Below are 461,373 nucleotides of genomic sequence, written 5' to 3' on the forward strand. Positions count from 1 at the left end.
ATCAAAAACAACGCTCATCAAAAATTAAGAAGCGGAATTCTAATCTTAAATTCAGCGTTCGTCAAATCAGAATAGTCAAAATCGCAGAATAAAGCTTATTTTTCCAATCAAAAAGCACAAGAGCGGCTCGGATTATACGTTTTTTTACAAAAATCTCAAGTAACCTTTTTCAGTTTTTTTGTTCTTTTAATAAAGATCTTTGAGCCAGTTTATTGTAGAATTACCATCAATTTACACCGCACTTTTAGATAAAACTTCCAACTATTTAATTTGCAAAGATGGATAAAATGAGTTCAACAGTTTCTACGCTATGGCGAGATTGCTTATCACAATTACAAGATCAAGTATCTTCAAATGACTTTACGACTTGGCTACGACCATTACAGGACGATGTCAGTGAGAGTAACATGATACTTTATGCACCAAATTGTTTCATTAAAGGATGGGTTGAAAATCATTATCTCACTCAAATCACAAAGCTTGCTCAGCAATTGTTGAATAATGATCAATTCATGGTAAAGATACAAGACGGCATAAAACCTACTGAGAAAACAACAACGAATGTTGAGCAAAAGACACAAAATGAAAACTGTCATAATGAAATAACTTCGCAACAAAATTACCGCTCTTATCTCAATAAAAATCATGTCTTTGATAACTTTGTTGAAGGTAAATCCAACCAATTGGCACGAGCAGTTGCCCAGAAAGTGGCTAAAAATCCGGGTGAGCAAAGTGCTAATCCATTGTTTTTGTATGGTGGTACAGGTCTAGGCAAAACGCACCTGTTGCATGCTGTAGGAAACGGCATTTTAGCAAATAATCCTCATGCTCAAGTTGTTTATATGCATGCAGAACGTTTTATGCAATCTTATGTAAAAGCCTTAAAATCCGATAGAATGGACAGTTTTAAGCGATTTTATCGTACTGTTGATGCCTTACTGATTGATGATATTCAATTTTTTGCCGGTAAAGATGGTACGCAAGAAGAATTTTTCCATATATTCAACTCGTTATTTGAGCGTGGTCGCCAAATTATTTTGACTTCTGATCGTTATCCGAAGGAAATTGAGAAAATTGAAGATCGTTTAAAATCTCGTTTCGGTTGGGGAATTAGTGTTGCTATTGAACCTCCCGAATTGGAAACCAGAGTCGCGATTTTGTTGAAGAAAGCGGAAGAAAAAAATATGGTTTTACCCGAAGAGGTTGCCATGTTTATTGGGGGAAAATTACGTACTAATGTGCGAGAATTAGAAGGTGCATTAAACCGTGTTCATGCACATGCGGAATTTACCGGAAAAGCGATTACCATTGATTTTGTACGTGAAACTCTAAAAGACATGTTGGCATTGCAAGATAAATTGGTAACAATTGAAAATATTCAAAAAATTGTGGCGGATTATTATCGGATCAAAATTTCGGATTTAAAATCAAAAAGACGCTCACGTAATATAACCCGACCACGTCAATTAGCTATGGCATTAGCTAAAGAACTAACGAATCGCAGTCTTCCTGAAATTGGTAGGAATTTCGGTGATCGGGATCATACGACCGTTCTGCATGCTTGTAAGGCCATAGCAAAACTCCGAGAAGAAGATAATGGTATCCAAGAAGATTGGTCAAATTTAATCCGCACACTGTCAGTATAAGGGAGCAGACTATGCAATTTATTGTTTCAAGAGAACATCTATTAAAACCATTACAACAAGTTTGTGGTGTATTAAGTAGTCGTCCAAATTTTCCTATATTAAACAATGTATTATTGCAAATTGAGGGGAATGTTTTACGTATTACCGGTACAGATCTCGAAGTAGAACTTTCAACACAAGCACAACTTATTCAAGCATCGCAAGACGGTAGTTATACGATTCCGGCAAAAAAATTCTTAGATATTTGCCGCAGTTTTCCCGATGAAGCGGAAATTACTGTAATTTTTGAAGAAGAGCGTGCATTGGTGAGATCCGGTCGAAGTAAATTTAATTTAACCGCTTTACCTGCAGACGAATATCCTAATTTAGCTGATTGGCAATCAGAGGTGGATTTTTACCTGCCTCAAAGTACATTACGTCGCCTAATTGAAGCAACACAATTCTCTATGGCAAACCAAGATGCTCGTTATTTCCTAAACGGTATGAAGTTTGAAACTGAAGGCAATTTACTACGAACAGTTGCTACTGATGGACATCGACTCGCCGTTTGCACAATTCCGTTAGAGCAGGATTTGCATACACATGCAGTCATTTTGCCTCGCAAAGGAATATTAGAGTTAATGAGATTACTGGAAAACAGCGAACACGCTGCTCACGTTCAAATTGGCACAAATAATTTACGCATTGATTTAGGAAGTATTATTTTTACATCAAAATTAATTGATGGTCGTTTCCCAGACTATCGTAGAGTTCTCCCAAGAAATGCAACTCATATTATGGAAGGTAATTGGGAACTGCTGAAACAAGCTTTTGCTCGTATGGCAATTCTGTCTAGCGATAAAGTTAAAACTGTCCGTTTGCAATTGACCTCAAATCAATTAAAGATTACAGCAACAAATCCGGAACAAGAAGTGGCTGAGGAAATTTTAGATGTCATATATAATGGGGCAGATATGGAAGTTGGCTTTAATGTAAGTTATATTTTAGATGTACTTAATGCCCTAAAATGCCAACAGGTGCGATTATGTTTTACTGATGCCTCATCAAGTTGTTTATTAGAGGATGCTGATGATGAAAGTGCAGAGTATGTCGTTATGCCAATGCGTCTATAAACAATGGCAATATCACGCTTAATCATCAATCATTTCCGCAACTTAACAGCCATAGATCTGGAATTTGAACGTGGCTTTAACTTTATTATCGGCAACAATGGAAGCGGGAAAACAAGTTTACTGGAAGCTATTTTTTATTTAGGGCACGGACGCTCATTTAAAAGTGCGGTTGCAAATAGAATAATTTCTTATCAGCAACCGCACTTTATTTTACATGGTAAAATTCAAGAGCAACAACATCAATGGTCTGTTGGTTTGCAAAAACAACGTCAAGGTAACACTTTAATGAAAATAAACGGCGAGGACGCAAAAAAAATTTCCGATCTTGCCCATTTATTGCCCATGCAACTCATTACACCTGAAGGATTAACCTTATTAAATGGCGGTCCCAGCTATCGAAGGGCTTATTTAGATTGGGGGTTATTTCATCATAACGCATCATTTTATAATGCTTGGAGTAGCTTAAATCGTTTACTTAAACAACGAAATTCTGCCTTACAACAAGTTTGTTCTTATGAAAAACTCAAAATTTGGGATAGAGAATTAACCAAACTTGCTTATCAAGTGAGCTACTGGCGAGAAGCGTATGCGGAAGCCTTACGCTCGGAAATAGAAAAAACCTGTCAGCTTTTTCTACCTGAACTAGAAATTTCTGTTAGCTTTCATCAAGGCTGGGATAAAAATATGGACTATGCGGATCTGTTACAACAAAACTTTGAGCGAGATCGTGCTTTGGGTTATACCTTTTCCGGACCTCAAAAAGCAGATTTTCGTTTTAAAGCAAACGGATTGCCGGTTGAAGATATTTTATCTCGTGGACAATTAAAATTGTTAATGTGTGCATTACGTTTGGCTCAAGGTGAGCATTTAATGCAACAAAAAAAACGCCACTGTATTTTTCTACTTGACGATTTCGCTTCAGAATTGGATCAATATAAACGCACATTGCTTGCTGAACGCTTACAAAAAAATGGTTCGCAAGTTTTTGTTACTGCAATAACTCGAGAACAATTACAACAGATACAACCAGAAAAGCACCGCACTTTTTACCTTGAAAACGGAAGAATAAAAGATCTTTAAAATAAGCAAAAAATAAACCTGACCAATTGTCAGGCTTCACATAGCGTTATAAAGATTTATCTTGTACCATACACAACAATAGTTTTGCCATGTGCTGAAATTAAATGCTGATCTTCTAACATTTTCAAAATACGCCCAACAGTTTCTCGTGAGCAACCTACCATTTGTCCTATTTCCTGACGAGTAATTTTAATTTGCATACCGTCCGGATGAGTCATTGCATCAGGCATCTTAGCTAAATTTAACAAGGTTTGAGCGATACGACCTGTCACATCTAAAAATGCCAAATTGCTTACCTGCTTTGAAGTATTTTGTAAACGATGAGCTAATTGACCGGCTAAATACATTAAAATTTCTGGATTAACTTGAATTAATTGGCGAAATTTTTTATAAGAAATTTCTGCAATTTCACATGAGCTTTTAGCTTTAACCCAAGCCGAACGAGGCTGTGTTTCATCAAATAAACCAGCTTCGCCAAAAAAATCACCTTGACTTAAATAAGTCAAAATCATTTCTTTACCTTCCTCATCTTTTACCATCACGGCAACAGACCCTCTAATTAAATAATAAAGGGTTTCCGCCTTTTCTCCAGCATGAATGAGGGAGCTTTTTGCTGAGTATTTATGAATGTGACAATGAGATAGGAACCACTCTAACGTCGGATCCATCGATGGTGCTGATTGTCCTTGTTGTTCTAACATAAAATCTCCTAGTCATTTTCCATTTAAAAAATCCATTTTATTTTTAATATCAATGGATTGATGTAACTCAGACCAAACTAGTATCGCTTTCCCCTGACGAATGTTTTTAAATAAATTTTCTCTTTTTTCGGCTAATGAAAGCTCGGTACTACCATAATCCGTACCTTCACGTAAAATAAAGCTATCCACAATATTTAATAAGGTTTGCTCTTCTAATTTTTCCCATGGAATAAGCATTGCAAATTGCTCCAATCTTACCTAAAAATTTCTATTATGCAAATAAACTTTCCAGCAGTTTCCATTGTTGCTCAAAACCTTGATTAGGCAAGTGCCTAAAGTTATTTCTTACGTAACGCATAAACTGTCCTTCGCATAAAGTAACAAGATGGGAAGCAATAATTTTTTCATCAAGATGAAAAGATTTTCCTTCTCTCAATTTACGCATTTGTAGAATATTCACAAACTGTAATTCTAAACGATCAAAAAATCGTGCAACTCGTGCTTGTAACTGACTATCTTCAAACATTAAAGCATGCCCTGTTAAAATTCGGGTTAATCCCGGATTTTTTCGTGCAAAATCAAGAATAGTTTGCAAAATATCTCTCACACGATTCATGGTATTGGTTTCGTTCTTGATAGAGTGATTAATTCGACTAAATAAAGTATTTTCTATATTATCCAATAATGCTTCAAACATTTTGGTTTTACTGGGAAAATAACGGTAAAGTGCGGCTTCAGAAACACCGACTTCCTGTGCCAAGCGAGCTGTCGTCATACGCTCCATTCCTCGTTCTGAATGTAACATATGGGTTAGTACGGTTAATACCTGTTGACGACGTTCTTTTACTGTTCGTTTCTCAATTTTTTGCGTTTTTTGTTTTGAGGCAACAACGATTTCAGCATCGCCAATATCCAATTGCTGTTGTTCCATTATTTTTTGCCTGAATGACCAAAACCACCATTACCACGATCTGTTTGCTGAAATTCTTCTACAATATTGAACTCAGCTTGTACTACAGGTACAAACACTAATTGTGCGATACGATCACCAATTTCGATTTTGAAAGGTTTATCACTTCGATTCCAAAGAGAAACCATGAGTGGACCTTGATAATCTGAATCGATTAAACCAACTAAATTGCCTAATACAATCCCATTTTTATGTCCCAATCCTGAACGAGGCAAAATCACTGCTGCTAAATTAGGATCTGCAATATAAATAGATAAACCTGTTGAAATAAGTTTTGTTTCTCCTGGCTGGACTTCAAATCCCTCGTCAACCAACGCTCGTAAATCCAATCCTGCCGATCCTATGGTTGCATAAGTTGGTAATGGAAACTCAGTTCCAATACGTGGATCTAAAATTTTTACATCAATCTTTTTCATTTACTTTCTTCCAATTTCCATTTATAACGCACAATAATTTTATCAACCAATTGTTTAGCTAAGTCACTTTTATGTTTCAATGTCAACCTCTCTTGCCCATTTTGCCAAAACAGCTGCAATGCGTTTTGCTCTGAATTAAATACTTGCCCACCGGAAACATCATTTGCACAAATCATATCCAAATTTTTACGTTGTAATTTGTCTTTCGCATACTGCTCCACATTTTGTGTTTCAGCCGCAAATCCTACAACAAAAGGACGATTTTCCATTAAATTGGCTACAGTTGCAAGAATGTCTGGATTTTTGACCAACTTTAAGACCATTTCATCATTACCGGGGATTTTCTTAATTTTTTGTTCTGCAATTTGTTCTACACGATAATCAGCTACCGCTGCACAACCAATAAAAATCTGATTTTGTTCCGCACTTTGTATTGCATGTTGATACATTTCTTGTGCCGAAACTACATTAATGCGTTGTACATTATGAGGTGTCGCTAAATTGACAGGTCCACTGATTAAAGTGACTTTTGCACCTCGTTGAGCAAAAGCTTCAGCAATAGCAAACCCCATTTTGCCTGAGCTATGATTACTAATATAGCGTACCGGATCAATGGCTTCTCTTGTTGGACCTGCGGTAATCACAACACTTACATCAAGTAAATCTTGAGTATGTAAAAAGGATTGGCAAAGTGCGGTAAAAATTTCAAAAGGTTCTGACATTTTTCCGATACCTACATCACCACAAGCCTGTTCACCACTATTCGGTCCGATAAACTGCACACCACGAGCCATGAGTTGTGCTAAATTTTGTTGAGTAACAGTTTGTGCATACATTTGTTGGTTCATTGCCGGAGCCAGAAAAATTGGAGAATTCGTTGCTAGACAAATAGTGGATAATAAATCGTTTGCCATACCGACCGCCATGCGTGCAATAAAGTCTGCACTGGCAGGTGCAATTACGATAAGATCCGCCCACTTAGCCAATTCAATATGTCCCATTGCCAATTCAGCTTCATGATCAAGTAAAGATTGTGATACAGCGTTGCCGGAAATTGCTTGTAAAGTTAAAGGTGTTACAAATTCTGTCGCTGCATTTGTTAGCACTACTCGAACTTCTGCTTGTGCTTTACGCAATAAACGAATTAATTCTATGGTTTTATATGCAGCAATACCGCCGGTAATTCCAATGACAATTCGTTTTCCCCGAATAAGATTTTGCATTGTTAGTCCTTAATCACAATCCAAAGTGCGGTCATTTTACTGCAATTTTTCATAAGAAAACATTTAATTTTGCGATTTTGCACGCAAAATAAAAAATACAGTATTTAAAACAGCAACAAATCTCTTCATCTTTATCGTTAAATATTTTTTCCTTTGCTAACAAGAATTTTCTATGACACAACAAAATACAACTTTAATGCCGAGAGAAAAACTACTGAAATATGGAGCTTCATCACTTGATGATAAGGAATTATTAGCGATTTTCTTACGTACAGGTATAAAAAATTGTCCTGTTATGCAACTCTCCGAGTTGGTACTTGCTCATTTTTCTTCTTTAAGAGGATTAATTAATGCAGACCAAAAGCATTTTTGCCAAATGAAAGGATTGGGTATTACTCAATTTGTACAATTACAAGCCTGTACTGAAATGACCAAACGTTATCTCTTACAAGAATTACAGTTTGCACAAGAATTTACCAGCCCTGATACGGTTCGTATGTATTTACAGACTGAATTGGAAAATAAAGATAGAGAAATTTTTATGGTACTGTTTTTGGATAATCAACATCGTTTAATAAAAAAAGAGGAAATGTTTTTAGGTACCATTAACCAGGCAAATGTTTATCCTCGTGAGATTATTAAAACCGCACTATTTTGTAATGCAGCCGCACTTATTCTTGCACATAATCATCCTTCCGGTGTTTCAACGCCAAGCATGGCAGACAGAAAAATGACCGAGAATATAAAACAACTATCAGAATTAATGGAAATCCGTGTTTTAGATCATTTTATCATTGGTAAAGGTAACTATTTCTCCTTCGCAGAACAAGGCTGGATCTAGGATCATTCGATGAATTATTCAATCTATTTGCGTAAATTTTTATCATTTTTTTCAGTGAATTTATCTATTTAGGCTTGAGAATAATAAACAAAGGTCGTATAATTCACGACCTTTAATATAGTGGGTCGGCTATGCGACCTGACGAGGTAGCCTTCAAAATCTTGAATTTTGAAGTGGTCCGAACCCTAAGCTCGAGCTTATATTTTTATTGGAGATTAATATGTCTAGAGTCTGTCAAGTAACAGGCAAGCGTCCAGCAGTTGGTAACAACCGTTCGCACGCAATGAATGCGACTCGTCGTCGTTTTCTTCCTAACTTACACACTCACCGTTTTTGGGTTGAGAGTGAAAAACGTTTCGTAACTTTACGCTTAACAGCGAAAGGTATGCGTATTATTGATAAAAAAGGCATTGATGCAGTGTTGGCTGAAATCCGTGCTCGTGGCGAGAAAATCTAAGGAGCTAAAAAATGGCAGCTAAAGGTGCTCGTGAAAAAATTCGCTTAGTTTCAACAGCTGAAACAGGTCATTTTTATACAACGACTAAAAATAAACGCAATATGCCGGAAAAAATGGAGATCAAAAAATTTGATCCGGTTGTGCGTAAGCATGTTATTTACAAAGAAGCTAAAATCAAATAATTTAGTTTTCACGATAAAAAAGCCCGACATGTTCGGGTTTTTTATTTTTTCAAATTTTACTTTTTGCCATAAGATAGCTGAAAGACTTACTCTTGGAAAAAAAACATGCCTGAATTACCTGAAGTTGAAACAACCTTAAAGGGCGTAAGCCCTTATTTAAAAGGGTTTATAATTGAAAAAATAGTAGTACGTAATCCCAAATTACGCTGGGAAGTAAGTAAAGAACTCAGCACATTTAAACACGTTAAAATTCTTAACTTAACTCGTCGAGCCAAGTATCTCATTATCCACACGGAACAAGGTTACATTATCGGACATTTAGGTATGTCCGGTTCAGTCCGCATTGTGCCGCATGACAATCCTGTCAATAAGCATGATCATTTCGATATTGTTATGAACAACGGCAAATTACTACGCTATAACGATGCTCGTCGCTTTGGTGCTTGGCTATGGACGAATAACCTTAGTGAATTTCATCTTTTTTTCAAGTTGGGGCCGGAACCTTTATCTGAAACGTTTAATTCTACTTATTTGTTCAAAAAATCTCGTCAAAAAAGCACCGCACTTAAAACTTTCTTGATGGATAATTCCGTTGTTGTAGGGGTTGGAAATATTTATGCGAATGAAATTTTATTTCTATGTGGACTTCATCCACAAAAGATCGCCAAAACATTGACAAAAAAACAGACTGAACAACTTGTTTTCACTATTAAACAAGTGCTTAACGAAGCTATTGAACAAGGAGGAACAACCCTAAAAGATTTTTTACAACCTGACGGTCGCCCCGGATATTTTGCTCAAAAACTTTTGGTTTATGGAAATAAGGACAAGCCTTGTCCAAGGTGCGGTACAAAGATAAAAAGTATTATTATTGGGCAAAGAAATAGCTTTTTTTGTCCGCAATGTCAAAAAAAGTGACATTACTTTCTTTGTTTTTTAAAAAAAATATGTTAAACATCAATAATGTCTTTTTATTTTCACAATCAGTAAACGCAAAAAGGAATATGTAATGAATGGAGCAAATTTGGTCGTAGAATGTTTAAAAGCTCACGGCGTAACTTCCTTATTTGGCTATCCCGGTGGGGCGATAATGCCAGTTTATGATGCAATTTATGATTCTGGTTTAGATCATCTACTTTGTCGTAATGAGCAAGGTGCAGCAATGGCGGCTATTGGATATGCAAGATCAACAAATAAAGTCGGTGTTTGTGTTGCGACGTCGGGACCGGGGGCAACAAATTTAATTACCGGTTTAGGTGATGCCTTGATGGATTCAATTCCCATTATTGCAATTACCGGACAAGTTGCCTCAAATTTTATCGGTACAGATGCTTTCCAGGAAGCTGATATTCTTGGGTTGTCACTTGCCTGTACTAAGCACAGTTTTATCGTTCAACATATTGATGAATTACCTGAAATCATTGCGAAAGCTTTCCAAATTGCACAAAGTGGTCGTCCTGGTCCTGTGCTTATTGATCTTCCAAAAGATGTGCAATTTGCACCTACATCCTTAAAACCCATTGTTTATCCCAAAATTGCGGATTCTTTACAAAATTTAGTCGCACTTGAGCAAGCGAAAAATTTACTTTCTCAAGCAAAACGCCCTGTGCTTTATGTAGGTGGCGGTGTTGGAATGGCAAAAAGCTCGGATGGTATGAGTGGCGTAAAAGCTATACGCACTTTTCTTGATATAACAAATATTCCATCAGTATCAACCTTAAAAGGTTTAGGAACAATACCTCCCAAACATCCACTCTATATGGGAATGATTGGAATGCACGGTACAAAAGCGGCAAATTATGCTGTGCAAGAATGTGATTTACTTATTGCTTGTGGGGCAAGGTTTGATGATCGTGTAACGGGAAAATTAGATACGTTTGCACCACATGCTAAAGTTATTCATATTGATATTGATGTTGCTGAAATTAACAAACTCCGTAAAGCAGATGTTGGACTACAAGGGGATTTGGTGGAGGCGGTTACTAACCTTGCCCAACTATTGGATATTGAACCGTGGCGTAAAGATATTGAGCAGTTAAAAGCAAGTTTTGATTTTAATTATATTGAAAATACAGAAGATAAAGAGATAGAGCCCTGTGCATTACTTCACACATTATCCGAACGCAAAGCAAAAAATGCGGTGATTACAACTGATGTAGGGCAACATCAAATGTGGTCGGCACAACATATGAAACATTATGAACCTGAAAATTATATTACATCTGCAGGGTTCGGTTCGATGGGCTTCGGTTTGCCGGCAGCTATCGGTGCGGCAAAAGCTCGTCCCCAAGATCCAGTTATTTTAATTACTGGTGATGGCTCATTGATGATGAATATTCAAGAATTGGGTTCGATCAAGCGTGGAAATTTACCAATCAAAATTTTATTGCTTGATAACCAACGTTTGGGTATGGTGCGACAGTGGCAATCGCTCTTTTTTCATGGTCGCCATAGCCACACTGTTTTAGATGATAATCCTGATTTTGTTACTCTTGCTTCTGCCTTTGGTATTGCAGGTGAACGAATTGAAAAGGCAAGTGAAGTTTCCGATGCTTTGGATCGATTATTAAATGCCAAAGAAGCTTATTTACTACATGTCTGTATCCCAGATGAAGAAAATGTATGGCCACTTGTACCGCCAAATACATGCAACAGTAATATGATTGAAGAAGATATTGGGGTGTAAACAATGAAAACTTACGATTTAACTATTCAAGCAAACAAACGCCCTGAAACTTTAGAGCGTTTGTTAAGAGTTGTCCGCCATCGTGGTTTTGAAGTCATTATTCTACATAGTGAAAGTAAAGGTAATGTTATTGATTTGAGACTTACTGTGCAAAGTGAGCGAGCTATTGAATTATTGATTCACCAATTAGTGAAATTACCGGATGTTATTACATTAAGCTAAAGAGCGGTCTAAATTTGTATAAATTATTATACAAAATAGATGGTTAGTTTAAAGGGAGATAAGTTGTGGAAGGTGCTGTTTTAGCGATTAAATTGGGATTGGTTGAAGAGATTGTTTTTGAAAATGGTTCAAAGATGTCAACGGCAATTCGGAAAAAACCGATGGAACAAGCTATCGTTCATGAATTAGGTGCGGAAGGAAATGATGTTGGACTGAAAGCACATCATGGAGGCATTGATAAAGCACTGTTTTTTATGGCTGAAAGATCTTTTGCTAAATTAACCGCTCTTTTGGGTAAGCATGATAGCTATCAAGGAGAAGCTATCTATGGTGAAAATTTTATTGTTTCTTTTTTTGATGAAGAAAATGTATGTGTCGGCGATCAGTACCAGATCGGAGATGTACAAATTGAAATTTCACAACCTCGCATACCTTGTGAAACGTTGTCAAAAAATGCCAATAATAAAAATACTCGAGCGATTGTTGTAGAAACAGGGCTGACCGGTTGGTATGTGAGAGTCATTAAAAATGGCGTGATCAAAAAAGGGGATAAAATCCGGCGTTTAGCTAACCCTTACCCAAAATTAACCATTAAATATTTAAATTATTTGCTGGCAACGGAAGCGACTGTGGAGCTTAAAACTCAATTAGAACAAGCAATTGAATGTCCTGTTTTGGCGGAGGCTTTTAAGCGTTACTTAAAAATGAAATGGCGAAAAATCAGTTAAATATTTGGTTAAGTGAGATATTATTAATCGGCTTATGTGAAGAATAAAGAACGTGATTAAATATTTACTGATATAATGGCGAAAATTTTTCAGATAATTTTAACAAGCGGTCTCTAATTTTGAATATTTCTTTATTTCGACAAATTCTCTCCTCTACAAAATGGCAGAATGATATTTTTACTTTATCTCCGCAAAAACAAGATTGGTTATTACATCAAGGTTCATTAACCCGAAAATTACAGCAATATTGTCAGCAACTGAAAGTTGAAATTGTGGCGGAAAAATGGGTTTCTGACATGTCTTTTGGATTTACCGGACATCATGAGCCAATTTGGTTGCGTGAAGTGATATTAAAAGGTGATGAGCAAGCTTGGATTTTTGCACAAACTCGTTTGCCACAATCTACGATTGAGAATGTTGCACCTGACATTATCAATGTAGGTTCAACGCCTATTGGCTTATGGCTTTTCCCTCAACAACCAAAAAGAAAAACACTTGAATGGATATACGATACCGCAACAGGATTATATGCTCGTCGTTCAGTATTGCTTTTAAATCAATATCCAATCGAAATTAAAGAATTGTTTTTGCAAGATTTTAAATTTTTTCAATCAAAGGTCTAAAGCATGAGAACCCCGAAAAAGACAAACAAAAAAGCGAAAAAAATCACCGCACTTACAGAAGATCCGTATTTTTTCCAAGAGCAACAGAAATATGCTAATCCAATCCCGAGTCGAGAGTTTATTTTACAAATTATTCGTGATTTTAATGCACCTATGTCGAAAGAAGATCTGTTCAAGACATTGGCTATCGTTGATCCTGAACAAAAAGAGGGAATGCGTCGCCGTTTGCGTGCAATGGAAAATGAAGGGCAATTGGTCTTTACTAAAAGAAAGTGTTACGCCTTGCCTGAAAAATTGGATTTATTAAAGGGGTCAGTGATTGGTCATCGTGAAGGCTATGGTTTTTTACAAATCGAAGGAAGCAAGTCAGATTGGTTTATTCCAAATATTCAAATGCAAAAAGTTATCCATGGTGATTTTGTATTGGCACAACCTAATGGCTATGACCGTAAAGGACGTTCAGAGGTGCGTATTGTTCGAGTGTTAGAAAGTCGCAATAAACATATTGTTGGGCGTTTTTTCATGGAGGAGGGGATTGGTTATGTCGTGCCGGATGATAGCCGTATTAATCGTGACATTCTGATTCCGAATGAGTTTCGCAACGGAGCGAGAATGGGACAGGTAGTTGTGGTTGAACTTAAACCTCGTACAGCAACATTTACGCAGTTGGTTGGAAAAATTGTAGAAATTCTTGGGGAGAATATGGCAAAGGGAATGGAAACTGAAATTGCTATTCGCAATCATGATATTCCTCATATTTTTCCAAGTGCGGTAGAAAAACAAGTAAGAAAATATACGGATAGTGTGCCGGAGGAAGCAAAACAAGGACGAAGAGATTTAAGAACCTTACCATTGGTAACCATTGATGGTGAAGATGCACGAGATTTTGATGATGCGGTTTTTTGTCAAAGAAGTGGTGATGGCGGGTGGACATTATGGGTTGCCATTGCCGACGTGAGCTATTACGTACGTTTGCGTACTGCATTAGATAACGAAGCATATCAGCGTGGCAATTCGGTTTACTTTCCTAACCGAGTTGTACCAATGTTGCCGGAGATTTTATCGAATGGATTATGTTCGCTTAATCCACAGGTTGATCGTTTGTGTATGGTATGTGAGATACGAATTTCGCCACAGGGAAAAATGACTGATTACAGTTTTTATGAAGCGGTCATGAACTCATATGCAAGATTAACTTACACTAAAGTTGCACAAATTTTGGCAGGTGATGAATTATTACAACAACGCTATCATGTTTTAGTACCGCACTTACAAGAATTGCACCAAATGTATCAGGCTCTGCTGCAAGCTCGTTATCAGCGTGGAGCCATTGATTTTGAAACTATTGAAACTAAGTTTGTCTTCAATGAAATGGGACGTATTGAATGTATTGAACCTATGGTGCGTAACGATGCCCATAAAATCATTGAAGAATGTATGATTTTAGCAAATATTGCAGCAGCTAATTTTATGGAACGTCATCAAGAACCCGCTTTATTTCGTATTCATGCCGGACCAAGTCAAGAAAAACTCAGTGCATTTCGTGCTTTTCTACGTGAATGTGGCTTAACGTTAAAAGGTGGTATAAACCCCACAACCGCAGATTACGCACAGTTGTTAGCCCAAGTTCGTGAACGTCCGGATCATGAATTAATTCAAACTATGCTACTTCGTTCACTTAGCCAAGCTGTTTATCACCCTGATAATATTGGACATTTTGGTTTAGCACTAACGGAATATGCACATTTTACTTCGCCTATTCGCCGTTATCCTGATTTAACGTTACATCGTAGTATCAAATATTTATTAGCAAAACAGCAAGGTTCTAAAAGAAAAACAACCGATACCGGCGGTTATCATTATTCCCTAGAAGAAATGGATCTTCTCGGTGATCATTGTTCTTTAACCGAACGCCGAGCTGATGATGCAACAAGAGAAGTGGCAGATTGGCTAAAATGCGAATATATGCAAGATCATGTTGGAGATGAATTTGACGGTATTATTTCTTCCGTAACCGGTTTTGGGTTGTTTGTGCGTTTAGATGATTTATTTATTGATGGGCTAGTTCATATTTCAACCTTAGATAATGATTATTATCAATTTGACTCAATAAAACAACGTTTAATTGGGGAAAATTCCGGTACGACTTATCGTCTCGGTGATAAAGTTAAAATCCGTGTTGAGGCAGTCAGTTTAGCTCAACGCCAAGTGGATTTTGTTTTATTATCGAGTCAGCGTAAACCTAGACGTTCCGGCAAAACGGCGAATAAGCGAGCGAAACAAAAAAGCTTCCAAGAAAAGAACCGCACTTCTAAGATCGAGCGACATAAAAGTGCGGTAAAAATAACAAAAAAATTATCAAAAAAACAACAAAGTCCGGCAAGTAAAACAAGAAAACAGAAAAAACAGAAAGGATAAAAAATCATGGCAGAAAATATTTATGGAATTCATGCGGTGCAGGCTTTTCTTATTAATGCACCAGAACGTTTGATCGAAGTTTATGTGCTAAAAGGGCGGGAAGATAAGCGGTTACAATCCGTACTGAATGAGCTTTATAAATTAGGTATAAGCGTACAATTTTTGAATCGTGATACATTGGATAAAAAAGCGAACGGAGAAGTACATCAAGGTATCATTGCTCGTGTTCAACCAGCTAAAGAGTTGAATGAAAATGACTTGGTTGAGATCTTACAAAAAAAAGCAAATCCATTATTGCTGGTATTGGATGGTATCACAGATCCGCATAATTTAGGTGCTTGTTTACGATCAGCAGATGCTGCCGGTGTTTGTGCTGTGATTGTGCCAAAAGATAAATCGGCACAATTGACTGCGATTGCTCGTAAAGTCGCTTGTGGAGCGGCGGAAGTTGTTCCTCTTGTTCGTGTAACAAATTTAGCCCGCACTTTACGAGATCTACAGCAACAACATAATATTTGGGTTGTAGGTACGGCTGGCGAGGCGATTGAAACTTTATACGAAGCGAAATTAACCGGCGGTTTAGCACTTGTTATGGGGGCTGAGGGAGATGGAATGCGTCGTTTAACCCGTGAAACTTGCGATCAATTGATTAGCATTCCTATGGCGGGTTCCGTATCTTCATTAAATGTTTCTGTTGCCACAGGCATTTGTCTATTTGAAATTGTGCGACAAAGATTAGGATAATACTTTCTTCATCTAAAAAGGTTGGATGTGATGTGAAATATATTTATTATGTAAATTAAAAGGACTGAACCCTGCAGAATACAGAGTGCAGTCCTTGAATTAAATCAGTCCAATCAGATCATATTGTCAGGAAATTTTTGCTATTTTATACCCTTCTTGTCTAGTTTTGCATACGTTTGACAGCCAATGTTTAAGCCATTATCGCACGCTAATCTATAATATTGTTTAGCTTTAGAAACATTTCTTTGTACACTCTGTCCGTTTTCATACATCACGCCGAGATTGTGTTGTGCATTTGCATCTCCCTGTTCAGCCAGTTGTTTGAATAAGGGAAATGCGTCAGAATAATTTTGTTGTTTAATAAATTGTAAAGCACGATTAAATCTTTCGGTATCTGTTTCGGCAAGTGTAGATTGGACAATACCGAAAGAGAGTAGGGCGGTAAGGAGGGATTTTTTTAGATTCATCAGAGCTCCTTTGTTGACTGCTTCTCATGGTTCGTTTAAAAAATTAGATATTTAAGTTAATTGCATCATCAATAAAGTATTGGTCCATATCAAATGCAGGTTTCGCCCCTTTATTTTTGCCTACTATTTGAGAAGGCACACCAGCGACAGTAGTGTATTCTGAAACGAATTGTAACACTACGGAGTTTGCACCAATTTTAGCGTAACGCCCAATTTCGATATTTCCTAACACTTTAGCTCCGGACCCAATCATCACACCTTCTCGAATTTTAGGATGACGATCGCCGCTTTCTTTACCCGTTCCCCCTAAAGTTACACCTTGCAAAATAGATACATCATTTTCAATGACAGATGTTTCTCCTATCACAATACCTGTGGCATGATCGAACATAATGCCACAACCGATTCTTGCCGCGGGATGGATATCTACATCAAAGGCAACGGATATTTGGTTTTGTAAATAGATCGCCAATGCTTTTCGTCCTTGTTGCCATAAATAATGGGTAATACGATAACTTTGCAATGCGTGGAAGCCTTTCAAATAAAGTAACGGTGTAGAGTATTGTTCTACGGCAGGATCTCGATGACGCACGGCTCGGATATCGCAAGCCGCACTTTCGATAATTTGCGGTTGATTTTGATGTGCTTCTTCAATAATTTCTCGCAATGCAATAGCGGGCATAATTGGATTAGCTAATTTGTTCGCAAGAATATAGCTTAATGCACTGCCTAGATTGTTATGTTTTAAGATAGTTGCATGAAAGAAACTGGCTAGCATTGGTTCATTTTCAGCGAGTTTTGCTGCTTCAGCACGAATAAGACTCCATACTTCTATTGACATGTTACTCCCTTTTGCGTTTTCTTCCCAATAAAGTAATAGCCGCATCTTCAGGTTTTTTACCACAAAATAGTATTTGATATACCTGCTCGGTAATCGGCATTTCTACACCCTGTTGCTGGGCTAATAAAAAGGTTTCTTTTGTATTGTAAAAACCCTCTATAACCGGACCAAGTTCATTGATAGCCGTTGTACAATCAAAACCTTGTCCTAACATTAATCCAAAACGACGGTTACGAGACTGGTTATCGGTACAAGTAAGGACTAAATCCCCTAAGCCGGATGTTCCCATAAACGTATTCGGATTCGCACCTAGAGATATGCCCAAACGACTGATTTCAGCGATTCCTCGAGTAATTAATGCTGTACGTGCATTAGCACCAAACCCCATACCATCAGAAATCCCTGCAGCAATAGCAATTACATTTTTAACCGCCCCTCCAAGTTGTACACCAATCATATCTTGATTAACATAGACTCGGAATTTGCTACAATGAATTCTTTCTTGGAACTCTAAGGCAAATTGTTCGTTATTTGAGGCTAATGTAATAGCTGTCGGCATGCCGGCAGCCAATTCTTTAGCAAAGGTAGGTCCTGATAAGACTGCTAAAGGATAACCATATCCTACATGCTCTTCAACAACTTCTTGTAATAAGCGTCCTGTATTTCGCTCCAGTCCTTTCGTTGCCCAAGCGATACGTTGATCCGATCTTAAGTGCGGTTTAATTTGCATGATAACGTCGCCAAAAACATGACTTGGTACAACAATTAATAACTCTCTGGAGTGTTGAATGGCTTGTGCTAAATTGTCTTCTACATATAAAGAATCAGGAAAGTGAATATTAGGTAAAAATGCTTGATTTTTTCGCTCATTACGTAAGCGTTGACAATGTTGAGGACGATGTCCCCATAAGTAGGTTGGATAGCCATTGCGAGAAAAGGCAATAGCTAAGGCAGTTCCATAAGCACCGGCACCAATTACGGTGATTGGAGTTGGAGAAGGACTGTTATCATTCATATTTTTTCTTAGAATTTTCGGAATTAATAGAAATATTAGGGTGTTATTACAACACCCTGAAAGATTAATGAACTTCTTTCTTTTCTTTTTCTTCAGTTTTTGACTCCTCTTGTGCTTGTTGACGTTGCATATACTCAACAAATAAGGCATCAAAATTGACCGGTGCTAGATTTAAAGCCGGGAAAGTGCCACGATTCACTAAACTGGAAATTAATTCTCGTGCATAAGGGAATAACATATTTGGGCATTGAGATGTTAGGCAATGTGCTAATTGTACATCTTCTAAACCGCTTATAGCAAAGATGCCTGCCTGTTTTACTTCACAGATAAAAGCAACATCTTCACTGCCTTCCATTGTAGTTTCAACAGAGATATTCAGGCAAACTTCATAAAGATCTTCTGCTAAATGCGTTGTTTCTGTGCTTAAATTAAAATCCAGTTTCGGTTTCCATTCTTGTTGGAAAATGTGCGGTAGATTAGGTGCTTCAAAAGAAACATCTTTAACGTAAATACGTTGAATTTGTAAAACAACTTCTGTTCCTTGTTCTTCTGTTACTGCATCTTGATTTTTTTCTGTCATTTTTCGATCCTTATTTATGTTTTTTGACTAAAGGTAAATTTGCCGCAATCCAGCCACTGATACCATCTTTCAGTGAGTAAACTCGACTAAATCCTTGTTTAACTAATAATTCTGCTGATGCACCTGCATTCATACCTGTTGCACAAACTAGAATTACAGGGGTATCTTTATGTTGTTCAATTTTTCCTAAATTTTGATTTTTAATCTCTGTTGGCAATACGTTGATACTGTTGATAATATGACCACGTTGAAATTCATCTATTGTGCGTAAATCAATAACAATAGCCTCTTCATTATTAATTAAACGAGTCGCTTCGGCGTTTTCTACTGCCGTAACTTTACTGGTAAATGATTTTACCGATGTATAAATTAACATGACAAATACGGCAATCCATGCTATTACCATTAGGCTATGATTTTTTGCAAACTCTGTTGCTAAAGGGAGATATTCTTGCATTTTTTCTATTTTTCAAGGTTAAAGTTAAGGTTAAAAATAAAGGGCTAAGTATAACCGCACTTTCTTCATCTTTCAAAATTTTTCAAAGAAAGTCCTGCAAATAAATTGATCTATATTATAGATAGCTTCCCTGTTTATTGGTATATTAGCCCCAAATTTCAAGGAAGTCTTGATAACTTTGTTGAAATAGGGTTTCCGATTTTATCGGAAACGATTTTTAAGTAGAAAAAATAGGAAAAAAAATGTTTTATATTCAATTCGCTATCGTTTTAGTGTGTATTCTGATTGGGGCACGCATTGGTGGTATTGGTTTGGGCGTTATGGGTGGTTTAGGGCTTTGTATTCTCGCCTTCGGCTTCGGGTTACAACCTGCTGGATTACCGATTGATGTGATGTTTATGATTATGGCTGTAGTTTCTGTCGCTGCTGCAATGCAGGCAGCTGGTGGTTTGGATTATATGATCAAAATCGCAACCAATATTTTACGCAGAAATCCTAAATATATCACTTTTGTTGCACCTGCCGTAACTTGGTTATTTACTTTCTTAGCCGGTACTGGCCATGTAGCTTATTCTGTATTACCAGTTATCGCAGAAGTAAGTCGTCACAGCGGTATTCGTCCTGAGCGTCCACTTTCAATGGCAGTAATTGCATCGCAATTTGCTATTGTAGCAAGTCCTATCGCTGCCGCTGTAGTGGCTGTTGTGAACTATTTAGAACCACAAGGAATCAACTTGGGTAGCGTCTTAATGGTTACTATTCCGTCAACTATTTTAGGCATAGCACTTGCTTGTGTTTTTGTCAATAAAATGGGGAAAGAATTAAAAGACGATCCGAATTATCAACGTTTATTACAAAATCCTGAGTATGTCAAAGAAAACAGCGTAAGTAATATTGCTGAAATTGAAATAAAACCGACTGCGAAATTATCAGTGGGCTTATTCTTATTCGGTGCATTACTTGTTGTTGTGATGGGAGCGTATCCGGAGTTACGTCCATCATTCAACGATAAACCTATGGGTATGGCTCACACTATTGAGATCGTTATGTTAACCGTTGGTGCATTGATTATCTTAACCTGTAAACCGAATGGTAACGCAATTACACAAGGTTCCGTATTCCATGCTGGTATGCGTGCGGTGATTGCAATTTTTGGTATTGCTTGGTTGGGAGATACATTGATGCAAGGTCATATTGCAGGCATTAAAGAAAGTGTGAAGTTATTAGTTGAAACCGCACCTTGGGCATTTGCATTTGCACTGTTCTTACTTTCTGTTTTGGTAAACAGTCAAGGGGCGACTGTAGCAACTTTATTTCCGCTAGGTATTGCATTAGGTATTGAACCTGCGATTTTAATCGGGGTATTTGTAGCAGTAAACGGTTATTTCTTTATTCCAAACTATGGTCCAATTATTGCTTCAATTGACTTTGATACAACAGGCACAACAAGAATTGGTAAGTTTATCTTTAATCACAGCTTTATGCTTCCAGGTTTATTAAGTATGGCATTTAGCTTAGGTTTCGGGTTATTGTTTGCAAGTATTTTACTTTAGCTTTCACTAAATAATTTATAAAAACACCGCACTTGCTTTAAGAAGTGCGGTGTTTTTTGAGATTTTGATTTTTTAAATACCGAATAAAACAGCAATGAAAACGGTCAAGCCGAAATAATTGTTATTTAAAAAAGCGTTAAAGCAACTCTCTCTATCTCTATTTTTAGTCAAACGGCATTGGTAAACGAAAAATAAGCCGGCAATAGCCAATACAATAAAATATCTGTTATTTAATTGTGATAAATAACCCACGGAAAAGAGAAAAATCAGCGTTATTATTTGTAATAATGCAATGATTTTATTGTCATATTGAGCAAATAAAATCGCCGTTGATTTCACGCCAATACGCAAATCATCATCACGATCTACCATGGCATATTGAGTATCATATGCGACTGTCCAAGATAAATTTGCAATAAATAATAACCAGCATTCTAGAGGCAATGCTTCAATAGTCGCACCATAAGCCATTGGAATAGACCAGCCAAAAGCCGCCCCTAAGAAAAATTGTGGCAAATGTGTATAACGTTTCATAAAGGGATAAATAAATGCCAAAATGACTGCAATCACAGATAAACCAATAGTATAAAGGTTTAAACAAAGGACTAATAAAAAAGAACAAAAAACGAGGACGATAAATAACCATTTTGCTTCACGAGGTGTTGCTCGACCTGTTGAAAGTGGGCGTAGTGAAGTTCGTTTAACTTTTCCGTCAATATGGCGATCTGCATAATCATTGATGACACAACCTGCTGAACGCATTAAAAATACGCCGAATATAAAAATTGCTAGAACTGATAGGGTAGGCATCGCTTTTTCGGCAAGATATAATGCCCAAAGCGTTGGCCAAAGTAAAAGCAATGTGCCGATAGGTTTGTCTAAACGCATTAATTGTCCATAAGCAATCAGCTTATCTTTTGCAAATATTGTCATTTGATTGGCTAAACCTTGTAATTCTTAATAAAAGTGCGGTGTATTTTACTGTAAAATCCTTTTTGGAAAAAGTGAGTTTACCCTATAAAGAAACAGTGTTATATTGCGAAATACTTTTATTGTTAAACTATCATAAAATGACTACATTCAAAGAAATCAACTCTGAACAAGCATGGGAAATATTAAATAATAAGAATGCTGTATTAGTAGACATTCGTGATTTATCCCATTTTATTTACAGTCGTCCGAAAAGTGCTTTTCATTTAACTCATCAGCGTTTTAGTGAATTCCAACAGAAATATGAATACGACCAACCGATTATTGTGAGTTGTTATCATGGTGTGAGCAGCCGCAATGTGGCACAATTTTTAGTTGAGCAAGGCTATGATGAAGTTTATAGCTTAATTGGAGGTTTCGCCGGTTGGGTACAAGCGAATTTACCGGTGGAAAGTGGATATTAAATAAAAGGCAGACGATTCCTGCCTTAGTTCAGTCCAGCTGCACAAACATAAATTAAAACACTATAAAAAATCACCGCACTTAGTAGCAAAACATATTTTGCCAGCTGACTGTTACGTTGATTTAATTTAAATGAATAACGAGCAATAATGCCTAAAATAAAAGGATAAGCCCAAAAGAAAATTGACATCCATCTCATTTGAAAATCATCCAAATTTGGATTTTTAATGAAATTAGGTGAGATTAAGAGAGCTAATGGCCAAAGCAAAACAGGTAGGCAAAACCCAACGAGTGCCCAAGAAAATCTACTAAATCCGGTTGGCATGTTTTGTTTTTTCATTTTTATCCTCGATAATATATACAAGAGAACAGGAATATAGCAAATGAAACTATTATTTGGTAGTGAAAGAGAGAATTTTATTATTTGGTTTCGTGATTATATCCGAGCTAAGTATTTGCTTGAATTGACCATTCAAAACTATATTGATGAAAAATATAATCGGTCGGTGCGTGGTGTTTTTATCGAAGAAAATCATCCATTATTGACACAGCTTGAACAAGAGAAAATACTTTTTCTGCAGGATCCTTTTAACCCTTGTTATCAGCAGGCAGCTTGGGAAGCCGGCGATACACATTCCATTCAGTACAAAAAAACATCATGGGTGGCTATTTGGAAAATCTCATCGAAATGGTTCCAACAAGGTAAAATAACTTTATTTATTACCGCACTTTGCACTCTAATTTACGTTTTACAGAACTTGGGATTTGAGCAAGGTATTTTCTATTTTGCTCATTATCCAGCAAATCCGGCACAACAAACAGAAATTTGGCGTTATATTTCGCATAGTTTAGTGCATCTCTCGCCACTACATTTTTTATTTAATCTAAGTTGGTTTTGGTTATTTGGCGGGGCAATTGAACGACAGCTGAATGCAAAAAAATTACTGTTGCTCTTTTTTGTTTCATCTATTTTGACCGGAGTCGTGCAAAATTATTTCTCTGATTATCGTTTCTTCGGGTTATCTGGTGTAGTTTATGCGGTATTGGGTTATGTATTTATTTTAGATAAATTTCATTATGCTAAATTTGCTTTACCATCAGGTTTTTTCTTGATGTTAATTATGGGGATCGCCTTAGGTTTTATTAGTCCGCTTGTAGGTATTTATATGGGCAACAGTGCTCATATTAGTGGTTTATTATGTGGGATTTTATTAGGCTTATGGCAAGTTAAAAAAAGGGAGTTTTGAGAACTAAACGTAACATATTGAAATCAATGAAATGTGTATTGTCTTATTTCTATGCTCTTTCAAACTCAAGATAAAATAGATCGAAATTTGGAGGATAGAGATAAACGCTGTCTTGAAGAGAAATTTATTTTGCCATTATGGTTATTCTTAATTTTCGCATAAAATTTGATAATTTCCTTTGACTAATTGACAATCAAAAGGTAATATTCACGCCCTATGCAAAAGGTAAAACTACCCCTAACTGTTGACCCGATTAAAGATGCACAGCGTAGATTGGATTATCAAGGTTGTTATGTGTCCAATCAAGTTACTCGTTTAGCGGAGTCAGTAGTCAAAGTGCTCAGCGATGTGCAGGTAACATTATCGTTTTTCGTTGATCCGCAAAAATTGACTGTAATGAAAGGAAGAGCGAGTGTTGATGTGGAATTAGAATGTCAACGTTGTGGTTGTCCTTTCAGTCAATCATTGGAATGTGAGTTTTCTTATAGTCCAGTGTCTGATTTGGGTAAGATCAATGAATTGCCAGAGATTTATGAACCGATAGAATTAAATGAATTCGGGGAAATAGATTTAATTGGAACGGTTGAAGATGAACTGATTGTTGCTCTTCCAATTGTTCCGATGCATTCATCTGAACACTGTGAAGTGTCCGTGGCTGAACAGGTTTTTGGCGAATTGCCGGAAGAGCTGGCAAAAAAACCGAACCCGTTCGCTGTATTAGCTAGTTTAAAGAAAAAGTAAATTTAGGAGTATAGCCAATGGCTGTTCAACAAAATAAAAAATCTCGTTCACGTCGTGATATGCGTCGTTCACATGATGCGTTAACCACTGCAGCTGTATCGGTTGACAAAACAAGCGGAGAAACTCATTTACGCCACCATGTAACCGCAGATGGTTATTATCGTGGTCGTAAAGTGATCAATAAATAATCGTTGATTGTTTAAGGTAATCACTTGAGTCATCTAACTGTTGTGTTAGATATGATGGGCGGGGACATGAGTCCCCGTATTACTATCTGCGAATTGGTAAAAGCGTTGGGTAAGCATCCAATGCTGTCTTTGTTGTTTGCTAATAACCAACAAAATTTTCCTCTACGTCAACGTTTTCCAATCGATAGTCAAAATTATTTAGCCGTCTGTCATTGCTCTCATGTGATTGAAAATAATCAGGGTTTAGTTCATACCTTAGTTCACATTTTTGTAGAATACCAGCTAGGTTTATTTTATCTATATGCAGCTTTGTTAAATATAGGTATTGAGGAAACCAAAGAATATAAAGAATATAAAGCTATTCGAGATATGGCATTACAATCTTCAAAGAAAGGTTAAAGAAAATCTTGCCGGTTTGAATAAAATTAAGACGTAACTTGATGAGATAATTATGTACAGTAGAATTTTAGCAACCGGTAGTTATATACCGGCTAATATCAGGACTAATGCTGATTTAGAAAAAATGGTAGAGACATCTGATGAATGGATTACTACTCGTTCCGGTATAAAAGAGCGTCGTATCGCCGGTGAAAATGAAACAGTTGCCACAATGGGATTTGAGGCCGCTAAAAATGCACTTCAGTTAGCCAATATTTGCCCTAACGATATCGATTTGGTTTTGGTTGCGACTACCAGCCACTCCTATGCTTATCCAAGTGCTGCATGCCAAATTCAAGGTATGTTGGACATTGATGATGCAATTTCTTTCGATTTGGCGGCAGCTTGCACGGGGTTTATCTATGCTTTAAGTGTTGCAGATCAATTCATTAAAACAGGTAAAGTAAAAAAAGCTTTAGTGATTGGTGCAGATATTAATTCTCGTAAGTTAGATGAAACGGATCGTAGCACTGTTATTTTATTTGGTGACGGTGCTGGTGCCGTGATCTTGGAAAGCAGCGATATTGAAGGGATTATTTCTACTCATTTACATGCTTCTTTAGATAAAAGTAACGCCTTAATTCTTCCTCAAACTCAACAGGGTGAAGTACAATCCGGTTATATTCAAATGCAAGGGAATGCAACTTTTAAACTTGCAGTACGAGAATTATCTAATGTAGTAGAAGAAACTTTACGTGATAATCACTTAGACAAAGCTGATTTAGATTGGTTGGTACCTCATCAAGCAAACTTACGTATTATCACGGCAACTGCTGAAAAATTGAATATGTCTTTAGATCAAGTGGTAATTACTTTAGACAAGTACGGTAATACAAGTGCGGCGACAGTACCTGTGGCATTGGATGAAGCTGTACGTGACGGGCGTATTAAGCGTGGTCAATTATTATTATTAGAAGCATTTGGTGGCGGTTGGACTTGGGGTTCTGCGTTGGTTCGTTTCTAAATTTTAACAAAAATTGAATATACTTATTTAGTAGGAAATAAAAATGAAAAAATTTGCAATGGTTTTCCCTGGACAAGGCTCACAAGCAGTGGGAATGCTGGCTGAATTGGCTACAGAATATCCGATTGTTGAAGAAACTTTTCAGCAAGCTTCCTCCGTTTTGGGTTATGATTTATGGCAGTTAGTGCAACAAGGTCCTGCAGAAGAATTGAATAAAACGTGGCAAACACAACCCGCACTTTTAGCTGCTTCCGTGGCAATTTATCGTGTATGGCAACAAAAATATCCTTACCTAAAACCTGAAGTGATGGCAGGACATAGTTTAGGTGAATATTCCGCTTTAGTATGTGCCGGTGTAATTGATTTCCAAGATGGAATTAAGTTGGTACAACTTCGTGGTAAGTTAATGCAACAAGCAGTTCCGGAAGGAACAGGTGCCATGTACGCAATTATAGGTTTAGATAATGAAAGCATTGTTCAAGCTTGCAAAGCGTCTGAACAAGGTGAGATTGTGTCAGCGGTAAACTTTAATTCACCGGGACAAGTGGTGATTGCAGGAGCAAAAGTCGCAGTAGAACGTGCTGCTGTTGCTTGTAAAGAGGCGGGAGCAAAACGTGCGTTGCCGTTAGCAGTCAGCGTGCCTTCTCACTGTGCATTAATGAAACCAGCAGCAGAAGAATTGGCAGTAGCGTTAGAAAAAATGACGTTTAGCATCCCACAAATTCCGGTTATTAATAATGTTGATGTGAAAGCAGAAAATGAAACCACTAAGATTCGTACCGCACTTGTGCGTCAGCTTTATAGTCCTGTACGTTGGACTGAAATAGTTGAGAATATGGCAAGAGAGGGAATTGAACTTTTATTTGAGATGGGACCTAATAAGGTGCTCACTGGATTAACTAGTCGTATTGCTAAAGAGTTGAATGCTAAAGCAGTCAATGATTTATCTTCATTGAATACAGTGGAAGAAAGCTTAGATTAATTTATGACAACAGAGGCTGATACTAAACAGCCTATTTTATTGAGGAGTAGATGATGCAAGGAAAAATAGCATTAGTAACAGGTGCTACACGTGGGATTGGGCGTGCAATAGCAGAAGAATTAGCGAGCAAGGGGGCTTTTGTTATTGGTACTGCAACAAGCGAAAAAGGAGCGGAAAGTATTTCTGCTTATTTAGGCAAACAGGGTAAAGGTTTGGTATTAAATGTCGCAGATCAAGATTCAATAGATGCTGTATTGAGTGCCATTAAAGCTGAAGTGGGTGATGTTGAGATTCTAGTGAATAATGCAGGAATTACCCGTGATGGTTTATTAATGCGTATGAAAGATGATGACTGGTTTGATATTATGCAAACTAATTTAACGTCTATCTATCGTTTATCTAAAGCTGTATTACGTCCGATGATGAAAAAAGGTGGACGCATTATTAATATTGGTTCAGTAGTTGGCTCAATGGGAAATCCCGGTCAAACTAACTATTGTGCGGCAAAAGCGGGTGTTATTGGCTTTACAAAATCGTTAGCAAAAGAAGTTGCAGCAAGAGGAGTAACTGTGAATGTTGTAGCTCCAGGTTTCATTGCAACAGATATGACGGATGTGTTAACTGACGAGCAAAAAGCAAATATTCTGACAAATGTGCCGGCAAGTCGTTTGGGACAGCCCAAAGATATTGCGAAAGCTGTTGCATTTTTGGCATCGGAGGATGCGTCATATATTACAGGTACTACATTACATGTTAACGGTGGAATGTATTTACCTTAGTAGAAATAGGGATTTCAGGCTAGCCAAAGATAAGGCGTAATGTTAAAATCCTGACATGTGGTAATGTAGCTATTGAAACAATCGAGTTACGTTGGCTGTTGCATTCTACAGGTTAACATAACGTATTTATGTTTGTGTACTGAGACAGATATCATTGTGGTTTGACCTTGTAAAAGTAAAAACAGCTTGAAACTTCATAAAAAATACATACACTATTATATCTTATCGCTAACCATTAATAGGAAAAAAGCAAAATGAGCATTGAAGAACGTGTAAAAAAAATCATTGTTGAACAATTAGGCGTTAAAGAAGATGATGTTAAGCCTGAAGCTTCATTTATTGAAGATTTAGGTGCAGATTCTTTGGATACAGTTGAATTAGTAATGGCTTTAGAGGAAGAATTTGATATTGAAATTCCGGATGAAGAAGCTGAGAAAATTACAACAGTTCAATCAGCAATTGATTATGTTCAAAATAATCAATAGTAATGATACTTGAAAATTACACATGAAATCAGTATAATCCGTATTCACTTATGACCCTTTGAGAGGGTCATATTTTTGTGTGGCACATTGTGCTTGTATGAAATGGGGAGCTGAAACGGCGTTATTACCCGCAAAGAGGAAATTAAAAATGGCAAAAAAAGTCCAAGCATACGTTAAGTTGCAAGTCGCAGCAGGTATGGCTAACCCATCACCACCTGTTGGTCCTGCATTAGGTCAACAAGGTGTGAACATCATGGAATTCTGTAAAGCATTTAATGCTCGTACTGAGAGTCTAGAGAAAGGTTTACCGATTCCTGTCGTTATTACTGTTTATGCAGACCGCTCTTTTACATTTGTGACTAAAACTCCGCCGGCAGCGGTATTATTGAAAAAAGCTGCTGGAATTAAATCTGGTTCTAGTAAACCTAACAAAGATAAAGTAGGTAAAGTCACTTTAGATCAAATCCGTCAAATTGCTGAAACTAAAGCAGCCGATATGACCGGTGCAACAATTGAAACTAAAATGAAATCTATTGAAGGTACAGCACGTTCAATGGGTTTAGTAGTGGAGGGTTAATCTAATGGCTAAACTTACTAAGCGTATGAAAGCAATCAAAGCCGGTGTTGATTCAACAAAACAATATGAAATCAATGAAGCTATTACGGTGTTGAAACAATTCACTTCAACAAAATTCGTTGAAAGCGTTGACGTTGCAGTCAATTTAGGTATTGATGCACGTAAATCAGATCAAAATGTACGTGGTGCAACCGTGTTACCACATGGTACAGGTCGTTCAGTACGTGTTGCTGTGTTTACTCAAGGTGCTAATGTTGATTCGGCTAAAGCAGCTGGTGCTGATTTAGTAGGGATGGAAGATTTAGCAGAGCAAATCAAAAAGGGTGAAATGAACTTTGATGTTGTTATTGCTTCCCCTGATGCAATGCGTGTTGTTGGTCAACTAGGTCAAATTTTAGGGCCTAGAGGCTTAATGCCAAATCCTAAAGTTGGTACCGTTACACCAAACGTTGCTGAAGCGGTTAAAAATGCTAAGTCCGGTCAAATCCGTTACCGCAATGATAAAAACGGTATTATTCATACTACAATCGGTAAAGCAAATTTCTCTGCTGAACAATTAAAAGAAAACTTACAAGCATTATTAGCTGCCTTGACTAAGGCGAAGCCTGCGACAGCAAAAGGTATCTTTATTAGAAAAGTAAGTGTTTCTACTACTCAAGGTGCAGGCGTTGCTGTTGATCAAAGTAGCTTATAATTAATATAGCCAAACCTTTACAGAGGCGTATTTTGTATATATAATGCACGCCTCTATTTTGCCTTATGGCATAATTTCTGGTTGGTGCTTGACCTCTCAAGCCCCGTCCAAGACCGTAGGGGAAAGAGTATTTCTTAATAATCCTACGTAGATGGTGATACAGAATAAGAATTTTTCTTGCTTCTGTGCACCTTAGCCTCAGAGAAGACTGCAAAAGTGCGGTGTTTTTTTGAGAAGTTTTATAATTCCGATCAATCGGAGTGTATTCAGGAGCTAAAAGCCAATGGCATTAAATCTTCAAGACAAACAAGCAATTGTTGCTGAAGTAAATGAAGCAGCCAAAGGTGCCCTATCGGCAGTTATTGCGGATTCTCGTGGTGTTACTGTTGATAAAATGACTGAGTTACGTAAAGCAGCTCGTGAAGCTGGCGTTTCTATGCGTGTTGTACGTAATACTTTATTACGTCGTGCAGTAGAAGGCACAGATTTTGAGTGCTTAACAGATACGTTTGTAGGTCCAACACTTATCGCATTTTCTAATGAGCATCCAGGTGCGGCTGCACGTTTGTTCAAGGATTTTGCTAAAGCTAACGATAAGTTTGAAATTAAAGGTGCAGCCTTTGAAGGTAAGATCCAAAATGTTGAGTTCTTAGCAACATTACCGACTTACGAAGAAGCAATTGCACGTTTAATGGGTACTATGAAAGAAGCAGCGGCAGGCAAACTTGCTCGCACTCTTGCGGCATACCGCGACAAATTACAAGAAGCGGCTTAATTAAAGCCTTTCTTAACTCGTTTAATTTATTTACTTTAGGAATTGATTGTTATGTCATTAACTAACGAACAAATCATTGAAGCGATTGCTTCAAAAACTGTCACTGAAATCGTAGAATTAATTTCTGCAATGGAAGAAAAATTTGGTGTTTCTGCTGCGGCAGCAGCGGTAGCAGTAGCTGCTGGTCCAGCTGAAGTAGCTGAAGAAAAAACCGAATTCGATGTGGTTTTAGCTGAAGCTGGTGCTAATAAAGTAGCTGTAATTAAAGCAGTACGTGGTGCGACTGGTTTAGGCTTAAAAGAAGCTAAAGACCTAGTAGAATCTGCTCCGGCTAACTTAAAAGAAGGTATTTCTAAAGCAGAAGCTGAAGCACTTAAGAAAGAATTAGAAGAAGCTGGTGCGAAAGTAGAAATCAAATAATTTTGATTTTTTCAATCTTCTAGTTCAGAAAAGACTTGGTGGACACCCCAAGGTCAGAATAATAATCCTACCTTTTCGTGCTTTTTCGAAGGTGGGATTATTCTTTTTTATGCTGTCGAAGAGTTTATTTGTAGATGATCGTAATTTGGGAGAAAAACTTTACTTTTGTCTGCAGTGGGTTGAGTGCGGTTTGTTTTAAGCCGCACTTTTTCGTTTCATTCGCAACGAGATTTTTTATTTTAAGAACGTTTCATAACTTCAAAAAATTCTTCATTGGTTTTTGCCATCATTAGCTTATCAATTAAGAATTCCATTGCCTCAATTTCACCCATTGGATTAAGAATTTTACGTAGAATCCACATTTTTTGTAATTCATCTGGTGTAGTCAGAAGATCTTCTTTCCTTGTACCAGAACGATTGAAGTCAATAGCAGGAAATACACGTTTTTCTGCGATTTTACGGGAAAGATGCAACTCCATATTCCCAGTTCCTTTAAATTCTTCAAAAATCACTTCGTCCATTTTTGAGCCGGTATCCACAAGTGCGGTGGCAATAATGGTTAAACTACCGCCTTCTTCAACATTACGGGCTGCACCAAAGAAGCGTTTTGGGCGATGCAATGCATTGGCATCTACACCCCCTGATAAGATTTTTCCGGAAGGCGGTGTTACCGTATTATAAGCACGAGCTAAGCGAGTTATGCTATCTAATAAAATAACCACATCTTTTTTATGTTCAACGGAACGTTTTGCTTTTTCAATCACCATTTCTGCAACTTGAACATGGCGTGCTGCCGGTTCATCAAAGGTTGAAGCAATGACTTCGCCTTTTACTGAGCGTTGCATTTCTGTTACTTCTTCCGGACGTTCATCAATCAACAATACAATTAATTCACATTCCGGATAGTTATGAATAATACTTTGTGCAATATTTTGTAATAACATGGTTTTACCTGCTTTTGGCGGAGCGACAATTAAACCACGTTGTCCTTTACCGATAGGGGAGGCTAAATCTAAAATACGAGCAGTCAAATCTTCCGTTGCACCATTTCCACGCTCCATTCTGAGGCGTGAATTTGCGTGTAGTGGAGTTAAGTTTTCAAAGAGAATTTTACTACGTGATACTTCTGGTTTATCGTCATTGACTCGATCAACTTTTAGTAAGGCAAAGTAACGCTCTCCTTCTTTTGGTGGACGAATTTTTCCTTCAATTTTGTCGCCCGTTTGCAGGTTGAAACGACGAATCTGACTTGGAGAAACATATATGTCATCAGGACCGGCTAAGTAAGAACTATCGGCAGAACGTAAGAAACCGAAACCATCAGGTAAAATTTCTAATATACCTCCTCCAAAAATGTCCTCTCCACTTTTCGCATGTTGTTTTAAAATTGCAAAAATAATGTCTTGTTTGCGTAAACGAGCTAAATTTTCTAAGCCCATTTGTTTTTCACCTAATTCTACAAGTTCAGAAACAGGTTTATTTTTAAGTTCTGTTAAATGCATAATAAATAATTGAGAATGTTATAAAAATGAATTGATAAATGAATTGAATGTAAATATGAAATTGCGTGCAAATTTATCATTAAATCTTTAAGTTGTCTAGCTATCTAACTTAAAAATCAATAAATGTGCGGACATTTTTTGAGGATTTTTTCCGTTCATGTTATTATCACCCAAATTCTTTACTGATAATTTTTATGCAAAATAGTCATCTTTCACAACAACGTTTTTCTGATCTTGCTTTACATCGTATCGTGCAACAAGCGATAAAAGAAAAAGGCTTTGAGTTTTGTACACCTATTCAGGCATTGTCTTTACCTATCACCTTAAAAGGGCAAGACATAGCTGGGCAGGCTCAAACCGGCACAGGAAAAACGATCGCATTTTTAACCGCTACATTTCATCATTTACTACAAAAAAACAATATAAATTCCTCAGAACAACCGAGAGCGTTAATTTTGGCACCGACTAGAGAATTGGTTGTACAAATTGCAAATGATGCGAATTTTCTAGTTCAAGCAACAGGGTTGAAAACAGGCTTAGCTTATGGTGGTGAGGGCTATGATAAACAATTAAAGGTAATTGATCGGGGTATTGATATTTTAATTGGTACTACAGGGCGTGTAATTGATTATGTTAAGCAAGGAATTATTCGTTTAGATTATATTCAAGTGGTAGTGTTAGATGAAGCAGATCGAATGTTTGATTTAGGTTTTATTAGAGATATTCGTTATTTATTACGTAAATGTCCGGTGCCTCAACAACGTTTAACCATGCTTTTTTCTGCAACTTTGTCTTATAAGGTTCGTGAACTTGCTTTTGAGCATATGAATGATCCACAGTATGTAGAAATTGAACCCTTACAAAAAACGGGGCATAGAATTAGAGAGGAGTTATTTTACCCTTCTAATCAAGATAAAATGGCATTGTTGATGACTTTATTAGAAGAAGAATGGCCAGAGCGTTGCATTATTTTTTCTAATACTAAACATCGTTGTGAGGAAATATGGGGATATTTAAGTGCGGATGGTCATCGAGTAGGATTATTGACTGGTGATGTAATGCAGAAAAAACGCTTATCTTTACTCAAACAATTTACGGATGGAACCTTAGATGTTTTGGTGGCGACAGATGTGGCAGCACGAGGGTTACATATTCCGGATGTGACTCATGTGTTTAATTATGATTTACCTGATGATTGTGAGGATTATGTACATCGTATTGGAAGAACAGGGCGAGCGGGTGAAAGCGGTATTTCAATCAGTTTTGCTTGTGAAGAATATGCGATTAATCTGCCTGCAATTGAAGAATATATTGGTCACAGTATTCCTGTCAGTCAATATGATGCGAAAGCATTGATCGAAGATTTGCCAACACCTCATCGGATTAAACGAGGTGCATTTGATAGCCGTTCAAATTTACAACGTACTGTAAAGAGATTGAAAAAAACTTATTAATTTAACCGCTCTTTTATGGGATCTTTGCCAAGATAAGCAAATATCCCTTTAATTACCGGACGATAACGTTGTACACTAATACGGAATTTTCGACTAGGAAAAGAGAGATAAAAATGACACCTTATTTAATTGCTCCATCTATACTTTCTGCTAATTTAGCACGTCTTGGTGAAGATGTAGAAAATGTGCTAAAGAGCGGTGCTGATGTAATTCATTTTGATGTGATGGATAATCATTATGTACCAAATTTAACCTTTGGGCCTGCGATTTGTAAGGCATTGCGTGATTATGGAATTAAAGCACCTATTGATGTACATTTAATGGTTAAACCGGTAGATCGTATTATTCCTGATTTTGCTAAAGCCGGTGCTGATTATATTACATTTCACCCGGAAGCCAGTGAACATATCGATCGTTCTTTGCAACTGATTCGGGATTGTGGTTGTAAGGCTGGTCTTGTTTTTAATCCAGCAACACCATTGAGTTATTTAGATTATGTATTGGATAAGATTGATGTGATTTTGCTTATGTCTGTGAATCCCGGATTTGGGGGACAAGCTTTTATTCCAAGCACATTAGAAAAGTTAAAACAGGCTCGTAAAATTATTGATGAAAGTGGCTTGGATATTCGCTTAGAGGTAGACGGTGGAGTAAAAGTGAATAATATTGCTGAAATTGCTCAAGCTGGAGCCGATATGTTTGTGGCAGGATCTGCAATTTTTGATCAGCCTGATTATAAAAAAGTTATTGATGAAATGCGTCAGCAACTTTCTACAATAAGAGAGAAGGAAACAAAATGACACAATTTAAATTAATTGGTTTTGATTTAGATGGTACCTTAGTAAACAGTTTGCCTGATTTAGCTTTATCAATTAACTCTGCTTTGAAAGACGTTAATTTGCCACAAGCATCGGAAAACTTGGTGATGACTTGGATTGGCAATGGTGCTGATGTTTTGAGTCAACGTGCAGTGGATTGGGCTTGTACACAAGCTGAAAAAGAGTTAACGGAAGATGAGTTTAAATATTTTAAACGTCAATTTGGCTTTTATTATGGCGAAAATCTTTGTAATATCAGTCGATTATATCCAAATGTGAAAGAAACCTTAGAAGCATTAAAAGCACAAGGCTACATTTTAGCAGTCGTGACGAATAAACCAACTAAACATGTTCAGCCTATTTTAACTGCTTTTGGGATCGATCATTTGTTTAGTGAAATGCTGGGGGGACAATCTTTACCGGAAATTAAGCCTCATCCGGCACCTTTCTATTATTTATGTGGCAAGTTTGGTCTGTATCCGAAACAAATTCTTTTTGTTGGCGATTCGCAAAATGATATTTTTGCTGCTCATTCTGCGGGTTGTGCTGTGGTTGGGTTAACTTATGGTTATAACTATAATATTCCAATTGCACAATCAAAACCTGATTGGATCTTTGATGATTTTGCTGATATTTTAAAAATTACACAATAAGGATAAAAAATGACAAAACCGGTTGTATTAAGTGGTGTTCAGCCCTCAGGTGAATTAACTATTGGTAACTATTTGGGTGCGTTGCGTCAATGGGTAAACATGCAAGATGAGTATGAGTGTTTATATTGTATTGTAGATTTACATGCAATTACAGTTCGCCAAGATCCGGACACTTTACGTAAAGCAACGTTAGATGTATTGGCTCTTTATTTAGCCTGTGGTATTGATCCGGAGAAAAGTACGATTTTTATTCAATCTCATATACCTGAACATACCCAATTGGCATGGATTTTAAATTGCTACACTTACTTTGGTGAAATGAGCCGAATGACTCAATTTAAGGATAAATCAGCACGTCATGCTGACAATATCAATGTAGGTTTATTTACCTATCCTGTTTTAATGGCGGCAGATATTTTACTTTATCAAGCAAATCAAGTACCTGTTGGTGAAGATCAACGTCAACATTTAGAAATTACACGTGATATTGCACAACGTTTTAATGCTCTTTATGGGGAACATTTTATTGTGCCAGAAGCATTTATTCCAAAAGCAGGTGCACGAGTAATGTCCTTGTTGGAACCTGAGAAGAAAATGTCTAAATCGGATGAAAATCGTAATAATGTCATTGGTTTGTTAGAAGATCCCAAAGCAGTTGTGAAGAAAATTAAGCGAGCTGTAACAGACTCAGATGAACCGCCTGTTGTGCGTTATGATGTAAAAAATAAAGCAGGTGTATCTAATTTATTAGATATTTTATCCGGTGTAACAGGAAAATCTATTGTCCAATTGGAAGCTGAATTTGAAGGGAAAATGTACGGACACTTGAAAAGTGCGGTGGCAGATGAGGTTGCTACTATGCTGACTACATTACAAGAACGTTTCTATCATTTCCGTAACAATGAAGAATTATTAAATAAAATTGCGGCTGAAGGTGCAGAAAAAGCCCGTAAGCGTGCAAAGGAAACCTTAGATAAAGTTTATCGTGCAATGGGTTTTGTTACTCCATAAAAACGATTTTTCCCCTAAGTATTTAGGGGATCTTTATTCTTATTGTAATACATTTTCGAAAAAAACAGTATTTGCAGTAGGGTCACTTAATGAAAATAGTAAGAACTTTCCGAAAAACCGCTGTTATTACAAACCTCAGAAATCTGATACTTCGTATAGAATAAGAGAAAAATCTTCTATGGCAAAAAATAGAAAAGCAAGCATTTCCCATGTGACATTATTAGGGTGTTAAAATCCAAGGTTGTGCTAATGAAAGAGAATAAATATTAGCGATGAAATGAGATTGTTCTTCTTTGGGAACGGGGAAGGGAATAAAGGTTAATAGTTCTTGGTGTAATTTCAAAATTTTTGTAAAACAGACCGCTCTTTCGATCTCTGAAAAAAAATCTGGGTTTAATGCTTTAGCCACATATCCTCTTTTTATTCTGCCTAGTGCCATAGCTAAATGAATGAGTAACATGTCTACTTGTTTCGTTTTTAAATTTACTCGCCATTTTTTACCAAGACGATTTCGGATATTAAGAGTAATTGTCATAATATCTTCATCAATTAAATGGCGTTGAACTAAAAAAATCAGCCTTTGCTGTATTAACATGAATTTCATTCCATTACGAAAAGGATAGTTTACTTTACCTGAAATAAACACAATTAAGTAGTGCATAGATCACAACTTTGTAGGAAAATAAACAAAATTTTACACGATAGGAATTAAGATGTTAAACAAGGAAATTATCGCACGATATGAAGGATTAATTTTTGATATGGATGGCACAGTAATTGATACTATGCCTTGTCATAAACAAGCTTGGGAGCTTGTTGGTGCTGAAATGGGCTATGCTTTGGATGGAGATGTTATGTATCAATTGGGGGGAGCTCCGGTAAGAACTATTGCCAAAGCCATAATGGAAAAAGCACAAATGCCGTTATATTTAATGGAAGATGTGATTAGTTTAAAGCGTAAATATGGAATTGAATTAATCATGAAAAATGCTACTTTATTGCCTGCTGCGGATATTGTGAAACAATATGTTGGACAAAAGCCTTTAGCTCTCGGTACAGGTTCACATCGTTACGTCACGGAAATGCTTTTAGAGAAATTTCAATTGCAGTCTTATTTTGGTGCTATTGTGACAGCGGAAGACGTGATTAATCACAAACCTGAGCCGGATACATTTTTGCGTTGTGCAGAATTATTAAATCTTGATCCGTTAAAATGCCTTGTATTTGAAGATGCGGATTTGGGCGTACAAGCCGGATTAGCGGCGGAAATGGATGTTTTTGACGTTCGTGTAAATCAAATAATTACAAGCAAGTGATTAGATTTTATCTGTATTTTGTGTAATCTAAACATTTAGGCAGAGTAGAGAAATAGTTGCCAACCTTATTTTTGATTATGTTTGTAGCTTTTATTTAAAAAATACTTTATAAACATAAAGTTGTGCTTTTTTAATCCGTTATGATTATTTCACGTTTGCTTTAACTCTTTAAAAAGACCCTTGGTTCTATTTATTGTCCTTTCAATATCTAACTCAGAATATTTCTCGAAAGTAAATAGATAATTGTGATATTGCTTTAAACTAGTATAAGCTACTTTTATTGGCAAAACAGTTGTTTATTCATTTTTCAAAAATAAAGCTTAAAGCCTTGTGCTATAAGGCTTTAAGCTGGTTTTTAGACAACTATTTTGTCTGCTTTAGAATTTATAATTTACATTTAAAACAAATGTGCGTCCTTTTGAATAGTTGTTTAAGGCTTTCTGGTATCCATCGCCCACGCCCATAGCATAAGTCATTTGGTTTGCCGAGTCGTTATTCGCATCTAGCGGATTAATGTATTTTTTATCAAAGGCGTTTTGAATTTCGCCTTTAATAGTTAAGTTTTCCGTTGGTTGGTAGATAGCGTAAAAATCGAAAATTATTGGCTGTGCTTTGATTTCTTCCGTGCCGCTAATTCTTACATAAGTAAGAAATGTCTCGCCAGTCTTTCTAGAAGTAAAAGTTCCCGGCAAGATAACATCGCCATCTGCTTTATCAAGTCTGGCTCGTTTGCTTTTACCATAGTATTTAGCAGTACCGCCTAATGTTAATTTTCCGTCAAATAAACGTGTTCCTAGGTCAAGGGAACCGTAATCTTTCGGTAGAGACGATATTTTACTTAAGCCGAACCCTTGTAAATATTGTCCGGTTTCACTATCATCACTCACATTATAACTTGAATCAGAAAATGAACTTGGTTGATTGGTTTTTTGTCTGGCATAAGATAAGTTGGCATAGAACCAACCGATATCATAATTTAATTCAAGTTCCAACCCCTGAATTTTAACAATAGGTGATGAATCAGCAGGAATGAGTTGGTTTGAAGGAACTTTTGTTTTTCCATCTCCTGTATCCACCAAGTCTGTTTTCAAGATTGTTTTACCGCCTTCATAGTTAATATGCGTAAGATGTTCAACGCAGTCATAAATAGTCGGTGCTTTGTTTGATCCTCTCCACGCGTTTGAACTACATTCTTGTTTGATATTGATAATATAATCTCTGATTTTCGTTTGATACGCTAAAATCTTAAAGCCTAGTGCATCAAAATCCGAGAATATCCCATTTTTATAACCGTTAATGCCGAATTGAATGGTTTTGGCTTTTTCTGATTTTAAATCGGGTCTTATGGCTAATGTACCAAATTCGGAGAAATACATCTCTTTGATATTCGGGACCCGATGGGTTTTGGCATAACTCACAAATGGCGAAAAGAGCGGGTGAAAATCCGCCGAGAAAGACATAGAATAATTATCATGAGATCTTGAATCTCCCTTGTGGACAGAGTAAAAACTTGGGCAGTTATAAACATCCCAAGTGGTATCATCATCATTAGGACCAGTATAACACCCCAATTTTTCTGCTTCCTCAACACCATACTTCGCAACTATCTCTGATGAGTTGGAATTGACCCAAATTGGCTTTCCATTCTTCATTTTTTTATGAGAGTCATGCCATGTTCTAGATGAAAATCTATCTTTAGGATCAAGAGGGAAAATCCTACCTTCGTATTTATAGATTTGGCGATTGGCATTGACTTTTAAGGTATAAATATCGTATTTAAAGGTTTGGTCAAAATAGAGGGTTTTAAAACGTTGTTCGCCGTCGGGTTGGAATGTATTCGATCTTATGCCGTGATATTTACATGCGTTTTTATACTTACCAACCTCATCACAAGCATCAAGTGAATTAGGTTCCCCACCATCAAAATAATAACCTAATTCACGAGGATGTCGATTTTTACTGTATTTATTTTTGAGGATATTGGCACCTAATGTTGCTTCATAAGAGAATTTTTCTGTGAATGGAATAGAAAAATGCATATTTATATCCGTGGTTTTCGCACTATTTTTGCTTTCCAACACATCTTTCAGCATTTTACCATTAAACACGCTTCCCTTGTGATAGGTTTGCGTAGAGGTATTATCCGCCAAGATTAATTCAAATTGTAAATTCTCTTTCGGTTTTAGTTGGTAGTTTAACTGGTAGTTTTTATTCTCTAAATTTCTGCCGGAAAGTGCGGTCGATAAAGAGCGGTATGATAGGATAGCTTTATTATATTTATCGTTATATTCGATTTTGGCTAAATGGCTTTGGGGATAGTGGAGTAATTTGCTTGGGTCATAGGGTTGTAATCCATAGAGTTTTCGTTTTTCATTTCTGTCACAAAATGCTTCGCCTTTACAGGCTTCTTCAACTATTCTTCCCACTTCTTCAGCGTCAACATCTTTTATACTTCTACCCCCCCCCACTTTAAAATCTTGCGAGCTTTTACGCCAACTATAGGCATACATAAAACCTAATGTTCTTGTATCGGAAAAAGGATAGCGAAAGGCAACTGCACCCATATAATTCGGTCCGGTTGCATTGGTTCCTCCGCCAACATTTAATAAAGCACCTACATTTCTGCCTTCACTTATTACGTCATCAACACCGATTGTTCTAAAATTTGCCGAACCTACTAGAGCATTAGCCCCCGCTTTACCGTCAAAACTTCCTCGTTGAATATCTACACTGGTAATAAACGCAGGGTCAATGGTTGCACCGAATTGAGAGGTTCCACCGGCTTTTTCGCTGTTATCTCCTGATGTGGCAAAAAAGGTTTGGGAAATACCGTCCACCATCGTATTCACCCGTCCAAATCCCGTTTGACCACGAACGTTCACCGACACTGTCCCCGAACTTTTATCAAGGTTGGTAAACGCACCCGGTACCGTTCTGATGATGTCATCAATAGACTGCGTTGACGTGGAAATATTTTCTCTCACACTGGTCGCCCCCGCTTTTTTAAAGACTTCCTGTTTAGGTGGTAGCTTATATTCTACGTTAATTTGATCGAGCATTTCTTCTGCATAAACACAAGTGCTTAATACGGAAAAAGCTACCGCAGTGAGTTTAAATTTATTAGTCATCATTTTTATCCTAGTTATTTATGATTAAATTCATGGTGTAAACATGTACGACCAGTTATATAAAAATATCCTGTGCATGTCAATTAATGATAATAATTTTTATTATTATTTTTAGTTTATGCGGAAATTCAGCATGTTATCAAAATTGATATTCGCCAGCCTGAAAGCTAGAGTTTGGCTCTGGCGGAAAACATGCTTTAGTTAAAAATGATTCGGAGGAAATGCGGTCTATTTTTTACAAAGATTTATCTTTAATAAAAGGAAACTGAATGCGATATTTTATCGCCAGCATTCTGATGAGTGTACAGGTTATAATTGCCAGCCATGGACTTAGTAGGGGAGAAATTAAGCCTGTCGAACCTAATAGTTCTATGGTTGCACCGACAATGGCTGCACCTGCATATATTTCAGATTGAAAAATTAACGGCGATTTGTTTGTCAATACATCTCGGATACAGCCACCACCCACCGCACTAATACAACCCAAAATAATAGATAATTGGATATTTTCCGTCATATACCACGTTTTATTCGCCCCGAACGCTGCAAAAAAACCTAATCCAACGGCATCAAGTAAGTTGCTCACCTTTGAGAACGACGTTATTTTTTCTTGAAAAAAAGATACGCAACACACGGCTAAAAGGATAATTAATAGATAGGCGATATTTTCCAAGCCTGCCGGCGGTGTTGCTGATAGGCATAAATCTCGAATAATTCCACCGCCTATCGCTGTTACTGCTGAGACAACAAAAACACCAAATAAATCAAATTGTTTCTTCACGCCAGCAACCGCACCACTTAAGGCAAAGATAAATGTACCGAGAAGATCAATGAAATTAAATACGGATAACATAAAATACCTTAATCTTAATTTTAAAGCATCATTCTAGCATAACGAAATTAAAAAAAAACTTCGCAGATGTAATGGACACAAAAGGATTCTATACATTAATGAAGCAAAGTGTACATTTGTACATTACATCAGCATAGTTGTTATGGTAATCTAGAAGAACAAAGTGTGTTGAAAAAAGAGATTCTTGGCGTAATGCCGATTTTAATATTTAAACGAAATATCCTAAGTTATGGTGAAGAATATGATAAGTAATTTAACCGAACAGCCTTCTGGTGCTGAGTACCTTAAAGCAATTTTAAGTTCAAAAATTTACGAACTTGCACAGGTTACACCCTTACAACCTATGCTCAAACTTTCTGAGCGTTTAAGTAATACCGTTTTAGTTAAACGTGAAGATCGCCAATTAGTTCATAGCTTTAAATTGCGTGGTGCTTATGCCATGATTGCCGGTCTTAGCCAACCGCAAAAAAATGCCGGTGTGATTACCGCTTCCGCAGGAAATCATGCTCAAGGTGTCGCACTGTCAGCGAAAAATCTGGGATTAAACGCATTGATTGTTATGCCGCAAAATACCCCCCGCATTAAAGTAGATGCAGTGCGTGGTTATGGTGGCGAAGTGCTTTTATATGGTGCAAACTTTGATGAGGCAAAAGCAAAAGCGATAGAGCTTTCTGAAAGTAAAAGTATGACATTTATTCCGCCTTTTGATCACCCGGCAGTTATTGCAGGTCAAGGTTCTTTAGCCATGGAATTATTGCAGCAAAACAGTCATATTGATCGTATTTTTGTTCCTGTTGGCGGCGGCGGATTAGCAGCTGGCGTGGCTGTTTTAATTAAACAATTAATGCCTGACATTAAAGTGATTGCGGTAGAAAGTAAAGATTCAGCTTGTTTACACGCCGCTTTGAAAGTTGGTCAACCGGTAGATTTAGAGCGTGTCGGGTTGTTTGCTGACGGTGTGGCGGTAAAACGTATCGGTAATGAAACTTTCCGTGTATGTCAACAATATATTGATGATGTTGTACTTGTTGACAGCGATGAAGTGTGTGCGGCAATGAAAGATATGTTTGAAAATGTGCGTGCTATTGCAGAGCCATCCGGTGCCGTATCATTAGCCGGCTTAAAAAAATATGTGAAAGAACATAATATTCAAGGTGAAACGTTGGTTAATATTTTGTCCGGTGCAAATTTAAATTTTCATACATTGCGTTATGTGTCAGAACGCTGTGAAATCGGTGAAAAACACGAAGCAATTTTTGCTGTAACTATCCCTGAAGAAAAAGGTAGTTTCCTACGTTTTTGCCATCTGTTAGGTGATCGTCCTGTTACCGAATTTAACTATCGTTATGCTGATAAAGAACAAGCCTGTATTTTTGTTGGGGTTCGTATTAGTAGTGAAAAAGAAAAATTAGAAATTATTCAACAACTTGAACAAAATGATTATAAAGTTATGGATCTCTCTGATGATGAAATAGCGAAAACCCATATTCGCTATATGATTGGAGGACGAACAACCAGCAATAGCAAAGAGCGGTTATATAGCTTCGAGTTTCCCGAGCAAAAAGGCGCATTATTAAAATTCTTGATGATGTTAGGTACGCATTGGAATATTTCTCTTTTCCATTATCGTGCTTATGGTGCAGACTATGGTAACGTTTTGGCAGGCTTTCAGTTAGATGAACATGATGAAATTCGGTTCAATGGTCATTTAGAAGAACTTGCTTATACTTATCAAGATGTAACGGACAGCCCCGCTTACAAATATTTCTTAGCTTGATGCACGATAAAATCAAAAAATGCCATACTGAATGGCATTTTTTCTACTCAACTTCTTTAATTCGCAACTCTTTCGGCACTTCAAAAACGGTATTTTCTTCGCAACCTTCAAGTTCTTCCACTTTATCAACACCTAATTCTTTTAAACGGGAAATCACCGATTGAACCAATATTTCCGGAGCTGAAGCACCAGCTGTTAAACCAATAACTGTAACATTATCCAACCAACTTACCTCAATATCATTTGCATCATCAATTAATTTCGCCGTAACACCCATTCTTGAGGCAAGTTCAGCCAGTCGATTGGAATTAGATGAGTTTTTAGAACCTACCACAATAACTAAATCGGACAGTTTGGCTAATTCACGAACTGCTTGTTGTCGATTGGTTGTTGCATAGCAAATATCATTTTTGCGAGGACCTTGAATGGCGGGATATTTTTGTTTTAGCACCTCAATTACACCGGCAGTATCATCAATTGATAATGTGGTTTGTGTCATAAACGTGATGTCTTCATCATTCCGTAAAGTCAGTTTGGCAATATCTTCCACATCTTCTACTAAATAAATACCGCCCTTATCGTTATCATATTGTCCCATTGTGCCAATCACTTCGGGGTGTCCTTCATGCCCAATGAGAATGGCTTTTGTTCCTTTACGACTGGCACGAGCAACCTGCATATGCACTTTTGTAACCAAAGGACAAGTGGCATCAAATACTTTTAAATTCCGCTCTTTAGCCTCTTGACGAACAGCTTGCGAAACACCGTGTGCAGAAAAAATTACAATAGCACCATTAGGTACTTCATCTAATTCTTCCACAAAAATTGCCCCACGCTCACGCAATCCATTCACAACAAAACGATTATGTACAACCTCATGACGCACATAAATAGGTGCACCGTGAATTTCTAATGCAAGCTCCACGATACTAATAGCTCGATCAACACCGGCACAAAAGCCTCTGGGATTAGCCAAAATAATTTTCATTAGTTTTGCTTACTCTCTTTTTTATCGTTTTGCTTAAAAGCATCAATAGCCAATAATCCGGCACCGATACAAATTGCAATGTCGGCTACATTAAACACAGGGTAATGCCATTGTTGCCAATAAAAATCAAAAAAATCCACTACAAAGCCATGATAAGCTCTATCCGCCGCGTTTGCCAAAGCTCCACCAATCATTAACGCATAGCCTGTATTTTGTAGTTTCTGTGTTGCTTGATTTTTATATAAGAAAAATAAAATCATGAAGGAAACCGCTAAAGCCAATAAAATAAAAAAGTATTTTTGCCAACCTGCATGGTCAGCCAAAAAGCTAAATGCCGCCCCGTGATTACGCACGTAAGTTAAATTAAAGAAAGGTAAAATGTTAACACTTTCGTATAAAGAAAAATTTTTTACTACAGCGAGTTTTGTTATTAAATCAGTAAAAAAAGCAACCGCACTTATCCAAAGAAATGGAAGTCCTGTTTTTGATAAATTCATATGGTTTCCAATAGACGAAAAACGGGCGTAATATAACACCCAATTTAAATTATCTTGCGATTAAACGCTCGTGCGTTCTGTTTCGCAGGATCTACTTTGATAGCCGTTATTGTAAAATCTTAAACATCTCTCTAACGGCAGAAGGATTATATCTTACTTTATACCTTATATCCACGCTCTGAAAGACGGAGATTTACGGCACGTTGCGATAAAATTAAATTCTATGTGAGTTTAGTTCGATTATTCTGTTGTATTTTAACCGCTCTTTTCCAGCAAAATTGAATAAATTAGAGGATAAAATTTATTTACTTATATTGCCATTGTTTGGAATTTTCTCTAGAATTTGAGAAATTTTAACCCCAAAACAGATAGGTAATACAAAAATGAAGAAAAAAATCACTTTTACTAAATCTCTCATCGCTTCAGCGTTGGCATTATCAGCGAGTTATGTCAATGCGTCTGCTTTCCAACTCGCCGAGGTATCCAGTTCCGGTTTGGGGCGTGCTTATGCAGGTGAAGCGGCAATTGCTGATAATGCCGCCGTTGTAGCAACCAACCCTGCATTAATGAGTTTGTTTAAAGCGAAACAATTCTCATGGGGGGGGGGTATACGTTGATTCCAACATTAATGTAAACGGAAAAATAGACGTTAGCACATCACCAATTCCTTCTTCTCCTGATATTCTAAATGTTAAAGCCAATCAAAAAAATATCGTCCCGAATACCCTTATTCCCAATCTGTATTTTGTAACCCCTATTAATGATAAATTTGCCATCGGTGCAGGCATGAATATGAACTTTAGTTTGAGAAGTAAATATAAAGATGATTATGTTGGCGGTGTTTTGGGTGGAACAAGCGAGATGGATTCTATTAATTTGAATTTAAGCGGTTCATATCGTGTCAGCAAAGGATTAAGCGTTGGTGCAGGATTAAATGCCATTTATGCCAAAGCGAAATTTGAACGCCGTGCAGGGATTTTAAAGAAAACTATTGATAGTTTACGTAGTGATGACAATGAGCTGCTTATTTTACTCTCTCCATCAATAGTATCATCGGCATATAGCCTAACATTTCATGAAAACAGTACTGTAGCACGCTTACAAGATAACAATGCATGGGGATTGGGTTGGAATATCGGTGCGGTTTATGAATTTAATCAAGATAATCGTATCGGTATTGCCTACCATTCTAAAGTAGATATTGATTTTAAAGATAATGATACATTGGGTTATATACTTGGCAAAGAAGAGATTAAGCTTCATCGTGCAAAAGGTAAGTTAACTTTACATTTACCGAGCTATTTCGAAATTTCCGGTTTCCACCAATTAACAGCAAAATTTGCTATGCACTACAGCTATAAATATACGCAATGGAGCCGTTTACAAAGTTTGCATGCCGCTTATTCCAATGGTGAAGTCGCTTTTCATAAAGATGAAAACTTTCATGACAGTTCTCGTGTAGCTTTAGGGGCAACTTATGATGTGAATGATAAATTAACTTTACGTGCAGGTATTGCTTATGATGAATCCGCCGACCACCCAACTGCTTCCATTCCGGATACCGACCGCACTTGGTACAGCTTAGGGGCAACCTATCATTTCACACCAAATCTTTCTGTCGACATGGGCTTTGCTCATTTACGCGGTAAAAAACAGAAATTTAAAGAGAACCACTCATTTACAAGCAAAGATAATTATGAAGTAGGTAGAATAGATGCAGATTATCAATCAACAGCACGAGCCAATCTGTATGGCTTAAATCTTAACTACCGTTTCTAACGATTATCCAATTGTTTATTAGTTATAGAAGGCGTATTTTGATACGCCTTTTTATTTTTTACTCAAAACATCATAAAATCTTAAATGAGTAATCTAATAAATATGTCAAGTTGCGATTTTAGGAAAATGTCAGTATTCAATATCAATCAGGCAAATTGACGTTGCTCTCCGTTACCTTCTACGTTTTCGATACAACGCCCGCAAATGTGAGAATGTTCCTTATTTGATCCGATGTCTGTAGAAAAGTGCCAGCAACGAGGGCATTTTTCCCCATCGGCACGTTCCACTTTTATCGCTAAGCCTGTCAATTCGCTTTCAGCTACATCGGCTTTCGACAACGGTTTCACTACGACTTGTGAGGTAATCAACACAAAGCGTAACTCATTACCGAGTTGTTCCAGTAATGGACGAATTTCCTCGCTTGCATAGACGGTGACTTTAGCTTCAAGTCCTGCTCCAATTAATTTGTCGTTACGTGCTTGTTCTAATACACGGTTCACTTCGGCACGTACTTTTAATAACTGTTGCCAGTAAGTATCGTCCAATTTATCGCTTTCATCTAACCCAAACAAACCATCATAAAATTCCTCGGTAAAGACAAATTCAGCACGATTATCCAGTTTTGGCAAGTAGCCCCAAATTTCATCAGCAGTAAAAGATAAAATCGGTGCAATCCAACGCACAAGAGCTTCTGAAATATGCCATAATGCCGTTTGGCAACTGCGACGAGCAAGGCTATCCGCCTTAGTTGTATACTGGCGATCTTTGATAATATCCAAATAAAATGATCCCATCTCAATTGAACAAAAACGCATTAAGCGTTGTACAACTGTGTGGAATTGATAGTTATCATAAGCTTCTTTGATTTCGTTTTGTGCTTCTAAAGCACAACTTACTGCCCAGCGATCAAGAGAAATCATTTCTTCAGGGTTAACTAGGTCGTTTTTTGGATCAAATCCGTTTAGATTTGCTAGTAAAAAACGAGCAGTGTTACGGATACGGCGGTAAGTGTCGCCTGCACTGTTTAAGATTTTGTGTGAAACGGCAATTTCTCCTGTGTAATCGGTGGACGCTACCCATAAACGTAAAATATCCGCCCCGTTTTTGTTCCAAACTTCACTTGGCACAATAACATTACCGAGAGATTTGGACATTTTCCGACCTTTTTCATCCACCGTAAAACCATGGGTAAGTACTTGCTTATAAGGTGCCTTATTGTTAGTTGCAGTAGATAACATCAACGAAGACATAAACCAGCCACGATGTTGGTCTGACCCTTCTAAATACATATCCGTAGATTTACCGTTAAATTCAGGGCGTTGCTCTACCACGGAAGCATAAGTTGATCCCGAGTCAAACCACACGTCAAGCGTATCCGGCACTTTATGATAAGTTTTTGCATCTTCACCCAGTAATTCCGCAGGATCAAGATCCCACCAAGCCTGAATACCCGCTTTCTCAACACGTTTTGCTATGTCTTCAAGTAATTCTAAAGTGCGAGGGTGTAACTCTTCCGTTTCATTATGCACGAACATAGTCATCGGTACCCCCCAAGTACGTTGGCGAGAAATACACCAGTCCGGACGGTTTGCTACCATTTTATCAATGCGAGCTTCCCCCCAACTAGGAATCCAACGCACAGATTTAATTTCGCTTAATGCTTTTATACGCAAATCTTGCGTTTCCATACCGATAAACCATTGTGGTGTAGCTCGGAAAATAATGGGTGTTTTGTGTCGCCAGCAGTGTGGATAGCTATGTTTAATACGTTCCAATTTAAGCAATGCACCCGTTTCTTTCAATTTTTCCAATACCAAATCATTGGCTTCAAATACGCCTTTACCGGCAAAGAATGGCGTTGAAGAAATGAATTTACCGTCATTTGCCACCAACCCAGCCATTTCCAAACCATATTTTTTTGATACCACAAAGTCATCTTGACCGTGATCCGGAGCGGTATGAACTAAACCTGTACCCCCATCAACGGTAACGTGATCGCCTAGAATAATAGGAACAGAAAAATCGTAAAACGGGTGATGAAAACGAACAAGTTCTAAATCTTGACCTGTTGTCGAACCTAAAATTTCCAGCTGTTCAATTTTTAACGCATTTTGTACCGCTTGTACTAATTCCGCCGCCAAAATTACACGCTCATCACCAAGTTGAACAAGCTGATATTCCAATTCTGCATTCACTGCAATCGCACGGTTAGACGGTAATGTCCAAGGTGTTGTCGTCCAAATGACCGCAGACAATGCACCTTGACCTTTACCAAGTGCATTGAATTTTTCTTCAACCTCCGCCGCACTTACCGCCGCAAAACGCACATAGATTGATGGCGAAACTTTGTCTTCATATTCCACTTCCGCTTCAGCCAGTGATGAAGCACAATCTAAGCACCAATGAACAGGTTTTGAACCTTTGTAAAGGTGACCATTTTGAATCACTTTACCTAAAGTGCGGATAATTTCTGCTTCAGTTTCAAAATTCATTGTAAGATAAGGATTATCCCAATCTCCCAGTACGCCCATACGGATAAAGTCCGCTTTTTGACCTTCAACTTGTTCTTTTGCATAATCACGACAAGCCTGACGAAACTCTGCTGCTGAAATTTTCTCGTTCGGCTTACCTACCAAACCTTCTACTTTTAACTCAATCGGTAAACCATGACAATCCCAACCCGGCACATAAGGTGTATCAAAGCCAAGTGCGGTCTTAGATTTCATAATAATGTCTTTCAAAATTTTATTGACGGCATGACCAAGGTGAAGTGTACCGTTTGCATAAGGAGGTCCGTCGTGCAAAATAAAGGTTTTCTTACCTTTCGAGGCTTCTCGCACTTTTTGGTATAAATTTTTATCATACCAGTTCTTCAACATATCTGGCTCACGTTTAGCCAGATCACCTCGCATTGGAAAACCCGTTTCAGGGAGATTTAGAGTGTTTTTGTAGTCTGTCATATTAATTATTTCTCAACTTTATAATGAATCCAAGATTGTTTTCGCACTGGAATACACAAGGATAACCCATTGATTTACCGAATTTACTAAACGAATTTGTCCATTCAGAAATTCAACCATCCAATAATCCTCAAAATTAATATCTGTAGTATTAATATTGCATTCTTCATTTGACCGAGCATAATCTGCACCGCATACTACTTTTGTCGGCGGACCATACTTTTGGGGCAATCCATTTAAAATATCTTTCACTTCTTGTACTTCACGTGGGAAGGGCGGTCTGTTTTGGTTATAATTCAAAATATCAATTGCAATACTGTTCAATACTTGTCCATTAAAATAAGCGGTTGCTTCTCGATTATTGCCGTTAAATAAAAAATGCTGACATTTATAAGAATTTAATGGCTGGTAATATTCCCAACCGGTGCATAATTTAGAGTCGGCAATTTGTTGATAGGTCATGCCGAATTTAAGATCTTTATAACCGTCTAAAATGATATTTTGGGCAAAACTCAAGCAGGGAATAAATGTACCCAAAATCAGCAACAAATTTTTTAACTTTTTCATGAAATGTCCTAACAGAATTTCTTGCATTAACATAATTTATTTGCAACAAGAAAATAAGCAAAAGCGATTTAGCATTATACGCATAAATCCTTAACGGTCAAAGGTTCAAGACTTGCTGAAAATACTTTTTTGCCACAACAACATCATTTTCAATCTGATTTTTAAGGGCATTTAGAGAAGGAAATTTTTTTTCATGGCGAATTTTATGGCAAAATTCAATTTGCAAGGATTGACCATACAAATCACGATCAAAGTTAAACAAATGCACTTCCAATAATTGTTTTACGCCATTGATAGTAGGTCGCTTGCCAATGTTGGCAACTCCTTGAAAAATATCGCCATTTTTTAACCGCACTTTTACAACGTATACACCTTTAATTGGATTAACTTGCCGATGTAAATAAATGTTTGCAGTGGGAAAACCAATAGTTCGTCCTAATTTATTGCCATGAGCAACTCGTCCATAAATACGATATGGCTTACCCAGTAACTTTTCTGCCAACGCTAAATTATCTTCTGATAAGGCTTGGCGAATGGCGGTGCTACTAATACGCTGGTCATTTAATTGTAAACTTCGATTATCTTCCACTATAAAGCTTTGTTGTTGCCCTTTTTTTTGCAGAAGTCGAAAGTCGCCTTCTCGATTTAAACCAAACCGAAAGTCATCACCAATGCTTAAAAACTTCATCTTCAGATGTTTCACTAAACAATCTGAAATAAATTGCTCCGCACTTAATTGGGCAAAAGTGCGGTTGAATTTAACGCAGAAAACATAATCTACACCTAACTGTGCTAGATAGGCGAGTTTATCTCGTAAACGCATAAGCCTTGCCGGTGCTTGATCACCTTGAAAATACTCATAAGGTTGAGGTTCAAATAACATCACTACAACGGGCAAATTCAGTTGTTTTGCTTTCGCTTTTAAATGTTGCAAAATGGATTGATGCCCTAAATGAACACCATCAAAATTACCAATAGTTACAGCACAACCCTGCTGTTTTAAAGGCTCGGGTAAATTATGAAAACCACGAATAAGTTGCATAACATCGCCTAAAAATAAAAATTTCTTGAAAATTGTCGCACATTATACGTATAAATATACAATGGTAAAAGAATGCAGCATAAGCTTACTTTCTGTTTAAAATTAGAAAACGACAAGCATAAGGATTTTTCTCATCTGCCGGACGTTGTTGCTCAAATTCAATCTGCCATTCTTGCCAATTAAATTCAGGAAAGAAAGTATCTCCCTCAAGTTCTGTTTGAATTTCCGTTAAATATAATTTATTTGCTTGAGGAAGGTATTGCTTAAATAATTCGCCCCCGCCAATCAACATAATTTCATGATGATTTTCTCGCACAAAATCTACCGCACTTTGTAGATTGTCTTTCCAAATAATGCCATCGTGTTCATAAGGCGAACGAGAAAGTACAATATTGGTTCTATTCGGTAAGGGACGACCGATACTTTCAAAGGTTTTTCGCCCCATAATAATGGGTTTTCCGCCAGTATTTTGACGAAACCAAGCAAGATCAGCCGGCAAATGCCAAGGCATTTGATTATTTTTGCCAATCACATGATTTTTTGTCATAGCAACAATTATACTTAGTTTCATTTGCTTTCCTTCTTCATTATCAAAAATCAAAAAAGTTTATCAGCGAGAGTGACTATACTACAGGTTTGTGTCGATAAAACAATAAGCCGGGTAATGCTAGGCCAAAAACAAGTGCTCCAATGAGGAAACCTGTTTTGAGAAAATATTCCGTCATTTGTGCTACACGTTGTTCATTGAAACCATAATGATGCAAATGAACAATTGCGATCATGGCTTTATAAGCGAAAACGCCTGGGATCATTGGAATAACCGCTGCGACAGTAAAAACTTTCGGGTGAGCCAAATAACGATGCGATAAATATACGCCAATAAACCCAACCACACTGGCAGCTATAAAAGTCGCAAAAACTAAAGGAATATCGAAATGTACTAAGAAAGTTCTTGTCCCATGCCCCAATGCCCCCAAAAATGCACAATATTTTAAAACATTCTTAGGTACATTAAACACTAAAGCAAATCCGACAGCAGGAATAGCTGCAAAAAACATATCATCTAATAACTTTAAGATAAGGTCCATGATTAACGCCCCCAATTGGCAATATGTAAAAAACTTAGTGCAAATACAATTCCTAAACAAGTACCAAAAGTTAATACTGTTGCCAAAGTCCAACGTGCAATTCCCATATTAATATGTCCTTTTAGAATATCGGCAAGCGAATTAATCAATGGAAACCCCGGTACCAATAACAATACACTTGATGCTAAGGCTATTTGCGGATCATTACCTAATTCATATTTAACAGCCAAACCCGCCACCATAGAGGCAACAAAAGCGGTTATAGCAAAAACAATCAAAGGATTATAATGACGCAAAGCTAAAGTTTGACGAATAAACATAGCGATAGATGAGGCGATAAATGTGATTAAAAAAACGATTATATCTCCACCAGATAAATGGGCAAAGCAAGCACAGGACAATCCGATCATAGTAACAACTACAAAACGATTGTATTTTAAAGGCTTAATACCATCTAATTTTTTGCGAATCTGTTGCAGATCATATAGTCCTTTTTCTGCCATAATTACCAAGCGTTGTACCTCTGTTACCACTTGCATATTAATGCCTTTATCAAGGTTTTTGCGTACCGTAGTAATGCAATTGTGATCATATAATGTAGTAATAATGACGGCATTAGGTGTCAGTGCACATTCCACACTATCTATTCCCAATGCAAAACCTAAACGTTGTGCCATTTGTACAATCAATGTACTTTCTGCACCATGCTGCAATAACATCTGTGCAACTTGTGCACAAGTTCTTGTTATTTCTCGTTGTCGAAATGAGCTATTATCCTCTGTAGTATTCATAAAAACACCTCATTCTATTAAAAAAGATGACCGCACTTATTATATGCCTTTCTTCTGTATCAATTTTGTTTTAAATCATAAAACAGCAATGAAAATCGCATGATTTTTCCTAACTTTAATGGTAACTTATGGGGAAATTTTTCAAGTAAAGACAACTATGGAAACACAAAAAACAAATAAAACCATTGTGGTAAAATTTGGTACCAGCACCTTAACGCAAGGTTCATCAAAATTAAATCGCCCTCACATGATGGAAATTGTGCGTCAAATCACACAGTTGCATCGAGCAGGCTTTCGTATAATTATTGTTACCTCCGGAGCGATGGCAGCGGGGCGACATTATCTCAATCATCCGCAACTTCCTCCAACAATTGCCTCAAAGCAATTACTAGCAGCAGTAGGACAAAGTCAACTCATTCAAACGTGGGAACAACTTTTCGCTATTTATGATATTCATATTGGGCAAATTCTGTTAACTCGAGCGGACATTGAAGATCGTGAACGTTTTATGAACGCAAGAGATACGTTACATGCTTTATTAGATAACCGAATTATTCCGGTAATTAATGAAAATGATGCGGTTGCAACCGCTGAAATTAAAGTGGGGGATAATGACAACCTTTCTGCATTAGTGGCTATTTTGGCACAAGCAGAACAACTCTACTTGCTAACAGATCAACGTGGATTATTTGATAGTGATCCAAGAAAAAATCCTCAAGCAAAACTGATTTCCATAGTCGATAAAATTACTGATCATATCCGCTCTATTGCCGGAGGAAGTGGGACAACGTTAGGGACGGGAGGAATGACAACAAAAATTAGTGCTGCTGACATAGCGACTCGTTCCGGTGTTGAAACCATTATTGCACCGGGTAATCTTGAAAATGTCATTGTCAATTTGGCTTATGGAAAAGACATCGGCACAAAATTTGTTGTGCAGACAGATCGCTTGGAAAGCCGTAAACAGTGGATCTTTGCTGCACCGGTTGCAGGTATAGTAACTATTGATGAGGGAGCGGAAAGTGCGGTATTGATTCAGCATAAATCTCTATTACCTGCAGGTATTATCAGTGTTGAAGGATGTTTTTCTCGTGGTGAAGTTGTTAAAATTTGTGGTTCGAACGGTAAAAAAATTGCTTTGGGCGTACCTCGCTATAACAGCGATTCTCTCATACAAATAAAAGGAAAAAAATCGCAAGATATTGAACAGATCCTCGGTTATGAATATGGTTCTGTTGCTATTCATCGTGATGATATGGTCGTTTATTAATCAGAAAGTTTTTATCCTGATAAAATAACAACCAGCTTGTCAAAAGAATGTGTTTAGACTACTAAATGAAGAGCAAAGACTTCATATACTTTTGAAGTCATATATGAATAAAAACCCAGCAAATGCCGGGTTTGGAAAAGAGATATAAAATTAAAAGAATTTAACCGTTTGCTTTCTCAACTTGACTGAATTCGAGTTCAACCGGAGTTGCTCGACCAAAGATTAAAACAGAAACTTTAAGACGCCCTTTGTCGTAGTCCACTTCTTCAACCGTACCATTGAAATCGGCAAACGGCCCTTCAGTAACACGAATTTCTTCACCGGGTTGAAACTCTTTGCGATGACGAGGTTTATCTGCGGTTTCTTGTACACGATTAAGAATACGTTCGGCTTCTTTTTGTGAAATAGGTGCCGGTTTATCTGGTGTTCCACCGATAAATCCCATCACTCGTGGAACACTACGAACTAACTGCCAAGTATAGTCATTCATTTCCATTTGAACTAAAACATAACCAGGGAAATATTTACGCTCACTTTTACGACGTTTACCACCAACATTTTCAACTACTTCTTCTGTTGGAACTAATACTTCACCAAACTGTTCTTCCATTTGATGTAATTTAATATATTCTCGTAATGTCGCAGCAACACGACCTTCAAAACCGGAAAATGCTTGAAGGACATACCAGCGTTTTTTGGCTGTATTTTCTGTCATATTAGAACCTTAAATCCGTTAAAAATGTAATTAATGAAACGATAACCGAATCCAATCCCCATAAAATTAATGATGCTATTACAGTCACAGCAAATACAATTAATGTTGTTTGCATTGCCTCAGGGCGAGTAGGCCATGTGATTCGTCTCAGCTCAATACGAGAATCGGAAAAAAATCTTCTGGCTTTCATACCTTGATTAGTAATAGCGGCGATACCTAAAGCAATAAGTAAAGCAACAACAATACCCACAACACGAAGAGCTGTTGAAAATTTTTCTACTAAGTAAATATTACTTACAGCCGCCACAATAACAATAGCAACCACTAACAACCATAAAAAGCCATTTAGACCTTTCGATTTCTGCTCAATTTCCGGAGCTGCTTTATTTTTTGTAATTTCTAATGCCATAAATTAGTCCATCATTTAATTTTATACTGGAATCCTATTTGAACGAGCAATTCTAGCACTTTCTTATTTTATTGCCTATCAAAAAATATAAATTACGTGCTATTTTTAATCTTAATGAAAAAGGGATCTATAAGATCCCTTTTCTGTCGAAACCTATACAAATAGGAATTCGGTATTACTTAATGATCTTAGCAACAACACCCGCACCTACAGTACGTCCACCTTCACGAATCGCAAAACGTAACCCTTGGTCCATCGCAATCGGGTGAATTAAGCTTACTGTCATTTTGATGTTATCGCCAGGCATGACCATTTCAACACCTTCCGGTAATTCAATTGTACCGGTTACGTCAGTAGTACGGAAATAGAATTGTGGACGGTAACCTTTGAAGAATGGAGTATGACGTCCTCCTTCCTCTTTTGACAACACATAAACTTCTGATTCAAAGTCTGTGTGCGGTGTAATTGAACCCGGTTTCGCTAATACTTGACCACGTTCAATTTCTTCACGTTTTGTTCCACGTAATAATGCTCCAATGTTTTCTCCCGCACGACCTTCGTCTAATAATTTACGGAACATTTCTACACCCGTTACCGTGGTTTTTGTTGTCTCTTTAATACCGACAATTTCAACTTCTTCACCAGTACGGATAATACCACGCTCTACACGTCCGGTTACTACTGTACCACGTCCTGAAATTGAGAAAACATCTTCAATCGGTAATAAGAACGGTTGGTCAATCGCACGCTCAGGCTCCGGAATATAGTTGTCTAAGTGAGACGCTAATTCAAGAATTTTTTCTTCCCACTCAGCAACTCCATTTAATGCTTGTAATGCTGAACCACGTACAATTGGTGTGTCATCGCCCGGGAAGTCGTATTGAGAAAGTAATTCACGTACTTCCATCTCAACCAATTCCAATAATTCTTCGTCATCTACCATGTCGCATTTGTTTAAGAATACGATGATGTACGGTACACCTACCTGACGACCTAATAAGATGTGCTCACGAGTTTGTGGCATTGGACCGTCTGTTGCCGCTACCACTAAAATAGCTCCGTCCATTTGTGCCGCACCTGTAATCATATTTTTTACATAGTCAGCGTGTCCCGGACAGTCAACGTGTGCGTAGTGACGTGTCGCTGTATCATATTCAACGTGTGAAGTGTTGATAGTGATACCACGTGCTTTCTCTTCCGGTGCGTTATCAATTTGGTCAAATGCACGTGCCGCACCACCAAAGTGTTTGGATAATACAGTCGTGATCGCTGCTGTTAAAGTTGTTTTACCGTGGTCAACGTGGCCGATTGTACCCACGTTTACGTGCGGTTTTGTACGTTCAAATTTTTCTTTAGACATTGAAAGTCCCTCTAAAAAACACGGTTATCGATGGTACAATAACACCACATTAACCTAATGTATGATTTACGGTTTAATTAAAAGGATAGTTGAAACAAGAAGTGGTGCTGATAGGCGGATTTGAACCGCCGACCTCACCCTTACCAAGGGTGCGCTCTACCAACTGAGCTATATCAGCGCCTGGAGCGGGCAGCGGGAATCGAACCCGCATCATCAGCTTGGAAGGCTGAGGTAATAGCCATTATACGATGCCCGCAGTCCATAATTCAACTGTCCCATCAGAATTCATTATTAAGAATGGTGGAGGGAGAAGGATTCGAACCTTCGAAGGCTGAGCCGGCAGATTTACAGTCTGCTCCCTTTGGCCGCTCGGGAATCCCTCCACGCAAAAATGAATACTTGTTTACTTTAGAATGGTGCCGACTACCGGAATCGAACTGGTGACCTACTGATTACAAGTCAGTTGCTCTACCTACTGAGCTAAGTCGGCATCGTAAGCAAGTGAGGCGTATTATATGGAAAAAATTACCCCTGACAAGTCTTTTTTCGAAAAAAAAACACTTTTTTTATTATTCGATTAATAATCAGGCAAAATATATAAAAATTGTGAAAAAAACAGTTGATTTAGTCTCTTTCCAGATACTTGTTTTAGCATTTATAATGTATATTTTTATCTCTTTCTGTCATTTTAAGTAGAATTTATCGTGGAAGAACTCAACACTATTAAACTTTCTGACCACTTAACGCCTTTTTTAACTTTTAATCGGCAACAGTGGGCTGAATTGCGAAAATCAGTACCTTTGAAACTAACAGAGCAGGATTTGAAGCCACTATTGGGTTTTAATGAGGAGCTTTCTTTAGAGGAGGTGAGTACAATTTACTTACCTCTTGCTCGTCTGATTAATTACTATATAGAGGAAAATTTACGACGGCAGACTGTCCTCAAACGTTTTCTCAGCGGGCATAATCCTAAAGTACCTTATATCATTAGTATTGCAGGTAGTGTGTCGGTGGGTAAAAGTACATCAGCCCGAATTCTACAATCGCTATTGGCCAATTGGCCCGTTGCAAGAAAGGTAGACTTAATTACCACTGATGGATTTTTATATCCACTGGAAATATTACAGAAGAAAAATTTGTTGCAAAAAAAAGGGTTCCCTATTTCGTATGATACTCAGCGATTAATTCGTTTTTTAGCTGATATTAAATCGGGTAAAAAAAATGTTAAAGCACCAATTTATTCTCATTTAACCTACGACATTATACCCAACCAATTTGATATTGTTGATCGTCCGGATATTTTAATTTTAGAAGGTCTTAATGTTTTGCAAATTGGGTCTAATAAATCAAATCAAATGTTCGTATCTGATTTTGTTGATTTTTCAATTTTTGTTGATGCAGAGGAGGATCAATTAAAAGAATGGTATATAAAACGCTTTCTAAAATTTTGTCGCAGTGCTTTTACAGATCCGAATTCTTACTTTAAACATTATGCCAACTTATCTGAACAGGAAGCCATCGAAACCGCAAGTCAAATTTGGGATAATATTAATGGCTTAAATTTGAAACAAAATATTTTACCGACAAGAGAACGAGCGAATTTAATCCTAAAAAAAGGAGAAAACCACAAAGTTGAATTGGTCAAACTTAGGAAATAAATAAAAAATACCGCACTTTTTTAAAAAGTGCGGTATTTTTATCCATATTTTAATTAATGTAAAACATCAACAATATTTAAAAAGATGTTTAATGCTACGCTATTTAACAGATCGATAAAGAATGCACCAACCATAGGCACAATTAAAAACGCTTTGTGGGACGGTCCGAAATGAGAAGTAACTGCTTGCATATTCGCAACGGCTGTTGGTGTCGCCCCCAAGCCGAAACCACAATGCCCTGCACTTAATACAACGGCATCATAATCACGTCCCATCATGCGATAAGTCACAAAAATAGAATAGGCAGCCATTACCACAACCTGTGCTACCAGTACGACTAAAATTGGTAATGCTAATCCAGCCAATTCCCAAAGTTTTAAAGACATCAATGCGATAGCTAAAAATAGTGATAAACCCACTGTACCTAACACATCAATTGCCTCATCCGCTACTTTGAACTTCACAACATGAGCGAGTGCATTACGAATTACCGTACCGGTAAATAAACACCAAACAAACGTCGGTAATTGAAGTGCGGTTCCTTTTGTAAGCACATCTAAATATTGCCCGACAATCAGACACACGGACATCATCGTAATGGTTTCAATAATTGAACGAGTATTGATTTTGCGACGATATACGGGCTTTTCAAATACCTCTTCTATATCGTCCACATTTTCATCTTCCAGTACTTCCGCTTTATGCAAGCGTTTCAATAAGAATCTGGCTACCGGTCCACCGATAATCCCCCCGAAAACCAAACCGAATGTCGCACAAGCCATTGCCAGTTCCAATGCCCCTTGAATGCCAAAACGATTACTTAAAGTTTCTGCCCAAGCAGCTCCTGTACCATGACCACCCGTTAATGTAACGGAGCCTGCGATTAACCCGTAAGCAGGATCTAAACCAACAAGCATAGAGGTTCCGATACCGACTGTATTTTGTAGAATAATTAAACCAAGTGCGGCGAATAAAAAGATAACGAGAGGTTTACCGCCTTTCGCTAGACGAGCAAAGTTGGCACTTAGACCAATTGAGCTAAAGAACACTAACATCATTGTAGTCTGTAATTTAGTATCAAAACTAAAACTCATATCCCAAAAGTGATGCACAATGCTTAAGATAATAGCCACAATAAAGCCACCAACCACCGGCTCCGGAATATTGTATTCGCTCAAGAAATGTACACGTTTCACTAAAAAATAGCCCAGTAATAAAACCAAGCAGGCTAATGCCACTGTTTCATAAGTACCAAAAGTCATATTAACCCCTTTTTTTGATTGTTGTTCCTGTATATATTATTAAATCAGATACTAGGATAGGAAAAATTAGCAAAATATTTTTGCAAATTCAGCAAGCCTGTGGAACGTAACAAAAAAAAGCATTTTTGTCTAGCAAATTACTTCTTTATGTATCAGTAAAAGTAAAATTTGGTAGATCTATTTAGTCAAATTCAAGCTCAACCGCATTTTCTCCTAACATTGTTACCAGTGCACTCAATAACTCATCTGTTGGATAAACAGACCATTGCACACCGAAGCGTATCAAAGCTCGTCCGTCTTTACTTTGATAGTAAAGATGTATTGGCAAAGAACCGCCGCTACAAGGTTCAATAATTCCTTTGAGTTGGCGAATAAAGTGCGGTGTTATTTGCTCTTGGGATAAGCTGATGGCTAAATTTTTTGCATAACGACTACGAGCTTCATCTAAAGTCATTAACTCTCGTACAGACATTTTTAGCCCTTGAGAAAAATCATCAAAACTGACTGTACCGGAAACAATAACAACGGTGTCCTTCTGTAATTTATCACCAAAACGTTCTAAAGCATCAGCAAACAACGTTATATCTAAAAGCCCGGAACGGTCATCTAAAGTTGCAATACCTAATCGGTTTCCTTTTTTCGTCACTGCAAATCTTAATGCTACAATTAAACCGCAAACAGTACTTATTTTGCCTCGAGTGTTTGGAGATAACTCATTTAAACGTGTCGAACTGTAATGAGACAACTCTTTTAAATAACGAGTAATCGGATGACTGCTTAAATACAAACCTAATGTTTCACGCTCACCGTCTAAAATTTGTTTCTCGCTCCAACGTGGCGTGTGTGCATAAGCGGTTTCAACATCTTCATGGCTTGAAGTTAGTACACCAAACATATCAACCTGTCCTATCGCCTCATCTTTTGCATGCTGATCCGATGCTTTCAACGCATCTTCCAAATTTTGGGCAAGTGCGGCTCGATGTGGACCCAATTTATCAAACGCACCGGATTTAATTAGATTTTCAAAGGTGCGACGATTAATCTGTTTTAAATCTACTCTCGCACAAAGATCGAATAAATCTTTAAAAATTCCGCCTTGTTCACGGGCTGAAACTATTGCATTTATTGGGACTTCTCCAACGCCTTTTATTGCACCAATACCATAAACAATTTCACCATTATCATTCACACTAAAATGATGTTTGCCTGTATTAATATCAGGGGGAACAATAGTGAGACCCATACGTAAACACTCATCATAAAAGCTCACGATCTTGTCTGTGTTATCCATCTCTGAGGTCATCACCGCTGCCATAAATTCAGCGGGATAATGTGTTTTTAACCAAAGGGTTTGATAAGAAACCAAAGCATAAGCGGCAGAATGAGATTTATTAAAGCCATAACCGGCGAATTTTTCCACTAAGTCAAAGATTTTCATGGCTAAATCGCCATCAATCCCTTTTGCTATCGCACCTTTTTCAAAAATATCTCGTTGTGCTGCCATTTCTTCAGGTTTTTTCTTACCCATCGCTCTACGCAATAAATCCGCACCGCCAAGGCTGTATCCCGCCAGTACTTGTGCAATTTGCATGACTTGTTCTTGATAAACGATAACCCCATAGGTAGGTTCTAAAATCGGCTTAAGGGATTCATGTTGATACTTAACATCAGGATAAGAAACAGGTTCCACTCCGTGTTTACGATCGATAAAGTTTTGCACCATTCCAGACTCTAAAGGACCGGGGCGGAATAATGCTACAAGTGCAATAATATCCTCAAAACAGTCGGGCTGAAGTTTCTTGATAAGATCTTTCATTCCCCTCGACTCCAGCTGGAAGACTGCTGTGGTTTCAGCTTTTTTTAACAAGTTAAATGAATCGGGATCATTTAAAGGAATTGTCGAAATATCTACCGCACTTTTACCCTCTTTAACCAAACGAGCGTTAATCATATCCAATGCCCATTTAATAATGGTCAGCGTGCGTAAGCCTAAAAAGTCAAATTTCACTAATCCTGCATATTCAACATCATTTTTATCAAAATGTGTAACAGGATGTTTCCCTTCCGAGTCGCAATATAGAGGTGAGAAATCTGTAATTAAACTAGGAGAAATAACTACACCGCCCGCATGTTTACCCGCATTACGTGTTACTCCCTCCAATTTTCTTGCCATATCAATTAAGGCTTTCACTTCTTCATCATTGTTATAAATTTCGGATAATCTCGGTTCTGCCTCAAAAGCCTTTGTCAAGGTCATACCCGGATCGGCGGGAATTAATTTAGCAATACGATCCACAAAACCATAAGGGTGTCCCAATACACGCCCCACATCACGAATAACCGCTTTTGCCGCCATTGTTCCAAATGTGATGATTTGCGAAACCGCTCCACGCCCATAAGTTTCTGCAACATGCTCAATCACACGATCTCGCTTGTCCATACAGAAATCCACATCAAAATCCGGCATAGAAACACGTTCAGGATTGAGAAAACGCTCAAAAAGCAAATCAAATTCAAGAGGATCCAAATCGGTAATTTTTAACGCATAGGCGACTAAAGAACCTGCTCCGGAACCACGTCCTGGTCCTACAGGAATATCATTATCTTTTGACCACTGAATAAACTCCATCACGATCAAAAAATAACCGGGAAAGCCCATTTTATTAATGACATCCAGTTCGGTTTGTAAGCGATCATCGTATTCTTTACGTTTTTCTGACCGCACTTGCGGATCAGGAAACAGGGTCTGCAAACGCTCCTCTAATCCCTCTTTCGATTTTTGGATTAAAAAATCTTCCGGACTTAAGTCACCCGTTGGAAATTTCGGTAAAAAATAAGTCCCTAAGCGAATAGTGACATTACAACGTTGTGCTATTAATACAGTATTTTCAAGTGCGGTAGGAATATCAGCAAACAGCTCACACATTTCTTGCTCCGAGCGGAAATATTGTTGTGAACTGTATAATTTCGGGCGTTTCGGATCATCCAGTGTATAACCATCATGAATGGCAACTCGAATTTCATGTGCCTCAAAATCCTCCGGACTTAAAAAACACACATCATTTGTTGCTACTAAAGGTAATTGTTTTTGCTGTGCAAGTATTAAAGCAGATTGAATATAGCGATCTTCATCGGATCGACCGGTGCGACTTAAACTTAAATAAAAGTGGTCGGGAAAATATTCTTGATAAAAAGCTACCGCAGTTTCCACATCAGCAGAATTATTTTTCAGTAATTTTTTCCCTACATCGCCATTGCGACCACCGGATAAAATGATAATTCCCTCATGATGTTCTGCCAACCAAGACTGATCAATGTAAGGTAAATTATAATAACCACGTTCATAAGCCTTCGAAAGTAATAAGGTAATATTATGATAACCCTCGTTATTTTTGGCTAATAACGTCAGTTCAAAAAGTTCATCTCCCAACAAATCACTTTTCACGAGAACATCAGCACCGATAATAGGCTTAACGCCTGAAGATTGTGCTTCACCATAAAAACGAACTAAGCCACAAAAGTTAGTAAAATCAGTCAATGCCATTGCCACCATTTCATGTTGCACACAGGCTTTTATCAAAGGTTTTACCTTAGTAATGCCGTTAATCATGGAAAAATCACTGTGTACACGCAAATGTACAAAACGAGGCTGTGACATAAAAAATCCTATAAAAATAATTTGAGGGAAAAAGTGCGGTGTATTTTAGCGATATTTCTCAACAAGCTCAATCAAAGGCAAAGGACAAAAATTCCGGCAAATTATTACCGCACTTTGAAAAAAAGAAACCCGACTAAAAGCCGGGTTTAATTTAGCTAAAATGAACTACTGTTTTGCAACAACCTTCCCATCAACATAATCCACAATGACTTTTTTACCCGGTAATAATTGTCCGGATAAGATTTGTTGTGCTAATGGATTTTCAATTTCTTGTTGAATGGCACGTTTTAATGGTCTTGCACCGTAAATCACATCGTAGCCAACTTCACCGATAAAATCTAAAGTCGCATCGGTAAATTCAAGCTGATAACCATGAGTTTCCATACGTTTCACTAAGCGTTGTAATTGAATAGTGGCAATGGCACGAATATTTTCTTTAGCTAATGGATGGAATACCACAGTTTCATCAATACGGTTGATGAATTCAGGTCGGAAATGTTGCCCTACAACTGACATAACAACCTCTTTCATAGCATTATAATCCAACTCTTTATTGCCTTGAATTAAATCAGAGCCTAAATTTGAAGTCATAATCACTACAGTATTACGAAAATCAACCGTTCTGCCCTGTCCATCGGTTAAACGTCCATCATCTAGCACTTGCAATAAAATATTAAAGACATCGCTATGGGCTTTTTCCACTTCATCAAGCAAAATCACAGAATATGGACGACGACGTACCGCTTCGGTTAAATAACCGCCTTCTTCATAACCGACATAGCCCGGAGGTGCACCGACTAAACGTGAAACGCTATGTTTTTCCATAAATTCGGACATATCAATACGCACCATTGCATTTTCGTCATCAAACATAAAATTCGCCAAGGTTTTACACAGTTCCGTTTTCCCTACGCCCGTTGGTCCTAAGAACAAGAATGAGCCAATAGGACGATTTGGATCAGATAATCCGGCACGACTACGACGAATAGCATTTGCGACAGCAACAACCGCCTCTGATTGTCCTACAACACGCTTATGCAATTCTTGTTCCATACGCAATAATTTATCTTTTTCGCCCTCCATCATTTTTGCAACAGGAATGCCTGTCGCACGTGAAAGCACTTCAGCGATTTCCTCATCGGTAACACGATTTCGCAATAAAGTCATCTCTTTTCCTTCCGCACTTTCAGCTTGTGCAAGCTGTTTTTCCAGCTCAGGAATACGACCATACTGCAACTCAGACATTTTCGCAAAATCACTGATTCGGCGAGCTTGCTCCATTTGAATTTTGGCATTGTCCAGCTCTGCCTTGATGTGTTGAGCACCCGAAAGTGCGGCTTTTTCCGCCTTCCAAACGTCTTCCAACTCCGCATATTCACGTTCTTTTTCACCAAGCTCTTCCTCAAGAAGATCCAAACGCTTGCGACTTGCTTCATCATCTTCTTTTTGTAACGCTTGTTGTTCCAATTTTAATTGAATAATACGGCGTTCTAATCTATCTAAAGGTTGTGGCTTACTATCAATTTCCATACGAATACTTGAGGCTGCCTCATCAATTAAATCAATAGCTTTATCTGGTAATTGACGATCGGAAATATAACGATGAGAAAGGGTCGCTGCCGCAACAATTGCCGGATCGGTAATTTGCACATGGTGATGAATTTCATACCGCTCTTTTAACCCACGTAAAATGGCAATCGTATCTTCAACTGTCGGCTCACCAACAAATACCTTTTGGAAACGGCGTTCAAGTGCGGCATCTTTTTCAATATATTGACGATATTCATCTAAAGTTGTTGCACCTACACAATGCAGTTCACCACGAGCTAAACTTGGCTTTAACAAATTTCCCGCATCCATTGCCCCGTCAGTTTTTCCCGCACCTACCATAGTGTGAATTTCATCAATAAATAAAATCACACGCCCTTCTTCTTGAGCTAATTCTTTGAGAACCGCTTTTAAACGCTCTTCAAATTCACCACGATATTTGGCTCCCGCAATTAACGCTCCCATATCCAGAGAAAGAACACGTTTTCCTTTTAAGCCTTCAGGTACTTCACCGTTTACGATACGTTGTGCCAACCCTTCCACAATCGCTGTTTTACCTACACCCGGTTCCCCAATTAATACTGGATTATTTTTTGTACGACGTTGTAAAACCTGAATGGCACGGCGAATTTCTTCATCACGCCCGATAACAGGATCCAATTTTCCACTTTCTGCCCGTGCAGTTAAATCAATAGTATATTTTTCTAATGCCTGACGATTTTCTTCCGCACCTTGTTCATTCACTTTTTCGCCTCCTCGCAATTTATCAATGGCTTGTAGTAAATTTTCTTGTTTTATACCGCACTTTTTCAAACTTTCACTTAAAGCACCTTTATCTTCAAGAATTGCTAATAAAAATAATTCAGAGGAAATAAATTTATCTTGCCGTTGTTGTGCCAGTTTGTCGCATAAATTTAATAATTTGACCAAACTTCTGGAAACCTGAATATCCCCATTATTCCCCGAAACTTGTGGTAAACGGCTCAATTCTGCAGCTAAGTCATTATGCAATAATGCTAAATTTCCCCCACTTGCTGTTAATAATGGCGGGATTGAACCATCTTGCTGATTTAAAAGTGCGGTCATTAAATGAACTGGTTCAATAAATTGATGGTCTTTTCCTATGGCTAAAGATTGAGCTTCAGCAATAGCTTGTTGAAATTTAGTCGTAAGTTTATCTATGTTCATAATCTCTCCTAAAATTAATTTCTGCGTTTCATCGTAAAAATTAACCACATAATGAAACGCCTTCTATTCGCTCACTAGTTAAGTAAGATTAAACAACGATATTTCAAGTAGAAAAGTAAAATAAATTTAGTAAAACCTATTAATTAAATGAATTTTAATAGGTTTTACAATAAATAGAGGGCATTAATGAAAAAGTTTTTTCCCAAAGAAAAATAACAATAAACCGAAACCGATGACAACAAAACCGATAAGTTGCCAAACATTTACCGCTCTTTGCGTCATTCCGATTAAACCGAAATGATCAATGATCAAAGCAGTCAGTAATTGACCGACAATAATAAAGAACAGCATATTGGTGACGCCGATTTTGGGTGCAAGAAAGATAGTGGTAAATACCGCTAATGCACCTAATAAACCGCCGATGAGTTTCCATAAGGGCTGTTTAGGGACTTGTTGTAGTGCTGAAAATAAATCCATTTTCCACCAGCAAATGAAAAATAACGCTATCGTTCCCATCGCAAAGGAAACAAAGGCTGCAAAGACAGGTTGTCCCGAGAGAGATTGTGCTAACTGAGTATTAATTGCCGCTTGTGCGGCTAATGCGATCCCTGCACATAATGCAATTAATATAAATGGAAGTAACATTTTTATTATCCTTTAAAAAATTCAGTGAAATGAATTGCATTCTATACTTTTCAAGCAAAGATACAAAAGCTAAAATGTCGCAATAATATAAATCCTATAACATGTGCTCCAAGTTCAAACTTTTTCCATAAAAAATGTATGATAGACATGTTATTAAACTAAATAGCTTTTAAGGGAATAATTATGACAAACACAAACGTACAACTCATACAAGAAGGCGTAAATCTAATGCTTTCCGGTATGGGCTTTGTTTTAGTCTTTTTATTAATTTTAATTTTTGCTATAAAACTGATGTCTAAACTTATCGGTTACTTTTCATCTGAACCAACCCTTCCTCAGCAAGCGTTTATTCCTACAACAGAATTAAATGATTTAGAGCGTTTACGTCCGGTTATTGTAGCAGCAATAGCACATCACCGTCGTCAACAAAATTTACAATAACGGAGAATATAAATGGCTACTCACGAGAAAAAAATTTCTATAACTGACGTGGTTTTACGTGATGCACACCAATCCCTTTTTGCTACACGTTTACGCCTTGATGATATGCTACCTATTGCCGCTGAACTGGATAAAATCGGCTACTGGTCGCTTGAAGCTTGGGGAGGTGCAACTTTTGATGCTTGTATTCGCTTTTTAGGGGAAGATCCTTGGGTTCGTTTACGTGAGTTGAAAAAAGCTATTCCGAACACGCCTTTGCAAATGTTATTACGTGGGCAAAATTTATTGGGCTATCGTCATTATGCTGATGATGTTGTAAATAAATTTGTTGAACGTGCGGTTGCAAACGGTATGAGCGTTTTCCGTGTATTTGACGCAATGAATGATCCGAGAAATATGCAACAAGCGTTAAGAGCGGTGCGTAAAAATGGCGGACATGCACAAGGTACATTGAGTTATACAACAAGTCCGGTGCATACTTTAGAAACGTGGTTAGATACCACAGAGCAATTGTTAGAAATCGGGATCGACTCGCTGGTCATTAAGGATATGTCCGGAATTTTATCTCCTGTCGAGGCATACAAATTAGTCAGCGAAATCAAAAAACGCTACGATGTGCGTTTACATATGCACTGTCATTCAACGACAGGTATGGCGGAAATGGCATTACTCAAAGCCATAGAAGCAGGTGCGGATGGTATTGACACGGCAATTTCCTCTATGAGCGGTACTTACGGACATCCAGCAACAGAGGCATTAGTAGCTACATTAGATAACACACAGTACGATACCGGATTAAGTATTCCACAACTTGAGCGTATTGCTGATTATTTCCGTAATGTACGCAAAAAATACGCTAAATTTGAAGGGCAATTGAGAGGCGTGGATAGCCGTATTTTAGTTGCTCAAGTACCGGGAGGAATGCTGACTAATTTAGAAAATCAACTCAAACAACAAAATGCTTCAGATAAACTGGATAAAGTTTTGCAGGAAATTCCAAAAGTGCGGGCTGATTTAGGCTATATTCCGCTAGTTACACCAACCTCACAAATTGTCGGGACTCAAGCAGTGATTAATGTATTAATGGGTGAGCGTTATAAAACCATCGCAAAAGAAACCGCAGGTATTTTGAAAGGGGAATATGGTCGCACCCCGGCACCGGTGAATGCAGAATTACAAGCACAAGTCTTAGCGGGTGAGCAACCTATTACTGATCGTCCGGCAGATCATCTTGCACCGGAAATGGATAAACTATCCACAGAAATAAAACGAATGGTAAAAGAAAAAGGTATTCAACTTGCAGAGAATGAAATTGATGATGTATTAATTGTTGCACTTTTCCCACAAGTTGGGCTGAAATTCTTAGAAAATCGAGGTAATCCGAATGCTTTTGAGCCGGTACCAACCAACGAAGTAAAAACAAGTGAAAAACCGACCGCACTTTCAAGTAGAAATGATAGTGCCGTTTACACGGTTGAGGTAGAGGGAAAATCTTTTGTAGTGAAAGTTACTGAAGGCGGTGATATTAGTCATATTACACCTGTCTCGACCGCACCTAGTACACAATCAACAGAACCGGCAACAAGTGCAACTACAAAAAATATACCGGTAAATGCACCTATGGCTGGAAATATCTGGAAAGTACTGGTAAAAGAAGGACAACAAGTTGCGGAAGGAGAAGTCTTGCTCATTTTAGAAGCAATGAAAATGGAAACAGAAATTCGAGCCGCTACCTCAGGAACTGTACAGGGTATAAAAGTGAAAGCGGGTGATACTGTGGCTGTGGGTGATATCTTATTAACTTTAGCGTAATCGGAGATTAATATGGAAAGTATTCTCGCCCTATTACAAGGAACAGGCATTATGCATTTAAGTTGGGGGCAGGCAATTATGCTTGTCATCAGCTTGCTCTTACTCTACCTTGCAGTTGTGAAAAAATTTGAACCGCTCTTATTGCTACCGATTGGATTTGGGGGACTCTTATCCAATATTCCTGAAGCGAATATGGCGTTTTCGGCACTAGAAAATTTACTTCATAGCAATAACAACCAACATTTATCTACGCTTGCAAATTTACTGCATAGCGATACCGACGTACAGGCAATAAAACAGGTACTGGAAAAAGCACCGGCGTTGTTACATGTGCAAGCAGAATTATTAGCGAAAGATTTAGGCTATACCGATGGTGTGTTGTCCACTTTTTATGATGTCGCCATTAATTCAGGTGCCGCACCATTGATTATCTTTATGGGGGTTGGTGCAATGACGGATTTTGGTCCATTGCTTGCTAATCCAAAAACCTTATTACTGGGTGCGGCTGCACAATTCGGAATTTTTGCCACTGTGCTAGGGGCGTTAGCATTAAACGGGTTAGGGATCATTGAATTTACCTTGCCTCAAGCTGCGGCAATAGGGATTATTGGTGGTGCTGATGGTCCAACCGCTATTTATCTGGCAAGTAAACTTGCCCCTGAATTATTGGGGGCTATCGCCGTTGCTGCTTATTCCTATATGGCATTAGTCCCACTTATCCAACCGCCAATAATGCGTCTTTTAACCACTAAACAAGAGCGTAAAATTAAAATGGTGCAACTGCGTAATGTCAGTAATCGGGAAAAAATCTTGTTCCCGATCGTGTTATTGGTGCTTGTTGCTTTATTATTGCCGGATGCCGCACCGTTATTAGGAATGTTTTGCTTTGGTAATTTAATGAGAGTAAGTGGGGTAGTTGAGCGTTTAAGTGATACTGCACAAAATGCCTTAATCAATATTGTAACAATTTTCCTCGGATTATCCGTTGGTGCAAAATTAGTTGCAGATAAATTCCTACAACCGCAAACGTTAGGTATCTTATTGCTCGGCATAATAGCTTTCGCCATAGGGACAGCGAGTGGCGTCCTAATGGCAAAATTGATGAACTGCTTTAGTAAAGATAAAATCAATCCGCTTATCGGTTCGGCAGGTGTTTCCGCCGTGCCAATGGCGGCTCGAGTATCGAATAAATTAGGCCTAGAGGCTGATCATCAGAACTTTTTATTAATGCACGCAATGGGACCAAACGTTGCCGGCGTGATCGGATCCGCCATTGCAGCAGGCGTGATGTTAAAATATATTGCAGCAATGATGTAAAAATCATTCCCTTAAGATTGAAAATAAAAATAAGGACGAAAATTTTCGTCCTTATTCATTTTTAATACAATGTTAGAATTTCTCTAGTAACATTTTTTCCAATTTTTCTTGGTCAATAGCAAATTTACGGATACCGTCAGCTAATTTCTCAACTGCCATTGGATCGCTATTGTGTTGCCAATAAAATTGGCTTTCGGTTAACGGTTGAGGTTTTGCTTTAACTTCACCTTTAAACGCTAATTTACGCACAAGTGCGGTGCTATTTTCTTGTAATTCTTTTAATAATGCCGGTGCAATAGTCAAACGATCGCAACCTGCCAATTCAGTAATTTCACCTACATTACGGAAACTTGCTCCCATAACAACAGTGTTATAACCGTATTGTTTATAGTAATTGTAAATTTTTGTAACAGAAATGACGCCTGGATCTTCCGCCGGTGCATATTCTTTCTTATCACTGTTTGCTTTATACCAGTCAAGAATACGTCCTACAAAAGGTGAAATTAAATAAACACCTGCTTCAGCACAAGCTCGAGCCTGTGCTTTAGAGAACAATAGCGTTAAGTTACAATTAATCCCTTCTTTTTCAAGAATTTCTGCAGCACGAATACCTTGCCATGTAGAAGCAATTTTGATCAAAATACGATCGTTGCTAATACCTGCTTCGTTATAAAGTGCGATAAGTTTACGTGCTTTTTCTACCGTTGCTTGTGTATCATAAGAAAGACGGGCATCTACTTCAGTAGAAATACGTCCCGGAACAATTTTTAAAATTTCTAAACCGATATTTACTGCCAGTTTGTCTTCTGCATCAATTAGTTGCTGTGTTTTATCCGCACTTTTTGCTTTCGCATAAGCAATCGCTTCATCAATTAATGGAGCATATTGTGGTAATGATGATGCACTTAAAATTAAAGAGGGATTTGTGGTTGCATCTTGCGGCTGATATTTTTTAATCGCATCAATATCTCCCGTATCGGCAACTACCACGGTCATATTACGCAAAGCGTCTAATTGTGTTGTCATAGTCTTTCCTTTTATTTAGCTATAAAGAATTGAACTCGCATACAATACCATATCTTTGAAATTATGAAATCATTATTTTGCTTTTAAGCGTACAGAATAAGTATATTCTTCACCTTATTTATAATGCTTTTTAGCACAATTTTATTTATAATCGAGGGCAATTTTTGGCAAACAAAATAGCTCAACAATGAAAAAAAATTATTACACTGTACTTTCTCTGTCAATTTTGACCGCACTTTATAGCACGTCCAGTCAAGCGAACTTACAACAGCAATGTTTGATCGGTGTTCCTCATTTTCAGGGTGAAATCGTTCAAGGCGATCCCAATGAATTGCCGGTTTATATTGAAGCGGATCACGCCAAAATGAATCAATCGACACATGCTCAATACGAAGGAAATGTTAATGTTAAACAGGGCAACCGTCATTTAACAGCGGGAATGATTGAAATTGAGCAACACGGAAAAGATAATGCGAAACGTTATGCGTATGCTAAAAATGGGTTTGACTACAAGGATAATTTAATTCAGCTCAATGGTGATAATGCCAAAATTCACCTTGATAGCAAAGATGCCAATATCCAAGATGCAGATTATCAATTGGTTGGACGACAAGGGCGGGGAACTGCTGATGAAGTTGAACTTCGTGAACATTATCGAGTGATGAAAAATGCAACCTTCACATCTTGTTTGCCTAATAGCGACGCTTGGTCAATTGAGGCTAAGGAAATGCGTCAACATATTCAAGAAGAATATGCGGAAATGTGGCATGCTCGTTTTAAAGTATCCGGTATCCCTATTTTCTACACGCCTTACTTACAATTACCTATCGGTGATCGCCGTCGATCTGGATTACTTATTCCCAAAGCAGGTATCTCAACTCGGCATGGTTATTGGTATGCACAACCGTTTTATTGGAATATAGCACCAAACTTTGATGCGACATTTACCCCTAAATATATGTCTCATCGAGGTTGGCAATTAAATGCAGAAACTCGCTATCTGACTCGTATCGGTGAGGGAAAATTTGTCGTTGAATACTTAAAAACAGATCGTCATTCTGACTATTTAAATACGGCTCGTTCACGTCATCTCTTTTATTGGGGACATAATTCTCATTTTCTAAAAGATTGGCGTTTAAATGTAAATTATACAAAAGTAAGCGATAAACATTATTTCAATGATTTTGAGTCTGAATATGGAAACAGTACAGACGGATATGTAGATCAACAAGCGAGCATTTCTTACTATCAACCGAATTACAACCTTTCTATTTCAGCGAAACAATTCCAAATTTTCGATAAAGTAGATATTGGACCTTATCGTGCGTTGCCACAAATTGATTTTAATTATTATCGCAACGAAATTGCTAATGGCTTAGTTGACTTTAGTTTATTTTCACAAGTAGTTCGTTTTGATAATGACAGTGCGTTAATGCCAACTGCTTGGCGTTTCCATATAGAACCGAGTTTGACTTTTCCACTTTCCAATCGTTACGGCAGTTTAAATATTGAAACTAAACTTTACGCAACACGCTATCTACAAAAACGAGGTAAAGGAGAAAATGCAGAAGAGATTAAAAAAACGGTTAATCGTGTTTTACCACAAATCAAGCTGGATTTTCAAACGGTCTTAGCAAATAGACAAAGTTTCATTGAGGGTTATACCCAAACTCTTGAGCCAAGATTTCAATATTTGTACCGCCCTTATAAAGATCAGTCGGATATTGGTCTAAAACAACAAAATAATGATTACTTAGGTTTTGGTTACGACTCAACTTTATTACAACAGGATTATTTTTCTTTGTTTCGAGATCGCCGTTATAGCGGTTTAGATCGCATAGTTTCAGCAAATCAAATTACTCTTGGTGGAACGACCAGATTTTATGATAAAAATGCAAATGAACGCTTTAACTTATCTATTGGACAAATTTATTACCTTAAAGACTCTCGCACAGATAATAATCCACAAAATATGGCTCAAGGCAGATCTTCTTCCTGGTCTTTAGAAAGTAACTGGCGTATCAATAGCAAATGGAATTGGCGTGGAAGTTATCAATATGACACACACTTAAACCAAACATCTTTGGCAAATACCGTCTTAGAGTACAATTCGGAGAAAAATAACTTAATCCAACTCAGTTATCGATATGTTAACCAGTCTTATATCGATCAAAATTTAATTGGTAAAAATACTTATGGACAAAGTATAAAACAACTTGGTATGACAACAGCTTGGGAGCTAACTGATCATTGGACACTGGTTGGTCGCTATTATCAAGATCTCGCATTGAAAAAGCCGGTTGAACAATATTTGGGAATACAATATAACTCTTGTTGCTGGTCTATAGGTGTTGGAGCAAGACGTTATGTAACCAATAGAGCAAATCAACGCAATGATGAAGTGCTTTATGATAATAGCTTAAGCCTCACTTTTGAGTTACGTGGATTATCTCCTTCAGATCATAAAAATAATATAGATGAAATGCTGAAAAAAGGAAAACTGCCTTATATTAAAGCCTTTAGTCTATACTAACGTTCAAATTTAACGAAACACATCAAAAAACAAACCGCACATTAAGTGCGGTTTTCTTTTAGATTATGTTGAAAAATTACAGTACATCAACACAGTTCAAATCTTCGAAAGATTTTTCTAACCGTTTAGACATAGATTCTTCTGCTTTGCGTAACCAAACTCGAGGATCATAGTATTTTTTATTCGGTGCATCAGGTCCTTCTGGATTACCTAATTGACCTTGTAAATAAGCTTCATTTGCTTTATAGAAGTTTAAAACTCCTTCCCAAGTTGCCCATTGGGTATCCGTGTCAATATTCATTTTAATTGCACCGTAGCTGATCGCTTCACGAATTTCTTCCGTTGAAGAACCTGAACCGCCATGGAATACGAAGTCTAATGATTTCGCCGGAAGATTACGTTCTTTAGAAACAAATTCTTGTGATGCACCCAAAATAGACGGTTTTAATTTTACGTTGCCCGGTTTATATACCCCGTGAACATTACCAAATGCTGCTGCGATAGTAAAACGTGGACTGATTGGACTTAATTGATCGTAAACAAAAAGGACATCTTCCGGCTGAGTATAAAGTTTAGATTCATCAACATCTGAGTTATCTACACCATCTTCTTCACCGCCGGTAATACCGATTTCGATTTCCAATGTCATCCCCATTTTATCCATGCGGGCAAGGTATTCACGACAAATTGCCATATTCTCTGCCATTGGCTCTTCGGATAAATCAATCATGTGAGATGAGAACAATGGTTTGCCTGTTTCACAAAAGTGTTTCTCGCCTGCTTCCAATAAACCGTCAATCCAAGGAAGTAATTTTTTTGCCGCATGGTCGGTATGAAGAATAACTGGAACACCATATTCTGCCGCTAATGTATGGACATGTTTAGCAGCCGCAATTGCACCTAATACATCCGGACGAATACCGCTAGCCGGTTTAATTCCTTTTCCTGCATAAAATGCCGCACCACCGTTTGAGAATTGAATAATAACAGGTGCTTTTACTCGTGCAGCGGTTTCTAATACTGCATTCACAGAATCTGTCCCAACACAGTTTACTGCCGGAATTGCAAAGTTATTCGCCTTTGCGTAAGCAAATACTTTTTGAACGTCATCACCAGTCAGCACCCCCGGTTTTACAATGTCTAATAATTTTGCCATTTTTATATTTCCTATATAACGTGCAATTCTTGCACTACTAAAAAATAAATCAATCTACAACGTAAAGTATAATGCTTTTCACTTTACAAAATTAACCATTTGCTCGTTTTTCTAAAATTTCAACCGCTGGTAATACTTTGCCCTCTACAAACTCTAAGAATGCACCACCACCGGTCGAAATATAAGAAATTTTATCTTTGATACCGAATAAATCAATCGCTGCCAAAGTATCACCACCACCAGCAATAGAGAAAGCACCATTTGCGGTTGCTTCAGCAATCGCATTAGAAACGATTTCAGTACCTTTACGAAAGTTAGGGAATTCAAAAACCCCCACAGGACCATTCCAAAGAATAGTTTTTGCATTGCGGATAATATCAGCCAATTGCTCTGCTGATTTATCACCAATATCAAAAATGGATTCTTCTCCGGAAACGTCGGCTACACTTTTTTCTGTTGATAGTGCGGTTTCTGAAAATTCAGTGCCCACACGCACATCAACTGGAACAGGAATATTCGTTACTTTTGATAAACGTTGTGCTTCAGGAATTAAATCCGCTTCATATAAGGATTTACCCACATTATGCCCCTCTGCAGCAATGAAAGTATTCGCAATACCGCCACCAACAATCAGTTGGTCAGCAATTTTTGATAAGCTGTCCAAGACAGTTAATTTAGTGGATACTTTTGAACCTCCCACAATCGCTAACATTGGACGCTGAGGCTCTTTTAATGCTTTACCTAACGCCTCTAATTCCGCCGCTAATAATGGACCGGCACAAGCAACAGGGGCAAACTCCGCTACACCGTAAGTTGAGGCTTGTGCACGGTGAGCCGTACCGAAAGCATCCATAACAAATACATCACAAAGTGCGGCATATTTTTTACTTAATTCCGGATCATTTTTCTTCTCACCTTTATTCACACGTACGTTTTCAAGAACAACAATTTCACCTTCATTGACTTCTACACCGTTTAGATAATCTTGTGCTAAACGAACGTTAAAACCGGCACCTTTCAAATAATCAACAACAGGCTGTAATGAATCTTCAGGTTTAAATTCCCCCTCTGTCGGACGACCTAAATGAGAAGTTACCATCACTTTAGCACCTTTCTCAAGTGCAAGTTTTAACGTAGGAATAGTTGCTTTGATACGTGCATCGGAAGTGACTTTCCCCTCTTTTACCGGCACATTTAAATCTGCACGAATAAATACTCTCTTACCTGCTAAATCTAGGTCGGTCATTTTAATTACTGACATAATTCACCCCTTATATTGGTTAAAATTGATAAAAACTACCGCACATTATACCTAGTTATGAACAGGTTGTAACGAACTAGATCAAATTGGCTTTAATATCTTGTTGCATAAATTAAATCATTAACAAAAAACTCACGTTTCTATTAATAATAATTCAATCCAGAATAACTGAAATCCCTATTCAGTTTTCAACGGATATTCTTTATAATCAGCCCTTTTTACAACAGAGTTAAAGGACATGGCGTTACTCATCACTGATAAATGTACAAATTGCGATATGTGTTTACCGGAATGCCCTAATGATGCCATTTCAATTGGTGATGAAATTTACATTATCGATCCTCATCTTTGTACGGAATGTGTGGGACATTATGATACGCCTACCTGTCAAAACGTCTGCCCCATTACCAACTGCATTAAAATCGATCCGGAACATATTGAAACGGAAGAACAACTTTGGGAACGTTTTGTTTTAATTCATCATGCAGACAAAATATAAAAAAAAGGGCGTATAACCGCCCTTTTTTGATGGATGAAAAGTCCAGAATTACCAGCTATAACCAACTCCCGCACCCACAGAAGTTTTCTTATCGCCATGTCCTAAGCTGAACTTAACGCTAAGTTTGCCGTTATCGGACACTCTGGAATAACCTACCGCAAAGGCTTGACTCCCCATATAGTTACCGGTCGCCAAACTTAACGTACTCTTACCTGGTAATATATTGATCGGTAAGTTCGCTTGTGCAACAGCTTGTGCCACACCCGCACGCATATTGCGATCATTATTGTTCATTTGTGTCCGCAGTTCATTGTTTTTGGTATCCACGTAGTTTTTGTTTACTACCACATGACCATCTGCATTAGGTTTAATATTCGGCACGGTGATAACCCCTTTTGTACCATCAATGTGAATCTGACCGCCTGCACCGTTCACTGTCAATCCGTTTTTGTTCAGCTCGGTACTTAGTGCGGTCGTTTGGGTTGAACTGTCCGCAAAACGGATACCACCTGCGGTTATCACAGCCTTATCGCTTTTGTTTTTATCTTCCAACACCACCGCTTCCGCTCCATAAGTTGCAGATTTGGCTTTATCATCAGTGCCATCTTTGCCTTTATTGACCACTCTCAAGCCGTTGCTGTCTAAAGTAGATTTTCTACCCTCAACTTCACGGGTTTCAAAAGAGGTCATATTTTTCAACTGATCGGACAATTTAACTTCTAAGCCTTTGCCGTCTTGTGCCATTTCCACTTTGATATTGCCGGTAGCAGTGCGGTTGCTGTTAAATGTTCCCTCGCCTGTGATAGACAGGGTTTCACCTACATTTTTATGCACGGTTACATCATCATTACCGACAAAATTCAGCCCCGCTCGTGCCACGGCTTGTAAATCGCCAACGGTAGCGACATTGCTTAAATTAGCTTGGCTATCCGGTTCAACCAGTTCTTCGACTTTTGCCATCGCCTCGGAAAAGGCGTTATAGTCCCCATTTGCTTCAATTAACTCGTTGCGTGCCGATTCTACGGCTTCTTCGGCATTCTTTTTAGCCTCTTGGGCATCTGATAATTGCGTTTCGTATTTTTTCAAATTCTCACGAATTTTCTCTTTCGCTTCTCCATCAGGCAGGGTATCAATGGTTTGTTTTAAACTGTCCACCATTAATTCTAAATCAGCGAGTTTTGTTGCTGTATCAGAAAGTGTTTTTGCTTTTTCGCCTAATGCTTCCACTTTCTCATTCACTTTCTCAGCAAGTTCACTAAGTTGTTTTTTCTCATCTTTTGTTGGTGTTGTAATACCCAAACCGCTTGCCACATTGCTAATCCCGATAGGTGCGGTGCTTGGTTCGGCTTTAATCACGACTTGTTTCTTCTCTTCCTCAGTAAGTAGTTGATCAGGTTTACCGTCTTTTAATTTTTTGAAATTACCATCTTTATCTTTCACGACTTTTTCGCCATTCAGATAGAAATCAAACGGGCGATTATTGTTCAAGTCGGACACTTTGCCATCGACATAGTTTTTGTTGGTTGCAAGGGTGCCGTCTTTTTCATCTGGTTTAATATCAGCAAGACCGGTGATTTTGCCGGTGCCTGTGCCTTTTGCATCAGCACCTGTTCCAGCTCCGCTTCCATTTCCGATTTTTGCAAACGCAAGGGTAGCGGATTGACCGTTACCACCATTATTGCCTTGACTGTTTTCACCGTCAGCTACTTTCAAGCTCACGACTTCTTTTGAACTGTCTTTGCCTTTTACAGTCAAGCCGTCTTTACCATAAACGGTATGGGTTTTGTCGCCGTTAGCTGCCTCTTTATCGCCCACGGTTAAGCCGTCTTTGTTTAAGGTTGCTTTGCCATCTTTGCTTTGTGGTGTAAGTGAAATACCATCTTTATTGATATTTACTTCAGTACCTTGATTGCCAACTTGGAATGTGGCACCTTTTTCTGCATCTAAAGTCAGTTTAGTGACTTCATCTTGATTTCCAACCGCACTTGAACCTGTACCGCTTCCGCCCGCACTTCCAGCTTTAGGTTTAGAGGAAATCGAAGTGATGTTTTTCAGTTCCTCAGTCGTGCCAATGGTTACCACTGCCGTTGTTGTTGGGGTAGTGGTGGTTGGCGTGGTAGTTGGTGCACTTGTTGGCGTTGTCGTAGCCATGCCTGCACCATTTGAACCACCTGACGAAGCCATACTATTTGAACCACCGCCGTTTGAACCTGCACCACCTGATGAACTGCTTGGAGCTGCTGATGATACTGATGCTGGAGCAGCTGGTGTTGGAGCCGGTGCGGAAGCACTCGGACTGGTAGATCCCGTACTTGATGGTGTTGTACCGTTTTTAGCTAAATCTACTTTAATATTCTGACCACTCGTAAACTTCAACGTATCGTTGCGACCGATTTCGATAGTCTTACCGCTACCATTTTCAACCTTGAACTTAAACTTATCTAATGCTTGTTCAAGGTAGCCTTTAGTGATGAGTTCTTTTTTCCAATCTGTACTTCCGCTATTTCCATTTACGCCATTATATGTTTGTTCTTCAGCAAGCATTACTTTGCTAAATGTCGGTGCATTTTTAAAGCCGATTTCGATTTTGGCGTTGCCGTTAGCTTCTCTCGTGTATTGAGTGATTAAATTATCACCTTTAAACTCAGCAATATTTGGTTGTGATGAAGTCCCCGCCGGAGCTGGTGTAGCAGACGAACCAGCCTGATTCATATCTAAACGCACAATGCTAAGGGTCGAACCAAGATAGTGCGGTGTGCTTTGAGTGCCATTTGCTACCGCACTTGGCATATCCGCACTGAACTTCAAGCCTTCGTTGAGTTTAGAAACAGCATTTTTCAAGCCCTCAACGATATTTTTTGGTGCAGTTCCATCTGTTCCATTAATGTCTTTTAATTTGAAATTATCAAATGTTGGTGCGGTAAATTTCGTTTTATCTGAAGTATCAACCGCAATACCTAACTGTTTCGCTAAATCCGCCAGTTGTTTACCTGTTACGGCTTCTTTTGAACTATCACCGATTTCACCGTCTGCAAGGTTTGTGAGTTTTGAATCATTAAAGCTGATTTCTTTTTTAGCTGTTTCTAACGTGATTTTCGCACCGCTTTCATCTTTACCACCTTTGATACTGGTGATTTCTTGAAGATTATTATTAAGCGTATGCGTAATTTTTCCATCAGCTTCTACAGAAACAGAAATATTTTCTGACTTCTTAAAGTCCAAAGCCCCTGTTTTGAGGTTGATAGATTGCTTCGTTTTGTCATCACTATTCGTTTTATACGATAACGTCAAGTCGTCCACATATTTCTTATTAACGGCATCGTATTTATCAGTTGGTGTGGCAACATAAACAATTCTTCTTTGTTCATCTTTGCCAGCACCACCTACAGATACCGCATTGGATACACCTGTTGATTTATTGCCTAAAATGACAGCATTTGTTATATCTTTAGTTGTCGTAATATTTGAACCCAAGGCATAAACATGGTCGCCCTCAATTTTGTTATAAGCACCCACAGCATAGGAATGCTTTCCGATAATCTCATTATCTTTACCGAATGCACCGGAATCGTTACCCGATACATTATTTTTGTAGCCGATAGCCGTAGCATGCTCACCCAATACCTGAGCTTCTCGACCTATGGCAACTGAACGTCTATTTTTAGCACTCGTGTCATAACCAATAGCAATTGCCCCTTCATTTTCTGCTACTGCTTTATCGCCAATCGCAATAGAACCCTCTCCATCAGCCTTAGTTTCCGGATTATCGGATACTTTAACGGATTTATCACCTGTACCTTTTAGATACTTAATAACCGCATCCGCCTGGACTAATTCAGTCGTACTTTTTTCAGTTTCGCCGAGTTTGATGGTGTCAATACCGACATTTTTTCCTAAAGCTAATTTTTTATCCCCAATATTCGACCCATCAACTTTTAAGAAGTCTGTTTGCAATTGTGCTGTTGTCGTGTATTCCTTCAATTTTGTTGCTACGGCTTTAGAAGTCACGACTTTTTCATCAGTTTCAGAAACCGTGGTTGCTTTATTTAATTTCAGCGTAAGTGTACCCGCACTTTGAGGATTGTTACCATTAGATGGTGCTAATGATACGGTGATGTCTTTTTGTGTGGCTTCTGCCATACCATCGGCTTTTACCTTACTTGTTGAACTATCAATGGTCAACGTACCGCCTAATTGTAATGTGGTTGAGCTTGGGGAGCTACCATTATCATTCCCCTTGAATGTCAATCCACCATTAACTGCGGTGATTAACTGATTAATAGCCTCTTTAAAAGTTGTAGGACCTGTATTGCTATTAGTTGTACCACCAGTTGAACTTGTACCGCCTTTTATTGCAGTAAATGATGGTTGTTTAAATCCAGTTTCACTCTCAACTTCAACCCCTAATTTACTTGCTAAATCATGAAGTTGTTTACCCGTAATGGCTTCGGTTGAACTAGTATCAATTTTTCCATCTTCCACATTGGAGATTTTCACGGTATTTCCGGTAGTGGCTTTAGTAAATGTCAATGCACTTCCACCCACTTTTAACTCCGCTGTTTTATCAGTGCCACTTGTACTGTTTTTAAACACTAAAGCGTTATCATCGTCTTTGCCAATGGTAGATAAGCCAGTGGCTTGCACTCCGCCATTTGTCATGTCTTTTTTCAACATAACGGTTGAGCCGTTTTCCGGACTTAACTCAATTTTGTTATCCGCTCCATTGGTAACTTTAATACTACCCTTATTTTTACCCGCACTTAACGTTGCACTAGTGCCATCTAAAGTAACGCTTGAACCATCTTTAGTACTTTCTAAGGTAACCGCTTTATCTTTCAATTCAAGTTTTGAATTATCTTTCGCACTTTCTAAAGTGGCAGTGTTTTCAGTGAGTTTTAACGCACCTTTGCCCTCTTCTTTATTAATTTCAGACACGCCGCTAAATTTACCCGCACTTAGGGTGACATCTTTTGATCTTGCTTGATCGCCTGCGGTGAATGTTATCGTCCCTTTATCTTTATCCAAAGCGATTTTTGCTTTATCGCCATTGGCAATAGAGGCAATACCTTTTAAGTTTTTAGACAATTTAATTTCTAAGGTGTCATCGCCATTGCCAGTTTTCTTCGCCACGGTGATATTGTCCGGTGCGGTTTCCATTGCTGGTTGCGTGCTATCTGTTGGAGTGGTTGCTGATGTTTCACCCACAATTTTCAATGTCTCACCGAGTTTGCGTGTGACATCTTTACCGTCATTTCCTTGGAATGACAGCCCTTTATTTTTCAATTCATTAGCGATATGAAGCAAATCGCCTGCATTGATGGCTTTGTTTAATTTGCCATCATTTGATGTTCCACCATTTTGCGGTTGTCCTGTGGCAACAAGTTTTAACAACTCGTCTAAATCTTGTCTGCCACTAGCACCATTCATTTTTTGATCTAAACCACTCGCAATGCCTGTGATTTGCTTATTATTTAAGTCTAATCCATCAGCTTTTAATGTCAGATCTGTTCCTTTAGAAGAGATTTTCAGACCATCGCCATTTGCAAAGTCAATCTTCGGAGCCGTGCCACTGTCACCTTTACCGGCAATCGAAGTGATATTTTTCAGATCGGCATTTAATTTATGCGTAATCGCACCGCCAGCATCTGCTGTGACAGTGATGTTATCATCATTTTTAAAATCAAGACCTTCGGAAAGTTTAACTTTATTATCACCTGCTCCATTAGCCTTGTATTTTATCTCTTGGTTGGCAATCGCTTGCTCGTTTTGAGTCGCTTTACTGTCCACATATTTTTTAGTGGTTAAGGCAGTCTTTGGACTTTTTTCATTTATTTCTTCAGTGACCGTTACTTGTTTAAAAGACGGTTTATCTTTTATGCCAATTAAAAGCTCTTTTGTATTTTGTTGATATGATGTTTTAATATTATCGCTACTAAATCCATCATCACTGGTTGATTTTTTATCGATATTCCCCGCTTTAATCTGCAAGGTATCCCCCAGTTGAAGCGTGCCTTTTACAGTACCATCGCCTACGACCAGTCCTTTATTCACAGCCACGATCAAATCATTGATTGCTTCTTTAAAGGTGGTTTTTCCGTTAGTTTCTGTTTGCCCTTGATAATTGACTTTGGTAAAGGACGGTTGTGTAAATCCAGCTTTCGCATTATCGACAGTCACACCCAATTTGCCTGCCAAATCATGCAATTGTTTTCCGGTAATCGCCTCATTTGAAGCACCGTCAATTTGCCCGTCTCCCAGTCCAGAAATCTTGACCTTATCCGTATCGGATTTTGTCAATGTTAATGCCGCACCTTCTTCAGGCATTAACTTTATTTTCGTATCTGCTAAGGAGATTTTTGTTTTGTCTTTAGCGATAGACTCAATTCCCGTCAATGTTGAACTTAATCCATAAGATATTTTCTTATTAGACTTATCTAATTCAACAGTTAAATTAGAATCTTTTGCTGCAAATTCTAAAGTATTTCCTATTAGGTTATCGCTAGTGGCACCTTCTGCCTTAACCATAAATGTTTTATTAAGTTTATCTTTAATACCTTGATCGAGTTTTGCCTCCGCTATTGTGTTATCTTTTAATTTTGTCCCTGCAATTGAAGCATCTTTTAAACTTAATGACGCATTACCAAATACTTTTCCGCCACCAGTAACTTGAATTTCATCGTTACCAGTTAAAGCATTCAATCCACTTTCAATAACTATTTTAGAAGCCCTGCCGTCACCGTGTTGAACTTTAACATCTCCAGTAACCCCATCAATAGTAATTTTTCCTGTTTTATTTGTAGCACTATGACCACCACTATCTTTTAGAGTGATAGAATTAATGTCTTCTAAGTCTTTATTTAGTGCTACCGTAAATTCTCCCGTCTTATCAGAATTTGTTTTAGATAATGAAACATTGATATTGCTTCCTGATTTAATGACAACTTTTTTGTCGTTCTCGCTATTTTTTCTGACAAAGTCATTATTCGTAGTCCCATCACTAAAGGTAATACCTGCCCCATTTACCGAAGTGAGCACCTCATCAAGAGCAGATAAAGCCTCTCCCACGGTTGTGTATGGTGCCTTATTTCCATTAGCTAGCGTATAAGACGGTGCTATTACATTTCCGTCTGCACCTATTTTCGCCTCTCCGCCTAAAGCACTCACAACAGAATTGAGTTGCGATTTGTTAATGGCATCATTATCAGATGTACCATTTGCTACGTTGGAAATTTTAACTTTGCCACTAGAACCAGTTAAATTTAAACTGGAACCACCAGCTTTAAGGATTGTCCCGCTATCCGAAAATGCGATTTGATTATTGGTATCTTTACCAATAGATGTAATGCCCGTTAAAGCCTCTTTTAATGTGATACTGACTTTTTTAGCGTTCTTATCCACTGCCGTGGTGATATTTTTAGTATCGCCATTAATATTTAAGACATTGTTCTGTTTATTTAATGTATATACTACGTTATTATCCCCCTTAACATCAAAATTAGCGGCGACATTAGCTAATTTCCCGTCCACATAGGTTTTCGTGGTTAATGTCTTCCCATCACTACTATCATCGACTGTTCCACTCACTTTGACTTCTTTAAAGGTCGGTTTGTCTTTGATACCGATTAACAGCTCTTTGCTTTTTGCTAGATACGCTGTTTTAATATTATCCGGTGAATAACCGTCGTCTGAAGTGCTCGTTGGTTTATCTACAGCTCCCGCTTTGATGATTAATTTATCGCCTAAGTAATGCGTTCCTTGTTCATTATTAGAATCTCCAACACCAAAAATAAATCCTTTATTAATAGCCGTTGTATTTTGACCAATGGCATCTTTAAAGGTCATTTCTTTTGATGTTTGAGTATTTGTATTCCCATTATATTTAACAACATCAAAACTTGATTTTTTAAATCCGCTCGTTAGGTCTGCTTTTGCTCCTAATACATTAATAGCTAATTTAGAAAACGCATCTACTACGCCATATAACTGGCTTCCGTTAATAGCATCGGTGGAGTTTACTTCCACTTTACCCGCAGCAACGTGAGTAATCAGGTGTTCTTTGCCGGTATCGCCAACACTGATCACCGATTTTTTACTCTGCTCTTTGTCATCAGCACTGACTCCGCCTGTCCAGTTGAATTTAAGACTGTCATTGCCGACAGTCACTTTTGCTTCTTTAGGTGCGGTCATTTTATCGACAGTTTTTGCATTTTTACCCAATGCGAGCTTATCGCCATCTACCGTAATCATGCCTAATTTGTTTTTGGTATTTTGGGCAAAACTGAGAGTAATACTTTGTTTATCCTGCTCCACTTTTGTCTCAATTTCATCACTCGTTCCTGCCACTTTAAGTTTTTCGTTTTTCAAATTCACTTTACCGGTCGGACCGCTATTTTTAGAATTATCCGCCTCTAACCCTAAGGTTGTACTAACCTCATCAATTTTCGAATCCAAATAAGTTTTAACCGCTCCGGCGGTGACAACTTTGTCTTTATTGCTATTTGTTGCCGTATTGTCATCAATGCTTGTTGCTTTGTGCAAAGTAAAGGTAATTTCCCCTTTGTTGCTATCAGTCTTAGAAGTCAGATCCGTACCATTGCCTTTAATGGTGAGTTTTTCGCCCAATTTACGGGTGATTTCAGAGCCGGAATCTCCGGCAAATTTTAGTCCTTTTTCCACAATCGCTTTCGCTACGTTGGATAAATCGCTGACATTGACAGCATTTCCTTTAATTGTTGTTATGTAACTGCCATCTAATATTTTTGAAACATTTTCCGGATTTCCGTTCGCTCCCTTAGGTCCATGATGCTGTGTATTTAACCCGCTTTGTAATCGGGTAATTCTTCTATCGGACATATCAAAGCCCGTTCTATCAAATGTATAGTTTGCCCCATTTGATGAAATTGTTACATTTGTCGTTGCATTTGACCCATTTGTGCTATTAAATGCTATCTTGCTATATACAGTATTTTTACCGCTTTTAATCCCTTCTCCAGTAATACTTGCAATGTCTTTTAAGTCTTTATTTAAAGATATTTCCAACTCTTTTTCATTAGTTTTAGCTTCAGTAGTAATATTTTTATGTTGGCTAGCGTCTGCTTTCCCCTTAATATTTAATGCACTTTGAACAATATAGTTTCCCATATTACCATTTACAGTAAAACTAGTTGCAACATTGGCAAGTTTTCCGTCGACATATTCTTTCGTTGTTAATGTCTTTTTATCGCTTCTATCATTCACAGTGCCACTTATTGTTACTTCTTTAAATATCGGTTTATCTTTGATACCGATTAACAGTTCCTTTCTAGTTGGTTGATAGCTTGTCTTAATATTATCACTGCTAAATCCATCTACATCAGATTTTGGTTTATCGATATTTCCCGCTTTAATAGTTAACGTCGAACCTAAATTAAGTGTACCTGTATGGCTGTCAGCGTCTTGGATTACAATTCCCTTATTTACCGCTGTAATCAGTTCTTCAATAGCGTCTTTAAAAATAGTTTTTTGTTTCTTTTGAGAACCTTTATAGTCAACCGCTGTAAACTTATAACGATCAAATTGCGTGTTATTGGGGGTATTTACTGACACACCTAAAATATCACCCACATTTTTAAGCTGATTCCCCGTAATCGCCTGATCGGAAGTTTGCGAAATCTCTCCATCGGCTAAATGCCCGAATCTTATCTTTTCTCCTATGTCCGCAATTTGTTTATCAGCATTTATGTATTGTATCTTCTCGTTATGCCCTTTAGCCCCAACTAATACTTTTTCTTTTGGAATTTCTTGTTTATCTAATGGTGTGCCATTTTTGGTATTGACCTTGTAGAATTTTCCATCTGTTCCTTTAACTAATTTATATATTTTTCCATTATCTTCCGTATAATAAACGACTAAGCCTTCTCTTTTTACATATTCTAAGGCTTTTAATTGTCCAATCGTCGCCACGTCAGAATCCAACGCACCCGGTGCCACCCCGACAATCCGTCTTAAGCCCAGTTCTTGACTTCCACTGTTACCCTTTGTCCAACCGACTGAAATGATACCCGCTGATTTATCAGTTCTTAAACTATAGCTTGACCCCTCTGGAACATATGGGGTTAAATCAATGGCTTCTTTTCCGGTTAAGGTTGCTGTATTTTTGTTAGCATCCTGATAAAAATATTTTGTATGTGATTTATAGCCCAAGGCGACGGAGTTTTCCATCGTCGCTTCGGTTTCATTACCTAAAGCGATTGCACTTTTTTTACTCGCTTTTGAATTAGTCCCGAAAGCAATTGCATTTTCAGAATTTGCTTCAATTTTTGCATTATCTCCTAAAGCTATCCCTTTTTCAGAATAAACATATGATTCTGTACCTATAGAAATTGCTGACATTTCTAATTCTACTTTTTCAGCCTCAAGTCCAAATTTTCCTTTCTTTAAATTTGCTATTTTTACATTTTTATTTTGACTTTGATTTTCAACTTTTGCACTATTACCTATTAGTATAGATTTTTTTGAATGATCTTTTAAACTTGCAGAATTTCCTAGAACTATACTTTCACTTGATAATCCATGAGAACCATACCCTATTGATATTGTATTGTCTTTTGTAACACCAACTCCGGAACCTATTGCAACTGCTCCTGCACCGATGACATTTATTCCTGTACCGATAGCAACAGAGTTTTCTTTATATACATTAGTACCAATCCCAAGTGCGATGGTATTTCGTGCATATTTACCGATGTTATTTAATGCCCCTAATACTACAGAGTTTGCTCCTCTTACTACTGATGCACTACCTATAGTAATAGTATTATCCCCATTATTTGAAAGATGATATCCTAAAGATATAGAGTGATCTCCTTCTTTAGTTGTTTTATATATTTTACTTGTTGTTTCAATGACTTCATCCCTTTCGTGACTAAAGGCTATTCGTTTTTTGTCGCTAATTACTTTTTCAATTATCTCTGATATTGGATTTTTACTATTACTAGGGTTAGAAGCATTAAAACCAAGTTTGACAATATGATTTTCATCTCCGTATTTTAAATTGTTCTCATCGATTTTAAAAAGGGTGTTATATTCATTATGTCGATCTACTTCTACAACAGGAGATGAATTTTGTGTGTGTTGCATAATGGAATTTTGAAATGTCTCATACCCATTACTTGCGATTAAAGCATTAGATGCTACATTTGACCCTATGGCTATTGATCCAATTCCTACTGCTTTTGATCCTGAACCGAATGTTAATGCACCTTGGTTAGTTGCTTCTGTTTCATTACCTATAGCAAATGAATTCGCAGCAAAAACCCTTGATTCGTCTCCTATAGCAACTCCTCCAGTTGCATCGTCATTAACAAACGCACGAACTCCAACTGCAGTAGAATCATTTGCTAAAGCAAATGATAATGTACCTATAGCTAGTGAAGCATTTCCATAGGCAACAGATCTTGAACCAATGGCTATTGATGCCACGCCTGCTGCGTAAGTAGGAGAATAAATCCGGTTATCTACACCGTTATTTATTCCGTATTTCATCTTAAAGTTCTGTTCATTTAATATATTTTTATAAGTAGTTCCACTATATCTTGTGTTTGTATCATAACCATAGATTTTCATAATGGTTTTTTCAGGTAATTTGTCTCGATATGTATTAGCTATATCATCATTCCCTATTGCAATAGAAGCATAACCAGCAGCCATTACGTCCGATCCTAAAGCAGTTGCTTGTTGCCCTCCAGAATATACATTGTTTCCTATTGCAGTTGTTTGAGAAGCAAAACCTACAGCACCATGGCCTAAAATAGTCATACCTACACCAGTAGATTGATCGCGATTCGTATTCACGCCTGCAGAGTGAGGGCCTATTATTACAGACTTATATACATTAGTATTAACATCTTTATCATATTTACGAGGACTATTTTGAACCTGTGTTAGAAGAGTGTTTTCTCTACCGTTTTTTTTCCAATAATCTGCTTCCCTCCAATTTTCTCGTACACCCGCTGCTCCGGTATTTCCGTCCATATCAATATATGTTATGTCAGCATATGAAACACTGCTCACACCAAGCATCCCCGACATCAACAACACCAACGGTGAAAATTTAAAAATGCCTAAAAAATTACCCAAAAACACACCGCACTTTGGTTTACTCTTCGAACTGCTCGCTATTTGGCGGTTGCTTGCCAACTCAGAAACGGCTTTACATTGACCTGTTGTTACATCGTATTTTGTTTTGAAGATTTTGTTCATAAATTCACTCTCTTTAATCTTTTAAAATTAGGTTTTTTATTGATTTATTTTGTTGATTTTTTTAACTTTTTTATAGTTATTAATGGATTAAAATTTTTGCTTTTTAGGCAGATTAATGAGGTATAAATCGGCGATGCCTTGCTTTTTAAGACAAAGCAGAAAAAGGCGAATAATACTTTCGCCGAAAGGTTGAGGTTGAAATAGGTGATTTTTAAGATATTGTTTGAACATGTCCAACCTCTCAAAATTAACTTGAAAGGTTGATTTTAGCCAATATACTAGGCTGTAGGCTGTAGGCTGTAGGCTGTAGGCTGTAGGCTGTAGGCTGTAGGCTGTAGGCTGTAGGCTGTAGGCTGTAGGCTGTAGGCTGTAGGCTGTAGGCTGTAGGCTGTAGGCTGTAGGCTGTAGGCTGTAGGCTGTAGGCTGTAGGCTGTAGGCTGTAGGCTGTAGGCTGTAGGCTGTAGGCTGTAGGCTGTAGGCTGTAGGCTCATTTTATTCCTGTGATATGTAATGTACAAATAATATATCGAGCCGATTATTCTAACCTAAATATTATGAGAAACAAAAGGATTTTTTAGTTAAATCTGATTTGATGTAAGAAGGCTTTAGTGCGTTCATGTTGTGGGTTTTCAAATAACGTTTTTGGCGATCCTTGTTCCACAATAATGCCTTTATCCATAACGACCACTACATCTGCCACATCTAAAGCAAATTTGATTTCATGCGTGACTACGACCATTGTCCAACCTTCGTTAGCAAGCCCTTTCATCGTGTTTAATACATCTTGAACTAATTCAGGATCCAGTGCTGAGGTAGGTTCATCAAACAGCATTAATTCAGGTCGAATAGCTAAAGCTCGTGCAATACCAACTCGCTGTTGTTGCCCGCCAGAAAGTTGGTGTGGATAGAGATTAGCTTTGTCTATTAGCCCTACTTTACATAATAATGTTTCCGCTTCTTGGCGTACTTCATCAGGCTTGCGTTGTTGTACTTGAACAGGTCCTTCCATGATATTTTCTAATGCGGTTTTATGTGGAAATAAATTATATTGTTGGAATACCATGCCTGATTTTTTGCGTAGCGGTAAAATGTTTTTGCGAATGTGTTTGTCCGTAAAATCAATATACAGCGGATTTTCTTTGTGAAATTCGATTGTGCCTTGTTCCGGTAATTCAAGGGCATTTAAACAACGTAAAAAAGTCGTTTTACCTGAACCTGATGGTCCTAAGATGACAACAACTTGACCTTTTTCTATATCTAAATCAATTCCACGTAATACAGGATTATTGTCAAATGTTTTATGAATATTACGAATTTTAATCATCATTTATCCTTGGTTAGCGAGTAACATAACGAGCAAGTTTTTTTTCTATGCGAGCTTGCCATAAGAACAAGATAAAACAGAAACACCAATAAATCAGGGCTGCCTCAATATAAACGGGTAAGAAATCGTAAGACATATTTGCTACTTGTTGTGCCACTCGGAACATTTCCGTTACTGTTACTACCGAAGCTAAAGAAGTGTCTTTGAATAAACTGATAAATGTATTACTCAGAGGTGGAACGGCAACACGAAATGCTTGCGGTACAATAATTCGGCGGAAAGTTTGCATATAAGTCATGCCGATTGTGTAACCGGCTTCCCATTGTCCTTTGGGGACGGATTGTATCGCCGCTCGTACCGTTTCAGAAGCATAAGCACCGACATTTAATGAGAAACCGATAATTGCGGCAGGAATAGGATCAATAAAAATCCCCAGTGCAGGTAATCCATAAAAAACGATGGATATTTGCACTAGCATTGGTGTCCCACGAATAATTGAAATATAAATTTTTGTTATAAATAAAAAGAGGCGATGGATAATGCTATGGCTTGGACTCACTCGAATTAACGCAACAGCAATCGCAATAACCATTCCCAATATAAATGATACGATAGCAAGCGGTATTGAAACTAATACCGCCGCTTTGACCATGGGAAAAAATCCATTGATGACTAATTCTGCTCTTGCCTCAGTCATAAAAGGCAATGAGGCAAGGAAATTATTTAACACTGATATCTCTACCAAAGAATTGTTCACCTAATTGTTTTAATGTGCCATCGTTGCGTAATTCTTCGATAGCTGCACTGATTTTTGCTAGTGCTTCATCATTATTTTTATTGACAATAAGACCCGCACCCACTTTATCTTTAGATTCCCATACCGGTTTTAAACCTGAATTTGGGTATTTTTTCAAATAATCCAATAAGGCTAGTGCATCGTTAAACGTCATATCTGCTCGTTTTTGTTGTATGAGTAATAAGCCTTGTGCCATGCCGTCAATAGGAACAATCTTAGCTTGGTATTTTTGTGCCAATTCACCATAGTTTGAGCTAAGTGTTTGTGCTGCTTTTAAGCCTTTTACATCTTCAACTTGTTTAATGCGAGTTTCATTATCTCGTGCTACTAACATTGCTCCGGACCAACTATAAGGTTCAGATTTGTCAAAAGTGGCTTGACGTTCAGGTGTTGTTAATGCGACTTGGTTTGCTACCAAATCAAAACGTCCAGCTTTTAAACCAGCAAGCATCGCATCCCATTGTGTTTCTTTAAATTCAACGGTTACACCTAATTTTTTAGCTACTGCACGAGTCACTTCAACATCATATCCTGTCAATTTTCCGGTTGAGTCGTGGTAAGTGAACGGTGCGTAAGTGCCTTCCGTACCGACCGTAATCGTTCCTTTGTTGTTAATGCGATCTAATAAACTCGCCTGTGCTAAGGCTTGTGTGTTGGCGACTATTGCAAAAACGGTAGTGAATAAAAATGTTATTTTTTTCAACATAAAAGCTCCTTTCAGTAAAAATTGCGTTGCGGTAAAAAAGAGTGCTTGGCATTGTAAAAGAAATGTTAAATATTACAAATAACTTTCGGGAATATGTTATGCAGAATGGGTGTTTTTATGAGGCGATGAAAAATGATCCGGATTCAACGCCTAAAGCTTAAGCTGAAAAATTAGTAAGCGAGTAAAGGAAAATCAAGCGATATTTCGTTATATAACTTGAAATAATACTGAATAATAGCTATATTACGACAAAGGGCGTAAGCTGCCACAAGTGCTACTTAATCGGGCGTAAGCTGCCATAAGTGCTACTTAATTAGGTGCAAGCTACCGTAAGTGCTGAAGAAAAGATGCCTAACGGCATCTTTTTTTTGCTCAAATTCTCATTTGGAATATGACGATGAATGACAAATTAAAACTATATCGTGTAACGGATCACTATCTTGATTTTTTAAGAGATGTTGAGCCTAAAATCCCAATGAATAAAGATAATGGAAAAAAACGCCCTTTTGTTGGCATTGTTCTTTCCATTAACGGCGTAAAATATATCGCCCCTTTATCTTCTAAAATTTGCAAAAGCCAAAGCGATTTTAAAGTGAAAAGTGGCGGTGAACAAAAGGCGACTATTCGATTTGCGTATATGTTCCCCATTGTTGATAGTGCTTTAATTGAGATTGATTATACCGAAGAATTTAAAATAGATTTTAAATATACGGCATTGCTCATCAAAGAGGACTTATACATCAATCAACATAAAGCACGTATTCACGAAATTGCAACCAAAACGTATACTAATGCAATCACAAAACGTTTTGGGTTTGAAAATTTCTGTTGCGACTTTGCAAAACTGGAAGAAAAACATCGAGCTTATGAAGCTCAGTAAAAATTGCTCCAGTGTATCTGCTAGGGATGTTTTTATAGAAAGTATATTTAGAACAATGGGTTAGATTGAAAGTGCGGTGTTGTTTTGGTGGTTTTGATAAAAAAATGAGCTTTGATAAGTGAATTAGGACTTAAAAAAGCTCATTTTGTTATATCGAAAAGGTCAATGTAGCCAGAATAAATAAGCAAATGTACCGATAAACAGTACACAAATAATATTCAAGACCACCCCTGCTCGAACCATTTCTTTTTGTTTAATTTCGCCTGTACCAAAGACAATTGCATTCGGCGGAGTTGCAACCGGTAACATGAAGGCACAAGAGGCACCTAAACCAATGATCAATGCTAAACCTAATTCAGGCATGCCAAGTGACCGTGCAATAGAAATGAAGATAGGAACTAATAACGCCGCACTTGCACTGTTTGAGGTAAATTCAGTTAAGAAAATGATAAAGGCGGCAACTAATAAACCGATAAGATAGAAGTTCCCACCTTCGATCATGAAGACTATGCCGTCAGCCAAAACTTTGCTCGCACCTGAGTCTTGTAATACCGCACTTAATGTTAAACCACCACCGAAAAGCATTAATACGCCCCAATCCGTATTATCTTGTAACTGTTTCCAAGAAATTACGCCACTGACGCAAACGGCAATAGCGGCAAGTAATGCGATGACACTGTCAAAACTGGCAATATTTTTTTCCAACCCTAATAAAGATGACAGCATTGGGTTGAGTTTGGCACTAAATATCCAGCAAAATGCAATAGTTACGAAAATGAGTAATGTAATGATCCGTTGATTATTCATCTCAACTTTCTCAAAGTTTTGTTTGAAACTCGCTTTGAGATTCGGTTTAAAGATAATGTAAAGAGTACCGATCATGATTGGCATAAGAATAAGCATGATAGGTAAACCGAAATAGAGCCAATCGGAGAAAGATAATTTCAATTGAGAAGCAACAATTGCGTTGGGCGGACTACCAATGACAGTTCCCATACCGCCGATACTCGCACTGTAGGCAATACCTAATAAGACGAATACATAAGTGTTATGTTCTTTCGTTCTATCTAATTGGCTAAGAATACCCATAGCTAACGGCAACATCATCGAAGCTGTTGCAGTATTACTCATCCACATAGAAAGAAATGCGGTAATTGAGAAAAGATAAATGACGCCAATAAAGAGATTTCCTTTTGCCAGCATCATTATTTTATTGGCGATCATTCTATCCAATTTTTGAATATGCAGTGCGGTAGCGAGGGCAAATCCTCCAAAGAAAAGGAAAATAGTTGGTGCTGAATAAGAAGCTAAAGCGGTTTTTGTTGTGACTAAGCCTAATGCAATTGCTATAAACGGCACCAATAAGGCTGTTACTGTTACATGCAGTGCTTCAGTTAGCCATAACACAGCAATAAAGACTAATAAAGCCAGTCCTTTATTTGCTTTTTCATCAAAGGGTAATACATAAAGTAGAACAAAAAAAACGATAACATCAAGAATGAATATTAACGCATTTTGGTTAAAAATTGATTTAGAAACTGTTTTGCTCATAAGGTTATCCTGCTTAGATAAAATAGTGAACTATCCCTATTTGGTGGTAGGAATTTGAGTGAAAGTTACCAAATGGTAAAAAAAATGCAACGACCTTTTGTTTTTTTTGTGAGGTATGTCTAAAAAATAAAAAGTGCGGTCTTTTGCACCGCACTTTTTGTAGGAATTAATGCTGAATGGTGATTATAAGCTATCAAACTCTTCTAAATCTAAAGGCTCTTGAGAAAGAATAATGCCGGTAAGATCTGCATAAATATAGTCATCAGGAAAGAAGGTTACGCCACCAAAATTTACCGGAACGTCCGTTTCTCCTATGCTTTGTTCATCTGAACCGACAGGGATAGGTGCAAGTGCTTGAATGCCGATATTTATGTTTTCTAATTGTTGTAATTGACGAATTGCTCCGTATACGATAATCCCTTCCCAGCCATTATCTGCCGCTAATTGTGCTAAGTTTGCATCAATTAATGCACGGCGAACCGCACCGCCACCATCAATTAATAGCACTCGACCTTCGCCATTTTCTTCGAGAATTTCACTGATTAATCCATTGTTTTCAAAGCATTTGATTGTGGTGATTTTCCCAAAGAACGTGCTTTTGCCGCCAAAACTGGAAAAAATAGGCTCAACAACATCAATTTGATCGAGGTAAATATCACAAAGTTCAGCAGTATCAATATACATAGGGTTTTCCTTCTATATTTCGGACAGTTGTTAAGTATAACCAATATTAGTTTACAAGCAAGCTCAAACTGAATAATAGATTCGTGAACAAGGCAAGTAAGGACATTTGTGCAAGCATTGGGCGTAAATGTAACGGATTTTTATTGCGATACACAAAATGTGCATGCTTGATCAGCAGTGGAAAAGAAAGAATAAAGATAAAATTTGACCAATGTGTAAATGTGTATAAGGCAAAAATAATATAACTTAATGCACTGAGCAATAGAATAATGCAATGATAAATACGTGCATTCTCAGCCCCTAGACGTACTACAAGGGTATTTTTACCTGCTTTTCTATCTTGTTCAATATCACGCAAATTATTGATATTTAATACCGCAGTAGCTAATAAGCCTGTTGCGGTAGCAGGGAGAAAAATAAGCCAATTTAGCTGATGGGTTTGCAGATAATAAGTACCGCCAACACCGAGCAGACCGAAAAATATAAGTACCGAAACATCGCCTAAACCTAAATAACCATAAGGTTTTGTACCTACGGTATAAGTAATTGCAGCAAGAATGGCGAGTAAACCCAAAAGTGCAAAGGCAACAAGATCAACAATTGTTTGATAAGCACTCACAATCAGTAAACTACCGGAAATTAAACTCAAGAATACAACAAGAATCAGTCCTTGTTTTAATTGTTTTGCGTTAATAGCACCTTGTTGAATAGCACGCAACGGTCCGATACGTTCTTGTGTATCGGAACCTTTTTGATGATCGCCATAATCATTGGCAAAGTTGGATAAAATTTGCAATAGCAAGGTCGTTAATAAACAAAGTAAAGTTGTTGTCCAACTGAACTGTTGTGACCAATAAGCCAATGCTGAGCCAGTCATAATTGAGGCGGCAGCCAAAGGTAAAGTTTTGGGTCTAGCTGTTTCAAACCACATTTTGACATTATTATTTGCCATAATATCCACATTATAATTGATACAGAAAATGAAATTTTCACCAAGCGTGTAAATTTGCGTTATTCTACTGTTTTATTAATGAGTTTTTAACTGTTTTAAGGAAAATATGTCTAAATTTTTACTTCATCTTACGCCGATTGCAATCATTCATACGCCGTATAAAGAAAAATTTTCCGTCCCTCGGCAAGCGAATTTAGTTCAAGACGGGACAGGTATTGTGGAGTTGCTTCCGCCGTTTAATTGTCCGGAGGCTGTACGTGGACTGGAGCAGTTTTCTCATTTGTGGTTAATTTTTCAATTTGACAACGTGCCGACAGGTAAATGGCAACCTACAGTACGACCTCCCCGTTTAGGAGGTAATAAGCGTATTGGTGTTTTTGCTTCCAGATCGACACATCGCCCTAATCCTTTGGGGTTATCTAAAGTGGAACTTCGTGAAGTTGAATATAAAAACGGAAAGATTTTGTTACATCTCGGTTCAGTCGATTTGATTGACGGTACACCAATTTTAGATATTAAACCTTATATTGCCTATGCGGATAATGAACCTAATGCAAGATCGGGATTTGCCCAAGAAAAGCCAAAGCAGGAATTGCGAGTGGAATTTAGTCCTGAGGTGCAGGCAACACTGGAAAAACTGGAAAAAAAACGACCGCACTTGAAGCGTTTTATTCGAGAAGTTATTCAGCAAGATCCCAGACCTGCCTATCAGAAAGGAAAGTGTTTTCATAAAATTTATGGCATTGCACTGTATGAATTTAATATTCGTTGGAGAATTAAAAATGATGATTTTACAGTGGCGGAAGTGATCGAAATTCAGAATATTTAAACTTCAAATAAATTTTTTGATCCGCTTATAAGTGAGATGTTTGTGGAGCATGCTGTGTTGGCGAAAGAAATTAGAGAAAAATCCGCAAATTCATACCGCACTTGCTCGCTTGTTATCACACTTTTTATGGCTACAACCAGAAAATTGCAAAAAATCAGGTGGATTTTACCGCTCACATAACTATTTTTCATTTGTAAAAATGTAAATTCAAAAAAAATTTCATTTGAAAAAGTGTAATCATAATCATAAAATCGACCGAAAATCAGAAATCGGACAACATAATGAAACGAACAATTCTTCACGCATTGCAAAAATGGAAAGAGAAACCGAACCGTAAGCCATTGATTATTCAGGGAGCAAGGCAGGTTGGAAAAACGTGGGTGATGAAACATTTTGGTGAGCAGGCTTTTGCTAAGGTAGCCTATATCAACTTTGATAACAACCCCCGAATGAAAAGCCTGTTTGCCGGCGATTATGACATTCAACGCCTGCTTTTAGGGCTGAAAATTGAAAGTGGAGTAGATATTCAGGCAGAAGATACACTGATTATTTTTGATGAAATTCAGGAAGCACCACAAGCACTTTCTTCGCTTAAATATTTTTACGAAAATGCACCGCAGTTTTACATTATGGCGGCGGGTTCGTTACTTGGCGTATCGCTACATCATCAAGTCTCCTTTCCCGTCGGCAAGGTTGATTTTCTGCCTCTTTATCCGATGGATTTTTACGAATTTTTAACCGCACTTGGCAAGCAAGATTTAGTGGAACTATTGGAATTGCAAGACTGGATACTGATTTCTGCGATGAAAAGCCGTTATATCGATCTGCTCAGGCAATATTATTTTGTTGGTGGAATGCCGGAAGCGGTCAAAACCTTTGTTCAAACTCAAAATTTAGATGAAGTTCGCCAAGTGCAACGCAATTTGTTGATGGCGTATGAACAGGATTTTTCCAAGCATATTCAAGACGGACATACAGTGCAACGGGTGCGGGCGTTATGGCACGCAATTCCCGAGCAACTTGCCAAGGAAAATAAAAAATTTGTGTATTCTCTGTTGCAAAAAGGGGCAAGAAGTAAGGATTATGAACTTGCTCTTCAATGGCTGAAAGATAGCGGTTTGGTGCATTTAGTCCCTCGTATTAAAAAGCCTCATTTGCCGCTTTCTGCTTATCAAGATGGTGCGTTTAAATTGTTCGGATTGGATGTCGGACTATTGACGGCACAAACTCATTTGGATAAAAGCGTTTTATTGGAAGGCAATCGCCTATTTACTGAATTTAAAGGTGCACTAACTGAACAATATGTACTTCAACAACTGATTGCAAGCCAAGAGAATCCGGTATTTTATTGGGCGACAGAGCGAGGTACCGCCGAGGTCGATTTTGTACTGCAATATAAACAAGCGGTTATTCCGATTGAAGTAAAAGCCGAAGAAAATCTGAAGGCTAAAAGTTTGAAAGTCTATGTTGAACAATTCCAAAGCGAAAAGGCAATCCGATTTTCAATGGCGGATTACCGAGAGCAGGATTGGATGGTGAATGTGCCGTTGTATGTGGTTAAAAATATGTTTTTTAAAATTTAAAGGCATTTTATTTATGCATAAAATTTATGGTATGGCACTGTATGAATTTAATATTCGTTGGAGAATTAAACATGATGATGATGTTACAGTGGCGGAAGTGATTCACATTCAGCATGTTTGATCTTCAAATAAATTTTTTGATCCACTTCACATTTTTACAGTTTTCTTTTTTCTTTTTATGAATTTTTCCATTAAACTACTTTTTGTTTAATCGAAACGTTTCGATGATAATTATCAATGTTTTCTCTGAATAATTTCAGAAAAACTGGAGAAAATTAATATGAAGAAAACAAAATTATTAAATGCGAGCTTATCACATTATATTGCAACGTTAGGCCATACAGACAGTTTGGTTATTTGTGATGCCGGATTGCCTATTTCAAATCAAGTTGAACGTGTTGATTTAGCGTTGGAGGCAGGCGTTCCCGGCTTTTTACAAACTGTTGATGTGGTTATAAGTGAGATGTTTGTGGAGCATGCCGTTGTGGCGAAAGAAATTAGAGAAAAAAATCCGCAAATTCATGACGCACTTTTAGATTCGTTAAGAAAATTATCAGAACAACAAGGCAACTGCATTGCCGTTGAATATGTGGAACATGAAGAATTTAAAGTATTAAGTTCTGAGAGTAAAGCTGCTGTACGTACAGGGGAATTCTCGCCGTATGCTAATATTATTTTGTATTCAGGTGTGCCATTTTAACCAGTTGAAGAGAGGTATTTATGCAAGTGGAAACCTTGCTCAAAATTACCGGTGTAGATAAATCTTTTCCGGGTGTTAAAGCACTTAGTAATGCTTGTTTATCTGTTTATGCGGGACGAGCAATGGCACTTATGGGAGAAAATGGTGCAGGTAAATCAACGTTAATGAAGGTTTTAACCGGAATTTATAGCAAAGATAGCGGTTCTATTGAATATTTAGGAGATGTTGTCAATTTTAAAGGACCTAAGGATTCTGAAACGGCAGGAATTAGTATTATTCACCAAGAACTGAATTTAGTTGCAAATTTAACCGTTGCTGAAAATATTTTTTTGGGGCGTGAATTTACAACCTCTTGGGGTGCAATTGATTGGAAGAAAATGTACAGAGAGGCTGATAAATTATTAGCACATTTGGGTGTGTCATTTCGCAGTGATCAGCTTTGTTCGGAATTGTCTATTGGTGAACAACAAATGGTTGAGATAGCAAAAGCGTTGAGCTTTAAATCAAAAGTGATCATTATGGATGAGCCGACAGATGCCTTGACAGATACGGAAACGGAAACGCTTTTTAACGTTATTCGTGAATTAAAAGAACAACATTGTGGCATTGTATATATTTCTCATCGGATCAAAGAAATTTTTGAAATTTGCGATGATGTAACAGTATTACGTGATGGACAGTTTATTGGTGAAAGTGCGGTGCAAGATCTCACGGAAGAGCGTTTAATCGAGATGATGGTTGGCCACCGTTTAGAGGAGCAATATCCGCATGTTGAACAAGATCGTGGTTCTGTTCGTTTGGAAGTAAATCAGCTTTTCGGTAGCGGAATATGTGATGTGAGCTTTAAACTATATAGTGGTGAGATTTTAGGTGTGTCAGGCTTAATGGGTGCCGGTAGAACTGAATTGATGAAAGTGCTATATGGTGCTTTGCCTAAAGAAGAAGGTGAAGTGCGGTTAAATAATAAAGTCATTTCTAATGATTCTCCTCAAGACGGTTTAAGAAACGGTATTGTATATATTTCTGAAGATCGTAAAGGCGACGGACTAATTTTGGGTATGTCTGTAAAAGAAAATATGTCTTTGACCGCCTTGGATCATTTGTCAAAAGCCGGAAAAATTAATCATCAAGCAGAAAAAATGGTGGTAGATGATTTTATTGAGTTGTTCAATATTAAAACCCCAAACCGTGAACAGCAAATAGGCTTGCTTTCTGGCGGCAACCAGCAAAAAGTGGCAGTTGCTAAAGGGCTAATGACTCGTCCTGATGTACTTATTTTAGATGAACCGACCAGAGGCGTTGATGTTGGTGCGAAAAAAGAAATCTATCAATTGATTAATAAATTTAAACAAGAGGGATTAAGTATTATTTTGGTTTCATCTGAAATGCCGGAAGTACTTGGGATGAGTGATCGGATTTTAGTTATGCACGAAGGTCGTATTAGTGCTGAATTTAGTCGTGAAGAGGCAACACAAGGAAAATTACTTGCCGCAGCACTCGGGAAACATAATTAAGGGAATTGTATGAAATCATCATTTAAATTGGGAAAAATGTTATTAGAGCAACGTTCAGTTATTGCTCTGTTGATACTTATTGCTATTGTATCAATGATTAATCCTGACTTTTTCAGTATTGATAATATTCTTAATATCTTACGTCAAACGTCGATAAATGCGATTATTGCAGTAGGTATGACTTTTGTAATTTTGATTGCAGGGATTGATTTATCCGTCGGTTCTATTCTTGCGTTGACCGGTGCGGTTGCCGCTTCATTAGTTAGCATGGAGTTATCCATTTTTATGGTTATTCCGTTAACGCTATTATTGGGGACTTTTTTGGGTAGCGTAAGCGGTTTTATCGTTGCAAAAGGCAAAGTACAGGCATTTATTGCCACATTAGTTACCATGACTTTATTACGTGGTGTGACAATGGTTTATACTGAAGGTCGTCCGATTAGTACGGGATTTTCTGAAACGGCAGACAGCTTTGCTTACTTAGGTACAGGTTATTTATTGGGTATTCCTTTGCCGATTTGGTTAATGGTAATTGTATTTGCGGTTGCTTGGTATGTTTTAAAACACTGTAAAATCGGACGCTATATTTATGCTTTAGGCGGTAATGAAAATGCAACGCAGCTATCAGGCATAAATGTTAATAGAATTAAAATATTTGTGTTTGCAGTGAGCGGTTTTTTATCCGCACTTGCCGGATTGATCGTCACTGCACGTTTATCTTCAGCACAACCGACAGCCGGTGTGTCTTATGAATTAGATGCGATTGCCGCCGTCGTTGTCGGCGGAACCAGTTTAATGGGCGGTAAAGGTCGTGTTATGGGTACATTAATCGGTGCATTGATTATCGGTTTTTTAAATAATGCACTGAATTTATTAGATGTTTCATCTTACTATCAAATGATAGCAAAAGCGTTGGTTATCTTAATTGCGGTGCTTGCGGATAACTATTTAGGTAATAAAAAAGCATAAACTCAATATCTTTATAGGAGATTTCAAAATGAAAAAATTAACAACTATTGCATCAGCTGTCATGTTAAGTCTTGCTTTTAGCGGTGTAGCAATGGCAAAAGAGACAATTGCATTAGCAGTGTCAACTTTAGATAACCCATTTTTTGTATCACTTAAAGACGGTGCACAGAAAAAAGCGGACGAATTAGGTTATAAATTAGTTGTGTTAGATTCGCAAAATGACCCTGCGAAAGAGCTGGCTAATGTTGAAGATTTAATGGTTCGTGGTGCAAAAGTATTATTGATCAATCCAACAGACAGCGAAGCAGTTTCAAATGCGGTTGCTATTGCCAATCGTCGCAATGTTCCTGTCATCACTTTAGATCGTGGAGCGGCAAAAGGTAAGGTAGTGAGCCATATCGCTTCAGATAATGTAGCTGGCGGTAAAATGGCAGGTGACTTTATTGCACAGAAATTGGGTGCAAATGCAAAAGTTATTCAACTTGAAGGTATTGCGGGTACATCTGCAGCACGTGAGCGTGGCGAGGGTTTCAAACAAGCTATTGCAGAACACAAATTTGACGTATTAGCCAGTCAGCCGGCTGATTTCGATCGTACTAAAGGCTTAAACGTTATGGAAAATTTATTAGCAAGTAAATCCGCAGTTCAAGCTGTATTTGCACAAAATGATGAAATGGCATTGGGAGCGTTACGTGCTATTAATGCGGCTAATAAAAAAGTACTGGTAGTCGGTTTTGATGGCACTGATGATGGTGTTAAAGCTGTTAAAAGCGGTAAATTAGGTGCAACTATTGCACAACAACCGGAACTTATCGGTAGTTTAGGCGTTGAAACTGCTGATAAGGTATTGAAAGGTGAAACCGTCGCAGAGAAAATTCCTGTTGACTTAAAAGTCATTGTTAAATAATAAAGTGAGGGCATATTTATTGCCCTCATTTCTTGATATAAACAATAAGGACGATTTTGTTTATTTTCTGATAAGGATAAATGATGAGCAAAACTCTTACTGTTCTCGGTAGTATTAATGCGGATCATGTTATTTCTGTACCGCACTTTGCCAAACCGGGCGAAACACTAAGTGGTAAACAATATCATATTGCTTATGGCGGAAAAGGTGCAAATCAAGCTGTGGCAGCAGCAAGATTAGCGGATTTTAGCCAAGGTGCAACAGTGAATTTTGTTGGTTGTATTGGTAGTGATGATATTGGGCGAGCGATGAAAAAAGCGTTTGCACAAGATGGTATTAATGTTGCGACAATTACTGAAATTCCTAATGAAATGACTGGAATTGCAATGATTCAAGTGGCTGATAGCGGAGAAAACAGTATTGTCATTTCTGCCGGTGCAAATGCATATTTAACGCCTGAGATTGTAGATAAATTTGCGACAGAAATTGAGCGGGCGGATTATTTACTCATGCAATTGGAAACACCGTTGAACGCAATTTTGGAAGCAGCTAAATTAGCTAAGAAACATGGTGCGACAGTCGTATTAAATCCTGCTCCTGCGAACCAATTACCTGATGAATTGCTCAGTTTATTAGATATGATTACGCCGAATGAAACAGAAACGGAAATTTTAACCGGTGTGAAGGTAACCGACGAGCAAAGTGCGGCGAAAGCAGCGAGTGTTTTGCATCAAAAAGGTGTTGCTACTGTGTTGATTACGTTAGGTTCAAAAGGTGTTTATGTGAGTCGGAAATCTTCGACACAAGAACTGGGGCAGAATAAGGTTATAGCCGGATTCAGAGTAAATGCTGTAGATACAACTGCAGCCGGTGATACGTTTAATGGGGCATTTTTGACCGCACTTTTAGAAAATAAATCTCTTGACGAAGCGATTCGTTTTGCACATGCGGCGGCAGCGATTAGTGTGACGCGTCAAGGGGCACAACCTTCCATTCCAACTCGTCGAGAAACATTAGACTTTTTGGCACAACATTAATTAATGTAAGGGCGTTGAAGATGGCTACAATGAAAGATATTGCTCGAATTGCACAGGTATCAACGTCCACTGTTTCTCATGTGATTAATAATTCACGTTTTGTCAGTGAAGAAATTCGGCAGAAAGTCATGGCGGTAGTGGAGCAACTGAATTATACGCCCTCAGCATTGGCTCGCAGTTTGAAAGTCAAAGAAACTAAAACAATCGGAATGCTGGTAACTACGAGTGATAATCCTTTTTTTGCTGAGGTTGTGGCGAGTGTTGAACGTTATTGTCGCCAACATCATTATCATTTGATCTTATGCAATACCAATGATGACAGTATTTGTCTGCAAGAAAATCTGCAAAATTTGATACGCAAGCAGGTCGATGGATTGCTCTTGATGTGTACGGATAGTGCCTTTGAAACCAGTCCTTTAAATTTAACTGTTCCTACTGTCATCATGGATTGGTGGCCGACAGAGCTGAGTGCGGATAAAATTTTTGAGGATTCCGAGCAGGGCGGATATTTGGCGACACGGACTCTTATTGAGCATCAACATCATGATATTGCGATTATTACGGGAAATCTGAAAAAGCCTCTTGCTCGTAATCGTTTGAAAGGCTATAAGCAAGCGTTGCAAGAATACAACATTCCTATTCGTGATAAATGGATTATTGAAAGTCATTTTAACTTTGAAGGCGGAATTAAGGGAATGGAACAGTTGTTACAATTGAAACAGCGTCCAAGTGCGGTGTTTGCTTGTAGTGATACCATTGCAGTGGGTGCTTATCAAGCTGTTTGGCGTCATGGGTTATCTGTGCCTGAAGATATTTCCATTATTGGTTACGATAATATTCATTTAGCACAATATCTTTCTCCTCCACTAAGCACCGTTCATCAACCTAAAGATGAATTCGCACACTTGGCAGTAGATACATTGTTGCAACGAATAAAAAATCCTACCGAAAGTTACCGCACGTTGACGTTAAAACCTGAGATAGTATTGCGTCAATCTATTTGTTCCTGTTTTTTGCCTAAGTCCGCATAGAAAAAAGACCGCAAGTGCGGTCTATTATTTATCTCCAAAATTTCCACCAGCTTGTGCGTTTTGCTTCCGGACCTTGAATGATTGTATTATTGATATATTCTTTTTCAACATCAGGTAGCGGTTTATCTAAATTAACGTCGGTGACAATACCGCGTCGATCAAAATTCACAATAAAAGTATGTTGCTCAGGTGCATTATAAGATTTTTGTTGTAAAAATACGTAGTACCAAGTTTGATTGCTAAATGGATCTATTAGCATTGGCGTACCAAGTAAGTACTGAACTTGTTGTGCATTCATGCCCACTTTCACTTGTTCTACAGCGGTAGATTCTAAATAGTTTCCTTGTGGAACATCAATACGATAAACGATTTTTTGAACACTGGAACAAGCGGTAACGCTTAATCCTAAAATCATAGCAGGAATAATAAATTTTAATCGCATATTTTGTTTACCTTAACTCGTGCAAATAACGTCGTGGATAATAACTAAAATTCGTAAAATTGCCAACTTATTCTTTTGTTTGGCGTTGTAGTTGATCGCGTAAATTCGGCGGTAGTCCTGTAATGGTTAAACTATCCGTTGCTTCATCCCAAAATATACGACTGTTTAATAACTCGGCATCAAAACTTAATGTGATACCTTTTCCTGAGCCGGAAAATTTAGTCAACGATTTTAATGCAGTACGTACGGGAGGAATATTTTCTTCTAAGCCATAATTTTGGCTGACAGCGAAATCAACAAAAGACTGTTCATTTAGAGTGGGTATATTGGCGGAAAGTTCCGTGACAACGATTTCTTCGCCTACATTTATTTGTCCTTTACAATAATCGAATACTTGTTTTTTGACCGCTTGAGTTTGTTCTTTTGTCAAATCCGCCTGTTGGCAGTAGTCACTAACTGCTTGTAATAAACATTGATTTTGCACTTGAGGATTTAATCCCTCTTCTGCACCTAAAAAATCCATAAAAAAGTCAGCAATTTTGCGTCCAACTCGACCTTTAATAAAAGTCAGATAACGAGTTGATTTTGCATCTAAATGCAATTCGGTTAAATTAATTCGGCAAGCAATATCAAATTGAGTAATATCAAGATAATGCGTTTGTTTTATTTCCAGATTTTCATCAACCAACATACTATAGCGACTATCTAATAATGCGATGAATAAATAATCTGTTGCGAGAAAATTGTATTGACACAAAATTAACGTGCCATCATTGGCAAAACTGTATTTTCCCAACTCTTGACGTAATAATTCGGCTGATTGATGACTAAATGCCAAGAAATCAATATCGTTTTCCAATGTGCGGTTGAGTATTTGAGCAAAATTTGAGGTTTCTTGGAATACTCCATAGGCTTTTGTTTTATTTTGATACTCTTGATGTAATTGCAACATCATTTGTTCTGTTTCCGCTGTAATTGGTAATAATTCATCACGTAAATGCGTTTTAAGTTGAACGGTATTTTCATCTTGTGATGTTTTAACCAATTGATGCAAAACAATTTGATTGACTATAATGCTCATTTTGTTCAAATCCTGTTTATGATAAAAATTCTTAATATTATAACCGCACTTTAAGGAAAATATGCTAGTATGTGTCCAAATTATTCGTTTCTATTTATCTTTAGCGTACAAAATTAAATGGCAAAAATTTCAAAATTTCAAGATAAACAAGTTGAGGCAATATTGAATGATATGATCGCTGTACTGGAAAAGCATCAAGCTCCGGTAGATCTTTCTTTAGTCGTATTGGGCAATATGGTAACCCATTTGTTAAACAGTAGTGTTGGGTCGCAACAACGTATTGTGTTGGCAAAAGTATTTTCCGATGCTTTAATGAATTCAGTAAAAAATAGTAAATAATATGTTTGGAATTAAAACAAGCAAGCAATATCGTGATGAATTATCTCGTAAGATTACGTGGGGACATTGGTTTGCTTTTTTTAATATTTTGTGGGCAATTGTTATTGGTAGTCGTTATGCCTTTATTATTGATTGGCCGCATACTTTATTCGGTAAAATATATTTTTTTATTAGTTTATTGGGGCATTTCAGCTTCATTGTTTTTGCTCTCTATTTGCTCGCTCTCTTTCCTCTCAGTTTTATTATAAAAAATGAACGCACTTTTCGTGGGATAAGCGTTATTTTAACAACGATAGGTGCAACCTTACTGTTGGTTGATACAGAGGTGTTTTCTCGTTTTAATTTACATCTTTCAACCCTCGTTTGGAATTTGTTGGTTAATCCTGATGATGGTAAGTTATCTTATAAGTGGCAAATATTTTTTGCACCTATGCCATTGATTTTATTTGTTCAAATGCTTTTCTCACGTTGGGCATGGTATAAATTACGCAGTTTAGAGAGACAAAAATGGATTAAAGGTGTTGCTCTTGTATTTGTTGTTAGCTTTATTGCTACACATATTCTTTATGCTTGGGCAGATGCGTATATTTATCGCCCGATTACCATGCAAAAATCGAATTTCCCTCTATCTTATCCAATGACAGCACGTTCATTTCTCGAAAAACATGGTTTCTTAAATAAGTCTGAATATGAAAAAACCTTAAATGAGCAAGGTCGTCTTGATGCGTTAAAAGTGAATTATCCAAAGCAGAAATTAACTTTTTCCGATGAGTTGCCAAAGACGAATATTGTCCTTATCACCATTAGTGGATTACGTCATGATGCAGTTCGACAGGATATAATGCCTAATTTATTTGCATTTTCTGAGAATTCAACTGACTTTACTCATCATTACAGTTCAGGAAACTCTCTTAATCAAGGTTTGACAGGATTGTTTTATGGATTGAATGCTAATTATGCGGACAGCTTACTTAGCAATAAAACAACACCTGTATTAATTGAGCGGCTAAAACAAGGAAAAGTGCGGTATGAAATCGGTCTATTTGGTCAGAATTTATCTCGAAGTATATTATTGAAGAAAAGTATTTTTGCAAATGAGAAAATAAGAAATGACAACAATACCTCTACGCGGCGTTTTATTGAGTTTGTTAATACTCGACAACAACAGCAAAAATTATTTTTTGCCTATCTAAATTATTCACTGAACAGCAATTTGACTATTGAACAATATTATCAAAAGTTATCTGAAATTGATGATGAGATTGGTTCGGCATTTAAGTCGATAGATTTTACTCATACCATTGTGATAGTGACTTCCGAATATGGTTATAGTTTTGATTTTTCTGATAAAAAAAGACCAACTAATTATTTTGCAAGAGAAGTAATTCAAGTTCCAATGATTATAAGATGGGAAAATTTACCTATCGGTAAAGTGAATAAATTGAGTAGTCATACCGATTTGGTACCAGCCTTAATGAAACATATTTTTAAAGTAAAAAATCCAATTAGCGATTTTTCTCAGGGGCAGGATTTATTTGATTTGGATGATAATCGTAGTTGGGTTCTTGCTGGTAATTACCGTTGGAATGTAATCATTACACCGGATGATTCGCAATATCATATTGATAGGAATGGGCATTATCAAAAATACAATCAACATTATCAAAAAATTTCGTCAACACAACCTCCGTTAGGATTATTCTTAGAAGTATTTTCACAGAATACGGCTTTCATCGAAAAATAGATTTATTAGAGGTAAGCCGTTTTTCGAGATGAGAATGCTAAGAGTGGAAGCGTATTCTGTTTTATAAAAAAAAGCGTTTCTTTTGTGGGGGAAGAAACGCTGAAATGTTGGAGTGATTATCTATTATTGTTTGAGTGATATAGATGATAATTGTTCTCAAATAGCTTGTCAACAAATAAATAAAAATTATTATCAATTTTTTTTCTTGTCTTTAATTATTCTAGGTAACTCACTAAATTTGTTAGATAAAGTGCGGTTGGTTTTTGATGAGAAAAATCAAATTTCACGGCATAGCTATAAACTTCAACACCTTCTTTAACTGCTTGCTGCAGTAATTCGGCATAATCAGGATCAATAGATTTTGCAACGGTGAAGCGATTAAAACCGTCGTGAAGACCTGCGAAAAAAACGACCGCTCTATGACCCCGTTTTTTCATTGCTATAAGCTCACGCAAGTGTTTTTGTCCTCTTGTTGTGACGGCATCAGGGAACAAACCGAGATGATTTTTGACAAACGTAACGGATTTTACTTCGACATAACAATCCGGTAAGTTTTTACCTTTGAGTAAAAAATCAATGCGACTATTTTCTACACCATATTTTACTTCAGGCAAAATCTCATCATATTCAGCTAATTCTGTGATGATTTTATTTTGCAAAGCCTCTAAAGTTAATTGATTGGAACGGTGAGTATTGATACATACCGTTTGACCATTTTTAAGTTGAGTTAATTCCCAAGAGTGCGGGTATTTTCTTGTTTTGCTGTCAGAAGTAGAAAACCAAACAGTATCGCCTTTTTCACCACATCCTGTCATCGCACCGGTATTGGCACAATGAAGCGTTAAAATTTCACCGTTGTTTAATTCTACATCTGCCAAAAAGCGTTTATAACGGCGAAGTAATGTTGCTGATTGTAAATTCGGTAATTGCATAAAAATCCTTGTTATCCAACAGTTTCAGTAATTTTACCAGCTTTATCTGAAAAAAATTTGGATTGAAGCAATAGTTGAAATTTTTAAGAAAATAGCTTTATTTTTAGCGAATTAATGGTACATTTACTCCGCTTGACTTTTTGTCATCTTAAAGGATGGGCGATATTATCTCCCAATTTTTTTAATCAATCAATTTGAAGGAAACATTATGTTAATTGGTGTACCTAGAGAACTGCTTGATAATGAAAGTCGTGTGGCGGCAACGCCAAAAACGGTTCAACAAATTTTGAAACTTGGTTTTGAAGTGATTGTTGAGAACAATGCCGGTTTTAATGCGAGTTTTGAAGATCAGGCGTTTGTAAATGCAGGCGCAAAAATTGGTTCGGCACAAGATATTTGGAATGCGGATATTATTTTTAAAGTAAATGCACCGACAGATGCTGAAATTGCACAAATTAAAGAAGGTGCAACGCTTATTAGCTTTATTTGGCCTGCTCAAAATTCAGAGCTAATGGCAAAACTTTCTTCTAAGAAAATTAATGTGTTAGCAATGGATGCTGTGCCTCGCATTTCTCGTGCTCAAGCCTTAGATGCGTTAAGTTCAATGGCAAATATTTCCGGGTATCGTGCTGTTATTGAAGCTGCACATGAATTTGGTAGCTTTTTTACAGGGCAAATTACAGCTGCAGGTAAAGTACCTCCTGCGAAAGTACTTGTTATTGGTGCAGGGGTTGCAGGGCTTGCAGCAATCGGTGCAGCTAATAGTTTAGGTGCGATTGTTCGTGCATTTGATTCCCGTCCGGAAGTAAAAGAACAAGTGAAATCAATGGGAGCGGACTTCCTTGAAATAGATTTCCAAGAAGAGGGCGGTAGCGGTGACGGTTACGCAAAAGTCATGTCAGAAGAATTTAATCGTCGAGCGATGGCACTTTATGCGGAACAAGCAAAAGAAGTGGATATTATTATTACCACAGCAGCGATTCCGGGTAAACCGGCACCACGCTTGATTACTAAAGAAATGGTGGATTCTATGAAACCGGGTAGTGTGATTGTGGATCTTGCTGCACTGACAGGCGGAAATTGTGATTATACGCAAGCCGGTGAAATTGTGGTAACTGAAAATCAGGTGAAAGTCATCGGATATACAGATTTTCCAAGTCGCTTACCGACGCAATCCTCTCAACTTTACGGCACAAACTTGGTTAATTTATTAAAACTTTTATGCAAAGAAAAAGATGGCAATATCCATATTGACTTCGAAGATGTGGTATTGCGTGGTGTAACCGTAATTCGTGATGGCGAGGTTACTTGGCCGGCTCCTCCGATTCAAGTGTCTGCACAAACTCAACAAAAAATAACCGCACCTGTTGTGGATAAAAAAGAAAAAACGCCAATAAATCCTAAAGTGAAATATGGGGTAATGGCACTGGCGGGAGCCGCTTTCCTATGGCTCGGTTCTGTTATGCCGGCTGCATTTTTATCACACTTTACTGTATTCGTATTGGCTTGTGTGGTCGGATATTACGTTGTATGGAATGTAAGTCATGCATTACATACACCATTAATGGCAGTTACTAATGCGATTTCAGGCATTATCATTGTAGGAGCATTATTGCAAATTGCACAAGGAAATTTCTTTATCAGTTTGTTGGCGTTCATTGCTATTTTGGTTGCGGCAATTAATATTTTTGGTGGCTTTAAAGTGACTCAACGTATGCTTGCCATGTTTAGAAAAGGTTAAGGAGAGGATGCAATGTCTGAAGGTTTAGTACAGGCTGCCTATATTGTTGCAGCATTACTGTTCATTATGAGTTTAGCAGGTCTTTCTAAACATGAAACTGCTAAAGCCGGTTGTTGGTATGGCATTGTTGGTATGGCAATTGCACTTGTTGCTACCATTTTTGGACCATATTCACAAGGATTATTCTGGATTATTATTGCAATGGCAGTCGGAGCCGTCATTGGTATTCAACGTGCAATGAAGGTTGAAATGACTGAAATGCCGGAATTGGTTGCAATTTTACATAGTTTTGTTGGTTTGGCGGCTGTATTGGTCGGTTTTAATAGTTTCGGTTTACATGAAACCGCACAATTTTTGGTACCGGAAGGTGTTGAATATGTCACGGACGCTGCTCAAGCATTATTAGCACAACAAAAAGCGGACTTTGTTGCGGAACAATCTGTATTGGCAACTATTCACAATGTTGAGGTCTTTTTAGGTATCTTCATTGGTGCGGTAACATTTACCGGTTCTATTGTCGCATTCGGTAAATTACGCGGTATTATTAATTCTAAAGCGTTAATGTTGCCTCATCGCCATAAATTGAATTTGGCGGCATTGATTATTTCTGCGTTGTTGATGGTCGCATTTTTGAATTCACCTGATAATATCTTCCCTGTATTACTAATGACAGCGATTGCACTTGCATTTGGTTGGCATCTTGTTGCTTCAATAGGCGGTGCAGATATGCCGGTTGTCGTATCCATGTTGAACTCTTATTCAGGTTGGGCGGCTGCAGCGGCAGGCTTCATGTTAAATAATGATTTGCTCATCGTTACCGGTGCATTAGTAGGTTCATCAGGGGCAATTTTGTCATACATTATGTGTAAAGCAATGAACCGCTCTTTTATCAGTGTCATTGCCGGTGGATTCGGTAATGATGTAGTTGCTTCATCAGAGGCAGAACAAGGTGAACATCGTGAAACAACAGCCGAAGAAGTGGCGGAAATGTTGAAAAATGCAAGCTCTGTTATTATTACACCGGGATATGGTATGGCAGTGGCTCAAGCACAATATCCGGTTGCGGAAATTACAGCAAAATTGCGTGAACGTGGTGTGAATGTTCGCTTTGGTATTCACCCTGTAGCCGGAAGATTGCCAGGGCATATGAACGTATTGCTTGCAGAAGCGAAAGTGCCTTATGATGTTGTACTTGAAATGGATGAAATCAATGAAGATTTTGCGGATACCGATGTCGTATTAGTCATTGGTGCAAATGATACAGTGAACCCTGCCGCCATGGATGATCCGAATAGTCCAATTGCAGGCATGCCAGTTCTAGAAGTTTGGAAAGCGGCTAATGTTGTCGTATTCAAACGCTCTATGGCGGTAGGATATGCTGGTGTACAAAATCCGTTGTTCTTTAAAGAAAATACCCAAATGCTTTTTGGTGATGCAAAAGAGCGAGTAGAAGATATTTTGAAAGCGTTATAACAAGAGAAAAACTGGTATAGAATATAACTGCACTTTGCTAAAATAAAGTGCAGTTATTTTTTTACATTTAGGAATATGTTATGGTGCAATATGCCTTGCTCATTTTGTTTAGCCTTGCTTCAATAATTTTTATTATTAACTCCCATTATCGTTGGACATATTTTTTTGCAATAAGTCAATTTTTGTTATTTATTGGCATTATGTTTACTATTACAGGGCAATGGCAAAGAGCGGTTAATTTTTCTTCTACATTATTCATTGTTTTTGTGTTGTTTCATCGAATTAAAATCCATTTTTATAAGCAACCGCTTTTGATTTCAGATTTCTTTTTAGTCATAGATTGGCGAAATTGGGAAACCTTGTTGCATTATCGTCAGGCTTTTTTTGCTATTATGGGGCTATTGGTTTTGTTGGCTTATGGTATATTCGGTTGGCAAAATACCCCCGCTCTTCCTTTTTATTGGCAGATAATATCAGGCTTAATTTCTATTATTTTAATTGTTTCAATTTGTCATTGTACAAAGAACAAGCAAGCTATCAAGCAATGGTTAGATTCTTTACCTGATGATGGAAGAGATGTATTTCTTAATTTACCTATGTCCTGTCGAGGAATCTTTTATAAATCGCCGGTATTTTCTGGAGGTAGTCAATATTTTCTTGAAAAAGCAGAATCAATTGAAAGCCATAAACAATCAAATTCGGAGCAAAAAGCAGATATTGTAGTTTGGTTACAAGAATCAACGTTAAATCCGCATAGTTTTCTTTTTAAACAGCACAATATTCCACCTATCACAATGTATGAAAATCAAGATGATACAAAATGTAATTCTCATCTGCGAGTACATACCTTAGGTGGTGCAACTTGGAAATCAGAATTTGCATTTTTATCAGGATTGCCCTCAACAGATTTTGGTGCAATGGCTAATGCAGTATTTTATTCTGTCGTTCCTCATCTAAAATACAGTTTTGTTAAAAATTTAAAAGCACAAGGATATTATTGTGTTGCTCTATCTCCTTTTACTAAAGGAAACTATAATGCGAAATCTGCCTATGATCATTTTGGTTTTGATTTAATGTTACAACCGCAAGATTTGGGTTATCCGGCTCCCTTAAGTAAGAATTTATGGACAATCGGTAGTGATGAAATGAGTCAGTATGTTCAGAAAATTCTTGATAAAAAAGATGTGCCTCAACTAAAAGATTTACAAAACCCCTTATTTGTTTATGTATTAACAATGCGTGAACATGGTCCTTATTACAACTGCGGTAATATTTTTCAAATTCAAATGGATTGTGCAACGGAGCGAGGGATCGGGGAATTAAATGATTATATTCAACGGATTGTAAATTTGAATCAAGTTATGGAAGATTTTAATCTTTATATGCAACGGAGAAATAAGCCTTATATTTTAGGTTATTTTGGCGATCATCAAATTTCAATAAAAGAAGCTGTACCAAGTTACAGTTTTAATTATCCTTATCCGGAATATATCACGCAATTTGCGGTTCGCAGTAATTTAGAAACGGATTTTGAAAAGCACGATTTTTTAGATTTAGCATTTATAGCAGGAGCTATTTTAGAAATAGCGGGATTGCCTGTCGATGAATTTATGCAAACAAATATTAAAATGAGAAAATTAAGTGGAGGTAAGTTACAGGACTGTACTGATCAACAATTATTAGAGTCTTATCGCCATTATATTTATTCAGAATTAAAAGTAGCGGAGTAGTTTATTATGAATATGTTGCCTAATTAAAGGCGTTGCTATTAAAAGGTGTAATGAAAAATGGTTGCTAATAATATCTTTCTGAAGTTATTAGCAACTCTTTTTATTTAAAAGTCCTTATTGACGTCCTCCCCTAGCTAAAGCAAGGAGATTCCTACCAGCTCCCATTGCAAGCAATGGGCTACTCTCGGTGGTTTCTGCTGCTGACCGCCAATGCGATTCACTTCACAGACGCTACAGGCATGTCCTGCCCTGATTATGCCGTCATTGAGAGTCTAAAGCGACCTCTGTTAGCAGTAAGAAGTATATCATATTTGTGCCTTATATCTACGCCCTAAAGGACGTGGTTTTACGGCACTGTCTGATAAAAACTATTTTTTCTTCGCATATTTCAAGGAATCAATTGCAACGGCAAAGATAATAATTGAACCTTTGATAATATATTGCCAATATGGATTTACACCAATATAGGTTAAACCATAGTTGATGACAGTAAAAATTAATACACCGGTTACTACGCCTAGTACAGTACCAACACCGCCTGCAAAAGATACACCGCCTACAACGCAAGCTGCAATGGCATCAAGTTCATACATAAAACCTAGATTGTTGGTGGCAGAACCGATACGTCCCGCTTCTAACATCCCCCCGAAAGCGTAGAATATACCTGCAATCATGTAAATGACGACAAGGTTACGAGTAACGTTAACACCCGATACTTTTGCTGCTTCCGGATTACCACCGATAGCGAAAATGTTTTTACCGAAACGTGTTTTATTCCATAGTACCCATACAAAGAAAGAAGCCAAAGCTGCATAGATTGTAATATAGGAAAGCTTGAAAGAACCTATACGGAAAAAGCCTTGAGCAAATGTAGAGAAACTTTCGTTGAACCCTGCAATAGGTGAAGAACCGACAGCATCATAATAGAGAGAGTTAATACCGTAAACGATAATCATCGTTCCCATCGTGGCAATGAAAGGTGTGACATTTAAGAACGCAATCACAACCCCATTTACCAATCCAATTATTGCCCCAATCACACAAACTACTATGATTACAACAGGAATAGGAATTTCACCAAGTTCAGGGAAAACTCTATTTATATTATCCATTGCCTGTAACAGAGTTGCCGAAATAACTGCAGCTAGACCGACTTGACGACCCGCTGACAAGTCTGTTCCTTGTGTAACTAATAAACCTGCAACGCCTAAGGCAATAATTAAGCGAACGGAGGATTGCGTTAAAATATTACTAAAGTTTCTTAAACTTAAGAAACTTGAGTCTTGCATAATAATAATTCCGAGTAAGATCAATAACACAAAATAAATTGCGTTTTGTTTAAGGAAATCTAGCGATTTGTTTTGTTTTAAAGCAGACATAATTCATTTCCTTCCTTTAAAGATATTTTGCCGCAAGTTGTAAAATTTCTTCTTGCGATGTTTTAGCTGTTTCAACAATTTCAGTAACTTTTCCGTTACTCATAACTAAAATACGGTCTGTCACTCCCAATAATTCCGGCATTTCTGAGGAAATTAGAATGATCCCTTTATCTTTTTTTGCCAATTCCATGATTAGCTGATAAATCTCGTATTTTGCACCAATATCAATGCCTCGAGTCGGTTCATCAAGCATCAAAATTTCAGGTTGTGTGAGCAACCAACGCCCAATAATTACTTTTTGCTGATTTCCTCCAGAAAGTGAGCCAATATGGGTTTGATGTGAAGGGGTTTTGACATTCATTGCATCAATAACCCATTGGGTATCACTTTTCATTTTAATGGACTTTAATAAACCAAAATGACCTAAATAGGATTTCATATTAGAAATGAGAGAGTTAAATTCTATGCTCAGATTTGCATAAATACCTGTTGAGCGACGTTCTTCGGTAACGAGAGCAAATCCATTATTAATCGCCTCAAGTGCGGTGCGATTTTTCATTTCTTTGTTATACAATTTAATTGTTCCACTTTTACGCTCACGAATACCGAAAATGGTTTCTACAATATCCGTACGTTTGGCACCAACAAGTCCAGCAATACCAAGAATTTCACCTTTATGCAATTCAAAAGAAACATCTTGAATGGAGGGTTGATTTAATGCTGTCAGATTTTTGACTTCGAGAATAACTTCTTTGGGTTGATTTGTTTTAGGGGGAAAGCGTTGAGTTAGTTCTCTTCCCACCATCATGGAAACTATTTCATCCATGGTAGTTTTTTGTACTTCAACAGTATTAATCCATTTACCGTCACGCAAAATTGTGATTTCATCACAAATTTTGAAAATTTCATCCATTTTGTGTGAAATATAAACGATTCCACAGCCACGTTTTTTTAGTTTTGCAATGATTTTGAATAAATGTTCAACTTCTTTTTCTGAAAGTGAGGAGGTTGGTTCATCCATAATCACAATTTTGGCATTGTAGGAAAAGGCTTTTGCAATTTCAACCATCTGCATTTGTGATACAGATAAATTCGCTACTTTCTCTTTGGGATCAATATCAATACCTAACTCATCAAAAATAGCTTTTGTATCTCGATACATTTTTCCGTGATCAACAAAAATGCCTTTCAATGGATAGCGTCCTAGCCATAGGTTATCCATCACATTACGTTGACGCACCAAATTTAATTCTTGGTGAACCATGGATATACCGTTTTCCAACGCCTCTTTTGAGGTTTTGAAATTAATTGGCTTGTTTAAAAAAAGAATATCGCCTTCATCTTTAGCATAAATACCGAATAAGCATTTCAACAGTGTTGATTTACCTGCTCCATTTTCTCCCATTAACGCATGGACTGAGTGAGATCGAATTGTTAAATTCGCTTTATCAAGTGCTTTTACGCCGGGAAAGGATTTACTGACATTTATCATTGTAAGCAATATTTCGCTACTTTGATGTAGAGTTTGTCCTGTCATATCCAACCTCATAGAAAAGGGGAGTACATATCTCCCCTAATGATTACAACAATTATTTTAAGAATTCATTTAAGTTGTCTTTATCAATGCCGACATAAGGAATACGAACAACACGTTTTTCTAATTTCCAGTTTGTTCCTTCTGTTGCAGGTTTACCTTGTGCTAAATTTTTTGCAAGTTGAACCACTGCTTTACCTTGGTTAACACCATCATTTAGTACGGTACCTGCCATTTCACCTTTCTTAATTAACTGTAATACTTCCGGCAAGGCATCGACACCGAAAATCGGGAGTTTTTTACCATGGGCTTTAGTTGCTTCCAATGCACCCATTGCCATACCGTCATTATTAGAAATAATAACCTCAATTTCGTTTGCTTTAGAGCTGGATAACCAAGCATCCACTTTATCTTTTGCCATTGCAGCATCCCACATACCAGTATCAATGAACAATTGTTCTGATTGAATACCCTGAGCATTGAGTGCTTCAATTACGTATTTGGTACGAGCTTCAGCATCCGGATGCCCCGGTTCACCTTTCAATAAGACATATTGAATTTTCCCATCTTTATTTAAGTCATAGGCTGGATTTGCTTTCCAATGTTTCGCAATTAAATTACCTTGAATGAGTCCGGATTCTTTAGGATCCGTACCGACATAGTAAGCGTGGTTATAGCTTCCAATTGCTTTTGCTCCGGGATCTTTATTGAAGAAGATAACTGGAATATCCTCCGATTTTGCTTTTTTAATGACAGTTGGTGCAGCGGCAGGGTCAACAAGGTTTATTGCTAATGTTTTAATGCCCTTGGAAATTAATACATCAACCTGATCATTTTGAACAGATTGTGCATTTTGTGAATCATTCATTAACAACTCTAATCCACCTACAGCTTTTGCTTCTTTATCGATTTCTTGACGCATTAACGCCATAAAATTATCGTCGTATTTGTAAATGGTTACACCGATACGATCAGCTGATTGTGCTGAGATTGCACTAAAACCTACAGCTAAAGTTACCGCACTTAATATTGTTTTTTTCATAAAATGCTCCTTGATTGGACTGGAAAATAGATATTCTTATCGATACTTAGCCTATGGTTTGGCAAGCCACGACAAGGATAGCCGAAAATGTGTGACAAGACTGTGATCTGTTTCACATTTATAGAAATTTATGAAAACGATTTCATAAAATAGGAAAATTAAGGACGTTCAACTGAAAAGCGTCGAACTAAAGTTGGATTAAATTGGATATGAACAGGTTCATCAATTTGATTGTCTACTAGACTTAGTGCGAGTTTTGCCGCATAAGTTGCCATTAAATCAATAGGATAGCGTACAGTAGTCAACTTAGGAATTAAATAGCGTGAAATGGGCATATCATCAAATCCAATAATAGAGAATTGTTTAGGAACTTGTATATTATTTTCGTTCAATACGGAAATAGCACCAGCAGCCATACTGTCGTTATACGCAATAACTGCGGTTAAATTTGAGTTATAACTCAATAAATTAATCATCGCATTTTCACCTCCTTCAAAATCAGGTGTGCTACGTGCAATTGCATGTTCAACAGCGTGAAGTTTATGATGTTCTAATGCTTTCAAATAGCCATTAAAACGATCATTTTCATCTGTAATTTGATGATTTGAGCCAATATAACCAATATGCTGATGCCCAAATTTGATCAGCATTTCTGTAGCCAGAAAGGTACCTTTATTATTGTCTAAACTTACACAACGAGTTTCATAACCTTGAATGACACGGTTGATGATTACCATACCGGAAATACGTTCTAAATATTGAGCAAGCTCTTGATCACTTAAAGCTTTTGAATGAACAACTGCATCGTTTGCACAATAAGGTGTCTATTGCATTTCTTTCTTTTTCCGCATTGTGATAGCCAATGCCGATTAAGATACTTTTTTCATGTTCTTCCGCAACGTTATCTACGGCTTTAACTAAAATTGCAAAGAAAGGATCGGTTACATCAGTAACAACAACGCCGATAGTATCTGTATGTTGTAAGGCAAGAGCTTGAGCATTGGCATTTGGATGATAATTTAATTTTTCGACCGCACTTTGAACCGCTAGGCGTGCTTTTTTACTGGCAGAAGGATGATTATTGAGTACCCGAGAAACTGTCGCAACAGAAACTCCCGCTTGTCTAGCTACGTCATGAATTGTAATCATCTTATTCACCCATACGGTTTAAAATTTGCATGAATTGCCACTTATCATAACCAAATAAATTATGTTTGGAAACGGTTGTTAAACTAAAATAAAAGCGACTTCACAAAATTATTATTTATCTCAATATTTATAATTTAATAATTGTGATATGGATCACAGTTAAACAAAATAGCGATGTGATAGCATAGCTGAAAATTATTTGTAATCGTTTACATTTTTGCGATAAATATCAAGTTTGAGGGTATAAAAGTGAGTGAAATGACCGAATTTGTTGCGACAGAACATCCGCATCGTCGTTATAATCCTTTGACGGAACAATGGGTTTTAGTCTCTCCGCATCGAGCTAAGCGACCTTGGCAGGGACAACAGGAAAAAATAGCTGATGAAAATAAACCTTGTTACGATTCCGCTTGTTATCTTTGTCCGGGGAATAAGCGTATTACCGGTGAGCAAAATCCGAATTATACGAAACCTTTTGTGTTTAAAAATGATTTTTCCGCTTTATTGGAAGATACGCCTGAACCACTAAAAACGGATGACCCTTTATTTCAATCCAGTCTAGCACGTGGCGAAAGCAGGGTAGTTTGTTTTTCTCCGGATCATAGTAAGACGTTGCCGTTATTAACGGTAGAGGAAATTTTTGCAGTGGTAAAAGTTTGGCAAGAACAGCTGGAGGAGCTTGGTAAAAAATATCAATGGGTACAAATTTTTGAGAATAAAGGTGCGGTTATGGGCTGCTCTAATCCGCATCCACATGGACAAATTTGGGCAAATAGTTTTTTGCCTAATGAAGTTGCTCGGACAGACAAGGCACAACGAAATTACTTCAATAAACAAGGTTCGGTTTTGTTAATGGATTACCAAAAACGTGAACGAGATTTGCAGGAAAGAGTAGTAATTGAAACGGAATATTGGGTTGCAGTTGTGCCTTATTGGGCGGTTTGGCCATTTGAAATATTGTTACTACCCAAAATTCACGTGAAGCGATTAATTGATCTGAATGAGACGCAGGCAAAGGATCTTGCCTTGGCATTAAAAATAATCACAACCAAATATGATAATTTGTTTGAAACTTCTTTTCCTTATTCTATGGGGTTCCATTTTGCACCTTTTAATGGTGAAAAGAATGAACATTGGCAACTTCATGCACATTTTTATCCACCGCTACTCCGTTCGGCAACGGTGCGTAAATTTATGGTCGGTTATGAAATGTTAGGGGAAAGTCAGCGAGATTTAACCGCTGAACAGGCTGCAGCAAGGTTGCGTGAATTAAGCGATGTTCATTATAAAAATAAATAAATTTAACGGAGTGATAATATGACTCAACAAAATCCAAAACAGCGAGCGAAACAATTATTTAGTGAAAAATTTAACCGCACTTCTGAACTGAATGTCTATGCCCCCGGACGAGTAAATATTATTGGTGAACACACGGATTATAATGATGGATTTGTGATGCCTTGTGCAATTAATTATGGAACGGCGATCAGCGGAGCAAAACGAGATGATCATTTATTTTGTGTATATGCGGCAGATTTACAAGAATATGATGAATTTGATTTAACTCGACCTATTGAACCCAAAATGGAAGCTAAATGGACAGGTTATGTTCGAGGTATGGTGAAATTTATTCAACAACATTGCCCTGATTTTCAACAAGGTGCGGATCTGGTTATTTGTGGAAATATCCCACTTTCAGCCGGATTAAGTTCTTCTGCATCTTTAGAAATTGCTGTAGGTAAATTTTGTCAGCAACTAGCGGACTTATCTTTAACAAATATAGAAATTGCATTAATAGGTCAGCAGGCAGAGAATAAATTTGTAGGTGCAAATTGTGGAAATATGGATCAATTAATTTCCGCATTGGGTCAAAAAGATCATTTTCTCATGATTGACTGTCGATCTTTAGATATTGTTACCATACCTGTTCCTGAAAATATTGTTGTGATGATTGTGAATTCTCATGTGAAACATGATTTAGTAAATGGCGAATATAATATACGCCGTCGACAATGTGAAATGGCAGCCCAATTTTTTGGCGTGAAAGCCTTACGTGATGTATCTGTGGAGTTGTTCAAACAAAAGGAAGCAGAATTAACCGCTCTTGATCCTGAAATAGCGAAACGTGCCAAACATGTTGTGACGGAAAATGAGCGGGTTTTACAATCAGTTCAGGCCTTACAACAGGGAGATTTGCAAAAATTAGGGGAATTAATGTATCAATCTCATGATTCCATGCGTGATGATTTTGAAATTACTGTGCCTGAAATTGATTATTTAGTGGAGTTGGCACAGGTCGTTATCGGCAAAAATGGTGGAGCACGCATGACCGGCGGAGGTTTTGGCGGTTGTATCGTCGCTATTGCACCGCAAGACAAAGTGGAGGCAGTACGTCAAATTATTGCAGACAACTATGAAAAACAAACAGGTTTGAAAGAAGATTTTTATGTTTGTACCGCTTCTAAAGGAGTGACGATATGCTAATTGATTGTTTTGAGAAGGAACACAAGCAAGGAATGGCACCGGATGGACAACCTTTTCGTATTTTTACGTTAACTAATACAAAAGGCATGAAAGTGCAAGTGATGGATTGGGGGGCAACTTGGATTTCTTGTCAAGTACCGGTAGGAAAAGAAGTACGAGAAGTTTTGCTTGGGTGTCAGATTAATGATTATCCGATACAACAGGTTTATTTAGGAGCGAGTATTGGGCGTTATGCAAATCGTATTGCAAATAGCCGATTTGAGTTGAATGGTAAACGCTATTTACTTAACGCTAATCAACATCAGCATCAACTTCATGGTGGAAAAGGGTTTCATAATGAGCGTTGGTATTTAGAAAAGTGCGGTGTAAATTCCATCACTTTTTCTCATTTTAGCCCTGATGGAGATCAGGGATTTCCCGGTAATTTACATGCTTTTGTTACTTATTCTTTAAGTGAAACCAACAACGTGAGAATTGAATATGAGGCAATTTGTGATCAAGATTGCCCAATTAATTTGACTAACCATGCTTATTTTAACTTGAATGATGCTACTTTCGGTTGTGATATTCGAGGGCATTCTTTACAACTTAATAGCGATTATTTTTTGCCGGTGGACAGTGCGGGTATTCCTAATGCTAAGTTAAAAGCGGTTGAGGGAACTAGTTTTGATTTTCGTGAGGAAAAACCAATCGGTTTAGATTTTTTACAAGAAGAACAAAAATTGGTAAAAGGTTACGACCATTCTTTCTTGCTTAATTTGGACACTGAAAAACCTTGTGCTATTTTGACCGCACTTGATCGTTCTTTGAGAATGCAAGTGTTGACTTCTCAGCCGGCTTTACAGATTTATACGGGCAATTTTCTATCAGCTACGCCAACTCGTCAAAACGGGCAGTATGCTGATTATGCTGGTATTGCTTTGGAAACTCAATGTTTGCCTGATACACCGAATCATCCGGAATGGTGGAAATATGGTGGAATAACAAAGGTGGGTGAAAAATATTCTCATAAAACGGAATATCAATTTATCCGTTAGATTTTTAAGCAAACTCTATTGAAATTAAGGGGGAGTATTCAAAAAACTCCCTTATTTTTTTCTATTTCTCGCTTATATTTTTGTTATGTCATACTTTTCCTGATTTTTCCTAGTTATTCGTTACAAAATATGATAATTTTCATGGGTCAATAAGACGGAAACAATATTACAGTTTATGAGTAACGACGAACAGATTAATACAATCACAGAAAATGAAAGTAAGAAAAATTTCTTTCACTCTTTATTTGGACGCTTTTTTCAGGGTGAATTGAAAAATCGTCAAGAATTAGTAGACGTTATCCGAGATTCTGAACAAAATGAGCTCATTGATCAAAATACACGTGAAATGATTGAAGGTGTTATCGAAATCTCAGAATTAAGAGTTCGAGATATTATGATCCCACGTTCACAGATTATTTTTATCGAAAATGATCAGGATCTTGAAGCGTGTCTTGATGTTATTATTGCAAGTGCACATTCTCGTTTCCCGGTTATCAGTGATGAGAGAGATAATATTGCCGGTATTTTACATGCAAAAGATTTACTTAAATTTTTTCGGTCTAATGCGGAGCAATTCGAATTACAAAGTTTATTACGACCTGCCGTTATTGTACCGGAAAGTAAGCGTGTGGATCGAATGTTAAAAGATTTTCGTGCTGAACGTTTTCATATGGCACTAGTTGTTGATGAATTCGGTGCGATTTCAGGTTTAGTTACCATAGAAGATATTTTGGAACAAATAGTGGGGGATATTGAAGATGAATTTGATGAGGAAGATGTGGCGGATATTCGTCAGTTGTCTCGTCATACTTATGTAGTACGAGCTTTGACGGATATTGATGATTTTAATGAGCAATTTAAGACCAATTTTGCCGATGAAGAAGTGGATACTATCGGAGGTTTGATTATGCAAGCATTCGGCTATTTACCGAAACGTGGTGAAGAAGTTGTACTGGATAATTTGAATTTTAAAGTTACTTCGGCAGATAGTCGTCGTATTATTCAAGTACGAGTTACTGTGCCGGATGAGCAACTTACAGACAGTAAAAAACAGAATACAGAAGAATGAGAAATTACCTTGTTTATTTCATTGCTATTTTAACTGGGGGAGTGGGCGTATTAGCCTTTTCCCCTTTTGATCTTTGGGCAATCGCCTATCTTTCATTAGCAGGGTTGATTTGGATTGCTAAAAAATCGCAAAAAAAGACCGCACTTCTAGCCAGTTTTTTATGGGGTTTAAGTTTCTTTGGGATTGGCGTTAATTGGCTCAATGTCAGTATTTATCAATTTGGCGGAACACCGTTAATTGTGAGCTATTTACTGGTCATTTTACTGGCAGGATATTTGGCACTTTATCCTGTGTTGTTTACTTATTTAGTACAACGTTTTAGGGTACAAAGTTTAGCGATATTTCCTGCAATTTGGACATTGACTGAATCCTTACGCAGTTGGGTATTTACTGGTTTTCCTTGGCTACAATTTGGCTATACTCAACTTGACAGCCCATTTGCGAACTTAGCCGCTTTGTTCGGTGTAGAAGGGCTGACTTTTTTCGTGATGTGGATAAGTGCGGTCATTTTTAGTCTTATTTCTCAGCTCATACAATCAAAGAAACAATGGGCAATTATTATTACACATAGTGTATTGCTTGTTGTGATGTTAGGGCTAAGTACATCCACTGCGTTACTTAAATTTACACAAGAAAATCCACAAAAATCCCTAAATGTTACTTTAGTGCAAGGAAATATTGAACAGCAACTAAAATGGGATCCTGATTATTTTTATCAAACACTCACTATTTACCAACGCTTAATTAACCGGAGTTTAGATGACTCAGATTTAATTATATTGCCGGAAGCTGCCTTGCCGGCCTTGGAAAATCACATTCAACCTTATTTGCAAACCTTACAGCAACTTGCTCAAGAAAAAGGCGTTGAGGTTGTAATTGGAACGATTTATCAAGAGGAAAGTGAGGATAAATTATTAAATTCTATCGTAAATCTCGGTAACGCTGATGAACCTTATCATCTAAACACAAAAAACCGTTATGCAAAACACCATTTAGTTCCTTTTGGAGAATATGTTCCTTTAGACAAAATATTACGCCCGTTAGGTTCAGTTTTTAACTTGCCTATGTCAAGTTTTGCGTCAGGAGACTTTGTTCAAAAACCATTTTTAGCGAAAAATCGCCATTTTACTCCGGCAATTTGCTATGAAATTATTTTTGGTTCTCAACTACAACAAAATTTAACTAAGCAAAGTGATTTTATTTTAACTATCTCAAATGATGCTTGGTTTGGCGATAGTATAGGCCCTTGGCAACACTTGCAAATGGCAAGAATGAGGGCGATTGAACTGGGAAGACCTGTTATTCGTGCAACTAATACTGGTATTACAGCCTTTATTGATGCACAAGGTAAAATAGTTGCACAAGCTCCGCAATTTACTGAAACGACACTGAGACATAAAATCGTTGCAACGGAAGGTATGACTCCCTATGCAATATTAGGAACTAAGCCGTTGTATTTGTTAATCAGTTTATTAGTATTATTTAGAAGTCTGGGGGCATTGATACGCAAAAAATTGACGCAAGGATAGAAAAATATTATTTTGCGAACAGGTTACAGCTATTTTTCCAGATTGTAGATGCGATAAGTTCTGCCGGTTCTTTTCTTAATTGACATAATTCATGGAAAACATGAATAATTCGCTCTGAACGATTGGGTTGACCTTGAAAACCACAAATGGGCATATCGGGACTATCCGTTTCCAGTAATAAACTGTCTAAAGGTAATTTTGCAATAGTATTTCTGGTTTTATTGGCACGTTCATAGGTGATTGTGCCGCCAACACCAATTTTATAGCCTAAATCCACAAAACGCTTTGCTTGATCATAACTTCCGGCAAAACCATGAATTACACCGCACTTATTTACTTTTATTCGTTTCAGAAAAGTGAATAAGTGGTCGTGAGATTGGCGACTGTGCAAGCTGACAGGCAAATTAAAGCGTTGTGCAAAACTGAGTTGAACTTCTAGAAATTCACATTGCTTTTTCCATAATCTCTCGCTAATCAGATCAGATTTTCCTCGTTCCAAACCTATTTCAGCAATTGCTGTACAAGCAGCAGAACCTTGTTCTAACGCTTGGGACAAAATATCTAAATCATTTTTACTATGCTGTTCAATATATAAAGGATGTAAGCCTAATCCATAATACAGCTGAGTCGGGTAAAGTGCGGTCATGTTTACAATATTTTCAAAATCTCGCTGCAATACTGCAACAATCAGCATTTTCTCTACCCCAATTCGGTGAGCATTATGTATGAGTTGAGCTAAGTTTTCCTGGGTAACTTGCTGTACATAATCTAGGTGTGTATGGGTATCGAAAAAATGCATAATGATTTGATGCTGGCAATTTGAGGAACAATATTGGCTACATTACGACGAAATCCTTGATCTACTTTTTGTTGAATGATCAAGGAAATCGTTATCTACAAGATGGGTAAAAATTGTAATATGCTTGAATGTAACACCGCACTTTTTGATGAAAATGTACCGACAATATTTGTCGGTCCACTATCAAAAATATTATTCAATGGTAACAGAAGTAATAATTACATCTTCAACAGGCACATCTTGGTGAAAACCTTTGTTTCCTGTTTTGACACCTTTAATTTTATCGACAATATCCATTCCTTCAACGACTTCACCAAATACAGCATAGCCCCATTCTTGCACAACGGTTTTACCAAACATTTCTTTTGCTCGATAATCAAGGAATGTGTTGTCTGCTACATTGATGAAAAATTGAGCTGTCGCCGAATGAGGATCCGATGTTCTTGCCATGGCAATTGTGCCACGTTTATTGCTAAGTCCATTACTTGCTTCGTTTTTAATTGGTGCTTTAGTATTTTTTTCACGTAAGCCACTTTCCATACCACCACCTTGGATCATAAATCCATCAATAACACGGTGGAAAATTGTGTTATTATAGAAACCCTCTTTGCAATATGTTAGAAAGTTTTCCGCTGTAATTGGTGCTTTTTCAAAATTTAATGCTAATTTAATATCACCAAAATTTGTGTGTAATGTAATCATTTTAGATCCTTTGATTTTGTGTTGTTATAATGATGCTTATTATTTCATAAAGTTGCAATAAGTGCTATAAAATCATCACTGAGCGGATTCAGCGTTCTGGTAGATTAACGATTTCATTTAATTATAGAGAACAAACAAATGTTAAAAATTTTTAATACCTTAACACGAGAAAAAGAAGTGTTTAAACCTATTTCAGAAAATAAAGTAGGAATGTATGTCTGTGGTGTAACCGTATATGATTTGTGTCATATTGGACATGGACGCACTTTTGTTTGTTTTGATGTTATCGCTCGTTATTTACGTTATTTAGGTTATGAATTGACTTATGTGCGTAATATTACCGATGTTGATGACAAAATTATTCGCCGTGCTTTAGAAAATAAAGAAACTTGCGAGCAATTGGTAGATCGTATGGTTGTTGAAATGTATAAGGATTTTGATGCGTTGAATGTATTACGTCCGGATTTTGAGCCTAGAGCAACACACCATATTGCAGAAATTATTGCACTGGTTGAAAAATTAATTGCACGTGGTCATGCTTATGTGGCGGATAATGGTGATGTTATGTTTGACGTGGAAAGTTTCAAAGAGTATGGCAAATTATCTCGTCAAGATTTAACACAATTGCAAGCGGGAGCAAGGGTTGAAATTTCTGAAATTAAGAAAAATCCAATGGATTTCGTGTTATGGAAGATGTCGAAAGAGAACGAACCCAGCTGGAATTCGCCATGGGGAGCCGGTCGCCCCGGTTGGCATATAGAATGTTCCGCAATGAATTGTAAACACTTAGGTGAGCATTTTGATATTCATGGCGGTGGGGCTGATTTAATGTTCCCTCATCATGAAAATGAAATCGCACAATCTTGTTGTGCACATGGAAACCGGTATGTTAATTACTGGATACATTCAGGTATGATCATGGTGGACAAAGAGAAAATGTCTAAATCGTTGGGCAACTTTTTTACTATTCGTGATGTGTTAAACCATTATGATGCGGAAAGTGTCCGTTATTTCTTGTTGACAGCCCATTATCGTAGCCAATTGAATTATAGTGAAGAAAATTTGGATTTGGCACATGGTGCATTGGAGCGGCTATACACTGCTTTGCGTGGCACAGATAAAAGTGCGGTTTCTTTCGGAGGGGAGAATTTCATTGCTCAGTTTACTGAAGCTATGAACGATGATTTTAATACGCCGAATGCTATTTCTGTTTTATTTGAAATGGCTCGTGAAATTAATCGATTAAAAAATGAAGATAAACTGCTTGCCGATGGCTTGGCGGCTCGTTTAAGAGAGTTAGCGAGTATTTTAGGTCTATTGGATCAGGATCCGGAAGATTTTCTACAAGCAGGCTCGGATGATGCTGAAATTGCTAAAATAGAAGAATTGATCAAGCAACGTAACGATGCTCGTCAGGCAAAAGATTGGGCGAGAGCTGATGCTGCGAGAAATGAATTGACGACAATGGGCGTTATTTTAGAAGACAGTTCAAACGGAACCATGTGGAGAAAAATGTAGTGATTGAAATGGGCGATATTCTCGCCCATTTTGATGCGTTACGGTTAGATTTTACTTATCAGCAGAATAATATAATTTACCAATCTCAATTTTCTGACGACCATTTGCTTCACGCCATTTGTTTGTATCTCGTAAAGAATAGACGCAACCGCAGTATTCTTGTTGGTAAAAACGTTCTCGTTTACTGATTTCAATCATTCGTTGCGACCCTCCGCCTTTACGCCAATTGTAATCCCAATAAACCACATCATCATATTTTTCCGCTGCACGATGTCCACAACCATTAATTTGGTTCATATCTTTCCAACGAGAAATTCCTAAGCAACTAGTAAAAACAGGGAAACCATTTTCATGGGCATACTGTGCGGCTTTTTCAAAACGCATATCAAAGCACATTGTACAACGAATGCCCCGTTCCGGTTCATCTTCCATTCCTTTTGCACGATCAAACCAATTTTGACGATCATAATCTGCATCAATGAAAGGAATTCCCCATTTCTCGGCGAAGCGAATATTTTCTTCTTTACGAATTAAATATTCTTTTAACGGATGAATATTGGGATTATAAAAGTAAATTGTAAAATCAATGCCTGAAGCATGAATAGCTTCCATGACTTCTCCGGAGCAAGGTGCACAACAAGAATGTAATAACAGTTTATTATGTCCATGTGGTAATTCTAATTTGGGACGTACGAAAGGTGTATTCGAATTTTTACATTCTTTCTTACGACGCTTTTGTGCATCAAAGTGCGGTTGCTTTTGTTCAAGTTTGGTTCTGTGCATATCTATTTTCATAAGGCTTGTTTGATAACGATTAAATTTAGGGGAATAAATGTTTAATTTCCCCACTCAAGTCTAAAAGGTTTTTCATTCAAATCTGATAAGTATTTTTACTACAATACTCAATGTCTAATCATTAATAGTGCCTCTCAACGGATAAATAAGCCAAAGAAATTAATGCTTGCTTATATTGGTTTTCTGGTAAACAGGAAATTGAATCAACAGCTTTTTGTGCCTCTTCTTTTGCTTTACTCATGGCATAATCCAAAGATTTTTGCTCTGTCATAATGGCAAGTACATCATCCAAAAAATCCCGTTTTCCGCCCTGTTCGATTGCTTCACGAATTAATGCAGATTGTTGTGGTGTACCATTACGCATTGCATGTAATAAAGGAAGAGTAGGTTTCCCCTCAGCTAAGTCATCACCGATATTTTTACCCAAAGTCGCCGCATTTGCACTGTAATCTAACACATCATCAACTAGTTGAAATGCTGTTCCTAAGTATCGTCCATAGTGTTGTAAAGCAATTTCTTGTTCTGCATTACTTTGAGCTGTTATGGCGGCACATTGTGTAGCGACCTCAAACAAGCGAGCGGTTTTACTATAAATCACTTTCATATAATTATCTTCACTTGTCTCCGGATCATTGACATTCATTAATTGTTGTACTTCACCTTCTGCAATGATATTTGTTGCATCGGACATAATTTGTAAAATACGTAATGAATTGAGTTTAGTCATCAATTGGAATGCACGTGTATAAATAAAATCACCTACCAATACACTTGCCGCATTGCCGAATTCCGCATTGGCTGTCGGATTACCACGACGCATATCGGACTCATCAACAACATCATCATGTAACAATGTCGCCGTATGAATAAATTCAACAAATGCAGCACAAGTAATAGGTTCATCACCTTGATAATTTAGTGCTCTGGCTGCTAACAAAGCAATCATAGGGCGGATGCGTTTTCCACCACTTTGAACAATGTAATAACCGAGCTGATTAATCAAAGCAACATCCGAATTAAGTTGTGCTAGAATTGTGGCATTCACTTTATCCATATCTGTTTTAATAAGAGATTGGATTGCATGGATATTCATTGGGTTCATTTTTTCTATCATGCTGAAACTATCATAAATTAAGCTAAAAGTGCGGTTGATTGTACCTGATTTTCTGAGCTTTCTGAAATTAAACTCTATAAAATAAGATTTTTTTATTTTCTTAAAAAGAAAGGCTTGCGAAGAAGCCGTTTTTTTCGTAGAATTCGCAACCTATTTATATGAATTTTGATGTGCTAAATGAAAATAACATTATAAGCACTATTATCTAGCGGAGTATTTATGTACGCAGTTTTTCAAAGTGGCGGTAAACAGCACCGTGTAAGCGAAGGTCATGTTGTTCGTTTAGAAAAACTTGAATTGGCAACGGGCTCTACTGTTGAGTTCGATTCAGTATTGATGATCGTTAACGGCGAAGATATTAAGATCGGTACACCAGTAGTGACAGGTGCTAAGGTAGTGGCTGAAGTTGTGTCGCAGGGACGTGGCGAAAAAGTTAAAATCGTTAAATTCCGTCGTCGTAAACACAGTCGTAAACAACAAGGTCATCGTCAGTGGTTCACAGAAGTGAAAATCACTGGGATTCAAGCATAATTTCACAGGAGTTATAGAATATGGCAACTAAAAAAGCTGGTGGTTCAACTCGTAACGGTCGTGATTCTGAAGCTAAACGTCTTGGTGTGAAACGTTTCGGTGGCGAATCAGTATTAGCAGGTAGTATTATTGTTCGTCAGCGTGGTACTAAATTCCATGCGGGTTCAAATGTAGGTATGGGTAAAGATCATACTTTGTTCGCTACTGCTGATGGTAAAGTAAAATTTGAAGTTAAAGGCGAGAAAAGTCGTAAATACGTTTCTGTTGTAGCCGAATAATTTTATTGATACAGAGTGATGCCCCACAATGTTTTTGTGGGGTTTTTTGTTTTTAGAAAATTAATACTTTATTAGCACAGTTACCAGTGCGGTGCTATTATTGCACGAGTTTTGTATTTATATAGGAGGGCGAATATGAAACAGAAACCATTACTCGGGTTTATATTTGCATTGACTACTGCGATAGCTTGGGGATCTTTACCTATTGCATTACAACAAGTTATGAATGCTATGAGTATGCAAACTATCGTTTGGTTCAGGTTTATGGTTGCTACTGTTGCATTAGCTATTTTACTTAAATTAGCGAACAGATTACCTAAATTATCAGATCTCAATCGTTACTTTTTTGGACTGGTTATATTAGGTGTTATAGGGCTATCTGGAAACTTTAGTCTGTTTAATTCCTCATTAAAATTTATTGAGCCTTCTGTTACTCAAATTTTTGTGCATTTTTCTTCCTTTGCAATGATGTTCTGTGGAGTTGTGATCTTTAAAGAAAGGTTAGGATTACATCAAAAAATTGGTTTAGTTATTCTAATTATTGGACTTATCTTATTTTTCAATGAGCGAGCGGACCAATTATTTGATATTAATATCTATTCTATAGGCGTATTTTTAAGTATGTCGGCATCCTTGATTTGGGTAACTTACGGACTTGCACAAAAATTACTTTTACGCCGTTTTAACTCTCAACAGATTTTATTGATGATTTATACAGGGTGTGCATTTGTTTTTACTCCTTTTGTTGAGATTGAGCAATTGCAAAATCTAAATACTTTTACGCTAATTTGTTTTATTTATTGTTGTCTGAATACACTAATAGGTTATGGTGCCTATGCTGAGGCATTAAACCATTGGGATGTTGCCAAAGTAAGTGTTGTCATTACCTTGGTACCTTTGTTCACTATTTTATTTGCTCACTTATTAAATTTAATATACCCACAGTATTTTTCAGCCCCTGAATTAAATACGCTCAGCTATATTGGTGCGTTCATTGTTGTCTTTGGTGCAATGACCTCAGCTATTGGTTATAAATTTATCAAGAATAAAATTTAGGAGAAAAAAATGAAATTTATTGATGAGGCACTGATTCGTATCGAAGCTGGTGATGGCGGTAACGGCTGTGTAAGTTTTCGGCGAGAGAAATTTATTCCGAAAGGTGGTCCTGATGGCGGTGATGGCGGTGATGGCGGTGATGTATATCTAATTGCCGACGAGAATTTAAATACATTGATTGATTACCGATTTGAAAAAAGCTTTGCAGCAGAGCGTGGAGAGAATGGGCGTAGTTCTGATTGTACAGGACGTAGAGGCAAAGACATTACATTAAGGGTACCAGTCGGAACAAGAGCAATTGATAACGATACCAAAGAAGTGTTGGGTGATTTAACTAAACATGGTACCAAAATGTTAGTTGCAAAAGGTGGTTATCATGGACTGGGGAATGCACGTTTCAAATCTTCAGTGAACAGAGCACCAAGACAGAAAACCAATGGAACACCGGGTGAAAAGCGAGATTTGCAATTGGAATTAATGCTTTTAGCCGATGTTGGTATGTTGGGATTACCCAATGCAGGAAAATCAACATTTATTCGAGCTGTTTCCGCAGCTAAACCGAAAGTTGCAGATTATCCTTTTACTACATTAGTTCCTAGTTTAGGCGTTACTCGTGTTGATACTAGCCGTAGCTTTGTGATTGCAGATATTCCCGGATTAATTGAGGGGGCTTCTGAAGGTGCTGGGTTGGGAGTACGATTTTTAAAACATTTGGAGCGTTGTCATGTCTTAATTCATTTGGTTGATATTGCACCAATTGATGAGAGTGATCCAGCGGATAATATTGCAATCATTGAAGGTGAATTATTTCAATATAGTGAAAAATTAGCGAATAAACCTCGTTGGTTAGTTTTCAATAAAATTGATATACTTTCAGATGAAGAAGCAACCGCACGTGCAAAGAATATTATGCAACGTTTGGGTGGGGAAGATGATTATTATTTGATTTCAGCCGCAACAGGTAAAAATGTAGACGTTTTATGCCGCGATATTATGGATTTTATTGAAGAAAATCCACGTCAAGAACAAGAAAAGATAGATGCTCAAGAAGTGAAATTTAAATGGGATGACTATCATCAAGAACAATTGTCCGAACAGGTCTTTACAGAAGATGACCAAGAAGAGGATGATTGGGACGATTGGTCGGAAGACGATGAGGAAGGTGTAGAAATTATTTATAAACCTTAGCTACAGAATAAAATATGAGAGTTTCCTTTTTTATTTAAATTGAATGTTGATATTCATATTCTAAGTAGGAAACTCTCAGTTTTTGTAGTAAGTTGTCTGAGCAATGCTGATCTTCTACAGATATATCACCATAAAATATCTACTTGTTTTTAGTGATGAGCGGTTATTTTTCCTACATTTTTTTCGTAAAAAAGTAAATAGAGAAAGATTGTTTTTTTAATCAGTGTTTCTGCATCAGTAACTAAGATGTCTCTTCCTCTAAGTTATTGAAATATCTTTGCCAATCAAAATATTGACCAGGGTCTATTTTTCTATTCGGAGATATGTGGCAATGTCCGACAATACGTTGTTTGGTTATTAAAGGATATGAATGCATAATGTCTAAAGTCAGACGTTCTAAAGATTGATATTGTTCTTCTGTAAACGGTTGAAGATCACTTCCTTCCAATTCAATGCCAATAGAAAAATCATTGCATTTTTCTCTCCCTTCAAATGAGGATAATCCGGCGTGCCAAGCCCTATCATTGAAATTGACATATTGTGTAATAGCACCATCACGAGTAATCAAACAGTGTGCTGACACTCGAATGTTTGCAATAGTTGCAAAATAAGGGTGTGCGAGAGGATCAAGGTTACCTAGAAAAAAATCATCAATATACGAACCACCGAATTGCTCTGGCGGTAAGCTGATGTAATGAATAACTAAAAGGGAAATATCACTATTTTCCGGACGTTGATCAAAATGTGGAGAGGGTAATTTTCTAGCCTCTGAAAACCAACCTGTGCAGATATTTTTTTGTTTATTGTTCATAAATTATTATTTTTGCGAGTCGGCTCGCAGAAAAAGTGCGATTTAGTTGTCGGTTTTTTTCAATTTCTACAAACTTTCACTTGCCATTCGGCATTGTCATTTTATTTAAAAAAGGAAACATTATGAAAATAACCTATATTTTTTCATCAGTTAAAAAAGGATTTACTCTCATAGAACTGATGATTGTTATTGCTATTGTGGCAATTCTTGCAACCATTGCAATTCCGTCATACCAAAATTATACAAAAAAAGCTGCAATTACAGAGCTATTGCAAGCTTCAGCTCCTTATCGTGCAGAAGTTGAGCTATGCGTGTATAACAATGATGCACCGACAAATTGTAATGCTGGAACAAATGGAATTCAAGCGGCAATCAATACACCAAAAGGTAAAGTAAAATCAGTTAGCGTGCAAGGTGGAGCCATTACTGTTACAGGGAATGGAAATCTTAAAGATATTACTTATACCTTAACACCAACAGGCGATGCTTCAACCGGCGTTACTTGGAGTGCAAATTGCAATAATAAGGCGGATCTATTTCCTGCCGGATTTTGCTCTTCTACGTCTACAAACTCTCCTTAAACCATTAATTACGGTGGGTTGTCTCACCGTTTCATATTAATTGCACTATAAAAAGAATTTTTTTGCAAAAATATTGCATATTTATTCAAACAGTGATAATGTTTGCGTAAATCAATTAATAACCAAAACGAGATCTTTTATTCAAATGACAATTAGTGTTAAAAATTTAAATTTTTTTTATGGTGCATCACAGGCACTGTTTGATATTAATCTCACAGCTGAAGATGGTGATACCGTTGTTTTATTGGGACCAAGTGGTGCAGGGAAAAGCACCTTGATTAGAACGTTAAACCTACTTGAAGTTCCAACATCTGGAGAATTGAGTATTGCCAATAATAAATTCGATCTCTCGCAAGATATTGCCAACCCAAAGCAAATGCGTCAATTGCGTCAAGATGTAGGTATGGTATTTCAACAATACAATTTATGGCCTCATTTGACTGTAATGGAAAATCTTATTGAGGCACCGATTAAAGTTTTAGGGATAGCGAAAGAAAAAGCCAAAGAACAAGCTATTGAATTATTAAAACGATTACGCTTGGAAGAATTCGCTGAAAGGTTTCCACTGCACTTATCAGGAGGACAGCAACAGCGTGTTGCTATTGCTCGTGCATTAATGATGAAGCCGCAAGTTTTATTATTTGATGAACCGACAGCGGCATTAGATCCTGAAATTACAGCTCAGATTGTATCAATCATTCAAGAGTTACAGGAAATGGGCATTACACAAGTTATTGTAACGCATGAAGTTGCGGTGGCAAAAAAGGTTGCAACCAAAGTTGTCTATATGGAACAAGGTCGCATCGTTGAAATGGGGGATTCCAGCTGTTTTGAACAACCCTCAACAGAGCAATTTAAACAATATTTATCTCACTCACACTAATATTTAAGGAGCTTATTATGAAAAAATTACTTTTAGCAACAATGTTGGCTGGTGCTACGATTGGTGCAAATGCACAAGATATTACTTTTGCTATGGAACCAAGTTATCCACCATTTGAATTAACTAATGAAAAAGGTGAAATTATTGGTTTTGACGTTGATATTGCTAATGCGATTTGTAAAGAAATTCAAGCTAATTGTAGCTTCAAAGCCCAAGCGTTTGATGCGTTAATTCCAAGTTTAATTAAAGGTCGCGGTGGGTTTGATGCGGCAATTTCAGCGATTGATATTACGGAAGCTCGTGCAAAACAAGTAGCATTTACCGATTCTTATTATGAAAGTTCTGCCAGTTTTATTGCATTAAAAGGGAAAGCGGATTTAACGACGGCAAAAGTGGTTGGTGTACAAAACGGTACAACGTATCAGCAATATGCGAATAAAGAAGCGAAGCAATATCAATCTAAATCTTATGCTAGCTTACAAGATGCAATTTTGGATTTAAAAAATGGTCGTATTGATCTCATTTTTGGTGATACGGATGTATTAAGAGATATGTTTGATAAAAATCCGGAATTGCAGTTTGTGGGCGAGCGTGTAACGGATAAACGTTATTTCAATAACGGCTTGGGAATTGCGGTAAATAAAAAGAATACCGCACTTGTTGAGCAATTAAATAAAGGTATTTCGGCAATCAAAGCAAACGGCGAATATCAAAAAATTTATGATAAATGGATGACTAAATAATTTTATGTTTATTGATTATTTACCTTTAATGTATACCGCAACCCTGATGACCTTAGGGTTGGCGGTTTGTTCTTTATTACTCGGATTGGCATTATCTATTTTCTTTGTAGTATTAGAAACACACAAATGGGCATGTATTCGTAAACCGACAGCCACTATTGTGACATTATTACGAGGGTTACCTGAAATTCTTGTGGTTTTTCTAATTTATTTTGGCGTACCTGAAATACTGGAATGGGTAATCGGAGAATATGTAGAGTTTGGTGCCTTTGGTTGTGGCGTGGTTGCACTGTCTATTATTTTTGCTTCTTATGCTTCTCAATCTTTGCGTGGAGCAATTCAGGCTATACCTTTAGGACAGTGGGAATCCGGTGCAGCATTAGGTTTGAGTCGTAGTTATACGTTTATTTTTCTTATTATGCCGCAAGTTTGGCGACACGCTTTACCGGGATTGAGTAATCAATGGTTAGTGTTATTAAAAGATACCGCACTTGTGTCGTTAATCGGTGTGCATGACTTAATGCGTCAAGCTGAATTAATCAACACCAATACTCACCAACCTTTTACTTGGTATGGATTTGCAGCATTGCTTTATTTGTTGATTACGCTATTTAGTCAATTTATTATTCGTAAACTTGAGCGGCGAGTCACACGCTTTGAACGTGCTACAAATTAAAGGATGAAAAATGATTAAAGATTATTTTTTAACAATTGCACAAGGAATTCCAACAAGCTTGATTCTTACTATAGTTGCCTTGTTGGTAGCATTTTTTCTTGCTTTGACATTAACTTTTGCTCTTTCTATGGAAAAAAAATGGTTAAGTCTTCCAATTAATCTTTTTCTCACAATTTTTACCGGTACACCATTACTGGTGCAATTTTTCTTAATCTATGCAGGACCGGGACAATTTTCTTGGATTGTAAATAGTTTTTTATGGCCTTTATTATCAAGTGCGTGGTTTTGTGCAATACTTACATTAGCTTTAAATAGTACAGCGTATTCAACTCAGCTTTTTTATGGTGCGGTAAAAGCGATTTCTAAAGGACAATGGGAAAGCTGTGTTGCACTAGGTTTGAGCCGTTGGCAAACTTTGAAAATTCTTGTTCCTTACGCATTAAAAAGAGCATTACCTTCATATAGCAATGAAATAATTCTTGTTTTTAAAGGTACATCACTTGCTTCAATTATCACTATTTTGGATATTATGGGGTATGCAAGACAACTTTATGGTACTGAATATGATGCACTGACAATTTATGGTATCGCAGGCGTAATCTATCTCATTATTACAGGTATTGCTACTTTATTATTACGCAGATTGGAGCGTAAGGTGCTTGTATTTGAGCGTTTAGAAACGGAGCGAGTGTAAATACACAATAACAAATACCGAAAAGTGATCTGTGCCTTAATTTATCGTTTATGAGTTATCTATTTAAGATTTAAGGAACAGATCAATATCGGTAATCACCAATTGCTATTTCGTATGAAGTTTTGCCAATCCGATATCACAACTTTTGATTTGTATATCATGCTCCATGGCGAGAATTTGTTGCTTACTTTGTTTTAATTTACTTTTTATTTTTGCCAGTTGAACATGTGTTCCCGGCTGTTTTTCTGCCTCAGCAATTAGATTTTCTGTTTCTTTAAATAATTTTTGGCACTGCTCAGGCAGAGTGTTTGCTTGGACATGAGTTGTTGTTATAGTTGCAAATACGCTAGCTAAAATAATCATTACTGATCTTGGTTTTAGCATTATATTCATTGATAACCTCTTGAAATTTTTTCAGAAAACCTTCGGAAACTATCAAAAAAAGACTGACATGTCTAGTTATTTATTGCTTCATATTTTTTTGTAAATTTTTACTATTTGGAATAAATGTTAAAAATTGTGAATATTCTATAATGTTTGATGTATATCAATATATAAGAAAGTGTTAAAGAAATGTTATTTGATTTAGATCTAAAAATGTGATCTTTATAACACTTTTATTGTTTTTTATTCTTACTTTTAGTAGTAAAATTAATACCGTTTTTGGGTTATCCACATGACATTTAATGGTGAACTGTGAAACTTATGTAAATTTTATGTTGTATGTTCATTTAAATGAATGTTTATGAGGATAGTTCAGTAAATCTACTTGAGGTTTCAACTTGAGTATTTGAGGGGTGGTTACATAGTAATCATTGTGAAAAACTTGTAGCATTGCACAAGGAGTTGGAGATGTTGGACGTTGTTGAACTCTCTAGATTGCAGTTTGCGTTAACTGCGTTGTATCACTTTTTGTTTGTACCGCTAACATTGGGTTTGTCATTTATCCTTGTGATTATGGAAACTTTATATGTTGCAACAGGCAAAGAAGTGTATAAAGATATGACCAAATTCTGGGGTAAATTGTTTGGTATTAATTTTGCCTTAGGCGTGACAACTGGGATTACAATGGAATTCCAATTTGGTACTAACTGGTCATACTATTCTCATTATGTTGGTGATATTTTTGGGGCACCGCTCGCTATTGAAGCATTACTTGCATTTTTCTTAGAATCAACATTTGTTGGTTTGTTTTTCTTTGGATGGGATCGTTTATCAAAAGCTAAACATTTATTAACTACATATTGTGTAGCATTTGGTTCTAACTTTTCGGCCATGTGGATTTTAGTTGCCAATGGCTGGATGCAAAATCCGGTAGCGTCTGAGTTTAATTTTGAAACAATGCGTATGGAAATGACCAGTTTTATGGATCTTTGGTTAAACCCTGTTGCACAAAGTAAATTCTTGCATACATTGTCTGCGGGTTATGTGACTAGTGCATGTTTTGTTTTAGCTATTAGTTCATATTACCTCCTAAAAAGACGTGATGTCGGATTCGCAAAACGCTCTTTCTCTATTGCATCAGTTTTCGGTATCATTGCAACTGTTTCAGTATTGATCATGGGTGATGAATCTGGTTACGAAATTGGTCAAACCCAACCTGTAAAATTAGCTGCTATGGAAGGTGAATGGCATACTCAACCGGCTCCTGCGTCTTGGAATATGATTGTTGTACCTAATCAGGCAGAGCAAAAAAATGATTTTGCTTTACAAATTCCTTATGCTGCGGGGATTATTGTTACTCGCTCATTAGACAAACAATTTACAGGACTAGTTGATCTACAAGCTCTTAATGAGCAACGAGTTCGTAACGGTATGGTTGCCTATGGTTTACTACAACAATTGAAGGCTGAGAAAAAGGCCAACGGTCAGGTTAATGAAGAAACTAAAGCACAATTTAACGCAGTTAAAGATGACTTAGGATTTGGTCTATTACTCAAGCGTTATACTGATGCGGTCGTAGATGCAACTGATGAGCAAGTTAAGCAAGCAGCTGCTGATACTATCCCAAATGTAGGACCAACGTTTTGGTCATTCCGTATAATGATGCTTGCCGGTGGTTTAATTCTAGTTCTGATGATTGCTGCATTCGTACAAAATATGCGTAAAACAGTAGGGCGTAGTCCACTTTTATTAAAAGCTTTATTATGGGGGCTTCCACTTCCATGGATTGCTATGGAAAGTGGTTGGTTCTTAGCTGAATATGGACGTCAACCTTGGGCTATTTATGATGTACTACCGGTTGGTGTGGCTGCGTCAAATTTAACAACAGCTGATCTTTGGTTATCTATTGGACTGATTTGTGCCCTCTATACAATCTTCCTAGTAGTAGAAATGTATTTGATGTTTAAATATGGTCGCTTGGGTCCGAGTTCGTTAAAAACCGGTCGTTATTATTTTGAACAATTATCTAAATAAGCAGGAGTCTAACCATGATTGATTATGAATTTCTACGTTTTATTTGGTGGATTTTAGTCGGGGTACTGCTTATTGGATTTGCAGTAACAGACGGATTTGATATGGGAGTTCTTAGCTTATTACCTTTCGCAGGCAAAAAAGAAGTTGAGAAACGTATAATGATCAATTCTATCGCACCACATTGGGATGGAAACCAAGTTTGGTTATTGACTGCAGGCGGTGCAATGTTTGCTGCTTGGCCGATAGTTTATGCAGCCTCTTTCTCCGGCTTTTATGTTGCGATGATTTTAGTTTTAGCCGCACTATTTTTCCGTCCTGTCGGGCTAGAGTATCGTGCTAAAATTGATAATCCAACTTGGCGTAAATTTTGGGATTGGGGATTATTTGCTGGTGGTTTTGTCCCATCATTGGTATTCGGTGTTGCATTCGGTAATTTATTGCAAGGTGTTCCATTTGAATTTAATGATTTGATGCAAGTAACTTATACAGGTTCTTTCTTTGAATTATTAAATCCTTTTGCGATTCTTTGTGGTTTAATCAGTTTTTCTATGTTAACCACACAAGGTGCTGCTTGGTTACAAATGAAAACAACATCAGAACTGCGTGAGCGTGCTCGTGTAATAACACAAGTAGGTGCTTTTGTTACATTGTTGACGTTTATTTTGGCTGGTGTTTGGTTATATTTCAAAGAAGGCTTTATTGTAACAAGTGTCCTTGATCATAATGCACCATCTGACCCAACTGTTAAAACAGTTGCAGTTGAAGTGGGAGCTTGGTTTAAGAATTATTTTGATGCACCTGTGTTGTTTATTCTTCCAGCATTAGCAGTGGGTGGTGCGTTGTTAAATATTTTGGCATCAAAAGCCAACCGTTCAGGATTTGCATTTTTCTTCTCGTCTATCACGATGGCAGGAATTATATTAACCTGCGGTGTTGCCATGTTCCCATTTGTGATGCCTTCTATTTCTCATCCGAATATGAGTTTATTAATGTGGGATTCAACATCAAGTGAATTAACATTAACACTAATGCTTGGTTTTGCACTGTTCTTTGTTGTTATTTTACTGAGCTACACCATTTGGGCTTATGCGAAGATGTTTGGTCGCTTAGATGCTGACTTCATTGAAGAAAACAAAAACTCATTATACTAGTAAGGAGATAAGATTATGTTTTATGTGTTATGGGTAGTGGGTGTTTTGTTCGCTGTTATGCTAAGTGCAATCATTACTATCAGTCTTGAGAAAACGGGTAAACTTGACGAATAAGGAGTTTTCTTTATCGACTGAAAAATAAGGGCTTCTAAAGAGCCCTTTTATTTTTTCTTTTGTGTAAATTTTTCATGATCAAAAGTAAAAGTATTTTTAACTAAGCACTGGGTTTATTTTAAGGTGCGATGTATAGTCTAAAAAAATATTTTTCTTTTCATTGTATTTATTCTTGCTAATATATTTGACTGAATCTAGAATACTTGGTTCATTTTTCATATAGAAATGAGAAAATAAAAGACTTTGTGAGGGAGAGTAATATGCCTGTTTTTAAATTGCCTGTTCGTGTGTATTACGAAGATACCGATGCCGGAGGTGTTGTTTATCATGCCCGTTATCTCCATTTTTTTGAACGGGCGAGAACAGAATACTTGCGAACGTTGAATTTTTCTCAGCAAAACTTATTGAATGAGCGAAAAGTTGCTTTTGTTGTGAAATCAATGCAGATTGACTACTGTGTTCCTGCAAAATTAGATGACCTATTAATTGTGGAAACTTATGTTGTAGCTATCAAGGGAGCAAGTATAGTTTTTTCACAAATATTGAAACGAGATGATGAGATCATTTCACAAGCTGTGGTGAAAGTTGCGTCAGTGGATCTTGTGAAAATGAGACCTGTGGCTATACCTCAAGAAATAAAAGCAGAAATTAAACTAAATGATAACATTTTCGGAGTTATGTCATGACCGCTGAATTAGATTTTTTAGAATTATTTTTAAAGGCTAGTATTGTTGTACAAATTGTCATTGTCATATTAATATCTTTTTCGATTATATCTTGGGCGATTATTATCCAACGTAGTCGCATTTTAACTCGAGCATTAAAGGACAGCACACTTTTTGAAGAACGGTTTTGGTCTGGAGAAGATTTGTATAAATTATATGATGGACTTTCTAATCGTCGTAATGGTCTAAATAGCAGTGAGCGAATTTTTTATGTTGGATTTAAGGAGTTTAATCGTCTGAAACAAGCTAATCCGGATGCCCCTGAAGCCATTATTCAAGGCAGTTCTAGAGCAATGAATTTAACAATGAATCGTGAAGTGGAAGATTTGGAAACACGAGTTCCGTTTTTGGCAACTGTTGCGTCTATTAGTCCATATATCGGCTTATTTGGTACAGTATGGGGAATTATGCATGCTTTTATGGCATTAAGTGGTGCCAAACAAGCAACATTACAGATGGTTGCCCCGGGGATTGCTGAGGCTTTAATTGCAACGGCTATTGGTTTATTTGCTGCTATTCCAGCTGTAATGGCTTACAATCGTTTAAGTCTACGTGTGAATAAATTAGAGCAAAATTATGCTAACTTCATTGATGAATTTACGACAATTTTACATCGTCAAGCATTTGGTAAAAATCATTAAATGTATCAAAATTCTCCGTACTGACGGATAAAGTGCGGTTCTTTTTTCATAAGTTTAGAGGCTATCTATGTCTTATCGTCGAAAACGTCGAGATATTAAGTCAGAAATTAATATTATTCCTTTTTTGGATGTCTTATTGGTTTTATTGCTCATTTTTATGGCAACAGCACCGATTATTAGTCAGAGTGTTCAAGTTGAACTTCCCGAAGCTGTAGAAAGCCAAAATGTATCTAAAGAAGATAAAACGCCTGTTATTTTGGAGGTTTCAGGTATTGGACAGTATGCACTTTCCATTGGTGGGGAGCGAACTGAGGGGATAACAGAAGAATTAGTAACTCAACTTTCTAAGCAAGAATTTGACAAAGATAATAACACGTTATTTTTGGTTGGAGGGGCTAAAGATGTTCCGTATGAGGAGGTAATCAAAGCTTTGAATTTACTTCATGTCGCGGGAATAAAATCTGTTGGATTGATGACTAATCCTCTTTAAATATAAGTAGGTAACACAGTGTGTAATCATCGACAAAAAAATGAGCTTGGTGCCATTCTGCTATCAATTTTTCTGCATATTTTGTTATTAAGTTTGCTGGTATTAGGATCTAACTATAATAATGTTGAAATCATGGGAGGTGGAGAAGGTGATGGTGAAGTAATGTCTGCTGTTATGGTTGATACGGGAACCATTGCAAAAGAGTGGGGACGTTTACAGGAAAAGAAAAAAAGCAATCCGGATAAACAAGAAACCTTTGTTGAAGCAACGCAAGAAGACGAGTTAATGGAGAATGTTGATGTATTTGAAGAAAAAATAAGAGAAGATGAAGATGTACAGAAAAGACTTGCAGAGCAAAAAATAAAAGAAGAAAAAATTCAGCAAGAGCGTTTAGCAAAGCAATTGGAAGAAGATAATGCCAAGAAAGAGACTGTTGCAAAGTTGAAAGCAGAGGCTGAAGAAATGCGTTTACAGGCATTGGCAAAAAAAATTGAAGAAGAGAAAAAGGTTAGAGACGCTGAGGAAAAACAAAAAGTAGAGAAGTTAGCGAAAGAGAGAGCAGAGAAGTTAGCAAAAGAGAAAGCGGATAGATTAGCCAAACAAAAGGCACTTAAGGAAGCAAAAATAAAAGCGGAAAAAGCGGCTAAAGCAAAAGCGGAATTAGCTCAACGCAAAGCGGAACAAGCGGCGTTAGATGATTTTTTCAATGGAGGTGATATTGCAGGAAGTAGCAAAAATGGTGGAAATATGACGATGAAAGGTTCTCAAGGAGTGGGGGCTGGTTTTGAAAACGGCAAAGGCGGAAGAACTGGAGAGCAATATGCTGCTCAAATTAAGAGAGAAATTCAGCGTCGCTTTCTAAAAGAACCTAGGTTTGCTAATAAAGTTTGTGTTATTGAGGTTGAATTAGCAAGAGATGGAACGATCACTAACTTTAGAAAATTATCTGGCTCAGATGATATTTGTACTGCGGGGTTATCAGCGGTATCTAGAACGAAAAAGGTACCGGAGGCACCAACTGATGAGATTTATAGAAAATATAAGAAATTTCCACTCGAATTTAGATTGAAATAATTAAAGAAACTAAAAGGTAAAATTTATATGAAATTTTCTGCATATTTAACTACATTATTCATAGTGCTTTTTAGTTTGTTCATACAAACCGTACAAGCTGAAAGTGAGGTAAGAATTGTCATTGATGAAGGGGTTGATAGTGCTCGGCCTATTGCGATAATTCCATTTAAATGGAATGGTAGTGACTCTATGCCGATAGATGTAGCTGATATCATTTCTGCAGATTTACGCAACAGTGGTAAATTTAATCCTATTGCAGTCAGTAAAATGCCTCAAAAACCGACATCAGCAAGTGAGGTGATTTCCGATGTTTGGTCTTCTTTAGGCATTGATGCAGTAGTTGTTGGACAAGTTACACCCAATGAAAAAGGATATAGTATCGCATATCAATTAGTAGACACTATCGGTGCTTCAGGAAACTCGGGAGAGGTACTAAGTCAAAATCAGTATGCTGTACCGAAAAATGCTATTCGTTTAGGTGCTCATACCATCAGTGATGAAGTTTTTGAAAAGCTGACTGCAATTCGTGGTGCATTTAGAACTAAAATTGCATACGTTGTACAAAAGAACGGTGGCTCAAAACCTTATCAAGTTCGTATTGCAGATTATGATGGACATAATCAATTTATTGTTTATAGTAGTTCGCAACCATTGATGTCTCCCGCTTGGTCGCCTGATGGTAGTAAATTGGCTTATGTATCTTTTGAAAATCGTAAATCTCAATTAATTGTACATGATTTACAGTCTGGAGCTCGTCGGGTTATTGCTGCATTCCCTGGGCATAATGGAGCTCCGGCATTTTCTCCTGATGGTTCAAAAATAGCATTTGCTTCATCAAAAGATGGTGTACTAAATATTTATGTCATGAATTTAGGAAACGGGACTATTTCTCAGTTGACTAGCGGTGCAGGCAACAATACGGAACCTTCTTGGTCACCGGATGGGCAATCTATAATTTTTACTTCGGACAGAGCCGGCGGACCTCAAATTTATCAGATGGATGTAGTTGGTAATGGTGTATCATTAGTTTCTGCTGGTCGAGGGTATAGTGGAAAAATCTCTGCAGATGGTAGTATATTAGTGATGATTTATGGCGATAATATTGTTAAAAAAGACCTGGCGACAGGTGTGACGGAAATGTTAAGCTCTACTTTCTTAGATGAAAGCCCAAGTATTTCACCCAATGGAATTATGATTATTTATAGTTCTACACAAGGTCTAGGAAAGGTGCTACAATTGGTTTCCGCTGACGGTCGTTTTAAAGCACGTCTACCAAGTAGTGACGGTCAGATTAAATTTCCAGCTTGGTCACCATATTTAAATAAAAACTAGGAGAGGTTAATGAAAAACTTTGCAAAATTATTAGTAGTAGCGGGTTCAGTGGCAGTATTGGCAGCCTGTAGCTCATCTGATAACGCATCTAAAACAAATGCTCAAATGTTTGGCGGTTATTCTGTAACTGACTTACAACAACGTTATAATACAGTATATTTTGAATTTGATAGTTATGATGTGCAGGGCGAATACGCTCAAATCTTAGATGCACACTCTGCATACTTAAAGTCAACACCAGCTTCTAAAGTTCTTGTTGAAGGTCATGCTGATGAACGTGGTACTCCGGAGTATAACATGGCATTAGGTTTACGTCGTGCTGATGCAGTAAAAAACTTTTTATTAAATAAGGGTGTTCAAGCTAGTCAACTTTCAACCCTTTCTTATGGTGAAGAGAAACCGGCAGAGTTAGGTCATAATGAAGCTGCATATTCTAAGAACCGTCGTGCTGTATTTGCATACTAATTTCTTAAGCCGGGTATGATGCCCGGTTTTTTATTGCATTTTTTCAGTAAATTTTGAATTTAAGTAGGTATATTTGTTTTAAATGCCTCTTTTCTGCCGACTATTCGTTCAAATAAACAAAAAATAAAAAAATTTTATTGATTATTAAAATAAAAACAGTAATATATCCGCTCGTTACAAACAATGAGGGTCGTTAGCTCAGTCGGTAGAGCAGCGGACTTTTAATCCGTTGGTCGAAGGTTCGAATCCTTCACGACCCACCATTTTATTTGTAATATCCCAATTTATGGGTCGTTAGCTCAGTCGGTAGAGCAGCGGACTTTTAATCCGTTGGTCGAAGGTTCGAATCCTTCACGACCCACCATTTTATTTATAATATCCCAATTTGTGGGTCGTTAGCTCAGTTGGTAGAGCAGCGGACTTTTAATCCGTTGGTCGAAGGTTCGAATCCTTCACGACCCACCAGTCATGTTTAAAGATTCATTCATAAAAATATTGGTTATTCTTATTTATCGTGTCTTTTCTGTTTGTTTCTCTTAAGAGGACATATACTCAAAATTAGTCACTTTTCTTTTTACTAAATTCTATTTTTGCGATCTGTATCGTAATTTTTTTTAATTATTTTTACCCATTTTTCTAGATGAGTTAAAGTGCGGTCAAAAATAGGAAAAAAAATGAAAGCATTAAAGGGGTTTACTCTATTAGAAATATTGATTGTTTTACTGATTATCAGTATGACAGTAACATTTTCTTTTCCCATGTGGCAAACAGCAAATACAAAAATGATTTTAGAAAAAGAGCAAAATAAACTCTATATTTTCATAAGGGAGCTACAAGCTCGAGTTGAAAATTCTAATGATATTTGGTTTTTAATTGCTAATCGTGATTTAGTGAGTAAGCGTTGGTGCCTGGTTGCACAACCAAAAAACACAGATATATGTGATTGTTTAAATCCTCGCAGCTGTAATAGAAATATTCCGATGAAATTTTATTATCCTTATTTTGCAGATAAAACCATGTTAATCAGCAAAGTTTATTATCCTAGAGAAATGACTAGATTAAATGGTACAAGGAATACAAGTACGACGACTTGTTTTGTGTTGCAATCTGATCAGCAAAGAACAGTATTTTCGTTTTTTAATGTAGGATCTTTAAAACTTAAAGGTTACCAATCGTTAAGTGCTTGCGTGAATGATCATTAGTAAGGGGGAACATTGATTATTTATCGTGGACAAACTTTATTAAGTGTAATGATAGCGTTGAGCTTATCAATGATGTTATTAATGAGTGTTAGTGCATTTTATAGTTATAGTCAGCAACAAAATAAACAGATACTTTTGCATCTCTATTTACAATCAGAATTGCAACGAACTATCCAACTTTTGGGTAAGGATATTCGCCGTAGTGGATTTAGGGCTATTAGTGATAAATTGGTTCGGAGTAATTTCGATTTATTTGCACAAGATAAAAGCGGAAAGAGTATTGTAGTCGCTCAAGCTGATAATGAACCCCCGAATAGTTGCGTTCTTTTTATTTATGATCTTGATGCTACCGGCTGTGTAGGTACGACATATCGTAATAATGTTTGTGTAAGGAATAAACAAAATACAGCTCGTGAAATTGAGCGAGAGTTATTTGGTTATCGCTTAAATAAACAAATGATAGAGACAAGATTAACTTATAAAAATTCAATTAGCGCGAATTGTAATCAAAAACAATGCCAAAGCTATTTACAACAACCTGCATGTAATAGCGGAGGATGGGTCGATTTATTAGATGAAAATGACATAGCCATAACTGCATTAAAATTTAATTGGATTGCTGATTACAATGGATTGGAAGTTTATCTAAAAGGGCATCTAAAGCGAAATAAACAAGTCGAATATGAGACTTCAGCCATTATTCCTTTGCTTAATCAAAAGAGATAAAAATGAATATACAAAAAGGAGTTGTAACGCTCACCCTATTAATGCTGTTAAGCTCAGTATTATTAATTTTACTTTTTTTTGATGGTGATTTGATTTCGTTGCATTCATCCATTGTTTCTCAACGGAAAATATATTTAGAACAAAGTCTTATATTACAGAGACAAAGTATTTCTCAAAAAGAAAAACTTTGTGAAAACCAGCCTCTGAATAATAATTTGAAAAGTTTGAAGATCGAATTTGAAAGTCGACGAAAAATTGACCGCACTTCTCAATTTATATGGTGTGAAAGAAAATATTTGTTTAAAAAAAGGCCGAAAAAAGCTACTTATGAGGCAGGGCTAAGTCAGTATATAAATCTTGAGTTACTGGATTTATTTCAACATAAATTACATTCACCGCCTGCTATTTTGCCGAGAGATAAAGCAAATTATCTCTATTGGGTTGAGGAAAAATCAGCTGAATTGGAGATACAAGGTAATATTAATGCAGTTGTTATTGCTGAAGGGGATTTGAAGTTAACAGGAAAAGGTAAAATTAGTGGAACGGTTATTACCGGCGGGAAATTAAGTATTGAACCAGCAGTTAAAATTGTGTATCGCTCAAAAACAATCATCGATCTTATCCGATCATATAGTTATTGGCAGTTTGCGGAGAATAGTTGGTATGATTTTCAACCATTATAAATTTCCTCAACGGGGTACCAGCTTGATCACGTTATTAGTCACAATGATGATATTTTCTACATTATTTTTATTTGTTAATCAATGGGTTAGTTATCAAAGAAAAAGTGCGGTAAATATTTATCTACGTTATCAAGCTTTGCAAATCGCTGAAAATCAACATCAACGCTTATTTCTAGAACCGCATTTTCATTGTCCGCATAATATCGAGCAAAATGGTTATAAGTTTAAGATCAATTGTGAAGGTAAGAATGTACGAGTTTCTTATGCAAATCAACAAGTAAATTTATTGCTTGATTAATTATTTTGAAAAGCTATGCTAAATGAAGTTATTAGAAGAATAAGGAACATTTGTGTTTACTTTGTATTATTCCAATCAATTGGAAACGCAAAAAGATATTTTGTTACATTTAATGGATCAACAGCCATTATCAGATCCTTTCCAAAAAGAAGTTATTTTAGTACAAAGTGGCGGTATGGCACAGTGGATACAGTGGCAGATTGCAGAGAAAAAAGGTATATCGGCAAATTTGTCTTTTCCTATGCCTGCAAGTTTTATTTGGCAATTATATGTTGATAATTTATCGCAAGTCACAGCTTCTTCTCAATTTAGTAAAGAAAATATGACTTGGCGATTAATGGAAATTATTCCGCATTATATAGATCAACCGGAATTTTACATATTGCGTCAATATTTACAGCAAAGTTACCAATCAAGTCAGCAGCGATACTACCAATTAGCCAGCAAAATAGCAGAGTTATTTGACCAATATTTAGTTTATCGACCGGAATGGATTATAAGTTGGGAGCAGAATAAAGGCGTAGAAATTATTCAGCAAATTCAGTATTACCAAAAAAATTTATCTGTCTCAGAATCATGTTTTTCTCAAGTTGAGCAACATATTGTTTGGCAAGGTATTTTATGGAGAGCTTTAGTATGCTCTGTGCAAAAAGAAACACAAAAGAATGTTTTACATCGTGCACATTTACATTTACTTTTCTTAAAACATATTGCCGGCGAAAAACCTAAAAATTTGCCTACGAGAATTTTTGTATTTGGTATTTCAGCTTTACCGAAGGTGCATTTAGATACTTTAAGTGCATTAAGCCAGCATTGCGATGTGCATTTATTTTTTAATAATGCTTGTCGTGAATATTGGGGAGATATAATTGATCAGAGCCATTGGCAACGCTTGAAAGTACGAGAGCGTATAAGTTGGCAAGATTTCCAACAACCACAAAATACACAGGCTTGGTTATCCGATGCGCAAATACATACTTTTGAACAAAATGGATTTGAACAAATTTATGATGAAAAGTTACAGGTTGGCAATCCTTTGCTTTCCTCATGGGGAAAATTAGGACGGGATTATTTGTATTTACTCACTGAACTGGAGGCTAATGAAATCAATGCTTATGTCGAACTTTCGGAAAAAACATTGTTGTCGCAAGTACAGGCACGCATTTTAGATTTGGTTCCTTCGAAGCACAAGTTTTTAAATTTGGCAGAAAATGACCGCTCTTTAACTTTTCATTCTTGTTATAGTCCAATACGAGAGGTTCAAGCTCTACAAGATTATTTGTTACATCTATTTAACCAAGCTCAGGATTTGACACCTAAAGATGTGGTAGTTATGGTTGCAGACATTGATAAATATGCACCGTATATTCAGGCGGTATTCAGTCAAGGCGAACACTATATTCCGTACTCTATCGCAGACAGCAAACTTTCCGAAAATGACCCTTTAGTATCTGCTTTTTTACAGCTGTTAAATTTAAAAGAAAGTTTATTCAGTGCGGAGGAAGTGCTGACTTTTTTGGATCATCCTGTTATTCGTCAGAGTTTTAATATTACTTTAGAGGATTTGGCACAAATTCGTCATTGGGTTGAGCATTCGGGTATTCGATTCGGATTAGAAAAATATCCGCAACAATCCTTGCAAAATTATAACGCTTGGCAGGCAGGTTTAGAGAGAATGTTACTGGGATTTGCTATGCGGGAAGAAAATGGTCTATGGTTAGATACGCTTGGCTTTGATGATACCTATGGATTAAAAGGGCAGCTTGTCGGTTATTTAAAGGATTTTATTACTCGTTTGTATCAATGGCATCAATTTTTGCAAGTAGATCACGTTATTGAAAAGTGGGAAGAACATTTAATTGAATTAATGTCATCTTTTTTTGTGGTAGACGGAATGGATATTCCGCAACAATACAAAACAACTTTTAATTATCTTATTGACACTATTCAACAATTAACGGAGTTGATCCTAGATAGCTCTTTTCAACAAGAAATAAGTGCGGAGGTTATTTACGAAGTTTTTGTTGAACGCTTAAAAGATATACCCAATAGCCTAAAATTTTTAATGGGGAAAGTCACTTTTTGTACGCTTCTCCCCATGCGATCAATCCCTTTTAAAGTGGTGTGTTTACTTGGTATGAATGATAGTGATTATCCACGTCAACAAACACCGAACAGCTTTGATTTAATGCAATATCATCGTAAAAAAGGCGATCGTTTTCGCCGAGATGATGATCGCTATTTATTTTTAGAAGCATTGATCTCGGCACAACAGTATTTTTATGTGAGTTATATTGGTCGCTCTATTATTGATGATAGTGAACGAGAACCTTCAGTTCTTGTTACGCAATTGTTGGATTATATAGCTGAAAATATCAATGCTCAAGGTGATCTAAAAGGGCAAGATATTCTGAAAAAATCACTTATTCAACAACATGCGATGACTGCATTTAGCCGAGAAAATTTCACCAAAAGAGACCGCTCTTTTTCTAAGCAATGGCTAGTGTTGGCAAATAAAAAAGATAGTGGCAATTTGGCGAATTTTTTACAGCCGATAAATGATACAGAGATAGTTAAAGAACTTTCATTAAATGACTTAATTGCGTTTATTCAGGATCCTGTTCGGTATTTTTTTGAGCAAAAATTACGTGTTTTTTTACGTAAGACAGAACAAAATATTGCGGATACTGAAAATTTTACTTTAGATAATTTAGAGTTATATCAAATAAAAGAAGAACTTATTTATCTTTCTGAGCAGGAATGGGAAGACTTTTTTGCTCGGATGAAAATTAAGGGAATTATGCCACAAGGGGCGTTTGCAAAAATTTATCAGCAAAAAACAAAAAATGAGATCATTACACTTAAATCTTTAGTTACGCCTTATTTGGATCAAATATCGGAACAAATTCCTGTTGACTTGAGCGTTGAAACAGAATATGGAAAAGTATGCTTAACGGGGAGCATTGACAGTTTATATCATCAAAAAATGCGAAGAGTAACGTGGAGAGCCTCTGTTGTCAAAACGAAAGATATTATCCAAACATGGATTTATTATTTATTACAAACCTTGGTTGGAGAGCCTAATTCGCAAGTTGAGCATTACGCTTTAGACAGCAGACTTTCTTTTGAAAAAATAGAAAAATCTACCGCACTTCAACAGCTTCAAACTTATGTTGAGGCATATTTACTTGGACAAGTTTCAGTGTTATTAATGCCAATGAAAAATTTCGATCAATATCTTCAATTGCTTTTTACTCCGAAGAGTAATAAATGGAAAGAGGAAAAGGATATTGATTTATCTGCTTGTTTTGAATTGTTATCAGAACTTGGCTCAGGTAGAAAAGAGAGAAATTTTTATGTGAAAACAGATCCTTATTGGCAAAGAATATTAGCACAAACAAAACTAGACGATTCACATATTTTAGAAATTAATCAACGTGTTATACAATGGTTCGATTTAATGTTAATGCTAAAAAGAGTTGAATAGAAAATAAAAACAAAACTGGATATTTATCCAGTTTTGTTTTATCCTTAGTGCTTTATTTTACGCTATGTAAGGTGAGATATGATTGGGCGTGTAACAGGAATACTGGTTGAAAAACAAGCTCCGGAAATTTTACTGGATGTTCAAGGTGTTGGGTATGAGTTACTTTTACCCATGACAAGTTTTTATAATTTGCCGGAAGTTGGGCAGGAAACTACGTTGTTTACGCATTTTGTGGTGCGTGAAGATGCTCATTTGTTATTTGGATTTAGCCATAAACAAGACCGCTCTTTATTTCGTGAATTGATTAAAACCAATGGAGTTGGACCAAAATTAGCTTTAGCTATCCTGTCTGCGATGTCAGTGAATGAATTTGTGTATGCGATTGAACAAGAAGAATTATCTAAATTAGTCAAAATTCCCGGAGTAGGAAAAAAAACTGCTGAACGTTTATTGGTGGAGCTAAAAGGTAAATTTAAAGGCTTACAACAAACAGATTTCTTTATTAAAAGCTCTCATTTACCTGGAATTAAATGCTCAAAACTGGATCAAAGTTTGCAGTTGGATGAAGCAGTTTCTGCTTTAATTGCGTTAGGATATAAGCCTATTGAAGCAGAGAAAATGGTTAAAAAAGTGTTAAAAGCAGATTTAACTAGTGAACAGCTTATTCGAGAGGCTTTGAAAGCCGCATTATAAGAGATAGAGAATGATTGAAGTAGATCGCATTGTAAGTGCCAATGCAAAAGTAGACGATGAATATATTGATCGTGCAATTCGCCCTAAATTATTGAGTGATTATATCGGTCAACCTCAAGTTAGAGAGCAAATGGAAATTTTCATCCAAGCAGCAAAATTACGCCAAGATGCACTTGATCATTTGTTAATTTTTGGACCCCCTGGACTAGGAAAAACAACGTTGGCGAATATTGTTGCCAATGAAATGGGAGTGAATATTCGTACTACTTCAGGTCCGGTTTTAGAAAAAGCGGGGGATTTGGCGGCAATGCTAACGAATCTTGAGCCTCATGATGTATTATTCATTGATGAAATTCATCGCTTATCACCAGCTATTGAGGAAGTTCTTTATCCAGCGATGGAAGATTATCAACTGGATATTATGATTGGAGAAGGTCCTGCTGCCCGTTCAATAAAGCTGGATTTACCGCCTTTTACGCTGATTGGAGCAACAACAAGAGCAGGCTCTTTGACTTCTCCATTACGAGATCGATTCGGTATTGTGCAGCGACTGGAGTTTTATTCTGTAGAGGATTTAGCTTCCATTGTTACTCGAAGTGCGGTCTGTTTGCAGCTTGAAATTGATGTTGAAGCAGGACAAGAAATTGCTTGTCGTTCACGAGGTACCCCACGTATTGCAAATCGCCTATTACGCCGAGTGCGAGATTATGCCGATGTCAAAAATGGTGGGAAAATTACCGCACTTATTGCACAAGAAGCACTGAAGATGCTGGATGTGGATCTTGCAGGATTTGATTTTATGGATCGTAAATTATTACAGGCAATTATTGAGCGGTTTGATGGTGGACCTGTAGGATTGGATAATTTGGCGGCGGCAATTGGCGAAGAGCGAGATACCATTGAAGATGTATTGGAGCCTTATTTAATTCAGCAAGGATTTTTACAACGGACACCTCGTGGAAGAATAGCAACATCAAGAACTTATCGACATTTTGGTTTGGAACAGATTGAAAAATAGCACTCCTTTTTCAGTTACTCTCAACGTGAGTCAGTCGATAGTCAACGATTTCAAGCAACTTGTGGGTTTGTGCGAGTATCCTTCTATTCTGTAGTAAAGATTCTGCAAAGGTACTATTTATTGCTCAAAATTCCATTTGCACACACATAGGCTGAGCTCCATGCCCATTGGAAGTTATAACCGCCAAGCCGACCGGTAACATCAAGTACTTCACCAATAAAATAAAGACCTTTGATTTTATGACTTTCCATCGTTTTTGATGAGATTTCTTGCGTATCTACGCCTCCAATAGTGACTTCTGCGGTGCGATAGCCTTCGGTGCCGTTAGGTTGAATTTGCCAATGATGAATTAAATCATCAAGATTTTTTAACTGCACTTTACTGAGGTTGGCAATCACTTCATCTTGAATAATGTTGTGATTTAACCATAAATCCACTAGTTTTTGCGGTAATAGGCGTGATAAGGCGGTTTTTAAATGTAATTTAGGTGAGGTCTGACGTAACTTGTTAAGGAAAAATTGAATATTTTCCATCGGTAACAGATCAATTTCTATATTTTCATTCACTTGCCAATAATTTGAAATTTGTAAAATAGCGGGACCTGATATCCCCCGATGAGTGAAGAGTAAATTATTGCTGAAAGATTGACCGCACTTTGCGGTTACACAAACAGGAAGGGAGATGCCTGAAAGTGCGGTGTAAAATTTATCAATTTCACGCCATGTGAAGGGTACAAGCCCAGCTCGTGGAGCAATAACATTGAGTCCGAATTGTTCGGCAACTTGGTAACCGAAAGGTGTCGAACTCAAGGCTGGCATAGACAATCCGCCGGTAGCAATAACTAAATTTTCACATTGCCAAATTTTTCCGTCAGATTGCAATTGAAAACGAGCTTTTTCATTACCGTCTAATTTTTCAATGTATTCGATCTGTTGACGTAATTGGGTATTAACTTGAAATTTATCGCATTCTGCTCGTAGCATATTGACAATATCTTCAGCACTGTTATGACAAAAAAGTTGCCCCGATTCTTTTTCATAATAGCTAATACCATAGTCAGTAATGAGGGCAATAAAATCCCATTGGGTAAAGCGAGCTAGAGCAGACTTGACGAAATGAGGATTTTGCGAAAGGTAATGCTGAGGGGTAACATTAAGGTTGGTAAAATTACAAAATCCGCCACCGGACATTAAAATTTTACGTCCCACTTTTTTTCCATTATCTAAAATCGTTACTTGGTGCTTGGCTTTACCTAGTTGACCGGCACAAAACAAGCCTGCCGCACCTGCACCGATAATAATTGTTTGGGAATAATTCATCATTATTTATTTGCTAAAATTACCGCTCTTTTGGGAGCCGGGTACCCTTCAATGGTTTTACTGTGATCTTGAGGATTAAGGAAATCAATTAAACTTTCATTTTCCAGCCAGTCTGTTTTACGTTGTTCTTCTAGACCTGTTGTTTCTACATCGACACAACGAATATTATGGAAACCGCACTTTTCCAGCCAGTTTATGAGTGCGAGAACGGAAGGGATAAAATACACATTTTTCATTTTGGCATAGCGATCTGTCGGCACTAAAATCGTGTTTATATCACCCTCTACAACTAACGTTTCAAGTACTAATTCGCCATCTTTAACTAATTGATTTTTAAGTTGTGTGAGATGATCCAATGGAGATTTTCGATGATATAAAACGCCCATAGAAAAGACGGTATCAAAGGCGGCTAAAGGTTGCATTTCTTCAATGCCGAGCGGAATCAGATTAGCACGACGATCATTGTTTAACAGTTTACGTACAGCCTCAAATTGACATAAAAACAGTTCTGTCGGGTCAATACCGACTACCATTTTGGCTCCTTCGCCAACCATACGCCACATATGATAACCGCTACCACACCCTACATCTAACACAAGACGATTCTGCAAAGGTGCCAAATGAGGCAAGACACGCTCCCATTTAAAATCCGAACGCCATTCACAATCAATATGGATACCATATAGATGATAAGGTCCCTTACGCCAAGGCATAAGCTGTTTTAAGTGATGAATGATGCGTTGTCGCTCACCGGAGGAAAGAGGCGTTTTTGTTTCAGCTTTGACCGCACTTTTGAGATCAATATGATCGGCTGTTAAGTGCGGTAGAAAATCAATGATTTTTGACCATTTAATATAATCGCCATGGGTTTGCTTTTCCCATTGTTTAAGTTGTAAAGGCAAAGTTTCAAGCCATGCTGAAAGTGTCGAAGTTGCTATTTGTTGATAAAATGGACGAAAGTCGAACATAATTATTTTGATGCCTTATATGCGTTTTTAGCTTGTTCAAACGTCTCTAAAATCGATTTTTCCGGTTTCACTGATAACAAAGAAACAACAATAATGACAATACTTGCCAAAGCAAAACCTGGGATCATTTCATATAATTTAGAGAATTCACTTGTTGTAGGGACAATGGTTTTCCAACTAAATACGATAATTGTCCCAGTTAACATTCCCGCCATTGCAGCAGAAGATGTCATGCGTTTCCAGAATAAAGAAAATAGTACAACAGGCCCAAAAGCACTACCAAATCCAGCCCAAGCAAATTCAACTAATTTTAAAACTTGGCTTTTTTCATCTTGTGCAATCCAAATTGCAATGGTGGCAATAGCTAATACCATTAAACGACCAAGCCACATCAATTCTTTATCCGATGCTTTTGGACGAATAAATCCTTTGTAAAAATCTTCTGTAACGGCACTGGAAGAAATGAGAAGTTGTGCACTCAGCGTACTCATTACTGCGGCTAAAATAGCAGAAAGTAAGATACCAGCGATCCAAGGATTGAACAATAATTTTGATAATTCAATAAAGATTTGCTCCGATTCTTTGTTGACGACACCAGCTAGTTGTGGATTTGCTGTAAAATAGGCGATGCCAAAAAAACCGATACCTATGGCACCGACTAAACAAAGGATCATCCAAGTGATACTAATACGTCGTGCGTTATTGAGCGATTTTACTGTGTGTGCCGCCATAAAGCGTGCCAGAATGTGCGGTTGTCCGAAATAACCCAATCCCCAAGAAGCCAAGCTCAGTAGACCAATTGTGGTAGTACCGGTAAAAATATCTGTAAGGTTTTTTCCTGCTGCACTTTCAGCTTGCTTCAAGTAGAAATGAAAATTATCTATTCCGTCTAAGTTTAGAATAATCATGATAGGGGTTAGAATGAGTGCGAAAATCATCAATGTTGCTTGAATAGTATCTGTCCAACTCACCGCTAAGAAACCGCCAATGAAGGTATAAGCAATGGTTGCCAATGCACCATACCAAAGTGCGGTGGAATAAGGGATATTGAACAGATTTTGGAATAATTTTGCACCGGCAACGATACCGGAAGCACAATAAATTGTGAAGAAAACAAGGATAATTGAGGCTGACACAAATTTGAGTAAATTATAACGACTACCAAAACGGTTGTGAAAATATTCAGGTAATGTGAGAGCGTTATTATTAAATTCAGTGTAAATACGTAAGCGACCAGCCACAAATAACCAGTTAAAATAAGCACCGATTGTTAAACCTATGGCAATCCAACCTTCAATTAAGCCCGACAAATAGATTGTACCCGGTAAACCCATCAGCAACCAGGCGGACATATCTGATGCACCGGCAGACATTGCGGTAACAAAACTGCCTAAACGACGACCGCCAAGAATGTAGTCTGAGAGATTATTGGTGTAGTAATATGCAAGTGCACCAATCAATAACATGCCTAAGATATAGACAATAAAGGTAATAATTGTTGGATCAAAACTAAACATTAAGCCCTCACGAAAGCATTATTTGTATAGATAAAATTTAAGAAAGGTCGCATTTTACCTTATTCAGGGCTATTATTCTATTTACCTTTTCGATAGACTAATTAAAAGAAGTATTTTTAGGATAGAGATGATGGAATCTGTTGAATTATTGGCTAACATTACCCCTAGTGAAACCCGAATTGCACTGGTGGATAATGGCATTTTAAAAGAAGTACATATTGAAAGACAGGCAAAAAGAGGGAGCGTCGGTAATATTTATAAAGGACGAGTGACTCGAGTATTGCCGGGTATGCAATCTGCATTTGTAGATATCGGATTGGAAAAAGCCGCTTTTTTACATGCCTCAGATATTGTTTCACATACAGAGTGTGTTGATGTTGATGAGCAAAAACAGTTTGTAGTGAAAGATATTGCACAATTGGTACATGAAGGACAGGATATTGTTGTTCAGGTTGTCAAAGATCCCCTCGGTACTAAAGGTGCAAGATTAACAACTGACATAACACTCCCTTCTCGTTATCTTGTTTTTATGCCGGAAAATAGCCATGTTGGCGTTTCTCAACGCATTGAAAGCGAAGAAGAGCGGGCACGTTTAAAGGAACTTGTTTTACCGTTGTGCGATGAATTGGGCGGTTTTATCATTCGTACTGCTGCGGAAGGAGCAACGGAAACTGAACTCGTACAAGATGCGGAGTTTTTAAAACGCTTATGGCGTAAGGTGTTGGAACGCCGTGCGAAATATACAACACGTTCAATGTTATATGGCGAATTGGCGTTAACGCAACGTATTTTGCGAGATTTTATCGGGGCGAATTTCAGTAAAATTCATATTGATTCCAAATTATGTTTTTCTGAAGTGAAACAGTTTACTGAGGAATTTATGCCTGAACTGACAGATAAGTTGGTGTTATATTCCGGCAGTCAGCCATTATTTGATGTTTATAGCGTTGAAAATGCTATTCAAACAGCTTTAAATAGTCGTGTAAACTTAAAATCCGGTGGCTATCTAATTATTGAACAAACCGAATCTATGACAACGATAGACATTAATACTGGTGCTTTTGTTGGTCATCGTAATTTAGAAGAAACTATTTTTAATACGAATATTGAGGCAACAAAAGCTATTGCACAACAGTTACAACTACGCAATCTGGGCGGTATTATTATTATTGATTTTATTGATATGCAAACGGAAGAACATAGGGATCGTGTCTTGGAATCTTTACGTTTGGCATTATCCAAAGATAGAGTGAAAACGAATGTTAATGGGTTTACTCAACTTGGTTTAGTTGAAATGACACGTAAGCGAACAAGGGAAAGTTTGGAGCATATTTTATGCGATGAATGTCCAACTTGCAGTGGACGAGGCAGTGTGAAAACCGTTGAAACGGTTTGTTATGAAATCATGCGTGAAATTATTCGTGTTAATCATTTATTTGCCAGCGAAAAATTTGTAGTTTATGCCTCAAGAGCGGTGGCGGATTATTTAATTAATGAGGAAAGCCATGGTTTATTAGCAGAGTTGGAAGTCTTCATTGGCAAACAAATTCAAATAAAAACAGAAGTGTATTATTCACAGGAACAATTTGATGTTGTTGTAATGTAACTTCCATTTTTAATATGTTATATTGACCTCATATTCATTATTCAAGGTATCGGTATGGTTAAGAATATTGGAATTTTATATATTGCGACAGGGCGTTATCACGTTCTTTGGGAAGATTTCTATAAAAGTGCGGAAAAGCATTTTCTACCTGAGTTACCTAAGAAATATTTTTTATTTTCTGATTATGAGGGAAGTTTTTTAGGAGAGGAAAGTGGAAATGTTCACAGAATATATCAAAAAAAATTAGGTTGGCCTTATGATACGTTGATGCGTTTTGATATGTTTTTAAAAGAGAAAGAGCGATTTAAAGAGTTGGATTATCTCTTTTTTGTTAATGCGAATATGATTTTTATTAAAGATATACATCAAAATGAAGTTCTTGCATCCGATAAAGAGTTAATTATGATTTTACAACCTTGGTTTATCGGTTTAGATATTGATAAAACTACTTATGACAGAAATCCGTTGTCCACGTCATATATTCCTTATGGGGAGGGTGAACATTATGTTATGGGCAGTTTTAACGGCGGTAAAACGTCTGCTTTTTTAGAGATGTGTCAGCAATTAAATGACAATATCTATTTAGATTTAAAAAAGGACATTATTGCACTATGGCATGATGAAAGTCATTTAAATCATTATTGTTGGCGAAATAAAGAAAAAATATTTATTTTGCCGGATAGTTATTTGTTGGATGAAGGGCAACAGTACTTCCCAAGTAAAAAGTCTCATTATATTAATCCCTTATATTTAAAAAATCATGATGTTCGGTTAGTTATGAGAAATAAGAATCATTATAGGTTCGGGGGGGGGGAATTACATGAGAGGGATTACTGATGAACGGATCGAATTTAATTGGTCAATTTTTTTGTTGAATTTAAATGTGTATCGTCTCTATTTAAAAGAGAGAATTAGGGCTGTATTTAAAGTTCTTTGTAAGAACTAATATTGTTAAGGTAGGACAAAAAAACAAGATGTTAAACAAAGTACAAGAATCTATACTTGCTCCAAATAATTTAGAACTGGATAATTTAAAAAATACATTTGATATGTTGTCTCATCGCCAGATTGATTATGCAGATTTGTATTTTCAGCTCAGTCAAGATGAAAATTGGGTATTGGAAGACAGTATTATCAAAGAAGGCGGTTTTCATATTGACCGTGGCGTTGGTGTGCGTGCGGTAACTGGCGAGAAAACAGGATTTGCTTATTCCGATCAGATTGATTTGGTCAGTTTACAGCAATGTGCCAATGCAGTAAAAGGAATTGCTTTGCCAAATCAAGGTAATATTATTAAACCGATTGGCTTTAACGCTGTAAATGCGATTACTCGTTATCCTGCAGTAAATCCGTTAAATAGTTTGAATAAAGAGCAAAAAATTGAATTATTACATTTAGTAGACCGTACCGCTCGTGCATATAGCCCTTATGTGACAAAAGTTGTAGCGAATTTAACCGCTCTTTATGAAGAAATTTTAGTTGTGGCAACAGATGGTACGTTAGCAGCTGATGTTCGACCGTTAATTCGTTTATCTATTTTCGTGATGGCGGAAAAAGCGGGAAAAAGAGAACAAGGAAGTGCGGGCGTTGGGGCGAGAGTAGGACTTGATTGGTTCTTTGAGCCTTATAAGGGCGAACAACGTGCGATTTATTTTGCGAAAGAAGCAGCACGTCAAGCATTGGTGAATTTAGACGCTATTGAAGCACCTGCCGGCTTGATGCCGGTAGTGTTGGGCGCCGGTTGGCCGGGTGTATTATTACACGAAGCTGTGGGGCATGGATTAGAGGGTGATTTTAACCGTAAAGGAAGCTCATTGTTTACAGGAAAAATTGGGGAATTAGTTACTTCTCCATTATGCACTATTGTTGATGACGGTACTCTACCGAATCGCAGAGGCTCGTTGACAATAGATGATGAGGGCGTGCCAAGTCAATGTAATGTATTGATTAAAGACGGTGTCTTGCAGGGTTATATGCAAGATAAAATGAACGCTCGCTTAATGGGTGTGAAACCGACTGGAAATGGGCGTCGTGAATCTTATGCTCATTTGCCTATGCCAAGAATGACTAATACTTATATGTTAGCGGGGCAAAGTAAGTTTGAAGATTTAATTGCTTCGGTCGATTATGGCATTTTTGCACCGCACTTTGGTGGTGGGCAAGTGGATATCGTCTCCGGAAAATTTACTTTTTCCATGTCGGAAGCCTATTTAATTGAAAAAGGCAGAATAACCAAGCCTATTAAAGGTGCAACTATGATCGGACAAGGAATTGAAGTGATGCAACAAGTATCTATGGTAGCCGATAATATGGAAATAGACCATGGCATAGGTGTTTGTGGTAAAGATGGACAAAGTGTTCCGGTTGGCGTTGGTCAACCGGCTTGTAAGATAGAGCAAATTACCGTGGGCGGAACCGCTTAATTAAACTATGGTGAATTTGTGATTTGTTAGATAATTAATTTTTATAGAGAATATAGACAGTGACTGAAACGACTCAATCAAATTTGCAATTGGCTCAAGCATATAACGAACTACCTTATACTTCTAAAGTTTTTGCTGCTTGTCAACCTACTCGTTTACATGCTTTAGCTAAGATTAAAGGGCTTTTACCCCCCCCCCTTAGAAACAGCTAAGGTGCTGGAAATCGGTTGTTCTTTTGGCGGCAATTTATTGCCCTTTGCTATTCGACACCCTAATAGCCAGTTAGTCGGTATTGATTTATCTGAATACCAAATTAATATCGGCCAGCAAATGATGGAACAGGTCGGCGTGAAAAACGTAGAGTTGGTTGCTGCTGACATTAGCCAAGTGAGCTTTAATATTAAGTTTGACTATATTATTTGTCATGGTGTTTTTAGCTGGGTGCCGGAAGCGGTACGCCATGCAATTTTAAAAACCATCCAAGAGTATTTATCTCCCAACGGTATCGCTCATATTAGCTATAATACCTACCCAGGCTGGAAAATTCGAGATGTCGCTAAAGAGCTGATGTGTTTTGGAAGCAATCCGAATTTAAGCAGTTTGGAGCGTATAGACCAATCTTTTGAGTTATTAAAATTTACCTCTTCCATTTTGCAACGAAAGAATGCTGACTTATATAAAGTATTATCGCATTCATTTCAAGAAATACCTGATAAAGATAAATTTTACGTGGCTCATGAATACTTTGAGGATTTTAACCAACCTTTCTATTTCAGGGAATTTATCAGCCAACTTGAGGCATACCATTTAGCCTATTTAACCGATAGTTCTTTTCCCGCTATTTATTCAGATGTGCATTTTGAACATGATGAATATGAGAAAGTGTGTGCCTATTTTGATTACCGCTTGGAAGCCGTAGAACAATTTATTGATTTCCTGAATAACCGCTCTTTTAGACACAGCATTATTACCCATCAACAAAATTTGGCGGACAAAGGGATTACCAATAATATCAGTCAATACAATCATTGCCATCATTTCTATGATATCTATTTCAGAACAGATGTGCGTTATAGCCCTGCGACTGATGATAAGGAAGCGCATTGGCAGTTGTTGGACATAGGTGCGGAAATTTCGGATACCCCATTAAATAATTTATTATGTACTTATCTTCAAGAGCATAACAATCCTTGTAAAATTGGCGATATTTGTGAGTATGCCAAAAAATTCCCCGAATATGACGAAACTGAACTTTACAAATTAATTCTTTCTATTATTTATTCTAATCATGTTTATTTATGTTTTGAGCCAGAAACATCGACCGGCTATGACAGCAAACCCAAATTGTTTGAGCCGTACCGAAGATTGATTGATTTGGTCAGACATAATCCCAATATTACCTGCTTGTCCAATCGATACTATCAGGTACTCAACTTAGATTTCTTGCCGCAATATATCGCACAATTTCTCGATGGCACTAGAACAGTCAAGGATTTAATCAAACAATTGCGAGAGGACATTGAAAACAATACCATTGTCCTTCATGATGAAAACGGCAATGAACTTTCGAATAAAAAGATTAAAGATAAAGACATCAAAGAAGTGATTGTTCGGCAATTGGACGCACTTAAGGAGTACGGTTATTTCACGGAATATAAATAGTACTGTGTAAATTGTCCAATCGTGAGATAGTATAATGAGCGTATTTAATATTGCATTGAATACGCTCTATTTGTTTAAATTTAAACTTTAAAATCAGGTGCTAAACAAGGTTGGATTTTATTGAGTATTTCTTTTACAAGACGTGGTGTTGCTGCAACGATATGACTGTCAGTGAAATATTTATGACCACCGTAGAAATCACATACTAAACCACCAGCTTCACGTAAAATCAGATCACCTGCCGTAATATCCCAAGGTTTAACGCCCATTTCAAAATAACCGTCAACACGATTAGCCGCAACATAGCAAAGATCAAGTGCGGCAGAACCTGCACGACGAAAATCAGCAACATTTTCAGTAAGGTTACTCATCATAGCAAATTGGGTTGGCATGAGAGAGGGTTTTTTGAATGGAAATCCGGTTGCCAAAATTGCACCTTGAAGGTCACGTTTACTGCTATCAACACGTAAACGTAATTCATTAATTTTCGCACCTTCACCACGCACAGCGGTGAATAATTCATTGCGAATAGGATCATAAACCACGCCTATTTCAGTGCGACCTTTTACACGGACAGCGATAGATACAGCAAAGTGCGGTAAGCCTTTGACAAAGTTTGTCGTACCATCTAGTGGATCTATTACCCATTGAATATCGTTGTTTTGTCCTTCGTGAGCACCGCTTTCCTCAGTAATAATTGTATGCTCGGGATAAGATTTGCGAACAACCTCGATAATTGCTGCTTCTGAGGCTTTATCAATATTCGTAACAAAATCATTTATACCCTTTTGCATTGTTTGAATTTCATCGCGGCGTTCATAACCTTTAACAATTATATTACCCGCTTTTCGTGCCGCACGAATAGCGATATTTAACATTGGATTCATCTCTTTCCACCAGATTTCAAAGAACACATGGGGTGGGATTATAGTGAATTTTGCCTATAAAAGCGAGTAGATTTTAGGTTTCCTAACGGTTTTTTAGGGATCAAATAACTTTTCGTAAATTATAGGGGCTATGCTAAAATACCCACAATTTTAAGTAAGGTAAAAGTCTTAATGTTGGAAAATATCAAAATTGTTTTAGTTGAAACTTCTCACAGTGGCAACATTGGTTCTGCTGCTCGTGCAATGAAAACAATGGGACTAAATCAATTATGTTTAGTTGCACCCAAACAGGGAATTGATGAACAGGCTGTTGCGTTAGCTGCGGGTGCTGAAGATGTGGTAAAAAGTGCGGTAGTGGCGGACAGTTTTTCTCAAGCTGTAGCGGACTGTTCTCTTATTATTGGCACAAGTGCGAGGTTAAGACATTTACAAAGTACCTTAATTGAACCGAGAGAATGTGCTGAAAAAGTCATACAAAGTTTGTCATCTCAAAAAGTAGCCATTGTTTTTGGGCGTGAACGAGTTGGACTGACAAATGATGAATTATTAAAATGCCATTATCATTTAACTATTCCGGCTAATCCTGAATATTCTTCATTAAATCTGGCTATGGCAGTGCAATTAATCAGCTATGAACTTAGACTAGCTTGGCTTGCCTCGTTAAAAGAACTGAAACAACCGTTTTCTGTGATAGCAAATAACTATCCGACATTTCAAGAATTAGAGCATTTTTTTGCACATACCGAACAACTCTATCAACAACTTGGTTTTATTCAAAATCAAGGGGTTATGAAAAAATTAAGACGTTTATATCAGCGTGTTCAACTTGAAAAAAATGAGTTGAATATTTTGCGTGGTATGTTAAGTGCGGTAGAAAAGCGAATTAATTGCAAAAAATTAGAAGTTGACTAATTTAGTAGGATTAGTAATATATCCGCTCAATGTGGATCTAAAGGATATTGAGAATGAAATTAACATCAAAAGGGCGGTATGCGGTAACAGCTATTTTGGATATTGCGTTAAATGCTGAGCTTGGACCTGTTAGTTTAGCGGATATCTCTGAACGACAGCATATTTCCCTTTCTTATTTAGAACAGCTTTTTGCTAAATTACGCCGTGGTGGTTTAGTGAAAAGTGTGCGTGGTCCTGGTGGCGGGTATCAGTTAGGATTATCTACTGATCAGATCTCCATTGGCATGGTAATTAACGCAGTTAATGAAAATATTAACGTTACAAAATGTTTGGGGAATGGCGATTGTCAGGGGGGAGTAAAATGCTTAACTCATTCTTTGTGGGAAGAATTGAGTGTACGAATTGAAAATTTCTTAAATGAAATAACGATTGCAGAATTAGTTGCAAAACAAGCCAAGTGAAATGAGCAGTACACGTTTGAGATAGTGATAAAACCGGCTAAAAGTGCGGTACAAGAAAAGATTTTTTAGGAGAGAGTAATGAAATTACCTATTTATTTAGATTATGCGGCAACTTGCCCTGTGGATGAACGTGTAGTGAAGAAAATGATGGAGTTTTTAAGCATTGATGGAAATTTTGGAAACCCGGCATCTCGCTCACATAAATTTGGTTGGCAGGCTGAAGAAGCGGTTGATGTTGCTCGCAATCATATTGCTGATTTAATCGGTGCGGACAGTCGTGAGATTGTTTTTACTTCTGGTGCAACAGAAGCGGACAACCTTGCATTGAAAGGAGTGATGCGTTTCTATCAAACTAAAGGGAAACATCTTATTACCTGTAAAACTGAACATAAAGCGATCTTAGACACTTGTCGCCAGCTTGAACGTGAAGGGTTTGAAGTGACTTATTTAGATCCCAAATCAGATGGTTTGATAGATTTAGAGGAATTAAAATCCGTTATTCGTGATGACACGGTTTTGGTTTCTATAATGCACGCCAATAATGAGATTGGTGTAGTACAGGATATTGCTAAAATTGGTGAAATTTGCCGTGAACGTAAGGTATTATTTCACACCGATGCAACTCAATCCGTCGGTAAATTGCCCATTAATTTGAGTGAATTAAAAGTAGATTTACTTTCTATGTCCAGTCATAAATTATATGGACCTAAAGGTATAGGTGCTTTATATGTTTGCCGTAAACCACGAGTTCGTTTGGAGGCAATTATTCATGGCGGCGGTCATGAGCGTGGTATGCGTTCAGGAACCTTACCTGTACATCAGATTGTGGGCATGGGTGAAGCATATCGTATTGCTAAAGAAGAAATGGCAACAGAAATGCCACGCTTAACCGCTTTGCGTGATCGTTTATATAACGGCTTAAAAGATATTGAAGAAACCTATGTAAACGGTTCAATGGAACAACGTTTAGGTAATAATTTAAATATTAGTTTTAATTACGTTGAAGGTGAAAGTTTAATGATGGCGTTACGAGATATTGCGGTATCTTCCGGTTCTGCCTGTACATCGGCAAGTCTCGAGCCTTCTTATGTTTTGCGTGCCTTAGGGTTAAATGACGAATTGGCACATAGCTCAATTCGTTTTACTGTGGGGCGTTATACTACGGAAGAAGAAATTGATTATTCTATCGGTTTAGTTAAAAGTGCGGTGAAAAAGTTACGTGATTTATCTCCACTTTGGGATATGTTCAAAGAGGGTATTGATTTAAACAGTATTGAATGGACTCATCATTAATAGAAGAGTTTAGCAGTTTGTTGGGTAGGTTTATCGCTTACCCATTTTAAGAAATGAGAAAAAATAGGAACGAAAAATGGCATATAGCGAAAAATTACTTGATCATTATGAAAATCCTCGTAATGTAGGTTCGTTTGATAAAAAAGATCCGACAGTCGGTAGCGGTATGGTTGGTGCACCTGCTTGTGGTGATGTCATGCAATTACAAATTAAAGTAAATGATGAAGGTATCATTGAAGATGCTAAATTTAAAACGTATGGTTGTGGTTCGGCAATTGCGTCAAGTTCCTTAATCACTGAATGGGTGAAAGGTAAATCTTTAGATGAAGCCCAAGCGATTAAGAATAGCCAAATTGCTGAAGAGTTGGAATTGCCGCCGGTTAAAGTGCATTGCTCAATTCTTGCAGAAGATGCGATTAAAGCTGCAATTGCTGATTATAAAGCGAAAAAAGCTGAATAGCTAAAGAAGATTAAAGGAGTAATGAGGTGCATATAATTTTAATATTAAGCCACATTATTCCTTTTGTGTTTAGTTCCCTTTAGTTGGATTTATGTTTAGATAGGTAGTTAAATTTCTAGCAGTTATAATGAGTTGAGAATTAACTATATTGATTAAGGAGAATAAATGAGTATCACCTTAACACAAGCAGCTGCAAACCGAGTTCGTACTTTTTTAGAAAAAAGAGGAAAAGGAATAGGTTTACGTTTAGGGATTAAAACGTCAGGTTGCTCAGGCTTAGCTTATGTTTTAGAGTTCGTTGATGTTTTAAATGAAGATGATGAGGTTTTCGAGCAAGATGGCGTTAAGGTGATTGTGGATCATAAGAGCTTAGTCTATTTAGACGGGACTCAACTGGATTTTGTCAAAGAGGGACTAAATGAAGGCTTTAAATTTAGTAATCCGAATGTAAAAGATGAATGTGGTTGTGGTGAAAGTTTCAACGTATAGGCAGGCATATATATGATAAATCCATTTGCGTTATTTGATTTGGAAATTGATTTTAATCTTGATCAACAAATACTCTCACAGCGTTATTTAACGCTACAAAAATCTTTGCATCCTGATAATTTTGCTCATAGATCTGCCCAAGAACAACGTTTAGCACTGCAAAAATCTGCTGAAATTAATGATGCTTTACAAATACTGAAAGATCCTATCAGTCGTGCTGATAGTATAATCAATTTGCATCTTGGTGAACAAAATATAGAGCAAAAAACTAATCAAGATATGATGTTTTTGATGCAGCAAATGGCATGGCGAGAACGGTTGGAGCAAGTTGAGCAACAACAAAATATGGATAAGTTATTACACTTCTCGCAAGAGGTCGAGTGTGTACAACGTGATATTTTAGCGGAGCTACAAGAATTTCTGGCACAACAAAATTGGCAACAAGCTCAATTGCTAAATGATCGTTTACGTTTTATTAAAAAATTATTTGTTGAAATTGAACGGGTTGAAGAACAGTTAGCTGGTTTTTAGCTCAGTAATTTATTTAGAAAGTTATGACGAGATAATAGAGTATGGCATTACTTCAAATTGCGGAGCCAGGGCAAAGTGCGGCACCGCACCAACATAAATTAGCTGTAGGTATTGATTTGGGGACAACAAACTCTTTGGTTGCAGCTGTGCGTAGTGGAAGTAGTGAAGTTTTGCGGGACGAACAGGATCGCTTGCTTATTCCATCGATAGTTCATTTAACAGAAGATCAAGCGATTGTGGGGTATGAGGCAGGTCAACTTGCCAGTCAAGATCCGCAAAATACCATTATTTCCGTGAAGCGTTTAATTGGACGTAGTTGTACTGATGTACAGCAACGTTATCCTAATTTGCCTTATCAATTTAATGCAACTGAAAATGGCTTACCTCTATTAAAGACAAGACGGGGATTATTAAGTCCGGTAGAAATTTCAGCCGAAATTTTGAAAAAATTGACCGCACTTGCTGAGCAACGTTTGGGTGGAGAATTAACTGGTGCAGTGATTACTGTTCCTGCTTATTTTGATGATGCTCAACGACAAAGTACCAAAGATGCTGCAAAGTTAGCAGGTTTAAAGGTATTGCGTTTACTTAATGAGCCAACCGCAGCTGCCATCGCTTATGGTTTGGATAGTGGACAAGAAGGTGTGATTGCTGTTTATGATTTAGGCGGCGGTACTTTTGATGTGTCCATTTTACGCTTATCCAAAGGTGTGTTTGAAGTGCTTGCTACCGGAGGTGATACCGCACTTGGTGGTGATGATTTTGATCATTTATTAGCGGAGTGGATTGTAAAAAAATCAACAGTCGCACCTCAAAATGATCGTGAAAAACGTCAACTTATTGAAGTCGCAAACCAAGTCAAAGTTGCTTTGACCACGAACGATAAAATCCGGATTTCTTATGCAGAGCAAAATCTGGAAATTATGCGTGATGAATTTAATTTTCTGATTTCAGGTTTAGTCAAACGTTCATTATTAGCTTGTCGTCGGACGTTAAAGGATGCCAATTTAACTCCATCAGATATATTGGAAGTAGTGATGGTGGGCGGTTCAACGCGTATTCCTTATGTTAGAGAACAAGTTGGTGAGTTTTTCCAATGTACACCGCTGACTTCTATTGACCCTGATAAAGTGGTGGCATTAGGTGCAGCTATTCAGGCGGATATTTTAGTAGGAAATAAGCCTGATAGTGAAATGTTATTGCTCGATGTGATTCCGTTGTCATTAGGTATTGAAACTATGGGAGGCTTGGTTGAGAAGATTATTCCTCGTAATACTACTATTCCGGTAGCAAGAGCACAGGAATTTACTACATTCAAAGATGGGCAAACAGCTATGTCGGTGCATGTGTTACAAGGTGAACGTGAAATGGTTACTGATTGTCGCTCTTTGGCTCGTTTTACTTTACGAGGTATTCCGGCTATGGTGGCAGGTGCAGCACGTATTCGAGTCACTTATCAAGTTGATGCTGATGGGTTATTAAGTGTTACTGCGGTGGAAAAATCAACAGGAGTACAAGCATCAACTCAAGTAAAACCTTCCTATGGTTTAACTGATGATGAAATTGCTAATATGCTAAAATCCTCAATGGAGCATGCTAAAGAAGATATTCAAACTCGTTTACTAACAGAACAGCGTGTTGATGCTACCAGAGTCATTGAAAGTGTTTATTCGGCATTACAGCAAGATGAAGATCTTTTAGATGATAATGAATTAAGTGCGGTTAAAAATGCCTTAGTTTCATTACAAAAATTGATTCAAGAAGAAGATAGCCTTGCTATTAAGCAAGGGATAAAAATGCTTGATCAAGCAACGCAAGAATTTGCCTCTCGCCGTATGGATAAATCTATTCGTCGAGCATTAAGCGGGCAACATATTGAACATATTAAATAAAGGAAAGTAGAATGCCCAAAATTGTTTTTTTACCTCATCAAGATTTTTGTCCCGAAGGAATGGTTGTTGATGCTGCACCGGGAGAAAATCTATTAGACGTTGCACATAATGCAGGCGTGGAAATTCATCATGCCTGTGATGGCTCTTGTGCTTGTACCACTTGCCATGTTGTTATTCGAGAGGGATTTGACAGTTTAAATGAGACAACAGAACAAGAAGAAGATATGTTAGATAAGGCTTGGGGCTTAGAAATGGATAGCCGTCTTTCTTGTCAATGTGTGGTCGGAGAGGAAGATCTTGTAGTAGAAATTCCACGTTATAATTTGAATCATGCTAATGAAGCGGCTCATTGATCCATTTATATCAAGGTGCATTTAGCACCTTAATTATTATGCTCAAATTATATAAGTTATATCCAATTATTCTCTGCTTTTTGAGCGAAAATTCAGTAATATACAGGCTTTATTCTCAAGTAAAGGGGATATAAATGAAAATCCAACATTTAATTAAGCAACATCAACTTGGCTTATTGTTTCAACAAGGCTCCTTTGGTTTAGAAAAAGAAAGCCAACGAGTTTATCAAGACGGTTCGGTAGTAACAACCGAACACCCTAAATGTTTTGGTAACAGATCTTACCATCCCTACATTCAAACTGATTTTGCGGAAAGTCAGCTCGAATTGATCACGCCTCCCAATAAAAATTTAGAAGATAGTTTAAGATGGTTATCCGCTATTCATGAAGTTGTTTTGCGTTCTTTGCCTGAGGATGAATTTATTTTTCCGTTGAGTATGCCGGCAGGATTGCCTTCAGATGAATTGATAAAAGTCGCTCAATTGGATAACCCTGAAGATGTGGCATATCGTGAACATTTAGTTCAGTCTTATGGAAAAAATAAACAAATGGTCAGTGGAATCCATTATAACTTTCAGTTGGCTCCGGAACTCATTCAAACCTTATTTGATTTACAGCAAGAGCAAAAAAGTGCGGTAGATTTTCAGAATAATTTATACTTGAAAATGGCGAAAAATTTTCTTCGTTATCAATGGGTTTTATTGTACTTATTATCAGCAACACCAACGGTAGAGAGTAATTATTTTAAAGGTAGTTCGCCATTAGGAAAAGGTGAATATGTTCGCAGTTTACGTTCAAGCAAATATGGTTATGTGAATGATCCTGAGGTCATTGTTTCTTTTGATAGTTTAGAACAATATGCAGAAAGTCTGGAGCATTGGGTTAAAAGCGGAAAACTGATAGCAGAGAAAGAATTTTATTCCAATGTGCGTTTACGAGGTGCGAAAAAGGCGAGAGATTTAATTCAAAATGGAATTAAATATTTAGAATTTCGCTTGTTTGATCTCAATCCTTTCGAGCAATACGGTATGAGCCTTGCGGATGCAAGATTTATTCATCATTTTGTACTATTGATGATTTGGCTTGATGAAATGCCAGATCAACAAGGTGTTGAACTGGGGCGTAGCCGTCTAGCGGAAGTAGCTCTAGAAAATCCGTTGGCACAAACTGCCTATCGAGAAGAAGGTGAGTGGTTACTTAATCAGTTAATCAGTATGTTACAAAGTATCGGGGCAGACCAAAGTGCGGTGAGTTTTGTCCGAGAAAAATTAGCTCAATTTGCTGATCCCGGGTTGACGTTATGTGGTCGTTTAGTCCAAGAAATTGAGCAGAAAGGCGGTTATCAAAAATTAGGTGCAGAGCTTGCCAAACAATATAAAGAAAATGCTTTTGAGCGTTTTTATGCGTTAACCGCTTTTGATAACATGGAACTTTCAACTCAAGCCTTAATGTTTGATTTAATTCAGCAAGGTATCAGTTTTGAGATCTTGGATGAACGAGATCAATTTTTACGCTTACAATTTGGTGAACATGTTGAATATGTAAAAAATGGTAATATGACTTCGAAAGATAGCTATATTTCTCCTCTTATTATGGAAAATAAAGTGGTTACGAAAAAAGTATTGGAAAAGGCGGGGTTTAATGTTCCACAGAGTCAGGAGTTTACTTCAGTTAAACAAGCGATAGTCGGTTATAGCCTGTTTGAAAAAAGAGCGGTCGTTATTAAACCTAAATCTACTAACTATGGCTTGGGGATTACAATTTTTCAGCAAGGTGTGAATAATAGAGAAGATTTTGCCAAGGCAGTGGAAATTGCGTTCCGTGAAGATAAAGAAATTATGGTGGAGGATTATTTAGTTGGTACTGAATACCGCTTCTTTGTGTTGGGTGAGGAAACATTGGCAGTTTTATTACGTGTTCCGGCAAATGTAGTAGGCGATGGCATTCATACTGTGGCTGAATTGGTAGCTCAAAAAAATGCTCACTCATTGCGTGGTGATGGTAGTCGTACGCCATTGAAAAAAATTGCATTAGGCGATATTGAGCAATTGCAGTTGAAAGAGCAAGGTTTGACTGTTGAGAGTATTCCAGCTAAAGATCAAATTGTTCAGTTGCGGGCAAATTCTAATATTAGTACAGGCGGTGACAGCATTGATATAACTGATGAAATGCATTTGAGTTATAAACAACTGGCGGTGGGGATTGCAAAAGCTATGGGGGCTGCTGTGTGCGGTGTGGATCTGATTATTTCCGATTTGAAAGAACCGGCACAGCCTGATTTAAGTTCTTGGGGCGTAATTGAAGCGAATTTTAATCCAATGATGATGATGCACATCTTCCCTTATGCCGGACAATCTAGAAGATTAACAAGAAATGTGATTAACATGTTGTTTCCGGAAGTAAAGTAAATAATGTTTTTCATAAAATAGGCAGTTTTTAGACTGTTAATGATAAGGGCTGGTAGTTTACCCAGAAATTTGATTTGCTGGTGTAATGGAAAAAATGGTTGCTAATAATATATTTTTGACGTTATTAGCAACGATTTTGTCTATTATGCTACTGCTTGTGGTAAGCAATTATAGTGAGTCCTCCAACAAAACAGATTCTAACGCAATTTCGATCATTTCATTGAAAGTTAATTGTCGCTCTTCTGCACTGGTTTGTTCATGCGTACGGATATGATCAGAAACAGTACAGATTGTTAAGGCTTTGGCTTTAAATTCAGCTGCTACACCATAAATGCCGGCAGCCTCCATTTCCACACCTAAAATGCCATATTTTTCCATGACATCAAACATTTCCAGGTCTGGTGTATAAAATAAATCGGCGGAAAACAAGTTACCTACTTTTACATCAATTCCTTTATTTTTTGCAGCCTGTACGGCTGCTCGTGCCATGCCAAAATCCGCAATGGCAGCGAAATCGTTATCTTTGAAGCGAATACGATTTACTTTTGAGTCGGTACAAGCACCAAGACCAATAATGACATCACGAATTTTGACATCCATGTTGACTGCACCACAAGAACCGACACGAATAATTTTTTTTACGCCATATTCTGTGATCAATTCTTTGGCATAAATGGAGCAAGACGGAATACCCATTCCATGTCCCATCACTGATATTTTTCGTCCTTTGTAAGTACCTGTGTAACCAAGCATATTACGGACATTTGTTACTTCTTGTGCATTTTCTAAAAATGTTTCTGCGATATATTTTGCACGCAACGGATCTCCCGGCATTAAAACAACATCGGCAAATGCACCGGCTGGTGCGTTAATATGTGGCGTCATAAATGTGTCCTTTTGTTGATTAAAATATTATTTTTCCTTAAAGCAATAAAGCAATCGTTTTCTTTTACCTAAAATGAACACACCACGAAAGGTCATGGTGTGAAATATGGATGACGGAATTAAACCGCACTTTTACAGTGCAGCACCGCTTAATCCAATAAATAGACCTGCAATTGTTGCACTCATTAAGTTTGCTAATGAACCGGCAATTACCGCTTTAATACCTAAGCGAGCAATATCACCACGACGATTTGGTGCCATTGCCCCTAAGCCACCGATTAAAATTGCAATAGAGCTAAAGTTTGCAAATCCACAGAGGGCAAAAGTAATAATTGCTTTAGTTTTATCACTTAGTTGCACCGCTGCATCAGCTGCAAGGTATGGTACAAAATCTAAATAACCAACAAATTCATTAATTGCTAATTTGGTTCCAATCATACGACCAGCAATTTCCGCTTCTTCCCAAGGAACCCCAATAATGAAGGCTAACGGCTTGAAAACCCAACCAAAGATCATGCCAAGAGAAAGTCCTTCTTGACCAATCCAGTTTCCGATAGTGCCAAGAATTCCGTTAAGTAATGCAATTAAAGCCACAAATGCGATCAACATCGCACCCACATTTAAGGCAAGTTGCATACCAGATGATGCACCTCCGGCGGCTGCATCAAGAATATTTGTTGGTTTTTCTTGTTGTATTTGTTCGAAATTATCATTAAATTTTTCAGTTTGTGGGATAAGAATTTTAGCAAATAACAATCCGGCTGGAGCAGCCATAAATGAAGCTGCGATTAGATAGGTTAGAGGCACACCCATTCCGGCATATCCAGCCATGACTGAACCAGCGATAGAGGCTAAACCACCGCACATTACTGCAAACAGCTCTGATTCTGTCATTTTGCTAATATAAGGTTTAATGACTAAGGGGGCTTCTGTTTGTCCCACGAAGATATTGGCTGCTGCCGACATAGACTCGGATTTTGATGTGCCTAATGCTTTTTGTAATGCTCCGCCGATGATTTTAATCAGCCATTGCATTACACCGATATAGTAAAGTAGGGAGATTAATGCGGAGAAGAAAACAATATTTGGAAGGACGTTGATAACGAAAACAAAACCGGCTGAGCCCATAGAACCATCGGCTTGTGGCGCTAACCCATTAAATAGAAAACGGATCCCTTCATTACCATAATTGATGACTGATTGTACTGCTCCTGCAACGCTTTGTAGTGCCTGACGACCAACGGGAACATAAAGAATAAATGCACCAAATAAAAATTGAATTAATAGTGCACCTAGCACTGTACGATAATTAATCGCCTTACGATTATTAGATAAAAGAAAGGCTATTAATAATAAAGCGAAGATACCGATAATGCTAATCAGAGAACTCATAATGTGAATATCCTTATAGGTGTGTTAAAAATGCACGTATTCTACTCGGTTTTATATAAAAAATCTTGTACTTTCTAAGTGAGTTATGGCTTTTTTAAATTTATAAATATTCTTTGTTTTGGATTAAATTTAATTTCGATTATGATTAACACAACGCAACTGTTGGGTCGTAATAATGAAAAAATTTAATGAGCTTCCTCAAACTCCTTGGGCTGCCAAATCTTTGTGGGAAATAGAAACAAAGTCGCTATTGGTATTATGTTTTTCACTTTCCTTGCTCGGTATTGGTGATGGATTGTTGGTTTTATCCAATTTAGGCTCTGCACCTTGGACAGTTTTGTCTCAAGGCATTGCTTTACAAGCACAATTTAGTGTTGGCTGGGCATCATTTATAGTAAGTATCTTAGTAATGTTAATGTGGATTCCGTTAAGATTAAAAGTTGGTTTTGGAACAATTCTGAATGTTGTTCTGATCGCATTATTTCTTGGTTTAAGTATATTTTATATTTCTCCGCCGAGTTCCCTTTTAGCAAGGTTTTGCTATCTTATAACGGGTATTATTTTTTTTGGTATCGGAACCGCATTTTATTTGACTTGCCATCAAGGGGCAGGACCTCGAGATGGATTAATGGTTGGGTTATGTCATCGCTTTAAATTAAGAATAGGAATAGTCCGTACTCTTATGGAGGTTTCTGTTTGTTTTTTGGGTTTTTTGCTAGGCGGAACAGTAGGAATTGGTACACTATTATTTGCTACCAGTATTGGTTGGATTATTCAATTAGGGGTTTATTTTATTATGAAACTTAACAAGTCGGTCTAAGAAATATGGCATTATTGCCAGTCTTAATTTTAAAGCATATAATCTTTGCCATTTTATTCTATATCTAAATAAACCTATGATGAGATTACCAATCAGTGTCACAATGCTTGTGAAAAATGCCGAGAAATATTTGGCAAAAAGCCTTAGTTCTTTGAAAGATTTCCCTGAAATTATTGTGTTAGATAATGGATCAACAGATCGATCTATTGAAATTGCAAAACAATTTACTAATGTCAAAATTTATCATTCACCTTTCATTGGTTTTGGACCGATGAAAAATTTAGTTGCAACTTATGCAAGTTATGATTGGATTCTAAATATTGATAGCGACGAAATTTTACAACCCCAGCTTATTCAAGAGATTTCTCAGCTTAATTTCGATGAACCCCGCAAAGTTTACGCATTGTTAAGAATTAATCATTACCGTGGAAAGCCAATAAAAACTTGTGGTTGGTATCCCGACTTTGTGAAACGTTTATATAATAAAAAGTTGGTAAAATTTGATGACAAGCGAGTGCATGAGGCATTAGAGATTGCAGATGATATACAGGTAGTTCGCTTAAAGCATGAATTTAATCATTATTCTTTTGATAGTAGTGAGATGTTGATTAATAAAATGCAACATTACACCGCTCTTTTTGCGGAACAACAAAAATATAGAAAGAAAAGTAGTGTATTGTCAGCAATTGCTCATGGAATAGTTGCATTTTTCAAAAGTTATATATTAAAGAGGGGGATTTTATCGGGAGGCGATGGTTTTATTATTTCTTTTGCCAACGCCAGCGGTTCTTACTATAAATATATTAAATTAATGGAAGCTAATCAGAGTTTAACAACTGCTTTAATTATAACAACTTATAATCGCCCAGATGCCTTAGAGGCTGTGTTAGTATCCGTATTAGCACAGAGCCTTTTGCCGAATGAAGTAATTATCGCTGATGACGGCTCAACAGAAGATACCAAAGAACTTATTCAAAAATATCAAGCAATTTTTCCTATTCCACTTAAACATGTTTGGCAACCGGATACGGGCTTTCGTTTAGCTGAATCTAGAAACAAAGCATTATCTTTAGTTGAGTCAGAATATGTAATAACCATTGATGGCGATATGGTTTTACATCCTCAATTTATTTCGGATCACCGTAAAGCGGCAGAAAAGAATGTATTTGTGGGGGGGGGAAGAATATTGCTCACTAAGGATAAAACGACCGCACTTTTACAATCATCAGAACAATATTCCTCTTTTAAATGGTATGAAAAAGGGCTTGAAACTCGTTTTGAAAAACGTTTAATGGCGTTGCATATTCCTTTCTTGTCTGAATTTATCCAAAGAACTAAAAGAGTGCATTATTATAACGGGATAAGAGGGTGTAATATGGCATTCTTTTTATCTGATGCTTTAGAAATTAATGGTTTTAATAATGATTTTGTTGGTTGGGGGCGTGAGGATAGTGAATTTGTCGCTCGTTTTTTTAATAATGGAGGAAAAAGAAAAAACATCAAGTTTGCAGCGATTGCATATCACTTGTGGCATCCTGAAGAAGATAGAAAAGCCTTGCCGGTTAATGATGAATTACTTAAACGAGCAATTGAAGATAAATTGGTTTTTTGTTCAAATGGATTGAACCAAATTAAATTGGATTAAATATTATTCTTTATATTTTTGTAACGCACTTTTCAGCAGGGAGATGTAAATAGACTTGCTTTTTAGCTAAAAAAGAGTACAATCTTCAGGCTTTTTGTCTATATATACAGAGAAAAAAGTAAGCATTCCCACTCTTTTGATGTGGGTTTTCTTTTAGTTTAAATTAGTTAGAGGAAGGTTATGGTAACCATTCGTTTATCTCGTGGCGGTTCTAAAAAACGCCCGTTTTATCAAATCGTAGTAGCTGACAGTCGTTCACCTCGTGATGGTCGTTTCATTGAACGTGTTGGTTTTTTCAATCCGTTAGCATCAGGTAATGTTGAACGTGTTCGAATCAATTTAGATCGTGTGAATCATTGGATTGGTCATGGTGCATCTTTATCTGATCGTGTTGCTAGCTTAGTTAAAGAGGCTCAAAAGGCAGCTTAATTTTAGCGATTTTATAGGTGAATGAAATGGAACAACAAAGAATAGAAGTCGTTGGAAAATTAGGTTCAACATACGGAATTCGTGGTTGGTTGCGTCTTTATTCATCAACAGAACAAGCTGAAAGTATCTTTGATTACCAACCTTGGTTTTTAAAAATCAAGGGGCAATGGCAACCAATTGAATTGGAAAGCTGGAAATTTCATAATCACGAGTTAATTGTTAAATTAAAAGGCATTAATGAGCGTGAGGTCGCACAAACTCTGGCAAATGTTGAAATCGGAGTAAATTTATCCATTTTTCCTCTATTAGATGAGGGGGATTTTTATTGGCATGATTTAATCGGTTGTCAAGTTGTGAATCTACAAGGTTATGCAATGGGTGTTGTGTCTGAAATGATGGAAACCGGTGCCAATGATGTGTTGGTTGTACGTGCAAGTACAAAAGATGCTTTTGGTAAAAAAGAGCGGTTGATTCCGTTCTTATATGAACAAGTAGTTAAAAGAGTGGATCTCAGTTCTAAAACTATTGAAGTTGACTGGGATGCTGGTTTCTAACCTCAGGTAATCTGTAACGCTTTGGCAGTAACATAAACACAGAAGGTAAGTAAATGTGGATCGGGATTATTAGTCTATTTCCTGAAATGTTCAAAGCTATTACGGAATACGGAGTAACAGGACGAGCAGTTAGGCAAAACCTGCTGGAGATACAATATTGGAATCCGAGAGATTTCACCTTTGATAAACATAAAACGGTAGATGATCGCCCTTATGGTGGAGGACCGGGAATGTTAATGATGGTGCAACCTTTGCGTGATGCCATTCATTGTGCAAAGTCTGTGGCAGGTGATGGTGTGAAAGTGATTTATCTTTCGCCTCAAGGACGTAAACTGGATCAAAATGGTGTTCAAGAGCTTGCCAGAAATCAAAAAATGATTTTTGTTTGCGGGCGTTATGAAGGCATTGATGAACGATTGATTGAAACTGAAATTGATGAAGAATGGTCAATCGGAGATTATGTTCTTACCGGTGGGGAATTGCCGGCGATGACGTTGATTGATGCAGTCGCAAGATTTGTTCCCTGTGTTTTGGGTAAACAAGCCTCTGCACAAGAAGATTCTTTTGCAGAAGGGCTATTAGATTGCCCACATTACACAAGACCGGAACAATTAAACGGTTTAACTGTACCTCCTGTATTGATGTCTGGTAATCATGAGGAAATTCGTAAGTGGAGATTAAAGCAGTCTTTGCAACGAACATGGTTAAGACGACCTGAGCTATTGGAAAGCCTAGCTCTGACTGACGAACAAAGTAAGCTGTTATCGCAGATTAAACAAGAAAACAGTTAATCAGTTAAATCTAGGATATAAGAAGGATTACTACAATGAGTAATATCATTAAACAAATTGAACAAGAACAATTAAAACAAAACGTACCTAGCTTCCGTCCAGGGGATACTTTAGAAGTTAAAGTATGGGTAGTGGAAGGAAGTAAACGTCGTTTACAAGCATTCGAAGGTGTGGTTATTGCAATTCGTCACCGTGGGTTACATAGTGCTTTCACTTTACGTAAAATATCTAACGGCGTAGGTGTTGAGCGTGTATTCCAAACACATTCACCAATTATCGACAGTATTACTGTTAAACGTAAAGGTGCGGTACGTAAAGCCAAACTTTACTATTTACGTGAGCGTTCAGGTAAGTCTGCTCGTATTAAAGAGCGTCTTGGTAATTAGTTTATTAGACTTATATAAACAACCCCTTGGATACTCCAAGGGGTTTATTTATAGAAAGATTGGCATGTTTTGACCTTAAATCATAAAATCCAACCATTAATAGAACATTAAGTAATATGATGAATGAGCACATATTACAATAATGCAAAATGCAAAAATTCCACAAAATGATCTGCCCAGTGTTTTTCATGGTGAATTTCATTTGCCATCATTCGTAAGCGAATGTTATCTAATGGATGACCTGTGCGTAATAAGGCTTGGTAATAATGGAGTGTGCAATCAATATAGGCTTGGTTCATATTTGAAATAAATAATGAATCAACATCATCTCCTTCTTTAGTGCCTACTTGAATAAAGACTTTACTATTTTTATCAATTGGATTGTGGTGGATAAAATGCAGAAAATCTTTTTCACTAAACCAAGATGCGAGAGAAAAAACACCTAAATGTCCAAAAATTTGTGGATATGCTGACCCCATATAGGCAGTGATAATTCCTCCCATGGAACTACCGGCAAGCAAAGTATGTTCTTTTTGTGGTTTAGTGCGGTAATGTTGATCAATGAATGGTTTAACGATCTCGACTACCCATTTGCCGTATTCCATACCTTTCCCACCGCACTTTTTAATTTCCGGTGACGAGCCTACGTCAGTACGCCAAGGTCCATATTCATCAAGACGATCTACACCTGAATTATCTATGCCAACAATAATAATTTTAGGAAATTCTTTATGGTGTTTAATGGTTGGAATAATTTTCCAAGAGTAACCTGAGTAAGATTCTTTACTATAAAAAATATTTTGTCCGTCATGCATATAGAGTACTGCATAACTATCCCACGTATCTGTGTAATAATCTTTTGGCAATAACACTCGAATACGACGAGTGCGGTTATAGTAGGGGACGTAAAGAAAATGTTCTTCCATTTTTAAATAATAATTAGTATTTTTCACAGCAAAAACCTTATAAAAGTAAAACAAAGTGATTTTTTAAATACTTTCACCTAAATGAATATTATATCCGAGATTGATCATGTAATTTTCAGGTACAATACCTTCTATACGATTAAGTAATTCTTTTGCCGCCACTTCACCGATATTTAAGCGTGGTGTGCGTACTGTGGCAATTTGTGTCGTTAAAGATAATCCAACATTTAACCCATGGAAGCCTGCAATACCGATTTCTTTAGGTACGTCAATTCCTTGACGTTGACATTCAAATAACGCACCAATTGCTAAATCATCATTGGTACAAAAAATGCCATCAATTTGGGGATGTTTTTTTAATGCCAGTTTTAATTGTTCCGCACCTAAAGTAAATGATGAGGGTTCTTCCGTGAGGAGACTGTGAGGTGTCAGTTGATGTTTTTTCATTGCTTGTTCGTAACCCTGCATTTTTAAACGGGTACGTTTATCCATACGAGCAGAGAAATAGACAATATTTTTATAGCCTCGTTTAATCATTGTTTCCACCATAGACTGTGCTGCCGCTATATTGTTGAACCCCACCACTTGTTGTAAACCGAATTCGCTGGTATCCATAATTTCGACAACGGGAATATTTGCCACATCTAACATTTTTAGCGTTCTTGCCGAATGTTCTGTTTCCGACAAAATAAGTCCATCAATGTTATAAGAGAGAAGCGATTCAATTCGTTTTTCTTCTTTTTCTTGACAATAACCATAATGGGCTAACATGGTTTGATAACCTGCTTGATCGGTAATATTCTCAATACCTTTAATTACATCGGCAAAAACATGATTTGTTAAAGAGGGTACAAGTACACCAATTGCTTTGCTTTTCGCATTGGATAAAATTTCCGGTGCACGATTAGGAATATATCCGAAGTGTTCTATAGCTTCGGCAATACGCACACCTGTTTTTGGTGCGACAAGACGTGGATCACGCAAATAACGACTTATCGTCATTTTAGTAATACCAAGATGAGAGGCAATATCTTGCAAAGTGGGGCGTTTACGTTTATCGGGCATTTCTTATCCTAACATAACTTTACTTCTGTCCATTTTGCCAGCAATATGCCTGTTGCAACAGAAACATTCAAGCCGTGTTTTAATGGATTAACTAATGACAAATTAATCAGTTCATCTGCTTTATCCGCTAATGATTCAGTATCAGCTTCACTCAGTACAAATGCAACTTTATCATCGAGTTGTAATTGCTTAATGGTTTTGGCGTGTTTATTTGAGCTTAGATGAACGATTTGATAGCCTGCTTGTCGCAATTTAACCAATGCCGTTTCAGTGCGATCAATTTCCAGCGGATGAATATATTCCATACCGCCTTCTGCCACTCGCATTGCTACTGCAGAATGAAGAAGTTCAACATCGTCAATAACAACCGCACTTATACCATAACATACACAAGTGCGGATAATTCCGCCAATATTATGTGGATTACGCACACCATTTAAAACCAATAGGCAGTTTTTTTGCTGTGGAATATCTAAATAGCCGTGCAAAGTAAATGGACGGCGTTTTTTGACCAACATGCAAATACCGCCGTGATGTTCAGTGCCGCTGACTAAGGCTAACTCGCTATTATCTACTACATGATAGACTTTTTTATTGCTGGCTAAATAGCTAAACAAATCCCCCACTTTATGTGCCATTTCTACCGTAGTCCAAACACGCACAATACTTTCCGGACGTTGTGCAAAAAGGGATAAACAAGCATTTTCACCATATACTTTCATTTCCTCTGCACGATTTTTCTTGATCTTCTCCGGTGCACGTGGCGATAAAGGGCCAGTTTTCTTTTCAGTTTTTGCAACTAAACTTGAACGTTTTAGCACAACTTGTACTTGTCCTGTACCGTTTGGCTTTTCCATAGTGGTATTGATAATATGAGTGTGGGAAGCCGTATTTTGTGTATTTTGAGGGCGAGAGTGCCGATTGGATAAAGCTCGCTTTGAGTTATTGTCAACGTGCGGTGATTTTGATGTAGATTTTTCATATCTTTTGTTGCTGACAAAGCGTTCAGTAAAGCGTTTTTCATTATTTGCTTGTTGAAAAATTGGTTTTTTTGTCTTCATGTTGGATATTAATTTAAGGTTAGAAAAAGATAAAGTGAGCAAAAAAACACCGCACTTTATAGAGTTTTGTGAACATTATAACGAAAAAATACCTTTTTTCTACCAAGTTACCGACTAAATATTGTAAACTAGCCAGCCAAACACAAACTCGTAGAGAAGTGAATTATGTTGATCAATAAAACAAAACGGGCGAAACAAAATTTGGAGCGGTTACCTTGTATTCCTTTGCAAGCAGAGCAAGTTGAGTTTATTTATCATTCTTCAGATTTTAAACAACAGATTATTCAGTGTATTCGTCAAGCAAAATCAAGAATTTATTTCACCGCACTTTACTGGCAAAACGACGAGGCGGGACAGCAAATCCTAGATGAGATTTATCGTGCTAAACAGGCAAATCCTGAATTAGAGGTAAAAATTTTGGTTGATTGGCATCGTGCACAACGTAATTTACTTGGTGCTGAGAAAAGTGCCACGAATGCGGATTGGTATTGTGATGAACGCAGTAAATATCAGTTGGCTGACGATCCTAATATATTTTTTGGTGTGCCAATCAATACTAGAGAAGTATTCGGTGTATTGCATATTAAGGGGTTTGTGTTTGATGATACGGTTTTATATAGCGGTGCGAGCATTAATAATGTGTATCTACACCAACAAACAAAATATCGTTATGATCGTTATCATAAAATTGAAAATAAGAGATTGGCTGATATCTTAGTCAGCTTTGTTAAGAATTATTTATTCGATCCTAATGTGGTTTATCCGCTTGATTCCAGTGATCGTCCTAAAACCAAAGAAATTCGTCAGTATATTCGTAATTTTCGTAAATATCTTGCCGGTGAGGGACAGTATTATGTGGAATCTTCCGTGACCTTAAATGACAGTTTGACGATTTGTCCATTATTTGGGTTAGGTGCAAATCATAATTTACTTAATCAAACCATTGAAGATTTATTTCAAGTTGTTGAGGATAAGTTAACAATTTGTACGCCTTATTTTAATTTTCCTCGTTTATTACAGCAAAAAGTACGCCGTTTGCTGGCTAAAGGAAAGCAAGTAGAAATTATTGTAGGTGATAAAACTGCTAGTGATTTTTATATTCCTCCATCAGAGCCTTTTAAAATGGCGGGAGCATTGCCATATCTTTATGAGAAAAATTTGCGTCATTTTAGTAAAAAATTTACCAAGCAAATTGAACAAGGGCAGTTAGTTGTCCGGATTTGGAAAGATGGTGAAAACAGCTACCATCTAAAAGGCATTTGGGTTGATGATTGTTATATGTTGTTGACAGGAAATAATTTAAATCCTCGTGCTTGGCGTTTAGATGCGGAAAATGGCTTATTTATCCATGATCCGAAACAACAGTTACAAGCACAAATTCAACAAGAGTTGACCTATATTCGTCGAAATACCACTGTTCTAAAACATTATACTGAGTTAAGTGATCTGACTCAGTATCCGAAGCCGGTACAAAAAATATTGAAAAAATTTGCCCGCATTAAAGCAGATAAGTTAGTGAAGATGATTTTGTAAGGGTTATTCAAAGCACTTCATTTCAAATATTAACCGATAGATCGGCGATAAATTTCGCCGATTTCTTTTGAACTCTTACCAAACACCTTTTCTAATTGTGCCAAAAAAAGCTCACCGGCAGATATTGCATCAATAAGTGCATTATGACCGATATATTCGGGCAAATTATATTTATTACGAATATGGCTAAGTTGATAATTATTTTCGTTGTCCTGACATAACGAACGTTCAATTTTTAAGGTATCTAACCAAAACAGAGGAAATTGCGATAAATTATAGCGAACGTTCAGATAATGTAAGATAAAACGCTTTTCTATAGTGGAGCCGTGAGCAATAAGAATACGTCCTTGCATCAGCTCAAAGAGTTTATTCATTGTATCATCTAAGGTTTCTGCCCCATTTAGCATTTGTGGCAAAATATGATTGATAATAACAGTATCTTCTTTAATTTCTTGTTGCTCGGCGACGAATTGATGCCATGCTTTTGAAATATCTAATGTTAAATTGTCAATGGGAACGGTAGCAACACTCAAAATATTATCCATCATTGAATTCAGCCCTGTGGTTTCGAAATCAATTACTAAGTAGGAAAGTGCGGTCAAATCTGTGGAACTTTTGGGGTAAGGCTTTTCAAATAACCTTTTCCATTGCACGGGTAAATTATCTTGATTAATAAAGATTTTTCGCTGTTTTTCCAATTTATTCAACGGATGAAATTTGTTGAGGAAATTTTTTATCATCTCATTATTCCTCGTTGTGAAAAACGTATCTCTGCCGCCTCTTGAAATTGGGCAATTAAGCGAAAAGCATCTTTAAGGTGATTTCGTTCAAGGGCACTTAACTCACTGGGATCGATATGATTAGTTAGTTCTTGCTGTTGTTGCAAGGCGTCTGATTGATATTTAAAACGCATATTGCAGACAAATTGATATACCTCCAGTGCATTATTAAGGGTTTCTTTATTCAGAATACCTTGCTTGTAACAATGTCTAAAACGCTGTTCAGTTGACATAGTTTGTGCTAAACCGGCAGCAAGTGCGTAAATTCGTGCAAGATCTACTAATAAACTGATAGCACGTTTTTTCAAGTTAAGTTTATTTTTATGTTCACCTTCTTTAATAAGAACAAAATTTCGGAAAATACTTAATGGGGGTTTTACTCGAATACTGTTTGCCACTAAGAACGCTAAAAAGCGTTTATTGTGTGCGACTAAATCGACAAAATATTGCTGAAGTTGATCTGCCAAATTAAGATCACCGTAAATACCTCGCATATCCATAAATACAGAGGCATTGAGCAAACCTTCTAATTCAGGTGCAATAATCCAACTACGGAAATTTTCTTTCCATTCCTGTAGAGAAACACACCAGCGTGCATTTATTGCCATATAGTTACCCGTGCAGTAAGGATAGCCGCATTCATGCAATCCATTGTTTACAAATTTAGTTAGTTGTACAAAATACTCCTGTTCAAGTGCGGTTAATTTTCTTTCTAAAATGATTGCATTATCCTGATCTGATAAAGGGTGCATTTCATAACGAGCCTGTGAACCTGCTACAACCCAAGCATAGCGACAAGGCGGAGTTCCTAATTTATGTTCCGCCATCATGAGCAACTTACGGGCAAATGCATCAGCGATAAGCGTCATCACGTGCATAATATTATTATAAGCGACACCTCTCTCTAGTAAAGCACGGAATAAATCCCGTTGCTGTTTAGCTATTTCTACAAGCAAAGGCAGCGTATTTGCTTGAAAAATACGGTTAATGATAAAAACAGATTGCATACTGTTTTGTTTTACAAGATCTGTGGCGGTTAAAATACCTTGAACTTTATCATCAACAATCACCGGCAAGCTACGAATATTATGTTGCATCATCATGGAAATAGCTTGTAGTACTAATTCATCACCCCTAATCACAGGAGGATTAATGTTCATGATTTCTGTCACTAACGTATTTACATCTAAGCCTTGTGCTACAACTTTTTTGGTCATATCCCGATCATGAATAATGCCAATCAATTTGTTTTGTTGCATCACTAAAGCAGAAGAACGGCGTTGTTCACACATTCTAATCGCAGCTTGTTGTAATGTCGTATTCGTATCAACAAGAGCAATTTTAGGATTAGCAATATCAATCACTTTTTTCATGAAAATATCATTTTGATTTTTTAAAAAGTTATTTTTTGCCAAACTGTTTAGTCTTTTTCCTGCATCAGAAGAAAAGTAAGAAGCGTACTCAGGAAATTTTTTTAAAAGTTCATTTAAGCGTTGAAAAGGAATTTGATAAATTAACGTATTTTCCAACGCATAAGCCTGATATTTATCTTGCTCGTGATGATTGAAAATACTGAAACCAAAACAATCGCCACTTTCCAATCTTGCTCTTAATTGTCCTGATTTATTGACTTGCTCCACTGATCCCATACGCACAATATACAAGTTTTCATTATTATTGAGGCTATCGATTTCATCATTTGTGATTAGTTCCCCTTTGGGGATATAACGAATTTCAATATTCTGTGCAGTAAGACGAATTAAATCATGAGGTAAATGTGTAAAAGGGGGAACCTGTGCAATAAATAATTCGATATTGGGAATAAGTGAGCTATCCATGTGAGACCTTTGTTTTATCGAAAGTGAGCTACAACTATAGCAGAAATTAACCCGACACAGCTGCATCGGGCTAATTACATTTAGTATTTTTGAGAAGATAATTAGTTTTTACGATTTTTCCATAATTTAATTAATCTTCTATAACGCTCTGAGGTTTCTTTGATGAGTTGCTCATCATCAATTTTACCAGCTAACCAATCAGCCGAAGGTTGTCCAAAAATTGTTCTGCCTACAGCAAACCCTTTTACTAAAGGTGCGTTTGCCGATGCTTTAAACACATTCTCAAAGACTGCTTCAGGTGCGTCTAAGCCAAGGATTAAAATACCACGACAATGTTTGTCATTTTTTTCAATGACTTGACTGATGTCTGCCCAAGTTTTTGCGGACACTCCAGGTAATTTCCACCAATCCGGTTTAATGCCGAGAGAATAGAAGTGGGCAATCATATCGGTGTAGTAACTTTCTTTTTGCTCCATATCCGCAGGCAAAATGATCTCTAGTAATAATTCGTGACCTGTACGACAACAAGCACGATAAACTTCTTTTAATGTTGCATCTTGATCTGCTTTTAACTCTGCCTTGTCTGCTGGATGATAGAACGCTAAACATTTAACGACATGTTCTGCGGGCCAACTAATGAGTTGACTACCTAAATCACCATGCTCTAAACGCAATGGACGAGAAGATGGCATTTCTATTGGACGACCAATCCACCATTTTTTACCAGTAATTTCATTGAGTGCTTCTTGACCAAATGTGGTATCAGCTAAAACGCCGGCATTGCCATTATAAATCCCCTCTTTTTGAGCGGTTTGTTCTGCGGCTTTAAGTAATAACGTTTTGAGTGTTGGAATACGTTTCAAATCTGCACCGCACTTTTCAGCCATATCAACCAATTGTTTACGATGATCAAAGGCAAAAATACATAAATCATGCCATTGTTGCTTGCGTGTTGTAACACGGTGTAAATGGTTTAATTGTTCGTCTAAGTCCGGTCGAGGTACCGATTCCGCACGGGAGAGATAATTATCTAATTCTTCTTTAGTCGGCATTGCCGGGGCACAACCATGGCGAGAGACGACCAACGCACCGCAAGCATTTGCATAACGACAACATTGCTCCCAACTTTCACCGTTAATATAGCCACGTAATAAACCTGACATAAAGGCATCGCCTGCACCTAAGACATTCAAAACTTCAACACGTACGCCATATACATTAATACCACCGTCAATATGATTCGGAATATCGCCCTCAAAGACAGAACAACCTAACGCCCCACGTTTGCAAACTAACGTAGCGTTACTGACTTTACGTACATTTTTTAATGCAGTTAGCGTATCAGTTGAGCCTCCGGCAATATGAAACTCCTCTTCTGTACCAACTAAGACATCAAAGTGATGTAAAACTTCTTGTAAAGATTGTGTAACGGCTTCAGAGTCAATAAAACGAGTTTCACCATCACCCAATGAAGTTAATCCCCAAAGTACAGGACGATAGTCAATATCCAGTAAACGTTTTGTTCCATTACGACCTGCGTATTCAAGTGCGGTTAAAACCGCATGGCGAGTTTTTGGATGGGATAAATGCGTTCCGGTAATAGCAAGTGCTTTCGCCGAAGCAATATATTCTTCATCAAAATCATCAGCGGTGATTGCCATGTCTGCACAATTATCACGATAGAAAATTAATGGAAAAGTATCTTGATCTTTTATTCCTAAAATCACTAGAGCAGTCAGCCGCTCTTTATCCGTAATCAAATGGCTCGTATCTACACCTAGACGCTGCAATTCCTCACGTAAGAAACGTCCCATATGTTCATCACCTACACGAGCCAACATAGATGATTTTACACCTTGTACAGCTGTCCCATAAGCAACATTACCTGATGATCCGCCGAGATATTTAGCAAAAGAGCTCACATCCTCTAAGCGTGAACCGATTTGTTGAGCATATAAATCTACGGCAACTCGTCCAAGACAAATAAGATCTAATGTTTTTTCTTTTTTCATTGTGCTTCTCCTTGCGTGATGAAGTCATCACAAAAAACGGATATAGAATAAATTATTGTCTTAAATTGAAACATATATTTCAAAAATGTCTAGAAATAAAATTAATATTTGAGATATTGATCACAAAGATTAGCTATCTCGCTGGTATATAAAGTCTTTTAAGTAAAATAAGAATGAAATTTCCTTTTCAAAGTGGTATAAATTTAACTTATTACTGAGAGAAATACAAAGGAAGAGATAGTATGCAAGAACATTCTCAACTCGTTACATTACAAAATGAAATCCGTTCACGTTATTCGACTTTGAGTAAACGTTTGAAACAGGTAGCACAATATGTCCTTGATAATCACAATAGCGTAATTTTTGATACTGTTGCGACGATATCTGAACGTGCCGGTGTTCCTCCTTCTACGCTTATTCGCTTCGCAAATGCGTTTGGGTTTAGTGGCTTTAATGAAATGAAACAAATTTTTCGTGAAAATTTGATTGAAGAAACGGCGAATTATACGGAGCGTTTACAAGTTTTCCGTCAGCTGGAACCGGAAAAGAGCGAGCAACATAATCTGCAAGATATTTTGAATATTTTTGCACAAGCCAATAATCAAGCACTAAAACAATTAAGTAGCCAAACTACTACAAAACAGTTAAAAAGTGCGGTAGAAATATTAAAAAATGCACAGAATATTTTTATCATTGGATTAAAACGTTCGTTTAGTATTGCCTGTTATTTGGATTATGTGTTGCATCATTTAGATTGCCGTTCTTTTTTAATAAATGGATTAGGCGGTATGTTTGATGAACAATTAATGCAAGTGAAAAAGGGTGATGTCATCGTGGCGGTGAGTTTTTCACCTTATGCCAAAGAAACGCTGGAAATTGTTAGTGCAACCTCACAAAAAGGTGTCAAACATATTGCTATCACTGATAGTCAAATTAGTCCATTAATTGCCTCCAGCGATGTTGCTTTTGTCGTGAAAGAAGCACAGGTAAGCGGCTTCCGTTCACAATGTGCTACGATGACATTGGTACAAACTTTGGCGATTTTATTAGGCTTAGAAAAAGAGAAAGAAACACAAAATTCTTAAAAATAACGATTAAGACTTGGTGATGAATGTCAGCAACTAAGTTTTGAGATAAATATCAAAACGATGATTTTTGGTTTGGTGACTGAAGTGCGGTGTTTTTTTAGCAAGAAAATCTGCGTAATCGGGACGCTTTACTACCGCTCTTTTTTGTGCGAGCAATAAGGCAGGTTCTAATAACATATCAGCATCCAAATCTGCACCGATTAAATGTTGAAAAATACGCATTTCTTTTTTAACCAATGCACTTTTTTGTTTATGAGGATACATCGGATCCAAGTAGACAACATCAGCACCTTCTTCACTCGAATTTAATTCTTGAATATGTGCTATGTCCAGCAATTGCATATTCGCCTGCATCATAGTCCCTATTTCCGCATCGGCATAAGCACGCTTCAAGCCGTCTTGTAATAACAAATGGACTACCGGATGGCGTTCAACCAAACGGACTTTACACCCCAAAGCAGCCAGCACAAAGGCGTCACGTCCCAAACCGGCAGTTGCATCAATAACTGTCGGCAGATAATTACCTTTGATCCCTACCGCTTTTGCCACAGCTTCAGCTCGACCGCCTCCAAATTTACGACGGTGAGCCATTGTGCCGGTCACAAAATCCACATAAACAGCACCAAGTTTCGGCTCATCTAATTTGCGTAATTCCAAGCGAACCTGTCCTTCCACTTTTGTTTGCACCAGTGCTAAATAACTATTAGGATCGTGAATCAAACCTTTTTGTTGACAAAGTGCGGTAAATTGCACCGCACTTTCTGTTTCACAAATTAATTGGATTTTTTGATTAACCATACACCACTTTCCATATGCTCTGTATAAGGGAATTGATCAAACAAGGCGGCTTTTTCAATACGATGAGTTTTAGTTAATTCTTGTAAATTTTCACATAATGTATATGGATTACAGGATATATATAAAATCCGCTCATAGTTTTGTACTAATTTTACTGTTGCCATATCAAGTCCAGATCTTGGGGGATCAACAAAAATGGTATTACATTGATAATCTTGTAAATTAATGCCTTTTAAGCGATTAAATGCACGCACACCGTTCATAGCTTGCGTAAAGTCCTCTGCGGACATACGAATAATGTGTAAATTATCAATTTTATTTGCTGCAATATTAAATTGAGCCGCACTTACAGAGGGTTTTGCAATTTCTGTCGCTAATACTTTGCGAAAGTTTTGTGCTAGGGCAATAGAGAAATTGCCGTTCCCGCAGTAAAGCTCAAGTAAATCGCCCTGACTATTTTTAGTACAATTAATTGCCCATTCCAACATTTTACAATTTACCGTTGCATTAGGTTGAGTAAAGCTGTTTTCTACTTGGCGATAAATATACTGTTGATTTTTGACAGGCAAAATTTCATCAACAAAATCTTGCTGTAAACAAATTTTTTGTTTATTTGCACGACCAATAATTTGTACATCAAATCCTTGTTTTATCAGTTGTTGTTTCAATTGAGTTGCTGCCTGTAGCCATTCTTCGTTAAGTGTTTTGTGGTATAACAAACTGACAATGATCTTGTTGCTCAAAGTACTGAGATAGTCAATTTGGAATAAGCGATGAGTTAAAATATTGTGTTGTTTAAGCAAAGGCAATAACGCCAGCATCATTTGGTTAATCAACTGACTGGCAATAGGAAATTGATCGATACGAAAACGTTGTTTTGTTTTTTGATCAAACATAATATGATAGAAATCATCTTGTTCATGCCAAATACGAAATTCGGCACGCATACGGAAATGGCTTGTTTCGGAAGCAAATACGTCAAGCGGTGGTGAATTAAAAGGTGCTAGAAGTGCGGTCAGCTTTTGTTGTTTTTCTGCTAAAAGTGCGGAATATTGTTCAATAGGTAAACGTTGCATGATCTTCAGTATTGAGCTAAAAATGAAAAGGTGCGAATTTCGCACCCCTTTTACTTAATCTTAAGTTATTCGGCAGAGAAATCATCCGGATTGTCAGCACCAACAACGCCAGATAATGTGTAAACACGTTTACTGGCAGAAATACGAGTGCGGTATTTATTCCAAGTTTTCTCAAAATATGTTTCTGCTGGACGTTCTCCACGACAGAAAGCAACGAAAGCTTTTTCTTCTTCCGTAACTGGTACACGCTCACCTAAATCTAACGCTTTAAATGCTTGACCATATTGCTCTAACGTTTGAGATTCACGAATGGTGTAATCACCATGACGAGCAAAACCTCGTGGATAATTTTTATCATCGAAAAAACGACGTGTAACACTAAAACTCTCTGCCATAATATCCTCTATCTTATTTTGTAAAAATCGGCTCGCATTAAATCAATTTTTTGTTATTTTTGCAATAAACCTTTAACAGTTTCTACATAATCCTTGATAAAACCGTCTGTTGTACGGGATAGACCTTCCGCATTTACTTTATATTTACCGTTAATATAAAATTCAGGTGTTGCTCTTACGCCAAGTTTTTTTGCTAAGGCAATTTGTTTGTTTGTTTGAGCGGTGACGGCAAAACTATTAATTCCTCCGTCAAACTGTGCCGCAGTAATGCCGTTTGCGAGAAACACTTCACGAATATTGTCTAAAGTAGGTGCTTTTCTTTTTTCAATAATCAATTCAAATAGAGGCATTTTAACTTTTTCTTCTATACCTAAGAGAATTGCTAACGACCAAGCACGAACAATATCTTCGCCCATCCAATCAACATGATATTGTTTGAAAGTGACATCTTTGGGCAAATCAGCTTTAATTTGTTGTGGAATTTGATATGTTTTTTCAAAATTAAAACAATGGATACAACCAAAAGAGAAAAATTCAATCACTTCAGGTTGAACGGAACGAGGCTGCTCTAGTTCAATATACTGTTTTCCTTCTTGTAATGCTAAGGCTTGAGTTGAATTTAAAAAGAAAAAAGAGGCTAATGCCCATAGAAATTTTTTCATGTAATACTCCTAATCAATAATGCCACGTGCTTTTAATAAGGCTGTTTTAAAATCGTCTTCATAATCTTTTTTGATGCCGGGAATAGGCTCATTTTTACCTGTACCATACATTTTTAGGTGATAAATAATAACCTCATCGGTTAATTCCGCAATGGGCTTATCAAAACCGGTTTCCTCCGCAATTTTTTGTAAAACTTGGATTAAATGTAAATCCGGATTGTTAGACCAATAGGGCTGTAAAAGTTCCAACACTTCGTTTAAACGATGACATTTCATAAAGTTTTCCTTATTATTTAACCCAAACAGCCGACAATCATACTTGAAATAGGTAAAGAAGAAAATATGGCAACAACAATTAGTGCAGTAATTTTAGCTGGTGGGCAAGCTAAACGAATGGCTGGGTTAGATAAAGGATTACAACTGCTTCAAGGTAAGCCTCTCTATCAACATTGCTTGCAAAGGTTAACCAATCAAGTGAGTAGTATTTCTATTAATGCTAATCGTCATCAAGCTATTTATCAACAAAGTGGGGTAGAGGTTTTTGGTGATGAATTGGAGGATTTTCAAGGCCCTTTAAGTGGAATATTGACCGCACTTGAGCGAGCTAATACGGATTTTGTGCTTTTTGTGCCTTGTGATAGCCCTTTTTTGCCGTTGAATTTATGTGAAAAGTTGCAAAGTGCGGTGGAGAATTCGAAAAGTTTATTAGCTTATGCAAATGATGGTGAACGTGAACATCCTGCTTTTAGTTTATTGTCCACTCAACTTAAATTACCGTTAAGAGTTTATTTGCAGTCAGGTCATCGTCAAATGTTACAATTTTTTCGTCAACATAAGGCTATTTCTGTGGATTTCAGCTTACAAAAACAGGCTTTCGTGAATATGAACACATTGCAGGATATTGAAAAATATCAAAATATTTATGCTTAATTTTTTGTTTTAATTATTAATTATCTTAATTTGAGCATAAATATATGAAAAATCATTTTTTTTACTAAGCAATTAGAGTAGACTTCCCCTCCGTTGATATATTACATAGGAATAAAAAATGTTAAGCAAACAACAATCATTAAAAGAACTCACATTTCGAGGAATGTTATTGGGGGCGTTGATCACTGTGGTATTTACGGCTTCCAATGTGTATTTGGGTTTAAAAGTCGGGTTGACTTTTGCCTCATCAGTTCCTGCAGCGGTTATCTCAATGGCAGTATTAAAATTTTTCAAGGGGTCTAATATTCTTGAAAATAATATGGTACAAACTCAAGCATCCTCAGCCGGAACATTGTCTTCCGTTATTTTTGTTATCCCTGCTATGTTGATGCTGGGATATTGGCAAGGTTTCCCTTTTTGGCAAACATTATTAATTTGTATTTCCGGCGGTATGCTAGGGGTAATTTTCACTGTGCCGTTGCGTAATGTCATGGTAGTGAAAAGTGATTTGCCTTACCCTGAAGGCGTTGCCGCAGCAGAAGTATTGAAAGCGGGTAATGATGAAATCGGTGGAAGAGGTGTCAAAGAACTTACAATCGGTGGTCTGATTGCAGCGGTAGCCGGGTTTTTAACTAATGGTTTACGTGTAATTGCGGATAGTGCAAGTCTTTGGTTCAAAGGTGGAAATGCAATTTTTCAAGTGCCGATGGGTTTCTCACTTGCTCTGTTAGGTGCGGGGTATTTAGTGGGTATGATTGGCGGTTTAGCCATTTTATTAGGCATTTTTGTTGCTTGGGGAGTAGCAGTTCCTTACTTTACTTCTGTCGCACCCATGCCGTCTGATGCCGATATGATAGGTTATGCTTTCAGTATTTGGAAAAATAAAGTGCGTTTTATTGGTGTAGGGACTATCGGTATTGCGGCAATTTGGACTTTATTGGTGTTAATGAAACCAATGATTCAAGGTATGATCGAGTCATTTAGAGCTTTGAAAGATCCGAATGCAAAAAATACTGACCGCACTTCCCAAGACTTATCTCCGACAACGCTGATTTTCACCACGTTAGTAAGCGTTGTATTAATTGTATTGGCTTTATATAGCTTTATAAATCCTGTGGGTATTGAAGCCGGCACGGCGATCATTTTAATTTTGGTTTGCACTTTACTTGCTGTCGTTATCGGTTTCTTAGTAGCAGCAGCGTGCGGATATATGGCAGGCCTTGTTGGTTCATCATCAAGCCCAATTTCCGGAATCGGTATTATTTCTGTGGTAACAACTTCATTAGTGTTAATGCTCGTCGGTTCTGCTACAGGTTTATTAGACACGGCGGAAGGTCAGAAATTTTTGACCGCACTTACGCTATTTACCGGTTCAATCGTGGTTTGTATTGCGGCAATTTCTAATGATAACTTACAAGATTTAAAAACCGGTCAATTGGTTGAAGCAACACCTTGGCGTCAACAGTTTGCCTTGATTATCGGTGTGATTGTGGGGGCGTTGGTTATTGCTCCTGTATTGGAAATTCTTTATCACGCCTATGGTTTTGCCGGTGCAATGCCTCGTGAAACTATGGATCCGAGCCAAGCACTTTTCGCACCGCAAGCAACCTTAATGATGACTATCGCAAACGGTATTTTTTCTCATAATCTCGAATGGAACTATATTTTCTTTGGTATCGGCTTTGGTGCGGTTTTAATTTTCATCGACAGCGTATTGAAAAAGGCGTCTAACAAACGTTTAGCGTTACCAGCATTGGCAGTAGGAATGGGGATCTACTTACCGCCGTCAGTCAATGCACCAATCGTTGTCGGTGCATTGCTTGCTTGGTTGATTAATCGTCATTTAGAAAACTTTGCGAAACGTACAGGCAAAGATCTTGCTGATGTGAAGAAAAAAGCGGAACGTTTCGGCACATTATTTGCAGCGGGTCTGATTGTGGGTGAAAGTTTAATCGGGATATTACTGGCATTTATTGTTGCAGGTTCCGTTACTTCCGGAGGTTCTGATGCACCGCTAGCATTACATTTAGAAAACTGGGAGAGTCTAGCTCAAGTATTAGGCTTAATGATGTTCGCTACGGGTATAACAATCTTTGCATTACGTGTACTCAAGGCGAAACAATAATATTGAGAAAATTAAATAGATATTTACAAAAAACCTCCAGCTTTTTAAAGCGGAGGTTTTTTATACATAATTTAGAAACGAGAAAACTAAGTAATATTCACTTCATAACAATACCTAACGATTAACGCACACCCTGTTTATCTAATCTGGCGAAATCTTTACATCCCTGAGCGTTGCCATTATCGCATGCTTGACCGTAGAATGCTTTAGCTGTAGAAACATTTTTTTGTGCCCCTCGTCCTTTTTCATACATATCGCCGAGATAGAGTTGTGCTTCTGCAATGCCTTGTTCAGCGGCTTTTGTGAACCAATAGACGGCTTGTTGATAGTTTTGAGCAACGCCTTGTCCGTTTGCATACATCACGCCGAGATAGAGTTGTGCTTCTGCAATGCCTTGTTCAGCGGCTTTTGTGAACCAATAGACGGCTTGTTGATAGTTTTGAGCAACGCCTTGTCCGTTTGCATACATCACGCCGAGATAGAGTTGTACTTCTGCAGCTCCCTGTTCAGCGGCTTTTGTCCACCAATAGACGGCTTGTTGAGAGTTTTGCGTAACACCTAGTCCGTTCGTGTACATAAAGCCGAGCATAGATTGTGCTTTTGCATCTCCCTGTTCAGCGGCTTTTGTGTACCAATAGACGGCTTGTTGAGAGTTTTGTGTAATACCCTGTCCAAACATATACATTGTGCCGAGCACAGCTTGTGCTTTTGCATTTCCTTTTTCCCCCAGTTGTTTGAGTAAGGGAAAAGCGGCAGAATAATTTTGTTGTTTGTAAAGTTGAGTAGCTCGGTCAAGTTTTTCGCTATTGGTTTCGGCAAGTGCAGATTGGGCAACACCGAAAGAGAGCAAGGCGATAAGTAGGGATTTTTTTAGGTTCATTTTATGTTCCTTATTTGACGATTATTTGAATTCAATACACAAAGTTTGTGGATTGAGAAAACATTTTCTTCCCGTTTCAAGAGGGGTGATTGGATTCAAAATATTTAAATTAGAATCAAATAATTGAGAGCTGCCATTAGCAATCATTTTATTGACGATTTCATCCACCTCTTTTTGTTCATTAGGATTGATGGCTTTTATATTGTCGTAAACATAAGGCGAATCTGAGGTATCTCCAAAAAAATTCTTATAAATATCAACAGTAATTTCAATACGATTTGACATGGTTTTTTCCTCTGATTTGATTTTATATGTGGCGTTCGATACCTACTATCAAGTAGGTAGGATGTAGAGTATACTCTACATCCTTTGACGTCCTCCCCTAGCTAAAGCAAGGAGATTCCTACCAGCTCCCACAGCAAGCTGTGGGCTACTCTCGGAGGGTTTCTGCTGCTGACCGCCAATGCGATTCACTTCACAGACGCTACGGGCACGTCCTGCCCTGATTATGCCGTCATTGAGAGTCTAAAGCGACCTCTGTTAGCAGTAAGAAGTATATCATATTTATGCCTTATATCCACGCCCTAAAGGACGTGGTTTTACGGCACGATTAGATAAAGGATTGCTAAACCCTTTGCTCGGTGTCGATTGGTCTATTGAGTGTTATTTATACAGCAGTATATTAAAAAACAACTCCGGTTTGAAAACCGGAGTTTTTTAGAGGTATTAGGCAAAAGTATCTAAATATTGATCTGTTATTTGGGAGACTTATTTGACTAGCCCGCCACTTGCTTGTAAGTCAGCATGATACGAAGAACGCACAAAAGGTCCGCAAGCGGCATGCTCAAATCCCATTTTTTCGGCTTTATCACGGAAATCATCAAATTCCTCAGGTGGAACGTATCGGGCAACAGGTAAGTGGTGGCGACTTGGTTGCAAATATTGACCTAGAGTCAACATGGTTACACCGTTATCCCGTAAGTCCTGCATTACCTGTAAAATTTCTTCATTGGTTTCTCCCAAGCCAACCATAATGCCTGATTTGGTAGGGATATGTGGAAAAATGGTTTTAAATTCTTTGAGTAATTTTAACGACCAATTATAGTCCGCACCTGGTCTGATTTCACGATATAAACGAGGTACATTTTCTAAATTATGATTAAAAACATCAGGGGGATTATCTTTTAATTTTTCTAATGCTTGCTCAATGCGTCCACGAAAATCAGGCACCAAAATTTCAATTTTAATACCTGGATTAAGTTTACGAATTTCTTTAACACATTCAGCAAAATGTCCCGCACCACGATCCGGTAAATCATCACGATCCACTGATGTAATAACGACATAACGTAATTTCATATCTTGAATGGTTTCCGCCAATTTTTTTGGTTCATCCGGATCTGGGGGTAATGGTTTTCCATGGGCAACATCGCAGAATGGACATCGGCGTGTACAAATTGCACCTAAAATCATAAATGTTGCTGTGCCGTGATTGAAGCATTCATGTAAATTTGGACAAGACGCTTCTTCACATACGGAATGTAATCCATGACGACGCATTCCGTTTTTAATACTGTTAATTTTCGCAGAATTTGCAGGAAGCTTGATTTTCATCCATTCAGGTTTTTTTAATAACTCCTGATTTGGATCGATATTTTTAACCGGAATGATTGACGTTTTTGCAGCATCACGATATTTGACACCACGTTCCATTTTAAAAGGGGTTGTCATTAACAGATCCTAATTTGTTAATAAGTTGTTACATCATTATAGCCCAATAATTGCGTAAAGTGTGTAACTAATTTGGGTGCAACTTTATCACATTGAGCTTGTTCAGTGGGTATAAAATCTGCCATTTGGCACATTTCTAAGCCTATATAGCCACAAGGATTGATTTGTCTAAATGGCGATAAATCCATGTTGATATTTAAGGCTAAACCATGGAAAGAGCAGCCTTTACGAATACGTAAACCAAGAGAACAAATTTTTTGTTCATTTACATATACACCGGGGGCATCAGCTTTCGGATAACTTTTAATACCATAATCAGCCAGTGTGCTAACCACTGATTGCTCAAGAGCGGTAACTAATTGACGAACATTAAGTTCACTGCCGTTTGCTTTGTGACGCTTAATATCAATCAGTACATACATAATTTGTTGTCCTAAGCCATGATAGGTAATTTGTCCCCCACGATCGGATTGTACTACAGGAATATCGGTTGGATTGAGCAAATGTTCAGGTTTACCTGCTTGTCCTTGTGTAAAAACAGCCGGATGTTGAACTAACCAAATTTCATCAGCTGTTAGCACATTTCGAGTATCAGTAAATTCTCGCATTTGTTGCCAAACTTGTTGATAATCTTGGATTCCAAGTTGGCGTATAATAAGAGTAGTATCTGTCATTTTCTGTCTTAAAGTACCATGCGTACACCATCAATTTTGGCTAGTTCAGTATAGAGAATTTCTACTTGTTCAATATTTTCCGCAATGATATCTACAGAAATTGAATTATAAGTTCCTTTGCTACTGATATTTTGACGAGGGTTATAATCACCCTTAGCGTATTTTTGCGTTACCATAACTACATCATCAATTAAATCTGCTCGGTTTTTACCAACGACTTTGAAAGTAAAAGAGCAAGGAAACTCCAACAAATCTTTTAATTGTTTTTGTGGAATGTCGTTAAGTTTTACTGTTTTGTCAGTCATAAAATTTCCTTAAAGTGAAAATATGCCGGAAAGTGCGGTCTGATCTTATTGTTTTTAGTTAAATAAACCTTTTACTGTTAATACCAGCCAGTCCCAAAGTTTGCTGAAAAATCCGCCTTCTTGAACTTCAGACATAATTTTTAAGTTTGCACTTGCAATATCACGACCATCTAATTGATAAATAATTTTACCTACAATTTGTCCTTTTGCTAACGGAGCTGTTAACATTTTTTGATTAAGCTCGTATCTTGTTTTAACATCATTCTGGCGACCTTTTGGTAAAGTTATATAAGCATCTTCCAGCACCCCAAGTTGCACTTTGTTTGTATTACCGTAGTAAACTTTTTCTTCTACAATAGATTGGTTTGCCTGTAAAGATTTGAAGGTTTCAAAGTTCGCAAAGCCCCATTGTAACAATTTTTTACTTTCAATTTCACGACCTTTGTGAGTAGCAACGCCCATAACAACTGAAATTAATCGCATATTGTTATTATTTACTGCAGAGGCAACCAAGTTATAACCTGCTTTATTTGTATGTCCTGTTTTCATACCGTCTACTTTGATTGATTTATCCCAAAGTAAACCGTTACGGTTATGTTGCTTAATTTTATTGAAGGTGAATTCTTTTTCAGCATAGATTTTATATTCTTCAGGCAGGTCATGAATAATATGACGCCCAATAATCGCCATATCTCTGGCAGATGAATATTGATTATCATCATCCAATCCATGAACGGTCATAAAGTTTGTATTTTTTAAACCAAATTTAGCAACATATTTATTCATTAGTTCAATAAAATTACGCTCTGAACCTGCTATATGTTCCGCTATTGCCACACAGGCATCATTACCGGATACAATCACTATGCCACGATTTAAATCAGCTACTGATACTTGTTGGTTTAAATTTAAAAACATTTTAGATGAACCGGGAAAATTTTCCCCCAAGCACTTTCATCAATGGTTACAGTGTCGGTTAAGCTAATTTTACCTTGCTTGATTGCATCGCCTACAACATAACTTGTCATCATTTTTGTTAATGAGGCAGGGTGTTGACGCTGATCCGGATTAAAGGCGGCAAGAACTGCACCTGAATGGTAATCCATGAGAATATAGCTTTGTGCACTTAATTCCGGTGAAGCAATGCCATATTGAATATCTTGGGAAAGTGCAGGTAATGAAATTAATCCTGACATCAGTGCAATTTTTGTTTTTTTCATCGCTTTTTGTAACATTTTACATCCTTTAAAAATTATTTCTCATTGTAAGAGATGGTGATAAATTAGTGTAATTGGCGGATTTATTTAACCTATCTTTAAAACCTTATTGCTAAGATTTAATGTTTTTACGTGTTTTAGCCAACGTTTTTGTACCCGGTCCGGAAATTTTTCCATAAGCATCAACATATAATGATTCTACCTTTACTTTTGCTATGCCGGCATGAATCATTCCAAGCTCTTTTGCGGCAGCTTCAGATAAATCAATAATTCGTGCTTTGCTAAAAGGCCCTCGGTCATTGATTCTTACGATCACTTTACGATTATTGCGTAAATTAGTTACGACCACATAAGAGTTTAGTGGCAAAGTTTTATGTGCTGCTGTATAGGCATTATTATTAAAAATTTCACCGTTTGCAGTTTTACGTCCATGAAATTTTTTGTGATAAAAACTTGCCATTCCTTTTTGTGAATAATTTTTTGCCTTCTCGTAGGGTAGTGTTGTATATCTAACGCCTTTGACTACGTAAGTATAGGGCTTTTTACTCAGTTTTTGATAGACTGGCTTAGCTCCTTCAATGCCATATAATTTTTTCGTATCCGCCTGTATTGATAGCGAAACTAATGCCATAAAAAGTGCGGTGCATAATTTAAATATTTTGTTTGACTTCATAGTAATAAGTTTAATATTGATTGTATTATCTAAGATAAATATTTATTTAGTTCCTTTGAAAAAGTTATTTTTATGTGTATGAATGGACATGATCAAACCAAATCCAGCCATTAAGGTAACAAAAGAGGTTCCTCCATAGCTCATTAAAGGTAAAGGTACTCCAACTACAGGTAGAATGCCACTTACCATACCAATATTGACAAATACATAAACAAAGAAAATTAATGTCAATGCACCACTTAAAATTCGTCCAAAAGAATTTTGTGCATTAACACCGATAATTAACCCTCTTGCAACAATAAAGAGATAGATGAGCATTAGTATTGTAAATCCTGTCATACCATATTCTTCACTTAATACAGCAAAAATAAAGTCTGTATGTGGTTCTGGTAGGAATTCAAGTTGCGATTGTGTACCTTGCATCCAACCTTTACCCCAAATCCCCCCCGAACCGATGGCTATTTTTGATTGCATAATGTGGTAGCCAGCACCTAAAGGATCTTTTTCTGGGTCTAAAAGAGTTAAGACTCTTGTGCGTTGGTAATCATGCATTAAATAGAGCCATACAATTGGAGTAAAAGCAGCTAAGCCCACAATAGCAATTAAGATGAACCACCAGTTGATTCCGGCTAAAAATACGACAAAAATCCCGGATGCACTGACTAAAATTGACGTTCCTAAATCTGGCTGAATAGCTACTAATAAAGTCGGCACTATTATTAATAATAAAGCAATAAAAATTTCACTTAATTTAGGTGGAAGAGGACGTTTTCCTAAATATGTTGCAACCATTAATGGTACTGATAATTTAACAATTTCAGAGGGTTGGAAACGAAAAATCCCTAGATCTAACCAACGTTGTGCCCCTTTACTTGTTGTTCCAAAAAGATCCACTAACAGTAGTAAAATTACGCCAATGACAAATCCATAAGGTGCAATACGTTGATAAAACCTTGGTGAAAATTGTGCCATCACAAACATAACAGTAAAACCGAGAGCAACCTGAATAATTCGGTTGCGGAACATTTTTTCACTGCCTCCTACCGCACTATAAAGTACAAGCAATCCATAGGAGGAAATGGTTACTAACCCTAGAAAAAGCCAAAAATCAATATGCAAACGACGCCACAAAATCAGCCAAATATTTTTTTTCTCCATCAACTTTTTCCTTTTTCATTTTTCATTTTTCATTTTGTGATTGTACTTGTGGCAAACGGATATTTAAATAATAGTCCATAATTTTTCGAACAACAGGTCCTGCCTTACTGCTACCACCACCGGCATTTTCCAAAATAACAACAACAACCATTTTAGGATTGTCATAAGGTGCATATCCGATGAACCAAGCATGATCGTGCAATTTATTATCAAGTTCGTTTGCATTGTAAGTTTGATTTTCTTTCAGGCTGAAAACTTGAGCTGTTCCTGATTTTCCTGCAACAGGATAACTGACATCAATAAAAGATTTACGTCCTGTACCATTCGGTGCGTGTATTACATTATACATGCTTTGTTTTATCGTTTCCCAAAATACCGCTTGAGGTTCAGTAATATCTTCGTAAAGACGAGGATCTTGATAGGGTTGCATTTCTGACCCTTCAATTGCTTTCATTAAGTGCGGAGTATTAACCTTGCCATTATTAACTAAAACTGCAGTTGCTTTGGCAACTTGTAATGGGGTGGCTGTCCAATAACCTTGACCAATTCCTACAGAAATAGTATCACCCTGAACCCAAGGTCGTTTGTAGCGTTTTTGTTTCCATTCCCGACTTGGCATAAGTGCGGCGGTTTCTTCTTGAATATCAATACCTGTTGGCACACCAAAACCAAAGCGTTTCATCCACTGAGATAAACGGCTAATGCCCATGTCGTAAGCAAGTTGATAAAAATAAGTATCTGAAGATTCTACTATAGCTTTATTCAAATCGGTGTAGCCGTGCCCTGATTTTTTCCAATCTCTAAAACGTTTGGTGGTATTAGGTAAAATCCAATATCCTGGGTCAAATATCGTAGTATTTGTGGTAATTAAATTTTCTTGCAAGCCAGCGATAGCAACGAAAGGTTTTATCGTTGAAGCCGGTGGATAAGCACCTTGAGTAACACGGCTATACAAAGGGCGATTAGGATCTGTCAGTAATTGCTTGTAATCCGCACTTGAAATACCGCCAACAAAAAGATTGTTATCATAGCTCGGGGTAGAAACCATTGCTAAAATACCGCTATCTTTAGGATCTAATACTACAACTGCTGCACGAAGATTGCCCAATAAATTTGCGATATAACGTTGTAATTCTAAATCAATCGTTAAGTGAATACTTTTTCCGGCAATAGCAGGCTGTTCCCTTAGTTTGCGAATAACCTTACCTCTATTATTCACTTCAACTTCTTCAAATCCTACTTTGCCATGTAAGTCATCTTCATAGTAACGTTCAATACCGAGCTTGCCAATATCATGAGTGCCGGCGTAGTTGGCGTATTTTTCATTTTTCTTTAAACGCTCTACATCTTTTTCATTGATTTTAGCGACATAACCTAGAATATGAGTCAACGGCTCACCATACAAATAGTGGCGTTTAAAGTAAGGCCTAATATCGAGGCTGGGATAGTGATATTGGTTTACTGCAAAGCGTGCGATTTGTTCTTCGCTCAAATCTCCTTTAAGGAGAATTGGCATATATCGGGATGAGCGACGACGTTCCTTTTTAAAGTTCTCAATATCGTCATCATTTAAACCAACGATATAGCGTAACTCTTCAAAAGTGCGGTTTAAATCCTCAACTTTTTCCGGCACAATATATAAGCCGAGAAAGGTAATATTTTCCGCTAATAATTTGCCGTAGCGGTCGTAAATTAGCCCTCGAGTCGGTGGCAAAGGAAGTAATTTAATTCGATTTCCGTTAGATCTTGTCTGGTAAGTTTCGTAATTGACAATTTGTAAATAATACAAATTGGTAAATAAAAGTGCTGATAAACCCAATACACCTAGAAAGGCGATAAGAGCACGACGAGCAAAAAGGTTTCTCTCCGCCTTTTTATCTCGGATCGGTGTTTGTAGGGGTTGAGAGAGTAATTTTTTTAAATTCATAAAATATTAACCGCACTTATTCTCGGTGATAAGGATGATTTGTGCTTAACGACCAAGCACGGTATAAACTCTCAGCCACAACGATACGTACCAAGGGATGAGGTAAAGTTAAAGGCGAAAGAGACCAACTTTGTTCTGTCGCAGCTTTGCATTCAGGTGATAATCCTTCCGGACCACCAATTAAGAGTGCAACATTTCGACCGTCATGTTTCCATGCTTCTAATTGCTGTGCTAATTGCTCAGTTGTCCAAGGTTTACCGGGAATATCTAAGGTAATAATACGACTTTTCTGACAAGCGGATAACATAGCTTTACCTTCTTGTTCGAGAATACGTTTAATATCCGCATTTTTTCCACGTTTTCCTGCCGGGATTTCTATTAGCTCAAAAGGCATATCTTTGGGAAAACGACGTTGATACTCCTCGAAGCCTTTTGTGACCCAATCAGGCATTTTAGTGCCAACGGCAATTAATTGAATTTTCATAGATTAATAAGTGCGGTCATTATCCCCAAAGTTTTTCCAGCTGATACATTTCACGACTGTCAGCCTGCATAATGTGTACAATGGCTTGACCAAAATCTATCGCAATCCAATCTGCGGTAGATTTGCCCTCTTCGCCAAAAGTATCAATGCCGGCTTGCTTACTTTCATCAATTAATTTCTGTGCCAAAGAGATTACATGGCGACTTGACGTTCCTGTACATAAAATCATGTGATCGGTAATAGAAGATTTACCTCTAACATCAAGGGCTAAAATATCTGTGCCTTTTAAATCATCTAATTTACTCACTAGAAAATCGACTAAGTTCATTTTTTCTCTTCTCAATTGCTTATGGTTATTTGCTTAAAAGTGTGTAATGTTAGCATGATTTGGGGGAGCTAGGAATATCGTTTGATAGTGTAATTATATACAAAGAACGCTCTTTTACTTATATAAAAAATTTTTCTGTTTATAAATGATTTCTCGGACAGCGATTGGAAGAGATGAGCGTTTATTTATTATTTAGGTTCACAAAAATCTTTTATGTCAGTAATGCCACATACATTGAAAGCACATCTGTATTGGTTTTCACTAATGTTCTTTATAAAGAAACTGCACCTATTAATGGTACAGTTGTGTTTTGTCAAAAATACAAAGTGATAATGTGTAATTCTAAATTTTTCTAAATATTAACTACACGCATCGCGATATATTTACTATAACCTAAGGCACATAAAAAAAGGCTTGCTTGAAGTAAGATAATACAAGGTCCTGTGGCGACGTTGAAATGAAAACTGAGCAATACGCCAAAAATACCACTGAATACTGCTGTGCAAACGGCAATTAGCATCATATAATCAAAGCGTTTAGCTAAAATATAGCCTGTTATCCCAGGTGTAATGAGCATTGCCACCACTAAAATAACGCCAACAACTTGCATTGCACTGATGATGACTAACGCTAGGATTACCAGTAAACCATAGTGTAAAAATTTGGTGTTAAGTCCTGCAACTCGTGTGTGACTTGGATCAAAACAGTAAAGCAACAAGTCTTTGCGTTTTAAGGCAATCAGGATAAATGCCAGTAATGCAATGCCAATACTTTGCCAAAATTCTTGCTTAATGATGCCTAGAATATTTCCGAACAGAATGTGCATTAGATGTTGATCGGTTTCCACTTTGGAAAACAGCACCAAACCGAAAGCAAACATTCCTGAAAAAACAATTCCCATCACTGTGTCTTCTTTGATTCGGCTGTTATCTCTCAAATAACCTACGGAAACTGCACAAAAGATGCCTGCCCAAAATGCCCCAATCGCAATCGGAATTGCTAATACATAGGCAAGAATAATTCCCGGCAATACAGCGTGAGAAATGGCATCACCCATTAGTGACCAGCCTTTAAGTACTAAATAACACGATAAAATCGCACATACTGCCCCAATGATAGGTGCGATGATAATAGCTTGTTGCATAAATGGATACACCAAGGGCTCGGTAAACCACGCTACAATCGTATTAAACATTTGGCTTCTCCTGATTTGCAAGATTTGGTGAGGAAGTCACTGCTTTTTGTGTACTTCGCTTACGTGGAATAAGACCATATTTGGGAGCAAAAAAGAAAGCAAGTAAGAAGATGAACGTTTGCAATGATACAATAAAGCCACCAGTTGCACTGTCTGCGAAATAACTCAAATATGCTCCTAGTGAGCTAGTAGTACCACCGAGTAAAATCGAAATAATCAACAGGCGATCGAAGCGATCGGTGAGCAAATATGCTGTTGCTCCAGGTGTAATCACCATCGCAATTACCAAAATAGCCCCTACTCCTTGTAAGGCGGTTACAATGCATGCACTTAACAAGGTAAAGAATAAAATTTTGAATTTTAAAGGCGATAGCCCTACCGCTTTGGCTTGAATTTCATCAAAGAACACAAGCATTAGGTCTTTCCAAAAGAGTAGCAACAATACAAATGATATACCGAGAATAATAGCGACTTGGATCATATCTTCATCGGCAATACCTAAAATATTGCCCAAAACGATAGATTGTACGTTCACGGAAGTGGGATTAATTGAAATAATCAACAATCCGAGAGCGAAGAAAGAGGTGAAAATAAAACCGATTACTGCATCCTCTTTGAGTTTAGTCACGTATTTCACTGCTAAAATGGCAATAGTGGCAAGTAGCCCAGAGAAAAAAGCCCCGACGGCATAAGGTAATGCCAAGGCATAGGCAATAGCAACGCCTGGGACAACGGCGTGGGATAACGCATCACCGATCAGTGACCAACCTTTCAGCATTAAATAAGCGGAAAGAAAAGCACAAACCGCTCCAATGGCACCACTGACCACAATCGCCTTAAACATAAAATCATAAGAAAACGGCTCAAGTAATAGCTCTAACATCGCATTACTCCGCATCTTGAATAAAATGTTGATAACGTAAAACGCCACCAAACACACGAGTTAAATTTTCTTGAGTAAAAGTGCTTTCGATTGATCCAGCAGCGAGTAGTGTACGGTTGATCATCACCGCTTGATCGCAAAAACTTGGCACGGTGCTAAGATTATGCGTTGAGACGAGAACGAGATGACCTTCCTGACGAAGCTGTTTGAGTAACGCAATGATGGCATTTTCTGTGCCAACATCTACACCAGTGAAAGGTTCATCTAATAAAATGATTTGGCTTTCTTGTGCTAATGCACGAGCAAGAAATACTCGTTTTTTTTGCCCTCCAGAAAGCTCGCCGATTTGTCGATCTCGCAAATGAGCAATATTGACTCGCTCCATTGCGTCTAAAACTTTTTTCTTGTCTTGTGCTTTAGGCATACGAAAGCAATTCATATAACCATAACGCCCCATCATTACAACGTCATAAACAGAAACGGGGAACTGCCAATCCACTTCTTCACTTTGCGGTACATAGGCAACTAAGTTTTGTTTTAATGCCTGATTAGCGGGCATGTTACAAATTTCAATTGAACCTTGAGGCTTCACTAAGCCCATAATGCTTTTGAATAAAGTCGATTTTCCACTTCCGTTAATACCGAGCAATGCACAAATCGTACCACCTTCAAGGTGGAAACTCACATCGTGCAACGCCGTATGACCATTACTATAACGAACCGTAATATCTCTGACAGAAAGAGAACTGATGTGAGTTTTCATTCAATTACCTTATTTTTTGAAACCATTCACAATGGTCGAAACAGTTACATTTAATAAGTCGATGTAAGTTGGTACTTTACCATCTTTTGTAGAAAGTGAATCTACATAAAGTACACCACCGTATTTTGCATTGGTTTCTTTAGCCACTTGTTTTGCTGGCTTATCAGAAATGGTGCTTTCGCTGAACACAACAGGGATTTTGTGTTCACGTACTTTTTTGATTACATTTTTGATTTGTTTTGGTGTGCCTTGTTCTTCAGCATTGATAGGCCATAAATAAAGCTCTTTGAAACCGTAGTCGTGAGCTAAGTAGCTGAATGCACCTTCACTGGTTACTAACCAACGTTGTGAAGCTGGTACTTTTTCTAACTCGGCACGTAATGGTGCGTCTAAAGCAACGATTTTATCTGCATAGGCTTTTGCATTAGCATTGTAAGTGTCTGCATTTTTAGGATCGTATTTCACTAAAGCTTCACGAATGTTTTCGATGTATACCAAAGCATTTTTGGTTGACATCCAAGCATGTGGATTCGGCATACCTTTGTATGGACCTTCGTAGATAGAAATTGGATCAATCCCTTTAGTTACAACAACAGCTGGTTTATCTTTCACTTGGGTAAAGAAACGCTCGAACCAACGCTCTAAATTCATTCCATTCCAAAGCACCAAATCAGCAGATTGTGCTTTTACGATGTCTTGTGGAGTTGGTTCATAATCATGAATTTCTGCACCCGGCTCAGTGATCGACTCAACAACAGCAGCATCACCAGCAACATTCTGAGCGATATCTTGAATAACGGTAAAAGTAGTAACTACTTTAAATTTTGCGTAACTTGGTAAACTGAATACAGAACCTAAGATTACACCCATAACAATAAGTAAACGTGACATAATTTCTCCTTCGAATTAATATTAGAAACAAATTTGCATTTCAAGCAAACTCGGTCTTGCATAGTACTGCAAAAATAACTTGTTGTAAATAGCAATAATTATCAATTAAAGACATTTTATTGGTTTGGGTAAACCAGCTAATTTTGAAGCTTGTTTTGCGGGACCTTCTGGGAATAAACGTTGTATGTAACGACTATTGCCTTTATCTGCACCTAGCTTTTGTCCCAATGCTTTGACTAACATTCTCATTGCTGGTGAGGTTTTATACTCTTGATAAAAATCCCTTACAAAGTTAATAATTTCCCAGTGGGCTTCGGTTAATTCGATATTTTCTGATTTTGCAATGGCTATAGCGACATCTTTATTCCACTGATTCATATCTAATAGATAGCCCTCAACATCAGTTTCAATTTGAACTTGGTTAACACTTAACATATGTTACTATTTTTGTCCTTTTGATATATAAAAAGTAAAAAGCCCCTATTCAAGGGGCATAAAACAAGTTTAATCAATTATTCATCACGGTTGAAAATACCTAGTAAATTGAGCAAGCTGACAAAAAGATTGTAAAGTGAAACATACAAACTAACCGTAGCTCTAATATAATTAGTTTCTCCCCCATGAATGATATTGCTAGTTTCATATAAAATAGCCATAGTTGAGAAAACGATAAATAACGAACTAAATACGATGTGAAAGCCACTCATATTAAAGAAGAAACTTGCTATCATGCCTATAACCAATACGATAAAGAGAGCAAGCATCATGCCGGATAAGAATGACATATCTTTTTTTGTTGTTAGCACATAGGCCGAGCATGTAAAAAATACACTTGCAGTTCCGGCTAGAGCAAGAACAACCAAATCACCTAATCCTGAGCCAACATAATAGCTTAAAATAGGACCTAAAGAATAGCCTAATAATCCTGTTAATGCGAATGTAGATAAAAGTCCCCAAGCACTGTTTGCTAACATATTATTGAGGAATAATAATCCATAAAAACCTATCAACATGACACCGAAATGAAGTGGAGGGAGGTTTAATTGCATTGCACTGAAGGCGACAACAGAAGAAAAAGCCAATGTCAATGCTAATAAAAAGTAGGTGTTACGTAAAACCTTATTTGTTGCCAGTACCGATTCTTCTTTAGTATCAACAATAAAACGAGATTGCATAAAAGCTCCTAGGTTGTAGTTGTAAATAAAAAGTGAAAAGCTATTTATAAGTTAATGGTTAGCAACTTTAATGTCAACATGAATATTTTTCAGAAAAGAGTAACATTGAAGTAAAATTAAGTAAAAATGGATAAATTATCAACTCTTAAACCATAACTGTTATTTTTTTAGTTTACTTCTATTTCTATCTATATTATATTACGCCTCGTCAAGACGGAGGAATGGTCGAGTGGTTGAAGGCACCGGTCTTGAAAACCGGCGAGGGTTTACGCCCTCCGTGAGTTCGAATCTCACTTCCTCCGCCATCAAGTTTTACTAAGTCGTAAGTTATGCCTCTGAAATCAGTAACTTACGGCTTTTTTATATCAGGTTAATTGTCGTAATAACTTGCTTAAAAATCACCGCACTTATTGGTCTGATAGTTTCCGTAGCAAACGATCCATGGCTCGATAGCTTAATGCTTCAGCTAAGTGGTTTTGTTTGATATCAGAATCTCCGTTTAAATCGGCGATAGTGCGTGCAACTTTTAAAATTCGATGATAAGCACGAACAGATAAACCGAGTCTGGTTAAAGTATTTTCTAAAAATAGTGCATCTTGCTCAGTCAACTTGCAATCTCGCTCAATTTCTTTACCGGTTAAATAAGCATTGACTTTTCCGGCTCTAGCTAGCTGAATTTCTCTGACCCTTAATACTTTTTCTTTAACTTGTGCTGTTGTTTCACCTCGATCTTCGGTATTTTGCAAAGCACCTTGTGGAAGTAAAGGCACTTCAATGGAAAGATCAAAGCGATCTAAAAAAGGACCGGAAAGTCTGTTCAAATAACGCAACACTTGTTGTGGTGAAGTGCGGTTGTGTATACCGGTATAATGTCCCGTTGGACTTGGATTCATCGCTGCCACTAATTGAAAACGTGCCGGAAACTGAATTTTTGCATTCGCACGTGAAATAATTATTTCTCCGCTTTCTAAAGGCTGGCGTAAAGCATCCAGCACTCTCCGTTCAAATTCGGGTAATTCGTCTAAAAATAATACACCGTTATGAGCCAAAGAAATTTCTCCCGGTTTCGGAATTGTTCCTCCTCCAACCAATGCTGGTGATGAGGCACTATGATGAGGTGCACGGAAAGGACGTTGTTTCCAATTTTGAAAATTTAATTCGTTTTGTACCAAACTTGTTACAGAGGCGGTTTCTATTGCCTCTTGATCTGTCATATCCGGTAGCAAGCCAGTTAGACGGCTTGCTAACATGGTTTTACCTGTGCCGGGCGGTCCGAGAAACAACAAATTATGTTGTCCGGCAGCTGCAATCATTAAGGCTCGTTTAGCATGTTGTTGACCAATAATATCCGTCAGATCTTTATTAGATTGAGGTGAAAAATCCACCGCACTTTGCATACATAACGTTGTGGATGAAGGTAGCGAACTGTCGTCATTCAGGAATTGTACGACCTCCAATAAGTTCCGTGCAAAAAATGTTTCGTGTTGTGAAACTAAAGAGGCTTCATTAGCATTTTGTTGTGCGACAATAAGTTGACGCTTAGATTTTTGCCCCGCTAAAATAGCAGGGATCACACCGTGTACGCCTCTTAACTCACCTGTGAGAGCCAACTCTGCAACAAATTCAAATTGTTGTAACTTTTTTGCATTAATCTGTTCCGAGGCCGCTAAGATGCCGAGTGCAATAGGTAAATCAAAACGCCCTCCCTCTTTTGGCAAATCTGCCGGAGCAAGATTAACTGTAATGCGTTTTGCTGGGTATTTAAATTGAGCATTGAGTAATGCACTACGTACTCGTCCTTGAGCCTCAGTTACTGTTTTCTCCGGTAATCCAACGAGGGTAAAAGCAGGTTTTCCATTACTCAAGTGAACTTCAATTGTCACCAAAGGTGCTTGTACGCCCATTGATGCTCGACTATAAACAACTGCTAATGACATAATTTCTCCCAAATTTTTGAGCTAAAATATAAAAAAAGCAGCGAGTAAACTGTACTTACTCACTGCTTTTTTGCGATCCGGATCGTAAAAGTAAAAAAGTTTTAGCTAAAAAGCGGAGAAAACCACTGATCTAATTTTTCGGATAAGCGTTCGATACCGATTTTATTTTGTGCGGAAAAGGCTTCAACTTGTACATCACCTTGGAAAGGTAAAATCGATTCTCGAACCATTTTTACTTGCTTACTTCTCGCACTTTGACTCAATTTATCCGCTTTTGTGAGCAATAATAAAACCGGTAAATCTGCGGAAACCGCCCATTCAATCATCTGTTGATCAAGATCTTTTAGAGGATGACGAATGTCCATTAAAATAACCAAACCACCTAAACATTCCCTTTTTTGCAGATACTCACCTAAAGATTTTTGCCACTGAAGTTTCATTTGTTCGGGAACAGCGGCATAGCCATATCCCGGCAGATCTACCAGCTTACAATTGGGTTCTACTTGAAATAAATTGATTAACTGAGTACGTCCCGGTGTTTTTGAAGTTCTTGCTAAATTTTTTTGCTGGGTCAACGCATTAAGTGCGGTAGATTTTCCTGCATTAGATCGTCCTGCAAAAGCAATCTCAATCCCACTATCCTCAGGCAATACCTGGATATTAGGTGCACTCATTAAAAAATGGGTTTTATGATAATTTAATTTTATGTTTGTCATTTTATTTTCGCTTAGGTCGTTGCCAATTGGAAATATGGCGTTGTGGAACACGAGTAATAACCAACTCATTTTCTTGTACATCTTTGGTGACGGTTGTTCCTGCACCAATCGTTGCACCGCTTGCAATTGTTAATGGTGCAACTAGCTGACTATCGGAACCGACAAAAACGTTATCGCCAATCAATGTCTTAAATTTATTGGCACCGTCATAATTACAAGTAATAACACCGGCACCGATATTACAATGATGTCCAACCTCAGCATCGCCAATATAAGTGAGATGATTTACTTTAGACCCCTTGCCAATTTGTGCTTTTTTGATCTCAACGAAGTTACCCACATGAGTATTTTCGCTCAACTCAGCTCCCGGACGTAATCTTGAGAATGGTCCAATTTTGGCATTATTGCCCACAATGGCATCTTCAATCACAGAATAAGGTTTTATTTCCACATTATCTGCAATCGTACAATTTTTCAGTACACAACCTGCCCCAATAAACACATTATTGCCTAATCGTACCGTTCCTTCGATAATTACATTTATATCAATTTCCACATCTTTACCATGAGTTAATTCACCACGCAAATCAAAACGTGCAGGATCAGCGAAAGTAACACCTGCAAGTAACAATTTTTCTACTTGCTTACGTTGATAATGACGTTCTAAATTAGCTAATTGTAAACGGTTATTTACTCCCTCTACTTCCATAAGATCTTTAGCTTGTACCGCTACAACTTTGAAGCCATCTTGATTGGCAAGTCCTATTACATCTGTCATGTAATATTCACCTTGTGCATTATTATTATCTAAACGAGCTAGCCATTTACGGAAACTTGCACCGTCCGATACCATAACGCCTGTATTCACTTCCGTAATTTTTAGCTGCTCAGGATTAGCGTCTTTCTGTTCAACAATTGCCGTTACCGTACCATTTTCTCGAATCACTCGCCCATAACCTGTAGGATTGTCTAAATTAACGGTCAAAAGTGCGATACCATTTTCCGGTTTTTGTGAAATTAAACACTCAAGGGTTTCCTTGCTAATTAAAGGTACATCACCATATAACATCACAATATTTTCGTCATCTTGGAAAAAAGGCACTGCTTGTTGCATTGCATGCCCTGTACCTAATTGTTCAGATTGGAATACCCAGTTTACAGGTTCATCAGCCAAATGTTGTTTTAGTAGATCAGCACCATGTCCATAAATTAAATGAATTTGTGCCGCACTTAATTTTTTGGCGGTATCAATCACATGTTTAACCATCGGTTTACCTGCAATTTTGTGCAATACTTTAGGTAAATCCGAATACATGCGAGTTCCTTTACCGGCGGCAAGAATAACAACGCTTAATTTGTTCATGATAAATTTTCTCTTTGTCATAATAATCGATGTATTTTAGCGTAAAACACATGAAAAAATAATATAATGTTATTATGTTTAGCAAACATACGTTCTTCTTTTATGCAAAAAAATAATCACTATTATATTGGAATTATGTCCGGTACAAGTTTAGACGGTGTTGATATAGCCTTAATGGATTTTAATCAAAGACCGCCCAAGCTACTTGCAAGCCATTGTTTCTCTATGCCGGAAAATTTACGCCAACAACTCACCGCACTTTTAAAAAACGGAGAAATTGGCTTACAGCAATTAGGCGAGTTGGATCATCAACTGGGATTACTTTACGCAAACTCGGTACAACGTTTCTTAGCACAAAATCAAATGACCGCTGATAGTATTCAAGCCATCGGTTGTCATGGACAAACGATTTGGCATTCACCCCAAGGTCAATATCCTTTCACTATGCAAATTGGCGATGCTAACCTGATTAGTGTACTGACAGGAATTACGACTATCGCTGATTTTCGTCGCAAAGATATGGCTCATGGTGGACAAGGTGCACCTTTGTCCCCTGCATTTCATCAAGCCTTATTTGCACAACCCGATCGCATTACGGTAGTGTTAAATATTGGCGGTATCAGTAATATTTCTTGTTTAATTCCGGAACAAGAAGTTATTGGTTATGATACCGGTGTAGGTAATGCTTTGATGGATAGTTGGATTGAACAACATTTAGGGGTGCCTTTCGACCAAGACGGTGAATGGGCAAAGAGCGGTAGTGTTCACCAAGATTTGCTAAAAGATTTATTGGACGAACCTTTTTTTCAACAACTTCCCCCTAAAAGTACCGGACGGGAATTATTTAATTTGGCGTGGTTGAACAAAAAACTGAAAAAACATACCGCACTTTCTGCACAAGATGTACAGGCAACGTTGCTGGAATTTACGGTACAATGCACGGTGCAAGAGCTGGTTAAACTCACTAATCCGAACCATTTGCCTTGTTTGTTGTTGGTTTGTGGCGGTGGTGCAAAAAACAGACAACTAATGGCTCGTTTACAAGCCTGTTTACCGCAATGGCACGTAGCAACAACTACAGAGCATGGTTTATCGGTTGATTATGTTGAAGCCGCCGCTTTTGCTTGGTTAGCGTATCAGCGTATAAATCATTTACCCTCTAATTTACCAAGTGTAACCGGTGCTAAAAGTGCGGTCAGTCTTGGCGTTATTTATCCGAAATAATCATGAATAAACAAAATTTAATTAATCAGTTCGCTCAACTAATTACCGAGCAACCCAATCCACTCTCAGTAAATTTGGATCAAATGTCTGCACTTGAAATTGTACAATTGATGAATAAAGAAGATCAGCAAGTTCCACTCGTCATAGCAAAAGCACTTCCGGAAATTGCCGTTGTAGTGGAAAAAATCGTTGCTGCTTTTCGTCAAGGTGGACGCTTAGTGTATCTTGGAGCGGGGACAAGTGGGCGTTTAGGCGTTTTAGATGCCTCTGAATGTCCCCCAACCTTTGGTGTTAATCATGAAATGGTAAAAGGCATTATTGCCGGAGGAGAACAGGCTATCCGTTATCCTGTGGAAGGCGCTGAGGATAATCAACAAGCGGCAATAGTAGATCTGCAAGCAATCCAATTATGTTCAAAAGATATTTTAGTGGGTATTGCTGCGAGCGGTCGTACACCTTATGTCATCAGTGGATTAAAATATGCCAAAGAGATAGGGAGCTTTACCGTTGCAATCGCAAGCAATCCACAAAGTGCTATGGCAAAAATTGCCGATATTGGCATCGAAACTATTGTCGGACCTGAGATTTTAACCGGTTCAAGTCGCCTGAAATCCGGTACGGCACAAAAATTGGTGCTGAATATGCTAACCACTGCGAGTATGGTTTTACTTGGGAAATGTTATCAAAACCTTATGGTTGATGTACAAGCAAGCAATGAAAAACTCGTTGATCGAGCGACAAGAATTATTATGCAAGCAACCGGTTGTGAACGAGCGAAAGCAGAGCAAACGCTAACACAAGCAGATAATAATGCAAAACTGGCTATCTTAATGATTTTAATGGATTTAGATAAGCAAAGTGCGGTGGATTTATTAGCGAAAAATCAAGATAAATTACGCCAAACGTTAGACTGATTTTTCACCACTACTTTTCTACTAACAAGGCTGTCAGTACATTTGAGAGATGAGAGAGTTTGTAAAAAATAGGCGGAGAAGATAAAATAAAGTGGTTCGAAACTGTAGATTAAATCTAACTAGTTAATATTGTTCATAAATATTAATATTCAGTTTATAAACAAACATTCGGACATGAATTGCAAGCTGGATATGTATAGTTTGCAACTGAAATATGATCTCAAGGAGGTTAAATGTCTTTATTAAATATCATTAAATCGTTTTTCTCATCTAAAAAGGAGCAAGCCATGCCGAATATTCTCGTCATTTCAGGTCATTCAAATTTACAGCAATCCACTGCCAACAGTGCTATTTTAGGTGAATTGGCAAATAACCTTCCAAATGCAGAAATTCGTAAATTAGATGAGCTTTATCCCGATTTCAATATCAACATCGAAGCTGAACAAGCGGCATTATTAAAAGCCGATATTATCATTTGGCAATTTCCGGTGAACTGGTACCATTTCCCAGCGATTATGCAAAAATGGTTATCTGATGTGTTCACTTATGGTTTTGCTTATGGTTCTGAGCAAAAATTAACTGGTAAAAAATTGTATATTTCTTGTACTACAGCAAGTCCGGAAGAAGCCTATCAACACGATGGTGCACAAAAACACACCATTGAAGAATTTAGTTATGCTTATCAGCAAACTGCCGCACTTTGTGGTTTAGAATTTTGCGGTATTATTCATTCTGGCAATATGCTTTATATTCCGGGTATGAATACAGAGGAAGATAAAGAAAATGTAATTGCAAAAGCAAAACAACATGCTGAACGTCTAGTAAGTGCGGTTAAATAACACATCATGTTAATAGACAAAAGGGACATAATGTTTTATGTCCCTTCCTTGAGTCAAAATAACGATAACACTTCATCATCACATCTTTTTTAAAATCTCAATTTTTTCTGTATTTTTTTGAAAATCTATATCGTATAATGCTCAGTCGGTTTAACGATAACATTAAACTATGTAAACATTACAAACATTATTTTTTCTAAATAAGGGGTCTCTTATGAGATACAAATTATCTTTAGTACTTTTATCAATGCTGCCCGCACTTTCCCATGCGGGGGGGGGGGGGTAATTTCAACTTTTACGGCAAAGCGGGAATTGATTTAACCTCTCGATTTGAAACGATGAAAATAACGGAAAATCACGATAGTGATAGAGGTTTTAAATTATCAATTCCGGCAAGTTCAAGACAAAACACTTTCTCACCCAGTATCTTCTTTGAAACGACTTACAATATTTTACCGCAAACGGAAATTGGTCTCGGACTAGGCTATATCAAACGAAAAGGCTTTGACCATATTGCAATTTGGCCTGTCGAGGGTAGTTCTTTATATAACCCCCAAGGACAGTTTCATCTGAAAGAAACCTATAGAGTAAATCGTTATGCTTCCCTGCCAATTTATTTTATTTTGAAACAAAATTATGCCTTAAATGCAAATACAAAATTTTATCTAAAGGGCGATTTAGGGTATTCAATTAATAAAATTCGTAAAACAGTATATACTCTCTATGAGGATTTATCCTTGGGTAGTAGCACAGGTTACAAAAAAGACAGAGATTTTATTAGTAATAATAAATCTAGAAGCGGTCTTTACTTAGGTTTAGGTTTGGGGATTGAATATAAATCTTTCTTAGTAGATATTGGATATTATCATACTCATTCAAAAATCACTTACAAAGAGCAAGGAAGTTACGTATCAACACCCTATAACAACGATGCAATACGCTTAACGCTTGGCTTTAAATTCTAAAAAATAAAAAATTAACGGTCATAAAATAAATGTTTTATGACCGTTAAACATATTCTTTAATAATGTAATGCTAAAAAAACATCAATTATTTTCTTTAAGTCTAAATTGTTGATTACGGTGTTGCACAAATGAGTAGATGAAATACAATACTGTCGCCGCACCGAAACAGTAATAACCGATCCACACTGCCGGCAACACGTCTTTTGCCATGAAAATATACAGAGAAATTGAAATAAATGTGATGACTAAAGAAACAGCTTTTGCATAAGCCCAAGGTTGAATATCCACTTGCTTAGTGTATTCTTCGTTGTATGGTGTTTCCATTGGCATGATGCGACCGATAATTAGCATTACTACTACATTCACAACAAATAAGATAGCGATTAAGTGGAAAAAATGGATCTCAACTTTAATCACAAATTTACATAGGATATAAGCTACCATACCAAATACTAAACCGAATTTAGCCGCAATCGCTGGGACACGTTTTGTCAGTAAACCAACCACCACAACACTCAAAATTGGGGCATTAAAAATACCTTGTAATTCTTGGATTAAGAAGAATAAACCATCCGGTGCATTGGCAACTAATGGTGCAACAATCATTGCCATAATCGCTAAACCTGTACCGACCCATTTACCCACGCTAACTAATTTCATATCGCTTGCATGAGGATTAATTTGTGTTTTATATACATTGCGGGAAAATAAAGTTACCGATGAGTTTAACGCACTATTAAAGGTGGATAAAACTGCCCCAACAACAACTGCCGCAAAGAAGCCGACTAACGCATCTGGTAAAACTAAATGAACTAAATTAGGATAAGCCTGATCTGGAATATCTAATTTACCTTGGTAAATATGATAAGCAATGATACCGGGTAAAATGATTAATAAAGGTCCCAGTAGTTTTAAAAATGCACATAAAAGAACACCTTTTTGTCCCTCTTTTAAACTTTTCGCACCTAACGCACGCTGAATAATGGATTGGTTTGTACACCAAAAGAATAAATTAGAAATAATCATTCCTGTGAATAATGTTGAGAAAGGAACAACAGAATTATCGTCACCAATAGAATTAAATTTATCAGGGTTTGTTTCGTAAATGGTTTTTAAACCATGCCAAGCATTACCATCTCCCACATAAGCTAAACCTAAAACAGCCACTAAAATTCCACCGACCAATAACCCGATACCATTAATAGTATCAGATACAGCAACCGCTTTGAGTCCACCGAAAATTGCATAGACTGATCCGAGTATTCCGATTCCCCATACCATAATCCAAATTGCCGTAGTCTTATCAATGTTGAAGACGGTAGAGACATCAAAGAGACTTTCTAATGCAAGTGCACCTGTATAAAGCACGATCGGCAACAATGAAATAACATAGCAACCGAGGAACAATAAAGAGGTGATTAACAATGTTCCTTTGTCAAAACGTTTTTCTAAAAATTCCGGAATAGTTGCAATGCCAAGTTTTAAATACTTAGGTAAGAAGTAAAGTGCAAACATTGCAATTGTAATTGCCGCTAAAACTTCCCATGCCATTACGATAAAACCTTCACGATAAGCCAAACCGTTTAGACCCACTAAATGCTCGGTAGAAAGGTTAGTTAATAACATAGATCCTGCAATAAACGTTGCTGTCAACGACCGCCCGGCTAAATAGTAGCCTTCAGAGTTGCTAAGATCGTCTTTTCTGGTGTACCACCAAGCAAGCACAGCAACAAGGGCTGTAAATCCTATAAATGAGATAAGAGATAGCATAGAAATTCCTTATATGAATGAGTGTTTCTATCATTGTTGTAAACAACACATCGATAAGGTCGAATGGCGACCTTGTTTGAAATATATATTTCAAAAATTATTAAATCAAATATTTTTTTTCATTTTGTTACAGAGATCAAACTTTTTAGTGAAAAACTATCAGAAAATAACCAAGAAAATTTTATTTTTAAGACTTGTAAACCCAATATGACATTTTGGTCTATATCTCAAGAAACAAAAATTTAAATTAAAAACACCGCACTTTTTACATTGCATAACACCGTTACTAACAGGTAAACTAGACAAGGTTAAACTAGGGATGAATATGAAATTACTAAGTAAATATTTTGTCAGATCAATACTGAACACGAGCATATTTTGCATATACCTAGCAAGTTCGTTTTCTTTTGCTGAACATCTTGTTGATTTAAAAGTTGTTGGTGTAACTGGTGTACAAAAAACGACTAATGTAGACGCTTATATAAATACCATTGATGAAGAAGAGCGTGATGGATCTGAACGTTATCAACAATTAGTTCGAACCGCAATTGATAAAGCATTACGTGCTTATGGTTATTACAGTAGCACAGTGAATTTCACTTTACAGCCGGCGAAATCATCTAATAAACCCGTGCTTGTTGCAAATGTGGACATGGGAAGGCCAAGTATTATTCAACGTGCCGATGTTACTATTCTTGGTGAAGCAAAAGATGATGAGGTTTTTCAAGATTTACTTCGTCGTACTGCCCAAAAAGGCGAACACGTAAGCCATCCTGTTTATGAGGACTATAAAAGCCGGTTGCAAAAGCAATTACTCGCTCGTGGGTATTTTGATGCAAAGTTTGAGGTTTCTCGTTTTGAAATCAAACCATCCACTTATCAAGGTTGGTGGAAAATGGTTTTAAACAGTGGCACCAGATACAAATTCGGACAATTCAATTTTAAGCATAGTCAAATTCGTGAAGATTACTTACGCAATATGATGCCAATCAAAACAGGCGATAAATATTTAATTAATGATCTCTCATCACTTACTAACGACTATACATCATCAAATTGGTTTAGATCGGTTTTATTAGAACCGAAAGTCGATGAAAAACGCAAGGTGGTTGATATTAATGTATTGCTTTATCCTCGCAAGAAAAATGCAATAGATGTAGGGATTGGGTATTCGTCTGATGTAGGCACTCGATTCAAGCTCAGTTGGATTAAGCCTTGGATTAATAATCGTGGACATAGTTTCAATTCCAATTTATATATATCAGCCCCAAAACAAACTCTTGAGGCGAATTATAAAATTCCCTTACTGAAAAATCCGCAAAGATATTATTATGAACTGTCTGGCGGTTTTGAAAAGGAAAATACTAAAGATACTCAAACTATAGCAGCAAGTTTTGCTGCATTACGCTACTGGAATAGAGTGACCGGTTGGCAACATTCTTTTGGGTTACGTGTACGTTATGACTCATTTACCCAAGCCAATGTTTCAGATAGAACATTATTTATTTATCCAACAATATCGGCGAATAGAACACGCTTAAGAGGTGAGTTATTTCCTACTTGGGGAGACTCACAACGCATCACGGTAGATTTTGGAAGTAAACGTTGGAAGTCTGATGTAAACTTCTTTCGAATAAAGGCCTCAACAGTTTGGATCAGAACGTTTAAAGAAAATCATCGTTTCTTGACACGTGGCGAAATAGGTTGGTTACACACCAAAGATATTAATAAAATACCGCCCGCACTTCGCTTTTTTGCAGGCGGGGAGCGTAGTGTGCGTGGATACGGTTACAAGAAAATTTCTCCAACATCTTCTGATGGCAAACCAATAGGTGCACCATATCTATTAACTGTTAATACTGAGTACCAATATCAAGTACTTGAAGATTGGTGGCTGGCAGCCTTTGCTGATACGGGGTTGGCTGCTAATAAATTTAACGTTAAAGAACTACGTTATGGTGCCGGTTTTGGTGTGCGTTGGGTATCACCGGTGGGAGCAATAAAACTTGATATAGCTACACCGATTCGAGATAGAGAGAAGAATAAAAATATCCAATTTTATATTGGATTAGGTTCAGAATTATAAGGTCGTAAAAATGACACAAATACCAAATGAAAATACAACAACAGAGCGACAGGAAACTCGCTCGGTTAAGCCAAAACGTAAGGTATTACGCTGGATTTTATGCACAATAAGTGCGGTCATTTTATTACTTATTTTATTTTTAGTAACCGCACTGGCTACAAATAGCGGACAACGCTTGCTCATTCAGCTTGCTGATCATTTCATAGATAATCTGCATATTGCTCAAATTGATGGTGGGTTGCAAGACGGTTTACAATTAAAACAAATTGCTTTTCACACTCAAGGTATTAAAGCTGATATTGAACAAGCAAATATAAAACTGGACTTACATTGTCTATTAAGTGGCAAGATTTGCTTAAAAGATCTCACTTTAAATCAGCCTAAAATTCAGATTGATACTGCTCAACTGCCAAAGTCGGAAACTAAAACGTCACAACCAATACAACAAATCAAGCTACCTGTTGAAGTGGACATCAATGGTATTGAGATCAACCAGCTGGATCTCACAATAGACCAACAGCAAGTTAAATTAGCAAAATTTCGGACCGCACTTACTTTAAACAATGAGCAAGGTTTAACTTTACTGCCCACAGAAATTAATGGTTTAACGATAGTTCACCGACATCTCACAGAAAAAACAACGAAGAAGAAAAAGAGTGAAAAAACTGTAAGATCCCCTGTTGATTGGGAAAAACTTACACAACAGTTAAATCAACCGTTATTGCCTGATATGCCCGAAATTGAGCTACCTTTTGATCTACATATTCAAGGTATTCAAGGAAAAAATTGGCTATATCAACAAATTGGTAATTCAAATATACCGCAAAGTGATTTACACCAAATTGAAATATCAACTATTTATTTACACGCAGACAGTATAGATAATTCTATTCAATTACAAACGTTTCAACTTGAAAGTAATTTAGGTCAGCTACGAGGTGAGGGGACATTGCGACTCAAGCAAGAATTTCCGATAGAACTACAAGTTCAAGCAACGCTCAATGAACTTAAACATGATGGAAAATTGCTTTTGCCTCACAGTAACATCAATTTTACATTAAGTGGAAATCTTAAAAAACAAACCGCACTTTTCCTGCAAACTCAGGGAACGCTTGAGTCGATATTACAGGGTAAAATTGAGCTTTATTCACAAAAAACACCGTTTGACATTGAATTAAAAGTAATAAACGGACAATATCCCTTTGAGAAAAACTCTACAGATCCATTGAAAATTCAGGACATGTTTTTTACTGCAAAAGGAGATTTGCTCAATTATCAAGCCACATTACAAGGCAAGCTCATTGGTATGGGAATGCCTGAAACCAATGTGGATTTAGTACTACAAGGCGGATTGACACAATTTACCTTACAACAACTTCGAGTTAATGCGTTAAATATGAAGGCGAATGCAAACGCCAATGTGAGCTGGAAAGATAAACTTAAGTTGAAAAGCAATATTGATCTAAAAGGACATAATGTTCGGCTAAATAATATGCGAATTAACAAAATTGATTTATTGGCTAACATTAGTTTACAAGATATAGTGCAAGGACAAGTCGATCTTGATATTGATGGTTTCAGTTTAAATAATATTAAATTGAACAGCACTAAATTACAAATTAAGGGAACGGAACAACAACACTATTTAATCCTTAAATCAAAGGGCGAGCCGGCTTCAGCAACCTTAAATTTACAAGGGAAATTTGACCGCACTTTACAACAATGGCAAGGTATTTTAAGTCAAGTGAATATTCATTCTTTAATTGGCAATTTGACCAATAGTGAAAATATTTTGTTGTCTTATGATAATAAAAAGACAATTGCACAAGTTTCTGCCCATTGCTGGAGATCATCGGATATTCATCTCTGTTTTCAACAAGAGTTCATTGTAGGAAAAACCGGAGAAATTCCGTTTGATTTTAAAACAATTAATTTAGCGTTAGTGAATAAATTGATCTCACAAGAGATTTTCAAAGGACATTTATCCGGTCAAGGAAAATTCGCATGGTTTACGGAGAGTTCTCCTTATTTGACGCTACAACTTAAAGGCGATAATCTCAATGTGGCAAAAAAATTAGATTATCGTACTTTTCGTTTAGCTATCCCAACTTTAAATATAACTACAGAGTTACAAAACAATAACTTAACCCTAAATTCTAATTTTAATATTCAAAACCGAGGAGACGTTAATATGGAATTAAAATTAGCTGATTTAACCAATCAGAAAAGGTTAAGTGGTCATTTAAAAATTAGCGATATGAATTTAAATATAGTTAATCAGTTAATCGCTAGCAGTGAGAAAGTAGATGGTCAAGTCAATGCAAAGTTGAGTTTTGCAGGTGATTTAAGTAATCCTCTTTTGAATGGTGAATTTGCTGTGAGTCAAGTTCGAGCTAAGTTGAAATCAGTTCCTTTTGGTATAACAAATGGAAATATTATACTAAGCTTTTATGGTGATCGTTCAATTCTAAAAGGAAATATTCAAACTCACGAAAGTCATTTAAATATTGAAGGTCAAGCAAATTGGCGTAAGCTCGACGATTGGCAAGCAGGTTTACATATTAATGCAGATAAATTTAAGGTGGATATTCCTTCCATAGCTAAATTACAGGTATCGCCAAATATTGAAATTCATGCAACACCTAAACTATTAGCGTTAAGTGGTAATGTTGATATTCCATGGGCAAGGATCGAAATTGAACGTTTACCTGACAATATAGTTGCTCCCAGTAAGGATGAAGTGATTTTAGATGGTCCCCAAAAAACTAAAGTAGTTAAATTGATGAAAGGAGAAATTGAGACAACTACAAAGAGTGGTATACAAATTCACTCTGACTTAAAAATCAAGCTCGGCGATCATGTGCGTTTAGAGGCATATGGTCTGAAAACCGAATTAAATGGCTTGCTTTCAGTAAAACAAGAAAAAGGCAACCTTGGCTTATTTGGACAAATTAATTTACACAATGGTCATTATGAATCTTTTGGACAAGATCTTTTAATTCGTAAAGGGATTATTAGCTTTTCCGGTTTACCTTCTCAACCTATGTTAAATATAGAAGCAATACGAAATCCGACATCAATGGAAAATACGAATATGACAGTAGGTGCAAAAATAGTTGGTATTGCCGATAGTCCTGAAATCACTATATTTTCCGAGCCAAGTACCTCTCAAGATCAAGCACTCTCTTACCTTCTTACCGGACGATCTTTAGAAAATAGCGGAAATAATGGTTCCGGTGGCTCACTTGGTGCTGCATTATTAGGAATAGGGTTAGCTAAGAGTGGAAAATTAGTCGGTGGTATTGGTAAAGTATTTGGTATTCAAAATTTGAACTTGGATACTTCTGGTGTTGGCGACAGTTCAAAAGTTGTCGTAAGCGGTAATATTACCCCTACATTACAGATAAAATATGGTATTGGTTTATTCGATGGATTGGCTGAATTGACCCTACGTTATCGCCTATTACCTAAACTTTATTTACAATCCGTTTCCGGTATAAACCAAGCAGTCGATCTACTTTATCAATTTGAATTTTAACGATGAATAACGAAAATTTATTACAAAAAGTAACCGCACTTGTACAACACCGCGGTGAAGCGAAAGAAATTGCCGCTATTGATTTAGGCTCCAATAGCTTTCATATGGTGATTGCCCGAATTATTAACGGCTCTATTCAAGTTTTATCTCGTTTAAAACAAAAAGTACAATTGGCGGAAGGGTTAGATGAAAATAATATGTTAAGCCAAGCCGCTATCACCAGAGGCGTAAACTGTCTTGCTCTTTTTGCCGAACGCTTACAAGGATTTGATCCTCAAAATATCAATGTAGTCGGTACTTATACATTGCGAAGTGCGGTCAATAAGATAGAATTTTTACAACAGGCGGCAGAGGTTTTCCCCTATCCGATTAACATCATTAGTGGGGAAACTGAGGCAAAAACGATTTATTCCGGTGTTTCTCATACCCAACCTGAGATCGGTCGGAAATTCGTGATTGATATTGGCGGCGGTTCAACGGAAATGATTATTGGCGATGATTTTATCCCTTTAATTGCCAATAGTCGCAATATGGGATGTGTCAGTTTTGCCAAGAAATTTTTTCCATGTGGCAAAATATCAAGGGATAACTTTCAACGAGCTAAAAAAACGGCAAAACAATGTATTGAAGATCTTGCCAAACCTTATCTTGACTTAAATTGGGATTGTGTTTTAGGTTCTTCCGGTACCATCAAAACCGTTCATCAAGTTATTAGTACCAACTATAATCAACATGCAATTATCACATTATCGCACTTAAACAAGTTGATAACACAAGTATTGAAAGCTCACCATTTCAATAAATTACATATCAATGGACTTAATGAAGATCGTGTAGATGTATTTGTTCCCGGACTTGCTATTTTGACCGCACTTTTTGAAACCTTTGCTATCAAAGAAATGCGTTATTCAGACGGAGCATTGCGTGAGGGGATTATTTATAGCTTGGAAAAGGATTTCCAAGTCAAAAATATTCGCCAACGTACCGCACTTGGTATTATGCAACAATTTAATGTGGATCTCGCACAAGCGGAGCGAACCTATCAAAGCACCTTATTGCTCAGTGAACAATATCAACGTTGGCAAGCTGTTGAATTAAAAACTGAAATGCAAGATATTCTGTTATGGGCGGCAAGGTTACATGAAGTGGGGGTCGTGATTAACCATAAAAATTTACAAAAACATTCCGCTTACATTCTACAAAATATGGAATTGCCCGGCTTTGATAAAGAACAGCAACGCTTACTTACTACAATAATCCATCACCAATTTAATCATTTCAAAATGCCTGACATTGGAAAATTTGCACGCTATCCGAGGGCTGATGTAATCGCACTTGTTCGTTTATTACGTTTGGCTATTTTACTCAATAAATCTCGCCAAGCGACATCGAAAACAAATAACATTACCCTAAAAATCGACCGCACTCTAAAAAAATGGTCATTATATTTTGATGCAGAATATCTTGAGCATAACCCTTTAGTCAAAAATGAATTGATGGAAGAACAAAAACGCTTGTCAGAATTTAACTTAGCACTGGACTTTTATTCTTAAAAAACGTTATATAGTAGAACGTGCTTGTTTCATATCAGTTATTGAGTACTACGATAAGATAGACTAATCAAGCAATGAAGACGGGCAGTTTTAACATGATTAGCGATGTGTTTAAGAATGCAAGAAACAGTGATAAAAATTTAAAAATAATATTATTTTACTTGGAGAGATTATGCCTAAACTACGTTCAGCGACCAGTACACAAGGTCGTAATATGGCAGGTGCACGTGCTTTATGGCGGGCAACAGGAATGAAAGAAAATGATTTCGGTAAACCGATTATCGCGGTTGTCAATTCATTTACTCAATTTGTACCCGGACATGTTCACTTAAAAGATATGGGGCAACTAGTTGCTGCTGAAATTGAAAAATTTGGTGGGGTAGCAAAAGAGTTTAATACCATCGCTGTAGATGATGGAATTGCTATGGGGCATGGAGGTATGCTCTATTCTTTACCGAGCCGAGATTTAATTGCCGATAGTGTTGAATATATGGTTAACGCTCACTGTGCTGATGCGATGGTTTGTATTTCTAACTGCGATAAGATCACACCGGGAATGTTAATGGCCGCATTGCGTTTGAATATTCCAACAGTCTTTGTTTCAGGTGGCCCAATGGAAGCGGGTAAAACCAAATTATCCGATCAAATCATTAAATTAGACTTAGTGGATGCTATGATTCAAGGTGCAAATCCGAATGTTTCAGATGATGTCAGCGAACAAATTGAGCGTTCTGCTTGTCCAACTTGTGGCTCTTGTTCAGGTATGTTTACCGCCAATTCAATGAATTGTTTAACCGAAGCACTGGGCTTGAGCTTACCGGGAAATGGCTCATGTTTGGCTACTCATGCCGACCGCAAACAACTTTTCTTAGCGGCAGGAAAACAGATTGTTGAACTGTGCAAACGTTATTATGAACAAGATGATACATCTGTTTTACCTCGCTCAATTGCCACAAAAGAAGCCTTTGATAACGCTATGAGTCTTGATATCGCTATGGGTGGTTCGACCAATACCGTTTTGCATTTATTAGCTGCTGCACAGGAAGCGGAAGTCAATTTCACTATGGCGGATATTGATCGCCTTTCTCGGGTAGTACCGTGCCTGAGCAAAGTTGCACCAAATACCCAAAAGTATCACATGGAAGATGTGCATCGTGCTGGCGGTATTATGGCAATTTTAGGTGAATTAGATCGTGCCGGCTTGTTGAATAGCCAAACTCGTACAATTTTGGGTATGAGCATAGGTGAACAAATTGCAAAATATGACATCAAACTCACTCAAGATAAAGCCATACATAAATTTTTCCGTGCAGGACCAGCAGGGATTCGCACTACTCAAGCTTTCTCGCAAGATTGTCGTTGGGATACGGTTGATGATGATCGTGAAAATGGTTGTATTCGCAGTAAAGAATTTGCGTACAGCCAAGATGGTGGGTTAGCTATGTTGTCAGGCAATATTGCTTTAGACGGTTGTATAGTCAAAACTGCTGGAGTAGATGAAAGCATTTTAAAGTTCAGCGGTAAAGCCATTGTATTTGAAAGTCAAGAAGATGCTGTATCAGGCATTTTGGGGGGTAAAGTACAAGCTGGACATGTTGTGGTGATTCGGTATGAAGGACCAAAAGGCGGACCGGGTATGCAAGAAATGCTTTATCCAACCAGTTATCTCAAATCTATGGGCTTAGGTAAAGCTTGTGCCTTACTTACAGATGGTCGTTTCTCCGGTGGTACATCGGGACTGTCTATCGGACACTGCTCACCGGAGGCGGCGGCAGGCGGTTTAATTGGTGTAGTAAAAGATGGTGATATTATTGAGATTGATATTCCAAATCGTCGCATCGAATTGATGGTATCCGAAGAAGAACTTGCTGAGCGTCGAGCAGAGCAAGATAAACTTGGCTGGAAACCAGCTAATCGCCAGAGAGAAGTTTCCTTTGCTCTAAAAGTTTACGGATATTTCGCAACATCTGCGGACAAGGGTGCAGTACGAGATAAAACGAAGATATAAAAGTTAAAAGTGCGGTGTTTTTTATCTAATCGTGCCCTAAAACCACGTCCTTTAGGGGGGGATATAAAGCACAAATATGATATACTTCTTACTGCTAACAGAGGTCGCTTTAGACTCTCAATGACGGCATAATCAGGGCAGGACGTGCCCGTAGCGTCTGTGAAGTGAATCGCATTGGCGGTCAGCAGCAGAAACCCACCGAGAGTAGCCCATTGCTTGCAATGGGAGCTGGTAGGAATCTCCTTGCTTTAGCTAGGGGAGGACGTCAAAGCAGAAATGGTAGTGAAAATGGCACTTTCTGTAATAGAAAAAGTTAGTGATGATTAATAAAAATAATCAAAACCAACTTTTGTCTACTGTGCTTTTTTAGATAGCAGGATAAAATCACACCTTTTTATTAACTATTGAACTTCAATACTGGCACTTTATTTTCGGTGACTGTTTCTTCTTCCACTATAACTTTCTGTAAGTTTTCAATAGAAGGGAGATCATACATAGTATCAAGCAATAGGGTTTCAACAATAGATCGCAAACCTCTGGCACCTGTTTTACGAGCTAGTGCTTTTTTCGCCATTGCAATCAATGCTTCTTGGGTAAATTCTAATTCAATATTTTCTAAGCTGAATAAAACTTGATATTGCTTAGTTAGGGCATTTTTCGGCTCAGTTAAAATTTTTACCAAAGCCTCCTCATCCAGTTCGCTTAAAGGTGCGATAACAGGTAAACGACCGATAAACTCCGGTATTAAGCCAAATTTCATTAAATCATCAGGTTCAACTTGCTTAAATAATTCGGTTAAACTGACTTTCTCTTCATCAATACGAACATCAGCACCAAAACCAATACCTTTGCCACTGGTATTCGTTCTTTTCTCAATAATTTTATCTAAACCGGCAAAAGCACCGCCACAAATAAATAAAATCTTAGAGGTGTCCACACGCAACATTTCTTGTTGAGGATGCTTTCGTCCGCCTTGTGGAGGAATAGAAGCTACCGTTCCTTCAACTAATTTTAGTAAAGCCTGCTGCACACCTTCGCCTGATACATCACGAGTAATAGAAGGATTTTCAGACTTACGTGTAATCTTATCAATTTCATCAATATAGATAATACCTTGTTGAGCTTTCTCTATATCATAATCACAATTTTGTAATAATTTTTGCAAGACATTTTCAACATCTTCACCAACATATCCCGCTTCAGTTAAAGTTGTTGCATCTGCCATTGCAAAGGGAACATTGAGCATACGAGCTAACGTTTGTGCCAATAAAGTCTTGCCACTGCCTGTCGGGCCGATAAGCAAAATATTACTTTTGCCCAATTCAACCTCAGAAGTATTTTTTTCGCTACGTAAACGTTTATAATGATTATACACCGCCACAGCTAATACTTTTTTAGCATAATCTTGGCCTATGACATAATCATCTAAATGTGCACGAATTTCATGTGGTGTCGGTAATTTAGGCTCTTCCTCTTGAAATTCTTCATCAATTTCTTCGATGTCATCCGCATTAGCTAACATGTCATGACATAATTCAATACACTCATTACAAATATAACCGGATGTGCCTGCAATTAATTTATCTACTTCTTTTTGTTCCTTACCACAAAAAGAGCAATGTAATTCTTTTTCTTTTGTCATTTCTTTACCCAATATCTACCGTTTAATTAACACGTCATCAACTAAACCGTACAATTTTGCCTGTTCTGCAGACATAAAATTATCACGATCAGTATCTTGTTCAATTTGTTCAATAGATTGTCCTGTATGAAATGCTAAACGTTCATTTAACGTCTGCTTAATTTTTAAAATTTCTTGTGCATGAATTTGAATATCAGAGGCTTGTCCTCTAAAGCCACCTAAAGGCTGATGAATCATCACTCTTGCATGAGGCAATGCCGCCCTTTTACCTGCTGTGCCACCCGCCAATAAAAATGCTCCCATTGAACATGCTTGTCCAATACAAAGAGTTCTCACATTAGGCTTAATAAATTGCATAGTATCATAAATTGCCATTCCGGCAGTGACTGAACCGCCGGGAGAGTTTATATAAATATTAATGTCTTTTGCTGGATCTTCCGCTTCCAAAAAGAGAAGTTGAGCAACAATCAAGTTTGCCATACGATCTTCAACTTCTCCAGTCAGAAAAATCACCCGCTCTTTTAATAGACGTGAATAAATATCATAAGATCGTTCGCCTCTTGATGTTTGTTCTACGACCATAGGAATGACGCTCATATATACCTCTTCTAAAAAATCTAAATAACAAAAGTGCGGTCATTCTTACAAAACGACCGCACTTAAAACTATAAAAAGCTATAAATTACGCTTGAGGGTTCATTACTTCATCAAACGAAGACGCTTTCTCAGTTACCTGTGCTTTCGTTAATACAGCATCAACAGCTTGTTGTTCTAACACGACATTGCGAATGTTATTCATTAACTCTTTGTTTTTACTATAATATTCAATCACTTCTGCTGGTTGTTCATAAGCTGATGCAATATCTGCGATCATCGCTTTAACACGTTCTTCATCAGCCTTTAACTCATTAGAAGAGATGACTTCAGAGAATAATAAACCAACCTGAACACGGCGTTTAGCTTGTTCTTCGAATAATTCACGTGGTAATTGTGCAGCTTGTTGAGCATTACCGCCAAAACGTTGTGCTGCTTGATTACGTAATACTTCAATTTCTTGCTCAACTGCGGCAGTAGGTACTTCAATTGGATTTTGCTCTAACAAACCGTCAATTACCTGAGTTTTAATACGAGAAACCAAAGCATTTTTCAATTCACGTTGCATATTTTTTGCAATTTCATTGCGTAAATCCGCTACATTTTTTGTATTAGGGCCAAATTTTGCCACAAATTCATCTGTTAATTCAGGTAATTGCATTACTTCTACTTTTTTCAAAGTAATCGAAAATTTAGCAGCTTTCCCTTTTAGATTTTCAGCATGATAAGTTTCAGGGAAGGTTACATTAATTTCAAATTGTTCACCCGCTTTATGACCAATGATACCCTCTTCAAAACCGGGAATCATCCGACCTTGCCCCATTGCCAAAACAAAGTCTGTTGATTTTCCACCCTCAAACTCTTCGCCATCAACAGAGCCAACGAAATCGATAGTAACACGATCATCAGCTTTAGCAACATCTTGAGTTTCAATCCAAGTTGCTTGTTGTTTACGTAAAATGTCAAGCATCTTATCAATATCGGCGTCTGAAATTTCCACAACCGGTTTTTCAACCTTGATTTTATCCAGTCCTTGAAGCTGAACCTCTGGATAAACCTCAAAAGTCGCTGTAAATTTTAATTCTTTACCAGCTTCAAATTGTTCTACTGTAAATTCTGGGCGACCGGCTAAATTCACTTTATTTTCAAGCATCACATTGAAAAAATGTTTTTGTAATAAATCGCCTAATACATCTTGGCGAACAGATGCACCAAAACGTTTTTCAATCATTTGTGCCGGTACTTTACCTTTACGGAAACCGTCAATACGTGCATTTTTTGCTACACGTTTCAATTCTTCACGCACAGCTTGCTCAACAGCTTCAGAAGGAACGGTGATATTTACACGACGCTCAAGACCTTGAGTTGTTTCAATATTAAATGACATTATGTTACCTCAAAAAGAATTTGTACTCGGCGGAAACACGCACCGAACACGTTAGTAAATTAAATTTACATTAAAAGACGAGGAATTATAGCGATACAAAAGCAAACAGTCGAGGAAATGACAAATAAAAATCTGCATTTGAACATTTTTTAGCCTAATAGATAAAATTTTTTTGCCAAGAAATTTTTCCATAATTTTGGTTCTCCTGTTGAGAAATATAAAATTTCTGATGTTCGCATATCACAAAAAGTTATTTTTACGATCCAGATCGTAAAAAAAGTGCGATGGTATTTTCCATATTTTCTTTTTGCAACAAAATTCTCAGTACATCATTAACCGAATAATATAAACGCACAATATGATAATTCCTCAATCTGAAGATATGTCTCCTATAGTGATGTCGATCGATGGAGATACTTATGAAATAACACCGCACTTATGGCAAAGAAATCAGCAACAATCCCAAATTCTGCTACGCTATTTTGCCATTCCTTTACAGGAAAATGAACAAACGTTATGGTTAGGCGTTGATAGTCTAAATAATATTAGTGCCTGTGAAACATTTGCATTTTTGTATGGAAAAATTGTAGAACCGGTTTTACTTAATAACCAATTACTTAAACAGTTACTACAAAACTTATCACCACAGCAAAATAATATGTTCGTTGAAGAGCAACCTATAAATCAATATGTAGCCGAGCATCGTATAGAAGTAACTGAAAAGTCTGATGAACCCGTGATTCAACTTTTAGATCACATTTTTGAAAATGCGTTAAAGCAACATGTATCAGATATTCATATTGAACCGCAAATGAATTGCTTGCAAATACGTTTCAGAATAGACGGTATTTTACAATGCCAATCGCCTCTTCCGCTTTCGCTGAGTAAGCGTATTCTTTCACGTTTAAAGTTACTGGCCAAATTGGATATAAGCGAAACACGGTTACCTCAAGATGGACGATTTCATTTTAAAACAACATTTTCTGACATCCTTGATTTTCGTTTATCAACCCTTCCGACGAATATGGGTGAAAAAGCCGTGTTGCGTTTACAGCAAAATAAACCTGTACAGTTGAGTTTTGCGGAACTCGGCATGACAGAAAACCAGCAAAAATCATTCAAACAGGCACTATCTCAACCCCAAGGACTCATTTTAGTGACCGGTCCAACAGGGAGTGGAAAAAGTATCTCACTTTACACCGCACTTCAATGGCTGAATGATAAGCACAAACATATTATGACAGCGGAAGATCCGATAGAAATTGAATTGAACGGTATCATTCAATGTCAAATAAATCCGCAGATCGGGTTAGATTTTAGCCGACTGTTAAGAACTTTTCTTCGTCAAGATCCTGACATTATTATGTTGGGTGAAATTCGGGATAATGAAAGTGCAATAATGGCATTAAGAGCAGCACAAACCGGACATCTTGTTCTCTCAACTTTACATACAAATGATGCTCCGTCGGCAGTTTCACGCTTGCTTCAATTAGGGGTAAAGCAACATGAAATTGACAATAGTTTATTATTGGTCATCGCTCAACGCTTGGTACGAAAAAAATGTCCACATACAGAAAATGAAAATTGCACTTGTCATCAGAAATATCAAGGGCGAATTGGTGTTTATCAATTTTTACAACCGCATCTAATAGATAATCATATTTGCTACCAAACGGATTATGCTCATTTGCGTGAAAGTGCAATGGAAAAAGTGCGGTTAGAAATAACAGATTTAGCAGAAGTGGATAGAGTTATTGGACAAAGTAGTGAATAAAAAACGGATCTTCATGATCCGCTTTTAACCTATTTAAACTTTTTCAACTTTAACTTGTTTAATCATATTATCCGCCACTTCTAATACAGTAATTTTTAGCCCATTTATTTCACATTCAGTTCCTTCATTAGGAATTTCTTCTAAATGTTCTAAAATCAATCCATTAAAAGTGCGGGCATCTTCGGTATCTAAATTCCAATTAAATAATTTATTTAAATCACGTAAATTGGCAGATCCTTCAATAATTATTGTTCCGTCAGATTGCTGTGTCACTTCTTCATCAATAGATGGGGCGGTTGAAGTGGTAAATTCACCGACAATTTCTTCCAAAATATCTTCTAACGTTACGAGTCCTTTAATATCCCCATATTCGTCTACGACCAAGCCAATACGTTCTTTATTGTTGCGGAAATTAAGTAATTGAGTATTTAATTCTGTCCCCTCAGGGATAAAATAAGTTTCATCTACTGCACGAATGAGCGTTTCTTTACTAAATTCATTTTTATCCAGCATTAGGCGATAAGCCTCACGAACCCGTAATATACCCAGTACATTTTCATCAATACTGCCTTTATAAAGTACAACACGCCCGTGAGCGGCATGATTCAGCTGACGCATAATCGCTTTCCAATCATCATCAACATCAATACCGGCTATATCATTACGTGGCACCATAATGTCATCGACCGTAACTTTCTCTAAGTCCAAAATAGAAAGAAGCATTTCTTGGTGTGCAGAAGGGATATATTGTCCTGATTGATTCACTATTGCACGTAATTCTTCTGAGTTAAGAGAATGTGCTTTTACTTCATTTTTTAAACGAAAAAGTTTCATTAGCCCGCTAATAAATAGATTTATAATAAAAACTAATGGACTAAAAATTTTCAATAGTATGCTAATAATATGACTTGAAACAAAAGCAACTTTTTCAGGATAAAGTGCGGCAATAGTTTTAGGAAAAATTTCTGAAAAAATTAACATTACAAAGGTCAATAAACCTGTCGCAACGGCAACGCCAACATCACCATATATACGCATACCTATAATGGTTGCAATTGCTGATGCGGAAATATTAACTAAGTTATTGCAAATTAAAATTAGACTGAGGAAAACATCCGTTCTCTTAAGCAATTTCTCTGTTTTTTGTGCCCCTTTATGCCCTTTTTCTGCTAAAAATCGCATACGATAGCGATTAACGGAAAGCACTCCCGTTTCAGAACCGGAAAAATAAGCTGAGAGAATAAGTAAGATAATTAATGTAATAAATAAGGTACTAAGGGGGATACTATCCAAAATATAATCCTTTCATTCATTTCCATAATGCCATAATATTTTTACTTATGACAATGAGACCAAGACATTTTATAACTCTAAAATAACACGACTACCGAAATAAGCGACAGTGAGCAAGATCATACCTGAAATTGTATAAATAATCATTCTTTTTCCTCGCCAATATAATTTCCAATGTCCAAATAAAGCTATACCGAAAACAAACCAAGCTAAAAACGAAAAAATAGCTTTGGGAATATTATGAGCGGAGAAAAAATCAATTAATTGAATGCTACCGGAAATAAGTGTCAAAGTAAGTAATATTTGCCCGCTAAACAAAGAGCGAAAGAAATGTTTTTCAACGGTCATTAATGGAGGAACAACCGGTGAGAAAGTTAATTTTTTACTTTTTAAGCTATTATCAATCCAGCGTAATTGAATGGCATACAACATAGCAATAAAACAAACGGAATATGCAAATAAAGATAAGGCAATATGGAATAATAAACTTGTATTTTGACTTAAATGATAAACCCAAATTTCAGGTAATAATGCTTGTAAAATTAAATTGATAATAGAAAAACAGTAAACTATAGGCAACAGAAACCAAAGTGTTTTTACTCGAGCCAAAATGGCAACAGTTGCAATAGCAGCAATCATGGCACTCACTAACGAGCAAATTTCAATTAACGTGAAATTATTACCTATGAACAAATGAATAAATAACTTATTTAACGCAATAAAATGGCTAATAATTGCGATGAGTGCGGTGACTAAAAAAGCCATTTTATTCAACTTAACTTCTTGACCGCCTTGCCCTAATAACATTGGCATGATTAATAAAATGCTAATTAAATAAAAAAAAGCTGAAATAACCGCAAACCACATAAATTTACCTTACACAATATATAATAATGGTTCTTATTCTAACTTATCCACTTGATAAAATCGCTATAAATTTCTTGCAAATGATGAAAATTTACCGAATTTCAGTATAATTAAAGCAGTAGTTTTTTCAAGAAAATATAGGATTAGAAATGTTTGAAAATTTATCGGATCGCTTGTCAAAAACCTTGCGTAATATTACCGGAAAAGGTCGTTTAACTGAAGATAATATTAAAGATACATTGCGTGAAGTCAGAATGGCGTTATTAGAGGCTGACGTTGCCTTACCTGTTGTCCGTGAATTTATTCATCAAGTCAAGGAACGAGCGATTGGCGAAGAAGTCAATAAAAGTCTTACGCCTGGACAAGAATTTCTCAAAATTGTCCAAACCGAATTAGAAAAAGCCATGGGGGTGGCAAACGAAAAACTCAATTTAGCCACTCAACCACCAGCTGTGATTTTAATGGCAGGTTTACAAGGTGCAGGAAAAACAACCTCCGTCGGTAAATTGGCGAAATTCCTAAAAGAGAACTACAAAAAGAAAATAATGGTAGTTTCTGTCGACGTCTATCGTCCGGCAGCAATTAAACAGTTGGAAACATTGGCTCAATCTATCGGCGTTGATTTTTATCCTTCCAATGTTTCACAAAAACCTGTTGAAATTGCACGTACTGCATTGGCTGAGGCAAAACTAAAATTCTATGATGTCCTAATTGTTGATACTGCCGGTCGTTTGCATGTAGATGACACAATGATGGAAGAAATTCAACAAATTCATACCGCACTTAATCCAATTGAGACCCTATTTACTGTCGATGCTATGACTGGTCAAGATGCGGCAAATACAGCAAAAGCATTTAATGAGGCATTACCACTGACGGGGATCATTTTAACGAAAGTTGACGGTGATGCTCGTGGTGGTGCGGCACTTTCTATTCGTCATATTACCGGAAAACCAATTAAATTCTTAGGTGTCGGTGAAAAAACCGAGGCACTTGAACCGTTCCATCCGGATCGTATTGCTTCTCGTATTTTAGGTATGGGTGATGTTCTTTCTTTGATTGAAGATCTACAACGTTCAGTCGATCAAGAAAAAGCAGAAAAAATGGCAAAAAAATTCAAGAAAGGAGATAGCTTTACTCTTGAAGATTTTCGTGAACAACTTATCGAAATGAAAAAAATGGGCGGAATGATGTCCATGCTGGAAAAACTACCGGGTGCGAGAAATCTCCCTGATCATGTAAAAAGTCAAGTTGATGATAAAATGTTCAATAAAATGGAGGCAATTATTAATTCTATGACCTTAAAAGAGCGTGCTAATCCGGATATTATTAAAGGTTCACGCCGACGCCGAATTGCATTGGGATCAGGTACACAAGTGCAAGATGTGAATAATCTGTTGAGACAGTTCAATGAAATGCAGCGTATGATGAAAAAAATGCGAAAAGGCGGTATGGCGAGAATGATGCGTGGCATGCAAGGCATGATGGGGGGATTAGGTGGATTAGGAAATATGTTTAGACGTTAATATCCACATATTTATAGGGCGAGTTGGATACTCGCCTTTCTTTTATTCAGTTTTTGTTAAATCTCTAATCTTGCGATAGACCACGTCCAAATTCGTACTAAAATGAATTTTATGTATTTCTTTCACTGTCTTAGATTTAACAATCGTTCTTAAGGGTTGGAACTGCATATTGCACATATGCAATTCTTGTGAAGGCAACATATGTTGGATAAAACGGGTCAAAGCATGAATTCCTCCAGCATCAAGCACAGTTACTGCATCACATTGCAATACAATATGTTTGATCTCTTTCCCTGTATGAGTAGTTTTTTCATGTAAGTCGGCAAACAAGTTATCCGCTGCGGCAAAAAAGAGCGGTCCACTAATACGAAAAACTACGGTATCACACAGATCCTCAGGATGTGCAATTTCAAAAGATCTTGTCATTTCAGCAATAGTACGAATAAACAATAGACTTGCTAAAAGCACGCCAACGGTAATTGCAATTACCATGTCAAAAATGACAGTTAAAGTTAAACAAGTCAGCAAGACTGCAATTTCATTCAAACCTGATCGACGGATTAATTGAACAATTTGCCCAACGTTTGCCATATTCCAAGCAACCACAAGCAACAACGCAGACATAGAGGCAAGCGGTAAATAAGACAATGCTTTTGCAAAAAATAATAGAGAGAATAAAACTAATAAAGCATGTATCACACTGGAAATAGGTGACACCGCCCCTGATTTCACATTAGCCGCAGAACGGGCAATAGCTGCTGTTGCTGTAATCCCTCCTAAAAATGGTGCAACGATATTTCCTAACCCTTGAGCCAATAATTCATTATTAGAATGGTGCTTAGTACTAGTCATATTATCCAATATCACCGCACAAAGTAGAGATTCAATTGCACCTAATACTGCCATAGAAAATGCCGCCGGCAATAAGGCCTGCAAGGTATTGAAATCCCAATTGATCACTTCTCCATCAGCATTGGGAAAATTCCAAGGCAAAATAATTTCGGGTATGACATTCGGAATACCATATCCCGTACTACCGTCTGATAGGCTATAACTAAAAGAAGAGCCTATTGTTGCCACATCAAAGCCAAAATGAATCAATGCAATGGATAATAACGTACCGATAATAACAGCGGGCAGATGACCGGGTATAGGTAAACGAAACTTATGCCATTTTGTCAGTAAAATTAGCGTTACAGTTCCGACTGCAGCATCAGCCCAATTAATCGTTGGAAGTGCGGTAAAAATTGCTTGCAATTTGCCAAGGTAATGTACCGGCATTGTGGCGACATTCAAGCCAAGAAAATCTTTAATTTGCAATGTCGCAATCACAATCCCAATTCCACAAGTAAAACCAAGCGTTACAGAGAGCGGAATATATTCAATCAAACGACCTAGACGAAAAAAAGCCATTAAAATTAAAATAATCCCTGACAATAGAGTTGCCATGAGTAACCCGCTTAACCCAAATTGCTGCGTCACAGGGTATAAAATCACCACAAATGCCGCTGTAGGGCCGGAAATATTAAAACGAGAGCCACCGGACAGAGCAATCACTATCCCAGCAACAATAGCGGTATATAAGCCGTGCTGAGGCGGTACACCGCTGGCAATAGCTAATGCCATGGACAAAGGAATAGCAATAACACCAACAGTAAGTCCTGCAATAATGTCCTTTATAAGATGCGACTTACCATAGCCAATTTTAAAGCTATCTTGTAGTGCACTAAAAGGACGAACGGCAAGAAAAATATTTTTAGTTAAAAACCACTTTTTCAACATATAAATTCCAACAGACAAGATGATAGAGAGAAGTATTGTAACTGAAATTTAAGCTAATAATTTGTTTTAGCACAAGAAAAATAAAAAATACTTGACTGAATTAGAAGAAATCTTTATATTTGCCGCCCTAACTTCAATGGTGAGATGTCCGAGTGGTTGAAGGAGCACGCCTGGAAAGCGTGTATGTGGGAAACTGCATCGGGGGTTCGAATCCCCCTCTCACCGCCAGAGCTCTTCTTTTCTCTGTTTTTTTCTGTCTTTTTTCTTTCATTTTTTATCATTAATCCATTGAAATATAAGAATTTTTTGCGTTTTTTCTGTGTTTTTCTGTGTTTTCTCTGTTTTTTTGTTATCTGTGTTTATGTGCCTTTTTGTTACTAAATGATCCCTAATTTGTGAGCTTTTACTCACAAAATTTTAATTTTGGATTTTTTAGGGATCATTTGGGATCTTTTGGGCTTGTTTATTCAATTAAATCATGAGGTTAGATGATGGCTAAAATTAATCAATCTTTTGTCGATAAACTGAAAACTACGGGGAAACAAGAGCAGATTTCTTTGGGATATAAGCTTTTTTTGGTTATGTCTCCTAAGGGGACTAAATCTTATCGTTATATTTTTCGGCATCCTGTTACTAAGGCTATTAAGAAGAAGAATTTGGGAAATGCTGATGTGATGTCTCTTGAGTCCGCTTTGTCTTTGGCTATTTCTTTTAATTCTTTGCTTGAGCAAGGTGTCGATCCTGTTGAGAATTTTAAGGCACAATTTAAGCCTGTGGAGAGGGTTGTTTTTACTCTGTCTATGGTTGTTGAGGATTGGCATGTTACTAAGGGGATGCGTTTGAGCAAGAAACATTTACGCGATAGGTTAGCCCGTTTTAAGCGTTATTTGTTGCCTCACTTTGGGGAGCGGGAGGTTTTGGATATTTCTTTGTTTGAGGCTCGTGAGGTTATTAAGGCTATTTTTGAGCGTGCACCTCATATGGGGGAGAAGGTGGCCCGTGATTTGCGGGAGTTGGGCGATCATGCTGTTGATATGGGGGTTTGGAGTGCTAATCTTTTGGCTCCTATTAAGCGTTCTTTTCCTCGGCCTAAGGCTGTTAATAATCCTTGTATTCGTGCCGATGAGTTGCCTGAATTTTTGTGTGTGTTGGCTCGCTCTCGTTTGGATTTTCAGACTCGGCTTTTGATTGAATTTCAGCTTTTGACTATGGTGCGGGCTAATGAGGTTGTTACTGCTAGGTGGGTTGATGTGGATTTTGTTAATGCGGTTTGGCGTATTCCCGCTGAGAATATGAAGATGAATAAGGCCCATGATGTGCCGTTGAGCTCTCAGGCCGTTGCTCTGTTGTTTGAGTTGCGTAAGTTTAATGCTGATAAGCCTTTTATTTTCCCTCATCGCTCTATTGACATCCTCCCCCGCCTAAAGGCAGGGGATTCCTACTAGCTCCCACAGCAAGCTGTGGGCTACTCTCGGTGGGTTTCTACTGCTGATCTCTATTGAGATTCACTTCATAGACGCTTCGGGTATGTCCTACCCTGATATTTATTATGCTTGGACTATTGCTTGCCCACGTGTGAAAACATTCATTGCTCCCACTACATCGGCATTTTCTGTATAGCCACATTCTACACATTCAAAATGAGCTTGAGTTTCACGGTTTTCTTTTGCAATATGCCCACAACAAGGGCAAGTTCGACTAGTATTCTGTGCTGGAACAGCAACTAAAAATCCGCCAAGCCATTGCGTTTTATAGTCTAGCTGTCGTCTAAATTCAAACCAAGATTGATCCCGTATTGAACGGTTTAAGCCTGATTTCTGTTTCACATTTTTTCCGTGTGCTTCCACTGTGCCTTTTGCCGATTTGGACATATTCGCAACTTGCAAATCTTCAACGTAGATCATTGCGTGGTTTTTGCTGATTTGGGTTGAGATTTTGTGCAAAAAATCTTTTCGGCAGTTAGCGATTTTATGGTGTAATTTGCCGATTTTTTCTTTCAGTTTTTGCCAGTTTTTACTGAACTTCACTTTGTTTTTAAGTTGTTTTTGCAGTTTGGCTAACTTACCTTTGTAGGTTTTAAACGCATTTATCGGCTCAAAAAATTCGCCATTAGACAGGGTCGCAAAGCGTGCAATGCCCATATCAATGCCGATTTCTCCGCCTTTATGCATCGGGATTTCGTGTTCAAATTCCGTTTGAATACTCACAAAAAAGCGTCCGCACTTTTGGCTGACGGTGACATTTTTCACTTCGCCCACAATTTCACGACTATTACGATAGCGAACCCAACCGATTTTCGGCAGATACAAGCGGTCGTTTTCCTGTTCAATTTTGCAACCTTGCGGAAAACGAAAACTCTCCTTTATACCTTTTTTCTTGAATTTTGGGAAGTCTGCACGCTGTTGAAAGAAATTTTTGAACGCACTTTCAAGGTCTTTTAACGACTGTTGAAGCACTTGAGAATGGCATTCTTTGAGCCAAACTAACTCTTTTTTCCATTGCGGAAGTAGATTAGCGATTTTGGAATAGCGGAATTTATGATTATTATCCAGTTCGTATTGTTCATTTTGCCACGCTAATGCCTTATTGAACACAAAACGGGAACAACCGCAAAACTGCTTGATTTTACGGATTTGTTCACCATTTGGGCTGATTTCAAACTTAAAGGCTTTACGGAGTAACATTGCACAAATTAGAATACAAAGATTGTTATTATTCTACACTTGGTCTATGAAAAAAGAAACAGAGATTAGACGTGGTCGCCACGTTGTTTTTAACTTACACGTTCATTTGGTTTTCGTGACTAAATATCGCGGGGAAGTTTTTACTCAAGCAATTTTGAACGACTTACACACCATTTTTGAAGCTGTTTGTGCTGATTTTGAAGCAAAATTAGTAGAATTTGATGGCGAAGACGATCACGTTCATTTACTTGTTGAATATCCACCGAAAGTAGCTATATCAAACCTTGTGAACAGTTTAAAAGGCGTTTCAAGCAGAATGATTAGAAAGAAAAACTATCCGAGTATTCGCAAAAAATTATGGGGAAATCAGCTTTGGTCTCCGTCTTATTTTGCAGGAAGTTGCGGTGGTGCACCCATATCTATTATTCGCCAATACATTGAGCAACAACAAACACCTGATTAGTTAGGTTTGAAACGGCTACGCCGTTTGTGCCTTATATCCACGCCCTAAAGGACGTGGTTTTACAGCACTGTCTGATAAAACTTAAGCCATAGCAAATACTTAAAATGCAAAGTCCAAAGGATAATATTACTAATGCGATTGCTTGTAGTTTGCCTATAATGCCTGCATCTTCTTTACTCATTTTTCCCTCTAGCTTTAAATGATGTTTTGTTATATACTTAACTACACTTTCTAAATCTCCTTATTGTGACAGGGGAACACTAAGCCGAGTCGCTACTCGGCTTTTTTATTTTTCTATTTCCGCTAAAACGTCAATTTCTTGTACTGTTTCAGCCGTCCAGATTTCTGTTTCTGTATCTAAATCCTTTTCGGTTTCTGTCATCTGATTGAGATAAATCGGCTCTCTGAATTTAAGTGTAAAGCTCAGATCCGCTAATTCATCGTCTAGCAAAGTTAAGTCAAAAGGCGTTTTATACTCATCTTGCATATATCGTTCTAAATCGTTTTCTGCAAGCCATAAGTTAATGGCTGCCATAATTTGCAACGGGTTAATTTGTTTAAAAGGCAATTCATGGAAAAACAATTCAGCACTATATTCGAGGTAGAATAAGATTTCGCCTTTGTCGGTAACGATTTTCCCCTCGTCTATCATTTCGCCATCATCCATCCAAGAATAGAAGTTAGCTTGATAGCGTGGCGGTAGTTTTGCCACTAAATGATCGGTTAAATCCTGATACTTTAATCTCATATTAGATCTACCGTGCCTCTGCCTTTGCCTTTTAATTGGCGGATTGCCTGCACCGCCTCCGCTTGTAGTTGCTTTTGCTCCGTGACAATGTCTCGTTGCTCATGTATCTCTCTTGCGGAGAGGGTCGCAAATTCGGGTAACAATTCTTGCTTGGCTCTTGCGAATACGGCTTTTTCAAATAAGATTTTTTCAAAATTTTTGCCGTTGATGGTCGGACTTTGAATATCATCAACGCTTTTAATACCTTGCTTTTGGTAACGTTGGCTGACGATGTTGAGATCAAACTCAACCGACTGTATGGCATACACTAAAACGCTTTCAATAAGCTCAAGAGGAATTTGCAAGGGGATCGCTCTTTGCTTTTGAAAATCACCGATATTTATCGCACCAAAGAAGCCTGTATTTTCGATTTGTTTGTCAGCAATTGGATTTTCTCTGCCGTTAAGCATGTTTACCTCGCATTTCTTTTACCACCTCATCAAAAGAACAGGGCGGACGATTTAGCAAGGCAATAACCGCTTTGATGTCAATCTCAGGATTATTTTCTGCTAACGCCGCCTGTTGTGCGGGGTCTATTAAATCGCTGACATTAATGCCTTCGTCATTTAATCCAATTATTAATGCGTTTAAACGCATAAAACAACGGCTAATAAGGCTATTTACACCGGATTTAGGATTTAGGTATAGGCTTTTCTTTAATAGCTTTATAGCGCTTATTAGACGCATAGGATCGGATACGCTCGCCGCATGAGCTTTCCCAGTTGCATTTTTCAGCAACTGGATAGCCGCTTGTTTAAACCATGCGGAAACTAAAACCTCGTTTAATTGCCACGTCGTCGCTACTTTTTCGAATGTTTGCGAAAAATACGGCTCAACAGGACTTCCCATTGCTGTTGTATGAATAGTCCAATCAAGCATATGTTTCGCCATAAACGTTGGAATTGTGCTTTTAAAGCGTTCCGGCAATCTTTGACCATTGGTAATAGCTTTTTCTGCCAAATTGAATGCTTGCTCAAAATGACCAATATCAAGCAAATACACAAGGCAATAGCCAATAACATCATTTTGATCTGCTCTCCCATCATTAAAATGCTGCTCTACAAAAGGCATCCATTTAGGTAAAAATTGGGTGCGTTTGTATTCGTTTCTGTCCGCAAAAGCAGAAAATTGACGGATTTTTTCAACGTCCTGATTTAATGCAATTAATACCGCACTTTGCGTTACACTTGGCATTTCTGCACTTGCGTTAGCCTGTGCGTTAAGTTGAGCTTGCTCTAATTTAGCCAGCTCTTGCATTCTTGCTTGTTGCTCTCTTAATCCCATTTTCTGCCCTACGGTTCTTTATTAAAGCCTAATCGCTTGCCTGTGCCATGGGTTTATCCGGTTTCCCGATAACTACATTTTCAGCCTCGATAGCCGTCATCAAGCCGGTATCTTCCACTACATAACCTTCATTGCGGTAGTAGCTTGTGATAATCCCCATCTTGTCTTGATTGCTTTCAAAACGACGGCGTACACTTGATGATTGCGTATAGATACTGAGATTGTTTAATGTGGTTACTGCCGCACCTTTCGCCGGGAAGTTCGGCGGTATAATGGCTCGCATACCTGCAAAAGTATTCACAAGGTTATGTGAACCTAATGCCGCACGTTCTGTCGCAGTCAATTTTGATGCTTTGCTAATGTATTTGCTTTCCACATTGACTAAATCTGCACCCACCAAGAAAACTAAATCCGTGCGGTTTTGATGGCGTAAATCTAAGCCTTGTTTTAAATCAAGGGCTAATTCATCAAGGTTGGCAAATTCTGCATCTGTGCCGTAAAGGTTTATTTTATGGCTTGAGTTACCTGTATACACATTGGCGGATTTTTGCTCTTTAAGAAGTGCAAGCCAACCTTTATTCACATCAGATAAATCACTTTGTGAAGTCGTTGGTGCTACGCTCTTACCATGCCAGCCCACCTGCAACATATCCAAGGCAACTTGCTTGTTAAAGAACTCAGCATAAAGTGCCGGTAATTTGTCGCCAAAACGGGCGAACTGGTCGAACATATCCCAGGGTACTAAAATACCGCTATCCGTGCGTGCAAGCTCATAGCCTGTTTGCGTATGGTTAAGGGTTGCAATATGGCGTTCGGTTGGTTTGCGACCTGTGATGCCTTTTTCGGTTGCACCCCATAATTTCAAGCCTTTGAGATCGGTTACTTGCACCATATTGATTTCTTTTAAGAAATCGCTGGATTGCTGGATATTTGAGCCCAATAAGGCAGCTTTCGGGGCTTCTAAGCTAAACTCTTCCCCTAAACGCACCTCTGCGAAAGGAACGTTATAATGTTGTGCGATAGCTTGGATAAATGCGTTATAAATCTGTTTTCTGTTCATTGTATCCTCCTAGAATCCTGAATTTTCAAGGTTGAACATATTGTCCGCATTGCCTAATTCCGATGGTGTTTGGGTAACAGGCTGTAATAACTGATTAAATTTCGCTTCTAATACATCGTATTTGGTTTTGAGCTCATTAAATTCTTGTTTGCTAACGGTTTCCGCGGGTTGTTCCGTTGGTTTATCTGCTGCTTGCTCTTTTTCTTGTTGCTGTTCGGCTTGCTCTGAAAAGGCTTGTGCTACTGCACCAGCTACTGCAGTAGCGATTAAAGTTGAAAATTCTTGTTTGTCCATGTTGTCAATCTCTATTGCTGTTGGGTTGCCTGTATTGGCGGTATTTTCTTGGTTTTCTTTAATTTCCGGCTGTTCGCCACTGAATAGCCAATTAAAAAACTTGCTGAAAAAGTGATTTTTTTTCTTGTTCGGTGATTTCATTCATGTTGTGCACCTCTTGGGGAAAATTAATATTAAACTCAAGATGATCACTGATAATCACATCTTTTGAGCCGATACGATTAAACATTAAGGCGTTTGTGCCTGTTGATGCGGGGCTGTCAGTAATGGCTAATCCGCTTAAGTATGCTTTTCCTGTTTGTGCAAAGTTCGGTGTGATTTCAATGCTGGTAAAAATCTTCTGCCCTGATTGATTTAGCTCTAATAATTGTGCGTTCGGTGCAAGTCTTGCGTATAGCTTGGTTTTGCCCTCTTCATCCTCGGTTTTTAACTCTACCACCCTTCCATAGTTGCCAAAGTTGCGATAGTGCTCAAGCCAAATTAAAGCGGTATAAACTTCGGGATTGTAGCTTTCTGCCATGTCTTTGAGGTCTTGCGCATCAATATGCCGACCATCAACAGTTGCCCCAGCAGTCGCAATACAAACAAAATTAGTAAAAAGTTCTGTTTTCATTTTTAGCCTCTATCATTTTTTTATTTTGCAAGTTTTTAACAGGCTTTTGTAAAAGTGCAGTGGGTTATTGCGTGGTTATTGGCGAATAGCCGATAAATAACCGATGGGCACTTTTCTTTTCTTTTTTTAGCTGGCTCAAAATAGTGCAAAAGAGGAATAAAAATGCCAATAAGTAAGCTGCGTAAGCGGAAAAGCAAATATGACGACGAGGTCATTTATCAAGCTCGTTACTTGTATTTGAAAAAATACAGTCCACAAGAAATTGTCAAAGAATTAGGCTTAAATTCGCCCCGTCCAGTGTATTACTGGGCGGAGAAATACAACTGGCGTAACTTGATCAATGAACAAGGCATAGAAGAGTTAATTGCCTTACGTATTGTTGCCCTGATTGAGCGTGAGGGGAAAACAGATCAGGAGATCAAAGAACTAGAAAGCCTAATAGAAAAAGATTTGCAATATAAGCATCAACGGGCGAAACAGGCACAAAAAACTAAAGAAAATAGTACCGCACTTTTTGCTGAAGAAACGCCGGGACGAAAAAGCAAGAAAAAAGCAGCGGTTAAAAACGACATATCACATATTACCGATGATATGTTTGAGCCGTTTTTGTCCAGTTTGTTTGATTATCAGTTAAGAGCAAGAGAACAAAAAGCACTGCATAAAGTGCGGATGATTTTAAAAAGCCGTCAGATTGGGGCGACTTATTATTTTGCTTTTGAGGCATTAGAGGATGCGATTAAAACAGGCGATAATCAAATTTTTCTCTCAGCATCCAAGAAACAAGCGGAGATTTTCAAGACTTACATCACTAAAATGGCTCGCCAATATTTTAATGTCGAGCTAAAAGGCAATCCGATTATTTTAAGCAACGGTGCTGAATTGCATTTCTTATCTACCAATAAAAGCACGGCACAAGGCTATCATGGTCATGTGTACGGCGATGAGTTCGCATGGTTGCGTAATTTTAAAGAGTTTTATACGGTTGCTTCTGCCATGGCGACCCATAAAAAATGGCGTGAAACTTATTTCTCTACACCCTCTTCTAAACTGCATGAAAGCTATGCATTTTGGTCCGGGGATATGTGGAAAGAGTCGGATAAAAAACGCCGTGATATTGTTTTTCCAAGCCTTGAACAAATGTGCAATGGGGGCGTGGTTTGTCCTGATGGTGCTTGGCGTTATGTGATAACAATACATGATGCGTTAAAAGGGGGTGCGGGAGTTTTATTTGACTTAGATCAATTAAAACAAAAATATTCAGCCTTGGCATTTAAGCAGCTTTTTGAATGTCATTGGATTGATGATGAAGACAGTATTTTCACTATTAGCAAACTGCTGAAATGTGCGGTCAATATTAATAAATGGGCGGATTTTCAGCCCGATACGCCTCGTCCTTTTGGCGATCGTGAGGTGTGGGGCGGTTATGATCCTGCACATAGTTCTGATGGTGCGTCTTTTGTGATTGTTGCACCACCAATTAATGAGGGCGAGAAGTTTCGGGTTTTGGCTCGTTATCAATGGTTCGGCTTGTCGTACCGTTGGCAAGCGGAGCAAATTAAGAAACTCTATCAACAATACAACTTTAGCTATATTGGTATTGATGCAAATGGCGTAGGTCAAGGGGTTTTTGAGATGATCCAAGAGTTCGCACGGCGTGAGGCAAGACCAATTTTATATAGCCTGGAAACAAAATCCGGGCTTGTACTTAAAGTTCATGACCTTGTTGAGCGTGGTTTGATTGAGTGGAGCGAGGAGGAAAAAGATATTGCTGCCTCGTTTTTGATGATCAAGCAGACCTCCACACAATCCGGTGCAAAAATTACCTTTACCGCAGACCGCACTTCACAATTACAGCATGCGGATGTTTTCTGGGCGATTGCTCATGCAATTAATAAAAAATCCTTAATTGATGATAGACCAAGACGCCGCTCAGTATGGCGTATAAATTAGGAATAAAAACATGAAAAAACAAAAAAATACCAATAAGCCGATAATGTTCTCTTTTCAGCCGCAAGGAGATTGGGAGCTATCTATGCCACCTGCGTTAGATTACACAGGCATTTATTTTAATGACTTTTATCAATGCTACGAGCCGCCGATCAAACGTTGGTCATTGGCGAGATTGCCTTCGCAAAATGCACAACATTGCGGCATTTTGCACAGTCGGGCGAATATGATAGCCGCTGACTATGACCAAGGTGGATTGTCTAAAATGGATATGCGTGCGGCTTGTTTGAATTTAATTCAGTTTGGTGATGTGGGATTGTTAAAAGTACGCAATGGCTTTGGGCAAGTGGTTAAATTAATTACGCTCTCCAGTCTGTATTTACGCAAAACGAAAGAGGGAAACTATCGCTATTTGGTGCGTAGATCGCTCACGGATACAGAACAATCCGATATTCTTACTTATCCGGCACAAGATATTATTTTTATTAAGCTCTACGACCCTATGCAACAGGTTTATGGTGTGCCTGATTATATGGGCGGTATTCAGTCCGCTTTGTTGAATTCTGATGCTACAACGTTCAGAAGACGCTATTTTGCTAACGGTTCGCATTTGGGCTTTATTCTCTATACTACTGACCCTAATGTCACGGAGGAAATGGAAGAAAATATCAATAAATCCTTAAATGGTTCGCAAGGCGTGGGGAATTTTAAATCGATGTTTGTGAATTCGCCTGATGGTCATCCGGACGGATTAAAGGTTATTCCTATTGGGGATACGGGTAAAAAAGACGAGTTTGGAACAATCAAAAACGTATCCGCACAAGATGTATTAACTGCACATCGTTATCCACCCGGATTATCCGGCGTTATACCTCAAACGGGGAGTTTTGGCGACCCGTTAAAAATGCGTTTGGCTTATCGCCAAGATGAAGTTTTACCGATGCAAGATTTAATTTCATCGTCCATTAATGGCGATATTGAGATCGCACGAAATAAGGCGTTACAGATTAGTTTCAAACAACGTCAAATACTGCAAAAATAGTGATTTTATGCTAAAATAAGCACCTGTTTGACGAAGAAGAAGGGATTTTCACAACATGGCACGAATTTTTAAAATCTATTGTCGAGAATGTAAATCACCTGCGATTATTCAGCGTACAGATCGCTTGCATCCCGATCTTTATGATTTATATTGCGTGTGTAAAAATCCTGAATGTGGCCATACTTGGAAAGCACAATATAATTTTTCTCATTCTTTGCGTCCTACACAATTAGACCGTGATGAATTGGTCAAATATTTAATTAGTAAGATGCCTAAAACAGAGCTTGAGCAACTGGGAAGGGATATAGAACAGCAGTTAAAGTTGGCAATATAGCCGTAATTTTAGGCAGTCAACATCAAGGCTAGTTTCCTTTTGCCTTGGTAAAGGCGGAAGATCATAACCTCCGCCTTTTTTCTTGGTGACTGGGATATGTTTAAATGGTTGGTATATTTTCATAAAACTTTTTCGGTTCACAACCGCATAACATCATCATCTTAGCAATGATATTCCGTTGTTTTTGTTCCTCATGAACAGGCAATTTAAAACGCTTTAAATCTTCCGCTTTAAAATTCAATCCTTGCTTATACTGTAAAAAAAACTTCGGAAAATATTTTTCTATAATGCTGAACAAATAAAACGATTGAATTTGTTCCTTTGGGGAAATTACTGCATATCTATCTTCTATTTTGCTTTCTTTACGTAAATATAGGACCTCTCCTCTCGTTGCTGATATTTGAATAATAATTGTCCCTATTGGATAAATTTTGTCTTTGCTTGGTCTAGGTTCTATTTCTGCTACTTCTGTTAAAAATCGCATTTTTATTTTCATATAAACATCTTACTTAAAAAGTATTTTTTAATGGTTTCAAGTTGAGAAATAATTTTAAGTTCATGCTCGATAAAGCCGGTGAATTGTTCAACTTCTTGCTCAGTAATGAATAGCGAGCCTTGCTTACTGGATATAAGCTGTTGTATGGCTTTCTTCTCTTTCGTTCTTGGTGCAAAAACTTGTGCTAAAATTTGTTTTACTTGCTCAAATTCGGCTTTATCCTCTGCACTGCCATGTGTCATTTCAAGTTCTGCCAACATTGCAACAAAGGCTTGACCGCTTTTTTCAATATCATTGGTTAAATCCAGTAGCTCTTGTGCCTCCTTCAGTAAATCAATTTCAGGATCGGGCTCTGATTTATCCACATAACGCGGAATATTTAAATTGAAATCATTTTGTTGTATTTCTGTGTAATTGGCTAAATGTGCGAGCTTATCAATATTGTGCCTTAATTGATAAGCGGTAAGCACTTGATTGACGTGCTCAGGTCGCATAATGTTATTGGATTTCGCTTTCTCAAATAAATCTGCTGCATCGATAACATAAATATCTGAGCTTTGCTTTTTAAAGGTTAAAATAGCGGTTGGAATTTTTGCACTGATAAATAGATTATCGGGCAATCCTATCACACTCGAGAAATAACCTTGCTCAATCAGTTTTTGTCTGATTTTTCCTTCTGAGTTACCACGAAATAACACCCCGTGAGGAAGAATAAAATGTGCCGTTCCCTCCTCTTTTAAATGATGTAGCCCATGCAAAACAAAGGCATAATCAGCTGCATTTTTAGGTGCTAAGCCAAAATATTCAAACCGTTCATCACTCACGGGATTCCATTTTGCAGAATAAGGCGGATTACTTACCACACAATCCACTTTTAACCCTCGCCAATCTAATTTTGTGTTTTCAATATCGCTATATTGCCCGTTTCTCGTCAGTCTATATTCTGCAAAAGTTTCACCAGTTAAAACATCACAATGCTTAACTTCTGCGGTGATGCCACGCACACAAAGATTAAACAACAAGAATGCAATTGCCTCTTTTGAATATTCTTGACAATAGAAAGTCGCATTAGGGTTTACCTTCCACTTCGCTATTGTTAACGCCCCGGTACCGGCACAAACATCTAATACACTATCTACTTCAGGCGTTAACCGGCTCACTAATTGGCAAATAGCCGATGGTGTAAAATCCTGTTTTAATGATTTTCTGTCTGCAAAATTCTCTTGAAACTCTTGCAGAAAACAATCTTGACTTAAATCAGGTTTTTGAGATAAATATCGCGCAAAGACTTCATTTCGCTTTTGTTTATCAAATAACAGATTAATAAGATGCTCTGTTATTTGATAATCCCATTTTAAATTGAGTAATTCGGTTATTTTCATTTGGATAATTGATAAATCAACTCTTCACTAACTCCAACATTTCCCACGGGAAAGATCTTTTATCTAAAACTTCTCCGCCTTCTATTTCAATTGCGTGCTCTCTGTCAATTTGGACTATTGCTTGTCCTTTTTTGCTAAAATATTGATCTTGATTTTGTGCGATTACGCCATAAACTGCACCGCGCCATGTGTCTATTTTTACTCTTGACCCTACGGGGAAAGGCAATGTATATCCGTTTTCGGCTACCCATTGTTGGATCATTTCGCTTTCTTTTTTGTCGATAGCAAAAGAAAGGCTTTTTTCTTCAAATTCTTTTGCTTGTGCATAGCTCCAGCCATGGAATTTGATAAATTCTTCTGCCATAAGATCATCGAATCCCGCCCAATTTCTTAATAGGGTTTCATATAAGCCTGTTTCTTCGGCGGGTATATCTTCGCAGTGGTCGGGATATTCTTCTTCAATCCATGCTTTAATAAATGCAGCAAAGGCATCATCTTCAAGTGTTGGGCGTGGGACTTCGGGGATCCATTTGTTATTTACTATCATGTTGTTTCTCCTGTTTAGTGGGTTTCTTCTAAAATTGGGGTGATTTTGTAAGCACGGATTTGTCGCCCCAGCATTTTTTTCGGGACTTTGAATTGATATTCATAGCCTTTTTCCGGCGTTGTTGGGCTTTGTAATATCTTTGCATTAGCGAGGATTTTTAGTGCCATGTTGCGTGGATAGCCTTGCGTTGCTTCCTTGAATGCTTGTGGGATAACGTAAAAATAACCGCCTTCTCCTCTAAATTCATCTTCTAGGATTTTGATGCCATAGATTTTATTTGGGGTTTTGGCGTTTTGATCTGTTGGGTATTCAACAAAGGCACCTTCATTCATGGTTATCCAGTCCATTAAATTAGCGATGAGTTTCGTTTCTTCTCGGCTGTTTTCGCCATATTCCTCTTTCCAGTTCAGGAAATTTTTTAATATGACTTGTTGATTTTCTTCGATGCTCCATTGGGTAATATGGCTGGCAAGATGTAATGCAGTTTCTAGCACGGCAAAACGATCAGTAGCCACTCGTTGCACTTGGCCACTCATGTTGTCGGCAAGATCTGCCCATTTTTTGCGGATGATTTTATAGCTTTCTTTTGCGAGCTCTGCATTTTTTGCCAAAAAGGCGATCCATTCTCGCCCTGCGGTGCCGTAATATTCTCTTACGCTTTCGTTTAAGTGGTCGGCGTGGCTTTTGTTGTTGGTAAAGTAATGTAGGTTTTTTGCCTCTTCGAGAGGGATATTAATTAACCGCACTAATTGCCCTGCGTGGACTTTTACGCCTTGCAAGGCGAGCTGGGTTTCGAGGTCTTTTTCGCCCGTTGAAAGTGCGGTCACTTTCCAGCGGTTTATGTCTTTGTTTCCCCCCTCTTTTTTGCCTTGTAGTTTGCCTGTTTCGTTGAATAGGTCGTAGGCGATAGCTTCTAGATTTTTAGCATCTTTTGCTTGTCCGATTTCGTCCAAAGTAATTAAGCCGTCGTTGCGTGCTGCCGCTTCGTTTTTTACGCCTACGGCGGTTGCACTCCAGCTTAATTTGATTTTGTCCGGGTCGCCATAAAGACTATTAGCGATATTTAGAATAGTGGTTTTCCCTTTTGAGCTTTCGGCGTATAAATGGACGCCAAATGAGTCACGTCCTAAAATTGCTAATAAAGGTGCAGCAAGTGCTACGGCAACGCCTAGCATCATGGATGGATTGCCTTTTAGGTTTTGTGCTATTTCTCTTTGCCAATCGTTTAATGTGCCTTTTGTGCGGTAGCCTGATGCGGATCCGCTTTCGCCATTAAAATAGATAGGTTTACTAGGCTCTCCGATAATTTCGCCACTTGGCAATAAATAGGCACTATCTTGCCAGCCTGTTGATGCGGTGACTTTCCAGAAGGGAGCTTGTCTGCTGAGCACATGAAAATGCTCTACAAGATGATTAGTCAGATTTTTGGCCGTCATCAGTAGCCCTTTACGCTTAAGTTGTCGCCATCCTGCTTCTGTGCCAAAGTCAGCAAGGCTTACAGCTTCTATATGGCTTTCTTTTTGGCTGAAATGTTTCCATTTGAAAAGATAGTAATAATCGCCGATGTCGTTGCGTCCGTTGCCTACAAGGGTTAATGGACTGCATATCCAACTGAGCTTTTCATTGATGACGGCACCAGTGTCCCGATCTACCTTGGGAACAACATAGAATAAGCCGTTGAGCTTGCCTTCTTCTCGTTCGTCAACATAAGGCTCTTTGTGGGTTTCGATGTCGGGTTCATATCCTACGACTTGTTCAGCAAAGGCTAAGTCTTCGCTGTCCGTTCTGAGCTTTTCAAGATAGTCGCTCACATCTTCTAAAGGTTCGCCCAATAAATCCACAAAAACAACGTCATTTGCTTTGCTGTTTTGTGCCAGGTTAAGCAAAAGTGCGGTTTTTTTTATGGGGGAAAATTCCCCCGCTTCCATTATACGCACTTTCTTATGGTTTTCCGGGATAATGCGTAGGCTTGAAATTTGTTCGATTTGCTTCGGCCCTAAAACAATTGGCTTTTCGGGAAGAAATACCCCGAATTTGTCTTTAAGCGTGCCATAATGGGAAAGAATATATTTTCCTTTCTTACCTGCGTAGCTCCATGCGTCCTCGCCTACGATAATAAAAGCAATATCTGTTGTATTGATGGCTTGCTTTTTAAAATCCTTTACATTTGGGGCGTTTTTGAGGTTCTTTTTCTTGACTATCATATCTCTTCCCTTGAGGTTGAATAGCGTCCCAGCTGTTCATTTTGGGCGATTTCACGCCAGCTTTTAAGGTGCATATCCAAGGTATAACAAAGGTTATCCATGGCGATAAAATAGCGGTCGCTTTTTTTATGATTAAACTCGGGGCTGTCGGAGCTTGCACCGATATGTTGGATTTCAAAGAGATAATCAACGTAGGCATTTAAGGTTGAAATTGTTTCTTTGAGCTGTGCCTCCATGGCAAAACGTACAACAGAAGATTTAGACATATAACCCCCCTTTTGTATTAATGCGAGCCACAAAGACGGCTTGATGTTGGGTGAGATTGAGCTGTTGGCGTGCTTGTTGGATTGATTTTGCACGTATGGCGATTTTTAGGCGGTTTTTGCCTAAGAATAGGATAAATTTGAATAGCATTTTGATCGTCTCTTTGTTTAGTAAATGTGAATTGCTGTTCCCTAAAGGGTGCAGCAAGGTTTCAACTACCGCAAAGAAACGGCTCGCCTTATTCGTGCGGATAAACTCCGCCTTATCTCGACGTATAGACCTTGCCACAAATTCAGATAAACAGATTGAGCTTAGTAGGCTCAAGCCATTGATGATAGGAATTTGAGGTAAAAAAATTCCGCAAGTCTTACGGGTGCGGTAGCCGTTCTTTGTAGTAGTGTCGCCAATACTAACCGCACTTTGATTTTTTGGCAATACTGAAAATTTGATTTTTGTCATGTTTCTGTACCTTTTCAAACTCATTTAGGCTATAATCCATGACGTTCTTTTTAGAACTCCATGATTTATTTCTTTCCTATGAGTTAAGTTAATTTACTTGTGCCCTTGCCATTTGGTTGAGGGCTTTTTTGTTGGGTTATTTCCACTAAACTGGGTGTAATCTTGGTGCTGCCCCTTAGGGTTCTTCTATCGTTTTTGCTATCGGCTCCAATCGCTTACTCTGTATTTCGTCAATATCGTCAATAGAACAGAATAATTGCGTTAGTACTATGTCTAGTATTTTTTCTTGAGATAACTGAACCTCTTGCCCCTCGTCATTAAAAGCCATTACGGGCTTTTTCTCTTTTAACTGAATAATTAAATCTCTTGAGGTTTCTAATGTGTTCTTAATACCCTCTAAATCGGGCTTAAATGCGTTTTCTTGGTTTGCTTGATAATTTGTATTACTCATCATCTAAATCTCCTTTATAGCTTGAATATGCAGCTTTAAGCGTGGTGATTTCGTTTGATAGGTTTCGCATATTAATCACCCTCTTTTAACATATTTTCTTTTGCGTTTTGATAAACGTCTTTTTTAATTTCAAAACCGTAACTATTACGCCCCAGTTCTCTTGCTGCTCTAAGCGTTGAGCCACTCCCCGCAACAGGATCGATGACAACATCGCCCTCGTCGGTAAAAATCTCAATCAGACGCTTTAATACATCGATTGGTTTTTGGGTTGGGTGTAATTTTGGGTATTTCTTGCGGTCGTCCCTTGTCCATTCCATCCAGTTTTTGATCATCTTTCCGTTGTTGCGAAACTTCGGCAATTTCTCGCGGTAAAGAATTAAGGCGTATTCTGTTGCACCGACAACTTTCATGTTTGCCTTTAAGACTTGTGGGCTTGAAGACTTGATAAATACCAAGGGGATATGCTTTTTAAAGCCATACTTCTCCGCATATTCAAGGACCATTTGGATTTGTTGGAATGCACAGAACACAATCATGCAAGGCGCTTGATTACGCTCTTTTGGCTCTTTAACAAGCATTTTTGAACAGAAATGCATAAATTCCGCAATGCGAAAGTTTTCATCTGTGTCAAAAAAGGCTTTGTTGGCTTTGTCGCTTTCGCCGTTTTTATTATCGCCGTCCTTGTACCATTCCGGACTACTTGCATAAGCGTTATTGCCTACGTTATAGGGAATATCCGCAATGACAAGCTGGGCTTTTGGGATATGGTAGCGTTTATAGTTTTGGAAATGGTCGTTAAAAAGTTCGCATTTTTGGGTGCGTTTGATGTGTTCCATTTACGCCTCCTTATGCATTACCGCTTAAAGTGCGGTATTGTTTTGGGTTAATTCGAGCGTAGCAAATTGCATTACTGAGGTTTACGCGGTTGCGGGCTTGTTGCTCGTTGTTGGCGAAAATACTGAGGTGTAGGCGGTTTTTGCCTAGTAAAATGAATTTGTAGATCATGAGTGTAACTCCGTTTGTGTTTTTAGGAGTTACCGCACGCAAAGTTCTGAGGCTTTGATATTGGCGGCAACGTATCATGAGCTCAGAAACTGCGTCAAACGGTACACAGCAAAGGGCGAAACCTTTCCCATGATACGCTACCATTGAGATTAAACACTTTGCACCATAAGCAAAGGGATTAATTTGAGATGTGCGTAGGGTACGAATAAAAAAAGCACGGTTTAAAGGCGTGCTACTATTCGCCGTTTGTCTAACGTTCGAGTTCTGAGGCTCGGCACTTGTTTTTTTCAAGTGCATATTCATCTTAGTTTAATCCTTTTGCTTAATCAACATGGTTTATTATGAAATATTTTCATTTATTTGTAAAATTGAATGAATTACTTTAATATAAAACAAGATTCATAATAATTTCCTTGGTATTTCTCCTTGTTTGCCCCGGTTATGCACTACGCCGGGGCTTTTTTTATTTGCTGTTTTTGCCATGCGATCAGGTTTTCTCTATCCCAAATGGGAATGTTGCCCATTTTTTGCGGTTTGGGGATTATTCCCTGTTGGCAATATTTATAGAGCGTTGAGCGGCTTATGTTGAGAAATTGACAAACTTCTCGGGTTCGCATGTAGCAGCTGACTTGTATTACGGGCTCTTGCATAGTCCTCCTTGTTGGTTGGTTTTTCCTGTCTTTTCTGTTTTTCTGTTTTCTGTTCGTGGCTATGTTAGCCGTTTAAGTGGGCTTGGGTTGGCAAATTTGCCAAGATACTTTTTTTGATTGGCGTTAGGCTTGGTTGTACCAGTTCTCAAGGGTTACATCGGAGGGGATTGCCATGTTGAGATTTGCTAGTATATCGCCATGTTGATTTCTTAGGCGTTCGAGGTCTTGCCCGAGCTTGCCATTGCGTAGGGCGTTGCGGGCTTGTTGTGGGGTTTTGATGTTGTAGTGGAGATATAATAGGGTTTTGATGAAATTAATTTGATGTTGTGCAATACGGGGGCTTGGCGGTTTGCCATTTGCCCCTGCGATGCGGTTAGTTCTGTTTTTTTTGTTGGTATAGCTCAATGAGCATTTTAAGCACTTCGGGACGGCTTTTGCCTTGTTCTTTGGCGATTACATCGAATTGGTCCGCCAGTTCGCTATTGATGAGCATGCTAATTTGGCGTACTTTGCCTTCAGCTTTTAGGCGTTGATTGCGTTCTTTTGCGGTTTGTGCTCTGAGCTTTTTACTATGTTCTGTGTTTGAATTTGCCATGGTTTTCTCCTTGATTTTTTTAAGTGGGTTGTTTAAGATTGGAGCCATCGGGGGAACATCTCACCTTTCCCCCTTTGGATTGTCTAAATTAGTAAGCTGGAGAACTCACTACCAACAACGCTAATAAGATTATGATGATTGTTAGGAATTTCATCATTCTTACTTCGTTTAATGCCCCGTAACTGAACAAGTCGGGGCGTTCTTGTTTCTAGCCCTTGCTAGATGTTTTATATTGTATATGCTTATATAATAAAAGCGAGTATTTTTTACTCTTTACAGTATTTTCCATGAGTCTTTTTTATTATATTATTGCAGTTGTTTTAGTCGGATATTGAGGGGTTTATGGCTTATTCTGCTATGCAAGTGGCGAATGCGTTTATTCAGAAAGCACAAGAGGGGAAAGTCCCTGCACTTACGCCTATGAAGTTGCAAAAATTGATGTTTTTTGCACAATCTTGGTATTTGAAAAAATATCATGTGCGTCTTATTGATGATCATTTTGTGCGTTGGCAATATGGTCCTGTTATTCCTTCTGTGTACTATGAATTTTCGAGTTTTGGATCTTGTGATATTAATCAACCTGCTACTAATCCTTTTGGGATTATTGCACCTAATTTGACTATTGCTGATGATGCTTTTATTGATGAGGTCATTGCAACTTACGGTAGCTTTGATGGTTGGAAATTGTCGGTTATGACGCATCAGCCTAAGACGGCTTGGAGTATGGGAAAGATTGGCTCTGTTATTACGCCAATAGAGATGTTTGAAGGGAAAGTATAATGCAAACAGAATTCGCACTTTCGTTGTAACCGCTATTTTGTCCAGCTCTTTAACGAATTATGCCAATAGGCATATTAATGAAGAATAGCCTGCGATATGCAGGCTTTTTTATTTGTTGGCTTATTTGTTCTATCTCTTCTATCACTTCTAGCGGGAGTTTAAAGGCTTTAAGTTTAATCCCTCGCTTTGCATCAGATTTTGCAACTCGTTCAGCGTTTGTGGTTGCCATGTTTTTCTCCTGTCTTTGCTTGATTTTTAAAAGTTGAAGTTGTATAGTTTAGGAACTGCCTAGCGGTGGTACCCGCTAGGTCTTACGTCATCCTAATAAGCCGATTGGCTTATTACTAATAGGATGATTAGAATGATGATTAACCGTGGATTCATCTTCTATTTCCTAAGTTGCCCCGGTTTCTCCAAGCCGGGGTTTCTTGTTTCTAGCCCCTTGCTAGATGGGTTTATATTATATAGGCTTATATAATAAAAGCAAGTATTTCTTGAAAAAATACCGCACTTTTTGGGTGCGGTTTTTTTCTATTTGTTAGCTTGTTTAAAACATTCTAGTGCTTGGATAATAAGTTGGTTTTGTGGTATGCCCAGTTGTTGGCTTATTTGTTCTATCTCTTCTATCACTTCTAGCGGGAGTTTAAAGGCTTTAAGTTTAATCCCTCGCTTTGCATCAGATTTTGCAACTCGTTCAGCGTTTGTGGTTGCCATGTTTTTCTCCTTGATTTTTTTAAGTGGGTTGTTTAAGATTGGAGCTGTTAGGGAGGATGCACCCTCCCTAACATTTGTTATCTTAATTAGTAAGCGTTATGGCTTATGCTTATTAAGACAACTAGGATGATGATTTTGATTAGCATATCCTAGCTCCATTTAATGCCCCGTAACTGAACAAGTCGGGGCGTTCTTGTTTCTAGCCCCTTGCTAGATGTCCTTATTATATTAGATAACTAATATTAATACAAGTATTTCTTGAAAAAACACCGCACTTTTGGGGTGCGGTTTTTTTCTATTTGTTGGCTTGTTTAAAACATTCTAGTGCTTGGATAATAAGTTGGTTTTGTGGTATGCCCAGTTGTTGGCTTAAGTTTTCAATTTCTTTTACTACTGTTTTGGGTAGCTTATAGCTTTTCGCTTGCATGCCGTTTTTTTTCATCACTTTTAGCAACAATTTCAGTTCTTGACAATTTCATCTTTAACTCCTATTATTTTGAAGTACCGGGGAGCCGTTACTCCCCAGTTTATCGTAACTATTAATAAGCCGGGAAACTTAGTAATAGTAGAACTACGATAAGGAAAATTTTCATCAACATAGTATTTTCCTACTTCAATCGTTCAGTATACTGATTTATACGAGTCTTTTTTAAAAAAATACCGCACTTTTGGGGTGCGGTTTTTTTGTTATTTGTTGCTCTCTCTATACATTTCACAAAGTTTTTTAATTGCTTGCGGTCTTGATAGACCTAGTTCTTGTGCAATAGCATCTAATTCGTTTGCATCTTCGGTGGCAAATTGCATTGTGATACGTTTGACAATACCAGCCTCTAGGCGTTTTTTATTCCATTCATTCGCTGTTTTTATTCTTAATTTGCGTGAATGTTCTGTTTTTGCGTATGCCATGGTTTTCTCCTTGCTTGATTTTGTTAGTCGGTGGTTGTATATTAGGAACTGCCTAGCGGTGGCACCCGCTAGGTCTTACGTTATCCTTAGTAAGCCGGCACGCTTACCAACATCAGGATAATAAGGATTAATACTTTAACCAACATAATCCAGTTCCTATTTTAGTTGAGCGGTGAAAGCCGCTCTTCTTATTTCCGCCCTATTGCGAAAACGTGATTAGTATATTACAATAATATACTAATTGCAAGCATTATCTTTTTTATTTCCTTTGTTTTTCTTCTCTTTTTTCTTCTTCTCTTTTTTCTTCTTCTCTTTTTTCTCTTCAATTCCTAAAAAATAGGAACAAAATTCCTAAAAAATAGGAACAAAATAGGAAAAAATAGGAACAGTCAATTTTATTAACTTATTGATTTTTAATGTATTCATTAAAAAAATTCCTATTTTTCCTATTTTTCCTAATTTAATTTCATGTATAAATGTTTTTATAATAAAAAAGCACCCCTAAGGGTGCTTATTTATTTACATCCACATAATGGAATGGGCATTGGTCGATGTTTTGCTCTGATAATTGCTCCAGTTTTTGGATCTTCACGAGTCCATCTGAAAATAATAGGGCAAACACAGCCACATTTAGAACAAATAGTTGTAGCCATAAGACTAATCTCCATTTGATAAGTTGCCATCACTTATCTATGGACAATACCGCACAATCTGTTTTAGAATAGACTACCGTTTCTTCTATGTTGTAGGTATTGTGTACAGCGGATGGAGAACTGCACATAGTAATTAATACGCCAATATTAATTACTTCCAGTAAAGACCCAGCCATTTCAGTTGGGTTTTTTACATTCCGCCAAAATCAAGTTCTAATTGCGGTGATGTGTAAAATCCTAATCGTTCTAAAACTATTTCTGCAAATGTATCAGCTTGCCATTCAGCATCTTCATTCTTTGTCGGTGGAACCTTTGCATTATGCAATACCGCCCTATGACCTAAAAACAAATGACCAAATTCATGAAATATAATGAATAAAGATGTTCTATCACCTCTACAAGCTAACTCATAAATACTTTCAGGAATAGTTATTGTAAAAGTACTTGGATCAAAATGACCTCGCGTTAAATTCCCTGTTGTTTCCTTCCATTCTTCATCTGATTTTATAGACAAATTGATAATAAAATTACTTCTCTCCTCAATTTGCTGAAAAACCTTCTCGCATTTCTTGCGTGATTTTTTTGTAAGTCCGAATTCGTGGCAAAAGTTCAAGGCGGTGGATATAACTTCAACTTCTTGCATAGGTGGGACCCTATTTCCTCGTAATTGATATGAACTCATTTACTATCCTTTTCATGATTAATACGAGTTAATAATTCAGAAATTTGAGCTAGTTCTTTAGCGGTATAACGTGAATTAGCGAATCCAGCCACTAGCATCTTGTGATGTTCAGATAAACCATCTATCGGAACATTTTCATTAGAAACATCGGCTAATTTTTGTAATTCTTTCACCTCGATGCCTTTCTCTTTAAAAAAATGAGTTATCGCAACGACCCATTTTTTAGATATTTTTTTACTTCCTGTTTCTAATCCGCTTAAATAAGCCGGTGTAGTTCCTAATGCTTTTGACATTGTGAGTAAGGTTTCATTAGCATCAATTCTAGCCTTACGAACTATTTTGCCAAATTCTGTAAGAGCCATAATATATTCTCCTAGTGTGTAGCCATGTTTGTATCTTATTTAAAAGATACCTTAAAAAGTAATAAAATTCAACCTTTTTAGTTAAATTTAAATTTTATTTCCTGTGCCATTCCTATTTTTAGGATAAAAATAGGAACAAAATTCCTAAAAAATAGGAACAAAATAGGAAAAAATAGGAAAAAATAGGAACAGTCAATTTTATTAAATGATTGATTTTTAATGTATTCATTAAAAAAATTCCTATTTTTCCTATTTTTCCTAATTTAATTTCATGTATAAATGTTTTTATAAATCATGAGATAAGTTAACTTGTTTTTTGTAATGAAAACATTACAATAGACATATTCATAAGGAGAACTTAATGTACTCAATAAAACAGACATCAATTTTTAAGCAATGGTTGAAGAATATAAAAGATCCTATTGCTAGGATTATGGTGATTAAGCGGATTGAAAGAGCAAAAAATGGGAACTTTGGCGATCATAAGCTATTGGCAAATACCGGCGGAATTTATGAAATGCGGATAGATACCGGCAAGGGGTATAGAATTTATTACGCAAAAATTGAGGATATTATCTATTTGCTAACAAACGGTGGAGATAAAAAAACTCAGCAACAGGATATAAGCGATGCCCAAGTGATATTAGAAAAATTTAAACAATTAGGAGATGATGAAAATGAGTGAACAAAACAATATAGAAGTGACTGATTTTGATGCTGCAGAATTTTTAGAAAACGATGAATTGATCGCTTTATATCTTGCGGAGACATTAAAGAATGGTAATGATGAAGAATTTATTCAAGCACTCAATACTGTGGCTAGAGCAAAAGGCATGAATGATATTGCGAAAAAAGCGGGGATTGCTCGTGAAAGCCTTTATCAAACTCTTTCAAGCAATAAGCCGAGATTTGAAACTGTGCGTAAAATCTTAAATGCTTTAAATATTGATCTCATTCCTACGGTAAAAACGGCTTAAATGCCGTTTTTTTCTGTGCCATTCCTATTTTTTAGGATAAAAATAGGAACAAAATTCCTAAAAAATAGGAACAAAATAGGAAAAAATAGGAATACTCAATTTTATTAACTGATTGATTTTTAACATATTCATTTTAAAAATTCCTATTTTTCCTATTTTTCCTAATTTAATTTCATATATAAATATTTTTATAAATAAAATTTGTATTATTGCCGTTTTCTATGAAAATTTTTCACTTTTTTATTCTGCTTATCTGATCAAATATTTACCCATAACAAAAAAGCAGAATACCAAATGATCCCTAAAAGATAGTTTTAAAAACAAGAACCCTTATTGTATAAGGCTTGAACCCTCGAAGCAGATGAACCCTCTCACCGCCATCTAACTGTAAAATAAAGTTTGTCTTGTAAAAAACAATTAAAAAATCAATAAGTTACCATTCCTTAATTGTTCACATTGTAAAATAATGTTTGTCATTGTAATCGCTTGATGTTCCCTTTTATGTTCCTTTTTTGAGAGCTAAAAAAGTAACAGCAACGTTATTTTTATGTAGAGCTAAAATCTATGTAAACGTTTGCTTAATGAAAGCGGGCTGCGGTAAAATAACCCGATTTTATTTAAAGCTAATAAGGTATTCATATGACACAGCTAAGTTTGAAAAAAATTTATTCGGGGAAAGTACGGGATCTCTATGAAATTGATGATAAACGCATGTTAATGGTTGCAACGGATCGTTTGTCGGCATTCGATGTAATTTTAGATGATCCTATTGATCGTAAAGGTGAAATTTTGACGCAGATTTCTAATTTTTGGTTTAAGAAATTAGCCCATATTATGCCAAATCATTTTACCGGTGAAACAGTTTACGATGTTTTACCTCAAGCCGAGGCAGATTTGGTTAAAGATCGTGCTGTTGTTTGCAAACGCCTTACTCCCATCAAAATTGAGAGTATCGTACGAGGCTATTTAACGGGATCGGGATTGAAAGATTATAAAGCCACTGGCACAATCTGCGGATTAAAATTGCCGGAAGGTTTGGTTGAGGCAAGTAAATTACCTGAGCCGATTTTTACACCTTCAAGTAAAGCAAAAGTAGGTGATCATGATATAAACATTAGCTATGAGGAATGTGAGCAATTAATTGGCGTTGAGCTTGCAAAGCAAGTACGGGAAAAAGCGATTTCACTTTATAAAGAGGCAGCGGAATATGCACTGACTAAAGGTATCATTATTTGTGATACGAAGTTTGAATTTGGTTTAGATGAAAATGGCGTATTAACCTTAATGGACGAAGTTTTAACGCCGGATTCAAGTCGTTTCTGGTCTGTGGAAACTTATCAAGAAGGCACTAATCCGCCGTCTTTCGACAAACAATTCGTGCGTGATTGGCTGGAAAAGAGTGGTTGGAATAAACAGGCTCCTGCACCTAAAGTCCCCGCTGATGTTATCCAAAAAACTGTTGATAAATATAAAGAGGTATTGGATTTATTAACAAAATAATTGGAAGTGCGGTGAAAATTTGTTAAATTTGACCGCACTTTTGCCATGAAATAAGTTTGAGATAATATGAGAGCTGTTTCAATCGTAGGGTTAGGGTGGTTAGGTTTAACACTTGCCCGTCATTTAAAAAATTTGGGTTGGAAAGTTAAAGGCACCAAACGCACACATGAAGGCGTGGAGCAAATGCGTTTAATTCGATTGGAAGCCTATCATCTGGAACTCACACCCGATATTAATGCTGATCCCGATGATCTAACTGCATTACTTTCTGTGGATGCTTTAGTTATCAATATTCCACCGAGTCAATATTTTTTTCATTTACAACACTACGTACAGGGCGTTAAAAACTTAGTGAATGAGGCATTGTTAAACGGTCTTCAACATATTATTTTTATCAGCTCAACCTCTGTATTTCCTGATGTTTCAGGCGAATTTGATGAACAAAGTCAGATTGTACCCCAGTCAGAAATGAGTAAAGCATTGCTTGAAATTGAGCAATGGCTGTTTGAGCTGAAAGATGTTGACTGCGATATTATTCGTTTTGGGGGACTGGTGGGCGAGGATCGTCATCCCGTTTATTCTTTAGCGGGAAAAGACGAATTATCAGCAGGGAATATGCCGATCAATTTGGTGCATGTTGATGATTGTGCAAGAGCTATTCAATTGTTATTGGAAACACCAAGTTCCCAGCGTTTATATCATTTGGTCGCACCGCAACATCCGACTCGAGCAGAATATTACTCACAGATAGCAGAAAAATTAGCACTGGAAGCACCGCACTTTATTTGTTCGGAACAAGATCCAAGACGTGTTATTTTAGCGAATAAAATTTGCCGAGAGCTCAGTTTTGTTTATCAGTGTCCAGATCCTTATTTGATGTTATTTGAAAGAAAATAAAAAATATCCGATTTGCATTTTTAATCAAAAAAATGCAATAATATGCATAATTTATTCAAAAAAAAATCTATAATGCAAAAAAGAAGGTCATAAATGTCAAATACAATTTTACAACATCTTCCAATTGGTCAAAAAGTAGGCATTGCTTTTTCCGGTGGTTTGGATACCAGTGCAGCATTACTTTGGATGCGTCAAAAAGGTGCAGTACCTTATGCTTATACCGCTAATTTAGGTCAACCTGACGAAGAAGATTATAATGCTATTCCTCGTAAAGCGATGGAATATGGTGCAGAAAAAGCTCGTTTAATTGATTGCCGCAATCAGCTTGCTCATGAAGGTATTGCCGCTATTCAATGCGGAGCCTTTCATATTTCCACAGGCGGTGTAACGTATTTTAATACTACGCCTTTAGGTCGTGCGGTAACAGGTACCATGCTTGTTTCAGCTATGAAAGAAGATGATGTTAATATTTGGGGCGATGGTTCCACTTTCAAAGGCAATGATATTGAGCGTTTTTATCGCTACGGGTTATTAACTAATCCGAGTTTACGTATTTATAAACCTTGGTTGGATAATCAATTTATTGATGAGCTGGGTGGCCGTCAAGAAATGTCCGAGTTTTTAATCGCAAACGGGTTTGATTACAAAATGTCTGCTGAAAAAGCTTACTCGACGGATTCCAATATGTTAGGTGCCACTCATGAAGCAAAAGATTTAGAATATCTCAATAGCGGTATTCGTATTGTTAAGCCTATTATGGGTGTTGCCTTTTGGCGTGATGATGTAACTGTGAAAGCGGAAGAAGTGACGGTCGGATTTGAAGACGGTGTTCCTGTCACATTAAACGGTCAGTCTTTTTCAAGTGCGGTCGAACTCTTTTTAGAAGCCAATCGCATCGGCGGTCGTCATGGTCTGGGAATGTCCGATCAAATTGAAAATCGTATCATTGAAGCGAAAAGTCGTGGCATCTACGAAGCTCCGGGTATGGCGTTATTGCATATCGCCTATGAGCGTTTGGTTACGGCGATCCATAATGAAGATACTATTGAACAATATCGTATCAATGGGTTGCGTTTAGGGCGTTTATTATACCAAGGACGTTGGTTTGATCCGCAAGCATTGATGTTACGTGAAACAGCTCAACGTTGGGTAGCCCGTGCGGTAACCGGTGAAGTTACATTAGAATTACGCCGTGGTAACGATTATTCTATTTTAAATACAGTGTCACCGAATATGACTTATCATCCTGAACGTTTAAGTATGGAAAAAGTGGAAAATGCACCGTTTGATCCGTCCGATCGTATAGGTCAACTTACCATGCGTAATCTTGATATTACGGATACGCGTGATAAATTGGGTATTTATACACATACCGGATTACTGACTGTAGGTAAAGATTCAATGTTACCGCAATTGGATAAAAAATAGTTTTTTTACACGCCGACATAGTTGACCGCACTTTTAAGTGCGGTTAGTTTTTGCTACAATTCTCCGTTTTAAAACAAGTAGGTTATACAAACGACGGATTCATCTGATAATGAAAAATTTATTTTCTTTTCCTTCTTTCTATCAGTTTTCTAATGAAAGACGTTTTTTAAAACGGTTAAGAACTCGTATTCGCTATTATTTTTATCGTTTAACTTGTTTTAAAGAATGTCAGATTTTTGTTACCTATTTAAATCATAATCCTCTTTGGATTGATATATTCACGAAAAGTTACTACCGTTGTGATGCTGTACTTAGAAAGTATTGCGATAACCGTTTTAATAAAAAACAACGTGTACAAGCAATTATGGATAATTTTTCCGTAGCAGAACAAGTATTTGGGCGGTCTTTCTCACAACTGTTAGTTGAAAAAGATAAGGTTTTATTGGCTGAATTAACAGATGAGTTGGATTTGTATTTAGCAATTAATCAAATAGATCCTTTTGAGGGGTTTTTTGCGGTAAATATTCGCAATAAACAGGGTCAACGTATTTACGATGCCTCTTTTTCTTTTTTGGCAGGGAATAAATTATTGATCACGTCTGTGCAAGGGCCTAGTGATGATAATTCACAAGAATTAATTAAATCGACAACGAAGCAATTACATGGTGTACGCCCAATGTTTATGTTGGTAAATGTGTATAAATTGTTAGCAAAAGAGCTGAATTGTGAACTTTTAGGCATAGCACATAAAAATCAAGGAAAATATCGTTGGAACGACAATGCACGTTTGTTATTTAATTATGATGATTTTTGGCAAGAAAATAATGCACTTTTAAACCCTCAGGGCTATTGGCAATTACCTGTAGTTATTGAACGTAAGACGCTGGAAGATATTCAAAGTAAAAAGCGTTCCATGTATCGCAAGCGTTATGAAATGTTTGATTTTATTGAAAAAAATATAACTGAGATTTTTGGAAAAGAAAATTTGAATAAATAGACCGCTCTATTTGGTATTCAAGTTTTAAATGGCATATAATGAGTTGCTATTGATTTTTAGTTTGTTTTATTAATTTAAAGGTATGACTGTGACAACTGAACGTATTGCAAGAATAATTGAATCAAAAGAAATTATGACACTTCTCCCTCATCGCTATCCGTTTTTATTGGTAGATCGTGTAACTGATTATGAAGAAGGGAAATGGTTAACCGCAATTAAAAATGTGAGTGTAAATGAACCTTGTTTTACAGGTCATTTCCCTGACCAACCTATTTTGCCGGGGGTATTAATTTTAGAAGCATTAGCACAAGCGATGGGGATTTTGGCGTTCAAAACTCACGAGTTAAGTAATAAAGAGCTATTTTATTTTGCTGGTGTGGATGAGGCACGTTTTAAACGTCCTATTTTACCGGGAGATCAAATGATGTTAAAAGTTGAAGTCATTAGGGAACGCCGTGGTATTACCGCTTTTACTGGTGTGGCGAGTGTAAATGGTGAAGTAGCTTGTGAAGCCAAATTAATGTGTGCTCGTAGATAATTAAGGAGCAAAAATGATTCATTCGACTGCAAAAATCCATCCTTCTTCTATTATCGAAGAAGGTGCAAAAATTGGTGAAAATGTTGTTATTGGTCCTTTTTGTATTGTGGGAAGCGATGTACAAATTGGTAAAGGTACCACGTTACATTCCCATGTTGTCGTGAAGGGAGTAACTACCATAGGGGAAGATAACCAAATTTTCCAATTTGCCAGCATTGGTGAAGTCAATCAAGATCTTAAATATCAAGGTGAACCAACGAAAACGATTATTGGTCATCGTAATCGTATTCGTGAAAGTGTGACTATTCATCGTGGGACAGTGCAAGGTGGTGGTGTAACTCGTATTGGTGATGACAACTTGTTGATGATTAATGCTCATATTGCACATGATTGTCAAATTGGAAATCGTTGTATTTTAGCCAATAATGCGACGTTAGCAGGACATGTTGAATTAGGTGATTTTGTTATTGTTGGCGGTATGTCAGCCATTCATCAATTTGTTATTGTTGGTGCACATGTAATGCTAGGTGGTGGTTCTATGGTAAGTCAAGATGTGCCGCCTTATGTGATGGCACAAGGCAATCATGCACGGCCTTTCGGAGTAAATATAGAGGGGCTAAAACGCCGTGGTTTTGATAAGCCGACACTACATGCAATTCGTAATGTGTATAAACTGATTTATCGCAGTGGCAAAACCCTTGAGGAAGTCATTCCTGAAATTGAAAATTATGCACAAACTGAAAGTGCGGTGAGTTTTTTCCTTGACTTTTTCACTCGATCAACACGTGGCATCATTCGTTAATGGGTAGCCTAAAATAATGTTGTAATAAAATAGGAATGAACCGCACTTTTTTTAAGTGCGGTTATTTTTTATGGTGTTTTTATGATAGATAAAAAAAATATAACAATTGGCATTGTCGCAGGCGAAGTATCCGGTGATATTCTCGGTGCAGGTCTTATTCGAGCGTTAAAAATACAATATCCACAGGCACGTTTTATTGGGATTGCCGGTAAAAACATGTTGGCTGAGGGGTGTAAAACGTTAGTTGATATGGAAGACATTGCTGTCATGGGGTTGGTAGAAGTAATCAAGTATTTGCCTCGTCTGCTGAAAATTCGTCGTTTAGTCATTGATACTATGTTAGCGGAAAAGCCTGATATTTTTATTGGCATTGATGCACCGGATTTTAATTTGGATATAGAGTTAAAACTCAAAAAGCAAGGCATTAAGACGCTTCATTATGTTAGCCCTTCCGTTTGGGCGTGGCGACAAAAGCGTATTTTTAAAATTGCTCAAGCAACGAATTTGGTACTAGCTTTTTTGCCTTTTGAAAAAGCATTTTATGATCGTTTTAATGTGCCTTGTCGCTTTGTCGGGCATACTATGGCGGACATCATCGATTTGCAACCGGATCGCCAAGATGCTTGCTTCCAACTTAATCTGGAGCCAAAACATCGTTATGTGGCTATTTTAGTTGGAAGTCGAGAGGCAGAGGTTCAATTTTTAACTCCCCCTTTTTTACAAACGGCACAATTAATCAAGCAGCGTTTTCCCGATGTTCAATTTTTAGTGCCTTTGGTAAATGAAAAAAGACGTAAACAGTTTGAACAAATTAAAGCCCAAATTGCACCGCATTTAGAGGTCATTTTTCTAGATGGGCAGGCACGCCAAGCGATGATTGTTGCTGAGGCTAGTTTACTTGCCTCTGGTACAGCGTCTTTAGAATGTATGCTATGTAAATCGCCAATGGTAGTGGGTTATAAAATGAAACCTTTTACTTACTTTCTTGCAAAGCGTTTAGTTAAAACAAAATATATTTCGTTACCAAATTTATTAGCAGATGACATGTTAGTGCCTGAAATGATTCAAGAGGATTGTACTGCTGAGAAATTAGCTGAAAAATTATCTGTTTATTTGGAGCAAACGGAAAGTGGGATTAAAAATCGTCAACATTTAATTCAACAATTTACTCAATTACATCAACTGATTCGATGTGATGCTGATAAACAGGCGGCACAAGCAGTTATTGATTTATTAAATGATGAGGTATAAATGACAAATGTATTTATTTATCCGAATGTGGAATTCATTGCAGGCGTTGATGAGGTTGGTCGAGGACCTTTAGTGGGTGCCGTAGTGACGGCGGCGGTTATTTTAGATCCGCATAATCCAATTGAAGGGCTAAAAGACAGTAAAAAATTATCGGAAAAAAAGCGTTTGCTTTTGGCTGAAGAAATTAAACAAAAAGCGTTAGCTTGGAGTTTGGGACGGGCAGAACCGGCAGAGATTGATAAGTTAAATATCTTGCATGCCACTATGTTAGCAATGCAAAGAGCGGTAGAAAATTTGAAAATTCAACCGCACTTTGTATTGGTTGACGGTAACCGTATTCCTCAATTGCCGATGTCGGCACAAGCGGTGATAAAAGGCGATAGTCTGGTTGCTGAGATAAGTGCAGCATCAATTTTAGCAAAAGTTGCTCGAGACCAAGAAATGATAGAACTGGATAGACGTTATCCTGAGTACGCTTTTGCACAACATAAAGGTTATCCAACAAAATTACATTTGGAAAGATTAGCTCAATTCGGGGTATTACCTGAATATCGTCGTAGTTTTGCACCGGTGAAAAAATTGTTATCAACTTTATTGTCAAAAAATCACGAGTACGTTTTCAAAATACAAAAATAAATATTATGTTAGAACCTGTTATTGAGTATAATGAGAACTCAGTTTTCAAAAGGAAATAATATGGCTACGCTTTTAAAAATTGGCTTAGTTTCAGTCTCTGATCGAGCATCACAAGGTGTCTATCAAGATCAAGGTATTCCTGAACTGCTTGAATGGTTAAAATCTGCTTTATGCGATCCATTCGAAGTGGAAAGTCGCCTAATCCCCGATGAACAAACCTTAATTGAAAAAACACTTTGTGAATTAGTGGATGATTGCCATTGTCATTTGGTTTTAACTACAGGCGGTACTGGTCCTGTAAAACGAGATGTAACACCTGATGCAACTTTGGCTGTTGCCGATCGTGAAATGCCAGGATTCGGTGAACAAATGCGTCAAGTGAGTTTGCATTTTGTGCCTACTGCGATTTTATCTCGTCAAGTTGGTGTTATTCGTAGAAATAGCCTTATTTTAAATTTACCCGGGCAACCCAAAGCAATTAAAGAAACGCTCGAAGGTGTTAAAGATGAACATGGTAACGTCATTGTGAAGGGGATTTTCAGTGCAGTACCTTATTGTTTGCAACTGATTGATGGGATTTATATTGATACAGATCCCAATGTAATTGAAAGTTTTAGACCGAAGTCGGCAAGACGTACTTTATAGTTGAAAAGTGCGGTAGCTTTTTTATTTTGTTTGAGGAAGATGATGAAAAAAATTGAAGCAATTATTAAACCTTTTAAATTAGATGATGTACGTGAAAGTTTAGCTGATATCGGTATTACCGGAATGACGGTAACGGAAGTGCGTGGTTTTGGTCGTCAGAAGGGACATACAGAGTTATACCGTGGTGCCGAATACATGGTAGACTTTTTACCAAAAGTCAAAATGGAGATTATTGTGCCTGATGAAATTGTCGAACAATGTATTGAGGCAATCATTGAAACCGCACAAACCGGTAAAATTGGTGACGGCAAAATTTTTGTGTATGATGTAAATCGTGTCATTCGTATTCGTACGAGAGAGGAAAATGAGGAAGCACTTTGATGTCTGAAAGAAATTCATCGCTAACTCAAGTGCTGGTTGCTTGTGCTGCAATTATCGTTATTTTAGGTGGCATTAAACTCGCCAGTGAGATTGTTGTGCCATTTCTATTATCGTTATTTATTGCGATTATTTGCTCACCTGTGGTGAATTTTATGACTAAACGGAAAATACCTCATTGGCTTGCGATTACTTTGCTTTTTGTATTAATTGTGGTGTTATTTTATTTTTTAGCCAGTTTAATTAGTAATACTGTTCAGGAGTTTACTCAATCTATTCCTCAATACAAGGTACTGTTGTCACAACGTTTAAATGATTTGTTAGCTTTTGCTCATCATTTTAATATTCCTTTATTTTTTTCTACCGATAGTATTAATGATGATTTTGATCCTAGCATTATCATGAAATTTGTCAGTCGTTTTTTGTTGAGCTTCTCGAATGTGGTAACAAATATTTTTGTGTTGTTTTTGATAGTTGTCTTTATGCTTGCTGAAGCACCTACTGTAAAGCAAAAATTTACTAAATTAATCGTTACTGAAAATACTGTTACTCAACAAAATTATATTGAACGTATTCTACAAGGCGTTATCGGCTATTTAGGCGTAAAAACGATTACTAGTGTGATGACAGGATTGTGCATTTACTTTGTTTTATCCGTCCTTGATATTCAATATGCTATTTTATGGGCTACCTTGGTCTTCTTATTGAATTATATTCCTAATATAGGATCTATCATTGCGGCAGTCCCTGTTATTGTGCAAAGTTTTTTATTAAATGGATTTATCACGGGTTTAGTTGTCAGTATTGCATTTATTTTGATTAATACTGTGGTTGGTAACGTTTTAGAACCTAAGATGATGGGCAGAAAATTGGGACTATCGACTTTAATTGTTTTTCTATCACTTTTATTTTGGGGTTGGTTATTAGGAACAGTGGGAATGTTACTTTCCGTTCCTCTGACAATGGGATTAAAAATTGCATTAGAGGCAAATCCAAATACAATCAAATATGCTGAGTTATTAGGTGATGTAAGCGATGTGCAAAATGTTAAATGACGAAAATTTATTTTTTATCAGACAGTGCCGTAAAACCACGTCCTTTAGGGCGTGGATATAAGGCACAAATATGATATACTTCTTACTGCTAACAGAGGTCGCTTTAGACTCTCAATGACGGCATAATCAGGGCAGGACGTGCCCGTAGCGTCTGTGAAGTGAATCGCATTGGCGGTCAGCAGCAGAAACCCTCCGAGAGTAGCCCATTGCTTGCAATGGGAGCTGGTAGAAATCTCCTTGCTTTAGCTAGGGGAGGACGTCAATTGACGCAATATATCTACAAAAGGCATCTTTCTTTTCAGATGCCTTTTATCTTATAAAAACTTCTTTTTGTACTTTACTAAGTCTTTTTTATGTAGTGCAAATACGCCTATTCCGCCATTTCTTAATTCTAACCATTGGAAAGGCACCTCTGGGAATTGTTCTATTAAATGAACCATACTATTGCCAACTTCACAAATTAGTATTCCATTATCAGTAAGATAGTCAGCAGAATTTGCCAAAATTTCTTTAGTAATAGTCAGGCCGTCAATTCCGGAGCCTAAAGCCATTTCCGGCTCATGATGAAATTCTATAGGCATATCCTGCAAATCTTCTTCATCCACATAAGGTGGGTTTGTGATAATCAAATCATATTGATCGAGCGGTAAATTTTTGAATAAATCTGACTGAATAGGGAATACACGATGGGTGAGGTTATGACGCTCGATATTGATTTCAGCAACATTTAATGCGTCAATAGATAAATCAACCGCATCAACTTCTGCATGGGTAAATTGTTCTGCACAAGCAATAGCAATACAGCCACTTCCAGTACAAAGATCTAAAATTCTGATTGGGTCTTGTTGGAGTAACCCTTTGAATTTATTCGTGATTAAAGCACTGATTGGTGAACGAGGAATAATAACACGTTCATCTACATAAAATTCTAATCCACAGAACCATGCACTATTAGTTAAATAGGCGATAGGTAAACGTTGCTCAATTCTAGCAATAACTAATTGAATGAGTGAATTTTTCTCTGAAGTCGTGAGTGCTGAATTATAAAGTTTTTCGGGAAAATCTAGGGGGAGGTGTAATCCGGTTAAAATGAGCTGAAGACTTTCATCCCAAGCATTATCATAACCATGCCCATAATAAATATCTGAACGGTTAAAAATGCTATAGGTCCATCTGAGAAAATCTTGTATTGTATGTAGGCTGTTCTGAACCTGATCTGTTAAAATGCAATCTACAAGTTCTTGGTTAAACTGATTTATGGTACTCATATTAATTCTCTCAATCAAATAAACGGCGTAGTTATACCATAGTTATTCATAATGAGTAAGTTAAATTTAAAAATAGGGAAAAGTATGTTAAATGATGAAGATATAGAACTATTTCATCGTGAAATTCAAGGAGCAAAAAAGATAGAACAGAATATTTTTATTGCACCACGTCATCGAAATTTAAAAAATAAAGTGGAGATTCGCAATGTTCGAGAAAAAGAAGATACCTTATTTTTCTTTTCAGATGAATATGAACCTTTATTAAATGAAGATGGCACGGTTAAATATTTACGTCCACATGAAGATCGTTATTTGTTAAAGCAATTACGCCGTGGTGATTTCTCGCCTGAACTTTTTTTGGATTTACATGGTTTGACACGTAAAGAGGCAAAAATTGAGCTGGCAAGCCTTATTCATGCCTGTGAAAAGGAACATGTTTATTGTGCTTGCATTATGACGGGATATGGAACTTATACATTAAAACAACAAATACCTCGTTGGCTAGTGCAACATCCAAGAGTAAGAGCGTTACATCAGGCACCCAGAGAATGGGGAGGCGACGCTGCAATTTTGGTATTGTTGGACGTTTAGATTATTTGTTAGCATCAAGTTTAGATGTACGTTGATTTTGCCGGAAAGCCGTATAAAGTGCGGGTAATATTTGGTTAATCAGATTAAGTTGTTGCAATGGAATTGCGACTTCATTTCGATTGAACTGATCAGCATGTTCATCACTAAATTGTTTTAAAGAAAACTCAATATTTAGCAATAATTTTTCAAAATTATCTCGTTCTAAAGTTTCAATATGCTCAAGGACATGAAGTAATTTTTTGGCGATAGGATAAAACTCCCCTAAAAACACCGCACTTTGCTGAATTTTCTGCATATTTTTTCTATATGCACCTAAAGCAGAAATATAACTCAGTAGCGAATAGTTAATTTTGACCAGTTCAAATCCTTCTTGCAAATAGGCTTGATATTTTTTAGGTTCGCTATTCATGTTTGATAGGGTTGTACTTAATGCGGTTGCATATTCATGTGCTTGCCGTCTGGCAATACGATATTTTAGCGGATCACCTTTGCCGAATAATAGTTGGCTAATGATATATAAAAAGTATTTAGCATTAGCTTTTATCGCTTGTTTTATCACTTTATTTAGTTGTAGATATTTCCAATCCGGCCATAAATAAGAAACAGCACTCCAAGCAATAAAGCTGCCTATTAATGTGTCGGTTAAGCGAGATAATAGAGCGTTATTTAAATCAAATCCCATGATATTAAAGCTAATTAAGACTTGTAGTGTAATAAAAAAAGTAGAGTAGCTATAATTATTGCTACGGAAAAAGAAAAACAATGTACTAGTGACGACAACTAAACCTAATTGCAATTCTAAAGTTGGATGTATGTAAGGCAATAGAGAACCGATTACCACGCCAAGAATTGTACCAATGATACGTTGTTTTAATCTTAACTTAGTCGCCGAATAATTGGGTTGGCATACGAAAACAGCAGTAAGTAAGATCCAATAACCCAATTGCAAATTAAATATTTCTACTAAACTACAGCTAACAAAAACAATGATAGATAGGCGTATTGCATGGCGAAAAAGTTGTGATTCAAAGGTAAAATGACTACAAATTGTACGCCACATATTTTTTAAACCAATGATCTGCTCTGTATATATTTGCGTTCCTTCAGATCGTTCATTTGTATTTTCCGAATATTGATCCATATGGTGTAATTGCCAATTAACTGCCTGTAAATTGTCGATTAATGTTTTAATGGCAAGTCGTTGTAATTGATTTAAGTGACTGTTTTGATAATGTATTTCAAACGACTGATTAATACCTAAAATCGCTTGTTCCAAACGAGGATTGTACGAATAGGATTTATTGTATTGCAGACTATGAGCAATTTCACGACAAGATTGTGCTTGTAGCTCTAATAAGCGTTGGATACGAAAAATAAGATCCGTATTTTTTAATTGCTCTGATAATTGTTGATAATTAAAATGACTTGAATTAATTCGTTCATGAATATCTTGTGCAGCAAAATAATATTTAATCATTTTTGTCGTACGGCGATGTTTATGTTGTCCACGAATGCGATGAAATAATGCTGTACGACAAGCGTTAAAGGCAGTAATTAAATTACCGTTTTTCATGGCAAGAATGACACGTTTATTTTCTAATTGTTCAATATCATCAGGATCAAAAAAAAGTGATTTTGTGTCTAAATATTCTGATAAAGCAAGAAAAGCTTTTGTCATATTTTCTTGTACAGGGCGATTTTGAAACATTAAATGAACAAAAACCGTGCATAAACTATAAAGTAATGTGCCACATAAAATTAAAATAGGGTTGATATACCAAGAAACATTTGGTGTATAAGTTAATGTTGTATAAAGAGCTACAACGAGTGTACCGAAAGCAATAGTGCTATAACTTTGCCCTATAGCACCAACCATGGTAAATAAAAAGGTAAGAGCGGTCATTAATAACAAATATTCAATTCCATGCCCTAAGGTGAGTTGTACACTAAGAGAGGAAATAGAAAAAGCAATTAATGTATAAAATACATATTTAAGTCGTCCTGTTAATCTATTATCCAAATCAACCAGTCCGCCTGCAATAATACCTAAAATTAATGGCATAGACTGTTCGGAAATATTTAGTTTCCAAATAGAGAATGTCACTATATTTACTGCTAAAAAAACAGGAATGGAGAGAATGATTTTTGTATTAATCCAAGGGGTCATTTTATATTTTTTCTAAACTTTTTATTATTTTAACCGCTCTTTTAAGTAACCTTGATAGTCCGGAATACGAATTTCAGTTTCTTGTTGGAATGCAGGAGAACTAATTAAAAAATCAGCAGTAGCAATATTCATCGCAACAGGAATGTTCCAAACAGTTGCAATACGCATTAAGGCTTTGACATCAGGATCATGAGGAACTGCATTCATTGGATCCCAAAAGAATATCAGCAAGTCAATTTTCCCTTCTGCAATTAAGCCACCCAACTGTTGATCTCCTCCCATAGGACCGCTAAGTAAATTTTTGATTTCTAAATTCGTTTCTTGATGAATTAAATTTCCAGTTGTCCCCGTTGCATAAAGAATATGAGGTTGAAGTAAAGTGCGGTTAGTTTGACACCATTGTATCAAATCTTGTTTGCAGTGATCGTGTGCAACCAAAGCAATTTTTTTGTTTTTTGCCAATTTGCGATAGGTTGTTTGCATAATGATAATCCTTAATAAAAAAGTGAGCTTAGGCCCACTTTTGAGTTAAAAACCGGTTATAAAACTATTTTTGATTTTTCGCCCAATTGATGAAACGAGCTTGAGTTTCTTTATCTGCTTGTTGGAACCAAAACTGTAATTGTTGCTCCGCAATATTTTCACCTTGTACAACAACTTTTCCTTTTTGTGCTTTAGCAAATCCGAGAGCAACAGCAGGCATTGCCGTTGCAAAGTTGGAAACTGAAGCAACAGAACCGGATGCATTATATTCAGATAATGTATCAATTAGGTTAGCCCCTGGAAGGAAACCTTCTTGCTTCAGTATTTCTTGTTTTGTCGCAATTATTTTTCCGCTATTTGTTTTGACGATGACAGACGGTGAATCTTTAAAATTTTTAATATCTCGTTCATTTTCCAGTTTAGGGGCTGAGATAACTACGTCTTCGTTTGTGCCTTGAAATGTAACAACAATAGGATCTGATTCATATAAAGAACGATCTGAGCCATGACGAACAATTTCTGAAACACGAACGACGACTTGGTGAGTTTGCGATTCATTGATATTAAATGATTTAGTAGATTTTAATAGATCTTTATTAGCTTTTTGTCCATCAATAGCTAAGAAATCTATGTTTGATGAACTGGTTACTATACCGGCAAAAGCTGCTGTACTTGTTAATAGCATTGCACTTGCAAGTGCTGCAAAAGAAAATTTCATAATTGCTCCTATAGCCTCAGGAAATATAATATAAACTTATCCGCTTTTAGAAAAAGCTAACCCTGTATGCTATTCCAAATTAAATAAAATGGGAATAGAAAAAACTCGATTATTTGATTTTTTTCTATTTTTGTAGTGAATAAGTAAAAAAAGAAAGCAAATTTACTTCTTAGTTTTTTTTCATTTAGTATATTCGAGAAGAAATTTTGACGCTGTGGAAAACCGAATCATAAATGTTCGAATCACGATAGATAGCCATTCTCAAATAAACCAACTATATAGTCCCTGATTGATCAACCCGCTTTACTTTTTATTCATTTTCGAATAGACCGCCTGAAGATGCAATTTCTCATTGATTCGTACGATTTCTTCATTTCTGTAGGGCTACATATGAAAAAAATGTCGGTATTAATTTGGCTTTGCGGTTTTTCATCATTATTGTCGGCGGTAGAACGACCGCTCCTCCAATTAAATCGTATTGATGCCCAACAGCAACAACGCCAAAAGGAACAAATTCAACAGCAAAGTGAACGACTTCGTTCCGATCCCGATGTGAGAATGGAAATTTCTTCAGAAAAACCTACCGCACTTCCCTTTAATGAATCTCCTTGCTATCCCATTCAACATCTTTCCATTGTAGATTACTCCTCCGATAACAAGACAAAACCTAGCCAATTTCAATGGGCACTGAATAAAGCTGTTACGCAATTAAACCTCCAATTACCGCATTGTTTCGGAACTCAAGGACTAGGGATTTTGATGAAACAGGTGCAAAATAATGTGATTGAACGAGGCTATATCACAACCAGAGTGGTTGCCGGCGAACAAAATTTAACGCAAGGCGTATTTTCTTTAACGGTTATTCCCGGTCAAGTTCGCCATACGATTATTGCCGATGTAAGTAGTCTCCCTTGGTTTAGTAAACTGACAGCTAAAACCGCATTGGCATTTAAACAGGGAGATTTAGTTAATATCCGTGATATTGAACAATCCTTGGAAAATCTCAAACGTGTGCCAACTGCAGATGCCAATATCGACATTCTTCCGGCTGATAACAGTTCAGCATTCGGTGAAAGCGATATTAAAATCACCTATCAGCAGCGGTTTCCATTCCGATTTAGCTTAAATTTAGATGATTCGGGTTCAACATCTACGGGGAAATGGCAAGGCTCTGCCACCCTTTCGTGGGATAATCTTTTTTCTGCCAATGATTTATTCTATACCACTTTCACACATAGCTTAAAACGTCACAGCGATAATTCGGGGCGTCGAGCAACGAGAAACTATGGCTTCTATTATTCTGTTCCTTTGGGTTATTGGGCACTCTCCGCCTCATTGTATAAAACAGATTATCATCAAGATGTCTTTGGGGCGTTTGATAATACTTACCTCTATGCAGGGCGTAGTGAGACAACCAATTTGAATCTTGCCTATCGTCTTTATCGAGATGCGGTACGTAAAACCACAATTTCAGGTGGCTTTTGGTCTCGCCACTCGAAAAACTACATTGATGATGCTGAAATTGATGTTCAACGTCGCCGAATGGCTGGTTGGCAACTCAACCTTAGCCATATTGAATATATTAAGGCAGTAACACTGAAGCTTTCTCTAGGATTTAAATGGGGAACAGGTGTAGGTCGCACCATAGCGGCACCGGAAGAATATTGGGGAAACGGTACTTCTCGTCCTAAAATTATTACCGCCTCGGTAGACATTAATTATCCTTTCTATATGGGGAAGCAACCCTTGGCATTTAATACGACTTGGTCCACTCAATGGAATAAAACTCCTCTTATTCAACAAGATAGATTGAGCATTGGTGGGCGTTATACGGTGCGTGGATTTGACGGTGAGCTTACCTTATCGGGCGAGCGAGGTTGGCTATGGCGTAATGAACTCAGTTGGAATATTGCAAATAAAGGACATTGGGTTTACTTAGCCTTAGATGGCGGTAGAGTGATGGGACGTAGTGATGGAATACGATTAGGGCATCATTTAATGGGGACAGTTTTAGGTCTGCGTGGTAGTTGGACGCATTTTTATTATGATGTATTTATTGGACGGCCATTAAGCAAGCCGAGCGGTTTTAGAACATCGCATACCGTAACCGGCTTTAATATCGGCTTAACCTTTTAATTTAGTGCATTAGGCTCAAACGAGGATTTTCTTATGAATAAACGTCAGTTTCGTGTGATTTTTAGCAAAACATTGCAACCTATTGTCGTGGTTTCAGAACCGGTAAAAACCGAAGGAAAAACAAAAAGTGAGATGCCTCAAATGCAAAGTGCGGTTAATTTTCTACCCATTTTTGCCGCCTTAACTCCCCTTGTCTTTCGTTTGTTCTGTGCTTTGAGTTTTGTCTTTTCCTCGTCTGTATTTGCGGAAACCTTAATCATCAAAGCCGATCCCAACGCTCCCAAAAATCAACAACCTATTGTGTTGCAAACAGCGAACGGATTACCGCAAGTCAATATTCAAACCCCGAATGATAAAGGGCTTTCTCATAATAAATACCAAGATTTTAATGTAGACAAAAAAGGGGCGATTCTTAATAACAGCCACAAAGACACACAAACACAGCAAGCAGGTTGGGTACAAAGCAATCCTTATCTTGCTCGTGGCGAAGCAAAAGTGATTCTCAACGAGGTAACATCTACACATCCAACCCAACTTAAAGGTTATGTGGAAGTGGCAGGCAGAAAAGCCGAAGTGATCATCGCTAATCCAAATGGGCTTCATTGTGATGGGTGCGGTACGATTAATGCGACACGCTCAACAATGACCACAGGCAAACCGCAGATTATTGATGGACAAGTAGAAAGCATTAACATAGAAAGAGGCAAAATAACCATCAGTGGCAAAGGGTTAGATAACAGTCGTGTCAATTATACCGATATTCTTGCTCGAGAAGCGGAAATCAATGCAGGCGTTTGGGCGGGGAAAAAGCTTAATGTGGTAACCGGCAAAAACACCATCAAACAGGCAGATATGGAACATGGCGGAAATGATTTACAAATTACCCATATTGACAGCCAAAATCTCAGTGAAAACGCACCGCACTTTGCTTTAGATGTGAGTGAGCTTGGCGGTATGTATGCGGGGAAAATTCATCTTGTCGGCACAGAACAAGGACTGGGGGTGCGTAATGCAGGGCATATTGGGGCAAGTGCGGACAATTTAGTGATTGATTCACAAGGTAAAATTGTCAATCAAGGAATGATTTCTGCGAAGGGAAATCTACACGTCAGTACGAAAAAAGAAATTCAGAACCAAGGGCAATTACTCACCGAAGCTCAGCTAAGTACCAAAAGTTCTCATTTGGATAACCGTGGCGGTAAGATTGAAGGAAGAACCGCACAAATTAATGCGACCGAGACAGTGAATAATGATCGCATAGGTTCAACAGGATCTTTGATTCAAACCGCTGAAAAACTTGATATTCACAGCAAACTCGTTACAAACAAAAACACGAAAGCGTCACAAAGTAAGCCCCCTGAACAAGGTATTATTGCAGGTGTACTGACAATAAATGGCGATGCTCTTGCCAATCAAAACGGGGCAATTTATGGCATGCAAAATGTTCAACTTAATCTTTCGGTACACTTGGATAATCAGCAAGGCGAAATTCTCTCTCTTGGTGAGTTACAAATTCAAGGCGATAAACTTAATATGAATAATGAACATGGGGAAATCGCAAGCAGAAGTAATTTAGCTATTTATGCCAATAAATTAGAATCTGAAGGAGAAATTGAAAGTAGCCACAATGCGAGTATTCACCTCAAGCAAGATTTAACGCTTAATAATGCTTTCAAAGTAGGCGGTAATTTAGACTTCCAAACACAGGGCAATTTTATCAACAACTCAGTTCTTCGTGTGGGAGAGAAACTAAGCATACAGGCTCATAATATCAATAATAACAGGGAGAGTGAGCTATCCGGTAAAAACACCCAAATTCTCAGTAATGAAATAATTAATCGAGGATTAATTGATGGTGAAAAAACCTTATTAAAAAGCACCGCACTTTCTAACCTTGGGACAGGGCGAATTTATGGCAATCATTTAGCCATTGCGACACCAAATCTTATCAATGGCAAAGAAGACAATGCTTCGCCAACCATCGCAGCACGTGAACGATTAGATTTGGCGGTCGGTTCACTTATCAATCGTGATCATGCGTTAATTTTTAGTGCGGGAGAGATGGGCATTGGCGGTCATCTTAATGAACAGCACCATGCTGAGGGGAAAGCTTCATTCATTGATAATGGCAGTGCGACTATTGAGGCTTTGGGAAATGCTTATGTGAATACAGCACGCCTACAAAATCACGACTTACACTTGCGATTGGGGGAAAATCACACCGATGAACGGCGAGTTGAATATGCACCGAAAAATACATCTCGACGCTATGTACTGATAGATAAAGATGGCAATCACGGGCGATTTGATTCAAGAAATAATAGTAGGAGCGATAGAAATTCTTATTTAAGGCTGAATGACGGCACAACCATTGCGGCTAATAGTTGGATGCATTGGGATTATAATCGCCACACTATTACGACAACGATTGAAAAACGTGATCCGGCTAAAATTTTGATTGGCGGTGATCTTCATTTATCAGGCAATGATCTTGAAAATAATGCGTCTACTCTTTCTGTAGGAAAACGCTTATTACTCGGTGATGAGGTATTTATAAAAAATGATAAAAATGAAACGTTACATTCCACAACCGGTACATCGCTCAATAATATTGATATTGCAGGAACGATAAATGTTACGGACAAAGGACATTGGGATAGCTTCCATAAAAAGAAACGTCGCTATGGAATAAGGGGAAGGAAACGTTGGGCGGTTTATGGTACCGGAAGAGGGGATTTGAATGACATTCACCCGACGAGCCATTTCTTCTTCAATAAGGTGGATAATACTATCGGTCAGCCTGTTGACAGCACCAACACGCAAATTACAGCTCAAGCTGAGGCGATTGTGCCAAACCAAATGAATGGCGTAATTATTAACTTACCGGAACAAAGTCTATATCAGATTAACCCCGACGCCCCTAATGGTTATTTAGTGGAAACCGATCCGCACTTTACTAACCGTAAACAATGGCTTAGCTCCGACTATATGCTTAACGCATTGCGTTACAATCACGAAAATGTGCAGAAACGATTGGGAGACGGGTTTTATGAACAACGCTTGATTAATGAACAAATTCATCAACTCACCGGACGACGCTTTTTAGATAATCACCAAACCGATGATGAGCAATACAAAGCCTTAATGGATAGCGGTATTTATTATGCCAAAAAATTTAACCTGCACCTCGGTGTCGGCTTAACAGCGGAGCAAATGGCAGAGTTGACTGCGGATATGGTATGGTTTGTGAATAAAGAAATTACGCTACCGAGCGGCAAAAAACTGACGGTACTCACTCCACAAGTTTATCTTGTTGCACGAAATCTTGATGTAACTTCACAAGGTGCTTTAATTTCAGCAAGAGAAATTATGGGTAATATTAACGGAAAACTTACCAATACGGGAACGATTGCGGGGCGAAATCTGACCGCACTTTCTGCCAAGAATATCAACAACCAAGGGCTTGTTTTGGGGGATTCCGTCAATTTACTTGCAAAGCAAAAATTAGTTAACCTCGGCGGTAGAATTGAAGCTCTTGATTCAGTGACATTAGTCGGCAAAGAAGGTGTTGACATTGCAAGTACAACAACTCGCCTAGCTTATCAAGATGACTTTGGTAATAAATTTGACCGCACTCATGTAGATAACCTTGCCGGTATTCATGTCAAAGATAAAAACGGTAAATTAATTGTTCACAGCCCAAAAGATGTAACTATTAAAGGTGCAGAACTCAATAGTGCAGGCGGAATACTTGTTCAAGCCAACCATATTGATATTGGTACCCTTAATACAAAAAATAAAACGGATTACAATGCGGATATGGATAATTACTACCGCTTAGAACAGCATCAAGAAGTCGGTTCTCAATTAAATGGAAAAGGTAATATCACCCTTGCCGGTGAACAGGGCGTTGTGATTCGCCAAGGGGAAATTCATAGCGAGAACGGTGATGTTCATATTGCCTCAAACGGTAATATTCGCATTGAAGAAGGGCGTAACAAAGAGCGGCTTTCCTCTGCCTCTAAAGTGAAGCATAGTGGTTTTCTTCAATCCACGACAGATATCACTAAACATGACCACCATTATGATTTAGCTCAAGGCTCAACCCTTGATGGTAAGAATGTGGTGTTGCAAAGCAATGCTAACCTGACGGTTCAAGGCTCAAATATTGTTGCTGAAAATCAGCTCAATGCTCGAGCGAAAAACATCGCAATTAAGGAAGCAGAAAACCGTGTTTTCGAACAAGATGTTGAGAAAACCACGAAATCAGGCTTAATGAGTTCAGGGGGATTTGGCTTTAGCATTGGCGAAAAGAAAACCACCACAGAAACCAATCAAACCAAATATTACGCCACAGGTAGCCAAGTGGGAAGCCTGAAAGGTGATACCGCCCTTATTGCAGGTAAACACTACCAACAAACCGGCAGTACCCTCTCTTCCCTTGAGGGCGATGTGACTATCGGTGCGAAAAAAGTCGATATTTTGGCTGCAGATGACCGATACGAAAGCCGTTATAAACAGACGATGGAACAAAAAGGTTTTACGATTGCGGTGAATATTCCGGTGGTGCAGGCGGTACAAAATGCCCTTGCGGTAGCGAAACAAGCCGAACAGGTGGGCGAAAGCAAACACAGTCGAATTAATGCCATGGCGGCGGCGAATACGGCGTGGAGTGCGTATCGAGCGGGACAAGGGTTAATGCAAGCGAGTCAAAGTCTCAGCCAAATGGCGAACGGCAATATGGCACAAGGGGCGAATGTCAGCGTATCTATCACTTATGGCGAACAAAAGAATGTGCAGACCACGGATATCCAAGGCAACACTGCAGCAAACAGTGCGATAAATGCAGGTGGAAAAGTCACCGTTACCGCCACCGGAGCGGGCAAGGAATCGGATATTCACGTTGTGGGGTCTGATGTATCAGGTCAACAAGGCACCCTCTTACAAGCAGAAGATGAAATCAATGTTCTTGCAGCCAAACAAACGCACCAAGAGCGGAGCCAAAATAAATCCGCCGGCTTTAATGCGGGTGTGGCGGTGAGTTACGGCTCAAATGGTTTAGCCTTTGGATTTACCGTAGGGGGAAATTATGGCAAAGGCTATGGCAACGGCGATGAAACCACCTACCGTCATAGTCATATTGGCGATAAACACAGCCAAACCCACATCATGAGCGGTGGGGATACGACCCTTCGTGGTGCACAAGTGCGGGGCAAAGGCGTACAGGTTCATGCCCAAAACCTCAGCATTGAAAGTCTGCAAGATACTATGACCTATAAAGGCAAACAAATGAATGTGAGCGGACAGGTAACGGTGGGCTATGGCTTTTCCGCCTCCGCCAACTTCAATCAATCGAAAATCAACGCCGATTATGCGAGCGTACAAGAACAATCGGGGATATATGCAGGAGATGAGGGGTATCAAATTAACATTGCCCAACACACTGACCTCAAAGGCGGCTTAATCACCTCCACCGCCCAAGCCGAAAACCAAGGTAAAAACCAATTCAGCACAGGCACACTTTCTTATTCGGATATTCAAAATCATGCTGATTATAATGGGAGTGCGGTTGGTGTAGGAGTACAAGCAGATATTAACGGTGGCTGGGACGGTCGTCAGGTTAGAGATGGCTCACCGGTAAGTCGAGTGAATCAAGGTATCGGCTTTGGTTATGACAAAGACAGCCAATCCAGCCTAACAAAAAGCGGTATTAATACGCAAAACCTCATCATTCGTGACGAACAAGGACAGTTGGCGAAAACGGGAAAAACTATAGAAACAACAAGAGGGGAAATCAGCACAAACATCACTACGGATTCCGCAGAGCAACATACAGGCAAACTGGCACCAAACTTTGATAAAGAGCGGTTACAAAAAGAGTTGGATTTACAGCGAGAAGTTACGCAAAAATTTGATCAAACTCGGCAGGAAGTTAAGGCTGAACTGTATGATATCGTTGATGAAAAACGAGAAAAGGCAACGCAAATTCGCAAAATCAATGGTGGTTATGATACCGAACTTTCCGCTCAATTAGATCGTGAGGCAACGGATTTAGATGAAAAAGTGCGTTGGTTAGATATGGGATTAGGTCTTTTACAAGGTAGTGCGGGAAATAGCAAAACAATGTTAGGTGTTTTTGCGGGCACTCAAGCCGATCGTGCCGTTCGTTCTGCCACAGCACCTAAAGAAATGTGGTATCACAAGAAAGTAATTAATGAAAAAACCGGCAAAGTGAAGTTAGAATCAAGACAAATTTGGTCATTGAATGATTTAAGCAGAGAAGAACTGGCAAGCATTCAAGACACAAATGGCAAAGTTATTACTGTGTCTAATCCCGGTATTTTCAATAATCGAGAAGATTCATTAAGCAACGCAGAAAAACAAAATCTTAATAGTACAAACAGCAGTGGTGTCATTGTGGTTATGAATCCTCCAACAGGGAACTATAAAGGCTGGTGGATACTGTCTTCTATGGTTTCTGAACTGATGTATGTCGGTTACGACCAATTGAATAATAAAGTGTTCCAAGGCTATTTACCCAAAACTAATTCAGAAAAATTGAATCAAGATATTTATCGAGAGGTTCAAAATATGGGAAATGGCTGGTCGGTTGATACCGACAATCATAGTCGTGGTGGTATTACAGCCAGTGTTGCTTTAAAGGATTGGGTAAACAATAAAGAGCAAAACGGCATTGCCCCAATCAGAAAAGCACGTTTCTATGGTACAGCCACAAATGTGCAGAATGATTATGCCGATGTGTTACAGAAAAACGGTTATACCTATACGAGTGCGGACGGAAAAACTTATAACAGCGGAGCCTACTCAATCGTGCATGATAAAGATTTTGTGGGGAACAAATGGATACCTTTCTTGCTAGGAAATAATGAGACAACAAAAGGAGATTGTGGGATATTTTGTTATTCGCATAGCTCGTATTTTGCGGAAGTTCCTGAGCAGTATCAAAGAGATGAAGATGGGAATATTAAAATGGAAAATGGGAAACCTGTTGAAACAGAAAACTGGAAAGATTACACAAAAAAATGGGGAACCCCTAAAACAGGTGCTGATGGTGATATAAATCATGCTATTCCAAAATTAGTCAATCCCAATAATCCGAATGGAGAAAAATATGAAACAAATCCTTTTTAAATATTTTATGCTAATTACTTGTGTTTTGGGATTAAGTGGCTGCGGTTATTTGCTATCACTTGGACAGTTAATGCTTGATGGTAGGTGTGCAGATTGGAATTGTTCTAAACCTACGCCAAGATGGAGAAAGGCAGTTGATGACTGTTACAGTAGAAACTTTGGAGTTGTTAAGCAACAATTAGGATACAAAGATCATGGAGAAGTTCAGGATAGCGATATTGGGCAGCATATTTCTTATCAGTGTGTTCGACATGACGGCAGATACGATATTCGCAAAGATAAGCAGTATGGGCATTTATTTGTGAAATGATTATGCCGGTGCGGAACTCAATAGTGCAGGCGGAATACTTGTTCAAGCCAACCGTATTGATATTGGTACCCTTAATACAAAAAATAAAACGGATTACAGTGCGGATATGGATAATTACTACCGCTTAGAACAGCATCAAGAAGTCGGTTCTCAATTAAATGGAAAAGGTAATATCACCCTTGCCGGTGAACAGGGCGTTGTGATTCGCCAAGGGGAAATTCATAGCGAGAACGGTGATGTTCATATTGCCTCAAACGGTAATATTCGCATTGAAGAAGGGCGTAACAAAGAGCGGCTTTCTTCTGCCTCTAAAGTGAAGCATAGTGGTTTTCTTCAATCCACGACAGATATCACTAAACATGACCACCATTATGATTTAGCTCAAGGCTCAACCCTTGATGGTAAGAATGTGGTGTTGCAAAGCAATGCTAACCTGACGGTTCAAGGCTCAAATATTGTTGCTGAAAATCAGCTCAATGCTCGAGCGAAAAACATCGCAATTAAGGAAGCAGAAAACCGTGTTTTCGAACAAGATGTTGAGAAAACCACGAAATCAGGCTTAATGGGTTCAGGGGGATTTGGCTTTAGCATTGGCGAAAAGAAAACCACCACAGAAACCAATCAAACCAAATATTACGCCACAGGTAGCCAAGCAGGTAGCCTAAAAGGGAACACTACCCTACTTGCCCAAGAGCATTATCACCAACAAGGCAGTACCCTCTCTTCCCTTGAGGGCGATGTGACTATCGGTGCGAAAAAAGTCGATATTTTGGCTGCAGATGACAGATACGAAAGCCATTATAAACAGACGATGGAACAAAAAGGCTTTACGATTGCGGTGAATATTCCGGTGGTGCAGGCGGTGCAAAATACCCTTGCGGTAGCGAAACAAGCCGAACAGGTGGGCGAAAGCAAACACAGTCGAATTAATGCCATGGCAGCGGCGAATACCGCATGGAGTGCGTATCGAGCGGGACAAGGGTTAATGCAAGCGAGTCAAAGTCTTAGCCAAATGGCGAGCGGTAATATGGCACAAGGGGCGAATGTCAGCGTATCTATCACTTATGGCGAACAAAAGAATGTGCAGACCACGGATATCCAAGGCAACAGGGCAGCAAACAGTGCGATAAATGCGGGTGGAAAAGTCACCGTTATCGCCACCGGAGCAGGCAAGGAATCGGATATTCACGTTGTGGGTTCGGATGTGTCCGGTAAACAGGGTACTTTTTTGCAAGCAGAAGATGACATCAATTTACGGGCAGCCAAACAAACCCACCAAGAGCGGAGCCAAAATAAATCCGCCGGTTTTAATGCGGGTGTGGCGGTGAGTTACGGCTCAAATGGTTTAGCCTTTGGATTTACCGCAGGGGGAAATTATGGCAAAGGCTATGGCAACGGCGATGAAACCACTTGGCGAAATAGCCATATAGGCGATAAACACAGCCAAACCCACATCATGAGCGGTGGAGATACTGCCATTAAGGGAGCCCAAGTGCGAGGCAAAGGCGTACAAGTTCAAGCCCAAAACCTCAACATTGAAAGCCTGCAAGATACCATGACGTATAAAGGCAAACAAATGAATGTGAGCGGACAAGTGACGGTGGGCTATGGCTTTTCCGCCTCCGCCAATTTCAATCAATCGAAAATCAACGCCGATTATGCCAGCGTACAAGAACAATCGGGGATATATGCAGGGAATGAGGGGTATCAAATTAACATTGCCCAACACACTGACCTCAAAGGTGGCTTAATCACCTCTACTGAACAAGCCGAAAAACAGGGTAAAAACCAATTCAGCACAGGCACACTCTCCTACTCGGATATTCAAAATCACGCCGATTATAAAGGCAGCCGTATCGGGTTAAGTGGTTCAATGGCAATAAACTTTGACACGCCGTTAGGCAAATACGGACAAGCCCAAAGCCAAAAACAAGCAGTGAATGACAAAGGCGAAAAACTTTACATAGATAGCCAAGGCAAGCAAACCACCGCAAGCCGAGACAGTGCAGGTAATGCGAATCAAGCCAAATTGGCGAAAGGCTTAGATTCTTTAACGGGGACGACCTCTTTCGGATTCGGATCAGATAGAGACCATCAAAGAAGTGAAACCAAATCAGGTATTAATACCACAAATATCGCAATTAGAGACGAACAAGGACAGCTTAAAAAGACGACTAAAACCGTTGAACAAATCGCAGCGGAAGTTAAAACGAACATGACCACCGACAATGCCGAAAGCCGTTCGGGTAAGCTGGAAAACCGTTTTGACAAAGATGAGTTACAAAAAGAGTTGGATTTACAAAGAACGGTTAGCCAAGACTTTAGTAAAAATGTTCAGGCTGCTAATGCCAAAATCAATCAACACCTTGATCAACTCAAAACACAGCGAGAAAAAGGCGAAATAAGTCAAAGCGACTATGACACTCGGGTGAGAAGTTGGCAACGAGGGCAAGTGCTACTCAACAGTGTTGCCTCAGGTTTAATTGCACCGACACAAAGCACAATAGGCATAGTAGCAGCCACCGCATCGCCGGCATTATCGTATGAAATTGGGCAACACTTTAAAGGATTAGCCAAAGCAAACCAACTCACAGGAAAAACTGAACGAGAAGAGTTAACCGTGGAACAAAAAGCTGCACATATCCTTGCTCATGCAGTATTAGGAGCGGCGGCCGCCGCAGCAGGAGATAATCATGCCCTAGCAGGAGCAATAAGTGCAGGTGGGGCGGAAGCTGCTACACCTGTGATTGGTAAATGGTTATATGGAAAAGACAAAGGAAGTGATTTAACAGCTAAAGAGAAAGAAACCGTGACCTCGATAATCGGTTTGCTGGGTGCTGCAATAGGCACAACAGTCGGCAACAGCTCAACAAACGCAGTACAAGGCAGCCTGAATGCACAAAGTGCAGTGGAGAATAATAGCCTTCATGTTGATAAAAATGGTGTAGTTATTCGTAATATTTCTAATGATGACTACAATATTTATCAATATGATTATGCTTGTTCTCCTGTTGCTGGAAATAATTGTCCTAATTTGAAAGATTTTGATGAGTTGTATAATTCCCCCAAAAAAGTTGTAGGTCAAGTAATGTGGCAGGACTCATTTACCAGTCCAGAATCAGGAAAATCTTTTGGTATTATACATTTTGGAGAAAATATAGAACCATATATCTATCAACTTAATGATAAAGCATGGGGGCAATGGGATATAACTGTTGCTATAAAAAGTCTTCCAGGTGGAGAATACGATATAAAAAGCAATTATCCTAGTGCTGGTTCATATCATGGATTTTTATTTCAGGGTAAATATATCTCATTGAGAGATGGTGGAAATATCTTAGCAGGTATGAATGCTGCTGTTAATAGAAAAACTTTTGATGAGTTTCAACAAGCCAGTGGAGCACTACAACAAGGTGGTAAGATAGGTGTTTTATTAAATGTGTTTACCGGTAAGACTTACGGATCTGCTCCTATGTATGGTGAATTACCATATCAATACAATAAAAGTAAATATGGTTACGATTTAGGACTAGAAAGGATATGGATAAAAGACGATATGAAAAATATGATTCCTAATAATAAATAAAATATCGGAGATATACTTAATGGAATTCGTTAATAATTTTAACATTTTGTCACTTTTATTACTAATATTTATTCCGATATTTCTTACAATATACGTTATATACCATGCCATTCATTATCATAAAACATATATATTAAAAATGAGCTTTGTATTATTGGGATTAATATTTTTCAGTATGTATTACATACATTGCCGTTATATTGATCCACAAAAAATAGCTCATTATTGCATAGATGGAAAATGTATTTCTATTGTTCATCTATGCAAAGGTTGCGGTATAAACTCTCCTACATATGCGAAAATCTATGACGGAAAGATATTATTTAGATTTCAAACAAAAACTAGAAATCACGCCGAATTCCTTATGGAAGATGATATATTAATTAGTAAAATAATATTGGGGAATAAATTTATCATTTATGGGTCATTACCTTTAATGTACGGTAATGTAGATACTATTAAAGTAAAAGAAGCAGCTGGTTATATAAATGAAGAAAGAATTGACTATATTGCTTCAAGAAAATTAAAATTTAGATATTTATATTAATTTGATGATGTACAACATTAAACAATGTAATTTTTTAATGCTCCAATCTGTTTGGAAATATAATATCCATCAAATTTAGAAATATATTTGATGAAATAATTAATCCTCTATTCATTGAGATATAAAATGATATATTATTAAAATAATTATGCGACAAGATACTATGACGTATAAAGGCAAACAAATGAATGTGAAAGGACAGGTAACGGTGGGCTATGGCTTTTCCGCCTCCGCTGATTTCAATCAATCGAAAATCAACGCCGATTATGCCAGCGTACAAGAACAATCGGGGATTTATGCAGGAGATGAGGGGTATCAAATTAACATTGCCCAACACACTGACCTCAAAGGCGGCTTAATCACCTCCACCGCCCAAGCCGAAAAACAAGGTAAAAACCAATTCAGCACAGGCACACTTTCTTATTCGGATATTCAAAACTATAGCCACCATTCAGCGAGAGGATTTGGCTTAAGCGGCGGTGTAACGGTAAGTGGTGGTGAGGCTCCAAAAGAAATTGGCGGAATGAACCTCCAACACATTGGACAAAATGCTCAAGACGGTTCATCAAAAGTGGAATACAGTGGTATTGCAGGGGTGAGTAGCCAAGGTAATTGGGGAATAACAAAAGGCATTACAACCGCACTTTTAGGTCAAGTGAAATATAAAGGTAGCGAAAGCGGTATCACAACCGGCTCAATCAATACCGCTCATATCACCATTCGCCATCGTGATGCTCAACAAAAACTGACCGGAAAAACAGTGGAGGAAAGTTTACAAAACCTTCCTAAAATCAATCTTCATCAAGGTGTTGAAAAAGCTGATGTTGAGACTATTCGCTCAGATTTAGCACGTGATTTAAATACAGCAACAGAGTTTGTGAATAACTTAAATAATCAAGGTGATGAAATTCATTATAAGATGGAAAAAAATGAAGACTCTCTTTTTTCTATCCAAAAAACAAGATCAGACTGTGATCATATTTCTTGCTTGGATTTTGATAAAGACAACTCTCAGGAGCTAAAACGTATTATTTATAGTGAAGAATTGCTGACAGAGGAACAAGCAAAATTATTCAGTAAAGTCGCAACGGCAGGCATGTTGAATTTGACTAGAGAAGCGAAAGTTTCAAGTGCCGTTTTATATGATAAGGACTTGTCCTCAATTGAAGATACTGCATTGATTTTAAATAGAGGAAGTGCGGGTATTTTAAATGAAATTATATTTACCGGTTTTGAACGTTTCAGAGCGTGGGTAAATATGCCGGCGATCTTTGGAGCATCAAATGCGACGAGAGCTCATGCTCAGATTGCGAAAAAACTGGATGAATATAATGCTTACGCAGAATCTCGTGGAACAAAAACATATACATTTAAAAATTCAGCACATAGTTTAGGCGTTTCGGGCAATAAAAATATGTTGAATTGGTCGGAGCATATTGGTCAGAAATATGAACATACTGATGTAGAATATTTACATTTAGGCGGTTCATATCCGTCAAGTGAAATAGATCAACAATCGAGGAGATTATTTAAGAGCGTCAAAACACAGTATCATGGCGTAAAGGGTGATTTTGTCTATGAGGGAACACCAGTTTTAAGAAATTTAGGGTTGGGAATGATTGGGAATAATCCTAATGCAACACCTAATAAAGCAAATGTTTCTTTTTTAGATACACATACTAAAGCCAATCAGAATATTAATAATTTAAAGTTTGTTTATAAATCAGAAGAAAATGGAACGAAAACTAAAGAATGGTTAACAATAGAGGATATGTTAAAAAAGACATATACTGAAGGAATTAGAAAATTTAATGAAATTAATGGGGGTAGATAATATGAAAAAATTTGTTTTTTTAGTGTTTTTTTTGTTGTCAGGTTGTTCTGCTATTATCTCTTTATATCCTGGGTATGATAAGGATGTTATGCATGGTGAAAGATTCTGGGTAAAAAAAGGAACTAATGAACAAGTCAGTGAAAAAACGTATGTAGCTTGTTTTCATAAAGGCTTACAATTTGATTTAAACCAAAAAGGTTTTACATCATATTCACCTGATTGGGATGAGTATAATGTTGCTTTATATCAAAGTAAATGTTTGCATGATTTAGGATATGCTTTTAAAGAGGATATATTTTCAAAATATTGTTACCATTACCAAAATGAACTTAACTGTAAGGCATATCGGAAATTTAAATATTAGTTTTTTTGCAATTTAATATTATTTTAATTCTTACTTTTTTCTATATCAGTATAAAACGGTAGAATGCAATCATATTTCTTGAATATCAGCGGACAGATGACGGTGGGCTATGGCTTTTCCGCCTCCGCCAATTTCAATCAATCGAAAATCAACGCCGATTATGCCAGCGTACAAGAACAATCGGGGATTTATGCAGGAGATGAGGGGTATCAAATTAACATTGCCCAACACACTGACCTTAAAGGCGGCTTAATCACCTCGACAGAAAACGCAGAGACGGAAAACCGCAACCAATTCAGCACAGGCACATTCACCTATTCGGATATTCAAAATCACGCTGATTATAAAGGCAGCAGTATCGGGTTAAGTGGTTCAATGGCAATAAACTTTGACACGCCGTTAGGCAAATACGGACAAGTGCAAAGTAATAAACAGGCGGTGAATGACAAAGGGGAAAAACTTTACATAGATAGCCAAGGCAGGCAAACCACCACAAGCCGAGACAGTGCAGGTAATGCAAACCAAGCCAAATTGGCGAAAGGTTTAGATTCTTTAACGGGGACGACCTCTTTCGGATTCGGCTATGACAAAGAAAGCCAATCTAGCGTAACAAAAAGTGGGATTAATACGCAAAACCTCATCATTCGTGACGAACAAGGACAGGTTGAAAAAACGGGTAAAACCGTTGAGCAAGTGAAAGCGGAAGTTAAAACGAACATAACCACCGACAATGCCGAAAGCCGTTCGGGTAAGTTGGAAAATAAATTTGATAAGGAAAAAGTCTTAAAAGAACTTAATATTCAGGTAAAAGTAACACAGGAGTTCAGGAAGAATGCATTTTCGACGATAGATGCTTATGTACTGCCAAAACAGGCTGAATTAAGGGAAAAAATAAAAGCAGCACAAACTGAAGAGGAAAAAGATGAACTGTATAAGGAAATTTATAAATTGCAATATCAAAAACGCTTGTTAGAAACGACAGTAGGTATTATTGCCGGTACACCTGAGATTGCTATTACACAAGGAACGCTACAACTTGCAGCGACCAAAATGCGAGAAGAAACGCTAAAAAATTCCCGCTTATTTAAAGGAATTAAGGATAAAAAGACGGGACAAATATTGAGAAATGACAGTTACAGTAGTGGTTATTTTGATGGCGTGAAGTTAGGTGGTGTACGAATTGATGTTGATGTGATTTGTAATAGCGGAATGGGGGCTTGTTCTAAAAATAATGATGGTTCTATAACTTTTAATGGAACCAATGATTACACACTTAAAGATGCAATAGATCCTACACAAAATAATAAAGCAAAAAAATTATATGGTGAAACAGGTGGTTTCCAAGCGGTAGAGGGGGGATGGTATTTTAATGGAGAACCTATTTTTAAATATAAACTTGGCAGTATTTCAGATTTATCTGTTGAATCTTTTGCGGGTACACACGATATGTCAGGCAGTCAAATTTGGGGTTGGTATGACAAATTAGGGAATACAGCCCCTAAAACACCAATGCAAGATACGTCATCTAAAGCAACAACTATAATTGCTATTCCTATATCTGCACCTTTTGCCGTAGCAGATCTCATGTCTGCTGATTTTTTTGAAGTTTTAATGAAAATCGGAGGTCAATAAAATGAAAAAAGCTGTCTTAATATTTATTTTATTCCTGTTGGCTGGTTGCTCCTATCATGATGGGTGCTTTTATTCTCCACAACTGGTTAGCTGTGTTGATAAAGGGGAAGTATTTCCATCCATATCTCGCTATCAGAAACCGTATAGTTTAGGAAGAACTGATAGTAATCAACGTTGGAAAGATGTAATTTCTTGTGGTGGTAAATATTTGGATTATGATCAAAGAAGTGTTCCTTTCGAGAAACAAGAAGAATTTTATTATTGTATGCTGGGTAAAGGATATATCCATCTTTCCCCTGCAAAATGTGGTTATCAAAACCCTAAATGGGATAAAGGGGTATGTAATTTCTAATTTAAAATGTAGATATATTACCTCTGTCAAAGATGAAAAAGATTTAATTATGAATAAAGAGAGAACTATTTATGATTTAAATAGAAATAAAAGCAGCAAATAAAGGAGAAATAGCAATGAAAGTATTTAGTATTATTAGTGTTGTCTTTTTGATTGGGTGCTCATTCGGTGGATTCAAACCACCTAAGCTACATTACAAGTGGCGTTTTGAAGATAAAAATTTTGAAACATCTTATGAATATGCTGTTTTTAGAGGCAAAGAAATGCGATCTTGTGGAATGGATCCTGTATTAGGTGAAAGTGTTAAACTTAAAGTCAATTTGTGTATGGAAAAAAAAGGATGGTATCTAGAACAAGGTCCGGTGTGTGAAGAAAAATATGTATGGAATGAGCCGGAATGCATTAAATGGCGGGCTAAACACAGTAAACCTGACGCGAAGCCATGGGAATAGTAATTTACAACAGACTGAAAGGCAATTATGTTCACCTATATCAAGAAGAATAAGAAAGTATTGGGTGAAATCACTGCGTATAGAAGATATTTTTAGGACCAACCAAATTTTACATCAAGAATCAAGTAAAAATTTGATTTTAAATGGTGCCCGAGGGCGGACTTGAACCGCCACAGCTCGAAAGCCGAGGGATTTTAAATCCCTTGTGTCTACCGATTTCACCACTCGGGCAGGTGTCCCGACTCGGTTATGTGATGGAGGCGTGTCCCGGAGTCGAACCGAGCTACATGGATTTGCAATCCAGTGCATAACCGCTTTGCTAACACGCCGTAGCGTAAATTGGAGCGGGAAACGAGGCTCGAACTCGCGACCCCAACCTTGGCAAGGTTGTGCTCTACCAACTGAGCTATTCCCGCTTTTTCGCTGCAACACATTCGCTGTCAGTGGTGTGCATTCTACTTCGTTATGAAAAACTGTCAACAATTCTTTTAAAAAAATATGTTAATTGATGAAAAAAGACTCAAAACAGGTATTTAAGAATACAATTTATACAGAATGTGTTTGTTTCTAGTACATCACTATCACTTATTTCATTTATCTATTTTAATGATATAGAAAATATTCTTTAATCACTGGAAACTTTGTGCAACAATGCAATCCTATTATGTCGTACAATAATAAAATATAGCTAAAAGTGCGGTCGTTTTTCTTAGATTAATTAGGTGAAGTTATGACACAACAATATGCTCTAGATACATTACTGGCTCAGGCAGGTAATAGAACAGATGAAAGAACCGGTGCGGTATCTACGCCGATTTTTCTTTCCACTGCTTATGCTCATCATGGAATTGGTGAAAGTACGGGATTTGATTATACCCGCACTAAAAATCCAACGAGAACGGTATTAGAAGAAACAATTGCAAAATTAGAAGGTGGAGATCGTGGATTTGCCTGTTCTTCAGGAATGGCGGCTATTCAATTATTGATGAACTTATTTGCGTCACCTGATGAATGGATTGTTTCCAGCGATGTTTATGGCGGAACTTATCGCCTATTGGATTTTGCACATAAGAATATTCATGGTGTCAAACCTGTTTATGTCAATACAGCTTCAAGTGAAGAAATTGAAAAGGCAATCACTGAGAATACAAAGGCGATTTTTGTTGAAACACCATCGAATCCGTTAATGGAAGAATGTGATGTGGCAGAAATTGCGAAAATAGCTAAAAAATACAATTTGCTATTGATTGTAGACAATACTTTTTTAACTCCTGTTTTATTTAGACCAATGGAACATGGTGCAGATATTGTTATTCATAGTGGAACAAAATATATTGCTGGTCATAATGACACATTAGTAGGGTTAATTGTTGCCAAAGGGCAAGAGATCTGTGACCGCTTATATTATATTCAAAATGGTGCAGGTCCCGTATTATCACCTTTTGATTCTTGGTTGACCATTCGAGGCATGAAGACACTTGCATTGCGAATGGAACGTCATCAGAAAAATGCACAGGAATTGGCAAACTTTTTAAGAGAACAGCCACAAGTAAAAGATGTGTTATATCCAAATAAAGGAGGGATGCTATCTTTTCGTCTTCAAAATGAAAATTGGGTAAATCCTTTTCTTAAAGCAATGAAGTTAATTACTTTTGCTGAGAGTTTAGGCGGTACGGAAAGTTTCATTACGTATCCGGCGACACAAACGCATATGGATATTCCTGAGGTTGAACGTGTTGCTCGAGGTGTATGCAATCGTTTACTACGGTTTTCTGTAGGATTGGAGAATGTAGAAGATATTAAAGCGGATTTATTGCAGGCATTTTCTCAACTAAAGTAACCGCACTTTAATAGATCAAGATTTAATAAAAGTCGCAACTTATCATACGTAAGTAATTTGTCGTGGTTTATGTTGTGATTTTTCACTTGAAAAGCGGAGATTTATCTTTATACTCTCTAACTGGAAATAATAAATCCCAAACAATAAAAGGAAGAAAAATAAAAATGAGTGAAGTATTACATACAACAGATGCGACTTTTGATACTGATGTATTAAAATCAGATATTCCAGTATTATTAGATTTTTGGGCTCCTTGGTGTGGTCCTTGCCGTATGATTGGACCTATTCTAGAGGAACTTTCAGCTGAATTAGGTGATAAGGTAAAAATTGTTAAAATTAATATTGATGAAAATCAAGCGACACCGGCTCAATTTGGTGTGCGTAGCATTCCAACATTAATATTCTTCAAAGAAGGTAAGGCTGTCGCAACTCAGGTTGGTGCATTACCAAAAAATCAATTAGTAAATTTTATCAACCAAAATAGCTAATATGTAGCTTAAACAAGACGAACTAAAATAGCTTAAATCTCAAAAGGATTTAAGCTATTTTGTCTATTACACCTTTAAATCGTATGTAAAATCATAAAACATTACCTTTGGTAACGGTTAAAGATTTAATATTTCTTTCACAAAAGGAATAGTCAACTTACGTTGTGCTTGTAATGAGGCTTTATCTAATAAAGTTAATGTATCAAATAAAGATTTAATATCACGATCTAAACGTTTTAATAAAAAATTAGCTGTATCATCAGGTAATTCGATCCCTCGTTGATGGGCATTGCGTTTTATCACTTCTACTTTTTGTTGTTCATTTAGTGGATTTAGCTGATAAATTTCTCCCCAACTTAATCGTGAGGCAAGATCGGGTAAAGAGATATTTAAATTCACTGGAGATTGATTGGCACTTATTAACAGTAATGTACTCCCGCTCTCTTTTATTCTATTCATTAAATCAAAAATAGCCAATTCCCATTCATGATTTCCTATTATTGCATGGAAATCATCTAAACAAACCAACTCTTGCTGTTCTAAATTTTCCAAAACTTCAGGGGAAAAATATTGTGCTTTACTCAATGGAATATAAATCGCATTGCGTTGCGATGCTAAAAAATAATTGGAACATGCTTTAAGTAAATGAGTTTTACCTGTACTTTTTCCTCCAAAAATGTAAAAGAAAGGTTGATATAATTGAATAAAATTTTTACGTAATGAACCGAGTAACAATAAATTATTGTCGCTACAAAAATTCTCTAAGGTATCATCGTCTATCTGATGAATAGGCAAAGGGAGTTGTTGGCTCAAAAAATAATTCCATTTGATAGTAAAGTTGACTCATAATACAGAAAAAATAGGAACAGGTGAACCTATTCCTATTAATCTTGTAAATTTTAGTCTTCTATTTGATTTTTAGCCGATGGTAAAATGAGATTTAGAATAATAGCGACAACGGCACATAAACTAATCCCTTTCAAGGATAATTCTCCTAAATTGACAAACATTCCACCAATTCCAAAAGTCATAACCACAGAAATAATACATAAATTACGTGCTTCCGTCACATCAACTTTCCCACGAATTAATGTACTCATCCCAACGACGGCAATAGAGCCAAAAACCAGCATCATAATTCCGCCCATAACGAAGGTGGGGATCGTAGATAGGAATGCTCCAACTTTGCCGCAAAATGAAATTGCAATTGCCCATACTGCTGCCCAAGTCATAATGGTCGGATTAAAATTTCGGGTTAGCATTACTGCACCTGTTACTTCTGCATAAGTGGTATTTGGTGGGCCACCTAATAGTGATGCGGCAGATGTTGCAAGACCATCACCTAATAAAGTGCGGTGTAACCCCGGATTTTTTAAGAAATCTTTGCCGGTTACAGAACTGATAGCCATGATACCGCCAACATGTTCAACTGCCGGTGCAATCGCTATTGGTAGCAAATATAAGATGGCTTCCAGTTTAAATTCTGGTGTCGTTAAATTCGGTAAGGAAAACCAAGATGCTTTGGCAATAGGACTAAAATCGATTAATCCCATAAATAAACTCAAGATATAACCCACCGCAATGCCAAACATTATCGGTATTAATTTCATCATACCTTTGGCAAAAACAGCTACAATTAAAGTAGTCAATAGCGTAATCATTGACACGAGAACCGCATCACCATATTCATAGTTACTGCCTTTGCCGGTCGCCATATCTACAGCCACAGGTGCCAGTCCTAATCCGATAATGATAATAACGGGTCCAACAACAACCGGAGGAAAAATTTTCTGTAAAGCCCCCGCTCCACGTAATTTAACCAACAGGCTTAAGGCAACATAAACAAGTCCTGCACAAGCAAGACCACCCATTGTTGCCGGAATTCCCCATGAGGCTACACCATATTGGATTGGTGCAATAAAAGCAAAAGAAGAGGCTAAAAAGATCGGCACTTTCTTGCCGGTACATAGTTGGAAAAGCAATGTACCAATTCCGGCGGTTAATAAGGCAGTATTTGCGTCCAATCCTGTGATTAATGGAACTAATACCAATGCACCGAATGCAACGAATAACATTTGCAAGCCAATAAAAGCTTGTTTGATTTTGCCCGAAATTTCTACGGGGATATTTTGATTTGTCATTTAAGTTTCAACTCTCTGTCTGAATTAACTAAAAGTGCGGTCTATTTTCCAATAGATTACGCGGAAAAAAGCGGCATTAATTGCCGCTTGGTATTTTGGTCTTATTTCGTACCAAAAATCTTATCACCTGCATCACCCAACCCTGGGATAATGTAGCCATGCTCATTTAAATGGCTATCAATTGATGCAGTATATAATTCAACATCAGGATGTACAGCCTCTAAAGCTTTGATCCCTTCAGGTGCAGCAACTAAGACTAGGACTTTAATATGCTGACAACCTTTTGCTTTTAATAAATTAATAGTCGCAATCATAGAACCCCCAGTGGCTAACATAGGATCAACAACAATTGCTAAGCGTTCATCTAAATCACTTGCTAATTTTTGAAAATAAGGAACTGGTTCTAGAGTTTCTTCATCACGATACATACCCACTACACTGATGCGGGCACTTGGAACATGTTCCAATACGCCGTCCATCATACCTAATCCGGCACGAAGAATAGGAACGACAGTGACTTTTTTACCCTTAATTCGATCAATTTCAACAGCACCACACCAACCATCAATTATCACTTTTTCAGTTTCTAAATCTGATGTGGCTTCATAAGTCAACAGGCTTCCCACTTCAGTGGCTAATTCACGGAAATCTTTTGTAGTAATATCTGCAACTCGCATCAAACCTAGTTTATGTTTTACTAGTGGATGTTTAACTTCAACAATTTTCATCGCATGCTTCCTTATTGATCGATTATGTAAAAAAAATCCAAACGGCGGAATTCTAAATGATCTTGATTAAAATTAATAGTATTGAAAGAATGTTTTAATAAAAAACTGCAATATGCAGATGCAGAATATTTATTTTACCTTAGGCAAACTGTTGCATGCCTAGCGTGCCGTCATCAATAATTTCAGACTCTATGCCTAAGATTTCTGCTACTTTATCACCTTCTTTAAACATCACAAAACCGCCAGATTCCATTTTATTCCAATGTTCATCTTTGGTAAGTGGGAACGTTGTAATAATTGTTACTTTATCTGTTTCTTTTGCATAGTCACGAAAATCAATAATATTATCATCGTCTATGCGTTGTGCTTTTCCGAAAGGTGCCTTACGAGTGAGATAGTGTAAATTTGTTGAACAGTGGGCCATCATCCACTCACCATTAGATAGGATAAAATTAAATGTGCCTCTCCGTGTTAATTCTTGTGTGAGTTTTTGAATTGCACTAAACATATCTTGTTCATTAGGCTTTTTGGGAAAACGTTTCTTTAGTTGGCTAAGCATATAACAAAATGCTGTTTCGGAATCCGTCGAGCCTATCGGTTGAAAAAGACTTTCTGTCATATCGGGTAATGAATTTAAGTTGCCATTATGAGCAAAAACCCAATTTTCTCCCCAAAGTTCACGAATAAAAGGGTGAGTATTTTCAATATTGACTTCTCCTTGTGTTGCTTTACGAATATGTGCAACAACATTTAAAGATTTTATGTTGTATTGTTTAATACAATCAGCAATGGGAGAAGAATGTCCGGGACGATTGTCGCGAAAAACACGAATTCCTTTTCCTTCAAAAAAGGCAATTCCGAAACCATCGGAATGGCAATTAGTTAATCCTGCTCTTCGACGAAATCCCTCAAATGAAAAAACAATATCTGTTGGGGTATTACAATTCATTCCTAAAAGTTGACACATAATTTATTTCATTTAACCCAATTTTATGTCTTTTTATCTACACAATGAGTATGAATTTAACAAAAATACAGATTAAAAATCAACATGGATCTTAGATCAATTAGTTACATAAAATAGCTAAAAAAACTTACCGCACCAAGTTTTCACAAGGTGCGGTAAGCAAATAAGAAGGTTTAATATAAAATGATAAGGATTAGTAAACACCTTGTGCTAACATTGCATCAGCTACTTTAACAAAGCCTGCAACGTTTGCACCTACAACATAGTTAATATTTTTTTGCCCTTCGACAGTACCGTATTTTTTACAATTTGCATGAATATCCAACATAATACGGTGTAATTTTTCGTCAACTTCCTCAGCTGTCCAGTATAAACGTTGTGAGCTTTGTGCCATTTCCAAACCGGAAGTTGCAACGCCACCGGCATTTGCCGCCTTACCAGGTCCAAATAAAACGCCTGCTTCCAAGAATGCGTCGGTAGCTTCAATTGTTGTTGGCATATTGGCACCTTCTGCAACAAGTTGAACCCCGTTGGCGATCAATTGTTGTGCATCGGATAATTCCAATTCATTTTGGGTTGCACAAGGTAGTGCAATATCCGCTTTCACTCCCCAAGGACGAGCTCCCTCCACGTATTGCAAACCAAATTGTTCAGCGTAATCTTTAACACGACCACGTTTTACATTTTTAATATCTAAAAGTGCGGTCAATTTTTCTTGTGTAAAGCCTTCAGGATCATAAACATAGCCGGAGCTATCAGAACAAGTGACAACTTTTGCCCCTAACTGCAAGGCTTTTTCGATAGCATATTGAGCAACGTTACCTGAACCGGAAACTACAACTGTTTTCCCTGCGAAAGATTGTCCTTTTTCAGCAAGCATAGCTTGAGCAAAATAAACTAAACCATAACCTGTTGCTTCCGGACGAATTAAACTGCCACCAAATGACAAACCTCGACCGGTAAACACGCAAGCTGCTTGGTTAGATAATTTTTTCATATATCCTGCAAGATAACCTACTTCTCGTCCACCTACACCGATATCACCTGCCGGTACATCGGTATCTGCACCGACATGACGATATAATTCAGACATTAATGCTTGACAAAAACGCATGACTTCCGCATCTGACTTACCCTTAGGATCAAAATCGGAACCACCTTTACCTCCCCCCATCGGTAAGGTAGTTAAAGCATTTTTGAAAATTTGTTCAAAGCCTAAAAATTTTAAAATAGATAAATTTACAGATGGATGAAAACGCATTCCACCTTTAAACGGTCCAATCGCACTATTGAATTGAACTCGGAATGCTCGGTTTACTTGCACTTGACCTTTATCATCTGTCCAAGCGACACGAAATTGAAATGCACGTTCCGGCTCAACTAAACGCTCCAATAAAGCTTCAGAGCGATATTTTGGATTTTTCTCTAAAAATGGCCAAATGGAAGTGAATACTTCACGTACTGCTTGCAAAAATTCTGGTTGATGACCGTCACGTTGTTCTACTTTTGCTAAAAAATCTTCTAACGATACGATTGCTGACATAATTTGTTTCCTTCTTAATTGAAATGTTTTGTTTGCTTATTTATATAGAGAGCCTTTATCAGCCCACGATTAATATGCAATAAAATATCAAAACATTGCAACTAAAATTATTAAAAAAAATTAAAAAACTATTTAAATATTAAATTTTATTTAAAATAATTGTATATATTTTAAATTTATTTTGATTTTGGTTGGGTTGATAGAAGTAATATCAAAAAGCAGGAGGAAAAAACTACCGCACTTATATATTCTAAATTGAAGAATTTACAGCAAAATAAAAACTGGAGACTATGTTTATCTTTATATGTTAAGTAAAAAATGTAAATATTAGTTTCATTTTGAAGAAATTTATTACACACTATATGGGCAAATTATTTTGCAGCTATTTTTACTTTAGGAGTTATTATGAAAAAAGCACTATTAACAGCATTAGTATTAGGCACGAGTTTAACTGTTACTGGTTGTTTTGATAAAGACAACAACGTTTCTCAGCAAGCAGAAAGTACAAAAGAAAGTGTATCAACAGCAATTGCTGAAACAAAAGAAGCTATGTCAAAACAAGTAACGGAAGTTAAAGAGACAGCAGCTGAAAAAGTGGAAGCGGCTAAAGAAGCTATGTCAGAACAAGTAACGGAAATTAAAGAGACAGCAGCTGAGAAAGTTGAAGCAGCTAAAGAAGCTATGTCAGAACAAGTAACGGAAATTAAAGAGATAGCAGCTGAAAAAGTTGAAGCAGCTAAAGAAGCTATGTCAGAACAAGTAACGGAAGTTAAAGAGATGGCAGCTGAAAAAGTTGAAGTAGCTAAAGAAGCTATGTCAGAACAAGTAACGGAAGTTAAAGAGATGGCGACTGAAAAAGTGGAAGCAGCTAAAGAAGCTATGTCAGAACAAGTAACGGAAGTTAAAGCGATGGCGGCTGAAAAAGTTGAAGCAGCTAAAGAAGCTATGTCAGAAAAAGTAATGGAAGTTAAAGAGATGGCGACTGAGATAAAAAGTGCAGTAGAAAAATAGTCTATATTGGGTTAGATTTTCTTTAATGATTAGAGCTAGAATGATTGTTTTCTAGCCTTTTTTCTTTATAAATTGAGATTAAGTTTGTCTTTTTATCCAAATTTGTTAGAATCAGTCAGAATTTTGGGGCTGATTTTGGATTCGACGGAATTAGCGAAGCCCAAGGTGCACGTCGAGGTGCGGTAGGCCTCGTAAATAAACCGCAAAACAATAGTCGCAAACGACGAACAATACGCTTTAGCAGCTTAATAACCTGCTCATAGCCTTCACTCCCTAGCTTTCGCTCGTAAGACGGGGATAAAGTGGAGTCAAATCCAAACGAGATCGTGTTGAAGCCGCCGCTTTAGGATCGAAGCATTAAATTGAATAAAGCTAGTTTTTTGATGGCGTGTCTGTCCGCAGTCAATTTACGAAATTAAAGATTAGACTAAACGTGTAGGACTGAAGGTAGAGTAATTTCGGACGGGGGTTCAACTCCCCCCAGCTCCACCATATCATTCGAAAAGAAAATTTCTAGACATTTTGAACCGCATTGAAAATGCCAATTTTGGCGTAACTTTTTGTTTTTAATCTTTTTAGTGAAATTTGTTAACAACTTAATTTTATTAACAAAATTTATTTGGCTTTTAGAAGGTTTATGGCACATCTTGTTAAGATGTTAAAGAAAAACCGAAAGAAAAATATTTACTAATTGATGGCTAAGGGTTGTTCTGAAAAACTAAGTTTGGCGATGTTAAAATTTGACTAATTAACTCTATTAGAAGCTAGTTATATCATAACTAGCTTCTCGTTTTTATCTCCAAATTAAATTACTTTTTCTTGTAATTGTAGTTTGGAATAGCGGTCCAGCGTTTTTTGAATTCTTTAACGACTTGTTTTGGTTGACGATTGCGTGAGAAAAGCCCTTTATGGTTTCCTTGTATACGGTAAATCATAAGGTTTGTTTCAAAGTCTGCAAAATTCCATACTTGTTCCCCAACAAGATTAGGGATGCTGTCAAAAACACTATGGCTCATAGCATAAAAATCACATTGAAACTCTTCGGTATAAGGAATATCCCACATAGAATGTAAGCCAGGTAAAGTATCTGCACCATATTCTGTCATAAGAATTGGTTTATCTGGGAATTTACTTTGCCATTTTAACAACTCTTGACGAAGTCCAGCTTCTCCTTTAGCTAAATCACCATGATCTACATACCAAGCATAGTATCGATTCAAAGAAATGACATCTACTAAATCCATTACTTCATCACGCTCTGGCGTTGCCAGTAAAATATTGACTAAGGTAACAGGACGTTTTTGCGGATCCAATTCCTTATAAAGAGCAACTAATGGTTTGAAATAATCATGAGCACCTGCTTCATGGCTGGCTGGTTCATTTGCTACTACCCACATGACAACTGAAGGGTGATTTTTATCACGTTTTACCAATTCTTGAATCGCTTGTTCATGTGCTTCTCGGGTTTTCATAGCAGACCAAGTTCCGTTATCTTTGGGATTTAAATCAAGAGAAGCGGTAAAGTTTTGGAAAAGTCCAACGGCTGGAATTTCATCAATTACCAAAACTCCCATGCGATCTGCAAGACGCATCATTTCTTCAGAATAAGGATAGTGTGAGGTTCGGAAAGAGTTGGCACCAATTTCTTTCAAAAGGTTCATATCCATCAAGTTTGCTGCTTCGTTTAAACCGCGACCATTGATAAAAGTATCTTCATGTTTTCCAAAACCTTTAAAATAAACAGGTTTTTGATTGACAAAGAATTGACCATCTGCCACATGAACACTACGTACACCAAATGGCTCATCATAGGTATCAACAACTTTACCATCAACAAGTAGCTCAATATGTGCGGTATAAAGATAAGCATCTAAAACTTCCCATAAGCGTACTTGTTCGAGAGTGATATGCCCGTTACTTGATTGTGCAACTACTTGACGATCTTCATCAAGAATAGTTACTTGGATTGTGTCAACTGCCTTTGATGTTTCAACAGCAATAGAAAGTTTTGCCGTCTTTAAGTCATCTGAAAGCTCACTGACGATGGTAACATCTGAAATGTGAATTTTAGGACGTACCATTAATTTTACTGGGCGATGAATTCCTGCATAGTTGAAGAAGTCAAAGTTTTCTTTAACCACTTTTTTAATACTGCCATCTTCTTGAGTCTCTTCAATGTAATTACCAACAGGAAGGGTGGTGTAATCTAAGATATTATTGGCACAGACAGAGATTTTTATTTGATTTTCTTGGTAAAGCTCCTCTGGAATAATTACCTCAAACGGAGTGAATCCACCTTTATGAGAAGCAAGTTCTCGACCGTTAACATAAATTTTGGCATTGTGAGTTACCGAACCAAAGCGTAAAACTAACTCATCATTTTCCGCTAATTTGGGAATATCCACCCAACGCTCATACCAAAAATCTCCAATATAATTACGCTTATCTTTGTCAACCACCACGTCATTAAAGGAAGTTGGTACTACCATCACTTCTTCTGGTGATAAATCCTTTTCGGGATTATGCTCTCCTAGTTTAAATTGCCATAAACCACTAAGGTCATATAAACTTCTTGTTTTTGTTAACGTTGGATATAACATATATTTTCTCCTTTGTGTTTCTTAACGTTTAATCTCGTGGGAAGTCTCATCTAGCAATTGATCAATATCTGCTTGAGAAATCACATTAATATCGCCTTCAATGGTATGTTTGAACTTGAAACTTGCCATAGCAATGGCCAAACTTTTTTCAGGACTTTCTTTTTTAAGCATGCCATGAATAATTCCCGCTGTAAAAGCGTCTCCAGTACCAACACGGTCTAACACTTGAATGCCTGATTTGTCTGTCTGATAAAGATGACCATCCTGATATAAATAGCCTTTCAATAGATATTCATTAGTATGTCCCATTTCTCTTTGAGTAAAAGCAAAGCTTTTCACGCTATAAGTTTTAGCTAATTTATCCAAAATGCTTTTTAATAATTCTTGATCTTCGTAAGGTCTTGTTAAACCTAATTGGTCTTTTAAATCTCCTTGCCCATCACCGGAAAGACTTAACGGCTCAATTCCAATGCAAACATCTGCTAGAGCGGCAAGAGGGGACAATAATTCTCTTGCCTCTTGGAAAGAGTTCCATAAACTTGCTCTAAAATTTAAATCAAAAGAGACAGTGAGTCCCTCTGCTTTAGCCTTGGTCATCAAATAATGGGTTAAGCTATAAAGGTTATCATTCAACGCTGGAGTGATGCCAGACACATGAAACCAGTCGGCTCCTTTGAATACAGACTCTAGGTCATAATCACTCAGTTGAGATTCCCAAAAAGCAGAGTGTTTTCGGTCATAAGTTACCCGACTGGCACGTAAGGAAAAGCCTTTCTGGTAATAATAAATCCCTAGACGTTGCCCTTTTTCCAAAATGTAATCCTGATTGATTTGACGAGAAAAAAGAAAGTTTTTCGTCATCCTACCTAAATCATTATCCGGAATGGCAGATATAAGAGAAACGTTGTGTCCTAATTGTGCCAAGGTTGAAAGAACATTTAATTCTGAACCGCCAAATTGACATTCTAGACTGGTTGTCAGTGTTAGGGTTTGATACTGTGGTGGTGATAACCGTAACAAGATTTCACCTAAAGAAACTACTGTTTTCAACTAAAACCTCCATCTTGATGGGTTGTGCTAAAAGTAGTATACACGATATTATGTTTTTTAGTACAAGAAAGTGGGCTACAGTAAAAAATAAGTTATATCATCATCGTAACAGACTGCTTATTTAGAATTCTTAATATCTATTAGATTATTAGATTGTTATTCGCATTGATTTGTCGATAATCTTCAATGCAGTGATGTTTTAAAAAAACAAGCATATTTTCTTTATAAGATGTTTAGAAAAATCTTTTTTGTTTTTTGTAGTGTGGAGTGACAAAAGTGCGGTGTCTTTTGGTGTGTCCTTAGAAATACTTTACAAGTGTTGATTAAATAAGTTCAAAGATAGCCAGCAAAAGAATTATTTTAGAAATGCAGTAAAAATTATCATTTATGCCATAGAAATATTAACAGAAATTAGTAATTTAAATTGAGATTAACGACAGAAAATAGTAAAGTAGCCCACTATTCATTCACTTACAAAAATAGCTTTTAAGGCGGAATTTATGGGAAAAAGTGTTGTTGTTTTAGGTGCTCAATGGGGCGATGAAGGGAAAGGCAAAATCGTTGATTTATTAACAGATCGAGTTAAGTATGTGGTTCGCTATCAAGGTGGGCATAATGCGGGGCATACATTGATTATTAATGGTGAAAAAACAGTTCTTAGATTAATTCCATCAGGTATATTACGTGAAAACGTAACCTGTCTGATTGGAAATGGGGTTGTTCTTTCACCGACAGCCTTAATGCAAGAAATGGGGGAATTAGAAAGTCGTGGGATTAATGTTCGTGAACGTTTGTTAATTTCCGAGGCTTGTCCGTTAATTCTTCCTTACCATGTTGCAATGGATAAAGCTCGTGAGTCAGCTTTAGGCAATAAAGCAATCGGTACCACAGGACGTGGTATTGGTCCGGCTTATGAAGATAAAGTCGCTCGTAGAGGCTTACGTGTTGGCGATTTGTTTGATAAACAATCATTCGCCGAAAAATTAAAAAATATTCTAGATTACTATAATTTTCAGTTAGTTAATTATTACAAGGTTGAGGCTGTTGATTATCAAAAAACGTTGGATGAAGTACTTGCAGTGGCAGATATTATCACAGCTATGGTTGCAGATGTGACGACAATTTTAGACGTTGCTCGTAAAAATGGCGATAACATTTTATTTGAAGGTGCTCAAGGCACAATGTTGGATATTGACCAAGGCACATATCCTTATGTAACCAGTTCTAACACAACTGCTGGTGGTGTATCCACTGGAGCAGGTTTTGGTCCTCGTCATATTGATTATGTTTTAGGTATTATTAAAGCCTATTGTACTCGTGTTGGTGGGGGACCATTCACAACAGAATTATTTGATGAAGTGGGAGCGGAAATTGCACGGAAAGGAAATGAATTTGGTGCCGTAACCGGTCGACCACGTCGTTGCGGTTGGTTTGATGCTGTTGCTATTAAGCGAGCAATCCAAACGAATTCTATTTCCGGTTTTTGTATGACCAAGCTGGACGTATTAGATGGATTTCGTGAAGTCAAAATTTGTGTTGGCTACAAAATGCCTAATGGTGAAATTGCTGAATATGCACCATTAGCGGCAAAAGATTGGGAAGGTGTAGAGCCGATTTATGAAACCTTACCGGGTTGGCAAGAAAATACATTTGGTATAACAGATGTTAATCAGTTACCGGAAAATACTCGTAATTACATTAAACGTATTGAGGAAGTTACGGGCGTACCTATCGCGATTCTTTCGACAGGTCCTGATCGTGTTGAAACTATGATTTTAAACGATCCTTTTGCGGTGTAAATCATAAATAATAGAGACAAAAGTGGTTTAATTCAGAAATGAATTAAGCCACTTTTTTATCTCAATCAACTTCCTGAAATCTTCATTTTTTCCAACAAAATCGAACCTGTTTGAATATTCGATCTATATTCAATATCGTTACCAACCGCAATAATATTTGCAAACATGTCTTTTAATTGCCCGGCAATAGTGATCTCCGATACAGGATATTGAATTTCACCATTTTCAACCCAAAATCCAAAAGCTCCACGTGAATAATCACCGGTAATAATATTAACCCCTTGTCCCATTAAATCAGTGACCAATAAACCTGTTCCCATTTCTTGTAAAAGTGCGGTTAAATTTTGTGAATTTGGCTTAACCAGCCAGTTATGAATTCCACCTGCATGTCCTGTACTTTGCATACCTAATTTTCGACCGCTATAACTTGTCAGCAAATAGGTTTGTAAAATACCTTGTTCGATAATTTCTAAATTTTTCGTACGAACACCTTCACTATCAAAAGGTGTTGAAGCAAGTTTGCCAATCAAATGCGGTCTTTCACTAATATGAAACCAATCAGGTAATATTTTTTTACCTAGATGATCGAGTAAAAAACTGGAATCACGATATAAACTTCCACCACTAATCGCCGTTGCCAAGTGTCCTATCAATCCGGTTGCCACACTATTCATAAAAATAACCGGCACTTCTTGAGTTGGAATTTTTCTCGGTTGTAAATGAGATAGTGCTTTTTTGGCAGAATTTTCGCCAACCCAAACCGCACTTTCCAACTCTTGAATATTACGTGCAACAGTATATTCATAATCTCGCTCAAGTTGTTCATTGCTGCTTGCAATCACAGAACAAGATAAAGAATAACGACTTGATAAATAGCTTTGTAACATGCCGTGGCTATTACCATAAACTCGCACACCGGTATGCGAATTAAATGTTGCACCTTCACTGTTTACAATGCGTTTATCATAATCTAAAGCGGCTTTCTCTGTTTGCAAAGCCAATGAAACGGCATGATCAACATCAATATCAAACTCATGATAAAGTGCTAAATCCGGTGCATCAAATGCCATTAATTCCTTATCAGCTAACCCTGCACAATCATCCGGAGAGGTATATTTCGCAATAGCTAAGGCGGAATCTACCGCACTTTTTATTGCGGTATGGCTTAAATCCGAAGTTGAGGCATTTCCTTTTTGATTCCCCAAATAAACGGAAATACCTAAAGCACCATCATTGTTAAATTCTACATTTTCAATTTCCTGTAAACGAGTTGAAACGGATAAACCATTGACTTTTGTAACTGCAACTTCTGCTGTTGCACCTGCTTGCGTAGCAGTTTTAATTGCATAGCTTACAGCATCTTGTAACATTTGCTCTTGTTGCTTTAAAAGTGCGGTGGAATTTTGTTGAGTTATCATTATAAGCCTTTTTATTAAACAGAAATTTTGGCTATTTTAGCTTATTTTCAAATTTGTCGCTAACCACAAATACTATGTCATTTCGGCAAAATGTGAAGTTATGCTAAAATACGCCGAATTTTACATAAGGAAAATAGGAATAAATCATGGCGAAATGTAAAGAAGAAGTGTTTAATTGGGAAGATGAGGAACAAGAAGAAATTATTTGGGTGAGTAAAAGTGAAATAAAACGTGATGCGGAAGCTTTGAAAAAATTAGGTGAAAAACTCGTCAATTTAACCAAAACAAATTTGGATAAAATACCATTAGACACAGGGTTGCGTGATGCGGTCGAACTTGCACAACGTTTGCAAAAAGAAGCTCTTCGCCGTCAAATTCAATATATCGGCAAACTCTTGCGAGCCATTGATCCGGAACCAATCCAAGAAGCGTTAAATAAAATTGAAAATAAACATCAGCAGCAACAAGCAAAATTACATAAATTAGAATTATTACGAGATGAATTGGTTCAAAAAGGCAACAGTGCATTTACAGAGCTATTAATACAGTATCCTCATGCAGATCGCCAACATTTACATAACCTAATTCGTTCAGCACAAAAAGAGCGGGAACAAAACAAACCACCTAAATCATACCGAGAAATTTTCCAATATTTGAAAGATCTGATTTTGGAAGATTAACATGAAAATCCGCATGTTAAAGTGCATTAACGTTTATCTGCTATTTTTCACATGTACCAAAATCCGCTATAATGGCGGACATTTTTGATATAACGTACCTAATAATGTAAAAAAACCAAAGAGGTTTATTATGACTACTCCAGTAGTTGCTCTAGTCGGTCGCCCTAATGTCGGTAAATCGACTTTATTTAATCGTCTAACACGTACTCGTGATGCTTTAGTGGCTGATTTTCCCGGTCTTACTCGGGATCGAAAATATGGTCAAGCACATTTCAATGGTTATGACTTTATTGTGATTGATACGGGAGGTATTGATGGGACGGAAGAAGGCGTAGAGGAAAAAATGGCGGAGCAATCCTTACTTGCCATTGAAGAAGCCGATATTGTTTTATTTCTTGTAGATGCTCGTGCTGGCTTAACTTCTGCGGATGTTGGTATTGCTCAATATTTGCGTAAACGCCAAAATAAAACTACTGTACTTGTGGCAAACAAAACCGATGGTATTGATGCAGATTCTCATTGTGCAGAGTTTTATCAACTAGGCTTGGGTGAAATTGAAAAAATTGCGGCATCACAAGGACGCGGTATAAGTGCATTAATGGAAAAAGTTTTGCCACCTGTTGCCGACAAGCTAAGTTTAGCTAACGCAGAAGAGCATTCAGAAAGTGCGGTAGAAAATTCAGATGAAAGTGCGGAAGAATGGGAAAAAGATTTTAATTTTAATAGTGAAGAAGATATACAGCTACTTGATGAGGCTCTTGTAGAAGAACAAGAAGAAAGTGAAGATAAAAATATCAAAATTGCCATTGTGGGTCGTCCAAATGTAGGAAAATCAACACTAACTAACCGCATTTTAGGTGAAGATCGTGTAGTGGTGTATGACTTACCGGGGACCACTCGAGACAGCATTTATATTCCGATGGAGCGAGATGGTCAGCAATACACTCTCATTGATACGGCCGGTGTACGCAAACGTGGTAAAGTTCATTTAACAGTAGAAAAATTCTCTGTTATCAAAACATTACAAGCTATTCAAGATGCGAATGTTATTTTGTTGACGATTGATGCTCGTCAAGGCATATCCGATCAAGATTTATCGTTATTAGGTTTCATTTTAAATACCGGTCGTTCCTTGGTCATTGTTGTCAATAAATGGGACGGTTTAAATCAAGATATAAAAGATCAAGTCAAGTCTGAATTGGATCGTCGTTTAGACTTTATTGATTTTGCACGTGTTCATTTTATTTCTGCTCTACATGGTAGTGGTGTAGGCAATTTATTTGACAGTATAAAAGAGGCTTATGCTTGTGCTACAAAAAAAATGACAACGTCATTACTAACCCGCATTCTACAAATGGCAACAGATGAACATCAACCGCCAATGATAGGTGGACGCAGAATTAAACTAAAGTATGCACATCCAGGCGGGTATAATCCACCAATTATTGTTGTACACGGCAATCAAATCGAAGGTTTGCCGGACAGCTACAAACGATATTTATCTAACTATTACCGTCGTAGCTTAAAAATTATTGGGTCACCGATTCGTTTATTGTTCCAAGAAGGAAACAACCCGTTCGCAGGGCGTCGTAATAAACTGACACCAAATCAGTTGCGTAAACGTAAACGTTTGATGAAATTTATCAAAAAATCAAAACAGCGATAAATATAATATAAATGGGCGGAAAATATCCGCCCAAAATCACTGCACTTTGCCTCTATATTTTTTCTTATTTTGCGATCTCTCTCGCAAATATTTCCCAATTCAATAAACTTTCAACTTTTTATCTTTTATATTAAAGCCTTCCCACACAAACGGATATAAGGATAATTATGCGAGTATCAGCACTATTTTTTATGTTGTTCATTATAAAAGTTCAAGCAACATTGCCGGATTTCATGCTGTTGGAAAACTATAAAAATCAGGACGTAAGCGGTTGGGTGATGAGTGAAAAGTTGGATGGCATTAGGGGATATTGGGATGGCAAACAACTTTTCACTCGACAAAATAAAGTCATTCAGCCACCGCACTATTTTATTCGTGATTTCCCACCCTTTGCTATTGACGGCGAACTTTTTACCGAACGTAATCAATTCGAAAAAATATCCTCTATTGTACGTTCCAAAAAAGATAAAGGTTGGGAAAAAATGAAATTATATGTTTTTGATGTTCCCAATGCACAAGGAAATTTATTTGAAAGACTGGCTGTTTTACAAGATTATCTTGATAAACATCCTACACCTTATATTCAAATTATTGAGCAAATTCCCATTAAAACTAAACAACAAGTGAAAAATTTTTTACAACAAATTGAAAAACAGCAAGGTGAGGGAGTTGTTTTACGTAATCCTCATGCTACCTATGAACGAAAACGCAGTACACAAATTTTGAAATTAAAGACCGCACTTGATGAAGAATGTACTGTTATAGCTCATCATCAAGGTAAAGGACAATTTGAAAATATGCTAGGATCAATCAGCTGTCAAAATCATCGTGGCATTTTTAAAATCGGCTCAGGATTTAATTTAATTGAACGTAGAAATCCGCCTCCAATAGGCTCTATTATTACCTATAAATATCGTGGATTAACTAAAAATGGACTTCCTCGATTTGCCACTTATTGGCGTTCAAAGAAAGAATAAAAGTGCGGTGATGATTGATATAAAATCTTCTTATGGGGCTGATATTTTCCTTTACAAGCCGTAAAATCTGCCTAAAATAAAGCCCCCAAATAGCTTGCATAGTCAAGCTACTGACTTGTAATCAGACTTAAGAGAAAATTTATGACAACTCAATTCAAACCGGAATTATTATCTCCAGCCGGTTCGTTAAAAAATATGCGTTATGCTTTTGCTTATGGTGCAGATGCCGTATATGCCGGTCAACCTCGATATAGTTTGCGAGTTCGCAACAATGAATTTAATCATGCTAATTTAAAAATCGGTATTGATGAAGCACATGCACTTGGTAAAAAATTCTATGTTGTAGTGAATATTGCACCACATAATTCTAAATTAAGAACCTTTATCAAAGATTTACAACCCGTGATTGATATGCAACCTGATGCACTAATCATGTCAGACCCCGGCTTGATTATGTTGGTGCGTGAGCATTTCCCAAATATTGATATTCATCTTTCTGTACAAGCAAATGCAGTGAATTGGGCGACAGTGAAATTCTGGAAACAATTGGGTTTAACTCGAGTGATTCTATCTCGTGAACTCTCCTTGGAAGAAATCGCTGAAATTCGCCAGCAAGTACCGGATATTGAAGTTGAAATATTTGTGCATGGTGCTTTATGTATGGCATATTCAGGACGCTGTTTATTATCAGGCTACATTAACAAGCGTGATCCCAATCAAGGTACTTGTACCAATGCCTGTCGCTGGGAATATTCTGTTGTAGAAGGAAAAACAGATGAAGTAGGCAACATTGTGAATGTTGGTGAAGAAATTCCCGTTAAAAATGTCGCACCGACGTTAGGTGAAGGAAATACAACAAATAAAGTCTTTTTATTAGCGGAAAATCAGCGACCTGAAGAGCAAATGTCAGCCTTTGAAGATGAGCATGGTACTTATATTATGAACTCTAAAGATCTGCGTGCAGTGCAACATGTAGAAAAACTTTCACAAATTGGTGTTCATTCTTTAAAAATTGAAGGGCGTACAAAATCTTTCTATTATTGTGCAAGGACGGCTCAAGTTTATCGCAAGGCTATTGATGACGCAGTAGCAGGCAGACCTTTTGATGAAAGTTTAATGGATACATTGGAAAGTTTGGCACATCGTGGCTATACCGAAGGTTTCTTACGCCGTCATACGCATGATGAATACCAAAATTATGATTATGGGTATTCTATTTCTGAACGCCAACAATTTGTTGGCGAATTTACCGGTAAACGTAATGAACAAGGTATGGCGGAAGTTGCGGTTAAAAATAAATTCTTGTTAGGTGATGAAGTTGAATTAATGACGCCCAAAGGCAATGTGGTTTTTACCATTGAGCGTATGCTTAATCGTAAAAATGAACACATTGATGCCGCACTTGGTGATGGGCATTTTGTTTTTTTAGATGTTCCTCAAGATATTCAACTTGATTATGCGTTACTCATGCGTAATTTAGTTAATGCAAATACAAGAAATCCGCATAATAAAAAATAATCGTTTGTTAGAAATTTTTTGTGAATGTAAAAAATATTTCGCCCTTTCTTGATGAAAGGGCTTTTTTACCCTCTGTTTATATCACCTAATTTATCAGACAGTGCTATCGGGCAACGCAAGTGCTATACCCGTAGCACTTGCCGATTGCCTTAGTCTTGTAGCACTAAGGGGGTGATTTATGTTCTAACCATTCTTGACCTAATCGCTTATCTAGTAACTAGATTGTCCTAAGACAATCGGAAGGGGTGAGGTGGTAACTCGCCCCGACCTATTCCCATTGTATGCCCTATCCCCTGATTTTTCAAGTTATCTACTTTTCAAATAATCTTATTCTTAATTCGTCTAGAGTTTTAATTTCTCCAGAAACATATTTTTTCAGTAATACTTCACATTCTTTAGATGGATATTCCCCTTCTAATGCAAAACTGGCTAAGGCGTTTTTTATATGAAATTCCCGTCTAGTTAAAATTTCAGGTGTTAATTTTTCATCATCTTGCATAAATCCCCCTAAAATTTATATTTATGAAATTTTTTTCTCACTAACTTAGAAAGTTCTTCGTAGTCAATTTCTTCTGGTTTAAGAGCGTATAGCTTGTTACGCAAGCCGGCTAATAACTCGCTATCTTCGTTTCTACCACCTGTTTGAGCCACGATTAAGCCGAGTGTTTGGGAAATGCCATTGATTAAACTGTCTTTTTCCATGAGTGTTGCCATAATTCTCCCCCTTGTTTTATTTGAAAAACCTTTAAAAATAACCACTTTTATTTGCCAAAGCACCATTAGAACATTTATTAAATCAATCTGGCGTGATTTTTTGTCAAGAAAAAATTGCTTTTGATCACGTAAAAAGCGGAACCATTAATGATAGCAATTATTTTGTTTATTATGGCAAAGTAGCATCATTGGAACAACATTTTCAATTGCAAGGCAAAAATTATACTTGCTACGCTTTTTCTAATCCTCCTTACCCTTTTGTTAGACCAGCAATTTTTGATGATGAACTCAATTTTTTAGAGCAAGCACTCTCAAATAAAAACAAAATTGATAAAAAGAAAGCTTTTGTATTTTTTAAACGTTATGCCAATCAACCGATTTGTGTTGGAAACTTCCTTCAAAAACTATCCTATCTCCTCTATTTTCGTTGGGGCAGTCATAACATTATTGGCAACTTTGATTTTTTCTGCACTGGCATGGCTCATTAGTTCCATTATTGTCTTCTGGCAGCAACGCAAAATTCCCTCTGAGTATCGACAAAAAATGCGTAACCGAGAACCATTTCAACGCTTATCGAAAATTGTGCCACTTGTTTTTTAGGTGCGGGTATTTATGGTGCGGTCGCCACTCACGATATTCTGTCAAAATGGAACGGATTTCCACAACCTCAGATCCAACAACTTGCTACGCAGTATTGCTCAGCCAATTGGTGCCAAAATCTTTCCAAAATCAACATCAAAACAAGGACGCTACCCGCTGGAGTTTATAGTGCGGAAGAAAAAACGCGTATTATTCAAAAAACCTTAGTCAAAAAAGGTTACAAACTTAAAGTGGACGGAAAATTTGGTACAAAAACTCGCAATGCCGCAGTAAGTTACCTTGCGACCAAAGGTATCAGCGTCACTAACGATATCGCCTTGGATCGGTTGTTTGAGTATTTTGAACCAAACTTACAGTAAAAAAAATTATTTTGAAGTACTGTATATTGATAGAATGTTTATTCTAATATATAGCTTTTTATATGACTTAAACTCTTTTTAACGTGCCTATTTCTTTGCTTTAATTACAGATGTTCTTGTATATTATAGTTTTTCATATCTGTGATATTTATCACAAAAACGAAATAAAAATTCCAAATTTTAATAAAAATGAAAATTTTGCATTGAAATAAAAGTAGCAATATTGTATTAATATCAAGGTATTTAAGTGGTTCAATATTACAGTCTGATCACTAAATAGAGAAGTTCATTGCTAAATTTAATATTTACATATGCTAAAATTGATAGGAAAATTCTATGAAAACTGCAAAAAACTGCAAAAAACTGCAAAAAACTGCAAAAAACTGCAAAAAACTGCAAAAAACTGCAAAAAACTGCAAAAAACTGCAAAAAACTGCATAGCATTCTTTTAACTACGCTACTTATCTCCCTTCCTGTACTATCACAAGCTAAAACCCTAAGATTGGCTCATCATATGGCTAATGATAATGTTAACCATACACTAGTTATAGATTTTTCAGACAAACTCAAAGAAATATCTAATGGAAAACTTACTGTTGATGTTTACTCAAACGGGATTTTAGGCGATCAAGTGGAGCTATTTGAAGGAATGAAGCTCGGTACTGTTGATATGTCCATCTCAGATACTAGCATCATTGCATCTTATTATTCTCCAATTGGGATTTTAGATATGCCTTATTTTTTTAAGGATATGGAGCATATTAAAAAATTACTAAATACAGCCAAAATGGCAGAAATTAAAAAACAAGTTGAAGCCAAATCAGGGGTTAAAATATTAAGTATTCAACCTGTCGCTTATAGAAATATTATTCTTAAAAAAGAACTTGCTGATAATAATAAATTTGATGGCTTAAAAATTCGAGTACCAAATTCTCCTGTACTTGTTAATACCATAACTTCTCTTGGAGCTACACCAAGTCCAATTCCATCAGGTGAGGCATACACTGCTATCCAAACAGGAGTTGTGGATGGTATGGAAGGTAATCCGGAATTTTTAAGCTCCATTAAAATCAGCGAAGTAGCTAAAAACTGGTATGAAACACAACATGCCATGACCTTTACTGCGTTAAATATTAGTGCTAAAAAATTTAATTCATTAACGGAATCTGAACAACAATGGATTAAAGAGGCTGTAACTTTTGCAATAGATCAGTTTTATATTAAGACTGTCAACACTGATGAAAAATGGAGAAGTTATCTAAAACAACAAGGTGTCGAGTTTCATAATGTAGATATACCAACTCTAAGAGAAAAAGCTAAACCAATGGTTGATAAATTTGTTCAAGCGAACGGATTAGAAGAATTATATAAAGAGGCACAAAAATGAAACTAGATGGTTATATTTCCTCATTCAGAAATACATTAACGATTATACTTTTTTCTGCACTTGTCATTGTTGTATCTATAGGCGTTTTTTCTAGATTTTTAACATCACATCCTTTCGCTTGGACTGAGGAATTATCTAGATTTATTTTTATTTGGCTAGCTTGGATAGCTTCAAGTTTAACAATTGCTAAGGGTATTAATATTACCTTTGATATTGTGCTGGATAAATTAGAACAAACCGTTGGTAGTATTGCTCATATTATTGTGAATGTTATTTCTGTCATTTACATACTCGCAGTCATTATCTTGGGATATATACTTTGTATTAATAATACAAATTCATACTCCCCTTTACTAGGTGTTCCAATGTGGACTCTAAATCTTGCGATACCTGTTGGTGGGGTATTGATGGTTTATGAGCAAATTAAAAATTTAATCAAGAAACGTTAATTATAATGAGGTGATATATGCTACTTCTTGCATTCTTATGCTTCTTTATTTTGGTTCTGCTCGGTGTGCCTATTGCATTTTCAATGGGATTAGGTGCCATAATTTCAATTCTGTCTAATGATTTACCGTTAGCATTGATTTCTCAGCGTTTATTCTCAGGTATAAATTCCTTTTCATTATTAGCAATTCCGTTTTTTATGTTAGCTGGAGAATTAATGGAGAATGGAGGAATATCCAGAAGACTTATTCATTTATCGAAATGTTTAGTCGGACATTTTAGAGGCGGTCTAGGTATGATAGATATATCCACCTCTGTAATTTTTGCCGGAGTATCAGGATCTGCAGCAGCAGATACAGCCGCCGTCGGTTCAATTATGATACCTACCATGAAAAAAAATGGCTATCCAGCAGGCTTAACTGCAGTCCTTCAATCTGTAGCAGGATCTCTTGGTCCAATTATTCCACCTAGCTTAACTGCGATTATTTTTGCCTCATTAACTGGATTATCAATTAAAGATTTATTTTTAGCAGGGATTTTACCTGGAATTGCTATAGCTATCGGATTGGTTCTAGTCACCTATTTCTATGCTAAAAAATATAATCTTGGTAGAGATCAAAAGGCATCTAGAGCCATTTTATGCAAAGCATTTAAAGAGGCGTCTTCTGCATTATTTATGCCGGTTATCATAGTAGGTGGAATTTTGGTTGGCTTCTTTACGCCAACTGAAGCTGGGGCTGTAGCAGTACTTTATGCTATTGCAGTCGGTATTTATTATAAAGAATTAACTTTTAAAAAATTCAAACATTCAATACTAAATGCAGCCGCAATGACCGCAATGTGTACCCTAATTATATCGGGAGCAACTATTTTATCATGGATTATCGCCTTCACTCGTTTGCCTGATTTAATTATAGGGTTCTTAACAAGTATTACGGATAATCCTTACATGATCCTTCTGCTCTTAGTAGCATTTTTATTATTTATCGGCATGTTTATTGAAACTATTGCCGCAACTATTATTGTTGCACCAATTTTAATGCCAGTAGCTTATCAATATGGAATAGATCCGATACAATTTGCCATAATTATGATCGTGGTCTTAGTTTATGCAGGTGTAACACCTCCTGTCGGTGGAGTATTGTTCATTACCATGGGGATTGCTAATGTCAAACTACAGGAAACGCTAAAATACCTCGTTCCTTATTTAGGTGTCATATTCATCGTTGTGTTACTGATGATATTATTCCCTTCGATCTCTTTGATGATACCTAATATGTTCCGTTAAAAAACAAGTGAGTATAATGTGTTTTTCATTTTACTCACTTGATGGCGATAATGACACAATTTCCTCTTGTATGAACCCATATTTGCGACTAGACTACGCCCTTACAGTTTTTATTATGATTTTACGAAGTTATGTATTTATCTGATTTCTATTTTGACTTACCTGATGAATTAATTGCACGTTATCCCAAACGTGAGCGTTCTTCCAGTCGTATGTTGCAATTAAACGGACAAAACGGAGAATTATTTCACCGCACTTTTAGCGATGTTGCAGATCTGATTAACGAAGGCGATTTGCTGATTTTTAATAATACCCGAGTGATTCCGGCGAGAATGTTTGGGCGAAAAGCAAGTGGTGGAAAAATAGAAGTGTTGGTTGAGCGGGTATTAAATGAACATCATTTTTTAGCCCATATTCGATCTTCAAAATCACCGAAAGAAAATACAGTGCTTTTTTTAGGTGAAGATAAGCTGGGAGAAGGGAAGGGTGTTGAAATGCTGATGAAGGCACGCCATGAAAATTTATTTGAACTGGAATTAAGTGATAAAAGTACCGCTCTTTTAGATATTTTACAGAAAATAGGTCATATGCCTTTACCCCCTTACATTGATCGTCCAGATGAAGATGCCGATAAAGAACGCTATCAGACGGTCTACAATAAAGTTCCCGGGGCTGTGGCTGCACCAACTGCCGGCTTACATTTTGATGATGAGCTATTGACACAACTCAAAAACAAGGGGGTTAATTTTGCCTTTGTTACCTTACATGTCGGTGCCGGCACTTTCCAACCTGTTCGTGTAGAAAATATTGAAGATCATAAAATGCACGCAGAATATGTGGAAGTCCCGCAAGAAGTGGTTGATGCTGTTTTAGCCACAAAAGCAAAGGGTAAACGAGTTATTGCAGTAGGTACAACTTCTGTACGGTCAATTGAAAGTGCGGCACTTTTTGCCGAAGAAAATAATAGCACTCATTTACTTGAACCCTATTTTTCCGACACTTCCATTTTTATTTATCCGGGCAAAAAATTTCGTGTTATTGACTGTTTGATTACCAATTTCCATTTGCCGGAGAGTACTTTGATTATGCTGGTTTCTGCTTTTGCCGGTTATCAACATACGATGAATGCTTATAAAAGTGCGGTCGAAAATCGCTATCGCTTTTTTAGCTATGGCGATGCCATGTTTATTACGAAGGCCTAAAAGCCGATTACATCAGACTGTTTATCTGACGAGAAGGATTACAAATGACAATGAAATTTACCTTACATAAAACTAACGGTATGGCACGTCGAGGTACCATGACTTTTAATCGTCCGCAGGGCGAATTTACGGTGGAAACGCCAGCTTTTATGCCGGTTGGAACCTATGGCACGGTAAAGGGCATGACACCTGAAGAAGTGCGGGCAACAGGGGCAGAAATTTTACTGGGAAATACCTTTCATTTGTGGCTTCGCCCGGGTCAAGAAATTATGCGTCAACACGGTGATTTACACGATTTTATGCAATGGCATCGTCCAATTTTAACCGATAGTGGTGGTTTTCAAGTTTTTAGCTTAGGTAAATTGCGTAAAATTACTGAAGAAGGTGTTAAATTTCAAAATCCAATTAATGGCGAAAGAATTTTCTTATCACCGGAAAAATCTATGGAAATTCAATATGATTTAGGTTCGGACATCGTGATGATTTTCGATGAATGTACACCTTATCCGGCAACTTTCGATTATGCCAAAAAATCCATGGAAATGTCTTTACGTTGGGCAAAGCGTAGTCGTGAACGTTTTGATGAATTAGGTAATAAAAATGCCTTGTTCGGTATTGTACAAGGCAGTACTTTTGAAGATTTACGTAAACTTTCTATTGAGGGGTTAATTAATATCGGTTTTGACGGTTATGCTGTTGGTGGATTAGCTGTTGGAGAACCTAAAGAAGATATGCACAGAATTTTAGCATATGTTTGCCCGCAACTTCCGGCGGATAAACCTCGTTATTTAATGGGTGTCGGTAAACCGGAAGATTTGGTTGAAGGTGTTCGGCGTGGTATTGATATGTTTGATTGCGTTATGCCAACTCGTAATGCTCGTAACGGTCATCTTTTTGTCAGTAACGGTATTGTAAAAATTCGTAATGCAAAATATCGTAATGACACAACCTCCCTTGATCCTGAATGTGATTGCTATACCTGTAAACACTATACCAAAGCTTATTTATATCATCTGGATAAGTGCGGTGAAATTTTGGGGGCGAGATTAAATACCATTCATAATCTTCGCTATTATCAACGTTTAATGGCTCAAATTCGTCAAGCGATTGAAGAAGATCGTTTTGAGGATTTTGTTGTAGAATTTTATAAAAAAATCGGTAAATCTGTGCCTGCACGATAAGAAAGTAATAATAATTGTCGGAGAAATAACCTACAAGGTCGGTTATTGATAAATAAAGTGCGGTGAAATAAAAAGATATTTTCACATTAAAAGAATTTTATGCTATTTTACGCAAGTTTTTAATGAATGTTTAACTCACTTATAAGGATAAAATAATGGAAGCTCAACAAAGTAGCCCACTTTCTATGTTATTTATTTTTGCCATTTTTGGATTGATTTTCTATTTTATGATCTATCGTCCACAAGCAAAACGTAACAAAGCACATAAGCAGTTAATGTCTGAATTAGCGAAAGGCACTGAGGTGTTAACTTCAGGTGGTATTATCGGTAAAATCAGCAAAATCAGTGCTGAAAACGATTATGTCGTTATCGCATTAAATGATACAACTGAAATCACTATCAAACGCGATTTTATCGTAGCCGTATTGCCAAAAGGTTCTTTAAAATCTATCTAAATTTTCATTCATTCCGCAAGGGAACAAGTCTATGTTAAATCGTTACCCTTTATGGAAGAATCTAATGGTGATCCTAGTGATCGCCATTGGTGTTTTATATTCTCTTCCAAATCTTTACGGTGAAGATCCAGCTGTACAAATCTCTGGAACACGAGGGCAAACCGCTGATATAAACGTGCTTACTAATGTACAAACATTATTAGAGCAAAATAATTTACCTATCAAATCAATTATTTTGGAAAACGGCTCAATTTTAGCTCGTTTCAACAATACAGATGATCAACTTTTAGCTAAAGATAAAATTATTGAACAACTTGGTAATAATTATTCCGTTGCACTTAACCTTGCACCCGCCACACCAAAATGGTTAACCAATATTGGCGGTAGACCGATGAAATGGGGGTTAGACCTACGGGGAGGTGTTCGTTTCTTAATGGAAGTGGATATGCACACTGCATTGGATAAACGCCAAGAACAATTACAAGACAGCTTACGTACCGAATTACGCAAAGAAAAATATCAATATACGTCTATTCGTAATGGAGAAAATTTTACAACTCTCATTACCTTAGCTAAACCGGAACAACTTTCCGATGTACAACGTTTCTTGCGTAAACAACATCAAAATCTGAACGTTAATGCCATTTCTGAAAACACACTAAGTTTAGAATTATCAGAGAACGCTCTAAGAGAAATTCGTGATCATGCTATTGAACAAAACTTAAGTATTTTACGTCGTCGTGTAGAAGAATTGGGTGTTGCTGAACCTGTTATTCAGCGTCAAGGGGCTGAGCGTATTGTAGTGGAATTACCCGGTGTACAGGATACAGCTCGGGCAAAAGAAATTCTAGGTGCAACAGCAACGCTGGAATTCCGTTTAGTAAATCAAAATGCAAATTTAGATGTCGCTCTTAAAGGTATGGTGCCTTCTGATTCGGAAGTGAAATATGATCGCAATGGTAGTCCTATTGTGTTATATCGACGAGCTGTATTAGGCGGTGAGCATATTACTAATGCAAGTTCAGGCATAGATCAAAATACCGGTTCTCCTCAGGTTTCGGTTACTTTAGATTCTGAAGGTGGTGAAATTATGTCACAAACTACCAAACTTAATCTAAAGAAACCAATGGCAACTCTATATGTAGAATATAAAGACAGTGGTAAAAAAGACGAACATGGTAAAACTATTTTAGCTAAACATGAAGAAGTTATTAATGTTGCGACAATCCAAGGTCGTTTCGGTTCACAATTCCAAATTACCGGCATCAATAGCCCTGCTGAAGCACAAAACCTATCGGTATTACTACGTTCAGGTGCTTTAACTGCACCAATTCAAATTATTGAAGAGAGAACGGTAGGCCCATCTTTGGGGGCTCAAAATGTTGAACAAGGGCTGAAAGCAGGATTATGGGGATTAGCCATTACGATTATATTTATTCTATTTTACTATAAACTCTTCGGTTTATTTGCCGGCATAGCCCTTATTGCCAATATGATACTTCTTGTAGGTATAATGTCTTTATTACCCGGAGCGACTTTAACAATGCCGGGTATCGCAGGGATTGTTTTATCTGTCGGTATGTCTGTTGATGCTAATGTATTGATTTTTGAACGAATAAAAGAAGAAATTAATAATGGTCGCACAATTCAGCAAGCTATTAATGAAGGTTATAGCGGTGCATTTACGAGTATTTTTGATGCGAACTTAACCACTATTCTAACATCAGTCGTATTATATGCTGTAGGTACTGGACCGGTTAAAGGGTTTGCTATTACACTCTCTTTAGGTGTAGCGATTTCAATGTTTACTGCCATTACAGGAACTCGTTTTCTTGTAAACTTAATCTATGGCGGAAAACGTGTTGAAAAATTATCAATTTAAGGCAGGTGAATAGTGAGTTTATTTACACGCAATAAAAAAGTGCATGAATATAAAGGGGTCATTTTACCTTTTAAACTAACCCCTTTTATGAAATACCGCTACTGGGGATATGCTTTCTCTATCATTGTAACTGCGGTCTGTTTTTTCTTTATTTTTACTAAAGGATTCAACTGGGGACTGGATTTTACCGGTGGAACAGTGATCGATACCCATTTTTCTCAACCAGCAGACCTCAATAAAGTACGATCTACATTAAAAGAGAATGGAATAGAAAGTGCGTTGGTACAAACTACGGGAGGTGTTCGAGATGTCATGATCAGATTACCTGTCGTAGAAAGTAGTGCTGAAGTGGGTAATAAAATTAAAACTATCCTCAATAGTTTGGATGAAGGTCTTGAAATTCATAGTATTGAATTTGTAGGTCCGAATGTTGGTGAAGAATTAACACAAGGTGCAATTTACGCAACATTAGCAACATTACTGATGTTATTAGGTTATATTGCTTTCCGTTTCGAATGGCGTTTAGGTACAGGAGCAGTTATTGCCCTTGCTCATGATGTTATTGTCACTTTAGGTGTTTTTTCCTACTTCCAAATTGAAATGGATCTTACCTTCGTGGCTGCTATCCTGTCTGTTGTAGGATATTCGCTTAATGATAGTATCGTTGTTTTTGACCGAGTGCGAGAAAATTTCCGTAAAATTCGCCGTATTGATACTGTTGAAATTATTGATATTTCATTGACCCAAACTTTGGCAAGGACATTAATGACATCAATCACAACATTATTTGTCGTAATTGCACTTTTTGCTTTCGGTGGACCAACAATCCATAGCTTTTCACTTGCGTTGTTAATAGGGATTGCTTTTGGTACTTATTCAACGATTTATATTGCAATTACTCTAGCTCTTGATTTAGGGCTAAAACGTGAACATATGCTAATCCAAATTGTTGAAAAGGAAGAGTTTGAAGAAGGCTTCTAAACTCATGTTGTCGGGCATTTGCCCGACATTTAGAACCAACAAATCAAAACACTGGAAACTGTTTAAAAAAATAACAATGAAAAATGAGTGGTAGGATTTTTCACAACAAGAGTTGTTTAACACGAGTTTTTTTGGTTCAAAACGTTAGTCATGTTTTTCTTATGTTATTCTCATCAAAAACCTATCTGTATCATCTTAAGGTCGAATAAATCGAATAAGCAAGCATAGTAATCGGTCAAAAAGTGCCTACTGTCTTGCTTTGAAAAAAAAGATTGTCTTTCTCAATATAACGTATTGCTATGTATAGACTCTACTACACGTTTTTTTGGTAGACGGTATGTATTTTAGGCGTGAAAATTTTTAGAAGTATTTGGAGGTAATTCTAAAATCTTAGTTTTGGAGAGCAAACGGAAAAGACAGAATTATTGAAATTTTAAGTAGCGATTTTGGGGATTAACGAGGTAACTTTTTGGTGCTCTGAGCGAGACTTGAACTCGCACGTCCTACGGACACTACCCCCTCAAGATAGCGTGTCTACCAATTCCACCACCAGAGCGTAATTTGAATTTAGGTTTTTATTGAGGAATGTCGCTGTTTTTTGTGTCAGGTGTCGGTATGCTTTGTTGTTTTTCCTGAACTTGCTCCGCAACTTTTGATAAATCATCAAACTTACCACTTTTAACATTATTGCTATGTGAATTGATATTACCAATCAATAAACTGATAGCAAAAAATGCTGTTGCCAAAATGGCTGTCGTACGAGATAAGAAATTGCCTGCACCTGCTGAACCAAAAACTGTTCCTGAAGCACCACCGCCAAACGAAGCCCCTGCATTAGCACCTTTACCTTGTTGGATTAAGATGAAACCAATGAGGACAATGGCAATAACTAAGTAAGCGATCAGTAAAACTTGGTACATTATTTCTTCTCTCTAAATTCAAACATTTCTATAAACAAAATAACGTGCGAATACTATCTAATATTGGAAACCTTCGCAAGTGGTTTTGATAAAAATTCGGTTAATTGTTTTAATTTCAGGCAAAATTTAAACTGTGTTTACTCATTTTTTTTCAAATCTGCTTTTTTATTCTCTTTCGTTTGAAGTCCTAGTTTCCGCAGTGCGGAAAAATTAAAGTAACCTAATAATTCAGGTAAAAGTTCACTGAGCGTTTGCATAAATTGTTGATAGGATCCTTGCCTGCGGCTAATGCTGTCCAGTTGAGCTTCCCAATGTGCGGTCATATCCGGCTGAGTTGCGATTTCTGGTAAGGCTTGAATGAGTGTTCTGCCTGTTTCTGTACTGTGAATATTCCGCCCTTTTTTATAGATGAATCCTCGCTTAAATAATAATTCAATAATGCCTGCTCTTGTTGCTTCCGTACCTAGACCATCTGTTTCACGTAAGATTTTTTTCAATTCTTTATTTTGTACAAAACGTGCGATTCCCGTCATTGCCGAAAGTAAGGTTGCATCGGTAAAAGGTTTTGGCGGTTGTGTTTTTTTGCTAATTACATCACCTTTTTCACAAAATAATTCATCACCTTTTTTCACAATAGGAAGCAAAGGTTCTTGTTGTTCATCTTCATCCTCTTTTCCCCAAAGTTGTTTCCAGCCCGCAATTTGTAAATTTCTCGCTTGAGCAATAAAAGTTCCCCCAGCAATATCTAATGTAATTTTACTTTTTCGATATTCAGCCTCTTGACAAAATTGCATTAAGTATTGGCGAGCAATTAAATCATAGATTTGTTGTTCATTTTGGCTTAAAGACACAGTTTTATTTTTTGCCGTTGGGATAATGGCATGATGTGCTTCTACTTTTTTATCGTTCCAACAACGATTTTTCAGCTCAGTATTAACTATATCGGGAATTTCTTTATATAAAATACTGTGTGTGGAAATTGCACGTAAAATAGTATGTCGTGCGGAAAAATGTTCTTCAGGCAAATAGCGACAATCGGAACGTGGGTAAGTGATTAATTTATGGGTTTCGTATAATTTTTGACAAACATCTAAAACCTCTTGTGCAGACATGGCATAACGTTTCGCTGCATCTATTTGTAATGCAGAAAGTGAATAAGGCAAAGGGGCGGTTTCTTTTTCTCTTTTATCAATATATTCTGTCACCGTTGCTGGCTGTGCGGTAATGCGTTTTACTACATTTTTAGCTAAAGCGTTGGATAACACCCGTCCTTCTTCATCTTGATAATCTTCACAGGCTTTACTCGGTTGCCAAAGTGCGGTAAATGTTGAGGGCATTTTTTCTTTTGTTGCAATAAAGGCTTGAACCTCAAAAAAATCTTTCGGTTGAAAATGCTCAATTTCTAAATCACGACGTACAATTAATCCCAAGACAGGTGTCTGCACTCGGCCAACGGATAGAACACCGTTATAGCCTGATTGACGACCACGAATAGTGTAGGCTCGGGTCATATTAATGCCATATAACCAATCTGCTCTTGAACGTGCTAATGCTGATGTAGCAAGGGGGATAAAATTTTTGTTAGGCTGTAATTTTTTTATTGCTTTTTCTACCGCACTTGGATTGAGATCGTTAATTAGACAACGTTGAATTTCGGCTAATTTTGTAGCAGGCAACTTGGCATAACTGAAAACTTCATCAACTAATAATTGCCCTTCTCGATCCGGATCCCCAGCATTAATTATAATGTCTGCTTGATGAATTAATTTAAGTACAATGTCCAACTGACTTTTTACTTCTTGTCTGGGAAGTAATAGCCATTTTTGCGGAATAATAGGTAAATGTTCTAAACGCCATTGTTTGAACATTGGATTGTAAACATCAGGAGCAGCTTGTTCCAATAAATGTCCTACACACCAAGTTACATAATCTTGTTCGCCACATTTGACAAAGCCTTGTCCACGTTGATGAGGTTTAGGCAATACGTCAGCAATAGCTCGAGCAAGGCTGGGTTTTTCCGCTATAAATAATCGCATTAGACTACTGATTCTAGGGATTGATGAAAGCCAAATATTCTAACATAAAGTCAGGCTATTCCAAATTCGCTAAATTTTCGCTAAAATGCCTTGCGTTTTTTGATTAACTTAGATGGAAGAAAATTATGTTCGGAAAAGGTGGTTTAGGTAACTTGATGAAGCAAGCTCAGCAAATGCAAGAGCGGATGCAAAAAATGCAAGAAGAAATTGCACAATTAGAAGTAACAGGCGAAGCCGGAGCGGGTTTAATTAAGGTTACAATCAATGGTGCTCATAACTGTCGTCGTATTGATATTGATCCTTCTTTAATGGAAGACGATAAAGAAATGTTAGAAGATCTTATTGCAGCGGCATTTAACGATGCAGTACGCCGTGCAGAAGAAATGCAAAAAGAAAAAATGGCATCCGTTACTGCCGGTATGTCTTTACCTCCGGGATTTAAAATGCCGTTTTAAATTAATTCATATATGACCGGGACGCAATGTTTGCGTCCGTTTTTTTAATAAGATAATTCATTATGCAAAGCAGTCCTCTTTTAGAAAATCTGATTGAACATTTACGCTGTTTACCCGGCGTTGGTCCTAAATCCGCACAGCGTATGGCATATCATTTATTGCAACGTGATCGTAGCGGTGGTATGAATTTAGCTGGTGCTTTAACCGAAGCGATGTCGAAAATTGGTCATTGTACTCATTGCCGCACTTTTACGGAAGAAGAGAGTTGTGCAATTTGTAATAATCCAAGACGACAAAATTCGGGTTTTCTTTGTGTTGTGGAACAGCCTTCCGATATTCCGGCTATTGAGCAAACAGGGCAATTTTCCGGGCGATATTTTGTGTTAATGGGACATTTATCTCCTTTAGATGGGATTGGTCCGAAAGAAATCGGTTTGGATTTATTGCAAAAGCGGTTACAACATGAAAGTTTTTATGAAGTTATTTTGGCAACCAATCCAACCGTTGAAGGCGAGGCAACAGCGAATTATATTGCGGAAATGTGTTTTCAACATAATATAAAGGTCAGCCGTATTGCTCATGGTATCCCTGTAGGAGGGGAATTGGAAACAGTTGACGGCACAACTTTAAGTCATTCACTTATTGGGCGTCGTGAAATTCAACTATAACATGGTTGACGTCCTCCCCCGACTTTAGGTGGGGAGGATGTCAATCCTTATTTTATCGTTACACGTGCGAATTTTCGTTTTCCGACTTGATAAACTGCGGTGGAAGGTGAAACAATAAGTTTTGCATTGTCGACTTTTTCACCATTAATTTTGACCCCACCTTGCTGCACCATACGAATAGCCTCAGAAGTTGAGCCAACAAGTCCAGCATCTTTTAATAAATTCGCTAAACCGATTTCGCCGGTAAAGGTAAATTCCGGCATGTCATCAGGTATTGCCCCTTTTTGAAAACGATCAATAAATTCTTGTTCTGCAGTATCTGCATCATCAGCACTGTGAAAGCGTGTAATAATTTCTTTTGCAAGTAAGATTTTGACATCACGTGGATTACGACCGTTTTCAACATCCTTTTTTAATTGTGTAATTTCTGTGAGCGGGCGGAATGACAACAGGTTATACCAATCCCACATAAGCTCATCGGAAATTGACATGATTTTACCAAACATATTACTTGGTGTTTCGGTTACGCCAATATAGTTACCGAGAGATTTAGACATTTTTTTCTCACCGTCCAATCCGACTAATAAAGGCATAGTAATTGCAACTTGAGGTTTTTGTCCGCAAGATTTTTGTAGCTCACGCCCCATTAATAAATTGAAGGTTTGATCTGTACCGCCTAACTCGACATCGGCTTCTAAATGTACGGAATCATGACCTTGTAAAAGGGGATAAATAAATTCATGAATGGCAATCGGTTGATTATTGTTAAATCGTTTTTTAAAATCATCACGTTCCAACATTCTTGCAACAGTATAATTCGATGCCAAACGGATCATTCCTATTGTACCCAACTTACCTAACCAATCTGAATTGAATACAACTTGTGTTTTTTGTGGATCCAATATTTTGAAAATTTGTGTTTTATAAGTTTCCGCATTGCGTAACACATCTTCTCTTGATAAAGGGGGACGAGTAGTATTTTTTCCTGAAGGATCGCCTACTGTTGCGGTAAAATCGCCGATTAGAAAGATTACTTCATGACCAAAGTTCTGGAATTGGCGAAGTTTATTAAGTACAACCGTATGCCCTAGATGAATATCGGGTGCCGTTGGATCTGCACCTAATTTAATGCGTAGCGGACGGTTTTCTTTGAGTTTTTCAATGAAATCCTGTTCTGAAAAAACATGATCAACACCACGTTTCAATTCGGCAATTACAGTATTTATATTAGTCATTATGAATCCTTAATTTGAATAATATTAATAAGTTTTTTATTTTCCTTATTATAGGGATTATTGATTAAAAGAAAAGTCCATAGAATATAAGGTTGTCGTAATAATTCATTTTTTTCTCGGCGACCAAAGTGCGAATAAAAAAAGCGGTCAAAAAGTATTTCCTTTTGACCACTTATCTTCTATTTTAAAGACTAGAATTTATAATTTACACCCAAGCGGAATTCATGACCACGTGCTGGAAGCGTGTTATCATTTCCACGTTGTGCATGCGATTTGTAATGCTTGTTCATAATATTATCAATTGCAAAGTTGACATTCATGCTGTCATCGTTAAACGGTTTCCAGTTGATTGTCAGGTCAGTTACATTATAACCAGGTTTGCCTTTACCCGGCGTAACGTTACCCCCTACCAGTAAGAAGTCGTCTTTAGCTTTGACTTTTTCAACAAGGCGGTGATGTAAACCGATTTCAATATTAGGTTCCTCGAAACGGTAACTTACAGATGCCGTCCATGTGCGACCCATCGCAGAAGCGTATTCAGGATTGCCGCTTAGTAGTGGTTTGTTATTTTCGATGCCGCCACTTTTTTTGGCTTTTTTGCCAAGATTGGTGTAGAAGCGAGGTTTGCTGTCGGCGACACCAAGACGAGCGGTAAAGCCACCTTGATGGTAACCGAAATTCAATTCATAACCGCGGTTTTTAATTTTGCCAGCATTTAAGATGCTCTGCCAACCACCATGATTCGAGTGGTTGTCGCGACCGGCGGTTGTGCCTAGGGCATCTTTGATACGTTGCCAGAAATAGCTACCGTCTACACTGAACGTACCGTTGTCATAGTTAAACCCGATTTCAGTGGTGCGTGCCTGCTCGGCTTTGGTGCCTTCAAGAATACTGGTTAAACCACGATTTTGACCATGACTTAAAATGGCATCTTGCATACGTGGGCTACGGGTAGCGTAGTTATGACTCGCACTAAAGCTTAGCTCAGGGGTGGCTTCGAAAATCACGCCGATACTCGGGTTAAAACTTGAATCACTGACTTTTTTGCCGTCCATCGCTTTAAAGGTAAACTGATCATAGCGTAACCCGGTTGTTAGCGTAAGCTGGTCAGTGGCTGCTGTTATGGCTTCCACATAAAAACCAGTATCTGATTTACGTTGATTAGAGATACCTCCGGCTTTAAAGTGCGGTTTGGACTCTTGATGGCGGTAGTTGATACCGTATTTCACGAGTACATTGTGATGAACCGGTAAATCAAAATTGACGTTTGCTCCTTGGGTCACCACTTTGATTTGAGTGGCACCTTCTCTATTGCCGGCATAACCATTGCCTTTGTCATTGGCAGACCAACGACCATGTACTAAACGATAAACATTGACAGTGGCTTCTTTGGCAAAGCCTAAGTTTTTCCCTGTCCATTCTAAATTGGTGTTATCGACCGTCATTTTGCGTGCAGCGGGGGCTTGTTTGTTTGGATTAAAATTGACAAACTCTTCACGCACCAAACGATCGCCTTCATGTTGTTCGTGCAAATGGCTCAAGACAAAACGGTGATCGCCGACGGTAGCACCGACTTTGGCGAGGTAGCTGAGTTTATTTAAATCGCTGTACAAGACACGGTCAGATTTGTTTACTGAATCATAATAACCTTTACCGGCTTTGTAATTGCCGTCTTTGACAAAGTTTGTTGCGATTAACGCATCAAACATCCCGCTTTTTCCATATACGGTGGCATTATAATTTTGAGAGTAATTGGTGCTGAAGCCTGTGCCAACTCTTGCACCGAAGTTTTTATCACTGCCTTCCAGTAAATCTAAGGCATCTAGGGTTTTGGCAACAATCGCCCCGTTGGTTTGACCGATACCAGCTGAAGCACTACCTGCCCCTTTTTGGACAGACACAATTTTGACCATGGCAGGGTCTAGCATATGACGACCTTGATGGTAGTGAATTTGTGCATCAGAATACGCATTGTCCACTTTAACATCAATGGAGTTTTGTCCCATACCACGAATATAAAGGTATTGAGAAGTGCCGTTACCCCCCCCCTATGGCGATAGATGGCTCGTTTTTCAGTAAACCGCGTAAATCGGTTTCCGTACTTTCGTCTTTGATTTGGGTGGTCACGACATTGGTTTTGACTTTTAAACCTTGATGATTTGTAACATTGATGGTGTCTAACCTTGTAGTATCTGCTTGAGCAAATGTATTTGCGGCAAACACACCAAATACTAGAGCGGGAATAGGCAGCAATTTAAACTTTTTCATTTGATTTCCTTAATATAAAAACTTTAGAAACATATTCTAATTCTTATATTGAAAATTATTTTCAATGATAAAAACGGCGTGATACTAACATAATTTAATTTTATTGCAAATATTTCTCATTCAAATTTTCACATAAATCAAGCGTTAACTCGTTGAGCAAGGAAATCTAATACCTGCTCTTTAGCAATTATTTGTTTTTCACCCGTACGACGATTTTTATATTCAATTTCGCCTTTTTCTAAATTTTTTTCACCAATAACAATCATATGAGGAACACCTATCAATTCTATATCCGCAAACATCACTCCGGGACGCTCTTTTCGATCATCAAAGATAACATCTACATTTTTATTGAGTAAGCTCTGATACAATTCTTCAGCAAAAATTTGTACATTTTTTGACTTATACATATTCATTGGGATAATTGCCACAGTGAACGGTGCAATTTCATCAGAAGACCAAATAATTCCTTTTTCATCATGGCACTGCTCAATAGTTGCAGCAACAACACGACTTACTCCGATGCCGTAGCAACCCATAATCATCGTTTGTGGGCGACCATCTTCACCTTGTACAGTTGCTTTCATTGCCTCCGAATATTTTGTACCTAATTGGAAAATATGCCCAACTTCAATACCTCGCTTAATCTGTAAAGTACCTTTGCCATCAGGACTTGGATCGCCTTCTACAACATTACGTAAGTCTGCAACTTTAGGTAGGGCAACATCACGATCCCAGTTAACATTAAAGTAATGTTTGCCATCAATGTTCGCACCAGTGCTGAAATCGCTCATGAGTGCCACGGAGCGATCAATAATAGCCGGAATTGGTAGGTTCACAGGCCCTAACGATCCTATACCGGCACCAATTTTTGTTTTTATTTCGTCTTCATTTGCAAATTCTAGAGGATCGGCGACTTCCGGTAATTTTTGTGCTTTGACTTCGTTTAACTCATGATCTCCACGTACAATCAATGCGATAAGAGGTTGGTCTTCATTTGCACCTTTTACGATCAGTGTTTTAACTGTTTTTTCCACAGATAAATTAAATTGTTCAACTAAGTCATTAATAGTTTTTGCATTTGGTGTATCTACTAACTCCATAGTTGCACTCGGTGCCTGGCGTTGACCTATTGCTACGGCCTCCGCCAATTCAATATTGGCTGCGTAGTCGGAATTGCTTGAAAAAACAATATCATCCTCGCCACTTTTTGCCAGTACTTGAAACTCATGAGATGCACTGCCTCCAATAGATCCTGTATCAGCTTGTACGGCACGAAAATCTAATCCTAAACGAGTAAAAATATTATTGTAAGTTCGATACATGACATCATAGGTATTTTGTAAACATTCTTTGCTGGTATGGAAAGAATAGGCATCCTTCATCAAAAATTCACGGCCACGCATTACGCCGAAACGAGGTCGCACTTCATCACGGAATTTTGTTTGAATTTGATATAAGTTCAATGGTAATTGTTTATAAGAACTGACTTCACGATGCACCAAATCGGTAATAACTTCTTCGTGAGTAGGCCCCAAGACGAAATCACGGTTGCCACGATCTACAAAACGTAACAGTTCTGGACCATATTGCTCCCAGCGTTGGGACTCTTGCCATAGCTCTGCCGGTTGAACAACAGGCATTTCAACTTCAATTGCACCGCTCTTATTCATTTCCTCACGAACAATATTTTCCACTTTTTTCAAAACACGTAAGCCGGTGGGTAACCAGTTATATAAGCCGGATGCCAAAGGTCGTATCATACCTGCCCGTAACATCAACTGATGACTTACTACTTGAGCATCATTTGGGGTTTCTTTTAATGTTGATAATAAATATTTACTCGTACGCATTTTTGTTCCTATATTTCATGATCTTGAATGAAAAAATTGGTGATAGTGTACCATTGAGTACTATTGGAAAAAAAGTAAAAGGGATAAGAAAGTCATATTTTTTAGTCAAGGGAATAGTTATCCTTTCCGGTAGCGACGTAATTTGCGAAGTCATTATGACTAAATCCATGAGAAAGCATATAACGCCAAATTTTTTGTTTAGCCCTAGAATCTAATTTATCACGATAGTAAGGAAATTTTTTATTTAAAACCTGTAATACTATTTCGTTCCAATCAATTTCACTTTCTTGCTCAATTTCGTTAATTAGTTCTGCTGGAATGCCTTTTAGCTGATACAATTCCTGTCTAATTCGCTGTAAACCATAACCACGTTTTGCACGATAATAAAGGTAATTTTCAGCAAAACGTTTATCATTTTGCCAGTTTTTTTGTTGACAGTGGGTAAGTGTTTGAGTAATTTCTTGCTCAGTAAAACGTTTCTCCTGCATTTTGCAACGAAGTTCAAATTCACTATATTCACGCCGAGCAAGTAAACCAATCACATAACTTAATGCGAGCGAAGACATATATTTATTTTCCTTTGTAGTTAAATGTAGATAAAGAGAATACGGACGGAAGAAAGTGCAGTCATTTTACCGCACTTTCTATGATGAGAGCTAAATACTCAGTACTAATTAAAAATCACTTTCAACTTCAGATATGTTTGATTCTGATTCAGCTTCAAGATCCGCTAATAGTGCTTTTTCCGGATTTGCTAATAATTCTGAACGTAATTTTTGCTCTAAAATAGCAGCTTGCTCAGGATGTTCAGCTAACCATTTCATCGCATTTGTTTTCCCTTGACCAATTTTTTCGCCCTCATAGGAGAACCAAGCACCGGATTTATTTACTAACTTATGTTTTACGCCAAGTTCAATAAGTTCACCATTTCTTGAAATACCCTCACCGTATAAAATTTGGAAATCAACTTGGCGGAACGGAGGTGCGACTTTATTTTTAACCACTTTTACACGAGTTTCATTACCAATGACTTCATCACCATTTTTGATACTGCCAACACGACGAATATCAAGACGAACAGAAGCGTAGAATTTTAAAGCATTACCGCCTGTGGTAGTTTCTGGATTACCAAAAACAACACCAATTTTCATGCGAATTTGGTTGATAAAGACGACCAAACAATTTGAGTTTTTGATCTGCCCCGTTAATTTGCGTAATGCTTGTGACATAAGTCTTGCTTGTAAACCAACATGAGTATCACCCATTTCACCTTCAATTTCTGCTTTCGGTGTTAAAGCGGCAACAGAGTCAACAATCACAACGTCTACCGCACCGGAACGAACGAGAGCATCACAGATTTCCAGTGCTTGCTCTCCGTTATCCGGTTGAGAAATTAATAACTCTTTAACGTCAACACCTAATTTAGCCGCATAAATTGGATCAAGTGCGTGTTCTGCATCAATAAATGCACAGGTTTTACCTGCTTTTTGTGCTTGTGCGATAACCGATAGTGTTAATGTCGTTTTGCCTGAGGACTCGGGGCCAAAAATTTCAACAATACGTCCCATTGGTAAGCCGCCGATACCTAAAGCAACATCCAAACTAAGTGAGCCGGTTGAAATTGCTTCAATATCCAGTTTTTGGGTTTCCCCTAATTTCATAATTGCACCCTTACCAAATTGTTTCTCAATTTGTCCTAGAGCGGCTTCAAGTGCTTTTGCTTTTTCTTCTGGGGTTGCCATGTTATACCTCAAATAAATTATCTATCAGAATTTATATATAATATTATACTGTATTCACATACAGTGCAATTTAAAATTTTATCTTTTTAGAAATTTTGCGATCTCATCAGCAAAAAGAGAAAATTATTCTATATTATTAATCAAATTTTCTAATGCTTCTTGCATTGTGAACCATGAAATTTCTATATCTTCAAGTGCTTTTTTAAGCTGAACCTGTTCATTTAAAAGTGCGGTGAGTTTTGCTTTATTTTCTGTCTGATAAAGCACTGTATCGGAAAGAAGTAATTCAATTTCTTGTAGTTTTTGTTGATATATTTGCATTTTGCGTTCAATATCGGCAATTTCTTTTCGTAATGGTGCACTCCGTTGACGCAGTTCAGCTTCTTTTCTTTTTTGTTCTTTGCGATGATTACCGGTGTTTTCGTTATTATTGATGATTTTCTCATTATGTTTCGGCGTGCTATTAATTTCATTTAGCCATTTTTGATAGTCTTCTAAATCGCCTGTAAATTCCTCAACTTGTTTATCATGAACCAAATAAAATTCTTCTACTGTATTACGCAGTAAATGGCGATCGTGGGAAACCACGACCAGTGAACCTTGATAATCTATTAATGCTTCTGTCAAGGCTTGACGCATATCTAAATCCAAGTGGTTCGTCGGTTCGTCCAGCAGTAATAAGTTTGGGCGTTGCCAAACAATAATAGCTAAAACCAAGCGAGCCTTTTCACCGCCGGAAAAAGAAGAAACAGCTTGAGTTACTTTATCACCATGAAAAGCAAAACTGCCCAAGTAATCACGTAATTGTTGTTCCGTTTGTTGTGGAGCAATTTTTTGCATATGCCAGAGTGCATTTTCTTCCGAACGTAGCGTATCCAATTGATGCTGTGCAAAATACCCTAATTTTACGCCTTTTGCTAATTGGACATGACCGGAAAGTGCGGTCAGTTCCCCTGCCAATAATTTAATTAACGTAGATTTACCCGCCCCATTTTTACCGAGCAACCCGATACGAGATCCTGGTACTAAATTGAGCTTAATTTTTTGTAAAATTTCCACCGTACTTTCTCCATTGTCATAACCTGCACTGGCTTTTTCAATGGAAACCAAGGGATTGGGTAAAGCGAGCGGTTCACGAAATTTAAAGGTAAAAGGATTATCTACATAAGCAGGTGCAATAAGTTCCATTCGTTCTAAGGCTTTGACTCGACTTTGTGCTTGTTTGGCTTTAGTTGCTTTGGCTTTAAAGCGATCGATATATTTTTGTAGATGGTTTATTTTTTGTTGCTGTTGGCGATAAAGTGCGGTTTGTTGTGCTAATTTTGTTGCACGTTGCACTTCAAAGGAAGAATAATTGACACTGTATTCATGCAGTTTATGTTGTTCAATATGAATGATTTTATTCACAATAGGATCAAGAAAATCACGGTCATGTGAAATTAAAATCAAGGTGCCTTGATATTGAATTAACCAACGTTCTAACCAAATGACAGCATCTAAGTCTAAATGGTTTGTCGGTTCGTCTAATAAGAGTAAATCAGAGCGACAAAGCAGGGCTTGTGCAAGGTTAAGACGCATACGCCAACCGCCCGAGAAAGATTTAACCGTTCTTGTTAAATCCTCTTGAGAAAACCCCAATCCATGTAAAAGAGAAGCCGCTCTCGCTTGAATTGTCCAAGCATCAATTGTGTCTAATTGTGCATGAATACGGGCAATATCATTGCCATGATTATTTTCGGTAGCAGTTGCTAAGGCCTTTTGTAATTTGCAATATTCACGATCGCCTTTGATAACATAATCTAACGCACTTATTTCTAAGGCGGGTGTTTCTTGATTTACCCAAGCCATTGCCCAGTGATTTGGAAAAGTTATATCACCTTCTTCAGCACTCATTTCTTTTTTGAGTAGTGCAAATAAAGAAGATTTACCACAACCATTTTTTCCGACTAAGCCAACTTTTTGACCGGGGTTAATAGTGGCACAGGTATTTTCTAAGAGTAAGGTATTTCCACGCTTTAAAGTTAAATTTGTAAAAAGGATCATTAGATAAACTCACTATTGATTAATACCGATATCTCCACTCATAAATCGGAACATAATTAGAGGTGAAACCTGATGAGTTGAGCAAAGGTGAAGATCGTACATATAACTTGCAATGCTTAGATCGATCAACCGCAATATCGTTTTTAGTCTAGTCGTGACGATCTAAAAACGATTGCTTATATTCGAGTTAGTCGTCACGCTAGGAAAGATGATTTGGTTCGTAAAGTTCGAAGTAAAAAACTTTACAAAATATCCAATAATTCCACTTCAAATACCAACGTGCTGAACGGTGGAATTGATGCACCGGCACCACGTTCACCATAAGCCAAATGATGTGGAATAGTTAATTTCCATTTTGAACCTAGCGGCATCATAGATAATGCTTCAATCCAACCTGCAATTACGCCACTTACTGGAAATTCGGCTGGTTGCCCACGTTTGACTGAACTATCAAATACAGTGCCATCAATTAAAGTCCCTGTATAATGGACACGAACTTGATCTTGACGAGTTGGAATTGCCCCACTGCCTTCTACCAACACTTCATATTGCAAACCAGAGTCTGTTACTTTTACACTGTCTTTTTTCGCATTTTCTTCAAGGTATTTTTTACCTTCTTCTTCAATTTGCTTAAATTGTGCTTGTGCAATTTCGCTGGCTTGTTGCTGTAATTCCTGTAACGCTTTAGCAACTTCGTTTAATTCTAAAGCGGGCGGATTTTGATTCAATGCGTCATAAATCCCTTTTGCAACGGCTTCAGCTTTAACCGCTAATTTGCTATCGACTAATTGTTGACCGATTTGTAAACCGATACCATAACTACCTTGAGCTGAAACATCATCTAAGGCAACCTGTGCAAAAAATTGTTTTGTCATTGTTTTCCCTTTATTGTCGTTGAAAATTATTTCTTATAAGCCAACACTTCGCCTACACGTACAGGCACACCAACGTCTAAATGGTTTGCCAGTTCTACCTTATCCGCTTGGAATAGATTGATCACTGTTGAACCTAACTGGAATGCCCCCATTTCTTGTCCTTTACGTAATTGCACCGCACTTTCGTCGCTATAAGTCCACTCTTTCACTTCAGTGCTGCGTGGTGGATTAATTATTCCAGCCCAAACAGTACTCATACTGGCGGTAATAGTCGCACCGACTAAAATCTGTACCATCGTGCCGAATTCCGTATCAAAAACACAGATCACACGCTCATTACGAGCTAATAAATTAGGAATATGCTCATTTAAAAACGGATTGACCGAAAATAAATCGCCAGGCACATAGATCATCTTACGTAAAGTAGCATCGCAAGGCATGTGCACTCGATGATAATCTCGAGGAGAAAGATAGATTGTAGCAAATTCACCATGTTCAAATTCTTTAGCTAATTCAGTATCGCCGGCCAGCAGATCCACTAAGCTAAAACTATGTCCTTTTGCCTGCAACAAAGTTTGTTGCTCAATATGTCCACATTGACTAATTCGTCCGTCCGCAGGTAAACAAAGTGCGGTAGGATTTTCATCAATTTTTCTTGCTTCAGATTTCAGTGGGCGAATAAAAAATTCATTAAAACTTGCGTAATCCTTAAATTCTGTTTTCTCCGCCTCTTGCATATTTACATGATATTTTTTAGCAAAAAGTTTAATAATAAAATGCGTTACACTTCCCCATTTTTGTTTTGCCAGCCAGCCAGCTGCCAGAGTTAAATAAAGTTGTGGCATGACATATTGAAAAGCAATTTTCAAACGTTGCCAATAAGTCGGTTGTTTTTTTTCAGCATTATACATAACAGGTTTCCTTGTAAAAATTGGACGAGGATTATAACAAGTTATTGGTGTAATGTAACCAGCAGAAGAGTTATTGTTTGTCGTAGAGGGGCGGTTTTAATCTAAAGTTAATAAATAGACGTTAATTATGAATTGGTTAAGTCAAGCCTATTATTGGTGTATAATGGATTTTAATAAACAGAGAGGGAGATATAATATGTGTACGATTATGCAGAAAGAAGTGAATTTCTGGCAGTGATCGAGCGTTTAATTAAATGGAAACTCAAAGATTAATAACATAGATAAGAGAATCAATTATGCATATCCTGTTGCAAAAATATTATAATTATTTACGCATTGAACGACAACTCAGTCCATATACTCTCATAAATTATCAGCGTCAGCTGGAAAAAATTGTAGTGATTTTACAACAAAACGATATTCACTCATGGCAACAAGTTACGCCAAGTGTTGTTCGTTTTGTATTAGCACAAAGTCGCAAAGAAGGATTACATGAAAGAAGTTTAGCGTTGCGTTTATCTGCTTTACGACAATTTCTAAATTATTTGGTTGTACAAGGTGAATTAAAAGTTAATTCAGCCGTTGGTATTTCTGCACCTAAGCAAAGTAAATATTTACCGAAAAATATGGATATGGAACAGGTGCAACAATTATTGACTAATGAAAGCAAAGAGCCCATCGATCTTCGTGATAAAGCGATGATGGAGTTGATGTATAGCTCGGGTTTGCGTTTATCAGAATTACAAAGTTTGAATTTGAATAGTATTAATATTCGCTCTCGTGAAGTGCGTGTCATCGGGAAAGGAAATAAAGAGCGAATTTTACCCTTTGGACGTTATGCTTCTCAAGCTATCCAACAATGGCTGAAAGTGCGGTTGTTATTTAATCCGAAAGATGAGGCGTTGTTTGTCAGTCAATTAGGCAATCGTATTTCTCATCGTTCCATTCAAAAACGTATGGAAACTTGGGGTATTCGACAAGGCTTAAACGGTCATCTCAACCCACATAAATTACGCCATTCTTTTGCTACCCATATGCTGGAAAACAGCTCGGATCTACGTGCGGTACAAGAATTATTAGGACATAGTAATTTATCCACAACCCAGATTTATACCCACTTGGATTTTCAACACTTGGCACAAGTTTACGACAAAGCACACCCTCGAGCCAAACGTAAAAAATAGTTGGAAGCAGGCAAATTCAAACGAAATATTACCGCACTTGATGGACGTTCAAGCACAATTTGACAGGTTACCTTGCTCAACAACAATGCCAACATTATTAGCTTGTGCTATCGCTTTAGGTTTACTTAATTTTATTTTTACCCAAGAAATATTAAATTTTACTCTTAATTGCTCTGCAACTTCGTAAGCTACTCGCTCAATTAACAAAAATGGGCGAGATTGAACATAATTCAATATAAACTCACTCACTTCCGCATAATTTAAGCAATATTTTACATCATCTGTTTGTGCGGCTCGGCGACAATCCCACGCCATTTCAATATCAAAAATGAGCTTTTGCTTGATTTGCTGTTCCCAATCATAAACACCAATTTGAGCAAGTGCGGTCAATCCTTCAATAAATATTTTGTCTGTCATTATAACTCCGATGAACGAAATTCCATTAGGCTTATACTATCAAGTTTATGTACAATAGACGAACGAAAATTTTCTGTTCCAGCGATAGGGAGTTGATGATGAGTTTGTTTGCGATTATTTATATGTTATTCACTTATTTGTTAGGGTCAATTTCGAGTGATGTTGTGATTTGTCGGTTTACCGAGCGAAACGATGCTCGTGTAACAAACTCAAATGTATTACAAAAAGGGGGGTATCGGCTTGTTTTGGCAGTTTTTCTATGTGATGTCTTAAAGGGTATGTTGCCAGTTTGGGTAGGCTATTATTTAGGGTTAACTTACTTTGAATTAGGCATGGTAGCACTCGCCGCTTGTTTAGGTCATATTTTTCCTATTTTCTTTAAATTTAGTGGGGGAAAAGGGGTGGCGACCGCATTTGGTGCTATCGCCCCCATCGCTTGGGGTGTCGCCGGCTCAATGCTTGGTACTTGGCTTTTAATCTTTCTCTTTAGTGGCTATGTTGCATTAAGTACGGTCGTAACTGCATTAATATTGCCTTTCTATGTATGGTGGTTTAAACCAGAATTTACTTTTCCCGTTGCATTAGTTTGTTGTTTGTTAGTTTATCGTCATCATGAAAATATCCAACGTTTATGGCGAGGACAAGAAGATAAAATTTGGTCTAAATTTAAAAAGTAACGTTACATTTGCTTGCTTAAAAATTTAAATAGAAATCTTGGGTTAAGGTTTTAAATTCTGTACTGTATTGATTGTTCCGATCATAAATAACCAACTGACTTTCCTCACATTTCCGTTCTTCTCGGCTAAAACTAAGTAATAAACGCTGTGGAGTTTTACCTGCTTTAGTGATGATTTTACATTCTCTAATACAAAAAAGACCGCACTTTTTTTGTAAACTTTTTCCTTCTTCAAATGGCAAAATCAAGTGAATTTCACCCGTTAGGTTTAATAGTTTTTCGGCGGCGTTTAGCCAATCCAAGTGGCTTTGTGTTAGGGTATAGCGAGCTAGATTGCGTTGTTTACTGGCACAATCAACACCTTGCTTAAAATAAGGTGGATTCGCCGTAATGACATCAAATTTATGCTCACAATCTTGTGCAAAAACAATAATATCTTGTTGAAAAATCTTGATTTTATTTGCCCAAGGGCTTTGTTGGATATTGTCTTTTGCTTGCAAATAAGCCAGCTGATCCAATTCAACTGCACTAATTTGACAATGTTCAGGGCTACGTTGAGCCAACATCAACGCAATGAGTCCTGTACCTGTACCTAAATCAAGCAACGTATTTGCTTGATTTATATTTGCCCATGCACCCAGTAAAATTCCATCAGTCCCCACTTTCATTGCACATTGATCTTGATTAATGTGAAATTGTTTAAACGTAAACTCTTGCTTTTTTGCCATAAATATCCTGAAAAATGACCGCACTTTAAGAACAAAGTGCGGTATAATTTGCCACAAATTTTTTTTGAATACCAATTCTTTAATGTGGATAAATATGACATCAACGCAATTTGAAGACTTCGATCTTGCCCCTCAATTACTAAAAGCCCTTGCCCAAAAAGGCTATTCTCGACCCACAGTCATTCAACTTGATGCTATTCCTGCCATCATGGAAGCGAGAGATGTTTTAGGTTCTGCACCGACAGGTACAGGAAAAACGGCAGCTTTTTTGTTACCCGCTCTTCAGCATTTGTTAGATTATCCACGTCGTAAACCCGGCCCTCCTCGAATTTTAGTTCTTACGCCAACACGTGAGCTGGCTATGCAAGTTGCTGAACAAGCGGAAGAGTTGGCTCAATTTACTCATTTAAGTATTGCGACGATTACTGGTGGTGTGGCTTATCAAAATCATGGTGAAGTGTTTAATAAAAACCAAGATATTGTTGTCGCTACACCGGGACGCTTACTGCAATATATTAAAGAAGAAAACTTTGATTGTAGAGCCGTTGAAATACTCATTTTTGACGAGGCGGATCGTATGTTGCAAATGGGGTTTGGTCAATATGCAGAAGAAATTGCGGCAGAAACTCGTTGGCGTCGGCAAACATTGTTGTTTTCCGCTACACTTGAAGGTGAGTTATTAATGGATTTTGCCTCTCGTTTACTGAAAGATCCGGTGCAATTTAATGCGGAGCCAAGTCGTCGTGAACGTAAAAAAATTAATCAATGGTATTATCATGCAGATAGCAATGAACATAAAATTAAACTCCTTGCACGTTTTATTGAAAATGAACAAGTAAGTCGTGGTATTGTATTTGTTCGTCGTCGTGAAAACGTGCGTGAATTGTCTGAAATTTTACGCAAACGTGGTATTCGCAGCACTTATCTAGAAGGTGAAATGGCACAAACTCAGCGTACTAAGGCTATTGATAAACTGAAAAATGATGTGGTTACTGTGTTAGTTGCTACCGATGTTGCAGCTCGTGGCATTGATATTGATGATGTCAGTCATGTCATGAATTTTGATTTACCTTATAACGCCGATACTTATTTGCATCGTGTCGGACGTACCGCAAGAGCAGGCAAAAAAGGTACCGCAGTATCTTTTGTTGAAGCACATGACTATAAATTATTAGGCAAAATAAAACGTTATACCGGAGAGTTGCTAAAACCTCGTATCATAGAGGGCTTAGAACCGAGAACCAATCCACCCAAAGATGGTGAGATAAAAACGGTGAGTAAAAAGCAAAAGAACCGAGCCAAAACTAAGTTGGAAGAGAATAAAAAAGCAGTGCAGAAGAAAAAACAAAAACTTCGCCATAAAGACATAAAAAACATTGGCAAACGTCGTAAGCCAAGTGCAAAAGTCGCTGAATAAACCAACGATATATCCCCTTGAATTAAGGGGATTATGTTATTGATAGCTCAAAGGTAAAATTTCCAATTCACTTTCATCAACAGGTAATCTAAATCGTTGATTTTCTTCCAATTGGTTACTCATAACGACTTGCAAATATAAAATACCGTTAAGATTGACCGCACTTAAAATACATCCTGTTTTACGCCAAGCATGTTCTAATTGCATTTCAATTTCAGTACCAATTTCTACAAGTGCGGCAGTTTTGGCTTGCAATAAATACATGGCACGTTTATTTATCCCTCGATATTTGGCTCGAGCTATAGTTTCTTGTCCAATATAACAACCTTTTTGGAAAGAAATAGCTTGTTCGATTTCTTGTAAATTCAGTGCTTGTGGAATAAATTCTCCTTGTCCGATTATTGTTAAAATTGGAAAGCCTTGCTGCATATCCAAGTAATCCCAATATTGTGTATCTTGCGTATATTCAAGGCTCATTTTTTGTTCCCAACATAAAATCTGGCGATTACCCAAATCAATGCGAATTTGTGGTGAAATAGCACCGCACTCTTTCAGATCCTGATCAAGCATGCCCACAATAGTCCAATTTTTTTCACTAAAAGTCACTTGAGAAAAAACCGCATATTTTTTTAATTGAGCTAAGCCATGATTGAGTAAATCTTGGCGGATTAAGAGATAAAATTGTTGTTCTGCATGACGAATCAGACGAAAAAGAGAATTGACTTTACCTTTCGGATCGCAATGTGCGGTTAATGTGGATTGACCGATTGCCAACTTTGTTACATCACAGGTTAATTGTCCTTGTAAAAATTTTTCGGCATCAACGCCTTCTACATAAATTAAACCATATTGCTTAAGATTAATTAACATTTTTGTCCTTATTCAAGATTTTGGATTTGTTCACGCATTTGTTCAATTAAGACCTTTAATTCAACCGCTGATGAGGTAATATCGGCGTTAATAGATTTAGACGCAAGCGTATTACTTTCACGATTAAGTTCTTGCATCATAAAATCAAGTTTACGCCCGACAGCCCCGCCTTTGTGCAAAATAGCGTATGTTTCTTTTACATGTAATTGTAGCCGATCCAGCTCTTCAGCTATATCAATACGTTGTGCCAATAGCACCATTTCTTGTTCAATACGTTGTGTATCTGCTTGTAATTGAATTTCATCAAAACGTTGTTGCAAACGATCTCGTTGCCATTGCAATATTTCCGGCATAAAAGACCGCACTTTTTGTGCCTCAACGGAAATTGCCATAAGGCGTTGTTCAATTAATTTTTGAACTTTTTCTCCCTCACGAGCTCGTGTTGCAATAAACTCCACAAGCAAATCATCAAAGGCTTGCAACAAATCTTCGATGATACTGTCCAAGTCCTGTTCCGGCGTTTCCACTACACCGGGGTAGCGTAAAATATCCATCAGATTGATTTCACCCTCTCCGGCTTGTGCTTTTATATATTGCAAAGATTGAATAACCTGTTTGGCGAACTTTTGATTAAGATTTAAGTTGAGTGCGGTTTGTTTTTTAGTGTCAATACGCAAGCTACATTCGATTTTACCTCGAGCCAGTTTTTGCCGTAATTTTTCACGCAAAGTATTCTCCAATCCTCGAAATTGCTCTGGTAAACGAAAAAAGGTTTCTAAATAACGTTGATTGACCGAGCGAATTTCCCATACGGCATCCCCCCATTCTTTTTTAATTTCAACACGAGCAAAGGCAGTCATACTGTAAATCATATTTTTATATCCTCACTTTTATATTAATTTACCGGTGCTATTGTACTGTTAAATTTCTTTTATGTCAGTTTGCATGATAAAATTGCAAAAATTTTTTAACTTCATTCAAAGGAATATGTCATGCGTCCAAATGCGAGAGCAATCAATCAACCCCGTCCAATAAAAATTACTCGTCATTACACTAAACATGCTGAAGGTTCGGTATTAGTTGAATTCGGTGAAACCAAAGTTATTTGTACAGCGACGGTTGAAGATAGTGTACCACGTTTTTTAAAAGGGCAAGGAAAAGGTTGGGTTACTGCAGAATATGGTATGCTTCCACGCTCAACCCATAGCCGTATGCAACGTGAAGCGGCTAAGGGTAAACAAGGCGGTAGAACGATGGAAATTCAACGTTTAATTGCACGCTCATTACGTGCTATGGTAGATTTGGAAGCTTTAGGTGAGCGTGCAATCACATTGGACTGCGATGTTATTCAAGCGGATGGCGGTACGAGAACAGCATCAATCACGGGGGCTTGTGTAGCTTTAATTGATGCAATTAATTTTTTGCTGCAAAACGGTACGTTGACAACTAATCCGATAAAGGGATTAGTTGCCGCCATTTCCGTTGGTATTGTCAACGGTGAAACGGTGTGTGATTTAGAATATGTGGAAGATAGCATTGCCGAAACAGATATGAATGTGGTGATGATGGAAGATGGACGTATGATTGAAGTACAAGGAACAGCAGAGGGTGAACCGTTTAGCCATGCAGAACTTCTTACCCTATTAGATTTAGCCAAACAAGGTTGTGAACAACTGTTTGTGGCACAACGTGTTGCATTAGCGGAATAAAGATAGTTTGTGCAAGATAAAAAATCTACAATATACATTTTTACAATGTAAGAATATCGCAATGAAAATGGTGTGGAAATACAGGGGTTAAAATGAATTTTCTCGGAAAAATAATCGGTTTTATTTTTGGTTGGCGTTTTGGTGGTTTTTTTGGTGCTGTTGTCGGCCTAATTCTAGGACACCTTGCCGATAAGAAACTGTATGAATTAGGAAGTGTAAATTCCAGCTTTTTTAAAAATAAACTCACTCGTCAATCGCTCTTTATGCAAACTACTTTTGCCGTATTAGGACATTTGACCAAAGCAAAGGGTAGGGTGACCGAAGATGATATTGCCCTTGCAACAAGCCTAATGCAGCAATTAAATCTGGATGATGCAGGCAGACGTTTAGCACAAGAAGCATTTAATCGTGGTAAGCAAACTGATTTTCCTCTCCGTCAAGTTATTCGAGAGTTTCGTTTAGGTTGTGGACAACGTGCGGATTTGTTGCGTATCTTTTTGAGTATTCAAGTCAAAGCTGCTTTTATGGATAATGAATTGCAAGGTGCGGAAAAAAGTGTCTTACAAATTGTAGCAGAAGAGCTAGGGTTATCTCGTTTCCAATTTGAGCAAATACTTGCGATGGAATTAGCCGCTAGACACTTTAGTCGTGGCGGTTTTTATCAACAAAGTCGTACTTACCAACAGGGAAGTTATCATCAATATCAAGAGCAAGGACAATATCAAAACAGCTATCATCAATCAGGCCCAACGTTAGATGATGCTTACAAAGTGCTTGGTGTATCAGGAAATGATAATCAACAAACTGTAAAACGTGCTTATCGTCGTTTAATGAATGAAAATCATCCTGATAAGTTGGTTTCTAAAGGATTACCTCCTGAAATGTTGGAAATGGCAAAAGAAAAAGCCCAACAAATTCAAGCGGCGTATGATTTAATTTGTAAATCGAAGGGTTGGAAATAACTTAATGCGAGTTTTTTTAGCACCTATGCAAGGTGTGCTTGATCCTTTTGTACGTCAACTATTAACAGAGGTTAATCAATATGATCTCTGTATTTCTGAATTTGTTAGAGTAGTTGATCAGCGTCTTCCCAACAAAGTTTTTTATCGTTTATGCCCTGAACTTCACCATCAGGGCTTTACTTTGTCTGGTACGCCTGTTCGTGTACAACTTTTGGGGCAATATCCGCAATGGCTTGCTGAAAATGCCCAAAGAGCCGTTGAATTAGGTTCTCAGGGCATAGATTTGAATTGTGGTTGTCCGTCGAAAGCTGTCAATGGAAGTAATGGAGGTGCTTCATTGTTGAAACAACCGGAACTCATTTACCAAGCAACAAAAGCTATTCGTCAAGCTGTTCCAATGGAACAGCCTGTTAGCGTAAAAGTGCGGTTGGGTTGGGATAATGTTGATCAGGTTTTTGAAATTGCTGATGCGGTACAGCAAGGCGGAGCAACGGAAATAACGATTCATGGACGAACTAAAAGCGATGGTTATCGTGCTGATCGGATTAATTGGTATAAAATTGCTGAAGTCAGAAAAAAATTACGAATTCCAGTTATTGCCAATGGTGAAATTTGGCATTGGCAAGATGGGCAAAATTGTTTAGCCATTACTGGTTGCCAAGATTTAATGATCGGACGAGGGGCTTTAAATATTCCTAATTTAAGTTATGTAATAAAATTCAATGCGGAAAAATTAGATTGGCAACAAGGTGTTATGCCGATGTTGCATAAATATGCTCATGTTGAAAATGAATTTGACAAAGGTTTCTATCATATTGCAAGAATTAAACAATGGCTACAATACCTGAAAAAAGAGTATCCTCAAGCTGGCACACTTTTTGAGCGAATTAAAAGCTGTCAAAGTGCGGCGGAATTACGGCATAAAATACAATAAAAATGGCGTGTAATTTACGTTACACGCCATTTTTCAACCAATGTATTTATTTTACACGAGAAACATATTCACCTGAACGGGTATCAACTTTAATCACTTCGCCAATTTGTACAAATAGAGGTACTTTCACTACCGCACCTGTACTTAATGTTGCCGGTTTGCCTCCAGTTCCCGCTGTATCACCTTTTAAGCCGGGATCGGTTTCAACAACTTCCAACTCAACGAAATTAGGCGGTGTAATCGTTATAGGTGCACCATTCCATAAGGTTACAATACAATCTGCTTGATCCAGCAACCATTTTTCCGCATCACCTACCGCTTTGGCATCAGCAGAGTATTGTTCAAAGGTTTCAGGATGCATAAAATACCAAAACGCTTCATCTTTATAGGAGTAAGTCAGGTTTAAGTCCATTACATCTGCCGCTTCAACTGATGTACCAGATTTAAAGTTGACATCCAATACTTTGCCTGAAATTAATTTACGGATACGGGTGCGAGTGAACGCTTGCCCTTTACCCGGTTTAACAAATTCATTTTCAATAATAACGCAAGGCTCACCGTCCTGCATAAATTTTAGACCTGGTTTAAAATCACTGGTAGTATATGTAGCCATATCATCCTCAAATTAAAAGAGATTGTTTTTAACAAATGCGTATTCTAACCCAAAATAGCATAAATAGAGAAGAAGAAAATTGGACTGATTACCTCGCAAAGGCAATTTCCGATCCTATAGAATTACTTAATTGTTTAGAGTTACCGATTGAATCGTTTCAGTATGACATTGCGGCACGTCAATTATTTCCATTGCGTGTTCCTTTCCCATTTGTTAAAAAAATGGAAAAGGGTAACCCAAATGATCCGCTCTTTTTACAAGTGATGGCTTCACAGCATGAATTTTTGCCGATGGCAGGATTTACCAAAGATCCTTTGGAAGAACAACATAACAGTGTTCCCAATATTTTGCATAAATACCATAACCGGTTGTTATTAATAGTAAAAAACAGTTGTGCCGTCAACTGTCGTTATTGTTTCCGCCGTCATTTCCCTTATGCGGAAAATAAAGGAAATAAACAAAGTTGGGTAAAATCGCTGGATTATATTGCCGCACATGCTGAAATTGAAGAAGTTATTTTTTCGGGGGGAGATCCTTTGATGGCTAAAGATCATGAGTTAGCATGGTTAATAAAAGAGCTTGAAAATATACCGCACTTACATACCTTGCGTATTCATACTCGCTTGCCGGTTGTTATTCCGCAACGCATTACTGATGAACTTTGTCGGATATTGAGTGAAAGTCGTTTTCAAAAAGTCATTGTTACTCATATTAATCACCCCAATGAAATTGATGAAATATTAGCCTGTGCAATGAAAAAATTAAAACATGCGAATGTAACCTTACTTAATCAATCTGTGGTGTTAAAAAATATCAACGATAATGCACACATTTTAAAAAAATTAAGTGATAAATTATTCAGTATCGGCATTCTTCCGTATTATTTACATTTATTAGATAAAGTTGAGGGAGCAAGTCATTTTTATCTTGATGATGAAAGTGCGGCCGCTATTTATAAAGAATTACAACGCATTAGTTCGGGCTATCTCGTACCGAAACTTGCTCGTGAAATTGCTCATGAGCCGAATAAAACGTTGTATTCGGCATAGGAAAAAGAATGAAGATCCTTTAAAATACATAAAATTTTACCGCACTTTATGTGCTTCTTTAAACATAACTTTCTGACTCATCAAGGGACTATCATGACAGCTGAACAAAATAAAATCGACACTTCTGGACAAGCTTCTATACAAAAAGAATTGGAGCTTGATCTGGATCCTATGGAGCCGATACTTCCGAAAAAAAATCTTGCACCTAAACAAACTTTATTGGAAAAAGCCAAACGTATTTTCAAGAGAGCGGATAAGCAAAATAGAGTTGATAAAGCAGAAGTGAGTACACATAAAGAAGTAATATCCGCTAGTGATGATGAACAACGTCCAATAATCACGGAAACACAAGAGCAACAAATAAGCCAAGCAATAGACCCGACTATATCTGAAGTGCCTGTTAAGACACAAAAAGAACTGAAAAAACCGGAAAATTGGACTATGTTAGGTGTGTTACCGCCTAAATATCGCCGTATTTTTATTGCATTATTAGTTGTCGTCATTATTTTATTAATTATTTCTTGGTTAAAACCGGATGATAATATAGAGCAATATTTTGAACAATCAACAGGCAATAGTATTCCGACACAATTTCAGCCTTTAGATCATTCTCAACCGGTTGAACCGAGCATTTTAGAGCAACTGAAGAATCCTCAACCAAAAAGTGAAAATATCACACAGAATGATCAGGAAAAAAATATACCTGTACAAGCGTTGCAGGTAGAAAACGAACCCCAAAATATAGCCATACCGATAAATTCAACGCCTAGTAAGGCGGACAGTCCAGTAGTGGAAACAAGCAAGCGACCAAGTATTAAAGTTGAGGAAGCAACATCTCAACCTATAGCACCAATGGAAGAAGTGAAAATTGTTGAGAAAAATGAGCCAAATAAAAAGGCAGAAAAACAGGTGAAAGCAGAGCAGAAAGGCGTGCCTGTTGTTGATGCGAAACCGGCTAATGTGAATAAAGTAACAAATTCACAGAAAACCGCTCTACAAAAAAATGCACAGACTAAAACCCTTGTTATTCCGCAAGGAACATCACTGATGCAAGTATTCCGCAACAACAATTTGAATATTGCCGATGTCAATGCAATGACGAAAGCAAGGGGGGTCGGTAATACATTAAGTAGTTTCAAAGCGGGTGATAAAGTACAAGTATCCTTAAATAAGCAAGGGCGTGTCAATGAATTGCGTCTATCCAATGGTGCGAGATTCATCCGCCAAGCCGATGGAAGTTATCAATTTAAAAAATAATGATATTAAGCAAAACGGCGTAATTTTCAGTTACGCCGTTTGATTGTCAAACTAACATTTTTTCTATTTATAACCGCTCTTTTTCTCCACCGAATTCATCCAACAAATTTTCCGTTAATTTGGCAAGAATGCCTGTCATTAAAACAAAATCCGCATCAAATCGTTGTGCAAAATCTTCTTTTGAAATATCGTCATTTTGTTCACGAATTTGATCGGCAAATTTTAAGCGTTTTAAACTGGCATCTTCGTTGAGAGTAAAACTTAAATGTTCTTCCCAGTTGAGGGATAAGTTTGTGATATATTTGCCGGAATTTAACAATCCGATCATTTCTTCACTGTCCAACACTTGTTGTTTGCAACGAATAACGGCTTGATCTTGGCTTCCTTTTAATTCCGCCTCTTCCAATACAGTCAACCATTGAGGTGAGTTTTCCTTAACCCAATTTGTCATCACCAAACTTGGCTCATTAGCAAATGCAAGTGGCACAACAGGTAAAGATCCTAACGATTTTCTTAATAAAGCCAAACAGTCTTCCGCTCGTTTAGTTGAAGCGGTATCAATGTAAATAAGGTTATTTTCCGTATCAATCCACAACGCAGTATGTTGGTTTTTACTGAATGCACGAGGCAATAACGTAGCGACAATATCATCTTTTAACGCTTGTTTTTCGATTTTTTTCAGTTTGCGATTTTCTTTTTGCTCAAGTTGTTCAATCCGTTCTTCCAGCTCACGTTTAATCACTTGTGCAGGCAAAATCTTTTCTTCTTTGTGAGCAACTAACAAGAGTTGTTTTCCAACACAAAAATAGAGAGATTCACTTTCACGCAAAGGATTGTGCCAACCGAACCGGCTCATGTCTGATTGTTGGCAGGGAGAATATGCACATTGTTGTAACTGTGATTGTAAATTTTCTACCGACCAATCAAGGGATTTAGTTAAACGGTAAATTAAGGCATTTTTAAACCAAAACATTGTTCTTCCTCAAGGTTTTTCATGTAAAATAAGCACTATTGTAACTTATTCGAGATGAAAATATGCAACATAAATTGATTAGCTTTATTGGTGGAGGAAATATGGCACAAGCCATTGTTTTGGGGTTATTAAAACAAGGCTATCCTGCACATTACATTCGTGTTTGTGATCCGAACCAATCTCGCCGTGATTTATTTATTGCACAAGGTACGCAAGTAAGTAGCAACAATGTCGAGGCAATACAGGATGCGGATGTAGTTTTACTTGCCGTGAAACCACAAATTATGGCGGAAGTTTGTGTACCGTTAAGTGCGGTTGATTTTTCAGATAAGTTAGTGATTTCCATTGCGGCGGGGATTTCTACCGTAAGATTGACCGCACTTTTACCCAGTGCGAAAAATATTATTCGTGTTATGCCAAATACGCCTGCACTTGTTTCAGCAGGTATGGCAGGTTTATTTGCGACACCGCAGGTTTCGGTAAACTTAAAACAGTTTGCACAAGATTTATTAAGTGCGATGGGGGAAATTTGTTGGCTTGAACAAGAACAAGATATGCACGCCGTTACTGCCGGTTCAGGAAGTAGTCCCGCTTATTTCTTTTTATTTATGGAAGCCATGCAACAGGCATTAATTGAAATGAATTTAGATCCGAAAACTGCTCGCTTATTAGTGCAACAATCAGCATTAGGTGCAGCGAAAATGGTGATCGAAAATCCACAAATCGCTTTATCGGAGCTAAGGGAAGATGTTACTTCAAAAGGGGGAACAACAGCGTCCGCCTTAGCGGTATTTAATGAACAAAATGTGACGCAAATAATCAAACAGGCAATGCTGGCTTGTGTTAAACGTTCACAAGAAATGGAGAGTTTATTTTAAATGAGAGTTTCACCATTCAGCTGGATTGCAATTTGTTTGTTTGGCTATTTTTTTGCTTACGGCGTGTTTGTTCCCTATTTTCCCGTGTGGTTAAAATCACAGTCCTATAATGAAACCACAATTGGGTTAATTTTAGCCGGAGCTTACTTTTTTCGTGCATTGGGCGGAATTTGGGTTTCCTCTTTGGTTAAACGTCCCTCACAACTTATTAGTGGCTTGCGTTATTTAGCTTGGGCAACTTGTGTCTTGATGTTTGTCGCCGGTTTTATGGCACCGCACTTTTGGCTACTTTGTATCTTAATCGGACTGTTTTCGATGGCAAGTTCCGGAGGATTGCCATTAATGGACACGCTTTCTACCACTTGGCAACAGCAACAAGGTTTAGATTACGGTAAAGCACGTATGATCGGTTCTATTGCCTTTGCTGCCGGTGTGGTGATTTTCGGCTATGTGATAGAAATGATTAATGCGACAAATATTGTATGGATGTTGACCGCACTTTTATTCGTTTATGCAATAGGGCAAATGGCAATTCCAACTTATCCGCCACTCGATCATATTGAATCTACACAACAAGAAAATAATGAAACGGAAAAAACGGATTTTAGCTTTATACAATTATTAAAAAACAAAGTTACACTACGTTTGCTTATTGCGATTTCGCTTATTCATGGTTCTCATGCTGCCTATTATTCTTACAGCGTTTTATATTGGCAAGAAGAACTTCATATTCCGCTTCAAGTTATTGGGGGGCTTTGGGCATTAAGTATCGTGGCGGAAATTGTCCTCTTCTTCTTTTCATCAAAATGGTTTCGACATTGGAAAGTCAGCACATTATTTTATCTTTCTGCGTTAGGTGCAGTGGTGCGTTGGGGCGGTTTAAGTTTTGCCGACAATTTGGGTATTGTTATCTTTATCCAACTTTTACATAGTATCACTTTTGCGACCAGTCATTATGCCATTATCCGCTATATTTCCACACAACCTCATCAAGCGATGGCTAAATTACAGGGCTTATATAACAGTTTTTCCGCCTGTATTGCAGTCGGTTTATTAGCGGGACTTTCCAGTCTTATTTATCCCATCTCACCGTTTTATACATTCTTAACTATGATGTTGATTGCGGCACTGGCGATCCCTATTATTCCGAGAAATATCAATGCCTTTCGTCAAAGTATCATCACTCGAGTGAAATCATGAAAGACAACGCATTAATTGATCTTTTTTTAAATGAACTTTGGTTAGAAAAAGGATTATCCGAGAATACCGTGCAATCTTATCGCTTGGATCTGACCGCACTTTCGCAATGGCTGGAGCCTCAGGGGTTGAGTTTAGAAACCCTTGATGTGGTAGATTTACAAACATTCTTAGGCGAGCGTTTGACACAAGGTTATAAAGCAACAAGTACTGCTAGAATGTTAAGTGCATTACGCAAACTTTTTCAATATTTGTATCGAGAAAAATACCGTTCGGATGATCCAAGTGCGGTGTTAAGTTCACCTAAATTACCGAGCCGTTTGCCTAAATATCTGACGGAACAACAAGTAACGGACTTACTCAACACACCCAATACAGAAATTCCGTTGGAATTAAGAGATAAGGCAATGTTGGAAATGTTGTATGCAACCGGATTACGTGTAACGGAATTGGTGAGTTTAAGTCTTGATAGTATCAATATCAATCAGGGTGTTGTGCGAGTTATCGGGAAAGGGAAGAAAGAACGTATTGTGCCGATGGGAGAGGAAGCAAACTATTGGCTTCGTCAATTTATCCTATATGGCAGATCCTTTCTCTTGGCAGGGCAGAGTTCCGATGTTGTTTTTCCAAGCCGTCGGGGAACTCAAATGACACGCCAAACGTTTTGGCATAGGGTAAAATATTATGCAATATTGGCTGAAATTGATACTTCTGCACTTTCTCCCCACGTCTTACGTCATGCTTTTGCTACGCATTTAGTTAATCATGGTGCCGATTTGCGTGTGGTACAAATGTTACTGGGACATAGCGATTTGTCCACTACACAAATTTATACACATGTGGCTAAAGAGCGGTTAAAAATTTTACATGAAAGATTTCATCCAAGAGGATAAATTTTTTTATATTTTTTTGTACACCTGTATCGTATAATGCTCCGTTAGTTTAAAAAGACAAAGTTAAACTATTTAAAAAATTCATTTCTTTGATACATAAGGAGTTTTTATGAAATACAAACTATCTTTAGCAATTCTGTCAATACTGCCCGCACTTTCCCATGCGGGGGGGGGTAATTTCAACTTTTACGGCAAAGCAGGAATCGATTTAACCTCTCGTTTTGAAACAATGGTTCTCAGAACAGAACAAAATAATTACGTCCCGAGTATTCCTGCAAGTTCAAGACAAAATACCTTCTCGCCAAGTATCTTTTTTGAAACCACCTACACTATTTTACCGCAAACAGAAATCGGTCTAGGATTAGGCTATATCAAACGCAAAGGCTTCGATCATTCTGCCAGTTGGCATTTTAATAAGGATATACAAAAAAAAACGTGGGCACAAACATCTGGTTTTACAGACATCGAACAATATAGAATTTACCGTTATTCTTCCCTACCAATTTATCTCATCTTGAAACAGAATTATGCGTTTAATGCAAACAGCAAATTTTATCTAAAAGGGAATATAGGTTATTCAATCAATAAAATGCCTAATACAAAGTATGCTCATTATTCAAATGAGACAAGCCTAAAAATTCAGCAAACACAAATTGGCGATCCTATTTATAAAATGAAAGCAAAAAACGGGCTGTATTTAGGGTTGGGTATCGGGATTGAATATAAATCTTTCTTAGCGGAAATTGGTTATTACCATACCCATGCAACTGTCAGTTACAAAAACAAAAATACCCAATATCCACAATATTCCTACAACAACGATGCCATACGTTTAACCCTTGGGGTGAAATTCTAGAAAATGAAAAGCGACTAACTGCGGTTAGTTAGTCGCTTTTATAGAAAATTTTTATATTTTTTTGTACACCTGTATCGTATAATGCTCCGTTAGTTTAAAAAGACAAAGTTAAACTATTTTAAAAAATTTATTTCTTTGATACATAAGGAGTTTTTATGAAATACAAACTATCTTTAGTGCTTTTGTCAATACTGCCCGCACTTTCCCATGCGGGGGGGGGTAATTTCAACTTTTACGGCAAAGCGGGAATCGATTTAACCTCTCGTTTTGAAACCATGCAACTCAGAACATATCTGAACAATGACGTACCGAGCATTCCAGCCAGCTCAAGACAAAACACCTTTTCACCAAGTATCTTTTTTGAAACCACTTACACTATTTTACCGCAAACGGAAATCGGTCTAGGATTAGGCTATATCAAACGAAAAGGCTTCGATCATTCTGCCAGTTGGCATGTACATACTGATGGAGAATGGGTGATAAGAGCAGACAATACTGCTGTTGAGTACTATAAAATAAATCGCTATTCTTCCCTGCCGATTTATTTTACGCTAAAACAAAATTATGCCTTTAATGCAAACAGCAAATTTTATCTAAAAGGGGATATAGGTTATTCAATTAATAAAATTGCTGACACCAAATATAAGAAATATACAGATATTACAAATAAATTTGAGTTACAAGGTGAAAACCTACGTAAAATGAAAGCAAGAAACGGGCTTTATTTAGGTTTAGCCATTGGACTTGAATATAAATCGTTCTTAGCAGAAATCGGGTATTATCATACTCACGCTGCGGTTAATTATAAAACTAAACCTTACAAAAGCAAAGCAGAAGGCTACTATGCTTGGCATTCTTACAACAACGATGCTATACGTTTAACCCTTGGGTTTAAATTCTAAAAAATAAAAACGTGATTAATTGATCTGCACCTAAAAGTTGGACTAAACAACCAACGATTAGTGTGCAGATTTTTATGACAAAAGATAACCCATCTTTCAAATAGCAAGCCATCGTTGAGTTTTATTTATCAAAAAAGCAGTGAGTAATCACTGCTTTTTTATGGTCGTTTAACTAGGTTACCAAGCCCAGCCGATACCCACACCGCCACCGAAGTCGCCGACAGAGTTGCTATTTCCGTGTAATTTCAACAGAACCTTACCGTTATCACTCACACGAGAATAGCCTAAAGCGACCGCACTTTGACCTTTATACGTACCGGCAGAGACTGAAAGCACTGATTTCCCCGGAATCGAAATCGTAGGCAATGCCGCCGCCGCATTCGAACCGGCAATTCCTGCTCGAGATTCTTTACTAAACGCATCAAACCTATTTTCAAGCTGGTTGAATTTTTTGTCAGTATGTGTTTGTAAGGCATCGACATATCCTTTGTTAACCACGGCATTCGGTGAAGAGTTCGGCGTTAAATCCGGCACTCTGATTTCTCCTTTCACCCCGTCAATTTCAATACGTTGACCTTGCGGGTTGGTCAAGGTTAATCCGCTTGGCGTCAAAGTCGCACTGTGCTTACCGACAGTCAATCTCACGCCGTCTACCCCATATTGTGCCGATTTGCCGTCTTTATGAGTTACCCGTAATCCGTTGCCGTCAAGACGGGATTTATTCCCCTCTGCGGTTTCTTTGGTTTCAAAAGAGGTCATATTTTTCAACTTATCGGACAGTTTGACTTCCAGTCCCGTCTCGGAGGCGTCCACTTTAATATTGCCCGCCGCCGTGGTCGCACTGTTAAACTCGCCCTCGCCTTTGATGGTCAATTTCTCGCCTAAATTTTTATGGACAAGCACGCCGTCGTTGCCCTCAAAATTTAAGCCCGCTTGACCTAAAGCTTTCACGTCTTGAAGATTGGCAGCACGCTTCACATCAATGCTGGAATCATCTGACAAAAACTTATTGACTGCGTCATCTTTTGTGGCTAATGCGGTTTGATAGGCGTCTTGCTTCGCTTTTAATATGCCTTGTGCCGATTCAACCTCTTTTTTCGCCTTATCCAATTTCGAGTTAATGTCGGCTAATGTTGATTTTTCGCCCTCGATCTTAGCTTTGGCTTTCTCTTTCGCCGCTTTTTCCTCCGGTGTAGTTTCCGGCATGAAAGACAATGCGGTTTCAAGAGCGTCAATGGCGTCCTGTTTCGCCTCTTTTGCTGTTTGTAGCGTCAACATATCGTCTACTTTTTTCGCCACCGCCTGTGCTTCGGTTTTCACTGCTTCGCCTGCCTTTTTCACGTTTTCAGCCTGCTCTTTCGCTTTGTCGGCATCAATACCCAAACCGCTTGCTATGTTGCTGATACCGATAGGGGTTGAAGTCGGCTCGGCTTTGATCACGACTTGTTTTGCTTCATCGCCAGAAAGTTCTTGATCAGGTTTTCCGTCTTTCAATTTTTTGAACTTACCACTAGCATCTTTAACTACTTTTTGGCCATTTAAATAAAAATCGAATGGACGGTTATTGTTCAGAGCTTTAACCTGTTCATCGACATAGTTTTTATTAGTAGCCATATCACCAGTAGACTTATCGTCTAGATCTTTCAAGCCTTTGATAGATTTTATATTTTCTAGATCTTCTTTTGTGCCAATCGTTATCACCGCTGTCGTATTCGATGGCTCGCTTGTACTACTTGCTGTGCTAGCTGTCGCCATACTTGAAGCAGTAGCTGATGAAGCTGTATTGCTCGCATCACTTCCCCCGCCAACGCTATTACCTCCGTTATTTGCACTTGGTTGTGTAGCCCCCTCTTTTTTCTCTAAAGCCAATGTAATATTTTGACCATTCGTAAATTTCAAGGTATCGTCACGACCGATTTGATAGGTCTTACCATCACCATTAGCCACATTAAATTTAAAGCTACTTAACGCTTGTTCAAGGTAGCCTTTGGTGATGAGTTCTTTTTTAGAATCTTCAGTCAGTGTATTTCTATCATAATTTTGATTTTCAGATAGACTTACACTTTTGAATATTGGACTATCTTTAAACCCAATTTCTATTTTAGCGTTACCACTTTCATAACTATATTGAGTGATTAAATTATCTCCTTTATAGTCCCCAATATTTATTGTAGATGTACTCGGTTGTGGAGGTGTTGTTGCTCCATTTGATGTGCCGGCTAATTTAACAATAGATATAGTTGAGCCTAGTTTTATGATTTTATCTTTATCATCATTGGTTGGAATACTATCTGCTACATATTTATAACCTCTTTCATCCACATATTTTTTATTTGCAGCGTCAAAATCATGTTTTGGATCTCCAACAAATACTATTCTTCTTCTATTTGTCGCATTACCAACAGATAAAGCATTGTTTACAGCTATTGATCTATCTCCTAATACTATTGCATTATTTATTTCTTCATCTGCTTTGATATGAGATCCTAACAATATATTTTTTCTTCCATTTACTTCGTTATTTGACCCTATTACATACGTTTCGCTGGAATCAAAACCTATTTGATTTTCATCACCAAATACAAATGAAAAACTACCATTTACTTTATTTTCTCTACCTACAGATATTGAACTACGTCCTAATACATCAGAATCTTGTCCTATAGAAATTGCTCCTTTATTTTTTGCGGACGAATTATAGCCTAATGCTATTGCTCCCTCATTTTGCGATACCGCATTATGTCCTATAGAAATTGACCCTGTTCCTATTGCTTGTGTTTTTGCAGAATCAGAAAGTTTAACGGATTTATCCCCTGTGCCTTTCAGATAGTCGACTAAGGCTTTGGCTTGTACTAATTCGCTTGTACCCTCTGTTTCATCTTCTTTAAGATTGATTTTATCAATGCCGATATTAGAACCAAAAATCGCTTTATCTTTAACATTTGCACCATCTATTTCTAAATAATACTCTTCTAAATCCCCTACTAGAGTATCTCTTTGAGTATATTTTTTAAGCTCTTCCGCCACAGCTTTAGATGTTACAACTTTGTCACTATCTGGGTTAAAAGTCGTTTCTTTATTTAACGTTAACGTAAGTGCTTTTTCTGTAGCACTTGCTGTAGCCATTATATCTACATCGGTTCCATCACCTTTGATTGTGATAGTCTCTCCAAGTGCAACGTTGGCTGTACCGCTATTTCCTGCAAATGTTAATCCTTTACCAATAATCGCCTTAGCCACATCAGATAAGTCTTTAACGTTTATGGCATTACTTTGAATAGTATCTATAGAACTTCCAGTTAATACATTTTCAATATTAGTTGCTACATTATTTGCAGTCGTATCTCCTAAACCACTTGCAACACCTGAAATTTTAACTTTATCACTGTTTGATTTTGTGAATGTTAATGTCGCTCCACTTTCAGGGCTTAACTCAATTTGCTTTTTACCATTACTTGTAATTTTAAGACTTCCAGCATCAGTTCCTGCAGTGATGGTCGCCTCATTCTCTTTTAATTCAAGTTTTGATTTACCATGAGCTAATTCTACAGTTGCTTTATCAGCATTAAGTGTCAATTTAGATTGACTGTCTTTACTACTAATTTCAGAAACGCCACTGAATTTATCTTCTGTTAATGTTACAGTTTTACCTGAATTTCCGGCTGTGAAAACGATAGATTTTCCACTTCCATTAGTTCCATTGTTTAATGAAATTTTCACATCGTCACCATTAGCAACTGATTTTATGCCGGTTAAAGCATCTTTTAATGTGATACTTACTGTTTGCTTATTCTTATCAACTTTAGTGTCAATATTTTTGCTATCTCCTGCAATTGTTAATTCATTATGCTCTTTATCTAATGTATATACTTCTTTATTATCCTTACTATTATCACCCTTAACCGTAAAATTAGCGGCGACTTTTTCTAGTCTTTTGTCTAAATATTTTTTGTTGACAGCATAGTTATCATAAGTATTTTTCTTAGGATTAGCTGGCTCGTCTTCGGGAATATCATTTTCAATTAATACATTTTTAAAAGTAGGTGATTCTTTTATTCCTATTAATAATTGCTTACTATCTTTTAGATATGCTGTTTTAATATTATCAGGAACGTATCCTCCTTCTTGAGTAGTAGTTGGTTTATCTACAGCTCCCGCTTTAATGATTAATTTATCACCTAAATAATGCGTTCCTTTTTCAGTATCGCCATCTCCACTGCCAAAAATAAAGCCCTTATTAATTTTATCTATATTTGCCTCTATTGCCGCTTTAAATGTTTTTTCTTCTTTTAGTATCTGTCCATTTTGTTCAGTTCCATTTTTAAATTTATTAAATTGTGATTTTTTAAATGTAAATTTACCGTTATCAACTTCCGCACCTAATACATTTGTTGCAAAGTTCTTTAATTGTAAAAAGTTAACAGCATGATTGTCATTCGTTGGTGCTTCAGTAATTGTTACACTCTTAAATTCAGGATCGTCTTTTAAGCCGATAGTGAATTTAGCAACGGAATTGTTTGTTTTGCCTTGTTCAAATTTCGTTTCTAAATTTTTACCGACATATTTTGTTTTACTGTTTGATTCAATATCTCCATTTACAATTTCAATCGTAGATCCTAAATAAAACGGTGTATCTTTATTTGGATGGTCAGGAGTACCATCACTAAACTTATACCCAGAGTTAATCGCTGCAATGGTTTCCGTTAAAGCAGCCTTAAAGGTATCTTGTGATCCCTTGTCTCCAGCTTCAACATAATTCACAGCAGTAAAATCATGTTTTTTAAATTTTGTTTGACTATCTTTTTGATATTCTAATCCCAATGCCTCTTTTGCACTATTTAACTGTGCTCCCGTAATCGCCTGATCGGAAGTCGCTGAAATTTCGCCATCAGCCAAATGTCCAAATTTTATTGTTTCCCCTATGTCAGCAGTTGTTTTTCCATCAGCAAATGTTTGAGTTTTTTCATCAAATCCTTTAGCACCAACGAAGACTTTGTTCTTGTCAATTTTGCCTAATTTTTTTAAAGGTTCGCCATTTCTTGTATCTACTCTATAAAATTCACCGTCATCTGATGCTTTCATTAATTTAACTATTTTGTTATTGTTATCCACTGTATAATAAACAACCAACCCCTCTTTTTTTACATATTCTAATGTTTTTAGCTGACCAACAGTCGCCACATCAGAATCCAACGCTCCCGGTGCAACATTTATTATTCTTCTAAGTCCCACTGCCTCTGTGTTTGTACCTTCGCTAACCTTCCAACCACCAACAGATATCACCCCATAAGAGGCATCATTTTTTATTTCGTAAGTTGAACCCGCAGCTTTATAAGCATCTAATTTAGAAGCTGGTTCTCCCGATAATTTAGGCGTAAATTTGTCGCTTGCATCTGCTTTGTTATCATAAAAATAATTAGTTGTTGATTTATATCCTAATGCAACAGAATTAGACAAATTGGCTTCAGCTTCATTACCTAATGCCAACGCACCTGTAGCATCTCTACCTACACCTGCTTCTATACCAAGTGCGATACCTTTTTCCGCTTGAGATTGTGCTTTATAACCGATAGCAACTGAATATTGTTTACCTGAATACGTATTATTCCCTAACGCAATTGAGGCTTGACCAATGGCACGTGTAAAACTTCCTATTGCAAAGGCATCTTTCCCTTTTGCAAATGAAAATCTTCCGATTGCAATCGCACTATCTTCTTTGGCGTAAGCGTATCGTCCAATTGTTAGCGTATTGTCTCCTAATGCGACCGAATACGATCCTATCGCTATTCCACCTTGATTATATCCGAGTGAATCTCTTGATTGTTTCGCTTTTAATTCTTCCGTTCCCTCTTGTTTGGTCGTTTTAGGTTTAATTAAACGAGAATAAGTTTGTATATCTGCTGTATTTCCTTTTTCATATAATTCTTCAAAATCAAATTTTGTACCATATGAATTTTTCTTATCCGTTAAAGTAAAGCCATTATTATTTTGAAGTCCATCATTATTGAAATTATCATCCATCTCTATATTTGCTAATGCATAATTTCCAATTGCCAATGAACCTCTACCGCCCGCATACGAATCGGAACCGTATACCATAGCACCATCATTAATTGCTTGTACATTAGTACCTACCCCAACCGTTCTATCTGCATACACATACGATTTGTTTCCAAGAACTAATGATTCTTTACCAAATGCGATTGTATCTGAACCAATTGCTGTTGAATAATCTTTAAAGGCAATGGCAAACGTTCCGATTGCAGTCGTATAATCACCGTATGCAATACTTCTTGCCCCAACCGCTATTGCATTTTTCCCCCTAGCCCATGTGTGAGTTTTTCTATTATCGTATTTAACTCCATTTAAATTTTTTTCTTTCTCTATTTTGTTTCTACTGTCCTTATCTAAATATTTTTCATAGGCGACATTTACTTTAGAATCATATTCTTGTTTTCGTAGATAATCGTCTTTCTTTTTTATTTTTTCAATTTCATCTCTTTCTGTAACTTTATCATATAAATGACCATTTTTTTTATAAAAAACCTCTTCACCATTATCATTTTTGATAAGATAATAACTACTCCATGTTTTACCATCATCTCTTACAAAATAATCTCCATTTAATACTAGAGCATTACCATCTTTTCCTACTAACTCCCCTTTGCCATTAACATATTCATTTTTTCCGACACCATTAATACCTAATAAAAATCTAAAATCAACTGCCGGATATTCCTCTGTATAGTTAAAATTTTGTGCATTATCTAGAAACAATCTAAAGATGTCTTTTGGTAGTTTTTTTTGTTTTGCATCTGCATTTCCGATACCGTCTGATCCAATCGCAATTGAAGAATCTCCCCAAGCAACTGTATCATTCCCTAATGATGTCGCCCCTGCTCCTCTCGCAAAGGTTCTATATCCAACCGCTGTTCCTTGTGCGTTAGCATTATCAATATTTTTATCTTTAGTGTTTTCTCCAACAATCGCTTTATATCCTATTGAGGTTGCACCAATTCCACCACCCACAGCACGAGAACCTATAATGACTGCATATTTGGCGTGTTGATTTTCAATACTAGATTCAGCACCTGCTTTATTTGATTTGTCTGCTAATAATATTAGTTCTTGATGTTTTTCTTTAATGTTTTTATCCGCTCCGTCATACCAAATACTTGTATTGTAGTTAGATTTACCGTATTCGCTGGATGTATTATTATCTATCCACACATCTGCTCCATACGCTACACTCGACACCCCCGACATCGCCAACGCCAGCGGCAGGACCTTAAACGCCCCTAACACACCGCCGAAAAACCCACCGCACTTTGGCTTTTCCCCCGAACTGCTCGCTATTTGGCGATTGCTTGCCAACTCGGAAACGGCTTTACATTGACCTGTTGTTACATCGTATTTTGTTTTGAAGATTTTGTTCATATATCTATTCTCTTTAAAAATGGATTTTTAAATTAATGATTTCTTTCGTTGATTGATTGTTTAGTAAACTTTGTAGGAATTGGTTATAAACCTAAACAGGAAATGCCTTGCTTTTTAAGGCACAGCAAAAAAAGGCGAATGATATCTTCGCTAAGGATTTTAAAAGGGGAAATTTGGGTATGACGAGAAGTTAAAAACTTTTTAAAATTTATTTTGCAAGGTTTATAAAAAGGCGTTAGCCTAGGCTGTAGGCTGTAGGCTGTAGGCTGTAGGCTGTCATTTTTCTATTCTATTTTTGTTTGTCAAGTAAAAATCCGGATTATTCTATCTCAAAATTTTTATGGAAAAAACAATTTTCTTACGTTTTTATTCTAATTCAGAGGGTGATTTTTAATTACGTTGTTTGATGTCAAAGCGAAATTTGATGAAAATGACCGCACTTTTGGGCGTAACAAAAATCCCTATTGGATCTGATTTCAATAGGGATTTGTTGTTTTTAAATTATGGCAGGAATACTATTTTTTCCAATTATATTCAGGATTGATAATATCTTCTATTTCATGCCAATAAGCAGTTAGTACGACATTGCCATAAGCATAAGCCCGAAGTGCATAGGGCGGATAAACAAAGTTTATTCCTTCATTATTGAAGTAAAATTGTTCTGAAATGTTGAAATCTTCTTTTGTGATCATACCAATATAGTCATCATTCGCTTCTTCCATCAGATTGGTATAAAAGTTCCAAAGCACTTCTTTTAGCTTGCTTTGTTGGTCTTGCTTAACGATGTCGTTTAGTTCAAGTATTTTCTTTTTATGACTGTCAATATTCTGAAATAGGGTTACATTTATGCCGTGAGCACCGCCGGTATAAGTATCAATATCGTTACTGAACGTAATGATATTATTGCGTTGCCCTAGATAATTTGACGTTAGATGGAATGATGCACCTAATACACGGTCTTCTTTTGCACTTTGAACGAATTCATCATGAATTTGTTGAAATTTTTGTACAAGATCTTGTTTTGTCGGCGTGTCTTTTTTCATGCTATCTTCACCGCCCACTAAGGTATAAGCATGTTTGAGCAATAACTGATCAAGCCATTTTATACCGGTTTCGGATAACTCACCACGAACTTCAATTTGTGCATTGTCAGTAGTATATTCATCGGAATGCGGGTAATTTACGGTTTTTACTTGATCAAAGATAACATTTTTCTTGACTTGTAAAGTTGGAACGTCTTGTTCCTGACAAGCTGCCAATAGAACAGTTGTCATAAGAGAGAAGAATAAAAAGATTTTTTTCATATGATTGCCAAAGTTTAGTGGAGTAAGAAAGTCTTTATTATAAGTTGGCAGAGTATGAATGTAAATTTTTCTTTTGGGTAAGAATAAATCGATATATTAAGTCGCTATTCTTCCGTATAATACGGGTTTTATTTAGATAGAACGCAAGGATATTTTATGAAGCAAACTACTCAATCGATGAATATAGTCGATATGTTGATCGTTACAGTGATCTTTTTTGGTATGCCGATTTATATTTCTCTGTCGCAATTTTTCTTATTGCAAGAAGGTGCGGTCGCAATTACAGACACGTTGACATTTACGGATCAGGATAATATTTGGGCAATTTTGATAGAACTTATCTCATTAGCGATTGCTGCGGTGTATTTAAAGCTAAGACGCTTTGATTTTACGCAGCTTACCTTTTCTTTTAACGCTAAAGCGATTGTGCTGACCGCAGGGATAATTTTGATTGCCGGCAGTCTCAGCGAACTTTATTTCTATTTGGCAGCTCCCTTTCAAGATGCCGGTGCATATCTCACTTCGGCTGAGGTTGCACCTACAGATACAACATCGACCTTATCTTTTTACCTCGTCCTCTTTTCATTGCTCAACGGTTTTTTTGAAGAAGTCTTTTTTCTCGGCTTGATATTTGCAGTGAATAAAAAAGCCTTGCCTTATGCGATTGTGTTCAGCTTGGTCATCCGTTTTTTGTTTCATACCTATCAAGGTATGTTTTATGCAGTAAACGTATTGTTATTCGGTATCGTATTGCTAATACTTCGCTCTAAAATTAAAAATTTATTACCGTTTACGTTAGCACATGCGTTCTTTGATGTGTTTGGACTGGGGTTGTTACCCATTATTGATATTGTCGAAAAAATTATCAAATAAAAAGGCGTATTAAATACGCCTAAATAAACAATCGGATAACCGTTAGAAACGGTAGTTAAGATTTAAGCCGTACAAATTGGCACGTGCCGTTGATTGATAATCCGCACTTATATTAACGAGTTTAATCTCTTTTCCAATATTTTGTGTTTCGCTAAATTGCTGTTTTTTACCTCGTAAATGAGCAAAACCTACGTCAACAGAAAGATTTGGCGTGAAGTTATAGGTTGCCCCCAAGCTATACCAAGTGCGGTCGGTATCGGGGATTGAAGCACTTGGGTGGTCGGCTGACTCATCATAAGCAATACCTGCACGCAGGGTTAATTTATCATTCACATTATAAGTCGCCCCTAGAGCTACACGTGAACTGTCATGAAATTTTTCATCTTTATGGAAAGCGACCTTGCCGTTATCATAAGTGGCATGTAAACTTTGTAAACGGCTCCATTTAGTATATTTATAGCTGTAGTGCATGGCGAATTTTTCCGTTAATTGGTGGAAACCGGAAATTTCGAAATAATCCGGCAAATGTAGCGTTAACCCACCTTTCTCTTTAACAGGACTAATTCTTCTTGGTTTAAGTTGATAACTCAACGCATCATCATCTTTAAAATTAATATCTACTTTAGAATGATAGGCAATACCGATACGGTTACCTTGATTAAATTCATAGACTGCCCCGATATTCCAACCAAATCCCCATGCATTATTATCTTGTAATTGTATTATGCTAGTATCCGAATTAACTTTTATTTGAGCTAATGCAGCAAGCAGTTGTTGTGATGACGGATCCAATCTGATTATAAAACCCCCTGGTTGTCCTCCTGGTGTTGATATTTGCTTAACAGTACCAAGTGCTTCTTTCAAAATACCTGCATGACGCTCAATTTTCGCTTTGGCATAAACCGCATTCAACCCAGCACCGATGCTTAATCCTTTGCTGATACGGTATGAACCGCTTAAATTTAAGTTAATGGAATTCAGTGCGGTGGTTCCACCCAAAACACCGGCATCATAATCCTTTTTATATTTACTTTGTAACCCAAAGTTCACATTCATGCCCGCACCGACAGCAAATTTATCATTAATAGGTGCGACGAAGTACATATTGGGAATAACTGCACTTGGCACAATGTTTTTCTGATCCCCTTTTCCAGTTTCAATTCCGTGAAATAACCCCGCATTAACCTTAACCTCACCATTTATATTAATTCTAGATTGAACGTATACCCCCCCCATTGAGAATTGTTTCGTTTTAAACAAACTCATTAACGCTGGGTTGGTTGCCACAACTGCGGCATTATCAGCAATTGCCGCTTCACCCGCATAAGCTCGTCCTAAACCGGAACTGGACACCTCAGCAATTTGGAACGCCGCCGCATTAACGTAACTTGCCGATAATGCCAATGCTGAAGCAATGAAAGATTTAGTAAAAAGTGATTGTTTATTGCTATTCATTTTTTATTTAATACCTCTATATATGGTGAAGTTAAATTTCCCGAATTCTAAAGTAAGAGTAGTATCGGGACAAATGAATTTACAGATTTGTTCAGTGGTCATACCAGGCGGAAATCTTTTATTTATTAAAGTTTATAAGAAGAATTTAGCTGTGTCAGACAATAAATCGGTGAGTGCTAGTTCCTCATTTTGTAGAATGTTAAAAACTTTTTATTGTGTTTTTTGGGGGAAGTTATAAAGATTGGGTAAAAAATTGTATAATTCTTTATAAATAACGCAATATAATGATTTAATGCTAAGGAAATAGGAATGACATTGTACAAAATATTGGTGAATAGTATCGCTATGATTTGTTTTAGCGTTTCCCTTGTAGCACAAGCAAAAATAACGGTTTTTGCCGCTGCTTCTATGGTAAATGTGTTAGAAGAAATTAAATCTGAATACATCAAAGTAAATCCTCAGCAGGAAATTGATTTTTCCTTTGCTTCTTCTTCTGTCTTAGCACGGCAAATTAGTCAGGGAGCACCTGCACAGTTGTTTATTTCTGCGGATCAAAAATGGATGGATTTTTTAGCGGAAAAGGGGGCAATTGTGACAGAAAGTCGTCGTGATTTGGTTGGTAACAGATTGGTGATGATTGCACCTCAGAATAGTTTGATTACCTCTGTTGATTTGCCTAACGCTCAATGGCATTCTCATTTGAATAATACTTATCTTGCAGTAGGTGATCCTGAGCATGTACCGGCAGGAAAATATGCAAAAGCGGCATTTATCTTTTTGGGGCAATGGAATGATTTAGAAACTAAATTAGCTCGTGCAAATAATGTGCGTGCAGCTTTAGCATTAGTTGAAAGAGGGGAAAGTCCGTTGGGTGTCGTTTATGCAACAGATGCGGCAGCAAGTAAAAAGGTCAAAATAGTGGCGATTTTTCCTGAAAATACGCACCCTGCGATTGAATATCCTATCGCTATTGTGAACGGGCAAGATAATGAAGAAAGCCGCAAGTTTTTGGCTTATTTGCGGTCAGAAAGTGCGGTCAAAATTTTTCAACAATTCGGTTTTTCAGTGAAATAATTTTTATGTTAGATGTGATGATCGATTATCTACGTTTATCTCAATCTGAAATCAATGCAATCTCTTTGAGTGTTAGAGTGGCATTGGTTTCAATTTCGGTGAGCTTACCTTTTGCTATTGCTGTCGCATGGTTGCTTGCACGCAAAGATTTTTGGGGTAAGTCGATTATTAACGGTCTTATTCATTTACCGCTTGTTTTACCTCCCGTTGTAATTGGGTATTTATTATTAATTGCTATGGGGCGTAACGGTATTATTGGTCGCTATTTACTACAGTGGTTTGATTTTAGTTTTGGCTTTAGTTGGTACGGTGCGGCGTTAGCTTCTGGAATCGTTGCATTTCCGTTGCAGGTTCGTGCTATTCGTTTGGCAATTGAAAATATTGATTTTCGGCTGGAACAGGCAGCACAAACGTTAGGTGCTTCTTCATTGCGGATATTTTTTACTATTACGTTACCGCTTTCATTACCGGGGATTTTATCAGGAATGATTTTAGGTTTTGCACGATCTTTAGGTGAATTTGGTGCAACCATTACTTTTGTATCTAATATTCCTCAAGTGACCCAAACTATTCCGCTGGCGATGTTTTCTTTTATTGAAACACCGGGTGCGGAATATTCGGCATTTAGACTTTGTGTTATCGCCATTATTATTGCATTGATCTCTTTATCAATTTCTGAATGGCTGGCGAAACGAATGCAACAAAAATTGGGGTAAAGATACTTGTAATTATAAGCCTGTGCCGAGTGATACTTTAGCGGTAATTTTTGATTATTTATTTTACAATCGTTCATCATTTCCTATATGAGGCTTTATCGTGTCGTTATTTCTATGTGCTGAAGAAAGATTAGTGCAATGTGCAACTTCTTTAATTGAACAGTTTCCTGAGCAATACAACACTACACTTTTTCAACAAATTCAAAAAGATAAACATAATCAAAAAACGCAACTCGGGCAATTAGGTTATGGATTATGTTTATCAGATTTTGTGTTTGAAACTTTGCAAAAACAACCGCACTTTCTCAAACAATGTTGGCATCAGCTCCCTACTTTAGCTGATTGCGATCGATATTTCGTTCGCTTACAGGAAATACTGATAAATACCGAAACGGAAGAACAACTGTACCGCAAGTTACGTCTATTTCGTCATCGTGAGATGGCAAAACTTAGCCTTTGTCAAAGTTTAAATTTAGCTACAGTAGACGAAATTTTTATTCGGCTTTCTCAATTAGCTGAAAGTTTGATCATTGCCGCAAGAGATTGGCTGTATGAAAAAATTTGCACAGAATTGGGGACGCCAACGGATACACAAGGCAATCCTCAACAATTATATATTTTGGGTATGGGTAAATTGGGTGGATGTGAGTTGAATTTTTCTTCAGATGTTGATTTGATTTTCACTTATCCGACAAATCAGGGGGAAACACGGGGAGGACGGCGTAGTATTGAAAATGGTGTATTTTTCACAAGATTGGGACAACGCTTAATTCGTGCTTTAGATGAATATACTGTTGACGGTTTTGTATATAGAACAGATATGCGTTTACGCCCTTTTGGTGAAAGCGGTGCATTGGCATTAAGTTTTAATGCGATGGAGCAATATTATCAAGATCAAGGTCGAGATTGGGAACGCTATGCTATGATAAAAGCTCGGATTCTGGGAGCAAATATGCAAGATCCGAATGTAAAAATATTACAGCAATTATTACGCTCTTTTGTTTATCGCCGCTATATTGATTTTAGTGTGATTCAATCTTTACGTGATATGAAAAATAAAATTGCCGGTGAGGTTCGCCGTCGAGGATTGTTGGACAATATAAAATTGGGTGCTGGCGGTATTCGAGAAATTGAATTTATTGTGCAGGTTTTTCAGCTTATTCGTGGCGGACGTGAAATCATTTTACAACAACCATCGCTGCTTCATCTTTTACCTGCACTGGAAAAATTGGGTTTAATTGATACCGAGCAAAGCACAAATTTATATCATGCCTATTTATTTTTACGCAGAGTGGAAAATATTTTACAAGCTATTGATGATAAACAAACGCAAACGTTGCCAAGTGCGGATATCGATCGTGAACGTTTACTTCTTGCTACAAAAAATTTTACCTATTTTCCGATATCGACGGAAAATGCAGGAAAAGAAACCGCACTTGCTCAATATCCTATTGAAAATTGGCAACAATTTTTACAGGTATTGCATGAACATCAGCAAAAAGTGCGGTTCGTTTTTCGAAATTTAATTGGCGAAGATGACGATGAGGAAGAAAAAAATATTGCTGATGATCTGTGGCACGACTTTCTCAATGCGGACATTAATGAGCAAGAAATTAAAGTCATATTGCAGGAAAATCAAATAGATGAGCAATATTTTGATGAAATTATTGAAAAATTGACACAGTTTAAACTGGATTTATCTCGTCGATCAGTGGGAGAACGTGGTCGCAGAGTATTAACGCAATTAATGCCAATGTTGTTCCGTCAAGTATTTCGATACAAAAATTCTCAGCAACTTTTACCTAGAGTCTTGAAAATTCTGGATAAAATTATCACGCGTACTACTTATCTTGAATTATTGGTAGAAAATCCACAAGCCTTAACTCAGCTTCTTAAATTATGTGCACAATCAAAAATGATTGCTGAACAAGTTGCAAAATATCCCATTTTACTTGATGAATTATTAGATCCTAATGCACTGTTAAATCCTACGGATTTTCATCAATATTCATCTGAATTACGCCGCTATTTACTTCGTTTACCGGCAGACGATGAAGAACAAATTATTAATGGGTTACGCCAATTTAAACAAACCGCCTTATTACGTGTTGCGGCAGCGGATATTTTAGGGGCATTACCTGTTATGAACGTTAGTGATCACCTTACCTATTTAGCCGAAGCAATTATCGAAAATGTTGTCAACCTCGCTTGGCAACAAGTCAGTCTAAGATTTGGTACACCTGAATATTTGAAGGAAAATCAAAAAGGGTTTTTGGTTATTGGTTACGGTAAATTGGGCGGCATTGAGCTTGGTTATAAATCAGACTTGGATCTTGTTTTTCTCTATGACGGAAGTCAAACAGGACAAACTATCGGCGGTAAAAAATCCATTGATAGCAATCAGTTTTATCTGAAATTGGTACAAAAAATAATTAGTATTTTTAGTATGAATACTAGTGCAGGAATACTTTACGACATAGATATTCGTTTACGTCCTGCTGGTGATTCAGGGTTATTGGGGTGTTCCTTAAATGCCTTTGAAAATTACCAACTGAATGAAGCGTGGACTTGGGAAAAACAGGCTTTAGTTCGTTGTAGGGCGGTATACGGCGATATTGATTTATGTGAACGCTTTGAAAAAATTCGTTGTAATGTGCTTTCAGCTCCAAGAAATGTGGAACAGCTGAAGCAAGATATACGAGAGATGCGTCAAAAAATGTATCATCATCTCTCTAAACATAAAACGGACGAATTTAATATTAAGACTGATTTGGGCGGAATTACCGATATTGAGTTTATTGCACAATATTTGGTTTTAGCTTATGCTCCCCAACATTCAGCATTAACACGTTGGTCTGATAATGTCAGGATATTTGACTGTATGGCTGAAAGTGCGGTGATTTCACAAGAAGTTTCCACAAAGCTAAAAAAATGCTATGTAAATTTACGAAACCAAATTCATCATTTAAATTTATTAGGTCAAGAACCGATTATTAATGCACAACTATTTAGCAAGGAAAGAACCTTTATTCTCAATACATGGAAAAGTTTATTGGAATGAATGAACTTATAATTGCCCTAAAATCAGCATATGATAAGAAATTATTTATCATTTGTATTTTCTTTGTTATGCTATGCAGACCTTTAACTTACATTAACAAATGAGAAATAAACGATGAAATTAAATAAATCACTTTTGGTCGGCACATTAGTTGCCTCAACTGTATTATTAGCAGCTTGTAATGAAAAAAATAAAGCGGAAACAACGCCAACTGAACCAGTTACAGTTGCAGAAACTCAAGCTCAACCTGACGTTCAAGGAAAAACTGAAACAACTTCATCTGAATCAACCGCAGTTGAAAACACACAACCTGAATCTCAAGAAAAAGTTGTTTCAGAAAAAAGTGAGACAGCTGAACAAGAAATTCTTAATCAGTTTAACAATACAGTTACGATCCAATTGGTGGGGTATCAGAGTGAAAAAATAGAGGGTGAAGATACTTTATCTTTCGTTTATAACGTTAAGAATAAAGGTGATAAAGCAATCAAAGAACTTCAGTGGTATAACCTTATTTTCTTTGATTCGACTCTGGTAGAGCCTCTTTCAATAGCCTATTCTTTTGAGGATACGCTTGCTCCAGAAGGCGAGGGCGAAATAAAATTAACAAAATTAGCTAAAACTTATGCTGAAGAGATTCGTGCAGATATACTAAAACCGGAAGCTAATCTTCAATTTAGCCCAATAATTGCAGGTCGAATTATTTTTGAAGACGGTACGCAATTAGTTGTAACTACAGATGAAGAGCTTACTCAATCTTTACAGCAAATTTTAACGCAATAATTTTTAAAAATAATTATTCAATGTGCTAGTTATCTATCCGATCTTACAAGCTATAAAATCCATAAATAGCTACAAAAAGTTATCAATAAGATTTTATAGATTGGTAAGATCGGTTATGTTTCCGCATTGAAATCTACTGCCCATTATTGGCGAAACCGAAAGAAATTCGTCGTAAAAAGCGTGCAGAGCAACAAGAAAAAGAAGTGTGAAGAAAAAAAGCTGAGAATTTGCTAAAAATCAGCTCAACAAACCGCACTTTAATAATAAAAATTTCTGCGAGAAATCATGTAAAAAAAATAACACCCTCTTAACAAGAAGAGGGTGAATAATCAATTTACCATTGGTACCCTATAGAAACTGAACCTGCCATTTTGCCTTGAGAATTTCTATTTCCTTGAAATTTAAGCATAATCTTACCGTTATCACTCATACGAGAATAACCAATCGCCATTGCGTTTTCTCCGCCATAACCTGCTGCAGAAATGGCTAACATAGATTTACCCGGCATAGAGACTGATGTCAACCCTGCCGCCGCATTTGCCCCCGCAATTCCTGCACGTAAATTTCGGTCAGTATTATTCAATTGTGTACGCAATTCATTATTTCTACCGTCCACATAGTTTTTATTTACCACCGCACTTCCAGTGGTTGTTGGTTTAATATCCGGCACGGTAATAATACCTTGTTTACCATCAATCTTAATTTCACCACCCACACCTTTAACAGTTAAGCCTTTTGCACCATAGGTAGCAGTAGCAGTACCAATCTTATCTGTTACAGTTAAGCCATCGCTATTTAACGTCGATTTCTTACCGCTCTCCTCTTTGGTTTCAAAAGCTTTCATATTTTTCAAGGTATCCGACAGTTTTATTTCTAAACCATCATTAGTTTTATTGGTTTCTACCTTGATATTGCCAGCGGCACTACTAAATGAACTTGTAGTTTGACCGTTTTGAGTTTCCTCTTCCCCTTTAATAATTAAGGTATCGCTCAGTTTTCTATGAACAGTCTTATCCTTACCACTCTCATTCCCTGCAAAACTCAATCCTGCTTGTGCAACCGCTTTTAAATCAGCGAGATTGGCGGCTTTGTGTAGTTCATCTTTTGTCATTTGTTGCCCTTGCTGACCGTTCATACCCTCAGCAACTAATTTTTTCACTAGCTCAAGCGTTTTATCTTGTCCCATTGGTTGATCTTGAGTGCCATTATCAAGCCCTAAACCGGATTTGAGGTTATTGATGGCAACAGGTGGGTGAGAAGTACTACCATTTGTGTCTTTTCCGCCTAAAGTGATAGTATTTTTCGCTTCACTATCATATTTCACTGCCACTTTATCCGCTTCTGCCTGTTTATCGGCGATGGTTTGGATTTTGTTTTTCACAAATTTTTTCACCGCACCGGCAGTCGTGAGTTTTTTGTCTTCAGTATCAGCATCCTCTTTAATATCTTCAGTCGCTTCAATCTTAAAGGAAATGGTGCCTGTATTCGCATCAATACTCGGTTTGATATAGTCATCACCTTTTAACTTAATTGTCGCACCAAGCTGACGTGTCATTTTGTTTGCTGTGGTACTACCAGCCTGATCTGTAGACGTTGTAGTACTACCAGCGTCCACTTCGAAGATTAAACCTTTGTTAATGGTTTCGATGTTTTTATCAATAGCTTCTTTGAAAGTAGTTGCTGCTTTGACAGTATCATCTTTTCCGTCTTTATCTTTCAATTTAGCAAAAGTTGATTGTTTAAACGTTTTTGTCTTGTCATCAACCTCAGCCCCTAAAATATCTGTCCCTAATTTTCCAAAGACTTCAATCACACCATAAAGCTGTCCGCCATTAATCGCATCAGTTGAACCGGGCATCACGCTACCTGCTGCAACGTGAGTAATAATGCGTTCTGCTCCTGTATTGCCCACACTGACGACCGAGTTCCACTGCCCATTCTTAGAAGTACCTGCATCTTTCCAGCTGAATTTCAAACTGTTTTTACCCACTCCAAATTCAGCACTTTCAAGTGCGTTTTTCTTCGTTTCCAATTTAGAATTTTTCCCCAAGGCGAAAGAACTATCATCGTCCTTGTCGCTAAGTTGAATAATTCCCAATTTATCTGTTACTTTTTTTGCCAATTTAAGCGTAACGTTTTGTTTGCCCTGTTCAACTTTCGTTTCAATCTCATCTTTTGTGCCTAATACTTGCAAGGCTTGCGATCTGAGTTTAACCGCACCTTGAGGATTTCCGCTTGCAGATGGCGTACCTGTGGGCTGTGGTGGTTGCGGTTGAGGTTGTGCTTGTGCCGTGTTGGAATTATCCGCTTCAATTTTTAGCGTTAATGAATCCAATTGAGTTTTCAAGTAATTTTTAACCGCACTTACGGTAACCAGTTTATCGCCATTCGGGTCTGTTGTACTACCTGAACCCCCCATGCTTTGACCATTCGTATCAATCGAATTAGCCACATTAAGTTTAAAGGTGATTTTGCCTACATTGCTACCGCCACTGCCATTTTCAGTCGCCAACGTGAGGTATGAGTCGCCTTTAAACGTTAAGGTTTCACCCAGTTTACGAGTGACAGGAGTTTTTCCGTTTTGTGCTGATGGTTGAGTTGTACTTCCATCTTCCACCGCAAACTTCAAGCCTTTTTCCACAAGGGCTTTGGCGATGTCGGACAAGTCTTTCACATTGACAGCGTTGTTGAAAATGTTACTGCCATTACTACCAAGATTTCCATTGAGGACATTTTCAATATTGCTAGTTCCGCTACTTCCGCCATTGCTATTTACCCCTAAACCACTTCCAAGTTTAGTGATTTGTTTATTACCTAAATCTAAGCCGTCTTTGCCAAAGGTAAATGTGCCACTGTCAGCGGTGATTTTGACCGTTGGACTAGTTGGGCTACCACTACCATTCGTAAATTCAATTTTTGCAACCGCACTTCCGTTACTTCCGCTAATCGTGCTAATGCCTTTCAAATCCTTATTCAAAGCGATTTCTAATGTGTCTTTGCTTGTTTTTGTGAAAATATTTTGATGGGTATTTGGTGCACCATTTTGCCCCGCACTTGTCGCTGGGCTTGAAGCATCGCCTTTCGCCCCTTTAATGTTCAAGGTTGAACCGAGATAGAGTTGTTGCTCGCTGTTGCTTCCACCACTTCCGTTAGTATCACCTTTAAACTTCAAGCCCTCATTGAGTTTGGCGATGTTTTTATCAATCGCGTCTTTGAAAGTACTTGGTGTTTTACTGTTACTATCACTTCCACTTGCATCTTTCAATTTTGCAAAAGTTGGCATTTTAAAACCGTCACCATCGCTATCTGCTTTTTTTGCACCCAATATACTAATGCCTAAATGACCGAATGTATGAATGACATTGTAAAGTTGTCCGCCGTTAATCGCATCGGTTGAACGGTCAGTCACTTCACCTGCGGCGACGTGGGTAATTAGACGTTCGGCATTTTTGTTACCCATACTGACAACCGATTTCATTTGACCGGCTCCTGCATTGTTCCAACTGATTTTTACATCATCTTTTCCTACGTTTTGTGTAGTTCCGGTTGGGGCAAGTTTTTTAGTTGCTGCAACAGAATTTTTCCCCAACGCAATGGAATCACCAGCGGCGGTTTCAACTTTCGCACCCTCACCAATGGCGACCGCACCTGCGACTTTGGCTTCGGCTCCTTTGCCGAGGGCGATGGCGGCTGTGGCACTTGTGTGAATTTTTGCCATTTTTCCTAATGCAATGCCGTAATCGGCTTCAACAGTTGCAATGCTACCGATGGCAACGGCTGCTTTGCCTGATGATTTGGTAAATTGTGAGTTGCCGCTGCCGGTATTTGTGCCGTCATCATTTGCCGTTCCGATAACGATACTGTACATGCCTTTGCTCATTTCCGTTTCCGCTACGCCAATGGCTAAAGAATGCTCAGCTTTAGCACCATCGTTGTTTTTATTCGTTTCAGCCTTTAATTTATTAACAGAGAAATACGATACTCCGCCACCGCCGGCATTTTTCATCGCTTCTCGTAACTGCCCTAAATTGACGGCGTGCGTATCTTCCGTCCCCGGTGCGACATTCACGATTTGACGGTATTTTGTATCTTTTTTACCGATTGATAGTGCACCGCCGAGTTTGTCTTTGAATTGATTTGCAAACTTTTCACTTATCCATGTTTTTTCTTTAGCCTCAGTCTTATCATCTTTTGTAATCATAAAAGTGCCATTTCCTGACGGACTATCGGCTTCAGATTCAGCACCCAAAGCGATTGCATCGCTATGTTGACTATCCACTCTCGCATTGTAACCAATAGCAACGGCTTTTTGAGACTCCACAGAAGAATGTGCCCCTAAGGCGGTTGATTGTGAACCTTTTGCATAAGCACGATGTCCTAGAGAAATATCGTCAGTTTGCTCAGCATAAGATTGCATACCCAAAGCCACTGTATGGCTACCATAAGCAATGGCTTCTGAACCTAATGAAACAGCCTCTTTATTTGCAAATGCTTGTTCTCCTATTGCAACAGCTTTGTTTCCGTTTGACCTAGCTCTATGTCCTATAATTACGGTTTCTCTTATTCTCATCCAGTTATCTGTATCAATAGTGATTTGTCCGCCAGCATTCTTCCAATCCCTTTTTCTTTTGAAAATAAGAGATTTACTACCAGGGGCTAGAATAATTGATTTATCCCCAACTTTACTTATAAAAGGAACTTTATTATTTCCTCCCTTATCATTTAAAATCGTATCTGGACCAATTTTTGCTTCATCAGCTGTAAACCCACTCAAAACTATATTAATATCCTGACCATACACAAAACTCCCAGTCAATAAAAACGCCAACGGCAATAATTTAAACAGCCCTAAAAAATTGCCCGAAATCCCACCGCACTTTGGTTTATTTTCAGAACGGCTCGCCACTTGGCAATTTTTCGCCAATTCAGACACCACTTTGGTTTGTCCGGTGGTTACATCGTATTTGGTTTTGAAAATCTTATTCATGGTTTACTCTCTTTAATCTTTTAAAATGGGTTATTTAATAATTTATTTTGTTGATTTTTTTCACTTTTTTATGGTTGTGAATGGATTAAACTTTTTGTTTTTTAGGTAGATTAATGAGGTATAAATCGGCGATGCCTTGCTTTTTAAGGCAAAGCAGAAAAAGACGAATGATATTTTCGCTAAGGGTTTTAAAAGGGGAAATTTGGGTATGACGAGAAGTTAAAAATTTTTTAAAATTTATTTTGCAAGGTTTATAAAAAGGCGTTAGCCTAGGCTGTAGGCTGTAGGCTGTAGGCTGTAGGCTGTAGGCTGTCATTTTTTCTTTTCTATTTTATTTGTCAAGTAATCATTAAGCAGTAGAATTTTGCGATTCTATCCTAAATTTTATTAAGAATGAAATAGTTTTTTCATTTTTTTTGTTTCGATCTCGATTATATAGTGAATCAAGATGTTTGAGGGGAAAGATAAAGGCGGAGTTTGGCTTTTTTTTGGTTCTAATTACAGGTTATGTTTTGGCGAGATTGCTATATAATGTCGAATTATCTTACCGATTTATCAATTTTCTTTTCTTTGGGAGTAAAAGATGACTCAAGCGAAGATTTATTCCGTTTCACAACTTAACCAATCCGTACGCCAAATGTTAGAAGGGCAGTTAGGGTCGGTTTGGTTGACGGGAGAAATTTCCAATTTTACTCAGCCTGTTTCGGGGCATTGGTATTTTAGTTTGAAAGACGAAAATGCACAGGTGCGTTGTGCAATGTTTCGCATGAAAAATATGCGTGTCGGATTTAAAGCACAAAACGGAATGCAGGTTTTGGTGAGAGCTTCCGTGAGTTTGTATGAGCCTCGTGGCGATTATCAATTGATTATTGAGTCAATGAATCTTGCGGGGGATGGCTTATTGCAACGGCAATTTGAGGCGTTAAAGTTAACATTGGCGGCTGAAGGGTTGTTTGCACAACATTACAAGAAAAACTTACCGCACTTTGCAAAATCTGTCGGTATTATTACGTCGCCTACCGGTGCGGCGTTGCAGGATATTTTGCATATTTTGCAACGTCGAGATCCGAGTTTGCATGTAGTGATTTATCCGACCGCAGTGCAAGGCAAAGAGGCAACGGCAGAAATTGTACAGATGATTGAATTAGCCAATCAACGTCGGGAGGTTGATGTTCTTATTGTTGGGCGGGGTGGCGGCTCGTTAGAGGATTTATGGTGTTTTAATGAAGAGAGGGTGGCAAGGGCTATTTTTCATTCCGAGTTGCCGATTATTAGTGCGGTTGGACATGAAATAGATGTAACTATTGCGGATTTTGTTGCGGACGTGCGTGCACCGACCCCTTCTGCCGCCGCAGAGCTTGTCAGTCGTCATCAACAAGAGTTATTGGATCAATTATTTTATCGTAAACAACGCTTGGAAATGGCGTTGGATCGTTTTTTCCAACAAAAAGTGAAGTTGTTACAACGACTGCAGTTTCGTTTGCAACAACAACATCCGCAAAGTCAATTAAATATTCAACAAAAAATGATGCAACAATTACTTCATCGTTTACATCTTGCGTTAAGTACTTTTGTCGATAAAAAACAGCAGAAAATGACCGCACTTTGTCGTCGTTTAGATAATTCACCTTTGCCTTATTATGTGCAAAAACAGCACCAAATTTTGGTTCAATTGGAGCTTCGTTTGAATAGCGGATTACAAAAAAAATTCAAAAATGCCGATTATCAGCTTAGTCGATTATGTGGAAAATTAGACAGTTTGAGTCCGTTGAAAGTGTTGGCTCGTGGTTATTCGATTACGAAAAATCAGCAGGGACAGGCGTTGAAAAACAGTCTTCAAATTGAGGTCGGACAACTGATCAGCACGCAATTAGAGCGAGGGATTATTGTTAGTCGTGTTGAAGCGATGGAAGAGTAAACTAAAGGTGCAAATAGGTTTGCTCCTTTAGTTTGTGTATGGATTGGGGTAGTTAGTTGCGTTTACCGAAAATAGCGGTTCCGATTCTTACCATGGTTGAACCGCACTTTATTGCACTTGCCATGTCATCACTCATTCCCATTGATAATGTATCAATTTTTTCATCAGGAAACGCCAGTTGTAGTTGAGTGAATAAATATTTCATTTGATTAAATGCTTGTTCTTGTGCGGTGATATTATCAGTCGGTTCAGGAATTGCCATTAAACCTCGTAGGCGTAAGTGCGGTAGATTTTGGATATGTTTTGCCAAAATCAACATTTCTTGAGGTTGAATACCTGATTTACTGTTTTCAGCACTGATATTAATTTGAATGAGGACATTTAGTGGTTGTTTATAGTGAGGACGTTGTTCATTTAGACGAGTAGCAATTTTTTCACGATCAAGCGTTTGCATCCAGTCAAAGTTTTCAGCAACTAATTTTGTTTTGTTGGATTGGAGCGGTCCAATAAAATGCCATTCAAGTTGAATATGTTGTTCTATAAAATATTGAATTTTTTCCACACCTTCCTGCACATAATTCTCCCCAAATGCTGTTTGCCCTGCCTGATAAGCTATCAGAATATCCTCGACCGGTTTGGTTTTACTGACTGCTAATAAGGATACTGTGGAAGAATGTCTTTTTGCCTGTTCGCAATATTGCGATATTTGTCGGTTTATTTTCGCTAAATTGTTTTTTATTTGCATCATAATGAGCAAGACCTGTTGAAGTTGGTTTGATATGGGCATTATTTTACCTTAATTATTCGACAGGGGGAAATTTATGAAAAATTTTTCATTTTCTATTTGACAATAGCATAAAATTTCGGTATTTCTAACGCACTCTTTTTTGATTTTGAAATAACCGAATGTATAACCGCACTTTTTCTATTACCACGATGATTATTACCATTAAGATGATTAATGGCGTGGGCTAGTGCATAAAAAATAGGATTTACAAAGCCCGCCTCGTAAAAAAGTGCGGGTTTTTTTATTAACGTTTTTATTATTAAATCTTCACAACATATAAGGAAAAATTATGCGAGTACTCAAATTTGGCGGCACATCTTTAGCGAATCCGCAACGCTTTTTACAAGCAGCAGCACTTATTGAAAAAGCACATTTAGAGGAACAAGCCGCAGGCGTTCTCTCTGCACCGGCAAAGATTACCAATCATCTTGTAGCACTTTCTGAAAAAGCCGCTTTAAATCAACCTACTGATGGTCATTTTGATGAGGCTATTGAGATTTTTTATAATATTATTAATGGCTTATATGCAGAAAATACTCATTTTGATCTTGTTGGCACCAAAGCATTAATTGAGTCGGAGTTTGCACAAATTAAGGGATTATTAGAAAACATTCGTCAGGCGGGAAAAGTAGAAGATGCGGTAAAAGCGACGATTGACTGTCGAGGTGAAAAATTATCTATTGCGATGATGAACGCTTGGTTTGAAGCCAAAGGATATACGGTTACTGTGATTAATCCGGTAGAGAAATTATTGGCTTATGGCTCTTATTTGGAAAGCAGTGTGGATATTGCGGAATCAACTAAACGAGTTGATGCAAAATCTATTCCTGCTAAAAATATTGTTTTGATGGCAGGATTTACAGCTGGAAATGACAAAGGCGAATTAGTTTTATTGGGTCGTAACGGTTCTGATTATTCGGCAGCGTGTTTGGCTGCTTGTTTAGGTGCAAGTGTTTGTGAAATTTGGACGGATGTAGATGGTGTTTATACCTGTGATCCTCGTTTAGTCCCTGATGCTCGGTTACTTTCCAGTTTATCTTATCGTGAAGCAATGGAGCTTTCTTATTTTGGGGCTAAAGTTATTCACCCTCGCACTATTGGTCCTTTAGTTGAGCCGCAAATTCCTTGTTTGATAAAAAATACGGGTAACCCTGAAGGTGCAGGATCAATTATTGACAATCGTGAAAATATTTCTGAAGGGCTACAGGTTAAAGGCATTACTAATTTAGATAATGTTGCTATGTTCAATGTATCAGGACCGGGTATGCAGGGGATGGTTGGTATGGCAGCACGTGTTTTTTCCGCCATGTCAAAAGCCAGCGTTTCCGTTATTTTAATCACGCAATCTTCTTCTGAATATAGTATTAGTTTTTGCGTACCGACTAAAGCTATTGAAAAGGCAAAAGCGGCACTAAATGCTGAGTTTGAACAGGAACTTGTCGCTAAAGATCTTGATCCTGTGGAAGTAATTCATGATTTGTCAATTATTTCCGTAGTAGGTGATGGTATGGAGCGGTCTAAAGGGATTGCCGCTAGTTTCTTTTCGGCATTAGCTAGTGCCAATATCAGTATTGTTGCTATTGCACAAGGCTCTTCCGAGCGTTCGATTTCAGCGGTTGTTCCTTTGAATAAGGCGATTGAAGCGGTTAAAGCAACTCATCAGGCATTGTTTAATAATCGTAAAGTTGTTGATATGTTTTTAGTCGGTGTTGGTGGGGTCGGTGGTGAACTTATTGAACAAATTAAACGGCAAAGTGAATATTTGGCAAAAAAAGATATTGAGATTCGTGTTTGTGCGTTGGCTAATTCGAATAAAATGTTGTTAAATGAAAATGGGTTAAATCTTGGTAATTGGCGTGAAGATTTGGCAAATGCAACACAACCGTCAGATTTTGATGTATTGCTTTCTTTCATTAAATTACATCATGTGGTTAACCCTGTTTTTGTGGATTGCACAACCGCTGAAAGTGTAGCAGGATTATATGAAAGAGCTTTGAAAGAAGGCTTTCATGTGATTACACCGAACAAAAAAGCCAATACCCGTGAGCTGGATTACTATAACCAAGTGCGTGAAAATGCACGTAAAAATCATCGTAAATTCCTTTACGATACTAACGTTGGTGCAGGATTGCCTGTGATTGATAACTTACAAAATCTATTAGCCGCCGGCGATGATGTAGTGAGTTTTAACGGTATTTTGTCAGGATCTCTCTCTTTCATTTTCGGTAAGTTGGAGGAGGGGCTTTCTCTTTCAGAAGCTACCGCACTTGCTCGTGAAAAAGGCTTTACAGAACCGGATCCGAGGGATGATTTATCAGGGCAAGATGTGGCTCGTAAATTATTGATTTTGGCACGTGAAATCGGTTTAGAACTTGAGTTGTCGGATATTGAGGTAGAGGGCGTTTTACCGCAAGGTTTCTCAGAGGGAAAATCAGCAGATGAATTTATGGCGATGTTGCCTTCATTGGACGAAGAATTTGCAGAACGTGTTGCAAAAGCAAAATCGGAAGGCAAAGTATTGCGTTATGTAGGACAAATTGAAGAAGGCAAATGTAAGGTTTCTATTGTTGCAGTTGATGGAGACGCACCGTTATATAAAGTGAAGAACGGTGAAAATGCGTTAGCTTTTTATACTCGTTATTATCAGCCGATTCCTTTGTTATTGCGTGGTTATGGTGCTGGTAATGCGGTAACGGCTGCCGGAATTTTTGCCGATATTTTAAGAACCTTAAAACATTAATTGGAGTGATAAATGTTAAGAATTTATGCACCTGCATCAAGTGCAAATATTAGTGTTGGATTTGATACATTAGGGGTTGCAGTATCTCCTATTGATGGTTCATTGTTAGGTGATGTCGTTCAGATTGAAGAAATTGAACAGGGATTTGAACTGGAAAGTACGGGGTATTTTGTGCGTAAATTGCCAAAAGAACCGCAAAAAAACATTGTTTATCAAGCCTATGTGTTATTTAGTGAACGTTTAAAATTACGCAATCTGAAAATAAAGCCGTTGCGTTTAACGTTAGAGAAAAATATGCCTATTGGCTCGGGATTGGGATCAAGTGCTTGTTCTATCGTAGCTACTTTAGTGGCGTTAAATCAATTTTATCAGCAGCCATTTTCTAAAATGGAATTGCTGGAAATGATGGGCGAACTAGAGGGGCGAATTTCAGGTTCAATACACTATGATAATGTTGCACCTTGTTATTTGGGCGGTGTGCAATTGATGGTGCAATCTCTAGGTAATATTTGTCAGCAATTACCTTTCTTTGATAATTGGTACTGGGTATTAGCTTACCCGGGAATTGAAGTTTCAACGGCAGAAGCTAGAGCAATTTTACCGAAAAGCTATACTCGGCAAGATGTGATTTCTCATGGTCGCCATTTAGGGAGTTTTGTACACGCTTGTCATACTCGGCAGGAAGCATTGGCGGCCTATATGATGAGAGATGTTATTGCAGAACCTTATCGTGAAGCATTATTGCCAAATTTTGCTGAGGTTAAACAGGCAGTGAAGGATTTGGGCGTACTTGCTTCAGGCATATCCGGTTCAGGTCCAACTATGTTTGCGATTGCTCCGGATTTAGCTATTGCGACTAAATCGGCAACTTATTTAGAAAACAATTATTTACAAAATAATGAGGGCTTTGTGCATATCTGTAAAGTGGATAATGTGGGTGCAAGGGCTTTAGTTTAACGAGAACAAGTTATGAATTTATATAATATTAAACATCCGGAACAACAAGTAAGTTTTTCACAAGCTGTGCGTCAAGGTTTAGGAAAAGATCAGGGCTTATTTTTTCCTGAAAAATTACCGCACTTTGACGACATTGATAGCCTTTTATCTTTGCCTTTGGTTGAACGCAGTCAAAAGATTTTAACTGCTTTAATTGGTGCGGAATTGTCACAAGAAACTATTAGTGCAATGGTAAAAAATGCCTTTACATTTCCGGCACCGATGGTCAAAGTAGAAGATAATATCTATGCCTTAGAATTGTTCCACGGTCCCACGTTAGCTTTTAAAGACTTTGGAGGACGTTTTATGGCACAAGCCTTAGCGGTTGTGCGTGGCGACAGTAAAATTACTATTTTAACTGCTACTTCTGGCGATACCGGTGCTGCGGTTGCACATGCTTTCTATGGCTTAGAAAATATTGAGGTAGTGATTTTATATCCAAAAGGTAAAATAAGTCCGTTACAAGAAAAATTATTTTGTACACTTGGCGGGAATATTCGAACTGTTGCGATAAACGGTGATTTTGATGCTTGTCAAGCATTGGTGAAACAAGCCTTTGATGATGAAGAACTTCGTCAAGCTGTTGGTTTAAACTCTGCGAATTCGATTAATATCAGTCGCTTGTTGGCACAAGTTTGTTATTATTTTGAGGCGGTTGCACAGTTACCGAAAGAAATCCGTCAAGACATTGTTATTTCTGTGCCGAGCGGTAATTTCGGTAACTTAACAGCGGGATTAATTGCCAAAACTTTAGGCTTACCAATCAAACGCTTTATTGCGGCAACCAATGCCAATGATACCGTTCCTCGCTATTTGAATAGCGGAAAATGGCAGCCTCATACAACGGTTGCGACTCTTTCCAATGCAATGGATGTGAGCCAACCGAATAACTGGCCTCGTGTAGAAGAATTATTTAAATATAACGGCTGGTCTTTAAGTGAATTGGGTTCAGGTGCATTGAGTGATGAAGAAACAGAAAAAACCTTGCGGGCACAATATGCCAAAGGTTATTTATGCGAACCGCATGGGGCTATTGCGTATCAGGTGCTAAAAGATCAATTACAGGTTAATGAAACGGGTATTTTCCTTTGTACGGCACATCCGGCAAAATTCAAGGAAAACGTTGAGCGTATTTTAAGTCTCGAGCTTGTGCTTCCGGAAACATTGGATAGGTACAACAAGTTGCCATTGCTTTCTGATGAAATGGAAAATGACTTCGCTCAATTACGTGCTTATTTATTAAAAAAATAAAGCATTTTAAATTAAAAGTGCGGTTGAAAGTCGGAAAGTTTCGATTTTATGTACATATAATAAAAGAGTGGGATTCCCACTCTTTTGTTTGCTGTACTGTTTTTTTAGACAAGAAAAACTTTTAATTCGGGAGCTTATGCCTCTTATTTTCTTGATAGACTTGCTTGAATTTTATTTTTTGCCACTTTCATCACAGTTTTGTACATTGCTACATTTTCCGTAAAGATACAGATTGTGTGTTTTTAATTTGATGCCATGTTCCGCACTGATTTCACGTTGGCGTTTTTCGATAACTTCATCATTAAATTCAAACACTTTGCCACAATCGACACAAATAATGTGATCATGATGTTCTTCCGGTGCTAATTCAAAAACAGATTTGTTACCTTCAAAGTTATGGCGAATAAGAATATTTGCCTCATCAAATTGGTTAAGTACACGATAAACAGTGGCTAAACCAATATCTTTACCTTGTTCCAGCAACATTTTATAGACATCTTCGGCGGAGAAATGTTGCATTGTGCCTCTACTTTCTTGCATTAGAGACAAAATTGTTAAGCGTGGTTCTGTAATTTTTAAACCTGCTTTTTTTAGTAGCTTGATATTTTCTTCAGACATGGTAGCTCCTCAAATTTTATGCCAGTTCAGCTAAACACATTTCGTCATACACTTGTTTAACCCATTTTTCTACACGTTCTGCGGTGAGTTCTGGTTGACGATCTTCATCAATACATAAACCTACGAATGTATTGTCATCAACTAAGGCTTGCGAGACCTCAAAAGTATAACCTTCGGTCGGCCAATGCCCAACGATAATTGCACCTTTGGGCTCGATAATATTGCGTACCGTACCCATCGCATCACAGAAATACTCTGCATAGTCTTCTTGATCCCCACAACCAAAAATAGCGACTAATTTATCGGTAAAATCAATTTCTTCTAAGGTTGGAAAGAAATCGTCCCAGTCACATTGGGCTTCTCCATAATACCAAGTTGGGATACCGATCATTAAAAAATCATAGCTTTCAATGTCTTCTTTACTACTTTTAGCAATATCACGAATATCAATGAGTTCTGAACCTAATTGTTTTTGTATCATTTTAGCGATATTTTCAGTATTACCCGTATCACTACCATAAAATAAACCGACAATAGCCATTTTTATCTATTTCCTTGAATTTTAAAATAATCTTTTAAGATCGTTATAATTAACTCTCAATGACTAATCGCTTGTTCAGACGCCTGACTTCTAACTGCTGAACTAAATCCGCATGTAACTTTTACTCAATACGCTTTAAAATGCTAAATTTATCGCATTGAAGTTGATTACATTTGTTTATTCGGAGCTGTTGTTCATGAAGCAGTGAATTTGTTCTAGACGTCCTACTTTGGGAAGCGTCGCAAACAGATTTAGTGTAATACAATCTGCATCTTGTTTAGCCGTTTTCAAACCACTGAAAATATATCAATTCTAGCCTGGTTCTAATTGAGAATGATAAGCTAAAAGCAAAATTTGAAGCGAACTATAACACAATTTATAAGTGAATTAAACCCTATAGATCAAGTAAACATGAGAATTTTTATGACAAAAAACGCTGAATTGATCTAATCACAAAATCCGCTTTTTCAGCATGTACCCAATGCCCGCTTCCATTGATGGTAAAAGAGGTTGCTTGTGGAAATTGAGCAAGAATTTGCTCGCTGTATTCCGGTAAAATGTAATTTGATAATCCGCCTCGGATAAACAGTGTTGGTTTGTTAAAAAATCCTTTTTTCCAATCCATGATCTCAGCGTAATTTTGTTTAAGTGCGGTGAGATTAAAGCGAAATTTTTCTTTTGCTTGTGCATCGAAAGACTTGAGCATAAATTGCTGTACGCTTTCTTGTGGAATATAGTTAGCCAGTAATTGTTTTGCTTGTTGACGAGTTTCCGATTGTGCTTTACTTACGGCAAAAAGTCCCGCAAATACACTGTCGTGTTCATTGTTGCTATAGTTGACCGGTGCAATATCAATCACAATGAGCTTTTCTATTAAGTGCGGTCGTAGCATTGCACATTTCATCGCTGTTTTTCCACCCATAGAATGCCCAATTAAAATAACGTTGGTTAAATTCAAATGATCAATGACTTGTAGAACATCTTCCGCCATCAGCTGATAGTTCATTTCTTCACTATGAAAACTTTGTCCATGATTACGTAAATCAAGACGTAAAATAGGGTATTTTTCGGAAAAAGCACGAGCAATGACACCAAGATTATTCATATCACCAAATAAACCGTGAATGAAAACAAGAGTGGGTGAGATTTGCGAGTTGTTTATAGCGTGAAATTGGTAATTGAGTAATTTAGTCGTGGGCATAATTTTTGCGTGTGTATTTGTAAAGAAATCGTTATAATGTGCGAAAAATTCAAATAGATCAAGTAGAAATCTCTTGTAGGCTTGTAATGTAAAAGGAGTTCGGTTATGAAAATTATTGAAGTTGACGAAGAGCTTTATCAGTATATTGCCGGTCAAACGAAGTCTATCGGTGAAAGTGCGTCTGATATTTTACGCCGTTTGTTAAATCTTCCTTATTCTAAAGTAGCAAGTGCGGTACAAAATTCGGAAAATGTATCTACAGAAGCGATTTTACCAAACACTTGTATAGAAAGTGAACAGGAAGTTCAAACGAACGAATTAATAAATATTCCTGTCAAAAAGCAGTCTGATGAAGCTATTCAGAAAATTGTTGATAAAGTAAGAAATCTTTTATATTCAGAAGAATTCCAGCAAGAAACAAAAGCTGTTGTGCGTTTTTTGAGCTTGTTGCGTACACTTTACCGCACTAATCCGGAAAGTTTTGCATTGGCAACGGAAAGTTTGCAAGGTCGAACAAGAGTTTATTTCGCACGTGATGAGGCTACTTTACTGGTAGCGGGTAATCATACAAAACCGAAACAAATTCCCGACACTCCGTTTTGGGTGATCACTAATACTAATAGCGGTCGAAAAATGTTGATGTTGGAAAGTGCGATGGAATCTATGCATTTACCACAAGAACTCATTGAAGAAGTTAGATCTTTTTTTGTGACGAATTAGCGATGTTCCTTTGGCATAAATATGCACTCACTCCCTTATTTCAATCAAAAATAGCCTTGCGAAACTCGCAAGGTGAAGTCTTTACTTGGCAACAACTTTGTTCTTTAATCAATCGGCAATCTCTACTTTTTCAGCAACAAGGTGTTAAAGCAGGTTCGGGCGTGTTGTTATGTGGTAAAAATGATTTTTCATTATTGTTGGCTTATTTGGCAACAATTCAGTTGGGAGCAAGAGTTTTAGGTGTTAATCCGAGTTTTCCTGCCGATAAAATTCAGCATATCGCAGAATGTTATCAATGTGATTTTATTTTTAATAGGACTGCTTTCCTGTTTAAAAATATGCAAAATTTGACCGCACTTTCTGTGAGCGACTGTACGCAATATGTAGATGTTTTACCTGAAACTGAAGTTAAAATGGATTTGCAGGCTGTGGCAACTTTAACTTTAACTTCAGGATCAAGTGGTTTACCGAAGGCGGTTGTACATAGTTTGCAGGGGCATTTAGATAATGCGATTGGCGTTTGTGAGTTAACCCAATTCAGTGCAAAAAACAGTTGGCTTTTATCTTTGCCTTTATTTCATGTTTCCGGACAGGGGATTATTTGGCGTTGGTTGGTAAGCGGTGCAGAATTGCATTTACCGCAAGAGGATTTTTATTTTTCTGTTAGTCAGGCAAGTCATTGTTCGTTAGTACCGACGCAACTTCAACGTTTATTCGATTATTGGCAACAAAATCCTACTCTCCCACGTTACACACAGCATATTTTGTTAGGCGGTACGCAAATTCCTACGCAGTTGACTGAGAAGTTGGCACAATACAGTATAAAAAGTTACACCGGCTACGGTATGACAGAAATGGCTTCAACGGTTTGTGCAAAATTGAGTGATGGTAAACGTGGAGTAGGGCTGCCGTTAGCGGGGCGTGAAGTGCGGTTAGTTTGTGATGAGATTTGGGTGCGAGGTGCTGGTCTTGCTTTGGGTTATTGGCAACAAGGTAAAATTTGTTCTTTACTGAATGAACAGGGTTGGTTTGCCACAAAAGATAAAGGTATTTGGCAAGATAATGAATTGCACATTTTAGGACGCTTAGATAATATGTTTATCTCCGGCGGGGAAAATATTCAACCGGAAGAAATTGAACAAATTATTGGACAGAATGAAACGGTTGCACAGGTTTTTGTATTGCCCATTGATGATGTTGAATTCGGACAAAGACCGGTGGCAATGATTAAATTTCACGATGTTTTTTCTGAACAGGCAGTACATGAATTACATATTTGGTTAGCGGATAAATTGGAAAAGTTTAAGCAACCTATTCAATATTTTCCATTGCTGTTGCAATCACAAGGAAATATCAAAATTTCTCGTCATCAGTTAAAGTCTGAGCTAACTCGTTTATTAGGAAAGTAAGTATGAAGAAGATAAAAAATAAATTCAAACAAGTTGCCATGATTGGCTTATTCTCTTTAGCTCAGTTTGCACTGGCAGGAGCAATTTTGACCGAAAATGATGTAAAGATGCGACTTGATGAGATTAAAAAAATCGAACAACCCCAGCAAGAAGATAAAAGTGCGGTGCAAAACTTGGAAGAAACATTGTTTCTCTTAGGAAAAATAGCAAAACAGAAAGAAGACAATCTAAAGTTACAAAAACTGATTCAAGATGCACCAAATGAGCAAAAGAACATCAGAGAGGAAATCACTACGTTAAAAGAGGCGTTTGTTGTTCGTGATTTTGATAATTTGTCCATCGGGCAATTAGAGGATAACTTAGCAAAAATACAATCCGAATTACAACAAGTTCAAGCTGATTTAGTACAAGCTAATGCACAGTTAGTTAATCAACATTCCGCAACAGAGCGGGCACAAAGTGCGTTAAGTGCCAATATTGTTCGTACACAAGAAATTGATAAATTGTCTTTTAGTGTTGATATTGCACCTGAGGAGCAAAATAAATTAGCTACAGAAAGTGCGTTAATTGAATTACAAAATGACTACAATCAAACTGTATTACAAGGGAATAATGAACTCACCGCACTTTATACTTTGCAATTGGAATTGAAAAATCTTGTCCAACAGCATTTACAAGCTACGCAAACTGCGTTACAGACGGAAATTAATCGACGTAAATTAGTGCAAACTGAGCAACAGGTGGAGCAACTAAAACAGACTCAAAAGGAAGCAGAGGGTAATCCGTTATTAGTTCAGCAACAACAAATTAATATTCAGATTGGGCAAGATTTAGTGGAACAAACAACTAAGCTGAACGTTTTGTCGCAAGACAATTTGCGTATTAAATCTGTTTTGGATAATTTTCAACAAACTGAACGTAATATTAATGAACAAATTAGTGCTTTACAGGGAACTTTAGTTTTATCTCGAATTATTAATAAGCAAAAGCAATTATTACCGCACGATAGGATGATTACAGGATTATCAAATCAAATTGCCGATTTACGTGTGAAAATTTTCGATTTAACGGAGTTAAGAGATAGCCTTTATGATATTGACGGTTATATTTCCAATATAGAAAGAAAGCAAGGGGTTACTTTTGGAATAGCTGAACACGCACAGCTCACCAAAATTTTACGGGAGCGTCAGAAGGGTATTTCTGATTTGGTGTCTATTTTAAATGATCAACTCAATCTTTCAATCAATATTGAATTAAATCAAAAACAAGTCAATTTAATTAGTGATACTTTACAAGAAAAACTCCAACAACAAAGTTTCTGGGTTAAGAGTAATACACCTATTGATTTGGATTGGGTTAAGCGTTTTCCTTCACTACTAAAAATAGAATTGGAGGATATTCGTACGCAATTTAATTTCAACAATTGGCAAGATAATATTATTTCTGCCACTGCGTTAATTGTTTTCCTTTTATCCATCGCCTTTTTTATTTCTTGGCGTAAAGAAAAAATTAAGCAACGGTTGAATTATATTAATAGCAAAATTAATACGTTACAGGAAGATAGACAGCTTTACACTCCGGAAGCTGTTTTTTGGACGATTATTCTTTGTTTACCGATGACGTTAGTTGTCTTAGTCGGTTTAATTGTTATTACTTTTATTTGTTTTAATGATCCTGAAAAATTCTGGTTGTGGTCAGTAAGAATGTCGGGTTATTGGTGGCTTTTCGCTTTTATGTTAGCGATGTTACGCCCAAATGGCCTTGCTTATCGTCATTTTAGTATGCCTAAATATAATGTAGAGCTTTTTTCCAATGTGATGAAACGATCAGTATGGATTACTGTTCTTTGGCTTAATGCCTCTATGTTTACTTATTTAGATGGAGGAATTGCTAATGATGTGATTGGTCAATTGATGACAATTGCGGTCTTAGTTATTTCACTGTTTATTATTGGACCTCGTATGCGTTATGCAGTCCAAGCTTATGAAAAAAACTCAGAAAAAAAACCTTTCCTAAAAGTTTTCCGCATTGTGTTGCTACTCTCTCCTATTATTCTCATTGTGTTGGTAGTTTTAGGTTATTACTACACTACGTTAAATTTGATGGATCATTTAATGTCTTCTTATTTTGCTTTGATGATATGGATAGTAATTCGCAATATAGTGTATAGAGGATTTACTATTTCTGCTCGTCGTTTAGCTTATCGTCGTTTGCAAGAAAAACAAAAGAAAACACAGGTACAATCTCAAGATGTGGTGGATAAAGAAGAGTTTAACCTTAATACACAAGAGGAAGTTTTAGCAATTTCAGCCGTTAAGGATCAAGTTTTGCGAGTGATGGATTTAGTTTTACTCGTCGGCTTAATCGGTATGTTCTATTGGGTTTGGTCTGATTTAATTACGGTAGCTTATTATTTGGAAGGCGTAACGTTATGGAATCAAACCGCCATAACAGAAGTTGGTACAGTTATTGAAACTATTACCCTGTGGAATTTGTTATTAGCACTGATTATTTTAGGCATCACGTATGCTTTAGTGCGAAATATTGGTGGGGTATTGGAAGTATTAATTTTTTCAAGAGTTAATTTCTCACAAGGAACACCTTACACCATAACAACTTTACTGATTTATTTTATCATTGCAATCGGTAGTGCTATGGCATTCTCTACTTTGGGTATGTCATGGTCAAAATTACAATGGTTATTTGCCGCACTTTCTGTTGGTTTAGGTTTTGGTTTGCAGGAGATCTTTGCTAACTTTGTATCAGGTATCATTATTTTATTTGAACGTCCTGTTCGGATTGGTGATTTTGTAACAATTGACAATTTTTCAGGAACTGTGTCAAAAATTAGAATTCGTTCCACAACAATTATCGATTCTGATAAGAAAGAAGTTATTGTACCCAATAAAGCCTTTGTAACAGAGCGAATTGTGAATTGGGCATTGACCAATTCTATGACTCGTGTTGTGATTGGTGTCGGTGTGGCTTACGGTTCAGATTTAGAATTGGTTCGTAAGTTGTTGTTGCAGGCAGCGTATGAAACACCTACGGTTTTAAAAGAACCGGAACCGTCTGCTTATTTTATAGCGTTTGGTGCAAGTACATTAGATCACGAATTGCGGGTTTATGTGGGTAAATTGTCAGATCGTATGACTACACAAGACTTTTTAAATCGTCGTATTAATGAACTATTTGCACAACATAATATTGAAATTGCATTTAATCAGTTGGATGTATTTATTAAAAATCAAACAACAAATGAAGAAGTAAAAGTACTTTCAGAGAATTTACAAAGATAAAAGGAATAAAAAAATATGGCGGGAAATAGTATTGGGCAACTTTTCAGGGTAACGACATTTGGAGAATCCCATGGTATTGCGTTGGGCTGCATTGTAGACGGTATGCCGCCCGGACTTGCTTTATCCGAAGATGATATTCAGCCGGATTTGGACCGTCGTAAACCGGGAACTTCAAAATATACTACGCCACGCCGTGAAGAGGATAAAGTACAAATTTTGTCCGGTGTGTTTGACGGAAAAACCACAGGAACAAGTATCGGTATGATAATTAAAAATACCGACCAACGTTCGCAAGACTATGGTGAAATAAAAGATCGTTTTCGTCCGGGGCATGCTGATTTTACTTACCAGCAAAAATATGGTTTACGTGATTACCGTGGCGGAGGGCGATCTTCTGCACGTGAAACAGTGATGCGTGTAGCAGCGGGGGCAATTGCTAAAAAATATTTGCGTGAGTATTTTGGTATTGAAGTACGAGGTTATTTATCACAAATCGGTGAGATAAAAATTGATCCGCAAGTGGTAGCCGATGTGAGTAAAATTGATTGGGCGAAAGTAAATAGCAATCCATTTTTTTGTCCCGATGAAAGTGCGGTGGAAAAATTTGATGAATTGATTCGAGAATTGAAAAAGGCAGGAAATTCTATTGGGGCGAAATTAACCATTGTTGCTGAACATGTGCCTGTCGGTTTAGGTGAGCCTGTTTTTGATCGTTTAGATGCGGATTTAGCTCATGCTCTCATGGGAATTAATGCGGTAAAGGCGGTAGAAATTGGTGACGGTTTTGCGGTTGTTGAACAAAAAGGAACGGAACATCGTGATGAAATGACACCGGAGGGGTTTTGTTCCAACCATGCCGGCGGTATTTTGGGCGGGATTAGCTCTGGGCAACCGATTATCGCTACCATTGCGTTAAAGCCTACTTCGAGTATTACTGTTGTAGGGCGTTCAGTGAATTTAAATAATGAGCCTGTTGACGTGATTACTAAGGGACGGCATGATCCTTGTGTGGGAATAAGAGCTGTTCCAATTGCTGAGGCGATGATGGCTATTGTTTTATTGGATCATTTATTACGCTTTAAAGCACAATGTAAATAGAACACATAACTATGTTAAGAAAGGTAAAGTTAATGCTGAAAACTGCGGTTTTTTTTACCGCACTTTTTTTCACTCAGATATTAAGTGCCAATCCACAATATTGGCAATCAGTGAAACGGCCTATTCATGGTGAGGCAATGCCTATAGGAAGTTATAATAATGGCTGTCTTATTGGTGCGGAAGCATTGCCCTTTAATGGTGAGGGATATCAAGTTATTCGTACTAATAAAAATCGTTATTATGGACATCCCGATATGATTGCTTATTTGCAACGTCTCGGTAAAAAAGCAAAACAGGCAGGTCTTCCAACGATTTTAATCGGTGATATTGCTATGCCGGGAGGAGGACGATTTTTAACAGGACATGCCAGTCATCAAATGGGACTTGATGCAGATATTTGGTTGCGTTTAGGTAAACTTTCGGCTAAAGATGCACAAGATCCAAGTGGAATGGGACTGTTGGTTGTTGACCGAAAAAAACAGAGAGTCATTGATAAATTGTGGTCAAAAGATCATGAAAATCTGATTCGTTTAGCAACTCAAGATCCACAGGTCAGCCGAATTTTTGTAAATCCTGCGATTAAGTTGAAATTATGCCAAACAGTAAAAGGTGATAGAAATTGGCTACAAAAAATTCGCCCTTGGTTTGGGCATGATAGTCATTTCCATGTGCGTTTAACTTGTCCAAAAGATGCTAAATACTGTGAAAATCAATTGCCAATTCCGGCGGGAGAGGGATGCGGTGAAGAACTTTATTCTTGGTTTAAACCTGCTAAACCAAGTGAATTTAAGCCCAAAAAAGTGGTGCCGGAAGCCCCTTTTCTTTGTCAACAGTTAATAAGTGCACCAAATCGTCATGAATGGTTAGAATAGGAATAATACGATGGTAGAAATGAGTATTCAGTTAATGTTAATTTTGTTTTTTGTCGCTATGATAGCCGGCTTTATTGATGCAATGGCAGGCGGTGGCGGTTTGATTACTATTCCTGCACTATTGATGACTGGTATGTCGCCGGCATTGGCACTTGGTACGAATAAATTACAGGCTTGTGGCGGTTCTTTTTCTGCAAGTTTATATTTTTTACGCAAAAGAGCGGTAGATTTACGTGCTTTTTTGTTGATTATTGTCATGACTTTTTTGGGGGCTGCATTAGGCACTTTATCTATCCAAAGTGTTGATGCAATCTTAATTAAGAAAGTTTTGCCTTTTTTGGTTTTGATTATTGGCTTATATTTTTTATTGACTCCATCACTTGGTAATAAGGATAGACAACCCCGTATTTCTTATAGTTTATTTGCATTCAGTATCGGTCTGACAGTTGGTTTTTATGATGGTTTTTTTGGTCCCGGAACAGGCTCTTTACTGACTCTTGCTTGTGTAAGTTTACTCGGTTTTAATTTAGCAAAAGCAACGGCACATGCAAAAGTGTTAAATTTTACTTCGAATATTGCATCATTGCTTTTTTTCTTACTTGGAGACCAAATTTTTTGGAAGTTGGGCTTGGTCATGATGCTTGGGCAATTTATTGGTGCTAATTTAGGCGCTAAAATGGTATTAACGAAAGGAAAAACCTTAATTCGTCCTATGGTTGTATTAATGTCTTTTATTATGACGGTTAAAATGGCTTATGAGCAAGCTTGGTTTAGCTGGTAAACCGATGAATTATTGGAGTAAACATGACAGAAAATAATGATTTACGTTTAACCGCACGGGTCGGATATCAACCTCATTACTCTTGGTCCTATTTATTGCCTAAATATTGGGGTATTTGGCTCGGTATTTTTGCTTTAGTAATTTTAGCTTTTGTTCCTTTTCGCTGGCGAGATAAATTGGCGACAAAATTGGGCAGAATTATCGCTCGTAAAGCGAAGAAACAGAGACATCGTGCTGATGTTAATTTGCGTTATTGTTTTCCGCATTGGTCAGAAAAACAGCGTAATGAAGTGATTGAAAATATGTTTATTACTGTTACTCAAGTGATGCTTGGGATCGGTGAAATTGCATTACGTTCAAAAAAACACCTGAAAAAACGTAGTGAGTTTAAAGGGTTAGAGCATGTTCAGCAGGCAAGAGAGGTAGGAAAAAATATTATTTTAATGGTGCCACATGGTTGGGCAATTGATGCGTCGGGGATCATTTTACATGCACAAGGAATAGCGATGACTTCTATGTATAACCCACATCAAAACCCTCTTGTGGATTGGTTATGGACGATGACTCGTCAGCGGTTCGGTGGAAAAATGCATGCTCGTCAAAATGGAATTAAGCCTTTTCTTAATCATGTAAAGAAAGGTGAAATGGGCTACTATTTACCTGATGAAGATTATGGTGAGGAATTGAGTGTTTACGCTGATTTTTTTGCTACTTATAAAGCCACTTTGCCGGGATTAAATAAAATGGCAAGGTTGGCAAAAGCTGTTGTTATTCCGATGTTTCCACGTTATAACGCACAACGTGGGAAGTATGAAATAGAAATTTGTGCACCTTTAGAATTAACGGAAGATCCAGAACAATCGGCGAGAATGATGAATCAAGCAATCGAATACTTTGTTACTCCAACACCGGAGCAATATGTCTGGATTTTACGCTTATTAAAAACCCGCAAAGATAATGAAGATATTTATCGTTAGCTTGGGCAATTTGTGCTAAACTTTGTGCCGTTTTGTTGAATAAACTTTTCTCATAGAATCAGGGAATAAAATGAATAAATTAGAATTGATTAAATCCTCTATTAAATCTATTCCAAATCACCCCAAAGAAGGAATTATTTTCCGTGATATTACCAGCCTTACTGAAGTACCTGAGGCATTTCAAGCAACAATTGACTTAATTATTGAGCGATATAAAAGTAAAGGAATTACTAAAGTGATCGGTACTGAGAGTCGGGGATTTATTTTTGGGGCGCCTGTTGCTTTGGCGTTAAATGTTCCCTTTATTTTGGTACGCAAACCGGGCAAATTACCTCGTGAAACTATCGCACAATCTTACCAGTTGGAATATGGGCAAGATACCTTAGAAATGCATGTAAGTTCTATTCAAGCCGGTGATAATGTACTTGTGATTGATGATTTATTAGCAACTGGTGGAACTATTGAAGCGACTGTAAAACTGGTAGAGCGTTTACAAGGTCAAGTTAAGCATGCCGCCTTTGTTATTAGTTTGCCGGATCTCGGTGGTGAGGTTCGTTTACGTGAACTTGGTGTGGAGCCATTTACTTTAGTCGAATTTTCAGGTCATTAATTTCTTCAAATTAATAGAGATAGATAGGCAATGAGTTATCAAGTATTAGCAAGGAAATGGCGTCCTAAAACTTTTTCTGAGGTTGTGGGTCAAGAGCATATTTTGACCGCACTTTCTAATGGGTTATGCGAAAATCGCTTGCACCATGCCTATTTGTTTTCTGGCACTAGAGGCGTTGGAAAAACTTCTATTGCACGTTTATTTGCCAAAGGTCTGAATTGTATTAGGGGGGTTACGGCAGAACCTTGTGGTGAATGTGAACATTGCAAGGCTATTGAGGAAGGTCGTTTTATTGATTTAATTGAAATTGATGCTGCTTCACGAACTAAAGTAGAAGACACCAGAGAGTTGCTTGATAACGTGCAATATAAGCCTACTCAAGGTCGCTATAAAGTTTATCTGATAGATGAAGTGCATATGCTTTCTCGTCATTCTTTTAATGCGTTGTTGAAGACGCTGGAAGAACCGCCTGAATACGTAAAATTTTTATTGGCAACAACAGATCCGCAAAAGTTACCGATTACGATCCTCTCACGTTGCATGCAATTTCATCTAAAAGCTTTATCAGAAAAACAAATTGCACAGCATTTAGAATTTATTTTACAACAAGAAAATATTCCTTTTGAATATCCTGCTTTGGAAAAATTGGCAACAGCTGCACAAGGTAGTATTCGAGACAGTTTAAGTTTAACTGACCAAGCTATTGCTATGGGCAACGCTAATGTAAGTTTGGATACAGTAAGTATCATGCTGGGCTTATTGGATGACAATCAGCCTATTGATATTTTATATGCGTTACAGCAAGGCAATGGTGAAATGTTAATGAAGGCAATTCAAGCTGTAGCGGAAAAAGGTGCTGATTGGGATAAGTTACTGGTAACTTTAGCGGAAAAATTGCATCAAATTGCCATGCTACAACTTCTGCCACAGCAAATAAATGAAGAAAACTCGCTTGGATTTTTAGCTAAACATATTACGCCGGAAGATGTACAGTTTTTTTATCAGGTTATTGTTAGCGGGCGTAAAGAATTAGCATCTGCCCCCAATCATCGTATTGGTGCCGAGATGATTTTGTTGCGATCCTTAGCGTTTCACCCTAAGTTCATTAGTCCTTCTTCAGCAGCACCAATAGAACAAAGTGCGGTGCAAAAATCACAAAATATTGTTCAACCGCCTTTAGTTGAGATGCCCGTTGTTTCTGTTGCCGAGCAATTACCTTCGCAAAATCTCATTCGTAAACCAACGATAGCAGATAAGGTCGATACTAAGTTAAGTACAACAGCTTTAAGTGCTTTAGAAGCGTTAGAACAGTTGTCACAACCTAGTGATCATTCAGATAGCGAAAAAAAAAACTCGCCGATAGATAATATTTATGATATTTCTTTAAGAGAAAATACTGAAAATATCTCCGCACTTCCTGTTCTAAATGTTGTGCCTAAAGATGTTGATAATGCACTTAAGACGGTTACTGTCATTGATAAGAGTGATCATAGAAGTGATGAAATTCAAGAGGATAGTGCTGAGAATTATCGTTGGGAATGGCGAAATCCGGAAATGGCGGTTGAGGAAAAGGCTATTCGTCCTTCTGAAATAAAGCAAGCTATTTTAGAACAAGCTTCTCCGGAGCTCATACAACGTATAATTGCTACGGCACAAGAAAGAGATGATTGGACTCGGATCATTGAGCAATTACCTTTGAGAGGTATGACAAAAGACATGGCGTTAAATACCGTTCTATTAAATCAATCGGGGGATCAGATCGTTTTATCCTTAATGTCTGATAAACAGCATTTGTTAGATCGTTGTCATAAAGAATTAAAGCAAGCATTATCGGATTTCTATCAACGTGATATTCAGTTATTAATCACACCTACTGACGATAAAAATTTAGCCACTCCTTTATATTATCAAAACTTAGTTTATCAAGAGTTTAATGAGCAAGCTAAAAAAGCGTTACAAGAAGATAACAGCCTAAAATTATTAGAAAAAGAATTTGCCGCTACGCTGGATTTGGATAGTGTTAGACCGATTTGACATTTTTACTACGATTTAGATATTGTCTTGAGCTTTGAGCAATGATTATATAATGATGAAAAAAGCTAAAAATCGACCGCACTTTTTCTTTATTTGCGATCCGGATCGCATAAATGTTTTTTGATGACAAATTCTCTTTTCCCAAATACAAGAAAATTGCTAGATTAATCCTATTGAACAAAGTACAATCTCCGCCTCTTTTTGATCATCAATGAATGCCATAAGGTGTAATAACGGGGCAATAAATAATAAATGTCGGACAAAATTAATTTAATGAATTTAACTCGTCAGCAAATGCGAGCATTTTTTCAGGAGTTAGGTGAAAAACCTTTTCGAGCAGATCAGTTAGTTAAATGGATTTATCATTTTGGTGAAGATAATTTCGATCATATGACTAACATTAATAAAAAATTACGTGAAAAATTAAAAACTGTTGCTGAAATTAAAGCTCCGGAAATTGCAGTTGAGCAACGTTCAGCTGACGGTACGATCAAATGGGCAATGCAAGTAGGAGATCAGCAGGTAGAAACCGTTTATATTCCCGAAACGGATCGTGCTACGTTATGTGTATCTTCACAAGTAGGGTGTGCATTAGCCTGTACTTTTTGTTCAACGGCTCAACAAGGTTTTAACCGCAATTTAACTGTATCTGAAATTATTGGACAGGTTTGGCGAGCTTCAAAAATTATCGGTAATTTCGGTGTTACCGGTGTTCGTCCTATTACAAATGTGGTCATGATGGGAATGGGAGAGCCATTATTGAATGTGGCTAACGTTGTACCAGCAATGGAAATTATGTTGGACGATTTTGCTTATGGTTTATCTAAGCGTCGAGTGACTTTATCCACTTCCGGTGTTGTTCCGGCACTAGACAAACTGAGTGAAATGATTGATGTGGCATTGGCTATTTCTTTGCATGCACCGAATGATGAATTGCGTAATGAAATCGTGCCTATTAATAAAAAATATAATATTAAAATGTTGATGGAGAGTGTTAATCGCTATTTAAATGTTTCAAATGCAAATCATGGTAAGGTAACCATTGAGTATGTTATGTTAGATCATATTAACGATGGGACTGAACATGCACATCAATTGGCAGAGGTTTTGAAAAATACACCGTGCAAAATTAATTTAATTCCTTGGAACCCGTTTCCGGATGCACCTTATGCCAAGAGTTCAAATACACGCATAGATCGTTTTCAAAAAACTTTGATGGAGTATGGTTTTACAGTTATTTTACGCAAAACAAGAGGTGATGATATTGATGCGGCATGTGGTCAACTTGCTGGTGATGTGATAGATAGAACAAAGCGGACGGCACAGAAAAAACGGTTTGGAAAAGAAATCGGCACTCATCAAATTTATTAACTATTTTTAATGTATAAGGAGAGAAAACTAATGCGATATCGGACTATATTTACTTTTATTATATTCTCTCTTTTTCTTTCTGCTTGCGTTTCTCAGCCTACAACTGGTCGCTTTAATAAGCAACAAGCTGCAAAAGCACGAATTGAGTTAGGTTTAGGTTATTTAAAATTACGCAATTTTTCTCAAGCAAAACTTAATTTTGATAAAGCTTTATTCTATCAACCTGACTATTATTTGGTACATTCGGCTTTTGCCTATTTATATCAATTACAAGGTGATATTTCGCAAGCGAAATCCTCTTATGAAAAAGCCATCAGTTTGGATAAGTCGCAAGGTGATGTGAAAAATAATTATGGTGCATTTTTATGTAGTCAGGGCGAATTTGCTCGTGCTTATGAGTTATTTGAGCAGGCACTTACTACGCCTAATTATTATCAGCAAGCGGATACCTATGCAAATATCATAATTTGTGCAGAGGCGGAACATAATATTCCACGTTATCAGAAATTTTTACAGTTACTGAAGAATATTGATCCCAAAAGAGCGGAGGAAATAAAGAAAGTTTCTTAGCTTAGTTAGCGTGAGTTGAAAGATCAAAAATGGCAAGACTGTCTTCTTGCCATTTTTATTATATTATGATTTTTTGATGTAATTAGATTTTACAAGCTCCTCCTGCACAAGCGTCATCAAGATCTTCTTGCATATCTTCTGCACCATCTCTAGTGTTTTGATAATACAGGGTTTTTAATCCATATTTGTAGGCAGTTAGTAAATCTTTTAATAAAACCTTCATTGGTACTTTACCATCTTCAAAACGTTTTGGATCATAGTTAGTATTCGCTGAAATTGCTTGGTCAATGAATTTTTGCATGATACCAACTAAGTGTAGGTATCCATCATTACTTGGAATATCCCACAGTAACTCATAGTTTTCACCTAAATTCTCATAATCAGGAACAACTTGCTTTAAAATTCCATCTTTTGACGCTTTAATACTAACATGTCCACGGGGAGGCTCAATTCCATTGGTTGCATTAGAAATTTGAGAAGAGGTTTCTGATGGCATTAATGCAGTTAATGTTGAATTACGTAAACCAAATTCTTGAATTTCTTTACGCAAGGCTTCCCAATCGTAATGTAAAGGCTCTTTTGTTAAGTTATCAATATCTTTTTTGTAAGTGTCAATAGGTAAGATCCCTTGTGCATAAGTGGTTTCATGGAAGTATTCGCAAGCACCAATTTCTTTTGCCAAATTCATTGAAGCTTTTAATAAGTAATATTGAATAGCTTCGAAAGTGCGGTGTGTTAAATCATTCGCTGAACCATCGGAGTAACGAACATTATTTTTTGCTAAATAATAAGCATAGTTGATAACACCGATACCAAGAGAGCGACGAGCTAATGAACTGCGTTTTGCTGCAGCAACAGGGTAGTCTTGATAGTCTAATAGGGCATCTAATGCTCTGACTGCAAGATCGGCTAATTCTTCCAACTCGTCTAAATTTTCAAGAGCACCTAAGTTAAATGCAGATAATGTGCAAAGTGCAATTTCACCATTTTCATCATGGAAATGTTGCAACGGTTTGGTTGGCAAGGCAATTTCCAAGCATAAATTAGATTGGCGAATTGGTGCAACCGTAGGATCAAATGGCGAATGTGTGTTGCAATGATCCACATTTTGAATATAAATACGACCGGTTGACGCTCGTTCTTGCATTAATAAAGAAAATAGCTCAACGGCTTTGACACTGCGTTTACGAACAGCGGGATCTTGTTCATATTTGAGATAAAGTGTTTCAAATTTATTTTGGTCAGCAAAAAATGCTTCGTATAACCCTGGAACATCTGATGGGCTAAATAGAGTAATTTCACCCCCTTTAATTAAGCGTTGATACATGAGCTTATTGAGTTGAACTCCATAGTCCATATGGCGAACACGATTGTCTTCAACCCCTCGGTTATTTTTTAATACCAATAAACTTTCAACTTCTAAGTGCCAAATTGGATAATAGACAGTTGCCGCTCCTCCACGAACACCGCCTTGTGAGCAAGATTTTACCGCAGTTTGGAAATGTTTATAGAATGGAATACAACCGGTATGGAATGCTTCTCCATTACGAATCGGACTGCCTAAAGCACGAATAGCACCGGCATTAACTCCAATGCCTGCACGTTGAGAAACGTATTTCACGATGGCTGATGCTGTTGCATTGATTGAGTCAAGACTATCACCGCACTCAATTAGTACACAAGAACTGAACTGACGAGTCGGGGTACGCACACCTGCCATAATTGGCGTAGGCAAAGAGATTTTAAAGGTTGACGTAGCATCATAGAAGCGATGAATGTAGTCCAGACGAGTTTCTTTTGGATATCTTGAAAAGAGACTTGCAGCGACTAACAAATATAAGAATTGTGCAGACTCATAGATTTCACCTGTTACTCTATTTTGTACAAGATATTTTCCTTCCAGTTGTTTCACAGCAGCATAGGAGAATGTCATATCACGCCAGTGATCAAGGAAACCATCCATTTCATCCCATTCTTCACGTGTATAATCTGTTAATAACGCCTGATCATATTTTCCCATCCGCACAAGTTTTTTTACATGATCATAAAGTTTTGGCGGCTCGAAATGTCCATAGGCTTTTTTACGTAAATGGAACACTGCTAAACGAGCAGCTAAATATTGATAGTCAGGACTATCTTTACTGATAAGATCTGCGGCGGCTTTAATAATAGTTTCATGAATATCCGAAGTGCGAATTCCTTCATAAAATTGAATATGCGATTTTAATTCGACTAAGGAAACAGAAACATTTTCCAGTCCTTCTGCCGCCCAAGTAATGACTCTGTGAATTTTATCTAAATCAATAGGTTCTTTGTTTCCGTCACGTTTTGTGACCATCAATGCTTTATTCATAGGATTTCCGAGAGGTTCTGATATGGTTAAAACACAAGATATAGTTATAAATTAAAAACAGGCTACAAGATAATGTGTTGGCTGGAAAATTTCAAGTAATAAATTTCATCTATGATTCTTGACAGAAAATAACTTACTTATAAATAAGTAAAAAATTAAAAAGTAATAAAAACTATTATCAAAAATTGTGCTGCAGATCAAAATTTATATTTTTTGATATGAATAAAATGATCTTTATTCTTTGTGGCAATAAAAAAGCCGTTCAAAGAACAGCTTTCAAGGGTTATTTTCCTAAATTATCAAAGAATTTTTTTACACCATCTAAAAAACCTGAGGATTTAGGGCGTTGGAGCGTTTTACCTTCTAAACTTTCTTCCAATTTTCTTAGTAACTCTTTTTGTTCTTCGTTTAGTTTAATTGGTGTTTCAATAACGATCTCGCAGATTAAATCGCCAGCATAGCCGCGAGAGGTAATGCCTTTTCCTCTTAGACGAAGCAGTTTACCGGTTTGTGTTTCAGCAGGAATTTTAACTTTAAGACGACCGTCTAAAGTTGGAATTTCTACTTCGCCACCTAATGCAGCCATAGTAAAGCTGATAGGGACTTCACAATAAAGATTGTTACCATCACGTTCAAAAATATGGTGTTTTTTTACATGGATAACCACATATAAATCACCGGCAGGTGCACCATTTTCACCCGCTGCACCTTTACCTGCTAAACGTAATTGATTACCTGTATCTACGCCCATTGGAATGGTAACGGTAAGATTTTGGGTTTTATGAACTCTACCTTCACCGTGACAGGTATGACAAGGTTTCTCTATTTTTTTGCCAGTACCGTGACAGTGTGGACAAGTTTGTTCTGTAACAAAGAAACTTTGTTGGCGACGAACACGACCTGCACCATGACAGGTTGGACAAGATTCAATTTTTGAACCCGCTTCCGCACCTGAGCCATGACAAGTTCCACAGTGAACAAGAGTGTTAATTTGAATATCTTTTTTACAGCTTTTTACCGCTTCTTCCAAACTTATTTCAATATCGTAGCGTAAATCCTCACCACGAACAACACGTTGACGAGAACGTCCGCCACCAAAAATATCGCCGAACATATCGCCGAAAATATCACCAAAGTCAGCTCCGCTAAAGCCGCCGAAACCGCCGGCACCACCACCTTGTTCAAAAGCGGCATGACCATATTGGTCATACATTGCCCTTTTCTCTTTATCAGCCAAAACTTCGTATGCTTCATTAATTTCTTTGAATTTTTCTTCGCTTTCTTTATCACCTTTAGTTCGATCTGGGTGATATTTCATCGCAAGGCGTTTGTAAGCACGTTTGATTTCTTTATCATCCGCTCCTTTTTGAACACCTAATATTTCATAATAATCTCGTTTTGCCATGTGTAATCCGGTTAGTTGTTGCGTTATAAACGCTGATAGTCATACGTTGAAAGGGCGTATTACTACGCCCTTGACTCTGATTAGTGAGATATACAGATTATTTATCTTTTACTTCTTCAAATTCAGCATCAACAACATCCTCTCCACCTTTCGTACTTTGAGATTGTTGTGCACCGGCATCAGCTTGTGCTTGTTGTTGACTTGCTTGAAGTAGTTTTTCGGAAACTTGAATTAATGCTTGTACTTTGGCATCAATTTCAGTTTTATCTTCACCTTTTGCCGCAGTTTCAAGTTCATTGACCGCACTTTCAATTGGTGCTTTGTCTTCAGCTGATAATTTCTCTCCAACTTCTGCTAATTGTTTGCGGGTACTATGTACTAAGTGATCCGCTTGGTTACGAGCTTGAACTAACTCTTCAAATTTACGATCCGCTTCCGCATTAGCTTCCGCATCACGAACCATTTGTTGAATTTCTTCATCACTTAAACCTGAAGATGCTTTAATCGTAATTTTTTGTTCTTTACCAGTACCTTTATCTTTTGCTGAAACATGGATAATACCATCTGCATCAATATCAAAGGTTACTTCAATTTGAGGCATACCACGTGGTGCAGGGTTAATACCTTCAAGATTAAATTGACCTAAAGACTTATTGGCAGAGGCTTGTTTACGTTCCCCTTGAAGTACGTGAATAGTCACCGCACTTTGATTATCTTCAGCGGTTGAAAATACTTGCGATTTTTTCGTCGGAATTGTTGTATTTTTCTCAATCAAAGTTGTCATCACGCCGCCCATTGTTTCAATACCGAGTGATAATGGTGTTACGTCTAACAATAAAACATCTTTAACATCACCGGCTAAAACACCGCCTTGTACAGCTGCACCAATAGCAACCGCTTCATCCGGGTTAACGTCTCTGCGAGGCTCTTTACCAAAGAATTCAGCGACTTTCTGTTGTACTAACGGCATACGGGTTTGTCCGCCCACCAAAATGACATCATTGATTTCGGAAACGCTTAAACCTGCATCGGAAAGTGCAACTTTCACAGGCTCCATTGAACGTGCAACTAAATCTTCCACTAACGCTTCTAATTTCGCACGAGTCAATTTAATGTTTAAATGTTTAGGTCCGGTAGCATCAGCAGTGATATAAGGTAAATTGACATCAGTTTGTTGAGCGGAAGAAAGCTCAATTTTTGCTTTTTCACCAGCTTCTTTTAAACGTTGCATTGCAAGTGGATCGTTACGTAAATCTACGCCCTGTTCTTTTTTGAACTCATCAACTAGGTAGTTAATTACACGGTTGTCAAAGTCTTCCCCCCCTAGGTGAGTATCTCCGTTTGTTGCTAAAACTTCAAACGTTTTTTCGCCACCGACTTCATCGATTTCGATAATAGATAAGTCAAATGTACCACCACCCAAGTCATAAACGGCAATTGTTTGGTTGCCTTTACCTTTATCTAAACCATAAGCAAGAGCCGCCGCTGTCGGTTCGTTAATAATACGTTTGACTTCAAGACCGGCAATACGTCCGGCATCTTTTGTTGCTTGGCGTTGTGCGTCATTAAAATAAGCCGGCACTGTGATTACAGCTTCCGTCACTGTTTCACCTAAAAAATCTTCCGCAGTTTTTTTCATTTTTTTCAACACTTCAGCTGAAATTTGCGGAGGTGCCATTTTTTCACCTTTTACCGATACCCAAGCATCGCCGTTATCGGCTTTAGTGATTTCAAAAGGCATAATAGCAACGTCACGTTGTACTTCTTGATCTTCAAAGCGACGACCAATTAAACGTTTGATCGCAAATAATGTATTTTTCGGGTTCGTCACAGCCTGACGTTTCGCTGGTTGTCCTACTAAGGTTTCATTATCATTTGTATAAGCAATAATGGATGGGGTTGTGCGTTCGCCTTCAGCGTTTTCAATGACACGTGGTTTGTCGCCGTCCATTACAGCCACACAAGAGTTTGTTGTTCCTAAGTCAATACCGATAATTTTTCCCATAATATGTTTTCTCCTAGTATCTAGTATAAATTCGTTGACAGTTTCAAGATTGGGATAATGATTGCAATTTCAAGTGCATGGAATGCAAAATTTTGAAAGTGCGGTCATTTTTTGCCTTGTTCCGTAAAATGTGATTGGAAATGAAAAATTCAAGAGGAAAAATGAAATTTTATGTAAATTAAGTTAAATTTTGTTCAATAAATTGCTGTTTTTTTATTTGAATCGCAATTTCTCTCCGACGATCCAGTTCTACTCGAATTGCTTTATGTTGAAAGCCTTCTGAAATAATCTGTTGCACATTAACAGCTAAAGCTGCTTGGTAGAGGCACAACAAAAATTTGTATTGTGGGCAATCGGTATAGTTCATTTCGGTTTGAGTCAGACTATCAGCAAGGCAAACTAACATTAATTCTTCGAAGCGTTTTGGTTTACGCCAGACATCTAACTTATTAAATAACGTTAAGATTGTTTTGGTGTGCAATGCCAAAGCATGATGAATATGAGAATGATATTGGCAAGTTAATTCTGCCAGTTCTTGAACATAGTTAGGGACTTTAAAACGCTGACAGACATTTCTGAGATAAGCAATACTTGTTATTTTATTATCATGAGAATAAGGGGGGATATTGGCGGTTGAGAGAGCTTTTCCCACATCATGACAAAGTGCAGCAAAACGTACCGCACTTTTGTGATAATCCGTTTTTTCGGTTAACAATGTTGTTTGCTTAAGAATGGGCATAGCATGCACAAAATCAGTCATGTCTGAGCGATATTGTATAGAGTCGGAATTAAACACACTAATTTCCGGACATAAAACTTTTAGGGCATCTATTTTTTGTAAGATAGCAAAATAAACTTGTGGATCCTGTTCATGTAGTGCTTTTTCTGTTTCTTGCCACACTCTTTCCGGAGAAAGTTGTCTCAACTCTCCATTATTGGCTATTTTTTTCATTAAGGCTAGCGTATCTGGTGCAATTTTAAAGCCTAATTGATGATAACGGGCGGCAAAGCGAGCTACTCTGAGAACTCGTAAGGGATCTTCTGCAAAAGCCGGCGAAATATGACGTAAAATACCTTTTTTCAAATCGGCAATACCATTGTATGGATCATGATATTGCCCCGCCATATCCTGAGCAATGGCATTAATGGTTAAATCACGACGCATCAGATCTTGTTCTAATGTAATATTAGGGTTGAAATCACAAATAAAACCAGTATAGCCGGTACCTGATTTCCGTTCTGTTCGTGCAAGTGCATATTCTTCTCTTGTTTTAGGATTTAAGAAAACAGGAAAGTCTTTACCAACTTGTTGATAACCCTGAGAGAGTAATTCTTCAGCTGTTGACCCAACCACAAGCCAATCACGATCTTTAATGGGTAAGCCAAGTAATTGATCTCGAACAGCACCGCCAACAAGATAAATTTGCATCATATCGTTAAGACCAACGATTTTGGCGACGGCGTTTCGGAATTAGTAGAGGTAAAATAAGACCAAGCAATAATCCTGCACCTAAAACAGAGCCACCGTAGATAAACCACTGAATAGCGATTTCTCGTTTACCCACATCTAACATCGCTTCTAAATCACGATTTTTATTTTTTGTAATTTCCAATTCCCTATTAAGGAGTGAGTTTTGTTCCAGTAATTTGCTACTTTGTTCTTCTGCTTGTTTGGTACGGCGTTGCATCTCGCTTGTTCGTTGTTTCCAGTCATTGTCAATATTATTGAGCTTTAGAGTTAACTCTTGGATTTGAGCTTTTAATTTTGGATTTTCTTCCCTACTACTTGGAGTACTGGTTAATTCACTTGTTAAAATCCATGCTTCACGATTACGTTTGTCACGAATTAAGGAATATTTATCTTTTTTATCCAGTACGGTAACCGACTCGCCTGCTTGAATAGTTCCCGAAATTTTAAATTGATCTCCTGCACCTCGTCGCATAAACGTTGTGAGATTTTCTTTCACGTATTTTGTTTCGGCATAAGCGTTGGATAAGGAAAATCCTAGTAGAAGAGCGGATACTAAAAGAGAGGTAATTTTTTTCATAATAAATCCAAAAAATAAGGTCAACAAAAAAGTAATAAAAAGTGCGGTAGATTTTACCGCACTTTTTTTTGCTGACAAGTAATGATTTATTTTATCTTTGAGCGTTAATGAAAAATCGCATAAATAATGTAATAAATCACAATAGCAAAGAAAGTACCCGCAGGTAATGTAACAATCCAAGAAGCAACAATATTACGAATAACGGTTAAGTTAATTGCTGCAATACCACGTGCAAAACCAATACCTAAAATAGCACCAACAAGTGTTTGAGTCGTTGATATAGGTAATCCGGTTCCTGATGCTAAGACAACTGTTACAGCAGTAGCAAATTGGGCAGCGAAACCACGACTTGGCGTGAGGTCTGTAATGCCTGTCCCGATCGTTGACATTACTTTATAACCCATAACAATTAAACCTACTCCAATGCCGACAGAGCCAAGAGGCAGGATCCACCAAGCCAGGGTAGTTTTTCCTGCAATCTCACCACCATGTTCTATGATGGAAACAACGGCGGACAAAGGACCAACTGCGTTGGCAACGTCATTTGAACCATGAGCAAAAGCCATTGCACAGGCAGTTAATAGCATTAAAATACTAAATACTTTTTCAACTGCTCCAAAGGTTCCTTTCGTAACATTTTGAATGAAACGTTGGCTACGAAAATAAAAAGAACCAAGAATACCCGCAATAATACTAATGATACCGGATATAATCAGTGTTTCTATGGTAGTTAAATGTAATCCAATATGTTTTAGCCCTTTCGTCATAGTTACAATAGCTAAAATAAGAACGGTCAGTCCCATATAAAAAGGTCCGTATTTTTGGGCATTAGCTAAAGGTTTTGGCGTGTCAAAGATTAACTTTTGTGTACTAAAGAAAATAGCGTAAGCAATAATTCCGGCGAGAATAGGGGTGATAAACCAACTTCCCACAATATTGCGTACAGTTCCCCAATCAACTGCATGTGCACCGACAGTAATACAAGCAAAACCGACAATTGCACCGATAATTGCATGAGTTGTAGAAACCGGCCAACCCATTTTTGAGGCAATTAATAACCAAATCCCCGATGAAAAAAGAGCTGCCATCATACCGAAAACCAAAATTTCCGGAGTATCAGTAAACTGCATTGGATCTATAACGCCGCTTTTAATCGTTTCTGTTACTTCTCCTCCTGCGAGGTAAGCTCCCGCACATTCAAAAAACATCGCAATAAAAATTGCTTGTTTTGCTGTAATAGTACCTGAACCTACTGATGTCCCCATGGCATTTGCTACATCATTAGCACCCACACCAAATGCCATCAAAAAACCGAAAACGGCGGTAATAATAACAAGTATAGTTCCGTATTCTTGTAAAATTTCCATAGTTGATCACTCCTATGTATTTATCGTTATGAACGAGCTAACATTAATTCAATTCGTGAACCCACACGTTGTGCTTGATCAGCTAAAACCCCAATCCATGCTAAAGTTTCATATAAAAACATCACATCAATAGGACTGTACTGATTTTCTATGTTTCGGAGCATCATGCGAAGTTTGATTTGCATATGATCTGTATCATCTTCAATGGCATCCAACTCATGGATTAGGTTATTGACGAGAGTCAGTTCATGTCCTTTAAATCCGGTTTCCAATAACGCATCCATTTCCTCAATCACACGATTTGCTTGAACTGTCGCATCTAAACTACGATAAACATATTTCATAAAATCCTCTTGCATTTCTTGAGGAAAGGTAAATTGGCGACCGAGCATTCTCCCAGCTATATCTTTGGCACAATTCGCTAATTTATCTTGTTGAGTTGTCAACTCTAATAAATCTGTACGATCAATTGGCATAAAAAGACCTAAAGGGAGCTTCAAGCGAATTTCACGTTTCAGTGTGTCGGCTTGACGTTCAAGTTCTGAGAGCTCAGCACGGATCTTTGTGGCATTATGCCAATCTCCGGCAAAGGTACTTTCAAAGAAAGGAATGAGTAGTTTACAACATTCAGTTACTTTATCAGAATGACGCTGTAATGGCGTTAGAGGTGAATGGGCAAATAATCCTAGAATATTATTCATTGCCATATGAATTAAACTCCTTAGTGGATTTGATAAAAAATTCAGGCGCATATTACCTTATGCGAACAGAAAAATATAGAAATTTCATCGAAAAAAATAGGTTTTTAGTAGATAATACAGGCACGCATTTCTTAGTAAGGAAAGGAAAATGACCAAGGAAATAGAGCTTAAATTGAGTGTATCAAATGCCTTTGCTCAATTTTTAAGTCAAGAAATGACAAGTTTTCATGTGTTAAAACAAGAGAAGGTTTTTTTAGGCAATACCTATTATGATACAGCGGACAGTTATTTTGCTCGGCACAAAATGGGCTTGCGTGTTCGTCAATATAATAATGATTTTACTTTAACCTTGAAAACAAACGGTGATGTGCTGGGTGGGTTACATTCTCGCCCTGAATACAATGTATCTCAAGAAAGTGCGGTGCCAAATTTGGCGAAATTAACAGAAATATATGACTTACCGAATTGGCATGAATTTGTCTTACAGCCTATTTTCAGCACTGATTTTGAGCGTTGTTTATGGTTGGTAGAATGCGGGTATGATGTGGAAATTGAAGTGGCTTTAGATCAAGGCTGGATTATTGCAGGAGAAAAATCCGTTCCTATTTGTGAAGTGGAATTTGAATTAAAGCAGGGAAAAACAGAGGATTTGTTAAATTTTGTGGCAAATTTATCTTTAGAAAGTGATGTTCGCTTAAGTTCAGCCAGCAAGGCACAGCGAGGTTACCAATTGGCATTTAATATACAACCTCAAGTTCAGGATTGGATCGCAAAATGGCGTGAGTTTATTGTCTTAGCAACACATGAAAAGATCGCTTATTTAGTAAAATTTGAACAGCAATTAATCGAAGAAAGTGTGATGCTGGGAAAAGATTATTTTGCACAAGAATTTTTGCGTACAGTGGAGCGAATCGGTGCATTTTTTAATCTATATCACTTTTATAGTGAGAACGTAACGTTATTGGAAAATCAAGTAAATCTTCAATTGACGCAAGGCATTACTCATTTGGATCAGAATTTGCTTGCTGATCTTGTTGAACGTAATGCTTATTTATTGTTGCAAATTAAAGACATTATTCGGTGTCATAGTGAAAATAAAAATAATGCACTTGCGATTGAAAAATTATTTGCATTATTTCATAGCGGTCAGTATGTCAAACGTATGTTAGATTTAACGTTTTTAACACTTTAAGGATACAGCATGGCAAAATCACCCAAAACAGCCTACGTGTGTAATGACTGCGGTGCGGAGTTTGCCCGTTGGCAAGGACAGTGTTCTGCATGTAAAGCATGGAATACGATTAGCGAAGTGCGGTTAGTTTCTACAGCAAAAGTGAAAAATGATCGTTTTAGCGGATATGCAGGAGAAACGAAAGCCAAAATTCAAACTTTAGCTGAAATCAGTTTGCAAGAAACGCCTCGTTTTACCAGTGGTTTTAGAGAATTAGATCGTGTATTGGGGGGCGGAATTGTGCCGGGTAGTGCGATTTTAATCGGTGGGCATCCCGGTGCAGGAAAAAGTACCCTACTGTTACAAGTGATGTGCGGACTTGCTCAAAGTATGACCGCACTTTATATCACGGGCGAAGAAAGCCTTCAACAAGTTGCTATGCGAGCTAATCGTTTAGGATTGCCAACGGATCGTTTGCAACTCCTATCTGAAACTTCCATTGAACAAATTTGTCATCTTGCTGATCAACTAAAGCCGCAAATTATCGTTATTGACTCTATTCAGGTAATGCATTTATCTGATATTCAATCTTCCCCCGGAAGTGTAGCTCAAGTGCGTGAATGTGCGGCATTTTTGACCCGTTATGCTAAGACAAGGCAAGTTGCCATTATCATGGTCGGTCATGTAACGAAAGACGGAACGTTGGCAGGACCAAAGGTATTAGAACATGCAATTGATGCATCTTTATTGTTAGAAGGCGAATCCGATTCACGCTATCGCACTTTGCGTAGTCATAAGAATCGTTTTGGTGCGGTGAATGAATTGGGTGTTTTTGCGATGACAGAGCAAGGTTTGAGAGAGGTTAAAAATCCTTCTGCGATTTTTTTAAGTCGTGGTGATGAACAAACGTCAGGAAGTTCCGTGATGGTAGTATGGGAAGGAACTCGTCCTTTATTAGTTGAAATTCAAGCACTTGTTGATCATTCCATGTTAGCCAATCCAAGGCGTGTTGCAGTAGGTTTAGAACATAATCGATTAGCATTGCTTTTAGCGGTATTACATCGTCATGGCGGTTTACAAATGTCCGATCAAGATATTTTTGTTAATGTTGTTGGCGGGGTAAAAGTAACGGAAACCAGTGCCGATCTTGCCTTATTGCTGGCATTAATTTCCAGCTTTCGTAATCGACCTTTGCCACAAGATTTAGTCGTGTTCGGCGAGGTAGGTTTAGCGGGGGAAATTCGCCCTGTACCAAGTGGACAGGAACGTATTAGTGAAGCAGCAAAGCACGGTTTTAAGCGAGCTATTGTTCCCTTTGCAAATAAACCGAAAAGTGCGGTCGAAAATATGCAAGTTTTTACAGTCAAGAAATTAGCGGATGCGTTGGCGATATTAGATAATTTTTAACAAAATTGCCGGATAAAAACGAATAAATATCTAAAAAATAGTGTAAAATTAGACAAAAATAAATATTTTATGCGGAATTTCTATATAAAAAGGGATGAATAATGGAAAAGAAGATTAAATCACTTGATAGTATTGATATAAAAATTCTTAATGAATTACAACGCAACGGAAAAATTTCTAATATTGATTTATCCAAAAAAGTGGGATTATCGCCGACGCCTTGTTTGGAGCGGGTAAAACGTTTAGAACGCCAAGGCATTATTATGGGGTATCGTGCTTTATTAAACCCTGAATTATTGGATTCGCCTTTGTTGGTTATTGTGGAAATTACATTAGTTCGTGGTCGTCCCGACGTGTTTGAGGAATTTAATGTGGCAGTGCAACAATTAGATGAAATTCAGGAATGTCACTTGGTTTCCGGAGATTTTGATTATTTGTTGAAAACTCGTGTAGCGGATATGGCAGCGTATCGCAAATTGCTCGGCACAACTTTATTACGTTTACCGGGGGTAAATGACACCCGGACTTATGTAGTGATGGAAGAAGTTAAACAAACTAATTTTTTACAATTGAAATAAGATGATTAAACGTATTAAACAATTTTTTTTACCGAAAAGGGATTTAGTCGAGTTTTTATTAATTCTCACCGCACTTTGGGGCTTTTATTTGATCGTTGCTTGGTTTAGCTATAGCCCGTTTGATAATTCGTGGGCGATATCTTCTTTTCAAACGGAAACTATTAATAAAGCAGGTGCATTGGGTGCTTGGATGATTGATCTGTTTTTCACGTTTTTTGGCGTGGTAGGTAATATCATACCTTTTGTACTATTTATCGCACCTATTTATTTTTTACATACTAAGCGAACTCAGGGGTTAACTTGGGGAAGATTTTTTCTTCGGATATTGGGTTTTGTGACATTGCTGGTTGGCTTAATGATCTTGGCTACTTTAATGTTGGCAAAAACTGAACATCATTTATCGGGCGGTGTATTAGGTGCTATTTTAATCGTTAAGTTATATCCGCTATTTTCTAACCAATTTCCCTTAATTATTATTGGTAGCATTGCTTCTATAATCGGTTTTATTTTCTGTTCGGGGGCATCTTTATTTTATTTAATGATGAATTGTTACGACTGGCTGACAATGAAAGATAAAGAATCTCTATTGGATACACAATCGAATGGTGCTGATTCAGTTGAACAGGAATTGGAAGAAATTATCATACAATCGCCACCTATAGAACAAAATATCGCCAATGAAGATACTGAAAAACAAGGACTTGAGTTAGTGAATATTAGTAGTTTTATTAATATTCAAGGGTTACCTGATGAACAAGTGGAAGAACAGCAAAATTTAGCAGCTCCGATGTTGATGAAGCAAAATGAAGTGGTTGATATTGCTCAAACACTAGGCGATTTAAAGCAACAAGAATTGCCTATTCCAAGCGTTTCATTGTCAACAGAAAAAAATGAAGCGTTAGCTTTGGAAACAGCAAATATTGCAGAACCGACCGCACTTTCTGCCGTTGAGGAAGCTGACAATCACAATATAAATGAACTTGCCAAACAATTTGCTGAATTTGAGCAACAACGTTTATTGAAAATGGAACAACAGGCAAGAGAAATCGGAGCAGAGGATGCGTTAAAAGTGATTTTAGCTGAAGAAGTTACTGAAGACGTGCCGGCGGTTATGGAAGAAGTTATTGAAGAAAAAGAACTCAGTCAAAGTGCGGTTAATTATAAGACTTATGGCGATAGTTTGATTCACCCCGCATTACAGCAGAAAGTGACTGTTCAGGAAAAACCGACAACACCATTGCCAAGTTTAGATTTACTTGAACGCCGAACGATCCAAACTTATAACATTACCCAAGAGGAAATTTTAGAAACATCTCAACGTATTATGCAACAGTTACGTAATTTTAATGTAAAAGCGGAAGTGCGTGATGTACTCGTTGGTCCTGTGGTAACACGTTATGAATTAGAATTACAGCCGGGAGTAAAAGCTTCAAAAGTGACAAGTATTGATACTGATTTGGCAAGGGCTTTAATGTTTCGTTCAATTCGTATTGCCGAAGTGATTCCGGGAAAACCTTATATTGGAATTGAAACACCGAATATACAGCGTCAAATTGTACCTTTGCGTGATGTATTGGATACGGATGAGTTTCGGCAATCAAATTATTTATTACCAATGGCGTTAGGCAAGGATATTAGCGGTAAGCCTGTGATTGTAGATTTAGCGAAAATGCCACATTTATTAGTTGCAGGATCTACCGGTTCGGGTAAGTCTGTCGGTGTGAATACCATGATTTTAAGTTTACTTTTCCGTGTTAAACCGGAAGAGGTTAAATTTATTATGATTGATCCTAAAGTAGTGGAATTATCTGTCTATAACGGCATTCCTCATTTACTTACGGAGGTTGTTACGGATATGAAAAAAGCAGCTAATGCCTTGCGTTGGTGTGTTGACGAAATGGAACGTCGCTACCAATTGTTATCAGCCTTAAGAGTGCGTAATATTGAAGGATATAACGAAAAAATTACAGAATATGAAGCGTTAAATATGCCAATTCCAAATCCACTTTGGAGACCGGGTGATACGATGGACACTTTACCCCCACCATTGGAAAAATTAAGTTATATCGTACTTATTGTTGATGAATTTGCAGACTTAATGATGGTTGCGGGTAAACAGGTTGAAGAACTTATTGCTCGTCTAGCACAAAAAGCACGAGCTATTGGTATTCATCTGATTTTGGCTACACAACGTCCATCAGTAGATGTGATTACTGGTTTAATTAAAGCCAATATTCCAAGTCGTATTGCTTTTACTGTAGCGAGTAAAATTGATTCAAGAACCATTTTGGATCAAGGTGGTGCAGAGGCATTATTAGGACGTGGTGATATGCTGTATTCTGCACAAGGATCATCTGAGTTGTTACGTGTACATGGTGCTTTTATGAGCGATGATGAAGTTGTACGTGTTGCTGATGATTGGCGTGCTAGAGGCAAACCGAGTTATATTGAAGGTATTTTGGACAGTGTGAATGACGAAAGTAATGATAATGAAACTGACTATGACAGCAATGGTGATCTGGATGATCTATTTGATGAAGTTGTGGAATTTGTCATAAACACCGGCATCACATCGGCATCTTCAGTTCAACGTCGTTTCCGTGTTGGATTTAATCGAGCTGCTCGTATCATGGATCAACTGGAAGAACAAGGTATCGTTTCTCCGCTACAAAATGGTAAGCGGGAAGTATTAGCGAGGAAAGGGGATTACTAAATTAACATTGCGATATAATTTGTGCAAAAAACCACCGCACTTAATTAGTGCGGTGGTTTTTTCTTTGGGTGTAGCAAGTTGGCTAAATTACCACTGATACCCCACACCAACCGAACCGCCGACATCGCCCGTTGAACTGCGAGTACCTTGCAATCGTAGCGTTATTTTACCATTATCACTTACTCGTGAATAACCTAACGCCAGTGCATTTTGTCCTTTAAATGTTCCGGCAGATGCCGCAAACATGGATTTACCCGGCACAGAAGACATCGGCAACCCAGCCGCCGCCAACGCTCCTGCAATTCCTGCACGTAAATTTCGGTCAGTAGTATTCAATTGTGTCCGCAGTTCATTGTCTTTGGTGTCCACATAGTTTTTATTAGCAATTGCCATACCTGAACTGGAAGTGTTCAAATCGGAAACCAATGCTTCACCTTTGGCATTTATGCTGATTACCGATTTTTCACCCAGTCTTAACGCACGAGACTTGCCGTCTAAATTCAGTCCTAACTTATCATTTTCATAGAACGCCAAGCGATTTTCGTTTAATTGGGATCGCTCTTTTGTACTTGTGTTTTCCACATTCAACCCATTGCTATCCAAGCGAGATTTTTTGCCATTGATTTCACGGGTTTCAAAAGAGGTCATGTTTTTCAATTGGTCGGACAGTTTGACTTCTAAGCCTTTACCGTCTTGAGACATTTCCACTTTGATATTACCGGCAGCGGTGCGGTCGCTGTTAAATTTATTGCCATTCGCACCTTCTTCACCTTTAATCGCCAAAGTACCGCTTAATGCTGTGCGAATTTCCATGTCATCATTGCCTTTAAATTTCAAGCCCGATTTCGCCACCGCCTGCAAATCACCGATTGTTGCCACGTTGGTTAACTCTGCGGAACTATCAGGTTTCACTAACTCTACAACTTTCTCATAGCCTTTGTAATTTTGTTCATAGGCTTCCTCCGCTTTTGTTAAGCCTGTTTGAGCTTCTTTTAAATCATTTCTTGCTTGTTCAAGTGCTTTTTTCGCTTCATCAAGTTTCATTTGATTTTCTTTGAGCTTGGCTTCTGCTTGTGTTTTATCATTGCCTTCTGGCAACGCATTTATTGCTTGTTCTAAGCTACTTACCGCTAATGCTAAATCCGTGAAAGTTTGTGCTTTGTCCGAAAGTGCTTTAGCTTCCTTGCTCACTGCTTTCACTTTTTCCTCAACAGCTTTGGTGAGTTCAGCCGATTTTTCTTGAGTCTTTTTCTTCTCTTCTTCGGTTTGTGCTTCTAGCCCAAGACCACTCGCCACATTGCTAATCCCAATAGGTGCGGTGCTTGGTTCGGCTTTGATCACGACTTGTTTCTTCTCTTCCTCAGAAATATCTTGAAGTGTGCCGTCTTTTAATTTTTTGAAACTACCATCTGCCCCTTTCACGACTTTTTCATTGCCTAGATAAAAATCAAATGGACGGTTATTGTTCAGATTTTTAACCTGTTCATCGACATAGTTTTTATTTACCGCACTAGTGCCGTCAGCTCCATTTTCTAAATCTTTTAGACCGGTGATTTTTCCTGAGCCGATTTTTTTACCGTCAGTCTCTTTTGTCGAGAACGTAATAGACGGTTCTTGACCTTTCTCAAACGATTCTAGACTGTCTTTATTTACCGGTTTTGCCCCTGCTTTAATAGTGATTGATGCTGTATCAGCAAATGGATTTGCTCCATTTGCTCCGCCTGTGTTATTCGCCCCTTGTGGCATAAGTGCAATACCCTCTTTATTGATATTCACTTTCGCACCCGTTGTGCCAACTTGGAATGTGGCATTTTCTGAAGTTAAAGAAAGTTTGGTGACTTCTTCATTTGAACCAGCACCATTTCCGCCCGCACTTCCTTTAGGTGAAGAGATAGATTTTATATTTTCTAACGTGTCAGTCGTCGCTATAGTAACAACAGCCGTAGTAGGTGCGGTTGGTGTACCAGTCGTTGTTGTACTCGTGGTTGGTGTTGTAGTTGTGCTACTTGCCGAAGCAGACGGCGGTGCAGCTGCTGGAGCAGGCGACGGTGCTGGAGCAGCTGGTGTTGGAGCCGGTGCAGAAGCAGAAGCACTCGAACTTGGCTGTGTTGCACTGCCATTTCCATTTGCTACAGTAACTTGGATATTCTGTCCGTTCGTAAACTTCAAAGTGTCGCCACGACCGATTTCGATAGGCTTACCACTACCATTTTCAACCTTGAACTTAAATTTATTTAACGCTTGTTCAAGGTATCCTTTGGTAATGAGGTCATTTTCACCAACTGTACTTCCGCTTGCACCACTTCCGCTACCTGTGCCATTCTCATACATTTGTTTTTGAGAAAGCGTAACCTTTTCAAATATCGGTGCATTTTTAAAGCCGATTTCGATTTTGGCGTTGCCGTTAGTTTCTCTCGTGTATTGAGTGATTAAATTATCACCTTTAAACTCAGCAATATTTGGTTGTGATGAAGTCCCCGCCGGAGCTGGTGTAGCAGACGAACCAGCCTGATTCATACCTAAACGCACAATGCTAAGGGTCGAACCAAGATAGTGCGGTGTGTTTTGAGTGCCATTTGTTACCGCACTTTGATCCGCACTGAACATCAAGCCCTTGTTAATAGCCGTAATGCTTTCATTAATAGCTTCTCTAAAGGTTGTTGGGGCTTTTGCTTGTTCTTGCTGTTGTCCTTGCTGTGTTCCTTGCGAGGCTCTCTTATACTCAACTTTTGCAAAAGTTGATTGTTTAAAGCCATCATCTGTATCATGTTTCTCTGCACCAAGTACATCAAAACCTAATTTACCAAAAATGCTAATCACTTCCGCAAGCTGTCCGCCGTTGATGGCATCGGTTGAGCCTGTTTCGACTTTACCTGCGGCAACGTTGGTGATAATCCGCTCGCTACCCTTATCCCCTACACTGACTACGGTTTTGTCTTTTGCCATATCAGAAGACGTTCCTGCACTTGCCCAAGTGATTTTTAAGCTATTTTTACCAGCAAAAACCTCTGCACCACTCGGTGCATTTTTCTTGTCGCTAGCTTTTGAATTTTTACCCAATGCCACAGAATCGCCAGCATTTTCTTCAACTGTCGCACCCTCACCAATGGCGACCGCACCTGTGGCGTTTTGCTTAACATTCGCACCTTTACCGAGTACCACCGCACTTTGTGCTTTGGACTCTGCTTCTCTACCAATCACCACGGAATTACTTGCACTTTCTGCTTTGGCACTGTTACCGAATACGAGTACGCTATCATTACCACTACCTGAAACCGTAATATTCGACCCCAAGGCAACAATGTCATTACCACCCGTAATGCTATTGTTATTACCGATAGACACTGCCCATTCGGCATTGGTGATTTTCGTATCCCTACCCACACCGATGGATTGTTTGGCATTTTGTAAAGTTACTGTATTTCCTATAGCGATGACAGAATCGTTACTCTTACCATTATTTTTTGAAATGGTAATATTCGACCCCAAGGCAACAATATCATTTCCGCCTGAAACGTTGTTTTTATTACCGATGGAAATTGCCCATTCGGCGTTTTGTAAATTACCTTTATCACTATCTTTAGTCGCTGAAATCGCAATGGAGTTTTTAGCACCTGTACCCACTACCGTGCCGTGTCCTATCGCTACGCCATATTCCGATTTCACCTCCGCACCGCTACCCAATGCGACCGCACCTATGGCTCCCATATCTGTTTTAGTGTTTACACCGATAGCAATTGATTTATCGCCTTTTGCACCGTCATTATTGTAATTGTCGGTTCTAGTACCAGTGCTGGTATTACTAGTTCCATTTTTCACCGACAAATAATGCAATTGTGAAGCGGTTAATTGTTTGACTGTAACAGCATCGCCATCACTCTTTCCATCTGCCAAGCCTGTAATTGTAACTTTGTTACCATCTGCTTTGGTAAAAGTTAATTCACTTCCACCGACTTTTAATACCGCTGAGTTTCCACCACTTGAACCGCTTGCACCATTTGCAAACGTTAAAACATTATCCCCATCTTTCCCAATAGAGGTAATGTCCTTCAAATTCGTGTTCAAAGCGATTTCAAGTATTCCACCATCTTTTGCCGTTGTAGTAATGTTTTGATGTTTGGCTACACCCGCACCTTGGGCAGGTGTTTGTGCGGTGCTTTCCGCCCCCTTAATTGTCAAGGTTGAACCAAGATAGAGTTGCTTCGCTTCGTTGTTGCTTCCAGCACTTTTATCGCCCTTGAATTTTAAGCCCTTGTTGATGGTTTCAATGCTTTTCTCAATCGCTTGTTTAAAAGTTGTTGGTGCTGGAGATGTCTCACTTCCATCTTTATCTTTCAACTTGGTAAATGTGGTTGCTTTGAATTGTTTTGTACCGCTATCCACTTCCGCACCTAATACTGTAACGCCTAATTTACCAAATGTTTCAATCACGCTATACACCTGTCCGCCGTTAATCGCATCGGTTGAGTTAGGCATTACACTTCCAGCAGCAACATGTTTAATTATGCGTTCATTGCCTTGACTACCCACACTGACAACTTCTTTATCCGCCCCTGCTCCTGCATTGTTCCAGTCAAATTTCAAACTTGCTGAACCCACATTAATATCTGCACTGGTCGCAGCGGTAGTTTTCCCTTCCCATGTAGAATTTTTACCCAACGCAAAGGAATTATCGCCGTTGGTAGACCCATTGCCGACATTGATTATCGCTAATTTATTGGTTACTTTATCCGTCAAAGAAAATGTAATTTCTTTACCGCTACCATTTGAAGAAGCCTTGCTGGTCAAATACGTTCCCTCGCCCTTAATCGTGATTTTATCGCCGAGTGAGGCTTTAACGTCAGTGCCAGTATTCCCTGCAAAGGTCAAGCCTTTTTGAACAATCGCTTTAGCGACTTCGGACAGGTCTTTCACATTGACGGCGTTGTTGGCAATTGTCGTGCTACTGCCACCGCTGTTTGTGCTATCAAGAGTTCCAGCAAGGACTTTGTCGATAATGTCAGCATTTCCGTTTCCGCTACTTCCACCAGCACCATTTAACTCTAAACCGCTCGCTAAGTTAGTGAGTTTTTTGCTATTTAAATCTAAACCGCTGTCACTAAAGGTATAGCTTGCTTTATTGGTACCCACTTTAATGGAGGCACCTGCATTGTCTACGACAATGCTTGAACCGTCTTTCGTGCTTTCTAAGGTAGCTTTACCGTCCTCAAGTTTCAACGCACCTTTGCCATCTGCTTTATTAATTTCAGACACGCCACTGAATTTACCATCGGCTAGGGTAACCTCTGAACTACCTGCCTTGAAAGTAATTTTGTTATCACTTCCATTACTTCCACCCAAAGCAATTTTCGCCTTCTCGCCATTGGCAATAGACGCAATACCTGTTAAGTTTTTAGACAATTTAATTTCTAGGGTATCTGCTTTGCCATTTGTACCGTTTTTCTTCGCCACGATAATATTATCAGGTGCGGTTGTAATTTGAGTTGTTGCAGTTGTTCCTGCTGCTGAAATTGCTGTTTCTCCAACTATTTTCAACGTCTCTCCCAGTTTTCTGGTAACATCTTGATTGTCATTTCCTTGGAACTTCAAGCCTTTTTCCACAAGGGCTTTCGCCACTTCGGATAAGTCTTTTACATTGATGGCATTGTTGGAAATTTTGTTGCCGTTGTTATTACCTTTATCAGGATCGCCAGCAAGAACGTTGGCAATAACTGTACTATTATTTCCGGCACTTCCACCACTACCGCTAGTATCTGTCAATCCTAAACCGCTCGCAAGTGCGGTAATTTGTTTATTACCGACATGGAATCCTTTTGGATCAAAGGTATATTTTGCCCCATTTGAGAGAATGACAACATTGGTATTCGCATTGTTGCCTTTACCATTTTCATTAAACTTAATTTCAGTTTTTACTTTAACGTTTCCGCTACCGCCATTGGCGACTTCTTTGCCAGCAATCGAAGTAATATTAGTTAATGCCTCATTGACATTAAACTTAACAACACCGTTACTTTCCACTACAGCGGTGGTGTTTGTGCCATTTTTAAAATTCAAACCCTCGCTTAATTTGACGGTATAATCACCCGAACTATTCGCCTTGTATTTAATGACTTGGTCGGTAATTTTTCCCTCTATATTGGTTTTTATGGTTGCAATATATTGCTCGTTTTTATCCGCTTTAGTAGCCGTTTCATTAATTTTTTGCGTGATTTTCTCATCTAGCCCAATTTTGATCGTATCGTTACTCTCAACAGAGGTTTTAATTTGATTAGCAGTGCCTTTCACTTTCAATTTGCCATCTTTTAATGAAATTTTCTTTTCACCACCACTGTCTGTTTCAAATTTTAAGTCTGAGCTGAAATTTTTAAATTGATCATCTACATATTTTTTAGTGGTCAAAGTCATTTCAGGACTTTTATCAGTAACATTTTCAGTTACTGTGACTTTTTCAAAACGTGGATCTTTTTTAATTCCAATTCGGAATACTCCTTGATCCTTACCGTAATTCGTCTTAATGTTGTCGCTGGCAAAATCACCGCCGTCAATAACACCGGATTGTATTGTTATTTTTTCTCCAAAATATCTTGTACCTTCAGTTGTTCCATCACTAAAAATAAAACCTTTATTAATTTTAGCAATATTATCATCTATCGCTTGTTTAAATGTTTTTGCTGTAGCTGGTGTTGAAGCAGTGGCTCCGTTAGAACCTATTAATTGATTGAATGTTGATTTCGTAAATCCACCTGAATTTACTGTCGCACCCAATACAGTTGTTGCTAACTCTTTTAATTGTCCAAAGTTGGCAGCATCGGTGTCGGCTGTTCCTTTTGCTAACTGGGTAATTTTTTTGTTGCCTAAGTCCAAGCCATCTCTTTTTAATGTTATCGTTGAACCGCTTTTTGACGAGAGTTTAAGACCATCACTGTTCGTAAAGTCAATTTTATTGCCACTATTGCCATTTTTACCGGCAATAGAAGAAATACCTGTTAAAGTGTCTTTAAGCGATATGGTAACCGCACTACCGCTAGCGTTTGTCTTGATATTGCCATTATCTCCTTTAATATCCAGTTTGCTAGTTACTTTAAAGGTTCCGTTATCCCCATTTACATTAAAACTGGTAGCAACATTTTTGAATTTATCATCAACGTATTTTTTGTTGACGGCATGCTTGTCATCTGTAGGGTTACCGGTAAGTTTTACAGTCTTAAATTCAGGATCATCTTTTAAGCCGATAGTGAATGTCGGTTTTGAATTATCATTTTTAAATTCTGTTTTTAGGTTTTTACCTAGATGTGTTTTTGAATTGCCTGATTGAATATCTCCAGCTTTAATTACAATAGTTGAACCCAAATAAAAAGGTGTAGTTGGCTGATTCGTTCCATCACTAAATTTATATCCTTGATTTATAGCCTTAATCGTTTCGTCCAATGCATCCTTAAATGTATGTGTTGCACCTTTCTTACTTTCTGGTGTACTAATATATTCTACGGCAGTAAAATTAGGGGTAGTAAATTTTGTTTTATCAGTGTTAACACTCAACCCTAAGATACTACCACCAAGCTGATTCAGCTGATTCCCCGTAATCGCTTGATCGGAGTTTGGTTCAATTTTGCCGTCTTTTAAATTGCCGAATTGGATTTTGTTACCAAGATCTTTTGTTCCTATTTTTTCATCGAAGCCTTTTGCTCCGACTAATACTTTGTCCTCGGAAATTGCCGGAGAATTTGCTAACGGTTCGCCGGTTCGGGTATCGACTTTGTAGAATTTGTTGTCGCCAGCCGATTTTACCAGCTTCACTTTCTTGCCGTTTTCTTCGGTGTAGTAAACAACAAGTCCTTCTTTTTTAACATAATATAACGCTCTTAGTTGTCCTACAGTGGCGACATCACTATCCAATGCCCCCGGTGCGACATTCACTATTCTACGCAATCCAACATGATTTTTATTTCCTTTAGATGAACCGGGACCGCCCTTTGCATCTTTTGTCGTATCCCAACCCCCAACGGAAATAACCCCTGCCGATGTATCCGTTTCAATTCTATAACTGGAACCTTCCGGTACATATCCTTCTAAACTGGAGGCATTGTAGGCATTTTTTTCATTTAAACTGGCTGTTGTTTTATCTGAACCAGTATAAAAGTAATTCGTCGTTGATCTATATCCTAAAGCGACTGAATTTTCGGATGATGAGCTTGAATTATTCCCCAATGCGACTGAGTTTTTAGCATTTTCATTAATCTTAGAATCATTTCCCAGTGCCATAGATGATTCTGAAAAAGCAGATGAACCATATCCTATGGCAATTGAATTATCTTTCTTAACCCCAACTCCGGAGCCTATCCCAATTGAACCAGCTCCTAATATTGTTGTACCGGTTCCGATAGCAACCGAGTTTTCTTTATGTACGTTTGTTCCAATACCTATGGCTATTGTATTGGTTGCATATTTCCCAACATTATTTAACGCCCCTAAGACGACCGAATTAGCTCCCCTGACATAAGAGGCACTACCTATGGCTATGGTATTATCTCCATTATTTGAAATGTGATAACCCAAGGATATTGCATGATTTCCTTGTTGTCTCGTTTTCTTTATGTCTTCTGTTGTGGTGATTTCTACCTTACTTTCTTTTTCATATTCAAATTTATTTGCTTTTTCAAGTTTAGTTATCAACTCGCTTACTTTATTATTCCCATTAAAATGATTGGCAGGAAATCCATACTTAACAATTTCATTGTTATCTCCCACTTTAAGATCATTAATATCAGTAGTTACAGTTTTAAAATGAGGATCTTGATTTTCATTGACAGTACCAAGCTTGGTTTCTTGCATAATTTGAGTTCTGAATTTCTCAGCTGACATATCAGTTAATTTTGCATTCGACGATACATTAGGACCTATCGCTATTGAACCCATTCCCACTGCTTTTGCTCCGGAACCAAAGGATAATGATCCTTCTGCGGTTGATTCAGCCGCATTTCCTATGGCATAAGAATTTTTCGCAAAAACCCTTGATGAGTCTCCTATTGCTGTTGCTCCGTCAGCCCCTAAACCGACAAACGCACGAACACCGACCGCCGTTGATCTATCAGCTAATGCAAATGATAATGTCCCCATAGCCAGTGAAGCATTTCCATATCCAACTGATCTTGACCCTATTGCGATTGCCCCCACTCCGGCTGCATAGGTTGGGGAATACATTCTATGGTCTTTTCCGTCATCTGCTTTAACATATTTTTTGTAAAAATCATTCCAATTTAATATACTGTTATACGTAACGTTACTAGATGCTCTACTTCCACTATATCCATAAATTTGTTTGATTGTCGCTTCAGGTAATCTATCTGCAAATCCGCCTTCACCGGCTTTAAGATTTGGTTCTCCATAGTTAACTTTGTTCCCATTTTCAAATATATCATCTCCTCCTATTGCGATAGATGCCCCACCAGCCGCCATGACGTCCGCACCTAAGGCTGTCCCTTGTGCTACTGCATAAACATTATTCCCTATTGCTGTTGCTTGTGCACCTTGAGCCTTACTTTCAGCTCCTAATGCAGTTCCATTGGTTCCTGCTACTATAGATTCGTATCCTACGGCTGTTGCTCCATCTCGAAGTGCTTGAGCTCCGTATCCTACAGCAACCAGTCCTTCTCCTGTTGCTTTAGTTTTATCTCCTGCTCCTATTACTACAACTTTTTCCAACTTGGTGTTTTGTCCATTTACTTTATGTAGATTTTCTTTCCCTAACACAATATTACCATTATTATTTTTTTCTCCATATTCATTTTGCCAATTTGCTATACCTACAGTTCCTTTACTGCTATCAATAGCTAACCAAGCAGCATTTGATATAGTACTCACCCCAAAAAATCCCGCAATTACCAACACCAACGGTAAAACCTTAAACGTTCGTAAAACCCCACCGCACTTTGGTTTCTCCGAACTGCTCGCCACGTGGCGGTTGCTTGCCAACTCTGAAACGGCTTTACATTGACCTGTTGTAATATCGTATTTGGTTTTAAATATTTTGTTCATAGAATTACTCGCTTTAAAAATTATCTTTGAATGACTTGTTAAATGGTTATTGATCGAATCTGTTATTGATTGTTTATTTATTATCTCTTACTGATTATTTATTAAACTTTAGAGAGAGGGGATAACCCTAAATAGGCAATACCTTGCTTTTTAAGGCATAGCAGAAAAAGGCGAATGATATTTTCGCCGAGGGTTTTAAAAGGGGAAATTTTGGTATGACGAGAAGTTAAAAATTTTTTAAAATTTATTTTGCAAGGTTTATAAAAAGGCGTTAGCCTAGGCTGTAGGCTGTAGGCTGTAGGCTGTAGGCTGTAGGCTGTAGGCTGTAGGCTGTAGGCTGTAGGCTGTAGGCTGTAGGCTGTAGGCTGTAGGCTGTAGGCTGTAGGCTGTAGGCTGTAGGCTGTAGGCTCATATTGTTTTCGTCTATCAAATGGTTAAGTAATAAATTTGGGCGATTTTATCCCAAATTTATTAGTAAGGGAATGATTTCGTGTATTTTATTTGTATTTTACACTTGTTGTTGATTGTTTACGATTTGCAACCATGATTTCCACAACAACCGTGATGTTCATGGTGTTCATGATGATGTCCGCCACATCCGCAATGATGACCCTCTTCATCATTATCATGTGCACAACAACCGCCCTCTGTATGAATATGACCATGTGCCATTTCTTCCAGTGTTGCTTCACGCGTTGCAATGACCTCTACGGAAAAATGCAATTCTTGACCGGCAAGCATATGGTTACCATCAACTACCACCTCATTTTCATTTACTTCAGTGATAACAACAGGTAATGGCCCAAGATCCGTATCTGCGATAAAACGCATACCGACTACCAGCTCATCAACGCCCACAAAAATATCTTTGGGTACACGTTGCACCATGTTTTCATTATATTCTCCGTACCCTTCTTCCGGTTTTACACGCACTTCGAATTTATCACCGACAGATTTACCTTCCAGTGCATTCTCCAGCCCGATCACGAGGTTCTGATGTCCATGTAAATATTCTAAAGGTTGATTTGCCGGTGCTTCATCAACCAATACGCCGTCTTCAGTGCGTACTTGGTAAGCGATACTTACCACAACATTTTTTTCTACTTTCATTTTTATTCCTTTATGCTATAAAAATGCGGTCATTTTAGCCAAAATATTGGCTATTGTCATTCATCTTCATTTGGATATTCGTCAAAAAATTCTCCGTCATTACCATATTCATCTTCTGTTGCATTCGGATCTTCGAAGTAAGTACCCCATCCGTCATAAATGCCACCGAATTTTGTGATTAATGGCAATAAGTCTTTTTGTTGTGCATCAATGATTTCTGCTTTTAAATTAACTTCACTAATGATGTCAAAGCAGAAAATTGATTTACCTTGTTCATCTTCAAATTCTTCCGCTTCAGAAACTTCATAGCCTGCTTTGAAAGCATCAACGGCGATTTTTTCTAACTTATCAAAATCGTCATGTGCGATATGATGTTCAATAATATATAAAGCATCAGGATCACTACCGTCATTGAGTAAATCAGTAATAATTTTTCTAGTTTCTTCTTGGAGATCTACAAGTGCAGTCATATTTTTTCCTTTATGTTTATTTAGGGAGTGGGGATAAATTCATTGCGTTGATATAATTTAATTGTCGCCATGCTTCATAGACGGTAACCGCAACAGCATTGGATAAATTCATGCTACGGCTATTTTCTATCATTGGAATACGAATTTTTTGTGTTGTCGGTAAGTTATCTAAAATTGGCATTGGGATACCTCTAGTTTCCGGACCGAACATAAGATAATCGCCCAACTCAAAATTTACTTGGCTATGTGCAGGTGTACCTTTTGTTGTGAGTGCAAAAAGACGGTTAGGTTGTTCTGTGTTTAGAAATTCATTAAAAGTTTTATGCTTTTTGATTTGTGCAAATTCATGATAATCCAAACCTGAACGACGTAATTTTTTATCGTCCCAAGTAAATCCTAAAGGTTCGATTAAATGTAAACGAAAACCCGTATTGGCACATAGGCGAATAATATTTCCCGTATTTTGGGGAATTTCCGGTTCATACAGTACGATGTCTAACATAACAAAATCCTCGTTTATGCAACATGGGGAATTTTACTCTTTTATCAACTAATCACAAAATTATTCCTACCGATTCCTTCAAAAAATACTTCTAAGCAAACAGAAAGTGCGGTCTAAATGTGCATAAAAAAGGCGGAGAACTCTCCGCCTTTCATGATGGAAAATATATTATTAAGCTTTAGGACCTGCCGCAATAAGTGCTTTTCCTTCTTCATTTGTAGCATATTTTTCAAAGTTTTTCACGAAACGACTTGCAAGGTCTTCCGCTTTTGCTTGCCATTGTGCTTTATCCGCATAAGTATCACGAGGATCTAAGATTGCAGGATCAACACCTGGTAATGCTTTTGGAATGGCTAAATCGAAGATTGGTAATGATCCCATTTCCGCACTTTCAATTGAGCCGTCTAAGATAGCGTCGATAATGCCACGAGTATCTTTAATTGAGATGCGTTTACCTGTACCGTTCCAACCTGTATTGACTAAGTACGCTTCAGCACCAGAATCTTTCATACGTTTTACCAACACTTCTGCATATTGGGTTGGGTGCAAACTTAAGAATGCCGCACCGAAACAGGCGGAGAATGTTGGCGTCGGCTCAGTAATGCCACGCTCTGTACCGGCTAATTTTGCAGTGAAACCGGATAAGAAGTAGTATTTAGTTTGTTCAGGTGTGAGTTTTGAAACCGGAGGTAAGACACCGAACGCATCTGCCGTTAAGAAGATAACTTTTGTTGCATGTCCTGCTTTTGATACCGGTTTAACAATATTGTCAATGTGGTAAATTGGATAAGATACACGAGTATTCTCCGTTTTTGAACCGTCATCAAAGTCAACGGAACCATCCTCACGAACGACAACATTTTCTAACAACGCATCACGTCTGATTGCACGATAAATATCAGGCTCGCTTTCTGCGGAAAGTTTGATTGTTTTTGCATAACAACCACCTTCATAGTTGAAGACACCGTCATCATCCCAGCCATGTTCATCATCACCGATTAATTGACGTTTCGGATCGGTTGAAAGCGTTGTTTTACCTGTACCGGATAGGCCGAAGAAAATCGCCACATCGCCATCTTTGCCTACGTTTGCAGAACAGTGCATTGAGGCGATACCTTTTAATGGTAAGAAGTAGTTCATCATTGAGAACATCCCTTTTTTCATTTCACCGCCGTACCAAGTACCGCCGATTAATTGAACGCCCTCAGTAATGTTAAATGCCACAAAGTTCTCTGAATTTAATCCTTGCTCTTTCCAATTCGGGTTAGTTACTTTAGAACCGTTCATAACCGTAAAGTCCGGTTTGAAATTTTGCAATTCTTCATCAGACGGACGAATAAACATATTTTTTACAAAATGTGCCTGCCATGCGACTTCAGTAACAATACGCACTGCTAAACGTGTATCAGGGTTTGCTCCGCAAAAAGCGTCGATAACAAACAAACGCTTGCCGGAAAGCTGTTTGGTGACCAACCCTTTCAAACTTTGCCAAGTTTCTTGGTTCATCGGCTTATTGTCGTTTTTCGCCGCATCGCTCGTCCACCATACTGTATTTTTTGTTTTTTCATCTAAAACAATGTACTTATCTTTTGGCGAACGACCGGTAAAAATTCCCGTATCTACCGCAACCGCACCTGAAGTGGTAACAACACCTTTCTCGAAGCCCGCTAAACCCGGTTTGGTTTCTTCTTCAAAAAGTTGTTCATAACTCGGATTATGGACAATCTCTTTTACATCATAGATGCCTAATTCACCTAATTCATTTATTACTTTGTTTAAGTCAGTCATAAAACACCTCATAGTTAAAAGTTAATTTTAAAAGTTAATCATTTAGTGGTAGATATTATAGTGAAAATAAGAAATAAAAAATGTTATCTTGATCTCAAAATTGAAAAATAAATGAAATGAATGTTGAGAATTATAAAAAGCGATGGTTGAACCATCGCTTTGAATTAAGATTAATATGATTATGGATAAACAGGAAGACGTTTGCAAATTGCTAATACTTTTTCTTTAGTATCAGCAATGACTTGTTCATGGTTATCTTTATTCATACTGTCTAAAATATCGCACATCCAACCGGCAAGTTCCGCCACATCTTCTTCGTTGAAGCCTCGACGAGTTACAGCAGGTGTTCCCACACGAATACCTGAGGTAACGAACGGTTTTTGCGGATCATTAGGAACCGCATTTTTATTAACAGTAATATTGGCACGACTTAACGCCGCATCAGCCGCTTTACCGGTTAAGCCATGATTGACTAAATCAACTAAGAATAAATGGTTTTCTGTACCGTTAGAGACAACGTTGTAACCACGTTGTTTAAAAACTTTTACCATAGCTTTTGCATTTTTTACTACTTGTGCTTGATAAGTTTTGAACTCAGGTTCCAAAGCTTCTTTAAAACAAACGGCTTTCGCTGCAATAACATGAACTAACGGTCCGCCTTGTCCTGCCGGAAATACCGCACTATTTAATTTTTTGTAAAGTTCTTCATTGCCGTTGGCAAGAATTAACCCTCCACGAGGTCCCGCTAAGGTTTTGTGTGTTGTGGTGGTAACTACATGAGCATGTGGCATTGGGCTTGGATATACACCGGCGGCAATAAGCCCTGCAACATGTGCCATATCAACAAATAAATATGCACCTACTTCATCGGCAATTTCACGCATTTTTGCCCAGTCAACGATTTGAGAATAGGCAGAAAATCCGCCGACGATCATTTTTGGTTTCACTTCATGAGCCTGTTTACGCAACGCATCATAGTCAATCAGTCCTTCGGATGTAATACCGTATTGCTCCGCTTTATAAATTTTACCGGAGAAACTGACCGAGGCACCGTGAGTTAAATGTCCCCCATGAGCAAGGCTCATTCCTAAAATGGTGTCCCCCGGATTTAATAATGCCATATAAACCGCCGCATTTGCTTGTGAGCCGGAGTGCGGTTGAACGTTAGCATAATCTGCACCGAACAACGCTTTAGCCCGATCAATCGCTAATTGTTCAACAATATCTGCATATTCACAACCGCCATAATAACGTTTACCCGGATAGCCTTCTGCATATTTATTGGTGAATTGACAACCTTGTGCTTCCATTACTCGTGGGCTGGCATAGTTTTCTGAGGCAATTAGCTCAATATGCTCTTCTTGACGAAGATTTTCATCTTGAATGGCTTGCCATAAAACCGGATCGTAATCGGCAATATTCATACTTCTTTTTAACATTATGTTTTCCTCTTTGCTCACTTATGAAATGGTAACAGTTTACCTGTTTTAACTTAAAAATTTAATTAAAAATTAATTCCTATTTTTCATCGGTGTAATGAAAAAATTTCATTCATAAATACCGATAAGATTGACCGCACTTTTATTGATTTTCTCTTGCTACGGCACGATAACCAATATCTTGCCGATAAAAACGTCCGCTCCATTGGATTTGTTTCGCCAATTTTAGTGCTTGCTGTTGTGCGGCAAAAACATTTTCACCCATCGCTGTTACACAAAGCACACGCCCTCCATTCGTCAATAATCGCTCTCCTTTTTGCTCAACTCCGGCTAAAAAAACTTTTTGATTTTCACCCGCACTTATTGGCAAGCCTTGAATTTCATCGCCTTTGCGATAGTTATTCGGATAGCCTTCTGCGGCTAAAACAATACCAAGTGCCGCTTGCTCAGACCATTCAGATTTCACTTGATCCAATTTACCCTCGCAGGCATTTAAACAAAGCTCAACCAAATCAGACCGCATACGCATCATAACCGGTTGGGTTTCAGGGTCGCCAAAACGACAGTTAAATTCAATTACTTTAGGCTGTCCGTGTTTATCAATCATTAAACCGGCATATAAGAAACCTGTATAAATATTGCCTTCTTTCGCCATGCCATTCACGGTAGGATAAATGATCTGTTGCATAATTCGCGTATGAATTTCCGGTGTCACTACAGGTGCCGGAGAATACGCTCCCATTCCCCCTGTATTCGGACCAGTATCATTTTCGCCAACACGTTTATGATCTTGTGAAGTCGCCATCGGCTCTACATTTTTACCGTCTACCATAACAATAAAACTGGCTTCTTCACCCTCTAAAAATTCCTCAATCACTACTTTGCTACCAGCTTTGCCAAAAGCATTACCGGAAAGCATATCTTGAATAGCTTTTTCCGCCTCAGCCAACGTCATTGCAACAATCACACCTTTGCCTGTAGCCAAACCGTCTGCTTTAACAACAATCGGTGCATCTTTTTCACGCACATAAGCAATCGCTTTTTCTGCATCAGTAAAACTGCGGTATTCAGCAGTAGGAATATGATGGCGAGCAAGAAAATCTTTCGTAAATGCCTTTGAGCCTTCTAATTGAGCCGCCGCTTGAGTTGGACCAAAGATTTTTAACCCTGATGCTCGAAAAGCATCGACCACACCAAGCACTAAAGGTGCTTCAGGTCCCACGATAGTCAAGCCAATTTGATTTTCTTGTGCAAAGTTGACCAGTGCATCAATATCAGTAGCGGAAATAGCTACATTTTCCACCGCACATTTTCCGTCTGTTTCCATAGCTGTCCCCGCATTGCCGGGTGCAACAAATATTTTGCTTGCTAAAGGTGATTGTGCGACTTTCCACACCAAAGCATGTTCACGTCCACCATTTCCGATAATTAAAATATTCATTGTTTTTCCTTCCTTAACTGTTTTTTAGGAATAAAGAAAGCGGGAGGCGTATTTTCCTTAATATTTAAATACCCTGAATCTCCCGTTAGAATTGAATGATTAATTGTACCATCCCTACAATCAGATATATCCATATCATAACTCATGATGTTAATTAAAAATGTAGCCAGTTGCTGATGAAACATTTTTTTACAAGATGAAAAATGGTTATGAAAAATATCTTGTAAAAACTTATTTTCAGAATAAATAAAAATAGGCACTAAATAATTAGCTTCATTTAATGTTCCTTGATTATATACTTCATTAGAAACAAACTGTCCGTGATCGGAAGTATAAATTAAAACCCAATCTTCAGGTTTTAAAGATGTTTTAAGATAATTAAACACTTTTTCAATTAATTTATCCGTATTATATATAGTACTATCATATTTATCTAAAGGGGTGTTCTCTTTGAAAACTTTTTCTTGCTCAGATAAATAATAAGCATAGGGTGTATGAGATCCTCTTTGGTGTAAAACAACGAAGTGCTTCTTACCCCCCCCCACCTCACTTAAATCTATATTTTCCAGTAATGGAAATAAGTTATGATCATGCATTCCTTCAGAAGATTTATACCCAAGGCTATTAGGAAAACGCAAATCATCGACCCACGTTTTACCCATAAGACTCATAATCATCATTTGATTTTCAGGTTGTGAAGAATAGAAATATGTTTCATATCCCTGCTCTTTAGCTAAGCGGAATAAGTTAGTTCTTCCGCTAACAATTTGTTCTAACCCATTTGGTTTTGGAATGGCATTAAACAATGATGGGAGAGAAATAGCAGTCCTTGAGCCTGCTGAATATGCAGGTTTTAATAATGTTTCAGTAGGAAAATTTTTTGATAAAGATGTTAAGAATGGGGTGGTTTCTCTCTCATACCCCAATGCACTTACATTATTTGCACTTACACTTTCTCCCATAATCCAAATAATATTAGGTATTTGGAATGAGAATTTAGGTTTCGGCTTCGGCTTATCTTTGTAATAAACCGATACGTTGCTCAAATTAAATAAATCATAGGGTAAAGTTCTACCTATAAAATATCCAAAAGAAAAATAATTTGCTTTAATTCTTGAGTAGCCCGGATTGGAAGTAATTCCCAGTTCTTGATCAGAATAAAAACTACGAATAAAAATATAAGCCATACTTAATAGGAATAAAATATCTGCAATTAAATATGTTTTTTTTCTAAATCTTGAAATAGAAGAAAAAATAAGAATATCAAAAACACCCCAAATTATCCCTCCGGATATTTTATCCAACATATGAATACCGGCATTTGTAACTTCCCAATATTCTTTAAACATTAATAAATAATTTGTACCATTAATCCAGCTTTGATAGACCTCATAATGAACATTATTAACTAACGTACTACAAGAAAAAAATAACAAAATAATAAAACGAGTTATCTTATATTTTGAGAAATAAAATAATGAAATTAAAATAAATATTATTAGAAAACTCTCACTAATTTTGTATAAACTATTTATTCCAAAAAAATAGCGATAAAGTATTTCACTAATTAATAAAACAGCAGAATAACTCAACAAAACAATGATATTTTTCATGAAAATCCTTATTTATTAATGTCTAAAATGACGCATTTTAGTGAGTACCATTACCATATTATGCTCATTGGCGGCATCGATAACTTCTTGATCACGCATTGAACCGCCTGGATGGATTACGCATTCAATACCAACTTTTGCGGCTGCATCAATGCCATCACGGAACGGAAAGAAAGCATCCGATGCCATTACACAGCCTTTTACTTCCAAACCTTCATCTTTTGCTTTGATCCCTGCAATTTTCGCTGAATAAACACGGCTCATTTGTCCGGCACCAATCCCTACAGTTTGATTATTTTTAGCGTATACAATAGCGTTGGATTTCACAAATTTTGCCACTTTCCAACAGAATAAAAGATCTTCCAACTCTTGTTTGGTCGGTTGACGTTTACTGACTACTTCAAGATCTGCTAAATCCACCATAGATAAATCAGCCTCTTGTACCAACAAACCGCCATTGACACGTTTAAAATCCAAGCGTTGTATTGCACTTTCCCAATTGCCACACATCAATAAGCGAACATTTTTCTTACTTTTCACAATTTCTTGGGCGGCGGAACTGACGGTCGGTGCAATGATCACTTCAACGAATTGCCGCTCAATAATGGCTTTTGCCGTGTCTTCATCTAACTCACGATTAAATGCAATAATTCCACCGAAAGCTGAGGTTGGATCCGTTTGGTAAGCTCGATTATAGGCTTCGAGAATATCCTTGCCCAGTGCTACACCGCAAGGGTTAGCATGCTTAACAATAACACAAGCCGGCTCGGAAAAAGATTTCACACATTCAAGTGCGGCATCAGTGTCGGCAATATTATTATAAGAAAGTGCTTTACCTTGTAACTGTTTAGCGGTTGAGACACTTGCTTCTTTTACGTCTTGTTCTACATAGAATGCTGCTTTTTGATGACCGTTTTCACCATAACGCATAGATTGTTTACGTATAAAATTAAGATTTAAAGTTCGTGGAAATTGACCGCACTTCGCTTCAGCTTCTTCTTCAGCTCTGAAATAAGGTTTTACCATTTGTCCGAAATAATTGGCGATCATGCTGTCATATTGTGCGGTATGTTCAAACGCTTTAATGGCTAAATCAAATCTTGTCTCTAATGTTAAACTATTTCGATTTTGATCCATTTCAGCAAGAATTGCATTAAAATCGCTATTATTGACTACAATAGCCACATGTTGATGATTTTTTGCGGCAGAACGTACCATTGTCGGACCGCCAATATCAATGTTTTCTACTGCATCTTCAAGTGTGCAATCAGGTTTTGCTACAGTTGCCGCAAAAGGATATAAGTTCACTACAACCATATCAATAGCATCAATTTGATGTTGCATCATAACTTCATCATCTATACCACGGCGACCTAAAATGCCCCCATGAATTTTAGGATGCAAGGTTTTTACACGTCCCTCCATCATTTCAGGAAAACCTGTATAATCAGATACTTCCGTAACAGGAATCCCGTTTTCAGCGAGTAATTTTGCCGTCCCCCCTGTTGATAATAGTTTTACACCTCGTCTAACTAAACCTTGTGCAAATTCAACAATTCCTGATTTATCTGAAACGCTGAGTAATGCTTGACGAATAGGATGATTTAATTGCATTGAATATTTCCTTTATTTTAACCGACAAAAAACGCAGGCATTATAACGCAAACGTTTGCTCTTGTGTAAATAAAAAAGCTTATAATTAAGTACAGAATGAATACATGTAGCGGTAAAATTATTTTTCCACTGCTTTATATACGCACTAAAATACCCTGACATTTTTTGCAAAAATATACCGCACTTTTTTGTTGAATGTTGTGATGACGACGTGCGGACAATTGATGGGTTTGACATTGACATTGATAAGTAAACGTTTTGCCTCTTACATTCGTTACATCAAACTGATGACACGTATCCGCCGGAAGCTGAAAAATCTTGTTCATCACATGTTGCCATTCTGAGCCGTGAGGTTTTACACGCCCGAATTGTTGATACACAATTAAATGTGCCAACTCATGAGGAACTACTTGCTGAATAAATTGTTGCGGATTTTCCAGCAATAAAGTGCGGTTTAATTTTATGCTGTTTTGTTGTAAATAGGCGACCCCTGCTTTCATTCCTCGCACATCATAACTGACTGTCGGCATCTCAAAATTACATTGAAAATATTGTTCAGCCAGTATTAAGCAATCTCTTAAACGTCTTTGGATTTGCATTTTTATATGACGAAACTCAGCTAAATTTTGTTCAGTTTTAGGCATAAAGTGCGGTCAATTTTGGGTAAGATTTATAAACAAAAGGCGAACTGTTGAGTTCGCCTCATATGAGAAATTAATCATTATTTTAAACTTGCGGCAGCACGTAATTCTTCTGCACGATCCACTTTTTCCCAAGGGAATTGTGCTCGTCCAAAATGACCGTAAGCCGCTGTTTGACGATAAATAGGTTGGATTAAATCTAACATTTTGATTAAACCATAAGGGCGTAAATCAAAAAATTCACGAATCAACCCGACCAATAATTCATTGGCAACTTTCCCTGTACCAAAAGTTTCGACCATGATGGAAGTAGGTTCTGCTACACCGATAGCATAAGAAAGTTGAATTTCACAACGATCTGCCAATCCGGCAGCGACAATATTTTTCGCAACATAACGTGCTGCATAGGCCGCCGAACGATCCACTTTTGACGGATCTTTACCTGAAAATGCACCGCCCCCGTGTCTTGCCGCTCCACCGTAAGTATCTACAATAATTTTACGTCCAGTTAAACCGCAATCTCCCATTGGACCGCCAATAACAAAACGACCGGTTGGGTTGATAAAATATTTCGTCTCTTTTGATAACCATTCTGCCGGTAAAATCGGTTTAATAATTTCTTCCATTACCCCTTCGTGAACAGTTTTTTGATCAACATTATCAGAATGCTGAGTGGAAAGGACAACTGCGTCAATTCCGACGATTCTATTATCTTCGTATTTCAACGTAACCTGACTTTTGGCATCGGGACGCAACCAATCTAATATACCTTTTTTACGCACTTGTGCTTGACGTTCCATTAAGCGGTGAGCATAAGTAATAGCGGCAGGCATTAAAACGTCGGTTTCATTCGTTGCATAGCCAAACATAATCCCTTGATCACCGGCACCTTGATCTAATGGACTTTCACGATCCACGCCCTGATTAATATCAGAAGATTGTTTACCAATGGCATTTAATACCGCACATGAATGCCCGTCAAAGCCTATGTCCGAATGTTTATAACCAATATCGCAAATTACTTGACGTGTTAAGTTCTCAATATCAACCCAAGCAGAAGTTGTAATTTCACCGCCGACTAGAGCCATACCTGTTTTTACATAGGTTTCACAAGCTACTCGAGCTTTTGGATCTTGTCTCAAAATCTCATCAAGTACTGCATCGGAAATTTGATCGGCAATTTTGTCCGGATGTCCTTCCGATACAGATTCGGAGGTAAATAAATAAGATGACATAGATTTTCCTTAATGGTAGAAATTTTTATTAATATTTTTTTTAGATGTTTTAACGTCTAGACGGCTATATTACGCTTTTTTAATTAAAAGGCAAGTCTTAATTTAGGTTGTATAAAGGGACAGATTGTGAAACAATCTGCAAATTATTCGGCATTGTGCGGACAACAATATTTTCATTTCAATAATTTAACAATTCTCAAAAAAGAAAATATATTGGTTAGCACCTACTTCATGTCAAGGTTATTAAAAATTAACAATTAATTAAGGTGAAGGAGAGTGATCGATTTCGATGGATATCGCCCTAATGTAGGTATCGTGATCTGCAATGCAGAAAGGCAGGTGCTTTGGGCGAAAAGATATGGGCAAAACTCTTGGCAGTTTCCACAAGGTGGCATAAATGACAATGAAACTGCTGAGCAGGCGATGTATCGTGAATTATATGAAGAAGCCGGTTTAACACCGAAAGATGTCGAGATTTTATATGTTTCAAAACACTGGCTACGCTATAAATTACCAAAACGCTTACTTCGTCATGATAACCGACCAATTTGTATCGGACAAAAACAACGTTGGTTTTTATTGCAATTGGTTTCTGATGAAAAAAGAATCAATATGCAGCACACAAAATCACCGGAATTTGATGGTTGGCGTTGGGTCAGTTTTTGGTATCCGGTGAGGCAAGTTGTCACATTTAAAAAAGATGTTTACCGTAAGGTAATGAAAGAGTTTGCATTGTTTTTATTTGATACAAACTTAAAATCTCGATTATCTGTACCGGAAGAAAAAAAAATGTTTTCATCGGTTAAGAAAAAACTTATTCACAAAAAAAATCATAAATATTCTTCAAATCAGTGAGGGGGATAAAATGTTAACCTTTTTTCTCATTTGTCTAGGTGTAGGAACCTTTGCAGGGTTTCTTGCTGGATTATTCGGTATTGGTGGAGGACTCATTATTGTTCCTACGCTTGTGTATTTACTTCCGATGGTTGGTGTGCCGGATAATCTGCTCATGTCAACCGCACTTGGTACGTCTTTCGCTACAATTGTCATCACCAGTTTTTCTTCAGCACAGCGTCATTACAAACTTGGTAATGTAGTTTGGGATGCAGTTAAAATTCTCATTCCAACTCTGATGTTATCAACGTTTGTTTTTACCGGTATTGTCAGTCAATTAGATAAGAGTTTATCCAGTAAACTCTTTGCAGTTTTAGTCGCTTATATGGCAATAAGAATGGTTATTTCCACTAAAATTCAAATCAAAAATACTAAAAAACTCACTCCTTTATCGTCAGTTATTGGTGGCGTTTTAATTGGTATTGTGTCCAGCATTGCAGGCATTGGCGGTGGCGGATTTATCGTACCGTTTTTAAATTCTCGGGGTGTAGATATAAAGAAAGCTATTGGATCTTCCGCAGTTTGCGGCATGCTATTAGGGCTATCGGGGGCACTCAGTTTTATGCGTAGTGGTTGGGGCGTTACTGAAATGCCGGAATATTCGCTTGGTTATGTCTATTTACCTGCTGTTTTAGGCATTACCATCACCTCATTTTTTACGTCAAAAATAGGTGCAACTACGACATCCAAACTGCCTGTACCTACATTAAAACGCTATTTCGCAATAATGCTTTGTGTGATTGCACTTAATATGCTTTTTAAATAAGGAAATTTAATGAATACATTTTTTCAAATGCCCTATATTGATCCTGTCATGTTTAGCTTAGGACCCGTCAGTTTACATTGGTATGGTGTTATGTATTTGCTCGGTTTTGGTTTTGCTTATTGGCTCGGAATGGCTCGGGCGAAAAAATCAAATGGAGTATGGACATCAGAACAACTGGAACAATTATTATACAATGGATTTTTTGGCGTTATTTTAGGCGGAAGAATCGGTGATGTGTTCTTTTACAACGTTGATAAGTTTTTTGCTGATCCACTCTATCTATTTCGTATTTGGGAAGGTGGAATGTCTTTCCACGGTGGATTAATCGGCGTCATTCTCGCAATGATTTGGACATCTCGTCGCCAACGTCGCTGTTTTTGGCAGACCGCAGATTTTGTTGCTCCTTTAATTCCTTTCGGTTTAGGCATGGGAAGAATTGGTAACTTTATTAACAGCGAATTATGGGGAAGAGTAACAGATGTACCTTGGGCAATCATTCCTTACGCTTCAACCGCACCTCGACATCCATCTCAACTCTATGAAGCCTTTTTAGAAGGTTTCATTTTATTAATCATCTTAAATTTCTATATTCGCAAACCACGCCCAACCGGTTCCGTAGCAGGATTGTTTTTAATCGGCTATGGTATCTTCCGTTTCCTAGTGGAATATGTACGAGAAATTGATCACAACGTAAATACCATTGATGACCTCCTCACTCGAGGGCAATTACTCTGTTTACCAATGATATTCGGTGGACTTGCCGTGATGATTTGGTCTTATTCTCGTTCAAAGGCAAATAAAAGTGCGGTTAAAAAAGGGTAAATTTTTATGCGTCAATATTTAAATTTATGTCAACGTATTATTGATCAAGGTCATTGGGTCGAAAACGAACGCACGGGAAAACGTTGCTTAACGGTTATTAACGCCGATCTCACCTATGATGTTGCAAACAACCAATTTCCTTTAATTACGACTAGAAAAAGTTACTGGAAAGCGGCTATCGCTGAATTTTTAGGCTATATTCGAGGCTATGACAATGCTGCTGATTTTCGTAAATTAGGCACTAAAACATGGGACGCAAATGCCAATGAAAATCAAGCATGGCTCAATAATCCGGTACGTAAAGGTACAGACGATATGGGAAGAGTATATGGCGTACAAGGTCGTCGTTGGCGGAAACCGAACGGAGAAACTGTCGATCAGCTACGTAAAATCGTCAATAACCTGAGCAAAGGAATTGATGATCGAGGAGAGATTTTAACCTTTTTCAATCCCGGTGAAATTGATCTGGGTTGCTTACGCCCTTGCATGCACACTCATACATTTTCTTTACTGGGCGATACACTTTATTTAACCAGTTATCAACGTTCATGTGATGTTCCGCTGGGACTCAATTTCAATCAAATTCAAGTGTTTACATTTTTAGCATTAATGGCACAAATTACCGGCAAAAAAGCGGGACAAGCCTATCATAAAATTATCAATGCACATATTTACGAAGATCAGTTTGAATTAATGCGTGATGTACAGCTTAAAAGAGAGCCGTTTCCGCTTCCTCGATTAGAAATTAATCCTGATATTAAAACCTTGGAAGATTTAGAAACTTGGGTAACAATGGACGACTTCAAAGTGATTGGCTATCAATGCCATGAGGCGATTAAATACCCCTTCTCAGTTTAAAAAATAGGAAAAACCTCAACAGTGCGGTCTGATTTTGATGAAAAAATGATGCGTTATGCCTTATCTCTAGCGGATAAGGCGGAGGCATTGGGAGAAATTCCTGTCGGGGCGGTTTTAGTGGATAAACAAGGCGATATTCTTGCAGAAGGATGGAACCTATCCATTATTCACAACGATCCTACCGCACATGCAGAGATTATTGCATTACGCCAAGCCGGACAAAAATTACAAAATTATCGTTTACTTGACACAACCCTCTATGTCACGCTGGAGCCTTGTACGATGTGTGCCGGTGCCATTTTACACAGCCGAATCGGGCGTTTAGTGTTCGGTGCTTATGACTATAAAACAGGTGCGGTCGGCTCACGCTTTCATTTTTTTAATGATTACAAAATGAACCATATGCTGGAAATTACAGGGGGCGTGTTGCAAGAAGAATGTAGCCAAAAAATAAGTACATTTTTTCAAAAACGTAGAAAACAAAAAAAGCATTTAAAGCCCAACTTTAAACCTTTCCTTTAATTCTTGTAACTGATCTCTAATTGCAGCCGCTTTTTCAAATTCTAAATCTTGGGCAAATTTATACATCTGTTGCTCAAGTTTTTTCACTTGTTGTTGATAGTCCTTAGGCGAATTTATCTTTTGATAAAGTGCGGACGATTCCGCCACAGTTTTAGCACGAGCCTTTGTTTTACTTTTCGTTATAGCACCTTGCCCAATATCCAGTAATTCGCCCACTTTTTTATTTAAAGCCTGTGGCACAACGCCTTTTTCCGCATTGTATTTCATTTGTTTTTCTCGCCGACGATGAGTTTCATCAATCGCTTTTTGCATAGATTTCGTTATGCTGTCTGCGTATAAAATCGCTTTTCCGTTTAAATTTCGTGCCGCACGACCGATAGTCTGAATAAGAGAACGTTCAGAACGAAGAAACCCCTCTTTATCGGCATCTAAAATCGCAACTAAGGAAACTTCCGGAATATCCAAACCCTCTCGCAGTAAGTTAATCCCAACTAATACATCAAATTCACCTAAACGCAAATCACGAATGATTTCAACACGTTCAACGGTATCAATATCTGAATGTAAATAGCGAACCCGAATACCATGTTCTTCCAAATAATCCGTGAGATCTTCCGCCATACGTTTGGTTAACGTGGTGACCAAAACTCGCTCATTTTGCTCCGCTCTTTTCCTTGCTTCCGATAACAAATCATCAACTTGAATCGCTACAGGACGTATCTCCACTTCCGGATCGAGTAAACCGGTAGGTCTCACAACCTGATCAATAATTTCATCGCCCGATTTTTCCAATTCATAAGGCCCCGGTGTTGCCGAAACGTAGATAGTCTGCGGTGCTAAACGCTCAAATTCTTCAAAACGTAATGGGCGATTATCCAACGCCGAAGGCAAACGAAAACCGTATTCCACAAGCGTTTCTTTGCGTGAACGGTCGCCACGATACATACCGCCTATTTGCGGAACAGTGACATGGCTTTCATCAATAATTAACAAACCGTCACTTGGAATATAATCAAATAACGTTGGTGGCGGCTCCCCCTCATCTCGCCCTGATAAATAACGTGAGTAATTTTCAATCCCCGAACAATATCCCAACTCATTCATCATCTCAATATCAAATTGAGTTCGCTGAGTTAATCGTTGTTCCTCTACAAGGCGATTATTTGCCAACAAATATTCACGACGTGCCTGAAGTTCCAACTTAATTTTTTCAATCGCCTCTAAAATACGTTCTCGAGGTGTAACATAATGCGTTTTAGGATAAATAGTATAGCGAGGTATCGCACCAAAATTCGCTCCAGTCAGTGGATCAAATAAACTCAAACGCTCAATTTCATCATCAAATAACTCAATACGTACTGCCCGATCATCAGATTCAGCCGGAAAAATATCAATAATTTCTCCCCGCACTCTAAATGTCCCTCGTTGAAAAACCTGATCATTGCGGGTGTATTGTAATTCTGCCAATTTCGCCAAAATTTGGCGTTGATCAACAATCGCACCATGTTGCAAATGCAACATCATTTTCAAATAGCTATCCGGATCGCCTAAACCGTAAATCGCAGAAACAGAAGCGACTACAATCGTATCTCGTCGCTCAAGAAAAGATTTAGTCGCAGACAAACGCATTTGCTCAATTTGATCATTAATCGAAGCATCTTTTTCAATAAACGTATCACTACTCGGCACATAAGCTTCCGGCTGATAATAATCATAATAAGACACAAAATATTCCACCGCATTTTCCGGAAAAAAAGCCTTCATTTCCGCATAAAGTTGAGCAGCCAAAGTTTTATTAGGAGCCAACACCATAGCAGGACGATTCAATTTCGCAATGACATTGGCAATCGTAAAGGTTTTACCTGATCCGGTAACGCCAAGCAATGTTTGATGTGCTAACCCATCATTCAGATTCTCCGCTAATTTTGCAATAGCTTGTGGCTGATCACCGGCGGGTTGAAAGTCGGAATGTAAAATAAAAGGCTTACTGTTAATTTTGCTCATAGCAACAAAAATACTAAAAAAGGGCGGTGCATTCTAGCATAAAAAAACGTTTCTTTACTGACAAAAATAGGATAAGATAACCCGAATTTTTACTTGACAAATAAAATAGAACAGAAAAAATGACAGTCTACAGTCTACAGTCTACAGTCTACAGTCTACAGTCTACAGTCTACAGTCTACAGTCTACAGTCTAGTATGTTGCCTAAAATCAACCTTTCAAGTTAAATTTGAGAGGTTGGACATGTTCAAACAATATCTTAAAAATCACCTATTTCAACCTCAACCTTTCGGCGAAGATACCATTCGCCTTTTTTTGTTGTGTCTTAAAAAGCAAGGCATTTCCTGTTTAGGTTTATAACCAACTCCTAAAAAGTTTACTAAACAATCAATCAAAATCAACGCAAGAAATAATTAATTTAAAAAATCCATTTTTAAAGAGAATAGAGATATGAACAAAATATTCAAAACCAAATACGATATTACCACAGGTCAATGTAAAGCCGTTTCTGAGTTAGCCAGCAATCGCCAAATAGCGAGCAGTTCGGAGAGTAAGCCGAAGTGCGGTGGGTTTTGGGGTAATTTTTTAAGAGCGTTTAAGGTCCTTCCGTTGGCGTTGTTGCTTGCGGGATTTTTCTCTAATTTTGCTTATGCTGCTAATGTTTGGTTAGAAAATAAAAAAGACTTATCACAAAATGGACAGTTAAATGAGGGGACTGGTGTTTGGTTTGACGGTTCAAATATGGAAAACCCGAGCAAAACTGAGTCAACCATCTTATCGAGTGGAGAAAATTCAACAGGAGAATTTGCTCAAAAAGCTGGTTTTAAAAATAAAAGTTTTAATAGGACAGTCGTAATAGGCTCACGTGCCGTTGGAGGCGGAGATGCTACTACGGTAATAGGTTATAGAGCAATTGCAGGAGCAAATTTATCTGAAAGACATAAATTATCTTCGCAAGGTACATCGATAGGTTACAGAACATTTGCTAGAGGGGAAGGGGCTACTGCAATGGGAAATGATTCCACTGCATGGGGAGATAACGCTATTGCCATTGGTTCTGATAATGCGAAAGCAACAAGCACTTCACAAATAGACAGCAGAGCAGAACGTCCTTTAAGTAGAGATGTTTGGAATCTTGTACACAGCAAAAGAAGTGATTTTCTTTATACAGATGAATACGCAACAACATATCAAAAGTTGGATACTTATGACAAGTATTTAGGAGTAAAAGATGATTCTGAAGCATATAAGCTAAAAAGATCCCACACATGGGCAAGGGGACATAACTCTATCGCCATTGGGGCAAGAAGTATAGCCTACGGCGATAACAGTACGGCTATGGGGACGTTAGCGACAGCCATCGGTAACTACTCGACCTCGTTGGGGGCATTTTCTATGGCGTTTGGAGATCGTTCGATTGCCATAGGGAATGAAAGCTATGTGTATGCCGGCGGAAGTGTCGGGGTTGGTAATGAGGTGCAGGCAATCAGTGATGGTGCGATGGTTTATGGCTTGGAATCTTATGCGGGCGGTGATGGTTCCATTGCCATAGGGAAACGTGCTTTAGCAAACGTAGAAATGGGGGATATGTTTAAGAATGCTGTTGAAAATGGCAAGAATTTATACGAAGCAGAGAGTACTTTTTCAAAGTTAGGCGAATTAGATAATAGCGTTCAAGATTACTTTAAACCAAGCACTGAGTATCAGCAGGGTTCCGGGGAACACAAAGCCAAACGAAATAAAAACTCAGGCAAGCAAGATGCTACAGGCGGTTTAGCCATTGGTTACTATGTATCCGCACTAGGGGAAAATTCATTGGCGTTAGGTCGTCAAGCCTATGCGAAAGGCGATCGCTCCATGGCTATCGGTCCTTATGCCTATGGTGCTGAGGAAAAAACTGCTGCACTGGGTTATAGATCCAAGGCTATAGGAAAACAATCAATGGCGTTAGGATCGCTATCTCGTGCAGAGGGGAAAAACAGTATCGCTATTGGGGTCAATAGTGCGGTGAAAAATGAATCTAGTAGTAATAAAAGAAACGGTGTAAACACGATAGCCATCGGTAACGAAACCGAAGCGACGATGGATAACTCAGTTGCCTTGGGTTATAAATCCACCACAAAATATTTTTATAATAAGAGTGATAACAGTACCGCCACGTTAAACGGAGATGAAGCCATTAGTTTGCCATCCTATGCACCGGAAGGGACAAGCTATAAGTTACAAACCGATAATGCGGCGGGTATCGTGTCCGTCGGTTGGAAAAAAAGCGATAGTGAACTTGGTCTAAGAAGAATTGTCGGGGTCGCCGCAGGAGCATTGGACTCCGACGTCGCAACCGTGGGTCAGTTAAAAGCCTTGTATTACGTCAAAAAAGAAGGGGTAGTCACTTACTATACCAAAGAACCTGACGGGAAAATCACCAAACTCACCAAAGACGGCAGTAAGTTTTATAGAGTCAACACCAAAGACGGCACGCCTTATAAAGAGTTGCAGGAAGTTGATGCAAAAGATGTTTTCGTCGGTCCAAAAGGGGCGAATGAAGAAACAAGAGAAGAAATGAAAGACGGCAAAAAATATTCCCTTGGTAATATGGGTAATCTAATTAAATTTGCCAATATTTTAGATGGAGAGATTTCTGCGACTTCCGATCAGGCGGTAACGGGTGGTCAGCTTAACGATCTTAACGGCAAATTAGGATTGACACTAAATAGCAAAAAAACAGGCTTTGAGAAAGTCCAATTTGATGCAGTAGAAGTAGCTGATGAAAACGTTAAAAAAGGAAAAATAGAAAATTTCAAAGAAGCCTTGACTGACTCTATCGCTGCAATTAATAGAGGTTATAAATTTATTGATGACAACTCTCAAAATTCAGACAAAGATACACCTTTCTATCTCGGATCAACAATAAAAATTGTGGCAGGAAATATTTCTGCACAACCGAATAGCAAACCTCAAGAAACATATTTAGGTAAAAACCTCAAAACAAAATTTGAAAAAGAGCCAAGCAACAATTCAATCGCTAAATTTACGATTGGCTTAAAAGACGATCCGACATTTACAAAGGTATCCTTAGAGGCAGAACAAACATATAATTCTGACCCATCAAAAAATACAGTCAAAGATACAAAAGAACTTATCACTAAAGGTTACTTGGACGGTGCATTAAAAAACGTCGCCTCAAGTTTCACGGTTAAGGGAGATGATACAAGTAAATCATTGAGCATTGATAAAAATCATACGACTTTAACTATTAAAGGCGGAAACAATATTACCACAGCAGTTGATACTAACCAAAAAGCCTTAACCATATCGTTGAATGAGAGTTTAACAGGTATTACCTCAATTAGCGGTAAAAATGGTAGCGGAAGTAACAGAAGTGCGGTAGCAAAAATTGAGTTTGATAGCACTGCAAGCGGTAGCAACGCTTCAACCCCGAATGTCAAAATCACCACAGGTGGTGGCACATTTATCTTTAGTGAAAACGGCTTAAATTTGGGTAGCAAAAAAATCACTGGTTTAGCAGAGGGTTCAGACGACACCGATGCCGTTACCTTTAAACAACTAAAAGATTCAAAATTGCACTTTTTATCGGTTAAAGCCCCGACAAGCCCAGAGTCAAAAAGCAATTACAATAATGACGGTGCAAAAGCTGAAGGGGCGATTGCGATTGGTGTGGATGCGAAAACTGATAAAGCAAATGCAATTGTTATAGGGAATAGTGTTACTGTTGATCAAGAAAAATCAATAGCGTTAGGGAATGATATTAATATTAAACAAAGTAAAGCAGGATATTCAACTGTTGCAATAGGTAACAAAATAACAATGAATGAATCTGGTGGTTCTATTGTTTTATCTGCTATGAATCAATGGAATGGTCCTGATGATGGTATAACACTAAACAATGTTGGTTGGGGTGTTATATTAGGAAATAAAACCAAAATAGAGGGCGGAAACGATATTGTTGCTTTAGGTAACAATATGAATGTGACTAGGAGTAATGGAAGCAAACACGATCTAAATAGCAATTTGATCATCTTAGGTAATGGTGCAAAAGCCCATGATGCAAAAGAAAGTGTGGTGATTGGTAATGTCGCAGACGTGAAAGCCCAAAGTGCGGTAGCGATTGGTAAAGGAGCGACTATTGAAGCCAATGCCACAGGTGCGGTAGCGATTGGGGAAAGTGCGACTGTATCCACTAACGCTGGTGATTCCATTGCGTTGGGGAAAAATTCTAAGGCGGAAATGAAAAAGGCCGCACCGACTGGATTTACGGTTAATGCAGGGGCAAATGACCTAAAAATTACTTGGTCCAGTGCAGGGGCTGGTGGAAGCAAATCTGTGGTGAGTGTCGGCGATAAAGGTAGTGAACGCATAATCACCAACGTTGCTGCAGGTAAAGTCGATACAGATTCAACCGAAGCGGTGAATGGCGGACAATTAAAAAGCGTTATCGATGTCTTTGCTAATTTGGGGGTAACTGTACTCGGGGCGGAGAAAAACGATACTGGCGATGGCTTTAAGAAATCCAAGTTTGATGCGGTGAAGACTGGCGACACAGTAAATTCTCAAGCTCAAGTAAAATCTGAGAAACCCTTTAAAACAGCCATTGAAGATAATATTACAGCCATCAACAAAGGCTTGAAATTTGCTGGCGATAACGGCGGCGAAGCGAAGCAACTCTATCTCGGTTCAACCTTAACGATTAAGGGAGCGACAGGTCCTGCTTCAAAACCAACAACAAGTGCGGGGCAAAACGGTGCAGGTACTCATCAAAATATCTTTACCACAGCGAAAAATACAGGCATTTTGGAAATTGCTTTGAATGAAGAGTTGAAAGGTATTAAATCCGTTGCTAATGGAGACGATGTAAAAATTGAATTAAAAACTACTGGAACTGGTGGAAATGGAACTACAAAATCTATCGTTTTCACAGCTGGCGATACAAACAATAAAGTAACGCTAACTGGCAATAAATTCAGTGGCGTGTCTGAAATTAGCAGTAAAGACAGTAAATCTAAATTAACACTTGGTGCTGATAACGCAACTGTAGAATTAGAACATGGCAAATCAAAACTTGAACTAAAAGATACTGAAGCAACAATCACAGCAGGAACTGATGCTGGAAGTATTAAAATTAACAATAACGGTGATACGAAAATTGAGTTAAGTCCTGAAAGTGGCTCTACAGTTACCTTGGCAAAAGACAGCACGAATGGCGTAAAAGCCACAGGTTTATCTACAGTTGGGTTAGATGGTGATAATACTTTAGTGTTTAAAAATGGTACAAATAGCACTAACACGGCGGAGTTAAAAGTCGGTGGTGCAGCTTTAACATTCACCTCTACTGGAAATGGAACTGGCGGAACTGCTCAAACCGTGAAAATCTCTAATGTGGCAGCTGGAAAAATTGATACTAGTTCAACCGAAGCCATTACAGGTAAACAACTTGCTGATTTAGCTACTCATTTAGGGGTTAGTGTTGATAGTGGAAAAACTGGGTTTACAGCACCATCATTTGAAGTTATCAAAGGCGGTACTAAAGACGCAACGAGCGGTAAGAATGGTCCTACAACCTTTAAAGGAGCGATTGACCAGTTAATCACCGCAGTTAATGGTGGTTTGACATTCAAGGGGAATGATAACAGTTCGACTAAATTACAATTGGGCGGTACTTTAACCATTGATAGCTCAACGGTTGGTAGTGGTAGTGAAAAAGACATTACAGCAAAACTGGAACCGTCTAATGGTAATGATTCTAAAGATGCAGGGAAATTAACATTAACGTTAAATAAAGCTACTTCTGTAGATAAAAATGACGAAAAAGTCATTACCTCAAAAGCCGTAGCAACGGAGTTGGAAAAATATACGAAAACTGCTGATTTAGGTAATGCGTATTTGAAAATAGATGGATCGAATATTGGCGATGCTTCCAATAAAAAAACATTCGGTGGTCATGTCGGTATTGCTGAAATCAAGTTAGATGGTGAAAAAAGCAGCACTGAATTAGTACAGGCGGATGCGGTTATTAAGTACCTAAAAGGTACAGGACCAGATTCTGTAAAAATATCAGACTCAACAAAGACAATGGCTAAAGGAAATTACTCAATAAGTATAGGACATGAAGCCGTATCAGAAAATGCAGAATCAATAGCGATAGGATATATGACTCATGCACAAAATAAAAAATCGATAGCATTAGGTAATGAAAGTGAGGTATTGGGCGAGAAATCTATTGCAATAGGTACAGAGAATAAAATAGATGGTGAGGGTAAATACTCAACCGTATTAGGCGTAGAGAATAAGGTATCAAGTAAATTTACTTATTTAATAGGATACAATAATGATATCAAAGGAGATAATACCTTTGTATTAGGATCTAATATATTAACAGACAATTCTATTAAAAATGCAGTAATACTTGGAGATAGATCAAAAGGAGAAGCAAATGCGGTATCAGTAGGTGGTGCTGGCGATGGTGAACAACGAAGAATTGTTTATGTTGCTACACCAACGGATAAATACGATGCGGTGAATAAACAATATGTTGATGGACTTGGATTAAAATTCAAAGGTAATGATAATAAAGAGATACATAAAAAATTATCAGACACATTAGAAATAGTTGGTAAGGGTTTAAATAAAGCTCAAACTACTAAATTTAATGGAACAAATGGAAATATTGCTGTAAAAGAAAATAAAGGGAAATTGGAAATATCATTAAATAGAGATTTAAAAGGAATTAAATCTATTAGTGATAGAAAGAATAAAAATATAGCTACTGAAATAAGATTCAATAGCAAAAATAGCACAAGCAGTATTCCTAACAGTTTGACAAATAACCTAACTATTTCTTCAAATGGAGGCACATTTGAATTTAATAGAACAGGTTTGCATATTAACAATAAACAAATTACAGGGTTAAGAAGTGGACTATTAGAAAAACATAATGGACAAGATAGAGAAAGAAAAGATTTAAACTATTTAATAGGAGATGAATTTAAAAATTCCTCTATTCAAACTCATGCAGTCAATGTTGGAGATTTAGCGAAAATTTCTAAGGAAATAGTTGAAAAAGGATATAAGTATAAAGCTGATATTCCGTCAAATAATAGCAATGATACCAGCATAAAACTAGGCTCAACCATATCTATTGTTAAATGGACAGACACACCGGCGACTGGACAACCAGCAGTAACTGTTGGCACAGGAACAACTTCTCAAACATCAGCTGTTAAGTACACAGGAGATAATTTAACAACTCGATATACCTATGACAGTAGCAATGGCAACGCTAAAATCGAAATCGGGTTTAAAGACGCACCGACATTTAGCAAAGTTACCTTATCTCAAGCTCAAACATATGGTAAGGGTAGCAGTGTTGGAAATAACGACTTGATTAGCAAATCCTACCTTGACGCTGCATTAAAAGACTTTAAGTTTAATGTGGAATATGGTGGTAAGCAAGTCCAAATCGGTCGTGGCGATACGTTGAAGTTTGCAGACGGGCTGAATATTAAACTGGAGTTAAAAGAAGTCGAAAAACCGGCAAATGAGGCAACGTCTACCATTAATTCAAATATGGAAACTTCTACCCCAGCACCAACAACAGTAAGTACCCCATCAGATGGTGCAAATGATGCAGACGTGGCTACAACAACGGCAGAGGTAACCATTGACACGACTGAGGAATTGAAAAACATCACTTCGATTTCCTCTAAAGGAAGTGCGGGCGGAAATGATGCTGACTCAACTGTAGAAGTCACCAAACTTACCTTAGAAGCTGATAAAGGGGCGACTTTCCGAGTGGGCAACACGGGTGCTAAAGTGAATGTCAATAGCGATGGTATTTCCCTCACACCGAAAGGGGCAAGTGGTACGAGTCCATCTGACGATGTAGCATCTATCACTATTAAAGCAGGCTCAAAACCAGTGGATTCAAACAGTATAGATTTACTTGATCCAGCTAACGGACCTTCAATAGCGTTTGCAGCCAAAGGCGGTAGTAATGGCTCAAAAGAGGGAACTGGTACAATTAAATACCTCAAAGACAGAACTGTTAGCAAAAACAATGGCAACGGCGATAAATACGGTGAGGGCGATAACAAAGGCAACGCAGCTACAGAAGGGGCGGTGAAAGAGCTTTATGAATCCGGTTTGAAATTCGCCGGCAATGAAGGTGAGCCTGTTCACAAAAAACTGGGTGAAACCTTGTCTATTAAAGGCGAAGGTGCGGTTGGTGAAACGGCGACGGATAACATTGTGGTAAGAGCCAAAGAGGGTGAACTGCAAATCGGTCTGACCAAAAATATTAGAAATATTGACACCATTTCTATCGCTGGCACAGGGGACAATAGCGGTAAAGATGTCTTTATAGATGCTGAGGGTATGACCACTACTGCTCAACTTGAAGATGGCACGGTGTTGGTGAATAACCAAACGGCTGAAGGTGTCAGTACAATAGCTAAAAAAGAGGATGGTAGCATTTTGGTGAATAATCAAACAGCAGAAGCGAATATTTTAAGCAATGGCAAGCACACGACAGAGGTGAAAGCCGGTGAGGTCGCTATTAAAGACAAGAGCGGTCAAGAAATCGTGAGCTTGAAAGTGGCTGAGGGTGAAAACGGTCAAGATGGCAAGGGAGCGACGCTTGCGTTTGCCAAAGATGGCGAAAACGGTACAGGCGTAATCATGGGCTTGAAAGACCTAGATGCCACTGCTGACGGTTCAAGTGCAGCGAATAAAAACTATGTGGATGAAAAAATGTCCGATTTGGACAGCAACCGTCCGTTTAACTTCTATATCCAAGAGGGCAAAGAGTATACCAAAGTCGTCAAAGGACGTGATGGTAAGTTTTATGATCCTGAGCTTTTACAAGGGGCAAAGTATGATGTGGACAGCAAGAAATACATTGCTCAAGATGGACAAGAAGTTACACCGGAATCGGATAAAGTCATTATTCGTGCTGAACCGACTACCGCACCTATCGGGATTAATAATGTGGCAAGCGGGTTGGGTATTTTGGCTATAGAAGAAAGCGAGAAACAACAACTTACGCAAGCTGTTGAAGATAAGAAAAACAAGGTAAGCGAAAGTGAAAAGGCTCTTGCTCAAACTACTGCTGATGTTAAAAGTAAACAACAAGCACTTACTGAAAAAACAAATGAGCTTTCACAAGTTGCCAGCGAACGTCCCGTATTGTTGATGCAAAAAGCTGACCTTGAGCAGCAACTTAAAGGATTGGGTGCGAGCGATCCACGAAGAGCAACCGCACAAGCCGCACTTGATAAGGTAAAAGAGGCTCTTACACAAAATGATCAAAAGGTGACTGAGGCGACAAAAACAGCTAATGAGGCTTCCGAAGCTCTCAAACAAGCGAAAGTCGCTTTGGCAGACAACGTGTTAAAAGCCTATGCAGCACAACAAGCATTAGCTACTGCCGAGGAAACCTTGCGAAATAAAGAATTTGGCGTGGATAAGGTGAAAGACTTACTGTCAGGCAGTTCAAATATTGCTGAGGATAATGTGGCTACTATTAAAGATGTGAAAGCACTTGCTAAAGCAGGATTAAGTTTTGAGGGCAATGATGGTAAACGCTTGCATAAAGATCTATCAGAAACTTTAGCAATCAAAGGTGAAGAAAATGCAAGTGGTGATAAATTTAATAGCAACCACACCGCCGCCGGCAATATCAAAGTGGAAATGGCACAAGACGGTAAAGGCTTAGAAGTCAAATTGTCTGACCAGTTGAAGAACCTCACATCGGTTGAAACTAAAAAAGACGACCAAGGCAGATCAACAACATTGCTGTCCCGTGGAGTGATGGTTCAAAATGACACCACAAAAGAACAAGCCCAGTTCAGCGAAAACCGTTTAGCGTTCTTTAAAGATGGAGCGTTAGGATTGAATTTAGACGGTAAGTCTCGTGCATTGAAAGTCGGTGAAAAAGCGATCATCAGTATAAACGACAAAGGTGAAGCATTGGTTTCCGATCTGAATGAATTTAGTTCAGGTATGACAATTACCAATAAAAACTATGTGGATACCAAAAACAATGAGTTGCGTACGCAATTGAATAATACTGACCGCACTTTACGAGCAGGTATTGCCGGTTCGAATGCGGCGGCAGGGTTGGCATCGGTCTCTATGCCGGGTAAATCTATGTTAGCCATTTCTGCAGCAGGTTATGGCGGGGAAAACGCAGTGGCAATTGGCTATTCTCGCATGAGTGATAATGGTAAGATTATGCTACAACTGCAAGGAAATCGGAATTCTAGAGGCAAAGCGGCGGGTTCTGTTTCTATAGGGTATCAATGGTAAATTGATTCGATTGTGCCTTATGTCCACATTTTGTTGTTGAGGATATAAGGCATAAAAAGCGTGCTCTGTTTTAAAATCAACTTGGTAATTGTTGTTCGATTTATTGATGAGTCATTAAGTTTGGTTTCTTTTTACATAGACAAGGTTTAAAATGGATTAGATTCTGTTTTAAACCTTTTTTACAATTGGACAAATCTTTTAATATCAAGAATAACTGTCTGTATCTATTTCAAATAGCTATATTGCTATCTATGATGATGGAATATTGCTCTTGATGTTTGTAGCAAAAAATTACATAGACTTTAAACGAGGAGAAGAAATATGGAAAAATTCGATGTTGTGATTATTGGTGCAGGACCTTCCGGTTCTGTTTCTGCATCATTATTGCATAAACAAGGCTTAAAGGTTTGTGTGTTGGAAAAACAGCATTTCCCTCGTTTTGTCATTGGTGAAAGTTTGTTACCTTATTGTATGGATATTTTGCAAGAGGCTGATTTGGTTGAGGCGGTGCATGCTGAGAAAAGTTTTCAATTTAAAAATGGGGCGGCATTTACTTGGGGAAATCGTTACACCTATTTTGATTTTACAGATAAATTTACCGCTGGACCTGGCACAACCTATCAAGTTCGCCGAGGCATTTTTGATAAAATTTTAATTGATGAAACGGCAAAAAAAGGTGTGGAAGTTCGTTTTGGGCACGAAGTATCGGCGTTTGATAACCAAGGCGATCAGGCAGAGCTTGCGGTAAAAACGGAGCAAGGGGAAGAATATCGGCTGAGTGCAGGTTTTGTGTTGGATGCCAGCGGTTACGGACGTGTTTTGCCACGCTTATTATATTTAGAAACACCATCGCACTTGCCAATACGTATTGCACATTTTACCCATATTGATGACAACATTGATGATCCGATCTTTGATCGTAA

The 461,373-nt window shown here is 37.6% G+C and carries 387 protein-coding genes, 13 tRNA genes, 1 other RNA gene and 10 pseudogenes (1 of these 411 only partly in view); 221 read left to right on the forward strand and 190 right to left on the reverse strand.

Features of this window, described 5'->3' with window-relative positions; all coding sequences use genetic code 11:
• Positions 1-287: 287 nt before the first annotated feature.
• Genes dnaA through recF form a run of 3 tightly spaced genes read left to right on the forward strand, consistent with a single transcriptional unit; the run spans position 288 to position 3,838 of the window.
• Entirely contained in the window at positions 288-1,646 is a 1,359-nt protein-coding gene (gene dnaA / locus HSM_RS00005) for a chromosomal replication initiator protein DnaA (RefSeq protein WP_041604945.1), read from the forward strand.
• 11 nt (positions 1,647-1,657) lie between these two features.
• Complete coding sequence (dnaN, locus tag HSM_RS00010; protein WP_011608289.1) at positions 1,658-2,758, forward strand: DNA polymerase III subunit beta; 1,101 nt, start codon at positions 1,658-1,660, stop codon at positions 2,756-2,758.
• Between the two features lie 3 nt (positions 2,759-2,761).
• Positions 2,762-3,838, forward strand: coding sequence for a DNA replication/repair protein RecF (recF, locus tag HSM_RS00015; RefSeq protein ID WP_012341166.1), 1,077 nt, complete (start codon positions 2,762-2,764; stop codon positions 3,836-3,838).
• 56 nt (positions 3,839-3,894) lie between these two features.
• Here the strand turns inward: recF and crp are convergent, their stop codons facing one another.
• From crp to coaBC, 5 genes are read right to left on the reverse strand one after another with little or no spacing between them, the layout of a single operon-like run.
• Positions 3,895-4,539: a cAMP-activated global transcriptional regulator CRP gene (crp, locus tag HSM_RS00020; protein WP_011608291.1), complete on the reverse strand. Its 645-nt coding sequence runs from the start codon at positions 4,537-4,539 to the stop codon at positions 3,895-3,897.
• 12 nt (positions 4,540-4,551) lie between these two features.
• Positions 4,552-4,776: a YheU family protein gene (locus HSM_RS00025; protein WP_012341336.1), complete on the reverse strand. Its 225-nt coding sequence runs from the start codon at positions 4,774-4,776 to the stop codon at positions 4,552-4,554.
• Positions 4,777-4,810: 34 nt separating this feature from the next.
• Positions 4,811-5,470 carry a nucleoid occlusion factor SlmA gene (gene slmA / locus HSM_RS00030; protein WP_011608293.1) on the reverse strand — a complete coding sequence of 220 codons (660 nt, stop codon included), beginning with the start codon at positions 5,468-5,470 and terminating at the stop codon, positions 4,811-4,813.
• Positions 5,470-5,925 (reverse strand): dUTP diphosphatase, encoded by a 456-nt coding sequence (gene dut, locus HSM_RS00035; protein ID WP_011608294.1) that lies wholly within the window; start codon positions 5,923-5,925, stop codon positions 5,470-5,472. Before dut ends, slmA begins: the two co-directional genes overlap by 1 nt.
• A complete protein-coding gene (gene coaBC, locus HSM_RS00040) occupies positions 5,922-7,148 on the reverse strand; it encodes a bifunctional phosphopantothenoylcysteine decarboxylase/phosphopantothenate--cysteine ligase CoaBC (protein ID WP_012341613.1) in 1,227 nt (408 codons plus the stop codon). The genes dut and coaBC overlap by 4 nt, the downstream gene beginning before the upstream one ends.
• A gap of 172 nt (positions 7,149-7,320) precedes the next feature.
• Between coaBC and radC the strand changes: the two genes are divergently transcribed.
• The 10 genes from radC to rlmB all read left to right on the forward strand — a co-directional run bounded on the left by radC (position 7,321) and on the right by rlmB (position 16,049).
• Positions 7,321-7,989, forward strand: coding sequence for a RadC family protein (gene radC, locus HSM_RS00045; protein WP_011608296.1), 669 nt, complete (start codon positions 7,321-7,323; stop codon positions 7,987-7,989).
• Positions 7,990-8,209: 220 nt separating this feature from the next.
• A complete protein-coding gene (rpmB, locus tag HSM_RS00050; protein ID WP_011608297.1) occupies positions 8,210-8,446 on the forward strand; it encodes a 50S ribosomal protein L28 in 237 nt (78 codons plus the stop codon).
• An 11-nt stretch (positions 8,447-8,457) separates the two neighbouring features.
• Positions 8,458-8,628, forward strand: coding sequence for a 50S ribosomal protein L33 (gene rpmG / locus HSM_RS00055; protein ID WP_005542835.1), 171 nt, complete (start codon positions 8,458-8,460; stop codon positions 8,626-8,628).
• Positions 8,629-8,733: 105 nt separating this feature from the next.
• A complete protein-coding gene (gene mutM / locus HSM_RS00060; protein ID WP_012340376.1) occupies positions 8,734-9,546 on the forward strand; it encodes a bifunctional DNA-formamidopyrimidine glycosylase/DNA-(apurinic or apyrimidinic site) lyase in 813 nt (270 codons plus the stop codon).
• A 91-nt stretch (positions 9,547-9,637) separates the two neighbouring features.
• Positions 9,638-11,314: an acetolactate synthase 2 catalytic subunit gene (gene ilvG / locus HSM_RS00065; RefSeq protein WP_012340456.1), complete on the forward strand. Its 1,677-nt coding sequence runs from the start codon at positions 9,638-9,640 to the stop codon at positions 11,312-11,314.
• Between the two features lie 3 nt (positions 11,315-11,317).
• Positions 11,318-11,536: an acetolactate synthase 2 small subunit gene (gene ilvM / locus HSM_RS00070; protein WP_011608300.1), complete on the forward strand. Its 219-nt coding sequence runs from the start codon at positions 11,318-11,320 to the stop codon at positions 11,534-11,536.
• Positions 11,537-11,601: 65 nt separating this feature from the next.
• Positions 11,602-12,264, forward strand: a complete 663-nt coding sequence (locus HSM_RS00075; RefSeq protein ID WP_012340638.1) for an MOSC domain-containing protein — start codon at positions 11,602-11,604, stop codon at positions 12,262-12,264.
• Positions 12,265-12,383: 119 nt separating this feature from the next.
• Positions 12,384-12,887: a chorismate--pyruvate lyase family protein gene (locus HSM_RS00080; RefSeq protein ID WP_011608302.1), complete on the forward strand. Its 504-nt coding sequence runs from the start codon at positions 12,384-12,386 to the stop codon at positions 12,885-12,887.
• A 3-nt stretch (positions 12,888-12,890) separates the two neighbouring features.
• Positions 12,891-15,305 carry a ribonuclease R gene (gene rnr, locus HSM_RS00085; protein WP_012340825.1) on the forward strand — a complete coding sequence of 805 codons (2,415 nt, stop codon included), beginning with the start codon at positions 12,891-12,893 and terminating at the stop codon, positions 15,303-15,305.
• A 6-nt stretch (positions 15,306-15,311) separates the two neighbouring features.
• Positions 15,312-16,049 carry a 23S rRNA (guanosine(2251)-2'-O)-methyltransferase RlmB gene (gene rlmB / locus HSM_RS00090; protein ID WP_011608304.1) on the forward strand — a complete coding sequence of 246 codons (738 nt, stop codon included), beginning with the start codon at positions 15,312-15,314 and terminating at the stop codon, positions 16,047-16,049.
• A 140-nt stretch (positions 16,050-16,189) separates the two neighbouring features.
• Here rlmB and HSM_RS00095 read toward each other — a convergent pair whose 3' ends face one another.
• The 5 genes from HSM_RS00095 to HSM_RS00115 all read right to left on the reverse strand — a co-directional run bounded on the left by HSM_RS00095 (position 16,190) and on the right by HSM_RS00115 (position 19,409).
• Positions 16,190-16,516, reverse strand: a complete 327-nt coding sequence (locus HSM_RS00095) for a tetratricopeptide repeat protein (protein WP_012340983.1) — start codon at positions 16,514-16,516, stop codon at positions 16,190-16,192.
• 43 nt (positions 16,517-16,559) lie between these two features.
• The gene (cysE, locus tag HSM_RS00100; RefSeq protein WP_012341054.1) at positions 16,560-17,357 is read right to left on the reverse strand and encodes a serine O-acetyltransferase; all 798 of its coding nucleotides are present in this window, start codon (positions 17,355-17,357) and stop codon (positions 16,560-16,562) included.
• Between the two features lies 1 nt (position 17,358).
• Complete coding sequence (gpsA, locus tag HSM_RS00105; RefSeq protein ID WP_041604948.1) at positions 17,359-18,372, reverse strand: NAD(P)H-dependent glycerol-3-phosphate dehydrogenase; 1,014 nt, start codon at positions 18,370-18,372, stop codon at positions 17,359-17,361.
• A gap of 64 nt (positions 18,373-18,436) precedes the next feature.
• On the reverse strand, positions 18,437-18,952 hold the full coding sequence (secB, locus tag HSM_RS00110; protein WP_012341089.1) for a protein-export chaperone SecB: 516 nt from the start codon (positions 18,950-18,952) through the stop codon (positions 18,437-18,439).
• A 10-nt stretch (positions 18,953-18,962) separates the two neighbouring features.
• Positions 18,963-19,409 carry a rhodanese-like domain-containing protein gene (locus HSM_RS00115; protein WP_011608309.1) on the reverse strand — a complete coding sequence of 149 codons (447 nt, stop codon included), beginning with the start codon at positions 19,407-19,409 and terminating at the stop codon, positions 18,963-18,965.
• A gap of 242 nt (positions 19,410-19,651) precedes the next feature.
• Between HSM_RS00115 and HSM_RS00120 the strand changes: the two genes are divergently transcribed.
• The gene (locus tag HSM_RS00120; protein ID WP_012341110.1) at positions 19,652-20,962 is read left to right on the forward strand and encodes an anaerobic C4-dicarboxylate transporter; all 1,311 of its coding nucleotides are present in this window, start codon (positions 19,652-19,654) and stop codon (positions 20,960-20,962) included.
• 72 nt (positions 20,963-21,034) lie between these two features.
• Here HSM_RS00120 and ubiA read toward each other — a convergent pair whose 3' ends face one another.
• Positions 21,035-21,895: a 4-hydroxybenzoate octaprenyltransferase gene (gene ubiA / locus HSM_RS00125; RefSeq protein WP_012341121.1), complete on the reverse strand. Its 861-nt coding sequence runs from the start codon at positions 21,893-21,895 to the stop codon at positions 21,035-21,037.
• Positions 21,896-22,032: 137 nt separating this feature from the next.
• On the opposite strand from ubiA, the gene glpE reads away from it, so the two are divergent.
• Positions 22,033-22,356: a thiosulfate sulfurtransferase GlpE gene (gene glpE, locus HSM_RS00130; RefSeq protein ID WP_041604460.1), complete on the forward strand. Its 324-nt coding sequence runs from the start codon at positions 22,033-22,035 to the stop codon at positions 22,354-22,356.
• A 23-nt stretch (positions 22,357-22,379) separates the two neighbouring features.
• Here the strand turns inward: glpE and HSM_RS00135 are convergent, their stop codons facing one another.
• Positions 22,380-22,694: a DUF5389 domain-containing protein gene (locus HSM_RS00135; RefSeq protein WP_012341137.1), complete on the reverse strand. Its 315-nt coding sequence runs from the start codon at positions 22,692-22,694 to the stop codon at positions 22,380-22,382.
• Between the two features lie 43 nt (positions 22,695-22,737).
• Between HSM_RS00135 and HSM_RS00140 the strand changes: the two genes are divergently transcribed.
• The 12 genes from HSM_RS00140 to rplL all read left to right on the forward strand — a co-directional run bounded on the left by HSM_RS00140 (position 22,738) and on the right by rplL (position 30,644).
• The gene (locus HSM_RS00140) at positions 22,738-23,601 is read left to right on the forward strand and encodes a rhomboid family intramembrane serine protease (protein WP_012341147.1); all 864 of its coding nucleotides are present in this window, start codon (positions 22,738-22,740) and stop codon (positions 23,599-23,601) included.
• Between the two features lie 216 nt (positions 23,602-23,817).
• Positions 23,818-24,342, forward strand: coding sequence for a 23S rRNA accumulation protein YceD (yceD, locus tag HSM_RS00145; protein ID WP_012341157.1), 525 nt, complete (start codon positions 23,818-23,820; stop codon positions 24,340-24,342).
• 17 nt (positions 24,343-24,359) lie between these two features.
• Positions 24,360-24,530, forward strand: a complete 171-nt coding sequence (gene rpmF, locus HSM_RS00150; RefSeq protein ID WP_011608316.1) for a 50S ribosomal protein L32 — start codon at positions 24,360-24,362, stop codon at positions 24,528-24,530.
• Between the two features lie 66 nt (positions 24,531-24,596).
• Positions 24,597-24,929, forward strand: coding sequence for a fatty acid synthesis protein (locus HSM_RS00155; protein WP_041605190.1), 333 nt, complete (start codon positions 24,597-24,599; stop codon positions 24,927-24,929).
• Between the two features lie 52 nt (positions 24,930-24,981).
• Positions 24,982-25,932: a beta-ketoacyl-ACP synthase III gene (locus tag HSM_RS00160; RefSeq protein WP_012341181.1), complete on the forward strand. Its 951-nt coding sequence runs from the start codon at positions 24,982-24,984 to the stop codon at positions 25,930-25,932.
• Positions 25,933-25,975: 43 nt separating this feature from the next.
• The gene (fabD, locus tag HSM_RS00165; protein WP_012341188.1) at positions 25,976-26,914 is read left to right on the forward strand and encodes an ACP S-malonyltransferase; all 939 of its coding nucleotides are present in this window, start codon (positions 25,976-25,978) and stop codon (positions 26,912-26,914) included.
• A gap of 53 nt (positions 26,915-26,967) precedes the next feature.
• Complete coding sequence (gene fabG / locus HSM_RS00170; protein ID WP_012341198.1) at positions 26,968-27,693, forward strand: 3-oxoacyl-ACP reductase FabG; 726 nt, start codon at positions 26,968-26,970, stop codon at positions 27,691-27,693.
• Between the two features lie 254 nt (positions 27,694-27,947).
• The gene (gene acpP / locus HSM_RS00175) at positions 27,948-28,178 is read left to right on the forward strand and encodes an acyl carrier protein (RefSeq protein WP_011608321.1); all 231 of its coding nucleotides are present in this window, start codon (positions 27,948-27,950) and stop codon (positions 28,176-28,178) included.
• 148 nt (positions 28,179-28,326) lie between these two features.
• On the forward strand, positions 28,327-28,755 hold the full coding sequence (gene rplK, locus HSM_RS00180) for a 50S ribosomal protein L11 (protein WP_011608322.1): 429 nt from the start codon (positions 28,327-28,329) through the stop codon (positions 28,753-28,755).
• A gap of 4 nt (positions 28,756-28,759) precedes the next feature.
• Positions 28,760-29,449 (forward strand): 50S ribosomal protein L1, encoded by a 690-nt coding sequence (gene rplA, locus HSM_RS00185; protein WP_012341226.1) that lies wholly within the window; start codon positions 28,760-28,762, stop codon positions 29,447-29,449.
• A gap of 283 nt (positions 29,450-29,732) precedes the next feature.
• The gene (gene rplJ, locus HSM_RS00190; protein ID WP_012341232.1) at positions 29,733-30,224 is read left to right on the forward strand and encodes a 50S ribosomal protein L10; all 492 of its coding nucleotides are present in this window, start codon (positions 29,733-29,735) and stop codon (positions 30,222-30,224) included.
• A 51-nt stretch (positions 30,225-30,275) separates the two neighbouring features.
• Positions 30,276-30,644: a 50S ribosomal protein L7/L12 gene (rplL, locus tag HSM_RS00195; protein ID WP_011608325.1), complete on the forward strand. Its 369-nt coding sequence runs from the start codon at positions 30,276-30,278 to the stop codon at positions 30,642-30,644.
• 239 nt (positions 30,645-30,883) lie between these two features.
• Here the strand turns inward: rplL and rho are convergent, their stop codons facing one another.
• A complete protein-coding gene (rho, locus tag HSM_RS00200; RefSeq protein ID WP_012341247.1) occupies positions 30,884-32,146 on the reverse strand; it encodes a transcription termination factor Rho in 1,263 nt (420 codons plus the stop codon).
• Positions 32,147-32,340: 194 nt separating this feature from the next.
• Between rho and rhlB the strand changes: the two genes are divergently transcribed.
• The 4 genes from rhlB to trpS all read left to right on the forward strand — a co-directional run bounded on the left by rhlB (position 32,341) and on the right by trpS (position 36,082).
• Entirely contained in the window at positions 32,341-33,600 is a 1,260-nt protein-coding gene (rhlB, locus tag HSM_RS00205) for an ATP-dependent RNA helicase RhlB (protein ID WP_012341256.1), read from the forward strand.
• Between the two features lie 113 nt (positions 33,601-33,713).
• Positions 33,714-34,400, forward strand: coding sequence for a ribulose-phosphate 3-epimerase (gene rpe, locus HSM_RS00210; RefSeq protein ID WP_011608328.1), 687 nt, complete (start codon positions 33,714-33,716; stop codon positions 34,398-34,400).
• Positions 34,397-35,071, forward strand: a complete 675-nt coding sequence (locus HSM_RS00215; protein WP_012341271.1) for a phosphoglycolate phosphatase — start codon at positions 34,397-34,399, stop codon at positions 35,069-35,071. Before rpe ends, HSM_RS00215 begins: the two co-directional genes overlap by 4 nt.
• A 9-nt stretch (positions 35,072-35,080) precedes the next feature.
• Positions 35,081-36,082: a tryptophan--tRNA ligase gene (trpS, locus tag HSM_RS00220; RefSeq protein WP_012341280.1), complete on the forward strand. Its 1,002-nt coding sequence runs from the start codon at positions 35,081-35,083 to the stop codon at positions 36,080-36,082.
• 220 nt (positions 36,083-36,302) lie between these two features.
• On the opposite strand, the gene HSM_RS00225 is transcribed toward trpS, so the two are convergent.
• Positions 36,303-36,743: a PRD domain-containing protein gene (locus HSM_RS00225; protein ID WP_080514384.1), complete on the reverse strand. Its 441-nt coding sequence runs from the start codon at positions 36,741-36,743 to the stop codon at positions 36,303-36,305.
• A 52-nt stretch (positions 36,744-36,795) separates the two neighbouring features.
• On the opposite strand from HSM_RS00225, the gene HSM_RS00230 reads away from it, so the two are divergent.
• On the forward strand, positions 36,796-37,398 hold the full coding sequence (locus HSM_RS00230; protein WP_011608332.1) for a beta-phosphoglucomutase family hydrolase: 603 nt from the start codon (positions 36,796-36,798) through the stop codon (positions 37,396-37,398).
• A 377-nt stretch (positions 37,399-37,775) separates the two neighbouring features.
• On the opposite strand, the gene HSM_RS00235 is transcribed toward HSM_RS00230, so the two are convergent.
• Complete coding sequence (locus tag HSM_RS00235; RefSeq protein WP_143432750.1) at positions 37,776-40,526, reverse strand: TonB-dependent receptor plug domain-containing protein; 2,751 nt, start codon at positions 40,524-40,526, stop codon at positions 37,776-37,778.
• A gap of 235 nt (positions 40,527-40,761) precedes the next feature.
• A complete protein-coding gene (locus HSM_RS00240) occupies positions 40,762-41,379 on the reverse strand; it encodes a trimeric intracellular cation channel family protein (RefSeq protein WP_012341317.1) in 618 nt (205 codons plus the stop codon).
• Between the two features lie 229 nt (positions 41,380-41,608).
• Between HSM_RS00240 and ilvA the strand changes: the two genes are divergently transcribed.
• Positions 41,609-43,156: a threonine ammonia-lyase, biosynthetic gene (gene ilvA / locus HSM_RS00245; RefSeq protein ID WP_178384340.1), complete on the forward strand. Its 1,548-nt coding sequence runs from the start codon at positions 41,609-41,611 to the stop codon at positions 43,154-43,156.
• Positions 43,157-43,199: 43 nt separating this feature from the next.
• On the opposite strand, the gene ispH is transcribed toward ilvA, so the two are convergent.
• Together ispH and lspA are read right to left on the reverse strand one after the other, a co-directional pair.
• The gene (ispH, locus tag HSM_RS00250) at positions 43,200-44,144 is read right to left on the reverse strand and encodes a 4-hydroxy-3-methylbut-2-enyl diphosphate reductase (protein ID WP_012341337.1); all 945 of its coding nucleotides are present in this window, start codon (positions 44,142-44,144) and stop codon (positions 43,200-43,202) included.
• Positions 44,144-44,641: a signal peptidase II gene (gene lspA, locus HSM_RS00255; protein ID WP_012341344.1), complete on the reverse strand. Its 498-nt coding sequence runs from the start codon at positions 44,639-44,641 to the stop codon at positions 44,144-44,146. Before lspA ends, ispH begins: the two co-directional genes overlap by 1 nt.
• Positions 44,642-45,024: 383 nt before the next feature.
• On the opposite strand from lspA, the pseudogene HSM_RS00260 reads away from it, so the two are divergent.
• Positions 45,025-46,420 (forward strand): annotated as a pseudogene (locus tag HSM_RS00260) (porin).
• A gap of 146 nt (positions 46,421-46,566) precedes the next feature.
• On the opposite strand, the gene ileS reads toward HSM_RS00260, so the two are convergent.
• The 6 genes from ileS to HSM_RS00290 all read right to left on the reverse strand — a co-directional run bounded on the left by ileS (position 46,567) and on the right by HSM_RS00290 (position 52,868).
• Positions 46,567-49,380, reverse strand: a complete 2,814-nt coding sequence (ileS, locus tag HSM_RS00265; protein WP_012341373.1) for an isoleucine--tRNA ligase — start codon at positions 49,378-49,380, stop codon at positions 46,567-46,569.
• Between the two features lie 18 nt (positions 49,381-49,398).
• Positions 49,399-49,947 carry a hypothetical protein gene (locus HSM_RS00270; RefSeq protein ID WP_012341382.1) on the reverse strand — a complete coding sequence of 183 codons (549 nt, stop codon included), beginning with the start codon at positions 49,945-49,947 and terminating at the stop codon, positions 49,399-49,401.
• Between the two features lie 97 nt (positions 49,948-50,044).
• Positions 50,045-50,989, reverse strand: a complete 945-nt coding sequence (gene ribF / locus HSM_RS00275; RefSeq protein ID WP_011608341.1) for a bifunctional riboflavin kinase/FAD synthetase — start codon at positions 50,987-50,989, stop codon at positions 50,045-50,047.
• Positions 50,990-51,074: 85 nt separating this feature from the next.
• The gene (gene folA / locus HSM_RS00280; RefSeq protein WP_011608342.1) at positions 51,075-51,560 is read right to left on the reverse strand and encodes a type 3 dihydrofolate reductase; all 486 of its coding nucleotides are present in this window, start codon (positions 51,558-51,560) and stop codon (positions 51,075-51,077) included.
• Between the two features lie 52 nt (positions 51,561-51,612).
• Positions 51,613-52,077 carry a threonine/serine exporter family protein gene (locus tag HSM_RS00285; protein ID WP_012341410.1) on the reverse strand — a complete coding sequence of 155 codons (465 nt, stop codon included), beginning with the start codon at positions 52,075-52,077 and terminating at the stop codon, positions 51,613-51,615.
• A gap of 2 nt (positions 52,078-52,079) precedes the next feature.
• On the reverse strand, positions 52,080-52,868 hold the full coding sequence (locus HSM_RS00290; RefSeq protein ID WP_012341420.1) for a threonine/serine exporter family protein: 789 nt from the start codon (positions 52,866-52,868) through the stop codon (positions 52,080-52,082).
• 157 nt (positions 52,869-53,025) lie between these two features.
• Here HSM_RS00290 and proB point away from each other — a divergent pair, with 157 nt between their 5' ends.
• The gene (gene proB, locus HSM_RS00295; RefSeq protein ID WP_012341429.1) at positions 53,026-54,138 is read left to right on the forward strand and encodes a glutamate 5-kinase; all 1,113 of its coding nucleotides are present in this window, start codon (positions 53,026-53,028) and stop codon (positions 54,136-54,138) included.
• A gap of 160 nt (positions 54,139-54,298) precedes the next feature.
• On the opposite strand, the gene nusG is transcribed toward proB, so the two are convergent.
• The 7 genes from nusG to HSM_RS00330 all read right to left on the reverse strand — a co-directional run bounded on the left by nusG (position 54,299) and on the right by HSM_RS00330 (position 57,112).
• Positions 54,299-54,853: a transcription termination/antitermination protein NusG gene (nusG, locus tag HSM_RS00300; protein WP_012341435.1), complete on the reverse strand. Its 555-nt coding sequence runs from the start codon at positions 54,851-54,853 to the stop codon at positions 54,299-54,301.
• Between the two features lies 1 nt (position 54,854).
• On the reverse strand, positions 54,855-55,262 hold the full coding sequence (secE, locus tag HSM_RS00305; protein ID WP_012341445.1) for a preprotein translocase subunit SecE: 408 nt from the start codon (positions 55,260-55,262) through the stop codon (positions 54,855-54,857).
• Positions 55,263-55,437: 175 nt separating this feature from the next.
• Positions 55,438-56,622, reverse strand: a complete 1,185-nt coding sequence (tuf, locus tag HSM_RS00310) for an elongation factor Tu (protein ID WP_011608348.1) — start codon at positions 56,620-56,622, stop codon at positions 55,438-55,440.
• A 102-nt stretch (positions 56,623-56,724) separates the two neighbouring features.
• Positions 56,725-56,800, reverse strand: a tRNA-Thr gene (locus HSM_RS00315).
• A gap of 3 nt (positions 56,801-56,803) precedes the next feature.
• A tRNA-Gly gene (locus HSM_RS00320) sits at positions 56,804-56,878 on the reverse strand.
• A gap of 42 nt (positions 56,879-56,920) precedes the next feature.
• A tRNA-Tyr gene (locus HSM_RS00325) sits at positions 56,921-57,005 on the reverse strand.
• Between the two features lie 31 nt (positions 57,006-57,036).
• Positions 57,037-57,112 (reverse strand) — tRNA-Thr (locus tag HSM_RS00330).
• Between the two features lie 214 nt (positions 57,113-57,326).
• On the opposite strand from HSM_RS00330, the gene coaA reads away from it, so the two are divergent.
• The gene (gene coaA, locus HSM_RS00335) at positions 57,327-58,280 is read left to right on the forward strand and encodes a type I pantothenate kinase (RefSeq protein ID WP_012341464.1); all 954 of its coding nucleotides are present in this window, start codon (positions 57,327-57,329) and stop codon (positions 58,278-58,280) included.
• 53 nt (positions 58,281-58,333) lie between these two features.
• Here coaA and gltS read toward each other — a convergent pair whose 3' ends face one another.
• The 4 genes from gltS to HSM_RS00355 form a co-directional block, all read right to left on the reverse strand.
• On the reverse strand, positions 58,334-59,542 hold the full coding sequence (gene gltS, locus HSM_RS00340; protein WP_012341474.1) for a sodium/glutamate symporter: 1,209 nt from the start codon (positions 59,540-59,542) through the stop codon (positions 58,334-58,336).
• A 181-nt stretch (positions 59,543-59,723) separates the two neighbouring features.
• Positions 59,724-63,200: a DNA polymerase III subunit alpha gene (gene dnaE / locus HSM_RS00345; protein ID WP_012341485.1), complete on the reverse strand. Its 3,477-nt coding sequence runs from the start codon at positions 63,198-63,200 to the stop codon at positions 59,724-59,726.
• 165 nt (positions 63,201-63,365) lie between these two features.
• Positions 63,366-65,936: an ATP-dependent chaperone ClpB gene (gene clpB, locus HSM_RS00350; RefSeq protein ID WP_012341496.1), complete on the reverse strand. Its 2,571-nt coding sequence runs from the start codon at positions 65,934-65,936 to the stop codon at positions 63,366-63,368.
• 183 nt (positions 65,937-66,119) lie between these two features.
• Entirely contained in the window at positions 66,120-66,581 is a 462-nt protein-coding gene (locus HSM_RS00355; RefSeq protein WP_012341507.1) for a DMT family transporter, read from the reverse strand.
• Positions 66,582-66,764: 183 nt separating this feature from the next.
• Here HSM_RS00355 and HSM_RS00360 point away from each other — a divergent pair, with 183 nt between their 5' ends.
• Genes HSM_RS00360 through HSM_RS00370 form a run of 3 tightly spaced genes read left to right on the forward strand, consistent with a single transcriptional unit; the run spans position 66,765 to position 70,151 of the window.
• On the forward strand, positions 66,765-67,022 hold the full coding sequence (locus HSM_RS00360) for an oxaloacetate decarboxylase subunit gamma (protein WP_012341518.1): 258 nt from the start codon (positions 66,765-66,767) through the stop codon (positions 67,020-67,022).
• A 12-nt stretch (positions 67,023-67,034) separates the two neighbouring features.
• Positions 67,035-68,834, forward strand: a complete 1,800-nt coding sequence (oadA, locus tag HSM_RS00365; protein WP_012341529.1) for a sodium-extruding oxaloacetate decarboxylase subunit alpha — start codon at positions 67,035-67,037, stop codon at positions 68,832-68,834.
• A 12-nt stretch (positions 68,835-68,846) separates the two neighbouring features.
• Positions 68,847-70,151, forward strand: coding sequence for a sodium ion-translocating decarboxylase subunit beta (locus HSM_RS00370; protein ID WP_012341539.1), 1,305 nt, complete (start codon positions 68,847-68,849; stop codon positions 70,149-70,151).
• 72 nt (positions 70,152-70,223) lie between these two features.
• Here HSM_RS00370 and tal read toward each other — a convergent pair whose 3' ends face one another.
• A complete protein-coding gene (gene tal / locus HSM_RS00375; RefSeq protein WP_012341545.1) occupies positions 70,224-71,177 on the reverse strand; it encodes a transaldolase in 954 nt (317 codons plus the stop codon).
• A gap of 187 nt (positions 71,178-71,364) precedes the next feature.
• On the opposite strand from tal, the gene lptD reads away from it, so the two are divergent.
• Positions 71,365-73,710: an LPS assembly protein LptD gene (lptD, locus tag HSM_RS00380; protein ID WP_012341555.1), complete on the forward strand. Its 2,346-nt coding sequence runs from the start codon at positions 71,365-71,367 to the stop codon at positions 73,708-73,710.
• A gap of 76 nt (positions 73,711-73,786) precedes the next feature.
• On the opposite strand, the gene fbaA is transcribed toward lptD, so the two are convergent.
• Complete coding sequence (fbaA, locus tag HSM_RS00385) at positions 73,787-74,866, reverse strand: class II fructose-bisphosphate aldolase (protein ID WP_012341566.1); 1,080 nt, start codon at positions 74,864-74,866, stop codon at positions 73,787-73,789.
• Positions 74,867-74,957: 91 nt separating this feature from the next.
• Positions 74,958-76,127 carry a phosphoglycerate kinase gene (gene pgk / locus HSM_RS00390; RefSeq protein WP_012341575.1) on the reverse strand — a complete coding sequence of 390 codons (1,170 nt, stop codon included), beginning with the start codon at positions 76,125-76,127 and terminating at the stop codon, positions 74,958-74,960.
• A 238-nt stretch (positions 76,128-76,365) separates the two neighbouring features.
• Here pgk and HSM_RS00395 point away from each other — a divergent pair, with 238 nt between their 5' ends.
• Positions 76,366-76,626, forward strand: coding sequence for a YfhL family 4Fe-4S dicluster ferredoxin (locus tag HSM_RS00395; RefSeq protein ID WP_012341584.1), 261 nt, complete (start codon positions 76,366-76,368; stop codon positions 76,624-76,626).
• 48 nt (positions 76,627-76,674) lie between these two features.
• Here the strand turns inward: HSM_RS00395 and HSM_RS00400 are convergent, their stop codons facing one another.
• The 4 genes from HSM_RS00400 to HSM_RS00415 all read right to left on the reverse strand — a co-directional run bounded on the left by HSM_RS00400 (position 76,675) and on the right by HSM_RS00415 (position 91,692).
• Entirely contained in the window at positions 76,675-88,866 is a 12,192-nt protein-coding gene (locus HSM_RS00400; RefSeq protein ID WP_012341590.1) for a YadA-like family protein, read from the reverse strand.
• A gap of 574 nt (positions 88,867-89,440) precedes the next feature.
• Positions 89,441-90,190 (reverse strand): amino acid ABC transporter ATP-binding protein, encoded by a 750-nt coding sequence (locus tag HSM_RS00405; protein WP_012341606.1) that lies wholly within the window; start codon positions 90,188-90,190, stop codon positions 89,441-89,443.
• A 13-nt stretch (positions 90,191-90,203) separates the two neighbouring features.
• The gene (locus HSM_RS00410; RefSeq protein WP_283774300.1) at positions 90,204-90,887 is read right to left on the reverse strand and encodes an amino acid ABC transporter permease; all 684 of its coding nucleotides are present in this window, start codon (positions 90,885-90,887) and stop codon (positions 90,204-90,206) included.
• Positions 90,888-90,909: 22 nt separating this feature from the next.
• Positions 90,910-91,692, reverse strand: a complete 783-nt coding sequence (locus HSM_RS00415; protein WP_012341625.1) for an amino acid ABC transporter substrate-binding protein — start codon at positions 91,690-91,692, stop codon at positions 90,910-90,912.
• Between the two features lie 397 nt (positions 91,693-92,089).
• Here HSM_RS00415 and HSM_RS00420 point away from each other — a divergent pair, with 397 nt between their 5' ends.
• Complete coding sequence (locus tag HSM_RS00420) at positions 92,090-92,572, forward strand: type III toxin-antitoxin system ToxN/AbiQ family toxin (protein WP_041604955.1); 483 nt, start codon at positions 92,090-92,092, stop codon at positions 92,570-92,572.
• A gap of 162 nt (positions 92,573-92,734) precedes the next feature.
• Here HSM_RS00420 and HSM_RS00425 read toward each other — a convergent pair whose 3' ends face one another.
• From HSM_RS00425 to HSM_RS00435, 3 genes are all read right to left on the reverse strand, one after another.
• Complete coding sequence (locus HSM_RS00425) at positions 92,735-94,123, reverse strand: DASS family sodium-coupled anion symporter (protein WP_011608372.1); 1,389 nt, start codon at positions 94,121-94,123, stop codon at positions 92,735-92,737.
• A 183-nt stretch (positions 94,124-94,306) separates the two neighbouring features.
• The gene (rraA, locus tag HSM_RS00430; RefSeq protein WP_012341649.1) at positions 94,307-94,807 is read right to left on the reverse strand and encodes a ribonuclease E activity regulator RraA; all 501 of its coding nucleotides are present in this window, start codon (positions 94,805-94,807) and stop codon (positions 94,307-94,309) included.
• A 46-nt stretch (positions 94,808-94,853) separates the two neighbouring features.
• Complete coding sequence (locus HSM_RS00435; protein ID WP_012341658.1) at positions 94,854-95,759, reverse strand: 1,4-dihydroxy-2-naphthoate polyprenyltransferase; 906 nt, start codon at positions 95,757-95,759, stop codon at positions 94,854-94,856.
• 106 nt (positions 95,760-95,865) lie between these two features.
• Here HSM_RS00435 and tsaA point away from each other — a divergent pair, with 106 nt between their 5' ends.
• The 9 genes and pseudogenes from tsaA to HSM_RS00475 all read left to right on the forward strand — a co-directional run bounded on the left by tsaA (position 95,866) and on the right by HSM_RS00475 (position 104,329).
• Positions 95,866-96,588 (forward strand): tRNA (N6-threonylcarbamoyladenosine(37)-N6)-methyltransferase TrmO, encoded by a 723-nt coding sequence (gene tsaA, locus HSM_RS00440; RefSeq protein WP_012341668.1) that lies wholly within the window; start codon positions 95,866-95,868, stop codon positions 96,586-96,588.
• Between the two features lie 18 nt (positions 96,589-96,606).
• Positions 96,607-96,691, forward strand: a pseudogene (locus HSM_RS10720) (D-ribose pyranase); the annotation flags it as partial.
• A 178-nt stretch (positions 96,692-96,869) separates the two neighbouring features.
• A complete protein-coding gene (locus HSM_RS00445; RefSeq protein WP_012341679.1) occupies positions 96,870-98,171 on the forward strand; it encodes an ATP-binding protein in 1,302 nt (433 codons plus the stop codon).
• Between the two features lie 280 nt (positions 98,172-98,451).
• Positions 98,452-98,871 (forward strand): D-ribose pyranase, encoded by a 420-nt coding sequence (gene rbsD, locus HSM_RS00450; protein ID WP_012341700.1) that lies wholly within the window; start codon positions 98,452-98,454, stop codon positions 98,869-98,871.
• A gap of 20 nt (positions 98,872-98,891) precedes the next feature.
• The gene (rbsA, locus tag HSM_RS00455; RefSeq protein ID WP_012341710.1) at positions 98,892-100,385 is read left to right on the forward strand and encodes a ribose ABC transporter ATP-binding protein RbsA; all 1,494 of its coding nucleotides are present in this window, start codon (positions 98,892-98,894) and stop codon (positions 100,383-100,385) included.
• Between the two features lie 9 nt (positions 100,386-100,394).
• A complete protein-coding gene (gene rbsC / locus HSM_RS00460) occupies positions 100,395-101,354 on the forward strand; it encodes a ribose ABC transporter permease (RefSeq protein ID WP_012341719.1) in 960 nt (319 codons plus the stop codon).
• A gap of 28 nt (positions 101,355-101,382) precedes the next feature.
• Positions 101,383-102,261: a ribose ABC transporter substrate-binding protein RbsB gene (gene rbsB, locus HSM_RS00465; protein WP_012341728.1), complete on the forward strand. Its 879-nt coding sequence runs from the start codon at positions 101,383-101,385 to the stop codon at positions 102,259-102,261.
• Positions 102,262-102,344: 83 nt separating this feature from the next.
• Complete coding sequence (rbsK, locus tag HSM_RS00470; protein WP_012341736.1) at positions 102,345-103,298, forward strand: ribokinase; 954 nt, start codon at positions 102,345-102,347, stop codon at positions 103,296-103,298.
• A gap of 20 nt (positions 103,299-103,318) precedes the next feature.
• Entirely contained in the window at positions 103,319-104,329 is a 1,011-nt protein-coding gene (locus tag HSM_RS00475) for a substrate-binding domain-containing protein (RefSeq protein WP_012341745.1), read from the forward strand.
• A 28-nt stretch (positions 104,330-104,357) separates the two neighbouring features.
• On the opposite strand, the gene bamE is transcribed toward HSM_RS00475, so the two are convergent.
• Both bamE and yejK read right to left on the reverse strand, forming a co-directional pair.
• Complete coding sequence (gene bamE, locus HSM_RS00480; RefSeq protein WP_012341754.1) at positions 104,358-104,771, reverse strand: outer membrane protein assembly factor BamE; 414 nt, start codon at positions 104,769-104,771, stop codon at positions 104,358-104,360.
• A gap of 67 nt (positions 104,772-104,838) precedes the next feature.
• Positions 104,839-105,852: a nucleoid-associated protein YejK gene (gene yejK, locus HSM_RS00485; RefSeq protein ID WP_012341763.1), complete on the reverse strand. Its 1,014-nt coding sequence runs from the start codon at positions 105,850-105,852 to the stop codon at positions 104,839-104,841.
• Positions 105,853-105,969: 117 nt separating this feature from the next.
• Between yejK and HSM_RS00490 the strand changes: the two genes are divergently transcribed.
• Entirely contained in the window at positions 105,970-106,191 is a 222-nt protein-coding gene (locus HSM_RS00490) for a YejL family protein (protein ID WP_011608383.1), read from the forward strand.
• A gap of 1 nt (position 106,192) precedes the next feature.
• Positions 106,193-107,935: a DUF3413 domain-containing protein gene (locus HSM_RS00495; protein ID WP_012341782.1), complete on the forward strand. Its 1,743-nt coding sequence runs from the start codon at positions 106,193-106,195 to the stop codon at positions 107,933-107,935.
• Between the two features lie 215 nt (positions 107,936-108,150).
• Here HSM_RS00495 and sfsA read toward each other — a convergent pair whose 3' ends face one another.
• Positions 108,151-108,867, reverse strand: a complete 717-nt coding sequence (gene sfsA / locus HSM_RS00500) for a DNA/RNA nuclease SfsA (RefSeq protein ID WP_012341788.1) — start codon at positions 108,865-108,867, stop codon at positions 108,151-108,153.
• Between the two features lie 208 nt (positions 108,868-109,075).
• Between sfsA and pntA the strand changes: the two genes are divergently transcribed.
• From pntA to HSM_RS00515, 3 genes are all read left to right on the forward strand, one after another.
• The gene (pntA, locus tag HSM_RS00505) at positions 109,076-110,608 is read left to right on the forward strand and encodes a Re/Si-specific NAD(P)(+) transhydrogenase subunit alpha (protein ID WP_012340198.1); all 1,533 of its coding nucleotides are present in this window, start codon (positions 109,076-109,078) and stop codon (positions 110,606-110,608) included.
• A 12-nt stretch (positions 110,609-110,620) separates the two neighbouring features.
• Positions 110,621-112,081: a Re/Si-specific NAD(P)(+) transhydrogenase subunit beta gene (pntB, locus tag HSM_RS00510; protein WP_011608387.1), complete on the forward strand. Its 1,461-nt coding sequence runs from the start codon at positions 110,621-110,623 to the stop codon at positions 112,079-112,081.
• 80 nt (positions 112,082-112,161) lie between these two features.
• Positions 112,162-113,811, forward strand: coding sequence for a sulfatase-like hydrolase/transferase (locus HSM_RS00515; protein WP_012340214.1), 1,650 nt, complete (start codon positions 112,162-112,164; stop codon positions 113,809-113,811).
• Positions 113,812-114,179: 368 nt separating this feature from the next.
• On the opposite strand, the gene mglC is transcribed toward HSM_RS00515, so the two are convergent.
• The 4 genes and pseudogenes from mglC to HSM_RS00535 all read right to left on the reverse strand — a co-directional run bounded on the left by mglC (position 114,180) and on the right by HSM_RS00535 (position 118,915).
• Positions 114,180-115,190, reverse strand: coding sequence for a galactose/methyl galactoside ABC transporter permease MglC (mglC, locus tag HSM_RS00520; RefSeq protein WP_012340223.1), 1,011 nt, complete (start codon positions 115,188-115,190; stop codon positions 114,180-114,182).
• A gap of 16 nt (positions 115,191-115,206) precedes the next feature.
• Positions 115,207-116,727, reverse strand: a complete 1,521-nt coding sequence (gene mglA, locus HSM_RS00525) for a galactose/methyl galactoside ABC transporter ATP-binding protein MglA (protein WP_012340230.1) — start codon at positions 116,725-116,727, stop codon at positions 115,207-115,209.
• A 52-nt stretch (positions 116,728-116,779) separates the two neighbouring features.
• The gene (mglB, locus tag HSM_RS00530; RefSeq protein WP_012340240.1) at positions 116,780-117,766 is read right to left on the reverse strand and encodes a galactose/glucose ABC transporter substrate-binding protein MglB; all 987 of its coding nucleotides are present in this window, start codon (positions 117,764-117,766) and stop codon (positions 116,780-116,782) included.
• Positions 117,767-117,924: 158 nt separating this feature from the next.
• Positions 117,925-118,915, reverse strand: a pseudogene (locus HSM_RS00535) (substrate-binding domain-containing protein).
• A gap of 258 nt (positions 118,916-119,173) precedes the next feature.
• Here HSM_RS00535 and galT point away from each other — a divergent pair.
• From galT to lnt, 5 genes are all read left to right on the forward strand, one after another.
• Positions 119,174-120,214 carry a galactose-1-phosphate uridylyltransferase gene (gene galT / locus HSM_RS00540; protein WP_041604959.1) on the forward strand — a complete coding sequence of 347 codons (1,041 nt, stop codon included), beginning with the start codon at positions 119,174-119,176 and terminating at the stop codon, positions 120,212-120,214.
• A gap of 18 nt (positions 120,215-120,232) precedes the next feature.
• A complete protein-coding gene (gene galK, locus HSM_RS00545; RefSeq protein WP_012340275.1) occupies positions 120,233-121,399 on the forward strand; it encodes a galactokinase in 1,167 nt (388 codons plus the stop codon).
• Complete coding sequence (galM, locus tag HSM_RS00550) at positions 121,393-122,436, forward strand: galactose-1-epimerase (RefSeq protein WP_012340284.1); 1,044 nt, start codon at positions 121,393-121,395, stop codon at positions 122,434-122,436. Before galK ends, galM begins: the two co-directional genes overlap by 7 nt.
• A 175-nt stretch (positions 122,437-122,611) precedes the next feature.
• Positions 122,612-123,505: a CNNM family magnesium/cobalt transport protein CorC gene (corC, locus tag HSM_RS00555; protein WP_012340291.1), complete on the forward strand. Its 894-nt coding sequence runs from the start codon at positions 122,612-122,614 to the stop codon at positions 123,503-123,505.
• Complete coding sequence (gene lnt, locus HSM_RS00560) at positions 123,502-125,034, forward strand: apolipoprotein N-acyltransferase (protein ID WP_012340300.1); 1,533 nt, start codon at positions 123,502-123,504, stop codon at positions 125,032-125,034. Before corC ends, lnt begins: the two co-directional genes overlap by 4 nt.
• 7 nt (positions 125,035-125,041) lie before the next feature.
• Here the strand turns inward: lnt and HSM_RS00565 are convergent, their stop codons facing one another.
• Positions 125,042-125,833: a TatD family hydrolase gene (locus tag HSM_RS00565; protein WP_012340310.1), complete on the reverse strand. Its 792-nt coding sequence runs from the start codon at positions 125,831-125,833 to the stop codon at positions 125,042-125,044.
• Positions 125,834-126,025: 192 nt separating this feature from the next.
• Positions 126,026-126,535, reverse strand: coding sequence for a peptidylprolyl isomerase (locus HSM_RS00570; RefSeq protein ID WP_012340321.1), 510 nt, complete (start codon positions 126,533-126,535; stop codon positions 126,026-126,028).
• A 138-nt stretch (positions 126,536-126,673) separates the two neighbouring features.
• Here HSM_RS00570 and cysS point away from each other — a divergent pair, with 138 nt between their 5' ends.
• Complete coding sequence (gene cysS, locus HSM_RS00575; protein WP_012340332.1) at positions 126,674-128,053, forward strand: cysteine--tRNA ligase; 1,380 nt, start codon at positions 126,674-126,676, stop codon at positions 128,051-128,053.
• A gap of 51 nt (positions 128,054-128,104) precedes the next feature.
• Here cysS and HSM_RS00580 read toward each other — a convergent pair whose 3' ends face one another.
• Together HSM_RS00580 and ispB are read right to left on the reverse strand one after the other, a co-directional pair.
• A complete protein-coding gene (locus HSM_RS00580; protein WP_011608397.1) occupies positions 128,105-128,836 on the reverse strand; it encodes an epoxyqueuosine reductase QueH in 732 nt (243 codons plus the stop codon).
• Between the two features lie 133 nt (positions 128,837-128,969).
• Entirely contained in the window at positions 128,970-129,941 is a 972-nt protein-coding gene (gene ispB, locus HSM_RS00585) for an octaprenyl diphosphate synthase (RefSeq protein WP_041604961.1), read from the reverse strand.
• Positions 129,942-130,181: 240 nt separating this feature from the next.
• Here ispB and rplU point away from each other — a divergent pair, with 240 nt between their 5' ends.
• From rplU to cgtA, 4 genes are all read left to right on the forward strand, one after another.
• Positions 130,182-130,493 carry a 50S ribosomal protein L21 gene (rplU, locus tag HSM_RS00590; protein ID WP_011608399.1) on the forward strand — a complete coding sequence of 104 codons (312 nt, stop codon included), beginning with the start codon at positions 130,182-130,184 and terminating at the stop codon, positions 130,491-130,493.
• A 20-nt stretch (positions 130,494-130,513) separates the two neighbouring features.
• Complete coding sequence (gene rpmA / locus HSM_RS00595) at positions 130,514-130,771, forward strand: 50S ribosomal protein L27 (protein ID WP_011608400.1); 258 nt, start codon at positions 130,514-130,516, stop codon at positions 130,769-130,771.
• 135 nt (positions 130,772-130,906) lie between these two features.
• Positions 130,907-131,827, forward strand: coding sequence for a DMT family transporter (locus HSM_RS00600; protein WP_012340377.1), 921 nt, complete (start codon positions 130,907-130,909; stop codon positions 131,825-131,827).
• Between the two features lie 9 nt (positions 131,828-131,836).
• Positions 131,837-133,015: an Obg family GTPase CgtA gene (gene cgtA, locus HSM_RS00605; RefSeq protein ID WP_012340385.1), complete on the forward strand. Its 1,179-nt coding sequence runs from the start codon at positions 131,837-131,839 to the stop codon at positions 133,013-133,015.
• Positions 133,016-133,256: 241 nt separating this feature from the next.
• Here the strand turns inward: cgtA and ampD are convergent, their stop codons facing one another.
• On the reverse strand, positions 133,257-133,826 hold the full coding sequence (gene ampD / locus HSM_RS00610) for a 1,6-anhydro-N-acetylmuramyl-L-alanine amidase AmpD (RefSeq protein WP_012340392.1): 570 nt from the start codon (positions 133,824-133,826) through the stop codon (positions 133,257-133,259).
• 122 nt (positions 133,827-133,948) lie between these two features.
• Here ampD and ppdD point away from each other — a divergent pair, with 122 nt between their 5' ends.
• The 5 genes from ppdD to artM all read left to right on the forward strand — a co-directional run bounded on the left by ppdD (position 133,949) and on the right by artM (position 137,403).
• Positions 133,949-134,407, forward strand: coding sequence for a prepilin peptidase-dependent pilin (ppdD, locus tag HSM_RS00615; protein WP_012340401.1), 459 nt, complete (start codon positions 133,949-133,951; stop codon positions 134,405-134,407).
• A 145-nt stretch (positions 134,408-134,552) separates the two neighbouring features.
• Positions 134,553-135,290, forward strand: a complete 738-nt coding sequence (gene artP / locus HSM_RS00620; protein ID WP_012340409.1) for an arginine ABC transporter ATP-binding protein ArtP — start codon at positions 134,553-134,555, stop codon at positions 135,288-135,290.
• A 17-nt stretch (positions 135,291-135,307) separates the two neighbouring features.
• A complete protein-coding gene (locus tag HSM_RS00625) occupies positions 135,308-136,033 on the forward strand; it encodes a transporter substrate-binding domain-containing protein (RefSeq protein WP_012340415.1) in 726 nt (241 codons plus the stop codon).
• Between the two features lie 4 nt (positions 136,034-136,037).
• The gene (gene artQ, locus HSM_RS00630; protein WP_011608407.1) at positions 136,038-136,709 is read left to right on the forward strand and encodes an arginine ABC transporter permease ArtQ; all 672 of its coding nucleotides are present in this window, start codon (positions 136,038-136,040) and stop codon (positions 136,707-136,709) included.
• A 10-nt stretch (positions 136,710-136,719) separates the two neighbouring features.
• Positions 136,720-137,403, forward strand: coding sequence for an arginine ABC transporter permease ArtM (gene artM, locus HSM_RS00635; RefSeq protein WP_011608408.1), 684 nt, complete (start codon positions 136,720-136,722; stop codon positions 137,401-137,403).
• Between the two features lie 105 nt (positions 137,404-137,508).
• Here artM and HSM_RS00640 read toward each other — a convergent pair whose 3' ends face one another.
• On the reverse strand, positions 137,509-137,766 hold the full coding sequence (locus HSM_RS00640; RefSeq protein WP_178384284.1) for a DUF5339 domain-containing protein: 258 nt from the start codon (positions 137,764-137,766) through the stop codon (positions 137,509-137,511).
• Between the two features lie 489 nt (positions 137,767-138,255).
• On the opposite strand from HSM_RS00640, the gene HSM_RS00645 reads away from it, so the two are divergent.
• The 19 genes from HSM_RS00645 (at position 138,256) to ruvB (ending at position 153,920) form a co-directional block, all read left to right on the forward strand.
• Positions 138,256-139,821 (forward strand): cytochrome ubiquinol oxidase subunit I, encoded by a 1,566-nt coding sequence (locus HSM_RS00645; RefSeq protein WP_012340448.1) that lies wholly within the window; start codon positions 138,256-138,258, stop codon positions 139,819-139,821.
• 14 nt (positions 139,822-139,835) lie between these two features.
• Complete coding sequence (gene cydB / locus HSM_RS00650; RefSeq protein WP_012340457.1) at positions 139,836-140,972, forward strand: cytochrome d ubiquinol oxidase subunit II; 1,137 nt, start codon at positions 139,836-139,838, stop codon at positions 140,970-140,972.
• Between the two features lie 15 nt (positions 140,973-140,987).
• Positions 140,988-141,086 carry a cytochrome bd oxidase small subunit, CydX/CbdX family gene (locus HSM_RS10500; protein WP_075290566.1) on the forward strand — a complete coding sequence of 33 codons (99 nt, stop codon included), beginning with the start codon at positions 140,988-140,990 and terminating at the stop codon, positions 141,084-141,086.
• 260 nt (positions 141,087-141,346) lie between these two features.
• Positions 141,347-141,772: a tol-pal system-associated acyl-CoA thioesterase gene (gene ybgC / locus HSM_RS00655; RefSeq protein ID WP_012340467.1), complete on the forward strand. Its 426-nt coding sequence runs from the start codon at positions 141,347-141,349 to the stop codon at positions 141,770-141,772.
• Complete coding sequence (gene tolQ, locus HSM_RS00660) at positions 141,769-142,452, forward strand: protein TolQ (RefSeq protein ID WP_012340477.1); 684 nt, start codon at positions 141,769-141,771, stop codon at positions 142,450-142,452. Before ybgC ends, tolQ begins: the two co-directional genes overlap by 4 nt.
• A 67-nt stretch (positions 142,453-142,519) precedes the next feature.
• Entirely contained in the window at positions 142,520-142,942 is a 423-nt protein-coding gene (gene tolR / locus HSM_RS00665) for a colicin uptake protein TolR (RefSeq protein ID WP_011608414.1), read from the forward strand.
• A gap of 18 nt (positions 142,943-142,960) precedes the next feature.
• Positions 142,961-144,016, forward strand: a complete 1,056-nt coding sequence (gene tolA / locus HSM_RS00670) for a cell envelope integrity protein TolA (RefSeq protein ID WP_012340495.1) — start codon at positions 142,961-142,963, stop codon at positions 144,014-144,016.
• 27 nt (positions 144,017-144,043) lie between these two features.
• Positions 144,044-145,348, forward strand: coding sequence for a Tol-Pal system beta propeller repeat protein TolB (tolB, locus tag HSM_RS00675; protein WP_012340504.1), 1,305 nt, complete (start codon positions 144,044-144,046; stop codon positions 145,346-145,348).
• Between the two features lie 9 nt (positions 145,349-145,357).
• Positions 145,358-145,813, forward strand: coding sequence for a peptidoglycan-associated lipoprotein Pal (gene pal, locus HSM_RS00680; protein ID WP_012340512.1), 456 nt, complete (start codon positions 145,358-145,360; stop codon positions 145,811-145,813).
• 187 nt (positions 145,814-146,000) lie between these two features.
• A tRNA-Lys gene (locus HSM_RS00685) sits at positions 146,001-146,076 on the forward strand.
• 25 nt (positions 146,077-146,101) lie between these two features.
• Positions 146,102-146,177, forward strand: a tRNA-Lys gene (locus tag HSM_RS00690).
• 25 nt (positions 146,178-146,202) lie between these two features.
• Positions 146,203-146,278: transfer RNA gene (locus HSM_RS00695), tRNA-Lys, on the forward strand.
• Positions 146,279-146,487: 209 nt separating this feature from the next.
• Complete coding sequence (locus HSM_RS00700) at positions 146,488-147,015, forward strand: prepilin-type N-terminal cleavage/methylation domain-containing protein (RefSeq protein WP_011608418.1); 528 nt, start codon at positions 146,488-146,490, stop codon at positions 147,013-147,015.
• Positions 147,016-147,063: 48 nt separating this feature from the next.
• Positions 147,064-147,741, forward strand: a complete 678-nt coding sequence (locus tag HSM_RS00705) for a type II secretion system protein J (protein ID WP_080514398.1) — start codon at positions 147,064-147,066, stop codon at positions 147,739-147,741.
• 2 nt (positions 147,742-147,743) lie between these two features.
• On the forward strand, positions 147,744-148,424 hold the full coding sequence (locus HSM_RS00710; protein ID WP_011608420.1) for a DUF2572 family protein: 681 nt from the start codon (positions 147,744-147,746) through the stop codon (positions 148,422-148,424).
• Entirely contained in the window at positions 148,405-148,722 is a 318-nt protein-coding gene (locus HSM_RS00715; RefSeq protein ID WP_012340547.1) for a DUF5374 domain-containing protein, read from the forward strand. Before HSM_RS00710 ends, HSM_RS00715 begins: the two co-directional genes overlap by 20 nt.
• 52 nt (positions 148,723-148,774) lie before the next feature.
• A complete protein-coding gene (gene recC / locus HSM_RS00720) occupies positions 148,775-152,209 on the forward strand; it encodes an exodeoxyribonuclease V subunit gamma (RefSeq protein WP_012340558.1) in 3,435 nt (1,144 codons plus the stop codon).
• A gap of 78 nt (positions 152,210-152,287) precedes the next feature.
• Positions 152,288-152,902 carry a Holliday junction branch migration protein RuvA gene (gene ruvA, locus HSM_RS00725; RefSeq protein ID WP_011608423.1) on the forward strand — a complete coding sequence of 205 codons (615 nt, stop codon included), beginning with the start codon at positions 152,288-152,290 and terminating at the stop codon, positions 152,900-152,902.
• Positions 152,903-152,912: 10 nt separating this feature from the next.
• Complete coding sequence (ruvB, locus tag HSM_RS00730) at positions 152,913-153,920, forward strand: Holliday junction branch migration DNA helicase RuvB (protein ID WP_011608424.1); 1,008 nt, start codon at positions 152,913-152,915, stop codon at positions 153,918-153,920.
• 113 nt (positions 153,921-154,033) lie between these two features.
• Here ruvB and HSM_RS00735 read toward each other — a convergent pair whose 3' ends face one another.
• From HSM_RS00735 to putP, 3 genes are read right to left on the reverse strand one after another with little or no spacing between them, the layout of a single operon-like run.
• Positions 154,034-155,242: a BaiN/RdsA family NAD(P)/FAD-dependent oxidoreductase gene (locus tag HSM_RS00735; RefSeq protein WP_012340582.1), complete on the reverse strand. Its 1,209-nt coding sequence runs from the start codon at positions 155,240-155,242 to the stop codon at positions 154,034-154,036.
• Complete coding sequence (gene cmoB / locus HSM_RS00740) at positions 155,242-156,207, reverse strand: tRNA 5-methoxyuridine(34)/uridine 5-oxyacetic acid(34) synthase CmoB (RefSeq protein ID WP_012340593.1); 966 nt, start codon at positions 156,205-156,207, stop codon at positions 155,242-155,244. Before cmoB ends, HSM_RS00735 begins: the two co-directional genes overlap by 1 nt.
• A gap of 2 nt (positions 156,208-156,209) precedes the next feature.
• On the reverse strand, positions 156,210-157,724 hold the full coding sequence (putP, locus tag HSM_RS00745; RefSeq protein WP_012340603.1) for a sodium/proline symporter PutP: 1,515 nt from the start codon (positions 157,722-157,724) through the stop codon (positions 156,210-156,212).
• A 130-nt stretch (positions 157,725-157,854) separates the two neighbouring features.
• Between putP and rng the strand changes: the two genes are divergently transcribed.
• The 5 genes and pseudogenes from rng (at position 157,855) to HSM_RS00765 (ending at position 163,415) form a co-directional block, all read left to right on the forward strand.
• Positions 157,855-159,330 (forward strand): ribonuclease G, encoded by a 1,476-nt coding sequence (gene rng / locus HSM_RS00750; RefSeq protein ID WP_011608428.1) that lies wholly within the window; start codon positions 157,855-157,857, stop codon positions 159,328-159,330.
• Between the two features lie 54 nt (positions 159,331-159,384).
• Positions 159,385-160,167 (forward strand): family 6 glucosyltransferase, encoded by a 783-nt coding sequence (locus HSM_RS00755; protein ID WP_012340619.1) that lies wholly within the window; start codon positions 159,385-159,387, stop codon positions 160,165-160,167.
• 137 nt (positions 160,168-160,304) lie between these two features.
• Positions 160,305-161,753, forward strand: coding sequence for a metalloprotease TldD (tldD, locus tag HSM_RS00760; RefSeq protein WP_012340628.1), 1,449 nt, complete (start codon positions 160,305-160,307; stop codon positions 161,751-161,753).
• Between the two features lie 207 nt (positions 161,754-161,960).
• Positions 161,961-162,269, forward strand: a pseudogene (locus HSM_RS11225) (class I SAM-dependent methyltransferase); the annotation flags it as partial.
• A gap of 51 nt (positions 162,270-162,320) precedes the next feature.
• Positions 162,321-163,415, forward strand: a complete 1,095-nt coding sequence (locus tag HSM_RS00765) for a methyltransferase regulatory domain-containing protein (RefSeq protein WP_323749064.1) — start codon at positions 162,321-162,323, stop codon at positions 163,413-163,415.
• A gap of 80 nt (positions 163,416-163,495) precedes the next feature.
• Here the strand turns inward: HSM_RS00765 and suhB are convergent, their stop codons facing one another.
• The gene (suhB, locus tag HSM_RS00770) at positions 163,496-164,302 is read right to left on the reverse strand and encodes an inositol-1-monophosphatase (protein ID WP_012340649.1); all 807 of its coding nucleotides are present in this window, start codon (positions 164,300-164,302) and stop codon (positions 163,496-163,498) included.
• A 171-nt stretch (positions 164,303-164,473) separates the two neighbouring features.
• Between suhB and trmJ the strand changes: the two genes are divergently transcribed.
• From trmJ to gshAB, 9 genes are all read left to right on the forward strand, one after another.
• Positions 164,474-165,214, forward strand: a complete 741-nt coding sequence (trmJ, locus tag HSM_RS00775; RefSeq protein WP_011608433.1) for a tRNA (cytosine(32)/uridine(32)-2'-O)-methyltransferase TrmJ — start codon at positions 164,474-164,476, stop codon at positions 165,212-165,214.
• A 53-nt stretch (positions 165,215-165,267) separates the two neighbouring features.
• Positions 165,268-165,675 (forward strand): Fe-S cluster assembly transcriptional regulator IscR, encoded by a 408-nt coding sequence (gene iscR / locus HSM_RS00780; protein ID WP_012340669.1) that lies wholly within the window; start codon positions 165,268-165,270, stop codon positions 165,673-165,675.
• A 78-nt stretch (positions 165,676-165,753) separates the two neighbouring features.
• The gene (locus HSM_RS00785; RefSeq protein ID WP_012340679.1) at positions 165,754-166,968 is read left to right on the forward strand and encodes an IscS subfamily cysteine desulfurase; all 1,215 of its coding nucleotides are present in this window, start codon (positions 165,754-165,756) and stop codon (positions 166,966-166,968) included.
• A gap of 76 nt (positions 166,969-167,044) precedes the next feature.
• Entirely contained in the window at positions 167,045-167,428 is a 384-nt protein-coding gene (iscU, locus tag HSM_RS00790; protein WP_011608436.1) for a Fe-S cluster assembly scaffold IscU, read from the forward strand.
• Positions 167,429-167,593: 165 nt separating this feature from the next.
• On the forward strand, positions 167,594-167,917 hold the full coding sequence (gene iscA / locus HSM_RS00795) for an iron-sulfur cluster assembly protein IscA (protein WP_012340699.1): 324 nt from the start codon (positions 167,594-167,596) through the stop codon (positions 167,915-167,917).
• Positions 167,918-167,929: 12 nt separating this feature from the next.
• Positions 167,930-168,448 (forward strand): Fe-S protein assembly co-chaperone HscB, encoded by a 519-nt coding sequence (gene hscB / locus HSM_RS00800; protein WP_012340710.1) that lies wholly within the window; start codon positions 167,930-167,932, stop codon positions 168,446-168,448.
• Between the two features lie 41 nt (positions 168,449-168,489).
• Positions 168,490-170,340, forward strand: coding sequence for a Fe-S protein assembly chaperone HscA (hscA, locus tag HSM_RS00805; RefSeq protein WP_012340717.1), 1,851 nt, complete (start codon positions 168,490-168,492; stop codon positions 170,338-170,340).
• A gap of 11 nt (positions 170,341-170,351) precedes the next feature.
• Complete coding sequence (gene fdx / locus HSM_RS00810) at positions 170,352-170,693, forward strand: ISC system 2Fe-2S type ferredoxin (RefSeq protein ID WP_011608440.1); 342 nt, start codon at positions 170,352-170,354, stop codon at positions 170,691-170,693.
• A gap of 134 nt (positions 170,694-170,827) precedes the next feature.
• Positions 170,828-173,101: a bifunctional glutamate--cysteine ligase GshA/glutathione synthetase GshB gene (gene gshAB, locus HSM_RS00815; protein ID WP_012340734.1), complete on the forward strand. Its 2,274-nt coding sequence runs from the start codon at positions 170,828-170,830 to the stop codon at positions 173,099-173,101.
• Between the two features lie 168 nt (positions 173,102-173,269).
• Here the strand turns inward: gshAB and deoD are convergent, their stop codons facing one another.
• The gene (gene deoD / locus HSM_RS00820) at positions 173,270-173,986 is read right to left on the reverse strand and encodes a purine-nucleoside phosphorylase (protein ID WP_012340740.1); all 717 of its coding nucleotides are present in this window, start codon (positions 173,984-173,986) and stop codon (positions 173,270-173,272) included.
• Between the two features lie 132 nt (positions 173,987-174,118).
• On the reverse strand, positions 174,119-175,378 hold the full coding sequence (locus HSM_RS00825) for a NupC/NupG family nucleoside CNT transporter (RefSeq protein ID WP_011608443.1): 1,260 nt from the start codon (positions 175,376-175,378) through the stop codon (positions 174,119-174,121).
• A 175-nt stretch (positions 175,379-175,553) separates the two neighbouring features.
• Between HSM_RS00825 and yczE the strand changes: the two genes are divergently transcribed.
• The 6 genes from yczE to rplS all read left to right on the forward strand — a co-directional run bounded on the left by yczE (position 175,554) and on the right by rplS (position 180,003).
• Positions 175,554-176,198 (forward strand): membrane protein YczE, encoded by a 645-nt coding sequence (yczE, locus tag HSM_RS00830; protein ID WP_012340758.1) that lies wholly within the window; start codon positions 175,554-175,556, stop codon positions 176,196-176,198.
• A gap of 79 nt (positions 176,199-176,277) precedes the next feature.
• Positions 176,278-177,843: a glycosyltransferase family 2 protein gene (locus tag HSM_RS00835; protein WP_233145364.1), complete on the forward strand. Its 1,566-nt coding sequence runs from the start codon at positions 176,278-176,280 to the stop codon at positions 177,841-177,843.
• Positions 177,844-178,023: 180 nt separating this feature from the next.
• Positions 178,024-178,272 carry a 30S ribosomal protein S16 gene (gene rpsP / locus HSM_RS00840; protein ID WP_012340778.1) on the forward strand — a complete coding sequence of 83 codons (249 nt, stop codon included), beginning with the start codon at positions 178,024-178,026 and terminating at the stop codon, positions 178,270-178,272.
• A 26-nt stretch (positions 178,273-178,298) separates the two neighbouring features.
• Entirely contained in the window at positions 178,299-178,826 is a 528-nt protein-coding gene (gene rimM, locus HSM_RS00845; protein ID WP_012340788.1) for a ribosome maturation factor RimM, read from the forward strand.
• A 53-nt stretch (positions 178,827-178,879) separates the two neighbouring features.
• Entirely contained in the window at positions 178,880-179,617 is a 738-nt protein-coding gene (gene trmD, locus HSM_RS00850) for a tRNA (guanosine(37)-N1)-methyltransferase TrmD (protein ID WP_011608449.1), read from the forward strand.
• 35 nt (positions 179,618-179,652) lie between these two features.
• Positions 179,653-180,003 carry a 50S ribosomal protein L19 gene (gene rplS, locus HSM_RS00855; RefSeq protein ID WP_011608450.1) on the forward strand — a complete coding sequence of 117 codons (351 nt, stop codon included), beginning with the start codon at positions 179,653-179,655 and terminating at the stop codon, positions 180,001-180,003.
• 134 nt (positions 180,004-180,137) lie between these two features.
• Here rplS and HSM_RS00860 read toward each other — a convergent pair whose 3' ends face one another.
• From HSM_RS00860 to HSM_RS00870, 3 genes are all read right to left on the reverse strand, one after another.
• On the reverse strand, positions 180,138-180,929 hold the full coding sequence (locus HSM_RS00860; protein WP_041605193.1) for an alpha/beta hydrolase: 792 nt from the start codon (positions 180,927-180,929) through the stop codon (positions 180,138-180,140).
• A 63-nt stretch (positions 180,930-180,992) separates the two neighbouring features.
• A complete protein-coding gene (locus HSM_RS00865; RefSeq protein WP_011608452.1) occupies positions 180,993-181,994 on the reverse strand; it encodes a substrate-binding domain-containing protein in 1,002 nt (333 codons plus the stop codon).
• Positions 181,995-182,002: 8 nt separating this feature from the next.
• Complete coding sequence (locus HSM_RS00870) at positions 182,003-183,055, reverse strand: TrmH family RNA methyltransferase (RefSeq protein WP_012340832.1); 1,053 nt, start codon at positions 183,053-183,055, stop codon at positions 182,003-182,005.
• A 165-nt stretch (positions 183,056-183,220) separates the two neighbouring features.
• Here HSM_RS00870 and pssA point away from each other — a divergent pair, with 165 nt between their 5' ends.
• Positions 183,221-184,588, forward strand: coding sequence for a CDP-diacylglycerol--serine O-phosphatidyltransferase (gene pssA / locus HSM_RS00875; RefSeq protein WP_012340837.1), 1,368 nt, complete (start codon positions 183,221-183,223; stop codon positions 184,586-184,588).
• 29 nt (positions 184,589-184,617) lie between these two features.
• Here the strand turns inward: pssA and HSM_RS00880 are convergent, their stop codons facing one another.
• The 3 genes from HSM_RS00880 to HSM_RS00890 form a co-directional block, all read right to left on the reverse strand.
• On the reverse strand, positions 184,618-185,328 hold the full coding sequence (locus tag HSM_RS00880; protein ID WP_011608455.1) for a 3'-5' exonuclease: 711 nt from the start codon (positions 185,326-185,328) through the stop codon (positions 184,618-184,620).
• Positions 185,325-187,205 (reverse strand): DUF294 nucleotidyltransferase-like domain-containing protein, encoded by a 1,881-nt coding sequence (locus HSM_RS00885; protein ID WP_012340849.1) that lies wholly within the window; start codon positions 187,203-187,205, stop codon positions 185,325-185,327. Before HSM_RS00885 ends, HSM_RS00880 begins: the two co-directional genes overlap by 4 nt.
• A gap of 101 nt (positions 187,206-187,306) precedes the next feature.
• On the reverse strand, positions 187,307-189,217 hold the full coding sequence (locus HSM_RS00890; protein WP_011608457.1) for a bifunctional 5-dehydro-2-deoxygluconokinase/5-dehydro-2-deoxyphosphogluconate aldolase: 1,911 nt from the start codon (positions 189,215-189,217) through the stop codon (positions 187,307-187,309).
• Between the two features lie 242 nt (positions 189,218-189,459).
• On the opposite strand from HSM_RS00890, the gene HSM_RS00895 reads away from it, so the two are divergent.
• On the forward strand, positions 189,460-190,302 hold the full coding sequence (locus HSM_RS00895; protein WP_012340867.1) for a MurR/RpiR family transcriptional regulator: 843 nt from the start codon (positions 189,460-189,462) through the stop codon (positions 190,300-190,302).
• A gap of 36 nt (positions 190,303-190,338) precedes the next feature.
• On the opposite strand, the gene HSM_RS00900 is transcribed toward HSM_RS00895, so the two are convergent.
• The 5 genes from HSM_RS00900 to HSM_RS00920 all read right to left on the reverse strand — a co-directional run bounded on the left by HSM_RS00900 (position 190,339) and on the right by HSM_RS00920 (position 193,512).
• On the reverse strand, positions 190,339-191,103 hold the full coding sequence (locus HSM_RS00900) for a class I SAM-dependent methyltransferase (RefSeq protein WP_012340874.1): 765 nt from the start codon (positions 191,101-191,103) through the stop codon (positions 190,339-190,341).
• Positions 191,079-192,179, reverse strand: a complete 1,101-nt coding sequence (trmA, locus tag HSM_RS00905; RefSeq protein WP_012340885.1) for a tRNA (uridine(54)-C5)-methyltransferase TrmA — start codon at positions 192,177-192,179, stop codon at positions 191,079-191,081. The genes HSM_RS00900 and trmA overlap by 25 nt, the downstream gene beginning before the upstream one ends.
• 65 nt (positions 192,180-192,244) lie before the next feature.
• Positions 192,245-192,574 (reverse strand): DUF413 domain-containing protein, encoded by a 330-nt coding sequence (locus HSM_RS00910; RefSeq protein ID WP_012340894.1) that lies wholly within the window; start codon positions 192,572-192,574, stop codon positions 192,245-192,247.
• A 53-nt stretch (positions 192,575-192,627) separates the two neighbouring features.
• Positions 192,628-193,236: a thiol:disulfide interchange protein DsbA gene (gene dsbA / locus HSM_RS00915; RefSeq protein ID WP_012340900.1), complete on the reverse strand. Its 609-nt coding sequence runs from the start codon at positions 193,234-193,236 to the stop codon at positions 192,628-192,630.
• 9 nt (positions 193,237-193,245) lie between these two features.
• A complete protein-coding gene (locus HSM_RS00920) occupies positions 193,246-193,512 on the reverse strand; it encodes a YihD family protein (protein ID WP_012340907.1) in 267 nt (88 codons plus the stop codon).
• Between the two features lie 66 nt (positions 193,513-193,578).
• On the opposite strand from HSM_RS00920, the gene mobA reads away from it, so the two are divergent.
• On the forward strand, positions 193,579-194,166 hold the full coding sequence (mobA, locus tag HSM_RS00925) for a molybdenum cofactor guanylyltransferase MobA (protein WP_012340917.1): 588 nt from the start codon (positions 193,579-193,581) through the stop codon (positions 194,164-194,166).
• 118 nt (positions 194,167-194,284) lie between these two features.
• Entirely contained in the window at positions 194,285-196,291 is a 2,007-nt protein-coding gene (locus tag HSM_RS00930; protein WP_012340925.1) for an OPT family oligopeptide transporter, read from the forward strand.
• Between the two features lie 121 nt (positions 196,292-196,412).
• Here HSM_RS00930 and HSM_RS00935 read toward each other — a convergent pair whose 3' ends face one another.
• The 17 genes and pseudogenes from HSM_RS00935 to HSM_RS01015 all read right to left on the reverse strand — a co-directional run bounded on the left by HSM_RS00935 (position 196,413) and on the right by HSM_RS01015 (position 210,575).
• A complete protein-coding gene (locus HSM_RS00935; RefSeq protein WP_012340934.1) occupies positions 196,413-197,171 on the reverse strand; it encodes a tetratricopeptide repeat protein in 759 nt (252 codons plus the stop codon).
• Between the two features lie 21 nt (positions 197,172-197,192).
• Positions 197,193-197,456, reverse strand: a complete 264-nt coding sequence (locus HSM_RS00940) for a hypothetical protein (protein WP_012340941.1) — start codon at positions 197,454-197,456, stop codon at positions 197,193-197,195.
• A 483-nt stretch (positions 197,457-197,939) separates the two neighbouring features.
• Entirely contained in the window at positions 197,940-198,902 is a 963-nt protein-coding gene (lipA, locus tag HSM_RS00945; RefSeq protein ID WP_012340950.1) for a lipoyl synthase, read from the reverse strand.
• Positions 198,903-198,919: 17 nt separating this feature from the next.
• Entirely contained in the window at positions 198,920-199,576 is a 657-nt protein-coding gene (gene lipB, locus HSM_RS00950; RefSeq protein ID WP_012340959.1) for a lipoyl(octanoyl) transferase LipB, read from the reverse strand.
• 8 nt (positions 199,577-199,584) lie between these two features.
• A complete protein-coding gene (gene ybeD, locus HSM_RS00955) occupies positions 199,585-199,881 on the reverse strand; it encodes a DUF493 family protein YbeD (protein ID WP_011608471.1) in 297 nt (98 codons plus the stop codon).
• A 54-nt stretch (positions 199,882-199,935) separates the two neighbouring features.
• Positions 199,936-201,116 (reverse strand): annotated as a pseudogene (locus HSM_RS00960) (serine hydrolase).
• Between the two features lie 94 nt (positions 201,117-201,210).
• Positions 201,211-201,771 (reverse strand): septal ring lytic transglycosylase RlpA family protein, encoded by a 561-nt coding sequence (locus tag HSM_RS00965; RefSeq protein WP_012340992.1) that lies wholly within the window; start codon positions 201,769-201,771, stop codon positions 201,211-201,213.
• A gap of 42 nt (positions 201,772-201,813) precedes the next feature.
• On the reverse strand, positions 201,814-202,929 hold the full coding sequence (gene rodA / locus HSM_RS00970) for a rod shape-determining protein RodA (protein WP_012341000.1): 1,116 nt from the start codon (positions 202,927-202,929) through the stop codon (positions 201,814-201,816).
• A 22-nt stretch (positions 202,930-202,951) separates the two neighbouring features.
• Positions 202,952-204,856 (reverse strand): penicillin-binding protein 2, encoded by a 1,905-nt coding sequence (mrdA, locus tag HSM_RS00975; RefSeq protein WP_012341009.1) that lies wholly within the window; start codon positions 204,854-204,856, stop codon positions 202,952-202,954.
• Between the two features lie 16 nt (positions 204,857-204,872).
• On the reverse strand, positions 204,873-205,340 hold the full coding sequence (gene rlmH, locus HSM_RS00980) for a 23S rRNA (pseudouridine(1915)-N(3))-methyltransferase RlmH (RefSeq protein ID WP_012341017.1): 468 nt from the start codon (positions 205,338-205,340) through the stop codon (positions 204,873-204,875).
• Positions 205,341-205,359: 19 nt separating this feature from the next.
• Positions 205,360-205,668: a ribosome silencing factor gene (rsfS, locus tag HSM_RS00985; protein WP_012341025.1), complete on the reverse strand. Its 309-nt coding sequence runs from the start codon at positions 205,666-205,668 to the stop codon at positions 205,360-205,362.
• Positions 205,669-206,020: 352 nt separating this feature from the next.
• Positions 206,021-206,863 (reverse strand): metal ABC transporter permease, encoded by an 843-nt coding sequence (locus HSM_RS00990; protein ID WP_011608479.1) that lies wholly within the window; start codon positions 206,861-206,863, stop codon positions 206,021-206,023.
• Entirely contained in the window at positions 206,856-207,746 is an 891-nt protein-coding gene (locus HSM_RS00995) for a metal ABC transporter permease (RefSeq protein ID WP_011608480.1), read from the reverse strand. The genes HSM_RS00990 and HSM_RS00995 overlap by 8 nt, the downstream gene beginning before the upstream one ends.
• 4 nt (positions 207,747-207,750) lie before the next feature.
• The gene (locus HSM_RS01000; RefSeq protein ID WP_012341036.1) at positions 207,751-208,509 is read right to left on the reverse strand and encodes a metal ABC transporter ATP-binding protein; all 759 of its coding nucleotides are present in this window, start codon (positions 208,507-208,509) and stop codon (positions 207,751-207,753) included.
• 9 nt (positions 208,510-208,518) lie between these two features.
• Complete coding sequence (locus tag HSM_RS01005) at positions 208,519-209,400, reverse strand: metal ABC transporter substrate-binding protein (RefSeq protein WP_012341045.1); 882 nt, start codon at positions 209,398-209,400, stop codon at positions 208,519-208,521.
• 105 nt (positions 209,401-209,505) lie between these two features.
• On the reverse strand, positions 209,506-209,835 hold the full coding sequence (locus HSM_RS01010) for a TusE/DsrC/DsvC family sulfur relay protein (protein ID WP_011608483.1): 330 nt from the start codon (positions 209,833-209,835) through the stop codon (positions 209,506-209,508).
• 77 nt (positions 209,836-209,912) lie between these two features.
• A complete protein-coding gene (locus HSM_RS01015; protein ID WP_012341065.1) occupies positions 209,913-210,575 on the reverse strand; it encodes a Bax inhibitor-1/YccA family protein in 663 nt (220 codons plus the stop codon).
• 215 nt (positions 210,576-210,790) lie between these two features.
• Between HSM_RS01015 and HSM_RS01020 the strand changes: the two genes are divergently transcribed.
• Positions 210,791-210,880: transfer RNA gene (locus HSM_RS01020), tRNA-Ser, on the forward strand.
• 102 nt (positions 210,881-210,982) lie between these two features.
• Here the strand turns inward: HSM_RS01020 and HSM_RS01025 are convergent.
• The 3 genes from HSM_RS01025 to glmU form a co-directional block, all read right to left on the reverse strand.
• Positions 210,983-212,512 (reverse strand): YifB family Mg chelatase-like AAA ATPase, encoded by a 1,530-nt coding sequence (locus tag HSM_RS01025; protein WP_011608485.1) that lies wholly within the window; start codon positions 212,510-212,512, stop codon positions 210,983-210,985.
• Positions 212,513-212,613: 101 nt separating this feature from the next.
• Positions 212,614-213,228, reverse strand: a complete 615-nt coding sequence (gene yihA, locus HSM_RS01030) for a ribosome biogenesis GTP-binding protein YihA/YsxC (protein ID WP_143432535.1) — start codon at positions 213,226-213,228, stop codon at positions 212,614-212,616.
• A 1-nt stretch (position 213,229) separates the two neighbouring features.
• The gene (gene glmU / locus HSM_RS01035) at positions 213,230-214,591 is read right to left on the reverse strand and encodes a bifunctional UDP-N-acetylglucosamine diphosphorylase/glucosamine-1-phosphate N-acetyltransferase GlmU (RefSeq protein ID WP_041604967.1); all 1,362 of its coding nucleotides are present in this window, start codon (positions 214,589-214,591) and stop codon (positions 213,230-213,232) included.
• A gap of 102 nt (positions 214,592-214,693) precedes the next feature.
• Between glmU and HSM_RS01040 the strand changes: the two genes are divergently transcribed.
• The 4 genes from HSM_RS01040 to HSM_RS01055 all read left to right on the forward strand — a co-directional run bounded on the left by HSM_RS01040 (position 214,694) and on the right by HSM_RS01055 (position 218,533).
• The gene (locus HSM_RS01040) at positions 214,694-215,815 is read left to right on the forward strand and encodes an anhydro-N-acetylmuramic acid kinase (protein WP_041605195.1); all 1,122 of its coding nucleotides are present in this window, start codon (positions 214,694-214,696) and stop codon (positions 215,813-215,815) included.
• Positions 215,816-215,817: 2 nt separating this feature from the next.
• On the forward strand, positions 215,818-216,729 hold the full coding sequence (murQ, locus tag HSM_RS01045; RefSeq protein WP_012341077.1) for an N-acetylmuramic acid 6-phosphate etherase: 912 nt from the start codon (positions 215,818-215,820) through the stop codon (positions 216,727-216,729).
• 233 nt (positions 216,730-216,962) lie between these two features.
• Positions 216,963-217,568, forward strand: coding sequence for an NAD(P)H-dependent oxidoreductase (locus HSM_RS01050; RefSeq protein WP_011608490.1), 606 nt, complete (start codon positions 216,963-216,965; stop codon positions 217,566-217,568).
• 338 nt (positions 217,569-217,906) lie between these two features.
• Positions 217,907-218,533 carry a hypothetical protein gene (locus HSM_RS01055; RefSeq protein WP_041605197.1) on the forward strand — a complete coding sequence of 209 codons (627 nt, stop codon included), beginning with the start codon at positions 217,907-217,909 and terminating at the stop codon, positions 218,531-218,533.
• A gap of 81 nt (positions 218,534-218,614) precedes the next feature.
• Here the strand turns inward: HSM_RS01055 and HSM_RS01060 are convergent, their stop codons facing one another.
• Entirely contained in the window at positions 218,615-220,303 is a 1,689-nt protein-coding gene (locus HSM_RS01060) for a solute:sodium symporter family transporter (RefSeq protein ID WP_011608492.1), read from the reverse strand.
• A gap of 325 nt (positions 220,304-220,628) precedes the next feature.
• Between HSM_RS01060 and tamA the strand changes: the two genes are divergently transcribed.
• The 4 genes from tamA (at position 220,629) to ilvD (ending at position 229,488) form a co-directional block, all read left to right on the forward strand.
• Positions 220,629-222,389 carry an autotransporter assembly complex protein TamA gene (gene tamA / locus HSM_RS01070; RefSeq protein ID WP_012341081.1) on the forward strand — a complete coding sequence of 587 codons (1,761 nt, stop codon included), beginning with the start codon at positions 220,629-220,631 and terminating at the stop codon, positions 222,387-222,389.
• Between the two features lie 10 nt (positions 222,390-222,399).
• A complete protein-coding gene (tamB, locus tag HSM_RS01075; RefSeq protein ID WP_012341082.1) occupies positions 222,400-225,927 on the forward strand; it encodes an autotransporter assembly complex protein TamB in 3,528 nt (1,175 codons plus the stop codon).
• Between the two features lie 2 nt (positions 225,928-225,929).
• The gene (locus tag HSM_RS01080; RefSeq protein WP_012341083.1) at positions 225,930-227,480 is read left to right on the forward strand and encodes a Ppx/GppA phosphatase family protein; all 1,551 of its coding nucleotides are present in this window, start codon (positions 225,930-225,932) and stop codon (positions 227,478-227,480) included.
• 172 nt (positions 227,481-227,652) lie between these two features.
• Positions 227,653-229,488 (forward strand): dihydroxy-acid dehydratase, encoded by a 1,836-nt coding sequence (ilvD, locus tag HSM_RS01085; protein ID WP_012341084.1) that lies wholly within the window; start codon positions 227,653-227,655, stop codon positions 229,486-229,488.
• 397 nt (positions 229,489-229,885) lie between these two features.
• On the opposite strand, the gene clpX is transcribed toward ilvD, so the two are convergent.
• The 3 genes from clpX to tig form a co-directional block, all read right to left on the reverse strand.
• On the reverse strand, positions 229,886-231,130 hold the full coding sequence (clpX, locus tag HSM_RS01090; RefSeq protein WP_012341085.1) for an ATP-dependent protease ATP-binding subunit ClpX: 1,245 nt from the start codon (positions 231,128-231,130) through the stop codon (positions 229,886-229,888).
• Between the two features lie 15 nt (positions 231,131-231,145).
• Positions 231,146-231,727, reverse strand: a complete 582-nt coding sequence (clpP, locus tag HSM_RS01095; RefSeq protein ID WP_012341086.1) for an ATP-dependent Clp endopeptidase proteolytic subunit ClpP — start codon at positions 231,725-231,727, stop codon at positions 231,146-231,148.
• Positions 231,728-231,812: 85 nt separating this feature from the next.
• On the reverse strand, positions 231,813-233,111 hold the full coding sequence (gene tig / locus HSM_RS01100; protein WP_011609585.1) for a trigger factor: 1,299 nt from the start codon (positions 233,109-233,111) through the stop codon (positions 231,813-231,815).
• 382 nt (positions 233,112-233,493) lie between these two features.
• Here tig and HSM_RS01105 point away from each other — a divergent pair, with 382 nt between their 5' ends.
• The gene (locus tag HSM_RS01105) at positions 233,494-234,885 is read left to right on the forward strand and encodes a GspE/PulE family protein (RefSeq protein ID WP_136122165.1); all 1,392 of its coding nucleotides are present in this window, start codon (positions 233,494-233,496) and stop codon (positions 234,883-234,885) included.
• A gap of 33 nt (positions 234,886-234,918) precedes the next feature.
• Here HSM_RS01105 and HSM_RS01110 read toward each other — a convergent pair whose 3' ends face one another.
• On the reverse strand, positions 234,919-236,178 hold the full coding sequence (locus HSM_RS01110) for an HlyC/CorC family transporter (RefSeq protein WP_012341088.1): 1,260 nt from the start codon (positions 236,176-236,178) through the stop codon (positions 234,919-234,921).
• Positions 236,179-236,247: 69 nt separating this feature from the next.
• Positions 236,248-237,045 (reverse strand): cytochrome C assembly family protein, encoded by a 798-nt coding sequence (locus HSM_RS01115; RefSeq protein ID WP_011609582.1) that lies wholly within the window; start codon positions 237,043-237,045, stop codon positions 236,248-236,250.
• Positions 237,046-237,194: 149 nt separating this feature from the next.
• Here HSM_RS01115 and ffh point away from each other — a divergent pair, with 149 nt between their 5' ends.
• Complete coding sequence (gene ffh / locus HSM_RS01120; protein WP_012341090.1) at positions 237,195-238,571, forward strand: signal recognition particle protein; 1,377 nt, start codon at positions 237,195-237,197, stop codon at positions 238,569-238,571.
• Between the two features lie 42 nt (positions 238,572-238,613).
• Here the strand turns inward: ffh and dauA are convergent, their stop codons facing one another.
• Entirely contained in the window at positions 238,614-240,353 is a 1,740-nt protein-coding gene (gene dauA, locus HSM_RS01125; RefSeq protein WP_012341091.1) for a C4-dicarboxylic acid transporter DauA, read from the reverse strand.
• Positions 240,354-240,491: 138 nt separating this feature from the next.
• On the opposite strand from dauA, the gene HSM_RS01130 reads away from it, so the two are divergent.
• Together HSM_RS01130 and HSM_RS10435 are read left to right on the forward strand one after the other, a co-directional pair.
• Positions 240,492-240,581: transfer RNA gene (locus HSM_RS01130), tRNA-Ser, on the forward strand.
• A gap of 263 nt (positions 240,582-240,844) precedes the next feature.
• A complete protein-coding gene (locus tag HSM_RS10435) occupies positions 240,845-241,798 on the forward strand; it encodes a tyrosine-type recombinase/integrase (RefSeq protein WP_012341092.1) in 954 nt (317 codons plus the stop codon).
• 102 nt (positions 241,799-241,900) lie between these two features.
• Here the strand turns inward: HSM_RS10435 and HSM_RS01140 are convergent, their stop codons facing one another.
• A complete protein-coding gene (locus HSM_RS01140; protein ID WP_012341093.1) occupies positions 241,901-243,037 on the reverse strand; it encodes an RNA-guided endonuclease InsQ/TnpB family protein in 1,137 nt (378 codons plus the stop codon).
• A gap of 46 nt (positions 243,038-243,083) precedes the next feature.
• On the opposite strand from HSM_RS01140, the gene tnpA reads away from it, so the two are divergent.
• The gene (gene tnpA, locus HSM_RS01145; RefSeq protein WP_012341094.1) at positions 243,084-243,500 is read left to right on the forward strand and encodes an IS200/IS605 family transposase; all 417 of its coding nucleotides are present in this window, start codon (positions 243,084-243,086) and stop codon (positions 243,498-243,500) included.
• Positions 243,501-243,786: 286 nt separating this feature from the next.
• On the opposite strand, the gene HSM_RS01150 is transcribed toward tnpA, so the two are convergent.
• From HSM_RS01150 to HSM_RS11060, 6 genes are read right to left on the reverse strand one after another with little or no spacing between them, the layout of a single operon-like run.
• Complete coding sequence (locus HSM_RS01150) at positions 243,787-244,248, reverse strand: phage tail protein (RefSeq protein WP_012341095.1); 462 nt, start codon at positions 244,246-244,248, stop codon at positions 243,787-243,789.
• The gene (locus tag HSM_RS01155) at positions 244,245-244,697 is read right to left on the reverse strand and encodes a head completion/stabilization protein (protein ID WP_012341096.1); all 453 of its coding nucleotides are present in this window, start codon (positions 244,695-244,697) and stop codon (positions 244,245-244,247) included. Before HSM_RS01155 ends, HSM_RS01150 begins: the two co-directional genes overlap by 4 nt.
• Positions 244,690-245,571, reverse strand: a complete 882-nt coding sequence (gene gpM, locus HSM_RS01160) for a phage terminase small subunit (protein ID WP_012341097.1) — start codon at positions 245,569-245,571, stop codon at positions 244,690-244,692. Before gpM ends, HSM_RS01155 begins: the two co-directional genes overlap by 8 nt.
• Before the next feature lie 28 nt (positions 245,572-245,599).
• Entirely contained in the window at positions 245,600-246,631 is a 1,032-nt protein-coding gene (locus tag HSM_RS01165) for a phage major capsid protein, P2 family (RefSeq protein WP_012341098.1), read from the reverse strand.
• 9 nt (positions 246,632-246,640) lie between these two features.
• Entirely contained in the window at positions 246,641-247,066 is a 426-nt protein-coding gene (locus HSM_RS11055; protein ID WP_012341099.1) for a hypothetical protein, read from the reverse strand.
• A complete protein-coding gene (locus HSM_RS11060) occupies positions 247,017-247,538 on the reverse strand; it encodes a GPO family capsid scaffolding protein (protein WP_012341100.1) in 522 nt (173 codons plus the stop codon). Before HSM_RS11060 ends, HSM_RS11055 begins: the two co-directional genes overlap by 50 nt.
• 162 nt (positions 247,539-247,700) lie before the next feature.
• Here HSM_RS11060 and HSM_RS01175 point away from each other — a divergent pair, with 162 nt between their 5' ends.
• The 3 genes from HSM_RS01175 to HSM_RS01185 are packed head-to-tail and all read left to right on the forward strand — an operon-like array spanning position 247,701 to position 250,861.
• Positions 247,701-249,488, forward strand: a complete 1,788-nt coding sequence (locus HSM_RS01175) for a terminase large subunit domain-containing protein (RefSeq protein ID WP_012341101.1) — start codon at positions 247,701-247,703, stop codon at positions 249,486-249,488.
• Between the two features lie 43 nt (positions 249,489-249,531).
• Entirely contained in the window at positions 249,532-250,527 is a 996-nt protein-coding gene (locus HSM_RS01180) for a phage portal protein (RefSeq protein WP_256692766.1), read from the forward strand.
• Between the two features lie 55 nt (positions 250,528-250,582).
• Complete coding sequence (locus tag HSM_RS01185) at positions 250,583-250,861, forward strand: ogr/Delta-like zinc finger family protein (RefSeq protein ID WP_012341103.1); 279 nt, start codon at positions 250,583-250,585, stop codon at positions 250,859-250,861.
• A gap of 100 nt (positions 250,862-250,961) precedes the next feature.
• Here the strand turns inward: HSM_RS01185 and HSM_RS01190 are convergent, their stop codons facing one another.
• From HSM_RS01190 to HSM_RS01240, 12 genes are all read right to left on the reverse strand, one after another.
• Positions 250,962-251,345: a restriction endonuclease subunit S gene (locus tag HSM_RS01190; RefSeq protein WP_157857760.1), complete on the reverse strand. Its 384-nt coding sequence runs from the start codon at positions 251,343-251,345 to the stop codon at positions 250,962-250,964.
• Between the two features lie 8 nt (positions 251,346-251,353).
• The gene (locus HSM_RS01195; RefSeq protein ID WP_012341105.1) at positions 251,354-252,739 is read right to left on the reverse strand and encodes an N-6 DNA methylase; all 1,386 of its coding nucleotides are present in this window, start codon (positions 252,737-252,739) and stop codon (positions 251,354-251,356) included.
• A gap of 16 nt (positions 252,740-252,755) precedes the next feature.
• Positions 252,756-253,286, reverse strand: coding sequence for a hypothetical protein (locus HSM_RS01200; protein WP_012341106.1), 531 nt, complete (start codon positions 253,284-253,286; stop codon positions 252,756-252,758).
• A 14-nt stretch (positions 253,287-253,300) separates the two neighbouring features.
• Positions 253,301-255,490: a DUF927 domain-containing protein gene (locus HSM_RS01205; protein ID WP_012341107.1), complete on the reverse strand. Its 2,190-nt coding sequence runs from the start codon at positions 255,488-255,490 to the stop codon at positions 253,301-253,303.
• Positions 255,487-255,756: a hypothetical protein gene (locus tag HSM_RS01210; protein WP_012341108.1), complete on the reverse strand. Its 270-nt coding sequence runs from the start codon at positions 255,754-255,756 to the stop codon at positions 255,487-255,489. Before HSM_RS01210 ends, HSM_RS01205 begins: the two co-directional genes overlap by 4 nt.
• The gene (locus tag HSM_RS01215; RefSeq protein ID WP_265468962.1) at positions 255,749-256,213 is read right to left on the reverse strand and encodes a hypothetical protein; all 465 of its coding nucleotides are present in this window, start codon (positions 256,211-256,213) and stop codon (positions 255,749-255,751) included. Before HSM_RS01215 ends, HSM_RS01210 begins: the two co-directional genes overlap by 8 nt.
• 175 nt (positions 256,214-256,388) lie before the next feature.
• Positions 256,389-256,664 (reverse strand): hypothetical protein, encoded by a 276-nt coding sequence (locus HSM_RS01220; protein WP_256692822.1) that lies wholly within the window; start codon positions 256,662-256,664, stop codon positions 256,389-256,391.
• 71 nt (positions 256,665-256,735) lie between these two features.
• Positions 256,736-257,500 (reverse strand): DNA-methyltransferase, encoded by a 765-nt coding sequence (locus tag HSM_RS01225; RefSeq protein ID WP_012341112.1) that lies wholly within the window; start codon positions 257,498-257,500, stop codon positions 256,736-256,738.
• A gap of 10 nt (positions 257,501-257,510) precedes the next feature.
• Entirely contained in the window at positions 257,511-257,972 is a 462-nt protein-coding gene (locus HSM_RS01230) for an ash family protein (RefSeq protein WP_012341113.1), read from the reverse strand.
• Between the two features lie 143 nt (positions 257,973-258,115).
• Positions 258,116-258,319, reverse strand: coding sequence for a helix-turn-helix transcriptional regulator (locus HSM_RS11235; RefSeq protein ID WP_041604971.1), 204 nt, complete (start codon positions 258,317-258,319; stop codon positions 258,116-258,118).
• A gap of 123 nt (positions 258,320-258,442) precedes the next feature.
• On the reverse strand, positions 258,443-258,724 hold the full coding sequence (locus HSM_RS10730; protein WP_012341114.1) for a hypothetical protein: 282 nt from the start codon (positions 258,722-258,724) through the stop codon (positions 258,443-258,445).
• A complete protein-coding gene (locus HSM_RS01240) occupies positions 258,693-258,914 on the reverse strand; it encodes a hypothetical protein (RefSeq protein ID WP_041604973.1) in 222 nt (73 codons plus the stop codon). The genes HSM_RS10730 and HSM_RS01240 overlap by 32 nt, the downstream gene beginning before the upstream one ends.
• Before the next feature lie 342 nt (positions 258,915-259,256).
• On the opposite strand from HSM_RS01240, the gene HSM_RS01245 reads away from it, so the two are divergent.
• On the forward strand, positions 259,257-259,694 hold the full coding sequence (locus HSM_RS01245) for a Panacea domain-containing protein (protein WP_012341116.1): 438 nt from the start codon (positions 259,257-259,259) through the stop codon (positions 259,692-259,694).
• Positions 259,695-259,743: 49 nt separating this feature from the next.
• Here the strand turns inward: HSM_RS01245 and HSM_RS01250 are convergent, their stop codons facing one another.
• From HSM_RS01250 to HSM_RS01275, 7 genes and pseudogenes are all read right to left on the reverse strand, one after another.
• On the reverse strand, positions 259,744-259,923 hold the full coding sequence (locus HSM_RS01250) for a hypothetical protein (RefSeq protein ID WP_041604975.1): 180 nt from the start codon (positions 259,921-259,923) through the stop codon (positions 259,744-259,746).
• Positions 259,924-260,015: 92 nt separating this feature from the next.
• A complete protein-coding gene (locus tag HSM_RS11240; protein WP_143432501.1) occupies positions 260,016-260,078 on the reverse strand; it encodes a type I toxin-antitoxin system Ibs family toxin in 63 nt (20 codons plus the stop codon).
• Positions 260,079-260,225: 147 nt separating this feature from the next.
• Positions 260,226-260,408, reverse strand: coding sequence for a hypothetical protein (locus tag HSM_RS01255; protein ID WP_041604977.1), 183 nt, complete (start codon positions 260,406-260,408; stop codon positions 260,226-260,228).
• Positions 260,409-260,703: 295 nt separating this feature from the next.
• Positions 260,704-260,887, reverse strand: a pseudogene (locus HSM_RS01260) (ribbon-helix-helix protein, CopG family).
• Between the two features lie 208 nt (positions 260,888-261,095).
• Positions 261,096-261,314 (reverse strand): hypothetical protein, encoded by a 219-nt coding sequence (locus tag HSM_RS01265; protein WP_012341117.1) that lies wholly within the window; start codon positions 261,312-261,314, stop codon positions 261,096-261,098.
• Positions 261,315-262,157: 843 nt separating this feature from the next.
• The gene (locus HSM_RS01270; protein ID WP_012341118.1) at positions 262,158-262,610 is read right to left on the reverse strand and encodes an ImmA/IrrE family metallo-endopeptidase; all 453 of its coding nucleotides are present in this window, start codon (positions 262,608-262,610) and stop codon (positions 262,158-262,160) included.
• Between the two features lie 35 nt (positions 262,611-262,645).
• On the reverse strand, positions 262,646-263,011 hold the full coding sequence (locus HSM_RS01275; protein WP_012341119.1) for a helix-turn-helix domain-containing protein: 366 nt from the start codon (positions 263,009-263,011) through the stop codon (positions 262,646-262,648).
• A gap of 361 nt (positions 263,012-263,372) precedes the next feature.
• Between HSM_RS01275 and HSM_RS01280 the strand changes: the two genes are divergently transcribed.
• From HSM_RS01280 to HSM_RS01340, 13 genes are all read left to right on the forward strand, one after another.
• Positions 263,373-263,696: a type II toxin-antitoxin system RelE/ParE family toxin gene (locus HSM_RS01280; RefSeq protein ID WP_012341120.1), complete on the forward strand. Its 324-nt coding sequence runs from the start codon at positions 263,373-263,375 to the stop codon at positions 263,694-263,696.
• The gene (locus HSM_RS01285) at positions 263,689-263,988 is read left to right on the forward strand and encodes an addiction module antidote protein (RefSeq protein ID WP_012341122.1); all 300 of its coding nucleotides are present in this window, start codon (positions 263,689-263,691) and stop codon (positions 263,986-263,988) included. The genes HSM_RS01280 and HSM_RS01285 overlap by 8 nt, the downstream gene beginning before the upstream one ends.
• Positions 263,989-264,627: 639 nt before the next feature.
• On the forward strand, positions 264,628-265,488 hold the full coding sequence (locus tag HSM_RS01290; protein WP_012341123.1) for a phosphoribosylaminoimidazolesuccinocarboxamide synthase: 861 nt from the start codon (positions 264,628-264,630) through the stop codon (positions 265,486-265,488).
• Positions 265,489-265,554: 66 nt separating this feature from the next.
• Positions 265,555-266,385 (forward strand): SDR family oxidoreductase, encoded by an 831-nt coding sequence (locus HSM_RS01295; RefSeq protein WP_011609517.1) that lies wholly within the window; start codon positions 265,555-265,557, stop codon positions 266,383-266,385.
• A gap of 93 nt (positions 266,386-266,478) precedes the next feature.
• Positions 266,479-267,813 carry an argininosuccinate synthase gene (argG, locus tag HSM_RS01300; RefSeq protein WP_012341124.1) on the forward strand — a complete coding sequence of 445 codons (1,335 nt, stop codon included), beginning with the start codon at positions 266,479-266,481 and terminating at the stop codon, positions 267,811-267,813.
• Between the two features lie 109 nt (positions 267,814-267,922).
• Positions 267,923-268,810 carry a VirK/YbjX family protein gene (locus tag HSM_RS01305; protein WP_012341125.1) on the forward strand — a complete coding sequence of 296 codons (888 nt, stop codon included), beginning with the start codon at positions 267,923-267,925 and terminating at the stop codon, positions 268,808-268,810.
• An 82-nt stretch (positions 268,811-268,892) separates the two neighbouring features.
• On the forward strand, positions 268,893-269,348 hold the full coding sequence (gene fabZ / locus HSM_RS01310) for a 3-hydroxyacyl-ACP dehydratase FabZ (protein WP_011609514.1): 456 nt from the start codon (positions 268,893-268,895) through the stop codon (positions 269,346-269,348).
• A 13-nt stretch (positions 269,349-269,361) separates the two neighbouring features.
• Entirely contained in the window at positions 269,362-270,150 is a 789-nt protein-coding gene (lpxA, locus tag HSM_RS01315; protein WP_012341126.1) for an acyl-ACP--UDP-N-acetylglucosamine O-acyltransferase, read from the forward strand.
• An 81-nt stretch (positions 270,151-270,231) separates the two neighbouring features.
• The gene (gene lpxB / locus HSM_RS01320) at positions 270,232-271,401 is read left to right on the forward strand and encodes a lipid-A-disaccharide synthase (protein ID WP_012341127.1); all 1,170 of its coding nucleotides are present in this window, start codon (positions 270,232-270,234) and stop codon (positions 271,399-271,401) included.
• Complete coding sequence (gene rnhB / locus HSM_RS01325) at positions 271,402-272,037, forward strand: ribonuclease HII (protein ID WP_012341128.1); 636 nt, start codon at positions 271,402-271,404, stop codon at positions 272,035-272,037.
• Between the two features lie 60 nt (positions 272,038-272,097).
• On the forward strand, positions 272,098-272,682 hold the full coding sequence (mog, locus tag HSM_RS01330) for a molybdopterin adenylyltransferase (protein ID WP_011609510.1): 585 nt from the start codon (positions 272,098-272,100) through the stop codon (positions 272,680-272,682).
• Positions 272,683-272,724: 42 nt separating this feature from the next.
• On the forward strand, positions 272,725-273,063 hold the full coding sequence (gene glnB / locus HSM_RS01335; protein WP_011609509.1) for a nitrogen regulatory protein P-II: 339 nt from the start codon (positions 272,725-272,727) through the stop codon (positions 273,061-273,063).
• Entirely contained in the window at positions 273,063-274,115 is a 1,053-nt protein-coding gene (locus HSM_RS01340; protein ID WP_012341130.1) for an AI-2E family transporter, read from the forward strand. Before glnB ends, HSM_RS01340 begins: the two co-directional genes overlap by 1 nt.
• A gap of 314 nt (positions 274,116-274,429) precedes the next feature.
• On the opposite strand, the gene prmB is transcribed toward HSM_RS01340, so the two are convergent.
• Positions 274,430-275,383, reverse strand: a complete 954-nt coding sequence (gene prmB / locus HSM_RS01345) for a 50S ribosomal protein L3 N(5)-glutamine methyltransferase (RefSeq protein ID WP_011609507.1) — start codon at positions 275,381-275,383, stop codon at positions 274,430-274,432.
• 84 nt (positions 275,384-275,467) lie between these two features.
• Between prmB and smrB the strand changes: the two genes are divergently transcribed.
• On the forward strand, positions 275,468-275,974 hold the full coding sequence (gene smrB, locus HSM_RS01350; RefSeq protein WP_011609506.1) for an endonuclease SmrB: 507 nt from the start codon (positions 275,468-275,470) through the stop codon (positions 275,972-275,974).
• A gap of 1 nt (position 275,975) precedes the next feature.
• Here smrB and yccS read toward each other — a convergent pair whose 3' ends face one another.
• The 3 genes from yccS to HSM_RS01365 all read right to left on the reverse strand — a co-directional run bounded on the left by yccS (position 275,976) and on the right by HSM_RS01365 (position 279,342).
• Positions 275,976-278,141, reverse strand: coding sequence for a YccS family putative transporter (gene yccS, locus HSM_RS01355; protein WP_012341131.1), 2,166 nt, complete (start codon positions 278,139-278,141; stop codon positions 275,976-275,978).
• A gap of 24 nt (positions 278,142-278,165) precedes the next feature.
• Positions 278,166-278,624 carry a methylglyoxal synthase gene (gene mgsA / locus HSM_RS01360; protein ID WP_012341132.1) on the reverse strand — a complete coding sequence of 153 codons (459 nt, stop codon included), beginning with the start codon at positions 278,622-278,624 and terminating at the stop codon, positions 278,166-278,168.
• 64 nt (positions 278,625-278,688) lie between these two features.
• Entirely contained in the window at positions 278,689-279,342 is a 654-nt protein-coding gene (locus HSM_RS01365) for a curli polymerization inhibitor CsgI-related protein (protein ID WP_012341133.1), read from the reverse strand.
• Positions 279,343-279,732: 390 nt separating this feature from the next.
• On the opposite strand from HSM_RS01365, the gene HSM_RS01370 reads away from it, so the two are divergent.
• From HSM_RS01370 to HSM_RS01415, 10 genes and pseudogenes are all read left to right on the forward strand, one after another.
• Positions 279,733-281,478 carry a ShlB/FhaC/HecB family hemolysin secretion/activation protein gene (locus tag HSM_RS01370; RefSeq protein WP_012341134.1) on the forward strand — a complete coding sequence of 582 codons (1,746 nt, stop codon included), beginning with the start codon at positions 279,733-279,735 and terminating at the stop codon, positions 281,476-281,478.
• Between the two features lie 33 nt (positions 281,479-281,511).
• On the forward strand, positions 281,512-288,630 hold the full coding sequence (locus HSM_RS01375) for a two-partner secretion domain-containing protein (RefSeq protein WP_012341135.1): 7,119 nt from the start codon (positions 281,512-281,514) through the stop codon (positions 288,628-288,630).
• On the forward strand, positions 288,611-288,940 hold the full coding sequence (locus tag HSM_RS01380) for a hypothetical protein (protein ID WP_203414993.1): 330 nt from the start codon (positions 288,611-288,613) through the stop codon (positions 288,938-288,940). The genes HSM_RS01375 and HSM_RS01380 overlap by 20 nt, the downstream gene beginning before the upstream one ends.
• Positions 288,941-289,046: 106 nt before the next feature.
• The gene (locus tag HSM_RS01385) at positions 289,047-292,526 is read left to right on the forward strand and encodes a hemagglutinin repeat-containing protein (RefSeq protein ID WP_012341138.1); all 3,480 of its coding nucleotides are present in this window, start codon (positions 289,047-289,049) and stop codon (positions 292,524-292,526) included.
• 364 nt (positions 292,527-292,890) lie between these two features.
• A complete protein-coding gene (locus tag HSM_RS10950) occupies positions 292,891-293,073 on the forward strand; it encodes a hypothetical protein (protein ID WP_203414994.1) in 183 nt (60 codons plus the stop codon).
• A gap of 148 nt (positions 293,074-293,221) precedes the next feature.
• Positions 293,222-294,907: pseudogene (locus HSM_RS01395) on the forward strand (hemagglutinin repeat-containing protein); the annotation flags it as partial.
• A 1-nt stretch (position 294,908) separates the two neighbouring features.
• Positions 294,909-295,271, forward strand: a complete 363-nt coding sequence (locus tag HSM_RS01400; protein ID WP_143432697.1) for a hypothetical protein — start codon at positions 294,909-294,911, stop codon at positions 295,269-295,271.
• Between the two features lie 81 nt (positions 295,272-295,352).
• Positions 295,353-296,903 (forward strand): annotated as a pseudogene (locus HSM_RS10955) (hemagglutinin repeat-containing protein); the annotation flags it as partial.
• A gap of 1 nt (position 296,904) precedes the next feature.
• On the forward strand, positions 296,905-297,255 hold the full coding sequence (locus HSM_RS01410; RefSeq protein ID WP_012341143.1) for a hypothetical protein: 351 nt from the start codon (positions 296,905-296,907) through the stop codon (positions 297,253-297,255).
• Positions 297,256-297,371: 116 nt separating this feature from the next.
• Positions 297,372-297,707, forward strand: a complete 336-nt coding sequence (locus HSM_RS01415; protein WP_012341144.1) for a hypothetical protein — start codon at positions 297,372-297,374, stop codon at positions 297,705-297,707.
• 144 nt (positions 297,708-297,851) lie between these two features.
• Here the strand turns inward: HSM_RS01415 and HSM_RS01420 are convergent.
• The 3 genes from HSM_RS01420 to HSM_RS01430 all read right to left on the reverse strand — a co-directional run bounded on the left by HSM_RS01420 (position 297,852) and on the right by HSM_RS01430 (position 298,123).
• A tRNA-Leu gene (locus HSM_RS01420) sits at positions 297,852-297,938 on the reverse strand.
• Positions 297,939-297,962: 24 nt separating this feature from the next.
• Positions 297,963-298,036, reverse strand: a tRNA-Cys gene (locus tag HSM_RS01425).
• Positions 298,037-298,047: 11 nt separating this feature from the next.
• Positions 298,048-298,123, reverse strand: a tRNA-Gly gene (locus tag HSM_RS01430).
• A gap of 314 nt (positions 298,124-298,437) precedes the next feature.
• On the opposite strand from HSM_RS01430, the gene HSM_RS01435 reads away from it, so the two are divergent.
• A complete protein-coding gene (locus tag HSM_RS01435) occupies positions 298,438-299,547 on the forward strand; it encodes a methionine biosynthesis PLP-dependent protein (RefSeq protein ID WP_012341145.1) in 1,110 nt (369 codons plus the stop codon).
• 164 nt (positions 299,548-299,711) lie between these two features.
• Positions 299,712-300,035 (forward strand): thioredoxin, encoded by a 324-nt coding sequence (trxA, locus tag HSM_RS01440; protein ID WP_011609498.1) that lies wholly within the window; start codon positions 299,712-299,714, stop codon positions 300,033-300,035.
• A gap of 117 nt (positions 300,036-300,152) precedes the next feature.
• Here the strand turns inward: trxA and hda are convergent, their stop codons facing one another.
• The 5 genes from hda to gdhA all read right to left on the reverse strand — a co-directional run bounded on the left by hda (position 300,153) and on the right by gdhA (position 305,414).
• A complete protein-coding gene (hda, locus tag HSM_RS01445) occupies positions 300,153-300,848 on the reverse strand; it encodes a DnaA inactivator Hda (RefSeq protein WP_012341146.1) in 696 nt (231 codons plus the stop codon).
• A gap of 86 nt (positions 300,849-300,934) precedes the next feature.
• Positions 300,935-302,176 carry a uracil-xanthine permease family protein gene (locus tag HSM_RS01450; protein WP_012341148.1) on the reverse strand — a complete coding sequence of 414 codons (1,242 nt, stop codon included), beginning with the start codon at positions 302,174-302,176 and terminating at the stop codon, positions 300,935-300,937.
• Positions 302,177-302,277: 101 nt separating this feature from the next.
• Positions 302,278-302,904 (reverse strand): uracil phosphoribosyltransferase, encoded by a 627-nt coding sequence (gene upp, locus HSM_RS01455; protein ID WP_011609495.1) that lies wholly within the window; start codon positions 302,902-302,904, stop codon positions 302,278-302,280.
• 139 nt (positions 302,905-303,043) lie between these two features.
• Positions 303,044-303,871: a class II glutamine amidotransferase gene (locus tag HSM_RS01460; protein WP_012341149.1), complete on the reverse strand. Its 828-nt coding sequence runs from the start codon at positions 303,869-303,871 to the stop codon at positions 303,044-303,046.
• A 193-nt stretch (positions 303,872-304,064) separates the two neighbouring features.
• Positions 304,065-305,414 (reverse strand): NADP-specific glutamate dehydrogenase, encoded by a 1,350-nt coding sequence (gene gdhA / locus HSM_RS01465; protein WP_012341150.1) that lies wholly within the window; start codon positions 305,412-305,414, stop codon positions 304,065-304,067.
• A gap of 405 nt (positions 305,415-305,819) precedes the next feature.
• On the opposite strand from gdhA, the gene HSM_RS01470 reads away from it, so the two are divergent.
• Entirely contained in the window at positions 305,820-306,425 is a 606-nt protein-coding gene (locus tag HSM_RS01470; RefSeq protein WP_012341151.1) for a hypothetical protein, read from the forward strand.
• A gap of 125 nt (positions 306,426-306,550) precedes the next feature.
• Positions 306,551-306,917: a transfer-messenger RNA gene (ssrA, locus tag HSM_RS10510) on the forward strand.
• 317 nt (positions 306,918-307,234) lie between these two features.
• Here ssrA and uidA read toward each other — a convergent pair.
• The gene (gene uidA / locus HSM_RS01475; RefSeq protein WP_012341152.1) at positions 307,235-309,025 is read right to left on the reverse strand and encodes a beta-glucuronidase; all 1,791 of its coding nucleotides are present in this window, start codon (positions 309,023-309,025) and stop codon (positions 307,235-307,237) included.
• A 21-nt stretch (positions 309,026-309,046) separates the two neighbouring features.
• The gene (locus HSM_RS01480; protein WP_012341153.1) at positions 309,047-310,075 is read right to left on the reverse strand and encodes a sugar kinase; all 1,029 of its coding nucleotides are present in this window, start codon (positions 310,073-310,075) and stop codon (positions 309,047-309,049) included.
• 500 nt (positions 310,076-310,575) lie between these two features.
• Between HSM_RS01480 and purA the strand changes: the two genes are divergently transcribed.
• Positions 310,576-311,874, forward strand: coding sequence for an adenylosuccinate synthase (purA, locus tag HSM_RS01485; RefSeq protein ID WP_012341154.1), 1,299 nt, complete (start codon positions 310,576-310,578; stop codon positions 311,872-311,874).
• Positions 311,875-311,939: 65 nt separating this feature from the next.
• Here the strand turns inward: purA and pmbA are convergent, their stop codons facing one another.
• Positions 311,940-313,292, reverse strand: a complete 1,353-nt coding sequence (gene pmbA / locus HSM_RS01490) for a metalloprotease PmbA (protein ID WP_012341155.1) — start codon at positions 313,290-313,292, stop codon at positions 311,940-311,942.
• 146 nt (positions 313,293-313,438) lie between these two features.
• On the opposite strand from pmbA, the gene yjgA reads away from it, so the two are divergent.
• The 4 genes from yjgA (at position 313,439) to trhP (ending at position 318,133) form a co-directional block, all read left to right on the forward strand.
• A complete protein-coding gene (gene yjgA / locus HSM_RS01495) occupies positions 313,439-313,972 on the forward strand; it encodes a ribosome biogenesis factor YjgA (protein ID WP_012341156.1) in 534 nt (177 codons plus the stop codon).
• 130 nt (positions 313,973-314,102) lie between these two features.
• Positions 314,103-315,638, forward strand: coding sequence for a ribosome biogenesis GTPase Der (gene der / locus HSM_RS01500; protein ID WP_012341158.1), 1,536 nt, complete (start codon positions 314,103-314,105; stop codon positions 315,636-315,638).
• Between the two features lie 167 nt (positions 315,639-315,805).
• Complete coding sequence (locus tag HSM_RS01505; RefSeq protein ID WP_012341159.1) at positions 315,806-316,615, forward strand: DNA ligase; 810 nt, start codon at positions 315,806-315,808, stop codon at positions 316,613-316,615.
• Positions 316,616-316,756: 141 nt separating this feature from the next.
• A complete protein-coding gene (gene trhP / locus HSM_RS01510; RefSeq protein WP_012341160.1) occupies positions 316,757-318,133 on the forward strand; it encodes a prephenate-dependent tRNA uridine(34) hydroxylase TrhP in 1,377 nt (458 codons plus the stop codon).
• Between the two features lie 310 nt (positions 318,134-318,443).
• Here trhP and HSM_RS01515 read toward each other — a convergent pair whose 3' ends face one another.
• Together HSM_RS01515 and HSM_RS01520 are read right to left on the reverse strand one after the other, a co-directional pair.
• Positions 318,444-318,632, reverse strand: coding sequence for an antitoxin VbhA family protein (locus HSM_RS01515; protein WP_011609476.1), 189 nt, complete (start codon positions 318,630-318,632; stop codon positions 318,444-318,446).
• An 8-nt stretch (positions 318,633-318,640) separates the two neighbouring features.
• Positions 318,641-318,847: a hypothetical protein gene (locus HSM_RS01520; protein WP_178384363.1), complete on the reverse strand. Its 207-nt coding sequence runs from the start codon at positions 318,845-318,847 to the stop codon at positions 318,641-318,643.
• 188 nt (positions 318,848-319,035) lie between these two features.
• Between HSM_RS01520 and HSM_RS01525 the strand changes: the two genes are divergently transcribed.
• The 10 genes from HSM_RS01525 (at position 319,036) to secF (ending at position 328,629) form a co-directional block, all read left to right on the forward strand.
• Entirely contained in the window at positions 319,036-319,335 is a 300-nt protein-coding gene (locus tag HSM_RS01525; protein ID WP_143432498.1) for a hypothetical protein, read from the forward strand.
• A gap of 303 nt (positions 319,336-319,638) precedes the next feature.
• On the forward strand, positions 319,639-319,806 hold the full coding sequence (locus HSM_RS11245) for a peptidoglycan-binding domain-containing protein (RefSeq protein WP_370483450.1): 168 nt from the start codon (positions 319,639-319,641) through the stop codon (positions 319,804-319,806).
• 514 nt (positions 319,807-320,320) lie between these two features.
• Positions 320,321-321,193 (forward strand): TRAP transporter substrate-binding protein, encoded by an 873-nt coding sequence (locus tag HSM_RS01530; RefSeq protein WP_012341164.1) that lies wholly within the window; start codon positions 320,321-320,323, stop codon positions 321,191-321,193.
• Complete coding sequence (locus HSM_RS01535; protein WP_012341165.1) at positions 321,190-321,642, forward strand: TRAP transporter small permease; 453 nt, start codon at positions 321,190-321,192, stop codon at positions 321,640-321,642. Before HSM_RS01530 ends, HSM_RS01535 begins: the two co-directional genes overlap by 4 nt.
• 17 nt (positions 321,643-321,659) lie before the next feature.
• Positions 321,660-322,928, forward strand: a complete 1,269-nt coding sequence (locus HSM_RS01540) for a TRAP transporter large permease (protein WP_012341167.1) — start codon at positions 321,660-321,662, stop codon at positions 322,926-322,928.
• A 131-nt stretch (positions 322,929-323,059) separates the two neighbouring features.
• The gene (gene queA, locus HSM_RS01545) at positions 323,060-324,130 is read left to right on the forward strand and encodes a tRNA preQ1(34) S-adenosylmethionine ribosyltransferase-isomerase QueA (RefSeq protein WP_011609470.1); all 1,071 of its coding nucleotides are present in this window, start codon (positions 323,060-323,062) and stop codon (positions 324,128-324,130) included.
• 50 nt (positions 324,131-324,180) lie between these two features.
• Positions 324,181-325,311, forward strand: a complete 1,131-nt coding sequence (gene tgt / locus HSM_RS01550) for a tRNA guanosine(34) transglycosylase Tgt (RefSeq protein WP_041605219.1) — start codon at positions 324,181-324,183, stop codon at positions 325,309-325,311.
• A gap of 155 nt (positions 325,312-325,466) precedes the next feature.
• On the forward strand, positions 325,467-325,766 hold the full coding sequence (gene yajC / locus HSM_RS01555; protein WP_012341169.1) for a preprotein translocase subunit YajC: 300 nt from the start codon (positions 325,467-325,469) through the stop codon (positions 325,764-325,766).
• A 31-nt stretch (positions 325,767-325,797) separates the two neighbouring features.
• A complete protein-coding gene (gene secD / locus HSM_RS01560) occupies positions 325,798-327,648 on the forward strand; it encodes a protein translocase subunit SecD (RefSeq protein ID WP_012341170.1) in 1,851 nt (616 codons plus the stop codon).
• A gap of 12 nt (positions 327,649-327,660) precedes the next feature.
• A complete protein-coding gene (gene secF, locus HSM_RS01565) occupies positions 327,661-328,629 on the forward strand; it encodes a protein translocase subunit SecF (RefSeq protein WP_012341171.1) in 969 nt (322 codons plus the stop codon).
• Between the two features lie 470 nt (positions 328,630-329,099).
• Here secF and HSM_RS01570 read toward each other — a convergent pair.
• From HSM_RS01570 to HSM_RS01580, 3 genes are all read right to left on the reverse strand, one after another.
• Positions 329,100-329,185, reverse strand: a tRNA-Leu gene (locus HSM_RS01570).
• Between the two features lie 19 nt (positions 329,186-329,204).
• Complete coding sequence (gene secG / locus HSM_RS01575; protein ID WP_011609465.1) at positions 329,205-329,549, reverse strand: preprotein translocase subunit SecG; 345 nt, start codon at positions 329,547-329,549, stop codon at positions 329,205-329,207.
• Between the two features lie 137 nt (positions 329,550-329,686).
• On the reverse strand, positions 329,687-331,585 hold the full coding sequence (locus HSM_RS01580) for a DNA topoisomerase III (RefSeq protein ID WP_011609464.1): 1,899 nt from the start codon (positions 331,583-331,585) through the stop codon (positions 329,687-329,689).
• 125 nt (positions 331,586-331,710) lie between these two features.
• Between HSM_RS01580 and HSM_RS01585 the strand changes: the two genes are divergently transcribed.
• Together HSM_RS01585 and recR are read left to right on the forward strand one after the other, a co-directional pair.
• Positions 331,711-332,040 carry a YbaB/EbfC family nucleoid-associated protein gene (locus tag HSM_RS01585; protein ID WP_011609463.1) on the forward strand — a complete coding sequence of 110 codons (330 nt, stop codon included), beginning with the start codon at positions 331,711-331,713 and terminating at the stop codon, positions 332,038-332,040.
• 62 nt (positions 332,041-332,102) lie between these two features.
• Complete coding sequence (recR, locus tag HSM_RS01590; RefSeq protein WP_012341172.1) at positions 332,103-332,708, forward strand: recombination mediator RecR; 606 nt, start codon at positions 332,103-332,105, stop codon at positions 332,706-332,708.
• Positions 332,709-332,755: 47 nt separating this feature from the next.
• Here recR and tyrS read toward each other — a convergent pair whose 3' ends face one another.
• From tyrS to asd, 8 genes and pseudogenes are all read right to left on the reverse strand, one after another.
• A complete protein-coding gene (tyrS, locus tag HSM_RS01595; RefSeq protein WP_011609461.1) occupies positions 332,756-333,943 on the reverse strand; it encodes a tyrosine--tRNA ligase in 1,188 nt (395 codons plus the stop codon).
• A 191-nt stretch (positions 333,944-334,134) separates the two neighbouring features.
• Positions 334,135-336,211, reverse strand: a pseudogene (locus HSM_RS01600) (TonB-dependent receptor domain-containing protein).
• A 137-nt stretch (positions 336,212-336,348) separates the two neighbouring features.
• Positions 336,349-338,064 (reverse strand): proline--tRNA ligase, encoded by a 1,716-nt coding sequence (proS, locus tag HSM_RS01605; protein WP_012341174.1) that lies wholly within the window; start codon positions 338,062-338,064, stop codon positions 336,349-336,351.
• A gap of 101 nt (positions 338,065-338,165) precedes the next feature.
• On the reverse strand, positions 338,166-338,630 hold the full coding sequence (gene recX / locus HSM_RS01610) for a recombination regulator RecX (RefSeq protein ID WP_012341175.1): 465 nt from the start codon (positions 338,628-338,630) through the stop codon (positions 338,166-338,168).
• Positions 338,631-338,738: 108 nt separating this feature from the next.
• Positions 338,739-339,806 (reverse strand): recombinase RecA, encoded by a 1,068-nt coding sequence (recA, locus tag HSM_RS01615; RefSeq protein WP_012341176.1) that lies wholly within the window; start codon positions 339,804-339,806, stop codon positions 338,739-338,741.
• A gap of 123 nt (positions 339,807-339,929) precedes the next feature.
• The gene (locus HSM_RS01620; RefSeq protein ID WP_012341177.1) at positions 339,930-341,849 is read right to left on the reverse strand and encodes an ABC transporter ATP-binding protein; all 1,920 of its coding nucleotides are present in this window, start codon (positions 341,847-341,849) and stop codon (positions 339,930-339,932) included.
• Between the two features lie 242 nt (positions 341,850-342,091).
• Complete coding sequence (locus tag HSM_RS01625; RefSeq protein ID WP_012341178.1) at positions 342,092-342,724, reverse strand: FKBP-type peptidyl-prolyl cis-trans isomerase; 633 nt, start codon at positions 342,722-342,724, stop codon at positions 342,092-342,094.
• 26 nt (positions 342,725-342,750) lie between these two features.
• Complete coding sequence (asd, locus tag HSM_RS01630) at positions 342,751-343,635, reverse strand: archaetidylserine decarboxylase (protein WP_012341179.1); 885 nt, start codon at positions 343,633-343,635, stop codon at positions 342,751-342,753.
• Positions 343,636-343,931: 296 nt separating this feature from the next.
• Here asd and xerC point away from each other — a divergent pair, with 296 nt between their 5' ends.
• On the forward strand, positions 343,932-344,819 hold the full coding sequence (gene xerC, locus HSM_RS01635; protein ID WP_012341180.1) for a tyrosine recombinase XerC: 888 nt from the start codon (positions 343,932-343,934) through the stop codon (positions 344,817-344,819).
• A gap of 48 nt (positions 344,820-344,867) precedes the next feature.
• Here the strand turns inward: xerC and folB are convergent, their stop codons facing one another.
• Positions 344,868-345,236: a dihydroneopterin aldolase gene (gene folB, locus HSM_RS01640; RefSeq protein WP_012341182.1), complete on the reverse strand. Its 369-nt coding sequence runs from the start codon at positions 345,234-345,236 to the stop codon at positions 344,868-344,870.
• Positions 345,237-345,334: 98 nt separating this feature from the next.
• Between folB and plsY the strand changes: the two genes are divergently transcribed.
• On the forward strand, positions 345,335-345,913 hold the full coding sequence (gene plsY / locus HSM_RS01645) for a glycerol-3-phosphate 1-O-acyltransferase PlsY (protein ID WP_041604983.1): 579 nt from the start codon (positions 345,335-345,337) through the stop codon (positions 345,911-345,913).
• A gap of 16 nt (positions 345,914-345,929) precedes the next feature.
• On the opposite strand, the gene HSM_RS01650 is transcribed toward plsY, so the two are convergent.
• The gene (locus tag HSM_RS01650) at positions 345,930-346,640 is read right to left on the reverse strand and encodes a tRNA1(Val) (adenine(37)-N6)-methyltransferase (RefSeq protein WP_012341184.1); all 711 of its coding nucleotides are present in this window, start codon (positions 346,638-346,640) and stop codon (positions 345,930-345,932) included.
• 94 nt (positions 346,641-346,734) lie between these two features.
• Here HSM_RS01650 and srmB point away from each other — a divergent pair, with 94 nt between their 5' ends.
• Positions 346,735-348,057: an ATP-dependent RNA helicase SrmB gene (gene srmB / locus HSM_RS01655; protein ID WP_041604985.1), complete on the forward strand. Its 1,323-nt coding sequence runs from the start codon at positions 346,735-346,737 to the stop codon at positions 348,055-348,057.
• Between the two features lie 36 nt (positions 348,058-348,093).
• On the opposite strand, the gene ygfZ is transcribed toward srmB, so the two are convergent.
• Positions 348,094-348,927 (reverse strand): CAF17-like 4Fe-4S cluster assembly/insertion protein YgfZ, encoded by an 834-nt coding sequence (gene ygfZ / locus HSM_RS01660; protein ID WP_012341186.1) that lies wholly within the window; start codon positions 348,925-348,927, stop codon positions 348,094-348,096.
• 8 nt (positions 348,928-348,935) lie between these two features.
• On the reverse strand, positions 348,936-349,799 hold the full coding sequence (locus HSM_RS01665; protein WP_011609447.1) for a YicC/YloC family endoribonuclease: 864 nt from the start codon (positions 349,797-349,799) through the stop codon (positions 348,936-348,938).
• A 120-nt stretch (positions 349,800-349,919) separates the two neighbouring features.
• On the opposite strand from HSM_RS01665, the gene rph reads away from it, so the two are divergent.
• From rph to dusC, 3 genes are all read left to right on the forward strand, one after another.
• Positions 349,920-350,636: a ribonuclease PH gene (gene rph / locus HSM_RS01670; protein ID WP_012341187.1), complete on the forward strand. Its 717-nt coding sequence runs from the start codon at positions 349,920-349,922 to the stop codon at positions 350,634-350,636.
• A 92-nt stretch (positions 350,637-350,728) separates the two neighbouring features.
• Complete coding sequence (gene djlA, locus HSM_RS01675; protein ID WP_011609445.1) at positions 350,729-351,598, forward strand: co-chaperone DjlA; 870 nt, start codon at positions 350,729-350,731, stop codon at positions 351,596-351,598.
• A gap of 4 nt (positions 351,599-351,602) precedes the next feature.
• On the forward strand, positions 351,603-352,532 hold the full coding sequence (gene dusC, locus HSM_RS01680; RefSeq protein WP_011609444.1) for a tRNA dihydrouridine(16) synthase DusC: 930 nt from the start codon (positions 351,603-351,605) through the stop codon (positions 352,530-352,532).
• Between the two features lie 46 nt (positions 352,533-352,578).
• On the opposite strand, the gene efp is transcribed toward dusC, so the two are convergent.
• A complete protein-coding gene (gene efp, locus HSM_RS01685; protein ID WP_011609443.1) occupies positions 352,579-353,145 on the reverse strand; it encodes an elongation factor P in 567 nt (188 codons plus the stop codon).
• 35 nt (positions 353,146-353,180) lie between these two features.
• Here efp and epmB point away from each other — a divergent pair, with 35 nt between their 5' ends.
• Positions 353,181-354,194, forward strand: coding sequence for an EF-P beta-lysylation protein EpmB (gene epmB, locus HSM_RS01690; protein WP_012341189.1), 1,014 nt, complete (start codon positions 353,181-353,183; stop codon positions 354,192-354,194).
• 93 nt (positions 354,195-354,287) lie between these two features.
• Positions 354,288-355,451, forward strand: coding sequence for a LysM-like peptidoglycan-binding domain-containing protein (locus HSM_RS01695; RefSeq protein ID WP_012341190.1), 1,164 nt, complete (start codon positions 354,288-354,290; stop codon positions 355,449-355,451).
• A gap of 67 nt (positions 355,452-355,518) precedes the next feature.
• Here the strand turns inward: HSM_RS01695 and rdgC are convergent, their stop codons facing one another.
• Positions 355,519-356,424, reverse strand: a complete 906-nt coding sequence (gene rdgC, locus HSM_RS01700) for a recombination-associated protein RdgC (protein WP_012341191.1) — start codon at positions 356,422-356,424, stop codon at positions 355,519-355,521.
• A gap of 62 nt (positions 356,425-356,486) precedes the next feature.
• Between rdgC and proC the strand changes: the two genes are divergently transcribed.
• From proC to HSM_RS01725, 5 genes are all read left to right on the forward strand, one after another.
• Positions 356,487-357,302: a pyrroline-5-carboxylate reductase gene (proC, locus tag HSM_RS01705; protein ID WP_012341192.1), complete on the forward strand. Its 816-nt coding sequence runs from the start codon at positions 356,487-356,489 to the stop codon at positions 357,300-357,302.
• The gene (locus HSM_RS01710; protein WP_012341193.1) at positions 357,303-358,502 is read left to right on the forward strand and encodes a 3-phenylpropionate MFS transporter; all 1,200 of its coding nucleotides are present in this window, start codon (positions 357,303-357,305) and stop codon (positions 358,500-358,502) included.
• Complete coding sequence (xerD, locus tag HSM_RS01715; protein WP_011609437.1) at positions 358,499-359,392, forward strand: site-specific tyrosine recombinase XerD; 894 nt, start codon at positions 358,499-358,501, stop codon at positions 359,390-359,392. Before HSM_RS01710 ends, xerD begins: the two co-directional genes overlap by 4 nt.
• A gap of 109 nt (positions 359,393-359,501) precedes the next feature.
• On the forward strand, positions 359,502-360,248 hold the full coding sequence (locus HSM_RS01720; protein ID WP_012341194.1) for a hypothetical protein: 747 nt from the start codon (positions 359,502-359,504) through the stop codon (positions 360,246-360,248).
• Between the two features lie 155 nt (positions 360,249-360,403).
• A complete protein-coding gene (locus HSM_RS01725) occupies positions 360,404-361,150 on the forward strand; it encodes an outer membrane beta-barrel protein (protein ID WP_012341195.1) in 747 nt (248 codons plus the stop codon).
• A 177-nt stretch (positions 361,151-361,327) separates the two neighbouring features.
• Here the strand turns inward: HSM_RS01725 and HSM_RS01730 are convergent, their stop codons facing one another.
• Positions 361,328-368,587, reverse strand: coding sequence for a YadA-like family protein (locus HSM_RS01730; RefSeq protein WP_012341196.1), 7,260 nt, complete (start codon positions 368,585-368,587; stop codon positions 361,328-361,330).
• Positions 368,588-369,102: 515 nt separating this feature from the next.
• A complete protein-coding gene (locus tag HSM_RS01735; RefSeq protein WP_012341197.1) occupies positions 369,103-369,891 on the reverse strand; it encodes an RsiV family protein in 789 nt (262 codons plus the stop codon).
• 156 nt (positions 369,892-370,047) lie between these two features.
• On the opposite strand from HSM_RS01735, the gene HSM_RS01740 reads away from it, so the two are divergent.
• The gene (locus HSM_RS01740) at positions 370,048-370,764 is read left to right on the forward strand and encodes a CPBP family intramembrane glutamic endopeptidase (RefSeq protein WP_012341199.1); all 717 of its coding nucleotides are present in this window, start codon (positions 370,048-370,050) and stop codon (positions 370,762-370,764) included.
• Between the two features lie 42 nt (positions 370,765-370,806).
• On the opposite strand, the gene HSM_RS01745 is transcribed toward HSM_RS01740, so the two are convergent.
• Entirely contained in the window at positions 370,807-372,219 is a 1,413-nt protein-coding gene (locus HSM_RS01745) for a porin (protein ID WP_012341200.1), read from the reverse strand.
• 309 nt (positions 372,220-372,528) lie between these two features.
• On the opposite strand from HSM_RS01745, the gene modA reads away from it, so the two are divergent.
• The 4 genes from modA to HSM_RS01765 all read left to right on the forward strand — a co-directional run bounded on the left by modA (position 372,529) and on the right by HSM_RS01765 (position 377,850).
• On the forward strand, positions 372,529-373,293 hold the full coding sequence (modA, locus tag HSM_RS01750) for a molybdate ABC transporter substrate-binding protein (RefSeq protein WP_041604989.1): 765 nt from the start codon (positions 372,529-372,531) through the stop codon (positions 373,291-373,293).
• 5 nt (positions 373,294-373,298) lie between these two features.
• Positions 373,299-374,009, forward strand: a complete 711-nt coding sequence (modB, locus tag HSM_RS01755; protein ID WP_012341202.1) for a molybdate ABC transporter permease subunit — start codon at positions 373,299-373,301, stop codon at positions 374,007-374,009.
• A gap of 100 nt (positions 374,010-374,109) precedes the next feature.
• A complete protein-coding gene (glnE, locus tag HSM_RS01760) occupies positions 374,110-377,070 on the forward strand; it encodes a bifunctional [glutamate--ammonia ligase]-adenylyl-L-tyrosine phosphorylase/[glutamate--ammonia-ligase] adenylyltransferase (protein ID WP_012341203.1) in 2,961 nt (986 codons plus the stop codon).
• Positions 377,071-377,184: 114 nt separating this feature from the next.
• Entirely contained in the window at positions 377,185-377,850 is a 666-nt protein-coding gene (locus tag HSM_RS01765; RefSeq protein ID WP_012341204.1) for a hypothetical protein, read from the forward strand.
• 334 nt (positions 377,851-378,184) lie between these two features.
• Here the strand turns inward: HSM_RS01765 and HSM_RS01770 are convergent, their stop codons facing one another.
• A complete protein-coding gene (locus HSM_RS01770) occupies positions 378,185-382,837 on the reverse strand; it encodes a YadA-like family protein (RefSeq protein WP_012341205.1) in 4,653 nt (1,550 codons plus the stop codon).
• Positions 382,838-383,420: 583 nt separating this feature from the next.
• Here HSM_RS01770 and xseA point away from each other — a divergent pair.
• Positions 383,421-384,755 (forward strand): exodeoxyribonuclease VII large subunit, encoded by a 1,335-nt coding sequence (gene xseA, locus HSM_RS01775; RefSeq protein ID WP_012341206.1) that lies wholly within the window; start codon positions 383,421-383,423, stop codon positions 384,753-384,755.
• Positions 384,756-384,807: 52 nt separating this feature from the next.
• Here xseA and HSM_RS01780 read toward each other — a convergent pair whose 3' ends face one another.
• On the reverse strand, positions 384,808-385,500 hold the full coding sequence (locus HSM_RS01780) for a YggS family pyridoxal phosphate-dependent enzyme (protein ID WP_041605223.1): 693 nt from the start codon (positions 385,498-385,500) through the stop codon (positions 384,808-384,810).
• A 331-nt stretch (positions 385,501-385,831) separates the two neighbouring features.
• Here HSM_RS01780 and thrA point away from each other — a divergent pair, with 331 nt between their 5' ends.
• From thrA to thrC, 3 genes are read left to right on the forward strand one after another with little or no spacing between them, the layout of a single operon-like run.
• Entirely contained in the window at positions 385,832-388,282 is a 2,451-nt protein-coding gene (gene thrA, locus HSM_RS01785) for a bifunctional aspartate kinase/homoserine dehydrogenase I (protein ID WP_012341208.1), read from the forward strand.
• 12 nt (positions 388,283-388,294) lie between these two features.
• Positions 388,295-389,239, forward strand: a complete 945-nt coding sequence (thrB, locus tag HSM_RS01790; RefSeq protein ID WP_012341209.1) for a homoserine kinase — start codon at positions 388,295-388,297, stop codon at positions 389,237-389,239.
• Between the two features lie 12 nt (positions 389,240-389,251).
• The gene (thrC, locus tag HSM_RS01795; RefSeq protein ID WP_012341210.1) at positions 389,252-390,529 is read left to right on the forward strand and encodes a threonine synthase; all 1,278 of its coding nucleotides are present in this window, start codon (positions 389,252-389,254) and stop codon (positions 390,527-390,529) included.
• A gap of 171 nt (positions 390,530-390,700) precedes the next feature.
• On the opposite strand, the gene fur is transcribed toward thrC, so the two are convergent.
• The 4 genes and pseudogenes from fur to HSM_RS01810 form a co-directional block, all read right to left on the reverse strand.
• Entirely contained in the window at positions 390,701-391,147 is a 447-nt protein-coding gene (gene fur, locus HSM_RS01800; RefSeq protein WP_011609366.1) for a ferric iron uptake transcriptional regulator, read from the reverse strand.
• Positions 391,148-391,163: 16 nt separating this feature from the next.
• Positions 391,164-391,688, reverse strand: coding sequence for a flavodoxin FldA (gene fldA, locus HSM_RS01805; protein WP_011609365.1), 525 nt, complete (start codon positions 391,686-391,688; stop codon positions 391,164-391,166).
• A 56-nt stretch (positions 391,689-391,744) separates the two neighbouring features.
• Positions 391,745-391,979 (reverse strand): annotated as a pseudogene (ybfE, locus tag HSM_RS11070) (LexA regulated protein).
• 130 nt (positions 391,980-392,109) lie between these two features.
• Entirely contained in the window at positions 392,110-392,889 is a 780-nt protein-coding gene (locus HSM_RS01810) for an alpha/beta fold hydrolase (RefSeq protein ID WP_012341211.1), read from the reverse strand.
• A 105-nt stretch (positions 392,890-392,994) separates the two neighbouring features.
• Here HSM_RS01810 and seqA point away from each other — a divergent pair, with 105 nt between their 5' ends.
• From seqA to pilW, 11 genes are all read left to right on the forward strand, one after another.
• Positions 392,995-393,609 (forward strand): replication initiation negative regulator SeqA, encoded by a 615-nt coding sequence (gene seqA, locus HSM_RS01815; RefSeq protein WP_012341212.1) that lies wholly within the window; start codon positions 392,995-392,997, stop codon positions 393,607-393,609.
• 2 nt (positions 393,610-393,611) lie between these two features.
• Complete coding sequence (menE, locus tag HSM_RS01820; protein WP_012341213.1) at positions 393,612-395,018, forward strand: o-succinylbenzoate--CoA ligase; 1,407 nt, start codon at positions 393,612-393,614, stop codon at positions 395,016-395,018.
• A 2-nt stretch (positions 395,019-395,020) separates the two neighbouring features.
• Positions 395,021-398,317, forward strand: coding sequence for a mechanosensitive channel MscK (gene mscK / locus HSM_RS01825; protein ID WP_012341214.1), 3,297 nt, complete (start codon positions 395,021-395,023; stop codon positions 398,315-398,317).
• 15 nt (positions 398,318-398,332) lie between these two features.
• Positions 398,333-399,415 (forward strand): chorismate synthase, encoded by a 1,083-nt coding sequence (gene aroC / locus HSM_RS01830; RefSeq protein ID WP_011609360.1) that lies wholly within the window; start codon positions 398,333-398,335, stop codon positions 399,413-399,415.
• A gap of 32 nt (positions 399,416-399,447) precedes the next feature.
• Positions 399,448-400,287 (forward strand): penicillin-insensitive murein endopeptidase, encoded by an 840-nt coding sequence (gene mepA, locus HSM_RS01835; RefSeq protein ID WP_012341215.1) that lies wholly within the window; start codon positions 399,448-399,450, stop codon positions 400,285-400,287.
• A gap of 10 nt (positions 400,288-400,297) precedes the next feature.
• Positions 400,298-401,068 (forward strand): TSUP family transporter, encoded by a 771-nt coding sequence (locus tag HSM_RS01840; protein WP_012341216.1) that lies wholly within the window; start codon positions 400,298-400,300, stop codon positions 401,066-401,068.
• A gap of 23 nt (positions 401,069-401,091) precedes the next feature.
• Positions 401,092-402,045, forward strand: coding sequence for a lauroyl-Kdo(2)-lipid IV(A) myristoyltransferase (gene lpxM / locus HSM_RS01845; protein WP_012341217.1), 954 nt, complete (start codon positions 401,092-401,094; stop codon positions 402,043-402,045).
• Positions 402,046-402,115: 70 nt separating this feature from the next.
• The gene (apt, locus tag HSM_RS01850; protein ID WP_012341218.1) at positions 402,116-402,655 is read left to right on the forward strand and encodes an adenine phosphoribosyltransferase; all 540 of its coding nucleotides are present in this window, start codon (positions 402,116-402,118) and stop codon (positions 402,653-402,655) included.
• 30 nt (positions 402,656-402,685) lie between these two features.
• Positions 402,686-404,689, forward strand: a complete 2,004-nt coding sequence (gene dnaX / locus HSM_RS01855; RefSeq protein ID WP_012341219.1) for a DNA polymerase III subunit gamma/tau — start codon at positions 402,686-402,688, stop codon at positions 404,687-404,689.
• 252 nt (positions 404,690-404,941) lie between these two features.
• Positions 404,942-406,060, forward strand: coding sequence for a bifunctional tRNA (adenosine(37)-C2)-methyltransferase TrmG/ribosomal RNA large subunit methyltransferase RlmN (locus tag HSM_RS01860; RefSeq protein WP_012341220.1), 1,119 nt, complete (start codon positions 404,942-404,944; stop codon positions 406,058-406,060).
• 30 nt (positions 406,061-406,090) lie between these two features.
• Positions 406,091-406,630, forward strand: a complete 540-nt coding sequence (gene pilW / locus HSM_RS01865) for a type IV pilus biogenesis/stability protein PilW (protein ID WP_012341221.1) — start codon at positions 406,091-406,093, stop codon at positions 406,628-406,630.
• An 82-nt stretch (positions 406,631-406,712) separates the two neighbouring features.
• Here the strand turns inward: pilW and nrdA are convergent, their stop codons facing one another.
• From nrdA to HSM_RS01900, 7 genes are all read right to left on the reverse strand, one after another.
• A complete protein-coding gene (nrdA, locus tag HSM_RS01870) occupies positions 406,713-408,983 on the reverse strand; it encodes a class 1a ribonucleoside-diphosphate reductase subunit alpha (RefSeq protein WP_012341222.1) in 2,271 nt (756 codons plus the stop codon).
• A 283-nt stretch (positions 408,984-409,266) separates the two neighbouring features.
• Entirely contained in the window at positions 409,267-410,388 is a 1,122-nt protein-coding gene (dnaJ, locus tag HSM_RS01875; RefSeq protein WP_012341223.1) for a molecular chaperone DnaJ, read from the reverse strand.
• Between the two features lie 97 nt (positions 410,389-410,485).
• Positions 410,486-412,393 carry a molecular chaperone DnaK gene (gene dnaK / locus HSM_RS01880; RefSeq protein ID WP_012341224.1) on the reverse strand — a complete coding sequence of 636 codons (1,908 nt, stop codon included), beginning with the start codon at positions 412,391-412,393 and terminating at the stop codon, positions 410,486-410,488.
• A 178-nt stretch (positions 412,394-412,571) separates the two neighbouring features.
• Positions 412,572-413,822 (reverse strand): multifunctional CCA addition/repair protein, encoded by a 1,251-nt coding sequence (locus tag HSM_RS01885; RefSeq protein ID WP_178384357.1) that lies wholly within the window; start codon positions 413,820-413,822, stop codon positions 412,572-412,574.
• Between the two features lie 7 nt (positions 413,823-413,829).
• On the reverse strand, positions 413,830-414,441 hold the full coding sequence (locus HSM_RS01890) for a TIGR04211 family SH3 domain-containing protein (protein WP_012341227.1): 612 nt from the start codon (positions 414,439-414,441) through the stop codon (positions 413,830-413,832).
• 104 nt (positions 414,442-414,545) lie between these two features.
• The gene (locus HSM_RS01895; RefSeq protein ID WP_011609346.1) at positions 414,546-415,808 is read right to left on the reverse strand and encodes an inorganic phosphate transporter; all 1,263 of its coding nucleotides are present in this window, start codon (positions 415,806-415,808) and stop codon (positions 414,546-414,548) included.
• A 26-nt stretch (positions 415,809-415,834) separates the two neighbouring features.
• The gene (locus tag HSM_RS01900; RefSeq protein WP_011609345.1) at positions 415,835-416,515 is read right to left on the reverse strand and encodes a TIGR00153 family protein; all 681 of its coding nucleotides are present in this window, start codon (positions 416,513-416,515) and stop codon (positions 415,835-415,837) included.
• Positions 416,516-416,657: 142 nt separating this feature from the next.
• On the opposite strand from HSM_RS01900, the gene HSM_RS01905 reads away from it, so the two are divergent.
• The 4 genes from HSM_RS01905 (at position 416,658) to HSM_RS01920 (ending at position 422,378) form a co-directional block, all read left to right on the forward strand.
• A complete protein-coding gene (locus HSM_RS01905; protein WP_012341228.1) occupies positions 416,658-417,701 on the forward strand; it encodes a CYTH domain-containing protein in 1,044 nt (347 codons plus the stop codon).
• Positions 417,702-417,710: 9 nt separating this feature from the next.
• Positions 417,711-419,087, forward strand: coding sequence for a DNA repair protein RadA (gene radA / locus HSM_RS01910; RefSeq protein ID WP_012341229.1), 1,377 nt, complete (start codon positions 417,711-417,713; stop codon positions 419,085-419,087).
• 101 nt (positions 419,088-419,188) lie between these two features.
• The gene (gene lrp / locus HSM_RS01915) at positions 419,189-419,665 is read left to right on the forward strand and encodes a leucine-responsive transcriptional regulator Lrp (RefSeq protein WP_011609342.1); all 477 of its coding nucleotides are present in this window, start codon (positions 419,189-419,191) and stop codon (positions 419,663-419,665) included.
• Between the two features lies 1 nt (position 419,666).
• On the forward strand, positions 419,667-422,378 hold the full coding sequence (locus HSM_RS01920; protein WP_012341230.1) for an FtsK/SpoIIIE family DNA translocase: 2,712 nt from the start codon (positions 419,667-419,669) through the stop codon (positions 422,376-422,378).
• An 87-nt stretch (positions 422,379-422,465) separates the two neighbouring features.
• On the opposite strand, the gene HSM_RS01925 is transcribed toward HSM_RS01920, so the two are convergent.
• The 11 genes from HSM_RS01925 to metK form a co-directional block, all read right to left on the reverse strand.
• Positions 422,466-432,413 carry a YadA-like family protein gene (locus tag HSM_RS01925; RefSeq protein ID WP_012341231.1) on the reverse strand — a complete coding sequence of 3,316 codons (9,948 nt, stop codon included), beginning with the start codon at positions 432,411-432,413 and terminating at the stop codon, positions 422,466-422,468.
• 528 nt (positions 432,414-432,941) lie between these two features.
• Positions 432,942-433,523, reverse strand: coding sequence for a peptidylprolyl isomerase (slyD, locus tag HSM_RS01930; RefSeq protein ID WP_011609777.1), 582 nt, complete (start codon positions 433,521-433,523; stop codon positions 432,942-432,944).
• Between the two features lie 56 nt (positions 433,524-433,579).
• The gene (gene rraB / locus HSM_RS01935) at positions 433,580-433,993 is read right to left on the reverse strand and encodes a ribonuclease E inhibitor RraB (RefSeq protein ID WP_011609776.1); all 414 of its coding nucleotides are present in this window, start codon (positions 433,991-433,993) and stop codon (positions 433,580-433,582) included.
• A gap of 16 nt (positions 433,994-434,009) precedes the next feature.
• Positions 434,010-434,495 (reverse strand): tRNA (uridine(34)/cytosine(34)/5-carboxymethylaminomethyluridine(34)-2'-O)-methyltransferase TrmL, encoded by a 486-nt coding sequence (gene trmL / locus HSM_RS01940; protein ID WP_012341233.1) that lies wholly within the window; start codon positions 434,493-434,495, stop codon positions 434,010-434,012.
• Positions 434,496-434,666: 171 nt separating this feature from the next.
• The gene (pckA, locus tag HSM_RS01945) at positions 434,667-436,283 is read right to left on the reverse strand and encodes a phosphoenolpyruvate carboxykinase (ATP) (RefSeq protein WP_011609774.1); all 1,617 of its coding nucleotides are present in this window, start codon (positions 436,281-436,283) and stop codon (positions 434,667-434,669) included.
• Positions 436,284-436,462: 179 nt separating this feature from the next.
• The gene (glyA, locus tag HSM_RS01950) at positions 436,463-437,722 is read right to left on the reverse strand and encodes a serine hydroxymethyltransferase (protein ID WP_012341234.1); all 1,260 of its coding nucleotides are present in this window, start codon (positions 437,720-437,722) and stop codon (positions 436,463-436,465) included.
• 142 nt (positions 437,723-437,864) lie between these two features.
• Positions 437,865-439,163, reverse strand: coding sequence for a phosphoribosylamine--glycine ligase (gene purD / locus HSM_RS01955; RefSeq protein WP_012341235.1), 1,299 nt, complete (start codon positions 439,161-439,163; stop codon positions 437,865-437,867).
• Positions 439,160-440,776 (reverse strand): phosphoethanolamine transferase, encoded by a 1,617-nt coding sequence (locus HSM_RS01960; RefSeq protein WP_012341236.1) that lies wholly within the window; start codon positions 440,774-440,776, stop codon positions 439,160-439,162. Before HSM_RS01960 ends, purD begins: the two co-directional genes overlap by 4 nt.
• Positions 440,777-440,791: 15 nt before the next feature.
• Complete coding sequence (purH, locus tag HSM_RS01965; RefSeq protein WP_012341237.1) at positions 440,792-442,390, reverse strand: bifunctional phosphoribosylaminoimidazolecarboxamide formyltransferase/IMP cyclohydrolase; 1,599 nt, start codon at positions 442,388-442,390, stop codon at positions 440,792-440,794.
• A gap of 134 nt (positions 442,391-442,524) precedes the next feature.
• A complete protein-coding gene (locus tag HSM_RS01970) occupies positions 442,525-443,034 on the reverse strand; it encodes a SprT family zinc-dependent metalloprotease (protein ID WP_012341238.1) in 510 nt (169 codons plus the stop codon).
• A 77-nt stretch (positions 443,035-443,111) separates the two neighbouring features.
• Positions 443,112-444,266 (reverse strand): methionine adenosyltransferase, encoded by a 1,155-nt coding sequence (gene metK / locus HSM_RS01975; RefSeq protein WP_011609769.1) that lies wholly within the window; start codon positions 444,264-444,266, stop codon positions 443,112-443,114.
• 276 nt (positions 444,267-444,542) lie between these two features.
• On the opposite strand from metK, the gene rppH reads away from it, so the two are divergent.
• The 5 genes from rppH to tadA are packed head-to-tail and all read left to right on the forward strand — an operon-like array spanning position 444,543 to position 448,128.
• Entirely contained in the window at positions 444,543-445,121 is a 579-nt protein-coding gene (rppH, locus tag HSM_RS01980) for an RNA pyrophosphohydrolase (protein ID WP_011609768.1), read from the forward strand.
• Positions 445,122-445,131: 10 nt separating this feature from the next.
• A complete protein-coding gene (locus tag HSM_RS01985) occupies positions 445,132-445,926 on the forward strand; it encodes a sulfite exporter TauE/SafE family protein (protein WP_011609767.1) in 795 nt (264 codons plus the stop codon).
• Positions 445,927-445,935: 9 nt separating this feature from the next.
• Positions 445,936-446,748, forward strand: coding sequence for a prolipoprotein diacylglyceryl transferase (gene lgt, locus HSM_RS01990; protein WP_012341239.1), 813 nt, complete (start codon positions 445,936-445,938; stop codon positions 446,746-446,748).
• Between the two features lie 6 nt (positions 446,749-446,754).
• Positions 446,755-447,606 carry a thymidylate synthase gene (locus HSM_RS01995; RefSeq protein WP_011609765.1) on the forward strand — a complete coding sequence of 284 codons (852 nt, stop codon included), beginning with the start codon at positions 446,755-446,757 and terminating at the stop codon, positions 447,604-447,606.
• Positions 447,607-447,651: 45 nt separating this feature from the next.
• Positions 447,652-448,128: a tRNA adenosine(34) deaminase TadA gene (tadA, locus tag HSM_RS02000; RefSeq protein ID WP_075290471.1), complete on the forward strand. Its 477-nt coding sequence runs from the start codon at positions 447,652-447,654 to the stop codon at positions 448,126-448,128.
• Here the strand turns inward: tadA and uvrB are convergent.
• The gene (uvrB, locus tag HSM_RS02005; protein ID WP_012341241.1) at positions 448,099-450,132 is read right to left on the reverse strand and encodes an excinuclease ABC subunit UvrB; all 2,034 of its coding nucleotides are present in this window, start codon (positions 450,130-450,132) and stop codon (positions 448,099-448,101) included. The genes tadA and uvrB overlap by 30 nt on opposite strands.
• Positions 450,133-450,580: 448 nt before the next feature.
• On the opposite strand from uvrB, the gene HSM_RS02010 reads away from it, so the two are divergent.
• Positions 450,581-460,450: a YadA-like family protein gene (locus HSM_RS02010; protein ID WP_012341242.1), complete on the forward strand. Its 9,870-nt coding sequence runs from the start codon at positions 450,581-450,583 to the stop codon at positions 460,448-460,450.
• 321 nt (positions 460,451-460,771) lie between these two features.
• Positions 460,772-461,373, forward strand: the start of a protein-coding gene (locus HSM_RS02015; RefSeq protein ID WP_012341243.1) for an NAD(P)/FAD-dependent oxidoreductase. It continues 634 nt past the right edge of the window; the window shows 602 of its 1,236 coding nt (coding positions 1-602); it begins with the start codon at positions 460,772-460,774; its stop codon lies off the right edge, out of view.

The sequence above is a fragment of the Histophilus somni 2336 genome, assembly GCF_000019405.1.
Classification (GTDB): domain Bacteria; phylum Pseudomonadota; class Gammaproteobacteria; order Enterobacterales; family Pasteurellaceae; genus Histophilus; species Histophilus somni.

Excerpts from the sequence above, each read along its gene's own strand:
- dnaA (WP_041604945.1), top strand. The coding sequence starts at position 288 with ATGAGTTCAACAGTTTCTACGCTATGGCGAGATTGCTTATCACAATTA.
- dnaN (WP_011608289.1), top strand. The coding sequence starts at position 1,658 with ATGCAATTTATTGTTTCAAGAGAACATCTATTAAAACCATTACAACAA.
- recF (WP_012341166.1), top strand. The coding sequence starts at position 2,762 with ATGGCAATATCACGCTTAATCATCAATCATTTCCGCAACTTAACAGCC.
- crp (WP_011608291.1), bottom strand. The coding sequence starts at position 4,539 with ATGTTAGAACAACAAGGACAATCAGCACCATCGATGGATCCGACGTTA.
- HSM_RS00025 (WP_012341336.1), bottom strand. The coding sequence starts at position 4,776 with ATGCTTATTCCATGGGAAAAATTAGAAGAGCAAACCTTATTAAATATT.
- slmA (WP_011608293.1), bottom strand. The coding sequence starts at position 5,470 with ATGGAACAACAGCAATTGGATATTGGCGATGCTGAAATCGTTGTTGCC.
- dut (WP_011608294.1), bottom strand. The coding sequence starts at position 5,925 with ATGAAAAAGATTGATGTAAAAATTTTAGATCCACGTATTGGAACTGAG.
- coaBC (WP_012341613.1), bottom strand. The coding sequence starts at position 7,148 with ATGCAAAATCTTATTCGGGGAAAACGAATTGTCATTGGAATTACCGGC.
- radC (WP_011608296.1), top strand. The coding sequence starts at position 7,321 with ATGACACAACAAAATACAACTTTAATGCCGAGAGAAAAACTACTGAAA.
- rpmB (WP_011608297.1), top strand. The coding sequence starts at position 8,210 with ATGTCTAGAGTCTGTCAAGTAACAGGCAAGCGTCCAGCAGTTGGTAAC.
- rpmG (WP_005542835.1), top strand. The coding sequence starts at position 8,458 with ATGGCAGCTAAAGGTGCTCGTGAAAAAATTCGCTTAGTTTCAACAGCT.
- mutM (WP_012340376.1), top strand. The coding sequence starts at position 8,734 with ATGCCTGAATTACCTGAAGTTGAAACAACCTTAAAGGGCGTAAGCCCT.
- ilvG (WP_012340456.1), top strand. The coding sequence starts at position 9,638 with ATGAATGGAGCAAATTTGGTCGTAGAATGTTTAAAAGCTCACGGCGTA.
- ilvM (WP_011608300.1), top strand. The coding sequence starts at position 11,318 with ATGAAAACTTACGATTTAACTATTCAAGCAAACAAACGCCCTGAAACT.
- rnr (WP_012340825.1), top strand. The coding sequence starts at position 12,891 with ATGAGAACCCCGAAAAAGACAAACAAAAAAGCGAAAAAAATCACCGCA.
- rlmB (WP_011608304.1), top strand. The coding sequence starts at position 15,312 with ATGGCAGAAAATATTTATGGAATTCATGCGGTGCAGGCTTTTCTTATT.
- HSM_RS00095 (WP_012340983.1), bottom strand. The coding sequence starts at position 16,516 with ATGAATCTAAAAAAATCCCTCCTTACCGCCCTACTCTCTTTCGGTATT.
- cysE (WP_012341054.1), bottom strand. The coding sequence starts at position 17,357 with ATGTCAATAGAAGTATGGAGTCTTATTCGTGCTGAAGCAGCAAAACTC.
- gpsA (WP_041604948.1), bottom strand. The coding sequence starts at position 18,372 with ATGAATGATAACAGTCCTTCTCCAACTCCAATCACCGTAATTGGTGCC.
- secB (WP_012341089.1), bottom strand. The coding sequence starts at position 18,952 with ATGACAGAAAAAAATCAAGATGCAGTAACAGAAGAACAAGGAACAGAA.
- HSM_RS00115 (WP_011608309.1), bottom strand. The coding sequence starts at position 19,409 with ATGCAAGAATATCTCCCTTTAGCAACAGAGTTTGCAAAAAATCATAGC.
- HSM_RS00120 (WP_012341110.1), top strand. The coding sequence starts at position 19,652 with ATGTTTTATATTCAATTCGCTATCGTTTTAGTGTGTATTCTGATTGGG.
- ubiA (WP_012341121.1), bottom strand. The coding sequence starts at position 21,895 with ATGACAATATTTGCAAAAGATAAGCTGATTGCTTATGGACAATTAATG.
- glpE (WP_041604460.1), top strand. The coding sequence starts at position 22,033 with ATGACTACATTCAAAGAAATCAACTCTGAACAAGCATGGGAAATATTA.
- HSM_RS00135 (WP_012341137.1), bottom strand. The coding sequence starts at position 22,694 with ATGAAAAAACAAAACATGCCAACCGGATTTAGTAGATTTTCTTGGGCA.
- HSM_RS00140 (WP_012341147.1), top strand. The coding sequence starts at position 22,738 with ATGAAACTATTATTTGGTAGTGAAAGAGAGAATTTTATTATTTGGTTT.
- yceD (WP_012341157.1), top strand. The coding sequence starts at position 23,818 with ATGCAAAAGGTAAAACTACCCCTAACTGTTGACCCGATTAAAGATGCA.
- rpmF (WP_011608316.1), top strand. The coding sequence starts at position 24,360 with ATGGCTGTTCAACAAAATAAAAAATCTCGTTCACGTCGTGATATGCGT.
- HSM_RS00155 (WP_041605190.1), top strand. The coding sequence starts at position 24,597 with ATGAGTCCCCGTATTACTATCTGCGAATTGGTAAAAGCGTTGGGTAAG.
- HSM_RS00160 (WP_012341181.1), top strand. The coding sequence starts at position 24,982 with ATGTACAGTAGAATTTTAGCAACCGGTAGTTATATACCGGCTAATATC.
- fabD (WP_012341188.1), top strand. The coding sequence starts at position 25,976 with ATGAAAAAATTTGCAATGGTTTTCCCTGGACAAGGCTCACAAGCAGTG.
- fabG (WP_012341198.1), top strand. The coding sequence starts at position 26,968 with ATGCAAGGAAAAATAGCATTAGTAACAGGTGCTACACGTGGGATTGGG.
- acpP (WP_011608321.1), top strand. The coding sequence starts at position 27,948 with ATGAGCATTGAAGAACGTGTAAAAAAAATCATTGTTGAACAATTAGGC.
- rplK (WP_011608322.1), top strand. The coding sequence starts at position 28,327 with ATGGCAAAAAAAGTCCAAGCATACGTTAAGTTGCAAGTCGCAGCAGGT.
- rplA (WP_012341226.1), top strand. The coding sequence starts at position 28,760 with ATGGCTAAACTTACTAAGCGTATGAAAGCAATCAAAGCCGGTGTTGAT.
- rplJ (WP_012341232.1), top strand. The coding sequence starts at position 29,733 with ATGGCATTAAATCTTCAAGACAAACAAGCAATTGTTGCTGAAGTAAAT.
- rplL (WP_011608325.1), top strand. The coding sequence starts at position 30,276 with ATGTCATTAACTAACGAACAAATCATTGAAGCGATTGCTTCAAAAACT.
- rho (WP_012341247.1), bottom strand. The coding sequence starts at position 32,146 with ATGCATTTAACAGAACTTAAAAATAAACCTGTTTCTGAACTTGTAGAA.
- rhlB (WP_012341256.1), top strand. The coding sequence starts at position 32,341 with ATGCAAAATAGTCATCTTTCACAACAACGTTTTTCTGATCTTGCTTTA.
- rpe (WP_011608328.1), top strand. The coding sequence starts at position 33,714 with ATGACACCTTATTTAATTGCTCCATCTATACTTTCTGCTAATTTAGCA.
- HSM_RS00215 (WP_012341271.1), top strand. The coding sequence starts at position 34,397 with ATGACACAATTTAAATTAATTGGTTTTGATTTAGATGGTACCTTAGTA.
- trpS (WP_012341280.1), top strand. The coding sequence starts at position 35,081 with ATGACAAAACCGGTTGTATTAAGTGGTGTTCAGCCCTCAGGTGAATTA.
- HSM_RS00225 (WP_080514384.1), bottom strand. The coding sequence starts at position 36,743 with ATGCACTACTTAATTGTGTTTATTTCAGGTAAAGTAAACTATCCTTTT.
- HSM_RS00230 (WP_011608332.1), top strand. The coding sequence starts at position 36,796 with ATGTTAAACAAGGAAATTATCGCACGATATGAAGGATTAATTTTTGAT.
- HSM_RS00235 (WP_143432750.1), bottom strand. The coding sequence starts at position 40,526 with ATGACTAATAAATTTAAACTCACTGCGGTAGCTTTTTCCGTATTAAGC.
- HSM_RS00240 (WP_012341317.1), bottom strand. The coding sequence starts at position 41,379 with ATGTTATCCGTATTTAATTTCATTGATCTTCTCGGTACATTTATCTTT.
- ilvA (WP_178384340.1), top strand. The coding sequence starts at position 41,609 with ATGGTGAAGAATATGATAAGTAATTTAACCGAACAGCCTTCTGGTGCT.
- ispH (WP_012341337.1), bottom strand. The coding sequence starts at position 44,144 with ATGAAAATTATTTTGGCTAATCCCAGAGGCTTTTGTGCCGGTGTTGAT.
- lspA (WP_012341344.1), bottom strand. The coding sequence starts at position 44,641 with ATGAATTTATCAAAAACAGGACTTCCATTTCTTTGGATAAGTGCGGTT.
- ileS (WP_012341373.1), bottom strand. The coding sequence starts at position 49,380 with ATGACAGACTACAAAAACACTCTAAATCTCCCTGAAACGGGTTTTCCA.
- HSM_RS00270 (WP_012341382.1), bottom strand. The coding sequence starts at position 49,947 with ATGAAAAAGTTAAAAAATTTGTTGCTGATTTTGGGTACATTTATTCCC.
- ribF (WP_011608341.1), bottom strand. The coding sequence starts at position 50,989 with ATGCAACTTATTCGTGGTTTTCATAATTTACCCGAGCCTTTAAAACAG.
- folA (WP_011608342.1), bottom strand. The coding sequence starts at position 51,560 with ATGAAACTAAGTATAATTGTTGCTATGACAAAAAATCATGTGATTGGC.
- HSM_RS00285 (WP_012341410.1), bottom strand. The coding sequence starts at position 52,077 with ATGGACCTTATCTTAAAGTTATTAGATGATATGTTTTTTGCAGCTATT.
- HSM_RS00290 (WP_012341420.1), bottom strand. The coding sequence starts at position 52,868 with ATGAATACTACAGAGGATAATAGCTCATTTCGACAACGAGAAATAACA.
- proB (WP_012341429.1), top strand. The coding sequence starts at position 53,026 with ATGGAAACACAAAAAACAAATAAAACCATTGTGGTAAAATTTGGTACC.
- nusG (WP_012341435.1), bottom strand. The coding sequence starts at position 54,853 with ATGACAGAAAATACAGCCAAAAAACGCTGGTATGTCCTTCAAGCATTT.
- secE (WP_012341445.1), bottom strand. The coding sequence starts at position 55,262 with ATGGCATTAGAAATTACAAAAAATAAAGCAGCTCCGGAAATTGAGCAG.
- tuf (WP_011608348.1), bottom strand. The coding sequence starts at position 56,622 with ATGTCTAAAGAAAAATTTGAACGTACAAAACCGCACGTAAACGTGGGT.
- gltS (WP_012341474.1), bottom strand. The coding sequence starts at position 59,542 with ATGACTTTTGGTACTTATGAAACAGTGGCATTAGCCTGCTTGGTTTTA.
- dnaE (WP_012341485.1), bottom strand. The coding sequence starts at position 63,200 with ATGTCACAGCCTCGTTTTGTACATTTGCGTGTACACAGTGATTTTTCC.
- clpB (WP_012341496.1), bottom strand. The coding sequence starts at position 65,936 with ATGAACATAGATAAACTTACGACTAAATTTCAACAAGCTATTGCTGAA.
- HSM_RS00355 (WP_012341507.1), bottom strand. The coding sequence starts at position 66,581 with ATGTTACTTCCATTTATATTAATTGCATTATGTGCAGGGATCGCATTA.
- HSM_RS00360 (WP_012341518.1), top strand. The coding sequence starts at position 66,765 with ATGACAAACACAAACGTACAACTCATACAAGAAGGCGTAAATCTAATG.
- oadA (WP_012341529.1), top strand. The coding sequence starts at position 67,035 with ATGGCTACTCACGAGAAAAAAATTTCTATAACTGACGTGGTTTTACGT.
- HSM_RS00370 (WP_012341539.1), top strand. The coding sequence starts at position 68,847 with ATGGAAAGTATTCTCGCCCTATTACAAGGAACAGGCATTATGCATTTA.
- tal (WP_012341545.1), bottom strand. The coding sequence starts at position 71,177 with ATGACAACACAATTAGACGCTTTGCGTAATATGACCGTGGTAGTTGCC.
- lptD (WP_012341555.1), top strand. The coding sequence starts at position 71,365 with ATGAAAAAAAATTATTACACTGTACTTTCTCTGTCAATTTTGACCGCA.
- fbaA (WP_012341566.1), bottom strand. The coding sequence starts at position 74,866 with ATGGCAAAATTATTAGACATTGTAAAACCGGGGGTGCTGACTGGTGAT.
- pgk (WP_012341575.1), bottom strand. The coding sequence starts at position 76,127 with ATGTCAGTAATTAAAATGACCGACCTAGATTTAGCAGGTAAGAGAGTA.
- HSM_RS00395 (WP_012341584.1), top strand. The coding sequence starts at position 76,366 with ATGGCGTTACTCATCACTGATAAATGTACAAATTGCGATATGTGTTTA.
- HSM_RS00400 (WP_012341590.1), bottom strand. The coding sequence starts at position 88,866 with ATGAACAAAATCTTCAAAACAAAATACGATGTAACAACAGGTCAATGT.
- HSM_RS00405 (WP_012341606.1), bottom strand. The coding sequence starts at position 90,190 with ATGATTAAAATTCGTAATATTCATAAAACATTTGACAATAATCCTGTA.
- HSM_RS00410 (WP_283774300.1), bottom strand. The coding sequence starts at position 90,887 with ATGACTGAGGCAAGAGCAGAATTAGTCATCAATGGATTTTTTCCCATG.
- HSM_RS00415 (WP_012341625.1), bottom strand. The coding sequence starts at position 91,692 with ATGTTGAAAAAAATAACATTTTTATTCACTACCGTTTTTGCAATAGTC.
- HSM_RS00420 (WP_041604955.1), top strand. The coding sequence starts at position 92,090 with ATGAATGACAAATTAAAACTATATCGTGTAACGGATCACTATCTTGAT.
- HSM_RS00425 (WP_011608372.1), bottom strand. The coding sequence starts at position 94,123 with ATGAGCAAAACAGTTTCTAAATCAATTTTTAACCAAAATGCGTTAATA.
- rraA (WP_012341649.1), bottom strand. The coding sequence starts at position 94,807 with ATGTATATTGATACTGCTGAACTTTGTGATATTTACCTCGATCAAATT.
- HSM_RS00435 (WP_012341658.1), bottom strand. The coding sequence starts at position 95,759 with ATGGCAAATAATAATGTCAAAATGTGGTTTGAAACAGCTAGACCCAAA.
- tsaA (WP_012341668.1), top strand. The coding sequence starts at position 95,866 with ATGTCTAAATTTTTACTTCATCTTACGCCGATTGCAATCATTCATACG.
- HSM_RS00445 (WP_012341679.1), top strand. The coding sequence starts at position 96,870 with ATGAAACGAACAATTCTTCACGCATTGCAAAAATGGAAAGAGAAACCG.
- rbsD (WP_012341700.1), top strand. The coding sequence starts at position 98,452 with ATGAAGAAAACAAAATTATTAAATGCGAGCTTATCACATTATATTGCA.
- rbsA (WP_012341710.1), top strand. The coding sequence starts at position 98,892 with ATGCAAGTGGAAACCTTGCTCAAAATTACCGGTGTAGATAAATCTTTT.
- rbsC (WP_012341719.1), top strand. The coding sequence starts at position 100,395 with ATGAAATCATCATTTAAATTGGGAAAAATGTTATTAGAGCAACGTTCA.
- rbsB (WP_012341728.1), top strand. The coding sequence starts at position 101,383 with ATGAAAAAATTAACAACTATTGCATCAGCTGTCATGTTAAGTCTTGCT.
- rbsK (WP_012341736.1), top strand. The coding sequence starts at position 102,345 with ATGAGCAAAACTCTTACTGTTCTCGGTAGTATTAATGCGGATCATGTT.
- HSM_RS00475 (WP_012341745.1), top strand. The coding sequence starts at position 103,319 with ATGGCTACAATGAAAGATATTGCTCGAATTGCACAGGTATCAACGTCC.
- bamE (WP_012341754.1), bottom strand. The coding sequence starts at position 104,771 with ATGCGATTAAAATTTATTATTCCTGCTATGATTTTAGGATTAAGCGTT.
- yejK (WP_012341763.1), bottom strand. The coding sequence starts at position 105,852 with ATGAGCATTATAGTCAATCAAATTGTTTTGCATCAATTGGTTAAAACA.
- HSM_RS00490 (WP_011608383.1), top strand. The coding sequence starts at position 105,970 with ATGGCAAAAATTTCAAAATTTCAAGATAAACAAGTTGAGGCAATATTG.
- HSM_RS00495 (WP_012341782.1), top strand. The coding sequence starts at position 106,193 with ATGTTTGGAATTAAAACAAGCAAGCAATATCGTGATGAATTATCTCGT.
- sfsA (WP_012341788.1), bottom strand. The coding sequence starts at position 108,867 with ATGCAATTACCGAATTTACAATCAGCAACATTACTTCGCCGTTATAAA.
- pntA (WP_012340198.1), top strand. The coding sequence starts at position 109,076 with ATGTTAATTGGTGTACCTAGAGAACTGCTTGATAATGAAAGTCGTGTG.
- pntB (WP_011608387.1), top strand. The coding sequence starts at position 110,621 with ATGTCTGAAGGTTTAGTACAGGCTGCCTATATTGTTGCAGCATTACTG.
- HSM_RS00515 (WP_012340214.1), top strand. The coding sequence starts at position 112,162 with ATGGTGCAATATGCCTTGCTCATTTTGTTTAGCCTTGCTTCAATAATT.
- mglC (WP_012340223.1), bottom strand. The coding sequence starts at position 115,190 with ATGTCTGCTTTAAAACAAAACAAATCGCTAGATTTCCTTAAACAAAAC.
- mglA (WP_012340230.1), bottom strand. The coding sequence starts at position 116,727 with ATGACAGGACAAACTCTACATCAAAGTAGCGAAATATTGCTTACAATG.
- mglB (WP_012340240.1), bottom strand. The coding sequence starts at position 117,766 with ATGAAAAAAACAATATTAAGTGCGGTAACTTTAGCTGTAGGTTTTAGT.
- galT (WP_041604959.1), top strand. The coding sequence starts at position 119,174 with ATGACCGAATTTGTTGCGACAGAACATCCGCATCGTCGTTATAATCCT.
- galK (WP_012340275.1), top strand. The coding sequence starts at position 120,233 with ATGACTCAACAAAATCCAAAACAGCGAGCGAAACAATTATTTAGTGAA.
- galM (WP_012340284.1), top strand. The coding sequence starts at position 121,393 with ATGCTAATTGATTGTTTTGAGAAGGAACACAAGCAAGGAATGGCACCG.
- corC (WP_012340291.1), top strand. The coding sequence starts at position 122,612 with ATGAGTAACGACGAACAGATTAATACAATCACAGAAAATGAAAGTAAG.
- lnt (WP_012340300.1), top strand. The coding sequence starts at position 123,502 with ATGAGAAATTACCTTGTTTATTTCATTGCTATTTTAACTGGGGGAGTG.
- HSM_RS00565 (WP_012340310.1), bottom strand. The coding sequence starts at position 125,833 with ATGCATTTTTTCGATACCCATACACACCTAGATTATGTACAGCAAGTT.
- HSM_RS00570 (WP_012340321.1), bottom strand. The coding sequence starts at position 126,535 with ATGATTACATTACACACAAATTTTGGTGATATTAAATTAGCATTAAAT.
- cysS (WP_012340332.1), top strand. The coding sequence starts at position 126,674 with ATGTTAAAAATTTTTAATACCTTAACACGAGAAAAAGAAGTGTTTAAA.
- HSM_RS00580 (WP_011608397.1), bottom strand. The coding sequence starts at position 128,836 with ATGCACAGAACCAAACTTGAACAAAAGCAACCGCACTTTGATGCACAA.
- ispB (WP_041604961.1), bottom strand. The coding sequence starts at position 129,941 with ATGAATATCCATGCAATCCAATCTCTTATTAAAACAGATATGGATAAA.
- rplU (WP_011608399.1), top strand. The coding sequence starts at position 130,182 with ATGTACGCAGTTTTTCAAAGTGGCGGTAAACAGCACCGTGTAAGCGAA.
- rpmA (WP_011608400.1), top strand. The coding sequence starts at position 130,514 with ATGGCAACTAAAAAAGCTGGTGGTTCAACTCGTAACGGTCGTGATTCT.
- HSM_RS00600 (WP_012340377.1), top strand. The coding sequence starts at position 130,907 with ATGAAACAGAAACCATTACTCGGGTTTATATTTGCATTGACTACTGCG.
- cgtA (WP_012340385.1), top strand. The coding sequence starts at position 131,837 with ATGAAATTTATTGATGAGGCACTGATTCGTATCGAAGCTGGTGATGGC.
- ampD (WP_012340392.1), bottom strand. The coding sequence starts at position 133,826 with ATGAACAATAAACAAAAAAATATCTGCACAGGTTGGTTTTCAGAGGCT.
- ppdD (WP_012340401.1), top strand. The coding sequence starts at position 133,949 with ATGAAAATAACCTATATTTTTTCATCAGTTAAAAAAGGATTTACTCTC.
- artP (WP_012340409.1), top strand. The coding sequence starts at position 134,553 with ATGACAATTAGTGTTAAAAATTTAAATTTTTTTTATGGTGCATCACAG.
- HSM_RS00625 (WP_012340415.1), top strand. The coding sequence starts at position 135,308 with ATGAAAAAATTACTTTTAGCAACAATGTTGGCTGGTGCTACGATTGGT.
- artQ (WP_011608407.1), top strand. The coding sequence starts at position 136,038 with ATGTTTATTGATTATTTACCTTTAATGTATACCGCAACCCTGATGACC.
- artM (WP_011608408.1), top strand. The coding sequence starts at position 136,720 with ATGATTAAAGATTATTTTTTAACAATTGCACAAGGAATTCCAACAAGC.
- HSM_RS00640 (WP_178384284.1), bottom strand. The coding sequence starts at position 137,766 with ATGATTATTTTAGCTAGCGTATTTGCAACTATAACAACAACTCATGTC.
- HSM_RS00645 (WP_012340448.1), top strand. The coding sequence starts at position 138,256 with ATGTTGGACGTTGTTGAACTCTCTAGATTGCAGTTTGCGTTAACTGCG.
- cydB (WP_012340457.1), top strand. The coding sequence starts at position 139,836 with ATGATTGATTATGAATTTCTACGTTTTATTTGGTGGATTTTAGTCGGG.
- HSM_RS10500 (WP_075290566.1), top strand. The coding sequence starts at position 140,988 with ATGTTTTATGTGTTATGGGTAGTGGGTGTTTTGTTCGCTGTTATGCTA.
- ybgC (WP_012340467.1), top strand. The coding sequence starts at position 141,347 with ATGCCTGTTTTTAAATTGCCTGTTCGTGTGTATTACGAAGATACCGAT.
- tolQ (WP_012340477.1), top strand. The coding sequence starts at position 141,769 with ATGACCGCTGAATTAGATTTTTTAGAATTATTTTTAAAGGCTAGTATT.
- tolR (WP_011608414.1), top strand. The coding sequence starts at position 142,520 with ATGTCTTATCGTCGAAAACGTCGAGATATTAAGTCAGAAATTAATATT.
- tolB (WP_012340504.1), top strand. The coding sequence starts at position 144,044 with ATGAAATTTTCTGCATATTTAACTACATTATTCATAGTGCTTTTTAGT.
- pal (WP_012340512.1), top strand. The coding sequence starts at position 145,358 with ATGAAAAACTTTGCAAAATTATTAGTAGTAGCGGGTTCAGTGGCAGTA.
- HSM_RS00700 (WP_011608418.1), top strand. The coding sequence starts at position 146,488 with ATGAAAGCATTAAAGGGGTTTACTCTATTAGAAATATTGATTGTTTTA.
- HSM_RS00705 (WP_080514398.1), top strand. The coding sequence starts at position 147,064 with ATGATAGCGTTGAGCTTATCAATGATGTTATTAATGAGTGTTAGTGCA.
- HSM_RS00710 (WP_011608420.1), top strand. The coding sequence starts at position 147,744 with ATGAATATACAAAAAGGAGTTGTAACGCTCACCCTATTAATGCTGTTA.
- HSM_RS00715 (WP_012340547.1), top strand. The coding sequence starts at position 148,405 with ATGATTTTCAACCATTATAAATTTCCTCAACGGGGTACCAGCTTGATC.
- ruvA (WP_011608423.1), top strand. The coding sequence starts at position 152,288 with ATGATTGGGCGTGTAACAGGAATACTGGTTGAAAAACAAGCTCCGGAA.
- ruvB (WP_011608424.1), top strand. The coding sequence starts at position 152,913 with ATGATTGAAGTAGATCGCATTGTAAGTGCCAATGCAAAAGTAGACGAT.
- HSM_RS00735 (WP_012340582.1), bottom strand. The coding sequence starts at position 155,242 with ATGATGAATTATTCCCAAACAATTATTATCGGTGCAGGTGCGGCAGGC.
- cmoB (WP_012340593.1), bottom strand. The coding sequence starts at position 156,207 with ATGTTCGACTTTCGTCCATTTTATCAACAAATAGCAACTTCGACACTT.
- putP (WP_012340603.1), bottom strand. The coding sequence starts at position 157,724 with ATGTTTAGTTTTGATCCAACAATTATTACCTTTATTGTCTATATCTTA.
- rng (WP_011608428.1), top strand. The coding sequence starts at position 157,855 with ATGGAATCTGTTGAATTATTGGCTAACATTACCCCTAGTGAAACCCGA.
- HSM_RS00755 (WP_012340619.1), top strand. The coding sequence starts at position 159,385 with ATGGTTAAGAATATTGGAATTTTATATATTGCGACAGGGCGTTATCAC.
- tldD (WP_012340628.1), top strand. The coding sequence starts at position 160,305 with ATGTTAAACAAAGTACAAGAATCTATACTTGCTCCAAATAATTTAGAA.
- HSM_RS00765 (WP_323749064.1), top strand. The coding sequence starts at position 162,321 with ATGTGTTTTGGAAGCAATCCGAATTTAAGCAGTTTGGAGCGTATAGAC.
- suhB (WP_012340649.1), bottom strand. The coding sequence starts at position 164,302 with ATGAATCCAATGTTAAATATCGCTATTCGTGCGGCACGAAAAGCGGGT.
- trmJ (WP_011608433.1), top strand. The coding sequence starts at position 164,474 with ATGTTGGAAAATATCAAAATTGTTTTAGTTGAAACTTCTCACAGTGGC.
- iscR (WP_012340669.1), top strand. The coding sequence starts at position 165,268 with ATGAAATTAACATCAAAAGGGCGGTATGCGGTAACAGCTATTTTGGAT.
- HSM_RS00785 (WP_012340679.1), top strand. The coding sequence starts at position 165,754 with ATGAAATTACCTATTTATTTAGATTATGCGGCAACTTGCCCTGTGGAT.
- iscU (WP_011608436.1), top strand. The coding sequence starts at position 167,045 with ATGGCATATAGCGAAAAATTACTTGATCATTATGAAAATCCTCGTAAT.
- iscA (WP_012340699.1), top strand. The coding sequence starts at position 167,594 with ATGAGTATCACCTTAACACAAGCAGCTGCAAACCGAGTTCGTACTTTT.
- hscB (WP_012340710.1), top strand. The coding sequence starts at position 167,930 with ATGATAAATCCATTTGCGTTATTTGATTTGGAAATTGATTTTAATCTT.
- hscA (WP_012340717.1), top strand. The coding sequence starts at position 168,490 with ATGGCATTACTTCAAATTGCGGAGCCAGGGCAAAGTGCGGCACCGCAC.
- fdx (WP_011608440.1), top strand. The coding sequence starts at position 170,352 with ATGCCCAAAATTGTTTTTTTACCTCATCAAGATTTTTGTCCCGAAGGA.
- gshAB (WP_012340734.1), top strand. The coding sequence starts at position 170,828 with ATGAAAATCCAACATTTAATTAAGCAACATCAACTTGGCTTATTGTTT.
- deoD (WP_012340740.1), bottom strand. The coding sequence starts at position 173,986 with ATGACGCCACATATTAACGCACCAGCCGGTGCATTTGCCGATGTTGTT.
- HSM_RS00825 (WP_011608443.1), bottom strand. The coding sequence starts at position 175,378 with ATGAGTTCTCTGATTAGCATTATCGGTATCTTCGCTTTATTATTAATA.
- yczE (WP_012340758.1), top strand. The coding sequence starts at position 175,554 with ATGAAAAAATTTAATGAGCTTCCTCAAACTCCTTGGGCTGCCAAATCT.
- HSM_RS00835 (WP_233145364.1), top strand. The coding sequence starts at position 176,278 with ATGAGATTACCAATCAGTGTCACAATGCTTGTGAAAAATGCCGAGAAA.
- rpsP (WP_012340778.1), top strand. The coding sequence starts at position 178,024 with ATGGTAACCATTCGTTTATCTCGTGGCGGTTCTAAAAAACGCCCGTTT.
- rimM (WP_012340788.1), top strand. The coding sequence starts at position 178,299 with ATGGAACAACAAAGAATAGAAGTCGTTGGAAAATTAGGTTCAACATAC.
- trmD (WP_011608449.1), top strand. The coding sequence starts at position 178,880 with ATGTGGATCGGGATTATTAGTCTATTTCCTGAAATGTTCAAAGCTATT.
- rplS (WP_011608450.1), top strand. The coding sequence starts at position 179,653 with ATGAGTAATATCATTAAACAAATTGAACAAGAACAATTAAAACAAAAC.
- HSM_RS00860 (WP_041605193.1), bottom strand. The coding sequence starts at position 180,929 with ATGGAAGAACATTTTCTTTACGTCCCCTACTATAACCGCACTCGTCGT.
- HSM_RS00865 (WP_011608452.1), bottom strand. The coding sequence starts at position 181,994 with ATGCCCGATAAACGTAAACGCCCCACTTTGCAAGATATTGCCTCTCAT.
- HSM_RS00870 (WP_012340832.1), bottom strand. The coding sequence starts at position 183,055 with ATGAAGACAAAAAAACCAATTTTTCAACAAGCAAATAATGAAAAACGC.
- pssA (WP_012340837.1), top strand. The coding sequence starts at position 183,221 with ATGTTGATCAATAAAACAAAACGGGCGAAACAAAATTTGGAGCGGTTA.
- HSM_RS00880 (WP_011608455.1), bottom strand. The coding sequence starts at position 185,328 with ATGATAAAAAATTTCCTCAACAAATTTCATCCGTTGAATAAATTGGAA.
- HSM_RS00885 (WP_012340849.1), bottom strand. The coding sequence starts at position 187,205 with ATGGATAGCTCACTTATTCCCAATATCGAATTATTTATTGCACAGGTT.
- HSM_RS00890 (WP_011608457.1), bottom strand. The coding sequence starts at position 189,217 with ATGAAAAAAGAAAAAACATTAGATCTTATTTGTCTTGGACGAGTTGCC.
- HSM_RS00895 (WP_012340867.1), top strand. The coding sequence starts at position 189,460 with ATGCAAGAACATTCTCAACTCGTTACATTACAAAATGAAATCCGTTCA.
- HSM_RS00900 (WP_012340874.1), bottom strand. The coding sequence starts at position 191,103 with ATGGTTAATCAAAAAATCCAATTAATTTGTGAAACAGAAAGTGCGGTG.
- trmA (WP_012340885.1), bottom strand. The coding sequence starts at position 192,179 with ATGCAACGTTTACCTATTGAACAATATTCCGCACTTTTAGCAGAAAAA.
- HSM_RS00910 (WP_012340894.1), bottom strand. The coding sequence starts at position 192,574 with ATGGCAGAGAGTTTTAGTGTTACACGTCGTTTTTTCGATGATAAAAAT.
- dsbA (WP_012340900.1), bottom strand. The coding sequence starts at position 193,236 with ATGAAAAAATTTCTATGGGCATTAGCCTCTTTTTTCTTTTTAAATTCA.
- HSM_RS00920 (WP_012340907.1), bottom strand. The coding sequence starts at position 193,512 with ATGAAATGTCATCGTTTAAACGAAGTGTTGGAACTTTTACAGCCCTAT.
- mobA (WP_012340917.1), top strand. The coding sequence starts at position 193,579 with ATGGCAACAACAATTAGTGCAGTAATTTTAGCTGGTGGGCAAGCTAAA.
- HSM_RS00930 (WP_012340925.1), top strand. The coding sequence starts at position 194,285 with ATGTTAAGCAAACAACAATCATTAAAAGAACTCACATTTCGAGGAATG.
- HSM_RS00935 (WP_012340934.1), bottom strand. The coding sequence starts at position 197,171 with ATGAACCTAAAAAAATCCCTACTTATCGCCTTGCTCTCTTTCGGTGTT.
- HSM_RS00940 (WP_012340941.1), bottom strand. The coding sequence starts at position 197,456 with ATGTCAAATCGTATTGAAATTACTGTTGATATTTATAAGAATTTTTTT.
- lipA (WP_012340950.1), bottom strand. The coding sequence starts at position 198,902 with ATGACAACCCCTTTTAAAATGGAACGTGGTGTCAAATATCGTGATGCT.
- lipB (WP_012340959.1), bottom strand. The coding sequence starts at position 199,576 with ATGACAGATACTACTCTTATTATACGCCAACTTGGAATCCAAGATTAT.
- ybeD (WP_011608471.1), bottom strand. The coding sequence starts at position 199,881 with ATGACTGACAAAACAGTAAAACTTAACGACATTCCACAAAAACAATTA.
- HSM_RS00965 (WP_012340992.1), bottom strand. The coding sequence starts at position 201,771 with ATGAAGTCAAACAAAATATTTAAATTATGCACCGCACTTTTTATGGCA.
- rodA (WP_012341000.1), bottom strand. The coding sequence starts at position 202,929 with ATGGAGAAAAAAAATATTTGGCTGATTTTGTGGCGTCGTTTGCATATT.
- mrdA (WP_012341009.1), bottom strand. The coding sequence starts at position 204,856 with ATGAATTTAAAAAAATTACTCTCTCAACCCCTACAAACACCGATCCGA.
- rlmH (WP_012341017.1), bottom strand. The coding sequence starts at position 205,340 with ATGAAAATTCAATTAATTGCCGTTGGCACTAAAATGCCTGATTGGGTC.
- rsfS (WP_012341025.1), bottom strand. The coding sequence starts at position 205,668 with ATGAACTTAGTCGATTTTCTAGTGAGTAAATTAGATGATTTAAAAGGC.
- HSM_RS00990 (WP_011608479.1), bottom strand. The coding sequence starts at position 206,863 with ATGTTTAATACGATTGTAGCGTGGTTTACCGAGCCCTTGGTGTATCCA.
- HSM_RS00995 (WP_011608480.1), bottom strand. The coding sequence starts at position 207,746 with ATGTTAGAGCTATTACTTGAGCCGTTTTCTTATGATTTTATGTTTAAG.
- HSM_RS01000 (WP_012341036.1), bottom strand. The coding sequence starts at position 208,509 with ATGAAAACTCACATCAGTTCTCTTTCTGTCAGAGATATTACGGTTCGT.
- HSM_RS01005 (WP_012341045.1), bottom strand. The coding sequence starts at position 209,400 with ATGTCACGTTTACTTATTGTTATGGGTGTAATCTTAGGTTCTGTATTC.
- HSM_RS01010 (WP_011608483.1), bottom strand. The coding sequence starts at position 209,835 with ATGTTAAGTGTTAACCAAGTTCAAATTGAAACTGATGTTGAGGGCTAT.
- HSM_RS01015 (WP_012341065.1), bottom strand. The coding sequence starts at position 210,575 with ATGCAATCTCGTTTTATTGTTGATACTAAAGAAGAATCGGTACTGGCA.
- HSM_RS01025 (WP_011608485.1), bottom strand. The coding sequence starts at position 212,512 with ATGTCATTAGCAGTTGTTTATAGTCGAGCATCAATGGGCGTACAAGCA.
- yihA (WP_143432535.1), bottom strand. The coding sequence starts at position 213,228 with ATGACAAACATAAAATTAAATTATCATAAAACCCATTTTTTAATGAGT.
- glmU (WP_041604967.1), bottom strand. The coding sequence starts at position 214,591 with ATGAACAAATTAAGCGTTGTTATTCTTGCCGCCGGTAAAGGAACTCGC.
- HSM_RS01040 (WP_041605195.1), top strand. The coding sequence starts at position 214,694 with ATGCAAAAAAATAATCACTATTATATTGGAATTATGTCCGGTACAAGT.
- murQ (WP_012341077.1), top strand. The coding sequence starts at position 215,818 with ATGAATAAACAAAATTTAATTAATCAGTTCGCTCAACTAATTACCGAG.
- HSM_RS01050 (WP_011608490.1), top strand. The coding sequence starts at position 216,963 with ATGTCTTTATTAAATATCATTAAATCGTTTTTCTCATCTAAAAAGGAG.
- HSM_RS01055 (WP_041605197.1), top strand. The coding sequence starts at position 217,907 with ATGAAAATAACGGAAAATCACGATAGTGATAGAGGTTTTAAATTATCA.
- HSM_RS01060 (WP_011608492.1), bottom strand. The coding sequence starts at position 220,303 with ATGCTATCTCTTATCTCATTTATAGGATTTACAGCCCTTGTTGCTGTG.
- tamA (WP_012341081.1), top strand. The coding sequence starts at position 220,629 with ATGAAATTACTAAGTAAATATTTTGTCAGATCAATACTGAACACGAGC.
- tamB (WP_012341082.1), top strand. The coding sequence starts at position 222,400 with ATGACACAAATACCAAATGAAAATACAACAACAGAGCGACAGGAAACT.
- HSM_RS01080 (WP_012341083.1), top strand. The coding sequence starts at position 225,930 with ATGAATAACGAAAATTTATTACAAAAAGTAACCGCACTTGTACAACAC.
- ilvD (WP_012341084.1), top strand. The coding sequence starts at position 227,653 with ATGCCTAAACTACGTTCAGCGACCAGTACACAAGGTCGTAATATGGCA.
- clpX (WP_012341085.1), bottom strand. The coding sequence starts at position 231,130 with ATGACAAAAGAAAAAGAATTACATTGCTCTTTTTGTGGTAAGGAACAA.
- clpP (WP_012341086.1), bottom strand. The coding sequence starts at position 231,727 with ATGAGCGTCATTCCTATGGTCGTAGAACAAACATCAAGAGGCGAACGA.
- tig (WP_011609585.1), bottom strand. The coding sequence starts at position 233,111 with ATGTCATTTAATATTGAAACAACTCAAGGTCTTGAGCGTCGTGTAAAT.
- HSM_RS01105 (WP_136122165.1), top strand. The coding sequence starts at position 233,494 with ATGTCTCCTATAGTGATGTCGATCGATGGAGATACTTATGAAATAACA.
- HSM_RS01115 (WP_011609582.1), bottom strand. The coding sequence starts at position 237,045 with ATGTGGTTTGCGGTTATTTCAGCTTTTTTTTATTTAATTAGCATTTTA.
- ffh (WP_012341090.1), top strand. The coding sequence starts at position 237,195 with ATGTTTGAAAATTTATCGGATCGCTTGTCAAAAACCTTGCGTAATATT.
- dauA (WP_012341091.1), bottom strand. The coding sequence starts at position 240,353 with ATGTTGAAAAAGTGGTTTTTAACTAAAAATATTTTTCTTGCCGTTCGT.
- HSM_RS10435 (WP_012341092.1), top strand. The coding sequence starts at position 240,845 with ATGGCTAAAATTAATCAATCTTTTGTCGATAAACTGAAAACTACGGGG.
- HSM_RS01140 (WP_012341093.1), bottom strand. The coding sequence starts at position 243,037 with ATGTTACTCCGTAAAGCCTTTAAGTTTGAAATCAGCCCAAATGGTGAA.
- tnpA (WP_012341094.1), top strand. The coding sequence starts at position 243,084 with ATGAAAAAAGAAACAGAGATTAGACGTGGTCGCCACGTTGTTTTTAAC.
- HSM_RS01150 (WP_012341095.1), bottom strand. The coding sequence starts at position 244,248 with ATGAGATTAAAGTATCAGGATTTAACCGATCATTTAGTGGCAAAACTA.
- HSM_RS01155 (WP_012341096.1), bottom strand. The coding sequence starts at position 244,697 with ATGCTTAACGGCAGAGAAAATCCAATTGCTGACAAACAAATCGAAAAT.
- gpM (WP_012341097.1), bottom strand. The coding sequence starts at position 245,571 with ATGGGATTAAGAGAGCAACAAGCAAGAATGCAAGAGCTGGCTAAATTA.
- HSM_RS01165 (WP_012341098.1), bottom strand. The coding sequence starts at position 246,631 with ATGAACAGAAAACAGATTTATAACGCATTTATCCAAGCTATCGCACAA.
- HSM_RS11055 (WP_012341099.1), bottom strand. The coding sequence starts at position 247,066 with ATGAAATCACCGAACAAGAAAAAAAATCACTTTTTCAGCAAGTTTTTT.
- HSM_RS11060 (WP_012341100.1), bottom strand. The coding sequence starts at position 247,538 with ATGAAAACAGAACTTTTTACTAATTTTGTTTGTATTGCGACTGCTGGG.
- HSM_RS01175 (WP_012341101.1), top strand. The coding sequence starts at position 247,701 with ATGCCAATAAGTAAGCTGCGTAAGCGGAAAAGCAAATATGACGACGAG.
- HSM_RS01180 (WP_256692766.1), top strand. The coding sequence starts at position 249,532 with ATGTTCTCTTTTCAGCCGCAAGGAGATTGGGAGCTATCTATGCCACCT.
- HSM_RS01185 (WP_012341103.1), top strand. The coding sequence starts at position 250,583 with ATGGCACGAATTTTTAAAATCTATTGTCGAGAATGTAAATCACCTGCG.
- HSM_RS01190 (WP_157857760.1), bottom strand. The coding sequence starts at position 251,345 with ATGCGATTTTTAACAGAAGTAGCAGAAATAGAACCTAGACCAAGCAAA.
- HSM_RS01195 (WP_012341105.1), bottom strand. The coding sequence starts at position 252,739 with ATGAAAATAACCGAATTACTCAATTTAAAATGGGATTATCAAATAACA.
- HSM_RS01200 (WP_012341106.1), bottom strand. The coding sequence starts at position 253,286 with ATGATAGTAAATAACAAATGGATCCCCGAAGTCCCACGCCCAACACTT.
- HSM_RS01205 (WP_012341107.1), bottom strand. The coding sequence starts at position 255,490 with ATGATAGTCAAGAAAAAGAACCTCAAAAACGCCCCAAATGTAAAGGAT.
- HSM_RS01210 (WP_012341108.1), bottom strand. The coding sequence starts at position 255,756 with ATGTCTAAATCTTCTGTTGTACGTTTTGCCATGGAGGCACAGCTCAAA.
- HSM_RS01215 (WP_265468962.1), bottom strand. The coding sequence starts at position 256,213 with ATGACAAAAATCAAATTTTCAGTATTGCCAAAAAATCAAAGTGCGGTT.
- HSM_RS01220 (WP_256692822.1), bottom strand. The coding sequence starts at position 256,664 with ATGAGTAATACAAATTATCAAGCAAACCAAGAAAACGCATTTAAGCCC.
- HSM_RS01225 (WP_012341112.1), bottom strand. The coding sequence starts at position 257,500 with ATGGAACACATCAAACGCACCCAAAAATGCGAACTTTTTAACGACCAT.
- HSM_RS01230 (WP_012341113.1), bottom strand. The coding sequence starts at position 257,972 with ATGAATATGCACTTGAAAAAAACAAGTGCCGAGCCTCAGAACTCGAAC.
- HSM_RS11235 (WP_041604971.1), bottom strand. The coding sequence starts at position 258,319 with ATGCAAGAGCCCGTAATACAAGTCAGCTGCTACATGCGAACCCGAGAA.
- HSM_RS01240 (WP_041604973.1), bottom strand. The coding sequence starts at position 258,914 with ATGGCAAATTCAAACACAGAACATAGTAAAAAGCTCAGAGCACAAACC.
- HSM_RS01245 (WP_012341116.1), top strand. The coding sequence starts at position 259,257 with ATGGCTTATTCTGCTATGCAAGTGGCGAATGCGTTTATTCAGAAAGCA.
- HSM_RS01250 (WP_041604975.1), bottom strand. The coding sequence starts at position 259,923 with ATGGCAACCACAAACGCTGAACGAGTTGCAAAATCTGATGCAAAGCGA.
- HSM_RS01255 (WP_041604977.1), bottom strand. The coding sequence starts at position 260,408 with ATGGCAACCACAAACGCTGAACGAGTTGCAAAATCTGATGCAAAGCGA.
- HSM_RS01265 (WP_012341117.1), bottom strand. The coding sequence starts at position 261,314 with ATGGCATACGCAAAAACAGAACATTCACGCAAATTAAGAATAAAAACA.
- HSM_RS01270 (WP_012341118.1), bottom strand. The coding sequence starts at position 262,610 with ATGCAAGAAGTTGAAGTTATATCCACCGCCTTGAACTTTTGCCACGAA.
- HSM_RS01275 (WP_012341119.1), bottom strand. The coding sequence starts at position 263,011 with ATGGCTCTTACAGAATTTGGCAAAATAGTTCGTAAGGCTAGAATTGAT.
- HSM_RS01280 (WP_012341120.1), top strand. The coding sequence starts at position 263,373 with ATGTACTCAATAAAACAGACATCAATTTTTAAGCAATGGTTGAAGAAT.
- HSM_RS01285 (WP_012341122.1), top strand. The coding sequence starts at position 263,689 with ATGAGTGAACAAAACAATATAGAAGTGACTGATTTTGATGCTGCAGAA.
- HSM_RS01290 (WP_012341123.1), top strand. The coding sequence starts at position 264,628 with ATGACACAGCTAAGTTTGAAAAAAATTTATTCGGGGAAAGTACGGGAT.
- HSM_RS01295 (WP_011609517.1), top strand. The coding sequence starts at position 265,555 with ATGAGAGCTGTTTCAATCGTAGGGTTAGGGTGGTTAGGTTTAACACTT.
- argG (WP_012341124.1), top strand. The coding sequence starts at position 266,479 with ATGTCAAATACAATTTTACAACATCTTCCAATTGGTCAAAAAGTAGGC.
- HSM_RS01305 (WP_012341125.1), top strand. The coding sequence starts at position 267,923 with ATGAAAAATTTATTTTCTTTTCCTTCTTTCTATCAGTTTTCTAATGAA.
- fabZ (WP_011609514.1), top strand. The coding sequence starts at position 268,893 with ATGACTGTGACAACTGAACGTATTGCAAGAATAATTGAATCAAAAGAA.
- lpxA (WP_012341126.1), top strand. The coding sequence starts at position 269,362 with ATGATTCATTCGACTGCAAAAATCCATCCTTCTTCTATTATCGAAGAA.
- lpxB (WP_012341127.1), top strand. The coding sequence starts at position 270,232 with ATGATAGATAAAAAAAATATAACAATTGGCATTGTCGCAGGCGAAGTA.
- rnhB (WP_012341128.1), top strand. The coding sequence starts at position 271,402 with ATGACAAATGTATTTATTTATCCGAATGTGGAATTCATTGCAGGCGTT.
- mog (WP_011609510.1), top strand. The coding sequence starts at position 272,098 with ATGGCTACGCTTTTAAAAATTGGCTTAGTTTCAGTCTCTGATCGAGCA.
- glnB (WP_011609509.1), top strand. The coding sequence starts at position 272,725 with ATGAAAAAAATTGAAGCAATTATTAAACCTTTTAAATTAGATGATGTA.
- HSM_RS01340 (WP_012341130.1), top strand. The coding sequence starts at position 273,063 with ATGTCTGAAAGAAATTCATCGCTAACTCAAGTGCTGGTTGCTTGTGCT.
- prmB (WP_011609507.1), bottom strand. The coding sequence starts at position 275,383 with ATGAGTACCATAAATCAGTTTAACCAAGAACTTGTAGATTGCATTTTA.
- smrB (WP_011609506.1), top strand. The coding sequence starts at position 275,468 with ATGTTAAATGATGAAGATATAGAACTATTTCATCGTGAAATTCAAGGA.
- yccS (WP_012341131.1), bottom strand. The coding sequence starts at position 278,141 with ATGACCCCTTGGATTAATACAAAAATCATTCTCTCCATTCCTGTTTTT.
- mgsA (WP_012341132.1), bottom strand. The coding sequence starts at position 278,624 with ATGCAAACAACCTATCGCAAATTGGCAAAAAACAAAAAAATTGCTTTG.
- HSM_RS01365 (WP_012341133.1), bottom strand. The coding sequence starts at position 279,342 with ATGAAATTTTCTTTTGCAGCACTTGCAAGTGCAATGCTATTAACAAGT.
- HSM_RS01370 (WP_012341134.1), top strand. The coding sequence starts at position 279,733 with ATGAAAAAAATGTCGGTATTAATTTGGCTTTGCGGTTTTTCATCATTA.
- HSM_RS01375 (WP_012341135.1), top strand. The coding sequence starts at position 281,512 with ATGAATAAACGTCAGTTTCGTGTGATTTTTAGCAAAACATTGCAACCT.
- HSM_RS01380 (WP_203414993.1), top strand. The coding sequence starts at position 288,611 with ATGAAACAAATCCTTTTTAAATATTTTATGCTAATTACTTGTGTTTTG.
- HSM_RS01385 (WP_012341138.1), top strand. The coding sequence starts at position 289,047 with ATGGATAATTACTACCGCTTAGAACAGCATCAAGAAGTCGGTTCTCAA.
- HSM_RS10950 (WP_203414994.1), top strand. The coding sequence starts at position 292,891 with ATGGAAGATGATATATTAATTAGTAAAATAATATTGGGGAATAAATTT.
- HSM_RS01400 (WP_143432697.1), top strand. The coding sequence starts at position 294,909 with ATGAAAAAATTTGTTTTTTTAGTGTTTTTTTTGTTGTCAGGTTGTTCT.
- HSM_RS01410 (WP_012341143.1), top strand. The coding sequence starts at position 296,905 with ATGAAAAAAGCTGTCTTAATATTTATTTTATTCCTGTTGGCTGGTTGC.
- HSM_RS01415 (WP_012341144.1), top strand. The coding sequence starts at position 297,372 with ATGAAAGTATTTAGTATTATTAGTGTTGTCTTTTTGATTGGGTGCTCA.
- HSM_RS01435 (WP_012341145.1), top strand. The coding sequence starts at position 298,438 with ATGACACAACAATATGCTCTAGATACATTACTGGCTCAGGCAGGTAAT.
- trxA (WP_011609498.1), top strand. The coding sequence starts at position 299,712 with ATGAGTGAAGTATTACATACAACAGATGCGACTTTTGATACTGATGTA.
- HSM_RS01450 (WP_012341148.1), bottom strand. The coding sequence starts at position 302,176 with ATGACAAATCAAAATATCCCCGTAGAAATTTCGGGCAAAATCAAACAA.
- upp (WP_011609495.1), bottom strand. The coding sequence starts at position 302,904 with ATGAAAATTGTTGAAGTTAAACATCCACTAGTAAAACATAAACTAGGT.
- HSM_RS01460 (WP_012341149.1), bottom strand. The coding sequence starts at position 303,871 with ATGTGTCAACTTTTAGGAATGAATTGTAATACCCCAACAGATATTGTT.
- gdhA (WP_012341150.1), bottom strand. The coding sequence starts at position 305,414 with ATGTCAGCAATCGTATCGTTAGAAGATTTTTTAGCAAAAGTAGAACAA.
- HSM_RS01470 (WP_012341151.1), top strand. The coding sequence starts at position 305,820 with ATGAAAAAAGCACTATTAACAGCATTAGTATTAGGCACGAGTTTAACT.
- uidA (WP_012341152.1), bottom strand. The coding sequence starts at position 309,025 with ATGTTATATCCAACGTTAACAAAAACAAGAAGTTTATATGACCTTAGT.
- purA (WP_012341154.1), top strand. The coding sequence starts at position 310,576 with ATGGGAAAAAGTGTTGTTGTTTTAGGTGCTCAATGGGGCGATGAAGGG.
- pmbA (WP_012341155.1), bottom strand. The coding sequence starts at position 313,292 with ATGATAACTCAACAAAATTCCACCGCACTTTTAAAGCAACAAGAGCAA.
- yjgA (WP_012341156.1), top strand. The coding sequence starts at position 313,439 with ATGGCGAAATGTAAAGAAGAAGTGTTTAATTGGGAAGATGAGGAACAA.
- der (WP_012341158.1), top strand. The coding sequence starts at position 314,103 with ATGACTACTCCAGTAGTTGCTCTAGTCGGTCGCCCTAATGTCGGTAAA.
- HSM_RS01505 (WP_012341159.1), top strand. The coding sequence starts at position 315,806 with ATGCGAGTATCAGCACTATTTTTTATGTTGTTCATTATAAAAGTTCAA.
- trhP (WP_012341160.1), top strand. The coding sequence starts at position 316,757 with ATGACAACTCAATTCAAACCGGAATTATTATCTCCAGCCGGTTCGTTA.
- HSM_RS01515 (WP_011609476.1), bottom strand. The coding sequence starts at position 318,632 with ATGCAAGATGATGAAAAATTAACACCTGAAATTTTAACTAGACGGGAA.
- HSM_RS01520 (WP_178384363.1), bottom strand. The coding sequence starts at position 318,847 with ATGGCAACACTCATGGAAAAAGACAGTTTAATCAATGGCATTTCCCAA.
- HSM_RS01530 (WP_012341164.1), top strand. The coding sequence starts at position 320,321 with ATGGCTAATGATAATGTTAACCATACACTAGTTATAGATTTTTCAGAC.
- HSM_RS01535 (WP_012341165.1), top strand. The coding sequence starts at position 321,190 with ATGAAACTAGATGGTTATATTTCCTCATTCAGAAATACATTAACGATT.
- HSM_RS01540 (WP_012341167.1), top strand. The coding sequence starts at position 321,660 with ATGCTACTTCTTGCATTCTTATGCTTCTTTATTTTGGTTCTGCTCGGT.
- queA (WP_011609470.1), top strand. The coding sequence starts at position 323,060 with ATGTATTTATCTGATTTCTATTTTGACTTACCTGATGAATTAATTGCA.
- tgt (WP_041605219.1), top strand. The coding sequence starts at position 324,181 with ATGAAATTTACCTTACATAAAACTAACGGTATGGCACGTCGAGGTACC.
- yajC (WP_012341169.1), top strand. The coding sequence starts at position 325,467 with ATGGAAGCTCAACAAAGTAGCCCACTTTCTATGTTATTTATTTTTGCC.
- secD (WP_012341170.1), top strand. The coding sequence starts at position 325,798 with ATGTTAAATCGTTACCCTTTATGGAAGAATCTAATGGTGATCCTAGTG.
- secG (WP_011609465.1), bottom strand. The coding sequence starts at position 329,549 with ATGTACCAAGTTTTACTGATCGCTTACTTAGTTATTGCCATTGTCCTC.
- HSM_RS01580 (WP_011609464.1), bottom strand. The coding sequence starts at position 331,585 with ATGCGATTATTTATAGCGGAAAAACCCAGCCTTGCTCGAGCTATTGCT.
- HSM_RS01585 (WP_011609463.1), top strand. The coding sequence starts at position 331,711 with ATGTTCGGAAAAGGTGGTTTAGGTAACTTGATGAAGCAAGCTCAGCAA.
- recR (WP_012341172.1), top strand. The coding sequence starts at position 332,103 with ATGCAAAGCAGTCCTCTTTTAGAAAATCTGATTGAACATTTACGCTGT.
- tyrS (WP_011609461.1), bottom strand. The coding sequence starts at position 333,943 with ATGACTAATATAAATACTGTAATTGCCGAATTGAAACGTGGTGTTGAT.
- proS (WP_012341174.1), bottom strand. The coding sequence starts at position 338,064 with ATGCGTACGAGTAAATATTTATTATCAACATTAAAAGAAACCCCAAAT.
- recX (WP_012341175.1), bottom strand. The coding sequence starts at position 338,630 with ATGTCTTCGCTCGCATTAAGTTATGTGATTGGTTTACTTGCTCGGCGT.
- recA (WP_012341176.1), bottom strand. The coding sequence starts at position 339,806 with ATGGCAACCCCAGAAGAAAAAGCAAAAGCACTTGAAGCCGCTCTAGGA.
- HSM_RS01620 (WP_012341177.1), bottom strand. The coding sequence starts at position 341,849 with ATGATCCTTTTTACAAATTTAACTTTAAAGCGTGGAAATACCTTACTC.
- HSM_RS01625 (WP_012341178.1), bottom strand. The coding sequence starts at position 342,724 with ATGACAAAACAATTTTTTGCACAGGTTGCCTTAGATGATGTTTCAGCT.
- asd (WP_012341179.1), bottom strand. The coding sequence starts at position 343,635 with ATGTATAATGCTGAAAAAAAACAACCGACTTATTGGCAACGTTTGAAA.
- xerC (WP_012341180.1), top strand. The coding sequence starts at position 343,932 with ATGCATATCCTGTTGCAAAAATATTATAATTATTTACGCATTGAACGA.
- folB (WP_012341182.1), bottom strand. The coding sequence starts at position 345,236 with ATGACAGACAAAATATTTATTGAAGGATTGACCGCACTTGCTCAAATT.
- plsY (WP_041604983.1), top strand. The coding sequence starts at position 345,335 with ATGAGTTTGTTTGCGATTATTTATATGTTATTCACTTATTTGTTAGGG.
- HSM_RS01650 (WP_012341184.1), bottom strand. The coding sequence starts at position 346,640 with ATGGCAAAAAAGCAAGAGTTTACGTTTAAACAATTTCACATTAATCAA.
- srmB (WP_041604985.1), top strand. The coding sequence starts at position 346,735 with ATGACATCAACGCAATTTGAAGACTTCGATCTTGCCCCTCAATTACTA.
- ygfZ (WP_012341186.1), bottom strand. The coding sequence starts at position 348,927 with ATGTTAATTAATCTTAAGCAATATGGTTTAATTTATGTAGAAGGCGTT.
- HSM_RS01665 (WP_011609447.1), bottom strand. The coding sequence starts at position 349,799 with ATGATTTACAGTATGACTGCCTTTGCTCGTGTTGAAATTAAAAAAGAA.
- rph (WP_012341187.1), top strand. The coding sequence starts at position 349,920 with ATGCGTCCAAATGCGAGAGCAATCAATCAACCCCGTCCAATAAAAATT.
- djlA (WP_011609445.1), top strand. The coding sequence starts at position 350,729 with ATGAATTTTCTCGGAAAAATAATCGGTTTTATTTTTGGTTGGCGTTTT.
- dusC (WP_011609444.1), top strand. The coding sequence starts at position 351,603 with ATGCGAGTTTTTTTAGCACCTATGCAAGGTGTGCTTGATCCTTTTGTA.
- efp (WP_011609443.1), bottom strand. The coding sequence starts at position 353,145 with ATGGCTACATATACTACCAGTGATTTTAAACCAGGTCTAAAATTTATG.
- epmB (WP_012341189.1), top strand. The coding sequence starts at position 353,181 with ATGCGTATTCTAACCCAAAATAGCATAAATAGAGAAGAAGAAAATTGG.
- HSM_RS01695 (WP_012341190.1), top strand. The coding sequence starts at position 354,288 with ATGACAGCTGAACAAAATAAAATCGACACTTCTGGACAAGCTTCTATA.
- rdgC (WP_012341191.1), bottom strand. The coding sequence starts at position 356,424 with ATGTTTTGGTTTAAAAATGCCTTAATTTACCGTTTAACTAAATCCCTT.
- proC (WP_012341192.1), top strand. The coding sequence starts at position 356,487 with ATGCAACATAAATTGATTAGCTTTATTGGTGGAGGAAATATGGCACAA.
- HSM_RS01710 (WP_012341193.1), top strand. The coding sequence starts at position 357,303 with ATGAGAGTTTCACCATTCAGCTGGATTGCAATTTGTTTGTTTGGCTAT.
- xerD (WP_011609437.1), top strand. The coding sequence starts at position 358,499 with ATGAAAGACAACGCATTAATTGATCTTTTTTTAAATGAACTTTGGTTA.
- HSM_RS01720 (WP_012341194.1), top strand. The coding sequence starts at position 359,502 with ATGAAATACAAACTATCTTTAGCAATTCTGTCAATACTGCCCGCACTT.
- HSM_RS01725 (WP_012341195.1), top strand. The coding sequence starts at position 360,404 with ATGAAATACAAACTATCTTTAGTGCTTTTGTCAATACTGCCCGCACTT.
- HSM_RS01730 (WP_012341196.1), bottom strand. The coding sequence starts at position 368,587 with ATGAACAAAATCTTCAAAACAAAATACGATGTAACAACAGGTCAATGT.
- HSM_RS01735 (WP_012341197.1), bottom strand. The coding sequence starts at position 369,891 with ATGAAAAAAATCTTTTTATTCTTCTCTCTTATGACAACTGTTCTATTG.
- HSM_RS01740 (WP_012341199.1), top strand. The coding sequence starts at position 370,048 with ATGAAGCAAACTACTCAATCGATGAATATAGTCGATATGTTGATCGTT.
- HSM_RS01745 (WP_012341200.1), bottom strand. The coding sequence starts at position 372,219 with ATGAATAGCAATAAACAATCACTTTTTACTAAATCTTTCATTGCTTCA.
- modA (WP_041604989.1), top strand. The coding sequence starts at position 372,529 with ATGACATTGTACAAAATATTGGTGAATAGTATCGCTATGATTTGTTTT.
- modB (WP_012341202.1), top strand. The coding sequence starts at position 373,299 with ATGTTAGATGTGATGATCGATTATCTACGTTTATCTCAATCTGAAATC.
- HSM_RS01765 (WP_012341204.1), top strand. The coding sequence starts at position 377,185 with ATGAAATTAAATAAATCACTTTTGGTCGGCACATTAGTTGCCTCAACT.
- HSM_RS01770 (WP_012341205.1), bottom strand. The coding sequence starts at position 382,837 with ATGAATAAGATTTTCAAAACCAAATACGATGTAACCACCGGACAAACC.
- xseA (WP_012341206.1), top strand. The coding sequence starts at position 383,421 with ATGACTCAAGCGAAGATTTATTCCGTTTCACAACTTAACCAATCCGTA.
- HSM_RS01780 (WP_041605223.1), bottom strand. The coding sequence starts at position 385,500 with ATGCAAATAAAAAACAATTTAGCGAAAATAAACCGACAAATATCGCAA.
- thrA (WP_012341208.1), top strand. The coding sequence starts at position 385,832 with ATGCGAGTACTCAAATTTGGCGGCACATCTTTAGCGAATCCGCAACGC.
- thrB (WP_012341209.1), top strand. The coding sequence starts at position 388,295 with ATGTTAAGAATTTATGCACCTGCATCAAGTGCAAATATTAGTGTTGGA.
- thrC (WP_012341210.1), top strand. The coding sequence starts at position 389,252 with ATGAATTTATATAATATTAAACATCCGGAACAACAAGTAAGTTTTTCA.
- fur (WP_011609366.1), bottom strand. The coding sequence starts at position 391,147 with ATGTCTGAAGAAAATATCAAGCTACTAAAAAAAGCAGGTTTAAAAATT.
- fldA (WP_011609365.1), bottom strand. The coding sequence starts at position 391,688 with ATGGCTATTGTCGGTTTATTTTATGGTAGTGATACGGGTAATACTGAA.
- HSM_RS01810 (WP_012341211.1), bottom strand. The coding sequence starts at position 392,889 with ATGCCCACGACTAAATTACTCAATTACCAATTTCACGCTATAAACAAC.
- seqA (WP_012341212.1), top strand. The coding sequence starts at position 392,995 with ATGAAAATTATTGAAGTTGACGAAGAGCTTTATCAGTATATTGCCGGT.
- menE (WP_012341213.1), top strand. The coding sequence starts at position 393,612 with ATGTTCCTTTGGCATAAATATGCACTCACTCCCTTATTTCAATCAAAA.
- mscK (WP_012341214.1), top strand. The coding sequence starts at position 395,021 with ATGAAGAAGATAAAAAATAAATTCAAACAAGTTGCCATGATTGGCTTA.
- aroC (WP_011609360.1), top strand. The coding sequence starts at position 398,333 with ATGGCGGGAAATAGTATTGGGCAACTTTTCAGGGTAACGACATTTGGA.
- mepA (WP_012341215.1), top strand. The coding sequence starts at position 399,448 with ATGCTGAAAACTGCGGTTTTTTTTACCGCACTTTTTTTCACTCAGATA.
- HSM_RS01840 (WP_012341216.1), top strand. The coding sequence starts at position 400,298 with ATGGTAGAAATGAGTATTCAGTTAATGTTAATTTTGTTTTTTGTCGCT.
- lpxM (WP_012341217.1), top strand. The coding sequence starts at position 401,092 with ATGACAGAAAATAATGATTTACGTTTAACCGCACGGGTCGGATATCAA.
- apt (WP_012341218.1), top strand. The coding sequence starts at position 402,116 with ATGAATAAATTAGAATTGATTAAATCCTCTATTAAATCTATTCCAAAT.
- dnaX (WP_012341219.1), top strand. The coding sequence starts at position 402,686 with ATGAGTTATCAAGTATTAGCAAGGAAATGGCGTCCTAAAACTTTTTCT.
- HSM_RS01860 (WP_012341220.1), top strand. The coding sequence starts at position 404,942 with ATGTCGGACAAAATTAATTTAATGAATTTAACTCGTCAGCAAATGCGA.
- pilW (WP_012341221.1), top strand. The coding sequence starts at position 406,091 with ATGCGATATCGGACTATATTTACTTTTATTATATTCTCTCTTTTTCTT.
- nrdA (WP_012341222.1), bottom strand. The coding sequence starts at position 408,983 with ATGAATAAAGCATTGATGGTCACAAAACGTGACGGAAACAAAGAACCT.
- dnaJ (WP_012341223.1), bottom strand. The coding sequence starts at position 410,388 with ATGGCAAAACGAGATTATTATGAAATATTAGGTGTTCAAAAAGGAGCG.
- dnaK (WP_012341224.1), bottom strand. The coding sequence starts at position 412,393 with ATGGGAAAAATTATCGGTATTGACTTAGGAACAACAAACTCTTGTGTG.
- HSM_RS01885 (WP_178384357.1), bottom strand. The coding sequence starts at position 413,822 with ATGCAAATTTATCTTGTTGGCGGTGCTGTTCGAGATCAATTACTTGGC.
- HSM_RS01890 (WP_012341227.1), bottom strand. The coding sequence starts at position 414,441 with ATGAAAAAAATTACCTCTCTTTTAGTATCCGCTCTTCTACTAGGATTT.
- HSM_RS01895 (WP_011609346.1), bottom strand. The coding sequence starts at position 415,808 with ATGGAAATTTTACAAGAATACGGAACTATACTTGTTATTATTACCGCC.
- HSM_RS01900 (WP_011609345.1), bottom strand. The coding sequence starts at position 416,515 with ATGGCAATGAATAATATTCTAGGATTATTTGCCCATTCACCTCTAACG.
- HSM_RS01905 (WP_012341228.1), top strand. The coding sequence starts at position 416,658 with ATGACCAAGGAAATAGAGCTTAAATTGAGTGTATCAAATGCCTTTGCT.
- radA (WP_012341229.1), top strand. The coding sequence starts at position 417,711 with ATGGCAAAATCACCCAAAACAGCCTACGTGTGTAATGACTGCGGTGCG.
- lrp (WP_011609342.1), top strand. The coding sequence starts at position 419,189 with ATGGAAAAGAAGATTAAATCACTTGATAGTATTGATATAAAAATTCTT.
- HSM_RS01920 (WP_012341230.1), top strand. The coding sequence starts at position 419,667 with ATGATTAAACGTATTAAACAATTTTTTTTACCGAAAAGGGATTTAGTC.
- HSM_RS01925 (WP_012341231.1), bottom strand. The coding sequence starts at position 432,413 with ATGAACAAAATATTTAAAACCAAATACGATATTACAACAGGTCAATGT.
- slyD (WP_011609777.1), bottom strand. The coding sequence starts at position 433,523 with ATGAAAGTAGAAAAAAATGTTGTGGTAAGTATCGCTTACCAAGTACGC.
- rraB (WP_011609776.1), bottom strand. The coding sequence starts at position 433,993 with ATGACTGCACTTGTAGATCTCCAAGAAGAAACTAGAAAAATTATTACT.
- trmL (WP_012341233.1), bottom strand. The coding sequence starts at position 434,495 with ATGTTAGACATCGTACTGTATGAACCGGAAATTCCCCAAAATACGGGA.
- pckA (WP_011609774.1), bottom strand. The coding sequence starts at position 436,283 with ATGACTGACTTAAACAAAGTAATAAATGAATTAGGTGAATTAGGCATC.
- glyA (WP_012341234.1), bottom strand. The coding sequence starts at position 437,722 with ATGTTAAAAAGAAGTATGAATATTGCCGATTACGATCCGGTTTTATGG.
- purD (WP_012341235.1), bottom strand. The coding sequence starts at position 439,163 with ATGAATATTTTAATTATCGGAAATGGTGGACGTGAACATGCTTTGGTG.
- HSM_RS01960 (WP_012341236.1), bottom strand. The coding sequence starts at position 440,776 with ATGAAAAATATCATTGTTTTGTTGAGTTATTCTGCTGTTTTATTAATT.
- purH (WP_012341237.1), bottom strand. The coding sequence starts at position 442,390 with ATGCAATTAAATCATCCTATTCGTCAAGCATTACTCAGCGTTTCAGAT.
- HSM_RS01970 (WP_012341238.1), bottom strand. The coding sequence starts at position 443,034 with ATGCCTAAAACTGAACAAAATTTAGCTGAGTTTCGTCATATAAAAATG.
- metK (WP_011609769.1), bottom strand. The coding sequence starts at position 444,266 with ATGTCATCTTATTTATTTACCTCCGAATCTGTATCGGAAGGACATCCG.
- HSM_RS01985 (WP_011609767.1), top strand. The coding sequence starts at position 445,132 with ATGTTAACCTTTTTTCTCATTTGTCTAGGTGTAGGAACCTTTGCAGGG.
- lgt (WP_012341239.1), top strand. The coding sequence starts at position 445,936 with ATGAATACATTTTTTCAAATGCCCTATATTGATCCTGTCATGTTTAGC.
- HSM_RS01995 (WP_011609765.1), top strand. The coding sequence starts at position 446,755 with ATGCGTCAATATTTAAATTTATGTCAACGTATTATTGATCAAGGTCAT.
- tadA (WP_075290471.1), top strand. The coding sequence starts at position 447,652 with ATGATGCGTTATGCCTTATCTCTAGCGGATAAGGCGGAGGCATTGGGA.
- uvrB (WP_012341241.1), bottom strand. The coding sequence starts at position 450,132 with ATGAGCAAAATTAACAGTAAGCCTTTTATTTTACATTCCGACTTTCAA.
- HSM_RS02010 (WP_012341242.1), top strand. The coding sequence starts at position 450,581 with ATGAACAAAATATTCAAAACCAAATACGATATTACCACAGGTCAATGT.